General features: G+C 72.1%; 430 protein-coding genes, 4 tRNA genes, 4 pseudogenes and 1 riboswitch (2 of these 439 running past the window's edge). Of the genes and pseudogenes, 178 read left to right on the top strand and 260 right to left on the bottom strand.

Features of this window, described 5'->3' with window-relative positions; all coding sequences use genetic code 11:
* The 7 genes from DEJ43_RS23255 to DEJ43_RS23225 form a co-directional block, all read left to right on the top strand.
* A protein-coding gene (locus DEJ43_RS23255) for a sugar transferase (protein WP_015035829.1) crosses the window boundary here: on the top strand, positions 1–1,040 show its 3' portion. 409 nt of this gene lie to the left of the window's left edge; only the last 1,040 of its 1,449 coding nucleotides appear in the window; the start codon falls outside the window, past its left edge; its stop codon occupies positions 1,038–1,040.
* 2 nt (positions 1,041–1,042) lie between these two features.
* A complete protein-coding gene (locus DEJ43_RS23250) occupies positions 1,043–2,356 on the top strand; it encodes an O-antigen ligase family protein (protein ID WP_015035828.1) in 1,314 nt (437 codons plus the stop codon).
* 280 nt (positions 2,357–2,636) lie between these two features.
* Positions 2,637–4,358: a lipid II flippase MurJ gene (locus tag DEJ43_RS23245; RefSeq protein ID WP_015035827.1), complete on the top strand. Its 1,722-nt coding sequence runs from the start codon at positions 2,637–2,639 to the stop codon at positions 4,356–4,358.
* Positions 4,255–5,058 (top strand): polysaccharide deacetylase family protein, encoded by an 804-nt coding sequence (locus tag DEJ43_RS23240; RefSeq protein WP_015035826.1) that lies wholly within the window; start codon positions 4,255–4,257, stop codon positions 5,056–5,058. The genes DEJ43_RS23245 and DEJ43_RS23240 overlap by 104 nt, the downstream gene beginning before the upstream one ends.
* Positions 5,055–6,188: a glycosyltransferase gene (locus DEJ43_RS23235; RefSeq protein ID WP_015035825.1), complete on the top strand. Its 1,134-nt coding sequence runs from the start codon at positions 5,055–5,057 to the stop codon at positions 6,186–6,188. Before DEJ43_RS23240 ends, DEJ43_RS23235 begins: the two co-directional genes overlap by 4 nt.
* Positions 6,189–6,201: 13 nt before the next feature.
* Positions 6,202–6,900, top strand: coding sequence for a YveK family protein (locus tag DEJ43_RS23230; RefSeq protein WP_015035824.1), 699 nt, complete (start codon positions 6,202–6,204; stop codon positions 6,898–6,900).
* Complete coding sequence (locus DEJ43_RS23225) at positions 6,897–8,039, top strand: GNAT family N-acetyltransferase (protein ID WP_015035823.1); 1,143 nt, start codon at positions 6,897–6,899, stop codon at positions 8,037–8,039. The genes DEJ43_RS23230 and DEJ43_RS23225 overlap by 4 nt, the downstream gene beginning before the upstream one ends.
* Before the next feature lie 546 nt (positions 8,040–8,585).
* Here the strand turns inward: DEJ43_RS23225 and DEJ43_RS38240 are convergent.
* Positions 8,586–9,707 (bottom strand): annotated as a pseudogene (locus DEJ43_RS38240) (glycoside hydrolase family 26 protein); the annotation flags it as partial.
* Positions 9,708–9,982: 275 nt separating this feature from the next.
* Between DEJ43_RS38240 and DEJ43_RS23215 the strand changes: the two are divergent.
* On the top strand, positions 9,983–11,203 hold the full coding sequence (locus DEJ43_RS23215; RefSeq protein ID WP_308339632.1) for a carboxylate--amine ligase: 1,221 nt from the start codon (positions 9,983–9,985) through the stop codon (positions 11,201–11,203).
* A gap of 26 nt (positions 11,204–11,229) precedes the next feature.
* Positions 11,230–12,486, top strand: a complete 1,257-nt coding sequence (locus DEJ43_RS23210) for an FAD-dependent oxidoreductase (RefSeq protein ID WP_071892489.1) — start codon at positions 11,230–11,232, stop codon at positions 12,484–12,486.
* Between the two features lie 68 nt (positions 12,487–12,554).
* Here the strand turns inward: DEJ43_RS23210 and DEJ43_RS23205 are convergent, their stop codons facing one another.
* Complete coding sequence (locus DEJ43_RS23205; RefSeq protein WP_107499047.1) at positions 12,555–12,788, bottom strand: chaplin; 234 nt, start codon at positions 12,786–12,788, stop codon at positions 12,555–12,557.
* A gap of 178 nt (positions 12,789–12,966) precedes the next feature.
* Entirely contained in the window at positions 12,967–13,380 is a 414-nt protein-coding gene (locus tag DEJ43_RS23200; protein WP_041662827.1) for a rodlin, read from the bottom strand.
* A gap of 218 nt (positions 13,381–13,598) precedes the next feature.
* On the opposite strand from DEJ43_RS23200, the gene DEJ43_RS23195 reads away from it, so the two are divergent.
* Positions 13,599–14,009: a rodlin gene (locus DEJ43_RS23195; RefSeq protein ID WP_015035818.1), complete on the top strand. Its 411-nt coding sequence runs from the start codon at positions 13,599–13,601 to the stop codon at positions 14,007–14,009.
* A 69-nt stretch (positions 14,010–14,078) separates the two neighbouring features.
* Here DEJ43_RS23195 and DEJ43_RS23190 read toward each other — a convergent pair whose 3' ends face one another.
* Complete coding sequence (locus DEJ43_RS23190) at positions 14,079–14,228, bottom strand: hypothetical protein (protein WP_224272552.1); 150 nt, start codon at positions 14,226–14,228, stop codon at positions 14,079–14,081.
* A 175-nt stretch (positions 14,229–14,403) separates the two neighbouring features.
* Between DEJ43_RS23190 and DEJ43_RS23185 the strand changes: the two genes are divergently transcribed.
* Positions 14,404–15,444, top strand: a complete 1,041-nt coding sequence (locus DEJ43_RS23185) for an LCP family protein (RefSeq protein WP_015035816.1) — start codon at positions 14,404–14,406, stop codon at positions 15,442–15,444.
* A gap of 94 nt (positions 15,445–15,538) precedes the next feature.
* On the top strand, positions 15,539–15,946 hold the full coding sequence (locus DEJ43_RS23180) for a rodlin (protein WP_015035815.1): 408 nt from the start codon (positions 15,539–15,541) through the stop codon (positions 15,944–15,946).
* A gap of 76 nt (positions 15,947–16,022) precedes the next feature.
* On the opposite strand, the gene DEJ43_RS23175 is transcribed toward DEJ43_RS23180, so the two are convergent.
* From DEJ43_RS23175 to mca, 3 genes are all read right to left on the bottom strand, one after another.
* Positions 16,023–18,044 carry a thioredoxin domain-containing protein gene (locus tag DEJ43_RS23175; protein ID WP_041662825.1) on the bottom strand — a complete coding sequence of 674 codons (2,022 nt, stop codon included), beginning with the start codon at positions 18,042–18,044 and terminating at the stop codon, positions 16,023–16,025.
* A 117-nt stretch (positions 18,045–18,161) separates the two neighbouring features.
* On the bottom strand, positions 18,162–18,407 hold the full coding sequence (locus DEJ43_RS23170) for a hypothetical protein (protein ID WP_015035813.1): 246 nt from the start codon (positions 18,405–18,407) through the stop codon (positions 18,162–18,164).
* The gene (gene mca / locus DEJ43_RS23165) at positions 18,400–19,281 is read right to left on the bottom strand and encodes a mycothiol conjugate amidase Mca (protein ID WP_015035812.1); all 882 of its coding nucleotides are present in this window, start codon (positions 19,279–19,281) and stop codon (positions 18,400–18,402) included. Before mca ends, DEJ43_RS23170 begins: the two co-directional genes overlap by 8 nt.
* Before the next feature lie 98 nt (positions 19,282–19,379).
* Here mca and DEJ43_RS23160 point away from each other — a divergent pair, with 98 nt between their 5' ends.
* From DEJ43_RS23160 to DEJ43_RS23145, 4 genes are all read left to right on the top strand, one after another.
* A complete protein-coding gene (locus tag DEJ43_RS23160) occupies positions 19,380–19,781 on the top strand; it encodes a DUF4307 domain-containing protein (RefSeq protein ID WP_015035811.1) in 402 nt (133 codons plus the stop codon).
* Positions 19,782–19,971: 190 nt separating this feature from the next.
* Complete coding sequence (greA, locus tag DEJ43_RS23155) at positions 19,972–20,469, top strand: transcription elongation factor GreA (protein ID WP_015035810.1); 498 nt, start codon at positions 19,972–19,974, stop codon at positions 20,467–20,469.
* A 130-nt stretch (positions 20,470–20,599) separates the two neighbouring features.
* Complete coding sequence (locus DEJ43_RS23150) at positions 20,600–23,158, top strand: protein kinase domain-containing protein (RefSeq protein ID WP_233447978.1); 2,559 nt, start codon at positions 20,600–20,602, stop codon at positions 23,156–23,158.
* Positions 23,159–23,250: 92 nt separating this feature from the next.
* Positions 23,251–25,548: a protein kinase domain-containing protein gene (locus DEJ43_RS23145; protein ID WP_015035808.1), complete on the top strand. Its 2,298-nt coding sequence runs from the start codon at positions 23,251–23,253 to the stop codon at positions 25,546–25,548.
* 26 nt (positions 25,549–25,574) lie between these two features.
* Here the strand turns inward: DEJ43_RS23145 and DEJ43_RS23140 are convergent, their stop codons facing one another.
* From DEJ43_RS23140 to ilvA, 3 genes are all read right to left on the bottom strand, one after another.
* Positions 25,575–26,426, bottom strand: a complete 852-nt coding sequence (locus DEJ43_RS23140) for an ABC transporter permease (RefSeq protein ID WP_015035807.1) — start codon at positions 26,424–26,426, stop codon at positions 25,575–25,577.
* Positions 26,423–27,463 (bottom strand): daunorubicin resistance protein DrrA family ABC transporter ATP-binding protein, encoded by a 1,041-nt coding sequence (locus DEJ43_RS23135; RefSeq protein ID WP_015035806.1) that lies wholly within the window; start codon positions 27,461–27,463, stop codon positions 26,423–26,425. Before DEJ43_RS23135 ends, DEJ43_RS23140 begins: the two co-directional genes overlap by 4 nt.
* A gap of 124 nt (positions 27,464–27,587) precedes the next feature.
* Entirely contained in the window at positions 27,588–28,817 is a 1,230-nt protein-coding gene (gene ilvA / locus DEJ43_RS23130; protein WP_015035805.1) for a threonine ammonia-lyase, read from the bottom strand.
* A 146-nt stretch (positions 28,818–28,963) separates the two neighbouring features.
* Between ilvA and DEJ43_RS23125 the strand changes: the two genes are divergently transcribed.
* Genes DEJ43_RS23125 through DEJ43_RS23110 form a run of 4 tightly spaced genes read left to right on the top strand, consistent with a single transcriptional unit; the run spans position 28,964 to position 30,534 of the window.
* Entirely contained in the window at positions 28,964–29,527 is a 564-nt protein-coding gene (locus DEJ43_RS23125; protein ID WP_015035804.1) for a MarR family winged helix-turn-helix transcriptional regulator, read from the top strand.
* A gap of 31 nt (positions 29,528–29,558) precedes the next feature.
* Complete coding sequence (locus tag DEJ43_RS23120) at positions 29,559–30,038, top strand: sigma factor-like helix-turn-helix DNA-binding protein (RefSeq protein WP_015035803.1); 480 nt, start codon at positions 29,559–29,561, stop codon at positions 30,036–30,038.
* On the top strand, positions 30,035–30,286 hold the full coding sequence (locus DEJ43_RS23115; protein WP_015035802.1) for a hypothetical protein: 252 nt from the start codon (positions 30,035–30,037) through the stop codon (positions 30,284–30,286). The genes DEJ43_RS23120 and DEJ43_RS23115 overlap by 4 nt, the downstream gene beginning before the upstream one ends.
* 56 nt (positions 30,287–30,342) lie before the next feature.
* The gene (locus tag DEJ43_RS23110) at positions 30,343–30,534 is read left to right on the top strand and encodes a DUF1059 domain-containing protein (RefSeq protein WP_015035801.1); all 192 of its coding nucleotides are present in this window, start codon (positions 30,343–30,345) and stop codon (positions 30,532–30,534) included.
* 72 nt (positions 30,535–30,606) lie between these two features.
* Here the strand turns inward: DEJ43_RS23110 and DEJ43_RS23105 are convergent, their stop codons facing one another.
* Positions 30,607–31,761: a cystathionine gamma-synthase gene (locus DEJ43_RS23105; RefSeq protein WP_015035800.1), complete on the bottom strand. Its 1,155-nt coding sequence runs from the start codon at positions 31,759–31,761 to the stop codon at positions 30,607–30,609.
* Between the two features lie 72 nt (positions 31,762–31,833).
* On the opposite strand from DEJ43_RS23105, the gene DEJ43_RS23100 reads away from it, so the two are divergent.
* The 4 genes from DEJ43_RS23100 (at position 31,834) to abc-f (ending at position 36,222) form a co-directional block, all read left to right on the top strand.
* Positions 31,834–32,940 carry a tetratricopeptide repeat protein gene (locus DEJ43_RS23100; RefSeq protein ID WP_015035799.1) on the top strand — a complete coding sequence of 369 codons (1,107 nt, stop codon included), beginning with the start codon at positions 31,834–31,836 and terminating at the stop codon, positions 32,938–32,940.
* 110 nt (positions 32,941–33,050) lie between these two features.
* Complete coding sequence (gene msrA / locus DEJ43_RS23095) at positions 33,051–33,713, top strand: peptide-methionine (S)-S-oxide reductase MsrA (protein ID WP_015035798.1); 663 nt, start codon at positions 33,051–33,053, stop codon at positions 33,711–33,713.
* 25 nt (positions 33,714–33,738) lie between these two features.
* The gene (locus tag DEJ43_RS23090; protein WP_015035797.1) at positions 33,739–34,401 is read left to right on the top strand and encodes a hypothetical protein; all 663 of its coding nucleotides are present in this window, start codon (positions 33,739–33,741) and stop codon (positions 34,399–34,401) included.
* A 156-nt stretch (positions 34,402–34,557) separates the two neighbouring features.
* Complete coding sequence (gene abc-f, locus DEJ43_RS23085; RefSeq protein WP_015035796.1) at positions 34,558–36,222, top strand: ribosomal protection-like ABC-F family protein; 1,665 nt, start codon at positions 34,558–34,560, stop codon at positions 36,220–36,222.
* A gap of 118 nt (positions 36,223–36,340) precedes the next feature.
* Here the strand turns inward: abc-f and DEJ43_RS23080 are convergent, their stop codons facing one another.
* Entirely contained in the window at positions 36,341–37,393 is a 1,053-nt protein-coding gene (locus DEJ43_RS23080; RefSeq protein WP_015035795.1) for an NAD(P)-dependent alcohol dehydrogenase, read from the bottom strand.
* A gap of 176 nt (positions 37,394–37,569) precedes the next feature.
* Here DEJ43_RS23080 and DEJ43_RS23075 point away from each other — a divergent pair, with 176 nt between their 5' ends.
* Positions 37,570–38,430, top strand: coding sequence for a helix-turn-helix domain-containing protein (locus tag DEJ43_RS23075; RefSeq protein ID WP_041662821.1), 861 nt, complete (start codon positions 37,570–37,572; stop codon positions 38,428–38,430).
* A 104-nt stretch (positions 38,431–38,534) separates the two neighbouring features.
* Here the strand turns inward: DEJ43_RS23075 and DEJ43_RS23070 are convergent, their stop codons facing one another.
* Entirely contained in the window at positions 38,535–39,806 is a 1,272-nt protein-coding gene (locus tag DEJ43_RS23070; RefSeq protein WP_041662819.1) for a L,D-transpeptidase, read from the bottom strand.
* A 207-nt stretch (positions 39,807–40,013) separates the two neighbouring features.
* On the bottom strand, positions 40,014–40,355 hold the full coding sequence (locus DEJ43_RS23065; protein ID WP_015035792.1) for a hypothetical protein: 342 nt from the start codon (positions 40,353–40,355) through the stop codon (positions 40,014–40,016).
* Positions 40,356–40,465: 110 nt separating this feature from the next.
* Between DEJ43_RS23065 and DEJ43_RS23060 the strand changes: the two genes are divergently transcribed.
* Positions 40,466–40,732 carry a hypothetical protein gene (locus DEJ43_RS23060; RefSeq protein ID WP_015035791.1) on the top strand — a complete coding sequence of 89 codons (267 nt, stop codon included), beginning with the start codon at positions 40,466–40,468 and terminating at the stop codon, positions 40,730–40,732.
* An 80-nt stretch (positions 40,733–40,812) separates the two neighbouring features.
* Here the strand turns inward: DEJ43_RS23060 and hutH are convergent, their stop codons facing one another.
* The 5 genes from hutH to DEJ43_RS23035 form a co-directional block, all read right to left on the bottom strand.
* The gene (gene hutH, locus DEJ43_RS23055; RefSeq protein ID WP_015035790.1) at positions 40,813–42,354 is read right to left on the bottom strand and encodes a histidine ammonia-lyase; all 1,542 of its coding nucleotides are present in this window, start codon (positions 42,352–42,354) and stop codon (positions 40,813–40,815) included.
* Between the two features lie 158 nt (positions 42,355–42,512).
* Positions 42,513–43,661, bottom strand: coding sequence for a GGDEF domain-containing protein (locus DEJ43_RS23050; protein ID WP_015035789.1), 1,149 nt, complete (start codon positions 43,659–43,661; stop codon positions 42,513–42,515).
* A gap of 80 nt (positions 43,662–43,741) precedes the next feature.
* A complete protein-coding gene (locus DEJ43_RS23045; RefSeq protein WP_015035788.1) occupies positions 43,742–44,548 on the bottom strand; it encodes an enoyl-CoA hydratase/isomerase family protein in 807 nt (268 codons plus the stop codon).
* Between the two features lie 60 nt (positions 44,549–44,608).
* Positions 44,609–45,748 (bottom strand): adenylate/guanylate cyclase domain-containing protein, encoded by a 1,140-nt coding sequence (locus DEJ43_RS23040; RefSeq protein WP_015035787.1) that lies wholly within the window; start codon positions 45,746–45,748, stop codon positions 44,609–44,611.
* 337 nt (positions 45,749–46,085) lie between these two features.
* Entirely contained in the window at positions 46,086–46,931 is an 846-nt protein-coding gene (locus DEJ43_RS23035; RefSeq protein ID WP_015035786.1) for a biotin--[acetyl-CoA-carboxylase] ligase, read from the bottom strand.
* Positions 46,932–47,065: 134 nt separating this feature from the next.
* Here DEJ43_RS23035 and DEJ43_RS23030 point away from each other — a divergent pair, with 134 nt between their 5' ends.
* Both DEJ43_RS23030 and DEJ43_RS23025 read left to right on the top strand, forming a co-directional pair.
* The gene (locus DEJ43_RS23030; protein ID WP_015035785.1) at positions 47,066–48,658 is read left to right on the top strand and encodes an acyl-CoA carboxylase subunit beta; all 1,593 of its coding nucleotides are present in this window, start codon (positions 47,066–47,068) and stop codon (positions 48,656–48,658) included.
* A 28-nt stretch (positions 48,659–48,686) separates the two neighbouring features.
* The gene (locus tag DEJ43_RS23025; RefSeq protein ID WP_015035784.1) at positions 48,687–48,899 is read left to right on the top strand and encodes an acyl-CoA carboxylase subunit epsilon; all 213 of its coding nucleotides are present in this window, start codon (positions 48,687–48,689) and stop codon (positions 48,897–48,899) included.
* Positions 48,900–48,962: 63 nt separating this feature from the next.
* On the opposite strand, the gene DEJ43_RS23020 is transcribed toward DEJ43_RS23025, so the two are convergent.
* The gene (locus DEJ43_RS23020) at positions 48,963–50,381 is read right to left on the bottom strand and encodes an MFS transporter (RefSeq protein WP_015035783.1); all 1,419 of its coding nucleotides are present in this window, start codon (positions 50,379–50,381) and stop codon (positions 48,963–48,965) included.
* 37 nt (positions 50,382–50,418) lie between these two features.
* On the opposite strand from DEJ43_RS23020, the gene DEJ43_RS23015 reads away from it, so the two are divergent.
* The 3 genes from DEJ43_RS23015 to DEJ43_RS23010 all read left to right on the top strand — a co-directional run bounded on the left by DEJ43_RS23015 (position 50,419) and on the right by DEJ43_RS23010 (position 52,026).
* Positions 50,419–51,087, top strand: a complete 669-nt coding sequence (locus tag DEJ43_RS23015) for a TetR/AcrR family transcriptional regulator (RefSeq protein WP_015035782.1) — start codon at positions 50,419–50,421, stop codon at positions 51,085–51,087.
* Positions 51,088–51,215: 128 nt separating this feature from the next.
* A complete protein-coding gene (mmpB, locus tag DEJ43_RS38585; protein ID WP_015035781.1) occupies positions 51,216–51,344 on the top strand; it encodes a morphogenic membrane protein MmpB in 129 nt (42 codons plus the stop codon).
* Positions 51,345–51,420: 76 nt separating this feature from the next.
* Positions 51,421–52,026 carry a nucleoside triphosphate pyrophosphatase gene (locus DEJ43_RS23010; protein WP_015035780.1) on the top strand — a complete coding sequence of 202 codons (606 nt, stop codon included), beginning with the start codon at positions 51,421–51,423 and terminating at the stop codon, positions 52,024–52,026.
* A gap of 23 nt (positions 52,027–52,049) precedes the next feature.
* Here the strand turns inward: DEJ43_RS23010 and DEJ43_RS23005 are convergent, their stop codons facing one another.
* A complete protein-coding gene (locus DEJ43_RS23005; protein WP_234101596.1) occupies positions 52,050–52,463 on the bottom strand; it encodes a hypothetical protein in 414 nt (137 codons plus the stop codon).
* Positions 52,464–52,869: 406 nt separating this feature from the next.
* Between DEJ43_RS23005 and DEJ43_RS23000 the strand changes: the two genes are divergently transcribed.
* The gene (locus DEJ43_RS23000; protein ID WP_015035778.1) at positions 52,870–54,624 is read left to right on the top strand and encodes an acetyl/propionyl/methylcrotonyl-CoA carboxylase subunit alpha; all 1,755 of its coding nucleotides are present in this window, start codon (positions 52,870–52,872) and stop codon (positions 54,622–54,624) included.
* An 89-nt stretch (positions 54,625–54,713) separates the two neighbouring features.
* Positions 54,714–55,259, top strand: coding sequence for a TetR/AcrR family transcriptional regulator (locus tag DEJ43_RS22995; protein WP_015035777.1), 546 nt, complete (start codon positions 54,714–54,716; stop codon positions 55,257–55,259).
* A gap of 69 nt (positions 55,260–55,328) precedes the next feature.
* Here DEJ43_RS22995 and DEJ43_RS22990 read toward each other — a convergent pair whose 3' ends face one another.
* Positions 55,329–56,255 (bottom strand): DeoR/GlpR family DNA-binding transcription regulator, encoded by a 927-nt coding sequence (locus DEJ43_RS22990; RefSeq protein WP_015035776.1) that lies wholly within the window; start codon positions 56,253–56,255, stop codon positions 55,329–55,331.
* A 247-nt stretch (positions 56,256–56,502) separates the two neighbouring features.
* Entirely contained in the window at positions 56,503–57,942 is a 1,440-nt protein-coding gene (locus tag DEJ43_RS22985; protein WP_015035775.1) for an NAD(P)H-quinone dehydrogenase, read from the bottom strand.
* A 229-nt stretch (positions 57,943–58,171) separates the two neighbouring features.
* On the opposite strand from DEJ43_RS22985, the gene DEJ43_RS22980 reads away from it, so the two are divergent.
* From DEJ43_RS22980 to DEJ43_RS22970, 3 genes are all read left to right on the top strand, one after another.
* The gene (locus DEJ43_RS22980; RefSeq protein ID WP_017239758.1) at positions 58,172–58,609 is read left to right on the top strand and encodes a gamma-glutamylcyclotransferase family protein; all 438 of its coding nucleotides are present in this window, start codon (positions 58,172–58,174) and stop codon (positions 58,607–58,609) included.
* Positions 58,610–58,785: 176 nt separating this feature from the next.
* Complete coding sequence (locus DEJ43_RS22975; RefSeq protein WP_015035773.1) at positions 58,786–59,589, top strand: purine-nucleoside phosphorylase; 804 nt, start codon at positions 58,786–58,788, stop codon at positions 59,587–59,589.
* A gap of 356 nt (positions 59,590–59,945) precedes the next feature.
* Positions 59,946–61,598 (top strand): phospho-sugar mutase, encoded by a 1,653-nt coding sequence (locus DEJ43_RS22970; RefSeq protein WP_041662811.1) that lies wholly within the window; start codon positions 59,946–59,948, stop codon positions 61,596–61,598.
* A 288-nt stretch (positions 61,599–61,886) separates the two neighbouring features.
* Here DEJ43_RS22970 and DEJ43_RS22965 read toward each other — a convergent pair whose 3' ends face one another.
* The 3 genes from DEJ43_RS22965 to DEJ43_RS22955 form a co-directional block, all read right to left on the bottom strand.
* A complete protein-coding gene (locus DEJ43_RS22965; protein WP_015035771.1) occupies positions 61,887–62,573 on the bottom strand; it encodes a PH domain-containing protein in 687 nt (228 codons plus the stop codon).
* A gap of 34 nt (positions 62,574–62,607) precedes the next feature.
* The gene (locus DEJ43_RS22960) at positions 62,608–63,255 is read right to left on the bottom strand and encodes a class F sortase (RefSeq protein WP_015035770.1); all 648 of its coding nucleotides are present in this window, start codon (positions 63,253–63,255) and stop codon (positions 62,608–62,610) included.
* A 149-nt stretch (positions 63,256–63,404) separates the two neighbouring features.
* The gene (locus tag DEJ43_RS22955; protein ID WP_015035769.1) at positions 63,405–64,676 is read right to left on the bottom strand and encodes a hypothetical protein; all 1,272 of its coding nucleotides are present in this window, start codon (positions 64,674–64,676) and stop codon (positions 63,405–63,407) included.
* A 272-nt stretch (positions 64,677–64,948) separates the two neighbouring features.
* On the opposite strand from DEJ43_RS22955, the gene deoC reads away from it, so the two are divergent.
* The 4 genes from deoC (at position 64,949) to DEJ43_RS22935 (ending at position 69,625) form a co-directional block, all read left to right on the top strand.
* Positions 64,949–65,908, top strand: coding sequence for a deoxyribose-phosphate aldolase (deoC, locus tag DEJ43_RS22950; protein ID WP_041662809.1), 960 nt, complete (start codon positions 64,949–64,951; stop codon positions 65,906–65,908).
* Between the two features lie 5 nt (positions 65,909–65,913).
* Positions 65,914–67,350 (top strand): aldehyde dehydrogenase family protein, encoded by a 1,437-nt coding sequence (locus tag DEJ43_RS22945; protein ID WP_015035767.1) that lies wholly within the window; start codon positions 65,914–65,916, stop codon positions 67,348–67,350.
* Complete coding sequence (locus DEJ43_RS22940) at positions 67,343–68,236, top strand: aldehyde dehydrogenase family protein (RefSeq protein WP_015035766.1); 894 nt, start codon at positions 67,343–67,345, stop codon at positions 68,234–68,236. Before DEJ43_RS22945 ends, DEJ43_RS22940 begins: the two co-directional genes overlap by 8 nt.
* A 78-nt stretch (positions 68,237–68,314) precedes the next feature.
* Complete coding sequence (locus DEJ43_RS22935) at positions 68,315–69,625, top strand: TerD family protein (protein WP_233447977.1); 1,311 nt, start codon at positions 68,315–68,317, stop codon at positions 69,623–69,625.
* A 15-nt stretch (positions 69,626–69,640) separates the two neighbouring features.
* On the opposite strand, the gene DEJ43_RS22930 is transcribed toward DEJ43_RS22935, so the two are convergent.
* Positions 69,641–70,039, bottom strand: coding sequence for a hypothetical protein (locus DEJ43_RS22930; protein ID WP_015035764.1), 399 nt, complete (start codon positions 70,037–70,039; stop codon positions 69,641–69,643).
* A 52-nt stretch (positions 70,040–70,091) separates the two neighbouring features.
* On the opposite strand from DEJ43_RS22930, the gene DEJ43_RS22925 reads away from it, so the two are divergent.
* Positions 70,092–70,781, top strand: coding sequence for a uridine kinase family protein (locus tag DEJ43_RS22925; protein ID WP_069202167.1), 690 nt, complete (start codon positions 70,092–70,094; stop codon positions 70,779–70,781).
* A gap of 160 nt (positions 70,782–70,941) precedes the next feature.
* On the opposite strand, the gene DEJ43_RS22920 is transcribed toward DEJ43_RS22925, so the two are convergent.
* On the bottom strand, positions 70,942–71,664 hold the full coding sequence (locus tag DEJ43_RS22920; RefSeq protein WP_015035762.1) for a SigE family RNA polymerase sigma factor: 723 nt from the start codon (positions 71,662–71,664) through the stop codon (positions 70,942–70,944).
* Positions 71,665–71,834: 170 nt separating this feature from the next.
* On the opposite strand from DEJ43_RS22920, the gene afsQ1 reads away from it, so the two are divergent.
* The 5 genes from afsQ1 (at position 71,835) to DEJ43_RS22895 (ending at position 75,607) form a co-directional block, all read left to right on the top strand.
* Positions 71,835–72,512, top strand: coding sequence for a two-component system response regulator AfsQ1 (gene afsQ1, locus DEJ43_RS22915; protein ID WP_017239746.1), 678 nt, complete (start codon positions 71,835–71,837; stop codon positions 72,510–72,512).
* Positions 72,509–74,038, top strand: coding sequence for a sensor histidine kinase (locus DEJ43_RS22910; RefSeq protein ID WP_015035760.1), 1,530 nt, complete (start codon positions 72,509–72,511; stop codon positions 74,036–74,038). Before afsQ1 ends, DEJ43_RS22910 begins: the two co-directional genes overlap by 4 nt.
* Positions 74,035–74,640: a hypothetical protein gene (locus DEJ43_RS22905; protein ID WP_015035759.1), complete on the top strand. Its 606-nt coding sequence runs from the start codon at positions 74,035–74,037 to the stop codon at positions 74,638–74,640. The genes DEJ43_RS22910 and DEJ43_RS22905 overlap by 4 nt, the downstream gene beginning before the upstream one ends.
* Before the next feature lie 139 nt (positions 74,641–74,779).
* The gene (locus tag DEJ43_RS22900) at positions 74,780–75,316 is read left to right on the top strand and encodes a VanZ family protein (protein ID WP_041662807.1); all 537 of its coding nucleotides are present in this window, start codon (positions 74,780–74,782) and stop codon (positions 75,314–75,316) included.
* Between the two features lie 90 nt (positions 75,317–75,406).
* Complete coding sequence (locus tag DEJ43_RS22895) at positions 75,407–75,607, top strand: PspC domain-containing protein (RefSeq protein WP_015035757.1); 201 nt, start codon at positions 75,407–75,409, stop codon at positions 75,605–75,607.
* Between the two features lie 83 nt (positions 75,608–75,690).
* Here the strand turns inward: DEJ43_RS22895 and DEJ43_RS22890 are convergent, their stop codons facing one another.
* Positions 75,691–76,062 carry a hypothetical protein gene (locus tag DEJ43_RS22890; protein ID WP_015035756.1) on the bottom strand — a complete coding sequence of 124 codons (372 nt, stop codon included), beginning with the start codon at positions 76,060–76,062 and terminating at the stop codon, positions 75,691–75,693.
* A 172-nt stretch (positions 76,063–76,234) separates the two neighbouring features.
* Positions 76,235–77,389, bottom strand: coding sequence for an adenosine deaminase (locus DEJ43_RS22885; protein ID WP_015035755.1), 1,155 nt, complete (start codon positions 77,387–77,389; stop codon positions 76,235–76,237).
* A gap of 105 nt (positions 77,390–77,494) precedes the next feature.
* Between DEJ43_RS22885 and DEJ43_RS22880 the strand changes: the two genes are divergently transcribed.
* Both DEJ43_RS22880 and DEJ43_RS22875 read left to right on the top strand, forming a co-directional pair.
* Positions 77,495–78,268, top strand: coding sequence for a GNAT family N-acetyltransferase (locus DEJ43_RS22880; protein WP_015035754.1), 774 nt, complete (start codon positions 77,495–77,497; stop codon positions 78,266–78,268).
* Positions 78,269–78,358: 90 nt separating this feature from the next.
* On the top strand, positions 78,359–79,135 hold the full coding sequence (locus DEJ43_RS22875; protein ID WP_015035753.1) for a dienelactone hydrolase: 777 nt from the start codon (positions 78,359–78,361) through the stop codon (positions 79,133–79,135).
* Here DEJ43_RS22875 and DEJ43_RS22870 read toward each other — a convergent pair.
* Entirely contained in the window at positions 79,121–80,116 is a 996-nt protein-coding gene (locus DEJ43_RS22870; protein WP_071891461.1) for a LysR family transcriptional regulator, read from the bottom strand. The two genes, DEJ43_RS22875 and DEJ43_RS22870, sit on opposite strands and share 15 nt — an antisense overlap.
* A 62-nt stretch (positions 80,117–80,178) precedes the next feature.
* On the opposite strand from DEJ43_RS22870, the gene DEJ43_RS22865 reads away from it, so the two are divergent.
* From DEJ43_RS22865 to DEJ43_RS22855, 3 genes are all read left to right on the top strand, one after another.
* Positions 80,179–81,462, top strand: coding sequence for an MFS transporter (locus tag DEJ43_RS22865; protein WP_015035751.1), 1,284 nt, complete (start codon positions 80,179–80,181; stop codon positions 81,460–81,462).
* 77 nt (positions 81,463–81,539) lie between these two features.
* On the top strand, positions 81,540–82,247 hold the full coding sequence (locus DEJ43_RS22860; protein WP_015035750.1) for a L,D-transpeptidase: 708 nt from the start codon (positions 81,540–81,542) through the stop codon (positions 82,245–82,247).
* Between the two features lie 84 nt (positions 82,248–82,331).
* Positions 82,332–83,303 (top strand): sigma-70 family RNA polymerase sigma factor, encoded by a 972-nt coding sequence (locus DEJ43_RS22855; RefSeq protein WP_015035749.1) that lies wholly within the window; start codon positions 82,332–82,334, stop codon positions 83,301–83,303.
* Here DEJ43_RS22855 and DEJ43_RS22850 read toward each other — a convergent pair.
* Positions 83,300–83,554, bottom strand: a complete 255-nt coding sequence (locus DEJ43_RS22850; protein ID WP_015035748.1) for an STAS domain-containing protein — start codon at positions 83,552–83,554, stop codon at positions 83,300–83,302. The two genes, DEJ43_RS22855 and DEJ43_RS22850, sit on opposite strands and share 4 nt — an antisense overlap.
* 89 nt (positions 83,555–83,643) lie before the next feature.
* On the opposite strand from DEJ43_RS22850, the gene DEJ43_RS22845 reads away from it, so the two are divergent.
* The gene (locus tag DEJ43_RS22845; protein ID WP_015035747.1) at positions 83,644–84,303 is read left to right on the top strand and encodes an HAD family hydrolase; all 660 of its coding nucleotides are present in this window, start codon (positions 83,644–83,646) and stop codon (positions 84,301–84,303) included.
* Here the strand turns inward: DEJ43_RS22845 and DEJ43_RS22840 are convergent.
* The 12 genes from DEJ43_RS22840 to DEJ43_RS22785 all read right to left on the bottom strand — a co-directional run bounded on the left by DEJ43_RS22840 (position 84,296) and on the right by DEJ43_RS22785 (position 98,279).
* A complete protein-coding gene (locus DEJ43_RS22840) occupies positions 84,296–84,886 on the bottom strand; it encodes a Uma2 family endonuclease (protein ID WP_015035746.1) in 591 nt (196 codons plus the stop codon). The two genes, DEJ43_RS22845 and DEJ43_RS22840, sit on opposite strands and share 8 nt — an antisense overlap.
* A gap of 116 nt (positions 84,887–85,002) precedes the next feature.
* Positions 85,003–86,280 carry a thymidine phosphorylase gene (locus DEJ43_RS22835; protein WP_015035745.1) on the bottom strand — a complete coding sequence of 426 codons (1,278 nt, stop codon included), beginning with the start codon at positions 86,278–86,280 and terminating at the stop codon, positions 85,003–85,005.
* A gap of 80 nt (positions 86,281–86,360) precedes the next feature.
* Positions 86,361–86,765, bottom strand: a complete 405-nt coding sequence (locus tag DEJ43_RS22830) for a cytidine deaminase (RefSeq protein ID WP_015035744.1) — start codon at positions 86,763–86,765, stop codon at positions 86,361–86,363.
* Positions 86,762–88,024, bottom strand: a complete 1,263-nt coding sequence (locus DEJ43_RS22825; RefSeq protein WP_015035743.1) for an ABC transporter permease — start codon at positions 88,022–88,024, stop codon at positions 86,762–86,764. The genes DEJ43_RS22830 and DEJ43_RS22825 overlap by 4 nt, the downstream gene beginning before the upstream one ends.
* Complete coding sequence (locus tag DEJ43_RS22820) at positions 88,021–89,139, bottom strand: ABC transporter permease (RefSeq protein WP_015035742.1); 1,119 nt, start codon at positions 89,137–89,139, stop codon at positions 88,021–88,023. The genes DEJ43_RS22825 and DEJ43_RS22820 overlap by 4 nt, the downstream gene beginning before the upstream one ends.
* Positions 89,136–90,848 (bottom strand): ABC transporter ATP-binding protein, encoded by a 1,713-nt coding sequence (locus DEJ43_RS22815; protein ID WP_015035741.1) that lies wholly within the window; start codon positions 90,846–90,848, stop codon positions 89,136–89,138. The genes DEJ43_RS22820 and DEJ43_RS22815 overlap by 4 nt, the downstream gene beginning before the upstream one ends.
* 117 nt (positions 90,849–90,965) lie before the next feature.
* Entirely contained in the window at positions 90,966–92,024 is a 1,059-nt protein-coding gene (locus DEJ43_RS22810) for a BMP family lipoprotein (protein ID WP_015035740.1), read from the bottom strand.
* 304 nt (positions 92,025–92,328) lie between these two features.
* Positions 92,329–93,549: an amidohydrolase gene (locus DEJ43_RS22805; protein ID WP_015035739.1), complete on the bottom strand. Its 1,221-nt coding sequence runs from the start codon at positions 93,547–93,549 to the stop codon at positions 92,329–92,331.
* 116 nt (positions 93,550–93,665) lie between these two features.
* The gene (locus DEJ43_RS22800; protein WP_107499046.1) at positions 93,666–94,841 is read right to left on the bottom strand and encodes a hypothetical protein; all 1,176 of its coding nucleotides are present in this window, start codon (positions 94,839–94,841) and stop codon (positions 93,666–93,668) included.
* Positions 94,838–95,731 (bottom strand): N-acetylneuraminate synthase family protein, encoded by an 894-nt coding sequence (locus DEJ43_RS22795; RefSeq protein WP_015035737.1) that lies wholly within the window; start codon positions 95,729–95,731, stop codon positions 94,838–94,840. The genes DEJ43_RS22800 and DEJ43_RS22795 overlap by 4 nt, the downstream gene beginning before the upstream one ends.
* 11 nt (positions 95,732–95,742) lie before the next feature.
* Complete coding sequence (locus DEJ43_RS22790; protein WP_015035736.1) at positions 95,743–96,960, bottom strand: acylneuraminate cytidylyltransferase; 1,218 nt, start codon at positions 96,958–96,960, stop codon at positions 95,743–95,745.
* A complete protein-coding gene (locus DEJ43_RS22785; protein WP_041662797.1) occupies positions 96,960–98,279 on the bottom strand; it encodes a DUF6716 putative glycosyltransferase in 1,320 nt (439 codons plus the stop codon). The genes DEJ43_RS22790 and DEJ43_RS22785 overlap by 1 nt, the downstream gene beginning before the upstream one ends.
* A 219-nt stretch (positions 98,280–98,498) precedes the next feature.
* Between DEJ43_RS22785 and DEJ43_RS22780 the strand changes: the two genes are divergently transcribed.
* Both DEJ43_RS22780 and DEJ43_RS22775 read left to right on the top strand, forming a co-directional pair.
* A complete protein-coding gene (locus DEJ43_RS22780; protein WP_015035734.1) occupies positions 98,499–99,521 on the top strand; it encodes a glycosyltransferase family 2 protein in 1,023 nt (340 codons plus the stop codon).
* Positions 99,518–100,861 carry a polysialyltransferase family glycosyltransferase gene (locus DEJ43_RS22775; protein WP_015035733.1) on the top strand — a complete coding sequence of 448 codons (1,344 nt, stop codon included), beginning with the start codon at positions 99,518–99,520 and terminating at the stop codon, positions 100,859–100,861. The genes DEJ43_RS22780 and DEJ43_RS22775 overlap by 4 nt, the downstream gene beginning before the upstream one ends.
* 70 nt (positions 100,862–100,931) lie before the next feature.
* Here DEJ43_RS22775 and DEJ43_RS22770 read toward each other — a convergent pair whose 3' ends face one another.
* From DEJ43_RS22770 to DEJ43_RS22760, 3 genes are read right to left on the bottom strand one after another with little or no spacing between them, the layout of a single operon-like run.
* Positions 100,932–101,753: a MerR family transcriptional regulator gene (locus DEJ43_RS22770; protein ID WP_015035732.1), complete on the bottom strand. Its 822-nt coding sequence runs from the start codon at positions 101,751–101,753 to the stop codon at positions 100,932–100,934.
* A gap of 37 nt (positions 101,754–101,790) precedes the next feature.
* Positions 101,791–102,447 carry a leucine efflux protein LeuE gene (gene leuE / locus DEJ43_RS22765; RefSeq protein ID WP_015035731.1) on the bottom strand — a complete coding sequence of 219 codons (657 nt, stop codon included), beginning with the start codon at positions 102,445–102,447 and terminating at the stop codon, positions 101,791–101,793.
* A gap of 58 nt (positions 102,448–102,505) precedes the next feature.
* On the bottom strand, positions 102,506–104,086 hold the full coding sequence (locus tag DEJ43_RS22760; RefSeq protein WP_015035730.1) for an acyl-CoA mutase large subunit family protein: 1,581 nt from the start codon (positions 104,084–104,086) through the stop codon (positions 102,506–102,508).
* A 125-nt stretch (positions 104,087–104,211) separates the two neighbouring features.
* Here DEJ43_RS22760 and DEJ43_RS22755 point away from each other — a divergent pair, with 125 nt between their 5' ends.
* A complete protein-coding gene (locus tag DEJ43_RS22755) occupies positions 104,212–105,111 on the top strand; it encodes a L,D-transpeptidase family protein (protein ID WP_051025919.1) in 900 nt (299 codons plus the stop codon).
* Positions 105,112–105,268: 157 nt separating this feature from the next.
* On the opposite strand, the gene DEJ43_RS22750 is transcribed toward DEJ43_RS22755, so the two are convergent.
* On the bottom strand, positions 105,269–106,405 hold the full coding sequence (locus DEJ43_RS22750; protein WP_015035728.1) for a hypothetical protein: 1,137 nt from the start codon (positions 106,403–106,405) through the stop codon (positions 105,269–105,271).
* Positions 106,405–107,094: an RNA polymerase sigma factor gene (locus DEJ43_RS22745; RefSeq protein ID WP_041662795.1), complete on the bottom strand. Its 690-nt coding sequence runs from the start codon at positions 107,092–107,094 to the stop codon at positions 106,405–106,407. The genes DEJ43_RS22750 and DEJ43_RS22745 overlap by 1 nt, the downstream gene beginning before the upstream one ends.
* Before the next feature lie 391 nt (positions 107,095–107,485).
* Here DEJ43_RS22745 and DEJ43_RS22740 point away from each other — a divergent pair, with 391 nt between their 5' ends.
* A complete protein-coding gene (locus DEJ43_RS22740; RefSeq protein WP_015035726.1) occupies positions 107,486–108,241 on the top strand; it encodes a Clp protease N-terminal domain-containing protein in 756 nt (251 codons plus the stop codon).
* Between the two features lie 7 nt (positions 108,242–108,248).
* Here the strand turns inward: DEJ43_RS22740 and DEJ43_RS22735 are convergent, their stop codons facing one another.
* The 3 genes from DEJ43_RS22735 to DEJ43_RS22725 form a co-directional block, all read right to left on the bottom strand.
* On the bottom strand, positions 108,249–108,815 hold the full coding sequence (locus tag DEJ43_RS22735; protein WP_015035725.1) for a hypothetical protein: 567 nt from the start codon (positions 108,813–108,815) through the stop codon (positions 108,249–108,251).
* Positions 108,816–108,881: 66 nt separating this feature from the next.
* Positions 108,882–109,520 carry a DUF4328 domain-containing protein gene (locus DEJ43_RS22730; protein ID WP_015035724.1) on the bottom strand — a complete coding sequence of 213 codons (639 nt, stop codon included), beginning with the start codon at positions 109,518–109,520 and terminating at the stop codon, positions 108,882–108,884.
* A 123-nt stretch (positions 109,521–109,643) separates the two neighbouring features.
* Positions 109,644–111,290, bottom strand: coding sequence for a beta-N-acetylhexosaminidase (locus DEJ43_RS22725; protein WP_015035723.1), 1,647 nt, complete (start codon positions 111,288–111,290; stop codon positions 109,644–109,646).
* 229 nt (positions 111,291–111,519) lie between these two features.
* Here DEJ43_RS22725 and DEJ43_RS22720 point away from each other — a divergent pair, with 229 nt between their 5' ends.
* The 6 genes from DEJ43_RS22720 to DEJ43_RS22695 all read left to right on the top strand — a co-directional run bounded on the left by DEJ43_RS22720 (position 111,520) and on the right by DEJ43_RS22695 (position 116,315).
* A complete protein-coding gene (locus tag DEJ43_RS22720; protein WP_078508718.1) occupies positions 111,520–112,089 on the top strand; it encodes a 2-oxo-4-hydroxy-4-carboxy-5-ureidoimidazoline decarboxylase in 570 nt (189 codons plus the stop codon).
* Between the two features lie 192 nt (positions 112,090–112,281).
* Positions 112,282–112,662, top strand: coding sequence for a succinate dehydrogenase, cytochrome b556 subunit (sdhC, locus tag DEJ43_RS22715; RefSeq protein WP_015035721.1), 381 nt, complete (start codon positions 112,282–112,284; stop codon positions 112,660–112,662).
* An 8-nt stretch (positions 112,663–112,670) separates the two neighbouring features.
* On the top strand, positions 112,671–113,150 hold the full coding sequence (locus DEJ43_RS22710) for a succinate dehydrogenase hydrophobic membrane anchor subunit (protein WP_015035720.1): 480 nt from the start codon (positions 112,671–112,673) through the stop codon (positions 113,148–113,150).
* 25 nt (positions 113,151–113,175) lie between these two features.
* Positions 113,176–114,930: a succinate dehydrogenase flavoprotein subunit gene (gene sdhA / locus DEJ43_RS22705; protein ID WP_015035719.1), complete on the top strand. Its 1,755-nt coding sequence runs from the start codon at positions 113,176–113,178 to the stop codon at positions 114,928–114,930.
* Positions 114,930–115,688: a succinate dehydrogenase iron-sulfur subunit gene (locus DEJ43_RS22700; protein WP_015035718.1), complete on the top strand. Its 759-nt coding sequence runs from the start codon at positions 114,930–114,932 to the stop codon at positions 115,686–115,688. The genes sdhA and DEJ43_RS22700 overlap by 1 nt, the downstream gene beginning before the upstream one ends.
* Before the next feature lie 99 nt (positions 115,689–115,787).
* Positions 115,788–116,315, top strand: coding sequence for a hypothetical protein (locus DEJ43_RS22695; protein ID WP_015035717.1), 528 nt, complete (start codon positions 115,788–115,790; stop codon positions 116,313–116,315).
* 51 nt (positions 116,316–116,366) lie between these two features.
* On the opposite strand, the gene DEJ43_RS22690 is transcribed toward DEJ43_RS22695, so the two are convergent.
* On the bottom strand, positions 116,367–116,936 hold the full coding sequence (locus tag DEJ43_RS22690) for a MarR family winged helix-turn-helix transcriptional regulator (protein ID WP_015035716.1): 570 nt from the start codon (positions 116,934–116,936) through the stop codon (positions 116,367–116,369).
* A gap of 85 nt (positions 116,937–117,021) precedes the next feature.
* Here DEJ43_RS22690 and DEJ43_RS22685 point away from each other — a divergent pair, with 85 nt between their 5' ends.
* Positions 117,022–118,239 (top strand): MFS transporter, encoded by a 1,218-nt coding sequence (locus DEJ43_RS22685; RefSeq protein WP_015035715.1) that lies wholly within the window; start codon positions 117,022–117,024, stop codon positions 118,237–118,239.
* A 28-nt stretch (positions 118,240–118,267) separates the two neighbouring features.
* Here the strand turns inward: DEJ43_RS22685 and DEJ43_RS22680 are convergent, their stop codons facing one another.
* The gene (locus tag DEJ43_RS22680; protein ID WP_015035714.1) at positions 118,268–119,038 is read right to left on the bottom strand and encodes an alpha/beta fold hydrolase; all 771 of its coding nucleotides are present in this window, start codon (positions 119,036–119,038) and stop codon (positions 118,268–118,270) included.
* Positions 119,039–119,221: 183 nt separating this feature from the next.
* Here DEJ43_RS22680 and DEJ43_RS22675 point away from each other — a divergent pair, with 183 nt between their 5' ends.
* Genes DEJ43_RS22675 through DEJ43_RS22665 form a run of 3 tightly spaced genes read left to right on the top strand, consistent with a single transcriptional unit; the run spans position 119,222 to position 120,926 of the window.
* On the top strand, positions 119,222–119,656 hold the full coding sequence (locus DEJ43_RS22675) for a hypothetical protein (RefSeq protein ID WP_015035713.1): 435 nt from the start codon (positions 119,222–119,224) through the stop codon (positions 119,654–119,656).
* Between the two features lie 39 nt (positions 119,657–119,695).
* Entirely contained in the window at positions 119,696–120,133 is a 438-nt protein-coding gene (locus tag DEJ43_RS22670) for a thiol-disulfide oxidoreductase DCC family protein (protein ID WP_418361351.1), read from the top strand.
* 10 nt (positions 120,134–120,143) lie between these two features.
* Entirely contained in the window at positions 120,144–120,926 is a 783-nt protein-coding gene (locus tag DEJ43_RS22665; protein WP_015035711.1) for a TetR/AcrR family transcriptional regulator, read from the top strand.
* 76 nt (positions 120,927–121,002) lie between these two features.
* Here the strand turns inward: DEJ43_RS22665 and DEJ43_RS22660 are convergent, their stop codons facing one another.
* Complete coding sequence (locus tag DEJ43_RS22660; protein ID WP_015035710.1) at positions 121,003–122,556, bottom strand: ABC transporter substrate-binding protein; 1,554 nt, start codon at positions 122,554–122,556, stop codon at positions 121,003–121,005.
* A gap of 193 nt (positions 122,557–122,749) precedes the next feature.
* The gene (locus DEJ43_RS22655) at positions 122,750–123,979 is read right to left on the bottom strand and encodes a metallophosphoesterase (protein ID WP_015035709.1); all 1,230 of its coding nucleotides are present in this window, start codon (positions 123,977–123,979) and stop codon (positions 122,750–122,752) included.
* Positions 123,980–124,109: 130 nt separating this feature from the next.
* On the opposite strand from DEJ43_RS22655, the gene DEJ43_RS38235 reads away from it, so the two are divergent.
* From DEJ43_RS38235 to DEJ43_RS22640, 3 genes are all read left to right on the top strand, one after another.
* Positions 124,110–124,346, top strand: coding sequence for an SCO4848 family membrane protein (locus DEJ43_RS38235; protein WP_015035708.1), 237 nt, complete (start codon positions 124,110–124,112; stop codon positions 124,344–124,346).
* Positions 124,347–124,460: 114 nt separating this feature from the next.
* Positions 124,461–125,042, top strand: a complete 582-nt coding sequence (locus tag DEJ43_RS22645) for a hypothetical protein (protein ID WP_015035707.1) — start codon at positions 124,461–124,463, stop codon at positions 125,040–125,042.
* 251 nt (positions 125,043–125,293) lie between these two features.
* Entirely contained in the window at positions 125,294–126,574 is a 1,281-nt protein-coding gene (locus DEJ43_RS22640) for a D-alanyl-D-alanine carboxypeptidase family protein (protein WP_015035706.1), read from the top strand.
* On the opposite strand, the gene DEJ43_RS22635 is transcribed toward DEJ43_RS22640, so the two are convergent.
* Positions 126,486–127,454: a YihY/virulence factor BrkB family protein gene (locus DEJ43_RS22635; protein WP_051025918.1), complete on the bottom strand. Its 969-nt coding sequence runs from the start codon at positions 127,452–127,454 to the stop codon at positions 126,486–126,488. The two genes, DEJ43_RS22640 and DEJ43_RS22635, sit on opposite strands and share 89 nt — an antisense overlap.
* A gap of 221 nt (positions 127,455–127,675) precedes the next feature.
* On the opposite strand from DEJ43_RS22635, the gene dprE1 reads away from it, so the two are divergent.
* A complete protein-coding gene (dprE1, locus tag DEJ43_RS22630; RefSeq protein ID WP_015035704.1) occupies positions 127,676–129,052 on the top strand; it encodes a decaprenylphosphoryl-beta-D-ribose oxidase in 1,377 nt (458 codons plus the stop codon).
* 8 nt (positions 129,053–129,060) lie between these two features.
* Complete coding sequence (dprE2, locus tag DEJ43_RS22625; RefSeq protein ID WP_015035703.1) at positions 129,061–129,816, top strand: decaprenylphospho-beta-D-erythro-pentofuranosid-2-ulose 2-reductase; 756 nt, start codon at positions 129,061–129,063, stop codon at positions 129,814–129,816.
* 97 nt (positions 129,817–129,913) lie between these two features.
* On the opposite strand, the gene DEJ43_RS22620 is transcribed toward dprE2, so the two are convergent.
* Together DEJ43_RS22620 and trpS are read right to left on the bottom strand one after the other, a co-directional pair.
* Positions 129,914–130,510 carry a 2'-5' RNA ligase family protein gene (locus tag DEJ43_RS22620; RefSeq protein ID WP_015035702.1) on the bottom strand — a complete coding sequence of 199 codons (597 nt, stop codon included), beginning with the start codon at positions 130,508–130,510 and terminating at the stop codon, positions 129,914–129,916.
* Positions 130,511–130,670: 160 nt separating this feature from the next.
* Positions 130,671–131,684 (bottom strand): tryptophan--tRNA ligase, encoded by a 1,014-nt coding sequence (gene trpS, locus DEJ43_RS22615; protein ID WP_015035701.1) that lies wholly within the window; start codon positions 131,682–131,684, stop codon positions 130,671–130,673.
* A gap of 56 nt (positions 131,685–131,740) precedes the next feature.
* Here trpS and DEJ43_RS22610 point away from each other — a divergent pair, with 56 nt between their 5' ends.
* The gene (locus DEJ43_RS22610) at positions 131,741–132,376 is read left to right on the top strand and encodes an RNA polymerase sigma factor (RefSeq protein WP_041662789.1); all 636 of its coding nucleotides are present in this window, start codon (positions 131,741–131,743) and stop codon (positions 132,374–132,376) included.
* Positions 132,369–133,169: a hypothetical protein gene (locus DEJ43_RS22605; RefSeq protein WP_015035699.1), complete on the top strand. Its 801-nt coding sequence runs from the start codon at positions 132,369–132,371 to the stop codon at positions 133,167–133,169. The genes DEJ43_RS22610 and DEJ43_RS22605 overlap by 8 nt, the downstream gene beginning before the upstream one ends.
* A 46-nt stretch (positions 133,170–133,215) precedes the next feature.
* On the opposite strand, the gene DEJ43_RS22600 is transcribed toward DEJ43_RS22605, so the two are convergent.
* On the bottom strand, positions 133,216–134,487 hold the full coding sequence (locus DEJ43_RS22600; RefSeq protein ID WP_015035698.1) for a serine hydroxymethyltransferase: 1,272 nt from the start codon (positions 134,485–134,487) through the stop codon (positions 133,216–133,218).
* A gap of 73 nt (positions 134,488–134,560) precedes the next feature.
* A riboswitch (ZMP/ZTP riboswitch) is annotated at positions 134,561–134,649 on the bottom strand.
* Positions 134,650–134,772: 123 nt separating this feature from the next.
* Between DEJ43_RS22600 and rocD the strand changes: the two genes are divergently transcribed.
* Together rocD and DEJ43_RS22590 are read left to right on the top strand one after the other, a co-directional pair.
* Entirely contained in the window at positions 134,773–135,981 is a 1,209-nt protein-coding gene (gene rocD / locus DEJ43_RS22595) for an ornithine--oxo-acid transaminase (RefSeq protein WP_015035697.1), read from the top strand.
* Positions 135,982–136,083: 102 nt separating this feature from the next.
* The gene (locus DEJ43_RS22590; protein WP_015035696.1) at positions 136,084–136,779 is read left to right on the top strand and encodes a polysaccharide deacetylase family protein; all 696 of its coding nucleotides are present in this window, start codon (positions 136,084–136,086) and stop codon (positions 136,777–136,779) included.
* A gap of 6 nt (positions 136,780–136,785) precedes the next feature.
* Here DEJ43_RS22590 and DEJ43_RS22585 read toward each other — a convergent pair whose 3' ends face one another.
* Both DEJ43_RS22585 and DEJ43_RS22580 read right to left on the bottom strand, forming a co-directional pair.
* Positions 136,786–137,970 carry a glutathionylspermidine synthase family protein gene (locus DEJ43_RS22585; RefSeq protein ID WP_015035695.1) on the bottom strand — a complete coding sequence of 395 codons (1,185 nt, stop codon included), beginning with the start codon at positions 137,968–137,970 and terminating at the stop codon, positions 136,786–136,788.
* Positions 137,971–137,984: 14 nt separating this feature from the next.
* Positions 137,985–138,278, bottom strand: coding sequence for a hypothetical protein (locus tag DEJ43_RS22580; RefSeq protein ID WP_015035694.1), 294 nt, complete (start codon positions 138,276–138,278; stop codon positions 137,985–137,987).
* Between the two features lie 91 nt (positions 138,279–138,369).
* Between DEJ43_RS22580 and DEJ43_RS22575 the strand changes: the two genes are divergently transcribed.
* Positions 138,370–139,239, top strand: coding sequence for a hypothetical protein (locus DEJ43_RS22575; RefSeq protein ID WP_051026138.1), 870 nt, complete (start codon positions 138,370–138,372; stop codon positions 139,237–139,239).
* A gap of 24 nt (positions 139,240–139,263) precedes the next feature.
* On the opposite strand, the gene DEJ43_RS22570 is transcribed toward DEJ43_RS22575, so the two are convergent.
* Positions 139,264–140,895 (bottom strand): aminotransferase-like domain-containing protein, encoded by a 1,632-nt coding sequence (locus DEJ43_RS22570; protein ID WP_015035692.1) that lies wholly within the window; start codon positions 140,893–140,895, stop codon positions 139,264–139,266.
* Positions 140,896–140,941: 46 nt separating this feature from the next.
* Between DEJ43_RS22570 and DEJ43_RS22565 the strand changes: the two genes are divergently transcribed.
* Together DEJ43_RS22565 and DEJ43_RS22560 are read left to right on the top strand one after the other, a co-directional pair.
* Complete coding sequence (locus tag DEJ43_RS22565; RefSeq protein ID WP_015035691.1) at positions 140,942–141,451, top strand: carboxymuconolactone decarboxylase family protein; 510 nt, start codon at positions 140,942–140,944, stop codon at positions 141,449–141,451.
* Complete coding sequence (locus DEJ43_RS22560; protein ID WP_015035690.1) at positions 141,448–142,182, top strand: isocitrate lyase/PEP mutase family protein; 735 nt, start codon at positions 141,448–141,450, stop codon at positions 142,180–142,182. The genes DEJ43_RS22565 and DEJ43_RS22560 overlap by 4 nt, the downstream gene beginning before the upstream one ends.
* Positions 142,183–142,228: 46 nt before the next feature.
* Here the strand turns inward: DEJ43_RS22560 and DEJ43_RS37825 are convergent, their stop codons facing one another.
* From DEJ43_RS37825 to DEJ43_RS22525, 7 genes are all read right to left on the bottom strand, one after another.
* Entirely contained in the window at positions 142,229–143,290 is a 1,062-nt protein-coding gene (locus tag DEJ43_RS37825; protein WP_071891459.1) for a hypothetical protein, read from the bottom strand.
* A gap of 1 nt (position 143,291) precedes the next feature.
* On the bottom strand, positions 143,292–143,708 hold the full coding sequence (locus tag DEJ43_RS22550) for a hypothetical protein (protein WP_015035687.1): 417 nt from the start codon (positions 143,706–143,708) through the stop codon (positions 143,292–143,294).
* The gene (locus DEJ43_RS22545) at positions 143,701–145,437 is read right to left on the bottom strand and encodes a hypothetical protein (protein ID WP_202490793.1); all 1,737 of its coding nucleotides are present in this window, start codon (positions 145,435–145,437) and stop codon (positions 143,701–143,703) included. The genes DEJ43_RS22550 and DEJ43_RS22545 overlap by 8 nt, the downstream gene beginning before the upstream one ends.
* 166 nt (positions 145,438–145,603) lie before the next feature.
* The gene (locus DEJ43_RS22540) at positions 145,604–146,593 is read right to left on the bottom strand and encodes a malate dehydrogenase (protein ID WP_015035685.1); all 990 of its coding nucleotides are present in this window, start codon (positions 146,591–146,593) and stop codon (positions 145,604–145,606) included.
* 179 nt (positions 146,594–146,772) lie between these two features.
* Positions 146,773–147,918, bottom strand: coding sequence for a helix-turn-helix domain-containing protein (locus DEJ43_RS38580; protein WP_015035684.1), 1,146 nt, complete (start codon positions 147,916–147,918; stop codon positions 146,773–146,775).
* A 241-nt stretch (positions 147,919–148,159) separates the two neighbouring features.
* Complete coding sequence (locus DEJ43_RS22530; RefSeq protein WP_069202166.1) at positions 148,160–148,768, bottom strand: DUF3017 domain-containing protein; 609 nt, start codon at positions 148,766–148,768, stop codon at positions 148,160–148,162.
* A gap of 1 nt (position 148,769) precedes the next feature.
* Positions 148,770–149,630, bottom strand: coding sequence for a bifunctional methylenetetrahydrofolate dehydrogenase/methenyltetrahydrofolate cyclohydrolase (locus tag DEJ43_RS22525; protein WP_015035682.1), 861 nt, complete (start codon positions 149,628–149,630; stop codon positions 148,770–148,772).
* A gap of 250 nt (positions 149,631–149,880) precedes the next feature.
* Between DEJ43_RS22525 and DEJ43_RS22520 the strand changes: the two genes are divergently transcribed.
* Positions 149,881–150,477 carry a hypothetical protein gene (locus DEJ43_RS22520; protein WP_071891456.1) on the top strand — a complete coding sequence of 199 codons (597 nt, stop codon included), beginning with the start codon at positions 149,881–149,883 and terminating at the stop codon, positions 150,475–150,477.
* A 59-nt stretch (positions 150,478–150,536) separates the two neighbouring features.
* Here the strand turns inward: DEJ43_RS22520 and DEJ43_RS22515 are convergent, their stop codons facing one another.
* Complete coding sequence (locus tag DEJ43_RS22515) at positions 150,537–151,991, bottom strand: DUF2079 domain-containing protein (protein ID WP_015035680.1); 1,455 nt, start codon at positions 151,989–151,991, stop codon at positions 150,537–150,539.
* Between the two features lie 191 nt (positions 151,992–152,182).
* On the opposite strand from DEJ43_RS22515, the gene DEJ43_RS22510 reads away from it, so the two are divergent.
* Together DEJ43_RS22510 and DEJ43_RS22505 are read left to right on the top strand one after the other, a co-directional pair.
* Positions 152,183–152,950 carry a hypothetical protein gene (locus DEJ43_RS22510; RefSeq protein WP_015035679.1) on the top strand — a complete coding sequence of 256 codons (768 nt, stop codon included), beginning with the start codon at positions 152,183–152,185 and terminating at the stop codon, positions 152,948–152,950.
* Positions 152,947–153,234 (top strand): hypothetical protein, encoded by a 288-nt coding sequence (locus tag DEJ43_RS22505; RefSeq protein ID WP_041662786.1) that lies wholly within the window; start codon positions 152,947–152,949, stop codon positions 153,232–153,234. The genes DEJ43_RS22510 and DEJ43_RS22505 overlap by 4 nt, the downstream gene beginning before the upstream one ends.
* A gap of 102 nt (positions 153,235–153,336) precedes the next feature.
* Here DEJ43_RS22505 and purH read toward each other — a convergent pair whose 3' ends face one another.
* The gene (gene purH / locus DEJ43_RS22500; protein ID WP_015035678.1) at positions 153,337–154,902 is read right to left on the bottom strand and encodes a bifunctional phosphoribosylaminoimidazolecarboxamide formyltransferase/IMP cyclohydrolase; all 1,566 of its coding nucleotides are present in this window, start codon (positions 154,900–154,902) and stop codon (positions 153,337–153,339) included.
* Positions 154,877–155,506, bottom strand: coding sequence for a phosphoribosylglycinamide formyltransferase (gene purN / locus DEJ43_RS22495; protein WP_015035677.1), 630 nt, complete (start codon positions 155,504–155,506; stop codon positions 154,877–154,879). The genes purH and purN overlap by 26 nt, the downstream gene beginning before the upstream one ends.
* Positions 155,507–155,771: 265 nt before the next feature.
* On the opposite strand from purN, the gene DEJ43_RS22490 reads away from it, so the two are divergent.
* Positions 155,772–156,545: a hypothetical protein gene (locus tag DEJ43_RS22490; protein WP_015035676.1), complete on the top strand. Its 774-nt coding sequence runs from the start codon at positions 155,772–155,774 to the stop codon at positions 156,543–156,545.
* Between the two features lie 4 nt (positions 156,546–156,549).
* Here DEJ43_RS22490 and DEJ43_RS22485 read toward each other — a convergent pair whose 3' ends face one another.
* Positions 156,550–158,154, bottom strand: coding sequence for a cell division protein PerM (locus DEJ43_RS22485; protein WP_181399452.1), 1,605 nt, complete (start codon positions 158,152–158,154; stop codon positions 156,550–156,552).
* A gap of 119 nt (positions 158,155–158,273) precedes the next feature.
* Between DEJ43_RS22485 and DEJ43_RS22480 the strand changes: the two genes are divergently transcribed.
* The gene (locus tag DEJ43_RS22480; protein ID WP_015035674.1) at positions 158,274–159,626 is read left to right on the top strand and encodes a sigma factor-like helix-turn-helix DNA-binding protein; all 1,353 of its coding nucleotides are present in this window, start codon (positions 158,274–158,276) and stop codon (positions 159,624–159,626) included.
* Positions 159,627–159,723: 97 nt separating this feature from the next.
* Here the strand turns inward: DEJ43_RS22480 and sucD are convergent, their stop codons facing one another.
* The 6 genes from sucD to DEJ43_RS22450 form a co-directional block, all read right to left on the bottom strand.
* Positions 159,724–160,608, bottom strand: a complete 885-nt coding sequence (gene sucD, locus DEJ43_RS22475; RefSeq protein ID WP_015035673.1) for a succinate--CoA ligase subunit alpha — start codon at positions 160,606–160,608, stop codon at positions 159,724–159,726.
* Between the two features lie 19 nt (positions 160,609–160,627).
* The gene (gene sucC / locus DEJ43_RS22470) at positions 160,628–161,806 is read right to left on the bottom strand and encodes an ADP-forming succinate--CoA ligase subunit beta (protein WP_041662784.1); all 1,179 of its coding nucleotides are present in this window, start codon (positions 161,804–161,806) and stop codon (positions 160,628–160,630) included.
* Between the two features lie 470 nt (positions 161,807–162,276).
* Positions 162,277–163,464 (bottom strand): VWA domain-containing protein, encoded by a 1,188-nt coding sequence (locus tag DEJ43_RS22465; protein WP_015035671.1) that lies wholly within the window; start codon positions 163,462–163,464, stop codon positions 162,277–162,279.
* Positions 163,461–165,716, bottom strand: a complete 2,256-nt coding sequence (locus tag DEJ43_RS22460; protein ID WP_015035670.1) for a DUF5682 family protein — start codon at positions 165,714–165,716, stop codon at positions 163,461–163,463. The genes DEJ43_RS22465 and DEJ43_RS22460 overlap by 4 nt, the downstream gene beginning before the upstream one ends.
* Positions 165,713–166,870, bottom strand: a complete 1,158-nt coding sequence (locus DEJ43_RS22455; RefSeq protein ID WP_015035669.1) for an ATP-binding protein — start codon at positions 166,868–166,870, stop codon at positions 165,713–165,715. The genes DEJ43_RS22460 and DEJ43_RS22455 overlap by 4 nt, the downstream gene beginning before the upstream one ends.
* A 194-nt stretch (positions 166,871–167,064) precedes the next feature.
* Positions 167,065–167,478: a hypothetical protein gene (locus tag DEJ43_RS22450; RefSeq protein ID WP_015035668.1), complete on the bottom strand. Its 414-nt coding sequence runs from the start codon at positions 167,476–167,478 to the stop codon at positions 167,065–167,067.
* A 202-nt stretch (positions 167,479–167,680) separates the two neighbouring features.
* Between DEJ43_RS22450 and DEJ43_RS22445 the strand changes: the two genes are divergently transcribed.
* Positions 167,681–169,027, top strand: coding sequence for an SWIM zinc finger family protein (locus DEJ43_RS22445; RefSeq protein WP_233447976.1), 1,347 nt, complete (start codon positions 167,681–167,683; stop codon positions 169,025–169,027).
* 38 nt (positions 169,028–169,065) lie between these two features.
* Positions 169,066–170,934 (top strand): DUF5691 domain-containing protein, encoded by a 1,869-nt coding sequence (locus DEJ43_RS22440; protein ID WP_233447975.1) that lies wholly within the window; start codon positions 169,066–169,068, stop codon positions 170,932–170,934.
* A 68-nt stretch (positions 170,935–171,002) separates the two neighbouring features.
* On the opposite strand, the gene icmB is transcribed toward DEJ43_RS22440, so the two are convergent.
* Positions 171,003–171,410, bottom strand: coding sequence for a coenzyme B12-dependent isobutyryl CoA mutase small subunit (icmB, locus tag DEJ43_RS22435; RefSeq protein ID WP_015035664.1), 408 nt, complete (start codon positions 171,408–171,410; stop codon positions 171,003–171,005).
* A 305-nt stretch (positions 171,411–171,715) separates the two neighbouring features.
* On the opposite strand from icmB, the gene DEJ43_RS22430 reads away from it, so the two are divergent.
* A complete protein-coding gene (locus DEJ43_RS22430; RefSeq protein ID WP_015035663.1) occupies positions 171,716–172,519 on the top strand; it encodes a lipase family alpha/beta hydrolase in 804 nt (267 codons plus the stop codon).
* 220 nt (positions 172,520–172,739) lie between these two features.
* Positions 172,740–174,410: a M23 family metallopeptidase gene (locus DEJ43_RS22425; protein ID WP_015035662.1), complete on the top strand. Its 1,671-nt coding sequence runs from the start codon at positions 172,740–172,742 to the stop codon at positions 174,408–174,410.
* 73 nt (positions 174,411–174,483) lie between these two features.
* Here DEJ43_RS22425 and pcrA read toward each other — a convergent pair whose 3' ends face one another.
* Both pcrA and DEJ43_RS22415 read right to left on the bottom strand, forming a co-directional pair.
* Positions 174,484–176,934: a DNA helicase PcrA gene (pcrA, locus tag DEJ43_RS22420; protein ID WP_015035661.1), complete on the bottom strand. Its 2,451-nt coding sequence runs from the start codon at positions 176,932–176,934 to the stop codon at positions 174,484–174,486.
* A 111-nt stretch (positions 176,935–177,045) separates the two neighbouring features.
* On the bottom strand, positions 177,046–177,399 hold the full coding sequence (locus tag DEJ43_RS22415; RefSeq protein ID WP_041662782.1) for a hypothetical protein: 354 nt from the start codon (positions 177,397–177,399) through the stop codon (positions 177,046–177,048).
* 342 nt (positions 177,400–177,741) lie between these two features.
* Between DEJ43_RS22415 and DEJ43_RS22410 the strand changes: the two genes are divergently transcribed.
* Positions 177,742–178,857: a C40 family peptidase gene (locus DEJ43_RS22410; RefSeq protein ID WP_015035659.1), complete on the top strand. Its 1,116-nt coding sequence runs from the start codon at positions 177,742–177,744 to the stop codon at positions 178,855–178,857.
* Positions 178,858–178,863: 6 nt separating this feature from the next.
* Here the strand turns inward: DEJ43_RS22410 and DEJ43_RS22405 are convergent, their stop codons facing one another.
* Both DEJ43_RS22405 and DEJ43_RS22400 read right to left on the bottom strand, forming a co-directional pair.
* Complete coding sequence (locus DEJ43_RS22405) at positions 178,864–179,574, bottom strand: LuxR C-terminal-related transcriptional regulator (protein ID WP_015035658.1); 711 nt, start codon at positions 179,572–179,574, stop codon at positions 178,864–178,866.
* The gene (locus tag DEJ43_RS22400) at positions 179,571–180,839 is read right to left on the bottom strand and encodes an ATP-binding protein (protein WP_015035657.1); all 1,269 of its coding nucleotides are present in this window, start codon (positions 180,837–180,839) and stop codon (positions 179,571–179,573) included. Before DEJ43_RS22400 ends, DEJ43_RS22405 begins: the two co-directional genes overlap by 4 nt.
* A 156-nt stretch (positions 180,840–180,995) precedes the next feature.
* Here DEJ43_RS22400 and DEJ43_RS22395 point away from each other — a divergent pair, with 156 nt between their 5' ends.
* Positions 180,996–182,342: a PspC domain-containing protein gene (locus DEJ43_RS22395; protein WP_015035656.1), complete on the top strand. Its 1,347-nt coding sequence runs from the start codon at positions 180,996–180,998 to the stop codon at positions 182,340–182,342.
* A gap of 156 nt (positions 182,343–182,498) precedes the next feature.
* Here DEJ43_RS22395 and DEJ43_RS22385 read toward each other — a convergent pair.
* The 4 genes and pseudogenes from DEJ43_RS22385 to guaA all read right to left on the bottom strand — a co-directional run.
* A pseudogene (locus DEJ43_RS22385) lies at positions 182,499–182,957 on the bottom strand (DoxX family protein); the annotation flags it as partial.
* Between the two features lie 344 nt (positions 182,958–183,301).
* The gene (locus tag DEJ43_RS22380) at positions 183,302–184,534 is read right to left on the bottom strand and encodes a hypothetical protein (RefSeq protein ID WP_411572283.1); all 1,233 of its coding nucleotides are present in this window, start codon (positions 184,532–184,534) and stop codon (positions 183,302–183,304) included.
* A gap of 177 nt (positions 184,535–184,711) precedes the next feature.
* Positions 184,712–185,500, bottom strand: a complete 789-nt coding sequence (locus DEJ43_RS22375; protein ID WP_015035653.1) for a class II aldolase/adducin family protein — start codon at positions 185,498–185,500, stop codon at positions 184,712–184,714.
* A gap of 111 nt (positions 185,501–185,611) precedes the next feature.
* Positions 185,612–187,213: a glutamine-hydrolyzing GMP synthase gene (gene guaA, locus DEJ43_RS22370; protein WP_015035652.1), complete on the bottom strand. Its 1,602-nt coding sequence runs from the start codon at positions 187,211–187,213 to the stop codon at positions 185,612–185,614.
* A gap of 328 nt (positions 187,214–187,541) precedes the next feature.
* On the opposite strand from guaA, the gene DEJ43_RS22365 reads away from it, so the two are divergent.
* Positions 187,542–187,835, top strand: coding sequence for a chorismate mutase (locus tag DEJ43_RS22365; protein WP_015035651.1), 294 nt, complete (start codon positions 187,542–187,544; stop codon positions 187,833–187,835).
* Positions 187,836–188,664: 829 nt separating this feature from the next.
* Here DEJ43_RS22365 and DEJ43_RS22360 read toward each other — a convergent pair.
* From DEJ43_RS22360 to DEJ43_RS22335, 6 genes are all read right to left on the bottom strand, one after another.
* The gene (locus DEJ43_RS22360; protein ID WP_015035650.1) at positions 188,665–190,497 is read right to left on the bottom strand and encodes a GMC family oxidoreductase N-terminal domain-containing protein; all 1,833 of its coding nucleotides are present in this window, start codon (positions 190,495–190,497) and stop codon (positions 188,665–188,667) included.
* 38 nt (positions 190,498–190,535) lie between these two features.
* A complete protein-coding gene (locus tag DEJ43_RS22355; RefSeq protein WP_015035649.1) occupies positions 190,536–192,182 on the bottom strand; it encodes a succinic semialdehyde dehydrogenase in 1,647 nt (548 codons plus the stop codon).
* 205 nt (positions 192,183–192,387) lie between these two features.
* Positions 192,388–194,193 (bottom strand): serine/threonine-protein kinase, encoded by a 1,806-nt coding sequence (locus DEJ43_RS22350; protein ID WP_015035648.1) that lies wholly within the window; start codon positions 194,191–194,193, stop codon positions 192,388–192,390.
* A 136-nt stretch (positions 194,194–194,329) separates the two neighbouring features.
* Positions 194,330–197,386 (bottom strand): protein kinase, encoded by a 3,057-nt coding sequence (locus DEJ43_RS22345; RefSeq protein ID WP_015035647.1) that lies wholly within the window; start codon positions 197,384–197,386, stop codon positions 194,330–194,332.
* A 159-nt stretch (positions 197,387–197,545) separates the two neighbouring features.
* A complete protein-coding gene (locus DEJ43_RS22340; RefSeq protein WP_015035646.1) occupies positions 197,546–200,083 on the bottom strand; it encodes a serine/threonine-protein kinase in 2,538 nt (845 codons plus the stop codon).
* Positions 200,084–200,273: 190 nt separating this feature from the next.
* Positions 200,274–201,980: a glycerol-3-phosphate dehydrogenase/oxidase gene (locus DEJ43_RS22335; protein ID WP_015035645.1), complete on the bottom strand. Its 1,707-nt coding sequence runs from the start codon at positions 201,978–201,980 to the stop codon at positions 200,274–200,276.
* Positions 201,981–202,242: 262 nt separating this feature from the next.
* Here DEJ43_RS22335 and DEJ43_RS22330 point away from each other — a divergent pair, with 262 nt between their 5' ends.
* Positions 202,243–203,484, top strand: a complete 1,242-nt coding sequence (locus DEJ43_RS22330) for a nucleotide sugar dehydrogenase (protein WP_015035644.1) — start codon at positions 202,243–202,245, stop codon at positions 203,482–203,484.
* Positions 203,485–203,574: 90 nt separating this feature from the next.
* Here DEJ43_RS22330 and DEJ43_RS22325 read toward each other — a convergent pair whose 3' ends face one another.
* From DEJ43_RS22325 to DEJ43_RS22305, 4 genes are all read right to left on the bottom strand, one after another.
* Entirely contained in the window at positions 203,575–204,699 is a 1,125-nt protein-coding gene (locus tag DEJ43_RS22325) for a GuaB3 family IMP dehydrogenase-related protein (protein ID WP_015035643.1), read from the bottom strand.
* A gap of 106 nt (positions 204,700–204,805) precedes the next feature.
* On the bottom strand, positions 204,806–206,308 hold the full coding sequence (gene guaB, locus DEJ43_RS22320) for an IMP dehydrogenase (RefSeq protein WP_015035642.1): 1,503 nt from the start codon (positions 206,306–206,308) through the stop codon (positions 204,806–204,808).
* 205 nt (positions 206,309–206,513) lie between these two features.
* Positions 206,514–207,116, bottom strand: a complete 603-nt coding sequence (locus DEJ43_RS22310) for a sigma-70 family RNA polymerase sigma factor (RefSeq protein WP_041662780.1) — start codon at positions 207,114–207,116, stop codon at positions 206,514–206,516.
* A 243-nt stretch (positions 207,117–207,359) separates the two neighbouring features.
* On the bottom strand, positions 207,360–207,971 hold the full coding sequence (locus DEJ43_RS22305; RefSeq protein ID WP_003948568.1) for a response regulator transcription factor: 612 nt from the start codon (positions 207,969–207,971) through the stop codon (positions 207,360–207,362).
* 432 nt (positions 207,972–208,403) lie between these two features.
* On the opposite strand from DEJ43_RS22305, the gene DEJ43_RS22300 reads away from it, so the two are divergent.
* The gene (locus tag DEJ43_RS22300; protein WP_015035640.1) at positions 208,404–208,796 is read left to right on the top strand and encodes a WhiB family transcriptional regulator; all 393 of its coding nucleotides are present in this window, start codon (positions 208,404–208,406) and stop codon (positions 208,794–208,796) included.
* A gap of 73 nt (positions 208,797–208,869) precedes the next feature.
* On the opposite strand, the gene DEJ43_RS22295 is transcribed toward DEJ43_RS22300, so the two are convergent.
* Positions 208,870–209,775 (bottom strand): LysR family transcriptional regulator, encoded by a 906-nt coding sequence (locus DEJ43_RS22295; RefSeq protein ID WP_015035639.1) that lies wholly within the window; start codon positions 209,773–209,775, stop codon positions 208,870–208,872.
* A gap of 80 nt (positions 209,776–209,855) precedes the next feature.
* Here DEJ43_RS22295 and DEJ43_RS22290 point away from each other — a divergent pair, with 80 nt between their 5' ends.
* Both DEJ43_RS22290 and DEJ43_RS22285 read left to right on the top strand, forming a co-directional pair.
* Positions 209,856–210,530 carry an MOSC domain-containing protein gene (locus DEJ43_RS22290; protein ID WP_015035638.1) on the top strand — a complete coding sequence of 225 codons (675 nt, stop codon included), beginning with the start codon at positions 209,856–209,858 and terminating at the stop codon, positions 210,528–210,530.
* Positions 210,531–210,580: 50 nt separating this feature from the next.
* Positions 210,581–211,354: an SDR family NAD(P)-dependent oxidoreductase gene (locus DEJ43_RS22285; RefSeq protein WP_015035637.1), complete on the top strand. Its 774-nt coding sequence runs from the start codon at positions 210,581–210,583 to the stop codon at positions 211,352–211,354.
* A 31-nt stretch (positions 211,355–211,385) separates the two neighbouring features.
* On the opposite strand, the gene DEJ43_RS22280 is transcribed toward DEJ43_RS22285, so the two are convergent.
* A complete protein-coding gene (locus tag DEJ43_RS22280) occupies positions 211,386–213,287 on the bottom strand; it encodes a DUF2264 domain-containing protein (RefSeq protein WP_015035636.1) in 1,902 nt (633 codons plus the stop codon).
* Positions 213,288–213,471: 184 nt separating this feature from the next.
* On the opposite strand from DEJ43_RS22280, the gene DEJ43_RS22275 reads away from it, so the two are divergent.
* The 6 genes from DEJ43_RS22275 (at position 213,472) to DEJ43_RS22250 (ending at position 219,583) form a co-directional block, all read left to right on the top strand.
* Positions 213,472–214,569: a substrate-binding domain-containing protein gene (locus tag DEJ43_RS22275; RefSeq protein WP_015035635.1), complete on the top strand. Its 1,098-nt coding sequence runs from the start codon at positions 213,472–213,474 to the stop codon at positions 214,567–214,569.
* Between the two features lie 111 nt (positions 214,570–214,680).
* Positions 214,681–216,012: an ABC transporter substrate-binding protein gene (locus DEJ43_RS22270; protein WP_015035634.1), complete on the top strand. Its 1,332-nt coding sequence runs from the start codon at positions 214,681–214,683 to the stop codon at positions 216,010–216,012.
* Positions 216,013–216,016: 4 nt separating this feature from the next.
* Complete coding sequence (locus tag DEJ43_RS22265; protein WP_015035633.1) at positions 216,017–216,916, top strand: carbohydrate ABC transporter permease; 900 nt, start codon at positions 216,017–216,019, stop codon at positions 216,914–216,916.
* Entirely contained in the window at positions 216,913–217,770 is an 858-nt protein-coding gene (locus DEJ43_RS22260; RefSeq protein ID WP_015035632.1) for a carbohydrate ABC transporter permease, read from the top strand. Before DEJ43_RS22265 ends, DEJ43_RS22260 begins: the two co-directional genes overlap by 4 nt.
* A 17-nt stretch (positions 217,771–217,787) precedes the next feature.
* On the top strand, positions 217,788–218,810 hold the full coding sequence (locus tag DEJ43_RS22255) for a hydroxyacid dehydrogenase (protein WP_041662779.1): 1,023 nt from the start codon (positions 217,788–217,790) through the stop codon (positions 218,808–218,810).
* A 74-nt stretch (positions 218,811–218,884) separates the two neighbouring features.
* The gene (locus DEJ43_RS22250) at positions 218,885–219,583 is read left to right on the top strand and encodes an ester cyclase (protein ID WP_015035630.1); all 699 of its coding nucleotides are present in this window, start codon (positions 218,885–218,887) and stop codon (positions 219,581–219,583) included.
* Between the two features lie 67 nt (positions 219,584–219,650).
* Here DEJ43_RS22250 and groL read toward each other — a convergent pair whose 3' ends face one another.
* Positions 219,651–221,279: a chaperonin GroEL gene (gene groL, locus DEJ43_RS22245; protein ID WP_015035629.1), complete on the bottom strand. Its 1,629-nt coding sequence runs from the start codon at positions 221,277–221,279 to the stop codon at positions 219,651–219,653.
* A gap of 131 nt (positions 221,280–221,410) precedes the next feature.
* The gene (gene groES / locus DEJ43_RS22240) at positions 221,411–221,719 is read right to left on the bottom strand and encodes a co-chaperone GroES (RefSeq protein ID WP_015035628.1); all 309 of its coding nucleotides are present in this window, start codon (positions 221,717–221,719) and stop codon (positions 221,411–221,413) included.
* A 302-nt stretch (positions 221,720–222,021) separates the two neighbouring features.
* On the opposite strand from groES, the gene DEJ43_RS22235 reads away from it, so the two are divergent.
* A complete protein-coding gene (locus DEJ43_RS22235; protein WP_145953714.1) occupies positions 222,022–222,444 on the top strand; it encodes a DUF6234 family protein in 423 nt (140 codons plus the stop codon).
* Positions 222,445–222,515: 71 nt separating this feature from the next.
* Here the strand turns inward: DEJ43_RS22235 and DEJ43_RS22230 are convergent, their stop codons facing one another.
* Entirely contained in the window at positions 222,516–222,695 is a 180-nt protein-coding gene (locus DEJ43_RS22230; protein ID WP_015035626.1) for a hypothetical protein, read from the bottom strand.
* Positions 222,692–223,612, bottom strand: coding sequence for a polysaccharide deacetylase family protein (locus DEJ43_RS22225; RefSeq protein WP_015035625.1), 921 nt, complete (start codon positions 223,610–223,612; stop codon positions 222,692–222,694). Before DEJ43_RS22225 ends, DEJ43_RS22230 begins: the two co-directional genes overlap by 4 nt.
* A gap of 130 nt (positions 223,613–223,742) precedes the next feature.
* Between DEJ43_RS22225 and DEJ43_RS22220 the strand changes: the two genes are divergently transcribed.
* Positions 223,743–224,930: a THUMP-like domain-containing protein gene (locus DEJ43_RS22220; RefSeq protein ID WP_051025915.1), complete on the top strand. Its 1,188-nt coding sequence runs from the start codon at positions 223,743–223,745 to the stop codon at positions 224,928–224,930.
* 182 nt (positions 224,931–225,112) lie between these two features.
* Here DEJ43_RS22220 and DEJ43_RS22215 read toward each other — a convergent pair whose 3' ends face one another.
* From DEJ43_RS22215 to tsaB, 9 genes and pseudogenes are all read right to left on the bottom strand, one after another.
* Positions 225,113–225,733 (bottom strand): hypothetical protein, encoded by a 621-nt coding sequence (locus tag DEJ43_RS22215; protein ID WP_015035623.1) that lies wholly within the window; start codon positions 225,731–225,733, stop codon positions 225,113–225,115.
* A 70-nt stretch (positions 225,734–225,803) separates the two neighbouring features.
* Positions 225,804–226,739 (bottom strand): annotated as a pseudogene (locus tag DEJ43_RS22210) (RNA polymerase sigma factor); the annotation flags it as partial.
* Between the two features lie 40 nt (positions 226,740–226,779).
* Positions 226,780–227,052: a hypothetical protein gene (locus DEJ43_RS22205; RefSeq protein WP_015035621.1), complete on the bottom strand. Its 273-nt coding sequence runs from the start codon at positions 227,050–227,052 to the stop codon at positions 226,780–226,782.
* On the bottom strand, positions 227,045–227,401 hold the full coding sequence (locus DEJ43_RS22200; RefSeq protein ID WP_015035620.1) for a DUF6247 family protein: 357 nt from the start codon (positions 227,399–227,401) through the stop codon (positions 227,045–227,047). Before DEJ43_RS22200 ends, DEJ43_RS22205 begins: the two co-directional genes overlap by 8 nt.
* A 111-nt stretch (positions 227,402–227,512) precedes the next feature.
* Positions 227,513–228,385 (bottom strand): polysaccharide deacetylase family protein, encoded by an 873-nt coding sequence (locus DEJ43_RS22195; protein ID WP_015035619.1) that lies wholly within the window; start codon positions 228,383–228,385, stop codon positions 227,513–227,515.
* A 56-nt stretch (positions 228,386–228,441) separates the two neighbouring features.
* Complete coding sequence (locus tag DEJ43_RS22190; RefSeq protein ID WP_015035618.1) at positions 228,442–228,696, bottom strand: hypothetical protein; 255 nt, start codon at positions 228,694–228,696, stop codon at positions 228,442–228,444.
* A complete protein-coding gene (tsaD, locus tag DEJ43_RS22185; protein WP_015035617.1) occupies positions 228,693–229,811 on the bottom strand; it encodes a tRNA (adenosine(37)-N6)-threonylcarbamoyltransferase complex transferase subunit TsaD in 1,119 nt (372 codons plus the stop codon). Before tsaD ends, DEJ43_RS22190 begins: the two co-directional genes overlap by 4 nt.
* Positions 229,801–230,271 carry a ribosomal protein S18-alanine N-acetyltransferase gene (rimI, locus tag DEJ43_RS22180; protein WP_041664127.1) on the bottom strand — a complete coding sequence of 157 codons (471 nt, stop codon included), beginning with the start codon at positions 230,269–230,271 and terminating at the stop codon, positions 229,801–229,803. The genes tsaD and rimI overlap by 11 nt, the downstream gene beginning before the upstream one ends.
* Before the next feature lie 23 nt (positions 230,272–230,294).
* Entirely contained in the window at positions 230,295–230,951 is a 657-nt protein-coding gene (tsaB, locus tag DEJ43_RS22175; protein ID WP_015035615.1) for a tRNA (adenosine(37)-N6)-threonylcarbamoyltransferase complex dimerization subunit type 1 TsaB, read from the bottom strand.
* A 96-nt stretch (positions 230,952–231,047) separates the two neighbouring features.
* On the opposite strand from tsaB, the gene DEJ43_RS22170 reads away from it, so the two are divergent.
* The gene (locus DEJ43_RS22170) at positions 231,048–231,614 is read left to right on the top strand and encodes a L,D-transpeptidase (RefSeq protein ID WP_015035614.1); all 567 of its coding nucleotides are present in this window, start codon (positions 231,048–231,050) and stop codon (positions 231,612–231,614) included.
* Between the two features lie 43 nt (positions 231,615–231,657).
* On the opposite strand, the gene DEJ43_RS37550 is transcribed toward DEJ43_RS22170, so the two are convergent.
* The 9 genes from DEJ43_RS37550 to DEJ43_RS22130 all read right to left on the bottom strand — a co-directional run bounded on the left by DEJ43_RS37550 (position 231,658) and on the right by DEJ43_RS22130 (position 240,647).
* On the bottom strand, positions 231,658–231,825 hold the full coding sequence (locus DEJ43_RS37550; RefSeq protein ID WP_015035613.1) for a hypothetical protein: 168 nt from the start codon (positions 231,823–231,825) through the stop codon (positions 231,658–231,660).
* Between the two features lie 132 nt (positions 231,826–231,957).
* A complete protein-coding gene (gene tsaE / locus DEJ43_RS22165; protein ID WP_041662777.1) occupies positions 231,958–232,458 on the bottom strand; it encodes a tRNA (adenosine(37)-N6)-threonylcarbamoyltransferase complex ATPase subunit type 1 TsaE in 501 nt (166 codons plus the stop codon).
* Positions 232,459–232,468: 10 nt separating this feature from the next.
* On the bottom strand, positions 232,469–233,659 hold the full coding sequence (locus DEJ43_RS22160) for an alpha/beta fold hydrolase (protein ID WP_015035611.1): 1,191 nt from the start codon (positions 233,657–233,659) through the stop codon (positions 232,469–232,471).
* Between the two features lie 10 nt (positions 233,660–233,669).
* Positions 233,670–234,818 (bottom strand): alanine racemase, encoded by a 1,149-nt coding sequence (gene alr, locus DEJ43_RS22155; protein WP_015035610.1) that lies wholly within the window; start codon positions 234,816–234,818, stop codon positions 233,670–233,672.
* Positions 234,819–234,838: 20 nt separating this feature from the next.
* Positions 234,839–235,684 (bottom strand): L,D-transpeptidase family protein, encoded by an 846-nt coding sequence (locus DEJ43_RS22150; protein WP_233447974.1) that lies wholly within the window; start codon positions 235,682–235,684, stop codon positions 234,839–234,841.
* A gap of 195 nt (positions 235,685–235,879) precedes the next feature.
* Positions 235,880–237,325, bottom strand: a complete 1,446-nt coding sequence (locus DEJ43_RS22145) for a bifunctional ADP-dependent NAD(P)H-hydrate dehydratase/NAD(P)H-hydrate epimerase (protein ID WP_041664126.1) — start codon at positions 237,323–237,325, stop codon at positions 235,880–235,882.
* Between the two features lie 289 nt (positions 237,326–237,614).
* Positions 237,615–237,983 (bottom strand): holo-ACP synthase, encoded by a 369-nt coding sequence (locus DEJ43_RS22140; protein ID WP_041664125.1) that lies wholly within the window; start codon positions 237,981–237,983, stop codon positions 237,615–237,617.
* Between the two features lie 18 nt (positions 237,984–238,001).
* Positions 238,002–239,849, bottom strand: a complete 1,848-nt coding sequence (gene glmS / locus DEJ43_RS22135) for a glutamine--fructose-6-phosphate transaminase (isomerizing) (protein WP_015035606.1) — start codon at positions 239,847–239,849, stop codon at positions 238,002–238,004.
* Positions 239,850–239,888: 39 nt separating this feature from the next.
* Positions 239,889–240,647, bottom strand: coding sequence for a hypothetical protein (locus DEJ43_RS22130; protein WP_233447973.1), 759 nt, complete (start codon positions 240,645–240,647; stop codon positions 239,889–239,891).
* A 208-nt stretch (positions 240,648–240,855) separates the two neighbouring features.
* Here DEJ43_RS22130 and coaA point away from each other — a divergent pair, with 208 nt between their 5' ends.
* Positions 240,856–241,824: a type I pantothenate kinase gene (coaA, locus tag DEJ43_RS22125; protein ID WP_015035604.1), complete on the top strand. Its 969-nt coding sequence runs from the start codon at positions 240,856–240,858 to the stop codon at positions 241,822–241,824.
* A 30-nt stretch (positions 241,825–241,854) separates the two neighbouring features.
* Entirely contained in the window at positions 241,855–242,814 is a 960-nt protein-coding gene (locus DEJ43_RS22120; RefSeq protein WP_015035603.1) for a DUF389 domain-containing protein, read from the top strand.
* Positions 242,815–242,880: 66 nt separating this feature from the next.
* Here the strand turns inward: DEJ43_RS22120 and glmM are convergent, their stop codons facing one another.
* The 4 genes from glmM to DEJ43_RS22100 all read right to left on the bottom strand — a co-directional run bounded on the left by glmM (position 242,881) and on the right by DEJ43_RS22100 (position 247,234).
* A complete protein-coding gene (gene glmM / locus DEJ43_RS22115; protein ID WP_015035602.1) occupies positions 242,881–244,239 on the bottom strand; it encodes a phosphoglucosamine mutase in 1,359 nt (452 codons plus the stop codon).
* Positions 244,240–244,352: 113 nt separating this feature from the next.
* On the bottom strand, positions 244,353–244,865 hold the full coding sequence (gene rpsI / locus DEJ43_RS22110) for a 30S ribosomal protein S9 (protein ID WP_015035601.1): 513 nt from the start codon (positions 244,863–244,865) through the stop codon (positions 244,353–244,355).
* A gap of 44 nt (positions 244,866–244,909) precedes the next feature.
* Complete coding sequence (rplM, locus tag DEJ43_RS22105) at positions 244,910–245,353, bottom strand: 50S ribosomal protein L13 (protein WP_015035600.1); 444 nt, start codon at positions 245,351–245,353, stop codon at positions 244,910–244,912.
* A gap of 258 nt (positions 245,354–245,611) precedes the next feature.
* Complete coding sequence (locus tag DEJ43_RS22100) at positions 245,612–247,234, bottom strand: ABC-F family ATP-binding cassette domain-containing protein (RefSeq protein ID WP_181399453.1); 1,623 nt, start codon at positions 247,232–247,234, stop codon at positions 245,612–245,614.
* 56 nt (positions 247,235–247,290) lie between these two features.
* Between DEJ43_RS22100 and DEJ43_RS22095 the strand changes: the two genes are divergently transcribed.
* The gene (locus tag DEJ43_RS22095; RefSeq protein WP_015035598.1) at positions 247,291–248,307 is read left to right on the top strand and encodes a hypothetical protein; all 1,017 of its coding nucleotides are present in this window, start codon (positions 247,291–247,293) and stop codon (positions 248,305–248,307) included.
* On the opposite strand, the gene truA is transcribed toward DEJ43_RS22095, so the two are convergent.
* The 34 genes from truA to DEJ43_RS21920 all read right to left on the bottom strand — a co-directional run bounded on the left by truA (position 248,278) and on the right by DEJ43_RS21920 (position 267,712).
* Positions 248,278–249,135 (bottom strand): tRNA pseudouridine(38-40) synthase TruA, encoded by an 858-nt coding sequence (truA, locus tag DEJ43_RS22090; protein ID WP_015035597.1) that lies wholly within the window; start codon positions 249,133–249,135, stop codon positions 248,278–248,280. The genes DEJ43_RS22095 and truA overlap by 30 nt on opposite strands.
* Before the next feature lie 91 nt (positions 249,136–249,226).
* Positions 249,227–249,691, bottom strand: coding sequence for a 50S ribosomal protein L17 (gene rplQ / locus DEJ43_RS22085; RefSeq protein WP_015035596.1), 465 nt, complete (start codon positions 249,689–249,691; stop codon positions 249,227–249,229).
* 147 nt (positions 249,692–249,838) lie between these two features.
* Positions 249,839–250,861, bottom strand: a complete 1,023-nt coding sequence (locus DEJ43_RS22080) for a DNA-directed RNA polymerase subunit alpha (protein ID WP_003966937.1) — start codon at positions 250,859–250,861, stop codon at positions 249,839–249,841.
* A 151-nt stretch (positions 250,862–251,012) separates the two neighbouring features.
* The gene (gene rpsK / locus DEJ43_RS22075) at positions 251,013–251,417 is read right to left on the bottom strand and encodes a 30S ribosomal protein S11 (protein WP_003956432.1); all 405 of its coding nucleotides are present in this window, start codon (positions 251,415–251,417) and stop codon (positions 251,013–251,015) included.
* A gap of 66 nt (positions 251,418–251,483) precedes the next feature.
* Entirely contained in the window at positions 251,484–251,864 is a 381-nt protein-coding gene (rpsM, locus tag DEJ43_RS22070) for a 30S ribosomal protein S13 (protein WP_015035595.1), read from the bottom strand.
* Positions 251,865–252,054: 190 nt separating this feature from the next.
* A complete protein-coding gene (gene rpmJ / locus DEJ43_RS22065; RefSeq protein ID WP_003956441.1) occupies positions 252,055–252,168 on the bottom strand; it encodes a 50S ribosomal protein L36 in 114 nt (37 codons plus the stop codon).
* Between the two features lie 63 nt (positions 252,169–252,231).
* Positions 252,232–252,453 carry a translation initiation factor IF-1 gene (gene infA, locus DEJ43_RS22060; protein ID WP_003956442.1) on the bottom strand — a complete coding sequence of 74 codons (222 nt, stop codon included), beginning with the start codon at positions 252,451–252,453 and terminating at the stop codon, positions 252,232–252,234.
* Positions 252,454–252,644: 191 nt separating this feature from the next.
* The gene (locus DEJ43_RS22055; protein WP_015035594.1) at positions 252,645–252,830 is read right to left on the bottom strand and encodes a methionine aminopeptidase; all 186 of its coding nucleotides are present in this window, start codon (positions 252,828–252,830) and stop codon (positions 252,645–252,647) included.
* A 55-nt stretch (positions 252,831–252,885) separates the two neighbouring features.
* The gene (map, locus tag DEJ43_RS22050) at positions 252,886–253,737 is read right to left on the bottom strand and encodes a type I methionyl aminopeptidase (RefSeq protein WP_015035593.1); all 852 of its coding nucleotides are present in this window, start codon (positions 253,735–253,737) and stop codon (positions 252,886–252,888) included.
* 96 nt (positions 253,738–253,833) lie between these two features.
* The gene (locus tag DEJ43_RS22045) at positions 253,834–254,481 is read right to left on the bottom strand and encodes an adenylate kinase (RefSeq protein WP_015035592.1); all 648 of its coding nucleotides are present in this window, start codon (positions 254,479–254,481) and stop codon (positions 253,834–253,836) included.
* Positions 254,481–255,800, bottom strand: a complete 1,320-nt coding sequence (gene secY, locus DEJ43_RS22040; protein ID WP_030318644.1) for a preprotein translocase subunit SecY — start codon at positions 255,798–255,800, stop codon at positions 254,481–254,483. The genes DEJ43_RS22045 and secY overlap by 1 nt, the downstream gene beginning before the upstream one ends.
* Before the next feature lie 213 nt (positions 255,801–256,013).
* Entirely contained in the window at positions 256,014–256,469 is a 456-nt protein-coding gene (rplO, locus tag DEJ43_RS22035; RefSeq protein ID WP_030318646.1) for a 50S ribosomal protein L15, read from the bottom strand.
* Position 256,470: 1 nt separating this feature from the next.
* The gene (gene rpmD / locus DEJ43_RS22030; RefSeq protein ID WP_015035589.1) at positions 256,471–256,653 is read right to left on the bottom strand and encodes a 50S ribosomal protein L30; all 183 of its coding nucleotides are present in this window, start codon (positions 256,651–256,653) and stop codon (positions 256,471–256,473) included.
* Entirely contained in the window at positions 256,653–257,255 is a 603-nt protein-coding gene (gene rpsE / locus DEJ43_RS22025) for a 30S ribosomal protein S5 (RefSeq protein ID WP_015035588.1), read from the bottom strand. The genes rpmD and rpsE overlap by 1 nt, the downstream gene beginning before the upstream one ends.
* A 46-nt stretch (positions 257,256–257,301) precedes the next feature.
* A complete protein-coding gene (gene rplR / locus DEJ43_RS22020) occupies positions 257,302–257,685 on the bottom strand; it encodes a 50S ribosomal protein L18 (RefSeq protein WP_015035587.1) in 384 nt (127 codons plus the stop codon).
* Positions 257,686–257,688: 3 nt separating this feature from the next.
* Entirely contained in the window at positions 257,689–258,228 is a 540-nt protein-coding gene (gene rplF, locus DEJ43_RS22015; protein WP_015035586.1) for a 50S ribosomal protein L6, read from the bottom strand.
* A gap of 21 nt (positions 258,229–258,249) precedes the next feature.
* Positions 258,250–258,648 carry a 30S ribosomal protein S8 gene (rpsH, locus tag DEJ43_RS22010; RefSeq protein ID WP_015035585.1) on the bottom strand — a complete coding sequence of 133 codons (399 nt, stop codon included), beginning with the start codon at positions 258,646–258,648 and terminating at the stop codon, positions 258,250–258,252.
* Between the two features lie 206 nt (positions 258,649–258,854).
* Positions 258,855–259,040, bottom strand: a complete 186-nt coding sequence (locus DEJ43_RS22000) for a type Z 30S ribosomal protein S14 (RefSeq protein ID WP_003948630.1) — start codon at positions 259,038–259,040, stop codon at positions 258,855–258,857.
* A gap of 5 nt (positions 259,041–259,045) precedes the next feature.
* Positions 259,046–259,603: a 50S ribosomal protein L5 gene (rplE, locus tag DEJ43_RS21995; RefSeq protein WP_086024646.1), complete on the bottom strand. Its 558-nt coding sequence runs from the start codon at positions 259,601–259,603 to the stop codon at positions 259,046–259,048.
* Positions 259,600–259,911: a 50S ribosomal protein L24 gene (rplX, locus tag DEJ43_RS21990; RefSeq protein ID WP_015035583.1), complete on the bottom strand. Its 312-nt coding sequence runs from the start codon at positions 259,909–259,911 to the stop codon at positions 259,600–259,602. Before rplX ends, rplE begins: the two co-directional genes overlap by 4 nt.
* 2 nt (positions 259,912–259,913) lie before the next feature.
* Positions 259,914–260,282, bottom strand: a complete 369-nt coding sequence (gene rplN, locus DEJ43_RS21985; RefSeq protein WP_003956455.1) for a 50S ribosomal protein L14 — start codon at positions 260,280–260,282, stop codon at positions 259,914–259,916.
* A 105-nt stretch (positions 260,283–260,387) separates the two neighbouring features.
* The gene (gene rpsQ, locus DEJ43_RS21980; RefSeq protein ID WP_015035582.1) at positions 260,388–260,669 is read right to left on the bottom strand and encodes a 30S ribosomal protein S17; all 282 of its coding nucleotides are present in this window, start codon (positions 260,667–260,669) and stop codon (positions 260,388–260,390) included.
* Positions 260,669–260,893: a 50S ribosomal protein L29 gene (gene rpmC, locus DEJ43_RS21975; RefSeq protein WP_015035581.1), complete on the bottom strand. Its 225-nt coding sequence runs from the start codon at positions 260,891–260,893 to the stop codon at positions 260,669–260,671. The genes rpsQ and rpmC overlap by 1 nt, the downstream gene beginning before the upstream one ends.
* On the bottom strand, positions 260,893–261,312 hold the full coding sequence (gene rplP / locus DEJ43_RS21970; RefSeq protein WP_015035580.1) for a 50S ribosomal protein L16: 420 nt from the start codon (positions 261,310–261,312) through the stop codon (positions 260,893–260,895). Before rplP ends, rpmC begins: the two co-directional genes overlap by 1 nt.
* A 5-nt stretch (positions 261,313–261,317) precedes the next feature.
* Positions 261,318–262,157 carry a 30S ribosomal protein S3 gene (gene rpsC, locus DEJ43_RS21965; protein ID WP_015035579.1) on the bottom strand — a complete coding sequence of 280 codons (840 nt, stop codon included), beginning with the start codon at positions 262,155–262,157 and terminating at the stop codon, positions 261,318–261,320.
* Positions 262,157–262,504 carry a 50S ribosomal protein L22 gene (rplV, locus tag DEJ43_RS21960; protein WP_041662774.1) on the bottom strand — a complete coding sequence of 116 codons (348 nt, stop codon included), beginning with the start codon at positions 262,502–262,504 and terminating at the stop codon, positions 262,157–262,159. The genes rpsC and rplV overlap by 1 nt, the downstream gene beginning before the upstream one ends.
* Before the next feature lie 42 nt (positions 262,505–262,546).
* Positions 262,547–262,828, bottom strand: a complete 282-nt coding sequence (gene rpsS / locus DEJ43_RS21955) for a 30S ribosomal protein S19 (protein ID WP_015035577.1) — start codon at positions 262,826–262,828, stop codon at positions 262,547–262,549.
* A 12-nt stretch (positions 262,829–262,840) separates the two neighbouring features.
* The gene (gene rplB / locus DEJ43_RS21950) at positions 262,841–263,677 is read right to left on the bottom strand and encodes a 50S ribosomal protein L2 (RefSeq protein ID WP_015035576.1); all 837 of its coding nucleotides are present in this window, start codon (positions 263,675–263,677) and stop codon (positions 262,841–262,843) included.
* Positions 263,678–263,717: 40 nt separating this feature from the next.
* On the bottom strand, positions 263,718–264,041 hold the full coding sequence (gene rplW / locus DEJ43_RS21945) for a 50S ribosomal protein L23 (RefSeq protein WP_015035575.1): 324 nt from the start codon (positions 264,039–264,041) through the stop codon (positions 263,718–263,720).
* Positions 264,041–264,691 carry a 50S ribosomal protein L4 gene (gene rplD / locus DEJ43_RS21940; RefSeq protein WP_015035574.1) on the bottom strand — a complete coding sequence of 217 codons (651 nt, stop codon included), beginning with the start codon at positions 264,689–264,691 and terminating at the stop codon, positions 264,041–264,043. The genes rplW and rplD overlap by 1 nt, the downstream gene beginning before the upstream one ends.
* 7 nt (positions 264,692–264,698) lie before the next feature.
* The gene (rplC, locus tag DEJ43_RS21935) at positions 264,699–265,343 is read right to left on the bottom strand and encodes a 50S ribosomal protein L3 (protein ID WP_041664123.1); all 645 of its coding nucleotides are present in this window, start codon (positions 265,341–265,343) and stop codon (positions 264,699–264,701) included.
* A gap of 13 nt (positions 265,344–265,356) precedes the next feature.
* On the bottom strand, positions 265,357–265,665 hold the full coding sequence (rpsJ, locus tag DEJ43_RS21930; RefSeq protein ID WP_003948644.1) for a 30S ribosomal protein S10: 309 nt from the start codon (positions 265,663–265,665) through the stop codon (positions 265,357–265,359).
* Between the two features lie 446 nt (positions 265,666–266,111).
* Positions 266,112–267,353, bottom strand: a complete 1,242-nt coding sequence (locus DEJ43_RS21925; protein WP_015035572.1) for an RNA polymerase sigma factor — start codon at positions 267,351–267,353, stop codon at positions 266,112–266,114.
* A complete protein-coding gene (locus tag DEJ43_RS21920; protein ID WP_015035571.1) occupies positions 267,350–267,712 on the bottom strand; it encodes a YciI family protein in 363 nt (120 codons plus the stop codon). Before DEJ43_RS21920 ends, DEJ43_RS21925 begins: the two co-directional genes overlap by 4 nt.
* A 212-nt stretch (positions 267,713–267,924) precedes the next feature.
* Here DEJ43_RS21920 and DEJ43_RS21915 point away from each other — a divergent pair, with 212 nt between their 5' ends.
* Positions 267,925–269,904 (top strand): PIG-L family deacetylase, encoded by a 1,980-nt coding sequence (locus DEJ43_RS21915; protein ID WP_015035570.1) that lies wholly within the window; start codon positions 267,925–267,927, stop codon positions 269,902–269,904.
* 96 nt (positions 269,905–270,000) lie between these two features.
* Here DEJ43_RS21915 and tuf read toward each other — a convergent pair whose 3' ends face one another.
* From tuf to DEJ43_RS21890, 5 genes are all read right to left on the bottom strand, one after another.
* Positions 270,001–271,194 carry an elongation factor Tu gene (gene tuf, locus DEJ43_RS21910; RefSeq protein WP_041662773.1) on the bottom strand — a complete coding sequence of 398 codons (1,194 nt, stop codon included), beginning with the start codon at positions 271,192–271,194 and terminating at the stop codon, positions 270,001–270,003.
* A 150-nt stretch (positions 271,195–271,344) separates the two neighbouring features.
* Positions 271,345–273,474 carry an elongation factor G gene (fusA, locus tag DEJ43_RS21905; protein ID WP_015035568.1) on the bottom strand — a complete coding sequence of 710 codons (2,130 nt, stop codon included), beginning with the start codon at positions 273,472–273,474 and terminating at the stop codon, positions 271,345–271,347.
* A gap of 39 nt (positions 273,475–273,513) precedes the next feature.
* Complete coding sequence (gene rpsG, locus DEJ43_RS21900; RefSeq protein WP_015035567.1) at positions 273,514–273,984, bottom strand: 30S ribosomal protein S7; 471 nt, start codon at positions 273,982–273,984, stop codon at positions 273,514–273,516.
* 2 nt (positions 273,985–273,986) lie between these two features.
* The gene (gene rpsL / locus DEJ43_RS21895) at positions 273,987–274,358 is read right to left on the bottom strand and encodes a 30S ribosomal protein S12 (RefSeq protein WP_003948652.1); all 372 of its coding nucleotides are present in this window, start codon (positions 274,356–274,358) and stop codon (positions 273,987–273,989) included.
* 331 nt (positions 274,359–274,689) lie between these two features.
* Positions 274,690–275,139, bottom strand: a complete 450-nt coding sequence (locus DEJ43_RS21890; protein ID WP_015035566.1) for a helix-turn-helix domain-containing protein — start codon at positions 275,137–275,139, stop codon at positions 274,690–274,692.
* Between the two features lie 272 nt (positions 275,140–275,411).
* On the opposite strand from DEJ43_RS21890, the gene DEJ43_RS21885 reads away from it, so the two are divergent.
* From DEJ43_RS21885 to DEJ43_RS21875, 3 genes are read left to right on the top strand one after another with little or no spacing between them, the layout of a single operon-like run.
* Positions 275,412–275,699, top strand: a complete 288-nt coding sequence (locus tag DEJ43_RS21885; RefSeq protein ID WP_015035565.1) for a WhiB family transcriptional regulator — start codon at positions 275,412–275,414, stop codon at positions 275,697–275,699.
* Positions 275,692–276,435 carry a hypothetical protein gene (locus DEJ43_RS21880; RefSeq protein ID WP_015035564.1) on the top strand — a complete coding sequence of 248 codons (744 nt, stop codon included), beginning with the start codon at positions 275,692–275,694 and terminating at the stop codon, positions 276,433–276,435. The genes DEJ43_RS21885 and DEJ43_RS21880 overlap by 8 nt, the downstream gene beginning before the upstream one ends.
* A complete protein-coding gene (locus DEJ43_RS21875; protein WP_015035563.1) occupies positions 276,429–276,632 on the top strand; it encodes a MerR family transcriptional regulator in 204 nt (67 codons plus the stop codon). The genes DEJ43_RS21880 and DEJ43_RS21875 overlap by 7 nt, the downstream gene beginning before the upstream one ends.
* A 53-nt stretch (positions 276,633–276,685) precedes the next feature.
* Here the strand turns inward: DEJ43_RS21875 and DEJ43_RS21870 are convergent, their stop codons facing one another.
* A complete protein-coding gene (locus DEJ43_RS21870) occupies positions 276,686–277,510 on the bottom strand; it encodes an ATP-grasp domain-containing protein (protein ID WP_015035562.1) in 825 nt (274 codons plus the stop codon).
* A 271-nt stretch (positions 277,511–277,781) separates the two neighbouring features.
* Here DEJ43_RS21870 and DEJ43_RS21865 point away from each other — a divergent pair, with 271 nt between their 5' ends.
* From DEJ43_RS21865 to DEJ43_RS21850, 4 genes are all read left to right on the top strand, one after another.
* Entirely contained in the window at positions 277,782–278,189 is a 408-nt protein-coding gene (locus DEJ43_RS21865; protein WP_015035561.1) for a hypothetical protein, read from the top strand.
* Positions 278,190–278,291: 102 nt separating this feature from the next.
* Complete coding sequence (locus DEJ43_RS21860) at positions 278,292–278,897, top strand: phage tail tube protein (protein WP_015035560.1); 606 nt, start codon at positions 278,292–278,294, stop codon at positions 278,895–278,897.
* A gap of 95 nt (positions 278,898–278,992) precedes the next feature.
* Positions 278,993–279,283: a hypothetical protein gene (locus DEJ43_RS21855; RefSeq protein WP_015035559.1), complete on the top strand. Its 291-nt coding sequence runs from the start codon at positions 278,993–278,995 to the stop codon at positions 279,281–279,283.
* A gap of 113 nt (positions 279,284–279,396) precedes the next feature.
* Complete coding sequence (locus tag DEJ43_RS21850; RefSeq protein WP_015035558.1) at positions 279,397–279,699, top strand: hypothetical protein; 303 nt, start codon at positions 279,397–279,399, stop codon at positions 279,697–279,699.
* Positions 279,700–279,728: 29 nt separating this feature from the next.
* Here the strand turns inward: DEJ43_RS21850 and DEJ43_RS21845 are convergent, their stop codons facing one another.
* Entirely contained in the window at positions 279,729–280,706 is a 978-nt protein-coding gene (locus tag DEJ43_RS21845) for a hypothetical protein (RefSeq protein WP_015035557.1), read from the bottom strand.
* A 304-nt stretch (positions 280,707–281,010) separates the two neighbouring features.
* Here DEJ43_RS21845 and DEJ43_RS21840 point away from each other — a divergent pair, with 304 nt between their 5' ends.
* The 14 genes from DEJ43_RS21840 (at position 281,011) to DEJ43_RS21775 (ending at position 293,128) form a co-directional block, all read left to right on the top strand.
* Positions 281,011–281,223 carry a hypothetical protein gene (locus tag DEJ43_RS21840; RefSeq protein WP_015035556.1) on the top strand — a complete coding sequence of 71 codons (213 nt, stop codon included), beginning with the start codon at positions 281,011–281,013 and terminating at the stop codon, positions 281,221–281,223.
* A 91-nt stretch (positions 281,224–281,314) separates the two neighbouring features.
* Entirely contained in the window at positions 281,315–282,328 is a 1,014-nt protein-coding gene (locus tag DEJ43_RS21835) for a S8/S53 family peptidase (RefSeq protein WP_015035555.1), read from the top strand.
* 31 nt (positions 282,329–282,359) lie between these two features.
* Positions 282,360–283,565, top strand: coding sequence for a phage tail protein (locus DEJ43_RS21830; RefSeq protein WP_015035554.1), 1,206 nt, complete (start codon positions 282,360–282,362; stop codon positions 283,563–283,565).
* Positions 283,562–284,809, top strand: a complete 1,248-nt coding sequence (locus DEJ43_RS21825; RefSeq protein ID WP_015035553.1) for a phage tail tape measure protein — start codon at positions 283,562–283,564, stop codon at positions 284,807–284,809. Before DEJ43_RS21830 ends, DEJ43_RS21825 begins: the two co-directional genes overlap by 4 nt.
* A gap of 47 nt (positions 284,810–284,856) precedes the next feature.
* A complete protein-coding gene (locus DEJ43_RS21820) occupies positions 284,857–285,789 on the top strand; it encodes a phage distal tail protein (protein WP_015035552.1) in 933 nt (310 codons plus the stop codon).
* A gap of 49 nt (positions 285,790–285,838) precedes the next feature.
* A complete protein-coding gene (locus DEJ43_RS21815; protein WP_015035551.1) occupies positions 285,839–287,032 on the top strand; it encodes a hypothetical protein in 1,194 nt (397 codons plus the stop codon).
* A gap of 37 nt (positions 287,033–287,069) precedes the next feature.
* Entirely contained in the window at positions 287,070–288,263 is a 1,194-nt protein-coding gene (locus DEJ43_RS21810; protein WP_015035550.1) for a hypothetical protein, read from the top strand.
* Between the two features lie 31 nt (positions 288,264–288,294).
* On the top strand, positions 288,295–289,440 hold the full coding sequence (locus tag DEJ43_RS21805) for a hypothetical protein (RefSeq protein ID WP_015035549.1): 1,146 nt from the start codon (positions 288,295–288,297) through the stop codon (positions 289,438–289,440).
* 11 nt (positions 289,441–289,451) lie between these two features.
* On the top strand, positions 289,452–290,582 hold the full coding sequence (locus DEJ43_RS21800) for a hypothetical protein (RefSeq protein ID WP_015035548.1): 1,131 nt from the start codon (positions 289,452–289,454) through the stop codon (positions 290,580–290,582).
* On the top strand, positions 290,582–291,151 hold the full coding sequence (locus tag DEJ43_RS21795; protein ID WP_015035547.1) for a hypothetical protein: 570 nt from the start codon (positions 290,582–290,584) through the stop codon (positions 291,149–291,151). Before DEJ43_RS21800 ends, DEJ43_RS21795 begins: the two co-directional genes overlap by 1 nt.
* Positions 291,152–291,209: 58 nt before the next feature.
* Positions 291,210–291,620, top strand: a complete 411-nt coding sequence (locus tag DEJ43_RS21790) for a hypothetical protein (RefSeq protein ID WP_015035546.1) — start codon at positions 291,210–291,212, stop codon at positions 291,618–291,620.
* Between the two features lie 77 nt (positions 291,621–291,697).
* Positions 291,698–292,609 carry a peptidoglycan-binding protein gene (locus DEJ43_RS21785; protein WP_015035545.1) on the top strand — a complete coding sequence of 304 codons (912 nt, stop codon included), beginning with the start codon at positions 291,698–291,700 and terminating at the stop codon, positions 292,607–292,609.
* 23 nt (positions 292,610–292,632) lie between these two features.
* On the top strand, positions 292,633–292,878 hold the full coding sequence (locus DEJ43_RS21780; RefSeq protein ID WP_015035544.1) for a hypothetical protein: 246 nt from the start codon (positions 292,633–292,635) through the stop codon (positions 292,876–292,878).
* Positions 292,865–293,128 carry a hypothetical protein gene (locus tag DEJ43_RS21775; protein WP_015035543.1) on the top strand — a complete coding sequence of 88 codons (264 nt, stop codon included), beginning with the start codon at positions 292,865–292,867 and terminating at the stop codon, positions 293,126–293,128. Before DEJ43_RS21780 ends, DEJ43_RS21775 begins: the two co-directional genes overlap by 14 nt.
* Before the next feature lie 65 nt (positions 293,129–293,193).
* Here the strand turns inward: DEJ43_RS21775 and DEJ43_RS21770 are convergent, their stop codons facing one another.
* The 10 genes from DEJ43_RS21770 to DEJ43_RS21720 all read right to left on the bottom strand — a co-directional run bounded on the left by DEJ43_RS21770 (position 293,194) and on the right by DEJ43_RS21720 (position 306,244).
* Positions 293,194–297,093 (bottom strand): DNA-directed RNA polymerase subunit beta', encoded by a 3,900-nt coding sequence (locus DEJ43_RS21770; RefSeq protein WP_015035542.1) that lies wholly within the window; start codon positions 297,091–297,093, stop codon positions 293,194–293,196.
* A 107-nt stretch (positions 297,094–297,200) separates the two neighbouring features.
* Positions 297,201–300,683, bottom strand: coding sequence for a DNA-directed RNA polymerase subunit beta (gene rpoB, locus DEJ43_RS21765; RefSeq protein ID WP_041662771.1), 3,483 nt, complete (start codon positions 300,681–300,683; stop codon positions 297,201–297,203).
* Positions 300,684–301,231: 548 nt separating this feature from the next.
* Positions 301,232–301,618, bottom strand: a complete 387-nt coding sequence (rplL, locus tag DEJ43_RS21755) for a 50S ribosomal protein L7/L12 (RefSeq protein WP_015035540.1) — start codon at positions 301,616–301,618, stop codon at positions 301,232–301,234.
* A gap of 111 nt (positions 301,619–301,729) precedes the next feature.
* The gene (gene rplJ / locus DEJ43_RS21750; RefSeq protein ID WP_015035539.1) at positions 301,730–302,260 is read right to left on the bottom strand and encodes a 50S ribosomal protein L10; all 531 of its coding nucleotides are present in this window, start codon (positions 302,258–302,260) and stop codon (positions 301,730–301,732) included.
* A 252-nt stretch (positions 302,261–302,512) separates the two neighbouring features.
* Complete coding sequence (locus tag DEJ43_RS21745) at positions 302,513–303,307, bottom strand: SCO4651 family lipoprotein (RefSeq protein ID WP_041662770.1); 795 nt, start codon at positions 303,305–303,307, stop codon at positions 302,513–302,515.
* 129 nt (positions 303,308–303,436) lie between these two features.
* Entirely contained in the window at positions 303,437–304,165 is a 729-nt protein-coding gene (rplA, locus tag DEJ43_RS21740; RefSeq protein ID WP_015035537.1) for a 50S ribosomal protein L1, read from the bottom strand.
* Positions 304,166–304,243: 78 nt separating this feature from the next.
* On the bottom strand, positions 304,244–304,678 hold the full coding sequence (gene rplK, locus DEJ43_RS21735) for a 50S ribosomal protein L11 (RefSeq protein ID WP_015035536.1): 435 nt from the start codon (positions 304,676–304,678) through the stop codon (positions 304,244–304,246).
* A 158-nt stretch (positions 304,679–304,836) separates the two neighbouring features.
* Entirely contained in the window at positions 304,837–305,736 is a 900-nt protein-coding gene (gene nusG / locus DEJ43_RS21730; RefSeq protein ID WP_015035535.1) for a transcription termination/antitermination protein NusG, read from the bottom strand.
* A gap of 44 nt (positions 305,737–305,780) precedes the next feature.
* Positions 305,781–306,068, bottom strand: a complete 288-nt coding sequence (secE, locus tag DEJ43_RS21725) for a preprotein translocase subunit SecE (protein WP_015035534.1) — start codon at positions 306,066–306,068, stop codon at positions 305,781–305,783.
* A gap of 103 nt (positions 306,069–306,171) precedes the next feature.
* Positions 306,172–306,244, bottom strand: a tRNA-Trp gene (locus tag DEJ43_RS21720).
* A gap of 207 nt (positions 306,245–306,451) precedes the next feature.
* On the opposite strand from DEJ43_RS21720, the gene DEJ43_RS21715 reads away from it, so the two are divergent.
* Positions 306,452–307,678 (top strand): pyridoxal phosphate-dependent aminotransferase, encoded by a 1,227-nt coding sequence (locus DEJ43_RS21715; RefSeq protein WP_041662769.1) that lies wholly within the window; start codon positions 306,452–306,454, stop codon positions 307,676–307,678.
* Between the two features lie 137 nt (positions 307,679–307,815).
* Entirely contained in the window at positions 307,816–308,838 is a 1,023-nt protein-coding gene (locus DEJ43_RS21710) for an adenosine deaminase (protein WP_015035532.1), read from the top strand.
* On the opposite strand, the gene DEJ43_RS21705 is transcribed toward DEJ43_RS21710, so the two are convergent.
* On the bottom strand, positions 308,831–309,427 hold the full coding sequence (locus DEJ43_RS21705) for a TetR/AcrR family transcriptional regulator (RefSeq protein ID WP_041662767.1): 597 nt from the start codon (positions 309,425–309,427) through the stop codon (positions 308,831–308,833). The two genes, DEJ43_RS21710 and DEJ43_RS21705, sit on opposite strands and share 8 nt — an antisense overlap.
* Before the next feature lie 86 nt (positions 309,428–309,513).
* On the opposite strand from DEJ43_RS21705, the gene DEJ43_RS21700 reads away from it, so the two are divergent.
* Positions 309,514–310,146, top strand: coding sequence for an NAD(P)-dependent oxidoreductase (locus DEJ43_RS21700; protein WP_015035530.1), 633 nt, complete (start codon positions 309,514–309,516; stop codon positions 310,144–310,146).
* Between the two features lie 17 nt (positions 310,147–310,163).
* On the opposite strand, the pseudogene DEJ43_RS21695 reads toward DEJ43_RS21700, so the two are convergent.
* The 8 genes and pseudogenes from DEJ43_RS21695 to DEJ43_RS21660 form a co-directional block, all read right to left on the bottom strand.
* Positions 310,164–311,240 (bottom strand): annotated as a pseudogene (locus DEJ43_RS21695) (UDP-N-acetylmuramate dehydrogenase); the annotation flags it as partial.
* 448 nt (positions 311,241–311,688) lie between these two features.
* Entirely contained in the window at positions 311,689–313,128 is a 1,440-nt protein-coding gene (locus tag DEJ43_RS21690) for an MFS transporter (protein WP_015035528.1), read from the bottom strand.
* A 116-nt stretch (positions 313,129–313,244) separates the two neighbouring features.
* Positions 313,245–313,814, bottom strand: coding sequence for a TetR/AcrR family transcriptional regulator (locus tag DEJ43_RS21685; RefSeq protein WP_015035527.1), 570 nt, complete (start codon positions 313,812–313,814; stop codon positions 313,245–313,247).
* Positions 313,815–313,965: 151 nt separating this feature from the next.
* Positions 313,966–314,394 (bottom strand): MaoC family dehydratase, encoded by a 429-nt coding sequence (locus DEJ43_RS21680; protein ID WP_015035526.1) that lies wholly within the window; start codon positions 314,392–314,394, stop codon positions 313,966–313,968.
* Between the two features lie 2 nt (positions 314,395–314,396).
* The gene (locus DEJ43_RS21675) at positions 314,397–314,849 is read right to left on the bottom strand and encodes a MaoC family dehydratase N-terminal domain-containing protein (protein WP_015035525.1); all 453 of its coding nucleotides are present in this window, start codon (positions 314,847–314,849) and stop codon (positions 314,397–314,399) included.
* Between the two features lie 81 nt (positions 314,850–314,930).
* Complete coding sequence (gene rpmG, locus DEJ43_RS21670; RefSeq protein ID WP_003956487.1) at positions 314,931–315,095, bottom strand: 50S ribosomal protein L33; 165 nt, start codon at positions 315,093–315,095, stop codon at positions 314,931–314,933.
* Positions 315,096–315,184: 89 nt separating this feature from the next.
* A tRNA-Met gene (locus DEJ43_RS21665) sits at positions 315,185–315,257 on the bottom strand.
* 43 nt (positions 315,258–315,300) lie between these two features.
* Positions 315,301–315,373, bottom strand: a tRNA-Thr gene (locus DEJ43_RS21660).
* Between the two features lie 217 nt (positions 315,374–315,590).
* On the opposite strand from DEJ43_RS21660, the gene DEJ43_RS21655 reads away from it, so the two are divergent.
* Entirely contained in the window at positions 315,591–316,871 is a 1,281-nt protein-coding gene (locus DEJ43_RS21655) for an amidohydrolase family protein (protein ID WP_015035524.1), read from the top strand.
* Between the two features lie 2 nt (positions 316,872–316,873).
* Positions 316,874–317,530 (top strand): NAD(P)H-binding protein, encoded by a 657-nt coding sequence (locus DEJ43_RS21650; protein WP_041662766.1) that lies wholly within the window; start codon positions 316,874–316,876, stop codon positions 317,528–317,530.
* Between the two features lie 70 nt (positions 317,531–317,600).
* Here DEJ43_RS21650 and DEJ43_RS21645 read toward each other — a convergent pair.
* A tRNA-Tyr gene (locus DEJ43_RS21645) sits at positions 317,601–317,682 on the bottom strand.
* 170 nt (positions 317,683–317,852) lie between these two features.
* Between DEJ43_RS21645 and DEJ43_RS21640 the strand changes: the two genes are divergently transcribed.
* The 4 genes from DEJ43_RS21640 to DEJ43_RS21625 all read left to right on the top strand — a co-directional run bounded on the left by DEJ43_RS21640 (position 317,853) and on the right by DEJ43_RS21625 (position 320,784).
* Positions 317,853–318,344, top strand: a complete 492-nt coding sequence (locus DEJ43_RS21640; RefSeq protein WP_015035522.1) for a YajQ family cyclic di-GMP-binding protein — start codon at positions 317,853–317,855, stop codon at positions 318,342–318,344.
* 64 nt (positions 318,345–318,408) lie between these two features.
* The gene (locus tag DEJ43_RS21635) at positions 318,409–318,915 is read left to right on the top strand and encodes a methylated-DNA--[protein]-cysteine S-methyltransferase (protein ID WP_015035521.1); all 507 of its coding nucleotides are present in this window, start codon (positions 318,409–318,411) and stop codon (positions 318,913–318,915) included.
* Positions 318,912–319,535, top strand: coding sequence for an alpha-ketoglutarate-dependent dioxygenase AlkB family protein (locus DEJ43_RS21630; protein ID WP_015035520.1), 624 nt, complete (start codon positions 318,912–318,914; stop codon positions 319,533–319,535). Before DEJ43_RS21635 ends, DEJ43_RS21630 begins: the two co-directional genes overlap by 4 nt.
* 10 nt (positions 319,536–319,545) lie before the next feature.
* The gene (locus tag DEJ43_RS21625; RefSeq protein WP_015035519.1) at positions 319,546–320,784 is read left to right on the top strand and encodes an APC family permease; all 1,239 of its coding nucleotides are present in this window, start codon (positions 319,546–319,548) and stop codon (positions 320,782–320,784) included.
* On the opposite strand, the gene DEJ43_RS21620 is transcribed toward DEJ43_RS21625, so the two are convergent.
* The 14 genes from DEJ43_RS21620 to DEJ43_RS21555 all read right to left on the bottom strand — a co-directional run bounded on the left by DEJ43_RS21620 (position 320,750) and on the right by DEJ43_RS21555 (position 333,751).
* Positions 320,750–321,769: a barstar family protein gene (locus tag DEJ43_RS21620; protein ID WP_015035518.1), complete on the bottom strand. Its 1,020-nt coding sequence runs from the start codon at positions 321,767–321,769 to the stop codon at positions 320,750–320,752. The genes DEJ43_RS21625 and DEJ43_RS21620 overlap by 35 nt on opposite strands.
* An 8-nt stretch (positions 321,770–321,777) precedes the next feature.
* Positions 321,778–322,191 carry a YccF domain-containing protein gene (locus tag DEJ43_RS21615; RefSeq protein WP_015035517.1) on the bottom strand — a complete coding sequence of 138 codons (414 nt, stop codon included), beginning with the start codon at positions 322,189–322,191 and terminating at the stop codon, positions 321,778–321,780.
* Positions 322,188–323,051: a zinc metalloprotease HtpX gene (gene htpX / locus DEJ43_RS21610; RefSeq protein ID WP_015035516.1), complete on the bottom strand. Its 864-nt coding sequence runs from the start codon at positions 323,049–323,051 to the stop codon at positions 322,188–322,190. The genes DEJ43_RS21615 and htpX overlap by 4 nt, the downstream gene beginning before the upstream one ends.
* A gap of 163 nt (positions 323,052–323,214) precedes the next feature.
* Positions 323,215–323,670 carry a large conductance mechanosensitive channel protein MscL gene (gene mscL, locus DEJ43_RS21605; protein WP_015035515.1) on the bottom strand — a complete coding sequence of 152 codons (456 nt, stop codon included), beginning with the start codon at positions 323,668–323,670 and terminating at the stop codon, positions 323,215–323,217.
* Positions 323,671–323,706: 36 nt separating this feature from the next.
* On the bottom strand, positions 323,707–325,200 hold the full coding sequence (locus DEJ43_RS21600; protein ID WP_015035514.1) for an NADH-quinone oxidoreductase subunit N: 1,494 nt from the start codon (positions 325,198–325,200) through the stop codon (positions 323,707–323,709).
* The gene (locus DEJ43_RS21595) at positions 325,197–326,750 is read right to left on the bottom strand and encodes a complex I subunit 4 family protein (protein WP_041662765.1); all 1,554 of its coding nucleotides are present in this window, start codon (positions 326,748–326,750) and stop codon (positions 325,197–325,199) included. Before DEJ43_RS21595 ends, DEJ43_RS21600 begins: the two co-directional genes overlap by 4 nt.
* Positions 326,751–326,777: 27 nt before the next feature.
* Entirely contained in the window at positions 326,778–328,757 is a 1,980-nt protein-coding gene (locus DEJ43_RS21590; protein WP_015035512.1) for an NADH-quinone oxidoreductase subunit 5 family protein, read from the bottom strand.
* Positions 328,754–329,143, bottom strand: coding sequence for an NADH-quinone oxidoreductase subunit NuoK (gene nuoK / locus DEJ43_RS21585; RefSeq protein WP_015035511.1), 390 nt, complete (start codon positions 329,141–329,143; stop codon positions 328,754–328,756). The genes DEJ43_RS21590 and nuoK (DEJ43_RS21585) overlap by 4 nt, the downstream gene beginning before the upstream one ends.
* Positions 329,143–329,691 (bottom strand): NADH-quinone oxidoreductase subunit J family protein, encoded by a 549-nt coding sequence (locus DEJ43_RS21580; protein ID WP_015035510.1) that lies wholly within the window; start codon positions 329,689–329,691, stop codon positions 329,143–329,145. The genes nuoK (DEJ43_RS21585) and DEJ43_RS21580 overlap by 1 nt, the downstream gene beginning before the upstream one ends.
* Complete coding sequence (locus DEJ43_RS21575; RefSeq protein WP_015035509.1) at positions 329,688–330,248, bottom strand: NuoI/complex I 23 kDa subunit family protein; 561 nt, start codon at positions 330,246–330,248, stop codon at positions 329,688–329,690. The genes DEJ43_RS21580 and DEJ43_RS21575 overlap by 4 nt, the downstream gene beginning before the upstream one ends.
* Positions 330,248–331,216, bottom strand: coding sequence for a complex I subunit 1/NuoH family protein (locus DEJ43_RS21570; protein ID WP_015035508.1), 969 nt, complete (start codon positions 331,214–331,216; stop codon positions 330,248–330,250). The genes DEJ43_RS21575 and DEJ43_RS21570 overlap by 1 nt, the downstream gene beginning before the upstream one ends.
* Entirely contained in the window at positions 331,213–332,754 is a 1,542-nt protein-coding gene (locus tag DEJ43_RS21565) for an NADH-quinone oxidoreductase subunit C (RefSeq protein ID WP_015035507.1), read from the bottom strand. The genes DEJ43_RS21570 and DEJ43_RS21565 overlap by 4 nt, the downstream gene beginning before the upstream one ends.
* Entirely contained in the window at positions 332,751–333,332 is a 582-nt protein-coding gene (locus DEJ43_RS21560; protein WP_015035506.1) for an NADH-quinone oxidoreductase subunit B, read from the bottom strand. The genes DEJ43_RS21565 and DEJ43_RS21560 overlap by 4 nt, the downstream gene beginning before the upstream one ends.
* Positions 333,323–333,751, bottom strand: a complete 429-nt coding sequence (locus tag DEJ43_RS21555; protein ID WP_015035505.1) for an NADH-quinone oxidoreductase subunit A — start codon at positions 333,749–333,751, stop codon at positions 333,323–333,325. The genes DEJ43_RS21560 and DEJ43_RS21555 overlap by 10 nt, the downstream gene beginning before the upstream one ends.
* Before the next feature lie 138 nt (positions 333,752–333,889).
* On the opposite strand from DEJ43_RS21555, the gene DEJ43_RS21550 reads away from it, so the two are divergent.
* From DEJ43_RS21550 to DEJ43_RS21530, 5 genes are all read left to right on the top strand, one after another.
* Positions 333,890–335,089 (top strand): sensor histidine kinase, encoded by a 1,200-nt coding sequence (locus DEJ43_RS21550; protein WP_015035504.1) that lies wholly within the window; start codon positions 333,890–333,892, stop codon positions 335,087–335,089.
* A gap of 279 nt (positions 335,090–335,368) precedes the next feature.
* Positions 335,369–336,655 (top strand): sensor histidine kinase, encoded by a 1,287-nt coding sequence (locus DEJ43_RS21545; protein WP_015035503.1) that lies wholly within the window; start codon positions 335,369–335,371, stop codon positions 336,653–336,655.
* 185 nt (positions 336,656–336,840) lie between these two features.
* On the top strand, positions 336,841–337,500 hold the full coding sequence (locus DEJ43_RS21540) for a response regulator transcription factor (protein ID WP_041662763.1): 660 nt from the start codon (positions 336,841–336,843) through the stop codon (positions 337,498–337,500).
* A gap of 311 nt (positions 337,501–337,811) precedes the next feature.
* A complete protein-coding gene (locus DEJ43_RS21535) occupies positions 337,812–339,749 on the top strand; it encodes a 2-oxoacid:acceptor oxidoreductase subunit alpha (RefSeq protein WP_041662762.1) in 1,938 nt (645 codons plus the stop codon).
* Entirely contained in the window at positions 339,742–340,803 is a 1,062-nt protein-coding gene (locus DEJ43_RS21530) for a 2-oxoacid:ferredoxin oxidoreductase subunit beta (RefSeq protein ID WP_015035500.1), read from the top strand. The genes DEJ43_RS21535 and DEJ43_RS21530 overlap by 8 nt, the downstream gene beginning before the upstream one ends.
* Before the next feature lie 61 nt (positions 340,804–340,864).
* On the opposite strand, the gene DEJ43_RS21525 is transcribed toward DEJ43_RS21530, so the two are convergent.
* The 4 genes from DEJ43_RS21525 to DEJ43_RS21510 all read right to left on the bottom strand — a co-directional run bounded on the left by DEJ43_RS21525 (position 340,865) and on the right by DEJ43_RS21510 (position 346,649).
* Entirely contained in the window at positions 340,865–343,048 is a 2,184-nt protein-coding gene (locus DEJ43_RS21525) for a bifunctional serine/threonine-protein kinase/ABC transporter substrate-binding protein (protein ID WP_015035498.1), read from the bottom strand.
* A 6-nt stretch (positions 343,049–343,054) separates the two neighbouring features.
* A complete protein-coding gene (locus DEJ43_RS21520; RefSeq protein ID WP_015035497.1) occupies positions 343,055–345,283 on the bottom strand; it encodes a bifunctional serine/threonine-protein kinase/ABC transporter substrate-binding protein in 2,229 nt (742 codons plus the stop codon).
* Positions 345,280–346,128 carry a hypothetical protein gene (locus tag DEJ43_RS21515; protein WP_106433734.1) on the bottom strand — a complete coding sequence of 283 codons (849 nt, stop codon included), beginning with the start codon at positions 346,126–346,128 and terminating at the stop codon, positions 345,280–345,282. Before DEJ43_RS21515 ends, DEJ43_RS21520 begins: the two co-directional genes overlap by 4 nt.
* A gap of 86 nt (positions 346,129–346,214) precedes the next feature.
* Positions 346,215–346,649, bottom strand: coding sequence for a winged helix-turn-helix transcriptional regulator (locus DEJ43_RS21510; protein WP_015035495.1), 435 nt, complete (start codon positions 346,647–346,649; stop codon positions 346,215–346,217).
* Between the two features lie 97 nt (positions 346,650–346,746).
* Between DEJ43_RS21510 and DEJ43_RS21505 the strand changes: the two genes are divergently transcribed.
* Positions 346,747–347,613: an SDR family oxidoreductase gene (locus tag DEJ43_RS21505; protein WP_015035494.1), complete on the top strand. Its 867-nt coding sequence runs from the start codon at positions 346,747–346,749 to the stop codon at positions 347,611–347,613.
* Between the two features lie 109 nt (positions 347,614–347,722).
* Positions 347,723–348,727 carry an EamA family transporter RarD gene (gene rarD / locus DEJ43_RS21500; RefSeq protein WP_015035493.1) on the top strand — a complete coding sequence of 335 codons (1,005 nt, stop codon included), beginning with the start codon at positions 347,723–347,725 and terminating at the stop codon, positions 348,725–348,727.
* Positions 348,728–348,737: 10 nt separating this feature from the next.
* Here rarD and DEJ43_RS21495 read toward each other — a convergent pair whose 3' ends face one another.
* Positions 348,738–349,058 (bottom strand): DUF6401 family natural product biosynthesis protein, encoded by a 321-nt coding sequence (locus DEJ43_RS21495; RefSeq protein WP_015035492.1) that lies wholly within the window; start codon positions 349,056–349,058, stop codon positions 348,738–348,740.
* A gap of 29 nt (positions 349,059–349,087) precedes the next feature.
* Positions 349,088–350,536 carry an MFS transporter gene (locus DEJ43_RS21490; protein WP_015035491.1) on the bottom strand — a complete coding sequence of 483 codons (1,449 nt, stop codon included), beginning with the start codon at positions 350,534–350,536 and terminating at the stop codon, positions 349,088–349,090.
* A gap of 111 nt (positions 350,537–350,647) precedes the next feature.
* Between DEJ43_RS21490 and DEJ43_RS21485 the strand changes: the two genes are divergently transcribed.
* Both DEJ43_RS21485 and DEJ43_RS21480 read left to right on the top strand, forming a co-directional pair.
* On the top strand, positions 350,648–351,085 hold the full coding sequence (locus DEJ43_RS21485) for a winged helix-turn-helix transcriptional regulator (protein WP_015035490.1): 438 nt from the start codon (positions 350,648–350,650) through the stop codon (positions 351,083–351,085).
* Between the two features lie 44 nt (positions 351,086–351,129).
* Positions 351,130–351,765, top strand: coding sequence for a DUF4291 domain-containing protein (locus tag DEJ43_RS21480; protein WP_041662760.1), 636 nt, complete (start codon positions 351,130–351,132; stop codon positions 351,763–351,765).
* A gap of 10 nt (positions 351,766–351,775) precedes the next feature.
* Here the strand turns inward: DEJ43_RS21480 and DEJ43_RS21475 are convergent, their stop codons facing one another.
* From DEJ43_RS21475 to DEJ43_RS21465, 3 genes are all read right to left on the bottom strand, one after another.
* Positions 351,776–352,525, bottom strand: coding sequence for an NADPH-dependent F420 reductase (locus tag DEJ43_RS21475; RefSeq protein WP_015035488.1), 750 nt, complete (start codon positions 352,523–352,525; stop codon positions 351,776–351,778).
* A gap of 53 nt (positions 352,526–352,578) precedes the next feature.
* Positions 352,579–353,196: a GNAT family N-acetyltransferase gene (locus tag DEJ43_RS21470; protein ID WP_015035487.1), complete on the bottom strand. Its 618-nt coding sequence runs from the start codon at positions 353,194–353,196 to the stop codon at positions 352,579–352,581.
* An 89-nt stretch (positions 353,197–353,285) separates the two neighbouring features.
* Complete coding sequence (locus DEJ43_RS21465; protein WP_041664118.1) at positions 353,286–354,410, bottom strand: hypothetical protein; 1,125 nt, start codon at positions 354,408–354,410, stop codon at positions 353,286–353,288.
* Positions 354,411–354,662: 252 nt separating this feature from the next.
* On the opposite strand from DEJ43_RS21465, the gene DEJ43_RS21460 reads away from it, so the two are divergent.
* On the top strand, positions 354,663–355,967 hold the full coding sequence (locus tag DEJ43_RS21460) for a M28 family metallopeptidase (protein WP_015035485.1): 1,305 nt from the start codon (positions 354,663–354,665) through the stop codon (positions 355,965–355,967).
* A gap of 91 nt (positions 355,968–356,058) precedes the next feature.
* On the opposite strand, the gene DEJ43_RS21455 is transcribed toward DEJ43_RS21460, so the two are convergent.
* Together DEJ43_RS21455 and DEJ43_RS21450 are read right to left on the bottom strand one after the other, a co-directional pair.
* Positions 356,059–357,261 carry a LolA family protein gene (locus tag DEJ43_RS21455; protein WP_015035484.1) on the bottom strand — a complete coding sequence of 401 codons (1,203 nt, stop codon included), beginning with the start codon at positions 357,259–357,261 and terminating at the stop codon, positions 356,059–356,061.
* 209 nt (positions 357,262–357,470) lie between these two features.
* Positions 357,471–358,481, bottom strand: a complete 1,011-nt coding sequence (locus DEJ43_RS21450; protein ID WP_015035483.1) for a polyprenyl synthetase family protein — start codon at positions 358,479–358,481, stop codon at positions 357,471–357,473.
* A gap of 210 nt (positions 358,482–358,691) precedes the next feature.
* Here DEJ43_RS21450 and DEJ43_RS21445 point away from each other — a divergent pair, with 210 nt between their 5' ends.
* Positions 358,692–360,197, top strand: a complete 1,506-nt coding sequence (locus tag DEJ43_RS21445; RefSeq protein WP_041662759.1) for a peptide MFS transporter — start codon at positions 358,692–358,694, stop codon at positions 360,195–360,197.
* A gap of 33 nt (positions 360,198–360,230) precedes the next feature.
* Complete coding sequence (locus tag DEJ43_RS21440; protein ID WP_015035481.1) at positions 360,231–362,231, top strand: CocE/NonD family hydrolase; 2,001 nt, start codon at positions 360,231–360,233, stop codon at positions 362,229–362,231.
* A 39-nt stretch (positions 362,232–362,270) separates the two neighbouring features.
* Here the strand turns inward: DEJ43_RS21440 and DEJ43_RS21435 are convergent, their stop codons facing one another.
* The gene (locus tag DEJ43_RS21435; protein WP_041662758.1) at positions 362,271–363,620 is read right to left on the bottom strand and encodes an LPXTG cell wall anchor domain-containing protein; all 1,350 of its coding nucleotides are present in this window, start codon (positions 363,618–363,620) and stop codon (positions 362,271–362,273) included.
* 290 nt (positions 363,621–363,910) lie between these two features.
* Here DEJ43_RS21435 and fahA point away from each other — a divergent pair, with 290 nt between their 5' ends.
* Positions 363,911–365,137, top strand: coding sequence for a fumarylacetoacetase (gene fahA, locus DEJ43_RS21430; protein ID WP_015035479.1), 1,227 nt, complete (start codon positions 363,911–363,913; stop codon positions 365,135–365,137).
* 9 nt (positions 365,138–365,146) lie between these two features.
* Here fahA and DEJ43_RS21425 read toward each other — a convergent pair whose 3' ends face one another.
* Positions 365,147–365,971 (bottom strand): dioxygenase family protein, encoded by an 825-nt coding sequence (locus DEJ43_RS21425; RefSeq protein WP_015035478.1) that lies wholly within the window; start codon positions 365,969–365,971, stop codon positions 365,147–365,149.
* Positions 365,972–366,019: 48 nt separating this feature from the next.
* Entirely contained in the window at positions 366,020–366,949 is a 930-nt protein-coding gene (locus DEJ43_RS21420) for a helix-turn-helix domain-containing protein (RefSeq protein ID WP_015035477.1), read from the bottom strand.
* Positions 366,950–367,104: 155 nt separating this feature from the next.
* Here DEJ43_RS21420 and DEJ43_RS21415 point away from each other — a divergent pair, with 155 nt between their 5' ends.
* Positions 367,105–367,434 carry a hypothetical protein gene (locus DEJ43_RS21415; RefSeq protein WP_145953713.1) on the top strand — a complete coding sequence of 110 codons (330 nt, stop codon included), beginning with the start codon at positions 367,105–367,107 and terminating at the stop codon, positions 367,432–367,434.
* 75 nt (positions 367,435–367,509) lie between these two features.
* On the opposite strand, the gene nuoN is transcribed toward DEJ43_RS21415, so the two are convergent.
* From nuoN to DEJ43_RS21345, 14 genes are read right to left on the bottom strand one after another with little or no spacing between them, the layout of a single operon-like run.
* Positions 367,510–369,171 (bottom strand): NADH-quinone oxidoreductase subunit NuoN, encoded by a 1,662-nt coding sequence (gene nuoN / locus DEJ43_RS21410; protein ID WP_015035475.1) that lies wholly within the window; start codon positions 369,169–369,171, stop codon positions 367,510–367,512.
* Entirely contained in the window at positions 369,168–370,739 is a 1,572-nt protein-coding gene (locus DEJ43_RS21405; RefSeq protein WP_015035474.1) for an NADH-quinone oxidoreductase subunit M, read from the bottom strand. The genes nuoN and DEJ43_RS21405 overlap by 4 nt, the downstream gene beginning before the upstream one ends.
* A gap of 5 nt (positions 370,740–370,744) precedes the next feature.
* The gene (gene nuoL / locus DEJ43_RS21400; RefSeq protein ID WP_015035473.1) at positions 370,745–372,637 is read right to left on the bottom strand and encodes an NADH-quinone oxidoreductase subunit L; all 1,893 of its coding nucleotides are present in this window, start codon (positions 372,635–372,637) and stop codon (positions 370,745–370,747) included.
* A 12-nt stretch (positions 372,638–372,649) separates the two neighbouring features.
* A complete protein-coding gene (gene nuoK / locus DEJ43_RS21395) occupies positions 372,650–372,949 on the bottom strand; it encodes an NADH-quinone oxidoreductase subunit NuoK (protein ID WP_015035472.1) in 300 nt (99 codons plus the stop codon).
* Positions 372,946–373,773 (bottom strand): NADH-quinone oxidoreductase subunit J, encoded by an 828-nt coding sequence (locus DEJ43_RS21390; protein ID WP_015035471.1) that lies wholly within the window; start codon positions 373,771–373,773, stop codon positions 372,946–372,948. The genes nuoK (DEJ43_RS21395) and DEJ43_RS21390 overlap by 4 nt, the downstream gene beginning before the upstream one ends.
* On the bottom strand, positions 373,770–374,366 hold the full coding sequence (gene nuoI, locus DEJ43_RS21385) for an NADH-quinone oxidoreductase subunit NuoI (RefSeq protein WP_041662757.1): 597 nt from the start codon (positions 374,364–374,366) through the stop codon (positions 373,770–373,772). The genes DEJ43_RS21390 and nuoI overlap by 4 nt, the downstream gene beginning before the upstream one ends.
* Entirely contained in the window at positions 374,341–375,705 is a 1,365-nt protein-coding gene (nuoH, locus tag DEJ43_RS21380) for an NADH-quinone oxidoreductase subunit NuoH (protein WP_015035469.1), read from the bottom strand. Before nuoH ends, nuoI begins: the two co-directional genes overlap by 26 nt.
* Positions 375,702–378,185 (bottom strand): NADH-quinone oxidoreductase subunit G, encoded by a 2,484-nt coding sequence (locus DEJ43_RS21375; RefSeq protein WP_015035468.1) that lies wholly within the window; start codon positions 378,183–378,185, stop codon positions 375,702–375,704. The genes nuoH and DEJ43_RS21375 overlap by 4 nt, the downstream gene beginning before the upstream one ends.
* Complete coding sequence (gene nuoF, locus DEJ43_RS21370) at positions 378,182–379,531, bottom strand: NADH-quinone oxidoreductase subunit NuoF (RefSeq protein WP_015035467.1); 1,350 nt, start codon at positions 379,529–379,531, stop codon at positions 378,182–378,184. The genes DEJ43_RS21375 and nuoF overlap by 4 nt, the downstream gene beginning before the upstream one ends.
* Positions 379,531–380,271, bottom strand: coding sequence for an NADH-quinone oxidoreductase subunit NuoE (gene nuoE, locus DEJ43_RS21365; protein ID WP_015035466.1), 741 nt, complete (start codon positions 380,269–380,271; stop codon positions 379,531–379,533). Before nuoE ends, nuoF begins: the two co-directional genes overlap by 1 nt.
* Positions 380,268–381,590 (bottom strand): NADH-quinone oxidoreductase subunit D, encoded by a 1,323-nt coding sequence (locus DEJ43_RS21360; protein WP_015035465.1) that lies wholly within the window; start codon positions 381,588–381,590, stop codon positions 380,268–380,270. Before DEJ43_RS21360 ends, nuoE begins: the two co-directional genes overlap by 4 nt.
* Complete coding sequence (locus tag DEJ43_RS21355; RefSeq protein ID WP_015035464.1) at positions 381,590–382,321, bottom strand: NADH-quinone oxidoreductase subunit C; 732 nt, start codon at positions 382,319–382,321, stop codon at positions 381,590–381,592. The genes DEJ43_RS21360 and DEJ43_RS21355 overlap by 1 nt, the downstream gene beginning before the upstream one ends.
* On the bottom strand, positions 382,318–382,872 hold the full coding sequence (locus tag DEJ43_RS21350) for a NuoB/complex I 20 kDa subunit family protein (RefSeq protein WP_015035463.1): 555 nt from the start codon (positions 382,870–382,872) through the stop codon (positions 382,318–382,320). The genes DEJ43_RS21355 and DEJ43_RS21350 overlap by 4 nt, the downstream gene beginning before the upstream one ends.
* Positions 382,873–382,889: 17 nt before the next feature.
* Complete coding sequence (locus tag DEJ43_RS21345; RefSeq protein WP_019888619.1) at positions 382,890–383,249, bottom strand: NADH-quinone oxidoreductase subunit A; 360 nt, start codon at positions 383,247–383,249, stop codon at positions 382,890–382,892.
* A gap of 670 nt (positions 383,250–383,919) precedes the next feature.
* Here DEJ43_RS21345 and DEJ43_RS21340 point away from each other — a divergent pair.
* Entirely contained in the window at positions 383,920–384,804 is an 885-nt protein-coding gene (locus DEJ43_RS21340; RefSeq protein WP_015035461.1) for a C40 family peptidase, read from the top strand.
* A 91-nt stretch (positions 384,805–384,895) separates the two neighbouring features.
* Here DEJ43_RS21340 and DEJ43_RS21335 read toward each other — a convergent pair whose 3' ends face one another.
* The gene (locus DEJ43_RS21335) at positions 384,896–385,759 is read right to left on the bottom strand and encodes an NAD(P)-dependent oxidoreductase (RefSeq protein WP_015035460.1); all 864 of its coding nucleotides are present in this window, start codon (positions 385,757–385,759) and stop codon (positions 384,896–384,898) included.
* A gap of 94 nt (positions 385,760–385,853) precedes the next feature.
* Here DEJ43_RS21335 and DEJ43_RS21330 point away from each other — a divergent pair, with 94 nt between their 5' ends.
* On the top strand, positions 385,854–386,849 hold the full coding sequence (locus DEJ43_RS21330) for a GlxA family transcriptional regulator (protein WP_015035459.1): 996 nt from the start codon (positions 385,854–385,856) through the stop codon (positions 386,847–386,849).
* On the opposite strand, the gene DEJ43_RS21325 is transcribed toward DEJ43_RS21330, so the two are convergent.
* The 5 genes from DEJ43_RS21325 to DEJ43_RS21305 all read right to left on the bottom strand — a co-directional run bounded on the left by DEJ43_RS21325 (position 386,815) and on the right by DEJ43_RS21305 (position 391,896).
* Positions 386,815–388,101: a geranylgeranyl reductase family protein gene (locus DEJ43_RS21325; protein WP_015035458.1), complete on the bottom strand. Its 1,287-nt coding sequence runs from the start codon at positions 388,099–388,101 to the stop codon at positions 386,815–386,817. The two genes, DEJ43_RS21330 and DEJ43_RS21325, sit on opposite strands and share 35 nt — an antisense overlap.
* Before the next feature lie 57 nt (positions 388,102–388,158).
* Complete coding sequence (locus DEJ43_RS21320; protein ID WP_015035457.1) at positions 388,159–388,851, bottom strand: demethylmenaquinone methyltransferase; 693 nt, start codon at positions 388,849–388,851, stop codon at positions 388,159–388,161.
* Between the two features lie 99 nt (positions 388,852–388,950).
* Positions 388,951–389,550 carry an imidazolonepropionase-like domain-containing protein gene (locus tag DEJ43_RS21315; protein WP_015035456.1) on the bottom strand — a complete coding sequence of 200 codons (600 nt, stop codon included), beginning with the start codon at positions 389,548–389,550 and terminating at the stop codon, positions 388,951–388,953.
* Between the two features lie 5 nt (positions 389,551–389,555).
* Entirely contained in the window at positions 389,556–390,755 is a 1,200-nt protein-coding gene (gene mqnC / locus DEJ43_RS21310; RefSeq protein ID WP_015035455.1) for a cyclic dehypoxanthinyl futalosine synthase, read from the bottom strand.
* 268 nt (positions 390,756–391,023) lie between these two features.
* Positions 391,024–391,896, bottom strand: a complete 873-nt coding sequence (locus tag DEJ43_RS21305; protein ID WP_015035454.1) for a menaquinone biosynthetic enzyme MqnA/MqnD family protein — start codon at positions 391,894–391,896, stop codon at positions 391,024–391,026.
* 261 nt (positions 391,897–392,157) lie between these two features.
* Between DEJ43_RS21305 and DEJ43_RS21300 the strand changes: the two genes are divergently transcribed.
* The 7 genes from DEJ43_RS21300 (at position 392,158) to DEJ43_RS21270 (ending at position 401,046) form a co-directional block, all read left to right on the top strand.
* Positions 392,158–392,361 carry a cold-shock protein gene (locus DEJ43_RS21300; protein WP_015035453.1) on the top strand — a complete coding sequence of 68 codons (204 nt, stop codon included), beginning with the start codon at positions 392,158–392,160 and terminating at the stop codon, positions 392,359–392,361.
* Positions 392,362–392,476: 115 nt separating this feature from the next.
* The gene (locus DEJ43_RS21295) at positions 392,477–392,878 is read left to right on the top strand and encodes a DnaJ family domain-containing protein (protein ID WP_015035452.1); all 402 of its coding nucleotides are present in this window, start codon (positions 392,477–392,479) and stop codon (positions 392,876–392,878) included.
* Positions 392,879–392,930: 52 nt separating this feature from the next.
* On the top strand, positions 392,931–393,437 hold the full coding sequence (locus tag DEJ43_RS21290) for a mycothiol transferase (RefSeq protein WP_041664115.1): 507 nt from the start codon (positions 392,931–392,933) through the stop codon (positions 393,435–393,437).
* A gap of 98 nt (positions 393,438–393,535) precedes the next feature.
* Positions 393,536–395,746, top strand: coding sequence for a VCBS repeat-containing protein (locus DEJ43_RS37545; RefSeq protein ID WP_015035450.1), 2,211 nt, complete (start codon positions 393,536–393,538; stop codon positions 395,744–395,746).
* A gap of 197 nt (positions 395,747–395,943) precedes the next feature.
* Entirely contained in the window at positions 395,944–398,196 is a 2,253-nt protein-coding gene (locus DEJ43_RS21280) for an FG-GAP repeat domain-containing protein (protein ID WP_015035449.1), read from the top strand.
* A 102-nt stretch (positions 398,197–398,298) separates the two neighbouring features.
* Positions 398,299–398,922 (top strand): HAD family hydrolase, encoded by a 624-nt coding sequence (locus DEJ43_RS21275; protein ID WP_015035448.1) that lies wholly within the window; start codon positions 398,299–398,301, stop codon positions 398,920–398,922.
* Positions 398,923–399,021: 99 nt separating this feature from the next.
* Positions 399,022–401,046 (top strand): serine/threonine-protein kinase, encoded by a 2,025-nt coding sequence (locus DEJ43_RS21270; RefSeq protein WP_233447972.1) that lies wholly within the window; start codon positions 399,022–399,024, stop codon positions 401,044–401,046.
* Here DEJ43_RS21270 and DEJ43_RS21265 read toward each other — a convergent pair.
* Both DEJ43_RS21265 and DEJ43_RS21260 read right to left on the bottom strand, forming a co-directional pair.
* Positions 401,035–401,439 (bottom strand): Zn-ribbon domain-containing OB-fold protein, encoded by a 405-nt coding sequence (locus DEJ43_RS21265; RefSeq protein WP_015035446.1) that lies wholly within the window; start codon positions 401,437–401,439, stop codon positions 401,035–401,037. The genes DEJ43_RS21270 and DEJ43_RS21265 overlap by 12 nt on opposite strands.
* Positions 401,436–401,888 carry a DoxX family membrane protein gene (locus DEJ43_RS21260; RefSeq protein ID WP_015035445.1) on the bottom strand — a complete coding sequence of 151 codons (453 nt, stop codon included), beginning with the start codon at positions 401,886–401,888 and terminating at the stop codon, positions 401,436–401,438. Before DEJ43_RS21260 ends, DEJ43_RS21265 begins: the two co-directional genes overlap by 4 nt.
* Before the next feature lie 250 nt (positions 401,889–402,138).
* Here DEJ43_RS21260 and DEJ43_RS21255 point away from each other — a divergent pair, with 250 nt between their 5' ends.
* On the top strand, positions 402,139–403,326 hold the full coding sequence (locus DEJ43_RS21255; protein ID WP_051025912.1) for a flavin-containing monooxygenase: 1,188 nt from the start codon (positions 402,139–402,141) through the stop codon (positions 403,324–403,326).
* Here the strand turns inward: DEJ43_RS21255 and DEJ43_RS21250 are convergent.
* Complete coding sequence (locus tag DEJ43_RS21250; RefSeq protein WP_015035443.1) at positions 403,302–405,029, bottom strand: VCBS repeat-containing protein; 1,728 nt, start codon at positions 405,027–405,029, stop codon at positions 403,302–403,304. The genes DEJ43_RS21255 and DEJ43_RS21250 overlap by 25 nt on opposite strands.
* Positions 405,030–405,230: 201 nt before the next feature.
* On the opposite strand from DEJ43_RS21250, the gene DEJ43_RS21245 reads away from it, so the two are divergent.
* The 3 genes from DEJ43_RS21245 to DEJ43_RS21235 are packed head-to-tail and all read left to right on the top strand — an operon-like array spanning position 405,231 to position 408,910.
* Positions 405,231–407,453: an acetate--CoA ligase family protein gene (locus DEJ43_RS21245; RefSeq protein WP_015035442.1), complete on the top strand. Its 2,223-nt coding sequence runs from the start codon at positions 405,231–405,233 to the stop codon at positions 407,451–407,453.
* A gap of 6 nt (positions 407,454–407,459) precedes the next feature.
* Positions 407,460–408,257, top strand: a complete 798-nt coding sequence (locus DEJ43_RS21240) for an enoyl-CoA hydratase/isomerase family protein (protein WP_015035441.1) — start codon at positions 407,460–407,462, stop codon at positions 408,255–408,257.
* A gap of 56 nt (positions 408,258–408,313) precedes the next feature.
* Positions 408,314–408,910, top strand: coding sequence for a flavin reductase family protein (locus DEJ43_RS21235; RefSeq protein WP_224272570.1), 597 nt, complete (start codon positions 408,314–408,316; stop codon positions 408,908–408,910).
* Here the strand turns inward: DEJ43_RS21235 and DEJ43_RS21230 are convergent.
* Positions 408,900–410,201, bottom strand: coding sequence for an MFS transporter (locus DEJ43_RS21230; protein ID WP_041664113.1), 1,302 nt, complete (start codon positions 410,199–410,201; stop codon positions 408,900–408,902). The genes DEJ43_RS21235 and DEJ43_RS21230 overlap by 11 nt on opposite strands.
* An 88-nt stretch (positions 410,202–410,289) precedes the next feature.
* The gene (locus DEJ43_RS21225; RefSeq protein ID WP_106433870.1) at positions 410,290–411,498 is read right to left on the bottom strand and encodes an MFS transporter; all 1,209 of its coding nucleotides are present in this window, start codon (positions 411,496–411,498) and stop codon (positions 410,290–410,292) included.
* Between the two features lie 112 nt (positions 411,499–411,610).
* On the opposite strand from DEJ43_RS21225, the gene DEJ43_RS21220 reads away from it, so the two are divergent.
* On the top strand, positions 411,611–412,639 hold the full coding sequence (locus DEJ43_RS21220) for a GlxA family transcriptional regulator (RefSeq protein ID WP_015035437.1): 1,029 nt from the start codon (positions 411,611–411,613) through the stop codon (positions 412,637–412,639).
* Positions 412,640–412,769: 130 nt separating this feature from the next.
* Positions 412,770–415,667, top strand: coding sequence for an eCIS core domain-containing protein (locus DEJ43_RS38795; RefSeq protein WP_015035436.1), 2,898 nt, complete (start codon positions 412,770–412,772; stop codon positions 415,665–415,667).
* 46 nt (positions 415,668–415,713) lie between these two features.
* On the opposite strand, the gene DEJ43_RS21210 is transcribed toward DEJ43_RS38795, so the two are convergent.
* Together DEJ43_RS21210 and DEJ43_RS21205 are read right to left on the bottom strand one after the other, a co-directional pair.
* Positions 415,714–416,763: a Zn-dependent alcohol dehydrogenase gene (locus tag DEJ43_RS21210; RefSeq protein WP_015035435.1), complete on the bottom strand. Its 1,050-nt coding sequence runs from the start codon at positions 416,761–416,763 to the stop codon at positions 415,714–415,716.
* Entirely contained in the window at positions 416,760–417,692 is a 933-nt protein-coding gene (locus tag DEJ43_RS21205; RefSeq protein ID WP_015035434.1) for an SDR family oxidoreductase, read from the bottom strand. Before DEJ43_RS21205 ends, DEJ43_RS21210 begins: the two co-directional genes overlap by 4 nt.
* 101 nt (positions 417,693–417,793) lie before the next feature.
* Between DEJ43_RS21205 and DEJ43_RS21200 the strand changes: the two genes are divergently transcribed.
* On the top strand, positions 417,794–418,720 hold the full coding sequence (locus tag DEJ43_RS21200; RefSeq protein WP_015035433.1) for a cyclase family protein: 927 nt from the start codon (positions 417,794–417,796) through the stop codon (positions 418,718–418,720).
* Positions 418,721–418,931: 211 nt separating this feature from the next.
* Here the strand turns inward: DEJ43_RS21200 and DEJ43_RS21195 are convergent, their stop codons facing one another.
* The 4 genes from DEJ43_RS21195 to DEJ43_RS21175 all read right to left on the bottom strand — a co-directional run bounded on the left by DEJ43_RS21195 (position 418,932) and on the right by DEJ43_RS21175 (position 422,973).
* The gene (locus tag DEJ43_RS21195) at positions 418,932–419,375 is read right to left on the bottom strand and encodes an ATP-binding protein (RefSeq protein ID WP_015035432.1); all 444 of its coding nucleotides are present in this window, start codon (positions 419,373–419,375) and stop codon (positions 418,932–418,934) included.
* 400 nt (positions 419,376–419,775) lie between these two features.
* Entirely contained in the window at positions 419,776–420,639 is an 864-nt protein-coding gene (locus DEJ43_RS21185; RefSeq protein WP_015035431.1) for an acyl-CoA dehydrogenase family protein, read from the bottom strand.
* 7 nt (positions 420,640–420,646) lie between these two features.
* Positions 420,647–421,783 (bottom strand): acyl-CoA dehydrogenase, encoded by a 1,137-nt coding sequence (locus DEJ43_RS21180; protein ID WP_015035430.1) that lies wholly within the window; start codon positions 421,781–421,783, stop codon positions 420,647–420,649.
* Complete coding sequence (locus tag DEJ43_RS21175) at positions 421,783–422,973, bottom strand: amidohydrolase family protein (protein ID WP_015035429.1); 1,191 nt, start codon at positions 422,971–422,973, stop codon at positions 421,783–421,785. The genes DEJ43_RS21180 and DEJ43_RS21175 overlap by 1 nt, the downstream gene beginning before the upstream one ends.
* Positions 422,974–423,122: 149 nt before the next feature.
* Here DEJ43_RS21175 and DEJ43_RS21170 point away from each other — a divergent pair, with 149 nt between their 5' ends.
* On the top strand, positions 423,123–424,637 hold the full coding sequence (locus tag DEJ43_RS21170; protein ID WP_015035428.1) for a class I adenylate-forming enzyme family protein: 1,515 nt from the start codon (positions 423,123–423,125) through the stop codon (positions 424,635–424,637).
* On the opposite strand, the gene DEJ43_RS21165 is transcribed toward DEJ43_RS21170, so the two are convergent.
* Positions 424,609–425,025: an STAS domain-containing protein gene (locus DEJ43_RS21165; RefSeq protein ID WP_051026130.1), complete on the bottom strand. Its 417-nt coding sequence runs from the start codon at positions 425,023–425,025 to the stop codon at positions 424,609–424,611. The genes DEJ43_RS21170 and DEJ43_RS21165 overlap by 29 nt on opposite strands.
* A 179-nt stretch (positions 425,026–425,204) precedes the next feature.
* Here DEJ43_RS21165 and DEJ43_RS21160 point away from each other — a divergent pair, with 179 nt between their 5' ends.
* Positions 425,205–425,783, top strand: a complete 579-nt coding sequence (locus DEJ43_RS21160) for a sigma-70 family RNA polymerase sigma factor (protein WP_015035426.1) — start codon at positions 425,205–425,207, stop codon at positions 425,781–425,783.
* On the top strand, positions 425,780–427,063 hold the full coding sequence (locus DEJ43_RS21155; protein WP_015035425.1) for a DinB family protein: 1,284 nt from the start codon (positions 425,780–425,782) through the stop codon (positions 427,061–427,063). The genes DEJ43_RS21160 and DEJ43_RS21155 overlap by 4 nt, the downstream gene beginning before the upstream one ends.
* Positions 427,064–427,108: 45 nt before the next feature.
* Here the strand turns inward: DEJ43_RS21155 and purU are convergent, their stop codons facing one another.
* Both purU and DEJ43_RS21145 read right to left on the bottom strand, forming a co-directional pair.
* Positions 427,109–427,960, bottom strand: a complete 852-nt coding sequence (gene purU / locus DEJ43_RS21150) for a formyltetrahydrofolate deformylase (RefSeq protein WP_015035424.1) — start codon at positions 427,958–427,960, stop codon at positions 427,109–427,111.
* A gap of 46 nt (positions 427,961–428,006) precedes the next feature.
* Positions 428,007–428,453, bottom strand: coding sequence for an SCO4402 family protein (locus tag DEJ43_RS21145; RefSeq protein WP_015035423.1), 447 nt, complete (start codon positions 428,451–428,453; stop codon positions 428,007–428,009).
* A 192-nt stretch (positions 428,454–428,645) separates the two neighbouring features.
* Here DEJ43_RS21145 and DEJ43_RS21140 point away from each other — a divergent pair, with 192 nt between their 5' ends.
* The gene (locus tag DEJ43_RS21140) at positions 428,646–429,983 is read left to right on the top strand and encodes an ABC transporter substrate-binding protein (protein ID WP_041664110.1); all 1,338 of its coding nucleotides are present in this window, start codon (positions 428,646–428,648) and stop codon (positions 429,981–429,983) included.
* Positions 429,984–430,008: 25 nt separating this feature from the next.
* Here DEJ43_RS21140 and DEJ43_RS21135 read toward each other — a convergent pair whose 3' ends face one another.
* Both DEJ43_RS21135 and DEJ43_RS21130 read right to left on the bottom strand, forming a co-directional pair.
* Complete coding sequence (locus DEJ43_RS21135) at positions 430,009–431,559, bottom strand: hypothetical protein (RefSeq protein ID WP_015035421.1); 1,551 nt, start codon at positions 431,557–431,559, stop codon at positions 430,009–430,011.
* Between the two features lie 123 nt (positions 431,560–431,682).
* Positions 431,683–433,065: an NsdA family TPR-like regulatory protein gene (locus tag DEJ43_RS21130; RefSeq protein WP_041662754.1), complete on the bottom strand. Its 1,383-nt coding sequence runs from the start codon at positions 433,063–433,065 to the stop codon at positions 431,683–431,685.
* A 258-nt stretch (positions 433,066–433,323) separates the two neighbouring features.
* On the opposite strand from DEJ43_RS21130, the gene DEJ43_RS21125 reads away from it, so the two are divergent.
* From DEJ43_RS21125 to DEJ43_RS21115, 3 genes are all read left to right on the top strand, one after another.
* Positions 433,324–434,010 carry a bifunctional DNA primase/polymerase gene (locus tag DEJ43_RS21125; protein ID WP_041662753.1) on the top strand — a complete coding sequence of 229 codons (687 nt, stop codon included), beginning with the start codon at positions 433,324–433,326 and terminating at the stop codon, positions 434,008–434,010.
* A 73-nt stretch (positions 434,011–434,083) separates the two neighbouring features.
* Positions 434,084–434,929, top strand: coding sequence for an ABC transporter ATP-binding protein (locus DEJ43_RS21120; RefSeq protein ID WP_015035418.1), 846 nt, complete (start codon positions 434,084–434,086; stop codon positions 434,927–434,929).
* Positions 434,926–436,557 carry a hypothetical protein gene (locus tag DEJ43_RS21115; protein ID WP_015035417.1) on the top strand — a complete coding sequence of 544 codons (1,632 nt, stop codon included), beginning with the start codon at positions 434,926–434,928 and terminating at the stop codon, positions 436,555–436,557. Before DEJ43_RS21120 ends, DEJ43_RS21115 begins: the two co-directional genes overlap by 4 nt.
* Before the next feature lie 95 nt (positions 436,558–436,652).
* On the opposite strand, the gene DEJ43_RS21110 is transcribed toward DEJ43_RS21115, so the two are convergent.
* Positions 436,653–437,039: a DoxX family protein gene (locus DEJ43_RS21110; protein WP_015035416.1), complete on the bottom strand. Its 387-nt coding sequence runs from the start codon at positions 437,037–437,039 to the stop codon at positions 436,653–436,655.
* A 43-nt stretch (positions 437,040–437,082) separates the two neighbouring features.
* A complete protein-coding gene (locus DEJ43_RS21105; RefSeq protein ID WP_015035415.1) occupies positions 437,083–437,556 on the bottom strand; it encodes a carboxymuconolactone decarboxylase family protein in 474 nt (157 codons plus the stop codon).
* Positions 437,557–437,731: 175 nt separating this feature from the next.
* On the opposite strand from DEJ43_RS21105, the gene DEJ43_RS21100 reads away from it, so the two are divergent.
* The gene (locus DEJ43_RS21100; RefSeq protein ID WP_078508709.1) at positions 437,732–438,382 is read left to right on the top strand and encodes a GNAT family N-acetyltransferase; all 651 of its coding nucleotides are present in this window, start codon (positions 437,732–437,734) and stop codon (positions 438,380–438,382) included.
* Between the two features lie 18 nt (positions 438,383–438,400).
* Here the strand turns inward: DEJ43_RS21100 and DEJ43_RS21095 are convergent, their stop codons facing one another.
* Positions 438,401–438,949 carry a GNAT family N-acetyltransferase gene (locus tag DEJ43_RS21095; protein WP_015035413.1) on the bottom strand — a complete coding sequence of 183 codons (549 nt, stop codon included), beginning with the start codon at positions 438,947–438,949 and terminating at the stop codon, positions 438,401–438,403.
* Positions 438,950–439,034: 85 nt separating this feature from the next.
* On the opposite strand from DEJ43_RS21095, the gene DEJ43_RS21090 reads away from it, so the two are divergent.
* Complete coding sequence (locus tag DEJ43_RS21090) at positions 439,035–439,754, top strand: VanZ family protein (protein WP_051025911.1); 720 nt, start codon at positions 439,035–439,037, stop codon at positions 439,752–439,754.
* Positions 439,751–440,206, top strand: coding sequence for a GNAT family N-acetyltransferase (locus tag DEJ43_RS21085; RefSeq protein ID WP_015035411.1), 456 nt, complete (start codon positions 439,751–439,753; stop codon positions 440,204–440,206). Before DEJ43_RS21090 ends, DEJ43_RS21085 begins: the two co-directional genes overlap by 4 nt.
* 66 nt (positions 440,207–440,272) lie before the next feature.
* Here the strand turns inward: DEJ43_RS21085 and DEJ43_RS21080 are convergent, their stop codons facing one another.
* The 5 genes from DEJ43_RS21080 to DEJ43_RS21060 all read right to left on the bottom strand — a co-directional run bounded on the left by DEJ43_RS21080 (position 440,273) and on the right by DEJ43_RS21060 (position 445,169).
* On the bottom strand, positions 440,273–441,205 hold the full coding sequence (locus DEJ43_RS21080; RefSeq protein ID WP_015035410.1) for a hypothetical protein: 933 nt from the start codon (positions 441,203–441,205) through the stop codon (positions 440,273–440,275).
* Positions 441,206–441,209: 4 nt separating this feature from the next.
* Entirely contained in the window at positions 441,210–441,581 is a 372-nt protein-coding gene (locus DEJ43_RS21075) for a peptidase inhibitor family I36 protein (RefSeq protein ID WP_041662752.1), read from the bottom strand.
* 169 nt (positions 441,582–441,750) lie between these two features.
* Positions 441,751–442,974 (bottom strand): peptidase inhibitor family I36 protein, encoded by a 1,224-nt coding sequence (locus DEJ43_RS21070; RefSeq protein WP_015035408.1) that lies wholly within the window; start codon positions 442,972–442,974, stop codon positions 441,751–441,753.
* 136 nt (positions 442,975–443,110) lie between these two features.
* Positions 443,111–443,992 carry an alpha/beta fold hydrolase gene (locus DEJ43_RS21065; protein WP_041662751.1) on the bottom strand — a complete coding sequence of 294 codons (882 nt, stop codon included), beginning with the start codon at positions 443,990–443,992 and terminating at the stop codon, positions 443,111–443,113.
* A gap of 487 nt (positions 443,993–444,479) precedes the next feature.
* A complete protein-coding gene (locus DEJ43_RS21060; protein ID WP_015035406.1) occupies positions 444,480–445,169 on the bottom strand; it encodes an iron-dependent transcriptional repressor DtxR in 690 nt (229 codons plus the stop codon).
* Positions 445,170–445,352: 183 nt separating this feature from the next.
* Between DEJ43_RS21060 and DEJ43_RS21055 the strand changes: the two genes are divergently transcribed.
* Positions 445,353–445,819 carry the 5' portion of an SIS domain-containing protein gene (locus DEJ43_RS21055; RefSeq protein ID WP_015035405.1) on the top strand. It continues 301 nt past the right edge of the window, so only the first 467 of its 768 coding nucleotides appear in the window; its start codon is at positions 445,353–445,355; its stop codon lies off the right edge, out of view.

The raw sequence follows: 445,819 nt of genomic DNA, 5'->3' as shown, positions 1-445,819 counted from the left end.
TGCGGCTCTGCGCCGCGTACGTCACCCACGTCGGTGTCGTGGTCCTGGTACGGGCCCTGCTGCTGGCCCGGCGGCGCCGGATCGCGCGGGCCCACCCCCGTTCGGCGCTGGTCGTCGGCGGGGCGGGGGCCGCGCGGCGGTTCGCGGCGGCGGCCGCCCAGCATCCCGAGTACGGGCTGCGGCCGGTCGGCATCGTCGGCGTGCCCGAGCAGGGCGGCGCGCCCCGGGCGGCCGGCGAGTCCGGTCTGCCGGTGCTCACCACGACCGAGGAGATCCACCGGGCGGTCATCCAGAACACCGTGCGCGACGCGGTGTTCCTCGACGACGACCCCGGGCTCGTGACGCTCTTCCAGCACTACGGCTGCACGACCTGGCGGGTCGGCGGACGCCACCAGGACGGCCCGATGGGCGCGCACCTGTGGGGGTACGCCTGGCACCGTCTCGTCCCGCTGGGCGAGCGGCGCGGGCTGTCCGCCAAGCGCGCCCTCGACATCGTGCTCGCCGGCCCCGCGCTGGCGCTCGCGCTGCCGGTGCTGCTGCTGTGCGCGCTGGCCGTCCGGCTCTCGGACGGGCCCGGGGTGCTGTTCCGGCAGGAGCGGGTGGGCCAGCACGGCCGCCACTTCACGCTGCTGAAGTTCCGTACGCTCCGCCCCTCCGACGACACCGAGTCGGCGACCCGCTGGAACGTGGCGGGCGACCGGCGGATGAGCGCGGCGGGGAACTTCCTGCGGAAGACCTCGCTCGACGAGCTGCCGCAACTGTGGAACGTGCTGCGCGGCGACATGAGCCTGGTCGGGCCGCGGCCCGAACGCCCGTACTTCGTCGCCCAGTTCAGCAAGATCCACACCGGGTACGCGGCCCGGCACCGGATGCCGGTGGGACTGACCGGTCTGGCGCAGGTGCACGGGCTGCGCGGCGACACCTCGATCGAGGACCGCTGCCGCTTCGACAACCACTACATCGACCACTGGTCGCTCTGGCAGGACGTCTGCATCCTGCTGCGCACGGCGGCCGGGCTCGTCCGACCCACGGGGAGCTGAGGATGGCCACGGCCGTGACGGTGCCGGCGCTCGCCCCGGACGACGTACGGGACTGGGCGCGCCGGGCCGGGGCGCTCTCCCCGGTCCTCGCGGTGATCGCCCTGCTGCTCGTCCCGGGCGGCGGCGGGGCGCAGGGCGGCACCGGCGGCACGGGGACGGTCGCCGACGCGGCCTCCGGGCTCCTCGTCCTGATCTGCCTCGTCCGGGTGCTGCGCGGCGGCGCCCGGCCGCTGACCCGGACGGCGGCCGTCGTCCTCGGTCTGCCGGTCCTCGGGATCTGCCTCGCCGCGATCACCTCGAACGACCCGGCGGCGAGCCTGCCGGGCGTCGCCCGGTACGTGCAGATCTTCGTCCTGGTCCCGGCGGCCGTGCTCCTGATGATCCGCGACCGGCGGGACTTCGCCGTGGTCGCCTGGGGCCTGGTCGGGCTCGCGCTGCTCCAGGGCGCGGTCGGCGTCGGCCAGTACCTGACGGGCACCGGCGCCTCGTACCAGGGTGAGGACATCCGGGCCGTGGGCACCTTCGGGCCCACCGACGTGATGGGCATGGCGACGGTCGTGTCGTACGGGCTGGTCGTCGTCACCGGCATCGCGCTGGGCAGCGGGCCCGGCCGGACCCGGACGGCGGCGCTGGTCTGCACCGGACTGCTGTTCCTGCCGCTGGTGCTGTCGTTCAGCCGGGGCGCCTGGATCGCGACCGTGCTCGCCTGCGGGATCCAGCTGCTGCTCGCGGGGCCGCGCCGGGCGGCCCGGGTGGCGCTCGCGGCGGGCGCGCTCGGGGTCGTCCTGGTCGGCGGTCTCGGGATCGGCTCGTCGATGGTGAAGGAACGGGTCACCAGCATCACGCAGGTCGCGGCCGCGCCGGACCAGTCGGTGACGGACCGGTACACGATGTGGGCGGCGGCCGGGCGGATGTGGCGCGCCGAGCCGGTCACCGGCGTCGGCCTGAAGGGCTTCCCGCAGTACCGCGACTCGAACGCCTCGCTCGCGCTGTCCTCGGGCAGCGACACGGCGGGCGCGGGCGCCGCCTTCGCGCGTCAGCCGCTGCTGTCCCCCCACAACATGTACCTGCTGGTCCTCAGTGAGCAGGGCCTGTTCGGGCTGCTCGCGCTCGCGGGCAGCTGGGTGGCGCTGCTCGTCGGCGCGCTCCGGCGGCGGCGCCTCGGCGCCGACTGCGCCCTGGTCGCGACCGGCCTGCTCGCCTGGCAGCTCATCGACTTCTTCTACGCGGACATCGGCGGGCCCTCCACGGTCCTGATGTCGGTGGTGCTCGGCCTCGCCGCCTGGTGGGCCCTCGCGGAGGTCCGGCGTGCGTGACCCGTGGGCCGGGGAACCGGAGCCCACGGACACCCCGCGGGCCGGTGAACCGCGCCCCACGGGCGGACCGCCCTGCGGCACCCCGCTGACCGACCCCTGGCAGACCGCGCCTCCGGGCCCCACGGACACCCCGTGGCCCCCGGAGGCCGTCGTGCTGCCGGGGACGGCCACGCGAGCACCGGCGTCCGCGGCCCGCGGCGCCGTCCCCGCCGTCCCCGCCGTCCCCGGGGGCGCCGTCCCCGGTGGCGCCGGGCGCCGTACCGCCGTGCCCCGCACCGCCGTGCCCCGTGCGGCGGGGCGGCGGGCGCACGCGCGGGGGCGGGCGGGCCGCACCGGCGGGGCCGAGGGCCGGGGCTTCCTCGCCAAGGCCGCCGCCGTGACCGCCGGGCTCACCGCCGTCGGGGCGCTGCTCGGGCTCGTCCGGGACCAGATCCTCGCCGGGTACTTCGGGGCCGGGGCCGAGACCGACGCGTTCCTGGTGGCGTGGACGGTGCCCGAGTTCGCCTCGACGCTGCTCATCGAGGACGCGATGGCGCTGATCCTGGTGCCCGCCTTCGCGCGGGCCCTGGCCCGCCGCGCCGGCGGCCTCCCCGGCGACCCGGTGCGCGCCCTCGTCCGGGGCACGCTCCCCCGGCTCACCCTCGCCGTCGGTGTCGTCGCCGCGCTCCTGGTCGCCGCCGCCCCGCTGATCGTCGCGACGCTCGCGCCGGGGCTGCCCGACCCCGGTCTCGCGATCGACTGCACCCGGCTGACCGGGACCTGCGTGCTGTCGTTCGCGCTGGTCGGCTACTGCTCGGCGGCGCTGCGCGCGCACGGCCGCTTCCTGCCCCCGGCCACCATCTACGTGGCGTACAACGCCGGGATCATCGGCACGATCCTGGTGCTGCGCGAACCGTGGGGCGTGCGGTCGGCCGCCGCCGGGGTCGCGGTCGGCGGCGTCCTGATGGTCCTCGTGCAGGCCCCCTCGCTCATCCGCGAGCTGCGCTCCCGCCCCGTACCGGCGCGGCAGCCCGAGCCGCCCGCGCCGCCCTCCACGGGCGAGGGCCGCATCCTCGTCCTGGGGCTGATCGCGCCGGTGGTCGCCTTCTCGCTCGCCCGCCAGTCGCAGACCCTGATCGAGCGTTTCCTCGCCTCGCCGCTGCCCGCCGGCGCCATCTCGCATCTGAACTACGCGCAGAAGGTCGCGCAGATGCCGATGATCCTCTCCCTGATGCTGTGCACGGTCAGCTTCCCGGTGGTGGCGCGGGCGCTGGCGGCCGGGGAGACCGAGGCGGCCCGCCGCCGGGTCGAGCGGGACCTGCTGCTCGCCGCCGTGGTGGTCCTCGTCGGCGCCTCGACCGTGATCGCCGCCGCCCCCCGCATCGTCGAACTGCTCTTCGAGCGCGGTGAGTTCGTCCGCTCGGACACCGTCGCCACCGCCGCCGTCATGCGGGTGTACGCGCTCGGCCTGCTCGGCCAGACGATGGTGGGCGCCCTGGTCCGCTGCTACTTCTCCGCCGCGCGACCGCTCTGGTACCCCGCCGCCGCCATGGCCGCCGGACTCGCCACGACCGCCGCCGCCGGCGTCCCCGGCGCCCACTACTGGGGCGCCGTCGGCATCGCCGCCGCCAACGCCCTCGGCATCACCGTGACCGCCGTCCTGCTGCTCCGCGGCGCCCACCGCCAGTCCGTCCCGATCCGCGCCGACCGGCTCGGCGAGGGACTGCTCCGCCTCGCCACCGCGGGCGCCTGGGCCACCGGCGCCGGCTGGCTCTGCTCGATCGCCATCGGCCCCGCCGCCCTCGCCGTCGCCGTCGCGGGCCTGGCCGTCGTCGCCGTCTTCCTGATCTTCATCGCCTGCGCCGCCAAGGCGCCCGAGATTCCGCCCCTGCCCCGCTCCGCCTCCCGGAGGACCCCCCATGCCCGCCGCCACCGCGCTGCGCCGTCTTCTGCCGAAGCCTCCCCTGTGGATGAGGCCGCCCCCGTGGGTGGCGATGTACCACTCGATCACGGACACGGCTGACGACCCGTACCGGGTGACCGTCTCCCCCGTGCGCTTCGCCCGGCAGCTGCACTGGCTCGGGGACCGGGGCCTGCGCGGGGTGTCGGTACGGGAGCTGCTCACGGCCACCGCCGAGGGGCGCGCCAAGGGGCTCGTGGGCCTGACCTTCGACGACGGCTACGCGGACTTCCTCGACTCGGCGCTGCCGCTGCTCCGGCGGCACGGGTTCACGGCGACCGTGTACGTGCTGCCGGGACGGCTCGGCGGCGAGAACGGCTGGGACACGGAAGGCCCGCGCAAGCCGCTGCTCACCGAGGACGGCATCCTGCGGATCGCCGAGTCCGGCATGGAGATCGGCTCGCACGGCCTCACCCACGTCCCGCTGACCGAGGTCGACGACACGGCGCTCGCCGCCGAGACCCGGCGGAGCCGCGAGCTCCTCGAGGAGATGACCGGCACCCCGGTCGAGGGCTTCTGCTACCCGTACGGGAAGGTCGACCCGCGGGCCATCCGCGCCGTACGCAAGGCCGGTTACCGCTACGCCTGCGCGATCGACCCGGGCGCGCACACCGGCACGTACGCCCTGCCCCGCGTCCACGTCGGCGAGGACGACACCTCCTGGCGGCTCACCGCCAAGCGGGTCCTGCACCCGCTGCGCCGCCGCCACCCCGCCGACCTGATCCCCGCCCCGTACGGCCCGGCCGTGGTCGGTGCGCCATGAAGGTCCTGCACGTCATCACCGGACTCGGCATCGGCGGCGCCGAGCAGCAGCTGCGGCTGCTGCTGCGCCACCTGCCGGTACGCAGCTCGGTGGTCACCCTCACCAACCCCGGCGCCGTCGCCGCGGGCATCGAGGCCGACGGCACCCCCGTCACCCACCTGGGCATGACGGGGAACCGTGACCTCGGCGCGCTGCCGCGGCTCGCCCGCTTCGTCCGGCAGGGCCGCTACGACCTGGTCCACACCCACCTCTACCGGGCCTGCGTGTACGGCAGGACGGCGGCCAGGCTGGCCGGGGTGCGGCGGGTCATCGCCACCGAACACTCCCTCGGCGAGACCCAGATCGAGGGCCGGCCGCTCTCCGCCGGAACCCGCGCCCTCTACCTGGCCTCCGAGCGGCTCGGCACCTCCACGGTCGCCGTCTCGCCCAGCGTGGCCCGCCGGCTCGCCGAGTGGGGCGTGCCCCCCGAGCGCATCCGGATCGTGCCCAACGGCATCGAGACCGACCGCTTCGCCTTCGACGCCGGTGCCCGCCGCCGCACCCGGCAGGCGCTGGGTCTGCCCGAGGACGCCCACGTCGTCGGCGGCGTGGGGCGGCTCACGCCCGGGAAGCGGTTCGACCGGCTGGTACGGGCGGTCGCCTCGATCCCGGACGCCCGGCTGCTGCTCGTCGGCGAGGGCGAGCACCGCGCGGAGCTCCTCCGGGTGGCCGGCGAGTGCGGCGCCGCCGACCGGGTGCTGCTCGCCGGGGCCTGCGAGGACCCGCCGGCCGCCGCGTCCGCCGGGCCCGCGCTGCCCGAACTCCTCGCCGCCATGGACGTCTTCGTGTCCACCTCGCCCGACGAGACCTTCGGGCTCGCCGTCGTCGAGGCCCTCGCCGCCGGACTGCCCGTCCTCTACGTGGCCTGCCCGGCCGTCGACGACCTGGCACCGGAGGCCGCGCCGGGCGCGCGGCGGATCGGCGAGTCCGTACCCGAGCTGATCTCCGCGCTGCGCGGCATCCGGGACGCCCGGCTCGCCCGGCTCCCGCTGCCGGCCGCCGCCCGCCGCTACGACATCGCGCGGAGCGCCGAGCAGTTGATGACCCTCTACGACCAGGCCGTCCACGGCACCCCCCTCCCCGCGAAGTGAGAGAACCCGCCCCATGAACACCACGCCACGCCGTGCCCTCCTCCCCGCCCGTCTGCGCACACCGGGCCGTTGGGCGGTCCTGCCCGCCGCCGTCCTCGCCGGAGCCGTGCTCGGCGGCGGGTACGGGGCCCTCAAGACCCCGCAGTACGCTGCCACCAGCTACGTCATCGTCGTACCGGCCGAGAAGTCCGACCCGGCGGCCGCGCTCGGCTTCGCCCAGGCGTACGGGCGGGTCGCCACCGACATCGCGGTCACCGGCGACGCCCAGGTGTGGGCCGGGGTCACCGCCGACACCCTGCGCAGCAGCGTGCAGGCCGCGACCTCCCCCGACGCGCCGATGATCTCCATCACCGCGCAGGCCGAGAAGCCCGCCAAGGCCGTGTCGATGGCCGACGGGGTGGCCCGCGCGCTCGTCCTCAACAGCTCGCACGTCGCCGGCAGTACCGGCGTGAAGGTCGTCCAGTTCTCCCGCGCCACCAAGCCGACCGCCCCGGTCTCGCCCTCCGCCCCGCTCTCCGCGCTCGTCGGCGGCTGCGCGGGCGGCCTCCTCGGCGGCCTCGCCCTCCTCGTCCGTCCCAAGCGCGCCGCCTCGCGCGGCGAGGCCCGGCACTCCCGGCAGGCCCCCGCCACCCCGGCCGCGACGGCGCCCGCGGCCGGCTCCGCCTCCGTGCCCGCCCCGGCCCCGGCCGCTCACCAGCCGGAGGCGGTGTGACCCCGAGAGCCCCGCGGACCGAGATCTGCCGTGACGAGGAGGGCTTCGGGCGGCTCGCGGCCGAGTGGACGGCGCTGTACGGCCGCTGCGCCACCGCCACCCCCTTCCAGTCCCACGCCTGGCTGCACTCCTGGTGGCTCTCCTACGGCAGGCCCGGTGCGCTGCGGGTGGTGCTCGTACGGGATGCGGACGGGGCACTCGTCGCCGCCGCGCCCCTGATGCGCGCCCGGGGGCCGCTGCCCGTCCTCACCCCGCTCGGCGGTGCGATCAGCGACTTCACCGACGTCCTCCTCGACGACGGCTGCCCCGAGGCGGCGCCCGCCCTCGCCCGGGCGCTCGCCAGGGCCGCCCGGGGCGCGGTGATCGACCTCCGGGAGGTACGGCCGGGGGCCGCCAGCGAGCGGGTGCTCGCGCACTGGCGGGGGCCGCGCCGGCGGCTTCCCGACTCGCTGTGCCTTGAGCTGCCCGCCGTCCCCATGGAAGGCCTCCTCGAACGCATCCCCTCGGGGAAGGCCCAGCGCGTCCGCGCCAAGCTGCGCAAGCTGGACGCCCTCGGCATCGACGCCCGGGTCGTCCCCGGCGCCGAGGTCCCCGCCGCCCTCGACCGGCTCCTGAGGCTCCATCGGCTCCAGTGGCAGGGGCGCGGCGTCACCGCCGAGCACACCAGTGACCGCTTCGCCCAGCACCTCACCCGGGCCGTGCGGCCCATGGTGGAGCGCGGCGACGCGATGGTCACCGAGTTCCGGCTCGCGGGTGACGTGGTCGCCGCCGACCTGACCCTGATGTCCCCGCGGCTGGCCGGCGGCTATCTGTACGGGGCCGACCCCGCGCTGCGCGCCCGCAAGGTCGACGTCGCGACCATGCTGCTCCGGCACGGCGCCGGGGAGACCAGCGCCGGCGGCCGCGCCACGCTGAGCATGCTGCGGGGCACCGAGGCGTACAAGCACCACTGGCGTCCCGAGACCGTCGGCAACCAGCGGCTCATGCTCGCCGGGCGGGGTACGGCCCCGCTGCTCTGGCTCCGCGCGGGCGCCGCCGACGCGCGCCGCTGGGCCGTGCGGCAGGCGCGGGAGCGGGCCTGGCTGGGACGGGTGGCCGGCCGGCTCACCGGCCGCACGCCGAACGGCGGCGGCGGATGATCTCCGCCGCCGCCGTCGGGGGGCTCAGAAGGGCCAGACGCCCTTCAGCGCGTCCTTCCAGTCGAGGTCGGCCTCGTCCTTCCAGGACTCCTGCACGGACTCCTTCACGGTGTCCTTGACGGAGACCTTCGGGACGCAGACCGGCCCGCCGATCCAACTCTCGACCCACGAACCGAGGTTCACGGTCCAACAGTTGGGCTCGGGCTTCGGTTCCGGCTTGGGCTCGGGCTTGGGTTCCGGCTTGGGTTCCGGCTTCGGCTCGGGCTTGGGCTCAGGCTTCGGCTCGGGCTTCGGTTCCGGCTTCGGCTCGGGCTTGGGTTCCGGCTTCGGTTCCGGCTTCGGCTCCGGCTTCGGCTCAGGCTTCGGCTCAGGCTTCGGCTCAGGCTTCGGCTCAGGCTTCGGCTCGGGCTTCGGTTCCGGCTTGGGCTCCGGCTTGGGTTCGGGCTTCGGCTCAGGCTTGGGTTCGGGCTTCGGTTCCGGCTTCGGCTCCGGCTTCGGCTCCGGCTTGGGCTCCGGCTTCGGCTCGGGAAGCGTCGGATCGGTCGGGTCCGTCGGCCACGTCGGATCCGTGGGGTCCGTGGGATCCGTCGGCCAGGTCGGGTCGACCGGGTCCGTCGGGTCCGTCGGCTGCGTCGGGTCCGTCGGCTGGGTCGGGACCTCCGGCTCGGTGCCGTACAGCATCTGCCGGAACAACTGCGACGAGCGCGGATTGTCGTCGCACTGCCAGACGCCGTGCGGACAGTAATCCGTGATCGTGTGGTACAGCGGCTTGTGCTGCTTCATCCACTCCAGCATGCGCCGCATGTATTCGGGGTTGTCCCCGTTCCGGAAGAGACCCCATTCGGGATAGGAGATCTGCTTTCCGTGCTCGGCCGCGAAATCGACCTGCTTCTGGAGCCCGTACGGTTCGCTGACGTGCTGGTCGAATCGCGACCCCGGCGGCTGGTCGTACGAATCCATCCCGATGATGTCGACGACGTCGTCACCCGGATAGCACTCGGTCCAGGGAACCGCGTCGCGGCCCCGGCTCGGGTTGAAGTCGAAGCGGAACTTCTGGCCGGGCACGGACCGCATCGCGGTGACGATCCGGTTCCAGTACTTCTTCCACGCGGTCGGGTCGGGCGCACAGCGATGGGTGTACGTCGTCCCGTTCATCTCCCAGCCGAGGACGATGACGGTGTCGGTCGCGGAGAGTCCGACGAGCCGCTCGGCGAGGGCCTTGAAGTGGTGGTCGTAGTACCCGGCGGCGCCGAGCTGGAGCTGGCGGCGGACCTCGGCGTCGGAGACGCCCGCCTCGTTGCGCTCCAGCATGGGCACGTTGAGGACGAACAGCCGGTCGGACTTCTCGTTGCGCCAGTCCGCCCAGGCGTCGAGGAAGCCGGGCGGGCCCTCGATGTTCTTCCAGAGGTCCCCGGGCAGGTACGTGTGGCCGACGCGGAGCTCGCGTCCGCCGAGCCAGCGCTGCAGCGCCTCGATGCGGGCGACCCCGAGCGCGCCCGAGTCGAGGAAGGCTCCCATGGCGCTGGAGAGAGTCGGACCGGGGTCTCTCGTCGTTACGGATTCGGTGGCGTGGGCGGGGGACGACAGCACGACTGAGCCCGTGGCGAGGAGACCGGCGGTGAACACCCCCAGCCATCGTCTCGATGTTCTCCGGTGTGTAGGCGCCATGGCCGCTCCTCAGTCCAACGCTTTTTGATGATCCGTCAATCCGATGCTCAGAAAGTATTCCTAATGAGCCGACCGTGAACTCGGCTTCCCTCTGATCAGTAGTCCATTAGAGGATTTCATCGCCCAGTTGGGGCACCCGAGATGAAGGGCAGGCCGTGCCGCGCCGTCAAGGCTTTGACATCCGCGTTCCCACCGTCCTCGTACGGCTCGACCGGAACCCTTTCCATCACGGCACCCTCGGGGCCGCGCGCTCCCTGGGCCGGGCGGGAATTCCGGTGCACGCCGTCATCGAATCGAGCACCAGCCCGGTCGCCCGCTCCCGCTATCTCCACTCGGCCCGTTCGCGCCCCGGCACGGCCTGCCCGGCCGAGCTGGCCGCGCTGCTGCACCGGCTCGCGGACGAGGTGACGGAGGAGAGCCCCGGCGCCTTCCCCGACGGCCCGTCAACTCCCTTCCTCGTGCTCCCCCTGGACGACGTCAGCGCCCTCGCCCTGGCCCGCCGGCGCCCGGAGCTCACCCCGCGCTTCCTGCTCCCGGAGCAGACCGAGGAACAGCTGCTGCGGGTGGCGGACAAGGCCGCCCTCGCCGAGACCTGCGCGGCCCTCGGCCTGCCCCATCCCCGCACCGAACTCCCCACCGGCGCCGACGAGGCCGCCGCCATGGCCTGGTCGCTCGGGCTTCCGGTGGTCGCCAAGTGGAGCCGTCCCTGGCTGCTCCCGGCCGGCGGCGGGCTGCGCAGCACCTCGATCCTGCGGTCCCCCGCCGAGGTGCGGGAGCTGTACGCCCGCACCCCGGAGGCCGGCAGCCGGCTGCTGCTCCAGGAGCTGCTGCCGCCGGGCCGTGACCTGGACTGGTTCTTCCACGGTTACGTGGACGGGCGGGGGCGCTGCACGGCGGCGGGGACCGGCCGCAAGGAGCGGTCCTGGCCGGACGGGGCCGGGCTCACCGCCGTGGGCCGCTGGGCGGCGAACCCGGCCGTGGACCGCTCGGCGCGGGAGCTGCTCGACGCGATCGGCTACCGGGGCGTGTGCGACCTGGACTTCCGGCTCGACCGGTCGACGGGCGCGTACCACCTGCTCGACTTCAACCCGCGGCCCGGCGCGCAGTTCCGGCTGTTCGCCGATCCGGACGGCCTGGACGTGGTCCGGGCGCTCCACCTGGACCTCACCGGGCGGCCCGTGCCGCCGCACTCCCCCGCGTACGGCCGCCGCTTCGTCGTCGAGAACTACGCGGCGCTCTCGCTCCTCACCTCCCCGCGCCCCCGGCCCGCCGCGGGGACCGGTCCGGGGGCGGGCCCGCGGCGGACCGAGTTCGCCTGGTTCGCGGCGGACGACCCGGCTCCCGCGCTCGCGATGGGCCGGGCCTGGCTCGCCCATCTGCTGCGCCGGGCCGTGGCGGCGGTGCGCGGGCTCCTCGGGTCCCGGCGGGCGGATCCGCCGGGACCGTCGGCGGCGCCACCGGCCCGCAGCTCCTCCAACCAGCTCACCCCCCGATGAAGGTGGAAGGCACGATGTCGAAGTCGATCTACGACCTGGTGGTCGTCGGAGCCGGGCCGTACGGCCTCTCCGTGGCCGCTCACGCGGCCGCCCACGGGCTGCGTCTGCGGACCTTCGGCCGCTCGATGGAGTCCTGGCACGCCATGCCCTCGGGCATGTTCCTGAAGTCCGAGCCGTGGGCCTCCCACCTCTCCGACCCGGAGGGGGCGTACGGGCTCGACGCCTACGCGGCCGCGCGGGGCGTGCGCGCCGCGCACGGGGTGCCGCTCCCGGTCGACTTCTTCGCCGCGTACGGCGACTGGTTCGCCCGGCAGGCGGTGCCCGCCCTCGACGAGCGGCTGATCGGCTCGGTGGTGCCCGCGGCGGAGGGATTCGAGCTGCTCACCGAGGACGGCGAGGCGCTGCGGGCCAGGACGGTGGCGCTCGCCGTCGGCGTCCTGCCGTTCATGGAGGTCCCCGGGCCGCTGCGGGACCTGCCCCGGCGGTACGTCACCCACTCCAGCCACCACGGCGATCTCGACCGTTTCGCCGGGCGGGACGTCACCGTCGTCGGGGCCGGTCAGGCCGCCCTGGAGACGGCCGCGCTGCTCGTCGAGGGGGGTGCGGCGGCCGTGCGGATCGTCGCCCGCGCCGACCGGCTCCACTGGAACACCCTCCCCCCGGCCCTCGACCGCGGCCTGTGGCCTGCGCTGCGCGCCCCCCACACGGGGCTCGGCTGCGGCTGGCGGAACAAGCTGTACGCGGACACGCCCGGGGTCTTCCGGCGGCTGCCCGCGGCCACCCGGGAGCGGATCTTCGACTCGGCGCTCGGCCCGGCGGGGGCCTGGTGGCTCCGGGAGCGGTTCGCGGCGGTCGGGGACGTACGCCTGGGGCAGCGGATCACCGGGGCGGTCGTGACGGCGGACGACCGGCTCCGGGTCGACGTGGCCGGGCCGGAGGGGACGACGGTCCTGGAGACCGATCACGTCGTGGCGGCCACCGGCTTCACGCCGAGCCTGGACCGGGCCGGGATCCTGTCACCGGCCCTGCGCGGCGCGCTGCGCACGGTCGGCGCGGGCGGCGCGCCGGAGGTCGGCGGCCTCTTCGAGTCCTCGTGGCCGGGCCTGTTCCTCGCGGGGCTGCTCACCGCTCCGTCGTACGGGCCGTCGATGCGGTTCGTGTTCGGCGCCGAGTACACGGCGGGGCGGCTGGTGCGCGGGGTGCGGCGGCGGCTGCGGGCGGAGGCCCGGGGCGGGGCGGTCGGGCGGCCGCGTACGGGAGAGAAGGCGCCGGTCTCGGCATGACGGAGGGCCGGCCCCCGGGGAGCTGTCGCTCTCCGGGGGCCGGCCCGTACCTACCTGCCGTCGAAGGCTCAGGCGTTGATGCAGGTGTTGAACGCGGCCGGGTTGAGCGCGCCGATGACGTTCACGCTGTTGCCGCAGACGTTGATCGGCACGTGGATCGGGACCTGGACGACGTTGCCCGAGAGGACACCCGGCGAACCGATCGCCGCGCCGTGGGCGTCGGCGTCCGCGAAGGCGGGCGACGCCGCACCCATGGCCATGACGATTCCGGCGACGACGGCCGCGACCTTCTTGCAGTTCATTTTCGTCTGGATCCTTTCTGTGACGGAAGACATTTCACGAAACACAACGAACAGGCGACGCAAAGGAAACCGCAGAATCGGCGGCTTTCGTACGTTCACTCCATTGCGCGCGGTGCGCGCACGGCAGGGCCGGAGGGAACGTGGATGTTCCCTCCGGCCCTGGCGTGCGCGACGCGGATCAGCCGTTGTAGGCGCCGTTCCCGGAGAGGACCGGGATGTCCTCCACGAGGTGCGACAGCGGCTCGTCACCCTTGGCCTGGGTGGAGTTCTCCGCGCACTGCTGGTTCTGCGGGGAGGACAGGACGTTGACGTCCTGGACGGCGACCGGGACGAGGATGCCGACGACCGAGCCGACGTTGCCCTTGACCGGGACACCGAGGCAGAGCTTGTTCAGCGAGCCCTGGACGGCCGAGAACTGGGGGCTCATGTCGCCCTTGGTCTTCGAGTTGCCGAAGGACTGGCTCGCGCCGTTGCCGCTGAGGGAGGTCGTGCCGCCGTCGTTGGCGATGGCGAGGGCCGGGGAGGCCGCCACAGCGGAAGCGCCGACAACAGAGGCCGTCACAGCCGCAGCCGTCATAATCTTCTTGATCACGGTGATTCCGTTCCTGTTCCCACCAATCGACGTGATTGATGCGACGGGATCAACTGCGCGCGAGGGCTGAGGTTCCGGCGCTTCACCCGTACGACTGGCCCCGTGAAGTGCGCTGCCCCGTGCGCTCCGCCAGGGGAGTGACACAGCGGAACCCATGCGTCCATCACCAGTTGATCAGGGCGCTCCCTGCACGGAGCCGGTTCTAGAAGGGAACTCCCGTGATCAAGAAGGTTATGGCCACTGCGGCCGCAGCCGTCTCCATCGTCGGCGCCTCCGCCGCCGTGGCCTCCCCGGCCCTCGCCATCGCCAACGACGGCGGCACCACGTCGCTCAGCGGCAACGGCGCCCACCAGGAGTACGGCAACTCCGCCACCTACGGCAACATGAGCCCCCAGTTCGCGCTGGTCCAGGGCTCGCTGAACAAGCCGTGCGTGGGTCTCCCGGCCAAGGTCAACGCCGGATCCATCGTCGGCCTCATCCCGATCGCCGTCCAGGACATCAACGTCCTGTCCTCCCCGCAGAACCAGCAGTGCACCGAGAACTCCACCCAGGCCAAGGGTGACGAGGCGCTCTCGCACATCCTGGACGACATCCCGGTCCTGTCGGGCAACGGCGTCGGCAACAACTGACGTTCCGCCTCCGCGCGACGACGTTCACACGTCAGGGGCCGCCCCGCCAGGGCGGCCCCTTTCGCGTCGCTACCAGGCCGGCCAGACCGGGGTCGCCATCAACCGCTCCCACTCGCGGTCCGGCATGCCCGGCACCGTCCGCCCCGCCTGCACCCATTGGGTGACCAGCGCGGAATAGAGGGGGAACGGGGTTCGGTCGGCCGGGGGCGGGTCGCTCACATATCGGCTCTTCGGAATGAAGGCCATCCGTTCCCATTTCCCGGGATCCGGCGCCATCTTCGCTCCTTCCGCTGCGATTCCCGCATCATTACACAGGCGCCGCAGGAGAGTGATTCGTCCTGTTCATGTCGCGTCGTGTATCTGTGTACGAGAGTGATCGAATTACCGTGCGGGCATGAAATTCCCGCTTCCACGGCGACCGCGACGCCCGCTGCTCGTCACGGCGGCGCTGACCGCCCTCGCCGCACTCGCCCCGGGCGCGCTCGCGGCCGCCTCCTCCGACCTACCCGCGCCCGAGCACGGGCTGAACCTCCTCGTGGTCGGCATCGACAGCCGCAAGGGCGTCACCCCGGAGGAGAAGGAACGTTTCCGTCTCGGCGGGAAGGAGTGCGACTGCACGGACGTGATGATGCTCGTGCACGTCTCGGCCGAGCACGACCGGGTCGACGTCGTCAGCCTGCCGCGCGACTCGCTCACCACCTTCCCCGACCAGCACCGCGACCGGCGCACCGGGAAGATGCACGCCGCCCACCAGGCGAAGATCAACGGCGCCTGGGCGGAGGGCGGCTCCTCCTTCACGGTGGAGACCGTCGAATCGCTGACCGGACTGCCCGTCCACCGCTACCTGGAGATCGACTTCCGGCGCTTCATGGACACCGTGGACCGCGTCGACGGCGGGGTCCCCATCTGCACGGAGAAACCCCTCAAGGATCCGTCCACCGGCCTCGACCTGGAGCCCGGAACCAGGGCGGTCGGCGGGGGCGAGGGACTCCAGTACGTACGGTCGCGGAAGGCCGACGGACAGATGGACTTCGGCCGCATCCAGAAGCAGCACAAGTTCGTGGTCAACACCCTGGAGCGGCTCCGCGAGGGCGTCCTGGACGATCCCGGCCGGCTGCTCGACCTCGCGGAGACCCTGCGCGGGACGGCCGACGCCGAACGCGGGATCTCCGCGACGGAACTGCTCACGCTCGCCGCACGGCTGCGGGACCTGCCCCCGGACCGTACGGAGTTCGCCACCGTCCCCGTACGGGGCTTCAACCCGAACATCGCGGGCGTCGGCTCCACCCTCGACTGGGACACGGAAGGGGCCGCGGAGGTCTTCCGGCGGCTGCGCGAGGACCGGCCGCTGCCCGCAGCCGACGAGGTCGCGCCCAGCGAGATCTCCGTGGGCACCTACCGGCCCGCGCCCGGGGCTTCGCTCATCTGCCCGTAGTCCGTCCGGTGGACTTCGCGGAACCTCCGCACCGCTGACCAGTTGATCAGCACGGCTCGGCACTCAGCGAGCCACGATCCGAAAGGCCCGAACAATGAAGAAGCTGTTGGCTACGGCTGCTGTGGCCGCGTCGGTGCTCGGCGCGACGGCGGCGGGTGCCGGACAGGCGCTCGCGATCGCCGACGACGGTGGCACCACCTCGCTCAGCGGCAACGGTGCCCACCAGGAGTTCGGCAACTCGGCCACGCACGGCAACATGAGCCCGCAGTTCGCGCTCGTTCAGGGTTCCCTGAACAAGCCGTGCATCGGCCTGCCCGCCAAGGTCAACGCCGGTTCCATCGTCGGTCTCATCCCGATCGCCGTCCAGGACATCAACGTCCTGTCCTCCCCGCAGAACCAGCAGTGCACCGAGAACTCCACCCAGGCCAAGGGTGACGAGCCGCTGTCGCACATCCTCAGCGACATCCCCGTGCTGTCCGGCAACGGCGCCGGCAACAGCTGAGCGAAGACGCTCCGCTCGGTTGCGGCCCCGCCGCCCCTCCTCGGAGGGGTCGCGGGGCCGTCCCCGTTCCGGCGCCTCAGAGCTTCCGGCGGAGCTCCTCGGGGTCGGTGACCGGCGCGTCACAGGTGAAGTGACGGCACACGTACGCGGCGGCGCCACCGGCCACCAGCGGACGGTCCCCGAGCAGCGGGAACTCCTCGCTGTCGGGAGCGCCGGACGCCAGCACGGCGCCGGGGGCGGTCGCCCGCAGGGCGGTACGGCGCAGCTCCTGGAACACCTCGTCGCCGGGGGCGCCCACCACGGCGATCTCCCGGGGCCCGTCGAGGAGGGCCTCGGAGACCGCGAGGCCCCAGCCGATGAACCGCGGGGCGCGCGGGCCGAGGGCCTTGACGACGCCCAGCGCCCCTTCGGCGGCGGCCCGGTGGGCGTCCGAGCCGGTGTGCGCCGCGTAGGAGAGCAGCGCGCCGGCGGCGGCGGTCCAGCCCGAGGGGGTCGCGTTGTCCGTGGGGTCCTGCGGGCGGCGGATCAGGGCCTCGGCGTCGTGGGCCGTGTCGTACAGGGCTCCGCCCTCGGCGGTGAAGCGGTCGAGAACGATGTCCAGGAGGAAGCCGGCGAACTCCAGCCAGGCGCCCTCGCCGGTGACGGCGGCGAGGGCGAGGAAGCCCTCGGCGACGTCGGCGTAGTCCTCCAGGACGCCCGCGTTCGTACCGGCCCGGCCGTCCTTGGACGTCCGGGTGAGCCGGGCGGACTCGTCCATGTGGACCCGTACGAGCAGGTCGGCGGCCTCCGTGGCCCGCTCGACGAGATCGGGGCGGTCGAAGAGGGCACCGGTCTCGGCGAGGGCGGCGATGGCGAGGCCGTTCCAGGCGGCGACGACCTTGTCGTCCCGGCCGGGGCGCTCGCGCTCCTCGCGGGCGGCGAGGAGCCGGGCCGCGATCGAGGCGATCCGGTCCGCTTCGGCCGGGCCGGCCTGCTGCGGGAGCTGGAGCACGGAACTCCCGTGCTCGAAGGTGCCGGCCTCGGTGACGCCGTAGTGGGCGGCGGCGAGGGCGGCGTCCTCCGCGCCGAGGACCTCGGTGAGCTGCGCCGGGGTCCACACGTAGTAGGCGCCCTCGACGTGCCGGCCGGTGCCGTCGTCGCTGTCGGCGTCGAGAGCGGAGGCGAAACCGCCCTCGGGGGTGCGGAGTTCCCGGACCATGAAGTCGGCGGTCTCCAGCGCCACCCGGCGGGCCAGGTCGCTGCCGGTCGCCTTCCACAGGTGCGCGTACGCCCGGCAGAGCAGGGCGTTGTCGTAGAGCATCTTCTCGAAGTGGGGCACGACCCAGGCGCGGTCCACGGCGTAGCGGGCGAAGCCGCCGCCGAGCTGGTCGTAGATGCCGCCCCTGGCCATCGCCTCGCAGGTGTCCGCGGCCATCTGCAGGGCGCCCTCGGCGCCCGTACGGGCATGGTGGCGGAGCAGGAACTCCAGGGTCATGGACGGCGGGAACTTGGGGGCGCCGCCGAAGCCGCCGCGGGTCGCGTCGTACTCGCGGGTGAGACCGAGCAGGGCCTGCGCGAGCTCCTCCTCACCGGGGACGCCCTCGCCGCCGTACGCGAGGGAGCGGCCCGCGAGGTCCTTCACGATCCGCTCCGCGACCTCACCGACCTCGTCCCGCCGGTCGGCCCAGGCGTCCTTCACGCCCTCCAGGACCTCGGGGAAGGAGGGCATGCCGTGGCGGGGCTCGGGCGGGAAGTACGTACCGAAGTAGAAGGGCGCGGCGTCCGGCGTGAGGAACACGGTCATCGGCCAGCCGCCCTGCCCCGTGGCGGCCTGCACGGCCTCCATGTAGACGGCGTCGACGTCGGGCCGCTCCTCCCGGTCCACCTTGACGGCGACGAAGTGCTCGTTGACCAGGCCTGCGATGGCGTCGTCCTCGAACGACTCGTGGGCCATGACGTGGCACCAGTGGCAGGAGCTGTACCCGACGCTGAGGAGTACGGGGACGTCGCGGCGGCGGGCCTCCTCGAAGGCCTCGGCCGACCACGGCCACCAGTCGACCGGGTTGTCGGCGTGCTGAAGGAGGTACGGAGAGGTCTCATGGGCCAGTCGGTTCGGCATGGTGCCCATCCTGCCCTGCCGCCCCGGGCTCGCGCGGGACCCCTCGCAGTGCCCGTCCGGGCACGGCGGCGCCCCCGGGCCCGTACCGGTGGGGGTGCGGGGCCGGGGGCGGGTGGGCTACTTGCCGGGGGCGGCGGCCTCGGCGGCCGGGGACTGCGGTGTGGCGTCCGGGTCCGGGGCCTCCTCGAAGGAGACCTTGCCCATGTGGCGGTTCATCGACTTCATCAGCTGCCAGACCGCGAGGGCCAGGACCGCGAAGACGACGAAGCCGAGGACGCCGGGGGTCACCTTGTTCTTGTCCAGCTCTTCTGCGGCGAAGGGGACAAGCTGGGTCAGTGCCAGGTGTGCGCTCATGTCAGGCATTGTCGCGGATGCCCGCGAAGAGATCTTCCTCGGGGAGGGAGGTCGGCACCAGCGCCTTGCTGAGCTCGTACTCCTCCGTCGGCCAGATCTCCTTCTGGATCTCCATCGGGACCCGGAACCAGCCGCCGTCGGGGTCGATCTGGGTGCGGTGGGCGATCAGGGCCTTGTCGCGGGTCTCGAAGAACTCCGAGCAGGGCACGAAGGTGGTCAGCGTCCGCTCCTTGCCCGCGAAGTCCTTCCAGCGCTCCAGCCACTCGCCGTACGGGGACTCCAGGCCGCGGGCGAGGAGCGCCTCGTGCAGGGCGAGCGTCCGGGGACGGTTGAAGCCCTGGTTGTAGTAGAGCTTCAGGGGCTGCCAGGCCGGGCCGAACTCGGCCTCCGGGTACTTCTCGGTGTCGGTCGCGCCCTCGAAGGCCACCATCGTGATCTTGTGGGTCATGATGTGGTCGGGGTGCGGGTACCCGCCGTTCTCGTCGTAGGTCGTGATGACCTGCGGACGGAAGGAGCGGATCTTGCGGACCAGCTCCCCGGCGGCGGTGTCGACGTCCTCCAGGGCGAAGCAGCCCTGGGGAAGCGGCGGCAGCGGGTCGCCCTCGGGCAGGCCGGAGTCGACGAATCCCAGCCATTCCTGGGAGACGCCGAGGATCTCGCGGGCCTCGTCCATCTCCTTGCGGCGCACCTCGTGGATGTTCGCCTCGATGTAGGCGTCACCCTGGAGCTGGGGGTTGAGTACCGAGCCACGCTCGCCGCCCGTGCACGTCACCACCATGACGTCCACCCCCTCGGACACGTACTTGGCCATCGTGGCCGCACCCTTGCTCGACTCGTCGTCGGGGTGGGCGTGAACGGCCATCAGTCGCAGCTGCTCAGTCAAGACTCGATCCTCAGTGATTCGACGCGGAGCGTGGTCTCTATAGTGACGGAATCGGGGGAGTGAAAATTCCGCCACCCCCGGCTTCGAGAGGATCGATCATGAGCGCGGTGCGAGAGCAGCTGCCCGAGGGGCGTTACGGGCGCTCCGCGGACGAGGCGGCCGACCGCAAGCTCAAGATCACCGGTGCGGTGCTCGGCGTGCTCTTCCTCGGCCTGATGGGCTGGTTCGCCTGGTACTACGTCGTCGACAGCAAGATCAGCGCCGAGATGATCAAGTTCGACGTGGTGAGCGCCACCGAGGTCCAGGTGCACCTGGAGATCCGCAAGGACGAGGGCGTCAAGGGCGTCTGCACGCTGCGGTCCCGCTCCGAGGACGGCGCCGAGGTGGCCCGCAAGGACGTCCGGGTCGACGACCCCGCCGGCCGGGTCGACCAGGTCTACTCGCTCCGCACGACGGCCCGCGCGACCAGCGCGGAGCTCATGGGGTGTACGGCGCGGTAGCGGTGGGTAGGGACGGGGTGTCGAGTCCCGGCGAGTCACCCCGGTGACCTGGGGCGACGCCATCCTGATGGTTTATGTCCTCCCGCTTTTCGCCACTCATTGTTAGGCTCGTGGTTTCGCCCACCCGGGACAGCACCGCATTCCCGTGTAGGGCGATGCTTTGTATTCCCAGTACCTACGAGGAGCACCTGTGACCCAGACCAGCGACAACGTCACCTGGCTCACCCAGGAGGCGTACAACAAGCTCAAGGACGAGCTTGAGTACCTGTCTGGTCCCGCGCGTACCGAGATCGCCGCCAAGATCGCCGCCGCGCGCGAAGAGGGCGACCTGCGCGAGAACGGCGGGTACCACGCGGCCAAGGAGGAGCAGGGCAAGCAGGAGCTCCGGGTCCGCCAGCTCACCCAGCTGCTCCAGCACGCCAAGGTCGGCGAGGCCCCGGCGGACGACGGCGTCGTCGAGCCCGGCATGGTCGTCACGATCGCCTTCGACGGCGACGAGAACGACACGATGACCTTCCTGCTCGCCTCCCGCGAGTACGCGAGCGGTGACATCGAGACCTACTCGCCGCAGTCGCCGCTCGGCGTCGGCGTCAACGGCAAGAAGGCCGGTGACGACGCGCAGTACGAGCTGCCGAACGGCAAGAAGGCCACGGTGAAGATCCTCAGCGCGAAGCCGTACACCGGCTGAGGCACCCGATCCCGCTGAAGGGCCGGCCCCGGTGGGGCCGGCCCTTCGTGCTGCCCGTCGGGTCCTGAGATGATGCGGCATGATCTGCTGACGTCGCGTCACAAGTCGGGTCGCAAGGGGGATATGCGAAGTGTGGGGACCGCTGCGCGAGGACGCACTGCGTCGGATCGGACCGTACGAGCTGCTCGCCCGGCTCGGGGCGGGTGGCATGGGCGAGGTGTTCCTCGGCCGAGCCGACCCGGCCGGGGACGGCTCCGGGGACGCCTCCGGGGCGGGTGACCCGGCCGGGGAGGGCTCCGAGGGTGGCTCCCCGGGCGCCGGCCCCGACGGGGGCGGCCCCGGTGGCGGTTCCGACGGTGGTGGCTCCGGCGGTGGCTCCGCCGGGGGCGTTCCGTACGGGAGTTTCGTCGCCGTGAAGACCGTGCGGCGGGACGTCGCCGGTGATCCCGCCTTCCGGGACCGCTTCCGGCGCGAGATCAAGGTCGCCTCGCTCGTCGACAGCCGGTACGCCGCCGCCCCGCTCGGCGGCGACGCGGGCGCCGAGGTGCCGTGGCTGGCCACCGCGTACATACCCGGCCCCAGCCTCTCCCAGGCCGTACGGCGCGGCGGGGCGCTCCCCGTCGACACCGTCCGCGCGCTCGGCGCCGGCGTCGCCCGCGCCCTCGCCGACCTGCACCGGGCCGGGGTCCTGCACCGCGACCTCAAGCCCGGCAACGTCATGCTCTCCGTCGACGGGCCCCGCCTGATCGACTTCGGCATCGCCCGCAGCAACACCGCCACCACCATGACCGCCACCGGTCTGATGGTCGGCACGCCCTCCTTCATGTCCCCCGAGCACGTGGCGGGCGCCCGGCGGGTGACCGCCGCCTCCGACGTCTTCTGCCTGGGCTCCCTGCTCTGCTACGCGGCGACCGGCGAGGACCCCTTCGGCGACGGGCCGCTGGCCGCCGTCCTGTACCGGATCTCCCAGGCCGAGGCCGACCTGAGCCGCGTCCCCGACGAGCTCCGCGGGACCGTCGCCGCCTGCCTGGCCCTCGACCCGGAGGCGCGGCCCACCCCGGACGCGCTCGTGGAGCTGCTCGGCGGCGGTCCGCCGAAGGTCTTCCCGTGGCCCGAGCCGGTGCGGGAGCACATCGGCGAGTACGGCACGGCCCTGGCCCAGCTGGTCGCCTCGGGCGGTCCGCTCCTGGAGGCCGCCCCGGCGCCCGACCCCCGGCGGCCGGTGGTGAACCCCGCCGTGCCCGGGCTGCACTCCGTACCGACGCTGGCGCCGGTGTCGCCGCCCGCCGGCGCGGCCGCGCCCGCCCGCCGCCGCCGGGGCCGGCTGGTCGCGGCCCTCGTGGCCCTGGCGGTCGTGGCCGGCGGCGTCGGCACGTACCTGCTGTGGCCGGCCGACAGGACCGAAAAGCCGCAGGCGCCCGTGAAGGCGGCGCCGCCCGCCGCGCCCCGGATACCGGGCGTCGACGACCGGGGCCTCGCCGACGCCTCCGGCGTCGTCCCGCAGAACCCGGCCCAGCGCCCGGCGGGCTGGAAGCCCTGGCAGACGAAGCTGGGCTCGGCGGCGTTCGGCTGCTCGGCCGGCGAGAAGGTGCTGGTGTGCCGGACCACGGACGGGCGGTACGAGGCGATGGACCCGGCGAACGGCGGGAAGCTCTGGGACGTGCCCCGCGCCGAGGACACCCCCGGGGAGAGCTACCTCAGCCCCAAGGGCTTCCCCTTCACCGCCGGGAGCGCCACCCGTCCCACGGTCCACGACGGGAGCGTGGTCCTGGTCGCCGGGGGCTCCCTCCAGGTGCGGGACGCGCGCACCGGGAAGGTGCGCTGGGAGAAGCCGGCCGCGGGCCCGCAGGGCTTCTGGACGACCCGGCCCGTCGTCGCCGACGGGACGGTCTTCGCGGCGACGAACATGACGGACGACGCCCTCGACATCCGGGCGGCCCTGACGGCGTTCTCCCTGACGGACGGGCGCGAGCTCTGGTCGAAGGAGCTCACCAACGGCGACATCTCCTTCGCCGAGCGCGCGTCGTACGAGCCGCTGGCCTACGCCAAGGGGATCGTCTACGCGCTCAGCCAGGGCGGTCTCGTGGCGTACGACGGCAAGAAGGGCACCCAGCTCGGGGAGGTCGACCCGGACGCGAAGGCCTGCCGGACCATCCAGGTGCTGAGCCCCTCGGCGTACTGCGTCGGCTCCGGGTACCGCGCCGGGGGCGACACCGACCTGCATCTCCTGGACGCCCGCACCCTGGCCTCGAAGGCGGCGCTGCCCGGGGCGTTCGCCTCGGCCGCCCCCACGGCCCTCGGTCCGCGCGGGGTCGCGACCTTCGACAAGGGTCTGCGGATCCTCGACCCGCGCACCGGCACCGCCCTCGCCTCCTTCCCGGCGAAGCAGGCTCCGTCCGGTCTGGCCCAGAGCTGGTCCGGGCCGCTGCTCGCGGGCGACCAGTTCGTGTACGCCGACTACTCCGCGCTGTACACCGTGCGGCTCGGCGCCGACGGCAAGCCGGGCGGGCTCACGGTCACACCGGTGCCGGGCGCGCCCGGCCCGCGCGCCGAGGAGGAGGACTACGACCCGAACTACGGAGAGTTCCTCCACCTGAAGATCCGCGCGCCGGAGGTGCTGCCGGTGGGCGGCATCGCGTACGTCGTCTTCGACAAGGGCGCCGTCGCCTCCGTCGAGCTCCCCAAGTGATCCCAGCGATCCCGATGGCCCCGGTGACGCCCTGACCCGGCCCCAGTGACGCCGTGATCCGACCCCAGTGACGCCCTGAAAGGACCTGTCCGGTGCTGGAAGCTCTGCCCCTGGGGCAGCCCCCGATGCTCGTCGGCCCCTATCGGCTGCTCGCCCGGCTCGGCGCGGGCGGCATGGGCGAGGTGCACCTCGCCTGCCGGGCGGACACGCCGACGGCCGACCCGTACCGGATGGTCGCGGTGAAGACCGTCCGCGGCGACCTGGAGGTCGACGGGGACTTCCGGACCCGGTTCCGGCGGGAGATCGCGGCCGCCCGGACGGTCGACGGCCCCGGAGTGGCGCGGCTCGTGGACGCCGACGCCGACGCGCCCTCGCCGTGGCTGGCGACGGAGTACGTGCCGGGGCCCTCGCTCGCCGAGGCCGTCGTCCGCTCCGGCGCGCTGCCCGTCGAGGCGGTACGGGCCCTGGGCGTCGCGCTCGCCGCCGCGCTGGACTCGGTCCACCGGGTGAAGGTGCTGCACCGCGACCTCAAGCCGGCGAACGTGCTGCTCGGCCGGGCCGGGCCGAAGCTCATCGACTTCGGCATCGCGCAGGCCTTCGAGGCGACGGCGCTGACCTCGACCGGTCTCGTGGTGGGCTCCCCCGGGTTCATGTCGCCCGAGCACCTGGCGGGCAGCCGCGCGGTGGTGCCCGCGTCGGACGTGTTCTGTCTGGGCGCGGTCCTCGCGTTCGCGGCGAGCGGCCGGGGGCCCTTCCAGGACGACGAGATGGCCGCGGTGGTCTACCGGATCATCCGGGCCGACGCGGATCTGACCGGGGTGCCGGCGGAGCTGCGGCCGGTGGTGGAGCGCTGTCTGCGGCTCGACCCGGCGCTGCGGCCCACGGCGGCGGAGCTGGTGTCGCTGCTCGGCGGCGGGCCGGCCGCGGAGGCCTTCCCGTGGCCGGGCGGGGTCCTCTCGCTGCTCGCCGAGTGCGGGGAGGCGGCGCGGCGGGCCGGAGAGGCGGCGGCCTCGGGCGCGGGGGTGGCGGAGCTGCCGACGCTCGGCCCGGTCGTGCCGTACTCCCCCACCGCCGTGACCGACCGCCCGGTGGTCCCGGCCGCCCCGGCCGTGCGGCGGCGCCGCCCGTGGGGCGCGGTCGTGGCGGGCGCGGTGGCGGTGGCCGTGCTCGCCACGGCCGGCGTGGTGCTGCTGAACCGGACCGACGGGCAGGGCGGCGGGACGGCGGGCGGGGCGGCGGGCCCCTCGGGCGGGAGCACGACCCCGGGCGCGTCGGGGTCCGGGACCCCGGGTCCGACGGCGCTGAGCCAGGTCGTCCTGCCGTACGGCGGGAAGGGCCGCGGCAACGACTTCGGCACGGCGGGGACGGACCGCGCGTACCGCCCGGCGGGCTGGGCGCCCTGGACGGCCGAGGTGGAGCCCGGCGGCGGCGCCTGCGCGCTCTCCCCGAAGGTCCTGGTCTGCCCGGGGAACGGCGGCGAGGTCACCGGCCTGAACGCGGCGGACGGCAAGCGGCTCTGGCACGTGGAGGGCCGCGGCGAGGGGCTGCGCAGCGGGCCCCAGTACCCGGCGGTCGTCGGCGACACGGCGTATGTGACAGGACCCGAGGGGGTCGTGTCGTACGGGGTGCTGGACGGCAAGGAGCGGCGGCGGCTCCCGGGGCCCGGCGCCGAATGGGCCGTGAAGGGCACGGACCTGGCCGACGGGATCCTCTACTCGACGTACGTGAACGTGCGCGACGAGCGGTCGGGTCTGGCGACCGCCGTACGGCTCGGCGACGGCGAGGAGCTGTGGCGGACGCCGCTCGACGGCCTCCCCGAGGTGCCGGTCGTGGCGGCCGGCCGGGTCCTCGTCCCGTTCGGCTCCACCCCGCTGTCCCTCGACGCGCGGACCGGGAAGGCGGGGCCGCGCGGGACGGTCCGCTGCGGCACCTTCACCGTCCACACCAAGAGCGGGAGCGTGCTCTGCTCGGGCGGTGACGACAGGTCCCTCGCCGTCGTCGACCCCGTGACGCTGAAGCCGCTGCGCACCTTCGGCTCGTCCGTGACGACCGGGCCGGCCGTGAGCGCCGACGGGATCGTCGCCGTGGTCAGCGGGGCCTCGGACCTCGTCACGTACGACCTGGCGAGCGGCCGGGAGCGGTGGCGGACCAGGACCGGCGCGACCGACCGGCTCTACTTCGCCGGGGACCGGCTGCTGACCGTCGACTCCTCGGGCGTGACCTCCCGGCCGGTGGCCGGCCCCGTCGACGAGGGGGACGTCGAGTCCTACCGGCCGAACTGGCCCGACGGCTTCGCCGAGCCGCAGGTCGCCGGGGACGCGCTGGCCGCCGGAGGGGCGGTCTTCGCCACCTTCCCCGGCGGCCTGGTGCTCTCCGCCTATCTCCCCTGACTACCTGCCCCGGCCCGCCGGGGCGCTCACGCGGTCGCCGAGCGGTACTTCCGTACCGCGAGGGTCCGGAAGACGATCAGGATGACGAGCGAGAAGAGGATCGACGCCCAGACCGGGTGCCGCATCGGCCAGGCCGGGGAGTCGACCACGCCCGGGTTGCCGAACAGCTCGCGGCAGGCCTGGACCGTGGCGCTGAACGGGTTCCACTCGGCGATGTGGCGGATCCACGGGGTCATGCCCTCCGTGGGCACGAACGCGTTCGAGATGAACGTGACCGGGAACAGCCAGATGAGGCCGCCGGAGGTGGCCGCCTCCGGGGTGCGGACGGAGAGGCCGATCAGCGCGCCGATCCACGAGAAGGCGTAGCCGAGGAGCAGCAGCAGGCCGAAGGCGGCGATCGCCTTCGGGACGCCCTCGTGGATGCGCCAGCCGACGAGCAGGGCGACGACCGCAAGGACGACCAGGGTGAGGGCGGTCTGCACGAGGTCGGCGAGGGTACGGCCGGTGAGCACCGCTCCCCGGGCCATCGGCAGCGAGCGGAACCGGTCGATGAGGCCCTTGTGCATGTCGTCGGCGATGCCCGCGCCCGCGCCGGCCGTGGCGAAGGTGACCGTCTGGGCGAAGATGCCCGCCATGAGGAACTCGCGGTACTCCTGCGGGCTCGTGCTGCCGTCGACGACCATCGAGCCGCCGAAGACGTAGCTGAACAGCACCACGAACATGACGGGCTGGATGAGCCCGAAGATGACCATCTCCGGGATGCGGGTCATCCGGATCAGGTTGCGCTTGGCGACGACGAGGGAGTCGCCGACGGACTGGGCGACGCCGCCGCGCTGCTGGGGGGCCGGCCGGACGGCGGTCTCGGTCACGGTGATCACTTGGCCGTCTCCTTCGTGCGCTTGCGGCCCCGGCCGCCCTGCTCCCCGGCCTCGCCGTTCTCGCCGTTCTCCTCGTCGAGCCGCTCGGCCGCGTGGCCGGTGAGCGAGATGAAGACGTCGTCGAGGGTGGGGCGGCGCAGTCCGATGTCGTCGATCTCGACGCCGACGGCGTCCAGGTCCCGGATGACCTCGGCGAGCAGCTTCGCGCCGCCGGCGACGGGGACGGTGAGCTTGCGGGTGTGCTCCTCGACGGAGACCTCGGCGTGGCCCGTGCCCGCGATGCCGTAGCGGGCGAGGACGTCCCGGGCGCCGGGGACCATCCCTGGTTCGTGCACGACGACCTCGACGCGCTCGCCGCCCGTCTGGGCCTTGAGCTGGTCGGAGGTGCCGCGGGCGATGACCTTGCCGTGGTCCACGACGCAGATGTCGTGGGCGAGGTGGTCGGCCTCCTCCAGGTACTGGGTGGTGAGGAGCAGGGTCGTACCGCCGGCGACGAGCTCCTTGATGACCTCCCACAGGGCCTGCCGGTTGCGCGGGTCGAGGCCGGTGGTCGGCTCGTCCATGAACATCACCGGCGGGGCGACGACGAGGGCGGCGGCGAGGTCGAGGCGGCGGCGCATGCCGCCGGAGTACGTCTTGGCGGTGCGGTCGGCGGCGTCCGCGAGGTTGAAGCGCTCCAGGAGCTCACCGGCCCGGACCTTCGCGTCCTTCGCCCTCATCTGGTAGAGCTGGCCGACCATCTGGAGGTTCTCGCGGCCGGTGAGGTACTCGTCGACGGCCGCGAACTGGCCGGAGAGCCCGATCGAGCGGCGCACCTCGTTGGGGTGCTTGAGGACGTCGATGCCGGCGACCACGGCCTTTCCCCGGTCGGGCTGGAGGAGGGTGGTCAGCACCCGCACGGCGGTCGTCTTCCCCGCGCCGTTCGGGCCGAGCAGTCCCAGGACGGTGCCCTCGGGTACGTCGAGGTCCACGCCGTCCAGGGCTCGTACGTCACCGAAGGTCTTCACCAGACCCTCGGCGTAGATCGCGCCTGGCATGTGAGTTCTCCCGGGGAGATTCGGGCGTTTCCCACCGATCCTAGGTTTGCCGGGCCCGGCGCGCCCAGTGAATATGTGACCCAGGACACATGATCTTGGTCGGGGCCGGCTCCCCCGGGGTCCGTCAGCCCAGCACCGTGTACCCGGCGTCGCGCAGCGCGTCCGCCACCTCCCGGCAGTGCTCCGGGCCCTTCGTCTCCAGGTGCAGCTCCACCTCCGCCTCCGTCAGGCCGAGCCGCGGGTCGGTCCGTACGTGGCTGACGTCCAGGACGTTCGCGTCGGCGACGGTGAGGACCGCGAGCAGGGTCGCGAGGACGCCCGGCCGGTCGGTGACCCGCAGCCGCAGGCTCAGGTAGCGGCCACCGGCGGCCATGCCGTGCCGCAGGATGCGCTGGAGCAGCAGCGGGTCGACGTTCCCGCCGGAGAGGACCGCCACCACCGGACCCCGGAACGCCTTCGGGTCGCTGAGCAGGGCCGCGACGGGGCTGGCGCCCGCCGGTTCGACGACCAGCTTCGCCCGCTCGAGGCAGAGCAGCAGCGCCGAGGAGAGGGCGTCCTCGGAGACCGTGCGGACCTCGTCGACGTACTCCTGGACCAGCGCGAACGGCACGTCGCCGGGCCGCCCCACCTTGATCCCGTCCGCCATCGTCACCGGCGACTCGACCACCACGGGGTGCCCCGCGGCCAGCGAGGGCGGGTAGGCGGCCGCGCCCTCCGCCTGCACGCCGATCACCTTCACGTCCGGGCGCACCGACTTCACCGCGAGTCCGATGCCGGCCGCGAGACCGCCGCCGCCGATGCCCACGACGATCGTCCGGACCTCCGGGCACTGCTCCAGGATCTCCAGGCCGACCGTGCCCTGCCCGACGATGATGTCGGGATGGTCGAAGGGGTGGATGAACACGGCCCCGGTCTCCCGCGCGTACTGCTCCGCCGCCGCGAGCGTCTCGTCCACGACGTGGCCGTGCATCCGGACGTCGGCGCCGTACTCCCGGGTCGCCGCGACCTTCGGCAGCGGCGCACCGACCGGCATGAAGACGGTCGCGTGCACCCCGAGCAGCTTCGAGGCGAGCGCGACGCCCTGCGCGTGGTTGCCCGCCGAGGCGGCGACGACGCCGGCGGCCCGCTCCTCGGGCCGCAGCCCGGCGATCCGCACGTACGCTCCGCGCAGTTTGAACGAACCGGTCCGCTGGAGGTTCTCGCACTTGAGGTGCACCGGGGCTCCCACCAGCGACGACAGGTGGCGGCTGCCCTCCATCGCGGTCATCCGGGCCACCCCGGACAGCATCTTCCGGGCCCCCCGCACGTCGTCGAGCATGAGGCGGTGCAAGGGGTCTGGCGTACGGAAGCTCATGACAGCAAGTCTCGCAGCTCACGGCCCTGGTGGCCGCCCGGCGGGCAGGTGCCCCGGCCGGTTTGCGCACGGCCGGTACGGACCTCCCCGGGGCCGCGTACTCTGTCCCCCACCAACCGGCCCCCGCACGAGAGAGACCCACAGCCATGCCCACATCTCAGGACATGATGACTGAGCTCGACCCCGGTCTCCTCGATGCCCTCCAGCACCAGGTGGCCGTCTTCGCCCGCCGGGCCGAGCAGACCCGGCTCGGCGGCACCGGCCAGCTCCGCAACTCGATGGACCGCGCCGCCTACCTGCTGCTCAACCGCCTTGACCAGGAAGGCCCGATGGGCGTCAAGGCGCTGGCGGCGGGCATGGGCATCGACTCGTCGACCGTCACCCGCCAGGTGGCCCCGCTCGTCGACACCGGCCTGGTGAAGCGCACTTCGCACCCGGAGGACGGGCGCGCGGTCGTGCTCCAGCTGTCGCCGCGCGGGCTCGCCCGCCTCGAGGAGGTCCGCTCCTCCCGCCGGCAGCTGATGGTGGAGGTCACCGAGGGCTGGACGCCGGACGAGCGCGAGTCCTTCTGCACCCTGCTCACCCGCTTCAACACCGCCCTGTCGGCACGGCAGTCGGCGCACACGGGCGGTCCGGCGGCGGAGTCCGCGCCGTCGTCGCCGGCCGCCTCGCCGGCCGAGGGGACGGGCGAGTCCGCGCCGACCTCTTGACCCCGTCCGCGCGCTGTCCTCAGATGAGGACGTGGCCAAACAGCGGACCGGGCGCGCCGAACGGGCCCACCGCGCCCGGGAGTTCGACGCGTTCGTGGCCGGGGCGGCGGGGCGGCTGCTGCACGCCGCGACCCTGCTGACCGCCGAGACCCGCTCCCGCAACCCGTACGCCCGGGCGCTGCTGACCGCCGCCCTCGCCCACACGTACGCGGTGTGGGGCCGCTCGCGCCACGAGGACCCGTACGCCCTGACCCGCAGCGAGCTCGCCGTCCGCTTCGCGCGCACCGCCCGGCGGCACCACGCGGGCCGGGGCGGGGTGCTCTCGGCGCTGCACCCGCAGGAGCGGCTCGTCGTCGTCCTCCGGCTGTACGAGGGGGTGGCCGAGGAGCAGATCGCGGCGCTGCTCGGACTGTCCGAGGCGCGGGTCGGGGCGGTCTGCGCCCGGGCGGTCGCCACGCTGGGCTCGGCCGGGGGCAGGAGCGGCTCCGCGACCGGGAGGGCCGCCGCGTGAGCCGGTACGAGGACGAGGAGGCGGCGGTGCGGGAGCTGCTCGACGGCCCGCATCCGCCGGTCCCCGGCGACCTCGGGCGGCGGGCGGCGGAGCACGGGGCCCGGCTGCTGCACCGCGCCCGGCGGGTGCGGCGGGTGCTGTGGTTCCTGGCCGCGGTCGCGGTGGTCGCGTTCGTGGTGTGGGCGTCGGCGGCGCGGCCCTGGCAGGTCCCGCCTGCGGCGACCACGCCGCCGTTCGACGGCTTGTGAGGACGGTCCTAGCCTGGACATCAGGGGCCTGTCCGCGGGCCCGTCAGGAGGTCGTCATGGCCAGGAAAGCAACGGACTGCCGGGACGAACCGAGCGTCTCCGGTTGCTCGCTCTACATGGCGGGCGAGGAGGAGGAGCTGCTCCGGGCGGCCCTCCAGCACGTGATCACCGTCCACGAGCACACGGACAGCCCCGAGCTGCGCGAGGAGATCCGGGCGTCGATGAAGGAGCCGCTGCCCGGCACCTGAGTGCACCGGCCCGGTCGACGGGCTGGGCGGACGCTCCGTACGGCAGGAGCGCCCGCCCGGCCCCGGGGCTTCCTAGCCCAGCGCCTGGCGCAGGTCCGCCAGCAGGTCATCGACGTTCTCGATGCCCACCGACAGGCGGACGAGGTCGGCGGGGACCTCCAGGGCGGAGCCCGCGACGCTGGCGTGGGTCATCCGGCCCGGGTGCTCGATGAGCGACTCGACGCCGCCCAGCGACTCACCGAGGGTGAACAGCTGCGCGCGGTTGCAGACCTCGACGGCGGCCTGCTCGCCGCCCTGCACGCGGAAGGAGATCATGCCGCCGAAGGACTTCATCTGCTTGGCGGCGACCTCGTGCCCCGGGTGCTCCGGGAGGCCCGGGTAGAGGACCTGGGTGACCTTCGGGTGCTGGGTGAGCATCTCGACGATCTTCTCGGCGTTCTCGCTGTGGCGGTCCATGCGCACGGCGAGGGTCTTGATGCCGCGCAGCACGATCCACGAGTCGAACGGGCCGGCGACCGCGCCCATCGCGTTCTGGTGGTAGGCGAGCTCCTCGCCGAGCGCCTCGTCGGCCGTGACCAGGGCGCCGCCGACGACGTCCGAGTGGCCGCCCATGTACTTGGTGAGCGAGTGCACGACGACGTCCGCGCCGAGCGCCAGCGGCTGCTGGAGGTACGGCGACGCGAAGGTGTTGTCGACGACGAGCTTCACCCCGGCCTGGCGGGCCACGCCGGCGATCGCCTCGATGTCGGTGATGCCGAGCAGCGGGTTCGACGGGGTCTCGACCCAGATCAGCTTCGTGCGGTCGTTCACGGCGGCGCGCACCGCGTCGACGTCGGAGGTGTTCGCCACCGAGAAGTCCACGCCCCAGCGCTCCACGACCTTGGCGAAGAGCCGGAACGTGCCGCCGTAGGCGTCGTTGGGGATGACCACGTGGTCGCCGGGCACGAGGAGCGTGCGCAGCAGGCAGTCCTCGGCGGCCAGGCCGGAGGCGAAGGCGAGACCGCGGCGGCCGCCTTCCAGGGCCGCCAGGTTCTCCTCGAGGGCGGTACGGGTGGGGTTGGCGCTGCGGCTGTACTCGTAACCGCCGCGCAGCCCGCCCACACCGTCCTGCTTGTAGGTGGACACCTGGTAGATGGGCGGGACGACCGCGCCGGTCAGCGGGTCGGCGGTGTTGCCCGCGTGGATCGCGCGGGTCTCGAAGCTCTGGTGGGAGTGCTGGTCGCTCATGGGTCAGGAGCGTAGTCCTGCGCGGACCCCGCCGCGGCGATCGTCTCATCGGGTGTCCTGGACAATGGACACATGGACATTCTCTGGTTCCTGATCGCCCTCGGCCTGCTGTTCGGCGTCCTCGGCCCCTATGTGATGCGCCGTCGCGGCGGCGGCATCCGCCAGGTCGCGCCGGGCGCCCCCGACGCGGCCGACCCGGAGGCGTACGGCTTCGTGCGTCAGGAGGACCAGGACGTGCGGCTCCCGGGCGCCGACGACGAGCTGCTGCACGTCCTCGACGTCGTCCAGGCGACCCAGGACTGGAAGCCGGCCTCGCGGCTGCTCGCCGCCACCGGCAAGGACGGCGAGGTGCGCTGGCAGCGCGTCCAGGCGTTCGCGGGCGCCGCGTCCCTGGAACTCCAGGAGCGGCCCGGCGTGGGCGGCGCGTGGCTGCGGACCTGGCGGGCCGAGGCCCCGAAGGACGCGGGCGGCGCGGCCGTGCACGGCGAGTTCCTGGTGCAGCAGGCGTGGCGTTCCTCGGCGGCGGGGACCGACGACTTCCGGATCATCCTCGAGGAGGCGCGGAAGGTCACCGAGGAGGCCGCGCTGCTCGCCCCGGGCGATCCCGTCCCGTACATCACGCAGCTGGCCGTGGCGCGCGGTCTCGGCTACGGCCACGAGCAGTTCGACCAGGTGTGGGCGCAGGTCATCGACCGGGCGCCGCAGCACATGGGGGCGCACCTCGCGGCCCTGCACTACTGGTGCGAGAAGTGGCACGGCTCGCGCGAGGAGGCCGACCACTTCGCGACGACGGCGGCGGCCCGCGCCCCGCACGGTTCGCTGCTCGCCGCGCTGCCGCTGTTCGCGGTGTACGAGCACGTGCCGGACATGGTGATGGTGCAGGACTTCTTCCGTACGGCGGTGGTGGCGAAGGCGATGGACGGGGCGCTGTACGCGGTGCACTCGGCCCGCCCGGACGACCCGATGCTGGCGCACGTCCGGCATCTGCTCGTGTGGTTCCTGGTGCGCGGCGAGCGCTGGGCGGAGGCCATGCACCAGCTGGTGAAGGTCGACGGGCACGTGGGCGCGGTGCCGTGGACGCTGAGCGGGGACCCGGCGGCGGAGTTCACGGTCTTCCGGAACCTCGCGGTGGCCGGGTACGAGGCGAACGGCGGCAGCCCGGCGACGCTGCCGCGCTGACGACGCCGGCGCGTCGCCCGGCCCGGGGCACGGGCTTCCGAGGGGGCGTGGGAATCGCGCTCACGCCCCCTTTGTTGTGACCACTGCCGACCGTCGAGGAGAGATGCAGCATGTTCCTGTCCCGCACCCCCGTCCTCCCCACCCCCGAGCAGGCCCTGCGCGGCCGCTCCGAGCCGGAGTTCGGCGTGCCCGAGCGCCACACCGTCCTCGGCAACCCCCTCACCGGCCCCTACCCGGAGGGCCTGGAGGTCGCCGACTTCGCCCTCGGCTGCTTCTGGGGTGCCGAGCGCAAGTTCTGGCAGACCGACGGCGTCTGGACGACCCTCGTCGGCTACCAGGGCGGCCACACGCCTAACCCGGTGTACGAGGAGGTCTGCTCGGGCCTGACCGGACACACCGAGGTCGTCCGGGTCGTCTTCGACCCGTCGAAGGTCTCGTACGAGTCCCTCCTGAAGCTGTTCTGGGAGTCCCACGACCCGACCCAGGGCTTCCGCCAGGGCAACGACGTGGGCACCCAGTACCGCTCCGCCGTCTACACCCACTCCCCCGCCCAGGCCGCGGCGGCCGACGCCTCCCGCGAGGCCTACCAGAAGGTCCTCACGGGGTCCGGCTACGGCACGATCACCACGGAGATCCTCCCGGCGGAGGGCCGTGCCTTCTACCCGGCCGAGGGCTACCACCAGCAGTACCTGGACAAGAACCCGGCCGGCTACTGCGGCATCGGCGGGACCGGCGTCTCCTGCCCGATCGGTGTCGCCAGGGCCGACGGCTGACGAGCGGCCCGGGGGGCTTCGCCGGATGAGTTTCGGGACCTACGCGCGGCGGGTGCGCGACGAGGAGTCGTCGCCCGCGCGGCGCCACCGGGCGCTGCGGAGCGCCGTCACGGAGTACGCGCCGCTCGGCTACCACGCGACCTGGGCGTACCTCGCCGCGACGGCGCTCCCCGAGCCCGATCTGCGGCGGGACCCGGCGGCGCTGCTGCGCGCGCTCGACACCCTGGAGGCGAGCCGCGCGGTCCGGCTGCGGGAGACGACGGCGTTCGCGGCGCGCCGGCGGGCGGAGAAGGCGGCGGGCCGCCGCACCGTCGGCGGCCCGCCGGTGTTCCTGCCGTGGCGGCCGCACTGGCCCACCGAGACGGCGCCCTCACGGCTGGGTCTCGTCGCGGCCGTGGCGAACCGCAGGGCGGCGTTCCTCCAGGGCCCGCCGCCCGACCCCGCGCTGGTCCCCGCGGCCCGTCTCGAGGACCTCGGGGAGCTGCACGCACGGCTCGACGCCTGCGCGGCGGCCTATCTCGGCGCTCTCGGACGCCCGGACGAGGCGACGCGGGACGAGACGGCCGCGATCGTCGCCGGCCTCCACCGCCATCTGAGCCTGGGCCCGCCGCGGTGGGCGCCCGTCCTCCAGTGGCTGCGCTTCGCCGACCTCCTCGTTTATTGCGCGGCGGACTCCCGCACCCCCTAGCTACACTCGCGGGCATGGGTTCGTTCTACTTCTTTCTCTGATTCCGGCCGCGGACACGGTCTGACCCGCTGAACCGGCGCCCTCGGGGCGCGGCAGTGGTGGTCCCGGTGTCCCCTCCACGGCCCGAACGCACCCCAGCACCCAGGGAAAGAACCCATGCGCGACCGCGCCCAACTGACCTTGAAGGACGTCTCCAAGGCCTACGGGGACCGCTCCGTCCTCGACCAGGTCTCCCTCACCGTCCGCCCCGGGGAGAAGGCCGCCGTCATCGGCGAGAACGGCTCCGGCAAGTCCACGCTGCTCCGGCTCCTGGCCGGGGCGGAGGCCCCCGACACCGGGGAGGCGACCGTCCGCTTCCCCGGCGGCGTCGCGCGCCTCGCGCAGACGCTCGCCGAGACCCTCGGCCTCGGTCCTGAGCACACCGTGCGGGCCGCCGTCGACGCGGCCCTCGCCGAACTCCGCACCATGGAAAGGGAGTTGCGGGCCGCCGAGGAGACCCTCGGTTCCGCGACCCCGGCCGAGCTCCTCGCGTACGGCGAACTCGCCGCCCGTTACGAGGAGCGCGGCGGCTACCAGGCCGACGCCCTGGTCGACGCCGCCCTGCACGGGCTCGGCCTCGGCCACGTCCCGTACGGGCGCCGCCTCGGCACCCTCTCCGGCGGCGAGCAGGCACGGCTCGCCCTCGCCTGCGTGCTGGCCTCCGGCGCCGAGCTGCTCCTCCTCGACGAACCGACCAACCACCTCGACCGGGCCGCCGCGGCCTGGCTGGAGGAACGGCTGCGCACCCACCGGGGCACGGTCGTGGCGGTCACCCACGACCGGGCCTTCCTGGAGGGCATGGCGACGACGATCCTGGAGGTCGACCGGGACACGCGCGCGGTGACCCGGTACGGCGACGGCTGGGCCGGCTACCGGGCGGCGAAGGCCGCGGCGCGGCGCCGCTGGGCCCAGGACCACGAGGAGTGGCGGGAGGAACTGGCCCGCACGGAGGCCCTGGTGGCGTCGGCCGGGCAGCGGCTCGCGGGATCGGGGAAGGACCCGCGGCAGGGCTTCGGCAAGCACCGCCGCTCCCACGAGAACAAGCTGTCCGGCCAGGTCAGGGCGGCCCGGGTGCGGCTCGACCAGCTGCGCGGCAACCCGGTCCCCGCCCCGCCGGAGCCGCTGCGCTTCACGGCCCGGATCGCGGCGGCGGACCGCGCCGCGGGGGCCGGGGACCCGGCGGGAGACGCGGCGGGAGCCGCCTCGGACGGGCCGCTCGCGGAGCTCCGTGACGTCGTCGTCGGCGAACGGCTGCGGATCGACGCGCTGCGGATCTCGGCCGGTGACCGGCTGCTCGTCTCCGGACCCAACGGCGCCGGCAAGACGACGCTGCTCCGCGTCCTCGCCGGGGACCTGCGCCCCGACGCCGGCACGGTCACCCGGCCGGCCGCCGTCGGCCATCTGCGCCAGGAGCTGCCCGCCGTACAGTCCGGGAAACCGCTGCTGTCGGCGTACGCGGCGGGCCGCCCCGGCCCGCCCGAGGAGCACGCGGAGGAGCTGCTCGCCCTCGGGCTGTTCCGGGAGGAGGACCTGGGCGTGCCCGTGGCCCGGCTCTCGGTGGGCCAGCAGCGCCGCCTCGAGCTGGCCCGTCTGGTGACCCGCCCGGCGGACCTGCTGGTCCTGGACGAGCCGACCAACCACGTGGCGCTGTCCCTGGTGGAGGACCTGGAGCGGGCCCTCGCCGCGTTCCCGGGCGCGGTGGTCGCGGTCTCCCACGACCCCCGCTTCCGCGCGGGCTTCGGCGGCGGCCGTCTGGAGCTCCGCTCGGGCCGGGTCACCTGACCCGGCCCGGGCGCGGGCGTCCTTCGGACGGCGGGGACCCGGGGTCAGATCGTCGACGGACCCGGACCCGGACCCGGGCCCGGGCGCGGGCATCCCTCGTGCGACCGGGCCCCGGGGGTCAGATCGTCGACGCGTCGATCACGAAGCGGTAGCGGACGTCGCTCGCGATGACCCGCTCGTACGCCTCGTTGATCCGGTCCGCGGCGATCACCTCGATCTCCGCGCCCAGGCCGTGCTCGGCGCAGAAGTCGAGCATCTCCTGGGTCTCGGCGATGCTGCCGATCATCGAGCCGGCGAGGGTCTTGCGGCCGCCGATGAGAGAGAAGAGGTTGACGGAGACGGGCTCCTCGGGGGCGCCGACGTTGACCAGGGCGCCGTCGGTCTTGACCAGGCTCAGGTAGGCGTTGAAGTCCAGCGGCGCGGAGACCGTGGAGATCACCAGGTCGAAGGTGCCGGCCAGCTCGGTGAAGGTCGCCGGGTCGCTGGTGGCGTGGAAGTGGTCGGCGCCCAGCTTCAGGCCGTCCTCCCGCTTCTTCAGCGACTGGCTGAGGACGGTCACCTCGGCGCCGAGCGCGTGGGCGATCTTGACGCCCATGTGGCCGAGGCCGCCGAGGCCGACGATCGCGACCTTCTTGCCCGGGCCCGCCTTCCAGTGGGCGAGCGGGGAGTAGAGGGTGATGCCCGCGCAGAGCAGCGGGGCGGCCTCGTCGAGGCCGATGCCCTCGGGGATGCGCAGGGTGTAGTTCTCATCGACGACGATGTGGCTGGAGTAGCCGCCGTAGGTGGGCTCGCCGTTCTTGTCGAGGGCGTTGTACGTACCGGTCCCGCCCTTTACGCAGTACTGCTCAAGGCCCTGGAGGCAGTACGCGCACTCCCGGCAGGAGTCGACGAAGCAGCCGACGCCGACGCGGTCGCCGACCTGGAACCTGGTGACCCCGGCGCCGGTCTCGGTGACGATTCCGGCGATCTCGTGGCCGGGGACCATCGGGAAGATGCCCTCGCCCCAGCCGTCACGGGCCTGGTGGATGTCGGAGTGGCAGATGCCGGCGTACTTGATCTCGATGAGGACGTCGTGCTCGCCGACGGGCCGGCGCGGCACGGTGGTGCGCTCCAGCGGGGCGTTGGCGGCGGGTGCGGCGTACGCGGGGACGGTGGTCACGTTCGTGGTCATGGCTCAAGCCTGCGCGGCGGGCCCGGCATCACCCAGCCCCCTGTTCTGCGTACGTCCGGTGTGCCTACCACTGGCAGGGACAGGAACAGGCGTCCGTCCCGGTGTCCGGCCTGGGATAATCGGGACGCATGGATCGCAGCGTGGATCGTCCCATGGACCGCCCCATGAATCGCCGGATGGACCTCAGTGCCGAACTCAGTGAGTTCCTGCGCTCGCGCCGGGCCCGGCTGAAGCCGGAGGACGTGGGCCTGCCGGACTTCGGCCGCCACCGCCGGGTGCCGGGCCTGCGGCGGGAGGAGCTCGCCCAGCTGGCCGGGGTCTCGGTGGCGTACTACACGCGCCTCGAACAGGGCAACGGGCGGAACGTGTCCATGGAGGTCCTCGACTCCATCGCGCGGGCGCTGCGGCTGACCGACAGCGAGCGGGCGCACCTGACGCATCTGGCGAAGCCGACGGCGAAGAAGAAGCAGCACCGGGCGGCGATCACCCGCCCCCAGCTGGTGCGGCCCGGTCTGCAGCATCTGCTGGACTCGATGGACGCCGTCCCCGCCGTCCTCGTCGGCCGCCGGCTCGACATCCTCGCCTGGAACCGGATGGCCCGGGCGCTGCTCGGCGACTTCACGGCGATGGCGCCGGAGGAGCGCAACATGGCCCGGCTGGTCTTCCTCGGGCCGAACGCGCGGGATCTGTACCTGGAGTGGGAGGCCAAGGCGACCGAGGTGGTGAGCGTGCTGCGGCTGTACGCGGGCTGCTACCCGGACGATCCGGCGCTGCTCGCGCTGGTCGGCGAACTGTCGGTGAAGAGCGAGGAGTTCCGCTCGCTGTGGGCGGCGCACACGGTGGCGGACAAGGGTCACGGCACGAAGCGGCTGCGGCATCCGCTGGTGGGCGAGATGACGTTGTCGTACGAGAGCCTGAAGGTGGCCGGGGCGGACCCGGACCTGGTGCTCGTGACGTACCAGGCGGAGCCGGGGACCGCCTCGGCGGACGCGCTGCGGCTGCTGGCCCAGTGGGGCGTGGAGGAACCCGTGCGGTGACGCGGAAGGGCCGGTGACCCGGAAGCACTGGTGACGCGTGTACGGGAACGGCGGCCCCCTCCGTGGTGGAGGGGGCCGCCGTTCCCGTACGCGCGTGCCGGGTGTCAGAGCGCCGAGCCGGCCTTCCAGGCCGACCAGCTCATGTTCCAGCCGTTGAGGCCGTTGTCCGGGGCGATCGTCTTGTCCTTGGAGTTCTTGACGACGACGACGTCACCCACGATCGAGTGGTCGAACAGCCAGGCGGCCTGCTGGTTCGGGTCGCCGGCGCCCTTGACGTCGTTCAGACCGACGCAGCCGTGGCTGGTGTTGGCCGAGCCGAAGATCGAGTCCGGGCCCCAGTAGTTGCCGTGGATGAACGTGCCCGACGTGGACAGGCGCATCGCGTGCGGCACGTCCTTGATGTCGTACTCGCCCTTGCCGTCGGAGTCGGTGAAGCCGACGGTCGCGCCGTTCATCCGGGTCTCCTTGAACTTCTCGGAGATCACCATCTGACCGTTGTAGGTCGGGTTGTCCGGGGAGCCGGCGGAGATCGGGATGGTCTTGATCGTCTTGCCGTCCTGGGTGACCGTCATCGTCTTGGTGGCGACGTCGACGGTGGAGACCTGGTTGCGGCCGATCTTGAAGGTGACGGTCTTCTGCTGGACGCCGAAGACACCGTCGGCGCCCTCGACGCCGTCGAGGTCGAGCTTGAGGGTGACGGTCGAGCCCTCGGTCCAGTAGGTCTCGGGGCGGAAGTCGATGCGCTGGGAGTTGAACCAGTGCCCGACGACCTCCTGGCCGCTGCTGGAGGTGACCTTGATGCCGCCCTGGACGGCCTTCTTGTCGGTGATCGCCTTGTTGAAGGTGATCGAGACCGGCATGCCGACGCCGACGGTCGAGCCGCCCTCGGGCGTGAAGTTGCCGATGAAGCTGTTGGCCTTGGAGACGGTGGTGAACGAGGAGTTCTCGTGGGCCTCCAGGCCCGCCGCGTCCGTGGCCGTGGCGGCGATCTTGTAGACCGTGGCGCGCTTGAGCTGACCGGTCGGCTTCCAGCTGAGGCCGTCGGCCGCTATCTCGCCCTTGACCGCCTCGCCCTCGGCCGAGGTCATGGTGACCTCGGTGAGCTTGCCCTCGGCGACGGTGACCTTGGCGTCGTTGTTGATGGAGGCGTTCTGCGCGCCGTTCTTCGGCGAGATGGTGATCTGCGCCTTGGAGGTCTTCTGCGCGGCCGCCTCGTCGACCTGGGCCTGTGACTGGGGCGTCGCGGATCCGGAGGCGCTGCCGCCCTTGTCCCCGTCGTTGCACGCCGAGAGCACCAGCACGCCGCCGAGCACGGCGGCCGCGGCGGCCAGGCTCCTGCGGCGGCGCTTGCCGTCCGTCATCACACGCTTCTCCATCGTCGCCGGTTCCCTGCCAACTTCTTGTATGAACGCCCATGACACCCCGTCCGGTTCCGGAAACGGGGCGTTTGTGGGGAACGCCACTGATCCACACGCACGGACGGACCGCCCGGTTCCCGCGGCTCCCCGCAGGTCCGGACGCCCGGCGCGCGAACAGGCCCCGGGACGCCGTCCCGGGGCCTGTGAACAGGGCGGATACCGGTCCTACGACCGGTCGTCGTCGTCTTCGTCCACCCCATCTTCCCCGTCGATGTCCCACTCAAGCGCATCGGGGTCGTACTCGATCTCCTCACTGCTCCAGGAGGCCTGGACCATCTCGATCCCGGGGACGTCGCGGATCAGGTCGAAGGGCTCGACGAGGTACGCGAGCGCCTCGGCGCTGTCCTCGCGGGCGGCGGCCCGGGCGGGCACCCGCTCCTCCTCCGGCATGAACTCGTCGGCGTCGATCCGGGCCTCGGCGGCCTCGGCCAGCGCCTCGGGTCCGTCGATCTCCAGGACCACATCGACCCGAAGGCGTACATAGCGCGGTGACTCAGAAGTACTCATGGATCGGAGCGTAGGGTCCGCGGGCTCCCGGCTTTCCCGCGACCCGCTGTGTTCACTAGCATCTGCTCACCGACCAATGCGCGGTTTCCGCAAGGGAGATCGAAATTTCCGTGTCCGCCGCCCGCCGCCCCCTGCTCACCGCGACCGCCGCCGGGACACTGCTGTGCGCCCTGTGGTTCGTACCTTCGGCGAACGCCACCGACGAGCAGGGCGGGGTACGCATCGGGGTGACCGAGGACGGCTCCGCCGCGGGTGACCGCCTGGCGGAGACCGGGAGCCGGGACACCGTGCCGTATCTGATCGGCGGGACGGGCTTCCTGGGCGTGGGTGCGGGTTTCGTGGCGCTCGCGATGCGGCGCCGCGACCGGACGTCCTGAGCGAACGGCGAAGACGGCGAAGACGGCGAAGGGCCCGCCCCGGGAGTCCCGGGGCGGGCCCTTTCGGCTTCTGCGTCCGGTCAGGCCAGCGGGCCGGTGACCGGCTCCACCGCGGCGAGCAGCTTCCCTTCGCGTACGAAGGCGTCGGCGGCCGCCAGGTCGGGGGCGAGGAACCGGTCCGGGCCGGGACCCTCGACACCGGCCGCGCGCAGGGCGGCGATCGCGGCCCGGCTGGCGGGGGCCGGGGTCAGGCCCTCGCGGAGCTCGACGCCGCGGGTGGCGGCGTACAGCTCGACGGCGATGATCCGGTTGAGGTTGCCGATCGCGGTGCGCAGCTTGCGGGCGGCGGACCAGCCCATGGAGACGTGGTCCTCCTGCATCGCGGAGGACGGGATGGAGTCGGCGGAGGCCGGGACGGCGAGCCGCTTCATCTCGCTGACCAGGGCGGCCTGCGTGTACTGGGCGATCATCAGGCCGGAGTCGACGCCCGCGTCCTCGGCGAGGAAGGGCGGCAGGCCGTGCGAGCGGTTCTTGTCGAGGAGCCGGTCGGTGCGGCGCTCGGCGATGGAGCCGAGGTCGGCGGCGGCGATCGCGAGGAAGTCGAGGACGTACGCGACGGGGGCGCCGTGGAAGTTGCCGTTGGAGCGGACCGTGCCGTCGGGCAGCACCACCGGGTTGTCGACGGCGGCGGCCAGTTCGCGCTCGGCGACGAGCCGGGCGTGGGCCATGGTGTCGCGGCCGGCGCCGGCGACCTGCGGGGCGCAGCGCACCGAGTAGGCGTCCTGGACGCGCGGGGCCTCGCCGGCGAGGGCGTGGCCGGTGAGGCCGGAGCCCTTGAGCACGGCGAGCATGTTGGCGGCGGAGGCGGCCTGGCCGGGGTGCGGGCGGATGGCGTGCAGCTCGGGTTCGAGGACCTTCTCGGTGCCGAGGAGGGCTTCGAGGGAGAGCGCGGCGGTGATGTCGGCCGACTTGTAGAGGGTGTCGAGGTCGGCGAGGGCCATGATCAGCATGCCGAGCATGCCGTCGGTGCCGTTGAGGAGGGCGAGGCCCTCCTTCTCCTTGAGCTCGACGGGCGCGATGCCGGCGGCGGCGAGCAGCTCGCCGGCCGGCTTGACCACGCCGTCGGGGCCCTCGGCGTCGCCCTCGCCCATGAGCGCGAGGGCGCAGTGGGAGAGCGGGGCGAGGTCGCCGGAGCAGCCGAGGGAGCCGTACTCGTGGACGACCGGGGTGATGCCGGCGTTGAGGACGTCGGCCATGGTCTGCGCGACCTCGGGGCGGACGCCGGTGTGACCGGAGGCGACGGTCTTCAGCCGCAGGAACATGAGGGCGCGGACGACCTCGCGCTCGACGCGCGGGCCCATGCCGGCGGCGTGCGAGCGGACGATGTTGCGCTGGAGCTGGGCGCGGAGCTCATGGCCGATGTGCCGGGTGGCGAGCGCGCCGAAGCCGGTGGAGACCCCGTAGACGGGCTCGGGCTTGGCGGCGAGCGCGTCGACGATGTCCCGGGCGGCGGCCAGGGCCTCCACGGCCTCGGGCGACAGCTCGACGCGGGCGCCGTGACGGGCGACGTCGATGACGTCCTGCGGGGTCGTGCCGGACGTGCCGAGGACGACTGTCTGCATATCCATATTCAGCACCCTACGGATTGAAGACCGACATGTCACTAGGTGACTTCGTCACCGGCCCTCCACCGGACGACCCCTTACCGGATCGATCCTCGCCGATGACCCCCGGTCCGCCGCCCACGCCCCCCCGAGGGGAAGCCCGCGCCCGCGGCTCCTCACCCGCCCCCGTCCCCGCCCTCCGGCGGCAGCTCCACCGGCGGTGCGTCCCGGAACCTCCGGCGGTCGCGGGCTCCCGGCGGGGCGTCCGCGAGGCGGATGACCGTGCCGTCGCGGCCCGCCACCACCGGTTTCGACGAGCGGGCCGCCTTCGCCTGGTACTGGGCAGCGTCCGCGAGGCGGAAGAGGCGGCGGGCGGACCTCAGGGGCCCGATCGGGTCGCCGGTGGACGCCACCCCGCAGGCCACGCCCTCCCCCAGTTCCAGCTCCGCCGCCCGTACGCAGAGTTCCTCGGCGACCGCGACCACCTCGTCCGCCGTCGGGCCGACCGTCAGCAGACAGAACTCGTCGCCGCCGAGGCGGGCCGCGAGGGCGCCGGGGAGCATGGCGCCGCAGCGGGAGAGGACCGAGCCGAAGCGTTCGAGGAGGCGGTCGCCGACGGCGTGGCCATGGGTGTCGTTGACCCGCTTGAGGCCGTTGAGGTCGCAGACCATCAGGCTGACGACGGAGCCGTCCGCCCGGTAGCGCTCGATGGCCTCGTCGAGGCGGGTGTCGACGGCCCGTCGGTTGGCGAGGCCGGTCAGCGGGTCGGTGAAGGCGAGCTTGCGGACCTCCTCCAGGCGTTCCGCCTGGGCGATGCCCGCCGCGACCACCGCCGCCAGGACGGTCGCGAAGTCGGCGTCCGCCCGGGTGAAAGCTTTCTGCTCCGGTGGGCGGGCCACGTACAGCTCACCCCACGCCCGGCCGTGCAGCACGATCGGGGCCACCACGCAGCAGCCCCGCCCGCGCCGGCGCAGACCGGTCACCCGGCCCGTCGGGACCCGGTCGTCGGCGGTCTCCACCCAGGCGTCCGGCTCACCGCCGCCCGCCCACTGCTCGTGCAGGAACTCGGTGATCTCGGGGAACTGGTGCACCGGGTACGTCTCCGAGTCCGGGAACTCCTCCTCGCCCACCGCCCGCTGCCCGGCGTTCACCAGGACCTTGAGGCGGCCGTGGTCCCGCTGCCAGACGGAGAGGGCGGCGAAGCTCCCGTCGAGCCCCTCGCAGGACCCGAGCGCCGCCGCCCGCCAGAACTCGCGTGGAGTGTGCGCCGCCGCCATCCCCTGCGCCAGCGCCACTACGGCCCGCAGCCGTACGTCCTCACCCATTCCTCCAGCTTAGGGAGGTTTGATCCGTTTTCCCTTCCGAGACGTCACCGTAAGTCACATTTAGTACAAAACGGTAAAACTCACTCACCCGGCCAGTTCGGCTTCCGCTTCTCGTTGAAGGCCGCCACGCCCTCCGCCCGGTCCCCGGAGAAGGCCACCGACCGCCACGCCGCGTCCTCGACCTCGAGGCCCGCCCGCAGGTCCAGGCCCTGGCCGAGCCGCATGGCCTTCTTCGCCGCGCGGAGCCCGACCGGCGAGTTGGCCGCCATCCTGCCCGCGAGCTCCAGGGCGCCCGTCCGCGCGTCCTCCTCCAGAAGGTCCACCAGGCCCAGCTCGCGGGCCTCCGCCGCCTCCACCCGGCGGGCCGTGAAGACCAGCTCCGCGGCGCGCGCCGCACCCACCCGGCGCGGCAGCAGCTGCGTACCGCCGCCGCCGGGGATGACGCCCACGGAGACCTCGGGCAGGCCGACCACGGCGGTCGCGTCGGCGACGATCACGTCGCAGGCGAGCGCCAGCTCGAAACCGCCGCCGAGGGCGAAGCCGTGCACGGCGGCGACGGTCGGCATCGGCAGCTCCAGGACGCCGGTGTAGGCGGCGCGCGCGGTCGGCCGCTGGCGGACCAGCTCGGCGTCGGTGAACGAGTTGCGCTCCTTGAGGTCGGCGCCGACGCAGAAGGCCCGGTCGTTCGAGGAGGTCAGCACGGTGACGCGGACGGAGGCGTCGGCGGCGAGCGCCTCGCAGGCGGCACCGAGGGAGCGGGCCATCTCGGAGGAGACGGCGTTCATCGCCTTGGGCCGGTCGAGGACCAGCTCGGCGACGTGCCCGCCGCCGGGCCCGTCCGCGTCCTTCCGGACCACGACGAACTCACCAAAACGCTGCTCGGACATCCCGCACACCCTCCCGGTCAGGGCCTGTTAACGAGGGTTAACAGGCGTTCACGGGAGATCCTAGGTGGGGCGGCGGGTCAGGAGCCAGGGTTCGACGACGCCGAGGCCGCGGACCGGGCGCTGCCACATCGGCTGGAGCGCGAAGCGGTACGTGGCCGGCTGCCGGCCCTCCTTCTCGGCACGGGCCGCCTCCTCGGCGGCCTCCGTCTCCGAGACGGGCGCCTCCCCGGTCCTGGAGAGCTCCTCCGCGAGCGCGCCGTCGACGAGGACGGCGTCCTTCGGCGCTATCGAGGTGAGGCGGCTCGCCAGGTTCACGGTGGTGCCGAAGACGTCGCCCATCCGGGTCGTGACCGTGCCGAAGGCGATGCCGACGCGCAGTGCGGGCATCGTCTCGTCGTGGCTGAGGGTCTCGATCAGGCGCAGCGCGATCTCGGCGGCGGTGCCGGCGTCGTCGGCGGCGTACAGCACCTCGTCGCCGAGGGTCTTGATGAGCCGGCCGCCGTGCGCGGCGACCAGGTCGGCGCAGGTGGTCTCGAAGGCCTCGACGAGCTCGCCGAGCTCCTCCTCCTCGAGGCGGCGGGTGAGCCGGGTGAAGCCGACGAGGTCGGCGAAGCCGACCGCGAGGCGCCGGTCGACCATCTCCTCGTCGTCGGCGGCCTGCACGACCCGGCCGGTGGCGGCGGCGAGCTGCCGCCGCCAGACGTAGATCAGGAACTCCTCCAGCTCGGGCAGGAGCAGCTCCACCAGGGGGTACGTGACCTCGGTGCGGGTCATGCCGGGCTCGGGCGGCTCGGTCAGGCCCTCCAGGAAGGAGTCGATCTGCCACTCGGCGAGCCGGGCCGTGGTCTGCCCGGTGGAACGGGCGACCTGGACGGCCATCGGCTCGCTGAGCAGTCCGGCCTCGACGAGACCGGCGAGCCGGCGCAGGGCCAGCACGTCGGCCTCGGTGAGCGCCTTGGCCTGGCCGATGTCGGCGAAGCCCATGGCGCGCCAGAACCGGGAGGCCAACTCCATGGAGACGCCGGCCGTCCGGGCGGCCTGGAACGGGGTGTAGCGGCGGTCCGCGCCGAGGATGAGCTGTTCGAGGCGGATGGCGAGCGGATCGTCGGTCGGCTCCGCCGTGTGGTCGACCTCGTGATGCGGGGTGGGGTACGTGGGAGGCTCGGGCGCGCCGCCCTCGTTCTCGTCGTCGACGGTCACCGGCCGCCTCCTGCCCGTTCCCTGCCCACTTGCCCTGCCGATCTGTCGCCCTGGATCGCGGTCCACGATACGACAGCTGTGGCTTGGCTCACGCCTTGAAGTCCGCCGCCGTGGTCCGCGGGCCGGGACCCGGGGGTGTCCTGCCGGTCGAGCCGCCTGACCGGCACGGCACCCCCTAGGGGGTGTCTTGCCGATCATGCCGGGCTCGCGACGCCTGGCACCGCGCCTCGCCGCGTTGTCGTCACTCGTCGACGCTCCGCGTCGACTCCCTCCTCCGCCTTGCGATGCACGGCACCAGCCGCCGCTCCCTGATCCGGCCTGATCGACAAGACACCCCCTAGGTCCTGAGGTGGACGATGTCGCCGGCTCCGACCGCCTCCGTGCCGCCGCCTTCCGTGGCGACGACCAGGCGGCCGTCGCCGTCGAGGGCCACGGCCTCGCCCTCCAGCATCCGCTCGCCGGGGAGCTCGGCCCTGACGCGGCGGCCGAGGGTGGCGCAGCCGGCCGCGTAGGCCGCCTGGAGGCCGGATTCGGCGGGGTCTCCGTCGGCCCGCGACCAGTCGCCGTACCACTCGGCGAGGGAGCGCAGGACGGCCCGCAGGAGGGTGTCGCGGTCGGTGGAGACGGCGCCGGCGAGGAGGAGGGAGCCGGCCGCGGGGACGGGGAGTTCGTCCTCGCGGAGGGTGACGTTGATGCCGAGGCCGACGACGACGCCGTCCGCTCCGGCCCGCTCGGCGAGGATGCCGCCGGTCTTGCGTTCCTCGCCTCCGACGGAAACCAGCAGGTCGTTGGGCCACTTGAGGGACATGTCGACGCCGGCGGCCTTGGCGAGGCCGGTCGCCGCGGCGACGCCGGTGAGCAGCGGGAGCCAGCCCCAGCGGTGGACCGGCGCCGCGGGCTTGAGGAGGACGGAGAGGAAGAGCCCCGAGCGGGCGGGGGCGGTCCAGCTGCGGTCGAGGCGGCCGCGGCCGGAGGTCTGCTCCTCGGCGACGAGCACCGCGCCCTCGGGCAGTTCGTCGGCGCGGGCGGTGAGGTCGCTGTTGGTGGATCCGGTGGTGGGGACCACGTCGAGCGAGGTCCACAGTCCGTCGGGGAGGACGAGGGCGCGGCGCAGCGCGGGGGCGTTCAGTGGGGGCCGGTCGAGGTCGGACCAGGGTCCGCCGGAGCCTTGGGTGGACGTCATGCAAGCCAGACTAGGTGTGGCAAAGACCGCAGTGCCGAACCGTATCGGCGTCGATACGCTACGGCTCAGTAGCTGAGCAGTAGCCCATTCGTAGTCAACGAACCCCCCGTGACCAGGCAGGGAGCCGCATCCCGATGTCCGAGCCGGCAGAGCAGTACGAGATCGACATTCACACGACCGCAGGCAAGATCGCGGACCTCAAGCGCCGTATCGACGAGGCCACCCACGCCGGCTCGGAGCGTGCGGTGGAGAAGCAGCATGCGAAGGGCAAGCTGACCGCGCGCGAACGGATCGCGCTGCTGCTCGACGAGGGGTCGTTCGTCGAGCTGGACGAGCTGGCCCGGCACCGCTCGACCAACTTCGGCCTGGAGAAGAACCGTCCGTACGGAGACGGCGTGGTGACCGGCTACGGCACGGTCGACGGCCGTCCGGTGGCGGTGTTCTCGCAGGACTTCACGGTCTTCGGCGGTGCGCTGGGCGAGACGTACGGCCAGAAGATCATCAAGGTGATGGACTTCGCGCTGAAGACCGGCTGCCCGGTCATCGGCATCAACGACTCCGGTGGCGCCCGCATCCAGGAGGGGGTGAGCGCGCTCGGCATGTACGGCGAGATCTTCCGCCGCAACACGCATGCCTCCGGGGTGATCCCGCAGATCTCGCTGATCGTCGGCCCGTGCGCGGGCGGCGCGGTGTACTCGCCCGCGATCACCGACTTCACGGTGATGGTGGATCAGACCTCGCACATGTTCATCACGGGTCCCGACGTCATCAAGACGGTGACCGGTGAGGACGTGGGGTTCGAGGAGCTGGGCGGGGCGCGGACGCACAACGCGACCTCGGGCGTGGCGCACCACATGGCGGGCGACGAGAAGGACGCCATCGAGTACGTGAAGTCCCTGCTGTCCTACCTTCCGTCGAACAACCTCTCGGAGCCGCCGACCTTCCCTGAGGTCGCGGAGACCGAGGTGTCGGACGAGGACCGCGAGCTGGACACGCTGATCCCGGACTCGGCGAACCAGCCGTACGACATGCACCGGGTCATCGAGCACGTCCTCGACGACGGCGAGTTCCTGGAGACGCAGGCGCTGTTCGCGCCGAACATCGTGACCGGTTTCGGCCGTGTCGAGGGCTTCCCGGTGGGTGTGGTCGCCAACCAGCCGATGCAGTTCGCGGGTTGCCTGGACATCGACGCGTCCGAGAAGGCCGCGCGCTTCGTCCGCACCTGCGACGCCTTCAACATCCCGGTCCTCACCTTCGTGGACGTGCCGGGCTTCCTGCCGGGCGTGGACCAGGAGTACGGCGGCATCATCCGGCGCGGCGCGAAGCTCATCTACGCGTACGCGGAGGCCACGGTCCCGCTGATCACGGTCATCACGCGGAAGGCCTTCGGCGGCGCGTACGACGTCATGGGCTCGAAGCACCTGGGCGCGGACCTGAACCTGGCGTGGCCGACGGCGCAGATCGCGGTGATGGGCGCGCAGGGCGCGGTCAACATCCTGCACCGCAGGACGATCGCGGAGGCGGAGGACCAGGAGGCGGAGCGGGCGCGGCTGATGCGGGAGTACGAGGACGCCCTGCTCAACCCGTACACGGCGGCCGAGCGCGGCTACATCGACGGGGTGATCCTGCCGTCGGACACCCGCCCGCAGATCGTGAAGGGGCTGCGTCAGCTGCGGACGAAGCGGGAATCCCTGCCTCCGAAGAAGCACGGCAACATCCCGCTCTAAATCCCTCCAGGACCTCGAAGGAGTCGCTGTGATCAAGGTCGTACGGGGAAACCCGACCCCGGAGGAGTTGGCCGCCGCACTGGCGGTGGTCCAGGCGCGGGCCGCGGCGACGGCGGCGGCGTCCGCCGAGGGCGGCGGCCCGGCCGTACCGGAGAGCTGGTCGGACCCGTCGCGGATCGCCCGTGCGGTGCGGCACCGGCCGGGCCCGCGGGCCTGGGCCCGGTCGTACTGGCCGGTGTAGCCGTCGGACGGCGGAAGGCCGGACCCCTGTGCGGGGTCCGGCCTTTCCCGTGTCCGCCGCCGGTCACGTACGACGGAGGAACAGGCCGGCGAGTACGGCTCCGGCGGCCACGATCGAGGCGTTGACGAGCACCGCCAGGCCGATGCCGTCGAGCAGGACGGGCGCGGTGACGACGACAGCGCTCATGATCGGGGTGCCCATGGTGATGCCGATCTGCTGGGTCATGGTCGCCAGGCCGGTCGCCGTGCCCTGCTCGTGGTCGGGGATGCCGGAGGTGGCGGTGACCATGAAGCCGACGATCGCGAGCATGTTGCCGACGCCGCCGGCGAAGGTCGCGGTGAGCAGCAGCCAGAGGCTGCCGGGGCCTTCGCCGAGCCCGTACAGGGAGACGGTCGCGAGGGCCTGGAGGAGTCCGCCGGAGACCAGGGCGGTCCGGGGGCCGAAGCGGCCGATGAAGCGGGAGGCGAACACCCCGCCGAGGACGGTGCCGGCGCCGAGGACGCCGAAGGAGAGGCCGGCGGCGAGGGGGGAGAAGTCGAGGACGTCCTGGAGGTAGAGCGTCATCAGGAAGACCAGCGAGGTCTCGGTGACGAAGGCGACGAGCCCGGCGAGGTTGCCCCAGACGACCGTGCGGCGCCTCAGGATGTGGAGCGGTACGAGGGGGGCGGCGGCGCGGCGTTCGACGAGGACGAAGACGGCGAGGAGCGCGGCCCCGGCGGCCAGGGCGACGAGCGCGACCGGGTCGGTCCAGCCGTGCTCGCCGCTGACGGTCAGGCCGTAGACGAGGGCGAGGAGCCCGCCGGTGACGGTGATCGCGCCGGGCACGTCGAGCCGGGGCCGGACCGCCGGGCGGCTCTCGGTGAGGACGGCGGGGGCGACGAGGAGGACGGCGAGCGCCACCGGCACGTTGACGAGGAAGGCCCAGCGCCAGGAGAGCAGGTCGGTGAGGACTCCGCCGAGGATCGCGCCGGTGGTGAAGCCCGCGGACATCAGGGCGCCGTTGAGGCCGAGGGCGCGGGCCCGCAGCGGGCCCTCCGGGAAGGAGGCGGTGAGCAGGGAGAGCCCGGCGGGGGTGACGGCGGCGGTGGCGAGGCCCTGGGCGACCCGTGCGGCCATCAGCATCTCGGGGCCGGTGGCGAGGCCGCCGACGAGGGAGGAGACGCCGAGGAGGGCCATGCCGCCGAGGAAGAGGCGGCGGCGTCCGACGAGGTCGGCGACGCGCCCGAAGAGCAGGGTGAAGCCGGCGGCGGCGAGGGCGAAGGCGGTGGCGATCCACTGGAGGCCGCCGAGGCTGAAGCCGAGTCCCTGGCCGATGACGGGGAGGGCGACGTTCAGGATCGAGAAGTCGACGGCGAGCATGAACTGGGCGACGAGGAGGACGACGAGGACGAGCCGCATCCGGCCGGTCATCCGGGTGTCAGGGCGGCCGGTGGGCGTGTCGGCCGGTGCGTCCGTGGGGGCGGGGAGATCCAGGGCAACCATGCGTAGCACCCCTTAATGGGAGACTGGTTCCGTTAAGATGTCCCGTACCGTAGCAGAGTCGATGGCGTTAATGGAACAGGAGACCCATTTGACTGAGAGCCGGCCGGCCTCGCCCGGCACCCTGCGCCCCGGCGGCCGCACCGCGAAGGTCCGCAGGGCCGTCCTCGACGCCACCCGGGACGCCCTCGCCGAAGCGGGCTTCCACGCCCTCAACATGGACCGGATCGCCGCCCACGCCGAGGTCGGCAAGACGACCGTCTACCGGCGCTGGGGCTCCCCCGTCGGCCTGGTCACCGACCTCCTGCACGACATGGCCGAACAGTCCCTGCCCGCCTCCGACACCGGCAGCCTCGCCGGCGACCTGCGCGCCAACGCCGAGCTCGTACGGGCCACCCTCACCGACCCCCGGATGGGCGCCGTCTTCCGCGCGGTCATCGCCGCGGCCGCCTGCGACGAGGAGTGCGCCCGCGCGCTCGCCGGCTTCTACCGGACCCGGCTCGCCGAATGGGCACCCGTCGTCGCCAGGGGCGCGGCCCGCGGCGAGGTCCCCGCGGAGACCGACCCCGCCGAACTGCTCCGCGCCGTCTCCGCGCCGCTCTACTACCGCTTCACCGTCACCCACGAGGAGGTCACCGCGGCCGCGGCGGAACGGGCGGTCACGGCGGCCCTCGCGGCGGCGCGCGACGGGGTCTTCGCCCGGGCGTAGCCCCGGCGCGGCCGTCCGCGCGTCAGCGCGCCCGCCGCACCACTCCTCCGCGAATAGTCCTTCCGCACCGGGGCGCCTGAGTATCCGTACTCAGGCGCCCCGGCCGCCCCGGCCGGAGGATCGGAGCCATGCTGTGGTCGGACCCCGAGAACAAGCCGCCGAAGTTCATGCGGGAGATGCAGGCGATGCTCCGCCGCGCGGGCGTGCTGCTCGCGCTCGCCATGGTGGTGGCGATGTTCGTCGCGAGCGCGCGCTGAGCCTCCGGCGGGCACCCGGCGGACCCGGTGGAGTCTTCGGCACGAACGGGGCCCCGCCACTGGCTACGCTGCCCCCATGACTGCTGATCCGCGCCGTGTCGTGCTCGCCTCCGCCTCCCCCGCCCGCCTCAACCTGCTCCGGCAGGCCGGGCTCGCCCCCGAGGTGATCGTGAGCGGGGTCGACGAGGACAAGACGCACGCCCCGACCCCGGCCGAGCTCGCCCTCGCCCTCGCCGAGGCGAAGGCCGCCCATGTGGCCGCCCGGCCCGAGGCGTTCGGCGCGCTGGTCATCGGCTGCGACTCGGTCCTCGAACTCGACAAGCAGGCCCTCGGCAAGCCGGCGGACGCCGCCGAGGCCACCGCCCGCTGGAAGGCGATGCGCGGCCGGGTCGGCATCCTCCAGACCGGTCACTGCGTGTACGACACGGCCGCCAAGCGCTTCGAGTCGGCGACCGCCTCCACCGTGGTCCGCTTCGGCGAGCCGACGGACGAGGAGATCGCGGCGTACGTGGCGAGCGGCGAACCGCTGCACGTGGCGGGCGCGTTCACCCTGGACGGACGCTCGGCGCCGTTCATCGACGGCATCGAGGGGGACCCGGGCAACGTGATCGGCCTGTCGCTGCCGCTGCTGCGCACGCTCCTCGGAAAGCTGGGCGTCAAGATCACCGACCTCTGGGCCTGAGCCGCTGGGCGGCGACTTGCCGATCAGGCCGGTGCCGGTGCCTCCTCGCGAGGGTCGGCGCCGGCCTCGTACCCCTTGCCGTACGCCACCAGGGTGAGCACGATCAGGCCGAGGACGAGCATCATGAAGGTGAACGCGGCCCAGCCGATCAGCCCGACGGTGACCGCGCCGAGCACGCCGTGCACGACCGCGCAGCCGATGAGCAGGGCCCGGCCGGCCCGGCCGGGGCGGCGGTCGCGGATGCCCGCGAGGAGGGCGACCAGGGCGCAGAGCGCGAGGGCGGCGCCGGAGGCGATGCCGAGGGCCCAGGTGCCGGTGTACATGACGTCGGGGTCCATGCCGTCGAGGGACATCGCCTGGACCTTGACGAAGCGGGCCATCACGGCGTTGACGGCGACGATGCCGGGCGCTTCGAGGAGCAGCACCGCTCCCGTCACGAGAGCTATCGGTCTGCGGGCCACCTCGGCCACCCCCTGGATTCCCTGGATTCGCCTGTTACCGACAGTACGTTCGACAGCGCGAAGGCTACTGGCCGGTAAACCCCTGGACAAGAGTCCGCGCACGAGCGGCGACGACGGACCGCCCGGCAAAGAATCGTTGACCCATTCGTAGGGACTCGACAAAGAAACCCGAATGGCGACTGGCCGCACGAACAGAGACCTGCGCCACACCTCGGAGCTACTGTGCCGTAAAGGAACCCTGCGTACCGTGGTGCGACAAGGGAATTCACGACCCGAGCGGGCCCGGGGTCACGCTCCGTGTGGGCAAGCTCACCACTGGGGACGGGTCGAAAGGCCGTGTCGGCAGTCCCTAAACTCAGCTTGTTTCAAGGAGGGAGCCATCGTGCGCAAGGTGCTCATCGCCAACCGTGGCGAAATCGCTGTCCGTGTGGCCCGGGCGTGCCGGGACGCGGGTATCGGCAGCGTGGCCGTGTACGCCGAGCCGGACCGGGATGCTCTGCATGTCCGGGCGGCTGACGAGGCGTTCGCTCTGGGCGGTGACACTCCGGCGACCAGTTATCTGGACATGGCGAAGGTGTTGCAGGCCGCTGCGGACTCGGGTGCGGACGCGGTCCACCCCGGTTACGGGTTCCTTTCGGAGAACGCGGAGTTCGCGCAGGCGGTCCTGGACGCGGGTCTGACGTGGATCGGTCCGCCGCCGCAGGCGATCCGGGATCTGGGTGACAAGGTGGCGGCCCGTCACATCGCCCAGCGTGCCGGGGCCCCGCTGGTGGCCGGCACGCCGGACCCGGTCTCGGGTGCGGACGAGGTCGTGGCGTTCGCCGAGGAGCACGGTCTGCCGATCGCGATCAAGGCGGCGTTCGGTGGCGGTGGCCGTGGTCTGAAGGTGGCGCGGACGCTGGAGGAGGTCCCGGAGCTGTACGACTCCGCGGTGCGTGAGGCGGTCGCGGCGTTCGGGCGGGGCGAGTGCTTCGTGGAGCGCTACCTGGACAAGCCGCGGCACGTGGAGACGCAGTGCCTGGCCGACCAGCACGGCAACGTGGTCGTCGTCTCGACCCGTGACTGCTCGCTGCAGCGCCGTCACCAGAAGCTGGTGGAGGAGGCTCCGGCGCCGTTCCTGTCCGAGGCGCAGAACGCGGAGCTGTACGCGGCGTCGAAGGCGATCCTGAAGGAGGCCGGTTACGTCGGTGCCGGCACGGTGGAGTTCCTCGTCGGCACGGACGGCACGATCTCGTTCCTCGAGGTCAACACGCGTCTGCAGGTGGAGCACCCGGTGACGGAGGAGGTCACGGGGATCGACCTGGTCCGGGAGATGTTCCGGATCGCGGACGGTGAGGAGCTCGGCTACGGCGACCCGGAGATCCGGGGTCACTCCTTCGAGTTCCGGATCAACGGCGAGGACCCGGGCCGTGGTTTCCTCCCGGCGCCCGGCACCGTCACCGAGTTCACGCCGCCGACCGGTCCGGGTGTCCGCCTCGACGCGGGTGTGGAGTCGGGTTCCGTGATCGGCCCCGCGTGGGACTCGCTCCTCGCGAAGCTGATCGTGACCGGCGCGAGCCGTGAGCAGGCGCTGCAGCGCGCGGCGCGTGCGCTGGCGGAGTTCCGCGTCGAGGGCATGGCGACCGCGATCCCCTTCCACCAGGCCGTGGTGACCGACCCCGACTTCACCGCCGACCCGTTCCGGGTCCACACGCGGTGGATCGAGACGGAGTTCGTCAACGAGATCAAGCCGTTCGCGCCGGCGGGCGCGGAGGCGGACGAGGACGAGGCCGGCCGCGAGACGATCGTCGTCGAGGTCGGCGGCAAGCGCCTTGAGGTCTCCCTGCCGTCCTCCCTCGGCATGACGCTGGCCCGGACCGGGCTTGCGGCGGGTGCGAAGCCGAAGCGGCGGGCGGCGAAGAAGTCCGGCCCGGCCGCCTCGGGCGACACCCTCGCCTCCCCGATGCAGGGCACGATCGTGAAGGTCGCAGTCGAGGAGGGCCAGGAGGTCAAGGAAGGCGACCTGATCGTCGTCCTTGAGGCCATGAAGATGGAACAGCCCCTCAACGCCCACCGCTCCGGCACCGTGAAGGGCCTGACCGCCGAAGTCGGCGCGTCCGTCACCTCCGGCGCCACCATCTGCGACATCAAGGACTGACCCGGCGACCACCCGAGCCGAGTACGGTACGAAGGGCCCGCAGGCGACCGCCTGCGGGCCCTTCGTCGAGGGAGGAGGGATTCCCCGCCATGCGAGCCGACGCACGACGCAACCACGAGCGGCTGCTCACCGAAGCCCGTGCCACCTTCGCCGCCCAGGGCGCCGACGCGCCCCTGGAGGAGATCGCCCGCCGCGCGGGCGTGGGCATCGGCACCCTCTACCGGCACTTCCCCACCCGGGCCGAGCTGCTCAACGCCGTCTTCCAGGAGGCCCTCACCGAACTCCTGGACCGCTCGGGCGAGTTGGCCGAGGCGGCGGAGCCGTGCCGGGCCCTGGTGGAGTGGCTGCGGGCCCTGGTCGCCCACGCGGGCGAGTACCGGGGGCTCGCACACGCGCTGATGTCGGCCTCGTACGACCGGAGTTCGGCGCTCGCCCAGTGCAGTGAGCCGCTGCGCGCGGCGGGCGAGCGGCTGCTCGGGCGCGCCCGGGAGGCGGGTCAGGTGCGCGCCGACGTGTCGATCGGCGATCTGATGCAGCTGACCAACGCGATCGCGCTGGCGGCGGAACAGTGCCCGGAGGACGAGGAGTTGGCGGACCGTCTGCTGGCGCTGACGCTCCGGGGAATCAAGGACTGAGACACGGGCGCGGGGACCCCGCCCCTGTGCGGCCGCGCGCGGGACCCCTGGGGGAGGGCCCCTCCGACCTCAGCGGCGGCGCATGTCCGCGACCCGAGCCGTGCGCTCCAGCGTCTCGGCCGTCATCCCTCCGCCCGGTCCCCGGAACTGACCGGCCGCCATCCGGCCGCGCTGGACCGGGAGCGGCATGTCACGGCGGGGCCGGGCGCCCGGGGGGACCTGCTCACCGCCGGTGGGGCCGGCGGCGGAGCCCGTACCGGCGACGGCGATCTGCACGCCCTGGTCGGCGAGGGCCTGGAGTTCGGTGGCGGCCCGGTCGTCGTGGGCGGGCGGCTCGTCGGTCACCAGGCGGGTGATGACGTCCGTGGGCACCGTCTGGAACATGGTGTCGGAGCCGAGCTTGGTGTGGTCGGCGAGGACCACGACCTCCGCCGCCGCCTGGACCAGCGCCCGGTCCACGCTCGCGGAGAGCATGTTGGACGTGGACAGGCCGCGCTCGGCGGTCAGCCCGCTCCCGGAGAGGAAGGCGCGGGAGACCCGCAGACCCTGGAGGGACTGCTCGGCACCGCTGCCCACCAGGGCGTAGTTGGAGCCGCGCAGGGTGCCCCCGGTCATGACGACCTCGACCCGGTTGGCGTGGGCGAGGGCCTGGGCGACCAGCAGGGAGTTGGTGACCACGGTCAGGCCGGGCACGCGGGCGAGCCGGCGCGCCAGCTCCTGCGTGGTGGTCCCGGCGCCGACGACGATGGCCTCGCCTTCTTCGACGAGGCTCGCGGCGACGTCGGCGATGGCCGTCTTCTCCGCGGTCGCGAGATGGGATTTCTGCGGGAAGCCGGATTCTCGCGTGAATCCGCCCGGCAACACCGCACCGCCGTGGCGGCGGTCGAGGAGTCCTTCTGCCTCAAGGGCCCGTACGTCTCTCCGTACGGTCACTTCAGAGGTCTGGACGACGCGGGCGAGCTCGCGGAGCGACACGGCCCCATTGGCTCGCACCATTTCGAGGATCAACTGGCGACGTTCTGCAGCGAACACGAAACTGACAGTAACGTGACCGGCCGATAGTTTTCAGCACTATGCGCCGAATTGCAGAAGATGCACACAGACGGGGCCTCCAAGTGGTATGGGAGGCCCCGCCGTTGATCCGTACCAGGCCAGGGCTATGCCCTGGCTTGCCGGGGGTTGTCCGAGTCGGCGAACCGTTCCCGCAGGCGGGGGCCGTCCGCGTCCCGACCGGCGTGAGGTGCTACGCCTCGCCCGCCGACTTACGGGTGTGCAACTGACGTGCCACTTCCGCGATCGAACCCGACAGGGAGGGGTACACGGTGAAAGCATTTGCGATCTGTTCGACCGTCAGATTGTTGTCGACCGCGATCGAGATCGGATGGATCAGTTCGCTCGCCTTCGGCGCGACCACACAGCCGCCGACCACGATGCCGGTGCCCGGACGGCAGAAGATCTTCACGAAGCCGTCCCGGATGCCCTGCATCTTCGCGCGCGGATTGCGCAGCAGCGGCAGCTTGACGACCTTGGCGTCGATCTTGCCCGCGTCCACGTCGGCCTGCGTGTAGCCGACGGTGGCGATCTCGGGGTCGGTGAAGACGTTCGACGAGACCGTCTTCAGGTTGAGCGGGGCCACCGCGTCGCCGAGGAAGTGGTACATCGCGATGCGGCCCTGCATGGCCGCCACCGAGGCGAGCGCGAAGACACCGGTGACGTCGCCGGCCGCGTACACGCCGGGAGCCGTCGTACGGGAGACCTTGTCGGTCCAGATGTGACCGGAGTCCTTCAGCCTGACCCCCGCCTCCTCCAGACCCATTCCGGCCGAGTTCGGAATCGCGCCGACCGCCATCAGACAGTGCGTGCCGGAGATGACCCGGCCGTCCGCGAGGGTGACCTCGACCCGGTCGCCGACCCGCTTGGCGGACTCGGCGCGGGAGCGGGCCATGACGTTCATGCCGCGGCGGCGGAAGACGTCTTCGAGGACCGCGGCGGCGTCCGGGTCCTCGCCCGGCAGCACCCGGTCGCGGGACGAGACGAGGGTGACCCGGGAGCCGAGCGCCTGGTAGGCGCCGGCGAACTCGGCGCCGGTCACACCGGAACCGACCACGATGAGCTCCTCGGGGAGCTCCTTCAGGTCGTAGACCTGCGTCCAGTTCAGGATGCGCTCGCCGTCCGGCTTGGCGTCCGGCACCTCGCGCGGGTGGCCGCCGGTCGCGATCAGCACCGCGTCCGCGGTCAGCGTCTCCTCCGAGCCGTCGGCGGCCGTGACGACCACCTGGCGGGAGCCGTCCATCGCCTGCCGGCCGGAGAGCCGGCCCCGGCCGCGCAGCACCCGGGCACCCGCCCGGGTGACGGAGGCGGTGATGTCGTGCGACTGGGCGAGCGCGAGGCGCTTCACCCGTCGGTTGACCTTGCCGAGGTCCACGCCCACGACCCGGGCGGCCTGCTCCACGTGCGGGGTGTCGTCCGCGACGATGATGCCCAGCTCCTCGTACGAGGAGTCGAAGGTGGTCATCACCTCGGCCGTGGCGATCAGGGTCTTGGAGGGGACGCAGTCGGTCAGGACGGACGCGCCGCCGAGGCCGTCGCAGTCGACGACGGTCACCTCCGCGCCGAGTTGGGCGCCCACCAGGGCCGCCTCGTATCCGCCGGGTCCGCCGCCGATGATCACGATCCGGGTCACTGGGATCTACGCCTCGCGCTCTCGTTCTGCTGCCGGGGGGTCCCCCCGCTGGGATGCAGTGCGTACGCCATTGTCCCGCACGCTTCAAGTGCGTACCCCATTGTCCCGCACGCCCGGCGCGGCCTCACGCCGGGGCCACCGAAGGGGTGCGCGGGCCCCCGCGGACGGCTCCCCCGACCCCGCCCCGGAGTTCGGCGGACACCCCGCCCCCTCCCGTACCCTCGGTCCCATGTCGCTCTACGCCGCTTTCGCCGGCAACCTCGACGCACGGCTGATGAGCCGCCGCGCACCGCACTCCCCGCTGCGCGGCACCGGCTGGCTGAACGGCTGGCGGCTCACCTTCGGCGGCGAGCAGATGGGCTGGGAGGGAGCGCTGGCCACGATCGTGGAGGCCCCCCGCTCCCAGGTCTTCGTGGCGCTGTACGACATCGCGCCGATGGACGAGGACTCCATGGACCGCTGGGAGGGCGTCGGCCTCGACATCTACCGCCGGATGCGGGTCCGGGTGCACACCCTGGACGGCGAGGAGCCCGCCTGGGTCTACGTCCTCAACGCGTACGAGGGCGGGCTGCCGTCCGCCCGGTACCTGGGCGAGGTCGCCGACGCGGCCGAATCGGCGGGCGCGCCGCACGACTACGTGATGGAGTTGCGCAAGCGCCCCTGCTGACGGTGCGTGCCGACAGGAACACGGGGGTGCGGCATTCGTCGGAAACGACAAGACAACGATCGCATGTCCGTCGGCATCGTCATCTACGCGCGTAGGCAAACTCCGGCTACGCTTCTGCGCGTATCAAATCCGTCCGGGGCCAGCCTCGGACCCCCCTCCCCGAGGCGAGAGAGTCAGTGAACGCAACTGCCACCCCGTACGAGGCCGCCGAGGCCGCTGCCGCACGTCTTCGCGAGCTGACCGGAGTCGAGAACCACGACGTCGTCCTGGTCATGGGCTCGGGCTGGGCGCCCGCCGTCGACGCGCTCGGCGCCCCCGAGGCCGAGTTCCCGGTCACCGAACTCCCCGGCTTCCCGCCGCCCGCCGTCGAGGGCCACGGCGGCAAGGTCCGCTCGTACAAGATCGGCGCCAAGCGCGCCCTCGTCTTCCTCGGCCGCACCCACTTCTACGAGGGCCGCGGCGTCGCGTCCGTCGCCCACGGCGTCCGCACCGCCGTCGCCGCCGGCTGCAAGACCGTCGTCCTCACCAACGGCTGCGGCGGCCTGCGCGAGGGCATGCGCCCCGGCCAGCCGGTCCTCATCAGCGACCACCTCAACCTGACGGCCGCCTCGCCGATCGTCGGCGCGAACTTCGTCGACCTCACCGACCTGTACTCGCCGCGGCTGCGCGCGCTGTGCAAGGAGATCGACGAGACCCTCGAAGAGGGCGTCTACGTGCAGTTCCCCGGCCCGCACTACGAGACCCCGGCCGAGATCAACATGGTCCGCGTGCTCGGCGGCGACCTCGTCGGCATGTCCACCGTCCTCGAGGCCATCGCCGCCCGCGAGGCCGGCGCCGAGGTCCTCGGCATCTCCCTGGTCACCAACCTCGCGGCGGGGCTCTCGGGCGAGCCGCTGAACCACGAGGAGGTCCTCCAGGCGGGGCGGGACTCGGCGGCGCGGATGGGCGAGCTCCTGACGCGGGTTCTCGACCGCATCTGATTTCCTACCGCGCCCCTCGCACCGGTCGGCCCCTGGGGGCCGCCCGGGCTTCGGGGCGCTGCGGCGGCCTCAGACCGCCGGGGTGCTCCCGACCGCCGGTGGGTCGGTGCCGCTGCGCGGGGCCTCTTTCCCCACCCCGCCCCTTCCCGAACTGGGGCTCCGCCCCAGACCCCGGTCCTCAAACGCCGGACGGGCTGATCTTTCAGCCCCGCCGGCGTTTGAGGCGCGGGGGTCCGGGGGCGGAGCCCCCGGTTTCGGGAAGGGGCGGGGTGGGGGAAGGCTCCGCGCAGCGGCACCCCGCACCCCACCACCCGCACCGCACCGCACCGCCCCCGCTCGACCCCGAAAGGCACACCGTGACGCAGGACGACCTCCTCACCCGGGCCCAGGCGTGGCTCGCCGAGGACCCCGACAGCGAGACCCGCGAGGAGCTCGACGAGCTCATCAGGACCGGCGCGAACGGCGAGCTCGCCGCCCGGTTCGCCGGCACCCTGCAGTTCGGCACCGCCGGGCTGCGCGGGGAGCTGGGCGCCGGGCCCATGCGGATGAACCGTTCGGTCGTCATCCGGGCCGCCGCCGGACTCGCCGCGTACCTCAAGGCCAAGGGCCAGGACGGCGGGCTCGTCGTCATCGGCTACGACGCCCGCTACAAGTCCGCGGACTTCGCCCGCGACACCGCCGCCGTCATGACCGGCGCCGGGCTGCGCGCGGCGCTCCTGCCCCGCCCACTGCCGACGCCCGTCCTGGCGTACGCCATAAGGCACCTGGGCGCCGTCGCCGGTGTCGAGGTGACCGCGAGCCACAACCCGCCGCGCGACAACGGCTACAAGGTCTACCTGGGCGACGGCTCGCAGATCGTGCCGCCGGCCGACGCGGAGATCGCCGCCGAGATCGCCGCGATCCGCTCGCTGCACGACGTGCCGCGCCCGGAGACCGGCTGGGAGACCCTCGGAGACGAGGTCCTCGACGCGTACCTGGAGCGCACGGACGCCGTGCTGACCCCCGGCTCCCCCCGTACCGCGCGGACCGTCTACACGGCCATGCACGGCGTCGGCAAGGACGTCCTGACCGCCGCGTTCGCCCGGGCCGGCTTCCCGCCGCCCGCGCTGGTCGCCGCGCAGGCGGAGCCGGACCCGGCGTTCCCGACGGTCGCGTTCCCGAACCCGGAGGAGCCGGGGGCCATGGACCTGGCCTTCGAGGCCGCCCGGGCCGTCGACCCGGACCTGGTCATCGCCAACGACCCGGACGCCGACCGCTGCGCCGTCGCCGTGCCCGACCCGGAGGTCGTGGGCGGCTGGCGGATGCTCCGCGGCGACGAGGTGGGCGCGCTGCTCGCCGCGCACCTGGTGCACAAGGGCGCGACGGGCGTGTTCGCCGAGTCGATCGTGTCGTCCTCGCTGCTCGGCCGGATCGCGGAGGCCGCGGGCGTCGGGTACGAGGAGACGCTGACCGGCTTCAAGTGGATCGCCCGCGTCGATGGCCTGCGGTACGGCTACGAGGAGGCGCTCGGCTACTGCGTCGACCCGGAGGGCGTCCGCGACAAGGACGGCATCACGGCGGCGCTGCTCGTGACCGAGCTGGCGTCGGTGCTCAAGGAGCAGGGCCGGTCGCTGACCGACCTGCTGGACGACCTGGCGGTGGCGCACGGGCTGCACGCGACGGACCAGCTGTCGGTGCGGGTCGAGGACCTGAGCGTCATCGCGAACGCCATGGCGGCGCTGCGCGAGCGGCCGCCGGTGACGCTGGCCGGTCTGACGGTGGTCTCGGCGGAGGACCTGACGAAGGGCACCGAGTCGCTGCCCCCGACGGACGGGCTGCGCTACCACCTGGAGGGCGCGTACAAGGCCCGGGTGATCGTCCGCCCGAGCGGTACGGAGCCCAAGCTCAAGTGCTACCTGGAGGTCGTGGTGCCGGTCGCCGCGGCGGTGGACCTGGCCCCGGCGCGGGCGACGGCCCACGAGCTGCTGGTCGCGATCAAGCGGGACCTGTCGGCGGCCGCGGGTCTCTGATCCTTCGGGGCAGCCCCGAAGGGGCCGGTACGGGATTCCCGTACCGGCCCCTTCGCCGTACGGACTCCGTCCGGCGCCGCCGCCGTACGGGCCTGCGTGCGGCCCCGCCGCCGTACCGGCCCGCGTCCGTCCGGGTGAAACCCGTATGCCACGTGACGTGGACCGTCGGCCGTGCGCCGGGGGCGCGCGCCAGGGTGGGCCGGCCGGCGGCCGCCCCGTCGGCGGTCGGCCGAAGCGGCCGTTGACGTGGTCGGCGATGCGCGGGTCGACCCGTCCGTTCGGGCCGGGTCAGCCCGTGGCCACCAGGATCACCAGGAGCAGCAGTCCGGCCACCGCGGGGCCGACGATCTCGTACGCCCAGCGCACCCGCGCCTCGCCCTGCGAGCCGGGGGCCGCGGCGCGGCGCTCGGCGAGCTCCCGCAGATCGGCCACGGTCCGGTCGGACGGGGCGGTACGGGAGGCGCTGTCCCGGACGTCGGCGGTCACCGAGGTACGGCCGTGCGGATCGTCCTGCGAGGCGCGGGCGGCACGGCGGGCCGCCTTCTTGCGCTGGCGCAGCGAGACGGGCACCGCCCACAGCTGGTACTTCACGCCCTCCCGGGTGAGGACCTCGCTGGAGTAGCCGGCGCGGACGTCGGCGACGGTCGCCCAGGGCAGGGTGATCGACCGGAACGGGTTGCGGATCCGCAGCCGGTCGTCGTTGGCGTACACCGCGGGCCGGATCGTGAAGGCCACGATCAGCGGCACGGCGAGGACGAGACCGGCCAGCGCGAGCCAGGGCGAGCGGCCCTCGCCCCGGATCATGATGTCACCGGCGAACAGGGCCGCGAGGGCCAGCAGGAACACCCCGCTCGCGATCCCGAGCGGCGACCGGAAGACACGGTCGGGGGACTGCGGACCGGCGGCCGGCTGCTCGGGGGTCGACTCGCGGCTCGGCTCGTGGCTGGGCTCGGGGGTCGGCTCGGGGGTCGTCATGGGGCCGATTCTGCCTCAGCGGCCCCCTGAGGACTCAGGCGGCCCGCGTGGCCACGAGATCCGCGTACAGAATGATGTTGTCGGGACGGTGGCCGTCGACCAGTTCGCCGCCGCAGGTGACGAGCCGCAGCTCGGGGCGGGCGGTGTCGCCGTACACCTTGGCGGTCGGGAAGGCGTCCTTGTCGACCTGCTCCAGCTCCCTGACCCGGAAGACCGCGGTGCTGCCGTCGGCGCGGGTCACGGTGATCTCGTCACCGACCCGGACCTTGGCGACGTCCTTCAGGACGGCGGGGCCGCGGGCGGTGTCGAAGTGCCCGATGAGCACGGCGGGGCCGGTCTGTCCGGGGGTGACGCCCTTGCCGTACCAGCCGATCCGGTCGGCGTCCTCGACCGAGGGCACCTCGACGGTGCCGTCGGCGGCGAGCCCCAGCTCCAGGACGGACCCGGTGGCCCCGGTGTCGACCCCGGCGGCGGGCACCTGGACCCGGACGGGCAGGGACCGGGCGAGCGGTTTCACGGCCGCGGCGGCGGTGGCGGGCGCGGCGGAGCCCGGCGTGACGTGCGCGGGCGGGGTGACGGCCCGCTGCCCGCTCCCGGCCTCGGCGGAGCATCCGGTGAGGGCGACGAGCGCGGCCACGAGGAGGACGGGTGCGGTACGGAAGGGGCGACGGCGGCGGTTCACGGGCGGGCTCCGGGCAGGGCGGCGGTGGACGGGCTCCGGCCGGCCGCCGCGCGGGACGCGGCGACCGGCCGGGGGTGGGGTGTTCTCCCGCTCGGGTCAGGGGGCGGGGAGGGTGCTGCGGTACGGGTGCGGTACGAGTGCCGTACGGGTCAGCCGCGGGCGGCGGCGGACCGGCGGCGCAGGACCACGAAGCCCAGACCGGCGGCGGCGAGGGAGGCCCCCGCACCGGCCGCGAGCAGCGTGGTGCTGTCGTCCTCGGTGCCGAGCTCGGCACCGGCGGCGACGCCGCCCTTCGGGATGACGGAGGTCTGGCCGGCGTGGGTGGTGACACCGGTGCCGGTGGCGCCCTTGCTGCCGGTGCCGGCCGTACCCGTACCGGTGCCCGTGCCGCTCCCGGTGCCCGCCGGGGCGGTCTCCGGCGTGCAGCCCTTGGGCAGCTTCGGGAAGGCGTGGGTGGAGCCCTTGGCGCCGGCGCCGCCCTCGACCTGGGTGAAGAGCGACGGGGTGGCGCTGTCGGGGTTGATGATCCGGCCGACGATGCCGACGCTCGCCGGGAGCGAGGGGTGCGCCCGGTCGACCATCGCGAAGACGCGGTCCTCGCCGTTGTCGTCGGCGGTGCTGAACTCGGCCAGCGGGCCCTGGCGGGTCATGAACAGCTCGGCCTTGGTGCCCGCGCCGATGGCGACGGTCGTGCTGACCGTGCACTTGCCGAGGACGACGGCGGATCCGCCGGTGGTGGGCTTGGCCGACGACGGGGTGTACGGCTGCGGGACGGCCTGCTTCGGCGCACCGGGGACGTAGGCGGCGAACTGGCCGTCCTGCTCCAGGACGACGACGGCCTTGCCGAAGTTCCAGACGACACGTGCGCCGTTCACATAGGTGTAGCCGCGGCCCTTGCCGTTCTCGATCAGCTGGAGGCCGTAGCGGCCGTCCTTCTGGGCGAGCTGGAGGACGGTGCCGTCGACGAGCCGGTAGGTGCCGGGCTTCGGGCCCGCGATGTTGCCGACCCAGTTGTGGGTGGTGCCGTCGGGGTTGAGGACGAAGAACTCGCCGTTGTCCTGGCCGGCGGCGGAGCGGGTGATCGCCTCCAGGACGCCGACCGGGTGGCCCTCACGGAACAGCTCGGCGCGGAAGTTCTGGTCCTTGACCTTGTAGATCTTGGCGACCGTGCCGGTCTTGAGGGTCTCGGTCCGGACGAGGGTGCCCTTCGCGGCGGCAGCCGTGGCCGTGCCGGACGGCTTTGCGGCGGCCGGGGCGGGTTCGGCCGGCGTGGCCGCGGCCGGGGCCTGGGTGGAAGCAGTCGGGGCGGCGGCGGCCGGCCCGTCGGCGGCGAAGGCGGCGCCGGTGGTGAGCGCCGGGGCGCCGATGGCGATGCCCGCGACGAGGGCGGTGGCGATGGCGGTGCGAAGGGCGGTGCGCATAACGACTCCTGCGATTCAGGTGGGTGGCTGGTGTGAGTCGCATGCCGCTTTTTCTCTTCCGACTGTTTCCGGTGAGGTCTGGCTGGCTGCTGATGGAAAATCTATTGATCATCTATTCGGGAGCCGTCCGCTCCATGTCACGGGCGTGTGACAGGGTTCACGCGCCCCCCGGACACGCGTCACCACGCCGCCCTCCCGCTGTGACCTCGGGCTCTGCGAAGGCCCTCCTCTGTACAGGTCGCTACGCGCGTAGATATGCTCGACTGGTGACCATGCCCACCACTGCATCCGCAGCATCCGCATTCGCCGACGTGACCGCGTCCGACGGTGCGCTGCGCCGCTTCCTCCACGGGCTGCCCGGCGTCGACGCCGTCGGCCTGGAGGCGCGCGCCGCGTCCCTCGGCACCCGCTCGATCAAGACCACGTCCAAGGCGTACGCCATCGACCTGGCCATCTCCATGATCGACCTGACGACGCTCGAAGGCGCGGACACCCCGGGCAAGGTCCGGGCGCTCGCCGCCAAGGCCGTCCGTCCCGATCCGACCGACCGCACGACCCCGACGACCGCCGCCGTCTGCGTCTACCCCGACATGGTGGCCACCGCCAAGGCCGCCCTCGCGGGCTCCGGCGTCAAGGTCGCCTCGGTCGCCACCGCCTTCCCGGCCGGCCGCGCCGCCCTCCCCGTGAAGCTCGCCGACACGGCGGACGCCATCGCCGCGGGCGCCGACGAGATCGACATGGTCATCGACCGTGGCGCCTTCCTCGCCGGCCGCTACCTGGAGGTCTTCGAGCAGATCGCCGCGATCAAGGCGGAGTGCGGCGACCGCGCCCGGCTGAAGGTGATCTTCGAGACCGGCGAGCTGTCCACGTACGACAACATCCGCCGCGCCTCCTGGCTCGGCATGATGGCCGGCGCGGACTTCATCAAGACCTCGACCGGCAAGGTCGCGGTCAACGCCACCCCGGCCAACACCCTGCTCATGCTGGAGGCCGTGCGCGACTTCCGCGCCCAGACCGGCGTGCAGATCGGCGTGAAGCCGGCCGGCGGCATCCGCAACACCAAGGAAGCGATCAAGTTCCTGGTTCTCGTCAACGAGACCGTGGGTGAGGACTGGCTGGACAACCACTGGTTCCGCTTCGGCGCCTCCAGCCTGCTCAACGACCTGCTGATGCAGCGCCAGAAGCTGGCGACCGGCCGTTACTCCGGCCCCGATTACGTGACGGTGGACTGATCAACATGGCATCTGCATTCGAGTACGCACCGGCGCCCGAGTCCCGGTCCGTCGTCGACATCGCCCCCAACTACGGCCTGTTCATCGACGGCGAGTTCGTCGAGGCGGCCGACGGCAAGGTCTTCAAGACCGTCTCCCCCGCCACCGAGGAGGTCCTCTCCGAGGTCGCCCAGGCGGGCACCGAGGACGTCGACCGCGCCGTGAAGGCCGCCCGCAAGGCCTTCGAGAAGTGGTCGGCGCTGCCCGGCTCCGAGCGCGCCAAGTACCTCTTCCGGATCGCCCGGATCATCCAGGAGCGCAGCCGTGAGCTGGCCGTCCTGGAGACCCTGGACAACGGCAAGCCGATCAAGGAGACCCGCGACGCGGACCTCCCGCTGGTCGCCGCGCACTTCTTCTACTACGCCGGCTGGGCCGACAAGCTCGACCACGCGGGCTACGGCGCGAACCCCCGCCCGCTGGGCGTGGCCGGCCAGGTCATCCCGTGGAACTTCCCGCTGCTCATGCTGGCGTGGAAGATCGCCCCGGCGCTCGCGACCGGCAACACGGTCGTCCTCAAGCCGGCCGAGACGACCCCGCTGACCGCCCTGTTCTTCGCGGACATCTGCCGCCAGGCCGGGCTGCCCAAGGGCGTCGTCAACATCCTTCCCGGTTACGGGGAGACGGGCGCCGCGCTGGTCGCGCACCCCGACGTGAACAAGGTCGCCTTCACCGGCTCGACCGCCGTCGGCAAGGCCATCGCGCGCTCCGTCGCCGGCACCGACAAGAAGGTCACCCTGGAGCTGGGCGGCAAGGGCGCCAACATCGTCTTCGACGACGCCCCCATCGACCAGGCCGTCGAGGGCATCGTCAACGGCATCTTCTTCAACCAGGGCCAGGTCTGCTGCGCGGGCTCGCGCCTCCTCGTCCAGGAGTCGATCCAGGACGAGCTGCTCGACAGCCTCAAGCGCCGCCTCTCGACGCTGCGCCTCGGCGACCCGCTGGACAAGAACACCGACATCGGCGCCATCAACTCCTCGGAGCAGCTGGCCCGCATCACCTCCCTCGTGGAGCAGGGCGAGGCGGAGGGCGCCGAGCGCTGGACCGCCGCCTGCGACATCCCGGACGCCGGTTACTGGTTCGCCCCGACGCTCTTCACGAACGTCACGCAGGCGCACACGGTCGCCCGCGACGAGATCTTCGGCCCGGTCCTGTCCGTGCTGACCTTCCGTACGCCCGACGAGGCCGTCGCGAAGGCCAACAACAGCCAGTACGGCCTGTCCGCCGGCATCTGGTCGGAGAAGGGCTCCCGCATCCTCGCGGTCGCCAACAAGCTCCGCGCCGGTGTCGTCTGGGCCAACACGTTCAACAAGTTCGACCCGACCTCGCCGTTCGGCGGATACAAGGAGTCGGGCTTCGGCCGCGAGGGCGGCCGTCACGGTCTGGAGGCCTACCTCGATGTCTGACGTGACCCGTCTTGGCGTCTTCAAGACCTACAAGCTGTACGTCGGGGGCAAGTTCCCCCGCTCCGAGAGCGGCCGGGTGTACGAGGTGACCGACTCCAAGGGCAAGTGGCTGGCGAACGCGCCGCTCTCCTCCCGCAAGGACGCCCGTGACGCGGTCGTCGCCGCCCGCAAGGCCTTCGGCGGCTGGGCCGGCGCGACCGCGTACAACCGCGGCCAGATCCTCTACCGCGTCGCCGAGATGCTGGAGGGCCGCCGGGACCAGTTCGTCCGCGAGGTCGCCGAGGCGGAGGGCCTGTCGAAGTCGAAGGCCGCCGTCGTCGTCGACGCGGCGATCGACCGCTGGGTCTGGTACGCGGGCTGGACCGACAAGATCGCCCAGGTCGTGGGCGGGGCGAACCCGGTCGCGGGACCGTACTTCAACCTGTCGAGCCCCGAGCCGACCGGTGTCGTCACCGTCATCGCTCCCCAGGACTCGTCCTTCCTCGGCCTCGTCTCGGTGATCGCCCCGGTGATCGCCACGGGCAACACGGCGGTCGTGATCGCCTCGGAGAAGTACCCCCTCCCCGCCCTCTCCCTGGGCGAGGTCCTGGCCACCTCCGACCTGCCCGGCGGCGTCGTCAACATCCTCTCCGGCAAGGCCTCCGAGATGGGCCCGCACCTGGCGGCCCACCAGGACGTCAACGCGATCGACCTGACGGGCGCGACCGAGGGCGACCTCGCCCGCGACCTGGAGATCGCGGCGGCGGACAACCTCAAGCGCGTCCTGCGCCCGCGCACGGAGGACTTCGCCGAGTCCCCGGGCACGGACCGCATGACCGCCTTCCTGGAGACGAAGACGGTCTGGCACCCGACGGGTTCGCTGGGCGCGAGCGGCTCCTCGTACTAGCACCCTCCCCGCAAGGCCCCCGGTTGTTCGCACCCGGGGGCCTTGCGCATGCCCGCGCCCGAACCGCAAGATCCGTTCATGCTGAGGGGATTGATCAAGGGGAACAACGCCTTCGTCCCGACGGCGGCGCTGCGCGTCGCCGTCGGGGGCGGCGTCGACGTGGCGGCGCTGCTCGTGACGGAGCGGGGCAGGGTCCGGGGGGACGCCGACATCGTGTTCCCCGGCGCGCCCGTCCACCCGTCGGGCGCGGTATGGCTGTCGGCGGCCGCGGAGGGCGACGAGGCCGGCACGGTGTGGCTCGACGTCGACCTCACGGCCGTCGAGGAGGCGATCACCCGCGTCCTCGTCGTCACGTCGACGGACGACGGCTCCCTGCGGGACACGCCGGGACTCTCCGTGCGGGTCGTCGGCCCCGACGGCTCGGCGGTCGTGGCGTACGAGGTGACCGACGCGGGCGACGAGACGGCGATGGTCCTCGCGGAGCTGTACCGCCGCGCGGGCGGCTGGAAGTTCCGCGCCGTGGGCCAGGGGTACGCGGACGGCCTGACCGGCCTGGCGACGGACCACGGCGTGGAGCTCGGGGAGGAGCCGGAGGACGCGCCCCCGGCGCCGGTCGCGCCGCAAGCCCTCCCGCACGCCTCCAAGGTGGCGGGACCACCGGCGCAGGCCCCGGCAGCGCAGGCCCCGGCCAAGCTCCCCGCCGCGCATCCGGCCGGGCCGGGGCCGGGCCCCTGGCCCGTAGCACTGGACCTGCCCGTGCCGGCGCACTGGCCGTACGCCGGCAACGTCTTCGAGCCGCGCGCGCTCGAAGGCTCCGGCAGTGACGTCCTCGACGTCGCGGGGCTCCCGCCCGGACCCGTCCTGGTCGACCTCGCCGTCCGGACGGACGGACACACGGCCGTGTGGACCCTGACCGCGGCGAACAAGGAGAAGGACCTCCTCGTCAACAGCGGCAAGAAGGACTGGCAGGGCCGGCTCCTCGCCGTCGTGCCCCTCAACGGGCGGCTGCGCCTGAAGCTGACGGCCGCCGGGCCGTGGCACGCGCGCGTCCTGCCGCTGGCGGCCGCCCGGCGCCTGTCGGAGGACACCCTGGAGTCCGGGGGCCCCGAGGTCCTGCTGCACACGGGCGAGGCGACCGACGTCGCCTTCCACTACCGCGGCGACAGCAACTTCATCGTCGACTCCTACGACCTGTCGGGGCACGAGGACCCCGCCGAGCTCCCGGAGCACCGGTACCCGTACATCAACGAGATCGGCAGGCGCCGCGAGGCGCTGCCCGTGCCCGGGGGCACCGTCCTCGTCCATGTGCAGCGGGGGGACGGGCCGTGGCGCGCGCGCCTGAAGCAGCCGAGCGCGGCGGTGGCCTGGCTGCGCCGGGTCCGCGACTGAGCAGCCCGCTCCGCGCTACGGGAGGAGCTGCCGCGACAGCGGTCCGACGACCGGCAGGTCGGCCGCCGCCCCGCCCTTGGTGACGTGGTCGGTCACCAGGTTGGTGCCGACCGGCTTGAAGTCGGCGACCTGGGTGCCGAGTCCGTTGTCGAGCGGGTCGACGCCGGTGTTCGCCAGCGGGTCGAGCTGGAGCCGGGTCAGCGGGCCGATGCCGTGGGTGACACCGGACAGCGCGCCTTCTCCGGCCGCGGCGGCGTCCGTCCTGGTCAGCGAGTCGACCGGCAGCGGCACCGGGGCGGCGGCCTGGGCCGCGCCGGCCGCGCCGAACATCGCCGCGCCCGCCGCCGTGACGCCGAGGCCTGCCTTGAGCAGAGCGCTGCGGCGGGGGTTCCGGGGTTCTGCGTGACGCGCCATGATGATCCTTCCGAGGGGTGACCGGGCGGACACCGAGCGTAGTTGAGGTGTGATGCTCGATACCAACGGCCTTCCTCGGGGGTCCCCTGCACGGGGGAATGCTTCACACTGGTGTCCCGTGAGTTCCCTACCGATCCCGACCCGGGTCGTCCTGCTCGCGGGCCCCTCAGGCTCCGGCAAGTCGTCCCTCGCCGCCGTCACCGGCCTCCCGGTCCTGCGCCTCGACGACTTCTACAAGGAGGCGGACGACCCCACCCTCCCCCTCGTCGGGGGGAGCTCGGACATCGACTGGGACTCGCCCCGGTCGTGGGACGCGGACGCCGCCGTCTCCGCCATCGTGGAACTGTGCCGTACGGGACGGACCGACGTGCCCGTGTACGACATCGCCACCAGCTCGCGGGTGGACCGTGAGCGGCTGGACATCGGGCGGACGCCGCTGTTCGTGGCGGAGGGGATCTTCGCCGCCGAGATCGTGGCCCGCTGCCGTGAACTCGACGTCCTCGCGGACGCGCTCTGCCTGCGCGGCAGGCCGTCGACGACCTTCCGGCGCCGGCTCGCGCGGGACCTCCGGGAGGGGCGGAAGTCGGTGCCGTTCCTGCTGCGGCGCGGGTGGCGCCTGATGCGCGCGGAGCGCGCGATCGTGGCGCGCCAGGCGGAACTGGGCGCCCACCCCTGTGCCAAGCCGGAAGCCCTGGGCCGCCTGGCCGCCGCGGCCGCCGGCCGTCACCGCACCCCCGTCTGACCAGGGGTGCCGCCCCGAAAACGCGACGACGCGGATCGTACGAGCCCCCCAGCCCGTACGACCCGCGTCGCCTTCCCCGTACCCCCGTACGGTCCCCCGTTTTCCCCCGTGTCCCCCTAGGCCCCCGTTTCCCCCGTGAGCCGCAGGGTCCCCCCGACCTTCAGGCCACCAGCTCGCCGAAGGACTCCTCCTCGTCACGGCCGAAGCTCAGCACCTCGTCCTCGCGCAGTCGCCGCAGCGAGCGCCAGATGCTCGACTTCACCGTGCCGACACTGATGTCCAGGATCTCCGCGATCTCCGGATCGGTCCGGCCCTCGTAGTAGCGCAGCACCAGCATGGTCCGCTGGAGCTCGGGCAGCCGGGCGAGGGCCTGCCAGAGCACCGCGCGCAGCTCCGTGCCGCGCATCGCGTCCGTCTCGCCCACCGTCTCCGGGAGCTCCTCGGTCGGGTACTCGTTGAGCTTGCGCCGGCGCCAGGCGCTGATGTGCAGGTTGGTCATGGTGCGGCGGAGGTATCCGCCGACCGCGGCCTTGTCGCTGATCCGCTCCCAGGCGCGGTACGTGGAGAACAGCGCGCTCTGCAGCAGGTCCTCGGCCTCGAAACGGTCACCGGTGAGGTGGTAGGCGGTGGCGTACAGGGAGGCACGACGCTCCTGGACGTAGGCCGTGAACTCGGCCTCCGAGCAGTTGCGCTCCCCCGTGACCTCCCCGTACGCCGCTCCCCCGTCAGCAATGGCCACCATGTACGGCGCCTTGCGCTGACGCCCGACACTGCGAACGCACCCCCGCCCGTTCGTGACAGCGCCGGACTTCTCCGTGCTCCGTACGACGTCGTGGAGCCGCGTGACCACTGCGCTTGTGGTGGTGCTGTGCAGTGCGTTCATCTGGCGCCCCCCGTCGGTTGGAGTGTGTTTCGGTCCGTGTGCCAAGAAGCTTGCCCAGCGGACTTCATGGCGTTGTCCGCCGACTGTCACAGGCGTGTCACAGGGGCCGGGGCAGAAGCGCGTCCCCCAGCGGTCGAACTCGGACGGCCGAATGCGACAGAATGCTGCCCGTGCCTTTTCTGTTGCTGATCGAGGACGACGACGCCATCCGCACGGCCCTCGAACTCTCCCTGTCACGGCAGGGCCACCGGGTGGCCACCGCCGCGACCGGTGAGGACGGCCTCCAGCTGCTGCGCGAGCAGCGGCCCGACCTGGTCGTGCTCGACGTCATGCTGCCCGGCATCGACGGCTTCGAGGTCTGCCGGCGCATCCGCCGCACGGACCAGTTGCCGATCATCCTGCTGACCGCGCGCAGCGACGACATCGACGTGGTCGTGGGCCTGGAGTCCGGCGCCGACGACTACGTCGTCAAGCCGGTGCAGGGCCGCGTCCTGGACGCCCGCATCAGGGCCGTACTGCGGCGCGGGGAGCGGGAGTCGACGGATTCGGCGACGTACGGCTCCCTCGTCATCGACCGGTCCGCGATGACGGTCACCAAGAACGGCGAGGACCTCCAGCTCACCCCGACCGAGCTGCGACTGCTCCTGGAGCTGAGCCGCCGGCCCGGTCAGGCGCTCTCCCGGCAGCAGTTGCTGCGACTCGTGTGGGAGCACGACTACCTCGGCGACTCGCGGCTCGTCGACGCCTGTGTGCAGCGGCTGCGCGCCAAGGTGGAGGACGTGCCGTCCTCGCCGACGCTCATCCGTACCGTGCGCGGCGTCGGCTACCGGCTGGACGTCCCTGCGTGAGCAAGGGCATCCTCACGCGGCTGCGCCTCTCCAGCCTGCGGCTGCGTCTCGTCGTCGTCTTCGCCCTGGTGGCACTCACCGCGGCCGTCTCCGCCTCCGGGATCGCGTACTGGCTGAACCGTGAGGCGGTGCTGACCCGCACCCAGGACGGGGCGCTGGGCGACTTCCGGCAGGAGATGCAGAACCGGGCGGCGACGCTGCCGGTGCGGCCCTCGCAGGAGGACCTGCGGCGGACCGCCGAGCAGATGGCGACGGGCAGCGCCAACTACCAGGTGCTGCTGCTCGGCGAGCGGGACGCGGGCAAGCCGATCGTGGGCGCCTCGGACCCGGACGACTTCACGCTGGCGGACGTGCCGCGTTCGCTCCAGGAGGCGGTGGACACCAGGCGGCCGGTGACGGAGGCCAACCCGTACCCGTACCACCTGTTCTGGCAGCGTACGGAGCGGAACGGGACGCCGTACCTGGTCGGCGGGACGCGGATCGACGGCGGCGGGCCGGCCGGCTACATGTTCAAGTCGCTGGCGGCCGAGAAGGCCGACCTGAACTCGCTCGCCTGGTCCCTCGGGATCGCGACCGCCCTCGCGGTGGCCGGCTCCGTGCTGCTCGCGCAGGTCGCGGCGACGACCGTGCTGCGGCCCGTGCACCGGCTCGGCGAGGCGGCCAAGCAGCTCGGCGAGGGCAAGCTCGACACCCGGCTGCGGGTCACCGGCGCCGACGAACTCGCCGACCTCACCCGGACGTTCAACAGCGCGGCCGAGTCGCTGCAGAAGAAGGTCGCGGACATGAGCGCGCGGGAGGAGTCCTCCCGGCGCTTCGTGGCCGACATGTCGCACGAGCTGCGCACCCCGCTGACCGCGCTCACCGCCGTCACCGAGGTGCTGGAGGACGAGCAGGACTCCCTCGACCCGATGATCGCCCCGGCGGTCGCGCTGGTGGTCAGCGAGACCCGGCGGCTCAACGACCTGGTGGAGAACCTGATGGAGGTGACCCGCTTCGACGCGGGCACCGCGCGGCTCGTCCTCGACGAGGTCGACATCGCCGACCAGATCACCGCGTGCATCGACGCCCGTGCCTGGCTCGACGCGGTCGAGCTGGACGCCGAGCGCGGGATCGTGGCACCGCTCGACCCGCGCCGCCTCGACGTCATCCTGGCGAACCTGATCGGCAACGCGCTGAAGCACGGTGGTTCGCCGGTGCGGGTCTCGGTGCGCACCGAGGACGACGAGCTGGTCATCGCGGTGCGCGACCACGGCCCCGGCATCCCCGAGGAGGTGCTGCCGCACGTCTTCGACCGCTTCTACAAGGCCAGCGCGTCCCGGCCGAGGTCGGACGGCAGCGGGCTCGGTCTGTCGATCGCCATGGAGAACGCGCTGATCCACGGCGGTTCGATCACCGCGTCCAACTCGGTCGGCGAGGACGGGACGGTGGACGGCGCGGTGTTCGTGCTGCGGCTGCCGCTGGACGCGTCGGGGATCACGCGCGAGGTGCAGACCCGCAGCAGCCAGGGCGAGGTGGAGGAAGCGTGAGGCGCCGCACTTACGGGCGTACGGCCGTGGCGGCGGCGGCGCTCGCCGTGCTGGTCACCGGCTGCGGGATCAGGACGACCACGGTCCCGGTGGACGCGGGCGCGGCGCCGTCCCGGGTGCCGTGCAGCGTGACCGAGGACGGGACGACGGGCGCGGCGGTGCAGGGCGTGCCGGTGCGGGTGTTCCTGGTCTGCGGCTCGCAGCTGGAGGCGGTGGACCGGCGGTCGCCGCTGCCGGAGGAGAAGGCGGGCGGCGATCCGGTGCGGACGGCGCGGGGGCTGCTGGCGCAGCTGCTCGCCGAGCCCTCGGACGGCGAGAAGGCGGCCGGGTTCACGACGGCGGTGCGGGGTCCGCTGGTGGTGGGCGGCGGTCACCGGGGCGACCCGGAGGGCACGCTGCGGCTGAGCCGCCAGCCGGAGGACCTGTCGCCGACGGCGCTCTCGCAGCTGGTCTGCACGTTCGCGGAGAGCTCGGCGGGCGCGGGCGGCCACACGGTCCTGCTGGGCGGCCCGGGCGGTTACGCCCCGAAGCGCTACCGCTGTACGACGGAACTCCGCGAACGCCCGGAGTCCACCCCGCCGACGGCCCCGGCCACGGGCTGACGCCCCGCCCGGTCGGAACCGGGTGGAGACGCGGGGAACGGGAGGTTCAGCGGGGCGCGGAACCGATTCCGCCGGGTTGGGCGTCTTGGGGGGCGTGCAGCGTCAAGGTTCGGGCGGCAGTGCCGCCACGGTCGTCCGCGTGGCGGGGTTCGTCCTCGTCCTCGTGCATCTGCTGCTGGTCGCCTGGGTGAGCTTGCGCCCACGCGAGGTGGCGTGGGTGACCGCGCCGAACATCGTGCCCCTGCACGGCCTCCGGGCCGATCTCGCGCTCGGCACCGCCGAGGCCGTCCGGCTGATCGGCGAGGGGCTGCTGCTGCTCGCCCCGCTCGGCGTCCTGCTCCCGATGGCCGACGGACGGCTGCGGGTCTCCGGGTGGGCCTCCCTCACCCGTACGACCGCCGCCGGCGCCCTGGTGTCCCTCGCCGTGGAGCTGCTGCAGACCGCCGTGCCCGGGCAGGTCGTGGACGTGGACTCGGTCCTCCTGAACACCGCGGGGGTGGCGCTCGCGCACCTGCTCTGCGTCCCGGCCGGCCGCACCTGGCTGCGCCGCAGGTCGGACGGCGGGCGGGCGGACTCCTCCGCGGGGAGCAGGCCGGGCCGGGGTTCCGCCCTGCTGCGGAACGAGGGGTCTCAGGGTGCGACCCCGACGATTACCAGGGTTCCGATCGCCCGGTAGACCGACGCCCCGGGGGGCCCTCCGGCGGCACCATGGATACATCGGGAGCCCGACGGAGCGGCTCCCGGACCGACTCCGAAGGAGCCCACCATGGCCGCACTGACCCGCCCTCGTGACGGACGCGTGATCGGCGGAGTGTGCGCGGGCCTGGCCCGGCGCTTCGGCATCTCCGCGAACACGATGCGTCTGATCTTCCTGGTCTCGTGCCTGCTGCCCGGCCCGCAGTTCCTGGTCTACCTCGGACTGTGGATCTTCCTGCCGGACGAGCGGAAGGCCACCACGGCCTGGTGACGAACGCACGCCGAAGGGGCGCGCGCCCGGGTGACCGGGTGCGCGCCCCTTCGGCGTACGGAGAGCCGGGTACGGCCCCGGGGTCAGCCGACCGGAAGGCCGCCCGCGCCCAGCGGCAGGCCGCCGAGGAGGCCGCCCAGCGGGGTGGCGCCGAGGCCGCCGGCGGCGGCGTCGAGCGGGAGGTTCTGGGTGGCCTGGCCGGCGGCGGCCGGGAGGGTCTTCACACCCTGGTCGAGGCCCTGGCCGAGGGCGCCCTGGCCGGCGCCGAGGGACTCGGCCGCGCCGTCGGGGAGCTCGGTGAGGCCGTCACCCAGCGGCACGGTCTGGGTCACCAGGCCGAGCGCGTCGGGGGTGGCGGGCGCGACCGGGGCGGCGGAGGCCGTGCCGGCGGCGGCAGCGGCGAAAGCGGCACCGAGGGCGGCGACACCGAGCTTCTTGGCGGCAGACTGCTTCATCTGAAAATCTTCCTTGGGGAATCCGGGGGCTTCCGGGAAAGCCGGGCGGGGAAATCCTGGGAATGCAGAGCGGCTCTGCAACCTAACCAGCCCACGACGCCTCCGCAAACACCGGAAAGCGGCCGGGTGTCGCGCCTCCCCGGCCGCTCGGTTCCCCTTGACGGGGCGGTGTTCAGCCCGCCGTACGGGAAGAATCGCTGGTCGTGGCGGTCTGCTGGAACAGCCATTCGGACTTCAGCTCGGCATATCCGGGCTTGATGACCTCGTTGATCATGGCCAGGCGTTCATCGAAAGGAATGAACGCTGATTTCATCGCATTGACCGTGAACCACTGCATGTCGTCGAGCGTGTAATCGAATGCCTCGGTCAGCAGCTCGAATTCCCTGCTCATGCTCGTCCCGCTCATGAGCCGGTTGTCGGTGTTGACCGTGGCCCGGAAGTGCAGCTTGCGGAGCAGCCCGATGGGGTGCTCGGCGAACGAGGCGGCGGCCCCGGTCTGGAGGTTGGAGGAGGGGCACATCTCCAGCGGGATCCGCTTGTCGCGGACGTAGGCCGCGAGCCGGCCGAGGGACACCGAGCCGTCGTCGGCGACCTCGATGTCGTCGATGATCCGGACGCCGTGCCCGAGCCGGTCGGCGCCGCACCACTGGAGGGCCTGCCAGATGGAGGGCAGCCCGAAGGCCTCGCCGGCGTGGATCGTGAAGTGGTTGTTCTCCCGCTTGAGGTACTCGAAGGCGTCGAGGTGGCGGGTGGGCGGGTAGCCGGCCTCGGCGCCCGCGATGTCGAAGCCGACGACGCCGGAGTCGCGGTAGCGGTTGGCGAGTTCGGCGATCTCCAGGGCGCGGGCGGCGTGCCGCATGGCGGTGAGCAGGGCGCCGATCCGGATGCGGTGGCCGTTGGCCCTGGCCTGGCGCTCGCCCTCGCGGAAGCCCTCGTTGACGGCCTCCACGACCTCCTCGAGGGTGAGGCCGCCCTCCAGGTGCTGCTCGGGGGCGTAGCGCACCTCCGCGTACACGACGCCGTCCTCGGCGAGGTCGACGGCGCACTCGGCGGCGACGCGGAAGAGGGCGTCACGGGTCTGCATGACGGCGCAGGTGTGCGCGAAGGTCTCCAGGTACCGCTCCAGGGACCCGGAGTCGGCGGCTTCGCGGAACCAGATGCCGAGCTTGTCGGGCTCCGTCTCGGGGAGCTGCTGATAGCCCTGTTCCTGGGCGAGTTCGATGATCGTGCCGGGGCGCAGTCCGCCGTCGAGGTGGTCGTGCAGGAGCACCTTCGGGGCACGGCGGATCTGGTCCGCGGTGGGGACGCTGGGGGTCTGGCTCGTCATTTCCGCACTCTAGCCCCTACGCGCGTAGAGCGCGCCCCGTGGCGCCGCGTCCGTCCCGGGCTTTTTCGGGTGCGGTCCGGAATCGTGAACACCTAGCGTGGGCCCATGACTTCCTCGACGCCTCCGTCCGCACTGGACCGGTTCCACCGCTTCCTGCGGGACTTCCGCCGCCGGCAGGCGGGCCGCACCGTCGACTTCCCCGGCGGGTTCGCCGCGCTCGACGACACGTACACGCACTCGCGGGGGAACAACCACGTCCTCGTCGACGGGGCGACCGATCCCGAGGCGCTGGTGGCGCGGGCCGACGACCTCCTGGGCCACCTTCCGTACCGGCTGGTGTACGTCGTCCCCGACGAGGTCGCGGCCGCCTGCCGTGGCCCCCTGGAGCGGGCCGGGTACGCGTACTCGGCGCTGTACGTCATGCGGCACACCGGCCCGGCCCCGGCGCACGGCGGAGCCCGTGAGGTGGGCCTGGACGCGCTGCGCGGGCCGGCCGGCGCGGCCTGGCGCCGCTTCGTGCCGGGGGTGTCCGACGAGGAGGTCCACCACCTGGTGGAGCGGCGGGAGGCCCGGCTCCGGGGCGCCGAGGACGTACGGTTCCTCGCCTCGTACGCCGAGAACGGCGAGGTGGCCTCCTGGGCCGATCTCTACCTCGACCCGAAGGCCGGGATCGCCCACTTCGAGGACCTGGTGACCGCCGAGGAGCACCTCGGCGAGGGGCACGCGGGGCGGGTCCTGGACACGGCGCTGCACCTGGCGGCCGAGGCGGGCTGCGATCTGCGCCATCTGACCGCGAGCGCGTCGAACTGGCCGCACCGCTGGTACCGGCGGAAGGGCTTCGAGGTGGTCGACACCATCCACTGCTTCGAACGGGTGTAGCGGGCGCGGGTGTTCGCCGCGGGCGGGCGATACGTAACAGAGACCGCGCGTACCACTGGCGTACACCTCTCCTTCTGAGACTGTTCTGTCATGGCGCACTTCGCACTCGTGGGGCCGCCCGACGCCCGGAGACCCCGGCTCGGACGGCCTGTTGGAGGTTCACGCACGTCGGCGGCGGTGGGCGGTGTGGTGCTGCTGCTGCCCGACGGCGATCCGGTGTCGGGGCGGCGGGCCTCCGCGCTGGCCCACGCGGCGATGCTGCCGCTCGGGCGGGGGCTCGTCCGGGCGGGCCGCGACGAGGGCCTCGTCGCGCACGTGGTGCGCTACCGGGGGCGCGGCTGGAACGGGACCGACGCGAACCTCGCGGCGGACGCCGACTGGGCGGTCGCCGAGGCCGTACGCCGCTACGGCGACGTCCCCGTCTGTCTCGTCGGCCACGGGCTCGGCGGCCGGGCGGCGCTGCGGGCCGCCGGGCACGCCGCGGTCGGCGCGGTCCTGGCGCTCGCCCCCTGGCTGCCCGAGGACGACGTGGCGGCGGAGCCGGAGGCGGTACGGCAGTTGGTGGGGCGACGGGTGCTGCTCGTGCACGGCACGAACGACGCGCGGACGGACCCCGAGCTGTCGTTCCGGTACGCCGAGCGGGCCAAGAAGGCGAACCGGGAGACCTGCCGCTTCGAGGTGCACTCCGACGGTCACGCGCTGCGCCAGTACGCGGCCGAGGTCCAGGCCCTCGCCGCCGACTTCGTCCTCGGCGCGCTCTTCGCCCGGCCGGTGACCCGCCCGGTGACCGACGCGATGGCCGCTCCCCCGCCGCTGGGCCTGCGGATGCCGCTCGCGGCGGGCTTCGGCGGCTCACTCCGGCGGTGACGGGTCCGCGGCGGGGTCCTTGGGCAGGTCCTTGGGCAGCAGGTGCCCCCGGCGGCTCAGCAGGAACTTCTTGAAGGCGGCCACCGGGGCGGTGTCGGGGTGGCCGTCCAGCCAGGCGACGCCGATCTCGCGGACCGCGCGCGGCGCGGTGACGGTGAGCTCGACGACGCCGGGGCGCGGGACGGCCGGCGGGGGCAGCAGGGCGACGCCGAGGCCGGCGGCGACCAGGCCGCGCAGGGTCTCGGCCTCCTCGCCCTCGAAGGCGACCCGGGGCCTGAACCCGGCCTCCGCGCAGAGGTCGTCGGTGATGCGGCGGAGCCCGTACCCGGGTTCCAGGGTCACGAAGGTCTCGTCGGCGGCCTCGGCGAGCCGGACCCGCTTGCGGCCGGCGAGCCGGTGGTCGTCGGGGACGACGAGCCGGAGCCGCTGTTCGTCGAGGCGGCGGGCGACCAGGTCGGGGGCGTCCGGCACCGGGGAGGTCAGACAGAGGTCGAGGTCACCGGCCCGGAGCCGTTCGATCATGGCCTCGCCGTAGTTCTGGACGAGGGTGAAGCGGATCCGCGGATGGTCGACGCGGAAGGCGCGGATGAGGCCGGGGACGGTCTCGGAGCCCATGGTGTGGAGGAATCCGAAGGCGACGCGGCCCGCGGTGGGGTCGGCGTCGGCCCGTACGGTGTCGGCGGCGCGCTCGACCTCGGCGAGCGCCCGCTCGGCGGCGGTGAGGAAGCGGCGCCCGGCCGGGGTGAGGGAGACCGTGCGGCCGCGGCGGGCGAAGAGGGTGACGCCGAGGTCCTGTTCGAGCCGGACCATGGCCCGGGAGAGCGTCGACTGGGGCACGCCCATCTCGGCGGCGGCCCGGGTCACGTGCTCGTGCCGGGCGACGGCGGCGAAGTACGCGAGCCGCGGTGCGAGCAGCGGCCCCATGTCTTCTTCGTAACTACTCGGTGACAGCCGAGGCTGTGACCTGTACTCATGCACCATGGGAACGATTACAGCAGTTCCGTGCATTGGACGCATGAAGCAGCGCGTCCTACGTTCGAGACATGCCTTCCGCCAGTACCGAGGCGGCCGCCACCCACGCGTCCGCCGCGCCCCGCCCCGCCCCCGCCGACACCCGCCTCGCCCCGGGCACCCCCGGCTTCCGCCGGATGAGCCTCGCCCTCTTCGCCGCGGGCCTCGCGACCTTCGCGCTCCTCTACTCGACGCAGGCCCTCCTCCCGGCGATCTCCGCCGAGTTCGGCGCCACCGCCTCCGCCGCCTCCTGGACGGTCTCCGCCGCGACCGGCGCGCTCGCCCTCTGCGTCCTCCCGCTCAGCGCCCTCTCCGAGCGGTTCGGCCGGCGCACGATGATGACCGCCTCGCTGTCCCTCGCGGTCGGCCTCGCCCTCCTCGTGCCGCTCGCCCCGAACCTTCAGACGCTGATCGCGCTGCGCGCCCTGCAGGGCGCGGCGCTGGCCGGACTGCCCGCCTCCGCGATGGCCTTCCTCGCCGAGGAGGTGCGTCCCAAGGCGCTGGTGGCCGCGATCGGCCTGTTCGTGGCGGGCAACTCCATCGGTGGCATGAGCGGCCGCCTGGTGACCGGCTGGGTGGCCCAGATGTGGGGCTGGCGGGCGGGTGTCGCCGCCGTCGGCCTGACCTCGCTGCTGTGCGCGCTGGCCTTCCGGGCGCTGCTGCCGAAGGCACGGCACTTCACGCCCGGCACGCTCAACCCGAAGGCGCTGGCCGGGACCGTGCGGACGCATCTCGCGGACCCGCTGCTGATGCGGCTGTACGTGATCGGCGCCCTGTTCATGACGGTCTTCGGCGCGGTGTACACGGTGATCGGCTACCGCCTGGTCGAGGCGCCGTTCTCGCTGCCGCAGGGCGTGATCGGCTCGATCTTCCTGGTCTACCTGGTCGGCACGGTCTCCTCCGCCGCCGCGGGCCGGCTCGTCGGCCGGCTGGGCCGCCGCGGGGCCCTCTACCTGGCCGTCTCCACCACCGCAGCGGGCCTGCTCGTGTCGCTCGCCGACACGCTGGCGGCGGTCCTCGCCGGCCTCGTGCTGATCACCGCCGGTTTCTTCGCAGGCCACGCCGTCGCCTCCTCCTCGGTGAGCCGGACGGCGAAGACCGGCCGCGCCCAGGCCTCGGCGCTCTACCAGTCCGCGTACTACCTGGGCAGCAGCGCGGGTGGCACGCTCGGCGCGGTCGCCTTCCACGCGGGCGGCTGGGCGGGCACCGTCCTGATCGGCCTCGTCGCGGTCCTGGGCGTCGTGTCGGTCACCCTCTACGGCAGCCACAGCGCCCGCGCCGAGGCCCGCCGGACGCGGCTCGCCCCGTCCTGCTGATTCCGCCCGGTTCCGCTGCAACCGAGTCGCTCCCCCGGACGTCCTGCTTGTCAGGACTCTAGGGGGAGTTGACTTTCATGAAGCGAATCACGGGTCGGATGGGGAAGAGAGCGGGCATCGCGGCCGGCGTCACCTCGCTGGTGGTGCCGATGACGATCGCGCTCGGTGCGGCTCCGGCGCAGGCGGCGTCCTGCAACGTGACGACGGGCCCGTACCAGAAGCAGGTGGAGAAGTTCCTGGGGCGGACCGCCGACGGGCGCCAGTCGCTCGCCGACTGCAAGGCCATCCAGGCCTTCCAGCTGAAGCACGGCATCACCCCGAGCGCGGGGTACGCGGGGGCGATCACCTGGCGCACGATGAACACGATGATCCAGCAGAAGGCGGCGGGGTCCAACCCCAACAAGGACCGCAAGTGTCCGACCAACAAGGGCCGGATCGCCTGCGTGGACCTCACCCGTCAGCTGACCTGGATCCAGGACGGCTCGCGCCTCAAGTACGGCCCGGTTCCGGTCCGTACGGGCAAGGACGGCACCGAGACGCGCACCGGTCTGAAGAAGATCTACTGGCGGAACATCAACCACTGGTCGACGATCTACCACGTCTCCATGCCGTACTCGCAGTTCTTCGACGGCGGCCAGGCCTTCCACTCGACCACCAAGTCCATGTGGAACCCGCCGGGTTCGGGCGGCTGCGTGAACATGCGCCCGGCCGACGCGAAGGCGTACTGGAACCTGCTCAGGAACGGTGACGACGTCTTCGTCTACGGGCGCAAGCCGGGAACCTGACCCCGGCTGTCAGTCCGCTGCGGTAGCTTCCCTCTCACCGGTGCCGAACGGGTGCCGGTGAGGGGTGAGTGGGGTGTGGACCCGATGACCGACGCCGCGACCGCGACGACCGACGAACTCGACAAGTACCGCAGGGAGCTGACCGGTTACTGCTACCGGATGCTCGGCTCGTCCTTCGAGGCGGAGGACGCGGTGCAGGACACGATGGTCCGCGCCTGGAAGGCCATCGACACCTTCGAGGGCCGCTCCTCGCTGCGGTCCTGGCTGTACCGGATCGCCACCAACGTCTGCCTGGACGCGCTGACCGCGGGCAACCGGAGGGCACGGCCGATGGACCTCACCTCACCGACGCCGGTCGCCCAGGCGCAGCTCGTGAAGCAGCCCGAGATCACCTGGCTCGAGCCCGTCCCCGACGGGCGGGTGCTGCCCTCCGTCGCCGACCCGGCCGAGACGGCCGTCTCCCGCGAGACCGTGCGCCTCGCCTTCGTGGCCGCGCTCCAGCACCTGCCGCCGAAGCAGCGGGCCGTGCTCATCCTCCGCGAGGTGCTCGCCTGGAAGGCGAGCGAGGTCGCCGAGCTCCTCGACACCACCGTCGCCTCGGTGAACAGCGCGCTCCAGCGGGCCCGCGCGACCCTGGCCGAGCAGGCGCCCGCCACCTCCGACCCGGCGAACCCCCTCGACGAGGAGCAGAAGGCGCTCCTGGAGCGGTACGTGGCGGCCTTCGAGGGCTACGACATGAAGGCGCTGACCGCGCTCCTCCACGAGGACGCGACCATGTCCATGCCGCCGTACGACCTCTGGCTCCAGGGGCACGACGACATCGTCGGCTGGATGCTGGGCGTCGGCGAGGTGTGCTCCGGCTCGAAGCTGGTGCCGACCGTGGCGAACGGCTCGCCGGCCTTCGCCCAGTACCACCCGGACCCGGCGGGCGGCTTCAGCCCGTGGGCGCTGATCGTCCTGGAACTCCGCGACGGCAAGGTCGCCGGGATGGACTTCTTCCTGGACACGGAGCGCTGGTTCCCGCTGTTCGACCTGCCGGCGCGGCTGGAGGGCTAGGGGTTTCCCAGCGGTCCGTCGAGGCCGGTGAGCAGGAGCAGGGCCCGCAGCTCGGGCCCCGCTCCGTGGAACCGGATGCGGTGCCCTCGGCGTCCGGCGGCGAGTTTCAGCCGGGCGAGGGCGTCGACGGCGGCGAGGTCGGCGGGCGCGACCGCCCCGACCTCGCACACGACGTCCCCCGGCGGGGCGGCCCCGAGCTCGGCACAGAGCCGGGTCACCTCGTCCCGGCCTGGCCGGGCGGTCAGGGTCACGACAAGCGGTTGGCTGGTGTCCACACGGTGGAGGACCGCTCCGCGGACCCAAAGTCATCGGTGATCACCCCCGCCTTAGGGTCGGGGCCATGACTCTTGAACCCGCCGAACTGGTGATCTTCGACTGCGACGGTGTCCTGGTGGACAGCGAGCGGATCTACTGCCGCGTGGACCGGGAGGTGTTCGCGTCCCTCGGGGCGGAGTTCACCGAGATCGAGATGGTCGAGTACTTCGTCGGCTCCTCGCACGACATGCTCACCGCGATCGTGGAGGAGCGCCGGGGCCGCCCGCTGGAGCCCGACTGGCAGGCACCCTTCAAGCAGCGGTACGAGGACGCCCTGGACGCGGAACTGACGGCCGTGGAGGGCGTCACGGACCTCCTGGACGCGCTGGCCGTCCCGTACTGCCTCGCCTCCAACGGCAGCCACGCCTCCATCCGGAAGAACCTCGGCCGCGCGGGGCTCCTGGACCGCTTCGAGGGCCGGATGTTCAGCGCCCGCGACGTCGCCCGGGGCAAGCCCGCCCCGGACCTCTTCCTGCACGCGGCGGCCACGATGGGCGTCCCGCCGGAGCGCTGCGCGGTGGTCGAGGACAGCCCGTACGGCGTCCAGGCGGCCCGGGCGGCCGGCATGCGCGCCTTCGGCTACAGCGGAGGACTGACGCGGGCGGACCGGCTGGCGGGCCCGGGGACGGTGGTCTTCGAGCACATGCGGGAGCTGAGGGGGCTGCTGGGAGCCGGACTCAGCTGACCGGGAACTCCGCCGTGTCGAGGGCGAGGTCGAAGGGGGCGGGGAGGTGGATCTCCTCGCCGAACGGCACGGCACGCAGGACGCGGTAGACGTCGCCCTTCGGCTCTCCGTAGAGGGTCACGGTGGGGCCCCCGGGGGCGTACGCGTCGATGAGCAGGTACAGCGGGACTCCCGCTCGCGCGTACGCGGCCGCCTTCGTAATGCGGTCGTGGTTCGCATTCGAGGGCGAGGTGACCTCGGCGGCCAGCAGGCAGATCTCGGCCGGGATGTAGGAACCGGGTTCGGTGAGAACATCCTCCGGGACAACCACGAGGTCCGGGATGAACATGCCCGAGCGCGAACGGACAGCGATGGACTGGGTCTGGAAGACCGCCCAGTCGTCCGGAATCACGGAGTACAGGCGTCGGTGCACCTTCGACGCCGTGAGGTTGTGGCGGACACTGGGCGACGGTGCCACGGTGATGATCCCCTCGATGATCTCCACCTTGCAGCCCTCGGGCCAGTCCATCGACTCCCAGCGACGGACCAGGTCCTCCCAGCCGTTGCCCTGGCTGTTCTGGGGCTCGGCAGCGAGTGCGCTCATGGTGTGCTCCTCATTCGGTCGTCACCGATCCCAGCATGCCGAACGGGACCGGCGGAGGTCCACCGGTCCCGTTCACCCGAAGGTGTCACTGGCACATGCCAGCGTCGATCAGGGCCTTACGCGATGCGGTCCAGCACGATCGGGTTCGGGGTGAAGGACGTGCCCTCCGCCGCGATGTCCCAGGCCGAGCCCAGCGACTGCAGGGCGTAGTCGAACTTCTCCGGGGTGTCCGTGTGCAGGGTCACCAGCGGCTGGCCCGCCGTCACCGTGTCGCCCGGCTTGGCGTGGAGCTCGACGCCCGCGCCCGCCTGCACCGGGTCCTCCTTGCGGGCGCGGCCCGCGCCCAGGCGCCAGGCGGCGATGCCGATGTCGTACGCGTCGAGGCGGGTGAGGACACCGGACGACGGGGCCGTGACGACGTGCTGCTCGCGGGCGACCGGGAGGGCCGCGTCCGGGTCGCCGCCCTGGGCCGCGATCATCCGCCGCCAGTGGTCCATCGCCGAGCCGTCCGCGAGTGCCTTCGCCGGGTCGGCGTCCTTGATGCCGGCCGCGGCGAGCATCTCGGCCGCCAGCGCGATCGTCAGCTCGACGACGTCCGCCGGGCCGCCGCCCGCGAGGACCTCGACCGACTCACGGACCTCAAGGGCGTTGCCGGCGGTGAGGCCGAGCGGGGTGGACATGTCGGTGAGCAGCGCGACGGTCTTCACGCCGCTGTCGGTGCCGAGGCCGACCATCGTCGAGGCGAGCTCGCGCGCGTCCTCGATGTTCTTCATGAACGCGCCGGTGCCGACCTTGACGTCGAGGACCAGCGAGCCGGTGCCCTCGGCGATCTTCTTCGACATGATCGAGGAGGCGATCAGCGGGATCGCCTCGACCGTGCCGGTGACGTCGCGGAGCGCGTACAGCTTCTTGTCGGCGGGGGCGAGGCCGTCGCCCGCCGCGCAGATGACCGCGCCGGTGGTGTCGAGGACGTGCAGCATCTCCTCGTTGGAGAGCAGCGCGCGCCAGCCGGGGATGGACTCCAGCTTGTCGAGCGTGCCACCGGTGTGGCCGAGGCCGCGCCCGGAGAGCTGCGGGACGGCCGCGCCGCAGGCGGCGACGAGCGGGGCGAGCGGGAGGGTGATCTTGTCACCGACGCCGCCGGTGGAGTGCTTGTCGGCGGTCGGGCGGGACAGGGAGTCGAAGTTCATGCGCTCGCCGCTCGCGATCATCGCCGCCGTCCAGCGGGCGATCTCCGCGCGGTTCATGCCGTTCAGCAGGATGGCCATGGCCAGGGCGGACATCTGCTCGTCGGCGACCGCACCGCGGGTGTAGGCGTCGATGACCCAGTCGATCTGCTCCGGGCTCAGCTCGCCCTTGTCCCGCTTCGTGCGGATGACGGAGATGACGTCCATGGTGGTGCCTCTTTCTACGCGCATAGAGGGGGAAAGGAGGAGCGGCCCTTCCCATCGTGCCGGAAGGGCCGCTCCGAGGATTACTTCGCGAGGTGGTCGGGCCCGAATGCCTGCGGGAGCATCTCGGCCAGGGTGCGGAACCCGGCCGGGGTCTCCAGGACGAGCTCGGGACCCCCGAACTCGTACAGCAGCTGACGGCACCGGCCGCACGGCACCAGGGACTCGCCCCGGCCGTCCACGCAGACGAAGTGGGTCAGCCGGCCGCCGCCGGTGGCCTGGAGCTGCGAGACGAGCCCGCACTCGGCGCACAGGCTGAGCCCGTACGAGGCGTTCTCGACGTTGCAGCCGGAGACCGTCCGCCCGTCGTCGACGAGCGCCGCCGCACCGACCGGGAAGCCCGAGTACGGGGCGTACGCGCGGGCCATGGCCTCGCGGGCCGCGACCCGCAGGGCCTCCCAGTCGGCCTCGGACGGGGCCGTCGTCACTTGCCCTGACCCTTCCGGTAGGGCAGGCCGTCCGCCTTCGGCATCCGCAGGCGCTGCGCCGACAGGGCGAGCACGAGCAGCGTGGTGATGTACGGGGCCGCGTCGACGAACTGGCTCGGGACCTCGTCGGTCAGCGCGTACCAGAGGAAGAACCCGGCCGAGAAGGCCGCGGAGATCACGCCGACCACGTACTTCTTCTTGTACAGCTGCCACAGCGCGGCGATCACCAGGAGCACGGCGACCAGCAGCAGCAGCGCGTGGACGTTCTCGGCGCCGCCGCGGAGCTTGAGGCTGTCGGTGAAGCCGAAGAGGCCGGCGCCGAGCGCCATGCCGCCGGGCATCCAGTTGCCGAAGATCATCGCGGCGAGGCCGATGTAACCGCGGCCGCCGGTCTGGCCCTCCTGGTAGATGCCGGTGGCGACGATCGCGAGGAACGCGCCGCCGAGGCCCGCGAGGGCGCCGGAGGTGGTGACGGCGATGTACTTGTACTTGTAGACGTTCACGCCGAGGGACTCGGCCGCCACCGGGTTCTCACCGCAGGAGCGCAGCCGCAGACCGAAGGCGGTGCGCCAGAGCACCCACCAGGTGGCCGGGATCAGCAGCACGGCGACGATCGTCAGCAGCGACAGGTTGGTGACGAGGCCGCCGAGGATGCCCGCCAGGTCCGAGACGAAGAACCAGTGCTTGGCCTGGAGGTCGGACAGCCAGTCGGAGAGCCCTGGGATCGTGACCTTGGTGATCTGGTCGATGCGCGGGGACTGCTTGGAGGAGCCGCCGTCGGCCTCGGCGAACGTGAAGTTCGACAGGTACTGGGTGAAGCCGACCGCGAGGATGTTGATCGCCACACCGGAGACGATGTGGTTCACGTTGAACGTGACGGTGATGATCGCGTGCAGCAGACCGCCGAGCGCACCGCCGAGGAGACCGAAGAGGACGCCCACCCAGGGGCCCCACTGGTATCCGGCCCAGGCGCCGAACCAGGTGCCGAGCACCATCATGCCTTCGAGGCCGATGTTGACGACGCCCGCGCGCTCGGCCCACAGACCGCCGAGACCGGCGAGGCCGATCGGCACGGCGAGCTGGAGCGCGCCGGAGACCTGGCCCACCGAGGTGAGGTCATTGGCCCCGGAGACGGCCCGGACCAGGGAGAAGAGCAGGAGACCGGCCGCGACGATCAGCATGATCCACGGCAGGGTGAGCTTGCGGCGTCCGCCGCCCTTGGGCGCGGCGCTCGGCTTGGTGACAGTGCCGGTGCTCATGCCGAGACCTCCTTGTCGGTCTTGATGGCGCCGCCGGCGGCGAGTTCCTCGCCGACCTTCTGCTGCTGGCGGCGGAGGCCGTAACGGCGGACGAGCTCGTAGGAGACGACCACGGCGATCACGATGATGCCCTGCATGATCTTGGTGATCTCCTTCGGGTAGCCCTCGGTGTCCAGCGACGAGGAGGCCTTGTCGAGGAACGCGAAGAGCAGGGCCGCGAAGAAGATGCCGACCGGGTGGTTCCGGCCGAGCAGCGCGATGGTGATGGCGGTGAAGCCGACACCGACGGGGAAGTCGAGGCTGTACGTGTGGGACTCGCCGAGCAGCGTCGGCATGCCGGAGAGGCCGGCCAGCGCGCCCGAGAGCAGCATCGAGGTGAGGATCATCTTCTTGGCGTCGACGCCGCTGGCCTGGGCGGCGGACTCGCTGGCGCCGGTGGCGCGCAGGTCGAAGCCGAACCGGGTGCGGTTGAGGACGAACCAGTAGACGACGCCGAGGGCGAGCGCGACGAACGTGAAGCCGTAGATGACTCCGTTGCCCTCGCCCATGTCGATGCCGGGGAACCAGCCGGACTCGGAGATCTCACCGGTGGTGAGGTTGTTCGAGCCGGCCGGCTGGACGCCGAAGTTCTTCGGCAGGATCAGCCAGGCCACCAGCGAGGTCGCGATGGCGTTCAGCATGATCGTCGAGACGACCTCGGAGACGCCGCGGGTGGTCTTCAGGATGCCGGCGATGCCGGACCAGAAGGCGCCGGTCAGCATCGCGACGAGCACGATCACCAGGATGTGCAGCGGGCCGGGCAGCTCGATCGAGGCGCCGACGAGCGCCGAGACCATCGCCGCGAGGCGGTACTGGCCGTCGACACCGATGTTGAACAGGTTCATCCGGAAGCCGATGGCCACCGCCAGCGCCGCCAGGTAGTAGATCCCGGTCTGGTTGACGATCAGGACCTGGATGTCGGCGAACCCGGCGTTGTCGATCATCAGCGTGATCGGCTCGATCGGGTCGAGACCCGTCGCGAGCAGCACCAGCACGGTGAGCACGAACGAGGAGACCAGGGCGAGGACGGGTCCCGCCGCGCCCAGGATCAGCTTGTCCTTGTCGAGTTTCATCATCGGGCGTCACCGTCTCCGGGCTGCTCTTCGTTGCCTTCGAGGTGACCGCTGGCCGCGCCGGTCATGGCGGAGCCCAGCTCCTCGGGCGTGATGGTGGCGGGGTCGGCGTCCGCGACGAGCCTGCCGCGGTACATGACCCGGAGCGTGTCGGAGAGACCGATCAGCTCGTCGAGGTCGGCCGAGATCAACAGCACCGCGAGTCCCTCGCGGCGGGCGTCCCGGATCGCGTCCCAGATCTGCGCCTGCGCGCCGACGTCCACACCACGGGTGGGGTGGGCGGCGATCAGGAACTTGGGCGCGTGGCTCATCTCGCGGCCGACGATCAGCTTCTGCTGGTTGCCGCCGGAGAGGGAGGCCGCGGTGACGTCGATGCCCGGGGTGCGCACGTCGTACTCGCGCACGATCCGCTCGGTGTCCTTGCGGGCGGCCTTCGGGTCGAGGACGCCGCGCTTGGAGTTGGGCGCCTCGGTGACGTGGCCGAGGATGCGGTTCTCCCAGAGGGGGGCTTCAAGGAGCAGGCCGTGGCGGTGGCGGTCCTCGGGGATGTACCCGATGCCGCCCTCGCGGCGCTTGCGCACCGAGACCTTGGAGATGTCGACGCCGTCGAGGGTGATGACACCCGAGTCCGGGGTGGACATGCCCATGAGGGCCTCGATGAGCTCGGTCTGCCCGTTGCCCTCGACACCGGCGATGCCGAGGATCTCGCCCTTGTGGATGGTGAGCGAGATGTCGTCGAGGAGCTTGCGGCCCGCGGCCGTCTCCTCGAGGACGACGACGGTCTTCGCCGGGTCCGGCGGGGCGGCGCTGGTCAGCGGGGTGCCGGCGGCGCCGCTCTCGACCAGCGTCAGGTGCTCGACCTTGAGCATGGGGACGTCGGTGACCGTGGACTCGCGGGTCTCCGGCGAGGGCAGCTCGCTGCCGACCATCAGCTCGGCGAGCTGCTTGGTGGTGGCGGTCTTCGGGTCGGCGGTGCCGACGGTGGTGCCCCGGCGGATGACGGTGATGTCGTCGGCGACCTTCAGGACCTCGCCCAGCTTGTGGGAGATGAAGATGACGGTCAGGCCCTCGGACTTGAGCTCGCGCAGGTTGTCGAAGAGCGCGTCGACCTCCTGCGGGACGAGCACGGCGGTCGGCTCGTCGAGGATGAGGATCTTGGCGCCGCGGTAGAGGACCTTGAGGATCTCCACGCGCTGCCGGTCGGCGACGCCGAGGTCCTCGACGAGGGCGTCCGGGCGGACCCCGAGGCCGTACGCGTCGGAGATCTCCTGGATCTTCCGCCGCGCCTTGGCGCCGATGCCGTAGAGCTTCTCGCCGCCGAGGACGACGTTCTCCAGGACGGTGAGGTTGTCCGCGAGCATGAAGTGCTGGTGCACCATGCCGATGCCGCGGGCGATGGCGTCGCCGGGGCTGGCGAAGGTGACCTGCTGGCCGTCGACCGCGATGGTGCCCTCGTCCGGCTTCTGCATGCCGTAGAGGATCTTCATGAGGGTCGACTTGCCGGCGCCGTTCTCGCCGATGAGGGCGTGCACGGTGCCCTTGCGGACCGTGATGGCGATGTCCTTGTTGGCGACGACGCCGGGGAATCGCTTGGTGATGCCGTGGAGTTCTACGGCAGGGGGGCTGGACGCGTTGATGACGCACTCTCCTTGGCCGGAAGGAGTGGGAGCGGGAGGGCAGGGCGGGGCGAAGCTATCGCGCCAGGGAGACATCTACACGCGTAGCACTGCCGAAAAGTGAAAACCCGTAAGGGAATGGGGCCGGGGCCCGGCTCCAGTGGCGTGCCACCGGGGCCGAGCCCGCGGGCTCAGGTCTTGACCTGCTGGTCCTTACGGAGCGGTCTTGACCGTGATCTTGCCGTCGACGATGTCCTTCTTCGCCTTGTCCACCGCGGCGATGAGGTCCGTCATCTTCTTGTACTCCGGGTTGGAGTCGGACAGGCCGACGCCGTCCGTGGCGAGGCCGTAGCGGATCTCACCGGTCTGCGGCTTGCCGTCCTTGACCGACTTGATCAGGTTGAAGACGGAGTCCGAGACGTCCTTGGTGACCGAGGTCAGGATCTTCGCCTTGTACGAGGCGAGGCCGGCCTGGTTGTACTGGTCGGAGTCGACACCGATCGCCCACTTGCCGGCGGTCGCGGCGGCCTCGATCGAGCCGGAACCGGCCAGACCGGCGGCGGCGTAGATCACGTCGGCGCCCTTGTCGAGCTGGCCCTCGGCGGCGGCCTTGCCCAGGTCGGGCTTGGAGAAGCCGTCGAAGTTCGGCGGCTGGGTCAGGTACTGGACGAGGACCTTCGCCTTGGGGTTGGTGTCCTTGACGCCCTGCGCGAAGCCCGCCTCGAACTTCTTGATCAGCGGAACCTCGACACCGCCGATGAAGCCGACCGTGCCGGTCTTGGACGCCTTGGCGGCGGCGACGCCGGCCAGGTAGGAGCCCTGCTCCTCGTTGAAGACGAGGTTGGCGATGTTCGGGCCGGTCTTCGACGTGTCGTCGATGAGGCCGAAGGTGGTCTTCGGGTAGGCCTTGGCGACCTTCTCGATGGCCGGCGCGTAGGCGAAGCCGACGCCGATGACCGGGTTGTTGCCCGCGCGGGCGAGAGCGGTGAGGCGCTGCACCTTGTCGGCGTCGCCCTCACCCTCCGAGGGCTCGGCCTCGGCGCCCTTGACGCCGAGCTCGTCCTCGGCCTTCTTCAGGCCCGCGTAGGCGGCGTCGTTGAACGACTGGTCGCCGCGGCCACCGATGTCGTACGCGATGGCGGCCTTGGTCGTCTTGGAGTCCGTGCTCGAGCTGGAGCCGGAGTCCGTCGAAGACTTGCCACACGCGGTGGCGGAGAGGGCGAGCGCCGCGGAGGCGATGCCCACGGTCGTGATCCTGGTGATCCGGCGCAAGAGGAGGGTCCCTTCAAGACTGACCGAAAGCGCCTCTTCCGGCGCTGGTTTCGCGGCGATCGTAACGCGCGTAGATGTCAGTTAAAGACCCGTTCATGAGTCGTTATCGGATCGTCGCGAACCGGCCAGTCGAGGCGACCGGGGGCGTTCGGCCCGGTACCGCCGGTTATATCGGGTGGCGGGAATGCCGGTGGAGGTGTCCGGGCGCGCCACGCCGGGTCGCTGGGCCGAAGGAGGGAGGGCGCTCGGCCGAACGGATGAGGGTTCCGCCCGGCCGGGAATCAGCCCCTCCGGGTGGCCGGAATCAGTGCCGCTGGGTCGCGTCGATCAGGGACGCGGCCGTGAAGAGCTCCACCGCGGCCTCGATGCAGCGCTCGTCCACGTCGAAGTCCCCGGCGTGCAGGTCGCGGACGCGGGTGTCGCCCGGGGTGCGGACGCCGAGCCGGGCCATGGCGCCGGGGACGTGCTCCAGGTACCAGGAGAAGTCCTCGCCGCCGAGGCTCTGCTCGGTGTCCTCGATCGCGTGCGCGCCGCGGCGGGCGGTCATGGCGGCCTGCAGCAGCTCGGTGACGGCCGGGTCGTTGACGACCGGGGGGACGCCCCGGACGTAGGTGACGGTCGACTTCGCGCGGTGCAGGGTCGCGATCTCGTCGATGGCCGCGTGGACCAGGTCGGGGGCCTCCCGCCAGGTGGGCAGGTCGAGGCAGCGGACGGTGCCGGAGAGCTCGGCGTGCTGGGGGATGACGTTGCACGCGTGGCCGGACTCGATGCGGCCCCAGGTGACCGAGAGTCCTGAGCGGGCGTCGACGCGGCGGCTCAGGACGCCGGGGACGTCGACGGCGACCCGGGCGGCGGCGGTGACGAGGTCGGTGGTGAGGTGGGGGCGGGCGGTGTGGCCGCCGGGTCCGTCGAGGGTGACTTCGAGCCGGTCGCAGGCGGAGGTGATGGGGCCGGTCCGGAGCCCGATCTTCCCGGCGTCGACCTTGGGGTCGCAGTGGACGGCGATGATCCGGCCGACCCCGTCCAGGACGCCGGCCTCGACGGCGTCGGCGGCGCCGCCGGGGAGGACCTCCTCGGCGGGCTGGAACAGGAGCCGCACGGGGGCCGGGAGGAGGCCCTGCCGGTCGAGCTCGGCGAGGACGAGTCCGGCGCCGAGGACGGTGGTGGTGTGGACGTCGTGTCCGCAGGCGTGTGCGCGGTTGGCCACGGTGGAGCGGTAGGCGACGGTCTTGACGTCGGGGATGGGCAGCGCGTCGAGGTCGGCGCGGATCGCGAGCATGGGCCTGCCCGGGTCGCGGGTGCCGATGTCACAGATGAGTCCGGTGCCGCCCGGCAGGACCTTGGGCGCGAGGCCGGCCGCCTCCAGGCGGGCCTTGAGCGCGGCGGTCGTACGGAACTCCTGGTTCCCGAGCTCGGGGTGCATGTGCAAGTCCCTGCGGAACGCGATCAGTTCGACGCGCAGGGGTTCGGACAGCGTTCCGGGCAGGGTGGCGGAGCCTGGCTCACGGGACTTCAACTGGTTCACCCTTTGAAGGGTATGCCTCCCGGGAGGTCAACTGCCCGTTGATCACGAAAAGTTCAGCCCGTTAGGGGAAAGAATCTCGGTTTGGCAGGCATGAAGCCCGTTCCATATGGGTACGCTCAGCCGAATTCGAGCCGGTCGGCCGGGCCCGCCGTCCGCGAGGTCAGCCGGTCCACCTCGTGGGCCGCCGTGCCGGTCACCCGCGACAGGAAGCCCTGGGCGCGCGGGGAGGCGGTCGCCCGCAGCCACTCGGGCGCGATCTCGCACACCGCGACCCTCACCCCGGTGCCGGCCAGCGCCAGCGGCAGGGTGTGCACCACCGTGGACGGGAAGCTGACGACCGTACGCCCGATGGGACCGCGCCGGGCGATCAGCTCCAGCGGCAACTCCGGCCGGACCACCTGCAGGCCCGTCTCGACCGCGATCCGGTGCAGCTTCTCCGCGCTCTCCCTGCGGTGCGCGAAGTAGCGGGTGGCGCCGTGGGTACGGGCCAGCTCGCCCACCACCCGGTCGTAGTGCCCGGCCTCGACCACACCCGTCTCGACCAGCGAGGTGCCCACCAGGTCCGCGCCGCCGGTCAGCCGCGGCGGGCCGAAGCGGGTCCGGGTCCAGGCAAAGGAGTTCTCGGTGACCGTGATGCCCTCGGGGGCCTCGACGGGCAGCGAGGTGAAGATCTCGACCGTACGGCCCCGGGTCGGCGCGAGGCGCCGCTTGGCGAACGAGGACACCGGGGCGAGCACCAGCTCGCGCGGGTCGAGGGCGCTGCCCTTGCGGTGCCAGCGCACCAGCCGCTCGCCCCGGCCGAGCTGGGCGGCGAACTCCATGGTGGCGGTGCCGTCGTCGACCACGGTCAGGTGCCGGGGGCCGAACAGGGTCAGCAGCAGCTGGACGTACCGGGAGAACGGGTCCCCGACGATCACCCGCTCCGCGGAGCGCAGCGGCCGGGCGAGCTCGCGCAGGGTGCGGACGAGCGCGCCCCGGCCGCGGCGGGCCTCCTGCCAGTGGACGGTGAGGCCTTCGTCGCGGGCCAGCTGGGCCATCCGGCGCAGCTGGCCCCGCGACATGGGGTCGGTCGGCGAGAGGACGACGACCGTCAGGGCGGGCGGGGCGGCTGCCCCGCCCTGAGTGGCGTCCGTCGAGGGGGTCGCCCGCACGGACGCGCCGGCGTCCGCGGAGCCGGGCGCGCCCGTGGGCGCGACGGAGGGAGCTCCCGTGGCGACCGCCCGGGTGTGCGCCCATTCCAGGACGTTGAGGAGCTGGACCGGGCTCTCGACGAACGCCAGCTGGCCGGTCATGCGGCGACGAGCCCCTGGACCCGGCGGAGCTTCTTCATCGGGCCGAGCTCCGACTCGTACACCTTCTTGACGCCGTCGCCGAGGGCGGTCTCGATGGTGCGGATGTCGCGGACGAGGCGCTGCAGGCCCTGCGGCTCGACGGAGGCGGCCTGGTCGGAGCCCCACATGGCGCGGTCGAGGGTGATGTGGCGCTCGACGAACGCGGCGCCGAGGGCGACGGCGGCCAGCGTGGTCTGGAGGCCGGTCTCGTGGCCGGAGTAGCCGATCGGGACGTTCGGGTACTCCTCCTGGAGCGTCTGGATGACGCGCAGGTTGAGCTCCTCCGCCTTGGCCGGGTAGGTCGAGGTGGCGTGGCAGAGCAGGATGTTGGCGCTGCCGAGGACCTCGACGGCGTGCCGGATCTGCTCCGGGGTCGACATGCCGGTGGAGAGGATGACCGTGCGGCCGGTGGCGCGCAGCGCGCGCAGCAGCTCGTCGTCGGTGAGGGAGGCGGAGGCGACCTTGTGGGCCGGGACGTCGAACTTCTCCAGGAAGGCGACGGCCTCGGTGTCCCACGGGGAGGCGAACCAGTCGATGCCGCGCTTCTTGCAGTGCTCGTCGATGGCGCGGTACTGGGTCTCGTCGAACTCCACGCGGTGGCGGTAGTCGATGTAGGTCATCCGGCCCCAGGGGGTGTCGCGCTCGATGTCCCACTGGTCGCGCGGGGTGCAGATCTCCGGGGTGCGCTTCTGGAACTTGACGGCGTCGCAGCCGGCCTCGGCGGCGACGTCGATGAGCGCGAAGGCGTTGTCGAGGTCACCGTTGTGGTTGATGCCGATCTCGCCGGTGATGTAGACGGACTGGCCCGGGCCGGCGGTCTTGGAGCCGAGGGTGCGAAGTCGGGTGTTCATGGTGCTGATCCTTAGGAGTGAGGGGTGTTGAGCTCGGGTCCGAGGAGCCAGGCGGCGATCTCGCGGATCGCACCGGAACCACCCGGGGTGACGGTGACCGCGCGGGCCGCGGCCCGTACGGAGTCGTGCGCGCTGCTCACCGCGACGGGCCAGCCGACGAGGTGGAAGCAGGGGAGGTCGTTGACGTCGTTTCCGGCGTAGAGCACGCGCTGCGGGTCGATGCCCTCGGCCTCGCACCACTCCTTGAGCGCCCGGTCCTTGCGGTCGATGCCGTGCAGGACGGGGATCTTGAGCTTGCGGGCGCGGGCCGCGACGACGGCGTTCTGCTCGGTGGAGAGGATGAGGACCGGGAGGCCGGCCCGCCGCAGGGCGGCGATGCCGAGGCCGTCACCGCGGTGCGCGGAGACGAACTCGCGTCCCTCGGCGTCCAGATGGACCCGGTCGTCGGTCTGCGTGCCGTCGAAGTCGAGGACGACGGCGTCGACGTCGGCGAAGCCGGGGGTGGCCGGGGTGTCGAGGAGGGGCGCCAGGGCGCGGGCGCGGGCCAGGTCGTGCGGGTCGTCGATCTCCAGGACCCGGGCGGGGTCGGTGACGACGAGGGCCGTGCGGCCGAAGAAGCGGTGCTCGTGGCTGCGGAAGCCGGCCGCGTCCATCGCGTAGACGGCGCCGGTCTCCAGGTACTCGGGCTCGCGGTCCTGGCGGCGGGGGCGGTGCGCCTTGTCGTGGTTGACGCCGGTGGCGCCGTCCGCCGAGCCGTCGGGGGCGTCGCGCCACAGGAAGCCGTGCGAGGGGGCCGCCGTGAAGGCGGTGTCGGCGGCGCCGGAGGTGATGCGCTCGACGGTCTCGGCGATCTCGGCGGAGGTGAGGAAGGGGCTGGTGCACTGGACGAGGAGGACCACGTCGGCGGCGCGGCCGTGGCCGGCCTCGAAGGCGTCCATGGCGTGCAGCACGGCCGCCTCGCTGGTGGCGGTGTCGCCGGCGATCGCGGCGGGGCGGGCCACGGCCTCGGCCCCGGCGGTGCGGGCCGCCGCGGCGATGCCGGAGTCGTCGGTGGAGACGACGACGTGGGTGACGTTGCGGGCGCCGAGGCAGGCGCGCACGGCGCGGGCCACCAGGGGGACCCCGGCCACCGAGGCGAGGTTCTTGGCGGGGACGCCCTTCGAGCCGCCCCTCGCGGGGATCACGGCGAGGACGGTCGGCGGGGCGGCCGGGGTGGCGGTGTCGGGCATCAGAGTTCTCCCAGACGGCGGATGACGGGGGCGACGCGTTGCACGCCGTGGCGGTACGCGCCCCGCGCGGCCTCCCGGACGACCCGGCGCAGCCCGCTCTCACGGGGCTCCGGCGCGGTGACGTCCAGGCGGTGGCGGGCGAGGATCCCGGGCAGGTAGCCGGGGGCCGTCTCCGCGGTGTAGTAGGGGGCGATCGGGGGCAGCACGGGGAGTGCCAGGAGGGCGGCGACCCGGTCGCGGGCCGCGTCGAAGGCGCCTTCGTACGAGCCTCCCCCTCCGCCTGACGGCGTGGCGGGACCCCCGGCCGCGACGCCCTGCCGGGCGAGCCAGGTCTCGTCGGGGGCCGGGACGAGCCCCTTGTCGAGCTGGTCGAAGGAGGCGAGCAGGCCGGAGCCGACGAAGTGGTGGTTGCCGAGCACCTCGCGGACCCCGAGGTCGGTGAGGATCGCGGTGGGGACGCGCCGGTGGAGGGCTTCGAGGGCGGCCGTGGAGGAGACCGTGACCAGCAGGTCGGTGCGGTCGAGGACCTCGCCCATGTGCCCGTACACGAGCCGGAAGTTGGCCGGCGGGTCGAGTTCGCGGACCAGCTTCTGGAAGGGGTACTCCTCCAGGTGCGTGGTGTGTTCGCCCGGCTTGGAGCGGAGCTTGAGGAGCACCTCGCGGCCGGGGTGGAGCCGGGCGTGGGCGATCAGGCGCCGCAGTACGTAGGCGCGGTCGGCCCGGGTGACGGGCACGGACGGCTGGGCGGCGAAGACCAGGGTGTCGCGGCCGGTTTCGGGGGCGTACGGCGTGCCGCCGAGGAAGGGCAGCGCGGCCTCGACGACGGAGTCGGCCCCGGCGCCCACTCCTTCGTACACGGCGCGGAAACGCTCCGCGTCGTGACGGGAGTTGGCGAGGACGACATCGGCGCCGTGCCGCAGCAGCAGGCCGTCGGTCAGCTTCTCGTAGACGACGCCGACGTAGCCGGTGACGATCACGGGGCGCCGTTCGAGCTCCAGGTCGGCAAGGCCCTGGAGGACGGCCCGTACGGTGCCTCCGACGAGCGCGAGGACGACGACGTCGTATCCCTCGCCGCGCGCCTGCGCGTCCCGTACCGCGCGCAGGAACTCCGCACCGGTCACCTCGCGCGGGGTGACCGTGGACACCCCGGTCTCGGCGAGCTGGCGTGCGGTGGGGGTCGCCCGTCCGCGCAGGACGAATCCGGTGGGTTCGGCGGTCGCCGTGGTGATGCGGCGCGCCGTGAGGGCGCCCCATTTCCACCGGGTGTCGGAGTCGGCGAGTACGGCGACCCGTACCGCTTCTCTGGTACTTGCTGGCACGCCGAGGACGCTAGAAGGGCATTCCGCTTTTCGGCCCAACTGGGCCACAACAAACGGTGAACAGAGCCTCTCCGCCTGTTGAAGCGGGTCGGGAACCGGACTTCAGTGGGCTGAATTCCTTCCCGGGTAAAGGCGGTTAAGCGGCCCGCCGCTTGGTGTTCACCGAATAGCTGCCCAACGGTCGGGGGGAATGCCGGGGCGACACCTAGCGTCGACCGGGTGGTCAAGCTCTCCGTCGTCGTGCCGTTCTTCAACGTGCAGACATACGCTCCCGACACCCTCACGAGCCTGCGGGCGAACGCCCGCGAGGACTTCGAGTTCCTGCTGGTCGACGACTGCTCGTCGGACGGGACGCCCGAACTCCTCGAACGGGCCGCACGCGAGATCCCGGGTGCCGTCCTGATCAGGCACGAGCACAACGAGGGCCTCGCCACGGCCCGGAACACCGGCCTCGACGCCGCCCGCGGCGCGTACATCACCTTCCTCGACGGGGACGACTGGCTCGCCCCCGGCTACTACTCCCGCCTGGTCGCCGCCGCCGAGGAACTCGGCTGCGACTTCGTGCGCACCGACCACGTCTCCGTGACCGGCCGCAACCGCGGCATCCGCCGGGCCCCGGTGGCCCGGCGCGGCGAGGTGCTCGACCCGCGCCGCGCGATCCTGCCGTCGCACCGGACCACCTCGGTCGACTACCCCTACGCCTGGGCCGGGATCTACCACCGGCGGCTCCTCGACCGGGGGCTGCTGCACTTCCCGCACGGGCTGCGCACCGCAGAGGACCGGCCGTGGATCTGGAAGCTGCACCGCGAGGCCGAATCATTCGCCGCCATCGGGGAACTCGGCGTCTTCTACCGGCGCGGAGTGGCCACCTCACTCACCCAGATCGGCGATGTGCGGCAGCTCGATTTCATTCGCGCATTCGACCAGGTGATCGAGGAAACGGCGACGGACACCGAAGCCGATCTTCTTCTTCCCAAAGCCGTCCGCACCTATTGCGCGGTCATTTCCCACCACATCGGTTCCATCGAACGATTCGAACCGGAAGTGGCCCGCCGGCTGAAGGCGATGTGCGCGGGCGCGCTCCGCCGCATGCCGCAGGACGTCCTCGACGAGGCCCTCTCCGCGATGGGCGGCGACCGCGCGACGATGCTGCGCAAGCTGCGCAGGCGCCGCCCCGCCCCGCCGCCGTCACCGGGTACGGGCCTGGGCGCCGGCCCGACCGCCGCGGAGGGGGCCGCGTGAGCCCCCGCCGCACCACCCAGATCTTCTGCGCCTCCACGCTCTACGGGGCCGTGACGCTGGCCGCCGCCCTCGACAGCGGCGCCTTCGGCCCCGCCGACCGCCGCGTCCTCCTCGTCACCAACAACGCCGCCGTACCGGAGACCACCCCGGCCCTGGACACCGCCGAGGGCTTCGAGCGGCTGCGCGGCCGCTTCGACTCCGTCCTGTCGTGGAACGAGACGATCTCCCCGCTCCACCCCGGCGGCTGGACCCCCCGGCCCAGCGACCTGCCGCTCCTCCAGCGCCATCTGCGCAAGCTCTGGGACCTCGGGGACGACCGCGTCGAGCTCGCCCTGGAATCCCTCCAGGTGACGCCCGCGCTCGCCATCGCGCAGCTGCTGCCCGACGCGCCGATCACCGTGTACGCGGACGGGCTCATGAGCTACGGCCCGACCCGCAACAAGATCGACCCGCTCATCGGCGGCCGCGTCGGCCGGCTCCTCCACCTCGACCTCGTGCCCGGTCTCGCGCCGCTGCTGCTCGCCGAGTTCGGGGCGGTGCCGGAGGCCGTGCCGACCGAGGCGTTCACCTCGTGCGTCGACGAGCTCGCCGGGCCCGCCGCCCCGGCCGCCGCCGGGGACGGACCCGCGCTGCTCCTCGGCCAGTACCTCGCGGCGCTCGGCCTGCTGACCGCCGCCGAGGAGGAGGAACTGCACCTGCGGATGGTCCGCGGGGCGGTCGCCCGGGGCCACCGCAGCCTCGTCTTCAAGCCGCACCCGACGGCCCCCGACGCCTGGACGAAGACGCTGGCCGCCGAGGCGGAGGCGCTCGGCGCCGAACTGACCGTGGAGGACCGGCCGGTACTCGCCGAGGTCCTCTACCGGGAAATCCGGCCCGCGCTCGTCGTCGGCTGCTTCTCCACGGCGCTGCTCACCGCGCGGACCTTCTACGGGCTGCCCGTCGCCCGGGTCGGGACGCACACCCTGCTCGAACGGCTCACCCCGTTCCAGAACAGCAACCGCATCCCGCTCACCGTCGTCGACGCGGTCGTGCCGCCCCTGGAGGACGGCACGGGCGGCACCGGGCACGGCCCGGCGGACGGCGCCGCCATCGGCACCGCCGAGCTCAACGACCTGGTCGCGGCCGTCGGCTTCGCCATGCAGCCGAAGATCCGGCCCGAGCTGCGGGAGCCCGCGGTACGGCACCTGTCGGGGCCGCTCGCCGAGCGCACCCGGCACCACTTCACCCGCCGCCGCCTCACCGTCCTGAACCTGCCCGGCGGCATCCCGCTCCCCCGCCATCCGAGGGTGCGCCGCCTGGCGCGGCGCGCGCTGCGGCTGCGCAAGGCGCTCAAGAGGTAGCCGGGCCCACGGGCCGACGGGCCCGGGCCCCGTGCGGGGGACCCGGGCCCGTCGGCGTACCCGCGGCGGCTCAGGCGCGGACGATCTCCTCCTGGAGCTCCGTGACCCACCGCGAGCGGTCCTCGGGGCACTCCAGGTACAGCTCGCGGGCGTAGTGCCGGGTCTCGTAGCCGTTGGCCTCGATCCAGCGGGCCAGGGTCTGCGCGGTGGGCAGGATCTCGTCCATCGAACCCCGGTGGACGACGGTCGCCGCCTCCTCGATGCCGGGCAGCACGCGCACCTCGACGCCCTCCACGGCCGTCCCCTCGGGAACGGTCATGGCGGCGTGCACGAGGACCGAGCCGTCCCCCGTGCCCGCGTCCTCGTAGTACGCGATGCCCGGGCCGAACCCGGTGAGCCCGGCGGCCTCCAGGCGGCCGCACAGCTCCTCGTACAGGGGCCCGATGACCGGACCGATGTCGTGCGGGCCGAAGCTCGCGGCGACCGCGCTCAGCTCGGCGACACGGACGGCGGGGATCTTCTTGACGACGACGTCCTGGGTGGACATGCGTCCCTCGCTCTCGATGGCCCGGAGCCTCGCGCCGACCTGGGCGAGCCGCGCCCGCGCCTCCGTCAGGGCCGCTTCCAGCTCGGCCTGACGGAGCCGCAGCATCCCGCGCAGCTCGTCCGCGTCGATCTGCTCGTCGAGGATCGCCCCCACCTGTTCGAGGGTGAAGCCGAGGTCCTTGAGCGCGATGACGCGGTTGAGCAGCGCGAGCTGGTCCGCCGCGTAGAAGCGGTATCCCGTGTGCGGGTCGACCCGGGCCGGGCGCAGCAGTCCGATGGCGTCGTAGTGCCGCAGCATCCGGACCGACACCCGCCCGTGCCGGGCGAAGTCTCCGATGGTGAACATGACGACCCCTACGGGACGGCCTCACACGGTGTGAGGGTCAAGCGGCGCTGCTGAGGGAGAGCTTGGCGGCGAAGCCGAGGAAGAGCGCGCCGGCGGCGGAGGTCGCTCCGGCCGAGAGGCGCCTGCGGCGGCGGAAGGCGGCGGCGAGCCGGGTGCCGCCGAATATCAGCATCGTCAGGTAGAGGAAGCTGCCGATCTCCAGGAGGGTGCCGAGGACCAGGAAGGAGAGCGCCGGGTAGGCGTACGCGGGGTCCACGAACTGCACGAAGAAGGAGATGAGGAAGAGGATGGCCTTCGGGTTGAAGAGGCTGATGACGAGCGCCCTGCGGTACGGGTTCTCCCCCGGCGCCGCCGCTGCCTCCACCGGCTCGTCGGTCACCGTCCGCGCGCGCGAGCGCCACATCTCCCGGGCCGAGCGGAGCATCCCGTACGCCATCCAGGCCAGGTAGCCGGCGCCCGCGTACTTCACGATCATGAAGAGCAGCGGCGTGGTCTGGAGCAGCGAGGCCGCACCGAGCGCGGCCAGTGTCATCAGGACCGCGTCCCCGGTGAACACCCCGGCGGCGGCCTTGTACCCGGTCCGGGTGCCCTTGCGGGCGGCGACGGACAGCACGTACAGCGAGTTCGGCCCCGGCAGGAGGATGATGAGGACGAGACCCACGAGATAGGTCGGAAGATCGGTGACACCCAGCATGGGGCGAGTGTCGCACGCGAGTACGACAGCCCGTCCAGGTGTTTCGTATCGCGGAAGATCAGAACGCGTCGGTGGGGACGTACGTGCCCCAGACCCGGCGCAGGGCGTCGCAGACCTCGCCGATCGTGGCGCGTGCCCTGAGCGCCTCCTTCATCGGGGGGAGGACGTTCTCCGTGCCCTCCGCCGCCTTCCTCAGCTCCGCGAGCGCCGTGTCCACCGCCCGGCGATCGCGCCCGGCCCGCAGGGCGGCGAGGCGTTCGGCCTGCTGGGCCTCGATCGCCGGGTCGACGCGCAGGGGCTCGTAGGGTTCCTCGACGTCGACGGTGTAGCGGTTGACGCCGACGACGACCCGCTCGCCGCTGTCGGTCTCCTGGGCGATCCGGTACGCGGAGCGTTCGATCTCGCCCTTCTGGAAGCCGCGCTCGATCGCGCTGACCGCGCCGCCCATGTCCTCGATCCGGCCCATCAGCTCCAGGGCGGCGGCCTCGACGTCGTCGGTCATCCGCTCGACGGCGTAACTGCCGGCGAAGGGGTCGACGGTGGCGGTGACGTCCGTCTCGTGGGCGAGCACCTGCTGGGTGCGCAGGGCGAGGCGGGCGGACTTGTCCGTCGGCAGGGCGATGGCCTCGTCGAAGGAGTTGGTGTGCAGGGACTGCGTGCCGCCGAGGACGGCCGCGAGGCCCTGGACGGCGACCCGCACCAGATTGACCTCGGGCTGCTGGGCGGTGAGCTGGACGCCCGCGGTCTGGGTGTGGAAGCGGAGCATCCACGACTTGGGGTCCCGCGCGCCGAACTCCTCCTTCATGACCCGCGCCCAGATCCGGCGGGCCGCCCGGAACTTGGCGACCTCCTCCAGGATCGTCGTGCGGGCCACGAAGAAGAAGGAGAGGCGGGGGGCGAAGTCGTCGACGTCCATGCCGGCGGCGACCGCCGTGCGGACGTACTCGATGCCGTCGGCGAGGGTGAACGCGATCTCCTGCGCGGGCGAGGCGCCGGCCTCGGCCATGTGGTAGCCGGAGATCGAGATGGTGTTCCACTTGGGGATCCCGGCCCGGCAGTACTTGAAGGTGTCGGCGATCAGCCGGAGGGACGGCGCCGGCGGGAAGATGTACGTGCCGCGGGCGATGTACTCCTTCAGCACGTCGTTCTGGACGGTGCCGGTCAGCCGGTCCGCCGTGACCCCCTGCTCCTCGGCGACCAGCTGGTACATCAGCAGCAGCGGGGCGGCCGGCGCGTTGATCGTCATCGACGTGGAGACCTTGTCCAGCGGGATGCCGTCGAACAGGATCCGCATGTCCTCGACCGAGTCGACCGCCACCCCGACCTTGCCGACCTCGCCGTGCGCGATCGGCGCGTCCGAGTCGTGGCCCATCTGGGTCGGCAGGTCGAAGGCGACGGAGAGGCCCATGGTTCCGTTGGCGATGAGCTGCTTGTAGCGGGCGTTGGACTCGACGGCGGTGCCGAAGCCCGCGTACTGGCGCATGGTCCAGGGCCGGCCGGTGTACATCGACGGGTACACGCCACGGGTGTACGGGTAGGCCCCCGGATCACCCAGCTTCTCCGCCGGGTCCCAGCCCTCCAGCGCCTCCGGTCCGTAGACCGGCTCGATGGGCAGTCCCGACTCCGACTCGCGCGCCATTGGCTGTGCCTCCCGAAGAGATCGACCCCTGCTCACAGCATGCTCGGATCGTGACCTTCGCGCGCAACCGCACACGCGAGGGGAGCATCCCTAGGTACATACGAATCGTCTCGGGGGGCAACACGATGAAGCGGTCTTCTTCCGTCATACGCAGAGTGGTTCTGGCAGCGGCCTCGGTGGCCCTCGCCGCGGGTTGTACGGCCCAGGCGGCCGGCTCGGGGGGCGGCTCCGGGAGCCCGACGTCCTCGGGCCCCGCCAAGAGCTCCGCGCCCACCGCCTCGCCCACCGAGGACGGCAAGCCCCCGTCCCCCTCCCCCTCGGGCTCCACGGCACCCACCGACGCGCCGACGCAGACGCCCTCCGGGACGCCTTCGCCTTCCGGTACGCCGAAGGCCAAGGCCCTCATGGACGACGGGGACGAGACCGAGCAGGTGCGCGAGCTCCAGGCGCGGCTGCGCCAGCTCGGCCACTTCGACCGGGCGCCCACCGGTTTCTACGGGACGATGACGGCGGCCTCGGTCAAGGCCTTCCAGAAGAAGCAGGGGCTGCCCCGGACGGGTTCGGTCGACGCGACGACCTGGGAGCGGCTGCTGGGCGCGAGCCGGAAGCCGACCGCCGACGAGCTGAAGCCCTCGACCACCAACAAGCTGGACACGCCCGACGCGCGCTGCCTGACGGGCCGGGTGCTCTGCATCAGCAAGGAGAGCAGGACCCTCGCCTGGATGATCGACGGCAAGGTCGTCTCCTCGATGGACGTCCGCTTCGGCTCGGAGAACACCCCGACCCGCGAGGGCACGTTCACCGTCGAGCGCAAGGTCCGCCAGGACTGGTCGCGGCTCTACCACACGCCGATGCCGCTCTCGATGTACTTCAGCCGGGGCCAGGCGGTGCACTACTCGTCGGACTTCGCGGCCCGCGGCTACAACGGGGCCTCGCACGGCTGCGTCAACGTCCGGGACCGGGCCAAGCTCACGGCCCTCTTCGACGCGGTGAAGGTCGGCGACAAGGTCGTCGTCCACTGGTGACCCGGGAGGGCTGAGGGAGAGGGCGCGGGTGGGACCGGGGGAACGTGTCCCACCCGCGCCATGTGCGCGGAGCCGTAGGTACGGGGGGAACCCCGGCTCACTGCGCGGCCGATGACCAGTCGGCTCATTCAGTACTGCGCCGACGGGTCCAGAAGTGTTACACCGGCAGCGCGACGCGTGCCGTGAGGGCGATTCCGAGCGGAAGTTCGGCGGAGAGCCGGGCGGAATCCGGCACCGAGGACCGGACCGCGCCGAGGCGGTCCTTGCCGCCGCCGCTGCCACGGCCACCGCCGGCACCGTCCCAGCCGTGCTGGTCGCCGCGGCCGTTGCCCCGGTCGCCCTTGGGGTCGCCCTTGGGGTCGCCTTCGCCGTCGTCCTTCGCGTCGTCCTTGCCGCTGTCCTTGCCGCCGCCCTCGGGCGCGCCCGAGGTGCCGCCGAGGACGCGGTCGCAGTAACGGCGCAGGGTCTCGCCGTCGCGCAGGGCGCTCGTGAGGCCCTTCCGGCCGGTCGCGTCGAGCTTTCCGAGCCGGTACGCGCGGCAGGCGGCGGCCGCCTTCTCCCAGGACTTCTGCGCGGTCGGGTCGCCGGCCGTGCCGCCGGTGCCCTTCCCGGTGCCCGTCTCCCCGGTCTCGCCGGCGCGGGGGGTGCCGCCCTTCGGCCTCGGGGTGCCGGGTGCCGTGCTGTCGTGGCCGGTGCCGTCCGGGGTTCCGGTGGGCGGTGCCGTGGTCCCCGTACCGGCCGAGGGGGACGCGCCGGGCGTGCGGCCGTCACCACCCGGAGACGTCGGGGGCGTCTCCGGGTCCTTGCGTATGCCGGGCTCCTCGGAGACGAGCGGCTCGGCCGACTCCCCCGCCGTGACGGAGCTGGCGGGCTCGGAACCCACCATCGGCAGCACACCTGTTCCCGCGGCGACGGCGACCCCTCCGACGGTGACGGCGGCGACCGCGGCGGCCAGTCCGTACCGGACGGAACGGCCCCAGCGGCGCCGGCGGGCGGTGACCGGCGCGAGTCGGACCCGGCCGAGGTCGGCGTGCTCGGTGCGGCCGGCCGCGGGCAGCGGCGTCACGTCGGCGCGGGCCGCGGTGGCCTTCCGGAAGGCGGCGAGCGCGGCGGCCTCGCCGGGCAGCTCGGCGCGGGCGGCCGGGGGCACGGCGGGGGTGCGGGCGGCGTCGAGGGCTTCGGCGAGCCGCTCGGCCCGGGAACGCGCGAGGTCGTCGGCGAGGTCGACCGGCTCGCCGCGGAGCAGCCGCTCCGCGGCCTCCTGGTCGAGCCACTGGTACCGCTCGTCGGCCATCACATGTCCTTCTGCGTACGCGGACGTGATTGCGTCACACCGCCGGGGGCCACCGACCCCGGCATCCGGCCGCGTTGCGGAGGGACCCCGTCCAGGGGGACGACGTCCTCCCCGGTGTCGTCGGGCCCCGCCGTCGCCCCGTCGGCCCCGAGGAGCTCGGCGAGCTTCTTGAGGCCACGGTGGGCCGCGGTGCGGACGGCCCCGGGGCGCTTCCCGAGGGTGTCGGCGGCGCTCTTGGCGTCCAGGCCGACGACGACCCGCAGGACGACGGCCTCGGCCTGGTCCTGCGGCAGCTGGGCGATCAGTCGCATGGTGTGGCCGGTGGCCAGTGCCTCCAGGGCTTCGCCCGCGGTGTCGGACGCGGCGGGCTTGTCGGTGAGTTCGGTCTCGTCGGCGCCGACGGCGGGGCGCCTGCCGCGCATCCGGATGTGGTCGAGGGCGCGGTTGCGGGCGATCCGGGCGGCCCAGCCGCGGAAGCGGTCGGCGTCGCCGTCGAAGCGGTCGAGGTCGCGGGCTATCTGGAGCCAGGCCTCCGAGGCCACGTCCTCGGCCTCGACGTCGCCCACCAGTGTGCGTATGTAGCCGAGCAGCCGTGGATGCACGGCGCGGTACACAGCACGGAAGGCGTCCTCGTTCCCGTCCTGCGCAGCGAGCACCGCGGCCGTCAGCTCCGCGTCGTCCCCCAGCACTCCCCAAACCCTGTTCGTCGGTCGCGTCGTCGCCGCATCGCGGCTGGTCACCACCGCCACGCTGCCTCGCGCACCTGCACGCTACGTCGTGGCGCGGCGCCGCGTCCACGCGGTCCGGGGTCTTTGTACAACTTGCAACCTTCGGAGGGTGCCGTCTGCCATGCCTCCGGCAAGGTCACGGGTTCGGGGGGCGGCCGGAGTGCGGTGTGACACAAAGCGCAGCCCCGGCGCTGAATGGAGTACGGAGCCGTGCTGCGGCTCCGTGGACGACGGCCGGGGTCTCTCCTGTGGGGGGTGGCGACCCCGGCCGTCTCCCTTTTCCGGCAGCCTTCACCCTTCCGGGTGTCAACTTCCGGTTGACACCCGGGAGGTGTCAACCTAGGGTTGCCTCATGACGAATCCAGTCGGTCTCAGCGTCCCTGTCCGTCTCGACGAACTCATCGAAGCGATCAAGAAGGTCCACCCCGACGCGCTGGAGCAGCTCTCCGGCGCGGTCATCGCGGCCGACCACCTCGGCGACGTCGCCGACCACCTCATCGGCCACTTCGTCGACCAGGCCCGGCGCTCCGGCGCCTCCTGGACCGACATCGGCCGCAGCATGGGCGTCACCCGCCAGGCCGCCCAGAAGCGCTTCGTGCCCAAGGGCCCGGACGACGCCCAGATGGACCCGAACGCGGGGTTCAGCCGCTTCACCCCCCGCGCCCGCAAGGTGGTCGTGGCCTCGCAGGAGGAGGCCCGGGCGGCCGAGCACGCGGAGATCGTGCCCGGTCACCTCGTCCTCGGCCTGCTCGCCGACCCCGAGGCGCTCGCCGCGCGGTGGCTGACCGGGCACGGCGTGACGGCGGAGGCGGTGCGCGACGCGGTGACCCCGACGCTGCCGCCGCGGGCCGAGAAGATCCCGGCGCTGATCCCGTTCGACGCGGACTCGAAGAAGGTCCTGGAGCTGACGTTCCGCGAGGCGCTGCGCCTCGGCCACAACTTCGTCGGCACCGAGCACATCCTGCTGGCCCTCATGGAGCACGAGGACGGCACGGGCGTGCTGGCGGGCCTGGGTCTCGACAAGGCGACGGCCGAGCGGGAGATCGCCGAGGCGATCGCCTCGGCGACGGTCGAGGCACCGGCGGCGGCCCCGGAGGAGGCCTCCTAGGAGCGGCTCAGGCGGTGCGGGCCCGGCGGGAGACGACCGCGCGCAGCACCCGGCCGCCCTCGACGGAGAGTTCCCGGGCCCGGCGCAGTCCGGTCGGTCCGTGGGCGACCGATTCGAGGACGGCCTGCTGGCGGCGGAGCTCCCCCGCGAGCAGCGGGCCCGCGCCGTCCGCATCCCCGGCCCGGCAGCGCTCGACGAGCCCGTCGGGCACGTCGGCGGTGTCGTAGCGGCCGTGCAGGGCGAGGGCGGTGGCGGAACACGTACCGGCCCAGCCGCGGAGGGACCCGGCGGTCCAGTCGAGGGGGGCGTCCGCGAGCATGCCGCGCACGGCCCCGGCGGCGTCCGTGTGCGCCGCGTCGGCGTCCAGTTCGACGCGGGCCTTGGCGACGGCCTCGCCCCAGGCGGCGCCGTCGCCGCGGGCGACGGCCGCCCACACCGGGCGCAGGGCCTCGGCCCGGTCGCCGGCGAGCAGCGGGAGGCAGCGGTCGAGGCAGGCGAGACCGGCCGCGGCCAGGCCCCGCTCGTCCGCCCCGTCGATCAGTTCCAGCAGGCTCCGGCCCGTCGCCGACGTCATGGACGCCTCCTCGCCACCCGATGCGGACGCAGTACTTCCACTACTGCGCCGGACGGCGCTTTTTCGTCACTGCGCGGCCGGAATCATGCCAGTGGCCTTGGTGTGCTGCATAGAGGTCAGACGGCGGACGAAGAGGATCGCGAGGACGGCGGCCACGATGTCGAGGCCGTAGCCCGCGAGGGTCCAGACCGATGCGGTGACATAGGCATCGGCCGTGTCGGCCGCCTTGTGCAGCTGGGCCGAGATCCGGTCCAGCACCATGTCGGCGGCCCAGCACACCCACCACGCGTTGAGGAGCGCCAGCTCTCGCGCCCCGTCGGCCGCATACGGATGCCACCGGCTGGCCCGCCAGATGTCGACGGCGATTCCGCGCGGAATCCACAGGTTGCCGAGCGGGATGAACCAGCCGCCGATGGCCCAGCCCGGCTTCCGGCTCTGCAGGTCGCCGGCCCAGACCTCGGCGTTCTTGCGCAGCCGGTGGAACCAGACGATGAAGACGATCCCGGTCGCCACGTACAGCGTGAACGCCAGGCTGTAGGCCACGTTCAGGTCGAAAGCGCCAAACACGGCCGGATCGAAGTGGTCCGCGGCGCTGTCGGAGAACAGGAAGCGGAGCTCGAGCGCGCCGAGCAGGACGTCGAAGAACATGTTGCCCGCGAGCAGGGCGACGACGGCATACGAAAGGCCGTTCGGATTGCGGAGCATGGGTGTGCGTTCCCCCCCAGGGAAAATCGACGCCCCTCCCCGAGACGCCGGCGGCGGCCGCTCGGCCGCCGCCGGGGGAACGTATGCGATCAGACCGCGCTACGTCCACAGAAAAGACGCAGGTCAGCCGCGCACCTGTGCCGCCAGCGCTCTGAACTGGTCCCAGGTCAGCGTCGGCCGGTCCGCGTCCCAGGTCTTCTGGGCGAGGGCCGTCAGGGGCATGCGGATGCCGGTCGCCACCTGGGTCGGGGTCTGGGCGTTCGCCAGGTCGCACCAGACCGCGAAGCGGGCGCCGAGGATCTGGGGGGCGTACCGGGCGGGGACCGGGGTCGTGCCGCGCAGGACCAGGGGGGTCCACTGCTCGTAGATCCGCCGGCCCGTGGGGTACGTGAAGTCGTTCGGCTGGCCCAGGACGTAGTAGAGGTACTCGTCGTTCAGGTTCACCACCCGGCGGCCCTCGGCCAGGTACTCCGCGGGCGGGCGGGCGCCGATCTCCTTGCCCGTCCAGTACTCGACCTCGATGCGCTTGTCGCCGGTGACGACACCGCCCCGGAAGAACCCGTCGTTCCACGCCTTGGCCGTCTTCCCGGCAGCGCGCACGACGGCCGCGCGGTCGTTCAGCCAGCCCTCCGCCAGGTCCTGGACGCCGGCCTGGGGCCCGTACTTCTGGCGGGCGGCCGTGGCGAGCTGGGGGTAGGAGGCGGACGGGCTGCGGACCGTCAGCGCCTGGTACTCGTCCGCGCCGACGTGAAACCAGCCGCCGGGGAAGAGGGCGGAGTACTCGCGCAGCAGGTCGTCCACGATCCGGGCCGAGGCCGGCTTGGAGATGTCGATGGCGCCCTGGCGCGGGGTCCCCTGCACGTTGCGCAGCTGGAGGTCGGGGTGGGCGCGCAGGACGGCGCCGAGGTGTCCGGGCGAGTCGATCTCGGGCACGACGGTGATGTGCAGGCTCTGCGCGAGGGCGAGGACGCGGCGCACCTCGGCCTTGCTGAGGTGCTGGGCGGAGACGATCTCGGGGTGGCTGTCGGAGGCGATCCGGAAGCCCTGGTCGTCGGAGAAGTGCAGGCCCAGCTGGTTCAGCTTGAGGTCGGCCATCTCACGGAGCCGGTCCTCGATCCACTGCGCGCTGAAGAACTTGCGGGCGATGTCGACGTTGAGGCCGCGCTGCGGCTTGGCGGGCGCGTCGGTGACGACGCCCTCGGGCATCGCGCCGGCGCCCTTCACGGACTGCTTGAGGGTGCGGGTGCCGTAGAAGACCCCGGCCTCGTCGGGCCCGCTGATCCGGACCCGCCCGCCTTGGACGGTCAGGGTGTACGACTCGGGCGCGCCGGTCCCGCCCAGGGCGAGCTCGACGTCGCCGGGCCCGGCGGCGACGGCGCCGCGGTACGGGATGCCGAGTTCCCCGGCGAGCAGCTTCCCCTCGTCGGCGAGGCCCGCGCTGCCCGCGCCGACGACGACTCCGGCGGGGGCCGCGGGCTTCCAGCCGGGGCCGCGGGCGGCCTGGTGCTCGCGGACCGAGGGGATGGTGCGCGGGGCGGTGGAGAGCGGGTAGGTCCGGCTCGGCGTAGGCGTCGGGCTGGGCGGCGCGCTGCTGGGCGCGGCGCTCGCCGACGTACCGGAGGGCGGGCCGGAGGGTGAGGCGGCGGAGGTGTCCGAGCTGTGGGGTGATCCGCTCGAACAGGCCGCCACGGTGGCCAGTGCCACCGCCGTCGCCAGGAGTGCGGGGCCCTGGTGAGGGCCTCGTCTGTCTCGTATGGAGTACCGCATCATTCGGAATCCTCCCGTACGGCGGTCGGTCCGGCCAATCGGGGGACACGCCGAAGCCGTGACCGGAACCTATTCGTCCATCACCTGTTCCGAAACTCTCCCTTCCGGGTGAAATTCGCGCATCCGTCGGACACTTCGCCCGTCCCGTCGATAACGTTGCGTCACACCCACCCCATCGCGCCCGTCCCCCCGCGCGATCGGGCCCACCCGTCCCGGAGTACCGGAGCCCACGCTGACCAGCGACACCCACGTCCCTTGCCGTACGCCGGGCTCCACGGACACGCCTGCCATACCGGCCCAGACCAGGGGCCCCCAGCTCCGCGGCCTCGCGGGCTTCAACGCCGCCCTGCCCGCCGAGGCCGAGGCCCTGCTGCTGTCCTGCTGCCGCAGCCACCGCTGGGCCGAACGGGTGGCCGCGCACCGCCCGTACCCGACCGTCGAGGCGCTGCTCGCCGCCGCCGACGAAGCCGGGTACGACCTGTCCCGGCCCGATCTCGACGAGGCCCTGGCCGCCGAGTCCTCGGCCCTGCCGCACCCCGACGCCCCGCCCGCCGCGCGCACCGCGCTGCGGGCCGCCCACGCCGCGTACGAGAGCAGCTTCGGACACGCGTTCGTGATCAGCCTCGACGGAGTGCGCCCGGGGGAGCGGCTCGACCAGGTTTTGGCAGGCATCCGGTCACGTCTCGGCAACGAACCGGAGGAGGAACGGGTGGTCGCCGCCGACGAACTGAGGCGGCTCGCCCGGGCCCGGCTGGCCTTCCGGCTCGCCGAAGACCTCACAGCCCGACACCCCGGGCCGTGAATCCGTCCGGAATGCGGCGATTCCGGCCCGTGCGATAGCCCGTCCGTGCCTGTTTGATCACACCGATGGACCCCGCGCGAGCGAACCGACAAGTCGTCGCTACGATGACCGGGGCCGGTGGACCGTACCCGGCCGGGTCAGACCGACAGAGAAGCCGGCCGACCCCGATCCCCGCTCCCGGAGGGTTTTTCCGTGCCGGCTGGAACGCTGTACCGCGGCCGGGAAGGAATGTGGAGCTGGGTGGCTCATCGAGTCACCGGCGTCCTCATCTTCTTCTTCCTGTTCGTACACGTGCTGGACACCGCTCTCGTCCGCGTCTCCCCCGAGGCGTACGACGAGGTCGTCGCGACCTACAAGACGCCGATCGTCGCTCTCCTCGAGTACGGCCTCGTCGCTGCCATCCTCTTCCACGCGCTGAACGGTCTCCGTGTCATCGCCGTGGACTTCTGGTCCAAGGGCCCGCGCTACCAGAAGCAGATGCTCTGGACCGTCGTGGGCATCTGGGTGGTGCTGATGGCGGGCTCGCTGTACCCCGTCCTCGGCCACGCCGCACGTGAACTGTTCGGGAGCTGACGCCAGATATGTCTGCTGACACCACCTCCACCGCGATCGGTCCCGTCGAGGGCGGCGCCCACTTCGACGTGGACAACCCCGCGCCGTACATCGAGGCCCCCCGCAAGCGCACCGGCAAGACGCCGCGCGCGACCCGCGGCAACTTCGAGATGGCCGCGTGGCTCTTCATGCGCCTCTCCGGCGTGGTCCTCGTCGTGCTGGTCCTCGGCCACCTGCTGATCCAGCTCTTCCTCGACGGCGGCGTCTCCAAGATCGGCTTCGCCTTCGTGGCCGGCCGCTGGGCGTCCCCGTTCTGGCAGGTCTGGGACCTCCTGATGCTCTGGCTCGCCATGCTGCACGGCGCCAACGGCCTCCGTACCGTCATCAACGACTACGCGGAGCGGGCCAACACGCGCCTGTGGCTCAAGGGCCTGCTGTACACCGCCACGGTGTTCACCATCCTTCTGGGCACGCTGGTGATCTTCACCTTCGACCCGAACATCCGCTAGGCACGGGGCTGAGGTAATCCACGTCATGAAGATCCACAAGTACGACACCGTCATCGTCGGCGCCGGCGGCGCCGGCATGCGCGCCGCCATCGAGGCGACGAAGCGCAGCCGCACCGCCGTGCTGACGAAGCTCTACCCCACCCGCTCCCACACGGGCGCCGCGCAGGGCGGCATGGCCGCCGCGCTGGCGAACGTGGAGGAGGACAACTGGGAGTGGCACACCTTCGACACGGTCAAGGGCGGTGACTACCTGGTCGACCAGGACGCCGCCGAGATCCTGGCGAAGGAGGCCATCGACGCCGTCCTCGACCTGGAGAAGATGGGCCTGCCGTTCAACCGCACCCCGAACGGCACCATCGACCAGCGCCGCTTCGGCGGCCACTCCCGCAACCACGGCGAGGCGCCGGTCCGCCGGTCCTGCTACGCCGCGGACCGCACCGGCCACATGATCCTCCAGACGCTGTACCAGAACTGCGTCAAGGAGGGCGTGGAGTTCTTCAACGAGTTCTACGTCCTGGACCAGCTGATCACCGAGATCGACGGGGTGAAGCACTCCGCGGGCGTCGTCGCCTACGAGCTGGCCACCGGCGAGATCCACATCTTCCAGGCCAAGGCCGTCATCTACGCCTCCGGCGGCACCGGCAAGTTCTTCAAGGTGACCTCCAACGCCCACACCCTGACCGGTGACGGCCAGGCCGCGTGCTACCGCCGCGGTCTGCCGCTGGAGGACATGGAGTTCTTCCAGTTCCACCCGACGGGCATCTGGCGCATGGGCATCCTGCTGACGGAGGGCGCCCGCGGTGAGGGCGGCATCCTCCGCAACAAGGACGGCGAGCGCTTCATGGAGAAGTACGCGCCGGTCATGAAGGACCTCGCGTCCCGTGACGTCGTCTCCCGCTCCATCTACACGGAGATCCGCGAGGGCCGCGGCTGCGGTCCCGAGGGCGACCACGTCTACCTGGACCTGACGCACCTCCCGCCGGAGCAGCTCGACGCCAAGCTCCCGGACATCACCGAGTTCGCCCGTACGTACCTCGGCATCGAGCCGTACACGGACCCGATCCCGATCCAGCCCACCGCGCACTACGCCATGGGCGGCATCCCGACCAACGTCGAGGGTGAGGTCCTCTCGGACAACACCACCGTCGTCCCCGGTCTGTACGCCGCCGGCGAGGTCGCCTGCGTGTCGGTGCACGGCGCCAACCGCCTGGGCACCAACTCGCTGCTCGACATCAACGTCTTCGGCAAGCGCTCCGGCATCGCCGCCGCCGAGTACTCCGCCAAGCACGACTTCGTCGAGCTGCCGGAGAACCCGGAGTCCCTCGTCGTCGCGCAGATCGAGAAGCTGCGCAACTCCACGGGCAGCGAGCGGGTCGCCGACCTGCGCCGTGAGCTCCAGGAGACGATGGACGCCAACGTGATGGTGTTCCGCACGGAGCAGACCATCAAGACGGCCGTCGAGAAGATCGCCGAGCTCCGCGAGCGCTACGAGAACGTGTCCATCCAGGACAAGGGCAAGCGCTTCAACACGGACCTCCTGGAGGCCATCGAGCTGGGCAACCTGCTCGAACTGGCCGAGGTCATGGCCGTCTCGGCCCTGGCGCGCAAGGAGTCCCGCGGCGGTCACTACCGCGAGGACTACCCGAACCGCGACGACGTCAACTTCATGCGTCACACCATGGCGTACCGCGAGGTCGGCGAGGACGGCTCCGAGACCGTCCGTCTCGACTACAAGCCGGTCGTGACGACCCGCTACCAGCCGATGGAGCGTAAGTACTGATGGCTACCCCCGTACTGGACAAGGTGGAGAAGGACTCCGCGGCCTCCCCGTACATCACGGTCACGATGCGGATCCGCCGCTTCAACCCCGAGGTGTCGGACGCGTCGGTCTGGGAGGACTTCCAGATCGAGATCGACCCGAAGGAGCGCGTGCTCGACGCCCTCCACAAGATCAAGTGGGACGTCGACGGCACCCTGACCTTCCGCCGCTCGTGCGCGCACGGCATCTGCGGCTCGGACGCGATGCGGATCAACGGCAAGAACAGGCTCGCCTGCAAGACGCTGATCAAGGACATCAACCCCGAGAAGCCGATCACGGTCGAGGCCATCAAGGGCCTCACGGTCCTCAAGGACCTCGTGGTCGACATGGAGCCGTTCTTCCAGGCGTACCGGGACGTCATGCCGTTCCTGGTCACCAAGGGCAACGAGCCGACGCGCGAGCGCCTGCAGTCCGCCGAGGACCGCGAGCGCTTCGACGACACCACCAAGTGCATCCTGTGCGCCGCGTGCACGTCGTCCTGCCCGGTCTTCTGGAACGACGGCCAGTACTTCGGTCCGGCCGCGATCGTCAACGCGCACCGCTTCATCTTCGACTCGCGTGACGAGGCCGGTGAGCAGCGCCTGGAGATCCTGAACGACAAGGACGGCGTGTGGCGTTGCCGCACGACGTTCAACTGCACCGACGCCTGCCCGCGTGGCATCGAGGTCACCAAGGCCATCCAGGAAGTGAAGCGCGCGCTGATCACGCGTCGTTTCTGAGCACCGCTTCCTGGTTCGGTGTTCCGGCCCGCTTCTGTACGCTGCGGCGTGCAGGAGCGGGCTTTTCTCGCTGTGTGGACGTGTGGAGGACGGGGACTGATGAGCGAGCCGAACCCTTACCGGTCGGATGAGTACGAGTGGGGCCCGGGCCAGCAGCCGGGGACCCCGGGCCAGCCTGCCTACGGCTACCCGCACACCCCGGCGTACCAGCCGACCCTGCCGGCCGGGGTGCCGGTGCCCCCGCAGCACGCGCCGGTGCCGATGCCGGGCCCGGCGGGCACGGGCGCTCCGCTGCTGAGCCTGGGTGACATCACGGTGGTGGGCGACCAGATCATGACGCCGGCCGGCCCGATGCCGCTGAAGGGCGCCGTGTGGAACGCGATGGACATGTCGCGGACCGAGGAGAAGATGCCCACGGTCGCGATCGTGCTCGCGGTCATCTTCTTCATCTTCTGCCTGCTCGGCCTGCTGTTCCTGCTGATGAAGGAGAAGACGACCACCGGCTTCATCCAGGTCACGGTGACGAGCGGCGGCAAGCACCACTCGACGATGATCCCGGCGCGCGGCCCGGACACCATCAACTGGGTGATGGGGCAGCTGAACTACGCGCGCTCGCTGAGCATCTGAGCGACCGCCGGCCGGTCGGCGTCGAGGGCCCTGGGGGCTTCCCCGGGGCCCTCAGCCGTGCCAGGGGCGGGGCGGCTCGGTGGACTCCGCCGCGATCATCACACGGCGCAGCAGGTCGTTGAGGACGGTGCGCTCCCCGGGGGCGAGGACGCCGAGCAGGCGGTACTCCTCGTGGCCGAGGACGCCCATCGCGCCGAGCCAGGTCTCCCGGCCCTCGGCGGTGAGTTCGACGACGACCCGGCGGCGGTCGGTGGTGGAGGGGGTGCGGCGGACGAAGCCGCGCTTCTCCAGGGCGTCGAGGCGGCCGGAGACAGAGGCGGGGGCCAGGTCGAGGTCCTGGGCGAGCTCGGAGGGCGCGGCGCTGCCGCCCCGGCCGGCGATCTTGTGCAGGGTGTCGAACTCGTGGCGTTCCAGGTCGAAGTCGACGAGGGACTGCTCCCTGACCCGGCGGAGGTGGACGGAGAGCTTCTTCATCCGGGTGACGGCGCCCTCGATGACCGGGTCGAGGTCGGGCAGGACGGGCTGCCAGCGGGCGACGTGCTCGTCGGTCCAGTCACGCGGACCCGGCTCACCGGGGGGACCCGGCTCGCTCGGGGTACGCGGTTCCTCAGGGTGCGCCATGGGCTGATCGTACGTCGGCGGGCCGGGAACCACCCGAGAAGTGTTTCGTTGACGAATTATTCGGTGCCGAAATACTCTGCGGTCCATGACCGCTGACACCGCCACAGCGCCACCCGCCGCACCCCACCCCCTGCGCACCCGCCCCTTCCGGCTGCTCTTCACCGGCCGCGCCCTCTCCCTCCTCGGCGACGCCGCGATCCCCGCCGCCCTCGCCCTCGCCGTCCTGGAGGCCACCGGCTCCACCTCGGCGCTCGCCCTGGTCCTCGGCTGCGCGATGGTGCCCAAACTGCTCCTGCTGCCCCTCGGCGGCGTCGTCGGCGACCGGTTCGACGCCCGCACGGTCGCCCTCACCACCGACCTGATCCGCTGCCTCACCCAGCTCCTCGTCGGGATCCAACTCCTCGGCGGCGCACCGAGCCTGACCGTCCTCGCCGGCGCCGAGGCGCTCGGCGGCGCGGCCGGGGCCTTCGCCGTACCGACCGTGGCGCCGCTCGTGAAGGGGACGGTGGCGGCCGGCTCCCTGCACCGGGCCAACGCCGCGATGGGCGTCGCCAAGAGCGCCAGCCGGCTCGGCGGGCCCGCCCTCGCGGGCACCCTGGTCCTGACCGTGGGCCCCGGCTGGGCCTTCGTCCTGGACGCGGCCACCTTCGCCGTCAGCGCGCTGCTCCTCATGGCGCTGCGGGTCGAGCACGTGCCCCTCCCCCGCCGCTCGCTCCGCGCCGACCTCGCGGAAGGCTGGCGGGAGGTCCGCTCCCGGGACTGGTACTGGACCAGCCTGATCGGCCACAGCGCCTGGAACGGCGCCGCCGCCGTCCTGATGACCCTCGGCCCGGCCGTCGCGGTGCAGCGGCTCGGCGGCGGCACCACCTGGGTCGTCCTGCTCCAGGTCGGGGCGGTCGGCTTCCTCCTCGGGGCGCTGCTCGCCGACCGGTTCAGCCCCCGGCGCCCGGTCCTCACCGCAAACCTCGGACTCGCCACGTACGCCCTGCCGCTGATCCTGCTCGCGGTCGCCGCGCCCGCACCGCTGACGATCGCGGCCTACGGGCTCGCGCAGGCGGGCCTCGGCTTCCTCTCCCCCGTGTGGGAGACCGCCGTCCAGCGGGCGGTGCCCGCCCACGCGCTGGCCCGGGTGACCTCGTACGACTGGCTGCTGTCGCTCGCCGCGACACCCCTGGGGTACGCGCTCGCGCCGCTCGCCGCCTCGGCGTGGGGCCCGGAGGCGCCGCTGCTCGCGGCAGCGGCCGTGGTGGGCGGCTGCTGCGCCGCGACGGCACTGGTGCCGGGGGTACGGCGCTTTCGCTGAGCCCTGCGGCGGCAGGGACCTTCGCCTGCTAGCGGATCGCCGGCTCCGCGAGGAAGGCGGTGAGGAGCCGGGCCGTCTCCTCCGGCCTTTCGAGCGCGGGGAGGTGACCGGCCCAGTCGAGGTCGACGCGGCGGGCGCCGGGCAGCAGCCGGGTGAGGTCGTCGGCGATCGCCCGGAAGTCGGGGAGGTCGTGGGCGCCGACGGCGACGAGGGCGGGGACCTCGATCCCGGCGAGGTCGTCGGCGGTGACCTCGGGGCTCACGGGCGAAAACTCCTCGGGCGCGGCGAGCTGGAGCTCGAAGGCGCGCCGCTGCATCTCCCGGACGAGGGCGCGGGCCTCCGGTCCGGCCTCGGGGCCGAGCCAGGTGTCGACGTTGAGCTCGACGGCGCCGTCCAGGTCCCCCGCTTCGAGCAGTTCGTCCTCCCGGCCGCCCCAGGCGCGCAGCGCGTCGCTCGGCACGAAGCCGGGCATCGCGGAGCCGAGCAGGGCGAGCGCGGAGACGTGCCCCGGGTGGCGGGCGGCGAGCTCCAGGGCGACCTCGCCGCCGAAGGAGGAGCCGACGACGACGGCCGGTGCGGCGCCGAGGTGGTCGAGCAGGTCGCGGACGTCGTCGGCATGGGTGTGCGGGGCGTCGACGGGGGTGTCGCCGAAGCCGCGGAGGTCGCAGCGGACGACCCGGTGGCCGGCCTCCGCGAGGGCGTGGAACTGACCGTCCCACATCCGGCGGTCGCAGACCCCCGAGTGGAGCAGGAGAACGGTCGAGGGGCCGTCGCCGGCCAGGTCATGAGTGAGCGTCATCCGGCGACCCTAGGCGGTGGGACGGGTGCCGGCCAGCAGGTTTCCACCTCGGCCTGACCCTGCGCCCGACCCCGCGCCCGAACCTGCGCCGGACCCCACCCTCGACCCTGACTTGAACACGTTCAAAGAGAGGTCTACAGTCATGACCGCCAGCTTTTGAACGCGTTCAAGGGAGGGTGGGGCATGGACCTCACTGTCATCGCGTACATCGCCTATCTGCTGATCAGCGTGGCCCTGACCATCTGGGTCGCACGCACCCTCAGCCGCAACGGAAGGATCTTCCTCGCGGACGTCCTGCACGGGAACGAGAAGCTCGCCGACGCGGTCAACCACCTCCTCGTGGTCGGCTTCTACCTCGTCAACTTCGGCTTCGTCGCCCTCTACCTCAGCCAGGACGACGCCGTCCTCGACGCCCGCGCCCTCTTCGAGGCCCTCTCCGTGAAGCTCGGGGTCGTCCTGCTCGTCCTCGGCGTGATGCACCTGGGGAACGTGTACGTCCTCAACAAGATCCGCCGCCGCGGGGCGATGGAGCGCGAGCAGGTCCCGCCGGTCGGCCCGCAGGGCTGGACCCCCGCCCCCAAGGGCGGCCCCTGGGCCCCGCCCGCGCCCCAGGGCTGAGGGGGCAGGGCCGTGCGGACACCCGTGGGACGCCTGACCGTGCTGTACGACGCAGACTGCCCGCTCTGCGTGCACCTCAGGCACTGGCTGCTCCGCCAGCGGCAGCTCGTCCCGCTCGACCTCGTACCGGCGGGCTCGCGGGAGGCCATGCGCCGCTTCCCCGCCCTCGACCACGCCGCCACCCTGCGGGAGATCACCGTGGTCGGCGACCGGGGCCAGGTCTACCGGGAGACCTCCGCCTGGATCGTCTGCCTCTGGGCGCTGGCCGAACACCGGCCCAAGGCCCACTGGCTGGCCACCCCCGCCGGGCAGCCGTTCGCCCGGATGACCGTGCTCGCGGCGGCGAAGTGGCGCGAGGCCCTCAAGGGGCCGGACCGGGGGGACTGGCCGGGCGGGGACGGGCCCGCGGAGGGCGGGTCCGCGCGGGACGGGCTCTGCGCGGACGGGCACTGCGAGGTGCCCGGTCCGCCCGGTTAGGCTCGGCCTTGTGAAGGACGTGACGGAAGAGAAGAAGGCCGACGAGAAGCCGGCCGAGGAGAAGAAGGCCCCGAAGAGCGAGCAGACCCGCACGCTCATCCTCGAAACCGCGCTCCGGCTGTTCAAGGAGCGCGGTTACGACAAGACGACGATGCGGGCCATCGCCCAGGAGGCCGGGGTCTCCGTCGGCAACGCGTACTACTACTTCTCCTCCAAGGAGCACCTCGTCCAGGGCTTCTACGACCGGATCGCCGAGGAGCACCAGACGGCCGTCGAGCCCATCCTGACCGGTGACGAGAAGGACCTCACCGCGCGGATCCGCGGGGTCTACCTCGGCTGGCTCGACATCGCCGAGCCGTACCACGAGTTCGCGGCCCAGTTCTTCAAGAACGCCGCCGACCCGGACAGCCCGCTCAGCCCCTTCTCGCCCGAGTCGGAGGGCCCGCGCGAAGCCGCGATCGAGGTCCACCGGCGGGTCATCTCCGGCGCCTCGGTGAAGGTCGACCCGGAACTGCGGGAGGCCCTCCCGCAGTTGCTGTGGCTCCAGCAGATGGGCCTGGTCCTCTTCTGGGTCTACGACCGCTCGGAGGGCGCCGCCAACAGCCGCCGCCTGGTGGAGCGGCTCGCGCCGGTCACCGCCCGGGCGATCTCGCTCTCCCGCTTCCGCATCCTGCGCCCGCTCGTCAAGGAGACGCACGAGCTGCTCTCCGACTTCATGCCCACGGCGGCCGGGATGGCGGCCTCGGGCAAGCCCAAGAAGCGGGCGAACCCGAAGCCGCCGGAGACCTCGTGAGAGCGGAGGACCCCGTGAGGCCCGGGGCCTGACGGGACAGGCCCCGAGCCCGAGCCCGGGCCCGCCCCATCGGGCCCTAGATCCAGCTGAGCTCCCACAGGCGCCACACGCCCGTACCGTCCGTCAGGTACTGGGAGCCGGCGACCTCCTCGGTGGAGAGGACGTAGTCCTTCTTCTGCCACAGCGGGACGAGCGGCACCTCGGCGGCGACCTCGCTCTGGATGTCCTTGAAGTCGGACGTCGCCCGGGAGCGGTCGCTGAACTGCTGGGTCGAGGCGATCAGGGTGTCGATCCGCTTGCTGGAGAAGCCGTTGTGCAGGGTGTTCCCGGTGCCGACGAGCGGCGCCGTGAAGCTGTCGGAGTCCGGGAAGTCGGGGAGCCAGCCGACGGTGTACGCGTCGTAGGTGCCCTTCGCGTACGCCTTCTGGAACTCCGTCCACTTGACCTCGACGGCCTCGACCTGGAACAGGCCGGTCTCCTCCAGCTGCCGCTTGATCTCGGCGGTCTCGGCGCCGTAGGTGGCGTCCGCGCGGTAGCCGAAGGTGAACTTCACCGGGGTCGTGATGCCGGCGTCCGCCAGGAGCTGCTTCGCCTTCTTCGGGTTGGGCGCCGGGTAGACGTCGTAGAAGGCGGTGCTGTGCCCGACGAAGCCCTGCGGGATCAGCGAGTACAGCGGCTCGACCGTGCCCTTGTAGGCGCCGGTGGTGATCGCCGGGCGGTCGAGGACGGCCGCGACCGCCTGCCGTACGGCCTTGTCGGCCATGGGCGAGCCGGGCCGCACATTGAAGTTGAGGTTGCGGATCTCGGCGCTCTCCGCCTCGGTGACCCGGGTCCCGTCCTTGGTGTCCAGGTCCGCCACGAAGCCCGGCGGCAGCTGCCGGTGCGTCACCTGCACGTCCTTCGACTTCCAGGCCTTGGCCAGGTCCTCGGACTGCGCGAAGTACTTCACCCGGACCGGGCCGCCGCCCTTGGTGACGGCGCCGCGGTACTTCGGGTTGGGTTCGAGGAGCGCGGACCCGCCCGGCTTGTACTCCTTGAGGACGTACGGCCCCGAGCCGTCCACCGCGGGGTCCGTCCGCAGCCGGTCGGCCGGGTAGTGGTCCCTGTCGACGATCGAACCGGCGCCCGTGGCCACCTTCAGCGGGAACGTGGCGTCCCGGCCGCTCAGATGGAACGTGACGGTACGGCCCTCGGCCGAGACCCGCTGCAGGGTCGGGAAGAGCGCCTGCGGACCGACGTCCGTCTTGATCCGCAGCATCCGCTCGAAGGAGTACTTGACGTCCTCGACCGTGACCTTGCGCCCGTTGGAGAACGTGAGGTCGTCGCGGAGCGTGCACTGGTACGTCGTGAGCTTCGTGCCCACGAACTTGCAGCTCTCCGCCGCGTCGGGAACGGGGGTCGTGAACCCCGGCTTGAACGTCAGCAGCGACTGGAAGACGTTGCTGTACATGGCCCAGGAACCGGCGTCGTACGCGCCGGCCGGGTCCAGTGAAGTGACCTCGTCGGTCGTGCCGACGCTGATCGGATCGGTACGGCCGCCGTCGGAGGGCAGGAGTTGCCAGCCCCCCACTCCGGCGGCCACCAGTACTCCACAAGTGATGAGGATCCGCAGACGGACCGTCGACCGCATTGCCGTGCTTCCTTTATTCGTCCCACCCCAACGGCGACGGCCCCCGGAAACGTCGCGATGTGCGCATCCCATCACACGGCCTTCACAAGCGGAAGAGAAAACTTTCACACCACATGTATATGTCCGGGAAATGCGAATTTAAGCCGATGAGCAGCACGTATCGGCCTCTGCGCGGGGAGTGACCCTGTCCCGATCAGGCCTGTTTCGAGGCGAGTTCGACGATCGTGATGTCCGAGGGCGCGCCGACCCGGACGGGCGGCCCCCAGGCACCCGCGCCCCGGGACACGTACAACTGGGTGTCCCCGTACCGCTCGAGACCCGCCACGGTCGGATTGGCCAGTTCGGCGAGGAAGTTGCCCGGCCACAGCTGGCCGCCGTGGGTGTGACCGGAGAGCTGGAGGTCCACCCCGTGGCGTACGGCGTCGTGGACGACGATCGGCTGGTGCGCGAGGAGCACCGCGGCCCGGGCCCGGTCCCGGTCGCCGAGGGCCCGGACGAAGTCGGGGCCCTGGCCCTCGCTCTCCCCCGCGACGTCGTCGACGCCCGCGAGGTCGAAGCCGGCCGCGATCTCCACGCGGTCGTTGCGCAGCGGGCGCAGGCCGAGCTCGCGGACGTGGTCGACCCAGGCGTCGGCGCCCGAGAAGTACTCGTGGTTTCCCGTCACGAAGAAGGAGCCGTGCCGGGCACGGAGCCGGGCGAGCGGCTCGGCGGCGGAGCCGAGGTTCTCGACGGTGCCGTCGACGAGGTCGCCGACGACCGCGATCAGATCGGGCTGCGCGGAGTTGAGGGTGTCGACGATGCGCTGGGTGTGGGCGCGGCCGAGGATCGGCCCGAGGTGGATGTCGGAGACGACGGCGATGCGGTAGCCGTGCGCGGCCCGCGGCACCTTGGCGAGCGGCACGGTGACCCGCTTGATCCGGGGCCCGCGCAGCACGCCGTACGTACCGACGCCGACGGTACCGACCGCGGCGGCGGCCGCGGCACCACCGACGACCCGGGAGACGAAGAGCCGCCGGGAGACGTCGGAGACGGCACCCGAGGAGGCGGGCCCGGCGGCCCCCTCCGCCGGCGCCGGTACGGGCGTCTCGGCCGGGGCCCGGTGCGCGCGGCGGGTGAGCCAGGCGCGCAGCACCGGCCGGACGGCCTCACCGACGACCAGCGCCAGCGTCACGTACAGCAGCAGGGCGAGCCACAGGAATCCCGGCCAGGCGACCACCTGCTGGAGCACGAAGGGGGCGCCGGCGCGGGAGGAGGCGAGGGCGGCGAAGGAGAGCAGCGGCAGCACCACGACGGCGACCGTCCCCAGCCGGCGCGGCAGACTCCCGCGCACCGTGACGTCCCGTACGAGCCGCCGCCACACGTACCAGTGCACCGCACCGAGCAGCGCGAGCACCACGATCAGAACCAGCAGAAACACCACCACGCCCCGAACCCCTCTCCCACCGCAAGCGCGGCTCTACCCGACCTCACGGGTTACCTGGACCCCGCCGCAGGCCCACGGCAGGCCCGTTCGATACTGACTGGGCACGGCCACCCACCCCGAAGGACGTCCCATGAAGCTCAGCCGCCGCGTCTCCTGGTTCCTGCTCGCGTTCGGCGTGTGGTCCTGGGTGATCTGGGTGACCTTCGCGAAGAACCTCTGGAAGGACGGGAGCGGCCTCGCCTTCGACGACGCGGGAAACCCGACGGCGTACTTCTGGGTCCACCTCGCCCTCGCTGTCACGTCGTTCATCCTAGGGACGGCCGTCGGCGCGATCGGCCTCCGGGGCGTCCGAGCAAGCAAGAAGTAAAGCCCCGCCGCTGCGCCACGGGGGAGGCGCACGGACGGGGCGGTCCGCCACCGAGCTGCGTATGGGGCATTGCAGAGAGACACTGAAAACGGGCTCCGCCTCTAGGAGGCATTCATGGGTGGTGAGCCTGCGACAGAGTCACGAGGAAGTAGGCTGCGGACCCACATCGGCTGGTGGGTGGGTATCTCCTCAGCGGCCATCGGCATCTTGGCCTTCTTCCTGACGCGGTGCGAGAGCGACGCCCCGAGTCTCGGCGAGTGGCGGGCCAAGGCGGACGCGATCTGCGAGCAGGAGTTTCCCGGCGTCATTCAGAAGATGCAGGCTTCGGACGCAGCTTTTCTTGAGCTACTGCGGAAACCCGAGCCCACGCAAGTCGACCGAAACACCGCGTCGGAAGCAGCGCAGGAAGTCTCCGTGTCCATGCGGCACCTGGTGGGGAGTTGGCGCGCGCTGGAGCAGCCGGACGAACGGCGCGGTGAGATCGATGCACTTCACACCGCCGGCGCCGATTTCAGTGAGGCGTACGCGAGCTTCTCGTCGGCAATTTATTCCGACGAATACATGGACGAGGTGTACGGAGAACAGGAAGAAGCCGCACTCACTGCTCTCACTCATCAGATAGAGGTCCTCGACCTGAAGGAGTGCAAGGTTCAGGTCGGCGGTCCGGAGGACGAGGGCGAGATCATCGTCCCGTGACGGTCGCGGCGGGCCTTTCACCGGCCTGCTCCGCGACTGCCGCGATCAGCGCGAGGATCGGGTGGATCCCAACCGCTCCTTCCGCCGTCTTTGAAGGCATGAACAGTTTCCTCCCCTCCGCTCGCCTCCAGCGCCTCGCCTGGCGCCCAGAACCACCGTCCGCCTCAGGGGCCCCGCGGACGGGTGGTCGGGGTTGGGTGAACCGCCAGCCGGGGTTCGGATCGTTCTTCCGTACCTGTACGTTCACGACCGTGTCTGCTTCGAAGAAGACCGCTTGGACGGTCGCCGCTGCTCTCCTCCTTCCGCTCGTCGTCTCCGGGCCCGCGCACGCGGACACGAAGGACGGGAAGGACAAGCAGCCCAAGCCACCCCACGCGATGTCCTCGCTCGGCGGGCCGCTGCTCGGTAACCCCGGAACCCAGGTGAAGCTGGGGCCCGGCGCCCCCGTGCTGCCGAAGGAGCTGTCCGGGCGTTCGTGGATCGTCGCGGACGCCGAGAGCGGCGAGATCCTCGCCGCGCACAACGCACACTGGCCGCTCGCCCCGGCCTCCACGCTCAAGATGCTCTTCGCGGACACCCTGCTGCCGAAGTTCCCCGACGCGACGCAGAAGCACCTGGTCACCACCACGGACCTCGCCGGGATAGGAGAGGGCTCCAGCCTGGTCGGCATCAAGGAGAAGCAGACCTACACCGTCCACGACCTGTGGCTCGGCGTCTTCCTCCGCTCGGGCAACGACGCCGTCCACGTCCTGACCAGCATGAACAACGGCCTTCGGCAGACCGTGAAGGACATGAACGACCACGCGGCCGAGCTCCAGGCGCTCGACACCCACGTGGTCTCCCCGGACGGCTACGACGCCCCGGGCCAGGTCTCGTCCGCGTACGACCTGACGCTCATCGCCCGCAACGGCATGCAGAAGAAGGACTTCCGCGAGTACGCGGCCACGCCCCGCGCCGCCTTCCCCGGCGAGCAGAAGCCCGGCAAGAAGCGCGAGACCTTCGAGATCCAGAACACCAACCGGCTGCTCACCGGTGACCTCGGCGTCGCCCCGTACCAGGGCATCGCGGGCGTCAAGAACGGCAACACCACGCACGCCGGCGCCACCTTCACCGGCGTCGCGGAGCGGAACGGCAGGGTCCTGCTCGTCACCGTGATGAACCCCTCCTCGAAGGAGCAGCACGCCGTCTACCGGGAGGCCGCCCGGCTGCTCGACTGGGGCTTCGCGGCGGCCGGCAAGGTGACCCCGGTCGGCGAGCTGGTGCGGCCGCGCTCGGCCCGTACCGAGTCGACCGCCCCCGGCGACGGCACGGCCCCGGCGCCCGGCAAGAACGCCCCGGAGGGCACCACTCCGGTCGCCGCCGAGGAGCGGTCCGGCGGCGTCGGGATCGCGCTCGGCGTGGCGGGCGGGGTGCTGGTGCTCCTCGCGGGCGCGGTCTTCCTGGTCAACCGCCGTTGGCCGCTGGCCGGGGCGGCGGGACGTCGTCGCCGTTCCCGGCGGACCCCGGATGTGAATCCGGACGTGAATCCGTAGCGGTCCCGGGGCGGCCGTCGTCCCCGGACTCCCCGCGGGAACCGGTGGCCGTCCACGCGGCGCAGTACAGCAGCAGCTTCGCGGTGAAGTTGATCCAGAGCAGCAGGGCGACCGGCACGCCGAACGCCCCGTACATCGACTTCGCCGCGACGCCCCGCATGTAGCCGCCGAGCAGCAGCTTCAGCAGCTCGAAGCCGACCGCGCCCATGAGCGCCGCCACCACCAGCCGGCGCCGCGGCGGGTGCACTCCGGGCAGCAGCGTCAGCACGTACAGCAGGATCAGGAAGTCGGCGACGACGGCGACCAGGACGGCGGCCACCTGGAGGAAGAAGCCGCCCGCCCCGTCACCCGGGATGCCGAGGCGGTCGGCGGTCCAGCCGACCGTGGTGGAGCCGAGCCAGGACGCGGCGAGCGAGGCGAGCGCGACGCCACCGAGGCCGACCAGGACGAGTGCGTCCTTGCCCTTGAGCAGGATCGGGTTGCCCTCGATGTCGTCGAGTCCCCACACCGCGCGCAGGCAGTCCCGCATGGCGCCGATCCAGCTGATGCCGGTGACGAGGAGCACCGCGCCCGCGACGAGTCCGACGGTGCCGGCGTTGGCGACGAGCCCGCCGATGTCGAGCTGGTCGGAGATCCCCGGCACCTGGTCGCCGATCTTCTCCTCGATCTTGTCGAGCTGCTCCTCGCTGAGGAGCGCGGCCCCGATCGCGGCCGCGACGGTGATCAGCGGGAAGAGCGCGAGGAAGGAGAGGAAGGTGATCGCGGCGGCGAGCCGGGTCCAGTGCGCCGCGTCGAGGGTCTCGTACGAGCGCCACGCGTGCGTGCGCATCAGCCGGGCGACCCAGGGGCCGATCACGGGGAGCTTGGTCAGCCAGTCCATGTCGTACGTCCACTCCTCGGTCCGTGCGGGCGCGCGGGGCACGCGGTACGGGAGCCCCGTCGTACGCCTTCCCGGTCTTCGGGTCGCCAGTACGGGAACCTCCCGTACGAGAATCCCCCGCCGGGGCCCACACGCCCGCGAGCGACATCCCGTACGCCCATTTCGACGAACCGCCATGCAATACCGGCATAAGCGACAGACGCGGCTATACGGTCACCTTCATGGCTGTCGAGACCCACGTCCTGGACGACGACTGCGAGGCGATCACCGGCTGGGGACGCACCGCGCCCACCCTCGCGCGCGTGCACCGGCCCCGCGGCCACGCCGAGGTCGTCGACTCCGTCCGTTCCTCCGGTGCCCGCGGGACGATCGCCCGTGGTCTCGGCCGGGCCGCCGGGGACGCCGCGCAGAACGCCGGCGGCACCGTCCTCGACATGACCGGCCTCGCCCGGATCCTGTCCGTCGACCCCGCCGCCGGGCTCGTCACCTGCGAGGCGGGCGTCAGCCTGCACCGGCTGATGGAGGCGCTGCTGCCGCACGGCTGGTTCGTGCCGGTCTCCCCCGGCACCCGGTACGTCACCGTCGGCGGGGCGATCGGCGCCGACGTCCACGGCAGGAACCACCACCTCTCGGGTTCCTTCGCCCGGCACGTGACCGCGCTCCGACTCCTCACCGCCGACGGCGAGATCCGGACCGTGCTCCCCGGCACCCCGCTCTTCGACGCCACCGCCGGCGGCATGGGGCTGACCGGGGTGATCCTCTCCGCCACCCTGCGGCTGCTGCCCGTCGGGACCTCCCTCATGCGGGTGGTCACCGAACGGGCCCGGGACCTCGACGACCTGATGGCCCGGCTCATCGCCGACGACCACCGCCACCGCTACTCCGCCGCCCGGATCGACCTGCTCGCCCGGGGCGCCGCCACCGGGCGCGCCGTCCTCACCCGGGGCGACCACCTCCCGTACGACGCGCTGCCCCGCCGCCACCGGGCCCGCCGCGCGCCGCTCGTCTTCCGGCCGGGGCGGCTGCCCGGCCCGCCGCCGTACGTCCCCGGCGGGGTGCTCGGGCGCACTACCGTCGGGCTCTTCAACGAGCTCCGGTACCGGACGGCTCCCCGCGCGCGTACCGGCGGAATCCAGTCGCTCGCCGCCTTCTTCCATCCGCTCGACAGCGTGCCGCACTGGAACCGGATCCACGGCCGCGAGGGGTTCGTCCGGTACCGGTTCGTCGTCCCGTACGGGCGGGAGGAGGCACTGCGGACGGTGGTCCGGAGGATCGCGGACCGCGGCTGCCCCTCCTTCCGCGCCGTCCTCAAGCGCTTCGGCGCGGCCGACCCGGGCTGGCTCTCCTTCCCGCTGCCCGGCTGGGCCCTCGCCCTCGACCTGCCCACCGGTCTCCCCGGGCTCGGCGCGTTCCTCGACGGACTCGACGAGGAGGTCGCCGGCGCCGGCGGGCGGGTCCACCTCGCCGACGACGCGCGGGTACGGCCGGAGGTGCTGGCCGCGATGTACCCGCGGGTCGGCGAGTTCCGGGCGCTGCGCGCCGCGCTCGACCCCCGGTCCGTCTTCACCTCCGACCTCGCCCGCCGCCTCGACCTCTAGGAGCCCCCGTGAAGGACGCCTTCGGTGCCCCGCAGTCCCTGCTCGTCCTCGGCGGCACCTCCGAGATCGGGCTCGCCACCGCCCGGCGGCTGATCGCCCGCAGGACCCGTACCGTCTGGCTGGCCGGTCGCCCCTCCCCCGCGCTGACCGCCGCGGCGGACTCGCTGCGCGCGCTCGGCGCGGACGTGCGGACGGTGCCGTTCGACGCGCTCGACACCGAGGCGCACGAGGAGCGGCTCGGCAAGATCTTCACCGAGGGCGACATCGACATGGTGCTGCTCGCCTTCGGGGTCCTCGGCGACCAGGCGCGCGACGAGTCCGACCCGGTCGCCGCCGTCCGCGTCGCCCAGACCAACTACACGGGGGCCGTCTCGGCGGGCCTGGTGTGCGCGGGCGCGCTCCAGGCGCAGGGGCACGGTTCGCTGGTGGTGCTGTCCTCGGTGGCGGGCGAGCGGGCCCGCCGGGCGGACTTCATCTACGGCTCGTCGAAGGCGGGGCTCGACGCCTTCGCCCAGGGCCTCGGGGACGCGCTGCACGGCACCGGGGTGCACGTCATGGTCGTACGGCCCGGGTTCGTCCGCTCGAAGATGACGGCCGGGCTCGCGGAGGCGCCGCTCGCGACGACGCCCGAGGCCGTCGCGGGCGCGATCGAGCTGGGTCTGCGGCGCCGCTCGGAGACGGTGTGGGTGCCGGGGGCGCTGCGGGTGGTGATGGCGGCGGTGCGGCACGTGCCGAGGCCGCTGTTCCGGCGCCTGCCGGTGTGAGACCGGGGGCGGCCACCGAGGCCGGGGGCGGCGGTCGGGGTGGCTCGGACGCGGCGGGGGCGGCCACCGGGGTGGCCCGGGTGGCCCTCCGCGCGGGTCAGACGGCGGGAGTGGCCGTCGGGGTGTCGACCGGGCTGCCGCCCTGCGCCGGGACGGCCGAGATCGGGCGGCCGCTGCCGAACTCGTAGTCGTACAGCTTCCGCCACACCCCGTCCGCGCCCTGCTCGTACAGCGCGAAGGAACGGCAGGTCCAGGCCGCCTCGTACCCGGCGAGCTCCTCGAACGCCCGGTCCATCCCCTCCTCGGAGATGGCGTGCGCCACGGTGACGTGCGGGTGGTACGGGAACTGCAGCTCGCGCGCGAGCGGGCCGGCCTCGTCGCGAATCTGGTGCTGGAGCCGGTTGCAGGGGGACACGCCCTCCTGCAGCTTCACGAAGACGACCGGGGAGAGCGGGCGGAAGGTCCCGGTGCCCTTGAGGCGTACGGGGAACGGCTGGTAGCAGGCGGCGACACCGGCCAGGTGCGCCTCGATCTCCGGCAGGCGCTCCTCCGCGACCTCGGTCGGCGGGACGAGGGTGATGTGCGTGGGGATGCCGTGCGCGGCAGGGTCCCCGAAGCCGGCGCGCCGCTCCTGGAGCAGGCTGCCGTAGGGCTCCGGGACCGCGATCGAAACGCCGAGCGTTACGGTCCCCACGTCGTTCTCCTCCGTCGTCTGTCGGAATGTCGTCTGTCGGAATGTCGTCTGTGCCGTCGGCCGGGTGGTGCCGGGCGGTGCCGACCGGTGCCGGCCGGTGTCGGGTGGTGCAGCCGCCAGTGTGCGGCCTGCACCACCCTTTGGGCCAGGGTCCTTGGTCTCAGTGCTTGGCGGGCAGGAAGCCGATCCGCTCGTACGTCTGCGCCAGCGTCTCGGCGGCGACGGTACGGGCCTTCTCCGCGCCCTTGGCCAGGACCGAGTCCAGCGTCTCCGGGTCGTCCAGGTATTCCTGGGTGCGGGTCCGGAACGGCGTGACGAAGTCCACCATGACCTCGGCGAGATCCGTCTTCAGCGCGCCGTACATCTTGCCCTCGTAGCTCTTCTCCAGGTCCTCGACGGACGTGGCGGTGAGCGTGGACATGATCGTGAGCAGGTTGGAGACGCCGGCCTTGTTCTCCGGGTCGAAACGGATCACCGTCTCGGTGTCGGTGACCGCGCTCTTGACCTTCTTGGCGGTGGTCTTCGGGTCGTCCAGGAGGTTGATGAGGCCCTTCGGCGTGGACGCCGACTTGCTCATCTTGATCGCCGGGTCCTGGAGGTCGTAGATCTTCGCCGTCTCCTTGAGGATGTACGGCGCCGGGATCGTGAACGTCTCGCCGAAGCGGCCGTTGAAGCGCTCGGCGAGGTCGCGGGTCAGCTCGATGTGCTGGCGCTGGTCCTCGCCGACCGGGACCTGGTTGGCCTGGTAGAGCAGGATGTCCGCGACCTGGAGGATCGGGTACGTGAAGAGGCCGACGGTGGCGCGGTCGGCGCCCTGCTTCGCGGACTTGTCCTTGAACTGGGTCATGCGGGAGGCCTCGCCGAAACCGGTGAGGCAGTTCATGACCCAGCCGAGCTGGGCGTGCTCGGGGACGTGGCTCTGGACGAACAGGGTGCAGCGCTCCGGGTCGAGACCGGCGGCGAGCAGCTGGGCGGCGGCGAGCCGGGTGTTGGCGCGCAGCTCGGCGGGGTCCTGCGGAACCGTGATCGCGTGGAGGTCGACGACCATGTAGAACGCGTCGTGGGTCTCCTGCAGGGCGACCCACTGGCGGACGGCGCCGAGGTAGTTGCCGAGGTGGAACGAGCCTGCGGTGGGCTGGATTCCGGAGAGCACACGGGGACTGTCAGAGGCCATGCGACTCATTCTCTCAGGTGTGGGAACCGATCCCGGACTGCCGGTGTATCAAGAGTGTGAGGACGCGGGAGGGGGGCCTGGTCGACGACGAGGCCGTGGTGATCGCACGGGTGCGCGCCGGAGAGCCGGAGGCGTACGCGGAGCTGGTTCGCGCGCACACGGCGGTCGCGCTGAGAGCGGCGGTGGCGTGCGGTGCGGGCGCGGAGGCCGAGGACGTGGTGCAGCAGGCCTTCTTCAAGGCGTACCGCTCGCTGGGGCGGTTCAGGGAGGGCTCGGCGTTCCGGCCGTGGCTGCTGCGGATCGTCGTCAATGAGACCAGGAACACAGTGCGCTCGGCGGGTCGGCAGCGGGCCGTCGCCGATCGGGAGGCGGACCTGCTCGGGGGTGAGCCGCGGATACCGGAGTCGGCGGACCCGGCGGTCGCGGTGGAGGAGCGGGAGCGGAGCAGACGGCTGCTCGACGCGCTCGACGGACTGAGCGAGGAGCACCGGCAGGTGGTGATCCACCGCTATCTCCTGGAGCTGGACGAGACGGAGACGGCGCGGGCGCTGGGCTGGCCGAGGGGGACGGTGAAGTCCCGGCTGAGCCGGGCGCTGAAGAAGCTGGGCCGGGTGCTCGGGGAAGGGTTGGCGGAGGGGCCGGAAGGGCCCGACGGGCGGAAGGGATCGGAGGGAGGTGAGGGGCGTGGCTGACGAGGGACTGCCGGACGAGCTGAGGGAGCTGGGGCGGCGGCTGCGGGTGCCGGACGTGGACGGGGAGTCGATGGCCGAGCGGGTGCTCGCCCAGCTCCTCGCCGAGCGGGTGCCGACGCCGGTGCCGGAGCCGGAGTCCGCCCCGCGCCGCGCGTGGCGGTCGGTGCGGGGGTGGGCGCGGGCGCGGTGGCGGGCCCTGGTGGCGGGGTTGACCGGGGTGCTGGTCGTGCTGGTGCTCACGCCGCCGGTGCGGGCGGCGGTGGCGGACTGGTTCGGCTTCGGCGGGGTCGTCGTGCGGTACGACCCGGACGGGCACGGGGCCCCGGCCGGGGGCGCGGTGCCGGGGTGCCCGGAGCCGGTGCCCCTGGCGGAGGCCGGGCGGCTCGCGGGCTTCGAGCCGCTGATACCGAAGGCGCTGGGGGCGCCGGACGCGGTGGCGGTGACGGGGTCGGCCGAGCGGGGCCGGGCGGTGATCAGCCTGTGCTGGCGCGACGGGGGGCGGACGGTCCGGCTGGACGAGTTCCCCGCGCGGCTCGACATCGGCTTCGCCAAGCAGGTGCGGACGCAGCCGGAGTGGGTCGTTCTCCCGGACGGCGCGCACGGCTACTGGTTCGCGGCCCCGCATCTGCTGACCTTCCCGCTGACGGACGGGACGGGGTCGCCGTGGACCCATGAGGTCCGTACGGCGGGCCCCACGCTCCTCTGGACGAGGAACGGGGGCGCGCTCACCTTCCGTCTGGAGGGCATACCGACCCGGGAGGAGGCCCGGAGCGTGGCGGAGTCGACGGGCTGACGCCCGGGTCGGGCCCGAAGGGCGGCGGTCCGGTCGGCGGAGCGGGTCAGACCGGGAGGCCGGGGGCGGGGAAGGCGGCCATCAGGTCGGCGACCTCGGCGCGGATCGCGGTGAGGGTCTGCTCGTCGCCGGTGCCGGCCGCCGCGACAGCGCGGTCGATCCAGTCGGCGACCGTGGCCATGTGCTCGGTGCGCAGGCCCCGGGAGGTGAGGGAGGGGGTGCCGATGCGGATGCCGGAGGGGTCGAAGGGCTTCCGCGGGTCGTAGGGGACGGTGTTGTAGTTGACGACGATGCCCGCCCGGTCGAGGGCCTTCGCGGCGATCTTGCCGGGGACCTGCTTGGGGGTGAGGTCCATCAGGATCAGGTGGTTGTCGGTGCCGCCGGAGACCAGGTCGAAGCCGCGGGCGAGCAGGGCCTCGGCGAGGGCCTTGGCGTTGGCGACGACGGCGTGGGCGTAGTCACGGAAGGAGGGCTGGGAGGCCTCGCGGAGGGCGACGGCGATGGCGGCGGTGGTCTGGTTGTGGGGGCCGCCCTGGAGGCCGGGGAAGACGGCCTTGTCGAGGGCCTTGGCGTGCTCCTCGCGGGACATGAGCATGGCGCCGCGCGGGCCGCGCAGGGTCTTGTGGGTGGTCGTGGAGATCACGTCCACGTGCGGGACCGGGGAGGGGTGTGCGCCGCCCGCGATGAGGCCGGCGATGTGGGCGACGTCGGCGACGAGCACGGCACCGGACTCGCGGGCGATCTCGCCGAACGCGGCGAAGTCGATCGTGCGGGGCAGCGCGGTGCCGCCGCAGAAGATCACCTTGGGGCGTTCCTTGAGGGCCAGCTCGCGGACCTGGTCGAAGTCGATCAGGCCGGTGTCCTGGCGGACGCCGTACTGGACGCCGCGGAACCACTTGCCGGTGGCGGAGACGCCCCAGCCGTGGGTGAGGTGGCCGCCCATCGGCAGGGCCATGCCCATGACGGTGTCGCCGGGCTCGGCGAAGGCGAGGTAGACGGCGAGGTTGGCCGGGGAGCCGGAGTACGGCTGGACGTTGGCGTGGTCGACACCGAAGACGGCCTTGGCGCGCTCGACGGCGAGGGTCTCGACCTGGTCGATGTTCTGCTGGCCCTCGTAGTAGCGGCGGCCGGGGTAGCCCTCGCTGTACTTGTTCTGGAGGACGGTGCCGGAGGCTTCGAGGACGGCGGCGGAGACGTAGTTCTCGCTGGGGATGAGGCGCAGGGTCTCGGCCTGGAGCCGTTCCTCGGCGCCGACGAGGGCGGCGAGCTCGGGGTCGGCGGCGGCGAGCGCGGGGTGCTGGAGCTGCGAGGCGGTCATGGTGGTGTCCTCCGGGCGTGGGCGGGTCCCGGGGCACTGCGTGGGAGGCGCGGCGCCACGCGGGACTTCGGTCCCGTGACGCCCAGGCGGGCGGCGTCCCGTGGTCTGCCGCGCACGGCTCCCCCGGGGTCGCTTCCCCGTACGCCAGTCGCCGTGCGTGTTTTCAGAGTAGCGGGCGCGCCGCGCGCGAGGTTTCCCGGTCCGGCATCCGAGCGACGATAGAAACAGGGGCCACACCCCCTCGTCGGGGTCACCCCCCCGAGCCGCAGGACGAACGGAGATCCCGTGTCGAGCACACAAGACGCGATCGCTTCGGCGGAGGCGCACAGCGCTCACAACTACCACCCCCTGCCGGTCGTCGTCGCTTCGGCGGACGGCGCCTGGATGACCGATGTCGAGGGGCGCCGCTACCTCGACATGCTCGCGGGCTACTCGGCGCTCAACTTCGGGCACGGCAACCGGCGTCTGATCGACGCCGCGAAGGCGCAGCTGGAGCGGGTGACGCTGACCTCGCGGGCCTTCCACCACGACCGGTTCGCGGAGTTCTGCGCGCGGCTCGCCGAGCTGTGCGGGAAGGAGGCGGTGCTGCCGATGAACACGGGGGCGGAGGCGGTCGAGACGGCCGTGAAGACCGCCCGGAAGTGGGGGTACGAGGTGAAGGGCGTGCCGGACGGGCACGCGAAGATCGTGGTGGCGGCGAACAACTTCCACGGCCGGACGACGACGGTCGTCAGCTTCTCCACGGACCACGAGGCACGGGACCACTTCGGGCCGTACACGCCGGGGTTCGAGATCGTGCCGTACGGGGACCTGACGGCGATGGAGGCGGCGGTCACCGAGAACACGGTGGCGGTGCTGCTCGAACCGATCCAGGGCGAGGCGGGGGTCCTGGTGCCGCCGGCCGGTTATCTGGCGGGGGTGCGGGAGCTGACGCTCCGGCGGAACGTGCTGTTCATGGCGGACGAGATCCAGTCGGGCCTGGGCCGGACGGGCCGGACGTTCGCGTGCGAGCACGAGGGTGTGGTGCCCGATGTGTACATCCTGGGGAAGGCGCTGGGTGGCGGGGTGGTGCCGGTGTCGGCGGTGGTCGCCGACCGGGACGTGCTCGGGGTGTTCCGGCCGGGTGAGCACGGTTCGACGTTCGGCGGGAATCCGCTGGCCTGCGCGGTGGCCCTCGAGGTGATCGCGATGCTGCGGACGGGCGAGTACCAGGAGCGGGCGGCGGAGCTGGGCGAGCACCTGCACGCGGAGCTGGGGCTGCTCGTGGGCGGCGGCGCGGTGGAGGCGGTGCGCGGGCGCGGGCTGTGGGCCGGGGTGGACATCGCGCCCTCGCACGGCACGGGCCGGGAGATCTCGGAGAAGCTGATGGAGCGGGGTGTCCTGGTGAAGGACACCCACGGTTCGACGATCCGGATCGCGCCGCCGCTGGTGATCTCGAAGGAGGATCTGGACTGGGGTCTCGAGCAGTTGCGGGGCGTGCTGTCGGAGGAGTGAGGAACTCCGTTCGAGGGGGCGGCCGGTGGGCGCGCAGGGGTGGGCGTGGCGGGGCAACTCGGGTCATTGACACGGCAGTTGGTCTAGGCCAATGATGCGGACATGCCGAGACTCCGTCTGCGTCACGCCGTGCGTGCCGCGCTCGCCGCCCTCGTCCCGCTCGCGCTCCTCGGCGCGGTCACGGGGCCCGCGCACGCCGCCCCCCGGGCGGCCTGGCCCGAGCCCGTCCCGGTGGTCTCGCACGTCGAGACCACCGACCCGGTCGTCTTCATCACCATCGACGACGGCTGGTTCCACGACCCCGCCGCGGCGAAACTGCTGCTCGACCGCCGGGTGCCCGCCTCGCTCTTCCTGCTGCCGGGCGCGTACGCGTACGACTCCGGTTACTTCCACACACTGCTGGACCAGGGCCGGTCCCGCGTCGAGAACCACACCGTCAACCACCCCGACCTGACCACGCTCGACGTCGCCGGGCAGAAGGCGGAGGTCTGCGGGGCGCGCGACCAGCACCTGGCCCGGTTCGGCGACGGGCCACGGCTGCTGCGCCCGCCGTACGGCACGTACGACGCGACCACCCGGACCACGGCCCGCGCCTGCGGCGCGAAGGCGCTGGTCACCTGGACGTACGACCTCACGACCTGGGGGCAGTGGACCCCGCCGGCCCCGGCGCTCAAGGCCGGCGACATCATCCTGCTGCACTTCAACGAAACGGTGACGCAGGACCTCAAGCGGGCCCTGGACGCCGCCGAGGCGGCCGGCCTCACACCGGCCCCGCTGCGGGACTACGTCCCCGAGTAGCAGCGGCTACAGGATCACGTGCGGGAGGAAGCGGGCGTACTCGTCGGTGACGGGGCCCGCCGACTCCCGGATGCCGAGGCCCGCCGCCTCGTCCTCGACGACCCACGCGCCGAGCACCACCCGGTTGCCGTCGAAGTCGGGCAGCGGGGCCAGCTCCTGGTAGCAGCAGGCCTCCCCGTCCCGTACGAACGGCTCCGTGCCGGCCTCGTGCAGCGTGACGCCCGCCCCCTCACGGCCGAGCAGCGGCTTGGCCACCCAGCCGGCGGTCGTGGCGAGTTCACGCGGGCCGTCGAGGTAGGCGGGCAGCAGGTTGGGGTGCCCCGGGTAGAGCTCCCACAGGACCGCCAGGAGCGCCTTGTTGGAGAGCAGCATCTTCCAGGCGGGCTCGATCCAGCAGGTCGTGCCGGTGCCGCCGCCGTTGTCGAGGGTGTCGAGGACGTGCCCGCCGAAACGGTCGGTGGTCAGCCACTCCCACGGGTAGAGCTTGAAGCAGCTGCGGATGAAGCGGAGCCGGTCGTCCACGAAGCGGCGCGAGAGCCGGTCCCAGCCGATCCGTTCGACGGAGAGCGCCTCGGTGTCGATCCCGGCCTGCTGGGCGGTCTCCCGCAGGTACGCGACCGTCATCAGGTCCTCGCCGAGCTCGTCGCCGTCCGAGTGCGCGAAGTGGAGGGGGCCGGGGGGCAGCAGGGGGGCCTGCCTGCGCCAGGCCTCGACGAGCCGTTCGTGGAGGGAGTTCCACTGGTCGGCGCCCGGGAAGCGCTCCTCCATCCAGAACCACTGCGGGCTCGCCGCCTCCACGAGCGAGGTGGGGGTGTCGGCGTTGTACTCCAGCATCTTGGCCGGGCCCGTACCGTCGTACCGGAGGTCGAACCGGCCGTAGAGGGACGGCAGTTCGGCGCGGCGCCGCCAGGACTCGGCGACCAGGGAGACGAGCTTCGGATCGGTGATGCCGAGCTCGGCGAACCGGTCCCGCTCGACGATGTGCGCGGCGGCCGCCAGACACATCGCGTGCAGCTCCTCCACGACCTCCTCCAGGGCCTCGACCTCGGGCAGGGTGAAGGAGTAGTACGCGCTCTCGTCCCAGTACGGGCGCAGCGAACCGTCCGGGTGGCGGGTCAGGGGGTAGACGAGCCCCTGCTCCTCCACGGTCTGCTGCCAGCCGGGCCGGGGCTCGATCGTGTGCCGTCGCATGTGCCTGGCCCTTCTCAGCCGCCGCCGGAACCGGAGCAGCCGAAACCGCCGGTGTCGACGGCCTTCTTGTCGAAGCTGCCGCCGCTCACCTTGTTGTCGCGTATGGAGCCGCCGTAGTAGTACGAGCCCCGGGTGGTGGTGCTGCCGTCGTCGTCCCCGCCGCCGGAACGGCACTCGTAGCTGGGCAGCGACTCCCGGGTCAGCGGGTCGACGCACCGCTTGTCCGGCTCGGAGCCGCACGCGGTGATCGTCGCCGCGAGCACACCCATCCCGCCGAGCACCACCGTGCTCGACCTCAGCCTCCGCATGGCCTTCACCCTCCCCTTCGCAGTCGCGACCGCACAGTGTAGGCCGGTGGTTTCCGGCCGCAGCGCCTAGAGTCGTTTCGTGCTTCTCGGGATGATTTGTGCGCTCGCCTCGTCCGTCTGTTTCGGCGCGGCCTCGGTTCTGCAGGCGATGGCGGCGCGGGCCGCGACACCCGGAACCGGTGGGGGTGTCGACGTCGCGCTGATGTTGCGCGCCCTGCGGCAGTGGCGGTACGTCGCCGGGCTCGGCATGGACGGGCTCGGCTTCGTCCTCCAGATCGTGGCCCTGCGGACCCTGCCCATCTACGTGGTGGGCGCGGCCCTCGCCGCCAGCCTGGCCGTCACGGCGGTCATCGCCTCCCGGGTGCTGCGGGTGCGGCTGAGCCGGGTGGAGTGGACGGCGGTCGGCGTGGTCTGCGCGGGGCTCGCGCTGCTGGCCCTCGCCTCCGGGAAGGAGGGCCACGAGGACGGCCCCTCGTGGCTGCCCTGGGCGCTGCTCGCGAGCTCCTTCGGGGTGCTGCTGCTCGGCGTGGTGGGCGGGCGGCTGCCGGAGAAGCCCCGCGCGCTCGTCCTCGGCCTGGGCGCGGGCTTCGGCTTCGGGGTGGTGGAGGTCGCGGTCCGGCTGATCGACGGCATCGACTTCGCCGATCCGGTCTGGTACGCGCTCCTGGTGGGCGGCGGCGCCGCGTTCCTGCTGCTGACCTCGGCGCTCCAGCGCGGCGCGGTGACCACGGCCACGGCGGGCGCGGTGCTCGGCGAGACGGTGGGGCCCGCGATCATCGGCGTGGCCTGGCTCGGCGACCGGACCCGTGAGGGTCTCGGCTGGCTGGCGGTGACCGGCTTCGCCATCGCGGTGGCGGGCTCCCTGACCCTGGCCCGCTTCGGCGAACCCCCACAGACGCCCCCGCCCGCCGTCACCCCGCCCCCCACGGACCGGAGGCCGGGACCCCGGCGGGGGGCTTAGGGAGCGCTCCGCCGGGGGCCGGGGCTACGGCAGGATGCGGCGGAGGGCTTCCAGGGCGCTGTGCCACGCGCTGTCCGGGGGTGTCGCGTAGCCGACGACCAGTCCGTCGAGGGTCTCCGGGACCGTCGGGCGGCGGAACTGGTTGACGCCCTGGACGGCGAGGCCGTTCCAGGCGGCGGCCCGCAGGGTGGCCTGCTCGGTGCCGGGCGGCAGCGCGAGGACGGCGTGGAGACCGGCCGCGATCCCGCTGACCCGGGTCTCCGGGGAGTGCTCGGCCACCGCCGCGACAAGCTGGTCCCGGCGCCGCCGGTACCGCAGCCGCATCGCCCGTACGTGCCGGTCGTACGCCCCCGAGGCCAGGAACTCCGCGAACGCCAGCTGGTCCGGCGCGCTCGACACCCAGTCCACGGCCCCCTTCGCCGCCGCCACCTCGTCCACCAGGCTCTCCGGCAGCACCATCCACGCGAGCCGGAGCCCCGGGGCGAGGGACTTGCTCGCGGTGCCGAGGTAGACGACGCGCTCCGGGTCGAGCCCCTGGAGCGCGCCGACGGGCTGGCGGTCGTAGCGGAACTCCCCGTCGTAGTCGTCCTCCAGGACGAAACCGCCCGTGGCGCGCGCCCAGTCGACGACGGCCGCCCGCCGGTCCGGCGGCAGGGCGCCCCCGAGCGGGAACTGGTGGGCGGCCGTCATCAGGACCGCCCCGGCCGAGCCGAGCGGTCCGGCGCCGCCCGCCGCCAACTCCTCGACGCGGGTGCCGCGTTCGTCGAAGGGCAGGACCGGGATGCCGAGTCCGGCCCCGGTGAGCAGTCCGGCGTGGAGGCCGAGCCCGTACGACTCGACCGCGACGTCCCGCACGCCCCGGTTCCGCAGCACCTGCCCCATCAGCATCAGGCCGTGCACGAAGCCCGCGCAGACGACGATCCGCTCGGGCCGGACGTACACGCCCCGCGCGCGGGCGAGGTACTCGGCGAGGACGGTGCGCAGTTCGACACGGCCGCGCGGATCGCCGTACCCGAAGGCCTCGTTCGGGGCGGCGGTGAGCGCCCGGCGGTACGCCTTGAGCCACTCCGCGCGCGGGAAGGAGGCCAGGTCGGGGGTGCCGGCCTTGAGGTTGTGGGCGGGCCGTGCGGGCCGGGGCAGGGAGAGCGTGGGCGGGTCCGCCGAGGCGGGGCGCGCGGGCGCGGGCGCGGGCGGCGGCCCGGTGCGGCCCGCGCCCGTACGGCCGGCTCCCGTACGGCCCCCTTCCGCGCGGCCGGCTCCCGTCCGTCCCGCGCCCGTACGGCCGGCTCCCGTACGGCCCCCTTCCGCGCGGCCGGCTCCCGTCCGTCCCGCGCCCGTACGGCCGGCTCCCGTACGGCCCGCCCCCGCGCGGCGCGGTTCGTCGCGTGGCTCGGTGCGGCGGGCGACGCGGGTTCCCGAGCCCTGCCGCGCGGTGAGCCAGCCCTCGGCGACCAGCTCGGCGTACGCGTCGGCGACGGTGTTGCGGGCCATCCCGAGGTCGGCGGCGAGCGACCGGGAGGACGGCAGCCGGGTGCCCGCCTCAAGCCGTCCGCTCCGCACCGCCTCCCGCAGGGCGTCCATGAGCCCGGCCCGCAGCCGCGTGCCCCGCAGTTCCAGATGGAGGTCGGCCCCGAAAGTGGCCCACTCGTTCGCCATGCGAATGGACCATACTCCTGCGCCACCTCACTCGTACGGTGAAGGCATGACGACGCACACGGACACCCTGACCGCGAAGACCGAGTACGCCCACGAGCACGCCCCCCGGCTCCCGCTCGCCGAGCGCGTCCCCGAGTTCTACCGGGCCATGCTCCGCCTGGAGACGGCGGCCGCGAAGGACATCGACCCCACCCTCTACCACCTGATCAAGATCCGGGCCTCGCAGATCAACCACTGCGCGTTCTGCATCGACATGCACAGCAAGGACGCGCTCGCCGAGGGCGAGACCGTCGAGCGGATCGTGCAGCTCTCCGCCTGGCAGGAGTCCCGGCACTTCTACACCGAGCGGGAGCTGGCCGCCCTCGACCTCACCGAGGCCGTCACCGTCCTCACCGACGGCTTCGTGCCCGACGAGGTCTACGCCCGCGCCGCCGCGCACTTCGACGAGACCGAACTCGCCCGGGTCATCAGCGCGATCGTCGTGATCAACGCCTGGAACCGGATCGCCGTCACCACCCGGATGACGCCCGGCCACTACACCCCGCGCCCGGCATGACCGCCGAGGCCCTGCGCGCCCTCCACCGGGACCGGGCGGCCGGCGATCCGCTGGTACTGCCCGGTCCCTGGGACGCGGCGAGCGCCCGTGCCTTCGAGGCCGCCGGGCATCCCGCGCTCGCCACGCCGAGCGCCGGGATCGCCGCCTCGCTCGGGTACGAGGACGGGGCGACCCCGGCGGCGGAGATGTTCGCCGCCGTGGCCCGGATCGTCCGCTCCGTCTCCGTGCCCGTCACGGCGGACCTGGAGGGCGGTTACGGGCTGTCCGCCGCCGAACTGGTGGAGCGCGTATGGGAGTCGGGGGCCGTCGGGGTGAACCTGGAGGACACCGGCCCGGCCGGCGACCTCACGGACCCCTCGGCGCAGGCCGACCGGCTCGCGGAGGTGCGGGCGGCGGCCGGCCCCGGGCTCTTCGTCAACGCGCGCGTGGACGTGTACATCCGCCGGGTGCCGGAGCCCCTGGACGCGGCGATCGACCGCGCCCGGCGGTACGCGGCGGCGGGCGCGGACTGCGTCTACCCGATCGCGGCGCCGCCGGCCGACCTCCCGGCCCTGCGCGCCGCCCTCGGCGACCTCCCGCTCAACGCCCTCGCCGTCCCGGGCGGCCCGTCCTTCGCCGAACTCGGCCGCCTCGGCGCCACGCGGATCACCTTCGGCGACGGACTCCTGCGGCGGGCCCTCGACGACGTGTCGGCCGTCGCGACGAAGCTCCGGGACACGGGAACGCTCTGAGGGACGGCGTCCTCGGGGCGCGGGCGGCCCACGGCCCCCGCGCCCCTCAGTACGCGCCGGGGCGGAAGAACCTGAGCGCCACGCTCAGGGATGTGCGCTGCTTCGGCCAGTCCGTCTCCGGGCCGGCGGCCAGGACGGCGTAGTGGTTGCCGTCCTCGGCCGTGAAGGCCCGGTCGACGACCTTGCGGCGGCTGCCGTCGTCCCGCGTGTAGGCGTACACGAGCTCGGCCGTGTCGGCCGGGACGCCCGGTTCACCGGTGATCCGTTCGAGGCCGAGCTGCTGGTAACCGGGCTTGGTGGTACGGCCGTTCTCCGAGGCCGCGCGCAGGGCCTCGTACGGGGTCAGGCCGGGCTCGGTGACGACGAAGACCTGGAGCAGGCTCCGGCCGTCCGGCGCGTTGTAGAAGACGCCGTCGTCGGACTCCGTACGGTGCCAGCCGTCGGGGACGGCGATGGTGAAGCCCTTGAGGTCCTTGAGGACGCGGTAGCCGGCCGGCGGCGCGCCGCCCGGGACGCCGTCGGACGGGCCGGCGGACGACGGTCCGTCCGACGGCGTCCCGGATGTCGGGCCCGACGTCGGGTCGGCGGTCGGGTCCGCCGTCGGTTCGCCGGTCGGCGTGGTCCCGTCCGAGACGGAGACGGAGGCCGCGGGGCCCGCCGCGCCCTCGGCGCCGCCGTCCCCGCGCCAGAGCAGCCAGCCGCCCACCGAGCCGGCCGCGAGGACCGCCGCGGCGACCCCCGCCGCGACGGCGGTCCGGGAGCGCGGCGGCCGGGCCTCCGGGGTGCCGCCACCGGCCGGGCCGTACTGCCAGCCGCCCGTCTCGGGCACGTACACGGGGGCGTGCTCGGGGCCGTACGGGGGGACGTGCCCGGGGGTGTGCTCGGGCGGCGGCCCCGGGGCGTACGTCGGCGGCGGCGGGGACGGCAGGGGTACGAGCGGGCCGGCGCCGTCCGTGCCCCCGGCCGGAGAGTCCACACCGCCCGCGCCCCCGGCCACGGAGTCCGCGCCGTCCGTGCCCCCGGCCGGGGTCGTTCCCTCGCTCTCCCAGCTCTGCGTCTCGTCGTTCCAGTGGGCCCTGCCCCGCCCACCGCCCCCGTAGCCGCTCATCTCACCCTCCGAGCAGGGTGCCGACGGCCTGGCCGACGGCCACGCCCGAGGCGAGGATTCCGGTCACCGCGCCGGCGTCCGTGAGGGCGCGCCGCAGTCGGGTCAGCCGAGCGGTGTCCGCCCGGCCGAGGTCCTCGATCTCCTCCTCGGCGTCGGCGAGTTCGCCGTCGAGCGCGGCGGTCTGCTCGGAAGGGACGATTCCGCCGAGGTCGGCGCGGAGCTTGCGGATGGCCTGGAGCAGCGCCTCCTGCCGGGGGTCGCGGTCCGGCGCGGCGCCGGTCACCGTGCTGGTCACGGTGTTGTGGTCGCCGATGGTGACGTTGCCGCCGGTGTTGGTGACGTGGATCGCGCCCCGGGCGGCGGCCCGGTCGACGCCGGTGCCGTTCTCGGTGCCGTTCGTGCTCCCGGTGTCAGCCACGGTTTCCTCCGGTGGTCGTACTGGTGACGATCTTGCTGGTGACGGTGTTGTGGTGGCCGAGGGTGACGTTGCCCTTGGAGTTCTCGATGAACGTGCCGCCCTCGGCGACGTGCACGATCTTCTGCTCGAACTCGGCGGTCTCGTACCCGGCGGCGCGGAGCGCGACCGTCACGCCGTTCGCGACCCGGTCCTGCACGCTCTTCAGGTAGCGGCTGACGTCCATCTCCTGGAAGAGGGAGGCCTCGTCGTCGGAGCCGAGCTCGCGGACGGAGACCTCGGGGCCCTCGGGCAGCGCGTGGGCGTGCCCCGCGGTGAGCAGCCGCCAGGCGTGGCCGAGCGAGCGCCCGAGCGTGACCAGGGCCTGCCCGGCGGAGCGCGGGGTCTGCCCCAGGGCCCACACGGCCCGCCCGAAGCGGTGGTTGTGCCGGTAGCGGTGGGCGATCCGGTCGGCGTACCGGTAGAGCGGCTTCACCGGCCGCAGCACGTGCGGGGCGACCTCCAGCATCAGCATGCCGCCCTGGGTGTGGACGCGGACGAAGACCGTGGTGACGATCTCCTCGCCCCAGCCGCCGACCCGGACGCGCAGGAAGTGGCGGCGGGTCTCGCCGCCCTCCTCGATGGCGCCGGAGCGGTGCGACTCGAATCCCTCGGGGCTGTACGGGGCGGCGTCGCGGGCCGGCAGGCCGTCGACCGGCAGGAAGACGACCTCGTCGATCTCCAGCTCGCGCAGCCGGTCCCGTACCGCGGCCTGGATCTGGGGCGCGCCGTGCGGCGAGGGCACCCGGAGCGCCTCCACGAGCGGGGCGACGTGCCGCATGATGGCGCTGTTGTCGAGGGGTTCGGGCGTGCCGCCGTCGAGGTCCTTGCGGGGCCGCAGTTCGATGGAGAGCGACCAGGGCTCGTACGGCTCGCCCGCCCCGCAGAACGGGTCGTCGGCGCCGTACATGACGAGCCGCGCGTGCTGCTCGGTGCGGATGCGGTCGCGCAGCCTGCGGAACCGGGCGCCCTCGGCCTGCTCGGCGGGGTCGGAGCGCAGATCGGGGAAGCGGTCCCGGGACAGCTCGTGGGTGAGCGCGCGGGCGAACTGGCCGCGCTGGGTGGCGACCGCCCAGGCCACGAGCAGCGGCACGGCGATGGTGATCCACACCTCCAGCGTGCCGATGCCCCACATCTCCTGGGCGGCGAGTTCGACGGCGAGGCCGACGAACTGCCCCGCCTCGCCGGTCTCCCCGAGGAACTCCCAGCCGGACTCGTCGTCGCCGAGGACGAGGGTGAGGAGCAGCAGGGCGGACTGGAGGAGCATGAGCCGCCCGTACCAGCGCAGCAGGAAGGCGGGGACCACGCGGAAGACGGGCGCGGTGGCGGACCGGCCGCGGATCCAGCGGGCCAGGCCGAGTACCAGGAACGGCACGATCAGGAGGACGATCAGGCCCTTGGTGAGCGGCACGGCGACGATCCACAGGGCGAGGATGCCGGCGGCCCAGGCGAGTTCGACGCGGCGGGCCCGGAGCGCGTGGGCGAGGACGCGGCTCGCGTCGTAGCCGAGCGAGGGGGCGGCGAACCGTTCCTCGTGGACGTACAGCTGGTCGATGACCGCGTCGCGGAACCCGTCGTCGAGGTAGGTGCCGGCGCAGAGCAGCCGGGTCGCCTCGCTGGACGCCGGTGAACGGACCGGCGGTGACGTGTTCGGTGGCTGCCCCGGCTGCTGAGGTAAGAACGATTGCGCCAAAACTCCCCCGATGGTGGGTAACTTCCCAGGTTTACGGCCCACTTGGCCGTGAACCGGGGGGACAGCATAGGGGAGTCGGGGTCCCGTTTCGACCGCGAAAACGGCGCCCCCGGGCCGTACGGTCGGTCGTACGGCCCGGGGGCGCCGGGAGTGTGGAGCCGGAGGCTCAGATGAGGCCGAGCTCGCGGACCGCGTCGCGCTCCTCGGCGAGCTCCGCCACGGAGGCGTCGATGCGGGTGCGGGAGAAGTCGTTGATCTCCAGGCCCTGGACGATCTCGTACGTGCCGTTCGCGCAGGTCACGGGGAAGGAGGAGATGAGGCCCTCCGGGACGCCGTACGAGCCGTCCGACGGGATGCCCATGGAGGTCCAGTCGCCCGCGGCGGTGCCGTTGACCCAGGTGTGGACGTGGTCGATGGCGGCGTTCGCGGCCGAGGCGGCGGAGGACGCGCCACGGGCCTCGATGATCGCGGCGCCGCGCTTGGCGACCGTCGGGATGAAGGTGTCGGCCAGCCACGCCTCGTCGTTGACGACCTCGGCGGCGTTCTTGCCGGCGATCTCCGCGTGGAAGATGTCCGGGTACTGGGTCGCCGAGTGGTTGCCCCAGATGGTGAGGCGCTTGATGTCCTCGACCGAGGTGCCGGTCTTCGCGGCGAGCTGCGACAGCGCGCGGTTGTGGTCCAGGCGGGTCATCGCGGTGAAGCGCTCGGCCGGCACGTCCGGGGCGGCGGCCTGGGCGATCAGGGCGTTGGTGTTGGCCGGGTTGCCCACGACGAGGACCTTGATGTCGTCCGCGGCGTGGTCGTTGATGGCCTTGCCCTGCGGCTTGAAGATGCCGCCGTTGGCGGCGAGCAGGTCACCGCGCTCCATGCCCTTGGTCCGCGGGCGGGCGCCCACGAGCAGGGCCACGTTCGCGCCCTCGAAGCCCTGGTTCGGGTCGTCGAAGATGTCGATGCCCTTGAGCAGCGGGAAGGCGCAGTCGTCGAGCTCCATGGCGGTGCCCTCGGCGGCCTTCACGCCCTGCGGGATCTCGAGGAGGCGCAGCTTGACCGGCACGTCCGCGCCGAGCAGGTGGCCGGAGGCGATGCGGAAGAGCAGCGCGTAGCCGATCTGGCCGGCCGCGCCGGTGACGGTGACATTCACGGGAGTGCGGGTCATGGCGATCTCCGTAAGACAGCTGGCGGTGGGGGTCCCTGCCCCTGGTGCGGGATAGCTCTCTTGATCGATCGGTGTCTCGACATGAAGAGATATCCAGCGGTCAGGCTATCCGACCCGGACCCCGCTGAATCCCCACCCCCTTGTGGTCCGGCTCACTGCCGCCCGTACGCGGTACTCCGTCAGGGCTTCGCCGTGCAGCCCCGGCTGCCGCTCACCAGGGTGCCGCAGGCCTTGGCGGCCGTACCGGAGTCCACGGCGAGCATCGAGGTGTACGCGTCGGTCTCGGCGGCCGCCGCGCCGGGAGCGACGGTGGCGCGCCGCGCGGCGCCGCCGGCCTCGACGCTCACGGTGTCGCCGGGCGCGGCGCCGGTGATCCGGGCCCAGGCGGCCGCGCAGGTGGCGCTGTAGCGGACCTCGACCCGCGCGGTGCCGACGCGGGCGCGGGCGACGGTGGTGGCGAGGGGGCCGCCGCACCCCATGGCCTCCGGGTCCCGTCCGGTGCAGTCGGGCCCCGAACAGCCGACCCCCGGGGGGAGGCTGGCGCGCTGGGTGGTGGGCGGGGCGGTGCTGGGGGGCGGGGCGGCCACGGGGGCGGCCCCGCCGCCGGAGCCGCCGAGGTCGACGAGGAGCAGGGCGGCGGTGACGACGAGCAGCGCACCGAGCACGCCGACGGCGTAGAGCAGAACGGTCCGCCGGGGGGAGGCGGCGGGGGCGGAGGCTTCGGGGCGACGGGGCGCGCGTGCGGCGGGGTCGCGGGGCTCGGTCCCGATGGCGTCACGGGGCGCGGGCCCGGCGGGGGCGCGGGGCTCGGTTCCGGCGGGGCCGGACGGGGACGGCGCCGCCCCTGGAGTCCGGTCGAGGCGCCGGATCTCCATGGTGCGGTCGTCGCCGACGCGGTGGGTGCCGGGGCCGTCGTCGCCGACGCGGTGGGTGCCGGGGCCGTCGCCGCCGACGCGGTGGGTGCCGGGGCCGTCGTCGTCGGCCGGGCGGGCGACGGGGCCCGGGGCGGTGGCCTCGGGTGGGGTCGCCCTCTCCCGGCTCCCCGCGAGGGCCTCGGCGCGGGTCCAGGCGCGGTCCGCGCGCTCCCAGTCGGTCGCGAGGGCCGCCGGGTCGCTTCCGGTCACCTCCGCGAGGGCCACCACGGCGCTCCGGGGTGCCGACTGGCGGGCGTTCAGATACCGGTCCCACGCGGCCCGTTCGTGCCCGGTGCGCTCGGCGACGGCGCTCACGCCGAGGCCGCTGCGGTCGACGAGTCGGCGCAGCCGCTCCGTGAACGCGCGGACGTCCGGGTCGAGTTCGTCCGGCAGCGCCTTCCAGCCAGGCATGGCGGCCCCCCCTTGTCCGTGGCTCCCGTGGCTCCCGTGCCCTCCCTGCTGCACCGAAGGATGGCAGGTCCGGGGCCGTCGCGCGCCCCGGATGCGCGGCCGAGGTACCGGAATGGTCACTTCCGTGCCACAGCGCACCGACGGGCCTTGAACCACCCTTGGCACGTACATGACTCTTGATCGCAGCGACGCCCGCCCTCCCACGGGGGAGAGGGCGGGCGTCGCGCCAGGACGGTCCGGGCTAGGTGACCGTCAGGTGGAGGACTTCCTCCAGGAACGGGATCGTCAGCCAGGGCTTCGGCTGCACCATGAGCGCGAGCAGCACGATCAGGCCACCCATCACCCCGTACGTGATCATGTCCGTGAAGCGGGACCGGACGGCGAGCATGCCCACCGAGGGCAGCGCCCGGCGCATCACGGCCCCCACCAGGAGCGCCGCTCCGACCAGCATCGCGCCGATCCGGAACGCCTGCGGGAACGGGTCCGTGCCCACCACGAGCAGCCCGATCCCGGCCAGGGTGAGCACGGTGAGCAGCGGCCACTGACGCGCGGGCGCGGGCGCGTCCCCGGGAGCCGCCCGGCCGCCGCCCTCGGGCCGCGCGGTGTCGGTGGTGAGGGTGGGCGCGGGCCGCTTCCAGCCGGTCCCGGCGGAGCCCGCCGGAACCTCGGCGGCCGCGTCGGTCACGGCAGGCCCGCCAGGAACCGAAGCAGGAGCGTCAGCGGCAGCGGCAGCGGCGGCCTCGGCCGACGCGCCGCCCTCCGCGATGCCCGCCCCGTCGCCGTCGCCGCCCCCCACGCCGTCGCCCGCCCCGTCCGGCTTCCCGGCCGTCCCCGGGGACCCGGCGGTCACGTCAGAGCGCCGCGGCCGCGCGCTCGGCGGCCTCGACGACGTTGACGAGGAGCTGGGCGCGGGTCATCGGGCCGACACCGCCGGGGTTCGGCGAGATCCAGCCGGCGACCTCGGCGACGCCGGGGTGCACATCGCCGACGATCTTGCCCTCGCCGTTGCGCGAGACGCCGACGTCGAGGACGGCCGCGCCCGGCTTCACGTCCTCCGGCTTGATCAGGTGCGGCACCCCGGCCGCCGCGACGATGATGTCGGCGTTGCGCAGGTGCGCGGCGAGGTCCCGGGTGCCGGTGTGGCACTGGGTCACCGTGGCGTTCTCGGAGCGGCGGGTGAGCAGCAGCGGCATCGGGCGGCCGATGGTGACGCCGCGTCCGACGACCACGACCTCGGCGCCGTTGATCTCCACGCCGTGGCGGCGGAGCAGCGTGATGACGCCGTTCGGCGTGCAGGGCAGCGGGGCGGGCTCGTTGAGGACGAGGCGGCCCAGGTTGGTCGGGTGGAGGCCGTCCGCGTCCTTGGCCGGGTCCATCAGCTCCAGGATGCGGTTCTCGTCGATGCCCTTGGGCAGCGGCAGCTGGACGATGTAGCCCGTGCAGGCCGGGTCCTCGTTGAGCTCCCGGACGACCGCCTCGATCTCCTCCTGGGTGGCGGTGGCGGGCAGCGTGCGCTGGATCGAGGCCAGGCCGACCTCCGCGCAGTCGCGGTGCTTGCCGGCCACGTACTTCTGGCTGGCCGCGTCGTCACCGACGAGGACGGTGCCGAGTCCGGGCGTGATGCCCTGCTCCTTGAGGGCCGCCACACGGACGGTCAGATCGGACTTGATCGCGGCTGCGGTGGCCTTGCCATCGAGAATCTGGGCGCTCATGCGGACATCCTCCCGGATGACCCCCGCGTTGTTCCAATTCGCTCGTGGCGGGCGGGCGGTCGCGCGGAGCGACGGGTTGCACTTGCACAACTCCGACGCGTATCGACTGGACAAAAAGTCGACGTTACGACAACGATGATCGGCGAAGTACCGCGGAAAGTGCCGGGGGGAATCCGCTCACATCCCGTGAAAAGTCCTCCGCGCGGGCCGCGTCGTCCCCGCACAGAGAAATTCACGGAGGAAACCCGCGATGAGCTTCGGTGACCCGAACAACCCGTACGGCCAGCCGCAGGGCCAGGGCCAGCAGCCCGGTTACGGCTACCCGCAGCAGGCGCCCCAGGGCGTGCCGCCGCAGCAGGGCTACGGCTACCCGGCGGCTCCGCCGGTCTCCCCGTACGGTGGCGGCGGCTACCCGGGCATGGCCATGGAGATGCCCGGTGGGGTGAAGGCCGCGCGCGTGATGCTGTGGATCACCGCCGCCTTCAACCTGATCGGTGCCATCGCGCTGATCGGTCTGTCCTTCGCCGTGGACAGCGAGCTGGAGAAGTCGGGCGCCTCGTCGGCCGACGCCGAGATGTTCGCCGACATGGGTCAGGGCATCCTGATCGGCGCCGGCGTCGTCTCGCTGATCTTCGCCGTGGTCGGCATGCTGCTGGCCGCGAAGTTCCGCTCCGGCGGCAACGGCGTCCGGATCGGCACGATCGTCTACTCGTCGATCGGCGTGCTGTTCAGCCTCTTCTCGCTGCCGCTCGGCATCGTGAGCCTCGCGCTCGGCGTCCTCGTCATCGTCTTCGTGGCGAAGTCGGACGGCTCGGCCTGGTTCAACCGCAACAAGCAGCAGTACTGATCCACACATGGCTGGGGCCCGGTTCCGTACGGAACCGGGCCCCAGCCATGTCCGGCGCGTCAGACCCGCTTGAGGACCGCGAAGCCGTCCGAGCGGTGGGTGATCTCGTACCGCGCCTCCGGATGCAGTTGCGAAGCCAGCTGCTCGGGGTCCGTGATCTGCTGCGACCAGCCACGCAGGTCGAAGGCGAGGTAGTCCGGGGTGGCGCCCTTGGCCGTGCCCACCCAGTAGACCCGGTGGTCCGCCGTGAGGTGGGCGAGGAGCGAGACGTCGGTCTCCACGCTCGCGCCCTTCGGCACCGCCGCGACCGCGTCCCGCGCCTGCTCGGCCCGGACGTCCGTCCGGTACGTCTCCGGCTTCGTCAGCTCCCGCAGCGGCAGGTTCGCGGCGAGGACGAGCGCGACCGCCGTCGCCACCGGGACGACGACCTTCCCGTACGAGACGAGCCAGGCGCGCGGCGAGGTGCGCACGGCGCGGACGCCGTCCACCAGGGCCAGGAAGACCACCGGCATGAGGATCGCGCTGTAGTGCCAGTGCATGCCCCAGTGGTTCGGGTCCTGGGAGAGGAAGCGCCAGCCGAGCGTCGGCAGGACGAGCAGGATCAGCGGGGAGCGCAGGGCGAGGAAGCCGGTGATCCCGAGCAGGAAGACCACCATCTCCCAGCGCTCTCCCGAGGTCAGCGCGTCCCCGATGACCTGCACGAACGAGGTCTCGGTGCCCTGGCCGGTCTTCTCGATCTTCGACCAGTAGTCGTACTCGCCGACGCGGCTGGCCGCCGGGATGAGGACGAGGACCGTCAGGGCGAAGGCCGCCACGCCGAAGCCCGCGAGGGCCGCGCCGAGCTTCTTCTGACCCTTCAGGAACAGGACGGCGCCGACCATGGCGACGGTCAGGCCCATGTCCTCCTTGACCAGCACGAGCGGGGCCGACCAGGCGACGGCGGCGGTCCACCGGCCGAGGAGCAGGGCCCGGCAGGTGAGGGCGAGCAGCGGGACGGCGAAGGCGATCTCGTGGAAGTCGGACTTGACCGCTTCCTGGAGGCCCCAGGAGAGCCCGTAGGCGAGGGCGAGCCCGATGCCGGCGGCCCGGCTGCCGAGGATCTGCTGGGTGGTGCGGCCGACGACGACGGCGCCGGAGGCGAACAGCGCGGCCTGGGCGAACAGCAGGGACACCGGCGACGACCAGACCCAGTACAGCGGCGCGAGGAGCGCGGTGACCGGGCTGAAGTGGTCGCCGAGTATGTGGAACCCCGGGCCCTTGATGTCGACGACCGGGGCCCGGAACTCGGCGTACGCGCGGACCGACTGCCCGAAGATCCCGAGGTCCCAGGAGGGGGTGCGGAAGTGGGTGTACTGCACCCAGGAGTAGAGGAAGTACAGACCGGTCAGGACGACCGCGAGGATCACGTACGGGCGGAGCGGGGCCGGGGGGAGGGCCTCGGCCGGCTCGGTGCCGGGGGCGCCCGGAGTGCCGGTGACGGCCTCCTCGGCGGACCTGTTCTGTACGTCCAACACCACGCCCCCACTACCAGTGGTCGACAAAAGAGCAACCCATTAGACCAGAGTCCACCCGATCGGCGGATCTGTCGCAGGCAGCCGTCGCCCGGCGTTGGTGTGGCCGCTCCAGGCACCCTCCGTGACGTTCTGCATTCGTTTATCGGACCTTCCTAGCCTGGCGGGCGCAGACCCCGGGGAAAGGAAGCGTCATGTACAGCATCATCGTGGTGCCCGCACCCGCCCTGACCTCAGCGGACCAGATCAGGCTGGCGCCCGGCGAACGGCTCCACTTCGGCCGCGGCGCCCCGCGCGCGGCCGACGGGCGGCGGCACCTGGACCTCCCGCACCCAGGAGTCTCCCGTACGGCGGGCGAGGTCGGCGCCACCGGGAACCACTGGACGCTGAGCAACCACAGCAGCTCCTCGACGTACGTCGTCGAGAACCCGGAGGGCGCCGGGGAGCACATCAAGATCGCACCGGGCCGGGTCGACGCGCCCGTGCCCTTCGAGTTCTCCCGGGTGGTCCTGCCCGCGGGCAGTGACCTGGTCGACTTCAGCGTCTGGGCGCCCCGCCACGACTACGCGGAACACCCGCACGACACCGACGACGGCGAACCGACCGCGGTCCCCTTCCCGCTCGACCGCGGCAAGCGCTACTTCCTCGTCCTCGCCGCCCTGTGCGAACCCCGGCTGCGCGGCGCCCCGCACGCGCCCCTGCCGACGGCCGACGCGATCGTGGAGCGCCTCCGCCCCGTCTGGCCCGGGGCGAACCGCGCGGCCGTCCAGTGGAACATCGACTACCTGGCCGTGAAGCTCCGCCTGAAGCCCTCCCCCGACACGGCGGACCCGGGCCCCCGCCTCAACGGCAAGAAGGACTCCCTGGTCTCGCTCGCGCTCCGCTTCGACCTCGTACGGGAGGCGGACCTGGTGGCGTTCGCCCACACCGGGCGGGTCTGGGTCACCGGGGGCGTCCGTTGAGCGCGGCCCGTGCGGGCACGCCCGTCCCGGTACCGGCGGGCTACCGCGTCGGCGGCTGGACCGTCGAGCGCCCCCTCGGATCGGGAGCCTTCGCCACGGTGTACGCGGCCCGGCGTACGGAACCGAGCCGAGGCGGCTCCCCGGCCGGGCGTACGGAACCGAGCCCGGAGGGGGCCCCGGCCCTGCGCACGGAACCGAGCCCGGAAGGGCCGGCGGAGCTCCCGGCCCGCGCGGCCCTCAAGTTCCTGCCGCCGCGCGCGGGGCGCTGCCCGGCGGCGGGCTGACGGTGACGGCCGTCAGGTGGGTCGGGAGCTGCTGACCCGGGAAACGGCGGCGGCCCGCCGGTACCTCCCAGGTACCGGCGGGCCGCCCCGTGTGCGTACGGCTCAGTGGAAGAAGTGACGGGTGCCCGTGAAGTACATCGTCACGCCCGCCTTCTTCGCCGCCTCGACCACCAGCTCGTCGCGCATCGAGCCGCCCGGCTGGACGACCGCCTTCACGCCGGCCGCGGTGAGGATCTCCAGGCCGTCGGGGAAGGGGAAGAAGGCGTCCGAGGCCGCGTACGAGCCGCGGGCGCGCTCCTCGCCGGCCCGCTCGACCGCGAGCTTCGCGGAGTCGACGCGGTTGACCTGGCCCATGCCGACGCCGACCGAGGCGCCGTCCTTGGCGAGCAGGATCGCGTTGGACTTGACCGCGCGGCAGGCCTTCCAGGCGAAGGCGAGCTCGGCGAGCTCGTCCGCCGACAGGGCCTCGCCGGTCGCCAGGGTCCAATTCGCCGGGTCGTCGCCGTCGGCCTGGAGGCGGTCGGTGACCTGGAGGAGGGCGCCGCCGTCGATCGGCTTGACCTCGACCGGGTTGCTCGGGGCGCCCTCGGCCTTGAGCACGCGGATGTTCTTCTTCTTGGCGAGGACCTCGACGGCCCCGTCCTCGTACGCCGGGGCGACGATGACCTCGGTGAAGATCTCCGCGACCTGCTCGGCCATCGCGACCGAGACCGGGCGGTTGACGGCGATGACGCCGCCGAACGCGGACAGCGGGTCGCAGGCGTGGGCCTTGCGGTGGGCCTCGGCGACGTCGGCGCCGATCGCGATGCCGCACGGGTTGGCGTGCTTGATGATCGCCACGCAGGGCTCGGCGTGGTCGTACGCGGCCCGGCGCGCGGCGTCGGTGTCCGTGTAGTTGTTGTACGACATCTCCTTGCCGTGCAGCTGCTCGGCCTCGGCGAGGCCGCCCGTGCCGTCGACGTAGAGCGCGGCGCCCTGGTGGGGGTTCTCGCCGTAGCGCAGGACGTTGTTCCGCTCGTACGTGGCGCCGAGGAAGTCCGGGAAGCCGGAGTCGTCGGCGGCGGCGTAGTCGTCGGCGAACCAGGAGGCGACGGCCACGTCGTAGGCGGCGGTGTGCTGGAAGGCCTCGGCGGCGAGCCGCTTGCGGGCGGTCAGGTCGAAGCCGCCGGCCTGGACGGCGGCGAGCACGTCGGCGTACCGCCCGGGGCTGGTGACGATCGCCACGGACGGGTGGTTCTTGGCCGCGGCGCGGACCATGGACGGACCGCCGATGTCGATCTGCTCCACGCACTCGTCCGGGGTGGCGCCGGAGGCGACCGTCTCCCGGAACGGGTACAGGTTCACGACGACCAGGTCGAAGGGCTCCACGCCGAGCTCGGCGAGCTGCTCGCGGTGCGACTCCAGGCGCAGGTCGGCGAGGATGCCGGCGTGCACGCGCGGGTGGAGGGTCTTGACGCGGCCGTCCAGGCACTCGGGGAAGCCGGTGAGCTCCTCGACCTTGGTGACCGGCACCCCGGCGGCGGCGATCTTCCCGGCGGTGGAGCCGGTGGAGACGAGCTCGACACCGGCCTCGTGCAGACCGCGGGCCAGCTCTTCGAGCCCCGTCTTGTCGTAGACGCTGACCAGCGCGCGGCGGATGGGCTTAACGGTGTCCGTGTTCACCGACATGAACCTTTCGTCCCTCAATGCGGTAGCCGTGCCGGGCGAGGCGCCCCACGACGTCGACGAGCAGCGAGCGCTCGACTTCCTTGATGCGCTCGTGCAGAGCGGCTTCATCGTCCTCGTCCCGCACCTCGACCACGCCCTGGGCGATGATCGGGCCGGTGTCGACACCGTCGTCGACGAAGTGGACGGTGCACCCGGTGACCTTCGCGCCGTAGGCGAGGGCGTCACGCACCCCGTGGGCACCGGGAAAACTGGGGAGCAGGGCCGGGTGGGTGTTCACGACCCGGCCGTCGAAGCGGGCGAGGAACTCCTTGCCGACGATCTTCATGAAACCGGCGGAGACCACCAGGTCCGGCTCGTAGGCGGCGGTCGCCTCGGTCAGCGCGCGGTCCCACTCCTGGCGGGTCGCGTGGTCCTTGACCCGGCAGACGAAGGTGGGCAGCCCGGCGCGCTCGGCGCGCTCCAGACCGGCGATCCCGTCGCGGTCCGCGCCGACGGCGACGATCCGCGCGCCGTACCCCTCGGGGTCCGCGGCGATGGCGTCGAGGAGGGCCTGCAGGTTGGTACCGGAACCGGAGACCAGGACGACGAGGCGGGCGGCAGCCACTGGGTCACTCTTTCCGTGGTGTTTGTACGGTCGTACGAACGAATCGTGCCGCTCGATACGGGGAACCCTACGAATGGCTCGACCGTCAGCAACGATACCGGCACACCGGACGGCCCCCACGGGACGGGGGCGGAGCAGGGCGGTAGCGTCAGGGCTCGACGCCCGGAGAACAGCCGCCCGCGGCAGACAGCGGCGGACGGGACAGCAGTGGAGACCACGGGTGCGGCCGTGGTCGTGACGACGACAGAGGGAAGACGTTCAGCAGATGCCGGAACGCCAGTCCACGGACGACAACAACCCGTTCGCGCCGCCGCCCGAGGGCAGGCCGGATCAGCCGTGGCAGCCGCGGCGACCGGAGGGCTCGGACGACGAGACGTCCGGGGCCCCGGGATCGTCGGGGCCGTCCGACGGCCGCTGGAGCCCGCGCCAGCCCGGCCGGTCGGACGACGGCTTCGGCCGCGGTCCCGAGCGCCAGGGCGGCGGCCAGGGCGGCCCGGAGGGCGGCCCCGGCCAGGGTGGACCCGGCCGCCAGGGGCTGCGCTGGGACCCGACGGACCCGGCGCAGCGGCGGGCGCGGTACGCGATCCTCGCCGGCATGTGGGCCTTCTTCTTCGCCATCTTCGAGATCCCGGAACTGGCGCTGCTGCTCGGCGCCCTGGGCCTCTACTGGGCGATCAGCTCGCTGCGCGCCAAGCCGAAGCCGCCGGAGGAGCTGTCGTCGACATCACAGTCCGCGTCCGCCCCGGCGTCTCGGCCCTCGGGACAGCCGGGGCAGCAGGGGCCGTCCGGACAGCCCGGGGCCCGGCCGTCGGGTCAGGGCGCCACGGCGACCCCGCTCCGCTCGATGCGCACGGCCGCGATCAGCGGTCTGGTCGCGGCGAGCGTGGCCCTGATGATCGTCGCGGTGGGCTTCACGATGCAGCTCGTCTACCGCGACTTCTACGAGTGCCGCGACGACGCCCTCACCCACGCCGGCCAGCTGGCCTGCAACGACCTGCTGCCGAAGCCGCTGCGCGCGGGCTTCGGGGTCCGGGAGTAGTCCGCTAGGACCGGTCCGGGGGCGGCGGGACGGCCGGGGTCGGGGGAGTCGGCGGGGCCGGGAGAATCGGCGGGGCCGGCGGGCCGGATTCCCAGGCCGCCGGGAGGTAGTCGTACGGCTCGAAGCCGCCGTCGCCGTACGGTCCGAAGGAGTCGTACGCGTCGTACGGGACGTGCGCGTCGCGCCGGGCCGCGCCGGAATCCGCGTCGCCCGTGCCCGTGCCTGCCGGATCCGTGCCTGTGCTTGCCGGGGTTTCGGCGGCCGGATCCGCGCCGACCTGCCCGGCCGCTCCGGCCGCCGGGTCCGGGCGGGACCCTTCCTCCGGAGCGGGCGTCGCGGACGGGACGAGACCGGCCGCGGGGCCCGCCACGGCCACACCCCCCGCCGCCCCGGGCGCGGGCGCGGGCAGCGGTTTCGGGCGGGGTACCCGGCGGCCCCAGGCCCGTACCCCCAAGGCCACCGGGACGCCGACGCAGGCACCCCACAGGACCGTCGCCGCGCCCGTCTGCCACCACACCGGGCCGAAGACCGAGAGCCGCCCGGTGCCGAGCGGACCGCCCGCCGCGGCCGAGAGGACGGCGACGGCCGCCCCGCAGGCCCAGGCGGCGCCCAGTGCGGCCAGCGCCGTGTCCCTGGCCGTCCAGCTCCGCGCCGCGCGTCCCACCCGGCCGCCCTGGAACACGGCGGCGGCGAGCGGGACCGCCGCGATCGCCCCGTGCACCCACGTACCGCGCGCCTCGGTGGGCAGCGCGGCGAGGAGCGGGAACGGCGGCACGGCCGGGTCCCCGACGAGCCCCAGCGGGGTCGCCAGAGCACCCGTCCCGAGCGTGAAACCGGGCCCGAGTCCGTACGCGGCGCCCCACACGGCCATGTTCGGCAGCAGCGCGAGGACGAGCAGCACGACCGCCACCCGGCCCGACCACTCGCCCGCGATGCCCGCGTACGCGGCCTGCGCCTCGCGCGCGTGCCAGGCGAGGGAGACCGCCGCGGCGACCGCGCCGCCGGCCGACAGCGTCACGAGCCCGAGCCCCGTCGCGCGCAGGGCGACGGCGGCCTGGCGCTGTCCGGGCAGCGGGCGCCCGAGGGCCGTCCAGACGCCGGCCGCCGCCGCGCCGACGACGACGGCGGGCAGCCAGAGTCCCGCGGTGACGAGGTCGGCGGCCAGCGGTCCGCTCTCGCTGTAGACCACGACCACGGCCGCGACCAGCAGGTATCCCCCGGCCACCGCCGCGACGGCGCCGCTCGGCGAGGTCTGCGGCCGGAGACCCTCGTCGTCCGCGTCGAGGGTGTCGCGGGCGGCCCGGTGGACCAGCCAGACGGGGAGCACGGACAGCAGCATCGGGACGACGCCGAGCGGGGCGGGCAGGCCCGACAGGGTGTCCGTGCGGACGAGCTCGACGCCGTGGGCGAGCAGCCAGAGCCCGGCGGCCAGGTGCAGGGCGCCGCCGGGCCCGCCGTCGGGGTACGGGGAGCTGATCCACGCCGCGGTCACCAGGACCGCGAGGGCGCCGAGGCCGAGTCCGGCGGCGACCCCGCCCCGGACGCAGGCGGTGGCGAGCGCGGCGGAACGACCGCCGTGGACCAGGGGGTGCTCGGTCACATGGGTCACGGGGTCATGCTGCCAACGACACGCGCTTTTGCCGCGTAACAGGCAAACCTCCGTTGTGTCGCTCAAGATACGCTTATGTACTTTTCCGCCCAGAGAAGCTCTGCGGGAGGTCGACGCCGATGAGCCGGAGCACCGCGGATTCCGCATCCTCCGTCACCCTGCCGACCCCGAAGGAGCGGCGCAGGTTGCGAGAGGCCCTCGCCCTGAGCGAGGAGCAGGTCGCCGAGGCCATGGGCGTCACGAAGGCCACGGTCAGGTCGTGGGAGACCGGGCGCTCGGCCCCCCGCGGCCGCAAACGCGAGGCGTACGCGAAGCTGCTCGGCAGCTTCGAGCCGGACGGGCCGCCGTCCACGGAGAACCCGGCCGTGTCGTCGGCGTCGCCGGCGGCGTCCGAGAAACCGGCGGCGGCCGAGAGGCCCCCGGCGGCCGAGAAGCCCGCGAAGCCGCGGTCCCCGTCACCCGTACGGGCGCAGGCTCCCGCTCCCCCGGCCGACGTCCGGCCCAGGGCGGCGGCCAAGCGGGCCGCCAAGCCGCCGAAGGCCCCCTCTCCGGCCCCGGCCCCGGCCCGGAGGGCCGACCCGAGGCCGCAGGAACGGCTGAAACCGGTGGCGGCCGAGGCTCCGGCTCCCGAACCGGTCCGGCCCGCCGCCCCAGGACTCCCCGCCGTACCGGGGCTCACCCCCGAAGAGGCCTTCGACGCGCTGTACGCGCACGCGGCGCCCGGCCTCGTCCACCAGACGTATCTGCTGTCCGGCCGCCGGCGGCTCTCCCGGGAGGCCGTGGAGTACGCCTTCCACCACGCCTGGCAGCACTGGCCCGAGGTCGCCGTCGACCCGGACCCGGTCGGCTGGGTGCGGGCGACGGCGTACGAGTACGCCCTCTCCCCCTGGCACCGGCTGCGACGCGCCCACAAGCACCCCGACGCCCCGCCCACCGAGGCGAACCGGCGGGCGCTGCTCACCGCGCTCCTCGAACTGCCGCCGCCCTACCGCCGTACCGTGCTCCTCTACGACGGGCTCGGCCTCGACCTGCCGGAGACGGCCGCCGAGACCGAGGCGAGCACCCCCGCCGCCGCCAACCGGCTGCTGCACGCGCGGACGGTGCTCGGCAAGCGGGTGCCCGAACTGGCCGAGCCGGAGGCCCTGCACCGGCGGCTGAGCGCGCTGGTCACGGAGGCACCCACGGCGACCCTCCCCGCGGCCCGCGCGGTCCGGACCGGCAGCGAGAGGCGCACCCGCACCTGGACGCGCGCGGTGCTGGGGGTGACGGCGGTCCTCATCGGCGTCACCGGCTTCACGGCGGCCACCGCCCCCACCCGGTACATCCCGGTGAACGCCCCCGGCGAGACCGTCAACGGCGTCCCGGTGCGCGGCGGCCCGCAGAAGCTCCGCCCGGAGGACGTGGAGCTCCGCGACAGGCTGCGCGCCGAACCGAACCCGGGCCCGGAGCGGCTGGTCCCGACGGCCGAGTAGCTCCGCGGGTACGCGAGAGGGCCCCGCCCCCGCCCGGGTGACCGGGCAGTGGGGGCGGGGCCCTCTCGTACGGCTCGCTGCCGCGCTACGCGCTGATTCAGCCCGCGAGGATGGCGCGCGCCAGCTTGGCCGTCTCGGTCGGCGTCTTGCCGACCTTGACGCCCGCGGCCTCAAGGGCCTCCTTCTTCGCCTGGGCGGTGCCGGAGGAGCCGGAGACGATGGCGCCGGCGTGGCCCATGGTCTTGCCCTCGGGCGCGGTGAAGCCCGCGACGTAGCCGACGACCGGCTTGGTGACGTTGGCCTTGATGAAGTCGGCCGCACGCTCCTCGGCGTCGCCGCCGATCTCACCGATCATGACGATCAGGTCGGTGTCCGGGTCGGCCTCGAAGGCCGCCAGGGCGTCGATGTGCGTGGTGCCGATGACCGGGTCGCCACCGATGCCGACGGCGGACGAGAAGCCGATGTCACGGAGCTCGTACATCATCTGGTACGTCAGCGTGCCGGACTTCGAGACCAGGCCGATGCGGCCCGGCTTCGTGATGTCGCCCGGGATGATGCCGGCGTTGGACTGGCCCGGGGTGATGAGACCGGGGCAGTTCGGGCCGATGATCCGGGTCTTGTTGCCCTTCGCCTGCGCGTACGCCCAGAAGGCGGCGGAGTCGTGGACGGCGATGCCCTCGGTGATGACGACGGCCAGCGGGATCTCGGCGTCGATCGCCTCGACCACGGCGGCCTTCGCGAACGCCGGCGGGACGAAGAGGACCGAGACGTTGGCGCCGGTCTCCTTCATCGCCTCGGCGACGGAGCCGAAGACCGGGACCTCGGTGCCGTCGAAGTCGACGGTCGTGCCGGCCTTGCGCGGGTTCACGCCACCGACGATGTTGGTGCCGTCACCCAGCATGAGCTTGGTGTGCTTCATGCCCGTGGCACCGGTCATGCCCTGGACGATGACCTTGCTGTCCTTGGTCAGGAAGATAGCCATGGTGTTCTGACCTCGTCCCTTACTTCGCAGCCGCGAGCTCGGCGGCCTTGTCGGCCGCGCCGTCCATGGTGTCCACGCGCTGCACGAGCGGGTGGTTCGCGTCCGACAGGATCTTGCGACCCAGCTCCGCGTTGTTGCCGTCGAGGCGCACGACCAGCGGCTTGGTGACCTCTTCGCCCTTGGAGGCGAGGAGCTCGAGGGCCTGGACGATGCCGTTGGCGACCTCGTCACAGGCGGTGATGCCACCGAAGACGTTGACGAACACGGACTTGACGTCCGGGTCGCCCAGGATGATCTCCAGGCCGTTCGCCATGACCTCGGCGGAGGCGCCGCCACCGATGTCGAGGAAGTTGGCCGGCTTCACGCCGCCGTGGTTCTCACCGGCGTACGCGACGACGTCCAGGGTCGACATGACCAGGCCGGCGCCGTTGCCGATGATGCCGACCTCGCCGTCGAGCTTGACGTAGTTGAGGTTCTTGGCCTTGGCGGCAGCCTCGAGCGGGTTGGCTGCGGCCTTGTCCTCGAGGGCCTCGTGCTCGGGCTGACGGAAGTCGGCGTTCTCGTCGAGCGAGACCTTGCCGTCCAGCGCCAGGATGCGGCCGTCCTTGGTCTTCACCAGCGGGTTGACCTCGACGAGGAGCGCGTCCTCGGCGACGAAGGTCTTCCACAGGGTGACCAGGACCTCGGCGACACCCTCGGCGACGTCGGCCGGGAACTTCGCCTGGGCGACGATCTCGCGGGCCTTCTCCAGGGTGACGCCGTCGTTGGCGTTGACCGGGACCTTCGCGAGGGCCTCGGGGGTCTTCTCCGCGACCTCCTCGATGTCCATGCCGCCCTGCACCGAGGCCATGGCCAGGAAGGTGCGGTTGGTGCGGTCGAGGAGGTACGAGACGTAGTACTCCGCCTCGATCTCCGGGGACAGCTCGGCGATCATCACCTTGTGGACCGTGTGGCCCTTGATGTCCATCCCGAGGATGTCCGTCGCGCGGGCGACGGCCTCGTCCGCGTCGGCGGCCAGCTTGACGCCGCCGGCCTTGCCGCGGCCACCGACCTTCACCTGCGCCTTGACGACGGACTTGCCGCCGAGGCGCTCGGTCGCGGCGCGCGCGGCCTCAGGCGTGTCGATGACTTCACCGGCCAGCACCGGTACTCCGTGCTTGGCGAAGAGGTCCCTCGCCTGGTACTCGAACAGGTCCACGCGCGTCCGTCCCTTTTCTGATGATCGCGGTTCGTTGTCTGCGTGGGCGTGCCGCGGAGGGCAACGTGACTGCGCTGTCACAAGGGAGGCGTACACGGTGTCCGTGGACGCGGCATGTCCGTCTCGCAGGTTATCCCTGAGGGACGTAGGTCCCTAAATCGCAGATCACAACGGAGCGGTGATACGGGTCACAGGCCGTAGGACCGAAGGGGCCGTCCGTAGGGGGCCGGGGGCGGGGGCCCGGGGCGGACGCGGCAGGCGGCGCATGGCCTCCCGACCCCTCACGACGCGCCGGGGAAGCGGGTGAGGGCCGGTCCGGGGGCGGTGTGATATGGGACTCAGTGCGGCCCGTGGCACCCGTGCGGGTGGCCCCGGGACGACGGATTCCGCACCCGGGGACGCCGGGGCGCCGGGGATGCCCGGGGCGCCGAGGACGCCGGGGCGCCGGGACCGGGCTCACGGCACCGGGCTCACGGCACGGGTATCGGGAGTGGCCGCTTCTCCAGGGCCGCGGCCATCACCTCCGGAAAGAGATCGGGCGTGCAGGCGAAGGCCGGGACGCCGAGCGCGGCGAGCGCCGCCGCGTGCTCGCGGTCGTACGCCGGGGCGCCCTCGTCCGACAGGGCGAGCAGCGCCACGAACTGGACGCCCGCGGCCTTCATCGCCGCGACCCGCTTCAGCATCTCGTCGCGGATGCCCCCCTCGTACAGGTCGCTGATGAGGACGACGACGGTGTCCGCGGGGCGGGTGATCTTCGACTGGCAGTGGGCGAGGGCGCGGTTGATGTCGGTGCCGCCGCCGAGCTGGGTGCCGAAGAGGACGTCGACGGGGTCGTCGATCCGGTCGGTCAGGTCCACGACGGCGGTGTCGAAGACGACGAGCCGGGTGTCGATCGACCTCAGGGAGGCGAGCACCGCGCCGAACACGGAGGCGTACACGACGGAGGCCGCCATCGAGCCCGACTGGTCGATGCAGAGCACCACCTCCTTGCGGGTCCCCCGCGCGGCCCGGCCGTGGCCGACGAGCCGCTCGGGGACGACCGTGCGGTGCTCCGGCAGGTAGTTCCCGAGGTTGGCGCGGATCGTGCGGTCCCAGTCGATGTCCCGGTGGCGCGGCCTGCTGATCCGGGCGGAGCGGTCGAGGGCGCCGGTGAGGGTCGCCCGGGTGCGGGTGGCGAGCCGCTTCTCCAGGTCGTCGACGACCTTGCGCACGACGGCCCGGGCGGTCTCCCTGGTCGTCTCCGGCATGGCCTTGTGCAGGGACAGCAGGGTGCCGACCAGGTGCACGTCCGCCTCGACGGCCTCCAGCATCTCCGGTTCCAGGAGGAGGCCGGCGAGGCCGAGCCGGTCGATCGCGTCACGCTGCATGACCTGGACGACGGAGCTGGGGAAGTACGTCCGGATGTCACCGAGCCAGCGGGCGACGGAGGGCGCGGAGGCGCCGAGTCCGGCCGAGCGGTCCCGGCCGGTGCGCTCGCCGCCGTGGCTCGGGCGGCCGTAGAGCGCGGTGAGGGCCCCGTCCATGGCGGCGTCGGTGCCGCCGAGGACCCGCCCGGTGCCGTCGGCGTCCCCGCCGCCGAGGACGAGCCGCCAGCGGCGCAACCGCTCGTCGCCGCTGCTCGGGTTCAGACCGGTGCTGGTACTCGCGTTCCTGTTCATACGAGGACCTCCGTGCCGAGGACGAGGTGGAGCAGGGGCAGTACGGCATCCGCCCGGTCCCGGTCGAGGGTGGCGGCGAAGCCGGGGACGCCGGGCGCGGAGTGGCCCGGGCCGCCTGCCTTCGGGCCCCGTGCGACCAGCTCGCCGAGGGTGCGGCGCACGCCCGGCTCGTATCCGGAGAAGGTGCGGCGCAGCAGCGGCAGGACATCGGTGAACGCCCCGGGCGGAACGCTCGTGAGCCAGCCGTCGACCAGGCCCAGGAGCCGCTCGTCGTGGACCAGGAGCAGCCCGCCGCCGGAGGCCCCGCCGACGAAGCCGTCGATCCAGGCCGCGGCGTCCGGCGGCGGGGTGCCGGGCGATAGGGCCCGGCTCATGAGCCGGGCGGCGTCGTCGTCGGCGATCCGGCCCTCGTCGAGGAGGAGCCGGGTGGCCCTGCCCCGGAGGACGCCCGGGACCCGGTCACGGTCGGCGAGGCGGCGCAGCACCCCCGCCCAGCGCTCGGTCGGCCCGGCGGCGTCGGGCAGCAGCGCGACGGCCTGGTGGACCTCGTCGATCCGCTCGCGCATGGCGGCGGCCGCGTCCGTGTCGAGCCCGGCGCAGGCGGGTGGCAGGCCGACGCAGATCCGCTCGGCGAGACCGGTGGCGACCTCGGCCAGGGCCCGGGTGTCGGTGCCGCGGACGTCGCCGTAGCGCAGGGAGCGTGCGAGGGCCGGGAGGGCCTGCGCGAGGTGCGCCACGTCGGTGTCGAGCGCGGCGCGGTCGGCGAGCGCCCGCATCACGACCGGCAGCGCCTCGCCGAGCCCGGCGAGGAGGCAGTGCTCGGCGAGGGCGGTGATGTCGGCGAGGGCCGTCGCCCCCAGGGCCCGGGAGCGGGCCCGGGCGGTCGCGGCGGCCTCGACGGTGGTGCCCCAGACGCCGGCCTCGGCGACCTGGACGTGCAGCTCGGGCTCCCAGCGCAGCCGCCAGGCCTCGCGGAAGGTGCCGGTGCCGGAGCGGCCGACGACCGGCTCGCCCCAGCGGACGCCGAGCAGCCGCAGCCGGTGCAGCAGCCGGCTCCGCTCGCCGTCCGTCTCCTTGCGGAGGTCCAGGTCGAGCTCGCGCTCGGTGGCCTCCGGCTTGAGGCGCAGGGTGCGCTGGCGGCGGGCCAGGTCGCGCTGGAGGGGGACGGCGGGGGCGCCGGCCGGGACCTCGCCGAGGACGTCGCCGACGACGAGCCGGTCCCGGACGAGGTCGAGCGGCACGTCGGAGCCCTCGCAGAGGACGGCGCGGACGGCGTCGGTCGTCTCGTCGAGGCCCGGCCGCGGCCTGCCGCGCAGGGCGGCGAGGGTCTCGGCGAGCCGGACGGCCTCGATGACGTGGGCGGAGGAGACGAGGTGATCCTCGGCCCTGAGGAGTCCGGCGACCCTGGTCATCCAGCGCTCCACGGGCCGGTCGGGGGCGGCGAAGAGGTGCCCGTACCAGCCGGGCGAGTCGATCCCCGCTCCGTACCCCGAGCGGCGGGCGAGCCTGCGGTGGGTCCAGGGGACCCAGGTCATCTCGGCCTTCACCTTGGGCAGGCCCTTGAGCAGGGCCCGGTCGGCGGCGACGGTGGTCCGGCGGGTGAGGGCGGGAGCGTGCCAGGCGCCGCAGACGACGGCGACGTCGTCGCCGAACTCCTTGCGGGCGGCCCGGAGCCGGAGCCGCATGTGGGCCTCGCGGACGAGGTCGCGGGGATGGCCGCCGTGCCCGTACGCCTCGCGGAGCGCGCCCATGGCCTCGGCGAGGGCCTCGAACGGCGCGGTGGGGTCGCCGTCGCCGCGCAGTTCGACGACGTCCTCCCACCAGCGCTCGGCGTCCTCGTGTCCGGCGGCCTTCGCGAGTTCGGCGACGGGGTCGATCCGCAGCCCGCTCCCGGACACCTCGTCCTCCCCGTCGTCCCAGGTGGGGTCGGCGGCGGCGAGGCTGTACGCGGCGGGCAGGTCGACGAACCGGACGGCGGCGCCGCGGTCGAGGGCCCAGCGGATCGCGACCCACTCGGGCGAGAACGCGGCCATCGGCCAGAACGCGGCACGCCCCGGGTCGTCCACGGCATGGGCGAGCAGGGCGACCGGCGGACGCATGTCGGGGTCCGCGGCGAGGGCCACGAGGGCGTCGGCCTCGGCGGGGCCTTCGACGAGCACGGCGGCGGGCTTCTCCGCCTCCAGCGCGGCGAGCACCCCGCGCGCCGACCCGGGCCCGTGGTGCCGCACCCCGAGGACGAGCGGCGGTGTCACGCGCTCACCTCGCGGCAGGCGCGGTAGAAGTCCTTCCAGCCGTCCCGCTCTCTGACCACGGTCTCCAGGTACTCCTGCCAGACGACCCGGTCGGCCGCCGGATCGCGGACGACCGCGCCGAGGATGCCCGCCGCGATGTCCGCCGGGCGCAGCACGCCGTCACCGAAGTGGGCGGCGAGGGCGAGGCCGCCGGTGACGACGGAGATGGCCTCGGCGGTGGAGAGCGTCCCCGAGGGGGACTTGACCCGCGTCCGGCCGTCGGTGGTGACACCGTCGCGCAGCTCGCGGAAGACGGTGACGACCCGGCGGATCTCGTCGGCCCCGTCCGGGACGGCCGGCAGGGCGAGGGAGCGGCCGAGCTGCTCGACGCGGCGGGCGACGATGTCGACCTCCGCCTCGGGGCTCGCGGGCAGCGGCAGGACCACGGTGTTGAAGCGGCGGCGCAGCGCGCTGGAGAGTTCGTTGACGCCCCGGTCGCGGTCGTTGGCGGTGGCGATCAGGTTGAAGCCGGGGACGGCCTGCACCTCCTGGCCCAGCTCGGGGACGGGCAGGGTCTTCTCGGACAGGATGGTGATGAGCGTGTCCTGCACGTCGGCGGGGATGCGGGTGAGCTCCTCCACCCGGGCCGTCATGCCCTGGGCCATCGCCCGCATGACGGGGCTGGGCACGAGGGCGTCCTCGCTGGGCCCGTGGGCGAGGAGCTGGGCGTAGTTCCAGCCATAGCGGACGGCTTCCTCCGGGGTGCCGGCGGTGCCCTGGACGAGCAGGGTGGAGTCGCCGCTGACGGCGGCGGCGAGGTGCTCGGAGACCCAGGTCTTGGCGGTGCCGGGGACGCCGAGGAGGAGCAGCGCCCGGTCGGTGGCGAGGGTGGTGACGGCGACTTCGACGATGCGGCGGGGCCCCACGTACTTGGGGGTGATCACCGTGCCGTCGGGGAGGGTGCCGCCGAGGAGGTAGGTGGCGACGGCCCACGGCGAGAGACGCCAACGGGCGGGGCGGGGCCGGTCGTCGGCGGCGGCGAGCGCGGCGAGTTCGTCGGCGAAGGCGTGCTCGGCGTGCGGCCGCAGGACCTCGGTCGCGGTCCGCGGCCGTCCCGGTCCGGTGTCCTGGTCGACACCGGAACCGGGCTGCGCGATGGTTTCGGGCACGGGCATGGATCCCCCTCCAGATCGTTCGACCTGCTGTGTGATCCACCGTGCACCATGCCACTGACAACGGGATGTCGGCGCTGGTCAGGGCTGGTGGGAGGGGTGACGGGCGGTCAGCGGCCCGTGCTCTGGCGGAGGTTCGGCCCCGCGCCCGTGACGGGAAGTCAACGGACGCTCGTTTCCTCGCCTCTGGCGGTGGGTCAGCCGACGACCGGGGAGACCGCGACGCAGCCGCCCGCCATGGCCTGCTCGGCCTTGGACTCCTTGATGACCTTGCCCTGGTAGATGACCTTGCAGGTGAGGTCGGCGGGGGTGAGCGAGACCGGCATGACGGCCGGCGGCATGATGCCCTTCAGCTTCACCGTCTTCTTCCACGGCGTGGTCGGCTTCTTCTCCGACTCGACCTTCGGTGCCATCGCGGTGCCGTCACCGGCGTGGTAGTCGATGGACTCGATCCCCGTGCCGGTGACCTCGTAGGTGACCTCGTAGGACTCGGTCACCGACTTGTCGACCTGGTCGGCGGCCTTCTCGGCGGCCTCCGAGCAGGCGCCGAGGCCGAGGGCGAGCGCGGCGACGGCGAAGGCCGAGACGGCGGTACGGGTGGTGCGCTTCATTGCGGTGTTCCCCTGGAGCTGTTCTGGTGGATCAGTGCGTCGGCCGGCCGGTGGTTCGGGCGGGCGAGGGATCACGTGATCGATTGGTCCTTCGCAGGGAACCGTAAAGGGACGGTCAAGTCAAACCCCTTCACGGCCTCTCCACCACCCCCGAACACCCAGGCCAGAGGCGTTGTCAGTGGCGGCCTCTACCGTCGGGTACATGAATGCCATGGGGGTGCGTCGGACGGCTGATCAGGTGCTGGCACTGGCTCCTGACGAGGCGTCGCGCAGAGCGGGAAGCAGGCTCGGCACGGCCGGGCCCTGGTCGGGGACGGGCCGCGGCGACGGGGCCGTCTGGGGCCTGTGCGAGGGCAGTGGCGCCACGCCGTACCGCACGGTCGTCGACACCACGGGACCGGCGTACCTGTGCGGTTGCCCGAGCCGCAAGTTCCCCTGCAAGCACGCGCTCGGACTGCTGCTCCTCCAGGCCTCGGACGAGACCGCGATCGGGGACTCCGCCGCGCCCGACTGGGCCGAGCGGTGGCTCGCCGCGCGCCGGGGGCGCGCGGCGGGCGCGGCCCGCGCGGCGGAGGGGGACACCGGCGGCGGCCCGGCCGATCCGGAGGCGGCGCGCCGCAGGGCCGAGCGGAGAGCCGCCCGGATCACCTCGGGCGCCGAGGAGTTGGAGCGGCGGCTCGCCGATCTGCTGCGCGGCGGCCTGGCGGCGGCCGAGCAGCCGGGGTACGGACTGTGGGAGGAGACGGCGGCCCGGATGGTCGACGCCCAGGCGCCGGGGCTCGCGGGGCGCGTGCGCGAGCTCGGCGCGATCCCGGGCTCGGGGCCCGGCTGGCCGGTGCGGCTCCTGGAGGAGTGCGCGCTGACCCACCTCCTGGACCGGGCGTGGCTGACCGCCGACCGGCTGCCCGCGCCCTTCGCCACGACCGTACGGACCCGGGTGGGCCTCCCCGCCCCGGTCACCGGCCTCCCGGTGCGCGACCACTGGCTCGTCCTCGCCCAGTACGACGCGGCCGACACGCGGCTGACGACCCGGCGGATCTGGCTGCACGGCACCATGAGCGGCCGCACCGCGCTCCTCCTCTCCTTCGGCGCGGGGGGCCGCGCGCCCCGGCTGGCGCTCCCGGTGGGCGCGGTGCTCGACGGCGAGTTGACCCCGCACGCGGGCTCCGGTCAGCTGCGGGCGGAGCCGGGCGAGCAGTTCGTGCCGGTCACGGGCCCCACGGCCCCGCCGCCGGGCGGACCGGTGGGCGCGGCCCTCGACGCGTACGGCCGTGCGCTGGGCGAGGACCCGTGGCTGGAGTCCTGGCCGGTGACGCTGAGCCGGGTCGTCCCCGCGCGGGCGGAGTACGGCTGGCAGCTCGCCGACGCGGACGGCCGCGAGGCGCTGCCGCTGACGCCCGCCGCCCAGTCCCGGCCCGGGCTCTGGCGTCTGGTCGCCCTGTCCGGAGGCGGCCCGGTGACGGTCTTCGGCGAGTGCGGCCACCGGGGCTTCTCGCCCCTCGCCGCCTGGTCCCTGGAGTCCCCGGAAGAGACGGTCCCCCTCATATGACCCCCGCCCACGCCCCGCGGCCCGCCCGGAGGCCCCCGATGAACCCGACCCCGGCCTCGTCCACCGACACCGCCCCCGCCCCGCGCGCAGCGACCGAGCCGACCGCGCCGCCCGTGACCACCACTGCCCCCACGCCGACCACGCCGGCCGCGCCGGCCGCGCCGACCACAGCCGACGCGACCACCACCGCCACCACCACCGCGACCGCCGCCACCGCGGCCGACGGCCCCGCTCACGGCGAAGGCCCCGCGAACGACGAAGCCGCCCCGAACCAGGGCCGGAACGACCAGCCGGACGGCAGCCGGGCCGTCTCCCCCGACGACGTCTGGGAGCAGCTCGTCACCTCGGCCCTGCTCGGGACGGACCGGCGGGCGCCCGGCCTGCTCGCCGGAGTACCCGGCGCGGAGATACCGGGGGCGCTGCTCGACGCCGCCGCGCTCCACACCGTACGGCGCAGGGCGGGGCTGCGTCCCGGGCCCGCCGCGCCCCCGCCGGCGCCCGCCCCCGAGGACCCGCGGGCGCCGCTGCCCAGGGACGCCCGGCGGAGGCTGGAACAGCTCCTCGCCGGCCGGGCCGCGCCCTCGCCCGCCGGGCGGCGCGGCGCGGCCCCCGACCTCGCCGAACTGCTGCCGCAGTGGCTGGCGCTCGCCAACGAGCGCGGCTACAAGGCCCCGGCCGCCACCCTGCCCGCCCTGCTCGACGCGGCCCGGGCGCGCACGGACCTCCGGCCCCAGGCGCTCCGGCTCGCCGGGCCGCGCGGTCTGTGGCTGGCCGGGCTGAACCCGGAGTGGAGGTTCGCGCTCCGGGGAGCGGGCGCGGGCGGCTCCCTCCCGGACACCGGCGACGAGGAGGCCGTGCGGGCCCTCTGGGACGAGGGCCTGTTCGCCGAGCGGGTCGCCCTGCTCGGCGCCGTACGGACCGGTGATCCGGCGGCCGGTCTGGCCCTCCTCGCTTCCACCTGGGCGGTGGAGCGGGCGGAGGACCGGCTGATGTTCCTGGACTCCCTGCGCACCGGACTCTCCGGCGCGGACGAGGAGTTCCTCGAAGAGGCGCTCGCCGACCGCAGCCGGAACGTCCGCGCCACCGCCGCCGAACTGCTGTCCGCGCTGCCCGACTCGGCGCTCGCGGGCCGGATGGCGGGCCGGGCGGTGACCTGTGTCGGCCTCGACCGGACGGCGTCCACGCCGACCGTCGTCGTGGAGGCGCCGCACGAGTGCGACTCGGCCATGCAGCGGGACGGTCTCGTGGCGACGCCACCGGCGGGGCGCGGCGAGCGGTCCTGGTGGCTGGGCCAGCTCGTCGAGGCGGCGCCGCTGTCGTGCTGGCCGCCCCGGTTCGGGGGCCGTGGCCCCGAGGAGATCGTGGCCCTTCCGGTCGCCGACGACTGGCAGGCCGAACTGCACGCGGCCTGGTGCCGGGCGGCCGTGCGCCAGCGGGACGCGGCCTGGTCGCGCGCGCTGCTCGGCTCCCCTGCGGTCCCGCCCGCGACGGGTCCCGGCACCTCGTCGCTGGCCGAGCGGGCCCAGCTCCTGTCGACGCTCTCCCCGGAGGAACGGGCGGGCTGGGTCGCCTCGTTCATCGCGGCCCACGGCCTGTCGGAGGCCTTCCAGCTGCTCGGCGTCTGCGAGGTGCCGTGGGCGGAGCCGCTCGGCGGTGCGGTGATCGACGCCCTCGACATCGCGCGGGAGGCGGGCAGTTACCCCTGGAGCTTCAGCGGGGTGATGGGGCTGGCGGAGCGCTGCCTCGCTCCGGAGGCGGCCCGGCAGCTGGAGTCCCTGACGGCCCGTCCGGACGAGGCCGACGACATCTCCCCCGGTGCGGGCGGCTATTGGTCGGAGGCCTTCCAGCGTCTGGTGTCCACGCTGCGGCTGCGTGCGGCGATGCGCGCCGAGCTCATCGGAGCCTGAACCGGCGAAGGGCCCTCCCGCAGGGGGAGGGCCCTTCGCGGGCGGACCGGGAGGATGACCGGAACGGCTTACGCGGCCACGCGCACGTTCGCGTTCACCCAGTCGACGATGGACGAGGTGGTCGCGCCCGGCGTGAAGATCTCCGCCACGCCCTTCTCCTTGAGCGGCGCGATGTCCGCGTCGGGGATGATGCCGCCACCGAAGACCTTGATGTCCTCCGCGTCGCGGTCCTTGAGGAGTTCCAGGACCTTCACGAACAGCGTGTTGTGCGCGCCCGAGAGGATCGACAGGCCGATCGCGTCGGCGTCCTCCTGGATCGCGGTGTCGACGATCTGCTCGGGCGTCTGGTGGAGGCCGGTGTAGATGACCTCCATGCCGGCGTCGCGGAGTGCCCGCGCGATCACCTTGGCCCCGCGATCGTGGCCGTCGAGACCCGGCTTGGCCACCACCACGCGGATCGGACCGGTCACACCCATCACTGCCTCCACATGCGACCCCCGCGCGTCTTTGCCGGGGAGGTGAACGAACGTTATCCCCAGCATCCCGCACGCGCCCGTTTCGCGGTGACGAGCGAGGGGGAAATCACACGTGGGACATGTTCGCTCTGCGTGGTACCCCGCTTCCGGGCCCTCCTCCTGGGCCCACCAGCCGCAAGCGGGGCACCGTCGCGAAGGGAGCCGCGACGAGGTCGCCGCGTCTCCGTGCCGCCGTCCGTGCGGCGCGGGGGCGCGGCGTACCGGCGTACCGTTCGGCCCCCCCGTGCCGTTCGGGAGGTCCGGCCATGGAGCTCGCCAAGGTCACCGCCCTGATGAAGGCCACCGCCCTCGAGATCGCGATCCTCACCGGCCACCTCGTCCTCTACCCCTCCGGGATCGTGGCCGAGCGCCTCGCGGCCGCCCCCTCTTCACCGTCCTCCCCGTCCGCGGGCCCGACGGGCCGACGTCCGGTCGTCCTGCTGCACGGTTTCGTGGACAACCGCTCGGTCTTCGTCCTGCTGCGCCGTGCCCTCACCCGGAGCGGCCGTGACTGCGTCGAGTCGCTCAACTACTCGCCGCTCACCTGCGACCTGCGGGCCGCCGCCGAACTGCTGGGGCGCCGGGTGGACGAGATCCGCGCCCGGACCGGACACGCCGAGGTCGACATCGTCGGCCACAGCCTGGGCGGGCTCATCGCCCGTTATTACGTACAGCGTCTCGGCGGTGACAGCCGGGTGCGCACCCTGGTCATGCTCGGCACCCCGCACTCCGGCACCACCGTGGCCCGGCTCGCCGACGCGCATCCGCTGGTGCGGCAGATGCGGCCGGGTTCGGAGGTGCTGCGGGAGCTCGCCGCGCCCTCGCCCGGCTGCCGTACCCGGTTCGTGAGCTTCTGGAGCGACCTCGACCAGGTGATGGTGCCGGTGGACACGGCCTGCCTGGACCACCCCGACCTGCTGGTGCACAACGTCCGGGTCAGCGGGATCGGTCATCTCGCGCTGCCGGTCCATCCCACGGTGGCGGCCGGGGTCCGGGAGGCCCTCGACGCGAGCGGCGCGGGGGTCCCGGGGGTGCGGGAGGAGGGGCCCGGCGCCGGCGCCGTGGCGTGACACTCCGACACCGTTCTTCGAACGTTCCTCGAACACAAGGCCAAAGCTCTCTCCGTGAGCTGGCGAAACACGGCCGATTGCCCGTTTCCTACGGGCCCAAACCCCTCCGAAGATTGTCCGCTGCGCGTACCGCCGGGTACAGTCGCGCCACTGCTTACCCCCGGGACACCCCTCGTCGGGCCCGCCCCGGACTGGTCCTGCTGCCGAGGCGAGAGAGACGTTGGTGAACGACCAGCACCCCCACGCCGGGTACGTCGGAGACGGCGCCCACACCACCGGCAGCTTCGCCACCGACCCGCTCTTCGGCGCCTACGCCGACGGTCAGACGGACCACAGCGGCCAGTGGGACCTCGGCGGGTACGACGCCACCGGCACGTACGGCACGACGGGGCAGTACGACACCACGCAGTACGACACGACCGGGCAGTACGACACCACGGGCCAGTACGCCACCACCACCGCGCAGTACGAGACCCCCGCGGCGTACGACACGACCGGTCAGTGGGACACCACCGGGCAGTGGAACACCACCGGCACGTACGCGACCACGACCGGCACGTACGACACCACCGGCCAGTACGACACCTCCGCCGCGCAGTACGGCGCCACCGCCTCGTACGACACGACCGGCCAGTGGGACGCCTCCGCCTGGACCGAGGCCCAGCACACCGGCCAGTACGAGACCGTCCACTCCGGCGCCTACGCCGCGCAGGGCGCGTACGGCCACGAGTCCTACGACGCCACCGGCCAGTGGGCCGCCCCCGCCTTCGCGACCGACACCGGCGCCTACGACGCCACCGCGTGGAACCAGGCTGCCCCCGAGGCCGAGCCGGTCGTCCCCCACCAGTACACCCCGGGCGCCGAGCACACGGCGGAGTTCGCGTTCGAGTACGTCCCCGGCGCCGAGGCCGACGCGGCCGAGACCCACCCGGACCTCGAAGCCCACGACGCCGCCGACCAGGACGAGCACACCGCCCACGACGCCGTCGACGAAGACCTCGCCGGCGACCACGAGGGCTACGACGGCTACGACGAGAGCGCCGACCCCTACGACGGCCACGACGACCAGCCCGCCGTCGAGGTCCGTACGGACTCCCCCGTGGCCGGCCGCCCCGTGCGCCGCTCCTCCGGCGGCAGCCGCGGCCGCCGCCGTACCCCCGCCAAGCGGTCCGCGCTGCTGACCGTCGCCGTCCCCTCCGCCTGCGTCATGGGTGTCGCGGGCATCGCCGCCGCCTCCGTCGGCGGACTCACCGGCGGCGCCGAGGCCGGACAGAAGGACGACACGACCGCGCTCGCCGCCGCCGACCCCGCCTCCGTCAAGCAGGTCGCCGCCAACAACGCGCTCGACACCCAGCTCGCCGCGCTCAGCGAAGACGCCCGCGACTTCGGCGACCGCGCCAGCCGCACCCAGGAGCGCATCGACCTCAAGGCCCGCCAGGCGGCCGACAAGAAGAAGCGCGAGGAGGAGGCGGCCCGCAAGGAGGCGCTGCGTCCCAAGTACATGCTGCCGGTGAAGCTCCACCAGCTCAGCGCGCGCTTCGGCCAGTCCGGCGTCAACTGGATGTCCGTGCACACCGGCATCGACTTCCCCGTGCGGACCGGCACCCCCGTGATGGCCGCGACCGACGGCACCGTCCGCACCCAGATCAACAGCGCCTACGGCAACATGGTCATCGTGACCGCCCCCGACGGCACCGAGACCTGGTACTGCCACCTCAGCAGCGCCAAGATCCGCTCCGGCCAGGTGAAGGCCGGCGACGTCATCGCGTACTCCGGCGACACCGGCAACTCCACCGGCCCGCACCTCCACTTCGAGGTCCGGCCGGGCGGCGGCTACGCGATCGACCCGCTGGCCTGGCTGCGCAGCCACGGGCTCGACCCCACCAGCTGACCTCGCCCTTCACGTACGCGAGCGGGCCCCGGCCGAAGAAGCCGGGGCCCGCTCGCGTACGCCGTCCGTGCCGCTACAGCTTCTCGACCGGCGCGTACCGCAGCAGCAGCCGCTTCGGCTTCTCGTCGCCGAAGTCGATCGTCGCCTGGGCGTCCGCACCCGCGCCGGTCACCGTCATGACCGTGCCGAGCCCGAACTGGTCGTGCGTGACCCGGTCGCCGACCTGGAGCGAGATCACCGGCTTCTCCCCGGCACGCCGGGTCGCGAAGCCCGAGGGGCCGGAGCGCGAGCGGGAGGACGAGAGCGAGGAGGTGATCCCCGAGGTCGGCCCGGCGGGCTTCACCATCGGACCGGTCCGCTTCCACTCCAGGTACGCGGGCGGGATCTCCTCCAGGAAACGCGAGGCCGGGTTGTACGAGGGCTGGCCCCAGGCGCTGCGCATCGACGAACGCGTCAGGTAGAGCCGCTCGCGGGCGCGCGTGATGCCCACGTACGCGAGGCGCCGCTCCTCCTCCAGCTCCTTCGCCTGACCGAGGGCCCGCATGTGCGGGAAGACGCCGTCCTCCATGCCGGTCAGGAACACGACGGGGAACTCGAGGCCCTTGGCGGTGTGCAGGGTCATCAGCGTGATGACGCCACGGCCCTCCTCGTCCTCGTCCGGGATCTGGTCCGAGTCGGCGACGAGCGCGACCTTCTCCAGGAACTCGGCGAGGGTGGCGGGCTCCTCGCCCCGCTCCTGCTCGAACTCCAGGGCCACGGCGGCGAGTTCCTGGAGGTTCTCGATCCGGGTCTCGTCCTGCGGGTCGGTCGAGGCCTGGAGCTCGGCCAGATAGCCCGTGCGCTCCAGGACGGCCTCCAGGACGACGGCGGGCCCGGCGCCGGACTCGACGACGGTGCGCAGCTCGTCCATCAGCGCGTTGAAGCGCTTCACGGCGTTCGCCGAGCGCGCGGCCATGCCGTACGCCTCGTCGACCCGCTTGAGGGCCTGCGGGAAGGTGATCTTCTCGCGCAGCGAGAGGGCGTCGATCATGGCCTCGGCGCGCTCGCCGATGCCCCGCTTGGGGACGTTGAGGATGCGGCGGAGCGGGACGTTGTCCTCGGGGTTGGCGAGGACGCGCAGGTACGCGAGGACGTCCCGGACCTCCTTGCGCTCGTAGAAGCGCACGCCGCCGACGACCTTGTAGGGCAGTCCGACGCGGATGAAGATCTCTTCGAAGACGCGGGACTGGGCGTTGGTCCGGTAGAAGACGGCGACGTCCCCGGCCTTGGCCTCGCCCGCGTCGGTGAGCCGGTCGATCTCGTCGGCGACGAACTGCGCCTCGTCGTGCTCGGTGTCCGCGACGTAGCCGGTGATCTGCGAGCCCGCGCCCGCGTTCGTCCACAGGTTCTTGGGGCGGCGGGACTCGTTGCGCTCGATGACGGCGTTCGCGGCGGAGAGGATCGTCTGCGTGGAGCGGTAGTTCTGCTCCAGGAGGATCGTCGTCGCGTCCGGGTAGTCCTCCTCGAACTGGAGGATGTTGCGGATGGTCGCGCCGCGGAAGGCGTAGATCGACTGGTCGGCGTCACCGACGACGCACAGCTCGGCCGGGCCGAGGTCCTCGTAGCCGGTGCCGACGAGCTCCCGGACGAGGGTGTACTGGGCGTGGTTGGTGTCCTGGTACTCGTCGACGAGGACGTGGCGGAAGCGGCGGCGGTAGTGCTCGGCGACGTCGGGGAACGCCTGGAGCAGGTGGACCGTCGTCATGATGATGTCGTCGAAGTCCAGGGCGTTGGCCTCGCGCAGCCGCGCCTGGTACATCCGGTACGCCTCGGCGAGCGTCTTCTCGAAGCCGTCGACGGCCTGGTCGGCGAAGGACTCCTCGTCGATCAGCTCGTTCTTCAGGTTCGAGATCTTGGCGCTGAAGGACTTCGGCGGGAACTTCTTCGGGTCGAGGTCCAGGTCACGGCAGACCAGGGACATCAGCCGCTTGGAGTCGGCCGCGTCGTAGATCGAGAAGGACGAGGTGAAGCCGAGCTTCTTCGACTCGCGGCGCAGGATGCGGACGCAGGCGCTGTGGAAGGTCATCACCCACATCGCGTTGGCCCGCGGGCCGACGAGCTGCTCGACGCGCTCCTTCATCTCGCCGGCGGCCTTGTTCGTGAAGGTGATCGCCAGTATCTGGCCGGGGTGCACGTGCCGCGTGCCGAGGAGATGGGCGATGCGGTGGGTGAGCACCCGGGTCTTGCCGGAGCCGGCGCCCGCGACGATGAGCAGCGGGGTGTCGGTGTGGACGACGGCCGCGCGCTGCTGCTCGTTCAGCCCCTCGAGGAGCGCGGCGGGGTCCACGGCGGGGCGGTGGGCCCCGTCGCGGTAGTACGCCTCCCGGGCGGGCGGGGGCACGTCGAAGTGCTCCCCGAAGAGGTCGTGCGGGACGTCCTCCACGGCCGGGGCGCCGTGCTCGTCGTCCTCGGGGTGGGGCGGGGGCTCCTCCGAGGAGTGGTTCTGGAGGCCGGCCAGGAAGCTGTCGTCAAAGAGGCTGCTCATCGCCTCACGAGTCTAGGACGCCCCACCGACATCCGGGCCCGGCTTCGGGACCCGGCTTGCTCACAGCGTGCGGAACGGGTCACACCGGCCCGCGCCCGCCGGGCGGGCGGCTCAGGTCCAGAGGGTCGCGATGAAGATGTTCGCCGTGGTCAGACCGCCGACGGCGGCGAAGAGGCCCTTGTCGACCCGCTCCTCGTCGCGCTTGACGTAGACGAGACCGAGGATGACGACGAGGATCGCGAGCTTGATGCCGATCTTGAGGTTGTTGACGGTCTGGTCGTCCGCCTGGTTCAGGCCGACGAGCGCGACGCCGGTGACCAGCATGGTCAGCGCGCCGTGCAGCATCGCGGGGCTGAAGCGGGCCGTACCGGCACCCATCGCCTTCATCTGGGTCAGGAATCCACCCAGCAGGGAGGCGATACCGATGACGTGCAGGGCGACGAAGACATTGATGAGTACGTCCATGGGGCGGAGCCTAACGGGGGCCTTGGCACCCGCGTTCGGCCGGGTCCGCCCGCTCCCGCGCTTCGGTCGGCCGTCCGCCGGAATGTCCCCCGGCCCGTCACCCCACGCGAAAGACAACGGTCCCCGATCGTCAACTGTCGCCAATAACGATCAACCCGCCGTGCGGGCGTGACCCCCGGTCTAGCGTCCTTCACCAGGTGGCCGGCTCCCCACCACCGCCGGTGATCCGGCGGTTGTCGGTCACCCCCGCCGAGAAAACCCGGCGGCGGTCCGTCTCCCCTGTGCGGCCCGCCGCCGGCCCGGTGGGCCCGATCCCCCCGGCAGAGGATGTGACCCGCCCGCGTGGCAGCACACCGAAAACCCAAGCAGTCTCCCCTCGGTGGTCAGGCGGGCCGCACCGCCGCCACCCTCGCGCTCGCCTCCGCCGCGACCGCGACGCTCTTCGAGGGGTCAGGACACGCGGAACCCCGGCCGACCACCGCCCAGGTCAAGGAGAAGGTCGACCGGCTCTACGAAGAGGCCGAGGTCGCCACCGAGCGGTACAACGGGGCGAAGGAGAAGGCCGACGAGGCCCGCGCCGCGTTCGAGCGGCTGCGCGACGAGGCCGCCCGCAGGACCCAGCGGCTCAACACCGCACGCGACGGACTCGGGGCCATGGCCGCCGCCCAGTACCGCGCGGGAGGCCTCGACCCGGCCGTACGGCTCGCCCTCACCTCCAACCCCGACCAGTACCTGGAGCGGGCCGCGCTCGCCGCGCGGGCCGGGGACCGGCAGGCCGCCGCCGTGAGCGCCGTACGCCGGGAACTCGCCGCGATCGGCCAGCTGCGTGCCGAGTCGACGAAGCGCCTGGACGCCCTGCGCGCCCACGAGTCGGAGCTGCGGACACAGAAGGCCGCCGTCCTCGGCAAGCTCCAGGCCGCGAGGACCTTGCTCGCCCGGCTGACCGCCGAGGAACGGGCCCGCTACGAGGCCGCCGAGGCGGGCCGCGACGGCTCCGGCAGGCCGGCCGGACACGGCACCGCGACCGGGACGAACGCCTCCGGCGGCTCGGCCCCGGCCCGGGCCGACCGTTCCTCAGGCGGCGAGCGCGGACCGGTGACCGCCCCGAACGCCCGGGCCGCCCAGGCCATCTCCTTCGCCCGCGCCCAGCTCGGCAAGCCGTACGTCTGGGGCGCGACGGGCCCCTCCGCCTACGACTGCTCCGGCCTCACCCAGGCGGCCTGGCGCGCGGCCGGCGTCTCGCTGCCCCGCACCACGTACACCCAGATCAACGCCGGTCCACGGGTCTCCCGCTCCCAGCTCGCCCCCGGCGACCTGGTCTTCTTCTACTCCGGGATCAGCCACGTCGGGCTCTACATCGGCGGCGGCCAGATGATCCACGCGCCCCGCCCCGGCGCCCCGGTGCGGATCGCCCCCATCGACGAGATGCCCTTCGCGGGAGCGACCCGGGTCGGCTGAACCGGGTCAGACCAGGCGGCGGGCGGTGGCCCAGCGGGTCAGCTCGTGGCGGTTGGACAGCTGGAGCTTCCTCAGCACCGCCGACACGTGCGACTCGACCGTCTTCACCGAGATGTACAGCTGCTTGGCGATCTCCTTGTACGCGTAGCCACGGGCGATCAGCCGCAGCACCTCCCGCTCCCGCTGGGTCAGCCGGTCCATGTCCTCGTCCACCGGCGGCGCGTCCGTCGAGGCGAAGGCGTCCAGGACGAATCCGGCGAGCCTCGGGGAGAAGACGGCGTCGCCCTCCTGGACCCGGAAGATCGAGTCGACCAGGTCGGTTCCGGTGATCGTCTTGGTCACGTACCCACGGGCACCGCCCCGGATCACCCCGATCACGTCCTCGGCGGCGTCGGAGACCGACAGCGCCAGGAAGCGGACCGGGTCCTCCGTGGCGCTCATCAGGCTCGCGCAGCGGCGCAGCACCTCCACCCCGCCGCCGCCCGGAAGGTGGACGTCGAGCAGCACGACCTCGGGGCGGGTCGCCGTGATCACCGTGACCGCCTGGTCGACGTCGGCCGCCTCGCCGACCACCTCGACCCCGGTGACCTCGGTCCGGCCGATCTCCGCCTGTACTCCCGTGCGGAACATCCGGTGGTCGTCGACGAGGACCACCCGCACCCGGCGCTCCGTGCCCGCCGCCCCCGCCTCGGTCGCCGTACCGGTCTCGTCGCTCATCCGTCCGCCCTCTCCATCTCAAGCTCCACTTCGGTGCCCCCGCCCGGCACGGACCGAAGCCGGGCCGTGCCGCCGTTACGCTGCATCCGGCCGATGATCGATTCTCGTACGCCCATCCGGTCCTCGGGCACCGCGTCCAGGTCGAAGCCGGGTCCCCGGTCGCGAACCGAGACGAAGACCGTCCGGCCCTCCACCTCGGCGTACACCTGCACGGCCCCACCCTCGCCACCGTACTTCGCGGCGTTGACCATCGCCTCGCGCGCGGCCTGCATCTGTGCCACCAGGCCCTCGTCGAGCGGGCAGTCGCCCACGACGACCACTTCGAGGGGCACCCCGTGCTTGTCCTCCACCTCGGCCGCCGCCCGCTTCACCGCCTCCGCGAGGGTGTCGGGCTCCTCGTCCTTGTCCTTGCCGGTGCCCTCGGGCTTGTACAGCCAGTTCCGCAGCTCCCGCTCCTGGGCGCGGGCGAGCCGGCGGACCTCACCCGCGTCCTCGGCGTTCCGCTGGATCAGGGTGAGGGTGTGCAGCACGGAGTCGTGGACGTGGGCCGCGACCTCGGCGCGCTCCTGGGCGCGGATGCGCATGGTCCGCTCCGCCGTGAGGTCCTGCGACATCCGGACCAGCCAGGGTCCGGCGAGCAGGGCTATGCCGGTGAGGACCGCGACGGCGGCGGTGAGGGCCGTGCCCAGCTGGGCGACGGAGCCGCGGACCACCACGAAGACCGCGAGCCCGGTGCCGACCAGGGCGACGCCGACGAGGCCGCGGGCCAGCCGGAAGGCGCGCGTCTGGCGGCCGGGGTCGGTCCAGCTGGCCCGACGGGCGTTGTCCGCCTGGCGCCAGACCAGGGCGAGACCGCCGGAGACGAGGAGCAGGGGCCACACGTACCGCCCGGACTGGTTGTCGGCGGCGATCTTCCCGACGAGCGCGGCGGCACCGACCGCGAGCACGATGAGGGCGAAGAGCTGCCCCCGGTCGGGCTTGCGGAGTCTTCGGCGGCCGTCGGGCGTCGTCTCGAAGACGGGGCGGGGGGTGGCCCGGCCGCCGACACCGAGCGGGACGACGATCCAGAACGCCGCGTAGACCAGCAGACCCAGGCCGTCCAGGAAGAACATGACGACGAAGGCCATGCGCACCCACACGACCGGCAGCCCGAGATGGCCGGCGAGGCCGATCGCGACACCGCCGAGCCATCGCCCGTCGGCGCTCCGGTAGAGCTTGCGCACGGGCGGTTCGTCGGTCTCGGTGACACGAGCGGCTGCGGACATGCACCGATCGTCACACGTTCGGCAGGCCCGGGGCATCAGGGTCGGCCCTGAGATCGTCCCTGGTACCGCCTCGGGGAGAACGGGGCGCCGAATATCAGGGTCGGGCCAGGGTCGGCCCCGGTGCCGCGGGGAGTCACGGGCCGTCACCATGGAGGCATGACGAGTTCGATGCCTTCGCAGCACGAGACCCCGCCGCCGGCGGAGGCCGTTTCCGCCCCGCCCCTGCGGCGCTCGCGCGGCAGCAAGGTCGTGGGCGGTGTCTGCGGCGGCCTCGGCCGGTACTTCGACCTGGACCCGGTGGTCTTCCGGGTCGTGATCGGCGTGCTCTCCGTGCCGGGCGGGATCGGATTGATCTTCTACGGCTTCGCGTGGCTGCTGATCCCGCTCGCGGGCGAGGAGGAGAACGAGGGGCGCAGGCTGCTGACCGGCCGTGTCTCGGGTGCCACGCTGGCCGCCATATTGATGGCCCTGGTGGGCTGCGGCATCTTCCTCTCGATGCTGAACAGCGGGTCGATGCTGGGCTCCGCCCTCCTGGTCGGCTTCGCGCTGTCCTCGGCGGCGGTCTGGTCGCGGCGCCGGCACACCGGTGCGGTGGAGCCCGAGGGACGGCCGGACGCGACGGCCCCGTCCCTCGCGGGCGCCGAGGCCCCGCCCGAGACGAAGGCCCCGCCGCTCGTCGAGTCCCCTTCCTGGTGGCGGGACCCGATCGTCAAGGACGGCTCGACGGGCAAGGTGGCCATCGGCTACCTGTGGGGACCGCACGGGATCGTCGACAAGGACGGCCTGGTGAACGGCGAGGTGCCGCAGCCGGGCCGCCAGTGGGGGCCCGACCCCTCAGGCCCCGAGCGGCCGAAGCCCTCCATCCGGCGGAGCCCTCGGTCCATCGCCGGTCTCGTCTTCCTCCTCGCCATGGTCGCCGCGGTCCTCGGCACCGCGCTGACCTGGGAGACCGAGCCGCTGGGCACGAGCCTGCAGACCGGTCTGACCGCCGCCCTCGCGGTGTTCGGCCTCGGCCTGGTCGTCAGCAGCTTCCTCGGCCGGACCGGCTTCGGCACGATCTTCCACACCGTGCTGACGGCGGGACTCCTCGCACTGGTCACGGCACTGCCCCAGCAGATCACCACGGAGTGGATCCGCGAGACGTGGAAGCCGGCTTCGGTGACCGCCGTGCAGCCGCAGTACGAGCTGGGCACCGGGGTCGGCACGCTTGATCTCTCGGCCCTGCCGGTGCCGGCGGGCAAGACCGTGTCGACGGCGGTGGACGTCGGTGCCGGGCAGCTGAAGGTGATCGTCCCGAAGAGCGCGGTGGTCAAGCTGCACGCCCAGGTGGGCCTCGGCGACCTGCGGCTGCCCGGGGAGCCGGAGAACGACATCGACATCTCGCCGGACCGGGACGTGACCCGGACGCTGAACCCGCCGGCCGGGACCACCCCGGCGGGCACCCTGGACCTCTCCCTGGAGGTCGGCATCGGACAGGTGGAGGTCACCCGTGCTGCTTCATGAGTTCCGCCCCGGCCGGCTGGTCGTCGGCCTGACGGCGCTTGCCCTGGCCGCGCTCTACGCCGGGGACGCCACCGGAGCCTGGACGACCCCGTGGTACACGGTGATCCCGGTGCTCTGCGGCGGCCTGGGCGTGGCCGGCCTCGTGACCTGGATCGCCTATGGCATACGGCGCCGCTCGGCGAGAAGACGGTCGACGGACAGCACCGACGCCCCGGCGAGCACCAACGGCAGCCAGGCCATCAGATAGGCGAGGTCGTTGCCCAGGTAGTACGGGTTCACCTGCCAGCTCACGGTCAGCCAGAGGCTCAGCGAGATCAGCGCCCCGCCGAGCGCCGCCAGGCGGGCGAAGAGACCGAGCAGGGTCCCGATGCCGACGGCGAGCTCGCCGAAGGCAATGGCGTAGCCGAAGCCGCTGGGGTTGTTGAGGGCGAGGTCGACGAGGGCCGGGATGGCCGAGGTGTCCCGGACGCCGCGCATCGTCTCGCCGATGGAACCGCTGCCGGTGTCGGCGAAGAAGGCGGAGTCGGTCAGCTTGTCCAGCCCGGCGTAGATGAACGTGACGCCGAGGAAGATCCGGAGGGGAAGGAGGGAGTAGCGGGAGGCGACGGCCTTCCAACGGTCGAACCGTCCGAACCGGCCGGAGCCACCGGAGCGGCCGGAACCACCGGAGCGATCGGGACCGCCGGAGCCGCCGCGCGCGGCGGCCGCGCCACCAGGACCGCCGCTACCGTCCGGACCGCCGCTACCGTCCCGGCCGCCGCTACCGTCCCGACCGGCCGGGGCGCCGCTACCGGCCGGGCCGCCGGTTCCCGTCCCGTCGGCCGCGCTGTCTGCCCGGTCCGCGTGTCCCGTCATCGTCGGCCACCTCTCCTCGCCCCGTACGACTCCCCGTACGACTGCTCACGGAACGATTCTCCTCGCCCGTCCCCCGAAGGGACACGGCAAGGCGGCCGGAGAGATCAATCGACGACGTCGATGGTGATCCGGTTGGTCTCGACGCCCGCCGCCGTCACGACCGAGACCTCCACCCGGCCGGGTTCCACGTCCGCCGGGAGGGGGACGGTGAGGGCAGCGTCGGTGGGGTTGGCGAAGCCGCCGGGGACCGGGACGAGCGGGACGTGGGCGTGGACCGGGCCGATGCGGACGACCAGGCGGGTCAGCGGATCGGGGGCGCCCGCGCCGGGCGGGACGAAGCCGCAGCCCCTGATCTCGATGTCGTCGCCCGTGCGGATCGGGGCGTCGAGATCGCCGGCCTCCCGGGACCGGACCACGGAGTGGATGGTGGGGCGGACGCCCTCGGTGCACTTCGCGGCCAGGTGCCAGGCCGACGAGACGCCGAGGAGCAGGACGAGGGACCAGGGCACCTCGGGCAGCCTGGCGGGGTCGCGGGCGAGGCCGACGGCGGCGAGGGCGAGGACGGAACCGGAGACGAGGAGGTACTGGACGTCGGCGAGGCTGGCCCGGCCGCTGTCGTCGCAGACGAGATTGGCGGCGCGCGGGCGGTCGGCGCGCACCTTCTGGAGGCGGCGGGAGGCGATGCCTCCCGCGACGACGAGACGGGCGGTCACGGTGACGGCGGACACCAGGGCGAGGACGGTCAGCAGACCGGCGCCCCGGGCGAGACCGAAGGCGGCCGCGCCCGGGGACAGGAAGGCCAGGAAGAGGAGGGTGTAGCCGAGGAGCAGGAGCCAGGCGGCGGCGACGGCGCGGGTGGTGGAGAGCCGGTTGTCCTCACCGATCAGGGGGGCGAGGAGACCGCCGCGCGAGCGGTGGGCGTGGGCGGCGGCGCTGAGCAGGGCGGCGAGGACCACGGCGGTGCAGAGCCCGGCCGTGCGGGCTGCGGTCCAGCCGCCGTCGACGGCGGTGAGGGCCTGACCGAGGAGGAGTGCGAGGACGGCGCCCCAGACGGCGCCGAGGCCGCCGCGGCGGACCCGGTCGAGCCAGGCCACCCCGGCCTCCCGGCCGTGGACGGCGACGGCGCGGGCGGACTGGGCGAGCTCGTCGGACACCCACTGGCGGGCGGCGACCGGGGAGTGGGCGACGGCCACCGGGACGCCGCGCCCGGAGGCGAGTTCGTCGCGCCGGGCGAGGAAGGCGGCGACGGCGCGCCGGTGGCCGGCCTGTCCGCAGTGGGCGCAGCCGGCACAGGCCGTCGCGTGCTCGCCGTACTGTCTCGCCTCTTGAACCGCCACGGTGCTCACTTCCCGAGCTCGCTTCACGACACGTACCGGTGCCTCCCGTGGGGTCGACCAGCCGTCGGTTCCACGGAATTGTGCCGTACCCGCGGCTCCCGCACCTGCCGCGTGCGCCCCGCCGGAGAGTGATTGCCGAGCCATCTCATTGACGTACAGAAGGGTGAAGCGATGGTGTTACGACAGGAGTTCGGGGTCCGTGCGGCTGATCCTGCGCCAGAGGGGCTGGTAGTTGATCCAGGCGACGAGGTCGCTGCCGAGCTGCTCGCGGGTGGCGAGGGCCTCGCGGTGGTCGATCAGGACGGGTTTCCCGGCCGCCCGCGCGGCCAGCTGCACCTGGGCGGAGCGTTCCATGGCGATGAACCACCAGGCGGCCGCGTCGACGGAGGTGCCGACGGTGAGCAGGCCGTGGTTGCGGAGCACGATCGCCTTGAAGGGGCCGAGGGCGACGGCGATCCGGCGTCCTTCCTCGGGGTCGACGGTGACGCCGGTGTAGGCGTCGTAGAGGGCGTGGTCCTGGTAGAAGGCGCAGGCCTCCTGGGTGAGGGGGTCGAGGAGTTCGCCGAGCGCGGCGAGGGCCCGGCCGTGCACGGAGTGGGTGTGGGCGACGGCGACGGCGTCGGGCCGGGCCCGGTGGACCTGGGCGTGGACGGTGAACGCGGCCTGGTTGACGTGCTGCCCGCCCCGGACGACCTGGCCGTCGCCGTTGACCAGGATGAGGTCGCTCGCGGTGATCTCCTCGAACGGGGCCCCGAAGGGGTTCACCCAGAAGCAGTCGGGGTGTTCGGGGTCGCGGGCGCTGATGTGGCCCGAGACGCCCTCCTCGTATCCGAACCGTCCGAAGAGCCGGAGCGCGCCGGCGAGCCGCTGTTTGCGGTGGGTGCGTTCCTCCTCGGCCGTCGCGTGGACGGGCGGCATGGCGAAGTGGAGCCGGTCGACGGGGACGGGGTCCGGTATCACGCTCATGCGCCGGAAGGTAACGCCCGGCCGGGCAAGTCACCAGAGTCCCGACGGGAACACGGCGAAGCCGCCGCCCCGGAGGACCGGGACGGCGGCTTCGGACACCTCAGGGAGCGATTACTCCCACTCGATGGTGCCCGGCGGCTTGCTGGTGACGTCGAGGACGACGCGGTTGACGTCGGCGACCTCGTTGGTGATGCGGGTGGAGATCTTGGCGAGCACCTCGTACGGCAGGCGCGACCAGTCGGCCGTCATGGCGTCCTCGGAGGACACCGGGCGGAGCACGATCGGGTGGCCGTAGGTGCGGCCGTCACCCTGGACGCCCACAGAGCGGACGTCGGCGAGCAGGACGACCGGGCACTGCCAGATCTCGCGGTCGAGGCCGGCCGCGGTGAGCTCCTCGCGGGCGATGGCGTCGGCCTCGCGCAGCAGGTCCAGGCGCTCCTTGGTGACCTCGCCGACGATGCGGATGCCGAGGCCGGGGCCGGGGAACGGCTGGCGCTGGACGATCTCCTCGGGCAGGCCGAGCTCCTGGCCGACCATGCGGACCTCGTCCTTGAAGAGCTGGCGCAGCGGCTCGACGAGCTCGAACTCCAGGTCCTCGGGGAGGCCGCCCACGTTGTGGTGGGACTTGATGTTGGCGGTGCCGGTGCCGCCGCCGGACTCGACGATGTCCGGGTAGAGCGTGCCCTGGACGAGGAACGCGACGTCCTCGCCGGTGCCCGCCGACTCGGCGACGATCTCGGCCTGGGCCTGCTCGAAGACGCGGATGAACTCGCGGCCGATGATCTTCCGCTTGGTCTCCGGGTCGGAGACCCCGGCGAGGGCGGTGAGGAACCGCTCCTGCGCGTCGACGACCTTCAGGTTGACGCCGGTGGAGGCGACGAAGTCCTTCTCGACCTGCTCGGTCTCGCCCTTGCGCATCAGGCCGTGGTCGACGTACACGCAGGTGAGCTGCGAGCCGATGGCCTTCTGCACGAGCGCGGCGGCCACGGCGGAGTCGACGCCGCCGGAGAGGCCGCAGACGGCGCGCTTGGTGCCGACCTGGGCGCGGATGGCCGCGACCTGCTCCTCGATCACGTTGCCCGTGGTCCAGCTCGGCTCGATGCCGGCGCCGCGGTAGAGGAAGTGCTCCAGGATCTGCTGGCCGTGCGTGGAGTGCAGCACCTCGGGGTGGTACTGGACGCCGTACAGCTTCTTCTCGTCGTTCTCGAAGGCGGCGACCGGCACGACGTCCGTGGACGCGGTGACGGTGAAGCCCTCGGGGGCGGCGGAGCAGGCGTCGCCGTGCGACATCCACACGGACTGCTCGACCGGGGTGCCCTCGAAGAGGGTGGAACCGGCCTTGGACACGTGCAGCGGGGTCCGGCCGTACTCGCGGGCGCCCGTGTTGTCGACGGTGCCACCGAGGGTCGTCGCCATCAGCTGGAAGCCGTAGCACATGCCGAAGACGGGGACGCCCGCCTCGAAGAGCGCGCGGTCGAGGCGCGGGGCGCCCTCGGCGTACACGGAGGACGGGCCGCCGGAGAGGATGATCGCCTTCGGGTTCTTGGCCAGCATCTCGGCCACCGGCATGGTGGACGGGACGATCTCGCTGTAGACCCGGGCCTCACGGACGCGGCGGGCGATGAGCTGGGCGTACTGGGCGCCGAAGTCGACAACGAGGACTACGTCCGGGTTGGTGACGTCGGGCGCGGCAGCGGGGGTCGCTGATGACACTACGGCGGCCTTCCGGCGGTAGGAGGAGGGTCCCCCGAAGGGGGGTGCTATTTGTCGATTCTACCGGCGCGCCGGTGACGCTTTTCGTCTCACCATCCGAACCCGGTTTGGCCCCGGCCCGGCGGCGGGGTCCATACTGTCGCCATGCGCGAGCTCACGACCTTCGTCTTTACCTATGGCAACCGGCCCACCGGCTGCCATGGTCGTGCTGCTTGAGCAACTGACAAGCGACTTCCCAGGCGCCCCGGGCTGACAGCCCGGGGCGTTCTGTCGTTCCCGGGCCGAGTCGCCGCCCAGGGTCTCCGACACCACACCCCAGGAGCCCAGCATGACGACGCACACCGCCACCACCGAGCAGACCGGCGCCCGCACCGACGAGGCGGCGGCGCTCATCGGCGACTCGCGCGAGCGCATCGACGCGCTCGACGACCGGATCATCGGTCTGATCCAGGAACGGATGGCCGTGTCGGCCGTGATCCAGGAGGCCCGGATCTCCTCGGGCGGCCGCCGGGTGAACCTGGCCCGCGAGATGGAGGTCCTCGGCCACTACAGGGACGCCCTGGGCAAGCCGGGCACGGCGCTCGCGATGACGATGCTGGAGCTGTGCCGGGGCCGCATCTGACGCTCGCCCGAGCCGGCTCCGGCGGCCACGCCCGCCCGAGCCGGTGGCCACGCCCGCCAGAGCCGGAGGCCCTGGCCACCGAGCCGCATCTGACGCTCGCCCGAGCCAGCGGCCCGTGGCCACCGGGACCGCGTGCGGCGCGAGAGGCGGGCGGGGTGGGCGGGGCGCGCCGGGGTGGCTGACCGCATCTGAGTTCGGTGCCGCTCTCACCCGTACGGCGCGTGACCGGCTCCGGCCCGGCTTCGTTGGTCCGGTTGTCCGTGCCAGCCAGGGGCGGGCCCGTAAGAAACCACGCGTGGCTTCGCTGGGGCGTGTGGCGTACCTCAGGTACGTCGTGGGACCTCGCACCAGCGCTTGTGACCGGACAGCAGGGGACAGCAGCCCGGTCACCCAAAAGGGCGGTCGGCCCCGGGGACGCTCGGGGTCGGCCGCAACCGGCTCGACCGGTCGCGGCCCCCGCGACCGCCAGCACTCCCGAGACCTCCGAGACCTCCGAGACCCCCGGCCCACGTGACCGGTCCGTCCCTTCCGATCCTCCTCCCACGCGGCGCCTCCCCCCAGCGCCGCCCCGCTCGGCACCGCCGCTGCCCTGACACCGGTGCCGACCCCCGAGGGCCCCGTGCCGCGACCGGAATCGCGGCACGGGGCCCTCGTCCGTGCCCGCCGCCGCGCCTCCCCCGCGCCCGCCCTCTTCGATGTGACGCGCGTCACATGAAGATCCCGTGCAACCGCTACAACCATCTCCGCCGGTCGCGGGTCATCTATGCAGCAACACCGAAGCTGGTGGGGGCGCTGCACTCGGAGGGGGGTGCAGCGCCCCTTACCTGTCTCAGGAGCCGTCTCGGAGCGTCTTCGGCGGAACCGCCGGAATCCCCAGGAACGGCAGCCGCAGGGCGCCGAAGGCCTCCGCCGGGACGGCCGGGGACTTGGGCTCGACCGCCGACAGCCGTACGTACGCCTCGCCCTGCCGGGGCCTGATGTCCTCCTCGCCCTTGTTGGGCCAGAACGACATCGCCCGCTCCGCCTGCGCGGTGATCGTCAGGGACGGGTTCACGCCCAGGTTCGCGGAGACGGCCGCGCCGTCGACGACGGAGATCCCCGGGTGCCCGTAGAGCCGGTGGTACGGGTCGATGACGCCGGACTCGGCGTCGGCGCCGATCGGGCAGCCGCCCAGGAAGTGGGCGGTCAGCGGGGTGCCCATCAGCTCGCCGATGTTGGAGCCGGCGAAGCCGTTGATCTCCTCGGCGAGGAGCGTGGCGGCGCGGGTGGCCTCGGGGATCTGGACCGGGTTCGGCGCGCCGTGCCCCTGGCGGGCCGTGAGCAGGCCCTTTCCGAGGCCGCCGGGCTTGCGGTAGGTCGTCAGGGAGTTGTCGAGGGACTGCATGACCAGGCCGATGATGGTCCGCTCCGACCAGCGCCAGTTGGAGAGGGAGCGGGCGGCCAGCGTGGGGTGCTTGACGAGGTTGAGCAGCCAGTTGCGCACCCGGTGGGCCCCGTAGGGCACCTGGAGGACGGTCATGCCGCCCATCGAGTTGGAGCCCTTGCCGTACCGCACGGGTTCGATGTGGGTGTTGGCGTCGGGGTGGACCGAGGAGGTGATCGCGACGCCCTTGGTGAAGTCGACCCGGTCCTTGCCGTGCCGCTTGCGGTAGCGGCGGTCGGTGGTCTGCGCGCCGACCAGGCCCTCGGAGTTGGTCCGGGTGAGCTCGCCGAGCCGCCGCGAGATCCGGGGCAGCAGGCCGCTGTCCTTCATCCGGTGCAGCAGGGTCTGGGTGCCGTACGTGCCGGCCGCGATCACCACCCGGCGGGCGGTGAAGGTGCGCCCCTTGCCCTTGCGCCGCTGGTCGGTGGGGAGGGTCTTCACCGCGAAGCCGCCCCGCGAGTCCTCGGTGACGGTGACGACCGTGGTCATGGGGTGGACGGTGGCGCCCGCCTTCTCGGCGAGGTGGAGGTAGTTCTCGTTGAGGGTGTTCTTGGCGCCGTGACGGCAGCCGGTCATGCACTCGCCGCACTCGGTGCAGGCGCGCCGGGACGGGCCCGCGCCGCCGAAGTACGGGTCGGCGACCTCGGTGCCGGGCTTCACCTTCGTACCGGCTCCGTCCCCGCCGTCGGCGTCGAGGCCGTCCCCGAAGAAGACGCCGACGGGGGCCATGTGGAAGGTGTCGCCGATCCCCATGGCCTGGGCGGCGGCCTTGAGGTGCACGTCGGAGGGGGTCGTCGTCGGGTTGAGCCGGACGCCGAGCATCCGCTGGGCCTGGTCGTAGTACGGCCGCAGCTCCTCCTGCCAGTCGGTGATGTCCTTCCACTGCGGGTCGTCGAAGAAGGGCTTGGGCGGTACGTACAGGGTGTTGGCGTAGTTGAGGGAGCCGCCGCCGACTCCGGCGCCCGCGAGCACCATGACGTTGCCGAGCAGATGGATGCGCTGGAGGCCGTACAGGCCGAGGGCGGGGGCCCACAGGAAGTTCTTCAGGTCCCAGGAGTTCTTCGGCAGGGTCTCGGGGGTGAAGCGCCGCCCGGCCTCCAGGACACCGACCCGGTAGCCCTTCTCGGTGAGGCGGAGGGCGGTGACCGAACCGCCGAAGCCGGAGCCCACGACGAGGACGTCGTAGTCGTACGCGTCGTCCGCCGGCTCCTGATTTTGGGTAGGGGGTACCGCGGTCATGGCTCTCCTCGTACGCAAAGGTGTGGAACGGAAAGGACTCAGCGCAGGCGCAGGGCCTTCATCGCCTTCAGGGACACGCTCATGAACGCGGCGTACTTCTCGTCGTCCATCCCGAAGGACGGCGCGAGCGGCATCAGCCGCTGCTGGGCGACGGTCTGGGCCTCGGTGTACTTGAGGATGCCCTCGGAGCCGTGGCGCCGGCCGAGGCCGGAGTCCTTCATGCCGCCCATCGGGGACTGCACGCTGCCGTAGGCGGGGGCGTACCCCTCGTTGATGTTGACGGTGCCGGTGCGCAGCCGGGCCGCGACGGCGTGGCCGCGACGCGAGTCCTTCGTCCAGACGGAGGAGTTCAGGCCGTACGGGGTGGCGTTGGCGAGGTCGACGACCTCGTCCTCGTCGCGGAAGCGGTAGATCGAGACGACCGGGCCGAAGGTCTCCTCGCCGCAGACCGCCATCGGGGCCTCGACGCCGTCGAGGATGGTCGGCTCGTAGAACAGCGGGCCGATGTCGGGCCGCGCGACGCCGCCGGCGACGAGCGTGGCGCCCTTGGCGACGGCCTCCTCGACGTGCCGGCTGACCGTCTCCAGCTGGCGCTCGCCGACGAGGGAGCCCATGTCCGCGCCGTACGCGAGGGCGCTGCCGAGCCGCATGGCCTTGGTCCGGGCGGCGAAGCGGGCGAGGAAGTCCTCGGCGACCGACTCGTGCACGTAGAGCCGCTCGATGGAGATGCAGAGCTGGCCGGCGGAGGAGAAGCAGGCGCGGACGGCTCCGGCGGCGGCCTTCTCGATGTCGGCGTCCTTCAGGACGAGCATCGCGTTCTTGCCGCCGAGTTCGAGGGAGACGCCGACGAGCCGGGCGGCGGCGCCCTGGGCGACCTCGCGGCCGGTGCGGGTGGAGCCGGTGAACGACACGTAGTCGGCGTGCTTGACGACCTCGGGGCCGACGACCGGGCCTTCGCCGAGGACGACCTGGAAGACCTCGGCGGGCAGTCCGGCCTCGATGAGCAGGTCACGGGCCCACAGCGCGGTGAGCGCGGTCTCCGTGTCGGGCTTCATGACGACGGCGTTGCCCGAGACGAAGGCGGGGAGCGCGTCGCCGACGGAGAGCTCGAGCGGGTAGTTCCAGGGCGCGATCTGGCCGACGACCCCGCGCGGCTGGCGCAGCTCGGTGACCTTGGTGAGGGTCGGGACCACGCCGGTGTGGTGGCGGGGCTTGAGGTACGCGGGGGCCTTGCGGCCGTAGTGGCGGGCGGCGACGGCGACCGCCTGCACCTCCTCGTGGGCGTGCAGCCGCGCCTTGCCGGTCTCCAGCTGGATGAGGTCGAGGACCTCGGACTGGCGCTGGAGGACGAGGTCGTGGAAGCGCAGGAGGACGGCGGCGCGGGCCTTGACCGGGGTGGCGGCCCAGGCGGCCTGGGCGCCGCGCGCGCGGGTGAAGGCCTCGGCGACGTCCTCGGGGGTGGACTCGGGCAGGTCCGCCAGCTTCGCCCCGGTGAACGGGGTGTGGTTGGCGGTCCGGCCGGAGCCGATGACGCCGCGGGTGAGCCGGGCGACCACCTCGGGCGTCACGACGTCGGCGGCGGTGCGCACACCGGCGGGCACGGGGGCGACCGGGTTGGTCGCCTCGGCGGGCACGGCGGGGGCGTCGGGAACCGAGGGGGCGGCGGGGGCCTGCGAGTCCGTCATGAGGGCGAGCGTAGGCGGCGTTCCGCCCTTTGGGTACCCGTCGGTAATGCGTTTTCACCGGGTGCGCACATCGCGCCAGCGATCACTGGCACATAAGGCCTGATCAGGGGCTTACGACCCACGAGAGGCCCTGCTCGGAGATTCTCGCCCGGTTCGGTCGGCCGGTTCGGTCGCCCCGTTCGGTCGCCCGGTTCGGTGGCCCCGTTCAGTCGCCCGGGGCCCGCCAGTGCTGGAGGACGATGTCGAACTGTTCCCGGGTGGTCTCCCAGCTCCCCTCCGGAGACGACATGTAGATCGCGTACTCCGTGCCGTCGTCGGCGTAGTACATGAGGTCGATCGCGTGCCGCGGCCCGGGGAAGTCGCGCTTCTCCATCCAGGTGAACTCCCAGAGGCTGGAGCGGACCTGGTCGCGGTAGGTGGTCTGGCCGAGCTTGACCCGGGTGTAGTCCATCCGCTTCGCGACGATCCGCTCCAGGTCGAGCGCGTGCATGTACGGGTTCTCGAAGTCGGGGGCGGGGTCGACGCTGATCCGGATGCGGTGGTTGCCGTTGTCCGGGGTGTAGTCGATGTTGTCGCCCTCCGTCTGCCGCTTCCAGCCCTTCGGTACGGCCAGGCTGAAGCCCTCGCGGTCGACGACCCGCTGCCAGCCCGCCGGGAGCCCGTCCTTGGCGGCCTGCGTGGTGGGGGCGGGCGTGGAGCCGGTCGCGGTGGTCCGTCCGCCGTCCCCCTTGCCGCCGCCCGCGTAGTTCATGGCGGCGAAGACGGCGCCGCCCGCGACGAGTCCGGCGAGCACGGCCGCCAGGACGGCGGTGCGCCAGCGGCCCCGGCCGCCCCCGGCCGGGGTGACGACGGCCGGCGGTACGACGGTGGGCGGGGAGGACTGCCCCTGGGACGCCCCGGCCTGCGCGGAACCCTGGGCAGAACGGGAGCCCTGAGCTCTGTGGGAACCCTGAGCCGAACGGGAGCCCTGGGTCGACTGGGAACCCTGGGCCGGGTGGGGCCACTGCGCGGTGCCGGAGGGGGCGGTGGCCCGGGACGTGCCCGTCGGACCCGGGCCGTCGGCCTCCTCGCCCAGCGTGAGGAGGTCATGGCCCTGGATCGGCGTGTCCCCCGCCGGATCCAGGTCCTCCTTCGCCACCCGCTGCGTCGGCACGTACGCCTGCGCCGCATCGGGCGTACGCCCCTCCATCGCGTCGAGCAGCATGCGCCCGGCCTCGTCGGCCCGCGGCCGCTGGTCCGGGTCCTTGCGCAGCAGCGCCACGATGACGGGGGCCAGCGGCCCCGCCTTCTCCGGGTACGGCGGCTCCTCGGCGACCACGGCCTGCATGGTGCTGATCGGGGAGGTGCGGCGGAACGGCGACGTGCCCTCCACCGCCGTGTACAGGGTGGCGCCGAGCGACCAGAGGTCGGAGGCCGGACCCGGGTCGCCGCCCCGCACCCGCTCCGGCGCCAGATAGTCGATGGACCCGACGAGTTCGCCGGTCCGGGTGATCGTCGCGTCACCCTCGATCGCGGCGATGCCGAAGTCGGTGATCAGGACGCGTCCGTCCCGCGCGAGCAGGACGTTGCCCGGCTTGACGTCCCGGTGCAGCACCCCGGCGGCGTGCGCGGCCCGCAGCGCGCCGAGGACGTGCAGCCCGATCCTGGCCGCCTCGTGGGGGTCGATCGTGCCCTGCTCCTTGGCGGCGTCGGCGAGCGAGGGCCCGTCGACGTACTGCATCACGATCCACGGCCGGTCGTCGTGCTCCAGGACGTCGTGGACGGTCACCACGCCCGGGTGGGTGATCCGCGCGGCGGCCCGCGCCTCCTTCTGGGTCCGGGCGTGCAGCACGAGCCGGTCGGCCTCGGCCACGAACCGGCCCGCCGTCAACTCCTTCACCGCCACCACGCGGTGCAGCACCTCGTCGTGGGCGCGCCAGACCTTGCCCATGCCGCCGCGTCCGATGGACTCGCCCAGCCGGTAGCGACCGGCCAGCAACAGCCCCTCGCCTGTGCTCTGAGAATGTTCCACTTGCCCCCGCCCGTTCCTTCGGATGACAGGTTACGGAGGGGGGTGCGGGCGACGGAACCTCGGGGCGGTCATAGGAACAGCACTGTGACCGGGGGCCGGTGGGCATTCCGGTCGCTCCGTACGAACCGCTCACCGTTCAGCGCCCCGGACGGAACGCCCTGGTGGCCTCCTCGTAGATCTCCGAGACCTTGTCCCGCTCGCCGTACGGGCCGATGACCTGCACGATGTGGTACCTGCCGCCGCCGATCAGGGCGAGGTTGCGGACGAACACCTCGCGGCCGGTGCCGTCCAGCCACCAGTAACTGCCCGTGGCGGTCGCCGTCGTGCCGATGTCGACCCGGCGCGTCTTCTCCGCCCCCGACCAGCTCGACGCCCGCCACGGCTCCAGCTCGCGCTCCCTGGAGTTCTGGTACTCCAGCGGGTCCGAGCCGTTGTCCTGGACGCTGTCCCGGCCGGGCACGACGATCATCGTGAAGTCACCGCCGGTGTAGCGGACTTGCCCGGAGTCGTTGATCGGGCTGCGCCGCCAGCCGTTCGGCACCCCGATCCGGAACCCCTCGGGGTCCTGGCGCGCGGTGTACCCGGCCGCGAGCGCGGGGCCCGAGGGGTCCGCCCCGGGCTCGGTGGTGCGCGGCGCGGTGGGCGCGGCCGTGGTCGCGGACGGCCGGCCGGTGGACGGCGCGGTGGTACGCGGGGGCTGACCGGCCGTGGGGGTGGACGACTTCGTGGTCGGCTCCGTGGGCGGCTTCGTGGGCGACTCCCCCTCGCCGGGCATGAAGAGGACGGCGTACGCGACGGCCCCGCCCAGCAGCAGGAAGACCAGGACCAGCAGCGTGCGGCCGAGGGAACGGGGCGATTCCCGGGAGCGGGACGGGTCCTTGAAGCGGGACGACGAGGGGCGCGAACCGCGCGGAGCCCGGGGAACCCGGGACGCGCGCTGCGGGATCTCCTCGTGGAAGTCGTCGAGGAACTCGTCCCGGACGTCGGCCGGTACGGGGGCGGCCCCGCGCGCGCCCTCCGTACGGGCCACGGAGCGCGGCTCCTTGCCCCGCTTGTGCCGGTGCCGCCCCGCGGCCGCACCCCCGCGCCGGCGCCGCACCAGCTCGCCCCGCCTGCGCACGATCGGCAGCCGGGCCTCGTCGAAGGACGGCAGCGGTACGACTCCGATGCCGGCCTCCGGCTCCGGAGCCGAGCGCACGAGGGACCGCAGCCAGCCGCGCAGCTCCTCGAAGTCGGGCCGCTCGGTCGGGTCCTGGCGCAGCAGGGACTCCACGACCGGACGCAGCGGCCCGCATTCCTCGGCGAAGGCGGGCGGCTCGGCGCAGACCAGCTGGACCAGTTCGGCCGCGCTGTCCTCGGGGTAGGGGGCGTGCCCCTGGACGGCCCGGTAGAGCAGCGCACCGAGCGCCCACAGGTCGGTCGCGGGACCGATCGGCGGCGCGAGGCGCCAGTTCTCGTGGACGGGGCCGGCCTGTTCGGGCGCCCAGCGTTCGGTGACGGCGCCGACCACCGCGATCCGGGTCTGCCGGGCGCGCTCGGCCGCGAGCCGGGTGGTGGGGCCCCGGTCGGCCCGGGCGGTGACGGCCACCAGTTCCCGCCCCTCAAGGCGGGGTGGGGCCTGGAGCGGGAGGCGGGCCGGGTCCGGGGTCGCGGCCGTGTACCCGGCGGGCAGCGCGGGGCGGCCCGAACCGGGCAGCACGGGGCTCCCCCCGGCGGGGACGGAACCGTCCCGTGAGGCGTGCGGGCCGTCGCTCCAGTTGCCGGCCAGCATCACGCGGGGCGGCGGACCGCCCTGCGGGGCGCCGCCGTACGGCTCGCCGTCGTCGCCGTCGTCGTCCTCGTCGTCCTCCGCCACCTGGGCCCACCACTGCGGCGCGCCCGCCGCCCGCGCGGTCGGCGCCGGGGGCGGCTCGGGCGGGTCCGCCGGTGCGGGGCGCTGCACGGGGAGCGCCCCGGTCTCGCCGAGCCGGGCGGCGGCCCGCGCCCCGGCCCGGTAGGCGGCGATGGCCCCGGCGCGCGCGGCCCGCACGTCGGCGGTGGGCGGCGTGACCGAACGGCCGGAGTCGGTGCCGTGGGGGGCGGGGCGGGGCCCGGAGCCGTACGGGGAGGGGTCGTCGTCCTCGTAGGGGGAGGAGCCGCCGGCCTCGTCGGAGCCGTACTCCTGGGCGTCGTACTCCTCGGCTTGGTATTCCTGGGGGCCGTACGCCGGGGACTCGGCCTCCTGGCCCTCGGCCTCCTCGGGGTCGTACTCCTGGCGGCCGTACCGCTCGGGGACGTACTCCTCGGCGTCGTACGCCTCGGCCGTCTCTTCGAGCAGCTCGCCGGGGAGTTCGTCGGGGAGTCCGTCGGCTCCCCCGTGGACCGCCGCCGCGTAGGGACCGGAGCCATACTCCTCGGCCGCGTACTCCTCGGCCGCGTACTCCCCGGAGCCGTAACCGTCCGACGCGTACCCCTCGGCCCCGTACTCCTCGACCTCGTACTCCTCAGAGCCGTACTGCTCGGCCCCGTACTCCTCCGACTCGTACTGCTCGGAGCCGTCCTCCTCCTGCTCCGGCGTCTCCCACGCGGGGGCGTGCGTGTCCCGTTCCGGGTCCGGTACGGGGGCGTAGCCGCAGAGGGCCTCCTCGGCCGCGCCGACCGCGAGGCCCGTGAGGACCACCCGGCCGTCGTCGCAGACGAGGACCGTGCGGGCCGTGATGTTCCGGTGCACCCAGCCGTGGGCGTGCAGCGCGCGCAGGGCGGTGAGGACGTCGGCGCCGATCTCGGCCGCCCGGTACGGATTGAGGGGCCGCTCGGCGAGGAGCGCGGCCAGCGGCCTCGCCGCGATGCGTTCGCTCACTATCCACAGCGAACCGGCCTCCGCGAAGACGTCGAAGACCTGGTCGAGGAGGGGGTGGTCGGGGATCTGCGCGGCCGCCTGGGCCGCCTCGATCGCCCGCCGTACGACGGGCTCGGCGGGGCGGCGGGTCGCCCGGCCCGCCGTGCCGTACGGGCCGGCGGGTCCGCCGTCGCCGTCGCCGTCGAGTACCTCGGCGTCGACGAACTCCGGCAGCGGCACCTGGCGGACCAGGACCTCCTGCCCGCTGTAGGTGTCGAAGGCGCGCGTCTCGGCCAGGTCGTACGCGTCCGCGTCCGCCGGCGGCAACGGCAGGCGGTAGCGGTCCGCGAGCACCCTTCCCGCGTAGTCGTCCACGACGCCTCCCCACGCGCGCACGCTGTCCCCCGCGGACCTGCGGATCCCTCGGGATCGGGCAGGATCACACGAGTCCGTCAATTCCGGTCCGGCACCGTGCAGTTAACGGCTCTTTTCGGCTGCGTACGGCCCTCGACCTCTCACGATACGTGCCGTCGGTCAGTCCTTGGGGCGGAACGTGGCGAACGCCGTGTCCCGCAGGGTCCGGCACTCCGCGCCGTTCCACTCCTCCGCCTTGCAGCTGATCATGAGCGAGTAGCCGTGCTTGGCGTCCACCTTGAAGCCGCGGTTGAGCACATGGACGCGCATGCCCTGCTGGGTGCGCTCGAACTCCCAGTCGGCGACCGTCGGGTAGCCGTTGAAGGAGACCCCCTTGATGCCGATGTGCTTGTAGTCCTTGCTGGTGGCGGCCACGCCGATCTTGGCCAGCTCCCAGGCGCTCGCCGCGTCGTCCTTCGGGCTCGCGTTGAAGTCGACCTGGATGCGCGGGAAGCCGCCGCTCTCGCTGAATATCCCGCCCCCGCTGTAGCCCGGTATGTCGCGGAGCGTGAAGTTCGAGGGCAGCGCCATCGTGAAGTGGAAGCGGGCGTTGGTGACGAGGGTGTAGCCCGCGGGCAGCTGCGCGCCCGAGCCGCCGCCCGGCTTGCCGGACGGCGTGCCGCCCGTGCCGTTCGACCCGCCCGAGGCGCCCGTCGTGCCGTTGGCTCCCGTGGCACCGTTGGAGCCGGTGTCGCCGGGCTGCACGCCACCCTGCTGGCCGGGGCCGCCGGAGGCCTGACCGTTGCCGCCGTCGGACCCGCCGGAACCGGAACCTGAACCGGAACCCGACCCGTCGCCGCCGGCCGTGGAACCGGCCGACGCGGTGCCGCCGGTGCCCTTGCCCTCGTTCCCCTCGCCCCCTCCACCGCCGAGCGAGACCGCGAGGATCGTCCCGAGCAGGGCGAGAACGACGACGGCGGCGATGATCACCAGCGTGCGACGCGGTACGACGTCGGTCAGCGGCGCGCGCGCCGGGGCCGGTCTGCCACCGCCCCGCACCGGCACGGCACCCGCACCCGTCCGCGCGCCGGGCACGGACGGGGTCTTCGGCTCGGCCTTCACGGAGGCCGCCGCGTTCCGCACGGAGTTCAGGGCGCCGCGCATCCGGTCGGCGGACGCGTCGGGCGCCTTCTCCCGGCCGGCCGTCGGCGCGGCCGGCGCCCGGTCGGGGCGCGGCGGCAGCGGTACGACCCTGGTGACCTCGGGCGATGCCTCCGGCGCCGCCACCGGCGCGTCGAGCACGGCCATCAGCAGGACGCGCGCGCGGGCGTCGTCGAGCCGCTGGGCCGGGTCCTTGGCGAGCAGGCCGTAGATGACCTTCTCCAGCTCGGGGCCCGCGTTCTTCGGGGGGTCGACCGGCTCGGTCATCACCGCCGTGAGGGTGGCGATGGCGGAACCCTTGTCGTACGGCGGGCTGCCCTCGACCGCCGCGTACAGGAGGCCGCCGAGCGACCACATGTCGGCGGCGGGTCCCGGCTTGTGACCGCGGGCGCGCTCCGGGGAGATGTACGAGGGGGCGCCGACGAGCATGCCGGTGGAGGTGATCGAGGGGTCGCCCTCGACCTGCGCGATGCCGAAGTCGGTGAGCACGACCCGGCCGTCCTCGGCGATCAGCACGTTGGACGGCTTCACGTCACGGTGCAGGATGCCCTCGCGGTGCGCCGAACGCAGCACGTCGAGGATGGCGAGGCCGACCTCGGCGGCGCGCCGGGGCGTGAGCGTGCCGTCCTCGCGCACGGCGTCCGCGAGGGACTTGCCCTCGATGAGCTCCATGACGATCCACGGACGGTCGTCCTCGTCGACGACGTCGTACACGGTGACGGCGCCGTTGTTGCGGATCCGGGCGATGGCCTTCGCCTCGCGCAGGGTCCGGGTGATGAGGCGGCGCTTCTCGTCGTCGTCGATGCTGCTGGGGAAGCGGAGTTCCTTGACGGCGACCGTGCGGCCGAGGGTCTCGTCGACCGCGCGCCACACGGTGCCCATGCCGCCGCGGCCGAGGACCGCGCCGAGCCGGTAGCGGCCGGCGAGCAGCCGTCCCTCGCCGACGGGGTCCTTGCGGAACTTGCCGCCGGTGCCGCGCGCGGCGCCGGCCGGGGCGCGGTGGCTCTCGCCGTCACCGTCGCCCGCGCCGAACCCGGCGCGCCCGGTCGACGGCTCGGTCCCGCGCAGCCGCCCGGCGGCGGAGACGCCTGCGCCGCCCGGTGCGTCCGCCGGGGCCACGGTGTCCTGAACGTCCTTCACGGCCCGAGCAGGCTCGGCGTCCTGAACGTCCTTCACGTCCCGGCCACCGGCCTCCCGACCGACCGGCGGCACCGTCGACTCCGCGGAACCGGCCGCGCCGGTAGCACCGGCCGCGCCAGTCGCACCAGCGCTGTCCGTCGAGTCGGCACCGTCCGTCACGTCAGCACCGTCCGTCACCTCGGCACCATCCGTCGCATCGGTGGGATCGCTTGGCCCCTTCGCGCCGGGTGCGTCCGCCGGCTCCCGCGGGTCCTTCGCGGCACCCTTCGGACCTGCCTTGACCTGCGCGTCCTTCACGTCCCGCGCCGGTTCACGCGCGGCCGGGACCGCCCCTCGGTCGCCGTCGGTCGCGGCCCCCGCGGCGGCGTCACGCCCGGGGTCCTTCGCCGTGTCCCGCGACTGCTCCGCCTCCGACATGCGTCCCCTCTGCGATCCCTGATCTTCGCCGCGTCTGCCGCTTCCCGCGCGATGCGGTAACCCGCCCTGGAAGAGAGGCCATTGTCCCTCACCTCAGGACGGGCGGCGTCCCCGGGTCCGTACTCCGGGATGACGACGCCCCCGCACACCCCCCAGGTTCCCACCAGGAGCGGGCGACCCGGACGTCCTGTCAGATCGGCACGATGTCCGGCGCCCCGAGCCGCGCGGCGTCCGCCGTGAGGTCGTCGGGCTGCCGCTGCGACTCGCGCTCCGCCTCGACCCGCTTCTCGTAGTGCTCCACCTCCTTGTCGATCTGGTGCTCGTCCCAGCCGAGGACCGGGGCCATCAGCTCCGCGCACACCCGGGCGCTGCGCGTGCCCCGGTCGAAGGTCTCGATGGAGATCCTGGTCCGCCGGGTGAGGACGTCGTCGAGGTGGCGCGCGCCCTCGTGCGAGGCCGCGTAGACGATTTCGGCGCGCAGGTAGTCGTCGGCGGCCTCCAGCGGTTCGCCGAGCGTGGGGTCCTCGGCGATGAGGGCGAGGATCTGCTCCGTCAGGGAGCCGTACCGGTTGAGGAGATGCTCGACCCGGACGACGTGCAGTCCGGTCCGCGCGGCGATTCTCGCCCGCGCGTTCCACAGGGCGCGGTAGCCCTCGGCGCCCAGGAGCGGGGTGTCCTCGGTGACGCAGGGGGCGACCCGCTGGTCGAGGCCGTGCACCGCCTCGTCGACGGCGTCCTTGGCCATGACGCGGTACGTCGTGTACTTGCCGCCGGCCACCACGACCAGGCCGGGGACCGGGTGGGCGACGGTGTGCTCGCGGGAGAGCTTGCTCGTGGCGTCCGACTCGCCGGCGAGCAGCGGCCTCAGGCCGGCGTAGACGCCCTCGACGTCGTCCCGGGTGAGCGGGGTGGCGAGCACGGTGTTCACGTGTTCGAGCAGATAGTCGATGTCGGCGCTGGACGCGGCGGGGTGGGCCTTGTCGAGGTCCCACTCGGTGTCGGTGGTGCCGACGATCCAGTGCCGGCCCCAGGGGATCACGAAGAGCACGGACTTCTCGGTGCGCAGGATGAGCCCGGTAGTCGAGTGGATGCGGTCCTTGGGGACGACGAGGTGGATGCCCTTGGAGGCGCGGACGTGGAACTGGCCGCGCTCGCCGATGAGGGCCTGGGTGTCGTCGGTCCACACCCCGGTGGCGTTCACGATCTGTTTGGCCCTGATCTCGTACGCCGCTCCGGCCTCGACGTCCTGGACGCGGGCGCCGACGACCCGCGCGCCCTCGCGGAGGAAGCCGGTCACCCGGGCCCGGCTGGCGGCCAGCGCGCCGTAGGAGGCGGCGGTGCGCACGAGGGTGGTGACGAAGCGGGCGTCGTCCATCTGGGCGTCGTAGTACTGGAGGGCGCCGACGAGGGCGTCCTTCCGGAGGCAGGGGGCGACGCGCAGGGCGCCGCGCCGGGAGAGGTGGCGGTGGACGGGGAGGCCGCGGCCGTGCCCTGAGGAGAGCGACATCGCGTCGTACAGCGCGACGCCGGAGCCCGCGTAGAACCGCTCCCAGCCCTTATGTTGGAGCGGGTAGAGGAAGGGGACGGGCTTCACCAAATGGGGTGCGAGCCGCTCAAGGAGCAGTCCGCGCTCCTTGAGTGCCTCTCTGACCAGGGCGAAGTCCAGCATCTCCAGGTAGCGCAGGCCGCCGTGGATGAGCTTGCTGGACCGGCTGGAGGTGCCGGAGGCCCAGTCGCGGGCCTCGACGATGCCGGTGGAGAGTCCTCTCGTGACGGCGTCGAGGGCCGTGCCCGCGCCGACCACGCCGGCGCCCACGACCAGCACGTCCAGCTCGCGCTCGGCCATGCCCGCGAGCGCCTCGATGCGCTCGGCGGGTCCCAGTGTCGCTGTCCTCACGGCTGCGCCTCCTGTCGTCCCCCGTCGTTCCAGCAGGAGAACCGGGCCATGTGGTCCGGCTCACAGCTCGATTCTGACCCTCCCCGGCGACTTCAGCCACCGCCTCACCACCGACCTGTGGATAACACTCGGCGACCTTCGACCCCACAATGCGGCATATCGGTCATATTTACGCCTAGTCTGACATTGCGCTCGCCCCGTTCTGTCCACCGGGCTTGCGCGTCTCGTCCCCTCCGGCTACTGGGAAGGACGGCCCACCCCCATGCCCGCTGATCTCGCCGTCATCGGCCTCGGCCACCACGGACTCCCCCTGGCCCAGGCCGCCACCGCCGCAGGCATCGACACCATCGGCTACGACACCGATCCCCACCCCGTCGCCGAACTCGCCGCCGGCCGGTCACCGGTCGACGGCTCCCTCACCGTCCCCGAGATCCGCCGGATGCTCTCGGGGGGCTTCCGGCCCACCGCCAACCCCGCCGAACTCGGCCGGGTCCGCACCGCCGTCCTCTGCGCCCCGACCCCGCTCGGCCCCGACCGCGCCCTCGACCTCACCGCCGTCACCGACGCGGCCCGCGCGCTCGCCGCCCGCCTGCGCCCGCACACCACCGTCCTCCTGGAGTCCCCCGTCCCGCCGGGCACCACGGAGGGCATGCTCCGCGACCTCCTCGAAGCGGGCTCGGGCCTCCGCGCCGGACGCGACTTCCACCTCGCGTACTCCCCCGGCCGGCTGGACCCCGGCAGCCGTACGCATGGCTTCGCCGGCACCCCGAAGGTCATCGGCGGCCTCACCCCGGCGTGCACCGAATCGGCGGCCGCCTTCTACGGCCGGCTCACCGACAAGGTGGTACGCGCGCGTGGCCCCCGCGAGGCGGAGACGGTCAAGCTCCTGGAGACCAACTTCCGGCACGTCAACATCGCCCTCGTCAACGAGATGGCGGTGCTCTGCCACGAACTCGGCGTCGACCTCTGGGACGTCATCCGCTGCGCCGAGACCAAGCCCTTCGGCTTCCAGGCCTTCCGCCCGGGCCCGGGCGTCGGCGGCCACGGCGCCCCCGTCGACACGATCGGCGCACACCGCCCGCTCCGACTCGTCGAACTCGCCGGGCAGGTCAACGAACGGATGCCCCGGTACGTCGTCCAGCGCGCCGCGACCCTCCTCAACGAACACGGCAAGTCCGCCCGCGGCGCCCGGATCCTGCTGCTCGGCATCACGTACAAGCCCGACCTCCCCGACCGCCAGGGCTCCCCCGCCGACGAGATCGCCCGTCGTCTGATGGACCTGGGCGCGGCCGTCAGCTACCACGACCCGCACGTCCCCGACTGGCGCGTCCGCGAGCTCCCCGTCCCCCGCGCGGACTCCCTCTACGAGGCCGCCGCCCACGCGGACCTGACGATCCTGCTCCAGCACCACCGCACGTACGACCTCCAGGGCCTCTCGGTGAAGGCCCAGCTCCTCCTCGACACGCGCGGGGCGACACCGGCGGGGGCGGCGCACCGGTTGTGACGGGGGTCCGGCGGAGGTGCGGCGATGGATACGCGGAGGGGCCCCGCACCACCCGGTGCGGGGCCCCTTCGCGTACGTACGGAACGGAGGTCAGCGCCGGTGCTGGGAGTCCGCGACCGTGACCTCGACGCGCTGGAACTCCTTGAGCTCGCTGTAGCCCGTGGTGGCCATCGCGCGGCGCAGGGCGCCGAAGAAGTTCATCGAGCCGTCCGGGATGTGCGACGGGCCCGCGAGGATCTCCTCGGTGGTGCCGACGATGCCCAGGTCGACCAGCTTGCCCCGCGGCACGTCCTCGTGGACGGCCTCCATGCCCCAGTGGTGGCCCTTGCCGGGCGCGTCCGTGGCGCGGGCGAGCGGGGAGCCCATCATGACCGCGTCGGCGCCGCAGGCGATGGCCTTCGGCAGGTCGCCGGACCAGCCCACGCCGCCGTCGGCGATGACGTGCACGTACCGGCCGCCGGACTCGTCCATGTAGTCGCGGCGGGCGGCGGCCACGTCGGCGACCGCGGTCGCCATCGGGACCTGGATGCCCAGCACGTTGCGCGTGGTGTGCGCGGCGCCGCCGCCGAAGCCGACGAGGACGCCCGCGGCGCCGGTGCGCATCAGGTGCAGGGCCGCGGTGTACGTGGCGCAGCCGCCGACGATGACCGGGACGTCGAGCTCGTAGATGAACTGCTTCAGGTTCAGCGGCTCGGACGCGCCCGAGACGTGCTCGGCGGAGACCGTCGTGCCGCGGATGACGAAGATGTCCACGCCGGCGTCGACGACGGCCTTGGAGAACTGCGCGGTGCGCTGCGGGGAGAGCGCGGCGGCGGTGACGACACCGGAGTCGCGCACCTCCTTGATGCGCTGCCCGATCAGCTCTTCCTTGATCGGGGCGGCGTAGATCTCCTGCAGACGGCGGGTCGCGGTCGCCTCGTCCATCTCGGCGATCTCGTCGAGCAGCGGCTGCGGGTCCTCGTACCGGGTCCAGAGGCCTTCCAGGTTGAGGACGCCCAGGCCGCCCAGCTCGCCGATGCGGATCGCGGTCTGCGGCGACACGACCGAGTCCATGGGGGCGGCCAGGAAGGGGAGCTCGAAGCGGTAGGCGTCGATCTGCCAGGCGATCGAGACCTCCTTCGGGTCCCGGGTGCGCCGGCTCGGAACGACGGCGATGTCGTCGAACGCGTACGCCCTGCGGCCGCGCTTGCCGCGCCCGATCTCGATCTCAGTCACGATGTGTGGCCTTTCCCTCTACGTCTGCGCCTACCAGTATCCCCGACACAAGCGTGAGGGGCGGTTCCGGTCACATGCCGGAACCGCCCCCACGCGTCGCGCTGTGTTACTTCCTGCTGTAGTTCGGTGCCTCGACCGTCATCTGGATGTCGTGCGGGTGGCTCTCCTTGAGGCCCGCCGAGGTGATCCGGACGAAGCGGCCCTTGGACTCCATCTCCGCGACGGTGGCCGCGCCCACGTAGCCCATGGTCTGGCGGAGACCGCCGACGAGCTGGTGCAGGACGTTGGAGAGCGGGCCGCGGTACGGCACCTGGCCCTCGACGCCCTCGGGCACGAGCTTGTCGTCGGAGGCGACCTCGGCCTGGAAGTAGCGGTCCTTCGAGTACGACCGGCCCTGGCCGCGGGACTGCATGGCGCCGAGCGAGCCCATGCCGCGGTACGACTTGAACTGCTTGCCGTTGATGAACAGCAGCTCGCCGGGCGACTCCTCGCAGCCCGCGAGGAGGCTGCCGAGCATCACGGTGTCGGCGCCGGCGGCGAGCGCCTTGCCGATGTCGCCCGAGTACTGCAGGCCGCCGTCGCCGATCAGCGGGACGCCGGCGGCGCGGGCCGCGAGGGAGGCCTCGTAGATGGCGGTGACCTGCGGGACGCCGATGCCGGCGACGACGCGGGTGGTGCAGATGGAGCCGGGGCCGACGCCGACCTTGATGCCGTCGACGCCGGCGTCGATCAGCGCCTGCGCGCCGTCACGCGTGGCGACGTTGCCGCCGATCACGTCGACGCCCACGCTCGACTTGATCTTCGCCATCCAGCTCAGCGCGTTGCTGTTGTGGCCGTGCGAGGTGTCGACGACGAGGAAGTCCACACCGGCGCCGGCGAGCGCCTGGGCGCGCTCCAGGGCCTCGGGGCTCGCGCCCACGGCGGCGCCGACGAGCAGCCGGCCCTCGGCGTCCTTCGCCGCGTTCGGGTACTTCTCCGCCTTGACGAAGTCCTTGACGGTGATCAGGCCCTTGAGCACGCCCGCGTCGTCGACCAGCGGAAGCTTCTCGATCTTGTGGCGGCGCAGCAGCTCCATGGCGTCGACGCCGGAGATGCCGACCTTGCCGGTGACCAGCGGCATCGGCGTCATGACCTCGCGGACCTGACGGCTGCGGTCCGACTCGAAGGCCATGTCGCGGTTGGTCACGATGCCCAGGAGCTTGCCGTCCGGGCTGGTGACGGGGACACCGCTGATGCGGAACTTGGCGCAGAGGGCGTCGGCCTCGGCGAGGGTCGCCTCCGGGTGCACCGTGATGGGGTCGGTCACCATGCCGGACTCGGAGCGCTTGACCAGGTCGACCTGGTTGACCTGGTCTTCGACGGAGAGGTTGCGGTGCAGGACGCCGACGCCGCCGAGGCGGGCCATGGCGATCGCCATGCGGGACTCGGTCACCTTGTCCATCGCGGCGGAGAGCAGCGGGATGTTGACCCGGACGTTGCGCGAGATGCGGGACGAGGTGTCGACCGCGTTGGGGAGCACCTCGGATGCGCCCGGCAGCAGGAGCACGTCGTCGTAGGTCAGCCCGAGTGTCGCGAATTTCTCGGGCACTCCGTCGACGTTTGCAGTCATGACACCTTCCCCAAATGGCCTTGATCGGTGCGGATGTCCATGCTAACGGGCCGGAGCGGTGTCTCATTCCACGATCAAGATCAGCCGCAAGCTTTGGACGTTCACACGTGTACGAAAGGGCCGAAAGGCCTGCTCAACGCTTACTCAGCGGCCAGCGCGGCGCCGAGGTCAAGCGCGGCCCCGGAGTCAAGCGCGGCGCCACGGGTCACTGCTCCGCGAGCGCCCGCAGCCGGCTGAGCGCGCGGTGCTGCGCGACCCGGACGGCTCCCGGGGACATGCCGAGCATCTGCCCGGTCTCCTCGGCGGTCAGGCCGACCGCGACGCGGAGCACGAGCAGCTCGCGCTGGTTCTCCGGGAGGTTGGCGAGCAGCTTCTTGGCCCACTCGGCGTCGTCGCTGAGGAGCGCGCGCTCCTCGGGGCCGAGGGAGTCGTCGGGCCGCTCGGGCATCTCGTCGGAGGGCACGGCCGTGGACCCGGGGTGCCGCATGGCGGCCCGCTGGAGGTCGGCGACCTTGTGGCCGGCGATGGCGAAGACGAAGGCCTCGAAGGGCCTGCCCGTGTCCTTGTAGCGCGGCAGCGCCATCAGGACGGCGACGCAGACCTCCTGGGCCAGGTCCTCGACGAAGTGCCGGGCGTCGCCCGGCAGCCGGTTGAGACGGGTGCGGCAGTACCGCAGGGCCAACGGGTGGACCCGCGCGAGCAGATCGTGCGTCGCCTGCGCGTCACCGTCGACCGCGCGGTGGACGAGCGCGCCGATCTCCCCCTGCCCGGAAGGCATGGGGGACCCCACGGTCTCGTCGTCGCGCATCGCTCCATGGTGCCCCGACGCCTCTGCGTTCGCGGCACCGCGTCCGTAGTTGTGCACCGAAGCGTTATGAGCAGGTGCGCCGGCACTCATCTCCCGCGCCCTCCCCTCCCGCTCGATCGACTCGTCCCCGAGGAACTCCACATCTCAAGGATGCGGCATTCCGCGGGGAAGTGACACAAGCCCACCCCGTCCACCCCACGGCGGGCGCGGGCGAGGACGGGGACGTGACCGGTGACCTGCGATTCAGCGAACCAGGCCCCAGCGGAACCCGAGGGCGACGGCGTGCGCCCGGTCGGATGCGCCCAGCTTCTTGAAGAGCCGCCGGGCGTGGGTCTTGACCGTGTCCTCGGAGAGGAAGAGCTCGCGTCCGATCTCCGCGTTGGACCGGCCGTGGCTCATGCCTTCGAGGACCTGGATCTCGCGCGCGGTGAGGGTGGGCGCGGCGCCCATCTCGGCCGAGCGGAGCCGGCGGGGGGCGAGCCGCCAGGTCGGGTCGGCCAGCGCCTGGGTGACGGTGGCCCGCAGCTCGGCGCGCGAGGCGTCCTTGTGCAGATAGCCACGGGCACCCGCGGCGACCGCGAGGGCGACGCCGTCGAGGTCCTCGGCGACCGTGAGCATGATGATGCGGGCGCCGGGGTCCGCGGAGAGCAGCCGGCGGACGGTCTCCACGCCGCCGAGGCCGGGCATGCGTACGTCCATCAGAATCAGGTCCGAGCGGTCCGCGCCCCAGCGGCGGAGGACTTCCTCGCCGTTGGCCGCGGTGGTCACGCGCTCGACGCCGGGCACGGTCGCGACCGCGCGGCGGAGCGCCTCTCGGGCAAGCGGGGAGTCGTCGCAGACGAGAACGGATGTCATGCCTGACCTCCGCGGCTCTCGCAGCTGTAGCGCGTCACCTTGAGCCTCCAGGGCTGTACGTAATCGTCACCTGTGCGATTGACGCTCTCGGACACCTGCCCGATCGCTTGTTCCTTCAACCGCCTCCGCACTCTCAACGACGGTCACTCGAAAGAGTTACGGGTCGGACGGCACCCTTCGGCACTCTACGTGAGGGGGCGCGTACAGAGGAGAGCGACGCGAGCCTTCTGTCGTTCATCGAAAGCTATGCCCCATTTAGCGGGTTTTCTTCCCTTTTCGCGGTGTCTGTGGCTAGATTCGCAATGAGTCATATTTACATCTACTTAGACAGTAGGTGTACCGACCCGGACCGGCGGGGCCCCGAGGAGCCCGGCCATCAGCCATCCACCCGCCCACCTATCCGTTCGACACGGTTTCAAGGGGACAAGCGCAATGGCAGATTTCTCCCGCCTTCCCGGACCCAACGCCGATCTGTGGGACTGGCAACTCCTCGCGGCCTGCCGCGGGGTCGACAGCTCCCTGTTCTTCCACCCCGAGGGAGAGCGCGGCGCGGCACGGAGTGCGCGTGAGAACTCGGCGAAAGAGGTCTGCATGCGGTGCCCGGTGCGCGCGGAGTGCGCGGCACACGCACTCGCCGTACGGGAGCCCTACGGCGTATGGGGCGGCCTCACCGAGGACGAACGCGAAGAGCTCATGGGACGCGCGCGCAATCGTCTGATCGCAGCGGCGCCGGCGACCTCGTCGTCGGTCGCGTCCGTGGCATCCGTGACATCGATGACGACATCGGCGGCGGCAGCGGGCCGTCCGATTGTGGAGCGCATGTGAAGGAACGTTTCCTCAGACACTTCCGGAGATAGGCGAGAAGCGAGCCGGAGCCGCGCCCCGCGCGCGCGGCGTTCTACGCGCGCGCGGCGGCCCGGGTCAGCTCGTCGAGCGTGGCGGCGACGGCCGGGACCTGGGCCAGGTCGGGCAGCGTCAGGGCCACGATCTCCCGCTCCACGGCCGGCTCGACGGCCACGGTCCGCGCCCCCCTGGGCCGTACGGACTCGATGGCGAGCTCCGGCAGCACGGCCACGCCCAGGCCCGCCCCCACCAGGCCCACCACCGCCGGGTAGTCGTCGGTGGCGAAGTCGATGCGGGGGGTGAAGCCCGCCTCCTCGCACACGTCCACGAGCTGGCGGCGGCAGCGCGGGCAGCCCGCGATCCAGGACTCGTCGGCGAGTTCGGCCATGCCCACCGAGCCGGCCCCGGCGAGCCGGTGCCCCTCGGGGACCAGGCCCACCAGGCGGTCGGCCAGGATCGGCCGTACGACCAGGTCGTCCCACTCGGCCTGCCCGTCGGCCTTCCCCGCCCCGTACCGGAAGGCCAGGGCCACGTCGCAGTCGCCCTCACGGAGCATCTCGATCGAGCGCGGCGGCTCGGCCTCGACGAGCGAGACGCGGGTGCCGGGGTGCGCGGCGCGCAGCCGGGCGAGCGCGGTGGGGACGAGCGTGGAGCTGCCGCTGGGGAAGGAGACCAGCCTGACCCGGCCCGCGCGGAGCCCGGCGATGGCGGCGACCTCCTCCTCGGCGGCGGTGAGCCCGGCGAGGATGCCGGAGGCGTGCCGGACGAGGACCTCGCCGGCCTGGGTGAGGCGCATCTCGCGGGCCGCGCGGATCAGCAGCGGGGTGCCGGCGGAGGCTTCGAGGGCCTTCATCTGCTGGCTGACGGCGGGCTGGGTGCAGCCGAGTTCGCGCGCGGCGGCCGAGAAGGAGCCGGTGGCGGCGACGGCGCGCAGGACGCGGAGATGGCGTGCCTCGATCATGAGTTCAGCATAAGCGACTCTTGGGTGAAGCCGCGAATTTTCACATGTGACTTTGAGATGGCTGCCCGTAAAGTGCCCACATGACCTTGCTGAGTGTGAATGTGGGCCGCGCCAAGGCCGTGGACTACACCGACGCCGCCTCCGGCCTGACCGCCATCGACAAGCGGCCCGTCGAGGGACCGGTCCGGATCGAGGCGCCCGGGGCGCCCGGCGTCGGCAGGAGCGGCCTCGCCGGGGACACGGTCTGCGACCTGCGCTTCCACGGCGGCGACGACCGGGCCGCGTACGCCTTCGCCCGCGAGGACTTGGACCGCTGGGAGCGGGAGCTCGGCCGCGAGCTCGCCAACGGCTCCTTCGGCGAGAACCTCACGACCCGCGGCCTCGACGTGAACGGCGCCCTGATCGGCGAACGCTGGCGGATCGGCGAGGAGGTCGTCCTGGAGGTCACGGGCGGCCGCATCCCCTGCCGTACGTTCGCGGGCTTCGTCGAGGAGAAGGGCTGGGTCAAGCGGTTCACGCGGTCCGAGGCCGGTCCGGGCGCGCTGCTGCGGGTGATCGTGCCGGGCGAGATCCGCGCGGGCGATTCGGTCACGGTGGTCCACCGGCCCGACCACGACATCACCGTGGCACTGCTCCACCGCGCCGCGACGACCGAACGCACCCTGCTGCCCCGGACGTTGGCCGCGGCCGAGTGGATGGAGTCCGGACTCCTCGCGCTCGCACGCCAGTACGCGGAGAAGTACGCACGCGCGTAGTCGCCGGTACGCGGACAAGAACGGCTCCGGCGGGGCACTACCGTGCCCGTATGACGACTGCACTGATTACGGGCGCCACCGCGGGCATCGGGGCCGCCTTCGCACGGAGACTCGCGGCGGACGGTCACGATGTCGTGCTCGTGGCACGGGACATGAAGCGGCTCCGGGAGCAGGCGACCGAACTGCACGACCGGCACGGCGTCGAGGCGGAGGTGCTCTCCGCGGACCTCGCGGACGAGAAGGGCATCGCCGCCGTCGAGGCCCGGCTCTCGGATCCGAAGCAGCCGGTGGACCTGCTCGTGAACAACGCCGGCTTCGGCAACAAGGGCCGCTTCCTCGAAGTGTCCATGGCCGACGAGCTGAAGATGCTCACGGTGCACTGTGAGGCGGTGCTGCGGCTGACCTCGGCCGCCGCCGCCTCGATGAAGGAGCGTCACCGCGGCGCCGTGGTCAACGTCGCCTCGGTGGCGGCCTTCGTGCCCCGGGGCACCTACGGGGCGTCGAAGGCCTGGGTCGTGCAGTTCACCCAGGGCGCGGCCCGTGACCTGGCGGGCAGCGGGGTCCGGCTGATGGCGCTCTGCCCGGGCTTCGTACGGACCGAGTTCCACGAGCGGGCCGGCATGGGCACCGACAACATCCCGGGCTGGATGTGGCTGGACGCGGACCGGCTGGTGACGGCGGCGCTCTCGGACCTGGAGCGGGGGAAGACGCTGTCGATCCCCGACCCCCGCTACAAGGCCCTGATGGGTGTGGTGAAGCTGGCGCCGCGCGGTCTGCTCGGCGGGGTGTCGTCGAAGGCGGGCCGCAAGTACGGCCCGAAGTAGCGCCGTTGGGCGTCGGCGCGGTCGTCGGACGTCAGGCGCGGTCGTCGGGGGTGGACAGGGCGTCAGGAGCAGCGCGGTCGCCGGGGGCGGCGCGGTCGTCGGAGGCGGCGCGGTCGTCGGAGGCGGCGAGGGCGGCCAGGTCCAGGTCGGTGGTGGCGCCGTCCTGCCAGGTCACGTGGACGGTGTGGCCGGCGATCCGGACGGCCGCGAGGTCGGCCACCGGGGCCGGGGCCGGCTCGGCGGTGAGTGAGGCGAGGGCGGCGAAGAGGCTCGCCCGTCCGCTCGTGGCGCCGTGCAGGGCCAGGGTGCCGCTGCCCGGACCCTGAAGGGTCTCCCCGGTGGGGAGCGCGGTGGCCTCCCGGTCGGCCGGGTAGCCGTGGACCGGATGGAGCTGGGCGTGCGGCCCGTCGGGGGTGGTGGCCCAGCCGGTCTGCCGTACGGGGGTCCCCTCCGGGGCGTCCAGGACGAGATGGGCGCGGAGCTCGGCGCGGCCGTGGGCGAGGGTCGCCGAGAGGACGCGGATTCCGGGGTGCGGGGTGTGCCGGGAGGCGGCCCAGCGGGGCCCGGTGCCGGCGGGGGCGGCGGCGCCCCGGGTGGTGGGCGCGCCGTCGATGAGGAGCGCGAAGTGGTTGTCGGCGGGGGCGGGCGCGGTGCTGGGGCCGGTGCGGGTGGAGTACGCGTGCCGGGCGTAGCCCGGGTCGTCCTCGCTCGCCTCGGCGCTGTGCACATGGTTGCTGCCGTGGTTGTGGAGGCGTACGAGTCCGTCGGAGGCGGTGGTCTGGACGAGGAGTCCGGCGGGGGCGAAGGGGCGGACGGTGTCGGCGCGTTCGGCGGGCAGGGGTTCCTCGGGGTCGGTCCAGGCGGGGTGGTCCGGGGGCAGCAGGAGGCCGAGGAATCCCTTGGACGCCCAGTAGGGGGAGCCGGGTCCCGAGTACTCCTGGACCAGCGGGGGGTACGGGCCGTGCCAGCCGAGGGTGAGGAGCCCGTCCCCGTCGGTGGCGCCCCGGTCGAGGAAGTACCGCAGGGCGCCGGAGCCGAGGCGGCGGGTCGCGCCGGGGCCGAGCGGGGTGTGTCCGGTGAGGGTGCCGAGCCAGGGTGCGGCGGCCGCGGCGAAGCGGTAGATCAGGGACCTCCCGTACGGGAGGGGGGCGCCGGTGGTGTCGAAGAGGTGGACGTAGTCGTCGAGGTGGGCGCGCAGGCGGGGCCCGTAGCGGTCGAGGAGTTCGCGGTCTGCGGCGAGGTAGGCGTGGAGGACGGGGTAGAAGTGCAGGGCCCAGGCGTTGTAGTGGTCGAAGGCGCGGTTGTCGCCGTCGCTGTACCAGCCGTCGCCGAGATACCAGTCCTCGATGCGGGCGAGGGAGCGGTCGATCGTGGCGGCGGCCCGGTCGGTGTCCAGACCGGCGTCCTGGAGGAAGCCGGCGACGGTGAGGCCGAAGAGCCACCAGTTGTTGTCGACGGGGGACGGGCCGAGGGCGGGCCGGAGCCAGTCGGCGACCTGCTCGCGGGTGCGGTCGTCGAGCCGGTCCCAGAGCCAGCGGCGGGTGAGGCGGAGGCCGAGGGCGACGGAGGCGGATTCGACGACCGCCTGGCGGGTGTCGGCCATCAGCGGCCAGGAGTCCTCGTCCGCGCGTCCGGGCTTCGCGGTTCCGGCGGCGAGCCCTTCGGCGTACCGGTCGAGGTGCCCGTGCGGGTCGTCGCCCCGGGCGCCCGCGACCCTGAGCGCCGCGAGGAGGAAGGTGCGGGCCCAGCCCTCCAGGCCGTCGGAGCGGGGGCCCGACCAGCTGGGGCGGGGGCCGGGGAGGTCGATCAGGCCGTGCCGGGGTGAGGCGAACGGGCGGACGGCTAGCAGGAGTCGGTCAGCGGTGTCCTCCCAGTGGGCACGGGTCCAGCCGGTGTACGGGCTGAGCTCACGGTTCTCGGGCGGCGTGGGCATGATGCTCCCTGTGGCTCCCTGGGGTCCCGCTGATGACATCTGCGTCGCCGGGAATCCTGAACAGGCTCCGATCGAACGTCAAGAGATCCGGAGCGAATGATCGAATTTTCTACCGTTCGATCATTCGGGGCCTCGTGTGATCTAAGGTCGGGGAACCACCACCACCGCGAGGGGGAACTGCGCCGTGCGCGAGAGTGCTGCCGAACGACACGACCGACTGCTGGCCCTGGTGCGCGAGCGCGGCACCGCCCGCGTCGCCGAGCTGGCCGAGCGGCTCGGGGTCTCCCCCGTCACCGCCCGCCGCGACGTCGAACTCCTGGCCGGCCGGGGCCTGCTCGACCGGGTGCACGGCCAGGTGTCCTGGCCGCGGCGGCAGGGCGCGCCCGGCTCGGGCCGCGCCGGCGAGGGCCTGGTCATCGGCCTGCTCGCACCCTCCGCCACGTACTACTTCGCCGAGGTCATCCGGGGTGCGCACGAGGCCGCCGCCCGCGCCGGGGCCCGGCTCGTGCTGCGCGTCTCGGACTACCGGCCGGAGGAGGACAAGGCCCGCACCGAGGGGCTGCTCGCGGCCGGCGCCGAGGGCGTGCTCGTCGCGCCCGGCTGGCGGGGGCCCGAGGACCGGCTCGCGTACGGGGACTGGCTGGCCGAACTGCCCGTACCCGCCGTCCTCCTGGAGCGGCGGGCCGAGCCGGGCAGCCCGCTCGACGGCCTCGACCGGGTCGCCTCCGACCACGGCCACGGCGTCCTGCTCGCCCTGCGCCACCTGCTGTCCCTCGGGCACGCGACGCCGCTGCTCGTGGCCCGCCGGGACTCCCCGACCGCGCTCGCGGTGCGCGCCGGTTACGCCGAGGCGCTGGGGACCCTGGGCCTCGCCGAACCGCGGCCCGTCATCGACTCCGTACCGGCGGAGGCCGACCCGGAGGGCTTCGAGCGGGCGGTAAGGGCCCTGCACGAGGCGGTCGGCTCGGGACTCGCGAGCGCGGCCCTGGTGCACAACGACGTGGACGCGATCGAGATCGTGCAGCGGCTGGCCGAGCTGGGGGTGCGGGTGCCGCAGGACCTGGCCCTGATCGCGTACGACGACGAGGTCGCCGCGCTGGCCGACACCCCGCTCACGGCGGTCGCCCCGCCCAAGCGGCAGGTGGGCCGGCACGCCACCGAACTCCTGGTGGAGCGGCTCGTCGAGCGGGACGCGGGTCCCGAGGAGGACGCGGCTCGACGTCATCTGGGGCTGCTGCCGAGGCTGCGGGTGCGGGCGTCCTGCGGGGCCCACACCGCGTAAGCCTTTGATCTTTTTTCGATCAATCAATCTTTCGCTCTTGACTTCGGTCATGAACGGTCACAGGATCACGGCCACAACCTCCCCCGCCGCCCCGCACCCAGGAGCCGTGCCGTGACCCGTAGTTGGAGCAGAACGTCCCGTGTCATAGCCGGCACCGCCACCGCCCTCGCCGTTCTCACGGCCTGCGGCGGCAGCGGTGACGACACAGCGAACACCGGCGCCGCGAACAAGCCGAACGGGCCCGTCACCCTCACCTTCTGGGGCTGGGCCAAGGGCTCCAAGGACGTCGTGGACGCCTTCAACGCCTCCCACACCGACATCCAGGTCAAGTTCGAGGAGATCCCCTCCGGCACCGCCGGCGGCTACGCCAAGATCTCCAACGCCGTGAAGGCCGGCAACGCCCCCGACCTCGTCTCCATCGAGTACTCCTCGCTCCCCGAGTTCGTGAGCTCCGGCGCCCTCCAGGACATCGGCGGCGAGTTCACCGAGGCCGACCGCGCCAAGCTCCTCCCCCAGACCGTCGAACTCACCACCCTCGGCGGCAAGTCCTGGGCCGTCCCCTTCGACGCCGCCCCGCAGGCCTTCTTCTACCGCAAGGACCTCTTCGCGAAGTACAAGGTCCAGGTCCCCACCACCTGGGACGAGTTCAAGAAGGCCGCCGAGCAGGTCAAGAAGGCCGACGCCAAGGCCCGCATCGCCACCTTCTTCCCGGACGACCCCACCACCTTCGAGGCGATGGCCTGGCAGGCCGGCGCCCAGTGGTTCAAGGCCGAGAACGACACCTGGAAGATCAACACCACCGACGCCGCCACCACCAAGGTCGCCACCTACTGGCAGGGCCTCCTCGACGCCGGACTCGTCCACAAGAACGCCTCCTTCAGCCCCGAATGGACCGGCTCCCTCAAGAACGGCACCACCATCGGCTACCTCGGCGCCTCCTGGGGCGCCGGCGTCCTCAAGGGCACCCTGCCCGAGCAGAACGGCAAGTGGGCCGTCGCCCCCATGCCCAGCTGGGACGGCAAGCCCGCCAGCGGCATGCTCGGCGGCACCTCCTTCGCCGTGACCAAGGACAGCAAGCAGAAGGCCGCCGCCGTCACCTTCGCCGAGTGGATGTCCACCACCGAGGCGGGCGTGAAGGCCCGCATCGCCTCCGGCACCTCCTCCGCCTTCCCCGCCGCCGCGGCCCTCCGCCCCGTCGCCAAGAAGGCCTTCGACGCGAGCTACTACGGCGGCCAGGACATCTACGCCCTCTTCGAGGCGGCCGGCACCTCCATCAGCCCGAACTGGGCCTGGGGACCGACCACCGGCACCACCAACACCACCATCAAGGACCACTTCGGCAAGATCACCCAGGGCGGCCCCGGCATCACCGACGCCGTCAAGGCCGGCCACGACGCCACCGTCGCCGAACTCACCAAGCGCGGCCTGAAGGTCGAGGGCTGACCGGATGAAGGCCCGCACCCGCGCCGCCACGATCCTGCTGACCCCCTTCTTCCTGCTGTTCACCGCGGTGATGGTGGTGCCGATCGGATACGCGGTCTGGCTCAGCCTCTTCACCGAGAAACAGTCCGGACTGGGCTTCGGCGGCACCGAGACCGTCTTCACCGGCCTCGACAACTACACCGCGGCGCTGGGTGACCGGGCCTTCCGCGAGGGCTTCGGCGTCCTGCTCGGCTACTGCCTGCTCTACATCCCGCTGCTGCTCGCCGGGGCCCTCGGCCTCGCCCTCCTGCTCGACTCGGCGCTCGCCCGCGCCCGCCGCTTCTTCCAGCTCGCGCTCTTCCTGCCGCACGCCGTCCCCGGCATCATCGCCGCCCTGATCTGGGTCTACCTCTACACGCCCCAGCTCAGCCCCGTCGTCCAGGCCATGGAGGCCGGCGGCATCGGCTTCGACTTCTTCTCCCCCGAAGGCGCCCTGCCCTCCGTCGTCAACATCGCCCTGTGGGAATGGCTCGGCTACAACATGGTCATCTTCTACGCGGCCCTCCAGGCCATCGACCGCTCCGTCCTCGAAGCGGCCACCGTCGACGGGGCCGGAGCCTGGCGCATCGCCTTCTCCGTCAAGATCCCGCTCGTCAAGGCCTCCCTCGCGATGGTCGCCCTCTTCACGATCATCGGCTCCCTCCAGCTCTTCACCGAGCCGCTGATCCTCAACAAGGGCACCGGCTCCGCCGTCACCTCCACCTGGACGCCGAACATGTACGCCTACACCGCGGCCTTCGACCGCAACGACTACGGGCTCGCCGCGGCCGCCTCCGTACTCCTCGCCCTGACGGCGGCACTGCTCTCCTTCGCCGTGACACGGATGACGGGCCGCCGCAAGGCCGGGAAGGAGCGCACGGCATGACCGGCCGACCCCGCACCGGCTCCGTCTGGCTCTCCAAGGCGGCCGTCAACGGCGCCCTCGTCCTCGCCGTCGTCTACATGCTCTTCCCGCTCGTCTGGCTGCTCACCGCCGCCACCAAGGACGCCGGCGGCCTGCTCGCCGGGAACGCCTTCTCCTTCGAGGGCTTCGACCTCGGCGGCAACCTCTCCCGGCTCGCCGCGTACAACGACGGCATCTACTTCCACTGGTACGCCAACAGCCTCCTCTACGCCGGAGCCGGCGCCCTCGCCTGCTCGCTGGTGAGCGTCGCCGCCGGATACGCCTTCCACGTCTACGACTTCCGGGGCAAGGAGAAGCTCTTCGGCCTCGTCCTCCTGGGCGTGCTCGTCCCCACCACCGCGCTCGCCCTGCCCATGTACCTGCTCGCCAGCGAGATCGGCGTCGTCAACACCTACTGGGCCGTCCTGATCCCCGTCCTCGTCAACCCCTTCGGCGTCTACCTGTCCCGGGTCTTCTGCGCCGGCTACATCCCCGACGAGGCCCTGGAGGCCGCCCGTATCGACGGGGCGGGCGAACTGCGCGTCTTCTGGTCCATCGGACTGCGCATGGTCATGCCCGGCTTCGTGACCGTCTTCCTCTTCCAGTTCACCGCCGTCTGGAACAACTTCTTCCTCCCCCTGGTGATGCTCTCGGACCAGAAGCTCTACCCGCTGAGCCTCGGCCTGTACGCGTGGAACAGCAACGCCCACGCCGAACCCGACTTCTACCCCCTCGTCGTCACCGGATCCCTGCTCGCCGTCGTCCCCCTCGTCGTCGCCTTCGTCTCCCTCCAGCGCCACTGGAAGGCCGGTCTGACGGCCGGCAGCGTCAAGTGAGGAGCTCAGGTACCACGATGCACCCGACCACTGACAACCGCCCCGCGCTGCTGCTCGCCATGGGCGAAGGGGTGGCCGACCGCCTCCTCACCCCCGCGCACCGCACCCGCCTCACGGCCCTCACCCGCACCGACGCGCACCTGGTGGCCCCCGACCTGACCACCTCCGACCCCCGCGTCACCACCGCCCTCGCCGAGGCCGAGATCCTCCTCACCTGCTGGGGAGCGACCCCGCTCACCGCCGACGTCCTGGACCGCGCACCGCGCCTGCGGGCCGTCGTCCACGCGGCCGGCTCCGTCAAGCACCACGTCACCGAGGCCTGCTGGGACCGCGGCCTGCGCGTCACCTCGGCCGCCGCCGCCAACGCGCTGCCCGTCGCCGAGTACACCCTCGCCGCGATCCTCTTCGCCGGGAAACGGGTCCTCGGCTCGGCCCAGCGGTACGCCGAACTCCGCACCGACCACGCCTGGCTCGCCGAGTCCGCCGACTGGGGCAACTACCGCCGCACGGTCGGCATCGTCGGCGCCTCCCGCATCGGCCGCCGGGTGATCGAGCTCCTGCGCCCCTTCGACATCGAGATCCTCCTGTACGACCCGTACGTGGAAGTCCCGCCCCCCGGCGTCCACCTGATGACCGACCTCGACGAACTCTGCGCCCGCAGCACCGTCGTCTCGGTCCACGCACCCCAACTCCCGTCCACGCACCACATGATCGGCGCGCCCCAACTGGCCGCGATGCGGGACGGAACGACCCTGATCAACACCTCCCGCGGCTCCCTGATCGACGAGAAGTCCCTCCTCCCCCACCTGACCTCGGGCCGCCTCCACGCGACCCTGGACGTCACGGACCCGGAACTCCCGCCCCCGGACTCCCCCCTCTACACCCTCCCGAACGTCCTCCTCACCCCCCACGTGGCAGGCTCCCTCGGCAACGAACTCCACCGCATGACGGACCAGGCACTCGACGAGGTGGCACGCTACGTCCGCGGCGAACCCTTCGCGGAGGAGGTACGGGCGTCGGACCTGACGCGCTCGGCGTAGCCGGCCGGCCTGCCCGCTCCATGCGCCCCACCTAGACTGGAGGGGTCCCACCTGGGTCGGGATCGGGAGGCGTCATGACGTTCACGCAGATCATCGACTTCAAGACCAGCCGGATCGACGACATGACCCGGCTCATGGACCGGTGGATCGAGCAGACGCAGGGCAAGCGGACCGCCACGCACAGCGTTCTCGGCAAGGACCGGGCGGATTCCTCGCACCTGGTGGAGATCGTCGAGTTCCCCTCGTACGACGTGGCCATGCGGAACTCTCAGCTGCCCGAGACCGACCGGATCTTCCGGGAGATGGTGGCGCTCTGTGACGAGATGCCGACCTTCACGGACCTGGACGTGGTCCGGGACGAGGCGCTGTACAAGGCCAACGCCCGGCGGCTGCTGGAGATGTTCGCCACCGAGGAGGAGCTCGCGCTGCTCGACGAGGTGCTGGCCGAGGGCTATCACGACCACGATCCGACCAACGAGCAGGACGTCATCGGCATGGACGCCGTCCGGCGCGAGGTGGAGATGTGGCGGGGCGGCTTCGACTTCGCCTTCACCGTCGACGACCAGATCGCCGAGGGCGACCGGGTCTGCACCCGGTGGACCTGGCGGGGCAGCCACTCCGGCGACTTCATGGGGCTTCAGCCGACCGGCATGGAGGTGAGCATGACCGGCACGGTCGTCCACCGCTTCCGGGACGACGGCAAGATCGTCGAGGGATGGTGGCAGTACGACCTGCTCGGGCTGATGGGGCAGCTCGGCGCCGTGGAGGGCTGACGGAGAAAGGCCGAGGCCCGGTGCCCCCGCGACGGGGGCACCGGGCCTCGGTGCTGAGTCGGCTGCCTCAGTGGGAGTGGCCGTGACCGTGGCCGTGGCCGTGGTCCGCGGGCTCCTCTTCCTTCTTCTCCACCACGAGGGTCTCGGTGGTGAGGAGGAGGGAGGCGATCGAGGCGGCGTTCTCCAGGGCGGAGCGCGTCACCTTCACCGGGTCGATGACGCCGGCCTTGACCAGGTCGCCGTACTCGCCGGTCGCGGCGTTGAAGCCCTGGCCCTTGTCGAGCTCCGCCACCTTCGAGGTGATGACGTAGCCCTCGAGGCCGGCGTTCTCGGCGATCCAGCGCAGCGGCTCGACGGCGGCGCGGCGGACGACCGCGACACCCGTGCCCTCGTCGCCGGTCTTGCCGAGGTTGCCCTCGAGGACCTTGACGGCGTGGACCAGAGCGGAGCCACCACCGGAGACGATGCCCTCCTCGACCGCGGCGCGGGTCGCGGAGATGGCGTCCTCCAGACGGTGCTTCTTCTCCTTCAGCTCCACCTCGGTGGCGGCGCCGACCTTGATCACGCACACGCCGCCGGCCAGCTTCGCGAGGCGCTCCTGGAGCTTCTCGCGGTCCCAGTCGGAGTCCGTGGACTCGATCTCGGCCTTGATCTGGCCGACGCGGCCCGCGATGTCCTCGGCGTTGCCGCCACCGTCGACGATGGTGGTGGAGTCCTTGGTGATGGTGACGCGGCGGGCGGTGCCCAGCACGTCCAGACCGGCCTGGTCGAGCTTGAGGCCGACCTCCTCGGCGATGACGGTGGCACCGGTGAGGGTGGCCATGTCGCCGAGCATCGCCTTGCGGCGGTCGCCGAAGCCGGGGGCCTTGACGGCCACGGCGTTGAAGGTGCCACGGATCTTGTTGACGACCAGGGTCGACAGGGCCTCGCCCTCGACGTCCTCGGCGATGATCAGCAGCGGCTTGCTGGCGCCGGCCTGGATGACCTTCTCCAGGATGGGCAGCAGGTCCTGGATCGAGGAGATCTTGCCCTGGTTGATCAGGATGTACGGGTCGTCGAGGACGGCCTCCATACGCTCCTGGTCGGTCACCATGTACGGGGACAGGTAGCCCTTGTCGAAGGCCATGCCCTCGGTGAAGTCGAGCTCCAGGCCGAAGGTGTTGGACTCCTCGACGGTGATGACACCGTCCTTGCCGACCTTGTCCATCGCCTCGGCGATGAGCTCGCCGACCTGCTGGTCCTGCGCGGAGAGCGCGGCGACGGCGGCGATGTCGGACTTGTCGTCGATCGGGCGCGCGGTGGCGAGGAGCTCCTCGGAGACGGCCTTGACGGCGGCGTCGATGCCCTTCTTGAGGGCGGCCGGGGAGGCGCCGGCGGCGACGTTGCGCAGACCCTCGCGGACCAGGGCCTGGGCGAGCACGGTGGCGGTGGTGGTGCCGTCACCCGCGATGTCGTTGGTCTTGGTCGCCACCTCCTTCACCAGCTGGGCGCCGAGGTTCTCGTACGGGTCCTCGATCTCGACCTCGCGGGCGATCGTGACACCGTCGTTGGTGATGGTGGGGGCGCCGAACTTCTTGTCGATGACGACGTTGCGGCCCTTGGGGCCGATCGTCACCTTCACCGTGTCGGCAAGCTTGTTGACGCCGCGCTCAAGGGCGCGACGGGCGTCCTCGTCGAACTTCAGGATCTTCGCCATGGGAGCGGTTCAGCCCTCTCGGAATCGGGTGGAACGAACCGCGCCCCGGGGCGCCTGGAAGGGGCCTCGGGGCGCAGCTCGGAGCATCTGCTTCAGTGCTCGGTACTTCGGTACTTCAGTACGTCGGTGAATTACTTCTCGACGATCGCGAGCACGTCGCGAGCCGAGAGGACGAGGTACTCCTCGCCGTTGTACTTCACCTCGGTGCCGCCGTACTTGCTGTACAGCACGACATCGCCGGTCTTGACGTCGAGCGGCAGACGCTCGCCGTTCTCGAAGCGGCCCGGGCCCACGGCCAGGACGACGCCCTCCTGGGGCTTCTCCTTGGCGGTGTCCGGAATGACCAGGCCAGAGGCGGTGGTCTGCTCGGCGTCGAGCGGCTGGACCACAATGCGGTCCTCGAGCGGCTTGATGGCAACCTTGGAGCTGGTGGTCGTCACGATCCGACCTCCCCCTTCGGAGATCTCACGGGGTTAACTGTCTGAGGTGGCGACCAGGTCGATCCGTCGTCGCGGGTGCCGGACCTGCCTGTCGCTGTGTTGGCACTCTCCAGTGGGGAGTGCCAGAGCCGAGACTATGACCGCGATTAGCACTCGGTCAAGCGGAGTGCCAATTCCTTGCCGTCGAGCGCGTCGTCGCGGTGGTCACCGCGCCCGTCGCCCGCCCCCTCGTCACACCCCCGTGGCCGTCCCGTGAGGACAACGTGCTCGCGGAGCCCGCGGTTCCGTACGAGGGTTCGGGCATGGCGACCACACCCCGCCCCCGGCAGCGCACGGTCCACGACGTCCTGCTCGCGCTGGCACTCCTCCTGCTCGACGTCGGGTTCGTCCTCTTCGCCGTCTTCACCCTCCTCTTCCGCCCCTGGGGGTCGCGGTACGACCCGGAGCGGCCGGGGCCGCCGCCCATGGACTGGGTGCCGGTGCTGACCTTCGGGGCGATCACGGCCGGGATCCTGCTCCTGGCGTTCGCGCTGTGGCGCGGCGGCTGGTCCTGGGCTCCCGGGGGCCAGTTCGCCGCCGCCCTGCTGCTCGCGTTCCTCACGGTGCACGGGGCGACGCAGGAGTGGGCGCGCTCGCACCCCGCCCCGCCGCCCGCCCAGGCGCCGGTGGAGGGGCGCTGCGTGTGCACCAGCGGGGGCGGGCCGTGCGAGTGCCCGGGAGGGTGAGGCCCGCCTCGCCCGCCTCGCCCGCCACGCCCGCCACGCCGCGGTCAGCCCCCTCAGCCCCTAGGGAGCCCCTAGGGGAGCCCCTCCGCCCGTACGTGCTCCACGTTCGCGCGGCGGCCGTCCCCGTCACGGGTCTGCTCCACCGCCTTGCGGCCGAGGCGTTCCAGCGGGTCGACGGCGGAGGCGCAGCCGGTGAGGCCGAGCAGCAGGACCGCGGCGACCAGGGCACCCGTACCGCGCCGCCGGCTCATACGTAGTCCTCCAGCTTCGCGACCGCGTACCCCTTGGAGGTGATCACGTTCATGACCCTGCGGATCATGTCGGGCATGGTGCCCTTCCAGTCCTCCTTGCCCCGGAAGTGGGTGAGCACGATGTCGCCGGGGTGGAGGTCCCGGTCCCACTCGCGCCACTCCATGTGGTCGGGGAAGGCCTCGGAGGCCCACAGCGGGACGGCCTTGACGCCGCAGCTCTTGGCCGCGCGCAGGGTGTCCTCGTTGTAGTTGCCGTAGGGCGGGCGGAAGAGCGGGGGCCGCTTGCCGAATCGTTTCTCGATGACGTCCTGCATGCCGCAGATCTCGCGCTTCTGCTGGCTGTACGAGAGTCCCGGCAGATAGCGGTGGTTGAGAGTGTGGTTGTGGAGCGAGACCCCGGACTCCTGCGACTTCTGCATCCGGGCGAAGTAGCCGTAGTCGTCCTTGACGACGTAGTCGCTGAGGAAGGCGCTGTACGGAATCCTCAGCTCCTTCATCATCCGGAGCAGCTCGGGGTCCTTCTCCGCGCCGTCGTCGATCGTCAGGAAGACGACCTTCTGCTTGGTCGGCACGGTGGTGAAGACGGGCGGCAGTCCTTCGCCGTCCGTCTCGAAGCCCTTGCGGGTGGTGATCTTCGGCTTGACGGCCGGCGGTGCGGGGGCTTCGAGCGGCGGCTTGGCGAGACCCCACTTCTTGGCGGCGAGCACCCGGGCGGCACGCTGCGCGCGGACCTTCTCCACGTACGCGTTGAGCGCACCGGCCGCCGCCTGCCCCTGGGCCTGCTGGCCGGCCGCGGGGGCGGGCGCGCCGCGGTCCGGCCCGGTGTCCTCGGAGCAGGCGGTGGCGGCGGAGGCGAGGGCGGCGACGACGAGCGCGGCTCCGAGCACCCGGGTGGAACGGTGCACACCTTTTGCCATCGTTTATTCCTTTTGTCGTACGAGTCGTATGGCGCCGCATCCTGTCAGCGCGGAAGCCCCTCACGGGGTACGACACCGCCCGTACGTGCCCTCCGTCCCCCGGCCGGCCCACAGCACCACAGGGCCCACAATGGGACGGGTGACCGACCACGCCTTCCTCGCCCCGCTGCTCACCCCCGAGGGGCAGACGCTCCTCACCGCCCTCCGCGACCACGACCCCGCCCAGGAACTGGCGGTCGTCTCCCGGCTGCGCCGCGACCACCCCGCCGAGCTGGTCATGGCGGCCGTCGGGCAGGCCCGGCTGAGGCAGCGGGCGGTGGCGAAGTTCGGCGCGGAGGACGCGTACCTGATGTACTTCACCCCGAACGGCGTGGAGCAGTCCACGCGCGCCTCGGTCGGCACGTACCGGGCGGCCCGGATGAAGGCGCTCGGGGTGCGGAGCGTCGCGGACCTCTGCTCCGGGATCGGCGGCGACGCGATCGCCCTCGCCCGCGCCGGGATCTCGGTCCTGGCCGTGGACCGCGACCCGCTGACCGCCGAGGTGGCCCGCGCCAACGCCGAGGCGCTCGGCCTCGGGGAGCTGATCGAGGTGCGCTGCGCCGACGTCGCGGAGATCGACACCAGCCCGTACGACGCGGTGTTCGTGGACCCGGCGCGGCGCGGGGGGCGGGGCAGGATCTTCGACCCCGAGGCGTACTCCCCGCCGCTGTCCTGGGCGGTCGAGGCGGCCCGCAAGGCCCCGCACGCGGCCCTGAAGGTGGCCCCGGGCATCCCGCACGAGGCGGTCCCCGAGGAGGCCGAGGCGGAGTGGATCTCGGACGGCGGGGACGTCAAGGAGGCCGTCCTCTGGTTCGGTACGGAGCCGGGCGCGCGCCGCGCCACGCTGCTGCCCTCCGGCGCGGGCCTCACCGGCCGCGGCCTCCCCGACCCGGCGGTCCGCCCGGTCGGCCGCTACCTGTACGAGCCGGACGGCGCCGTGATCCGCGCGCACCTGGTCGCCGAGGTGGCGGAGGAGCTGGGCGGCGGGCTGATCGACGAGACGATCGCGTACGTCACGGCCGACGGGCTCGTGCCGACCCCGTACGCCGCCGCGTACGAGATCACCGACGAACTCCCCTTCAACCTGAAGAAGCTGAAGGCGCTGCTGCGGGAGCGCGAGGTCGGCACCCTCACGGTGAAGAAGCGCGGCTCGGCGGTCGAACCGGAGGAGATCCGCCGCAAGGTGAAGCCGAAGGGCCCGAACGCGGCGACGGTCCTGCTGACCCGGGTCGCGGGAGCCCCGACGATGCTGATCGGCCGCCCGGCGGGCGGCCGCTAGCCACCAGGCGCCGCGCCACCGGCGACGGGAAGGCCGCAGGTCGTCGCGCCACCGGCGACGGCAGCCGCAGACCCTACGGCGCCGCGCTACCGGCGACCGGAAGGCCGCAGGCCCTTAAGACCGCAGGCCCTACGGCGCCGCGCCACCAGCGCAGGGAAGGCCGCAGGCCCCACGGCCTCGCGCTACCGCCCGCCCGTCAGCCGGACCGCGAGGCGGTAGTGGCCGACGGCCTTCGACAGGCCCGTCAGGCCCGTGATCCAGAGGATCAGGGCGACGCCCATGCCGTAGACGACCAGGCCGTAGCCGTCGTCGCGGCTGACGCCCAGCGGCACCGCGAAGCCCATCCAGAGGCCGAAGCCGCACATCGCGAAGGACAGCAGCAGCCAGCAGACACTGAGGACCGGGGCGCGCAGCCGGGCGTCCGTCGGGCCGTGCCGGTCCAGGGCCGCCCACTGGGCGAGGCGTTCGCGGACGGTCCGGTCCCGCCGGTGGCTGCGGACCGTCAGCCACACGGCCGGGACGAGGACCCCGACGCCGAGGAGGGCCGTGACGAGCCCGGTCATCAGCAGCAGCGGGTCCAGGACGGGCTGTCCGACCGAGGTGACCAGGACGCCGATCATGCCCCAGCCGAGCTGGAGCAGCACGAACCAGAGCAGGAACGCCGCGAGCCGCCCGCCGCCGAGCAGCCGCCTGCCCAACTCGTCGAGCGCCAGCGCCCGGTCGGCGAGCCGCGCCTCCCGGTCGGGCCAGCTCTGGAGTTCGGCGGGCGGGGGCGGCGGAGGCAACGGGGTACGCGGGGACATGCCAAGCACCCTACGGGTGGGCACGACCGCGCCGACCGGAGGGCCGGGCGCCCCGCCCCGACTGCGCGCCCTACCCCCCGCCCAACTCCCCCGCTCTCGCCCGCAGCAGGGCCCGCTCGCTCTCGTTCCTGGTCAGCTCCGCCGCCCGCTCGAACTCCGCCCGGGCCTCCTCCGTCCGTCCCAGCCGGGCCAGCAGGTCGCCCCGGACGCTCGGCAGCAAGTGGTAGCGCGCGAGGCCCGGTTCGGTGGCGAGGGCGTCGACGATCGGCAGGGCCGCGGCCGGGCCCTCGGACATCGACACGGCGACCGCGCGGTTGAGTTCGACGACCGGCGAGGGCGCGAGGACGGACAGCCGCCCGTACAGCGCGGAGATCGTCGCCCAGTCCGTCTCCTCGTACGAGGCGGCCCGCGCGTGACAGGCGGCGATCGCGGCCTGGAGGGCGTACGGCCCGAACGAGCGTCCGCCCCCGGCCCGTTCGAGCGCGGCGAACCCGCGCCGGATCAGCAGCCGGTTCCAGCGCCGCCGGTCCTGCGCGGCCAGCAGCACCGGCCGCCCGTCCGGCCCGGTCCTGGCCGCCGTCCGGGAGGCCTGGAGTTCGAGCAGGGCGGCCAGGCCCTGCGCCTCGCCCTCCTGCGGGACGAGCGCGGCGAGGACCCGGGCGAGCCGCAGGGCGTCCTCGCAGAGGCCCGGGCGCAGCAGGTCGTCGCCCGCGGTGGCCGCGTACCCCTCGTTGAAGATCAGGTAGACGACTTCGAGGACGGAGCCGAGCCGGGCCGCCCGGTCCTCGCCGTACGGCACCTCGAACTCCACGCCGGCCTTCGCGAGCGCCCGCTTCGCGCGGGTGATCCGGGCCGCGACGGTCGCCTCCGGTACGAGGAAGGCGCGGGCGATCTCGTCCGTCCGCAGCCCGCCGACGAGCCGCAGGGTCAGCGCGGCGCGGGCCTCGGCCGAGAGCACCGGGTGGCAGGCGGTGAAGATGAGCCGCAGCACGTCGTCGTCGATGTCGCCGCCCGCCGGGGCCCCGCGCCGGACGCCCCTCGGGCCGTCACAGGCTGTCGAACGGCGGGATGATCCGTACGACCACGATCAGCCGGGCCCTCGGCGCGGCAAGGAAGTAGAACCAGCCCCCGGCCGAGTCCATCCGACGCAGGCCTCCGGGCCGCGGCCCCTCCCCCAGGTCACCCACGTCCACGCCCATCTCGGCGAGGTCCACCAGCTGGGACGTCAGCCGCTCGACCTCCGCGACCACCCGCGCCGGGACACCTCCGGCGACGTGGGCGAAGTCGGGGTCGTACTCCCAGCGCCAACGCTCACTCACCACTCGTCCTCGACAGCGCGCCCCGGGCGTCGTCGAGCATGCGGCCCAGCTGCGCCGCGGCCTCCCTCACCTGATCCGCTTCTCCGGTCGCGACGACGGATTCAAGCTCCCGGAAACGCATCGCGAGCCTGGGCTGACGCTGGATCTGGACGTACACGGCCCAGTGCGCGGTGAATCGGCGCAGCGGCGCGAGATCGGATCCGAGACGGGCCTGATCCGCCGCCTGGTCCAGCTCGCGGGTGAACGCGGGCAGCGCCGCCGGGGCGATCTGCGCCACCGCCTGTCTCAGTGCGGTGACGGTCGACGGTGGCTGCGGGATCAGCGGCTGATCGGCTGCGCTGGCGGTCATGTGCTCTCCCATGGCCGGGATTGTGAACCGTTCGACCAGCCTAGCGAGCGGGAACGCGGCACCGTCATCCGATCCGGTGACGCTCGTTCCGGACCCGCTCGCCCGGCCCTCTCAGACGTAGTCCTCCAGGCGCGCCACCGTGAAGCCCTGCTCCTGGATCCTGCGGAGCATCGTCGCCGTCATCTCGGTCATCGTCCGGCCCTTGAGCTCGGAGGGGCCCCGGAAGTGGGCCAGGATGATGTCGCCGGGGTGGAGCTTCTTGTCGCCGCGCTGGTACTGCATGTTCTTGATCTGCATGGACTCGCGCCAGAGCACGAGCGCGTCGACGCCGCAGCTGCCGGCCGCCGCGCGGGTGGCCTCGTTCCAGTTGCCGTAGGGCGGGCGGAAGAGCCGGGGCGTGGTGCCGTAGCGCTGGGCCAGCTTCGTCTGCTGGCCGCAGATCTCCTTGCGCTGGGCCTCCTGGGAGAGGGTGCGCAGGTTGGGGTGGGTGAGGGTGTGGTTGGCGAGGCCGTGGCCCTGGGCGACGAGCGGCGCGAAGTACGCGTAGTCGGCGCGGATGGCCGAGTCGGTGAGGAACATCGTGAAGGGGACCTTGAGGTCCTTCATCATCGTGACGAACTCGGCGTCCTTCTCGGCCCCGTCGTCGATCGTGAGGAAGACGATCTTCTCGGTGGTGGGGATGTCGCTGATCACGGGCACCGGGCCGCCCGGCTTCCGGACCACCGGCTTGACCGCCGGCGGGGCGGGCGGCGGCGCGAAGGGCTTCAGGCCCCACTTCCGGTACGCGGCGGCAGCGGCGGCTCCGGGAGCGCCGGCCGCGTCGGGAGCCTTGTTCCCGGCGGACGGGTCGACGGCGGAAGGGTCGGCCGCGGACGCGGTCGTCTTCGGCGGGGCGACGGCGGCCGGCGGCCTCTCCGCCGTGCAGCCGGTCACCAGGAGGGTGGCGGCCGTCAGCGCCGCCCACAGCGCGATCGTCTTCTTCACGCGCTGTGGGATGCCCGTTCCGCTCGAAAGGTTGCTCTACTTTCGAACGTTGTCGCCTATTCGACCGATTCGAAGCGCCATCTGTGCACCGGACGGGTGATCAGCTCGGCGTCCGGCTCCGGCAGCTCGGGCAGCTCGGCGTCGAAGGTCTCCGCCTCCCACCAAGTGAGGACGAGGACCCGGTCCTGCGGGGCCCGGAAGATCTCCCGGCGGACAGGCTCACGGGGGAGGACCTGCGCCCGCGCCCACTCCAGGAGCTCGGCGCCCCGGCCCTGCGCGGCCCGCGCCTCCCACATGAGGGTGAGCCTCATGAGTACAGGTTCTCCTTGCTGACCTCGTGCACGTGATCGTGGTCGTGGGAGTGGCCGTGGCCGTGCGCCGCGCCCGGCACGTGCGGGTCCGTCACCGGCAGCGACGAGTCCGCCGACAGCTCCAGGTCGGAGGCCGGCCGGTTGCGGGCGACCATCTCGGAGCCCAGCGCCGCGACCATCGCGCCGTTGTCCGTGCACAGCCCCGGCCGGGGCACCCGCAGCCGGATGCCGGCCCGCTCGCACCGCTCCTGGGCGAGCGCCCGCAGGCGCGAGTTGGCGGCGACGCCGCCGCCGATCATCAAGTGGTCGACGCCCTCGTCCTTGCAGGCCCGGACGGCCTTGCGGGTGAGGACGTCGACGACCGCCTCCTGGAAGGACGCGGCCACGTCCCGTACCGGCACGTCCTCGCCAGCCGCCCGCTTGGCCTCGATCCAGCGGGCGACGGCGGTCTTGAGGCCGGAGAAGGAGAAGTCGTACGCGGGGTCCCGGGAGCCGCTCAGACCGCGCGGGAACGCGATGGCGGCCGGGTCGCCCTCCTTGGCGAGCCGGTCGATGACCGGTCCGCCGGGGAAGCCGAGGTCGAGGACGCGGGCGATCTTGTCGAAGGCCTCGCCGGCCGCGTCGTCGATGGTGGCGCCCATGGGCCGCACGTCGGAGGTGATGTCGGAGGAGAGCAGCAGCGAGGAGTGCCCGCCGGAGACGAGCAGCGCCATCGTCGGCTCGGGCAGCTTGCCGTGCTCCAGCTGGTCGACGCAGATGTGCGAGGCGAGGTGGTTGACGCCGTAGAGCGGCTTGCCGAGCGCGTACGCGTACGCCTTGGCGGCCGAGACGCCGACGAGCAGCGCGCCCGCGAGGCCGGGGCCCGCCGTGACGGCGATGCCGTCGAGGTCCTTCGCGGAGATCCCGGCCGTCTTCAGGGCGCGCTCGATCGTCGGGACCATCGCCTCCAGGTGGGCGCGGGAGGCGATCTCGGGCACGACGCCGCCGAAGCGTGCGTGGGTGTCGACGCTGGACGCGACGGCGTCCGCGAGGAGCGTGGTCCCGTGGACGATGCCGACGCCGGTCTCGTCGCAGGAGGTCTCGATGCCGAGTACGAGCGGTTCGTCAGCAGCCATCAGAATCAGTCTCAGTTCCTTGAACGGTCAGTCGCATCACGAGCGCGTCCACGTTTCCGGGCTGGTAGTAGCCGCGCCGGAACCCGATGGGCTCGAAGCCGAAGCGCTCGTAGAGCTTCTGGGCCCGGGTGTTGTCCACGCGCACCTCGAGGAGCACTTCTTCGCACTCGAAGGCGGTGGCGTGCTGGAGCAGGTCGGTGAGGAGCCGGGCGCCGAGCCCGGTCCCCCACTGGTCGCGGGCGACGGCGATGGTCTGGACGTCACCGAGGCCGCCGGCGGCGGCGAGCCCGGCGTACCCGACGAGCCTGCCCTCGCCGTTCTCCGCCACGATGTACCGGCGGGTGGCCCGGGGCCCGCGCGCGTGCGCGAGCTCGGACCAGAACATTCCCGCCGACCAGGCGTCCTCGGGGAACAGCTCGTCCTCGAGGGCCAGCACCGGTGCGATGTCCCACCAGCGCATCTCGCGCAGTTCCACGCCGCCGGTCACTTGGGGGTGACCACCTTGTAGTTCTTCGGCACCTGCGCGTCGGGGCGGCGCAGGTACATCGGCAGCGGGTCGAGGAAGCCCTCGCCGCCCGCCGCGAGCTTCTCCGCCGCGAGCGCGGCGAGCCCGGCGGCCGACTGGTGCTCGGGGTCGCGGGCGTCGGGGAAGGCCTCGGGGTAGAGGCGGGCGCCCGCGCCGACGACGGGGAGGCCGGCGAGCCGCTCGGCGATCTCGGCGGGCCGGTCGACGGCCGCGTCGGTCACGCGGGTACGGGAGTCCTCGTACCGCGCCCAGTAGACCTCCTTGCGGCGCGCGTCCGTGGCGACGGCGAACGGCTCGTCGATCCCGGAGGCGTACGCGAGTCCGTCGAGGGTGCACAGGCCGTGCACCGGCACGCCGAGCGCGGAGGAGAAGGCCGCGGCCGTGACGAGGCCTACCCGCAGGCCGGTGTACGGCCCGGGGCCGACGCCGACGACGATCCCGGTGACCGCGTCGAGCGTGCGACCGGCCTCCTTCAGGACCCGGTCGACGGCGGGCAGCAGCAGCTCCCCGTGACGGCGGGCGTCGACCTGGCTGGTCGAGGCGACGACGGCCTCGCCGTCGTGCAGGGCGACGGTGACGGCGGGGGTGGCGGTATCCATGGCGAGCAACAGCACGCGAACAGCCTACGGCTCCCGGGCACGCTGCCCCGCCCCTCGCTCCCCCGACTGCTACCGTCACCCTTCGATACGTTCGTACGAGAGGTGGGCACGGTGGCACGGAGCAGCTCGGGATTCGTGGCCGGGCTCACGGCGGCGGCCGTCGCCGCGGTCGGCTTCCTCGCCTACCAGGCCTCGGCGAGCGCACCGGCGGACCTGTCGGTGAAGCCCCCCGCCTCCGGCACCGCGGCCCCCACGACCTCCCCGACCGGCGGGCCGAAGAAGCCGGCCGCCAACCCGCTGGCCGTCCCGGCGGCCTCCGGCACCGGCGAGCGGGTCGTGTACGCGCTCGGTGACCGCCGGGTCTGGCTGGTGGACGCCGGGAACAAGGCCACCCGGACGTTCTCGGTGATGCCGAGCACGGTGCACCCGACGCCTGGGGCGTACACCGTGACCTCCCGCTCGGGTTCGGTCCGCGGCTCGGACGGCGTGCAGATCGAGCACGTGGTGCGGTTCGCGACGGCCCAGGACGTGGCGATCGGCTTCAGCGCGGCGGTCGACGGCACGACGCCGAGCCCGGACCCGTCGAAGAAGACCGGCGGCATCCGCATGAAGCGGGCCGACGGGGACGCGCTGTGGACGTTCGCGGTGATCGGCGCGAAGGTCGTCGTCGTCCCGTAGCGCCGGGGCAGGGGCGCGGGGCTACGCGCCCGGGGGCGTAGGGCTACGCGGCCCTGTCCCGTACGACCGTGTCCTCGCGCTCCTCTTCGCTCCGCTCGGCCGGCTGTCTGCGCGGCGGGGTCGACAGGGCGCGGGCGGCCGCGCAGGACGCGAGCAGTTCACTCATCGGGACGTGGTCCCGGGTGGGTTCCGCGTGCTTCGGCGTCGCCATGCCTGCCTCCCGTAGGTTAGGTACACCTAACCAGCTCGTGCATCCATGTCACCACGGCACGTACGGACGACGCAACACCTTCCCGACACGTTGTCGGAATCTACGTACCCGGGCGCCCTCGCGTACCGCCGGTCAGAGCACGCCCAGGTCCTCGTCCGCCCAGCGCGCCCCGATCCCGCGCAGCACGACCGTGCGCCGGTCGTCGTCGGTGTCACCCGTCACGCGGTGGATCAGCAGGTGCAGCCGGTCGTCCGTCAGCTCCTCGACCTTGCCGTCACCCCACTCGACGACCACCACCGACTCGGGCAGCGAGACGTCCAGATCGAGGTCCTCCATCTCGTCGAGACCGCCCCCGAGCCGGTACGCGTCCACGTGCACCAGGGCCGGGCCGCCGACCAGGGACGGGTGGACCCGGGCGATGACGAAGGTCGGGGAGGTGACGGCGCCACGCACCCCGAGGCCCTCGCCGAGGCCCCGGGTGAGCGTGGTCTTCCCGGCGCCGAGCTCACCGGTGAGCATGACGAGGTCGCCGGGACGGAGGATCTTCGCGAGCCGGCGGCCGAGCTCCTGCATCTGCTCGGGGGAGTCGACGGACAGGGTGGCGCCGGAGACGGGCGGGTGCGCTGCTTCCATACCCGCCAACTTAGCCGTTTCCGGTCTCCGGCCTCACCGCGACGGTCGCCGCCGTCGCCTCCGGGACGGCGCCCGCCCGAACGAGCAGGTCGGCGAGGCGGTCGGTGACCACCTCAGGGTGCTCCAGCATCACCAGATGACCGCCGTCGGGCACGATGACGAGTTCCGCGTCGGGCAGGAGGTCCGCGATGGCCTCGGTGTGCGAGCTGGGGGTCACCAGGTCGTGGTCCCCCGCGAGCGCGAGCACCGGCAGCTCCTGGAGGACGGGCAGGGCGGCGGCCTTGTCGTGCTCGGCGAAGGCCGGGTAGAAGGCCGCGACCACGTCGATCGGGGTGGACTCGATCATCCGCTCGGCGAAGCGGGCGACGGCCGGGTCCACGTCCCTCGACGCGAACGAGTACCTCTTGATCAGCCCGGCGAACAGGTCGGCGGTCGCCCGGCGGCCCCGCTCGACCAGCTCCGCCTGGGAGCCGAGCGCGCGCAGCACCCCCGGCAGGACCCGCCGGACGGCGTTGACGCCGGCGATCGGCAGCCCGTACGACACCTCTCCCAGCTTCCCGGCGGAGGTGCCGACGAAGGCGACGCCGACGACCCGGTCCCGGACGAACTCCGGGTACCGCTCGGCGAGCGCCATGATCGTCATGCCGCCCATCGAATGCCCGACCAGCACGAGCGGGCCCTCGGGGGCGGCCACGTCGAGGACCGCCTTGAGGTCGCGGCCCAGCTGGTCGATGGTGACGGGCACCCCGTCGGGCCCGGACTGGGCGACGCCCAGCCCGGAGCGGCCGTGGCTGCGCTGGTCCCAGTGGACGGTACGGACGAGACCGCGCAGCGCGGCCCGCTGGAAGTGCCAGGAGTCCTGGTTGAGGCAGTAGCCGTGGCTGAAGACGACGGTGACGGGCGCGGGCTCCTTGCGCCCGAAGAGCCGCCGCCGGCGGGCGGGCGGAGCGTCGTCCTCGACCTCGTCCACCTCGTAGTACAGGACGGTCGAGTCGTCCGCGAGGGCCCGGCCCGGGGTCCCCCGCAGCCCGCCGTACGGACCGGTGGCGTCCAGCGCGAGACGCGCCTTCTGCCGTACGGAGCGGCCGACGGTCAGCCGCTCGACGGCGACCCCGGCGGCGGCCCCGGCCGCGAGCACGCCTATCGCGGCGCCGGCGAATCCGGCGCGCCGCCAGGTACCGGTGCTGCTGGACTCGCCCACGGGGCCCCCTCTATTCGCCCAGGTACACGCGCGGGACGCGCGCGCCGATCCGGGTCACGATCTCGTACGCGATGGTGTCGGCGGCCACCGCCCAGTCCTCCGCGGTGGGCTCGCCCAGGTCGCCGGGCCCGAAGAGCACGGCCTCGGTCCCCGGCGCGGGGACGTCCCCGCCGAGGTCGACGACGAACTGGTCCATGGCGACCCGCCCGGCGACGGTCCTGACGGTGCCGTCGACGAGGACGGGGCCGCGGCCCGAGGCGTGCCGGGGGACGCCGTCGGCGTAGCCGAGCGGGACGAGACCGAGGGTCGTCTCCGCGTCGGTGACGTAGTGGTGGCCGTAGCTGACGCCGTGCCCGGCCGGGACCCGCTTCACCAGGGCGACGCTCGCCTTGAGCGACATCACGGGCCGCAGCCCGAGCTCGGCGGAGGTGCCCAGCTCCGGGCTCGGCGAGACGCCGTACATGGCGATACCGGGACGGACCAGGTCGAAATGAGCCTCAGGGAGGGTGAGGGTGGCCGGGGAGTTGGCGATGTGCCGGACCTCCGGCCGGACGCCGGCCTTCTCGGCGTAGTCGAGCATCGAGCGGAACACGTCGAGCTGGGCGGCGATGGAGGGGTGGTGGGGCTCGTCGGCGCACGCGAAGTGCGACCAGAGCCCGGTGACCTCGACCAGCCCCTCGGCCTCGGCCTTCAGCGCCTCACCGACGAGCTCGGGCCAGTCGGCGGGCTGGCAGCCGTTGCGCCCGAGCCCGGTGTCGGCCTTGAGCTGCACACGGGCGACACCACCGGTGGCCCGCGCGGCCCGCACGACCTCCTCCAGGGCCCACATCCCGCTCACGGACATGTCGAGACCGGCCTCGATGCCCTGGTCCCAGGGGTCGCCGGGGGTCCAGAGCCAGCACATGACGGGGACGTCCGTGATCCCGGCGGCGCGCAGCGCGAGCGCCTCGTGCGGGGTGGCCGTGCCGAGCCAGTCCGCGCCCGCGTCCAGGGCGGCGCGGGCACAGCGCACCGCGCCGTGTCCGTACGCGTCGGCCTTGACCACGGCCATGATCCGGACGTGGGGGGCGACGCGGGCGCGCAGCGTGCGGACGTTCGCACGCAGCGCGCCGAGGTCGATCTCGGCGCGGGCTCTGCGGGGCGGCGGTGTCTCAGTCATCGCGCCCAGTCTCTCAGGTGTCAGCTGCCGGGCCGCTTTCCCCAGATGTAGACCCGGTCACCCTTGCGCAGCACGTCCCAGAGTTTCCGGGCGTGGGCGTAGCTGAGATTGACGCAGCCACGGCTTCCGGTGGGCGTGGCGAGCTGCCCGTAGACGGCGTGGAAGGCCTGGCCGCCGTTGAAGAACTGGGAGTACGGCATGGGGGTGTTGTAGATGGAGGACCAGTGGTCCTTGTGCCGCCAGTAGATGGAGTGCCATCCGGTGCGGGTGGCGTACCCGGGGCGTCCGCTCCGGATGTTCACCACGGGGAAGGTCACCTTCGAACCCTTCCGCACCCACATCAACTGCCGGTCGAGGTCGACACAGGCGACGGCGTACTTCTTCACCGGGCAGCGCCGCTTCGGGTCGAGGTCCTTCCGGGCGGCGAGCAGCTCGGCCCGGGCCCAGGTGACGGGCCCGGCGTAGCCGTTGGCGGGCTTGATCTTCTCCCTCACCTGGAAGGCGCGGATGGCCCGGCAGTCGGCGGCCGACTGCTTCCCGTCGACCCGCAGCTTCAGCAGCCGCTCGACCTGCCGCTGATGGGTCCCGGTGCTGGCGGTGCAGGCGGCCGCGACCGCGCTCCGGGGCATGTACTCGACCAACTCGTCGACGTCCTCCTCGGGCACGGGCACGGGCACCTCGCCCTCGGGCTGCAGGGGCGGCAGCACCTGGTCGGGCGTATCCATCGGATACTCGGCCCGCCCACCCCCGACGACCCCGGGCACGAGCACGTCCCCCGGCTCGGGAGCGTCGGCCACGGCCGGGCCCCCCACGGCGGGCACGAGCAGGACCCCAAGGAGAACCCCCGGCAGAACGAACAACGACACGACACGACTTCTCGATCTGATCACCCACCCACCCAATCCCCACCGGCCCCGGCGAGCGCGCCGAGAGAGGCGGCCGGGGGAGCGGGTTCGGCCGAGTGGGGGGATGGGGGGGTGGGGTGGCGTGGGGTGGGGTGGCGTGAGGTGGCTCGGGCCCCGGCTCCGACTCCGGCCCCGGCTCCGGCTCCGCCCCGGCCCCTACTCCCCCGCCCGCACGTCCCGCCACGCCTCCCCCAGCGTCCCCGCCACCTCCCCCGCCGTCACCGGGCCGCGGCCCTCCGAGGCCCGGCGGGCCGCAAGACCGTGCAGGTACGCCGCGCACGACGCCGCGTCCACCGGGCGGAGGCCCGCCGCCAGGAGCGAGCCGGCCAGGCCCGACAGGACGTCGCCGCTGCCCGCCGTCGCCAGCCAGCCCGTCCCCGTCGGGTTCACCCGCACCGCCCCGGCCGCGCCCGCCCCGCACACCAGCGTCGTCGAGCCCTTGAGCAGGACCGTCGCCCCGTACCGCCCGGCCAGTTCCCGTACCGCCGCGAGTCGTCCCGCCTCGACCTCCTCGCGGGTGGCGTCGAGCAGCGCCGCCGCCTCCCCGGCGTGCGGGGTGAGTACGGTCGGCGCGCTGCGGGCCCGTACGAGCGCGGGGTCGAGGCCGCGCAGCCCGTCCGCGTCCACCAGCACCGGCACGTCCGACGCGAGGACCTCCGCGACGCCCGGCTCGTCGCCGAGCCCCGGTCCGACGACCCAGGCCTGCACCCGCCCGGCACGGTCCGGCGGCCCGGGGTGGACGAGGGTCTCCGGGTGCGCGGCGATCACCGCGTCGGCCGCGCCTCCGACGTACCGCACCGCCCCCGCGCCGCCCCGCAGCGCGCCCTCGACGGCGAGCACCGCGGCGCCCGGGTAGCGGGCGGAGCCGGCGACGACGCCGACGACCCCGCGCCGGTACTTGTCGCTCTCGGCGCCCGGCACGGGCAGCAGCCGCGCCACGTCCTGGTGCTGGAGCGCCTCCAGGTCGGGCACGCCCGGCAGTTCGTCGCCGAGTCCGATGTCGACGAGCCGCAGCGCGCCCGCGTACGAGCGCGCGGGGTCGACGAGCAGCCCGGGCTTGTACGTCCCGAAGGTCACCGTGACGTCCGCCCGCAGCGCCTCCCCGGTGACCTCCCCGGTGTCCGCGTCGACGCCGCTGGGCAGGTCGACGGCGACGACGACGGCGTCGGAGCCGCGCGCGGCCCGGGCGACGGGCACGGCGTCGGGCCGGAGCCCGCCGCGGCCGCCGATGCCGGTGATGCCGTCGAGGACGAGGTCGGCGGTGGCGAGCGGCGCGAAGGGGTCGTCGGCTTCGACCCGGCCCCCCGCGGCCCGCAGCGCCGCGAGCCCGCCCTCGTGGGCGCGGTCGCCGAGCAGGACGGCGGTGACTCCGGCGCCGCGCCGGGCGAGCCGGGCGCCGGCGTAGAGGGCGTCGCCGCCGTTGTCGCCGCTGCCGACGAGGAGGACGACCCGAGCCCCGTACACCCGTCCCTTGCCGAGGAGCGAGAAGCAGGCGGCGGCGAGTCCGGCGGCGGCCCGCTGCATGAGCGCGCCTTCGGGCAGTCGGGTCATGAGGGCGGCTTCGGCGGCCCGGACGGTCTCCACGCGGTGAGCGGTACGCATGGTCAGCAGTCTGCCGCAGCCCCGGATCACGCGCCCGCCGCCGCCAAGGCCTGCTCGACCGGAGCGGGTTGACGCCCCCGGCCCCGGCCCCGGCAGCCGCACGCACACGGCGAGGGCCCAGGCCGCGCGCGGTACACGCAACCCGCCCCCGGCCCCGGCAGCCGCACGCACACGGCGAGGGGCCCGGCCGTCATCCGACGACCGGGCCCCTGGTCCGTACACCCCGGGCCCTGGTCCGTACATCCCGGGCCCCTGGCCCGTACACCCCGGGCACTCCGTACACCCCGGGCTACGCCTCCGCGATCACCACCGCGGACGCCACCCCCGCGTCATGGCTCAGCGACACGTGCCAGTGCTTCACGCCCAGCTCCGCCGCCCGGGCCGCCACCGTTCCGCGCACCCGCAGCCGTGGCTGGCCGGTGCCCTCGACGTACACCTCGGCGTCCGTCCAGTGCAGCCCGCCCGGCGCGCCGAGCGCCTTGGCGAGGGCCTCCTTCGCGGCGAACCGCACCGCGAGGGAGGCGGGCCCGCGGCGCTCGCCGCTGGGGAGCAGCAGTTCGCGTTCGACGAAGAGGCGCTGCAGCAGCCCCGGTGTCCGTTCGATCGACGCGGCGAACCGGTCGATCTCGGCCACGTCGATCCCCACCCCGATGATCATCTGTTCACCCTCGCACACTCACTCCACGGTCACGGACTTGGCCAGGTTGCGCGGCTGGTCGACCTCGTTGCCCCGCGCGGTGGCGAGCTCGCAGGCGAAGACCTGGAGCGGCACGGTGGAGACCAGCGGCTGGAGCAGCGTGGGCGTGGCCGGGATGCGGACGAGGTGGTCGGCGTACGGGACGACGGCCTCGTCGCCCTCCTCGGCGATCACGATCGTCCGGGCGCCGCGGGCCCGGATCTCCTGGATGTTGGAGACGATCTTGTCGTGGAGGACGGACCGGCCCTTGGGCGAGGGCACCACGACGACGACCGGCAGGTCCTCCTCGATGAGCGCGATCGGCCCGTGCTTGAGCTCCCCCGCGGCGAACCCCTCGGCGTGCATGTACGCGAGTTCCTTGAGCTTCAGCGCGCCTTCGAGGGCGACCGGGTAGCCGACGTGCCGGCCGAGGAAGAGGACGGTGTCCTTGTGGGCGAGGGAGCGGGCGAGGGCACGTACCGGCTCCATGGTCTCCAGGACCCGCTCGACCTCGTCGCCGATCCTGGCGAGCTCGCGGACGACCGCGTGGATCTCGTCGCCCCACTTGGTGCCGCGCACCTGCCCGAGGTAGAGCGCGAGGAGGTAGCAGGCGACGAGCTGTGTGAGGAAGGCCTTGGTGGAGGCGACGGCGACCTCGGGCCCGGCGTGGGTGTAGAGCACGGCGTCGGACTCGCGGGGGATCGTCGAGCCGTTCGTGTTGCAGACGGCGAGCACCTTGGCGCCCTGCTCACGGGCGTGCCGCAGCGCCATCAGGGTGTCCATCGTCTCGCCGGACTGGGAGATGGCGATGACGAGGGTCCGCTGGCCGAGGATCGGGTCGCGGTAGCGGAACTCGCTGGCGAGCTCGACCTCGCAGGGGATGCGGGTCCAGTGCTCGATGGCGTACTTGGCGATGAGCCCGGCGTGGAAGGCGGTGCCGCACGCGATGATGACGATCTTGTCGGCCTCGCGGAGGACGGCGTCCGGGATGCGCACCTCGTCGAGGGTGAGCCGGCCCGAGCCGTCGATCCGGCCGAGGAGGGTGTCGGCGACCGCCTTCGGCTGCTCGGCGATCTCCTTGAGCATGAAGTAGTCGTAGCCGCCCTTCTCGGCGGCGGAGGCGTCCCAGTCGACGTGGAAGGCGCGCACGTCGGCGGGCACGCCGTCGAAGTCGGTGACGGTGACGCCGTCCCGGGTCAGTTCGACGACCTGGTCCTGGCCGAGTTCGATGGCCGAGCGGGTGTGCGCGATGAACGCGGACACGTCGGAGGCGAGGAAGTTCTCGCCCTCGCCGACACCGACGACGAGCGGCGAGTTCCGGCGGGCGCCGACGACCACGTCGGGCTGGTCGGCGTGCACGGCGACCAGGGTGAACGCCCCGTCGAGCCGCCTGCACACCAGCCGCATGGCCTCGGCCAGGTCCCCGGCGGAGGAGAACTCCTCGGCGACGAGATGGGCCACGACCTCGGTGTCCGTCTCGGACAGCAGGTCGTGGCCCCGCTCCGTCAGCTCCTCGCGGAGGGCGGCGAAGTTCTCGATGATGCCGTTGTGGACGACGGCGACGCGCCCGGCGTTGTCCAGGTGCGGGTGCGCGTTGGCGTCGGTCGGCCCGCCGTGGGTGGCCCAGCGGGTGTGCCCGATGCCCACGGACCCGCCGGCCAGCGGCCGGTCCACGAGCTCCTTCTCCAGGTTGACGAGCTTGCCCGCCTTCTTCGCCGCGGCCAGGCCCCCGTCGGAGAGCACCGCGACACCGGCCGAGTCGTAGCCCCGGTATTCGAGCCTCTTGAGGCCCGCGACCACCACATCAAGCGCCGACTGCCCGCCGACGTATCCCACGATTCCGCACATGACGGCAGCCTACGGCGCGGGGCCCCCGAAGGACCGCAGTCAGCCCAGCTTGGCGGCCTGCGCGTCGACAACGGCCTGCGGGAGGGCCTTGACGCCACCGGGAACGAGGCTGATCGTCGAGAACGAGGCCAGTGTGTTGCCCTTGCGGAAGACGACGAGCTTGCTGACGAACGGCTCGCCCTCCATCTCGCTGGTGACGGTGAAGGCCACGGCCTCCTCACCGGCGGTGACGGCCTCCGGGGCGACCTTGGCGACCTTCGTCTTCTCCTTGAGGTGCACGACCTGGAAGCCGTCGGCGCACTCCGTGCCGGCCTTCTTCACCGAGGCGAAGGCCTCCTGGGCGCCCTGCCCGTCGTACGAGCCGAGCGTCACCGCCGTGACCATGGCGCTGAGCCCGCCGAGCAGCGCGTCCTCGGGCGAGGCCGACGCGTCCTTCTTCGGCTCCTGCATCACCTTGCGCTGGGCCGACGCCGCGGGCGAACCGGGCGAGATGAAGGACATGGCGTGGGCGATCGGTGCGCAGGCAGCCTTGTCGGCGGTGACCTGGGCGGCGGGCACGACGTCCCCGCTGCCGGCCTTCGTCACCTGGTGGCCCTTGAGGTCGGCGGTCTCGACGATGAGCTCGTCGAGCTCGGCGGCCGACAGCGCCTTCGCCGGGGGCGCGCTGGTCGTGGCGGAGGCGCTGGGCGCGGCGGACCCGCCCTTGTCCCCCTTGTCGCCACCCTTCTCCCCGCCACCACAGGCGGTGACGAGCAGGGCGAGGGACACGGCGGTGGCGGCGACGACGGCGCTTCTCATGGACGTACGCATCTGAACTGGCTCACTGTTTCTCTTCGAATTCCACACCGCCCGAAAAGGCGGCTCCCCCCGCGCGAAGTCGTGAAACAAGCCGTCCAGGCCCCCACGCGGCCTCAAAGGATCACCCTAGGCCACCCCTAGGACAACGCCCCGGCCGCGTGACCCACCCCACCCCCCACACCCCCCGTCGACCCGGGACAATGGCGGGGTGATCACTTCGCCGCCACGAAGCGCCAACGGCACGACGCCCTACGTCGACCTCACCCGCGCCGAGTGGAGCGCCTTGCGCGACAAGACACCGCTTCCGCTCACCGCCGACGAGGTCGAGCGGCTTCGCGGGCTCGGGGACGTCATCGACCTGGACGAGGTCCGGGACATCTACCTGCCGCTCTCCCGGCTGCTCAACCTGTACGTGCAGGCCACCAGCGGGCTGCGCGGCGCGCTCAACACCTTCCTCGGCGAGAGTGCCGAGCAGCGCGGCACGCCCTTCGTCATAGGAGTCGCCGGATCGGTCGCCGTCGGGAAGTCGACGGTCTCCCGGCTGCTCCAGGCGCTGCTCGCCCGCTGGCCCGAGCACCCGCGCGTGGAGCTGGTCACCACGGACGCCTTCCTCTATCCGATGGAGGAGCTGAAGGAGCGCGGCCTGATGTCCCGCAAGGGCTTCCCCGAGTCGTACGACCGCCGGGCCCTGACCCGGTTCGTCGCGGACGTCAAAGCGGGCAAGGAGGAGGTGACGGCCCCGGTCTACTCGCACCTGATCTACGACCGGGTGCCCGGTGAGCGGCTCGTCGTCCGCCGCCCCGACATCCTCATCGTCGAGGGGCTGAACGTCCTCCAGCCGGCCCTGCCCGGCAAGGACGGCCGGACCAGGGTCGGGCTCGCCGACTACTTCGACTTCTCGGTGTACGTGGACGCGCGCCCGGAGGACATCGAGCGCTGGTACCTGAACCGCTTCCGGAAGCTGCGCGACACCGCGTTCCAGGACCCGTCCTCGTACTTCCGGCGCTGGACGCAGGTCTCCGAGGAGGAGGCCTACGACTACGCCCGCACCATGTGGCGGACCATCAACAAGGTGAACCTGCTGGAGAACGTGGCCCCGACCCGCGGCCGGGCGACGCTCGTCGTCCGCAAGGGCCCCGACCACAAGGTGCAGAAGCTGAGCCTGCGGAAGCTCTGATCCCCGTACGGATCTCCGTACGCTCTCCCCATGCTGCATCTCCGTATGATCGTCCCGCCCGACCGCACCCAGGCCGCCGTCAAGGCGATCGAGTCGACGGTCGGCACCACGCACCTGGTGGTGCTTCCCGGCGCGGCCCGGGAGCCCGCCGGAGACGTGGTCATGTGCGATGTCGCCCGTGAGGCCGGCGACGAACTCCTCAAGGAGCTGCGCGAGCTGAGGATCGATCAGGACGGCTCCATCGCGGTCGAGAACATCGACTTCTCCCTCTCCGCGCGCGCGGACACCGCCGAGAAGGAGGCTCCGGGCGAACCGGCGGACGCGGTGCTCTGGGAGCAGTTGGAGGGGGCCACCCACGAGGAGTCGACCCTCTCGATCACCTACAGCGCGTTCATGATCCTGGCGACGATGATCGCGGCCTGCGGTGTCGTCCTGGACAACGCGATCCTGATCGTGGGCGCCATGGCGGTCGGTCCGGAGTTCGGCCCGCTCGCCGGGATCTGCACGGCGGTGGTGCGCCGCGAGCCGAGGCTGGCGGCGCGGTCGCTGATCGCCCTGATCGTCGGTTTCGCGGTGGCGATCGCGGCGACGACGGTGTTCAGCCTGGGGATGGACGCGCTCGACCTGTTCAGCGAGAACCGCCTCGACGCCGACCGCCCCAACACCAGCTTCATCTGGCAGCCGGACCCGTTCTCCTTCGTCGTGGCCCTGCTCGCGGGTGTGGCGGGCATGCTCTCCCTGACGTCCGCCAAGTCCGGCGCCCTGGTGGGCGTGGCGATCTCGGTGACGACGGTCCCGGCCGGCGCGAACGCGGCGGTCGCCCTCAGCTACGGCGAATTCGGCCAGATGTGGGGCTCGACCGAGCAGCTGATGCTGAACCTGTTCGGCATCGTGTTCGCCGGGGTGCTGACGCTGTACGGGCAGAAACTCCTCTGGCGCACCCAGCGCGGCCGCTGGCGTCGCGCACCCGGGGCCCGGAAGGACAGCTGAAAGGGCCCCGCCGCTCCCGATACGGGTGCGGCGGGGCCCTCAACGCATGACGGCGCCTCAGAAAGGTTAGCCCAGCGCCGACTTCACGACGTCCGCGAGCCGCTGCGCGACCGCGCGCGCCTGCTCGATGTCCGCGGCCTCGACCATGACGCGGACCAGCGGCTCAGTGCCGGAGGGGCGCAGCAGGACGCGGCCGGTGGAGCCGAGCTCCTGCTCGGCGGCGGTGACCGCGGCGGCCAGGTCGCCGGAGGTCTTCACCCGGGACTTGTCGACGTCGGGGACGTTGATGAGGATCTGCGGCAGTCGCTCCATCACGCCGGCCAGGTCGGCGAGGGACTTGCCGGTGGCGGCGACCCGGGCGGCCAGCATGAGGCCGGTGAGGGTGCCGTCGCCGGTGGTGGCGTGGTCGAGCACGATGACGTGCCCGGACTGCTCGCCGCCGAGCGCGAAGCCGTTCTCCTTCATGGACTCCAGGACGTAGCGGTCGCCGACCGCCGTCTGGACGAGGGTCAGGCCCTCGCGCTCCATGGCGAGCTTGAAGCCCAGGTTCGACATGACGGTGGCGACGACGGTGTCCCCGCGCAGCCGCCCGGCCTCGCGCATCGCGAGGGCGAGCACGGCGAGGATCTGGTCGCCGTCGACCTCGTTGCCCGCGGCGTCCACCGCGAGGCAGCGGTCGGCGTCGCCGTCGTGGGCGATGCCGAGGTCGGCGCCGTGCTCGACGACGGCGGCCTTGAGCAGATCCAGGTGGGTGGAGCCGCAGCCGTCGTTGATGTTGAGGCCGTCGGGCTCGGCGCCGATGGTGACGACGGTGGCGCCGGCCCGGGCGAAGGCCTCGGGCGAGACGCGGGCGGCGGCGCCGTGGGCCTCGTCGAGGACGACCTTGAGGCCGTCGAGGCGGTTGGGGAGGACGGCGATGAGGTGGGCGACGTACGTGTCGAAGCCCTCGTCGTAGTCGCGGACGCGGCCGACACCGGCACCGGTCGGGCGCTCCCAGGGGGCGCCGGTGCGGTGCTCCTCGTACACGGCCTCGATCTTGTCCTCGAGCTCGTCGGCGAGCTTGTGGCCACCGCGCGCGAAGAACTTGATGCCGTTGTCGGGCATGGCGTTGTGGCTCGCGGAGAGCATCACGCCGAGGTCGGCGCCGAGGACGCCGGTGAGGTGCGCGACGGCCGGGGTGGGCAGGACGCCCACGCGGAGCACGTCGACGCCGGCGCTGGCGAGACCGGCCACGACGGCGGCCTCCAGGAACTCTCCGGACGCGCGGGGGTCACGTCCGACCACCGCGGTCGGCCGATGGCCCTCGAAGGTGCCCGCCTCGGCGAGCACGTGCGCGGCCGCGACCGACAGGCCGAGCGCGAGCTCCGCCGTCAGGTCCGCGTTGGCCACACCGCGCACGCCGTCCGTGCCGAAGAGTCGTCCCACAGCTGTCCTCCGAAAATACGTGCCCAAGCGATGAAAGAGGGTTATGAAAAAACGTACGCCCCGACGGCACGGGCAGTGCCGCCGGGGCGTACGAAAGCAGACCGAGCAGGCGATTAACGCTTGCTGTACTGCGGAGCCTTACGGGCCTTCTTGAGACCGGCCTTCTTGCGCTCGACCGCACGGTCGTCGCGGGAGAGGAAGCCGGCCTTCTTCAGCGCCGGGCGGTTGTTCTCGACGTCCGCCTCGTTCAGCGCACGGGCCACACCGAGGCGCAGGGCGCCGGCCTGGCCGGAGACACCGCCACCCGCGATGCGGGCGATGACGTCGTAGCGGTTGTCGAGCTCGAGCACCTTGAAGGGCTCGTTGACTTCCTGCTGGTGCACCTTGTTGGGGAAGTAGTCCTCAAGGGTGCGACCGTTGATCTTCCACTTGCCGGTGCCCGGAACGATCCGGACGCGGGCGATGGCGTTCTTGCGACGGCCCAGGCCGGCGGCCGGCTGCGGGTCGCCGAAGCGGGACGCGAGCGACTCGGAGGTGTACTCACCCTCGACGAGCTCGGTCTCGGTGGTGTACTCCTCGACGCCCTCGAACTCGTCGACGGGGGTCTCGGGGGTGGTCTCGGCCACGATTCTCCTCAGATTTCTTTCGTTCTTAGGGGGTGTGGCCGGAACTACTGCGCGACCTGGGTGATCTCGAACGGGACCGGCTGCTGGGCAGCGTGCGGGTGGTTCTCGCCCGCGTAGACCTTCAGCTTCGAGAGCATCTGACGGCCCAGGGTGTTCTTGGGGATCATGCCCTTGATGGCCTTCTCGACGGCCTTCTCGGGGTTCTTGTCGAGCAGCTCGTCGTAACGGACGGAGCGCAGACCACCCGGGAAGCCGGAGTGGCGGTACGCCAGCTTCTGGGTCTTCTTGTTGCCGGACAGGTGGACCTTGTCAGCGTTGATGATGATGACGAAGTCGCCCATGTCCATGTGGGGGGCGTAGACCGGCTTGTGCTTGCCTCGGAGGAGGTTCGCAGCCGTGGTCGCCAGACGGCCCAGGACAACGTCCTGCGCGTCGATGATGTGCCACTGGCGAGTGACATCGCCGGGCTTGGGGCTGTACGTACGCACTTCGTAGCCTTCGCTTCTTCAGTGGATGGAGTCCAGACACACCTGAAGCGATCATGCAGCTGGGGCCTGCACTGCCGGGAACTCCGCCCGTATGCGAGCCACTGGTAACTGCTCCAGGGAACCTGCGTATGGGCCCTTCGCGTGAGAACGACGAAGCCAATACGCATAACAAACCGCAACGGTACCCGCGACACCCCCGACGGGTCAAAACGCCGGAGGCCCCGAGGTCGGCGGGTCACCGGATGACCCGCCCCCAGGTCACCGCGCCCGCTCCACCCGTCGCTCGTCCCACACCGGTTCCGTCGTCTCGCGGACCACGCCGTCCGAGCCGAAGACCAGGTAGCGGTCGAAGCTCCTCGCGAACCAGCGGTCGTGGGTCACCGCGAGGACCGTCCCGTCGTACGACTCGAGGCCGTCCTGGAGGGCCTCCGCCGACTCCAGGTCGAGGTTGTCCGTGGGCTCGTCGAGGAGCAGCGCCGTCGTGCCGGCCAGTTCCAGGAGCAGGATCTGGAACCGCGCCTGCTGCCCGCCGGAGAGCTTGTCGAAGGCCTGGTCGCCCTGGCGCTCCAGCTCGTACCGCCGCAGCATCGACATCGCCGCGCCCCGGTCCTTGGCGTGCTCCGTCCACAGGATGTCGACGAGCGGCCGCCCGGTCAGCTCCGGATGGGCGTGGGTCTGCGCGAAGTGCCCCGGGACCACCCGCGCGCCCAGCTTCCAGTCCCCCGTGTGGGCGACGGACGGGTCGCCCGCGAGCAGTCGCAGGAAGTGTGACTTGCCCGACCCGTTCGAGCCGAGAACGGCCACCCGCTCCCCGTAGAAGATCTCCAGCGAGAACGGCTTCATCAGCCCGGTCAGCTCAAGGTTCTCGCAGGTCACAGCACGCACGCCGGTACGGCCGCCGCGCAGCCGCATCTTGATGTCCTGCTCGCGCGGCGGCTCCGGCGGCGGCCCCGCCTCCTCGAACTTCCGCAGCCGGGTCTGCGCCGCCGCGTACCGCGAGGCCATCTCGTGGCTGACCGCGGCCGCCTGCCGCAGGTTGACGACGAGCTTCTTCAGCTGGGCGTGCTTCTCCTCCCAGCGCCGCTTCAGCTCCTCGAAGCGCGCGAAACGTTCCCGCCGCGCCTCGTGGAAGGTGTCGAAGCCGCCGCCGTGCACCCACACGTCGGAGCCGGCCCGGCCGGGCTCGACCGCGACGATCTTCTGCGCGCCCCGGGAGAGCAGCTCCCGGTCGTGGGAGATGAACAGCACGGTCTTACGGGTCTCCCGCAGCCGCTCCTCCAGCCAGCGCTTGCCCGGCACGTCGAGGTAGTTGTCCGGCTCGTCGAGGAGCAGCACCTCGTCGGAGCCCCGCAGCAGCGATTCCAGGACGAGCCGCTTCTGCTCACCGCCGGAGAGCGTCCTGACCTCCCGGAACTGCGCCTTCTCGTAGGGCACGCCGAGCGCGGCCATGGTGCAGATGTCCCAGAGGGTCTCGGCCTCGTACCCCTGCACCTCGGCCCAGTCGCTGAGGGCCTGCGCGTACTTCATCTGCGCGGCCTCGTCGTCGACGGTCATGATCAGGTGCTCGGCCTCGTCGACGGCCTTCGCGGCCTCCCGGATCCGCGGCTGCGCCACGGAGACCAGCAGGTCACGGACGGTGGACTCGTCCCGTACCGACCCGACGAACTGCGGCATCACGCCGAGCCCGCCGCTGACGGTGACGCTGCCGCCGTGCGGCTGGAGCTCCCCGGAGATGAGCCGGAGCAGTGTGGTCTTGCCGGCGCCGTTGGCTCCGACGAGGGCGACGACGGCGCCCTCTCCGACCCGGAAGGAGGCGTCCCCGAGGAGGACCCTCCCGTCGGGGAGGTAGTACTCCAGATGCGCGGCCTCGACATGTCCCATGCGGTGCATTGTCGCCGCCCGCGTCGCCCCGGCCCAACCGGTTTAGGATGCGCGGCATGAGCTTTGGGGGACCGCAGTGGCCGCACGAGCCGCAGCAGGGCGGGCAGCAGGGGTACGGGCAGCAGCCGCAGCCGGGGTACGGGCAGCAGCAGCCGCAGGGGTACGGACAGCAGCCCGGCTACGGCCAGCAGCCGGGCGGCTTCCCGGGAGCACCGGGACCGGGGCCGGGACCAGGACCGGGGCCGGGGCCGGACCCCTTCCCCGGCGCGCAGGGCGGGTCGACCCCCGACTGGGGCGCCCTCGCCGACGCCTCGGCCTCCCGTAACCGCCGCAAGCGCTGGCTGATGATCGGCGGCGGCACGGTCGCCGCGCTGGTCGTCGGCGCGATCGTCGCCACCGCGGTCGTGGCCAACGGCAAGAAGAACGACGAGGCCACGACCGGCGGGGTGCCCACCGGCGCGGTCTCCCCCACCGCCGCGCCCACCCCCGAGCCGACCTTCTCGTCGGTGGCGCCGCCGCCCCCGCCAAATCCGAAGGACTACATCTCGGACCCGAAGAAGGACAAGGCCCCGCTCTCCGCGGAGGGCCTCTTCCCGGGCAAGAAGCTCACGATGAACAAGCGCGTCTACACGAAGGGCGCGACCTCCGCCACCACTAACTGCGCCGCCGTCACCCAGGGCGGCCTCGGCGCCGTCCTGACGAAGAACGGCTGCCAGCGGGTGCTCCGCGCCACGTACGTGAAGGACGGCGTGGCGATCACCGTCGGTGTCGCCGTGTTCCCCTCGGAGGCCGCGGCCCTGAAGGCGAAGGGCCAGGCCACCGGCGGCGTCGCCCCGCTGACCGGCGCGGGCGTCCGTGACTTCTGCCACGCCACCGTCTGCCTGCGCCGCGCGAACTCGGTCGGCCGCTACGCGTACTTCACCCAGGCCGGCTTCGCCGACGGCAAGAAGGTCACCACGGCCGACAAGCCGGTCTTCCAGACCAGCGACGACCTGGGCACCTTCACCTTCAACCAGATCTACGCCCGCGGCCGCGCCCAGGCCTCAGCAGCAGCCGGCGCTCCCGGGGAGTGACCGCTTGTTCCTGGCCTCCAGGTTCCGGGCGGCCAGGAGCTCGTCGGCGGGGTAGCCGACCTCTTCGAGGGTGAGGCCGTGCGGCCGTACGACGTGCACGGCGGAGTCCCGCACACCCGCGGCCAGCACCTTGCCGGGCCAGTCCACCGGCCGGTGCCCGTCGCCGACGAACAGCAGCGCGCCGACCAGCGAGCGGACCATGTTGTGGCAGAAGGCGTCCGCCTTCACGGTGGCCTCGAGCACCCCGTCGGGACGCCGTTCCCAGCGCAGCTCCTGGAGCGTGCGGATGGTGGTGGCGCCCTCGCGCCGCTTGCAGTACGCGGCGAAGTCGTGCTCGCCGACGAGCGCGGCGGCGGCCTCGTTCATGGCGTCCATGTCGAGGGCCCAGTCGTGCCACAGGACGTGGCCGCGCAGCAGCGGGTCGACCCCGCCGGGGTTGTCGGTGACGCGGTACGCGTAACGGCGCCAGATGGCCGAGAAACGGGCGTTGAAGCCGCTGGGGGCCTCGGCGAGGGACCAGACCCGCACGTCGTGCGAGAGGCGCCCCGCGAGCCGCCTGAGCAGCTTGTCGCGGTGCTCGGCCCACAGCTCGGCCGGCAGGTCGACATGGGCGACCTGGCCGCGCGCGTGGACCCCGGAGTCGGTCCGGCCGGCCACGGTCAGCTCGTACGTCTCCTTGGACCGGGTGACGGTCCGCAGGGCGTCCTCGATGTCCCCCTGCACGGTCCGCTGCCCCTGGGCCTGCTTGGCCCAGCCGGAGAAGTCCTTGCCGTCGTACGACAGGTCGAGCCGGACCCGTACGAAACCGTCCTGCACGTCATCGCTCACGCGGAGCTTCCTCTCGAAACCATCGAATACGGGAACGGGCCCGCACCCCAAGGGGTACGGGCCCGCACACGAGAACAGTCGATCAGAACGCTTACGCGTCCTTCGACTCCTCGGCCGGAGCCTCGGCGGCCGCGTCGGCCTCCTTGACGGCGCGCACGGTGGCGGCCTCGGCCTCGGCGACGGTCGCCTTCTTGGCGATCTCGCCCTCGACCAGCTCGATCACGGCCATCGGGGCGTTGTCGCCACGACGGTTGCCGATCTTGGTGATGCGGGTGTAGCCACCCGGGCGCTCCGAGTAACGCGGGGCGATCTCGGTGAAGAGGGTGTGGACGATGCCCTTGTCGGTGATCGTCTGCAGCACCAGGCGACGGTTGTGGATGTCGCCCTTCTTCGCCTTGGTGATCAGGCGCTCGGCGACCGGACGCAGGCGACGGGCCTTGGCCTCGGTCGTGGTGATGCGGCCGTGCTCGAAGAGCGACTTCGCCAGGTTGGCGAGGAGCAGCTTCTCGTGCGCGGCGGAACCGCCGAGGCGGGCACCCTTCGCGGGACGCGGCATGGTGTTTCTCCTTGTGATCTGCACCGGCCGTATGAGGTACCGATGTCAGTGTCCGAGCGGGCGAGTGCCCGTCGGAGACCCCGCGCCCCGGTCAGGGGCGCGGGGAACTGCGCGACCAGCCGAAGCCGGCCCGCAGCAAGACTGCGACTAGTACTGCTCGGTCTCGACGAACCCGGCGTCCGCGTCGTCGTCCGCGCCGAAGGCGTCGGCCGCGGCGGTCGGGTCGAATCCGGGCGGCGAGTCCTTCAGCGCGAGGCCCATACCGGCCAGCTTCGCCTTGACCTCGTCGATCGACTTCGCACCGAAGTTGCGGATGTCGAGCAGGTCCGCCTCGGAGCGCGCCACGAGCTCACCCACGGAGTGGATGCCCTCGCGCTTGAGGCAGTTGTACGAACGAACGGTGAGCTCGAGCTCCTCGATCGGCAGCGCCAGGTCGGCGGCGAGGGCGGCGTCCGTGGGGGACGGGCCCATGTCGATGCCCTCGGCGTCGATGTTGAGCTCGCGCGCCAGACCGAACAGCTCGACCAGGGTCTTGCCGGCGGACGCCATGGCGTCACGCGGGCGCATGGCCTGCTTGGTCTCGACGTCGACGATCAGCTTGTCGAAGTCGGTGCGCTGCTCGACTCGGGTCGCCTCGACCTTGTAGGTGACCTTGAGAACCGGCGAGTAGATCGAGTCGACCGGGATGCGCCCGATCTCCTGACCGACCTGCTTGTTCTGCACGGCGGAGACGTAGCCGCGACCGCGCTCGACGGTCAGCTCCATCTCCAGCTTGCCCTTGCCGTTGAGCGTGGCGAGGACGAGGTCGGGGTTGTGCACCTCGACACCGGCCGGGGGCGCGATGTCGGCGGCGGTGACCAGACCCGGGCCCTGCTTGCGCAGGTACATCACGACCGGCTCGTCGTGCTCCGAGGAGACGACCAGCTGCTTGATGTTGAGGATGAGGTCGGTGACGTCCTCCTTGACGCCCGGCACGGTGGTGAACTCGTGCAGGACACCGTCGATGCGGATGCTGGTGACAGCGGCACCCGGGATCGAGGAGAGGAGGGTACGGCGGAGGGAGTTGCCGAGGGTGTAGCCGAAGCCCGGCTCCAGCGGCTCGATCACGAACCGGGAGCGGAACTCGTCGACGACCTCTTCGGTCAGCGAAGGACGCTGAGCGATAAGCATGTCTTCAATCCTTCAGTCGTGGACGCCCACTATTTGACGCCCGACGGCCACCGGGCGGAACCCGGTGGTTGGTGCTGTGCGTACTGCAAGGGTACGGGCGGCACGGTCCGAAGAGCCGTACCGCCCGAAGTCCTGAACAAGCAGCCGTGCGTCAGACGCGGCGGCGCTTGGGGGGACGGCAGCCGTTGTGCGGCGTGGGGGTGACGTCCTGGATCGAACCGACCTCGAGGCCCGTGGCCTGGAGGGAGCGGATCGCGGTCTCGCGGCCGGAGCCCGGACCCTTGACGAAGACGTCGACCTTGCGCATGCCGTGCTCCTGCGCGCGGCGAGCGGCCGACTCGGCGGCCATCTGCGCGGCGAACGGGGTCGACTTGCGCGAGCCCTTGAAGCCGACGTGGCCGGCGGAGGCCCAGGAGATCACGTTGCCCGAGGGGTCCGTGATCGAGACGATCGTGTTGTTGAACGTGCTCTTGATGTGCGCGTGGCCGTGAGCGACGTTCTTCTTTTCCTTGCGGCGCACCTTCTTGGCAGCGCCCTGACGACCCTTGGGGGGCATCTATAACTCCTACGGGAGGTGGTCGGTCCTACAGCGAAGACCGCTTGGTCAAGCGTCCGCTGAGGACTACTTCTTGCCCGGCTTCTTCTTGCCGGCGATGGCGCGACGCGGGCCCTTGCGGGTACGAGCGTTCGTGCTGGTGCGCTGGCCGCGGACGGGCAGGCCACGACGGTGGCGCAGGCCCTGGTAGCAGCCGATCTCGACCTTGCGGCGGATGTCGGCGGCGATCTCGCGGCGGAGGTCACCCTCGGTCTGGAGGTTGGCGTCCACGTACTCGCGGATCTTGACGAGGTCTTCCTCGGCAAGGTCGCGGACACGGGTGGACGGGTTCACGCCGGTCGCGGCGAGGATCTCCTCGGACCGGGTACGTCCGATACCGAAGACGTAGGTGAGTGCGACCACCACACGCTTTTCGCGCGGGATGTCAACACCGGAAACGCGTGCCATTCAATGGCTCCTGTGTTCTCGGGGGTCTGCTGCAGAACCGTTCCCGGCTGCCGTATGAGGTACAGGTCGGGTCCCCGGCCCCCGCCGGAGGTGCCGTCAACCGTGTGGACACGGCCCGACGGGCTCTGCGTATGTACGTATTGCTATGCGTCGCGCGAAGAACTGCGAAATGCAGGTCGGTCGGCGTGCGTCAGCCCTGGCGCTGCTTGTGGCGCAGGTTGTCGCAGATGACCATGACCCGGCCGTGACGGCGGATCACCTTGCACTTGTCGCAGATCTTCTTGACGCTCGGCTTGACCTTCATGGGATGTGAGGTTCTCCGGGTCAGTGCCACCACCCGCGCACGGAGGCGGGGTGCGGGCAAGATCTACTTGTACCGGTAGACGATCCGGCCACGCGTCAGGTCGTACGGAGAGAGCTCCACGACGACCCGGTCGTCCGGAAGGATTCGGATGTAGTGCATCCGCATCTTGCCGGAGATGTGCGCGAGGACCTTGTGACCGTTCTGGAGCTCCACCTTGAACATGGCGTTCGGGAGGGACTCGATCACGGTGCCCTCGATTTCGATGGCACCTTGCTTCTTGGCCACGCTTCGCCTTTCGAATCGGCTACCTTGATCGACTCTCGCCGCCGCATGCGGACACACGGGTACACGAGAGCCGACGCATCAGTCTACGTCAGGCCCCAGGAAAAGACGAATCGGGAAGTCTGCCCACCCGAACTGATCCTTACGCAAGGCAACACGCCGTAGAAAATCCGGTGCAGTCCTACGCGGGCGGACTACGCCAGCGGGTCCGGCGCCGCCGTGACGCCCAGTTCCGCCAGCTTCGCCTTGCCGCCGTCGACCGCGGTCAGCACCAGGGGACCCTCCTCGGTCAGGGCGATCGAGTGCTCCCAGTGCGAGGACCAAGTCCCGACCCATTCCCCGACGCCCCTCTCGCGGGCTCGGCGCCGAGGGCGCCTCACAAGCTTCGAGGGGCTGCGCCGGCCTCCGACCGGCGAACTGGCCGCCCGACGCCCACTACGCCAGCGGGTCCGGCGCCGCCGTGACGCCCAGTTCCGCCAGCTTCGCCTTGCCGCCGTCGACCGCCGTCAGCACCAGGGGACCCTCCTCGGTCAGGGCGATCGAGTGCTCCCAGTGGGAGGACCAGGTTCCGTCCGTGGTGATGACGGTCCAGTCGTCCTTCAGGACCTCCGTCTGCGGGGTGCCCAGGGAGACCATCGGCTCGATGGCGAGGCAGAAGCCGGGGACCAGCTTCGGTCCCTTGCCGCGCTTGCGGGAGACGTAGTTCAGCAGGTGCGGGTCCATGTGCATCTCGGTGCCGATGCCGTGGCCGCCGTAGTCCTCGATGATCCCGTACCGGCCCAGGCTGTGGTCACCGACCGGCGGCCGCGGCTGGCGCTTGATGTACGTCTCGATCGCCTTCGAGATGTCGACGAGCCGGTTGCCGAGCTTCATCGCCGCGATGCCCGCCCACATCGACTCCTCGGTGACACGGGAGAGCTCGATCAGCTCCGGGGCGTGACCGGTGCCGACGAAGGCGGTGTACGCCGCGTCGCCGTGCCAGCCGTCCACGATCGCTCCGCAGTCGATCGAGATGATGTCGCCGTCCTTCAGGACGGTCTTCTCGTCGGGGATGCCGTGGACGACGACCTCGTTCACCGAGGTGCAGATCGTGGCGGGGAACCCGCCGTACCCGAGGAAGTTCGACTTCGCCCCGTGGTCGGCGATGACCTTCCGCGCGACCTCGTCCAGGTCCTTCGTCGTGGCGCCCGGCACGGCCGCCTCACGGGTCGCCGCGTGAATGGCGGCGACGACCAGCCCCGCCTCGCGCATCTTCGCGATCTGCTCGGGGGTCTTGATCTGCACCATCGTGGCCGCGGCCTTTCCATCGAGTACGGGGAACAGAACAACGATACGGCCGCGACGCCCCTGAGGGGCACCGCGGCCGTATCGGACGAACCAGGGTTACTTCTTGAGCGCGGTCATCGCCTTCGCGGTGACCTCGTCCACCTTGCCCAGCGCCGAGATCGTCTCCACCAGGTTCTGCGACCGGTAGTAGTCGATGATCGGCTCGGTCTCCGTGTGGTAGACCTCCAGGCGCCGGCGGACGGTCTCCTCGGAGTCGTCGTCGCGCTGGTAGAGCTCGCCGCCGCAGACGTCGCAGACGCCCTCGGTCTTCGGCGCGTTGTACGTCACGTGGAAGACGTGCGCACTGTCGTTGCGGCAGATGCGGCGACCCGCGATCCGCTTCACGACCTCGTCCTCGGGGACCTCCAGGTCCAGGACCGCGTCCAGCTGGACGTGCCCGGCCTTGAGGATCTCGTCGAGAGCCTCGGCCTGGGCCACGTTGCGCGGGAACCCGTCGAGCAGGAAGCCGTTGGCGGCGTCCGGCTGCTCCATGCGGTCCTTGGCCATCCCGATCGTCACGGAGTCCGGCACGAGCTGGCCGGCCTTCATGTACGACTGCGCCTCCAGGCCGAGCGCCGTGCCCTGCGAGATGTTCGCACGGAACAGGTCACCCGTGGAGATGTGCGGGATGTCCAGGTTCTTGGCAAGGTACGCGGCCTGCGTACCCTTGCCCGCACCGGGCGGTCCGACGAGGACGATTCGCATCAGCGGAGGAACCCTTCGTAATTGCGCTGCTGGAGCTGGCTCTCGATCTGCTTCACGGTCTCCAGCCCCACACCCACGATGATGAGGATGCTCGTCCCGCCGAAGGGGAAGTTGGCATTGGCGCCACCGAAGCCTGCCAACGCCATCGTCGGCACAAGAGCGATCAGACCCAAGTACAGCGAGCCCGGCCAAGTGATCCGGTTGAGCACGTAGCTCAGGTACTCGGCAGTAGGTCGACCAGCCCGGATACCCGGGATGAAGCCACCATACTTCTTCATGTTGTCCGCGACTTCCTCGGGGTTGAACGAGATCGCCACGTAGAAGAAGGCGAAGAACACGATCAGGAGGAAGTACGTAGCGATGTAGTAGGGGTGGTCACCCTTGACGAAGTGGGCTTCGATCCAGGTCTTCCACCCTGCGGTGGAGTTCGAGAACTGCGCGATCAAGGCCGGGATGTAGAGCAGCGACGACGCGAAGATGACGGGAATCACACCCGCCTGGTTCACCTTCAGCGGGATGTAAGTGGACGTACCGCCGTAGGAACGCCGACCGATCATGCGCTTCGCGTACTGCACGGGGATGCGGCGCTGGGCCTGCTCGACGAAGACCACGAGGGCCACCATCACGAAGCCGATCAGGATGACGGTGCCGAACTCGATCCAGCCCTTGGCGAGCTTGCCGCTCTCCTTGATGGCCCACAGGGCGCCCGGGAAGCCGGCGGCGATCGAGATGAACATCAGGATCGACATGCCGTTGCCGATGCCGCGGTCGGTGATGAGCTCACCGAGCCACATGACGATGCAGGTACCGGCGGTCATCGTGATGACCATGGTGGCGATGGTGAAGATCGACGGGTCGGGGACGACCTGGTCGGCGACACGGCAGCCACTGAACAGCGCACCGCTCTTGGCGGTGGCGACGAGACCGGTGCCCTGCAGCACGGCGAGGGCGACCGTCAGGTACCGGGTGTACTGCGTGATCTTGGCGGTACCCGACTGGCCCTCCTTCTTGAGGGCTTCCAGGCGCGGGATCACGACGGTGAGCAGCTGCAGGATGATGCTCGCCGTGATGTACGGCATGATGCCGAGCGCGAAGATGGTGATCTGGAGCAGCGCTCCGCCACTGAACATGTTGACCAGGCCGAACAGGCTGTTGTTGCCTTCGCTGGCCTGCTTCACACACTGCTGGACGGCCTCGTAGCTGACGCCGGGGACCGGGATGTGGGCCCCGAGGCGGTACAGCACGATGATGGCGAGCGTGAAGAGCAGCTTCTTGCGCAGGTCGGGCGTCTTGAACGCCCGGGCGAACGCGGTGAGCACGGTGCCTCCTGCGACCCCCGCGCTATGCGTCAAGGGTGACGGTCTTGAGGTTCGACGATTAGGTATCGGTCATCAATCCCGTGCGGGCATACCGCACGGAGCCTAGACAGTGCACGCCACCTTACCGGCGACCATGCCCCCCTAGGAACGACCAATCGGGGATGCCCCTTTTGGGAGGCATCCCCGATCGGATGTTCAGGCCATCGAGTCGTCTTAGACGAGCTCGGTGACGGTGCCGCCGGCGGCGGCGATCTTCTCCTTGGCGGAGCCGGAGACGGCGTCGACCGTCACCTGCAGCGCCACGGTGATCTCGCCGGTGCCGAGCACCTTGACGAGCTGGTTCTTGCGAACCGCACCCTTGGCGACCAGATCGGCCACCGTGACCTCGCCACCCTGCGGGTAGAGCGCGGTGAGCTTGTCCAGGTTCACGACCTGGTACTCGGTGCGGAACGGGTTCTTGAAGCCCTTGAGCTTCGGCAGACGCATGTGGAGGGGCATCTGCCCACCCTCGAAGCGCTGCGGAACCTGGTAACGGGCCTTGGTGCCCTTGGTACCACGACCGGCCGTCTTACCCTTCGACGCCTCACCACGACCGACACGGGTCTTCGCGGTCTTGGCACCGGGGGCGGGACGGAGGTTGTGGGCCTTCAGCGGGTTGGTCTCCGCCATGTCAGTCAACCTCCTCGACCGTCACGAGGTGGCGGACGGTGTGCACCATTCCGCGGAACTCGGGGCGGTCCTCCTTGACAACCACGTCGTTGACCTTCTTGAGGCCGAGCGAACGCAGGGTGTCGCGGTGGTTCTGCTTGCTGCCGATGTACGACTTCGTCTGCGTGACCTTGAGGCGAGCCATTACGCACCCGCCCCAGCACGCGCACGGAGCAGAGCCGCGGGAGCGACGTCCTCGAGGGGCAGACCACGGCGAGCCGCGATCTCCTCGGGACGCTGCAGGCCCTTGAGGGCCTCCACGGTCGCGTGCACGATGTTGATCGCGTTGTCGGAGCCGAGCGACTTCGACAGGATGTCGTGAACGCCGGCGCACTCGAGCACGGCACGCACCGGGCCACCGGCGATAACACCGGTACCGGGGGAAGCCGGCTTGAGCAGGACGACGCCCGCGGCCTTCTCGCCCTGGATCGGGTGAGGGATGGTGCCCTGGATGCGGGGAACCTTGAAGAAGTTCTTCTTGGCTTCCTCGACACCCTTGGCGATGGCCGCGGGAACTTCCTTGGCCTTGCCGTAACCGACACCTACGGTGCCGTCACCGTCGCCCACCACGACCAGCGCGGTGAAGCTGAAGCGGCGACCACCCTTGACAACCTTGGCGACGCGGTTGATCGCGACAACGCGCTCAACGTACGCGGTCTTCTCGGCGGCAGCGCCACCGTCGCGGCCCTTCCGGTCCCGCCGCTCGCCGCCACCGGCACCGCTTCCGCGGCGCTGGGGTCCAGCCATTGGATTTACCTCTCTCTGTTACGTCCGTTAGTCCCGGAACCGGGGCTTAGAACTTCAGCCCGGCTTCGCGGGCGGCGTCAGCCAGAGCGGCAATGCGCCCGGCGTACCTGTTGCCACCACGGTCGAACACGACAGCCTCGACACCAGCGGCCTTGGCGCGCTCGGCGACGAGAGCGCCGACCTGCTTGGCCTGCGCGGACTTGTCACCCTCGCCACCGCGGATCGACGCGTCCAGGTTCGACGCCGACGCAAGGGTGTGACCCTTGAGGTCGTCGATGACCTGAGCCGTGATGCCGCGGTTCGAACGCGTCACGACGAGGCGCGGACGCTCCGCCGTACCCGACACGTTCTTGCGGATGCGGATGTGGCGGCGAGCCTTGGCCGCACGCTTGTAAGCGTCGCCCTTGGCGATCTTCACACCGTATGCCATGGCTTACTTACCAGCCTTTCCGACCTTGCGGCGGATGACCTCGCCGGCGTACTTGACGCCCTTGGCCTTGTACGGGTCGGGCTTCCGCAGCTTGCGGATGTTCGCCGCGACCTCGCCGACCTTCTGCTTGTCGATGCCCTCGACCGAGAACTTGGTCGGCGACTCGACCTTGAACGAGATGCCCTCGGGCGCCTCGACCAGGATCGGGTGGCTGTAGCCGAGCTGGAACTCCAGGTTGGAGCCCTTCGCGGCGACGCGGTAACCGACACCGCTGATCTCGAGCGCCTTCACGTAACCCTGGGTCACACCGGTGATCATGTTGGCCACCAGCGTGCGGGACAGGCCGTGAAGGGCCTTGTTCTGACGCTCGTCGTTCGGACGCAGGACGTTGAGCACGCCCTCCTCGCCCTTAACGATGTCGATCGGCGCGGCGACGGTGTGGGTCAGGGTGCCCTTGGAACCCTTGACCGTGACCGTGCGGCCCTCGATGGTGACGTCCACGCCGGCGGGAACCTGGATAGGCAGCTTGCCAATACGCGACATTAGCTATTCCTCCGTTCCCGACTACCAGACGTAGGCGAGGACTTCCCCACCTACGCCCTTCTTGCCTGCCTGCTGGCCGGTCAGGAGACCGTGGGACGTGGAGATGATCGCCACGCCCAGGCCACCGAGGACCTTCGGCAGGTTGGTGGACTTCGCGTAAACCCGGAGGCCGGGCTTCGAGATCCGCTTGATGCCCGCGATGGAGCGCTCACGGTTCGGACCGAACTTGAGCTCGAGGACGAGGTTCTTGCCGACCTCGGCGTCCTCGACCTTCCAGCCCGTGATGAAGCCCTCCTGCTGGAGGATTTCCGCGATGTGAGACTTGATCTTGCTGTGCGGCATCGTCACGGAGTCGTGGTATGCCGAGTTCGCGTTACGCAGACGAGTCAGCATGTCCGCGATCGGATCAGTCATGGTCATGAATTGGCCTTCGGCCTCTCTCGCCGGGGTTTCCAGTGCGCCATCCCTCTCCCCACACAGGGGCGGGACGGGTGCGGCGCGGGGACCTACGGCGTAGTAAGTCGTACGGGCGGCAGACGCCCAACCCTCCTAGCCTAAGCCATGGAGGGATGGGCATCCGCCAACCCAGTGCTTACCGAGAGACTCCGGTCATCCCAAGTAAGGGATTACCAGGAGCTCTTGGTCACGCCCGGCAGCTCGCCACGGTGAGCCATCTCACGAAGGCACACGCGGCACAGGCCGAACTTGCGGTACACGGAGTGGGGACGACCACAGCGCTGGCAGCGCGTGTAGCCACGCACGCCGAACTTGGGCTTGCGGGCAGCCTTCGCGATGAGAGCCTTCTTCGCCATCTCGCTTACGCCTCCTTGAAGGGGAAGCCGAGGTGACGCAGAAGGGCACGGCCCTCGTCGTCGTTGGTCGCCGTGGTCACCACGGTGATGTCCATACCCCGGACACGGTCGATCTTGTCCTGGTCGATCTCGTGGAACATGACCTGCTCCGTGAGACCGAAGGTGTAGTTGCCACGCCCGTCGAACTGCTTGGGGGACAGACCACGGAAGTCGCGGATGCGCGGGAGCGCGAGCGACAGGGTGCGGTCAAGGAACTCCCACATGCGGTCGCCACGGAGGGTGACGTGCGCACCGATCGGCTGACCCTCACGCAGCTTGAACTGCGCGATGGACTTGCGGGCCTTGGTGACGGCCGGCTTCTGACCGGTGATCGTGGTGAGGTCACGGATCGCACCGTCGATCAGCTTCGAGTCACGGGCGGCGTCGCCGACACCCATGTTGACCACGATCTTCACGAGGCCGGGAACCTGCATGACGTTCTCGTAGGAGAACTCCTCACGCAGCTTGCCCGCGATCTCCTCGCGGTACTTCGTCTTGAGACGCGGAGTGGTGGTAGCCATCAGATGTCCTCACCCGTCCGCTTGGCAACGCGGATCTTGTTGCCCTCGTCGTCGAAGCGGTAACCGACACGCGTGACGACCTTCTTGCCGTCCTTCTCCACGACCAGCTGGACGTTGGAGACGTGGACCGGAGCCTCGGTCGTGACGATGCCACCGGCCTGCGACGGGCCGGCCTTGGTGTGCTTCTTGACCCGGTTGACACCCTCGACGAGGACGCGGTTCTCGCGGGGGAAGGCCGTGATGACCTTGCCCTGCTTGCCCTTGTCCTTACCGGTGATGACCTGGACCAGGTCGCCCTTCTTGATCTTCATGCTTACAGCACCTCCGGCGCGAGCGAGATGATCTTCATGAACTTCTTCTCGCGCAGCTCACGGCCGACCGGGCCGAAGATACGGGTGCCACGAGGGTCGCCGTCGTTCTTGAGAATGACAGCGGCGTTCTCGTCGAAGCGGATGTACGAGCCGTCCTGGCGGCGGCGCTCCTTGACGGTGCGAACGATGACCGCCTTGACGACGTCACCCTTCTTCACGTTGCCACCGGGGATCGCGTCCTTGACGGTGGCGACGATGACGTCACCGATGCCCGCGTAGCGGCGACCCGAGCCACCGAGAACACGGATGCAAAGGATCTCCTTGGCACCAGTGTTGTCGGCGACACGCAGTCGCGACTCCTGCTGGATCACGTCTATCTCCTGATTGTCTGCCGGTTCCCGGTGGAGAAGCGCTAAGCATTAGCGCTTCTCCACCGAGCCTGGCGGAACGAACTTGAAGGGTTACCCCCTCAAGAATTACTTGGCCTTCTCGAGGATCTCGATGACGCGCCAGTGCTTCGTGGCGGACAGCTTCCGGGTCTCCATCAGGAGGACGCGGTCGCCGATGCCGGCAGCGTTCTGCTCGTCATGAGCCTTGAGCTTGTTCGTACGGCGGATGACCTTGCCGTACAGCGCGTGCTTGACGCGGTCCTCGACAGCGACGACGACGGTCTTGTCCATCTTGTCGCTGACGACCAGGCCCTCGCGGACCTTGCGGGCGTTGCGCTCGGTCTTCTCAGTCACGTTGCTCTCGCTCATCAGGCGCTCTCCACCGTCTCGATGCCCAGCTCGCGCTCACGCATCAGGGTGTAGATCCGCGCGATGTCCTTGCGGACGGACTTGAGCCGCCCGTGGTTCTCGAGCTGACCGGTCGCCGCCTGGAAGCGGAGGTTGAACAGCTCTTCCTTGGCCTCGCGGAGCTTGTTGAGAAGCTCCTCGTTGCCCAGCTCGCGCAGCTCGGACGCCTTGGTACCGGCCGACATCACAGCTCACCTGCTTCGCGCTTAACGATCTTGCACTTCATCGGCAGCTTGTGGGCCGCACGGGTCAGGGCCTCGCGCGCGATCTTCTCGTTCGGGTAGGACAGTTCGAACATCACCCGACCCGGCTTGACGTTCGCGATCCACCACTCCGGAGAACCCTTACCGGAACCCATGCGGGTCTCGGCGGGCTTCTTCGTCAGCGGGCGGTCCGGGTAGATGTTGATCCAGACCTTGCCGCCACGCTTGATGTGGCGGGTCATCGCGATACGAGCCGCCTCGATCTGGCGGTTGGTCACGTACGCCGGCGTGAGGGCCTGAATGCCGTACTCGCCGAACGCAACCTGCGTACCACCCTTGCTCATACCCGAGCGCTTGGGGTGGTGCTGCTTGCGGTGCTTGACCCTACGGGGGATCAGCATTTCGGTCAGGCCTCCGTTCCGGTGCTCTCAGCCGGAGCAGCGGCGGCAGCCTCGGCCTTGGGGGCCTCGGCGGCCGGAGCCGACTGCTGCGGCTTGCGGCCGCGGCCGCCACGCTCGCCACCGCGGCCACCACGGCCGGCCGGGCGGTCGCCAGCGCCGGCACCACGGGCCGGGCGGTTACCCGCACGGGCCGCGGCGTTCTCGGCGCGGACCTCGGCGATGTTCTTGACGTCGCCCTTGTAGATCCAGACCTTCACGCCGATGCGGCCGAAGGTCGTCTTGGCCTCGAAGAAGCCGTAGTCGACGTTCGCGCGGAGCGTGTGCAGGGGCACACGGCCCTCGCGGTAGAACTCCGAGCGGGACATCTCGGCGCCGCCGAGACGACCGCCGCACTGGATCTTGATGCCCTTGGCGCCGGCCTTCATCGTGCCCTGCATGCTCTTACGCATGGCGCGACGGAAGGAGACGCGGGAGGAGAGCTGCTCGGCAACGGCCTGGGCGACCAGCTGCGCGTCCATCTCGGGGTTCTTGACCTCGAGGATGTTCAGCTGGACCTGCTTGCCCGTGAGCTTCTCGAGGTCGCCGCGGATGCGGTCGGCCTCGGCGCCACGGCGGCCGATGACGATGCCGGGACGCGCGGTGTGGATGTCCACCCGCACGCGGTCACGGGTGCGCTCGATCTCAACCTTCGAGATGCCGGCGCGCTCCATGCCGGACGTCATCATCCGACGGATGGCGACGTCTTCCTTGACGTAGTCCTTGTACAGCTTGTCGGCGTACCAGCGGGACTTGAAGTCCGTGGTGATGCCGAGCCGGAACCCATGCGGGTTAACCTTCTGGCCCATTACCGGGTTCCTTCCTTGCTGCTGACGACCACGGTGATGTGGCTGGTCCGCTTACGGATCCGGTAGGCACGGCCCTGGGCACGCGGACGGAACCGCTTCAGGGTCGGGCCCTCATCCACGAACGCCTCGCTGATGTACAGCGAAGAGGCGTCACTGTGGTCGTAGTTGTGCGCGGCGTTGGCGATGGCGCTGTCAAGCACCTTGCCGACCGGCACGCTCGCGGCCTGCGGGGCGAAACGCAGGACCGCCTGAGCCTCCGTGGCATCCATGCCACGGATAAGGTCCACCACACGGCGGGCCTTCATGGGCGTAACGCGGATGTACCGCGCCTGGGCCCTGGCTTCCATGGTTGTCCTTCCAGTGTCTGTCATGGTCATTCCACCCCGCTACTAGCGGCGCTTCGACTTCCGGTCGTCCTTCACGTGACCCCGGAAGGTGCGCGTCGGCGAGAACTCGCCGAGCTTGTGGCCGACCATCGACTCGGTGACAAACACCGGAATGTGGGTCTTGCCGTTGTGCACCGCGATCGTGTGGCCGAGCATGGCCGGGATGATCATCGAGCGACGGGACCAGGTCTTGATGACGTTCTTGGTACCGGCTTCGTTCTGAGCGTCCACCTTCTTTACGAGGTGGCCGTCAACGAAGGGTCCCTTCTTGAGACTGCGCGGCATCTAAACCCGCTCCTAGCGCTTCTTGTTCGTCTTGCGGCGGCGGACGATGTACTTGTTCGAAGCCTTCTTCGGCGAACGAGTACGACCCTCCTTCTGACCCCACGGGGAGACCGGGTGGCGACCACCGGAGGTCTTGCCCTCACCACCACCGTGCGGGTGGTCAACCGGGTTCATCGCCACACCGCGGACGGTCGGGCGGACGCCGAGCCAGCGCTTGCGGCCGGCCTTGCCCCAGTTGATGTTCGACTGCTCGGCGTTGCCGACCTCGCCGATCGTGGCGCGGCAGCGGGCGTCGACGAGACGGATCTCACCGGACGGCATACGAAGGTGGGCCATCGTGCCCTCCTTCGCCAGCAGCTGCACGGAGGCACCAGCGGAACGGGCGAACTTCGCGCCACCACCGGGACGGAGCTCGATCGCGTGGATCGTGGTACCGACCGGGATGTTGCGGAGCGCCAGGTTGTTGCCGGGCTTGATGTCCGCACCCGGGCCGTTCTCGACGCGGTCACCCTGCGAGAGGCCCTTGGGGGCGATGATGTAGCGCTTCTCGCCGTCCACGTAGTGGAGCAGCGCGATGCGCGCGGTGCGGTTCGGGTCGTACTCGATGTGAGCGACCTTGGCCGGCACGCCGTCCTTGTCGTGACGACGGAAGTCGATCACGCGGTAGGCACGCTTGTGGCCACCGCCCTGGTGACGGACGGTCACACGACCGGTGTTGTTACGGCCGCCCTTGCTGTGCAGGGGGCGGACCAGCGACTTCTCCGGCGTGGACCGCGTGATCTCGACGAAGTCGGCTACGGAGGAGCCACGGCGGCCCGGCGTAGTCGGCTTGTACTTGCGGATTCCCATTTCTCAGTCCTCGTCCGATTCCGGACGATCCAGACCGCCCTTAGGCGGTCGGACCGCCGAAGATGTCGATACGGTTGCCCTCGGCAAGGGTCACGATGGCGCGCTTGGTGTCCTTGCGCTTGCCGAAACCGGCCTTGGTGCGCTTGCGCTTGCCCTGGCGGTTGATCGTGTTGACCCCGGTGACCTTGACCGAGAAGACCGCCTCGACGGCCTGCTTGATCTGGGTCTTGTTGGAGCCAGGCGCGACGATGAACGTGTACTTGTTCTCGTCCAGCAGAGCGTAGCTCTTCTCCGAGACGACAGGCTTGATCAGAATGTCGCGCGGGTCCGAGAAGGTCTTGCTGGTGACGACGGCCTCAGTCATCAGGCGTCGCTCCCTTCGGTCTCAGCGGTCTGGGGGCCAGACACGAAGGACTCGAGGGCGGCCTTGGTGAAGACCACGTCGTCGGAGACGATCACGTCGTACGTGTTGAGCTGGCCCGGCTCCAGGATGTGCACCTGGGGCAGGTTACGAGCGGACAGCCACGCGGCCTCGTCGGAGCGCTCGGCGACCAGGAGCAGGTTCTTGCGCTCCGAGATCTTGCCGAACAGCGTCTTCGCGGCCTTGGTGGAGATCTCACCCTCGACCACGCCGGTCACGACGTGGATGCGGGAGTGGGTGGCCCGGTCGGAGAGGGCACCACGGAGAGCGGCGACCTTCATCTTCTTCGGGGTCCGCTGCGAGTAGTCACGCGGCACGGGACCGTGCACGACGCCACCACCGGCGAACTGCGGGGCGCGGGTCGAACCCTGACGGGCGCGGCCGGTGCCCTTCTGGCGGTAAGGCTTCTTGCCACCACCGCGGACTTCGCCACGGGTCTTGGTCTTGTGCGTGCCCTGACGGGCCGCGGCCAGCTGCGCGACGACGACCTGGTGGATCAGCGGAACGCTGACCTTGGCGCCGAAGATCTCCTCGGGGAGCTCGACGGTCCCGGTCTTGTCGCCTGCCGGCGAAAGGATGTCAATGGTGCTCATCGGTTCCTCAAACCCCCTTGGCCGCGGTGCGGACCAGGACGAGGCCACCGTTGGGGCCGGGGACGGCGCCCTTGATGAGCAGCAGACCCTTCTCGGCGTCAACGGCGTGGACGGTCAGGTTCTGGGTGGTCACACGCTCGTTGCCCATGCGACCCGCCATGCGCATGCCCTTGAAGACACGGCCCGGGGTGGCGCAGCCACCGATGGAACCGGGCTTGCGGTGCACGCGGTGGGCACCGTGCGACGCCTTGCCACCACGGAAGTTGTGGCGCTTCATGACACCGGCGAAGCCCTTGCCCTTGCTCTTGCCGGTGACGTCGACCTTCACGCCGGCCTCGAAGACCTCGGCGGTGATCTCCTGGCCGAGCGTGTACTCGGAGGCGTCAGCGGTGCGGAGCTCCACCAGGTGGCGGCGCGGGGTGACGTCGGCCTTGGCGAAGTGACCCTTGAGGGGCTTGTTCACCTTGCGAGGGTCGATCTCGCCGAAGGCGATCTGGACCGACTCGTAGCCGTCGATGTCGTTCGTACGGACCTGGGTCACGACATTCGGGCCGGCCTTGACGACGGTGACCGGGACAACCCGGTTGTTCTCGTCCCAGACCTGCGTCATGCCGAGCTTCTCGCCCAGGATGCCCTTGATGTTCTTAGCCATCTCGCGCGTCACCTCAGAGCTTGATCTCGATGTCGACGCCCGCCGGCAGGTCGAGGCGCATGAGCGAGTCAACCGTCTTCGGCGTGGGGTCGAGGATGTCGATGAGGCGCTTGTGCGTGCGCATCTCGAAGTGCTCGCGCGAGTCCTTGTACTTGTGCGGCGACTTGATGACGCAGTACACGTTCTTCTCAGTGGGCAGCGGCACCGGGCCCGCGACCGACGCACCAGTGCGGGTCACCGTCTCGACGATCTTCTTCGCCGAGGAGTCGATGACCTCGTGGTCGTAGGCCTTGAGCCGGATGCGGATCTTCTGTCCCGCCATGGCTACTAGTAGTCCTTTGTCTCGTTAACGCTCTGGAACCCGATCGGCTTCGCTTACGGAGAAGCGTTGTCGTATCTCCGACCCACGCGGTCGGGCGTGTCGCACTCCCTCTACGCAGAAATCCCAGAGGATTTCCCAACCAAGGGGGCACGGTCGCCATGACCGCGAGCCGGGGGCACGACACCCACCGGGCGCCTGGTCGGCACCCCGCTGACGCTTCCCAGAAGATTCCCGTACGTCCGCCCCTGAGAAGGAGCGACGAGTACTGTGGGACTCGCTTCCGGTCCTCCCGACGGGAGGCGCGCAGCATCGGCACTCAACCGAGCAACCCCGACAGTCTGCCATACGGGGCCATCCGGCCGCCAATCGGGAGCGAAGACTGTACCCCACGTCACGTACGGCCATGCGCCGGGGCGCACCCGGAGCCGTCGCCCGCCCCCTCCGGCTCAGCCCAACCGCCGCGCCCGCTCGGTGAGATGACGGCGCTCCGGGGCACTGGTCGTCCGGCGCGCCGCCTCCCGGTAGGCCTCCGCGGCGCCCTCCCGCTCGCCGAGCAGCTCCAGCAGATGGGCCCGGGTGGCGAGCAGCCGGTGGTGCCGGGCCAGCCGCTTGTCCCGGGCCAGCCCGTCGAGCAGCGCGAGCCCGGCCGCGGGCCCCTGGACCATCGCGACGGCCACCGCCCGGTTGAGCGTGACCATCGGGTTCGGGCCGGTCCGCTCCAGGAGCTCGTAGAGCGCGAGGATCTGCGGCCAGTCGGTCTCCGCCGCGGTCGCCGCCTCGTCGTGGACGGCCGCGATCGCCGCCTGGAGCTGGTACGGACCGACCTGCCCCCGGGGCAGGGTGCGGCTGATCAGCTCGACGCCCTCCGCGACGAGCCCGCCGTCCCACCTCCCCCGGTCCTGCTCGGCGAGCGGCACCAGCTCCCCGTGCGGGCCGGTGCGGGCCGGCCTGCGGGCGTCGGTGAGCAGCATCAGGGCCAGCAGCCCCGCCGTCTCGGTGTCCTCGGGCACCAGCCGGTGGAGCAGCCGGGCCAGCCGGATCGCCTCCGTGGACAGCTCGGGCGTGGTGAGCTCGTCGCCGCCGCTGGCGGTGTAGCCCTCGTTGAAGATCAGGTAGAGCACGTGCCGGACCTCGGCGAGGCGGGCGGTGCGGTCCTCCCCCGCGGGCAGCGCGAGCGAGCCGCCGGCCGCCTTGATCGTCTGCTTGGCCCGGCTGATCCGCTGCGCCATCGTCGACTCCGGTACGAGGAAGGCGGCGGCGATCTGGGCGGTGCCGAGGCCGCCGACGGCGCGCAGGGTGAGCGCGATCCGGCTGGGCGGCGAGAGGTCCCGGTGGCAGCAGAGGAAGAGCAGGGCCAGGGAGTCGTCCCGGTCGGTGTCCGGCTCCTCGTCGGCGGCGTGCGCGAGGAGCTCCGACGCCGGGGTGGCGAGGGCCAGGGAGTCCTCCCGGCGGCGGCGCGCGGCCTCACTGCGGACCTGGTCGACGAGCCTGCGGGCGGCGACGGTGACCAGCCAGCCCCGGGGGTTGTCGGGGACGCCCTCCTCCGGCCACTGCCGGGCGGCGGCGATCAGCGCCTCCTGGACGGCGTCCTCGCAGGTGTCGAAGGTGCCGTAGCGCCGGACGAGGGCGCCGAGGACCTGCGGCGCACAGGTGCGCAGCAGGTCCTCGACCTCGGCGGGGCCGGTCACACGTCCGCCGCGGACTCGTGCAGCACGGGCCACAGCTCGACCGGGTCGACGTCCGCGAAGGGCATGTCCGCGGCGATCTGCTGGGCCCGCTCCAGGCTGTCGCAGTCGAGCAGGTAGAAGCTGGCCAGGTACTCCTTGGTCTCCAGGTAGGGCCCGTCGGTGACGGCCGGGGCGCCGCCCTCACGGCGTACCAGCTGGGCGGCGGCCGCGTCCGCGAGCCCGTACGCGCCGATCAGCTCGCCGCTCTCCCGGTACTTCCGGTTGAAGGCCTCCTGGCGGGCGATCGCCTCGGGCCAGGCCTCGGCCGGGAAGGAGTCCCACTTGGCCTGGTTGCCGTAGATCATCGCGACGTACTTCATCTCGGGTGTCCTCCCCGTCCCGCGCGCCCCGGTGGCGTGCTGTCACCCCTCGGTCGGAGCCGGCGGGGCGTCCTCGACATCCCCGACGGCGATCTTCGAAAGTTTCTTCCGTTCTCGTGAATCCTTGCAGCCCGGACCGTCCCCCGCACAACCCCGGGCCCCCGATCCCCGTCTTGCAGAAGACCGAAGATTCGAGGGGACGGACCGCCCACGTGACCAGCACACCCCGTCGGCGGACGGTGCTCGCCGCCGCCCTCGCCGTGACCTCGGCCGTGGCCGGCTGCTCCGTCCCGGAGCCGCGCAGGACCGCGCCGACCGTCGATCCGGCCCCCGGCAAGCCGATCACCTCCGCGCACACCCGGCGGGCCCTGCTGCTGCAGTTCGCCGCGCACCCGGACGACGACCTGTACTTCATGAACCCCGACACCCAGCGCCATCTCGACGCCGGGGTCCCGCTCGTCTCCGTGTACGTGACGGCCGGCGAGCACACCGGCCGCAACGTGATCAAGGGGATGCCGGACACTCCGCCGGACCGCGGCGCCTACTCCTCCGCGCGCCACCAGGGGCTACGCCAGTCGTACGCCCAGGCGCTCGGCCTGCCGATGTTCACGCCCTGGCGGCGGGAGGTGCTCACGCTCCCCGGCGGCCGCCGGGCCGAGGTCGACACGCTCACCCACGGCGAGCGCCGCATCGAGCTGGTCTTCCTCAACCTGCCCATGCACACCAGCAGGCGCTACATGGCCGTGCCCGCGCTCTGGCACGACCGCGCCCTGGAGCTGCGGACCCATCTGTCGACCGGCTCGCCGGTGACCCGCTCGGACACCTACGACTACGACCAGCTGGTCGACGCGCTCGTCGGACTGCTCCGGCGCTACCGGCCCACGGTGGTGCACACCCTCGACCCCGATCCGGACATCCAGCACAGCGACGAGGCCACCCGCGGCCGCGACTCCGAGCAGCCCGGGTACTCCGACCACGGGGACCACACGGCGGTCGCCAGCTTCACCTGGGCCGCGCTGAGCCGCTGGGTCGCCGACGCGGTCCGCGAGGGCGGCCCGATCCCGGCGTTCACGACGACCGCCTTCCGCGGCTACTACAACCGCCACTGGCCCAAGAACCTCCCGCCGCGGGTCCTCCAGGAGAAGGCCGCCCGGCTCGTCCCGTACGGCGGCGACCCCTCCTGGGAGTGCGGCAACCCCTCGGGCTGCGGCGACTACGGCGTCGGCGGCGACCGGCCGCTGACCAACCGCAAGGGCTGGGTGCGCTCCACCCACCACCGCTGGCCGGGCCCGGGCCCGGCGCTCGCCGAGGAACCGGACGGCCGCCTCACCGCGTACGGGGTGCTCGGTCTGCGCGCGGTCCGCTGGCGGGAGACCGCGCCCGGCGTCTGGGGCGAGCCGGCCGACCTGGGCGGCGGCCCGCTCGCCCCGGCGCTCGGCTCGGCCGTGCTGGGCGACGGCCGGGTACTGCTCTTCGCGGTGCGGTTCGCGGCGATCGACGGGCACGGCGGGCGGAACCGGCGCGAGCTGGTGCTCCTGGAGCAGCGCTCCCCCGGCGGCCCGTTCCTGGCCTGGCGCGGTCTCGGCAACCCGGAGCGCACGGACGACCGGGGACGGCGGATCGGCGCGCCGGTGGCCGTCACGGCCCCCGACGGCCGGGTCCATCTCTTCGTACGGAACGCGGACAAGACCGTGTCGACCCGGATACGGGCGGCGGACGGCTCCTGGGGTCCGTGGCGGACGCTCCCCGGGGACGCGGAGGTCCAGGACGGTTTCGCGGTGTCGCTCGACGCGGCGGGACGGGTGCACCTGCACGCGGCGGGGCGGGAGTCCGTACGGCACTGGGTGGACGGGGTGGAGCGGCCGGAGCGGCTGCCGCTCACCGGGTCCACGGTGGCCTCGGCCGGGGGCGAGCTGTACTACCGGCGGCCCGCGAGCGGCGCGCTCCTCGGCCCGGCCGGCGACGCGGGCCTCGACGGCTACGGAGGTGTCGCCGCGGCGCGCTCGGCGGCGCTGGGCACCGTGCTGCTCGGCACGGACGACAAGGGCCGGGTGGTGCTGCGGGCCGGTGGCCGGCTGCGGACCCGGACGGCGGGGACGGCGCCGGTGGCGGCGGCCCTGCACCTGGGGAAGGACCGGGCGACCGTGGTGGGCCTCGGCGCGGACGGGCACCCCTGGAGCTGGCGGCCCTGAGCGGTCCCCGGACATGCGAGAAGGCCCCGCACCTTTCGGTGCGGGGCCTTCCCTTACTGCTCAGCAGCTCCGGGGAGCTACCAGGTCAGTACAAGATCAGGCGTTGATCTTGACGACCTGGCCGGCGCCGACGGTCCGGCCACCCTCACGGATGGCGAACTTGAGGCCCTCCTCCATGGCGACGGGCTGGATCAGCTCGACGGTCATGGCGGTGTTGTCGCCCGGCATGACCATCTCGGTGCCCTCGGGGAGGGTCACGACGCCGGTCACGTCCGTGGTACGGAAGTAGAACTGCGGGCGGTAGTTGTTGAAGAACGGGGTGTGACGGCCACCCTCGTCCTTCGACAGGATGTAGGCCTGGGCCTCGAAGCTGGTGTGCGGCGTAACCGAACCCGGCTTGATGATGACCTGGCCGCGCTCGACGTCCTCGCGCTTGATGCCACGGAGGAGCAGACCGACGTTCTCACCGGCCTGGCCCTCGTCGAGCAGCTTGCGGAACATCTCGATGCCGGTGACCGTGGTGGTGGTCTTCTCGGTCTTGATGCCGATGATGTCGACGGTCTCGTTGACCTTGAGGACACCACGCTCGATGCGACCGGTGACGACGGTGCCACGACCGGTGATCGTGAAGACGTCCTCGATCGGCATCAGGAACGGCTTGTCGACGTCGCGCTCGGGCTGCGGGATGGACTCGTCCACCGCGTGCATGAGGCCGAGGAGCTTCTCGCCCCACTCCTTGTCGCCCTCGAGGGCCTTGAGCGCCGAGACACGGACGACCGGCAGGTCGTCGCCCGGGAACTCGTACTCGGAGAGGAGCTCACGGACCTCGAGCTCGACGAGCTCCAGGATCTCCTCGTCGTCCACCATGTCGGCCTTGTTCAGGGCGACGACGATGTACGGAACGCCGACCTGGCGGGCCAGGAGCACGTGCTCCTTGGTCTGCGGCATCGGGCCGTCGGTGGCGGCGACCACGAGGATGGCGCCGTCCATCTGCGCGGCACCCGTGATCATGTTCTTGATGTAGTCGGCGTGACCCGGGCAGTCGACGTGCGCGTAGTGACGCGACTCCGTCTGGTACTCGACGTGCGCGATCGAGATCGTGATACCGCGCTGGCGCTCCTCGGGAGCCTTGTCGATCTGGTCGAAGGCCGAGGCCTCGTTCAGGTCCGGGTACGCGTCGTGCAGCACCTTGGTAATGGCGGCCGTGAGGGTCGTCTTACCGTGGTCGATGTGACCGATGGTGCCGATGTTGACGTGCGGCTTAGTCCGCTCGAACTTCGCCTTCGCCACTGGGGTCCTCCTGGAGTGGTTCTGAACGCCTTGCTTCATCGGCGCCAGGTGATCTTTGCTGGGATGCCAGTCGGCCGGGGCCCGTTCCTCGGGTTTCGGGGGCGGGGCCCCGACGACTGGTGTCAAGCCTAAAGCGTGAACTCGGGAGAGTTACTCGCCCTTGGCCTTCGCGATGATCTCCTCGGCGACGTTCCGCGGAACCTCGGCGTAGGAGTCGAACTGCATCGAGTAGCTTGCGCGACCCGAGGTCTTGCTGCGGAGGTCGCCGACGTAGCCGAACATCTCCGACAGGGGCACGAGGCCCCGCACGACGCGAGCGCCGCTGCGCTCCTCCATGGCCTGAATCTGACCACGGCGGGAGTTGATGTCGCCGATGACCTCACCCATGTAGTCCTCGGGCGTGACGACCTCAACGGCCATCATCGGCTCAAGGATGACGGGGGAAGCCTTGCGCGCGGCCTCCTTGAAGGCCTGCGATCCGGCGATCTTGAACGCGAGCTCGGAGGAGTCGACCTCGTGGTAGGCACCGTCGAGAAGGATGACGCGGACGCCAGTCATCTCGTAGCCGGCCAGGATGCCGAACTGCATGGCCTCCTGCGCACCCGCGTCGACCGAAGGGATGTACTCCTTCGGGATGCGGCCACCGGTGACCTTGTTCACGAACTCGTAGGAGGCGTCGCCACCCTCGATGGGCTCGATCGCGATCTGCACCTTGGCGAACTGACCGGTACCACCGGTCTGCTTCTTGTGGGTGTAGTCCACGCGCTCGACGGCCTTGCGGATCGTCTCGCGGTACGCGACCTGCGGCTTGCCGACGTTCGCCTCGACCTTGAACTCGCGACGCATGCGGTCGACGAGGATGTCGAGGTGAAGCTCGCCCATACCACCGATGATGGTCTGGCCGGTCTCCTCGTCCGAGTGGACCTGGAAGGAGGGGTCCTCCTCCGCGAGACGCTGGATGGCGACACCCAGCTTCTCCTGGTCACCCTTGGACTTGGGCTCGATGGCGACCTGGATGACCGGCGCCGGGAAGTCCATGGACTCCAGGATGACCGGGTTCTTGTCGTCGCACAGCGTCTCACCGGTGGTGGTCTGCTTGAGGCCCATGACGGCGACGATGTCGCCGGCGCCCACCGAGTCGATCTCCTCACGCTTGTTCGCGTGCATGCGGTAGATCTTGCCGATGCGCTCCTTCTTGCCCTTGACGGAGTTCAGCACCGCGGTGCCGGCCTCCAGGCGACCGGAGTAGATCCGGACGAAGGTGAGCTTGCCGAGGTGCGGGTCGCTCGCGATCTTGAACGCGAGGGCCGACAGCGGCTCGTCGTCGGACGGCTTGCGCTTGACGACAAGCTCGGCGTCCTTGACGTCGTGGCCCTCGATGGCCTCGACGTCCAGCGGCGACGGCAGGTAGCGGACGACGGCGTCGAGCAGGGGCTGAACGCCCTTGTTCTTGAACGCGGTGCCGCAGAAGACGGGGGTGACCGTCTTCTCGCCGTTGCCCTTGCCGGAGGCGATGGTGATACGACGGACAGCCGCGTACAGCTGCTCCTCGGTGGGCTCGACGCCCTCGAGGAAGAGCTCCATGAGCTCCTCGTCGTTCTCCGCGACCGTCTCGACCAGCTTCGCGCGCCATTCCTCGGCGAGCTCGGTGTGCGAGGCGGGGATGTCGACGACGTCGTACATCTCGCCCTTGCTGGCCTCGGCGGACCAGACAAGCGCCTTCATGCGGACCAGGTCGACAACGCCCTGGAAGTCCATCTCGGCACCGATGGGGAGCTGCATGACGATCGGGACGGCGCCGAGGCGGTCCACGATCATGTCGACGCAGCGGAGGAACTCGGCGCCCGTACGGTCGAGCTTGTTGACGAAGCAGATACGCGGAACGCCGTAGCGGTCCGCCTGACGCCAGACAGTCTCGGACTGGGGCTCGACGCCGGCCACACCGTCGAACACGGTGACAGCACCGTCGAGCACGCGCAGCGAACGCTCCACCTCGACGGTGAAGTCGACGTGACCCGGCGTGTCGATGATGTTGATCGTGTGATCGACATTCTCGAGCGGCCAGTGGCAGGTCGTCGCGGCAGACGTGATCGTGATGCCGCGCTCCTGCTCCTGCTCCATCCAGTCCATCGTGGCAGCGCCGTCGTGGACTTCACCGATCTTGTACGAGACACCGGTGTAGAACAGGATCCGCTCGGTGGTGGTCGTCTTGCCCGCGTCGATGTGAGCCATGATGCCGATGTTGCGCACCTTGGCAAGGTCAAGCGAAGTGGTAGCCATATCGGCTCAGTCTTCTCTCGGTCTCGATGTGGGTTGCGACTACCAGCGGTAGTGCGCGAAGGCCTTGTTGGACTCGGCCATCTTGTGCGTGTCCTCACGCTTCTTGACGGCCGCACCGAGGCCGTTCGAGGCGTCGAGGAGCTCGTTCATGAGGCGCTCGGTCATGGTCTTCTCGCGACGGGCGCGGGAGTAACCGACGAGCCAACGGAGGGCCAGCGTGGACGCGCGGCCCGGCTTGACCTCGATCGGCACCTGGTAGGTGGCGCCACCGACACGGCGGGACTTGACCTCAAGGGCCGGCTTGACGTTCTCAAGAGCGCGCTTCAGCGTGATGACCGGGTCCTGGCCGGTCTTCTCGCGGAGGCCCTCCATGGCGCCGTAGACGATGCGCTCGGCGGTGGAACGCTTGCCGTCCAGCAGGATCTTGTTGATCAGCGAGGTGACAAGAGGAGAGCTGTAGACCGGGTCGATGATGACCGGGCGCTTCGGGGCGGGGCCCTTACGAGGCATTCTTACTTCTCCTTCTTGGCGCCGTAGCGGCTGCGAGCCTGCTTACGGTTCTTGACGCCCTGCGTGTCGAGGGAACCGCGGATGATCTTGTAACGAACACCCGGCAGGTCCTTCACACGGCCACCGCGCACGAGCACGATGGAGTGCTCCTGCAGGTTGTGACCCTCACCCGGGATGTAGGCCGTGACCTCGATGCCGGAGGTCAGACGCACACGCGCGACCTTACGGAGGGCCGAGTTCGGCTTCTTCGGGGTGGTCGTGAACACACGCGTGCAGACGCCGCGACGCTGAGGGGAACCCTCGAGTGCGGGCGTCTTGTTCTTCTCGACCTTGTCCTGCCGGCCCTTCCGGACCAGCTGCTGGATCGTAGGCACTACTTCTCCGGTTTCTGTGTGCCGTCGGTGAAACTAACCTGGAACATTCACCGACCCACGCGGTCGGGTGTGTCGAATCTCGCGGAACCCTCCACCGAGGTGGAAGGGCGCGGATCGCGGTGGCCGATATATGACTCGCCTTGCGGTTGAGGACACGCACGCGAGCCCAGGCACACCCCAGGCACAAGGCTTGAGCGTACCTATCGCATGCACTCCGGTCAAAACAAATGGAGCGCACCCGACGGACGACAGGTCCGCCCGTTCGGCCCGGCACCGGCGGGGAGTCGCCGAACTCCCCGCCGCGGGTCGGCAATCGCGGCCGCGGCCGCGGTCAGTCGCGCGCGGTGCGGCGCGTCTCGACGCCCTCGACGGCCCCCTCGGCCTCGTCGTCGGGCTCCAGGAACTGGTTCACGACCTTCACGAAGACGCCCATGCGCTCGTCGGGCACCCCGAGCCAGCGCGCGAAGTCCTCCAGGGACGGCTGCCAGTCGCTCGGCGGCAGCAGGTCCGCCGCCATCGGGAGCTCCTCCGGGGTCACCCGGCCCGAGCGGATCAGCATGTCGCGGACGGAGACGCCCAGCAGCGGGGCGATCCGGCGCATGGTCTCCAGGTCGGGCATGCTCTGCCGCTGCAGCAGGCGCGTCACGGCGGCCCGGTGCACCCCCGCCTCGTCCGCGATCCGGGACTTGCCGCCGCCGCGCGGGCTGTCGATGTCGTAGCCGCGCTGTCGCATCAGGCCTTCGACCCAGCCTGCGAACTCGTCCAGCCCACGAGTGGTCATGTACAGCTCCTCACTCCACTCCTCCAGGCGGTCAACTCTAGCGTGCTTGCGCGCACAGAATTACCTAGTTTCGGGTACGCAACGTGTCGAAACGGTGAAGGTGGCCCCGGCAGCACCGGAAGGGGTGCCACCGGGGGTCTCGGGGAAAGTTGTTGCGCGCCCGCACGCAACATGTAAGTCTGGCTCACCGCCGCACTCGTCGGCCCCCCGAGCCCCCACGGCCCCACCGGCCCCACGGAGCCCCGGGGGCCCCGGACCGTGGAGAAGAACCCTTGTCCAAGACCGACCCCACCCCCTGGCAGGCCGCCGCCGCGTGCGCCGACCTCTCCCCGTCCGTCGTCTTCGCCCGCCGCGCCAGGGAGGCGGCCCCGGCGCTGCGCGCCTGTGCCGCGTGCCCCGTCCGCCACCCGTGCGAGACCGTGGTGGCCCCCGCCGAGAGCTACTTCGACGGCGTCTGCGCCGGCCGCCTCTGGCGCAACGGCCGCCCCGCCGACCCGGCACGCGTGGCGAAGGCCGTCGCCCTCGCCCCGGCCCGCACCGGGAGCGGCCGCCGTGGCTGACCGCACGCCCCCCGCCGCCTCCGTCGAGCCCGTCCTGCGCGACATCACGCTCTGGACCGCCGCCCTCGTACGCCAGTTCCCCGAGCTCGCCGAAGAGCTCGCGCCCGGCCGCCGCGGCCCCGCCGGGAGCGCCCCGGCCCCCTCCCCCGCCGGCCGCGACGAACAGATCCGCGAGGAGCGGCGGGAGGCGCTGCTGCTCCAGCAGCGGCACGGCCTCGCCGTCCCCGGGCACGGGGCCGCCCCGATCCGGCTGCACGTCTCCGACGCCATCCGTGACATCACCGACGGGGTGGTGGAGCTGGAGGAGGCGGTGTCCGCCCGGCTCGCGCTGCCCCGGCCGCCCCGCGCCGGGGTGATCGACCGGCTCCGCCGGGTGGTGGGACTGCTCGACACGATCGGCGCCGACCCGGACCTGGCCCGGCACGTGCGGGACGAGATCCGGCGGATGGCCCGGCGGTGCGCCAGGACGCTCGGCGACGCGGAGACGGTCGTGCGGGTCTCGGGCCGCTGCCCCTGGTGCGACTCGGTGTCGCTGCGGGCCTTCCCCGACCGGCGTGCGGTGCTCTGTGTGAACCCGGCCTGTGTGTGCGCGGACGAGCTGTGCGGCTGCCAGGACGACCCGGCCTACCGGCACCTGTGGCCGGAGCGGGAGTGGACGGAGCTCGCGGCCGCCTCCGGGGCCCGTACCGAGGAGATCGAAGCGGCGATGGACGACCCGAAGGAGACCGCATGCTGAGCTCGCCCGCCCTGCCGGCCCTGATCCCCGGCCCACTCGCCGCGGAGGAGGCGGGCGTCGCGCCCGCGACCATCCGCAAGTGGGTGCAGCTCGGCCATCTGCGGGCCGCCGGGAAGGCGGGCAGGGCGCAGCTCTTCCGCCTGGAGGACGTGTTCGCCGCCGAGCGCGTCGCCCGCCGCCGGTCCCGTACCGCCTGAGCCCTTCCCGTACGAGCAGCGCCCCGCGTCCCTGTCGGACGCGGGGCGCTTCGTCATGCCCGCAGGAAGCGGTGGAGCGAGTCCGTGAGGGCGGCGGTGAAGCGGTCGCGGGTCTCCTCGGGGACGTGGTCCAGGGAGAGGTAGGGGTTGAGGTCCTCCAGTTCGACGAGGAGCAGCTCGCCGCCGGGGGCGCGGCAGGCGTCGACGCGCTGGATGCCGTGGTCGAGGGTGTTCCAGTCGACGAAGCGGCGGGCGAAGGCGAGGTCGTCGTCGGTGGGCTCGTACGGTTCGAGGAACCAGCGGCGCTCGGGGTCGGGGGCGTACAGGGCGTACTGGAAGGTGTCGTCGACGAAGTAGAAGGACACCTCGTAGCGGAAGTCGATCCGGGGCTGGACGAGGACGTCGCCGTAGCCGAGGCCGGCGAGCTCCCCGTACGGCAGGAACGTCAGACCGATGGAGTCGGCGCCCGCCTTGGGCTTGACCGCGTACGCGGCGGCCTCGGGCAGCCGGTGGAGGTCCTCGGGCCGGTCGACGGTGGGGATGACGGGGAATCCGGCGGCGGTCAGGTCGAGCAGGTACTGCTTGCCCGCCATGTCGCCGCGGCCGTGCAGCGGGTTGTAGACCCGGACGCCGCCGGCCAGGGCGCGCTCGCGGAAGGCGTCGTACTCCTGCTGGTAGCCGAGGACGGGGCCGCTGTTGCGGACGACGACGGCGTCGAAGCCGTCCATCAGGGCGGCGGCGTCGAGCGGGTGACAGAGCGCCAGGTCGAAGTGCTCGCGCAGCCGGGCGGTGAGGCGGATGTCCTCGTCGCAGTAGCGCCGTCCGCGGGCCGGGTAGGCGAGGTCGGTGACGTACAGGAGGCGGGGGCGGGCGGGCACGGGGCGGCTCCTCGATCGGTGACCGCCAACGTATCGGCCGGGTGGGCGGGGCTCGTACGCCGGTCCGACGGCCCCCTCCCGAACTAGTTGCGTGCGCGCACGCTCTCTGTCACAGTTGGTGCAGCGGCGGAGCTGCGCCCGGACGACGGGCGGCGGCTCCGCCGTTCGCCGTCCGGGCGCGCTGCCCCGCCCCGCCCCCGTCTCCGCGCGGAGCGGCCCGGACGGCGCCCCGCACCGCCTCCCTCTTCCGAGCCCTTCGAGGAGCACCGTCATGACCACTCCCCCGAGTGCGTTCCCGGACGTCGAGAAGCTGGTCGTCGACGTCCTCAAGGCCGACCCGGCGCTGGCCGGCGTCACGGTCGCCGCACAGGCGCCGGCCGGCTTCGACGGCACCCAGAACGCCGTCCTGGTCAACCGCCGCGGCGGCGCCTGGATCGGCGACCTGCACGTCGACAAGCCGCTGATCGAGTTCGAGGTGTACGCGCCGACCAAGACCGCGGCCCACGTCCTCGCCAACGCCGCCCGCCGGGCCCTGCTCGCCACCCTCGGCAAGCAGCTCGGCGCCCACGTCGTCAGCGACGCCGAGGAGAAGGACGGGCCGCGCTGGATGCCCGACTACCTCTACCGGGGCGCCAACCGCTACCTCTGCGTCATCCAGCTCTCGCTGAACGTCTTCTAGACACCCAGCGACCCACAGACCAGGCCTCGCCGACCGGCGGGGCCTTTGCCGTACCCGGACCCACGTCCGGGCGGCAGCCCTCTCACCAAGGAGAAACACACCATGGCAGGAAACAACTCGGCCGAGATCCGCGTCGCCGGCGTCGGCAAGCTCTTCGTCGCCAAGGTCGGCACCAACGTCCCGGCCTTCGGCACCGGCGAGCCCTCCGCCGACTGGACCGGCTGGACCAACCTCGGCTACACCACGGGCGACGGCGTGACCTTCTCCAAGAAGGACAAGCTGGAGGCCATCGACTCGTGGCAGTCGGTCTCCCCGATCCACTACATCTACTCGGCCCGTGACCTCTCGCTGAAGTTCTCCCTGCTCCAGTTCAACGAGGACACGCTGCCGTTCTTCATGGGCGGCGGCAAGGTCGAGGCCGAGCCGGCCCCGGCGACGGACACCTTCAAGTACGAGATCGCCGAGCGTCCGTACGCCGACGCCCGCGCCCTCGGCCTGGAGTTCACCGACGTCAAGGCCGGCGGCACCACCGCCGTCACCTACCGCTTCATCATCCCGCGCGGTCAGGTCACCGCCTCCGACGACATCAAGCTGGCCCGCAAGGCGGCGTCCACCCTGGGCATCACCTTCTCGGCCATGTCGAACGGCGACGGCAAGCCGCTGGCGACCTTCCTCATGAAGGACAGCCAGTACGGCGCGGCGGTCTGATCCCCTCCCCACCCGGGGCGGGACGGCGCACGCCGTCCCGCCCCGCCCCTCCCCCCTCGACCGGCCTTCACCCGATCCAAGGAGTACGCATCACCATGGCCCGTTTCGACGTCAACGCCGCCCGCGCCCAGCGACAGGAGGCCCACGGCCGCGCCTGGTCCTTCGAGCTGGACGGCGAGAGCTACACCCTTCCGACCGAACTGAGCCGCGCGACGGCCAAGGCGCTGCGCACGCTCGACGACAACGACGTGGACGGCCTGCTCGCACTCCTGATGGGTGAGGAGCAGTTCACGCGCTTCGAACAGCACGACGTCACGATGCAGGACATCGCCGCGATCCTGGAGGCCTACGGCAAGGAGACCGGGCTCGGCCTGGGGGAAGACTGAGCCTCGTCGGGTTCGTCGACGAACACGCCGAGGCCCTTGAGGCGGACCTGCTCCGCTACTACTCCGCCGATCTCCTCGACTGGCACCGCGGCGAGCTCTCCAGCCGGCGTCTGATGGTCATGGTCAAGCACCTGCCACGGGACAGCGCCGTCCAGCGCGAGATCCACGGCGAGGCGGCCGAGTGGTCGATCACCGACCATCTGCTGGCGGCCACGGTGGACCATCTGGCCGTGGCCAACTGGATGTTCGCCTGCGTCAACAACGGCGAGGACGACGAGACGCCGGAGGCTCCGTCGCCCGTTCCCCGCCCGAGCGGTCTCGCGGACGAGGACGGCGCCGAGGACGAGGGCGGGGCCGAGCCCCCCACGGCGACCGAAGCACCGTCCCCCCACGCCATCGCCCGGTTCTTCGGGTGATCCCGCGGCCCCCGGGGCCCCGTCCCGATTCAGGGCATGGGCTCCGGGGGCGCTTCTTCCCGTGCCCGCTCGGCGGTCATGTCCTTCTCCAGGGCCCTGGCCCGGTCGGACAGCCGCTGCCCCCTGCCCGCCCGCGGCTCCGGTTCGGCGGCGGCGTCGGCGTCGCGCCGGTCCGCGGCCGGTCCGACCTGGGCCGGCACCCCCGCGAGCGGCGGGACGATCGGGCGGCCGCCCTTGCCGCGCACGACCTTCCGTACCGGCTGGGCGTTGCGGCGGGCCCGGCTCTCCTGGGCGGTCAGGAGGACGTCCGGCTCCGGGTCGGGCTCGGCCTCCTTACGGTGCTCGGGCTCCGGCTCCCGGGGCCCGGCCGGGGTCCGTGACCCGGGGTCGGAGCGTGGCCCGGAGTCGGAGCGTGGTCCGGGGTCGGCCCGTGGCCCGGAGTCGGTCCGCGGTCCGGGGTCGGTCCGCGGTCCGGGGTCGGTCCGCGGTCCGGGGTCGGCGCGCGACCCGGAGTCGGTCCGCGGTCCGGGGTCGGCGCGCGACCCGGAGTCGGACCGTGGTCCGGGGTCCGCGCGTTGTTCGAACATCTCGCGTTCCCTGCGTACGCGTTCCTCCGCCTCGACGACCGCCGCCGGCGGTTCGAGGAGCCAGGCGAAGGGCAGCGCGATGACCCGGGCGCCTTCCTGGCCCGTGTCCGTACGGCGCTGGGGGCGGCGGACTCCACGCGCGTCACCCTGGCCCTGCGCGTAGGCGTCGGCGACGCGCTTCTCGTACTCCTGGCGGATGCGGGGCAGTTCGTCCGACACGGCCTCGGCCCAGCCGGCGGTGAACGCGGCCGTCTCCCGGCGGTCGATCTCGGCCCGGGGGATCACGACGAGCTCCCCCGGCGGGTACCCGGAGGCGTGCACGAGCTCCGAGAGATGGGCGAAGAGGTGGGGCAGATCGGGGTGGGCGGCGAGCCAGTCGACGTCCCGATCCCGGCGGCCAGCGCCCGGCTCCGTATCCATGCGTCAGTACTGCCTTCCAGCCCCCTGGGATCCCCCCGCGCCCCTCGCGCCCCTCGCCCCCCGGAGTGGTCCGGCCCGAGGAACGCACCCTCCAGGTTACCTGGTCGAACACAAGGCCGTTTCAGTCGCCAACGTGTCCGGAAATCGCGCAAGAAGACACACCGTCAGGGGTTTCCCGCTCGACAAACATCGAACAGATGTTCCACACTCTGTTCGCACAGAGGTTCGAATACGTGGTGCCCCCGCTCCTCACTCCGCGGCGCCGCCACAACCGCACGGGCAAGCAACGGGAAGGCAGGCGTCCATGACCCAGCAGGCCGAGGTATCGCAACCGCGGATCCCTCTCCAGGACCGCCTCCGCCAGCTCCTCGACGGACCCGTCGCCCTCGACAAGAGAGCGCTGCTCGGCACGCTGTACGCCGAGGTCTCCCGCTACGAGACCCTCGCGTACGCCGCGGGCTGGAACGACGCCCTCGCGACGGTGCGACGCGGCCCCCGCCGGGACGGCGACGCCTAGCCGCGCCCGCTGCCCCCGCACGAACGAGCCCCTGCCGGTCCCGGCAGGGGCTTTTCGGCGCTTGGCCGTCACGGCCGGAAGCGGAGCAATCATGACCAAGACAACCGACCAGCTCTCCACCGAGATAGAAGCCCTCAAGACCCACCTCAACAAGTCGGACAGCAGCCCGCTGGTCACCGAGACGTTCTTCAAGCAGCAGCTGCCGAAGGACTGGACCGAGCGCTTCAAGTCGATGTACGACGAGCTCACCAAGGCGAAGAAGTCCGAGTTCCTCGAAGCCATGGGCCTCGACGGCTTCGGCGCGGCCCTGGAGAAGTTCTACGAGAACCGCGAGAACCCGGACAACAAGTGGGGCTGGTACCTCGCCTCCGCCATCGCGGGCCTCATGATCCCCGCGATGGGCGTCATCCTCACCGCCTGGGTCGTCAAGATCCAGCGCGACATCCAGCAGCTGCCCGCCCGGCTGCTGGGCAACGCCGACGGCCGGGTTCTGGCCACCTCCGACACCGGACGCGGCATCCGGCTCCAGAACCGCAACGACGTCGAGACCCGGGAGGAGGCCGCCGGCGGCGGCATGGCCTCGATCCCGGCGAACGCGAACTTCGACGCCCTGCGCGCGCAGCTGGAGGCGCTGAACCCCCACCTGAAGGAGTTCAACACCCAGGCCGGCCCGTTCAAGACGAAGTTCAAGGACCTGCCGAAGGCCTCCGCGATGGTCAAGGCGGGGAGCGCCGTCGAGAAGATCAACGCGGCCGTCAAGGAGGCCAACCCCGCCAAGATCGAGACGGTCGCCAAGGCGATCGAGGAGCTCGTCAAGGCCGTGGCGGACTACGACCCCAAGAAGGTCCCGGACCCGAAGAAGCTCGAGAAGCTCAACAAGGCCATGGTCGACGCCAACCCCACGCAGATCCAGGCGATGGCCAAGGCGACCGGGAAGCTCGCGAGCTCGCAGCGGCACTTCGACCCGAAGAAGCTCCCGAAGGCCCGTGGTCTGGAGTCGGCCGCCCGGGCCGCGGAACGGCTCGCGGACGCCGGCCGGGACGTGGCCTCCGCCTTCAACACCCTCAAGATCAAGGCCCACGAGGCCGCTCAGGAAATGGCCTGATCCCCACCACCCCGAAAGGAGGTAACCACCCATGGCTTTCACCAGCTCCATGAAGAAGGCGTCCGACTCCCTGCGGAACCTCAAGACGCAGGCCTCCGGCGCCGCGACCTCGGTCAAGAAGGTCGGCGACGCGGGCAACTCGGCGAACGGTCAGCTCAAGAACCTCAAGACCGGCGCCCAGGGTTCCAGCACCCAGCTCAAGAACCTCAAGACCGCCTCGGACCAGGCCGAGAAGTCGATGACGAAGGCCGGCCGGACCGCCGAGTCGGCCGGCACCAAGATGGGCAAGTACGAGTCCGGCGCCGGCAAGGCCGCCAAGGGCCAGGACAAGCTCAACAAGTCGATGAAGGGCAACTTCCTCGCCCGCCTCATCGAACTCTTCATGCCTCTCATCGAGAAGATCGTCGACATGGCGATGCAGTCGAAGACGATGCAGAAGGTCCTGAAGAAGGCCTTCGACGCCGTGAAGACCGTGATCAGCGCGGTGATGAAGGCGATCGGCCCGATCATGAAGAAGGCCGGACAGCTGATCAAGACGGTGTGGAACGGCATCAAGAAGGCGATCTCCTCCGTCGTCAAGGCCGTCGCCACCGTCATCAAGACCTACGTGAACATCTGGAAGACCGTCATCACCACGGTCATGAAGGCGATCAAGACGGTCGTCGGCGCCGTCTGGAAGGGCATCAAAGCCGTCATCACCCCGGTGGTGAACTGGATCAAGAGCGCCATCCCGAACGCCTTCCGGGCGGTCAAGGACAAGATGTCCTCCATCTGGAACGGCCTCAAGGGCATCGCGTCCCGGGCCTTCGAGGGCATCAAGAGCGGTGTGTCCGGTCCGATCAACGCCGTCATCGGGATGATCAACCGGATGATCAGGGCCGTCAACGGCGTCAAGGTCAGCGTCCCCGGCTGGGTGCCGCTCGTCGGCGGCAAGACCTTCGGCGTCAACATCCCGACCATCCCCATGCTCGCCACCGGCGGTGTCGTGATGCCCCGCAGCGGCGGTGTCCCGGCGATCCTCGCCGAGGCCGGCGAGGCCGAGGCCGTCCTGCCGCTGTCCAAGCTGGACCGGCTGCTCGCCCTCACCGCCCGGCGCGCCCGCATGTCGGCGCAGCTGCAGGGGGGCAAGGGCGGCGGGGGCGCCGGGCTGCACATCGAGCACTACCACGCGGCCCGCAACAGTGACCCGCAGTCCACGGCGGACGCGCTGATGTACCTGGCGAAGGCACGCGGATGAGTGCCGTCGCGGCCTTCCCGAACCCGTTCGCCGGCGCCCTGCCGGTGATGACCTCCCTCAGGCGCGGTCTCGGTCAGGCGGGCGACGGACTGAAGCGGCTCCGGGAGGACACCGTGCGCGCCGGCGGCGGCATGAACCGGTTCGCCGCCGGTCTGCGGACCGCCGCCGCCCCCGTACGGGCCCTCGGTACCGGTGCGTCCGGCGCCGCCGGTTCCGTCCGCCGCATCCAGCGGTCCCGGGCCGTCACCGGGGTACGGAGGATCGGCACCGCCGCGGGCAGGGCGAGGACGGCCGCCGGGCGGCTCGGCCCCGCGGTCGGCGGCGTCCTCGCGCTCCTCGTCCCGCTGCTGCCCGTCGCCGACGTCATCACCGGGCTGATGGGCACCTACGGCACGGTCATGACCGTCGCCTCCGTCGCCATGACCGGCATCAACGTCGCCATGCGGGCCAACCCGGTCGGCTTCCTCGTCGGCATCCTCGTCCCGGTCGCCGCCTGGCTCATCGAGTACGCGATGCAGACCGAGACCGGGCAGAAGATCATGCGGCAGGTGTTCCAGGCCGCGCTGAAGGGCTTCCAGTCGGTCTGGGCGTTTCTGCAGCCGGTCGTCAAGCTCATCGGGAAGGCCGTCGGAACGTACGTCAAGGCGTACCTGACCCTGTTCACGTCCGCCCTGAAGGTCATCGGCTCCGGCATCAGCGGCATCTCCCGGGTCCGCACCTCCGTCACCTCCGCCTCCAACGCCCTGCGCGGCATCGCCTCGCGCACGATCGGCGGGATCAAGAGCGCCGTCAAGCCGGTGCTGTCCTTCGTCACGGAGAAGATCCCTGGGTTCTTCCGGCACGCGAAGGACGCCGTCGCCAGGGCCCTGAAGGGGATGGGCGATCTGGTCAAGGGCGCCCTGAGCGCCGTGCTCGGCGTCGTGAAGGGCCCGATCAACGGCCTCATCGCCTTCGCCAACTGGATCATCGACGGGCTCAACAAGCTGAGCGTGAACATCCTCGGCAAGAAGTTCGGCGTCGACATCGACAAGATCCCGATGCTCGCCGAGGGCGGTGTCGTCTTCCCCGGCGCCGACAGCGCGCCGCGCATCGACCCGCTCACCGTGCTCGAACACCGGCGCGTCCCGGCCCTCACCGAGGCTCCCCGGCGGCCGCACCGCATCGCGGAGTTCCACGAGGAGCCGGGCGCCGGCCCGCGGTCGACCGCCGAGGACCTGCTCTTCCTCGTCGGCGCCCACTGCTGAACCCGCCCTTCCACCCGACAGCCCCTCAGAAGTGAGGTGACGGCCCCATGGCCGAGACCACAACCACATATGCCGGAAGCAATCTCACCGCCGACCACGCGCCCGGCTCGCTGATCACCCAGGACGGGCAGATCCAGTGGGCCGGGCTTCTCATCGGCCCCGGCACGCCGTTCAACGTCGACCGGACCGGGCTCCAGGGCTGGGAGGACCTGCCCGAGTACGACTCCTCCGACGCCGACCGGCCCACCTCGCACGGCGCCTGGCCCGGCTCCCGCTACGCCAAGCCGCGCAAGATCAGCGGCACGATCGTCCTGGTGCCCGAGTGGAGCCAGACCGCCGAGGCCGTCCGCGCGCTGCGCCAGGCGCTCGCCCTGCTCGACGAGGAACGCTGGCTGACCGTCCGGCTGCACGGCGAACTCCTCGCCGTACGCGCCCGGATCGCGCAGCGCGTGGTCCCCGCCGACCAGGGCTTCGCCACCCAGGGCAGCACGAAGATGTCGATCCAGTGGCTGGCCTCCGACCCGCGCCGCTACGCCGTCAACGAGCAGTCGTCCTCCACCACCCCGCCGCAGCCGGAGACCGGTCTGACCTGGCTGCCGAACGGACTGACCTGGCCGCTCAACTGGGGCCAGGCCAAGTCCACCGGGGACGCCGTCGCCGAGAACACCGGCTCGGCCGCCACCCACCCGGTGATCGTCTTCCGCGGCCCCTGCTCCATGCCGACCGTCACCGAACGGAACAGCAAGCGCCGACTGCGGTACGCGATCGACCTGGCCGCCGGCGACGAGCTCGTCGTCGACACCGCGGGCGGCACGGTGATGCTCAACAACACCGCCTCCCGCCGCCACACCGCGATGGCCGACTCCAGCCCGGAGGAGCTGTTCCTCCTCGAACCGGGCCGCACGGAGCTGTCGTTCCGGCCCGACGCGTCGACCCCGGAGGCGCTGATGACGATCCGCTGGCGCAGCGCCGAGTGGTGACCGCGGCCCCTCCCCGTACCGACCGCTCCGCACAGAAAGAGGTGCACCCATGACCGTACGGGCCGCCTGGCTCCACTCCACCGGCCAGACCCGCGAGGACACCCGGCTCACGCTGTCCGCGCTCCTGACGCCCAACGGGCAGAGCGCCGCCGAGACCCCGCTGCGCTCACGGCCCGGCATCGTGCCGGGCGGCCTGGTGCTGACCGGTGCGTCGGCGATGCAGTGCTCGATCGGCACCGGCCGGGCCGTCATCCAGGGCAGCGACACCGCCCAGGGCGCGTACATGATCGCGGTGACCTCCCCGGAGACCCTGACCATCGCGGACGGCGACCCGCAGTACCCCCGGATCGACCTGATCGAACTGGCCGTCCTCGACGACGCGTACGACCGCAGCGGTGCCACCGACGCCGTGATCCGGCTGGTCAAGGGCACCCCCGCGGCCACCCCCGTCGTCCCGGCCTCGGGCCCCGGCAGCGCCTTCCCGCTCTACACCGTCGCGGTGCCGGCCGGTACCTCGGCCGGCACCGGCGGCATCGCGTGGACCACCGCGGGCGTCGTCACGACCCTGCACTACCCGATGACCGCGCTCGGCGGCATCATCCCGACCAGCGGCTTCAAGGGCGCCTACGTCGGCCAGTACCGGGACGTCTCCGGCCTGCTCCAGCGCTGGGACGGCACGGCCTGGGTCTCGTACCCCAAGCCGATCGGCGGCATCGCCCCGCACGGGACGATGACGACCGGCGGCTACACCGGCCAGTACCGCGACAACGCCGGCGTCCTGCAGCGCTGGGACGGCGCCGCCTGGCAGTACGCGGAGGGCAAGGCCGCCGTCCTGTTCAGCGTCTCGCAGACGTCGATGCAGAGCGTGCCCGCGAGCACCTGGACCCCGATCACCCTCCAGAACGTCGACATCGACGACTTCACCGGCTGGAACGGCTCCGACAGCTTCGTCGTCCCGCGTACCGGCTGGTGGCGGGTCTCCGGCCACGTCGCCTGGAACGGCGACTCCACCACCGGCGTGCGCGGCGCCCGCATCACCCTCGGCGGCGTCGGCGTGCCCCGGATGACCTGGCTGGGACCGGCGGCCACCGGCGCCGTCACCGTCGGCGGCCAGGGCCTGATCAAGCTCACCGCCGGCAACGTGCTGCAGCTCGCCGGCTACCACAACCACACCGCCGCCGTCCGCACCCTCGGCGGCTCGGGCTACTACAGCAACCTGTCCGCCCAGTGGATCAGGTCCTGACCGCCCCTCCCACCGCACCCCCCGATTGGAGAACCCCGTGAACCTGCGCAGCAGCTGGGTCGCCGAGACCGGCCAGACCCGCGAGGACACCCGCCTCAACCAGGTCGGCGCGACCACCATGATCAACCCCGTCCAGGTCCGCTCCGGCATCCTGCCGGGCTCCTACGACGGCAAGTGGCGGCTGTCCGGCTTCTGGATGGACAAGGCCTCCGCCATGACGGCGACCGTCTCCGAGGGCCGGGCCGTCATCCAGGGCGACATCTCCCAGGGCGTCTACCCGGTGGCCCTGCCCGCCTCCGAGCAGGTCACCTTCGCCGCGGGCGACGCCCAGTACGGCCGGATCGACCTGGTCGTCCTGAAGATCTACGACAACCTCTACGACGGCAGCACCCGCAACGAGGCGAAGGTCGAGATCATCCGGGGCGTGCCCGGCCAGGCCCCCCAGGCGCCGGTGGCCCCGCCGCGCAGCCTCCCGCTGTACGAGGTGACCGTCCCGGCCGGCGCCAGCGCGGGCAACGGCGGCATCCCGTGGAACACCGCCCTGAAGGACCTGCGCACGCCGGTCGTCGCGCTCGGCGGCATCCTCCCGGTCGAGGGCCCGGTGCTGCCGGGCGCCCACCCGGGCCAGTACCAGGACACCGCCAACAACCAGCTGCAGCGCTGGGACGGCGGGCAGTGGGTGGCCTATCCGGAGGCGATCGGCGGCATCATCCCGTCCTCCGCGTCCACCCTGACGGCCAGCTACACCGGCCAGTACCGGGACACGCCGGGCGGCCAGCTCCAGCGCTGGAACGGTTCGGCGTGGACCCCGGCCGTACCGGGTCCGTACTTCGTCGACAACGGCGACTTCGGCGACACCGCCTCGACCGCCTACACCCCGACGCTGGGCGGCCGCGCCACGAACCCGCTCACGGTCAACTTCGTCGCCCCGCCGTCGAAGGCCGTCGCCGTGAGCTTCGGCTGCAAGCTGCGCTCGGGGAGCCCCGACCACTACGCGTACATGGCGCTCAAGCTCACCCAGGGCGCCACGGTGGTCAACGACCTCGACGACGACTACGCGACGATCGCCGCCAGCCAGCACATGGTCTCGGTCTCCACCACGCGCCGGTACTCGAACCTGACCCCGGGCGCGACCTACACGCTCACGGCCCACTTCCGGGTCATCGCCAACACCCTCGGCCTCAAGGGCGGCTTCGACAACACGTACATCAAGGTCGACCCGCTGCCGTAGCCCCGATCCGCCCCTCCCCCAGGAGACCCCCATGCCCGTACGTACCGGATGGCTGATGCCCACCGGGCAGACCCGCCAGAACACCCGCGTCACCCTCATCGGCGCCACCACCCCCGTCAACCCGCTCGCCGTCCGGTCCGGCATCCTGCCCGGCACGTACGACGGCAAGTTCCGGGTCGGCGGCCTGTGGATGAGCTCCTCCGGCCCGATGACGGCCACCGTCTACCACGGCAAGGCCGTCATCCAGGGCGGCACCACCGACGGTGCCTACCCGGTCGCCCTCGACGAGGACATCACCCTCACCTTCGCCGACGGCGACCCGCTCAACGACCGGATCGACCTCGTCGTGGTCCGCGTCTACGACAACGACGTCGACGCCCTCGGCAAGTACGAGGCCGTCGTCGAGATCGTCAAGGGCACCCCGGCGGCGGTCCCGGCCGCCCCGGCGGCCCCCGCCCGCTCCCTCGTCCTGTTCACCGTGAAGGTCAAGAAGGGCGCCTCCGCCGGCACCGGCGGCATCGACTGGGCGGGCGGCGCCGCCACCGACCTGCGCACCACGACGGTCTCCGCCGGCGGCATCCTGCCCGTCTACAACAACGCCGGCGTGCCCGGCGGCTACCCGGGCCAGTACCAGGACAACGACAACGCCCACTTCCTCCAGCGCTGGGACGGCACCGCCTGGGTCGCCTACCCCAAGGAGATCGGCGGCATCGCGCCCAGCGGCACGATCGCCACCGGCAGCTACACCGGCCAGTACCGGGACTCGGGCGGCGGCCAGCTCCAGCGCTGGAACGGCAGCGCCTGGGTGGTCTACCAGCCGCCGGTCGAGGTCGAGACGACCAACGCCGGTGCGACGGCGCTGGCCAACTGGTCGCTGACCTCCTTCGCCGGCCGCAGGACCAAGGGCGGCCTGTGCACCGTCACCTTCCTCGTCACCCGCACCGGCGCCCAGGTCGACGCCAACACCGCCGGCAACATCAACGACGAACCGCTGTGCGTCCTGCCCGCCGGCTGGCGGCCCGCCCTCGACTTCGAGACCACCGGCTGCGACGGCTTCGGCTCCGGCGGCGTGGTCCTCAGCGCCTCCAGCGGACAGGCGGTCCTGCGCACCTGGTCCTCGGGCGGCGCCCTCGTCCCCGGCCGGAACATCCGCGTCTCCGCCACCTACGTCCTGTAAGGGGGGCCTCGATGGCCATCGAAACGCCCTACCGGGCGATCTTCTGCGACCTGCTCACCGACCAGACGCTGGACATCCTGCCGCTGCGGGACGTCTCGTTCGACGACTACATCGGCAAGGCGGGCTCGCTCTCCGGCACCGTCCCCATCCCCGACAAGGCCATCGCCGACCGGGTCAAGAAGGTGCGGGAGGGCCGCACCGCGGTCTACCTGGAGCGCGGCGGCGACCTGTGGTGGGGCGGCATCGTCTGGACCAGCACCCTGCAGTCCAGCGGCCGCGGCGTGCTGACCCTCGGCATCCAGGCCGCGACCTTCGACTCGTACGCCGGGCGCCGCCGCATCCGTACCGACATCACCTACGACACCCCGACCGACCAGCTGGAGATCGCGCGCCGGCTCTGGCGCGAACTCGACGTCCAGACCTACCCCGACGCCCCCGCGGGCGAGGAACCCCGCCGCCTCGGGATCACCTTCGGCAACGAGATCCCCAAGTTCCAGAAGACCGCCTCGTGGCGGAAGGGCGACGAGACCGTCTACCTGGAGGCGCTCGACCAGCTCGCCGCGACGGAGAACGGCTTCGAGCACCAGATCCTGGTCTACCGCGACCCGGTCACCGGGCAGCGGATCCGGCAGCTCCGGATCGGCGAACCCAAGATCGTCACCGGCGCGACCGACCTGGTCTTCGACCGGCCCGGCGTCATCCTGTCGTACTCCTTCCCGTACGACGCGACCCGCGGCGGCACCACCGCCGTCGCCCGCGGCGCCTCCACCAACGCCAACGCCGCCGCCGAGTCCCGGCCGATCTTCTCCGGCACGCAGTACGCCAGCGACCTGCTCGTGGACGGCTGGCCGCTGATCGACCTCTCCTCGGACCACAACGAGATCAGCGACCAGCTCGCCCTCGACTCGGTGGCCGCCACCGAGCTCGCGCAGGCCCGCGGCGCCGTGGTGATCCCCTCGATCAGCATCCACCTCGGCGGGATCGTCCCGCCGGCGCTGCTCGGCCGCGTCGCCCGCATCCGGATCACCGACGAGTGGTACTCCCAGGGCCTCGACGCCCGCTACCGGATCATCGGCGTCAAGATCACCCCGCCGGAACGCGGCCGGGCCGACACCGCCGAGCTCTACCTTGAGGAGGCCTGATGCCCCAGCTGCCCGAGGACATCATCGACCGGCTCAACCAGATGGAACGCCGCCTCAAGGCCCTGTCGACCGCGGTCAACACCCGTCCCGCAGTCAACGAGTTCCGTCCCACGCCGTCCGAGAGCGTCACCATCACCCGGCCGCTGTTCCGGATCTTCGACGGCTACAACCACGAGATCTTCGCGGACGACATCCTGACCGGCGGTCTCGCCCGGCCGTGGCTGCAACTGATGCCGCCCCTGGCCAGCGACCCGGCCAAGTGGCCCTCCACCACGGCCGCCGCCTTCACGACCATCGCCCGCTGCTCCAACCCCATCTGGCAGCCGAAGCTGCGGCTCGCCATCAGCACGGCGGCCTCCAGCGGCGCCACCGGGAAGGTACGGGTCCTCGTCGACAGCGTCCCGTTCGGCCCCGCGGTCACCGCGGGCACCACCTACGACTACCTCGGCCTGCTGCCCGGCGACATGAAGACCCGGTTCGGCCAGACCATGAACATCGAGATCCAGGCCCAGGCCACCGGCGGCACCGTCTACGCCCAGCCCGTCCTCATCCACGGCGCCCAGACCTGACCCGCCCGCCCGCCGCAGACCGCACGGACCACACCGCACGGACCACAAGGAGCACCCCTTGAACATCGACCCCACCGAGCCCTGGGGCGTGGCCATCGACTACGCGGGCCGCGCCGCCGTCACCGAGGACGGCCACACCGTCGACGTACGCGTCTACGACAACAGCCTGGGCCACGCCCTCCAGCGCGACCCGGTCACCGGGCAGTACCCGGCCGTGTACGTCACCGCCGAGGTCACCGAGAAGGGCACCGGCGACGCCGTCCTGCGCGGCTCCGGCCTGATCATCGTCGACGCGCGGGACGGCGCCCCGGTCGTCCCCGACCCGACCTCCGTCCAGCGGGCCGTCACGGCCGCGCTCGCCGACTTCGAGACCCGCCGGGCCGACTGCGCCGCACTGTGCGCGGCCTGGGCCCCGCCGACCCCGGAACCCGAGCCGACCCCGACCCCGGAGCCCGAACCCGCCCCGTAGCACCCGGCCCACCAGGCCACGCCCCACCCGCACGCCCGCCCTCCGCGCGGGCTTTTTTCATGTCCGGAGGACACCAGATGGCCACTCCCCTCCCCGCGGACCGGCTCCTCGCCGCGCTCCGCGCCGAAGGCGTCACCGTCGTCGAGCACCCCGGCTGGCGCACCCACAACCGCAACCACACCGGCGCCTGGGGCCCGGTCAGCGGTGTGATGATCCACCACACCGTCTCCAGCGGCACCGCCTCCTCCGTCGAGATGTGCTTCAACGGCTACGCCGGCCTGCCCGGCCCGCTCTGCCACGGCGTCATCGCCAAGGACGGCACCGTCCACCTCGTCGCCAACGGCCGCGCCAACCACGCCGGCGGCGGCGACCCGTCCGTCCTCCGGGCCGTGGTCAGCGAGACGTACGGCGACCGGCCGCCCGCCCCGCGCGAACACCAGGGCAGCGGGGGCGCCGTCGACGGCAACTCCCGCTTCTACGGCTTCGAGTGCGTCAACCTCGGCAACGGCAGCGACCCCTGGCCGGCCGCCCAGCTCGACGCCATCGAACGCGTCTCGGCCGCCCTGTGCCGGGCCCACGGCTGGGGCGCCAAGTCCGTCATCGGCCACCTGGAGTGGTCCGACTGGAAGTCCGACCCCAAGGGCTTCGGCATGCCGACCCTGCGCCAGCGCGTCCAGACCCGCCTCATGAAGGCCCCCGCCAAGAACACCCCCGGCAGCGGAAAGCCCGCCGCCCCCCGCCTCCAGCCGTTCCCGGGCGCCTCGTTCTTCCGCAAGGAGACGAGCTCCCCGGTCATCACGGCCATGGGCCGCCGACTCGTCGCCGAGGGCTGCTCCGCGTACACCGTCGGCCCCGGCCCCCGCTGGAGCGAGGCCGACCGGCTCAGCTACGCGAAGTGGCAGCACAAGCTCGGCTTCCGCGGCTCCGACGCCGACGGCCTCCCCGGCGCCGCGTCCTGGAGCGCGCTGAAGGTCCCGTACACGACATAACCCACCACCACAGGAGTCCCCCGATGTCCGATGCCGCCAAGCGCACGGCCCGTACCGTCCTCCAGTCCGCCGTCGGCATCGCCGTCGTGCTCCCCGCGATCGTCGACGCCGCCGGCCTCCCCGAGACCCTCCCCTGGGTCGCCGGGGCACTGGCCGTCTCCGCCGGCCTCACCCGGGTGATGGCCCTCGACCTGGTGCAGGACCTGCTCCCGTCCTGGCTGCGCACCACCCGCACCCCGGCCGAGGGCGGCGCCGATGACCGAGTCTGACCCGAACGACCCCGTCGCCGTCGCCCTCGAACTCGAACGGCTCCGCGGCACCCTGGAAGCCGGCTTCGCCCGGGTCGACGGAGCCCTCGCGCTGCTCGTGCAGCGCAGCGACCAGACCGACCGGCAGCTCGCCGACCACGAGGCCCGCCTCGACGACCTGGAACGCGCCCGCTGGCCCCTGGCCAGCATCGCCGCCCTCGCCGCGAGCGCCGGTGTGCTCGTCGCCGTCTGGGAGGTGGCGGCCCGCTAGCCGGACACGCCGAAGGGCGGCCACCCCGTGATCGGGGTGACCGCCCTTCGGTCTAAGCGACTCGCTTACTGGTTGTACGGACCGTAGTCGTAGTCCTCCAGCGGAACGGCCTGGCCGGAGCCCGAACCGAACGGCGAGTAGTCGATGTCGTCGTAGCCGACGGCCGAGTACATCGCGGCCTTGGCCTCCTCGGTCGGCTCGACCCGGATGTTGCGGTAGCGGGACAGACCCGTACCGGCCGGGATGAGCTTACCGATGATGACGTTCTCCTTGAGGCCGATGAGGCTGTCGGACTTGGCGTTGATCGCCGCATCCGTCAGAACTCGGGTCGTCTCCTGGAAGGACGCCGCCGACAGCCACGACTCGGTGGCGAGCGAGGCCTTGGTGATACCCATCAGCTGCGGACGGCCGGAGGCGGGGTGACCGCCCTCGGTGACCACACGACGGTTCTCGGTCTCGAACTTCGAGCGCTCGACGAGCTCGCCCGGCAGCAGCTCCGCGTCGCCGGACTCGATGATCGTCACACGGCGCAGCATCTGCCGGATGATGATCTCGATGTGCTTGTCGTGGATCGACACGCCCTGCGAGTTGTAGACCTTCTGGACCTCGGCGACCAGGTGGACCTGGACCGCACGCTGACCGAGGATGCGCAGCACGTCGTGCGGGTTGGTGGCACCCACGGTGAGCTTCTGGCCCACCTCGACGTGGTCGCCCTCGCCCACGAGCAGACGGGCACGCTTCGAGATCGGGAACGCCGTCTCGTCGGTGCCGTCGTCCGGGGTGACGACGATCTTCTTGGTCTTCTCGGTCTCCTCGATGCGGACGCGGCCGGCCGCCTCCGAGATCGGGGCGACACCCTTGGGCTGACGCGCCTCGAAGAGCTCGACGACACGCGGCAGACCCTGGGTGATGTCGTCACCGGCCACACCACCGGTGTGGAAGGTACGCATCGTCAGCTGGGTACCGGGCTCACCGATGGACTGGGCGGCGATGATGCCGACCGCCTCACCGATGTCGACCAGCTTGCCGGTGGCGAGCGAACGGCCGTAGCAGAACGCACAGGTACCGACGGCGGACTCACAGGTCAGGACCGAGCGGGTCTTGACCTCCTCGACACCGGCGCCCACGAGGGCGTCGATGAGCACGTCACCCAGGTCGACGTTGGCCGGCGCGATGACCTTGCCGTCGACGACGACGTCCTCGGCGAGCATCCGCGCGTACACGGAGGTCTCGACGTCGTCCGTCTTGCGCAGCACACCGTCGGCGCCGCGCTCGGCGATCCGCAGCTTCAGACCGCGCTCGGTGCCACAGTCCTCCTCGCGGATGATCACGTCCTGCGAGACGTCCACCAGACGACGGGTCAGGTAACCCGAGTCGGCGGTACGCAGGGCGGTGTCAGCCAGACCCTTACGGGCACCGTGCGTGGAGATGAAGTACTCCAGAACGGTGAGGCCCTCACGGAAGGACGCCTTGATGGGACGCGGGATCGTCTCGTTCTTGGCGTTCGACACCAGACCACGCATACCCGCGATCTGACGCATCTGCATCATGTTTCCTCGGGCACCCGAGTCGACCATCATGAAGATGGGGTTCGTCTTCGGGAAGTTCGCGTTCATCGCCTCGGCGACCTCGTTGGTCGCCTTGGTCCAGATCGCGATGAGCTCCTGAGTGCGCTCTTCCTTCGTGATGAGACCGCGCTCGTACTGCTTCTGGACCTTCTCGTCCTGCTCCTCGTAGCCCTTGACGATGGCCTTCTTGGCCTCGGGCACGACGACGTCGGAGATGGCCACGGTGACGCCGGAACGGGTCGCCCAGTAGAAGCCCGCCGCCTTCAGGTTGTCGAGCGTCGCCGCCACGATGACCTTGGGGTAGCGCTCGGCGAGGTCGTTGACGATCTCGGAGAGCTGCTTCTTGCCGACGGAGTAGTCGACGAAGGGGTAGTCCTCGGGCAGCAGCTCGTTGAAGAGCGCGCGGCCCAGCGACGTCCGCAGGCGGAACGAGTCACCCTGCTGCCACTCCGGCTCGCCCTCCTCGGTGACCGGGGGAACCCAGCCACGGGGAGCGACGGTGCCGACGGGGAAGCGGATGTCGATCTGCGACTGCAGCGCGAGCTCGCCGGCGTCGAACGCCATGATCGCCTCGGCCGTGGAGCCGAACGCGCGGCCCTCGCCCTTGGTGTCACGGAGCTCACCGTCGGTGGTCAGGAAGAACAGACCGAGGACCATGTCCTGGGTCGGCATCGTGACCGGACGGCCGTCGGCGGGCTTCAGGATGTTGTTCGAGGACAGCATCAGGATGCGGGCCTCGGCCTGCGCCTCCGCGGAGAGCGGCAGGTGCACGGCCATCTGGTCACCGTCGAAGTCCGCGTTGAACGCGGTGCAGACGAGCGGGTGGATCTGGATGGCCTTGCCCTCGACCAGCTGCGGCTCGAAGGCCTGGATGCCGAGGCGGTGCAGCGTGGGCGCACGGTTCAGCAGAACCGGGTGCTCGGCGATGACCTCTTCGAGGACGTCGTACACGACCGTGCGGCCGCGCTCGACCATCCGCTTGGCGCTCTTGATGTTCTGCGCGTGGTTCAGGTCGACCAGGCGCTTCATCACGAACGGCTTGAAGAGCTCCAGCGCCATGGCCTTCGGCAGGCCGCACTGGTGCAGCTTCAGCTGCGGACCGACGACGATGACGGAACGCGCGGAGTAGTCCACACGCTTGCCGAGCAGGTTCTGACGGAAACGACCCTGCTTACCCTTCAGCATGTCGCTGAGGGACTTCAGCGGACGGTTGCCGGGGCCCGTGACCGGGCGACCACGGCGGCCGTTGTCGAAGAGGGCGTCGACCGCCTCCTGGAGCATCCGCTTCTCGTTGTTCACGATGATCTCGGGGGCACCGAGGTCGAGCAGACGCTTCAGACGGTTGTTGCGGTTGATCACACGGCGGTACAGGTCGTTCAGGTCGGAGGTCGCGAAGCGGCCACCGTCCAGCTGCACCATCGGACGCAGGTCCGGCGGGATGACCGGCACGCAGTCGAGAACCATGCCCTTGGGGCTGTTCGCGGTCTGCAGGAACGCGGAGACGACCTTGAGGCGCTTGAGCGCACGGGTCTTCTTCTGGCCCTTGCCGGTGCGGATGATCTCGCGGAGGCGCTCGGCCTCCTCCTCCAGGTCGAAGGACTCCAGGCGCTTCTGCAGCGCCGCGGCACCCATCGAACCGTCGAAGTACGTGCCGAAGCGGTCACGCAGCTCGCGGTAGAGGAGCTCGTCGCCCTCCAGGTCCTGGACCTTGAGGTTCTTGAAGCGCGACCAGACCTCGTCCAGACGGTCGATCTCGCGCTGCGCGCGGTCGCGCAGCTGCTTCATCTCGCGCTCGGCACCCTCGCGCACCTTGCGGCGCACGTCGGCCTTGGCGCCCTCGGCCTCCAGCTCGCCGAGGTCGTTCTCGAGCTTCTTGGCGCGGGCCTCCAGGTCGGAGTCGCGACGGTTCTCGATCTGCTGGCGCTCGACGGAGACGTGCGCCTCCAGCGAGGGCAGGTCACGCGTACGACGCTCGTCGTCGACGTACGTGATCATGTACGCCGCGAAGTAGATGACCTTCTCCAGGTCCTTCGGGGCGAGGTCGAGCAGGTAGCCGAGGCGCGACGGAACGCCCTTGAAGTACCAGATGTGGGTGACGGGAGCGGCGAGCTCGATGTGGCCCATCCGCTCACGGCGCACCTTCGCGCGGGTGACCTCGACGCCACACCGCTCACAGATGATGCCCTTGAAGCGGACACGCTTGTACTTGCCGCAGTAGCACTCCCAGTCCCGGGTCGGACCGAAGATCTTCTCGCAGAAGAGTCCGTCCTTCTCGGGCTTGAGCGTGCGGTAGTTGATGGTCTCCGGCTTCTTGACCTCGCCGTGGCTCCACTGACGGATGTCGTCAGCGGTGGCCAGACCGATCCGGAGCTCGTCGAAGAAGTTGACGTCGAGCACTATGCGTCAATCCCTCTCAGGGTTGTAAGGCTTGGGGTCTGATACGGGGGTCCTGGGGCCGGCCGGGGACTCAGCGGTGAAACGCCGAGCCCCCGACCGAACTCCCGTCAGACCTCTTCGACGCTGCTCGGCTCGCGCCGGGACAGGTCGATGCCGAGCTCCTCCGCTGCGCGGAAGACGTCCTCGTCGGTGTCGCGCATCTCGATGGACATGCCGTCCGAGGACAGCACCTCCACGTTGAGGCACAGGGACTGCATCTCCTTGATGAGCACCTTGAAGGACTCGGGGATGCCGGGCTCAGGGATGTTCTCGCCCTTGACGATGGCCTCGTAGACCTTCACGCGGCCGGTCACGTCGTCGGACTTGATCGTCAGCAGCTCCTGGAGGGCGTAAGCGGCGCCGTACGCCTCCAGCGCCCACACCTCCATCTCACCGAAGCGCTGGCCACCGAACTGGGCCTTACCACCCAGCGGCTGCTGGGTGATCATCGAGTACGGGCCGGTCGAACGCGCGTGGAGCTTGTCGTCGACCAGGTGGTGCAGCTTGAGGATGTACATGTACCCGACGGAGATCGGGTCCGGGAACGGCTCGCCGGAGCGGCCGTCGAACAGCCTCGCCTTACCGGTCGGGAGCACCATGCGCTCGCCGTCGCGGTTCGGGATGGTGTGGTTGAGCAGACCCGCGAGCTCGTCCTCACGCGCACCGTCGAAGACCGGGGTGGCGACGTTGGTGCCGGGGGCGACCTTGTCGGCGCCGATCGCCTGGAGGCGCTGCGCCCACTCGTCCGCGAGGCCGGAGACGTCCCAGCCGCGGCTGGCGAGCCAGCCGAGGTGGATCTCCAGGACCTGTCCCGGGTTCATTCGGGACGGGACACCCAGCGGGTTGAGGATGATGTCGACCGGGGTGCCGTCCTCGAGGAACGGCATGTCCTCGATCGGCAGGATCTTCGAGATGACGCCCTTGTTGCCGTGACGGCCGGCGAGCTTGTCACCGTCGGTGATCTTGCGCTTCTGGGCGACGTAGACGCGGACCAGCTGGTTCACGCCCGGGGGAAGCTCGTCGCCCTCCTCGCGGTCGAAGACGCGGACGCCGATGATCTTGCCGATCTCGCCGTGCGGCACCTTCAGCGAGGTGTCACGGACCTCACGGGCCTTCTCACCGAAGATCGCGCGGAGCAGGCGCTCCTCCGGGGTCAGCTCGGTCTCGCCCTTGGGCGTGACCTTGCCGACCAGGATGTCGCCGGCGACGACCTCGGCACCGATCCGGATGATGCCGCGCTCGTCGAGGTCGGCGAGGACCTCCTCGGAGACGTTCGGGATGTCCCGGGTGATCTCCTCCGGACCGAGCTTGGTGTCACGGGCGTCGACCTCGTGCTCCTCGATGTGGATCGAGGAGAGGACGTCGTCCTGCACGAGGCGCTGCGACAGGATGATCGCGTCCTCGTAGTTGTGACCCTCCCACGGCATGAACGCCACGAGCAGGTTCTTGCCGAGCGCCATCTCGCCGTCTTCGGTGGCGGGACCGTCGGCGAGGACCTGGCCCTCGATCACGCGGTCGCCCTCGTCGACGACGACCTTCTGGTTGACCGAGGTGCCCTGGTTCGAGCGGGAGAACTTGTGCAGGCGGTACGTGATGTACGTGCCGTCGTCGTTGGCGACCGTGATGTAGTCGGCCGACAGCTCCTGGACGACGCCGTCCTTCTCGGCCTTGAGCACGTCGCCGGCGTCGGTGGCGCAGCGGTACTCCATGCCGGTGCCGACGAGCGGGGCCTCCGACTTAATCAGCGGCACCGCCTGACGCATCATGTTCGCGCCCATGAGGGCACGGTTGGCGTCGTCGTGCTCGAGGAACGGGATCATGGCGGTCGCGACCGACACCATCTGGCGCGGCGAGACGTCCATGTAGTCCACGTCCGACGGCTCGACGTAGTCGACCTCGCCGCCACGCTTGCGGACCAGGACGCGGTTCTCGGAGAAGCGGAGCTCCTCGTCGAGCGCGGCGTTGGCCTGGGCGATGACGAAGCGGTCCTCCTCGTCGGCGGTGACGTAGTCGACCTCGTCGGTGACCTGGCCGTCGACGACCTTGCGGTACGGCGTCTCGATGAAGCCGAACGCGTTGACGCGGCCGTACGAGGCGAGCGAACCGATCAGACCGATGTTCGGGCCTTCCGGGGTCTCGATCGGGCACATGCGTCCGTAGTGGGACGGGTGCACGTCTCGGACCTCGAAGCCGGCCCGCTCACGGGAGAGACCACCAGGGCCCAGCGCCGAGAGACGACGCTTGTGCGTCAGACCCGACAGCGGGTTGTTCTGGTCCATGAACTGGGACAGCTGGCTGGTGCCGAAGAACTCCTTGATGGAGGCGACGACCGGCCGGATGTTGATCAGGGTCTGCGGCGTGATCGCCTCGACGTCCTGGGTGGTCATGCGCTCGCGCACGACGCGCTCCATACGAGCCAGACCCGTGCGGACCTGGTTCTGGATGAGCTCGCCGACGTTGCGCAGACGACGGTTGCCGAAGTGGTCGATGTCGTCGGTCTCGACGACGATCTCGTTGCCGTTCTCGCCGATCGTCTCGGTCTCGCCCGCGTGGAGCTTGACCAGGTACTTGATCGTGGCGATGACGTCGTCGGTGGTGAGCACGCCGGCGTCCAGCGGCTCGTCCGCGCCGAGCTTCTTGTTCACCTTGTAGCGGCCGACCTTCGCGAGGTCGTAGCGCTTCGGGTTGAAGTAGAGGTTCTCGAGCAGCGTCTGAGCGGCCTCACGGGTCGGCGGCTCGCCCGGACGCAGCTTGCGGTAGATGTCGAGCAGCGCGTCGTCCTGGCCCTGGGTGTGGTCCTTCTCCAGGGTGGCGCGCATGGACTCGTACTCGCCGAACTCCTGGAGGATCTGCTCGGTGGTCCAGCCGAGAGCCTTGAGGAGGACGGTGACGGACTGCTTGCGCTTGCGGTCGATGCGGACACCGACCAGGTCGCGCTTGTCGATCTCCATCTCCAGCCAGGCACCCCGGGACGGGATGATCTTGGCGGAGAAGATGTCCTTGTCGGACGTCTTGTCGATGGAGGAGTCGAAGTAGACACCGGGCGAACGGACCAGCTGCGACACCACGACACGCTCGGTGCCGTTGATGACGAAGGTGCCCTTGTTCGTCATGAGCGGGAAGTCGCCCATGAAGACCGTCTGGGACTTGATCTCGCCGGTCTCGTTGTTGGTGAACTCGGCGGTGACGAAGAGCGGGGCGCCGTACGTGAAGTCACGGTCCTTGCACTCGTCGATCGAGTTCTTCGGCGGCTCGAAGCGGTGGTCGCGGAAGGTCAGCGACATCGACCCGGAGAAGTCCTCGATCGGCGAGATCTCCTCGAAGATCTCTTCCAGGCCGGACTTCGTGGGGACGTCCTGTCCCGACTCAAGGGCAGCCTCGACGCGAGCCTTCCAGGCGGCGTTGCCGAGCAGCCAGTCAAAGCTCTCGGTCTGCAGCGCGAGGAGGTTCGGAACCTCGAGGGGCTCCTTGATCTTTGCAAAGGAGATGCGCAGCGGGGCGGTGCTTGCGCCGTTGTTCGTATTGGTCGAGGCGTTGCGCGAGGCGGCCAAGAGGGGGTCCTTCCGAGGGCTCGGACTCACTACGCGCGTACCGGTCCCCTGCATCGCTTCACGGCAGACTTTTCCTGATATGGCCAAAAAGCCAGGTCAGACGGGGTCGGTCCGAGTAGCGGATGCGAAGGTATGCCCCTGGTGACGGGCAGGGGGCAGCTAACAGGCAGCGCAAAGGGTCAGTGTAGCCACTTGGCTCACTGATGTCCAGGGCGAGTTCTTCGCGACCCTCGTTGCTCTCAACTCCGCGGTACCTCGCGCCGTGTGGCGCACCTCGATACTGCCCGTTCAGCCGTCGATCCATGCCTCGGAAACGGATCGTTGTGACGACGCGTCCTGAGAATTGCGCGCTGCGTGCGGTTCGTCAAGGCCCCCCGGTCTGCGGGGCGCACGGCGAAGATCACCATACTCCGCTTCCGGCGGCCCTCCGGCCCCCCGCCACGCCCTTCCCGGGGAACGCCGAAAGGCGACCACCCAGAAGGGTGATCGCCTTTCGATGCCTCCGCGTTACACGGGGGCAGGAGTCAGCTCAGCGAGCCGAAACGGTCTTACTTGACCGTGACGGAGGCGCCGGCGGCCTTGAGGGACTCGGCAGCCTTCTCGGCGGCCTCCTTCGCGACCTTCTCGAGGACCGGCTTCGGGGTGCCGTCGACGAGGTCCTTGGCCTCCTTGAGGCCCAGGGAGGTGAGCTCACGCACGACCTTGATGACCTGGATCTTCTTGTCGCCGGCACCCTCGAGGATGACGTCGAACTCGTCCTGCTCCTCGGCCTGGGCGCCAGCGTCGCCACCACCCACGGCGGGGCCGGCAACGGCGACGGCCGCGGCGGCGGTGACGTCGAACTTCTCCTCGAAGGCCTTCACGAACTCGGAGAGCTCGATGAGGGTCATCTCCTCGAACTGGGCGAGGAGGTCGTCCTGAGAGAGCTTCGCCATGATGGGCGATCCTTCCACTAATTCGGCAGGTGCCGATGTGTCTTGAGAGGCGGGCGTAACGGCCCGCTACGACCCACGCACTAGGCGGCGTGGATCAACGCGCGAGCCGAATTACTCGGCACCGCCCTGCTCGGCGAGCTTGACGCGAAGCGCCTCCGCGGTGCGGACGAACTTCGACGGCAGCGCCTGGAAGAGCGAGGCAGCCTGGGACTGCTTGCCCTTGAACGCGCCGGCCAGCTTGCTGAGCAGAACCTCGCGGGACTCGAGGTCCGCGAGCTTCTTGAACTCGTCGGCGGACAGCGCCTTGCCGTCAAGGACACCGCCCTTGATGACGAGGTTCGGGTTGTCCTTGGCGAAGTCACGCAGAGCCTTCGCCGACTCCACCGGGTCACCGGTGACGAAGGCGGCCGCGGTCGAACCAGCAAGCTGGTCGTCCAGCGCGGAGATGCCGGCCTGGTTGGCCGCAATCTTGGTCAGCGTGTTCTTCACCACGGCGTACTGGGCGTTCTCACCGAGCGAACGACGCAGCGTCTTGAGCTGCGCCACGGTGAGCCCCGTGTACGAGGTCAGCACGACGGCGTTCGAGCTGCGGAACTTGTCCTCAAGCTCGGCTACCGCGGCAGCCTTGTCGGGCCTTGCCATAGAGCGTCGGCCTCCTTCCGGGTGATGAGGACCGCTCAGAAGGGGCGCTGCCACAACAAAAACGCCCCGGGCGCAGGCGCTCGGGGCTCAGCTCAACCGCATCACGAAGATCCGGGAACTCATCCACAATCACCTGCGCGGGTCGTTCGCGTCTCAGCGAATCCTTCGGCCACCGCGCCTTGAGGGCACAGTGACGACCAGCGGTCTTTGGCTTCCTCGGAAGAGTACGTGACGGCCTGGCCCCGGAGCAAATCAGCCCCGGACGAGACGTTTCAGGAGGTCCGGGAAGGCGATGGTGTCCTCGGCGGGCGGGGTCCGGAAGGCGGCCTTGGCGCCGAAGTCGGAGTACGTCGTGCTGACCGAGGTCTTGGCTCCGCCCCCGGGGGTGTCCGTGTGGACGGCCGTCTTCAGCGGGTACCCGTCCGCACCGATCCAGACCTGCATGAGCTTGCCGCCGGAGAGTTCTCCCTCGTAACCCTGGGCGCCCTCGACGTAGCCGCGCGTCCCGGGGCCGATGTGCCTGACCGCCGGCGACGCGGCGAGGAGGCCGAGTTCCTTGGGCAGGTCCATGTTCACCGCGGCCAGGCCGCCGGTCAGCTGGAGCGACAGTTCGTCCCCGCCGGCGGTCGCGGCCTCCACCTTCAGCCAGCGCTTGCCGCCCGTCTGCGCGGACAGCCCCGTCCCCAGGTCCACGTAGGTGGCCCCGCCCACCGAACGCACCTGCGTCTCGACGGGAGCGCCGGGGATCTCCGCCAGGTACGACGAGTCGTAGACCTTCAGATCGGCGGCCGAGGGCCCCCACGCCTGGACACCGGCGAACGTACTGCCGCCGGGCGCCCGGTCGTCGGCCACGAGGAGCCGCATCTCGACCTTGGCGCTCTTCGCGGCCGCGGCCTTGGTGTACGCGGCCCGGACGGCCTGCGCGGCCTCCTCCGGGCTCTGGGTGCGCTGCGCGCTCGGCTGCGCCGTCGCGGACGCCCCGGGCGCCTTCGTACCGCCGTCGCCGTCCTGACACCCGGCGACACCCGCCACGACGGCCAGCGCCACCGCGGCGTGCCTCCATCGGAAGCCGTTCCTCACTCGTCCCCACCCCTTGATCGTTCTCGTACAAGAAGCCGGCCCCGCACCTCCGGAGAGGTGCGGGGCCGGCTGACCACTTCAGCGAGCCGTTGGGGCTCAGACCGCGGCCGGGTCCTCCTCGACGAGGAGGTTACGGGTGCGGTTGGAGTCCAGCGGGATGCCGGGGCCCATCGTCGTCGTGAGGGTCGCCTTCTTGATGTAGCGGCCCTTCGCGGCGGACGGCTTCAGACGGAGGATCTCCTCCAGGGCCGCGGCGTAGTTCTCCACCAGCTTGGTCTCGTCGAAGGAGACCTTGCCGATGATGAAGTGCAGGTTCGAGTGCTTGTCGACGCGGAACTCGATCTTGCCGCCCTTGATGTCGTTGACAGCCTTCGCGACATCGGGGGTGACGGTGCCGACCTTGGGGTTCGGCATGAGACCACGCGGGCCGAGGACGCGGCCGAGGCGGCCGACCTTGCCCATGAGGTCCGGGGTGGCCACAACGGCGTCGAACTCGTTCAGGCGGTTGCCCTTGGAGATCTCGTCGATGAGCTCGTCGGAGCCGACGATGTCGGCGCCCGCGGCGATCGCGGCCTCGGCACGGTCACCGGTCGCGAAGACCAGGACCCGGGCGGTCTTACCGGTGCCGTGCGGAAGGTTCACGGTGCCACGGACCATCTGGTCGGCCTTGCGCGGGTCGACACCCAGGCGGAAGGCGACCTCGACGGTGCCGTCGAACTTCGTGGTGGCGGTGTCCTTGGCGAGACGGACGGCCTCGAGGGGAGCGTAGTTCCGCTCGCGGTCGACCTTGGCGTCCGCGCCGCGGAGAGCCTTGCTGCGCTTCACTTCTTCTCCTGTTGGTTCAGGTATGGAGTCGTGGTCCGGGCCAGCGCTGGCCCTACCACTAGGTCACGAGGGGGGTGATCAGCCCTCGACCGTGATGCCCATGGAGCGGGCGGTGCCAGCGATGATCTTGGACGCGGCGTCCAGGTCGTTGGCGTTGAGGTCGGGGAGCTTGACCGTGGCGATCTCGCGGACCTGGGCGGCCGTGAGCTTGGCGACCTTGGTCTTGTGCGGCTCGCCGGAGCCCTTGTCCACACCAGCGGCCTTGAGGATCAGCTTGGCGGCCGGCGGAGTCTTGGTGATGAAGGTGAAGGTGCGGTCCTCGTAGACCGTGATCTCCACCGGCACGACCATGCCACGCTGCGACTCGGTCGCGGCGTTGTAGGCCTTGCAGAACTCCATGATGTTGACGCCGTGCTGACCCAGCGCGGGGCCGACCGGCGGGGCCGGGTTGGCCGCACCGGCGTTGATCTGGAGCTTGATAAGCCCCGTGACCTTCTTCTTCTTGGGAGGCATTGCTCTCTCCGGGTCCTAGTGAGAGTGTTCAGCCCGCCATCCGGTCATCCGGATGGAGGCATACCGCACAACGATAACGGGTATAGACGCGCGGCTAAAAACCGAGCAGGTCAGAGCGGCTGTGACAGCCACTCTGACCTGGTCGGAAACCTGTGAGATCAGTTCTTCTGGATCTGGTCGAAGCTGAGCTCGACCGGGGTCTCGCGACCGAAGATCTCGACGAGGCCCTTGACCTTCTTCGAGTCGGGGTTGATCTCGTTGATGGTCGCCTGGAGGGTGGCGAAGGGGCCGTCGGTGACGGTGACCGAGTCGCCGACCTCGAAGTCGAGGACCTGGACCTCCAGCTTGCGGGCCGGAGCCGGCTTGCCCTCGGCCTCGGCGGCCTCGCGGGCGGCCTTCTCCTCGGCCTCCGGGGCGAGCATCTTGACGATCTCGTCCAGGGTCAGCGGGTACGGGTCGTAGGCGTTGCCCACGAAGCCGGTGACGCCGGGGGTGTTGCGGACGACGCCCCAGGACTCGTTCGTCAGGTCCATGCGGACGAGGACGTAGCCGGGAAGCTTGTTCTGCTTGACGTTCTTCCGCTCGCCGCCCTTGATCTGGACGATCTCTTCCTCGGGGACCTCGGCCTGGTAGATGAAGTCCTCGACGTTGAGCGAGACGGCACGCTGCTCGAGGTTGGCCTTCACGCGCTTCTCGTAGCCCGCGTAGGTGTGGATGACGTACCACTCGCCGGGCAGGGTGCGCAGCTCCTCGCGGAGCGCGGCGACCGGGTCGACCGGGGCGGCCGGCTCGGCCTCCTCGTCGGTCTCTTCCTCGGCGGCCTCGTCGACCTCGGCGGACTCGTCCTCGTCGCCCTCGACGGCGTCGGCGTCGACGTCCTCGTCGGACTCCAGCTCGTCCTCGTCCTCGTCCTCGACGTGGAGGGCGGCTTCCTCGGCGGCCTCGCCGGCAGCGTCGTCAGCAGCGTCTGCCTGGTCCTCGTCGGCGGCCTCGACGATGTCCAGCTCGTCCTCGACGGACTCGGACTCGAAGGCGTCGTTCAGGTTCGCGTCAGACACGGTGGCTGCTTCTTCCTGCGATACAGATGGGGTGGAACAAAAAGTCAGCCGAAGACGTACTTGACTGCTTCCTGGAAGCCATAGTCAATCACGGTGACAAGGCCGATCATGATGACGACGAAGACAATCACCACGGTGGTGTACGTCGAGAGCTGGCTGCGCGTGGGCCAGACGACCTTGCGGAGCTCCGCGACGATCTGGCGGTAGAAGAGCGCGAGACGGCCCAGGGGGCCCTTCTTTCCGCGCTTCCCGCCCTTGCGGGACTTCTTCTTCGACTCGGCGGCCTCGTCATCGGCATCAGGCATGTCGATGGAGCCTACGGCGTCCGTCACGATCTCTCACCTGATTCCGGGTCGGCCGTGCCGCGCCCGGGTGGAGCCGCACGGCGGTGCAATGAAGTACGTACATGCGCACAACACCTGGCGGTGTGTGTAGCAGGGCCGGAGGGACTTGAACCCCCAACCGCCGGTTTTGGAGACCGGTGCTCTACCAATTGAGCTACGACCCTTTGTTGGTGCCCCTCAACGTACCGCATCGTGAGATGTGGTCGGTGCGGGCCAACGAGGAGTGAGCATACGTGGTCAGAGGCCCCCGCGTCGAACAGAAACCACGAGCCACCTGCCGTCGGACGCGCGTACGACCGGGAATGACCGTTCCTGTCCGGTCCGTGAAACCTGTGTGCCGGGCCTTGAAGGACTCTGGGACGATGGGCCGTATGAGCGCTGCTACCCCTCCCACCGAGCGTCGGGTCTCCGCCCGGATCGGTGCGATCTCCGAGTCCGCCACCCTCGCCGTCGACGCCAAGGCCAAGGCCCTCAAGGCCGCCGGGCGCCCGGTGATCGGTTTCGGCGCGGGTGAGCCCGACTTCCCGACCCCGGACTACATCGTCGACGCGGCCGTCGAGGCCTGCAAGAACCCGAAGTACCACCGCTACACGCCGGCCGGCGGTCTGCCGGAGCTGAAGGCCGCGATCGCCGCCAAGACGCTGCGCGACTCCGGCTACGAGGTCGACGCCTCCCAGGTCCTGGTGACCAACGGCGGCAAGCAGGCGATCTACGAGGCGTTCGCCGCGATCCTCGACCCGGGCGACGAGGTCATCGTCCCGGCGCCGTACTGGACGACGTACCCCGAGTCGATCCGCCTCGCCGGCGGCGTCCCGGTGGAGGTCGTGGCCGACGAGACCACCGGCTACCGGGTCTCGGTGGAGCAGCTGGAGGCGGCCCGTACGGAGAAGACCAAGGTCGTCCTCTTCGTGTCGCCGTCGAACCCGACCGGCGCGGTCTACAGCGAGGCCGAGACCGAGGCGATCGGCCGCTGGGCCGTCGAGCACGGTCTGTGGGTCCTCACGGACGAGATCTACGAGCACCTGGTCTACGGCGGGGCCTCCGCCGCCTCCCTGCCGGCCGTCCTGCCGGAGCTGCGCGAGAAGTGCATCGTCGTCAACGGCGTCGCCAAGACGTACGCGATGACGGGCTGGCGGGTGGGCTGGATCATCGGCCCGAAGGACGTCGTGAAGGCCGCGACGAACCTGCAGTCGCACGCCACGTCCAACGTGAGCAACGTCGCGCAGATCGCCGCCCTCGCCGCCGTCTCGGGCAACCTCGACGCCGTCGCGGAGATGGGGCGCGCCTTCGACCGCCGCCGCCAGACGATCGTGCGGATGCTGAACGAGATCGAGGGCGTCGTCTGCCCGACGCCGGAGGGCGCGTTCTACGTGTACCCCTCGGTGAAGGCGCTGCTCGGCAAGGAGATCCGCGGCAAGCGCCCGCAGACCTCGGTCGAGCTGGCCGCCCTGATCCTGGACGAGGCCGAGGTCGCGGTCGTCCCGGGCGAGGCCTTCGGCACGCCGGGCTACCTGCGCCTGTCGTACGCGCTGGGCGACGAGGACCTGGTGGAGGGCGTCAGCCGGATGCAGAAGCTCCTCGCCGAGGCCACCGACTGACCTGACCACCCAGCAACGTTACTAGGTGGTGCGGGCCCCCGGTTCTGCGGAACCGGGGGCCCGTTTTTGCGTTCTAGCAAGGACCCGATCGGGGAAACGGGGTGTGTTCGTCCATTCGGGTGCGGCAGGATCACCAGATGGAGCACGTCTACCGCGATCTCAGCACCCTCCCCAAGGCCCATCTGCACCTGCACTTCACCGGTTCGATGCGGCCCACCACCCTCATCGAGCTGGCCGACAAGTACGGGGTGCACCTCCCCGAGGCCCTGAGCAGCGGTACGCCCCCGAAGCTGCGGGCGACCGACGAGCGCGGCTGGTTCCGCTTCCAGCGGCTGTACGACATCGCCCGCTCCTGCCTGCGCTCCCCCGAGGACATCCAGCGACTCGTGCGCGAAGCGGCCCAGGAGGACGTCCGGGACGGCTCGGGGTGGCTGGAGATCCAGGTCGACCCCACCTCGTACGCCCCGCACCTCGGCGGGCTCATCCCGGCCCTCGAGGTCATCCTCGACGCGGTCGGGGCGGCCTCGCGGGAGACCGGGCTCGGGATGCGGGTGCTGGTCGCGGCGAACCGGATGAAGCACCCCCTGGAGGCGCGGACGCTGGCGCGGCTCGCGGTGCGGTTCGCGGACCGGGGCGTGGTCGGTTTCGGGCTCTCCAACGACGAGCGGCGGGGCATGGCGCGGGACTTCGACCGGGCCTTCGCGATCGCGCGGGACGGCGGTCTCCTCGCGGCCCCGCACGGCGGCGAGCTGACCGGTCCCGCGTCCGTACGGGACTGCCTGGACGACCTGCGGGCCTCCCGGATCGGCCACGGGGTGCGCTCGGCGGAGGACCCGCGGCTGCTCCGGAAGCTCGCCGAGCGCGGGGTGACCTGCGAGGTCTGCCCGGCGTCCAACGTGGCGCTCGGGGTGTACGAGAAGCACGAGGACGTGCCGCTGCGGACGCTCTTCGAGGCGGGGGTGCCGATGGCGCTGGGCGCGGACGACCCGCTGCTCTTCGGCTCGCGGCTCGCGGCGCAGTACGAGATCGCCCGCAGGCACCACGGGTTCACGGACGCGGAGCTCGCGGAGCTGGCCCGGCAGTCGGTGCGGGGGTCGGCGGCGCCGGAGGGCGTCCGGGCGAAGCTGCTCGCCGGGATCGACGACTGGCTCGCTAGCTGATCCCCGCCATCAGCGTGCGGACGAGGGCGCGCGCGAAGTCGTCGAGGGAGTCCGGCGGCCGGCGGTCCGGGCTCATCTCCCAGGCGAAGGAGCGCTGGACGCAGGCCCCCAGGAGCAGCTCCGCGGCGGCCACCGGATCGGCGTCGGCGGCGATGCGGCCGTGCCGCTGCTCGGCGCGCAGATAGCCGGCGAGGCCCTCGATGGGCTTGTGGGGCCCTCGGCCGTAGGTGCGCATCACCTCCTCGTGGCGCTGCTTGAGCTGCGGTTCGGCGTAGAGGGAGGCGGCGATCGGGAAGGTCTGCTCGTAGAAGAGGGCGGCCTGCCGGGCTACCTCGACGAGGTTCTCCTCGACGCTGCGGCCGCGGGGGTCGACGGCGAGGGTTTCGAGAAGCGAACCGAGCTGGGGAAGCCGCTCGTTGAGGACGGCGAGGAAGAGCTCCTCCTTGCCGGTGAAGTACTTGTAGAGCGCGGCTTCCGAGCAGCCGGCGGCCTTGGCGATCTCCTTGGTCGTGGTGCGGGCGAGCCCCAGGGTCAGCATGAGGTCGCGGGCGGCGTCGACGATCCGTACCCGGGTCGGCTTCTTTTCCAAGGCATCCTCCAGCCGCTTGACGCGTGAGTGAGTATGCACCCACCCTGGGGGTGAGTGAACACTTACCCACCCGGGGAGGGTGCGACATGAAGCTCACAGTCTTCGGCGCGACCGGCGGCATCGGCCGGGAGATCGTCGGCCAGGCCCTGGCCTCGGGCCACGACGTGACCGCGATGGTACGCGACCCCGCGCGCCTCACGGCCTCCGGCGAACGGCTCACGGTCCTGCGCGCCGACCTCTCCGACCCGGAGTCCCTCCGCGGGGCGCTCAAGGGCCGGGACGCGGTGCTCTCCGGCCTCGGCGCCCGGACCCGCGCCGACGCGGGCGTGGCGGCCCGGCTGACCCGCTCGGTGCTCACCGCCATGGAGGCGGAGAAGGTGCGCCGGCTGCTCGTGGTCAGCGCGGCCCCGCTCGGCCCGGTCCCGGACGGTCAGGGCGTCCTGGACAAGGCCGTGCTCGCGATCATCAACAACGTCCTGAAGGACGTCTACGACGACCTGCGGGTCATGGAGTCGGATCTCGCCGCGAGCGCCGCCGACTGGACCGCCGTCCGCCCGCCCAAGCTCACGAACAAGCAGCGCACCGGCCGCTACCGCACGGTCGTCGGCGGCACCCCGTCCCGGGGCCGCTCACTGGCCCGCGCGGACGTCGCCCACGCGATGCTGGCGATGATCGACGACCCGGCGACGGTCAAGCAGGGCGTCGGGGTCGCGTACTAGAAGGGCTCCGCCCCGGCTCAGAGGGCGACGCCGACGGTGACGGGCTCGTTCACCAGGGTGATCCCGAAGGCCTCGTGGACCCCGGCGACGACCTCACGGGCCAGCGCCAGGAGGTCCTCGGTGGTCGCCTCGCCGCGGTTGGTCAGGGCGAGCGTGTGCTTGGTGGAGATCCGCGCGGGCCCGGAGCCGTACCCCTTGGTGAAGCCGGCCTTGTCGATCAGCCAGGCGGCGGAGGTCTTCACGGCGCCGTCCCGGCCCGCGGGGTACGCCGGGGGCGTGACGTCCGCGCCGAGCCGCTCGGCCACGCGCGTGAGGAAGGTCTCGTACTCGCCCGCCGTGAGGATCGGGTTGGTGAAGAACGAGCCGGCGGACCAGGTGTCGTGGTCCGCCGGGTCCAGGACCATGCCCTTCCCCGCGCGCAGCGCGAGGACGGTCTCGCGGGCCCGGGCGAGCGGCACCCGCTCGCCCGCCTCGACGCCCAGGGCGCGGGCGGTCTCGGCGTACTTGATCGGCGCGGAGAGCCCGTCGGCGTCCTCGAGCTCGAAGCGGACGCGCAGCACCACGTACCGCTCGGGGTGCTCCTTGAAGAGGCTGTGGCGGTACGAGAAGGCGCACTCGGCGTTGGTGAGGGTGACGGTCTCGCCCGAGCGGCGGTCGTAGGCGACGACCTCGGTCACGGTGGCGGAGACGTCCTGGCCGTACGCGCCGACGTTCTGGATCGGGGTCGCGCCCGCCGAGCCGGGGATGCCGGCCAGGCACTCGATCCCGGCGAGCCCGGCCTCGACGGTCCGGGCGACGGCGTCGGTCCAGACCTCGCCGGCGGCGAGTTCGAGCCGGTTCCCGTCGAGGACGAAGCCCTCGGTCGCGATCCGCAGCGCGGTGCCGTCGAAGCCCTTGTCCCCGATGACCAGGTTGGACCCGCCTCCGATGATCAGCAGCGGCGTCCCCGCGGCATCGGCCTCGCGGACGGCCGCGATCACCTCGTCGTCCGTGACGGCGGTGACGAGCCGCTCGGCGGGCCCGCCGAGCCGGAAGGTGGTCAGGGGCGCGAGGGGGGCGTCGAGAAGAAGCTGCACGCGCTCAAGAGTACGGGCCGCCCGGGCGGAGGCGGGGTGACGGGCACGACGGGGGCACGGTCGGGGTCAGTCGGCGGGCGCACGGCCGGGGGCACTCGGCGGGCTGCCGTCTGGGGGTCATGGCCGGGCGGGAGGCCAACGGGCGACGCGGCCTCGGGCGGGCCGGCCTCGGGCGGGCCGGCCTCGGGCGGGCCGGCCTCGGGCGGGCCGGCCTCGGGCCGCCCGGCCTCGGGCGGGCCGACCCCCGGCGCGGGCGGCCCGGCCTCGGGCGGACTCGGTCCGCGGCAGGCCGGCCCCGGCGGCGGCTCGGCATATCCACTCGGCCGCCCCCGGACGGCCCGCCCCGGCCGGGCTCGGTCCCAAGCGCCCCGCCCCCGCCCGGCGGCCCCCCGCAGCCCCCCGCCCCGCCGAAACGGCGCCGTCCCCCTCCGGGTGGGCCGGGAGGGGACGGGCGGCGGGTTGGGCGTCACGCGGTGATCAGGTCCTGTTCCGGCGCCTCGGCGCGGGCCTCCGCCTTCCAGCGGGCCTCCTGGCGACGGGACGGGGCGAAGAGCACCGCCACCGCGCCGAGCGCCACCGCGCCGGAGCCGACCCAGAGCGCGGGGACCAGGCCGTCGACGAAGGCCTGGCCGGACTCGTACCCGCCCTGCGCGGCGAAGATCGAGGCCATCACGGCGACGCCGAGCGCTCCGCCGACCTCGCGCAGCGCGTTGTTGGCGCCGGACGCGATGCCCTGCTCGGACGGGCGGACGCTGGACATCACGAGGTTGGCCGCCGGCGCGAAGTACAGCGCCATGCCGATGCCGCTCACGACGAGGGCGGGGAGCTGGACGGCGTACGAGGCGTCGGGGGTCAGGACGAGCGCGAACCAGGCGAGGCCGAGCGCCTGGAGGGCGAGGCCCACGGCGACGACGGGGCGGCCGCCGATCCGGTCGGAGAGGGCGCCGGCGATCGGCGCGACGATCATCGGCATGCCGGTCCAGGGCAGCATCCGCAGCCCCGCCTCGGTGGGCGAGTAGCCGAGGACGCCCTGCATGTACTGGCTGAGCAGGAAGATCGAGCCGAACATGCCGAGGAACATCAGCAGGCTGGCCGCGTTGATACCGGAGAAGGCCCGGTCGCGGAAGAGCCGCATGGGCAGCATCGGCGCCTTGCTCCGGATGCCGTGCCGGACGAACCCGCCCACGAGCGCGGCGCCGGCGATCAGTCCGGTGAGGACGGTCGCGGACGTCCAGCCGTCGATCGGGCCGCGGATCAGCCCGTACACGATGCCGAACAGTCCGGCGCTGGCGAGGAGCGTGCCGACGATGTCGAGGCGGGCCCCGGCGCCGTGCGACTCGGCCAGCCGCAGCCGGGCGAGCGGCAGCAGGACGAGGCCGAGCGGAACGTTCAGCCAGAAGATCCACTGCCAGGACATGTGCTCGGTGAGGGTGCCGCCGATGAGCGGTCCCGAGGCGACGGCGAGGCCGTTGACGGCGCCCCATATGCCGAACGCCATGCCCCGCTTGGCGGCCGGGACGGCCGCGGTGAGCAGGGTGAGGGTGAGCGGCATCATGATCGCGGCGCCGACGCCCTGGACGGCCCGCGCGGCGATCAGCGCGTCGATGCCGGGGGCGAGCGCGGCGCCGGCGGAGGCGCCGGTGAAGACGGCGAGTCCGATGGCGAAGAGCCGTCGGCGGCCGAAGCGGTCGCCGAGGGCCGCGCCGAACATGAGCAGGACGGCGAAGGTGAGGGTGTAGGCGCTCACCGTCCATTCGAGGTCGTGCAGCGCTCCGCCGAGGTCCTCGCGGATGGAGGGCAGGGCGGTGGTGACGACGAGGTTGTCGAGGGCCGCCATGAAGCCGGCGACGCTGGTGATGACGAGGGCCCAGGCGGCGGAACCGCGGCGGGCTGCTGGCTGACTCATTACTGCCCCTCAGATCTCCGGTTAGTTATTGATTACTAACTTCTGCGCCCACGAAAAGGCCGGGAACGTGCGAAGACGATGTGCGAAGACGATGTGCGAGGACGGGCGGCGGCGCGCTACTTCTCCAGGCGCCCGAGGCGGCGGGCACCGGGATAGAAGCCTTCCCAGACCCGGTGCTCGGGCGGAAATCCCATGGCGACGAGGGTGTTGATCAGCATCCCGTACGCCAGGAAGGTCGTGGTCTCCTCGGTGTCCGCGCCGAGCGCGAGGTGGACGGTCTCCCAGAGCCCCATCCAGCCGGCCCGCACGGCCTCACCGAACTCGTGGTCGCCGGCCGCCTCGGCGGCGGCGACGGTGACGTACACCTGCATCTGCATCAGGAGCCGGGCGGGATCCTCGGCGATGATCCGGGTGTACGCGTTGGCCATGGCATGCAGGGCCTCCTCGCCGGTCAGCCCCTCCGCGGCCTCCTCGAAGACGCGGACGGTGTCGCTGATGCAGCGCTCGGAGGCGGCCAGGAAGATGGCCTTCTTCCCGGGGAAGAGCCGGAAGAGGTACGGCTGCGAGACGCCGACGCGCTTGGCGATCGCCTCGGTGGACGTGCCGTAGTAGCCGCCGCGGCTGAACTCGCTCATCGCCGCGCGGATGACGCTCTCGCGCCGCTCCTCCGCACTCATCCTGACCATGTGACTAAGTTAGTACTCAATCACTAACTTGGTCAACCGGAGACGCGAGCACCCACCCGCACAGGCCCCGACCGGCGCGGCCGCCCCTCCGCGCAAGCCCCGACCGGCGCGGCCGCATCCCGCGGCCGCCCCGGTCGACGCACGCTCGCGACTACGCGAGCCGGACCACGGCCCGGGACATGCCCAGGACCTTCTGCCCGGCGGACATCGCGGTGAGGTCCACCCGCACCTGCTGGTCGTCCAGCTTGGCGGCGACCTTGGCGCTGACCTCGATCAGCGCACCGGTGTCGTCGTTGGGGACGACGACCGGCTTGGTGAAGCGGACGCCGTACTCGACGACGGCGGCGGGGTCGCCGGCCCAGTCGGTCACGACGCGGATCGCCTCGGCCATGGTGAACATGCCGTGGGCGATGACGTCGGGCAGCCCGACCTCCACCGCGAACTTCTCGTTCCAGTGGATCGGGTTGAAGTCCCCGGAGGCGCCGGCGTACCGGACGAGCGTGGCGCGCGTCACGGGGAAGCTCTGCGCGGGCAGCTCGGTGCCGACCTCGACCTCGTCGTAGGCGATCTTCGCGGTCATGGTCAGGCCCCCTCGGGTGCGCGGGAGACGAGCTTGGTCCAGGCGGTCACGACGTGCTCGCCGGAGGCGTCGTGGACCTCTCCGCGGATGTCCAGGATGTCGTTGCCGGCCAGGGACTTGATCGCCTCGATGGTCGAGGTGACCGAGAGCCGGTCGCCGGCGCGCACGGGCCGGGTGTAGGCGAACTTCTGGTCGCCGTGGACGACCCGGCTGTAGTCGAGGCCCAGCTGGGGGTCCTCGATGACCGCGCCGGCCGCCTTGAACGTGATGGCGAACACGAAGGTGGGCGGGGCGATCACATCGGGGTGTCCGAGCGCCTTGGCCGCCTCGGTGTCGGTGTACGCGGCATTGGCGTCCCCGATCGCCTCGGCGAACTCGCGGATCTTCTCGCGGCCGACCTCGTAGGGCGGGGTGGGCGGATAGGTCCGGCCCACGAAGGACTGGTCGAGCGCCATGGACTCGATACCTCCTGGATTGTTGCCGACAAACGACACGAGGCCGCCCCCGAGTGGGGACGGCCTCGTGTACGAGCCTGATTAACGCGTCTCGCGGTGCGCGGTGTGCGAGTTGCAGCGAGGGCAGTGCTTCTTCATCTCAAGACGGTCCGGGTTGTTACGCCGGTTCTTCTTGGTGATGTAGTTCCGCTCCTTGCACTCCACGCAGGCCAGCGTGATCTTCGGGCGGACGTCGGTGGCAGCCACGTGAGTGCTCCTTGGACGGACGGATGGACGGATGAACGCATAAAAGAGTAGCCGATCGAAGGACCGACCCCACAATCGGCTACCGTGTGTAGCGGTGACCGGACTTGAACCGGTGACACAGCGATTATGAGCCGCTTGCTCTACCGACTGAGCTACACCGCTTTGATGATCCGGATCCCGCCCGAAGGCGGGTCCTTCTCACCAGAGCCCCAATACGGAATCGAACCGTAGACCTTCTCCTTACCATGGAGACGCTCTACCGACTGAGCTATTGGGGCGAGCGAGGAAGACATTACACGGTCTCCCGCCCATCACCCAAATCCGTTTCCCGGCGGCCGTGGGGCAGGGGTACGCCGGTCCCCACCAGGCGTCACGTACGCCACTCGTGGCCTCATCGGTACGACTATTGCGCTCCTCCTCGAAGCGCGGTCCGAGCGCCCCTAGGCTCGGCCCCACCCTTCGTGATCTTGATCCTGAGGTGCCTTGAGGAGACCGATGTCAGCCGACAGCAAGCAGCCCCAGCCGCCCGAGGACGGGGCCGCCACCACGGCCGACTCGACCTCCCTCCTGCTCTCCCACGCCCGGCTCACCGACGGGCGGACCGTCGACGTACGGCTCGTCGGCGGCCGGATCGAGGCCGTCGGCACGGCCGGCAGCCTCACCGCCGTCGGCGCCCGCGTGGACCTCGCCGGATACCTGCTGCTGCCCGCCGCCGCAGAACCTCACGCCCACGCCGACACCGCGCTCTCCGCCGACTCCCCCGGCCCCGTGTCGTACGCCCCCGAGGACGTCCAGCGCCGGGCCACCGAGGCCGCGCTGCTCCAGCTCGGCCACGGCGCCACCGCGCAGCGCGCGCACGTCCGGATCGGCGACGTCCACGGCCTCGGCCCGCTCGAAGCCGTCCTCCAGGCCAGGCGCTCGCTGCGCGGCCTGGTGGACCTCACCACGGTCGCGGTGCCGAGGCTCCTCACCGGGGCGGCCGGCGCGGACGGTCTGGCGATGCTCCGCGACGCGGTGAAGATGGGCGCCGGGGTCGTCGGCGGCTGCCCGGACCTCGACCCGGACCCGGCGGGGTACGTGGAGGCGGTCCTGGAGGTCGCGGCCGAGCACGGGGTCCCGGTCGACCTGCACACCGACGCGGACGACCCGGCGCGGCTCGCCCGGCTCGCGGCGATGGCCGGCGGGCTGCGGCCCGGCGTGACGATCGGCCCGTGCGCGGGGCTCGCGCGGCTCCCCTCGGACGTGGCGCGGCGGGCCGCGGACGGCCTCGCGGCGGCCGGGGTGACCGTACTGAGCCTCCCTCAGGGCGGCTGCGGCGGCACGGAGTCGAGGGGCGCGGCGCCGGCGCGGCTGCTGCGCGCGGCCGGGGTGCGGGTCGCGGCCGGCAGCGGGGCCCTGCGGGACGTGGCCAACCCGGTGGGGCGCGGCGATCCGCTGGAGGCTGCGTACCTGCTCGCCTCGCTCGGCGGGCTGCCGCCCGAGGAGGCGTACGCGGCGGTGAGCGCGGAGGCGCGGGCCGCGATGGGGCTGCCGGAGGTACGGGTGGAGGCCGGCTTCCCCGCGGAGCTGCTCGCGGTCCGCGGTGAGCACCTGTCGGGCGTGCTGTCGCTGGCGTACAGCCGGATCGTGGTGCACCGGGGGCGGGTGGTGGCCCGGACGAGCGCGGTGCGGGAGTACTGCGACTCGGCGGCGGCCCTCGACCTGCCGCGCCAGACGCGCCCGGAACGGCCGCCCGAGCCGGGAAGCCCTCCGGCCGGTCCCGTCGTACGGTCGTGAGTATGCGCATCGTCATCGCTGGAGGACACGGACAGATCGCCCTGCGCCTGGAAAGGCTGCTCTCGGCGGGCGGGCACGAGGTGGCGGGAATCATCCGCAGACCGGAGCAGGCCGGAGACCTGCGGGACGCGGGCGCCGAGCCCGTCGTCCTGGACCTGGAGTCCGCCTCGGTCGAAATGGTCGCCGCGGTGCTCCAGGGCGCCGACGCGGCCGTGTTCGCGGCCGGCGCGGGCCCGGGCAGCGGAGCGGACCGCAAGGACACGGTGGACCGCGCGGCGGCGGTGCTGTTCGCCGAGGCGGCGGAACGCGCGGGCGCGCGCCGCTACGTCATCGTCTCGTCGATGGGCGCGGACGCGGCCCACCCGGGCGACGAGATCTTCGACGCCTACCTCCGGGCCAAGGGGGCCGCCGACGACGACGTCCGCTCCCGTGCGGGCCTGGACTGGACGGTCCTGCGCCCGGGCAGCCTGACGAACGACGCGGGCACGGGCCTGGTCCGCCTGGAGGCCCGCACGGGCCGCGGCACGATCCCCCGCGACGACGTGGCGGCGACGATCGCCGAACTCCTGGACACCCCGGCGACGTCCGGCCTGACCCTGGAACTGATCGCGGGCTCGACCCCGCTCTCGGTCGCGGTCAAGGCCGTGGCCGGCAACTGACGCCCCGCCCCTCCCCCCGAGAAACGAAGGAAGGTCCCCGGTGCAAGCACCGGGGACCTTCCGTTTCGCGTGGCGACGCCAGGATTCGAACCTGGGTAGGCTAAGCCGACGGATTTACAGTCCGCTCCCATTGGCCACTCGGGCACATCGCCATGAGATCGCTGCCGTGGAGCCGCTTTTCGGCGGTGTTCCGTGGCAACGACGTAAACAATACCTGATCCCGGGGGGTGGTTCGCCACCGGATTGATCAGCGGTTCGGGCCGTGGCTCACCCCCTAGGCTTTGGGCTGTACCCCAAGCATCCGAGCAAGGAGCCACGAGTCATGGCCGACTCCAGTTTCGACATCGTGTCCAAGGTCGAGCGGCAGGAGGTCGACAACGCCCTCAACCAGGCCGTGAAGGAGATCTCGCAGCGCTACGACTTCAAGGGAACCAACGCCTCGATCTCGTGGTCGGGCGAGAAGATCCTCATGCAGGCGAACGGCGAGGAGCGCGTCATGGCGATCCTCGACATCTTCCAGACCAAGCTGATCAAGCGGGGCATCTCGCTGAAGTCGCTGGACGTCGAGGGTGAGCCGCAGCTGTCCGGCAAGGAGTACAAGCTCTTCGCGTCGGTCACCGAGGGCATCTCCCAGGAGAACGCCAAGAAGGTCGCGAAGGCCATCCGCGACGAGGGCCCCAAGGGCGTCAAGGCGCAGGTCCAGGGCGACGAGCTGCGGGTCAGCTCGAAGAGCCGGGACGACCTGCAGGCCGTGCAGGCGCTGCTCAAGGGCAAGGACTTCGACTTCGCGATCCAGTTCGTGAACTACCGCTGACCCGTCGAGGCTCGTGTCCGAATTCCGCCGGACCGGTGGTGGGTCGGCCGCGCACACTTGAGGCATGAACGACACCACCGTGTACGCGTACGTCGACGGCCCCCTGGGCGAGATGCTGCTGGTCGGGCGGCTCGCCGCAGGGGGCCGTGCCGTGCTGCGCTCGCTGTCCCTGCCGGGGCAGAAGGGCGCCGTCGAGGTCGAGGACGGTTGGACGCTCGCGCCCGAGGCCTTCGCCGAGGTCGCCGGGCAGCTCGGTGAGTACTTCGCCGGGCGGCGGGACCGGTTCGACCTGCCGCTGGACGCCGGGGCCGGGACCGAGTTCCAGCGGCGCGTCTGGACGGCGCTTGAGGAGATCCCGTACGGCACGACCGTCTCGTACGGGGAGATCGCCCGGCGGGTCGGCTCCCCGGGCGCGGGTGTGCGGGCCGTGGGGACCGCGATCGGACGCAACCCGCTGCTCGTGGTGCGGCCCTGTCACCGGGTCGTCGGAGCCGACGGCGCGCTGCGCGGGTACGCCGCCGGGCTCGACCGCAAGGAGCGGCTGCTCGGCCTGGAGGGGGCCCCGGTGTGACCGAGGGGCTCTTCCCCCGCGAGCGGGCCACTATCGCGCCCGGCGCGGTGCACGTCCCCGGCTGGCTTCCGGCCGCGCGTCAGCGTGAGCTGGTGGACGCCTGCCGGGAGTGGGGGCGGGGCCCGCTGCCGTACCGTCAGACGGTGCTGCCCGGCGGCGGGGTCATGTCGGTGCGGTCGCTGTGTCTGGGCCGGCGGTGGGTGCCGTACCGGTATCTCGACGCCGTCGGCGTTCCGTTGCCCGACTGGCTCGTCGCCCTGGGCCGGGAGGCGCTCGTCGAGGCGTACGGGGACCACGGCGGGTTCACCCCCGACACGGCGCTCGTGAACTTCTACGCGCCGGGGGCGCGGATGGGCATGCACCAGGACCGCGAGGAGCGTTCGGGTGCGCCGGTGGTGTCGCTGAGCCTCGGGGACCGGTGCGTCTTCCGCTTCGGCAACGAGGAGAACCGGGGCCGGCCGTACCAGGACGTCGAGCTGGCCTCCGGTGACCTGTTCGTCTTCGGCGGGGCATCGCGGTGGGTCCACCACGGGGTGCCGAAGGTCTTCCCCGGGACCGCCGACCCCGCCCTCGGTCTCACGGGACGACTCAACATCACCTTGCGGGAGACGGGGCTCTAGGCTGCGGCGCATGAACGCTGAGCTGCGCCGGTCCTTCGGTGTGTTCGACGCGGTCGTGATCGGGCTCGGCGCCATGGTCGGGGCCGGGATCTTCGTCGCGCTCGGGCCCGCCGCGGACGCCGCCGGGTCCGGCGGCGGGCTGCTCGTGGCGCTCGGGGTCGCCGGCCTCGTCGCGTACTGCAACGCCATGGCCTCGGCGCGGCTCGCGGCCCGATACCCCCGTTCGGGCGGCACATATGTGTACGGTCGCGAATGCCTCGGGTCGTTCTGGGGGTACCTGGCCGGCTGGGCGTTCGTGGTGGGCAAGACGGCCTCGTGCGCGGCGATGGCGCTGACCGTCGGCGCGTACGTGTGGCCGGGGCACCCGCACGCGGTGGCGGTGGCCGCCGTGGTGGCCCTGACGGCCGTCAACTACCGGGGAGTTCAGAAGTCCGCGCTGCTCACCCGGGTGATCGTGGCGCTGGTCCTCGCGGTGCTCGCCGCCGCCGTCGTGGTGCTCCTGGGGGCCGGCGGCGCGAACCCCGTCACGTTCGGCGGGGAGCTCACGGCGGGTGGGGTGCTCCAGGCCGCGGGTTTGCTCTTCTTCGCATTCGCGGGGTACGCGAGGATCGCCACGCTCGGCGAGGAGGTCCGCGATCCGGCGCGGACGATCCCCCGGGCCGTGCCGATCGCGCTCGGCGTCACCCTCGTCGTCTACGTGCTCGTCGCGGTCGGCGTGCTGACCGTCCTCGGCCCGGAGGCCCTGGCCGCCTCCGCCGCTCCGCTGACGGACGCGGCCCGCGCGGCGGGCGCCGGCTGGCTGGTGCCGGTGGTCGCGGTCGGCGCGGCCGTCGCCGCCCTCGGCTCGCTGCTCTCTCTGATCCTCGGGGTGTCCCGTACGACCCTGGCGATGGCCAGGGACGCCTATCTGCCGACGGCGCTCGCGGTCGTGCACCACCGCTTCCAGGTGCCGCACCGGGCGGAGCTCGCGGTCGGCGCGGTGGTGGCCGCGGTCGCGGCGACCGCGGACGTGCGGGGCGCGATCGGCTTCTCGTCCTTCGGGGTGCTCGTCTACTACGCCATCGCCAACGCCTCCGCCTGGACCCTGGGGCCCGCCCGCAGGCCGCTCGCCGTTCTCGGTTTCACCGGGTGCGCCGCGCTGGCGTTCGCGCTGCCGCTCGGGTCGGTCCTCGCCGGGTCGGGGGTCGTCGCGGCCGGCGTGGTGGCCTGGGCGGTCAGTCGAGGACGAGCCGTACCCCCGCGCTCCTGAAGGCGTCCACGAACTCCTGGAAGGTCGCCGGGCGGCGGTCGGCGTAGGGCAGGACGCCCAGGCAGCGGCGGGCCACGTCGGCGTCGTGCCAGACCAGGGTGGTGCCGGCCAGCCGCTCGGCGACCGCGCGGGGCGCCCCGACGCCGAAGCTGCGGCCGGGGCCGTAGAACGTCTCGCCGAGGGCGCACAGCAACGAGTCCTCGTCGGTGACGTCGGTCCCGTCGAGGTGGTACGTGGTCCCCGGGGTGATGTCCGGGGCGCCGTACGACCGGCCGGCGGCCTGGTTCAGCCACTCGGCGCGTGCCGCGCCGGTGAACCGCCGCCAGGTGCCGGGCTCGGCGGGCCGGTCGCGGTGCCACAGGTCCCAGACCTGCCGGGACTGGTGCGGTATGAGGCCCTGCCGGGGGAAGGACACGGCGAGGTCGACCAGCCCGTGGCCGAGGCGCGAGCCGTCCCAGCCGGTGACGCGGCCCGCGTCGCCCTCGTGGTGCACGCTGCCGGTCCAGGTGAGCACCTGGTAGCGGACGGCGTCGAACTCCTCCGCGCCGCCCGCCAGGGCCTCGCGGAGTTCGCCGCGCGGGGAGCAGCCGCGGAAGGTGACCTCGGTGTGGGTGCGCTCGGGCGGTGCCGGGGGCGAGACGCGGATCAGGTTGCCGCAGGCGAAGGCGCCGTGGGTGCCGTGGGCCCGGCGGGGGCCGCCCGAGGACTCGACGGTGACGACGTCGCCGCGCGCGCCGAGGACGCGGACCTCGTCGAAGAGCCAGGCGAGGCCGTCGTGGGTCTGGACGTGGAGCGTGCCGAACGGCGCCGAGCCCTCGACGACGGCCTGGGTGACGGCCCGGGCCAGGTCCCCGCGCGCTTCGCAGCCGCGCAGCTCGTGGACGGCGCGGGGCGGTGGGACGGGGTCCCCGTACAGGCCGTCGACGTCCTTGCAGAGCGCGACCGCGTACAGGCCGGAGACCAGGGCGTACCTCGGGTTCCGCACGGGTGTCCTCAGCGTCCCTGGCCGTAGGCCCCGTACCCGGCGTACGGCCGGTCGGTGGGCACGATCTCCTTTCCGAGCGGCAGCAGCGACACCGGGATCAGCTTGAAGTTCGCGATGCCGAGCGGGATGCCGATGATCGTGATGCAGAGGGCGATGCCGGTGGTGATGTGGCCGAGCGCCAGCCACCAGCCGGCCAGGATCAGCCACAGGACGTTGCCGACGCAGGACGGCGCGCCGGCGTCGGGGCGGTCCACGACGGTGTGCCCGAAGGGCCACAGGGCGTAGACCCCGATGCGGAAGGCGGCGAGTCCGAAGGGGATGCCGATGATCGTGATGCAGAGGAGGAGGCCCGCGACCATGTAGGCCAGGAACATCCAGAATCCGCAGAGAACCAGCCATATGACGTTGAGGATCGTCTTCACGGGCGTCGACCTGCCATCTGTTCGAGCCGGGCGATGCGCTCGGCCATCGGCGGATGGGTGGAGAACATCTTGGACAAGCCCTTCCCGGGCCCGAAGGGGTTCGCGATCATCATGTGGCTCGCGGTCTCGATCCGGGGCTCGGGGGGCAGCGGCAGCTGCTTGGTGCCGGCGTCCAGCTTCCGCAGGGCGCTGGCCAGGGCGAGCGGGTCGCCGGTGAGCTGAGCTCCGGAGGCGTCCGCCTCGTACTCCCGGGAGCGGGAGATGGCCAGCTGGATCACCGAGGCGGCGACCGGTCCCAGGATCATGATCAGGAGCATCCCGAGCAGTCCGGGGCCTTCGTCGTCGTTGGACCGGCCGACCGGGATCAGCCAGGCGAAGTTGACCAGGAACATGATCACGGAGGCGAGCGCTCCGGCGACCGAGGAGATCAGGATGTCCCGGTTGTAGACGTGGCTCAGCTCGTGGCCGATGACCCCGCGCAGCTCGCGCTCGTCGAGGATGGCGAGGATGCCCTCGGTGCAGCAGACCGCCGCGTTCCGCGGGTTGCGGCCGGTCGCGAACGCGTTCGGCGCCTGGGTCGGCGAGATGTAGAGCCGGGGCATGGGCTGGCGGGCCTGCGTGGAGAGCTCCCGCACCATCTTGTACAGCGCGGGCGCCTCGAACTCGCTGACCGGGCGGGCCCGCATGGCCCGCAGCGCCAGCTTGTCGCTGTTCCAGTACGCGTACGCGTTGGTGCCAAGCGCCACGAGCAGCGCGACGATCAGCCCCGTACGCCCGAAGAAGCTGCCGATGACGATGATGAGGGCCGAGAGCCCTCCGAGGAGTACGGCGGTCCTCAGCCCGTTGTGCCGGCGGTGCACGGTACGCCCTCCAAGTGGTGCGGCAGGGGAACCCTTTGCTTCGTGGTCATTTCCACTCGTCCAGTGGACCCTTCCGTACTGGTCAACGCCAGGCGGGAGGTTCGGGTTCCCCCGGCCGCACGGGGGGCGCTGTGGGCCGTTCGGGTGAACGGCCCGGAGCGGGTCAGCGGGGCGCCGGGACGCCCATCTTCTCCAGGAGGGCCGCGACGGGCTCGACCTCGCTGGTGCAGTGGGCGCAGCGGGAGGCGACGGCCGGGATCTCGGTGAAGCAGCGGGGGCAGTCGCGCTTCTCCGCCTTGGGGTCGGCGGCCTCCTCCTTGGCGAACCGCTCCTGGACCTTCGCCAGCGGGGCGACGATCAGGAAGTAGAGGACGGCGGCGGTGATGACGAAGGCGATGGTCGCGGAGATCGCGAGACCGTAGGGGAAGACCGTCTTGCCGACGTGGAACTGCGCGTCGTTGAAGTTGCCGACGGAGCCGGTCGCGAGACCGATGAGCGGGGTGATGAAGGCCTTGCTGAAGCCGGTGACGACCGCCGTGAACGCCGTTCCGACGGCCAGACCGATGGCCATCGAGATGACGTTCCCGCGAAGTATGAAGTCCTTGAATCCGTTCAGCACGGGGTGAAGCTCCTCGGTTGTGCTCGTGGGGGGGGGTCAGAAAAGGCTCTGCGCCGCGAAGCGGAGGGCGAGCTGCGGGTAGCCCGACAGCACGACTCCGGCGGCGGCGGTCAGCACGATCGCCAGGGTGATCGGCGCGGGGGCCCGGTGGGAGACGGGCGCCCCCTCCGGCGTACGGAACAGCAGCGCCGTCCAGCGGAGGTAGTAGTACAGCGCGATCACGACGTTCACGCCCATGATCACGGCCAGCCAGCCCAGGCCCGCGTCGACGGCCGCCGAGAAGACGGTCACCTTGGCGAAGAGGCCGATGATACCCGGGGGCAAACCGGCCAGATTCAGGAGGAAGAACCCGAGCGCGAGGGCGGCGGCCGGGCTCGCCGCGTACAGGCCCCGGTAGTCCGCGATCCGGTTCTCCGGGTGCCTGCGGGCCACGAGCGCGACGACCGCGAACGCGCCGAGGTTCACCACCGCGTACATCAGCGCGTACGCGACGGTGGCGCCGATCTGGTCGTCGCTGGAGTACGCGGCCGCCGCGATCGGCACCAGCAGATAGCCCGCCTGGGCGACGGAGGACCAGGCGAGCAGCCGTACCGCGCTCCACGCGCGCGTGGACAGCTGCCGGAGCGCGGCGACGTTGCCGACGGTCATGGTCAGCGCCGCCAGGGCGGCGAGCGCAGGCCCCCACACGTCCGCGTACGACGGGAAGGCGACGACCGTCACCAGGATCAGCCCGGTGAAGCCGACGGCCTTGCCGACCACCGACAGGTAGGCGGCGACGGGCAGCGGCGCGCCGACGTACGTGTCCGGCACCCAGAAGTGGAAGGGCACGGCGGCCGTCTTGAAGGCGAAGCCGACGAGGGTGAGGGCCACGCCCGCCTCGGCGAGGGTCTGGAGCTGGCCGGGCACGTCGTCCAGGCGCTGGGCCAGCTCCGTGAGGTGGAGGGTGCCGGTCGCCGCGTACACGAAGCTGACGCCGAGCAGGGTCACCGCGGTCGCGGTCACCGAGGACAGGAAGAACTTGAGCGCGGCCTCCCCGGACATGCGGTCGCCGCGCTTGAGCCCGACGAGCGCGAAGGCGGGCAGCGAGGCCACCTCCAGGGCGACCACGAGGGTCGCGAGGTCACGCGAGGCGGGCAGCAGCGCCGCCCCGGCCGCCGAGGAGAGCAGCAGGAACCAGAACTCGCCCGCGGGGAGCTTCTCGCGCGTCTCGGTGAGCGAGAGCAGCGCCGTCAGGAGCGCCCCGCCGAGCACGAGGAGCTGGATGACGAGGGTGAAGTGGTCGGCCGTGTAACTGCACGCGGCGACCTGGGTGTCGGCGGTGAGGCAGAAGGTGGAGCGGTCGCCGGCGCGCAGCGGGACGAGGAGGCCGAGGGCGGCGACGAGGCCGGCGATCGCGGTCCAGCCGAGGAGCCGCTTGCGCTCCTCGGGGACGAACAGGTCCGCGACGAGCACGACGAGGGCGACCACGGCCGTCAGGGTCGGGGGCGCGATCGTGAGCCAGTCGACGGACTGGACGAGCGACGACGTCACTGGGTGCCTCCGGCGAGGAGCTTCTGGACGGCCGGGTCGGTGAGGCCGAGGAGGACCGCGGGCCAGAGTCCGGCGAGGACGGTGAGGGCGACGAGCGGGGTCCAGGCGGCGAACTCGTACCCCTGGACGTCGGCGATCGGGGTCTCCCCGGCGGGCCGGGGGCCGCCCATGCAGACGCGGCGGACGACGAGCAGGAGGTAGGCCGCGGTGAGGAGGGTGCCGAAGGCGCCGATCGCCATGAAGGTGAGGAAGGCGGGGCGGCTGAGGCCCTCGGCGGGGTCGAAGGCGCCGAACAGGGCCAGCATCTCGCCCCAGAAGCCGGCCAGGCCGGGCAGGCCGAGGGAGGCGACGGCGGCGAAGGCGAGGAGGGCGCCGAGGCGGGGGGCGCGGCCGTAGAGGGCGGCGCCGGTGGCTCCGGCGAGGGTGTCGAGGTCGGCGGTGCCGTACCGGTCCTTGACGGCGCCGACCAGGAAGAAGAGCAGGCCGGTGACGAGGCCGTGGGCGACGTTGGCGAAGAGGGCGCCGTTGACGCCGGTGGGGGTCATGGTGGCGATGCCGAGGAGCACGAAGCCCATGTGGCCGACGGAGGAGTACGCGATGAGGCGCTTGAGGTCGCCCTTGTTGCCGGGCCGGGCGAGGGCGAGGCAGGCGAGCGACCCGTAGATGATCCCGGCGACGGCGAAGGCGGCGAGGGAGGGCGCGAAGGTCCGCATGCCGTCGGGGGCGATCGGCAGGACGATCCGGACGAAGCCGTACGTGCCCATCTTCAGGAGCACGCCGGCGAGGAGGACCGAGCCGACCGTCGGGGCGGCGGTGTGGGCGTCCGGGAGCCAGCTGTGCAGCGGCCACATCGGGGTCTTCACCGCGAGCCCGATCCCGATCGCGAGAACGGCGATGACCTGCACGGACGTGGTGAGGCCACGGCCGTTGTCAGTGGCCAGTGCCACCATGTCGAACGTGCCCGCCTTCACGCCGATGAGGAGCAGGCCGAGCAGCATGACGACGGAGCCGAGCAGCGTGTAGAGGATGAACTTCCAGGCCGCGGCCTGCTTGCCCTCGCCGCCCCAGCGGGCGATGAGGAAGTACATCGGGATGAGGACCATCTCGAAGGCCAGGAAGAACAGCACCAGGTCGAGGACGGCGAAGGTCGCGAGGGTCCCGGACTCCAGGACGAGGAGCAGCGCGACGAAGCCCTTGGGGGAGGGCCCGGCGGGCATCTTGAAGTAGCTGTACAGCGCGCAGAGGAAGGTCAGCAGCGCGGTCAGGACCAGGAGGGGGAGGGAAATGCCGTCGACGCCGAGGTGGATGCGCACGTCGAGCGCCTTGATCCACGTGATGTCGGTCGTGGCCTGCATCGTCGAGGGCTGGTCGTGGTCGAAGCCGACCGCGAGGACGATCGCGGCGAGCAGGATCACGCCGGTGACGACGACGCCGTGGCGGAGCACGGCCTGGTCCGGGGACGTCCCCTTCAGCCCCGGCGGGGCCGGGAGGAGTGCGGCGGCCGCGCCGACGAGCGGCCCGGCGACGATCAACGCCAGAAGGAACTGCATCACGGATTCGCTGATATCGATCACGGCTCACGCTCCGGCGGCGGCGTTGGCGAGGGCGACGGCGACGATCGCCAGGACGACGGAGCCGGCGAGCAGGGCGCTGAGATAGGTCTGCACGTTGCCGGTCTGGGCGCGGCGGACGAGCCAGCCGAGGCCCTTGGCCGAGCTGCCCGCGGCGCGGACGTAGGTGTCGACGACCTCGCGGTCCAGGAAGCGGACCAGGGAGGCGGCGGCGAGGACGGGGCGGACGAACGCCGTCCGGTAGACGGCGTCCAGGCGGAAGCCGTCGACGGCCGGGCCGTGCAGCGGACCGAGGAGTGCGCGGCCGGGGTCGGCCGGGTCCTCGGCGGGGCGCGGCAGGTGCAGCGCCTCGGCCTCGACCAGACCCGCGTCGGCGTCCGGGTGGGCGACGTGCGGGACGGGCGCCGTGACCGGGGTGCGGGCGGCGAGGGTGCGCCAGACCGCGTAGGTGATCACGGCCCCGGCGGCGGCGAGGCCGGTACCGAGGACGGCCGTGGTGACGGTCGGGGTGAGGTCGTTCCCGTCGAACCAGTCGTCGAGGGAGGTGACGGAGAGACCGAAACCGAGGGAGGGGATCGCGAGCACCCACAGGACGGACGTCATGGCGATCGGCTGACGACCGTGGTCGGGGGCCTCGGCGCCGCGGCCGCGGAAGGTCCGCAGCCAGAGGCGGAGGGCGTACGCGGCGGTGAGCAGCGCGGTCAGCAGACCGGCGACGAGGACGGTCCAGCCCGCCCCGGCGGGGGCGACGGTCCGCTCCCCGAGCGCGGTGTGCTCGGCGGCCACCAGGACGGCTTCCTTGGAGAAGAAGCCGGCGAAGGGCGGGATCGCGGCGAGCGCGAGCAGGGCGACGGTCATCGTCCAGAAGGCGTCCGGGACGCGCTTCGCGAGGCCGCTCATGCGGGACATCGCGGTCAGCGAGTTCGTACCGGCGGCGTGGATGACCGTGCCGGCGGCGAGGAACAGCAGTGCCTTGAACGCGGCGTGCGAGAGGAGGTGGAAGACGGCGGACCCGCGGTCGCCGACGGCGAGGGCGCCGGCCATGTAGCCGAGCTGGCCGATCGTCGAGTAGGCGAGGACCCGCTTGATGTCGTCCTGGGCGAGCGCGGCGAGCGCCGAGCCGACCATCGTCACCGCGGCCATCACGGCGAGCACGGTCATCGCGGCCGCGGAGGCGGCGAAGACCGGGAGGAGCCGGGCAGTGAAGTAGATGCCGGCGGCGACCATCGTCGCCGCGTGGATGAGCGCGGAGACGGGGGTGGGGCCGGCCATGGCGTCCGGGAGCCAGGTGTGCAGCGGGAACTGCGCCGACTTGCCCGCCACGCCGGCGAGCAGCAGCAGCGCGATCAGCGTGGGGTGGTCGAGCCCGCCGGCCGCGACGGCGCCGAGGACCCCCGAGATCCGGAAGGTGCCGGCGTCGGCGGCGAGCGCGAAGAGACCGATGAGGAAGGGGACGTCACCGAGCTTGGTGACGAGGAAGGCCTTCAGGGAGGCGGCCCGCGCCTCGGGGGTCTCCCAGTAGTGGCCGACGAGGAAGTACGAGCAGATGCCCATGATCTCCCAGCCGACCAGCAGCACCATCAGGTCGCCGGAGTAGACGACGAGCAGCATCGCGGAGGTGAAGAGGGAGACGAGCGCGGCGTACGAGGGGTAGCGCGGGTCCTCGCGGAGGTAGCCGGTCGAGTAGATCTGCACACAGGTGGCGACGACGCCGACGAGGACGGCGACGAGGGCGGCGAAGCCGTCGATGTGGAGGCTCAGGTAGATGGGGACCGAGCCGGTCGGCGTGAGCTCCGTGGCCGCGCTGATCAGCTTCTCGCCGCCCTGATCCACGGCGACGACGACGGCGAGGACGGCGGCCGCGAGCGTCGGCAGCACCGCGAGCGGGCGGACGAAGCCGGGCGCGGTGCGGCCGAGGAGCAGTCCGGCGACGGAGCCGAGGAAGGGAAGGAGGGGGACGAGGACGGCGAGGGTCGTGGTGGTCACGCGGTGGCCTCGGCCTTCTCGCCGGTGGGCGTGTCGTCGATGGTCGTACCGTCCTCGGCCGCGGTGTCCCAGGGCTGCGGCGGCTCGGCCGTGTCCCGGAGCCGGTCGACGTCCGAGGTGCCCCGGTTGCGGTGGACCATCAGGACGATCGCGAGGCCGATGCCGATCTCCGCGGCGGCGACGGCGATGGTGAAGAGGGTGAGGGCCTGGCCGGCGTGGAGGGTGTCACGGAGCCAGACGTCGAAGGCGACCAGGTTGAGGTTGACGGCGTTGAGCATCAGCTCGACGGACATCAGGACCAGGATCGCGTTGCGGCGGGCGAGGACGCCGTACACGCCGATGGCGAAGAGGAGAGCGGCGAGGACGGCCGGGTAGACGAGGTGCATCAGCGCTGCCCCTCCTTCTTCTTCCGGGACAGCACGATGGCGCCGACCAGGGCGGCCAGAAGGAGGACGGACAGCGCCTCGAACGGCAGCACCCAGTGCCGGAAGAGGATCTCGCCGGACACCTTGGTGGAGCCCTGCACGGCCCCGTCGAGGTCGATCCAGGTCGTACGGAACGCGTCGACGACGACCCAGACGAGGGCGGCCGCGGCGGCGAGCGCGACGGCGACCGCCACGGGCTTGTTGCGGGAGTCGGCGTCCGGGGAGCGGCCGATGGGGGCCTTGGTGAGCATGAGCCCGAAGAGGAGGAGGACGACGACGGAACCGACGTAGATCAGGACCTGGACCCAGGCGATGAACTCGGCCGTCAGGAGCAGGTACTCGACGGCGAGGCCGCCGAGCGCGACCACCAGCCAGAGGGCGGCGTGCACCAGCTGCCGGGTGGTGACGGTCACGAGGGCGGCGCCGAGGGTGACGAGGCCGACGAGGAGGAAGGCGATCTCGACGCCGGTGGGCGACAGGAAGCCGTGGCCGGCTGCGGCGAGGTTCACTGCTGACCCTCCTGGGTCCGGGCCTCGGCTTCGGCCTGGGCCGCGGCCTTCTCCGCCGCCTTGCGGGCGGCCGCGATCTCCTTCGGCTCCTCCGCGTGCGGGTCGAGCGCGGGCGGTTCGGGAACCGTCCACATCCACTCGCGGAGCTTGTCGCGCTCATGGGTCAGCTCGTGGATGTCGGTCTCCGCGTACTCGAACTCGGGCGACCAGAACAGCGCGTCGAACGGACACACCTCGATGCAGATGCCGCAGTACATGCAGAGCGAGAAGTCGATGGCGAAACGGTCGAGGACGTTCCGGCTGCGCTCACGGCCGCCGGGGACGGCCGCCGGCACCGTCTCCTTGTGGGAGTCGATGTAGATGCACCAGTCGGGGCACTCGCGGGCGCACAGCATGCAGACCGTGCAGTTCTCCTCGAACAGTCCGATGACACCGCGAGTACGGGGCGGAAGCTCGGGCTGGACGTCCGGATACTGCGCGGTGACGGTCTTCTTCGTCATCGTGCGGAGGGTGACGGCGAGGCCCTTCGCGAGGCCCGAGCCGGGGATGGGAGGCATTACTGGATCGCCACCTTCACGATGCCGGTGAGCGCGATCTGCGCGAGCGCGAGCGGAACGAGGGTCGTCCAGGCGAGCTTCTGGAGCTGGTCCTCACGGAGCCGGGGGTAGCTCACGCGCAGCCAGATCACGACGAAGGCCAGGACGGCGGTCTTCAGCAGCGTCCACACCCAGCCGAGGCCGTCGGCGCCGCCGGGGCCGTGCCAGCCGCCGAGGAACAGGACGGTGGTGAGACCGCACAGGACGACGATCCCCGCGTACTCGGCGAGCAGGAACAGCGCGAAACGGAGGCCGGTGTACTCGGTGTACGCGCCGAAGATGATCTCCGAGTCGGCGACCGGCATGTCGAACGGGGGCCGCTGGAGTTCGGCGAGACCGGCGGTGAAGAACACCAGCGCGCCGACGATCTGCCAGGGCACCCACCACCACTCGAAGGCGTCGAGGACGCCGGGCAGCGAGACGGTGCCGGCCGCCATCGCGACGGAGGCGGCCGCGAGGAGCATCGGGAGCTCGTACGCGAGGAGCTGGGCGGCCGTCCGCAGACCGCCGAGCAGCGAGAACTTGTTCGCGGAGGCCCAGCCGGCCATGAGACTGCCGAGCACGCCGACGCCCATCACGGCCAGCACGAAGAAGATCCCCGCGTCGACGACCTGCCCGACGGCGCCCTCGCTCGGGCCGATCGGGATCGCGACGAGGACGAGGAGGTACGGGAGGAGGGCGACGGCCGGCGCGAGCTGGAACACCCGCCGGTCCGCGTCCCTGGGGACCACGTCCTCCTTCTGCGCGAACTTCACCCCGTCGGCGACGAGCTGCGCCCACCCGTGGAACCCACCGGCGTACATGGGCCCGAGCCGGCCCTGCATGTGAGCCATGACCTTGTGCTCGGTCTGCCCGACGACGAGCGGCAGCACGAGAAACACAGCGAAGACGACGAGCAGCCGGAGGGCGACGTCCAATACGTCGTTCACGCGGGATCGCCTCCGGCGGGGGTGGTGGGGTCGGTACCGCCACGGGGGCGGCGGGGCGGGGTGTCGGCTGGGGGTTGGGGGTCGGCCGGGGGCGCGGGGTCGGGTGCCTGGCCGGAGTTGGGGTCGGCCGGGGCGGGCCCGGAGTCAGCCGGGGGCCCGGCGTCCGGCGCGGGGTCGGACCCGGAGCCCGCCGGGGCCTCGGCCTCGGGCGCCGGGCCGGATCCGGAGTCCTCCGGCGCGGGGCCGGCCGGGGACTCGGCGTCGCCCGTCGGCTCGGTGGAGGACGGAGCGGCCGCCTCGGCGTCGGCGGGGCTGCTGGGCGTGTCGCCGGGTTCGGCGTCGGCCGGGGTGCCGGGCTGCTGCTCCGTGGGCGGCGCGGGCTCGGGTGCCGGAGTCGCGCTGGGCTCCTGGGCGGCGGGCTTCTCTTCGAAGGCCGGGACCGCGTGGTGCCAGGGGGCGTCCGAGCTGCGGGTGCGCGGGGCGGCGGCCGCGCGGGGGCCGTCCGGCGCGGACTGGCTCACCGAGCCGTCCGACGCCGAGCGGGTACGCCGAGGCGGACGGGCCGCCGTCGGCGGGGTGTCCGTCGGCGCATCCGGGCCCGACACGGGCTCCTGGCTCGCGGGGGCGGCCGCAGGGCCCGTCTCCGGTGCCGACTGGCTCACCGAGCCGTCCGACGCCGAGCGGGTACGCCGAGGCGGACGGGCCGCCGTCGGCGGGGTCTCCGCCGACGCGTCCGGACCCGACGCGGGCGCCTGGCTCGCGGCGGCAGCCGCGGGGCCCGTCTCCGGCGCCGACTGGCTCACCGAGCCCTCCGACGCCGAGCGGGCGCGGCGCGGTGGGGTCGTCGGGTCCGGCGGCTGGGTCGCTGAGCCTTCCGATGCCGTGCGGGTGCGGCGGGGTGGGCGGTCGCCCGCGGCGGCTCGGGTCGGGCGGGTCGGGGCCGGGGGGAGCTGGCCCTTCAGGGGGCCCCACTCGTTGGGGTCCGGGACGCCCGGCGGCAGCATCTGGCGGCGCTTCGGGCCGCCGCCGTCGTGGGACTCGCCCGGCTCCTTCGCGCCCGGCCACGCCTTGGCGACCCGCGCCGCCAGGACGAAGTCCTTGCGCAGCGGGTGGCCCTCGAAGTTCTCCGGGAGGAGCAGCGGCACCAGGTGCGGGTGGCCGGTGAAGTCGACGCCGAACATCTCGGCGGTCTCGCGCTCGTGCCAGCCCGCACCGGCGTACACCCCGATCGCGGTGGGCAGGACGGGTGCCGCGTGCGGGACGGTCGTACGGACGAGGAGGCGGCGCGGGCGGCCCTCCCCCAGCGCCACCACGTGCGCGCAGACGCGGAAGCCGGTGCCCGGTTCGTCGACGGCGCTCAGCCAGTCGAAGTAGGTGCAGCCGAGGGTGTCGCGGGCGGTTTCGAGCGCGGCGATCCAGGACGCCGGCGGCACGTCGACGGTCAGCAGGTCGTACGCCTGCTCCGCCGTCGCCTCCTCGCCGAAGAGGTCGGTCACGGAGCCGGGAAGGGAGTCGTGGAGGGAGCCGGGGGTCGTCATGCCTGGGCTCCCGGGCGCTCGACCAGCGGGCTCGTGAGCTGGGCGACCGACGCGCCGCCGGTCGTCGCGTACCGCTCGGCGAGGCTTTCGCGCGCGATCTTCTCCTGGAGCTTGAGGATGCCCTGGAGCAGCGCTTCGGGGCGCGGCGGGCAGCCCGGCACGTACACGTCGACGGGGATGATCTGGTCGACGCCCTTGGTGACCGAGTACGAGTCCCAGTAGGGGCCGCCGCAGTTGGAGCAGGCGCCGAAGGAGATGACGTACTTCGGCTCCGGCATCTGTTCGTACAGCCGCTTCACCGCCGGCGCCATCTTGTCCGTCACCGTGCCGGAGACGATCATGAGGTCGGCCTGGCGCGGGCCGGGCGCGAACGGGATCACGCCGAGCCGGATGAAGTCGTGCCGTGCCATCGACGCGGCGATGAACTCGATCGCGCAGCACGCGAGCCCGAAGTTGAAGACCCAGAGGCTGTAGCGGCGGCCCCAGTTCAGGACCACCTTCATCGGCTCGGGGGCCAGGCGGGCCAGCGGGCCCAGCTTCGGGGCGGGCAGGGGGGTGGGCGTGGGTGTTACGTCCATGACAGGACGCCCTTCTTGTACGCGTAGAGCAGCCCCACGGCCAGGAAGCCGAGGAAGACGAACATCTCGACCAGGGTCGTGGCGCCGTAGCCGGGCGCGGCGAAGACCGTCGCCCAGGGGAAGAGGAAGATCGAGTCGACGGCGAAGATGACGTAGAGGAAGGCGTACACGTAGTAGCGGACCTGGGTGTGCGCCCAGCCCTCCCCCACGGGGTCGACTCCGCACTCGTACGTCATGAGCTTCTCGGGCGTCGGCACGACGGGCCTCAGCAGCCGGCCCGCGCCGAACGCCACGGCGACGAAGAGCACGCCGACGACGGCGAGCAGGCCGACGACGGAGTACGTCTGGAAGTAGTCCGCCGCGTCGGCCGCGACAACGGTCGGTTCCCGCACGTCCGCCCCTCGGTCTCGGTGTCTCATGTGTCACTTCTGTACGGACGCGAGTCTAGGCCCTGCTAAAGGGACCGTAAGCAGCCGCGTGCGGTGGGGATATCCCCCCTTCGCTTCACCCACCTCCCCCATGGCGCCGGACCGTCCCCGACCGGCAGTCTGGGGACCATGAGCGCCGATCTTCATCCCGCCGAGTCCGCCGGTACCTCCAGTACCGCCGGCTCCGCCGTCGCCCCGCGTCCGCCGAAGCGCACCGCCTACGGGAAGGAGACCTGGAAGGAGATCGTCTTCCTCCTCTCCAATCTCGTCACCTCGCTGGTCGGCTTCGTCTACGCGGTCGTCAGCGTGGTCCTCGGCGTCGGCCTGTCCATCACCGTCGTCGGGCTCCCCCTGCTCGCCCTCGGCCTCGGCGGCGCGCGGCTCATCGGCCGCTCCGAGCGGGGCAGGGCCCGGGCGCTCCTCGGGGTCGAGGTCGCCGAACCGTCGCGGCTGCCGAAGCCCGGCGGGTTCTTCGGCTGGCTGTGGACCTCGCTGAAGGACCCGGTGGCCTGGCGGACCCAGCTGTACGGGCTGATCCGGCTGCCCTGGGGGATCGTGACGTTCACGGTCGCGCTGGTCTCCCTGATCGTCCTCTGGCCCGTCCTCCCCTTCCTCTCCCGCGGCCTGGCCAACGCCGACCGGGGCATGGTCCGGGGCCTGCTCTCGCCCTCGGACGAGCTGGAGCGGCGGATCGCCGAGCTGGAGTCGGACCGTGGCGTGGTCGTCGACACCGCCGCGGCGGACCTGCGGCGCATCGAGCGCGACCTGCACGACGGGGCGCAGGCCCGGCTCGTCGCCCTCGCGATGGGGCTGGGCCTGGCCAAGGAGAAGCTCCTCGACGATCCCGAGACCGCCGCGGCGATGGTCGACGAGGCGCACGGCGAGGTGAAGCTCGCGCTCCAGGAGCTGCGGGACCTCGCCCGCGGCATCCATCCCGCCGTCCTCACCGACCGGGGGCTCAGCGCCGCGCTCTCGTCGGTGTCGGCGCGCTGCACCGTGCCGGTGAAGGTGACGGTCGACCTCACGGAACGGCCGGCCGAGGCGATCGAGGGCATCGCGTACTTCACGGTCTCCGAGCTCCTCCAGAACGTCTCCAAGCACTCCCGGGCCCGGTCCGCGTCCGTGGACGTGTGGCGCACGGAGGACCGGCTGCTGCTCCAGGTCCGCGACGACGGGACGGGCGGCGCGCGTCTGGACGGGGGTACGGGGCTGGCGGGGCTCGCCGAACGGCTCGGCGCGGTCGACGGGCTCCTCGTGCTGGACTCCCCGGAGGGCGGCCCGACGACCATCACGGCGGAGCTCCCGTGGCGCTCCCGACCGAGCGGGTGAGCGGCACGAGCCGCTTGAGCCGCTTGAGCCGCTCGAGCCGCTTGAGCCGCTCGAGCCGCTTGAGCTGAATCCCGCACAGCGCCCGGTGCGTACGCGAGTCGTCCGCGTACCGGGCGCTTCGGCATTCCCTCTCCTCCTCCCCCAGGTAGGGAAAACCCCCGCCCCGAGACGCCCACCCGCCTCATGGTTCCGGCGGGCCCGGGACGGAACCCTGGATACGTACCGCCCGCCCCCTCGACCGGACGTAGCCGGCCCCCTGAGCAGAGAAGGACCCCGCCGATGGCCTCCCCCCGAATCCCCGCCGCGATCCGCGCGCCGTTCGAGGCCCGCACCTGGCGTGCGTTCCTCTACGTGCTGGTCGGGCTGCCGCTCGGCATCTGCTGGTTCGCGCTCTCCATCGCCTTCGTCTCCACCGGCGCCGGGCTGCTCATCACCTTCCTCGGCGTGCCGATCCTCGCCGGGGCGCTCGCCATGTGCCGGGGCTTCGGCGCGGTGGAGCGGGCCCGGGCGCGGGCGCTGCTCGATCTCGACGTCAAGGCGCCCGAGCCGGTGCGGGGCCGTACCGGCGGGGCGTTCTCCTGGATGGGGGCCATGCTGAAGAGCGGCGCGTCCTGGCGGCACCTGCTGTACGCGGTCCTGCACATGCCGTGGGCGGTGTTCTCGTTCTCCGTGTCGGTGGCGTTCTTCGGCTGGGGCTGGGGCCTCTTCACGTATCCGCTGTGGCAGTGGGTGTTCCCCATGTACGCGGGTCAGGCCGGTCTGCAGCTGTACGGCGACGGCACCCACGGCCTCTACCTCGACTCGCCCTTCGAGATCGCCTTCACCAGCTTCGTCGGGCTGCTGTTCGTGATGGCCTGGCCGTGGCTGCTGCGCGGCTGCGTCGCCGTCGACCGGCTCCTCGTCTCCGGGCTGCTCGGCCCGTCCCGGCTGGCCTCCCGCGTCACCGAGCTGGAGTCGGACCGCGGTCTGGTCGTGGACACCGCCGCGGCGGACCTGCGGCGCATCGAGCGCGATCTGCACGACGGCGCGCAGGCCCGGCTCGCCGCGCTCGCCATGGATCTGGGGCTCGCGAAGGAGAAGCTCGCGGAGGACCCGCGGGCGGCGGCGGTGCTGGTGGACGAGGCGCACGGCGAGGTGAAGCTGGCGCTCCAGGAGCTGCGGGACCTCGCGCGGGGCATCCACCCGGCCGTCCTCACCGACCGGGGGCTCGACGCGGCCCTGTCGGCGGTCGCCTCGCGGTGTGCGGTGCCGGTGTCGGTGGACGTGGACCTGCCGGCGCGGCCGGTGCCGGCGATCGAGGGGATCGCGTACTTCACGGTGTCCGAGCTGCTCCGGAACGTCACGGCGCACGCCCGGGCCCGGCGCGCCTGGGTCGACGTGTGGCGTTCCGAGAACCGGCTGATGCTCCAGGTGCGGGACGACGGGGTCGGCGGGGCGGTCGCCGTCGAGGGGCGGAGCCTGTCGTCGCTGTCCGCGCGGGTGGGCGCGGTGGACGGGGTGCTGGCGGTGGACTCCCCGGCCGGTGGGCCCACGACGGTGACGGTGGAGCTGCCCTGGCGGGCGTGAGGGCGGCCCCGGTTTCGGGCGCCCCGGGGCCTGTCGGACCCCCGGGGCGCTGCCGTATGTGCGGGTCTCGTGGGGCGATGCCGTAACGCCCGGGCGCCGGGGCCCGGGATGCCATGCTGGAGGCCTCATCGGGTTTCGGAACATGGGGGCTGTACGGCGTGGGTGTGGATCAAGGGAGCGGGCGCGTGCGGGTGGTCATCGCCGAGGATTCGGTGCTGCTGCGGGAGGGGCTGACCCGGCTTCTGACCGATCTGGGGCACGAGGTCGTCGCGGGTGTCGGCGACGGTGAGGCGCTCGTCGAGACCGTGGCGAAGTTCGCCGCGGAGGGTGCTCTGCCGGACGTCGTCGTGGCCGACGTACGGATGCCGCCGACGCACACGGACGAGGGGGTGCGCGCGGCGGTGCGGCTGCGGAAGGAGCACCCGGGACTGGGTGTGCTGGTGCTGTCGCAGTACGTGGAGGAGCAGTACGCCACCGAACTGCTGGCCGGTTCCAGCCGGGGTGTGGGTTATCTGCTGAAGGACCGGGTCGCCGAGGTCCGGGAGTTCGTGGACGCGGTGGTGCGGGTGGCCGGTGGCGGTACGGCGCTGGATCCGGAGGTCGTGCAGCAGCTGCTCGGGCGGAGCCGTCAGCAGGACGTGCTGGCGAACCTGACCCCGCGCGAGCGGGAGGTCCTGGGTCTGATGGCGGAGGGCCGGACGAACTCGGCGATCGCGAAGGCGCTGGTCGTGAGCGACGGCGCGGTGGAGAAGCACATCAGCAACATTTTCCTGAAGCTGGGTCTCTCGCCGAGTGACGGCGATCATCGCCGGGTACTGGCGGTGTTGACGTACCTGAAATCCTGATCATCTGACACTCTGTCAGGTATGCGGAGTGGGGAGGAGGGCGCGGCGTCCGGAGGGCCCTAGGTCCAAGGGATGAGGCGGAATCCGACTTTCCGGAAACTCCGGGTGGCGACAGAACGTGACAATTCAGGGCAAGTGGGCGTCTCAAAAAGAGGTCCATGATGTGAGAAGTCCCGGGAGGGCCCGCCCTGCCGTCGTAGGGTGGGCCTCGGGAGACGGACGGTGATCGCCGATGGTGGTCGCCGGCCGCGACCCGCGCCTTCTCCCGCCTCCGGCGGAGAGTCCCCTTGCCGCGAGGGAGGTCCAGTTCAGTGACCAGCCAGGTCAGTAGCGAGGCCGGTGAGGCCCTGCTCGGGGAGCAGCGCAGCGCCCCGGCGAAGCCGCACCACGGCACCGAGAAGGAAGTGCGCCGGCTCGACCGGGTGATCATCCGCTTCGCGGGTGACTCCGGTGACGGCATGCAGCTGACAGGTGACCGCTTCACCTCGGAGACGGCGTCCTTCGGGAACGACCTCTCCACGCTGCCGAACTTCCCGGCCGAGATCCGGGCACCCGCCGGAACCCTGCCGGGCGTCTCGTCCTTCCAGCTGCACTTCGCCGACCACGACATCCTGACCCCGGGCGACGCCCCGAACGTGCTGGTCGCGATGAACCCCGCCGCCCTCAAGGCCAACATCGGGGACGTGCCGCGCGGTGGCGAGATCATCGTGAACACCGACGAATTCGCCAAGCGCGCCATGGCCAAGGTCGGCTACGCGACCTCGCCCCTCGAGGACGGCTCGCTGGACGGCTACCGGGTCCACCCGGTGCCGCTGACCACGCTGACCGTCGAGGCGCTCAAGGACTTCGGCCTGTCCCGGAAGGAGGCCGAGCGGAGCAAGAACATGTTCGCGCTCGGGCTGCTCTCCTGGATGTACCACCGGCCGACCGAGGGCACCGAGACGTTCCTGCGGCAGAAGTTCGCGAAGAAGCCGCAGATCGCCGAGGCGAACATCGTCGCCTTCCGGGCCGGCTGGAACTTCGGCGAGACCACCGAGGACTTCGCCGTCTCCTACGAGATCGCCCCGGCCACCACGGCCTTCCCCACCGGCACCTACCGGAACATCTCGGGGAACCTCGCCCTCTCGTACGGACTGATCGCCGCCTCCCGCCAGGCGGACCTGCCGCTCTACCTGGGCTCGTACCCGATCACCCCGGCGTCGGACATCCTCCACGAGCTCAGCAAGCACAAGAACTTCGGCGTCCGCACCTTCCAGGCCGAGGACGAGATCGCCGGCATCGGCGCCGCGCTCGGCGCCGCCTTCGGCGGCTCGCTCGCCGTGACGACCACCAGCGGCCCCGGCGTGGCGCTCAAGTCGGAGACGATCGGCCTCGCGGTCTCCCTCGAGCTGCCGCTGCTCGTCGTCGACATCCAGCGCGGCGGCCCGTCCACCGGCCTGCCCACCAAGACCGAGCAGGCCGACCTCCTCCAGGCGATGTACGGGCGCAACGGCGAGGCGCCGGTCCCGGTCGTCGCCCCGAGGACGCCCGCCGACTGCTTCGACGCCGCCATCGAGGCGGCCCGGATCGCCCTCACGTACCGCACGCCCGTCTTCCTGCTCTCCGACGGCTACCTCGCCAACGGCTCCGAGCCCTGGCGCATCCCGGACGTCGACGAACTCCCGGACCTACGGACCCAGTTCGCCACCGGGCCGAACCACCGGCTGGCCGACGGCACCGAGGTCTTCTGGCCGTACAAGCGCGACCCGGAGACCCTCGCCCGGCCCTGGGCCGTCCCCGGCACCCCCGGGCTCGAACACCGCATCGGCGGCATCGAGAAGCAGGACGGCACCGGCAACATCTCGTACGACCCCGCCAACCACGAGTTCATGGTCCGCACCCGGCAGGCCAAGATCGACGGCATCGACGTCCCCGACATCGAGGTCGACGACCCGGACGGCGCGCGCACCCTCGTGCTCGGCTGGGGCTCCACCTACGGGCCGATCACGGCGGCCGTCCGCCGCATCCGCCGGGAGAACGGCCACATCGCCCAGGCGCACCTGCGGCACCTCAACCCCTTCCCGAAGAACCTGGGCGAGGTGCTGAAGCGGTACGACAAGGTCGTGATCCCCGAGATGAACCTCGGCCAGCTCGCCACCCTCGTCCGGGCGAAGTACCTCGTCGACGCGCGCAGCCACACCCAGGTGAACGGCATGCCGTTCAAGGCCGAGCAGCTCGCCGCCGCTCTCCAGGAGGTCATCGATGCCTGAGCCCGCCGAGTCCCTCCTCCAGCTGGTCCCCAAGGCCGAGGCCCAGCAGTCCATGAAGGACTTCAAGTCGGACCAGGAGGTCCGCTGGTGCCCCGGCTGCGGTGACTACGCGGTGCTCGCCGCCGTCCAGGGCTTCATGCCCGAACTGGGCCTGGCGAAGGAGAACATCGTCTTCGTCTCCGGCATCGGCTGCTCCTCCCGCTTCCCGTACTACATGAACACCTACGGGATGCACTCGATCCACGGCCGCGCCCCGGCCATCGCCACCGGCCTCGCCACCTCCCGCCGCGACCTGTCCGTCTGGGTCGTCACGGGCGACGGCGACGCGCTGTCCATCGGCGGCAACCACCTGATCCACGCCCTCCGGCGCAACGTCAACCTCAAGATCCTGCTCTTCAACAACCGGATCTACGGGCTGACCAAGGGCCAGTACAGCCCCACCTCCGAGGTCGGCAAGATCACCAAGTCGACCCCGATGGGCTCCCTGGACGCCCCCTTCAACCCGGTGTCGCTCGCGCTCGGCGCGGAGGCCTCCTTCGTGGCCCGCACGGTCGACTCCGACCGCAAGCACCTCACCGAGGTGCTGCGGCAGGCCGCCGACCACAACGGCACGGCGCTCGTCGAGATCTACCAGAACTGCAACATCTTCAACGACGGCGCCTTCGAGGTCCTCAAGGACAAGGACCTGGCCAAGGAAGCGGTCATCCGGCTCGAACACGGGCAGCCGATCCGCTTCGGCACCGAGAACGACAAGGGCGTCGTCCGCGACCCGGCCACCGGCGACCTCCACGTCGTCACGGTCACCCCCGAGAACGAGTCGCGGATCCTGATCCACGACGCCCACGCCACCACCCCCACCACCGCCTTCGCCCTCTCCCGGCTCGCGGACCCGGACACCCTCCACCAGACCCCCATCGGGGTGTTCCGGTCGGTGGAACGCCCGGTGTACGACACCCTGATGGCGGACCAGCTGGAAGCGGCGGTGGAGCGCTACGGCAAGGGCGACCTGGGCCAGCTGCTCACGGGCAGCGACACCTGGACGGTCGTGGGCTGACCGCTTCGGAGGGGACCGGTCCGCGTGCGCGGACCGGTCCCCACCGTGCACTCCGGCCGGGTCACGTTCCCGTACGGGCCGCCTCGTCGAACACCCCGAGAAATCGGGGCACCCCGCTCTTCACCTGCCAGAGGTACAGGCCCAGCAGGGCGAGCTTCGTGTCCTTGCCCGCCTGGGCCGTGTACAACTTCGCCAGCCCCGCGTACGGAGTCTGCAGCAGATCGTTGCGGACGCCCGAGGTCACCGATTCGGCATGGTTGGCGGCCGCCGTGCGCAAGGCCTGGAGAACCCAGTTGGCGAGGTCGTACGCCTCCGTGGCGAACCGGTCGACCGGTGTCGTACCGGCGAGACCCCAGCGCTTCCGGTACGCGGCGACGAACGCCTTCGCCTTCGGAAGGCCGTCGGGGTCGACGTAGCCGGTGCCGAAGTACCAGCCTTCGGCGGCCGCGCCGGCGGCGGCGAGGAACTCCGGCTGGAGCACGTGCTCGACGCTGCCGCGAGGCCCCCGGTACCCCTGGTCGCGCAGCGCCCTGGCGCACAGCGCGGCCCGGCGCGGCGACGTCCCCACGTACATCACGCCCTGCGGGTCGGTCGCCAGGGCTTCCCGTACGGCGGGGCCGAAGTCCTCACTGCCCGCCTCGACGGGATGGGTGGTCACGACCCCGCCCTTCTCTCTCGACGGCGGGTACTGCTTCATGGTCTTGACGGCGAACCAGGTGTACTCGCCCCCGGCCCGGTCCTCCACGACGGCGGTCCGGACCGCCCCGTGTTCGGAGAGGTAGCGGCTGAAGGCCACCACCATCATGTCCTGGATGGTGCGCGGCTGGAAGTAGGTGGTCTTCGTCTCCTGGCCCTTGATCTGCCCGGCCGGCACATCGGCGACCACACTCGCCAACGGCATTCCGTGGAGCACCAGTTCGTCCCCGGCCGCCACGGCGGTCGAGGTGAGGGTCGGCCCCAGGATCCCGACGAGACCGGGGACCTTCAGCAGGGCGAGGGCCGCGGCCCTGGCGCGCTCCGGCCTGCCGCCGTCGTCCTCGACCCGCAGGCGCACGTCGAAGGGGCGGTCGCGGCGGGCGTTGAACTCCTCCGCGGCCAGCCGGATCCCGCGCTCCTGCCCTCGGCCGTCCGCCTTGGTGGGGCCGCTCAGATCGGTGAGGACGCCGATCGTGTAGGTGTCGAGCGGGGCGCCGGTGCCGCCCGTTCCCCTGCCGGTCCCGCCCGGTGTGCGACTCAGCAGCCAGGCGGTCAGGCCTCCCGCTCCCGCGATGGCCACCGCGGAGCCCCCCACCAGGAACCCGCGCCGTGACGTCCCCTTGGGCGGCTCGGAGTCGACCAGCATCGTCGGCTCGGGCACCGGCAGGTCCAGGACCCGCGAGGAGCGCTGGGCGATCAGCGCGGGCAGCCCGGCCGGCAGCCAGTCCCCGGCCGGCCCCTCGGCGTCCCCCAGCGCGGCCCGCACCTCCGGTGCCGTGGGCCGGTCGGCCGGGTCCTTCGCCAGACAGGCCCTGACCAGGGGAAGGACGGTGTCCGGTACCTCGTCGAGGTCGGGCTCCTCGTGGACGGTGCGGTAGACGACCGCCGCCACCGCGCCCGTACCGAAGGGGCGCTCCCCCGTCAGGGCGTAGGCGAGGACGCAGCCGAGGGAGAAGACGTCGCTGGCGGGTCCGACCTCGCCCGCCCCGGCCGCCCTGGCCTGTTCGGGGGCGAGGAAGCCGGGGGTGCCGATCATCGCGTCGGTGGCCGTGAGGGCGGTCGCCCCGGCGGACCGGGCGATGCCGAAGTCGATGAGCCGGGGCCCGTCGAGGGCGAGGAGGACGTTCCCCGGCTTGACGTCCCGGTGGACCAGCCCGGCCTCGTGCATGTCGGCGAGCGCGGCGGCGAGCCGGGCGCCGAGGGCCCGTACGGTCGGCTCGGGCAGGGCTCCGTGCAGGGCGACGGCCTCGGCGAGCGAGGGGCCCGGCACGTACTCGGTCGCCAGCCACGGCTCCCTGGCCTCCGGGTCGGCGCCGAGCACCCGGACGACCCAGCGGCCGGTGATCCGCTCGGCGGCGCGGGCCTCGCGCCGGAACCGCTCCCGGAAGCCGGGGTCGGCGGCGTGCTCGGCCCGGATGAGCTTGAGCGCGGCGAGCGCCCCGCCGCCGGAGCGGGCGAGGAAGACCACGCCCATGCCTCCGGCGCCGAGGCGGCCGAGCAGCCGGTACCCGGCGATCGCCGACGGGTCGGCCTTGCGCAGCGGTTGCACGGGGGCTCAGGCCTTCTCGTCGTTCTTCTCGGGCTTGTGCGGCAGCAGAGGGGCGGAACCGATCGACTTGTACGCGCCGTTCCGCACCGCGAAGACGAAGGTGCCCCCCATGTTCAGATCGCCCGATTCGGTGAAGGCGTAACCACCCATCACCCCCTTGTAGTTCTGCTTGCGCAGCGCGGCCCACAGTCCCTTCCGCGCGGGCTTGCCGCCGGCCTTCGCCCGGGCCGTCAGCTGCTGGATCGTCATCGTGACCACGTCGTACGACTCGCCCGCGTAGTACGCGGGGGCGGCGCCGTACCGCTTGCGATGGGCGGCGACGAAGGACGCGGCCGTCTTCTGCGCCGCCGGGTCGGCGACGGGCGCGCACACGAACCAGCCCTCGGCGGCGGTCCCCGCCTGCCGGACGAACTCCTGGCCGAAGACGGCCTGTCCGGTGAACCTCGGTCCGGTGAAGCCGAGTTCGCCGAGCGCCCGGGCGGCGAGGACGGCGGTCTCGGTGACACCGCAGTGGATGTAGGCGTCGATGCCCGCGTCGATCATCTCGCCGAGCACCCGGCGGTACGCCCGCGCGTGGGCCGGGACGACCCGGAAGTGCGGGGTGATGCCGGCCTGCCCGAAGCCGAAGCGCACACCGCCGGTGACCTGCCAGCTGTAGTGGTCGTCGGTCCGGTCCTCCAGCACCCCGGGGCGGCGGATCTGGGGCAGCAGGGTGGCGGCGAAGGCGAGATGGGTGCCCGCGCTGATGTGGTTCGGGATGGCGCGCAGGACCGTCTCGTTCCGCGCGGTACCCGAGCGCAGCGTGAGCAGGTTGTATCCGGCCGAGACCGTGATCAGCGGGATCTCGGCCTCCTCGAAGGCGGGAACGACGGCCTGGGCGACGGCGTCGGTGGTGGGGCCGAGGACGGCGAGGACCCCGGGGTCGGTGGTGAGGGCCTTGGCGGCCTCCAGGGCCCTGGACGCGTCGCCCCGGTCGTCGACCACCTTGAGGGTGAGGGTGAAGGGCTTGTCCTTCCGCGCGTTGAACTGCTCGACGGCCAGGCGCGCGCCGCGTTCCTGGGCCCGGCCGATGTCCTTGGCGGGCCCGGACAGGTCGGCGAGGACGCCGATGGCCCAACGGGTGGGGGGCGGGGCGGCCTTCCTGCCGTCGTCCTTGCCGTCCTTCCCGTCCTCGCCGAGCCCCGCCCAGACGGCCGCCGCGCCGCCGACGGCCAGGACGGCGGCGCCCGAGGCGAGCAGCAGGAAGCCGCGTCTGCTCCGCCCCGGCGCGGCCGAGCCGGTGCTGCCGCCCGACTCGGTGACGTCGATCTCCGGCAGGGCGAGCATCCGGGCGGAGCGTTCGGCGATGGTGCGGACGACCGGGGCGGGCAGCCAGTCGGCGTCGCTGCCGGGGCTGTCCTCCACGAGCCTGACGCCGATGTCGGCGGCGGTGGGCCGCGCGGCCGGATCCTTGGCGAGGCAGGCCCGCACCACGTCGAGCAGGCCGTCCGGTACGCCGCCGAGGTCGGGCTCGTCGTGGACGGTCCGGTACATCAGGGCGTCCACGGCGCCGGTGCCGAAGGGCGGGCGGCCCGTGGCCGCGTATCCGAGGAGGCAGCCGAGCGCGAAGACGTCGGCGGCCGGGCCGATCGCGTCGACACGGGCCTCGGCCTGCTCGGGGGCGAGGAAGCCGGGGGTGCCGACGACCATGTCGGTGGCGGTGAGCGCGGTCTCGCCGGTCGCGCGGGCGATGCCGAAGTCGATGAGGCGCGGGCCGTCCACGGCGAGCAGGACGTTGCCGGGCTTGACGTCCCGGTGGACGAGTCCGGCCGCGTGCACGGCGGCGAGGGCCCGGGCGACGGACCAGCCGAGGAGGCGGACGCTCCGCTCGGGCAGCGGGCCGTGCGCGGTGACGGCCTCGCCGAGGGAGGGTCCCGCGACGAAGGCGGTGGCCATCCACGGTTCGGGGGCGTCCGGATCGGCGCCGGTGACGGGCACGGCCCAGGGGCTGGAGACCCGGCGGGCGGCCTCGACCTCGCGGCGGAACCGGGCCCGGAAGTCGGGCTGGTCGGCCTGGTCCGCGTGGGTGACCTTGACTGCGGCGAGTTCGCCGGCGGCGGTTCGGCCGAGGTAGACGACACCCATGCCGCCGGCGCCGAGGCGGCCGAGGAGCCGGTATCCGGCGATCGCCGACGGATCGGAGGGCAGCAGCGGCTGGAGGGCGCCGGGTTCGGGCTGCGGGGCGGTGGGGTTCACGACTGGCCCTCCAGCTCGTCCTTGGCGCGGTCGAGCATGGTGACGAGTGCCCGCACCTGCGCCTGGCTCGTGCCGGTCATCGTGCCGTCGTTCATCTCGCTGTAGCCGGGGGCTCCCTTGACGACGGCAGCGACAGTGACCTGTCCGATCCGGGACTGGTACCAGCTGTAGAACTGCTTCCCCTTCACCGCGTCGTTGATGTAGGAGCCGCCTTCGCGGAGGGCGTCGTCGGCGGTGGCGTTGCCCCCTACGCCGAAGGGGTTGCCGAGCGACATGAGCTCGGTGATCCGCTCACCGTCGCGCAGCTTCTGGTCGGGGCAGCGCAGCGCCTCTTCGAGGGTCGACGCCATCTCCCAGTCGGCGTCGGACTCGGTGCGGTGCACGGTGACGGTGGCGGCGACCCGAAGGGCGCCCTTGCCGCCGGCCGCGGGGAGTTCGCTGTAGGCGGTGACGCTGGCGAGGACGTCGGCCGGCCGGGTTCCGGTCTCCCAGGAGCAGGTGGCGCTGAGGACGGGCCAGTAGTCGGGGTCGCTGAGATGGGGGGTGCGCTTGACGTAGCCCGGGGCCCAGGCGTCGGGCCCCGCGACGACTGCGAGGGCGAGGCGCCTCGCCGCCGCCTCGGTCTTCGGCGCGCGCCGCGGGTCCGGGGTGAAGTCGAGCTCGGTGGGGCGGGGAGCCGGTGTGGTGGCCGGTGTGCCGGTCGGGGCCTTCGTCGTGGCCTTGGTCGTGCCCGTACTCCTTTTGCCGTCGGGTCTGTCGCCGTCGCTGGTGCAGCCGGCGGCCATCACCCCGCCCACCAGTACGACACAGCAGGCACGCCACAGCCTTCGGTCCCCGTACGCCACAGTTCCCCCACGGTCCCTCACGGTTTCCCCACGAACGGTGAGCAGATCGTACGGCCCTGAGCCGACAACTCGCCTTGCTTACAACATCATTGGGACGGATTCGTGGCACGCTCGCGACGCGCCCCGTCGTACCGCTCCCGAGCCTCCTCCACGGCGGCGACCTGGCGCTCGGACCAACGGGCCAGCTCCCAGACCCGGCGGGCGGCCTCGGCGCCGAGCGGGGTGAGGCTGTAGTCGACGCGGGGCGGGATGATGGGCTTGGCGTCGCGGTCGACGAAGCCGTCGCGTTCCAGCGTCTGGAGGGTCTGGGCCAGCATCTTCTCGCTGACCCCGCCGACCCGGCGGCGCAGCTCGCTGAAGCGGTACGAGCGCTCCAGGAGGGCGGCCAGGACGAGGACGCCCCAGCGGCTGGTCACGTGCTCCAGGACGAGCCGCGAGGGGCACATCTGCTGGTTCACGTCCGGCACCCGGGCGAAGGGTTCCGGCGCGAGGGGTTCCGGCGTCCGCTTACTTACTCCCATGCCAGTACCTTACTTCAAAGTGGGTACTTTCGAAAGGTTAGCGCCCGTCGTACGGTGAGTGCATCGCCCCTCGCACCCCACAGGAAAAGGAAGCACCATGAGCCTCGTCGTCACCGGAGCCACCGGCCAGCTCGGCCGTCTCGTCATCGACGCCCTCCTCGCCACCGTCCCCGCCGCATCCGTCGTCGCCGTCGTCCGCGACAAGGAGAAGGCCGCCGACCTGGCCGAGCGCGGCGTCGAGCTGCGGATCGCCGACTACGACCACCCGGAGACCCTGGCCGGCGCCTTCGAGGCCGGGGACCGCGTGCTCCTCGTCTCGGGCAGCGAGGTCGGGCGGCGCGTGCCCCAGCACACCGCCGTGATCGACGCCGCCAAGGCCGCCGGCGTCGCCCAGCTCGCCTACACCGGAGTCCTCGGCGGCGACGAGGCCGACTTCGACCTGGCCGCCGAGCACAAGGTCACCGAGCGGCTGATCCTCGACTCGGGCCTGCCGTACACCTTCCTGCGCAACGGCTGGTACACCGAGAACTACACCGCCAACCTCGCCCCTGTCCTGGCCCACGGCGCCGTCGTCGCCAACGCCGGCGAGGGCCGGATCGCCTCCGCGAGCCGCGCCGACTACGCCGCCGCCGCGGCCGCCGTCCTGACCGGCCCCGCCGAGGAGCACCTGAACAAGGCGTACGAGCTGAGCGGCGACACCGCCTGGTCGCTCGCCGAGTACGCGGCCGAGGTCGCCGCGCAGACCGGCCGGGAGATCACGTACAGCAACGTGCCCGCCGAGGCGCACCTCGCGATCCTCACCGGCGCCGGGGTCCCGGCCCCCTTCGCCGAGATCCTCGTCGACGTCGACCGGGCCGTCGAGCGCGGCGCGCTCGCCCGCCGCACCGGCGACCTGGCCCGGCTGATCGGCCGCCCGACCACCCCGCTCGCCGTGACGGTCAAGGAAGCCCTGGACCGCTCCTGACCACCGCCCCCTCCGGTCATGACCGTATTGCGGTACGGGCATGACAACCGGCCCCGTGCGGCGCTACCTTCGACAGGACAGCGCGGCGCGGGGCAGGGCAGGAGGTCCGGTGAAGACGGAGAACGAGGAACGAGCGGGATTGCTCTACGGGATCGGCGCCTACGGCATGTGGGGACTGGTCCCGCTCTTCTGGCCGCTCCTCAAGCCGGCCGGATCGGTCGAGATCCTCGCCCACCGGATGGTCTGGTCCCTGGTCTTCGTCGGCATCGCGCTGCTCGCGGTGCGCCGCTGGGGCTGGGTGCGCGAGCTCGTCCGCAGCCCGCGCAAGCTCGGCATGATCACCGTCGCCGCCGCCGTCATCACGGTCAACTGGGGCCTCTACATCTGGTCCGTCAACACGGGCCACGTCGTCGAGGCCTCGCTCGGCTACTTCATCAACCCGCTCGTCACCATCGCCCTCGGCGTCCTCGTCCTCCAGGAACGGCTGCGCCCCGCGCAGTGGGCGGCCGTGGGCATCGGCTTCGCCGCCGTCCTGGTCCTCGCGATCGGATACGGACAGCCGCCCTGGATCTCCCTCACCCTCGCCTTCTCCTTCGCCCTCTACGGCCTGGTGAAGAAGAAGGTCAACATCGGCGGCCTGGAGTCGCTCGCCGCCGAGACCGCCGTCCAGTTCCTGCCCGCCCTCGCCTACCTCGTCTGGCTCGGCGGCCAGGGCACCCTCGCCTTCGGCTCCTACGGCGCCGGCCACACGGCCCTGCTCACCGCCACCGGCATCGTCACGGCCGTCCCGCTCGTCTGCTTCGGCGCGGCGGCGATCCGCGTCCCCCTGTCGACCCTCGGCCTGCTCCAGTACCTGGCGCCGACCTTCCAGTTCCTGCTCGGCGTCCTCTACTTCCACGAGGAGATGCCGCCGGAGCGCTGGGCGGGCTTCTCCCTCGTCTGGCTCGCCCTGACGATCCTCACCTGGGACGCCCTGCGCACGGCTCGCCGCAGCCGCGCGGCGATGGAGACGGCGAAGGCGGCGGCCGAGGCGGCGGAACCGGCGGGGCCCGCCGAGGACGAGGGAGCCACGGGACCGGCCGGGGCGGCCGCGCCCGCCCGGCAGGCGCTCTGACGCCGGGCGGTCACCCGTCCAGCAGGTCGTGCTCCCGCACCAGCCGGCAGACCGCCGTCAGCCGCAGGGTCGCGAAGTCGTGGCCGACCGGCTCCGTCCACTCCACCCGGGACAGCCAGTCGGTGAACCCTAGGACGTAGTCGGCGAGCTCCTCACGCCGCAGGGTCCGGCGCGCCCCACCCCGCTGAGCGGGGATCAGCGCCTCGCGCACGGCGGCGGCATGCTGGTCGACGGCGGCCGCGAGCCCCGGCTCGGAGGCACTCTCCGCGAGCCGGGGCAGGTACGTGGCGACGACGTCGATCAGCGGGCAGCCGGGCGGCGAATCGTTCATCCCTCCACATTAGGGGCGCACGGGGACACTCAGACCGTGACCTTGGTCGCAGGACCGGAGCGCCCCGCCGGGCCCTCCTCCGCGCCGCCCGCCGCCTCTCCGGATGCACCCGCCGCCCCTCCGGAGGCGCCCGCCCGGCCGCGTACCCCCGTCGCCGTGACCACCGCGCCGAGCGCGACCATCACCAGCGGGACGACGAGCGCCGCCCGGAAACCGCCGAGGCCGCCGCCGGCGATCCCGTACACCGCCGTCACCGCCGCGATGCCGACCGCCGAGCCGAACTGGGTCGCCGTGGTGAGCAGCCCGCTCGCCAGACCCTGCTCCTCCTCCGCGACCCCCTCCGTACCGGCGATGGTGAGCGGCCCGTACGCCAAGGCGAACGCGAGCCCGGTCAGGAGCAGGGTCGGGAACATCGCCGCGTACGACCAGTCCGGGCCGACGGGCAGGAACAGCGCGTACGAGCCGACGGCGAGGACGAAGCCGCCGAGGATCACCCTGGCGTTGCCGAACCGGGCCACCAGGCGCGGGGTCAGCGTCGGCGCGAGCACCGCGTCGACGCCCATCACCAGCAGCGCGAGCGCCGTCTGGAGGGACGACCAGCCGCGCAGCTCCTGGAGGTAGAGCGTGGCCATGAACTGGAAACCGAAGAAGGAGCCGACGAACAGCAGGGCGCCCAGGTCGGCACGGACGAGCGAGGCCTCGCGGAGGATGCCGAGGCGGACGAGCGGGGTGGCGGCCCGGCGTTCGACGGCGACGAACAGGCCGGTGAGGAGGAGTCCGGCGGCGACGGCGGCCACGGTGACCGGCCACCCGTCGAGACCGTGCTCAAGGCGCACGATGCCGTACGCGAGGAGCAGCATCGCCCCGGCGGCGGTGAGCGCCCCGCCCAGGTCGAAACCGCCCTTCACCCGGGCCGGGCGCGGCTCCGCGGGGACCAGCCGGAGCGCGGCGAGCAGGATCGCTGCCGCCAGCAGCACGGGGGCGAAGAAGACCCAGCGCCAGCCGAGCTGGGTGAGCAGGCCGCCGATGACGAGCCCGAGCGAGAAGCCGCCGGCGGCGGTCCCGGCGAAGACCAGCAGCGCCTGGTTGCGCTGCGGGCCCTCCGCGTAGGAGGTGGTGATGATCGACAGGGCGGCCGGGGTCATGAAGGCGGCGGCGACGCCGGTCACGAAGCGGGCCAGGATCAGGGTCCAGCCCTCGTCGGCGAGGCCGCCGAGGCCGGAGAAGACCAGGAAGACGGTGAGCCAGCCGAGGAACATCCGGCGGCGCCCGAGGAGGTCGGCGGCGCGGCCGCCGAGGAGCGTGAAGCCGGCGTAGCCGAGGACGTAGGCGGACATGACCCAGGCGGCGGTACCGGTGGTGAGGCCGAGGTCGGCGCGGACGGTGGGGACGGCGACGGCGAGCATGGCGACGTCGATGCCTTCGAGGAAGATCGTCCCGCAGAGGACGAGGAGCAGGCTCCAGGCGCGGAGGGACACAACTGTCTCCAGGGCAGGGGGAGTCGGGGGCGTGGTCAACAGATCCGGTTACCGATCGGATGGTCGGTTCCCTCTTGTAACCACCTGCATCCTGCGGGAGCATCGGGTGCCATGGAAGAAGGCACTTCGAAGTCACCGAGTCACTGCGCGGGAACCTACGGGGACGCCGGGGACCCCGATCCCTTCCAGTGGGACACCCGCGAGGACTGCGAGGTCCGGCAGATCCTCGACCGGGTCGCCGACAAGTGGTCCCTCCTCGTCATCGCGCTCCTCGACCGCCGGGTCCTGCGCTTCACGGAACTCAAGCGCGAGATCGACGGCGTCAGCCAGCGGATGCTGACCGTGACGCTGCGCCAGCTGGAGCGGGACGGCCTGGTAAAGCGCACCGTCCACCCGGTGGTCCCGCCCCGCGTCGAGTACGAACTGACGCCGCTGGGCGGCACGTTGCACACCACGATCCGCTCCCTGGTCACCTGGACGGAGCAGCACCAGAACGAGATCGCGGCGGCCCGGGAGGAGTACGACGCGAAGGCGGCGGCGGAGGTGTGAAAACCGGTGGCCCGTGGTCACGGAGGGCGCGCATCCTCAGGGGCATGGAAGAGACGAGGACGGCCGACGACGAGCCGAAGTACCGGATCCGCGCGCTCCACACCGACCGCACGGTCACGGTCTACCAGGCGTACCGGCCCGAGATCGGTCTGGCGGCGGCCAGGGAGGGCCGCTTTCCGGCCATCTGGAAGCGGGACCGGATGACGTGGATCAAGCCGTCGTTCCTGTGGATGATGTACCGCTCGGGCTGGGGCACGAAGGAGGGCCAGGAGACCGTCCTCGCCGTGGAGATCACCCGCGAGGGCTTCGAGTGGGCCCTGCGGAACGCCTGCCTCTCCCACCACGTACGCGGATTCCACCCCGACCAGGCCACCTGGAAGGCCCGGTTGCGGACGGCGCCGGCCCGGGTCCAGTGGGACCCGGAGCGCGATCAGCGGCTCAGGGCGCTCCCGTACCGCTCACTCCAGCTGGGACTCTCGGGCGAGGCGTCCCGCCGGTACGCCGACGAGTGGACGGTGTCCGTCACCGACGTGACCCCGCTCGCCCACCGGGTCCGCGACCTCGTCCGGGCGGGCGACCTGGAGGCCGCCGGCCGGCTGCTGCCCCGAGAGGAGCCGTACCCGGAGTCGGCGGGCCTCCTGGAGCATCTGCGGGTACCGCAGGCACCGGAGGCGCCGTGAGTCCCGCCGGTCAGACGCCCGGGGCCGTGACGACCGCGAAGTTGAAGTCTCCGGTGCCGAACTTGCCGTAGAGCCGCAGCCACAGCGGCAGGAGCTGCTCGGTGGCCCGGGCGCTCGACAGGTCACCGAGGTCGATGATCCGGTCGGACGCCCAGCCGAAGGAACCGAGCAGCTCCGCGACCACGGCCTTGGCGTCCTCGTCGTCGCCGCTGAGGAAGACGTTGTGGTGGCCCGGGACGCGGCCGGGCTCGACCATGACCGTGTTGGTCATGGTGTTGAGCGTCTTGACCACCCGTGCCTCCGGGAAGGCCCTCTGGAGCTGCTCGGCGACGCTGCCGCCGTCGGGGGTGACGACCTTGGGCGGGAAGCCCTCGGAGAAGTCGAGCCCGTTGGACACGTCGACGAGGACCTTGCCGCGCAGCCCGTCCGAGCCGACGGACTCCAGGACGGCGAGCGAGACGAGACCGCCGGTGGCGTTCACGACGAGCTCGGCGGGGGTGGCGGCGTCGGCGAAGGTGCCGTGCGCGGCGGACCCGGAGGCGGTCCCGGGGGCGGACCCGGGGGCGGACCCGGCGCCGGTCCCGCCCTTGGCCTCGCCGCCGGACCCGCCGGCGGCCCCGCCCCCGTGTTCCTCGGCCCACTTCGCGGCCTCGGGGTTGTCAGCCGTGCGAGAGCCCATCGTCACCTCGTGCCCGAGCGAGACGAGCTTCGTGGCCAGCCGGCGGCCGACCTCACCGGTCCCGAGTACCGCGATCTTCATGACGTGCGCTCCTTCGGCGGGAGTCGTTGGCCAGGAAGGCCGACGCTACGCCGTCAGGCGCCCGACGGTTCCTGGGGCGCGCGGCGCATCGCCCACAGGGTGGGGCCGCCGCCCGGCAGGCTCGCCTCGCCGAGCACGACGAAGCCGAAGTGCTCGTACACGGGGAGGTTGTCCGGCTTGGAGGACTCCAGGTAGACGGGCATGCCCGCCGCGTCGGCCTTCGCCAGGCCCGACCGCAGCAGCGCGGACCCGTGCCCCTGCCCCCGGGCGGCCGGGTCGGCGCCGATGACGGCCAGGTACCAGTGGGGCTCCGGCGGCGTGTGCTCGGCGGCCGCCTCGACGGCGGCGCGGAAGAGCTCGGCGCGGTCGCCGAGGATCTCCTGGAGCTCCCGCACGGTCGCGGCGTCGGGCACGGCCTTCTCCTGGCCTTCCGGCGCGACCCAGAACGCGGCGGCGGCGTCGGTGCGCTCACAGACGCCGTGGAGCCCGTACTGCCGGGTGAACAGGGTGATGAAGTACCGGCCGAGCCCGGCCTCGCGCGAGGCCTCGTCGGGGAAGAACCAGCTCATCATCGGGTCGTCGACGAAGGCCCGGGCCAGGGTCCTGCTGACCATCGGGGCGTCGTCGACTATGGCCGCTTTCGGGGTGTTCGAGGTAGGCATACGGGTCATTCTGCACGCGAGTTGATCTTCACGAACGCCAGGGGGTGGCCACCGGGAGCACGAGCGGGCTGCGTACGATCTCGATCACCACGCCCTGTTCACGGGCGCGTTGAGCGCTGCATCCGCCGCACCACCTGCGCCTCCGCCCGCTCCACCGACGCCCGTCCGTGGACGTGGACCAGGGCCAGGTGGAAGAGGGACGGGGCCAGCGGGGCCCAGCGGTGGCGGCGCTCGGGGGCCAGGAGGTGGCGGGTCACGTCGGCGCTGCGGAAGGGGACGTACTCGATGGTGTCGTGCTCCCAGCGGTCCGCGACGCCCCGGCTCATCCGGGCCTGGAGTTCGTCGCCGGTGAGCTCGGTGAGGCGGGCGTAGAAGTGCGCGCTCCAGTGGCGCTTCTCGACGTCGAGGACGAAGGCGAGGAGCGACAGCGTGTACTCGTGGGGTTCGATCGACAGCTCCTCCCGCATGCCTCGCCGGGCGACGGAGTGCACGTCGGGGGCGTTGCGTCCCGAGGAGTCGATGTGGCGGGAGAGGCCTTCGTTGACGGAGGAGTTCCAGAGGCCGGGGGCCATGCGGACGCGCGTGCTGCGCCGGCTGACGACGAGCAGGTGGTCGGCGGTGACGACGGCGATGTTCACCGCGAAGCTGCACTGGAGGAACGCGGGCGAGGCGAGCGGAGCGTCCGGGTCGAGGTAGCGGCCGCGCGGTGTGGTGCCGTCCGCGAGGCGCCGGTCGAGCTGCTGGGCGGCGAGGAAGGTGTAGTAGTCGGTGGGCCGCAGCCGCAGGTGGACCTCGGACTGCTCGTCGAGGGCGGTACGGGAGATCTCGACGGACTCGACGGCGTACCGGGGCCCGTTCCACACGGGTCGGCGGTCGCCGGCCTCGGCGGCCCTGGTCTCCTCGGCCTCGATCTCAGTGCGCCAGCCCGCCATCTCCTCGGGCAACTCGACTTCTCCGTCGAGGACTTGCACATGGATCGACTCGGGCGCGATGGCCCGGTCGCCGTCGCCCTCGACGATGAGGGCGGGGGTGTGGAGCGGGCCGAGGGAGAACGTGTCCCAGGCGCGGCCCTGTTCCTGCCGATAGGTGAGGCTGCGGACCACACCGGCGGAGCGGCGCCTGGCCTTGAACCAGAGGTCCTGGGTCCATTGCTGGAAGAGGGTCGCGAAGACGACTCCGAGGATGGCGCCGACGATTCCGTTGCCGAGGTCTATTCCGCTCACGGGCAGCAGCGTAGGGCAGCGGCGCAGGCCGGCCGAGGCGCTTGTCCGGTGAGCGAACACCCCTGACCGGTTTCCGCTCTTGACGCGGAGTCAAAATCTCACTGAACATTCAGCACGCACAGCAGAACAAACGATCCCTCGGACAACTGAACACCGCACACGCACACGCACAGCTCCAGCGCCTCGTGGCACTCACGCCCGAGGCGTCTCGCACGTTCCGTCCCATCCCCGTTCGGAATCCGGAGCCCCCACATGAACATCTCCGTGCCCAGACGCGTCACCGCGGTCGCCGCCCTCGCGGCGCTCGCCCTCGCCGGACTCACCGGCACCGGCGCGACGGCCGCCCCGGCCGCTGCCGCCGCCGCGCCCGACATCCCGCTGGCCAACGTCAAGCAGCACTTGGCGGACCTCCAGTCGATCGCCACCGCCAACGGCGGCAACCGCGCCCACGGCCGTACCGGCTACAAGGCGTCGATCGACTTCGTGAAGGCCAAGCTGGACGCCGCCGGCTACACCACCACCGTGCAGCAGTTCACCTCCAGCGGCGCCACCGGCTACAACCTGATAGCCGACTGGCCCGGCGGCGACCCGAACCAGGTCCTGATGGCCGGCTCGCACCTCGACTCGGTGTCCTCGGGCCCCGGCATCAACGACAACGGCTCGGGCTCCGCCGCCGTCCTGGAGACCGCGCTCGCCGTCGCCCGCTCCGGCTACCAGCCCACCAAGCACCTGCGCTTCGGCTGGTGGGGCGCGGAGGAGCTCGGTCTCGTCGGCTCGAAGTACTACGTGTCCCAGCTGCCCACCACCGAGCGCGCCAAGCTCTCCGGCTACCTCAACTTCGACATGATCGGCTCGCCGAACCCGGGCTACTTCGTCTACGACGACGACCCGACGATCGAGACGACCTTCAAGAACTACTTCGCCGGTCTCGGCGTCCCGACGGAGATCGAGACGGAGGGCGACGGCCGCTCCGACCACGCCTCCTTCAAGAACGTCGGCGTCCCCGTCGGTGGCCTCTTCACGGGTGCCAGCCGGGTCAAGTCCAGTGCCCAGGTGCAGAAGTGGGGCGGTACGGCCACGGCCTTCGACCGCTGCTACCACTCGTCCTGCGACACGACGTCGAACATCAACGACACCGCTCTCGACCGCAACAGCGACGCGATCGCGCACGCGATCTGGACGCTGTCCGCCGGTACGACCACGCCGCCCGGCACGGTCTTCGAGAACACGGCCGACGTCTCGATCCCGGACAACGGCGCCGCGGTGACCTCGACGGTCAACGTCACCGGCATCGCGGGCAACGCGCCCTCCGCCCTCAAGGTGGACGTGAACATCGTCCACACCTACCGCGGTGACCTCGTCGTCGACCTCGTCGCCCCGGACGGCACGGCCTACAGCCTGTCCAACCGGTCCGGCGGCAGCGCCGACAACATCGTCCAGACCTTCACCGTGAACGCCTCCTCCGAGGTCGCCAACGGCGCCTGGAAGCTCCGCGTCCAGGACAAGGCCTCGGCCGACACCGGCTACATCAACAGCTTCAAGCTGACCTTCCCGTAAGGCCGCGGGAGCAGGCGCCCAAGAACGCCCGGGCGGGTCGGTGACCATCGCCCCCGACCCGCCCGGGGTCCCAACTCTCGTGCGTGCGGCTCTACTTGCCGGCGTTCGCCGCGTTCACCAGCGCGTCCTTCGTGACCGCTCCGACGTAGACCTTGCCGTCGTCGGTGAGGAGCGCGTTCACGATCTTCGTCTTGAAGACGGTGCCCGAGCCGAACTTCCCGGTGACCTTGTCGCCGAAGGAGCCCAGGAGCCCCTGGATCTCCTTCGGCGCTTCGTCGGTCTTGGGCGCCGGCGCCCCGGTGTCGATCTTCGCGATCGCCGTCCAGCCCTCGCCGATGACGTTCACGTCGCCCTTGCCGGCGCCCGCGCCGGGACCGAAGCCGCCGAACGCCTCCTCAAGGCCCTCCGGCAGCGGCCCGTCGAAGGGGCCGTCCTTCTCGCCGGCCGCCTTCTCCGCCCCGCCCTCGGTCACCTTCGCGCCCTCGGGCGCCTTGAAGGTGAAGTCGGAGGCCGCCGGCTTCGAGAAGTCGACCTTGGTGAAGCCCGCGTCGACGACGGGCTTGCCGCCCTCGACCGAGGCCAGGGTGAACTTCAGCGGGGTGCCGTTGGCCGCGTCCACCGCGATCTTCACCGACTCGACCGTGGAACCGGCCTGCTTCGGCTTGATCACCAGCTGGTACGCGTCCCGGCCGGCCACCTTCGCCGTACCGTCGACGGTGATCGACGTGGTGTCACCGGCGGCCTTCAGGACCTCGTCCGCGAGCTGCTTGGGCGTGCCCGGGAGCTCCGCCTTCGGGGCGTCCTTGGGGCCCGCGTCCGCCGGGGCCTTCTCGTGGAAGACCTCCTTGGACTTGCTGTCGTACGCCCAGACGTCGTCGCCGTTGTGGATCAGGCTGTACTCGTCGGAGCCGTCGAGCAGCGTCAGCTTCTGGCGCTCGGGGCCGTCGGCCGCCACGCGGAGGGTGTGGCTGCCGGAGATGAGCTCGGTGAGCTTCTGCGAGGGGTCCGCCGTACCGGAGCCGCCGGAGCCGCCGGCGCCGCCGCCGAGGCCGGAGGTCAGGCCGGAGGCGAGGCCTTCGAGGGGCAGGCCCAGGTCGGTGGAGATCCTGAAGGTGCCGGACAGGGTCTGGGTGTCCGAGGCGGCGATCTTCTCGATGAGCTGCTGGGCGGTGATCTCCGGCAGGTCGGGGTCGCCCGACGCCGCCAGTGCCGGGACGAGGCCGATGGTCGCCGCGGCCACTCCGGCCACCGCGACCGGGACGATGTACCGGCCGGCCTTACGGGTCTCTGCCATGGTCTCCCCTACCTCCGTGCCCTTCCGGGCCTTCCGTGGTCGATGTCTCCATCTCACCAAACGGAGGGCGCGGAAGCGTCAGCCCGGGGGATCAACCTCGCGTACTGCTTCGGGATGACCCGACCCTGAGACCACCTGGCCCGCACGGCGGACCCGGACGGCCGGAGCGGCGGGCCCGGGTGCCCGGCCGGGCACCCCGAGACGGCGGCTCAGCCCGCCCGGTGGACCACCGCGTCGCACATCTCCGCCAGGGCCGACTTCGCGTACCCGTCGGGCAGCGGCGCCAGCATGGCCCGGGCCTCCTCGGCGTACCGCACGGTGTCCCGCCGGGCCTGTTCGAGGGCCGGGTGGGCGCGCAGCAGGCGAAGGGCCTCGGCGTGCCGGTCGTCGTCGCTGAGGTCGCCGTCGACGAGGGCGACGAGCTCCAGGTCCTCGGGGCGCCCGTGGGCGGCGGCGGCTGCCCGCAGATGGAGGACGGGGAGGGTGGGGATGCCCTCGCGGAGGTCGGTGCCGGGGGTCTTGCCTGACTCGTGGGAGTCGGAGGCGATGTCGAGGACGTCGTCGGCGAGCTGGAAGGCGACGCCGAGCCGCTCGCCGTACTGGGTGAGGATGTCGACGACGCTCTCGTCGGCGCCGGCCATCATGGCGCCGAAGCGGCAGGAGACGGCCACGAGGGAGCCGGTCTTGCCGCCGAGGACGTCGAGGTAGTGGTCGACCGGGTCGCGGCCCTCCTGCGGGCCGGCGGTCTCCAGGATCTGGCCGGTGACGAGCCGTTCGAACGCCTCGGACTGGATGCGCACGGCCTCGGGGCCGAGGTCCGCGAGCGTGTGCGAGGCGCGGGCGAAGAGGAAGTCACCCGTGAGGACGGCGATCGAGTTGCCCCAGCGGGTGTTGGCGCTGTCGACGCCGCGGCGGACGTCGGCCTCGTCCATGACGTCGTCGTGGTAGAGCGTGGCCAGGTGGGTGAGCTCGACGACGACGGCGGAGGGCACGACGCCGGGTGCGTACGGGTCGCCGAACTGGGCGGCGAGCATCACGAGCAGGGGGCGGAAACGCTTCCCGCCGGCGAGGACGAGGTGCTGCGCGGCCTCCGTGATGAAGGGGACATCGCTCTTGGTGGCGTCCAGGAGGCCCGCCTCCACGGCCGCCAAACCGGTCTGGACATCGGCCTCAAGAGCCTGGTCCCGCACGCTAAGACCGAACGGCCCGACGACGGTCACGAGGGGGTCTCCTGTCTGCTGACGCCTGCTGACGTTCCCACGAATCGGTCACACGGATTGCCGGCGATCACGCTGACGATCACATGGATTGTCGATGTGTCGCTCGATTCACTCAAGCCAGCGTATCCGGTCACCTTTCGATCACCGTGGGCGCCTTCCCGTCACCCCCGGTATGTTCGGGATCAGCTCATACGACCTGGAGTGCGCCCTTTGTCCCAAACAACGATCGACACCGACGCGAACGGCGAGCAGCCTCCCCCCGAGGACGACCGCGCCTTCTTCGGGCATCCCCGGGGTCTGCTGAGCCTCTCCGGCCTGGAGGTCTGGGAGCGGTTCTCGTTCCTCGGCATGCAGGCGATCCTCGTCCTCTACTTCGCGGCGGCCGTCTCCGACGGCGGCCTCGGGATGGCGTCGGGCACCGCCGCCTCGGTCTCGGCCGCGTACGGCACCCTCGTCTACCTGGTCTCGGTGGCCGGCGGCTGGCTCGCGGACCGCATCCTCGGCTCGTACCGCGCGGTCCTCTGGGGCGGCATCCTCATCGCCTGCGGCCACTACGCGATGGCGGTGCCGACGGCCGCCATGACGTGGGTGGGCCTCGGCCTGATCAGCGCCGGCACCGGACTGCTCAAGCCGAACGTGGCGACCATGGTCGGCAAGCTGTACCGGACGGACGACGACCGGCGCGACGCCGGTTTCGCGCTCTACTACATGGCGATCAACATCGGCGCCTTCGCCGGCCCGCTGATCACCGGCTGGCTCGCCGACCACAAGGGCTACCACTGGGGCTTCTCCGCCGCCGCGCTCGGCATGACGCTCGGCCTGATCCAGTACGTCGCCGGGCGGCGTCACCTGGCCGGGCGCAAGCACTCCGCCGAGTTCGCGCTGGCCCCCGAGGCCATGCGGCGGGCGGTCCGGCTGATGATCGCCGGCGCGGTCGTCGTGGCGGCCGCCGCCACGGGCCTCGCGCTCGCGGGCTGGCTGACGATGGACCGCTTCGTCGACGTGCTCACCGTGATCTCGGTGATCGCACCGGTCGTCTACTTCTGGGTGATGTTCACCAGCCCCCGGGTCACGGCGGAGGAGCGCGGCCGGCTCAGGCCGTACGTCGTGCTCTTCCTGGCCTCGGTGGTCTTCAACTTCATCCTCTTCCAGGCCTACTCGACGATGATCCTGCTGGCGTCCACCAACGCCCGGACCACCATCCTCGGCTTCGACTTCCCGGCGAGCTGGTACGCCTCCGCCCTCGGCGCCTTCGAGGTGGCCCTGGCGCCCGTGGTGGCCGCCGTCTGGGCCCGGATGGGGCACCGGCAGCCGCACGCCTCCAACAAGATCGCCTTCGGGGTGATCCTCGGCGGTCTGTCGTTCCTCCTGATGGTCCTGCCGACCTCGGGGCACGCCGACGACACGTACAAGATGGCCGCCTGGTGGATCGTCGGCTCGTACCTGCTGCTCGGCCTCGGTGACGTGCTCCTGGAGACCTCCGGGATGTCCGCGACGAGCAAGCTCGCCCCGAAGGCCTTCTCCAGCCAGACCATGTCGCTCTGGTTCCTCTCCCTTGCGCTCGCCAACGGCATCCAGGCGCAGACCGTGAAGCTCTACGACGACGTCTCCAAGCCCGTGTACTTCGGCGTGAACGGCGCCGTGGCCGTGGCCGTCGGCCTCGTCGTGATCGCCCTGGCGCCCTGGCTGCGCCGCACCATGCACCCCGTCCACTGAGGCAACCCCTGAGGCGACCCCCGAGGTGACCCGATGACGAAGATCCGTACCGACTTCCCGTACGAGACCCGCCACGAGGACATCCGCATCCCGCTGCCGGACGGAACCAGGCTGTACGCGCGCGTGTGGCGGCCGATGACCGAGGAGCCCGTACCGGCGCTCCTGGAGTACCTGCCGTACCGCCTCACCGACTGGACGGCGCCCCGCGACTGGCAGCGCCACCCCTGGTACGCGGGCCACGGCTACGCGTCCGTACGGGTGGACGTCCGCGGCCACGGCAACAGCGAGGGCCTGCCCGGCGACGAGTACGACCCGGTCGAGCTCGCCGACGGCGTGGCCGTCGTGAACTGGCTCGCCGAGCAGCCCTGGTGCACCGGCAAGGTCGGCATGTTCGGCATCTCCTGGGGCGGCTTCAACTCGCTGCAGATCGCGGCGCTCGCCCCCGAGCCGCTGAAGGCGATCGTCACCGTCTGCTCCACCGACGACCGCTACGACAACGACGTCCACTACATGGGCGGCTCGGTCCTCGCCGTGGACATGCACGCCTGGGCGGCCACCATGCTCGCCTTCGTCTGCCGGCCGCCGGACCCCCGGCACGTGGGCGAGGAGTGGCGGGAGATGTGGCTGAAGCGCCTGGAGGCGGTGGAGCCGTTCATCCACACCTGGCTCTCCCACCAGACACGTGACGCGTACTGGCGGCACGGCAGCGTCTGCGAGGACTACCCGGCGATCCGGGCCGCCGTCCTCGCCGTGGGCGGCTGGCACGATCCGTACCGCGACACCGTGCTCCGCCTGGTGGAGCACCTCCCCCAGGACCGGGTACGCGGCATCATCGGCCCCTGGTCGCACCAGTACCCGGACCGCGGGCTGCCGCCCGGCCCGGCGATCGGCTTCCTCCAGGAGACCCTGCGCTGGTGGGACCACCACCTCAAGGGCGCCGAGAACGACATGATGGCCGAGCCGCTGCTGCGCTCCTGGATCAGCGACTCGCACCCGCCGGCCACCGTCTACGAGGAGCTGCCGGGCCGCTGGGTCGCCGACCCCGCCTGGCCCTCCCCGCACGTCACCCCCGTCCGGTACGCCTTCCAGGGCCTGCCGGTCGTCGTCGACTCGCCGCAGCAGACCGGGCTCGACGCGGGCCGCTTCTTCCCCTTCGGCAACGACGCCGACCTGCCGCCCGACCAGCGCGACGAGGACGCCCACTCGGCCTGCTTCGACTTCCCGGTCCCCGAGGACGGCGGCCCCGTCGAGATCCTCGGCCGCCCGTCGGTGAGCCTCGCCCTGCGCACGGCCGCCCCCACCGGGCAGGTCGTCGCCCGGCTCTGCGACATCGCCCCCGACGGCTCCTCCACCCTGGTCACCCGGGGCGCGCTGAACTTCTCCGCCCGCTACGGCCGCGACCGGGCCGTGGAGGCGCAGATCGGCGAGACGGAGAGCTTCGTCTTCGAACTGAACGGCATCGGCCACTCCTTCGCGCCCGGCCACCGGGTGCGGCTGGCGGTCTCGTCCACGTACTGGCCGTGGATCTGGCCGCAGCCGGACGCGGCGGGCTTCACTCTCGACCCGGCGGGCTCCTCCCTCACCCTGCCGGTCCGCGGCGCCACCGAGGACGCCGTCGAATGGCAGGAACCGGAGCAGTCGGAGCCGCTGGGCGTGGTCTTCCCGCGCACCCTGGAGGAGCCCCGCCCGGAGCGGCTCGTGGTCAGGGACGTGGCGAAGGGCGAGTGGACCCTGGAGGTCGACCCGAGGTACGGCGGCACGCGCGTGTACCCGGACGGCCTGGAGTTCACGGAGGACGCCCTGGAGACGTACACGATCGACGAGAGCGGCCCCCTGTCGGCCCGCACCCGCTCGGAGTGGACGATCCGCCTGCACCGCCCGGACATGGCCTGGGACGTCACGATCGACACCCGCTCGGAGATCAGCTGCGACGCGGACGCCTTCCACACGACGGACGAGGTGGTGTGCAAGGAGGGCGGGGAGGTGGCGTTCCACCGGACGTGGGAGAAGACGATCCCCCGCACGGCGGGCTGAGCGCGCGCCGTACGGGGGACGGGGTGGGGCTGGGCCTGGTTACGCGGTGCCGTCGGCCTTGCGGCGGCGGGCGACGACCAGGGCGCCGGCGCCGAGGGCGACGGCAGCGGCGGCCGCGAGGCCCAGCGGCAGGGTGTCGTTCGCACCGGTGGCGGCGAGGCTGCCCTTCACCGGGGTGTTCGACGAGCCGCCCTGCTGGCTGGTGTTGCCGTTGCCACCGCTGGTGGGCGCCGGGGTGGGCGTCGCGGTGGTCTTCGACGGGGTCGGCTTCGGCTGCGGCTTGTCGGTCTTGCCGGAGACGATGTCGAAGTACGCGTTGGAGTACTGCTCGCTGATGCCGCAGGAGCCGTCGTTGTTCTCGTACGCGCCGGTGGAGAAGGCGACGCCCTTGCCGACCGGGATCTTCGGGTCGAGCGTGAGGCGCAGCTTCACGTCGGCCTTCTTGCCCTGGGCGAGGCTGCCGACCTCGATGGAGTCGAACTCCTCGGTGATCGGCGACCAGTGCGGGTTGCCGGCGCCGGTCCACTCGACGGTGATGAACTGCTCCGGCTTCTCGCCTTCGAGGACGTCCTCCCAGTCGTCGGGGAGGTTCGTCGCGAAGGCGAGCGCGTTGACGGAGTCGAGGGTGCGCTGCGAGTTGTTCTTGATGCTCAGGGAGAAGACGGCGCTGGTGCCGGCGGTGATCTTCTTCGGCCCGGTCAGGTCGACGAGGACGGAACGGTCCTCCTTGCACTCCGGGTCGGTGCCCTCGAACTCCTCCAGCGCCTTCTCGGCGGCGGCGAGCTCCTCCTTGGCCGTCTTCAGCTTCTCGTCGATGCGCCCCAGCTGGCGGAAGAGCTCCACCATGGCGTCCGTGGCGGCCTTGACCGCGGCGTCGTTCCGGACCTTCGCGGCGCCCTTGGCGGCGTCGGCGGCCTCGACGGCCTTCTTGGCGTCGGCGACGGCCTTCTCGGCGTCCGCCTTCTGCTGCTCGGTGGGCGGCGTCTGGCCGTCGGCCGGGGTCTCCAGGAGCTTCTTCAGCGCCGCCTCGGCCTTGGCCAGCGTCTCGTCGGCGGCGGTCTTGGCGGCCGTGGCGGCGTCGAGCGCCTTCTGCGCCTCGGCGCGCTCGGTCTTGACCGCCTGGCCGATGTCGTCGGCGGCGATCTTCTTCTCGACGCCGTCACGCTCGGCGTCGAGCGCCTTGATCTTCGCCTCCGCCTTCTCGACGGCGGCGATGAGCTTCTCGTACTCGGCGAAGTCCTCGTCCGGGCCGTCCTCGTCCGCGGCGGGCTTCTGCGTCGAGGCGGGCGTCGGCTTGGTGTCGGCGAAGGCGGGCGCGGCCGAGAGGAACACGACGGGGGTGGTCACGGCGGCGGCCACGGCGGTCGCGAGAATGCGACGAATCTTCACAGTGCGGGACCCTTTTTCCTGGTCAGGGAAGGATGAAAGAAGAGCGGGCACGCGCCTGCGGCAACCTCACGCGGCGCGATACCAGCCTGATCGTATGGCCAGGAACGGCCGCGCGGGAGAGCTGTTTTCGCAGCTCGGAGCGGGGCGGGGGGACCAGCCGACACACAATCCTCATGAACTGGGGCAGTTGCCCACGGAGGCCGCACTTTCTGTGTGATCCATGTCATCCGCGCCCGGCGGCCCGCCCCGTAACGTGTCCCCCACACACGTGGAAAGCGAGGCACGCACCGATGTCCGAGCACAGCCCGCTCGACCTGGCCGAGGGCGATCCCTTCGGCCCGCACAACCTTCCGTACGGCGTCTTCTCCACCGCCGACGAGCCCGACCGGCGCCGGCTCGGCGTCCGGATCGGCGGGCACGTGCTGGACGCGGGTGCCGCGGCGCACGCGCTCGGCTCCCCGTACGCGGCGCTGCTCGACCGGCCGAGCCTGAACCCACTGCTCGCGGCCGGGCGGACCGCCTGGCGTGATGTGCGCCGGGCGCTCACGGCCTGGGTGACCGTCCCCGCGCACCGGGCGGACATCGAGCCGCTCCTGCACCCGCTGGACGCGGTGACCCTGCACCTGCCGTACGAGGTCGCCGACTACGTCGACTTCTACGCGAGCGAGCACCACGCCACGAACGTGGGCCGGATCTTCCGCCCGGACGGCGACGCGCTCACCCCCAACTGGAAGCACCTGCCGATCGGTTACCACGGCCGTGCGGGCACCGTGGTGGTCTCGGGCACCGATGTCGTCCGCCCCTCGGGGCAGCGCAAGGCGCCCACCGACGCGGCCCCCGTCTTCGGGCCCTCGGTGAAGCTGGACATCGAGGCGGAGGTCGGCTTCCTGGTCGGCACCCCGTCCGAGCTGGGCCGTCCGGTCGCGCTCGCCGACTTCCGGGAGCACGTCTTCGGTCTGACCCTGCTGAACGACTGGTCGGCGCGTGACGTGCAGGCCTGGGAGTACGTGCCGCTGGGCCCGTTCCTCGGGAAGTCGTTCCAGACGTCGGTGTCGGCCTGGGTGACGCCCCTGGAGGCGCTGGACGCCGCCCGGACCGCCCCGCCCGCCCGGGACCTCCCGCTGCTGCCGTACCTGGACGACGCGGCGGAGGAGGAGCCGGGCGGCTTCGACCTGCGGATCTCCGTGGAGATCAACGGCGAGCTGGTGGCCGAGCCGCCGTTCTCCACCATGTACTGGACGGCCGCCCAGCAGCTCGCCCACATGACGGTGAACGGCGCCTCGCTGCGCACGGGTGACCTGTACGGCTCCGGGACGGTGTCCGGGCCCGAGGTGAACCAGCGCGGTTCGCTGCTCGAACTCACCTGGAACGGCCGCGACGCGATCGAACTCGCCGGCGGCAAGCGGACGTTCCTCGAGGACGGCGACGAGGTCGTCCTGACGGCCTGGGCTCCGGGCCCGGACGGCACCCGGGTCGCGCTCGGCGAGGTCCGGGGCCGGATCGTTCCCTCGGCCTGACCGGTCCGGCTACCCGGCCCGCCAGAGCGCGGGCACGTTCGGCGGCTCCCAGCCGGCCTGGCCCGTGTGTGCCTGCAGGCACACATAGGCCAGGCCGCCGTAGGTGACCCTGTCACCGGCCCGGTAGGCGGTCCCGGCGGCCCAACTGCCGCCGGGCGGCGGGGTCGTGGCGGTGGCGGTCGGGCTCGGCCCGGGGCCCTGGGGCACGTTCAGGACGAAGTCGAAGGCCGCCTCCTTCGCCGGGCCCGCGTCCCGGACGCTCATGAGCAGCCGGGCGTCGAAGATGCTGTCGGTGTTGTTGCGCGGCTCGCCGGGGAAGTACAGCTGGGTGGTGAGCACCGGCCGGCCGGGGGCCTGCACCTTGACGTGGAGGTGCCGGGTGCGGCCCGGGTAGAGGCCGGGCACGATCGTGGCGAGCCGGAAGGCGCCCTGGGCGTCGGTGAACTGGTGGCCCCGGAAGCGGTAGCCGGTGTTGTCGTAGGCGCCGTTGGTGTCGGCCTGCCAGAAGTCGAGCAGGACGCCGGCCAGCGGGCGGCAGGCGAGCCCGAAGACGTAGCCGCTCACCGTCAGCCGGGCCCCCGCCGTGCCGGGCTCCACCAGGCTGCTTCGCAGGGGCGAGGAGGGCTTGAAGTAGGGGCCTTCGGTCTGCGGCGGGGTGGGGTCGTCGCCGTCGTCGCACTCCGGGGTGAGCGCGGGCGCCGCCTCCCCTTCGGTGAGGGTACGGGCGAGCGCCGGTACGCCCATGAGCACCGCGGGCGCCGCGATGCCGGCGGCGAAGGCGGCCCGCAGCACCGCCTTGCGGGTGACGTGTCCGGTACTGGTCTCGTGGTCCATGGCTGCCTGCTCTCCTCGCGTGGGGGCTGAGGGGGGTCGGCAACGAACCTAGGACGGGCCGCCGCGGCTTTCGATGGACGGAGCGCGGCGGTCGTGGTGTTTTCTGAAGTCGCCCGGGCTGAGGCCGGTCTCGCGGCGGAAGAAGCGGCAGAAGTAGGCGGCGTCGTCGAAGCCGACCCGCGCCGCGACCTGACGGATCGACAGTTCGCTGCCCACGAGCAGGCGTTGGGCCTCCCGGCAGCGGGCCTCGCGGAGCAGCGCTCCGGGGGTGCGGCCGGTGGCGGTGCGGACGGCCTCGGCGAGGTAGCCGGGGGTGACGCCGATCAGCTCGGCGCACTCCCGTACGGAACGGCCGTCCGTCCCGCCGCGGGCGAGCAGCCGCGCGAACTCCTCGGCCACGGCCGCGGGCCTGCCCGCCGGCTGCGGGCTCGCTCCGGGGCCGCGCAGCCGGGCGGTTCGGACCAGGAGGACGTGCAGCAGGGAGCGCAGGACGGTGGCGAAGCCGTCGGCGCCGTGTCCGTACTCCTCGATGAGTTCGGCCATCAGCCGGCCGGTGCGGGTGTGCGCGGGCCCGTCGAGGCTGAGCCAGGGCCGCTCGCCGAGGCGGCGCAGGAGGTCCCGGTCGCCGGGGTGGTCGAGGAGGAAGTCCTCGGTGAAGAGGACGACGCTGCCGTCGAGACCCCGGGTGTCCTCCCAGTGGTGCATCTGTCCGGGCAGGATCAGGCCGAGGTGGGGCGGCCGGAGCGGCCAGCGGGTGAGGTCTACGACGTGCGTGCCGGTCCCGGCGGTGACGTGGACGATCTCGTAGAAGGTGTGCCGGTGCGGGAAGGCGGCCCTGGCCATGGGGCCGATGGTGTCGAAGGTCCCGGCGGCGAAGGGCACCTGGTCGGGGAGCCGGACCTCCAGGCGGTGCATGGGCGGGTCGCCGGCCCTCGGGGTGGCGCAGGGGGTTCCCGGTAAGGCGGTGGTGTGGCTCATCGTGCCGCTTCTCCCTCCTGAGCAGACGACCGGGTGGTACAGACCACTGGGGGCGGTTCCCACGATGGCACGGCCACCTCCAATGGGTCACCCCCGCGGGCGGCACCCCCGGTGGGCGGACCATGCTCCTCACGTGGGCTCAGACCGACGCGTGCGTGTCCGACCCCGTCCTGGGCGGCATGGGCTACCACTACGTCAACCCGGCCAACATCGGCTCCACCGACCCGTCCCGCCCGGCCGCCGTGCTCTTCGAGGACGGTACGGACGGCAAGCGGCACCTCGTCGCCGCCGAGTGGGTGGTCCTGGAGGTGGGCCGGCCCGCCCCGGTGATGTTCGACCGCAAGTTCGACGGCCCGAACGTCATCCCCGGCCTGGGCAGCACCTACGACCGGCACGTCTGGCTGTACAAGAAGAACCCGTCGGGTCTCTTCGCCCGCTACAACCCGAAGGTGAAGTGCCCGGCGGGCGCTCCCCCGCACCCGTAGGCGGCGGACGCACCCCGCGTACGCCGAAGGGCCCGGCTCGCCCCCGAGCCGGGCCCTTCGCGCGTGCGGCCGCCGCTACCGGACGAACACGCTCGCCTGGTTCGCGAGGTCCAGGAAGTACTGCGGCGCGAGGCCGAGCACCAGCGTGACCGCGACGCCCGCCGTGATGGTGACGGTGGTCAGCGCGGAGGGCACGGCGACGGTGGGGCCGTCCGCCTTCGGCTCGCTGAAGAACATCAGCACGATCACCCGGATGTAGAAGAACGCGGCGATCGCCGAGGAGATCACACCGACCACGACGAGCGCTCCCGCGCCGCCGTCCGCCGCCGCCTTGAAGACCGCGAACTTGCCGGAGAAGCCGGAGGTCAGCGGGATGCCGGCGAAGGCGAGCAGGAAGACCGCGAAGACCGCCGCGACGAGCGGCGAACGCCGCCCGAGACCGGCCCACTTGGACAGGTGGGTGGCCTCGCCGCCGGCGTCCCTGACCAGCGTGACGACGGCGAACGCGCCGATGGTCACGAAGGAGTAGGCGCCCAGGTAGAACAGGACGGACGAGATCCCGCTCGGGGTGGCCGCGATGACACCCGCGAGCAGGAAGCCCGCGTGCGCGATCGACGAGTACGCGAGGAGCCGCTTGATGTCGGTCTGGGTGATGGCGACGATCGCACCGCCCAGCATGGTGACGATGGCGACGCCCCACATGACGGGCCGCCAGTCCCAGGTGAGGCCCGGCAGCACCACGTACAGCAGGCGGAGCAGCGCGCCGAACGCGGCGACCTTGGTCGCGGCGGCCATGAAGCCGGTGACCGGGGTCGGGGCGCCCTGGTAGACGTCCGGGGTCCACATGTGGAACGGGACGGCGCCGACCTTGAAGAGCAGCCCCATGAGGACCATGGCGAAGCCGATGAGCAGCAGGGCGTCGTTGCCCATGGTGTCGGCGAGCGCCGGGTTGACCGAGCCGACCGCGCCGTCGACGACCTGGGCGATCGTGGCGTACGAGACGGAGCCCGCGTAGCCGTAGAGGAGGGCGATCCCGAAGAGCAGGAAGGCCGAGGAGAAGGCGCCGAGCAGGAAGTACTTGACGGCCGCCTCCTGCGACATCAGCCGCTTGCGGCGGGCGACGGCGCAGAGCAGGTACAGCGGGAGGGAGAAGACCTCCAGGGCGACGAAGAGCGTCAGGAGGTCGTTGGCCGCCGGGAAGACCAGCATGCCGGCGATGGCGAAGAGGGCGAGCGGGAAGACCTCGGTGGTGGTGAACCCGGCCTTGATCGCGGCCTTCTCGTGGTCGCTGCCGGGGACGGCGGCGGCCTCGGCGGCGAAGGAGTCGACCTTGTGGCCGTGGTCGGCCGGGTCGAGCCTGCGCTCGGCGAAGGTGAAGATCGCCACGATGGAGGCGAGGAGAATGGTGCCCTGGAGGAAGAGGGCGGGCCCGTCGACGGCGATGGCGCCCATGGCCGCGATGTGGGCCTTGGTGGAGCCGTAACCGCCGGCCGCCAGGCCGACGATGGCGGCGAAGGCGGCGGCGAGCGCGACGACGCTGAGGAAGACCTGGCTGTGGTAGCGGGCCTTTCGGGGGACGAACGCCTCGACTAGGACGCTGACGATCGCCGCGCCGACCACGATGAGGACGGGCGAGAGCTGGGTGTACTCGATGTGGGGCGCCGGGATCTTGTCCAGCGGCTCGGCAGCGGTCGTCCACAGGCTGTGGACAGAGGACGCGACGGCTGAGGTGCTCACTTGGCCGCCTCCACTTCGGGGCTGGGGTCCTTCTGCTGGACGTCGGACATGGTGTGCTGCACGGCCGGGTTGACGACGTCCGTCAGCGGCTTCGGGAAGACCCCGAGGAAGATCAGGACGGCGATCAGCGGGACGACCACCGCGAGTTCACGCGCCCGCAGGTCGGGCAGCGTCCGCACCTCCTCCTTCACCGGCCCGGTCATCGTCCGCTGGTACAGGACGAGGGTGTAGAGCGCGGCGAGGACGATGCCGGTGGTGGCGATGACACCGGCCACCGGGTAGCGGGCGAACGTGCCGACCAGGACGAGGAACTCACTGACGAACGGGGCGAGTCCGGGCAGCGACAGGGTCGCGAGGCCACCGATCAGGAAGGTGCCGGCGAGCACCGGGGCGACCTTCTGCACCCCGCCGTAGTCGGCGATGAGCCGCGAGCCGCGCCGGGAGATCAGGAAGCCGGCGACGAGCATCAGCGCGGCCGTCGAGATGCCGTGGTTGACCATGTAGAGCGTGGCACCGGACTGGCCCTGGGTGGTCATCGCGAAGATGCCCAGGATGATGAAGCCGAAGTGCGAGATCGAGGCGTAGGCGACCAGGCGCTTGATGTCCCGCTGGCCGACGGCGAGCAGCGCCCCGTAGACGATGCTGATCAGGGCGAGGACGACGATCGCCGGAGTGGCCCACTTGCTGGCCTCGGGGAAGAGGCCGAGGCAGAAGCGGAGCATCGCGAAGGTGCCGACCTTGTCGACGACGGCGGTGATGAGGACGGCGACCGGGGCGGTCGCCTCCCCCATCGCGTTCGGCAGCCAGGTGTGCAGCGGCCAGAGCGGGGCCTTCACCGCGAAGGCGAAGAAGAAGCCGAGGAACAGCCAGCGTTCGGTGCTGGTCGCCATCTCCAGGGAGCCGTTGGCCCGGGCCTCGGCGATCTCGGTGAGCGAGAAGTTCCCCGCGACCACGTAGAGGCCGATGACGGCGGCCAGCATGATCAGGCCGCCGACCAGGTTGTAGAGGAGGAACTTGACGGCCGCGTACGAGCGCTGGGCCGCCGCGTTCTCGTCGGAGCCGCTGTGGGCGCGGTCGCCGAAGCCGCCGATGAGGAAGTACATCGGGATGAGCATGGCTTCGAACAGGATGTAGAAGAGGAAGACGTCGGTGGCCTCGAAGGAGAGGATCACCATCGCCTCGACCATGAGGATCAGGGCGAAGAAGCCCTGGGTGGGCCGCCACCGCTTGGAGGAGGTCTCCAGGGGGTCGGCGTCGTGCCAGCCGGCCAGGACGATGAACGGGATCAGCAGCGCGGTCAGCGCGATGAGCGCGACCCCGATGCCGTCGACCCCGAGCTCGTAGCGGACGCCGAAGTCCTTGATCCACGCGTGCGACTCGGTCAGCTGGTACCGCTCGCCGCCGGGCTCGAACCGTACGAAGACGACGGCGGCGAGCGCGAGCGTGGCGAGCGAGACGAGCAGCGCCAGCCACTTGGCGGCGGTGCGGCGGGCGGCGGGCACGGCGGCGGTGAGGATCGCACCGACCGCCGGGACCGCTGCCGTCACCGTAAGGAGCGGGAAAGACATGGTGGTTACACCGCCCTCATCAGCAGGGTCGCGGCGATCAGCACCGCCGTACCTCCGAACATGGAGACCGCGTACGAGCGGGCGTAGCCGTTCTGGAGCTTGCGCAGCCGGCCGGAGAGTCCTCCGACACCGGCCGCGGTGCCGTTGACCACGCCGTCGACCAGGGAGTGGTCGACGTAGACGAGCGAACGGGTCAGATGGGTGCCGCCGCGGACGAAGACGGCGTGGTTGAAGTCGTCCTGGAGGAGGTCGCGGCGGGCGGCCCGGGTGAGCAGCGAGCCGCGCGGGGCGGTGACGGGGACGGGCCTGCGGCCGTACTGGAGGTAGGCGAGGCCGACGCCGATCACCATGACGGCGACGGTGGCGGTGGTGACGGCGGCGGCGCTGATCGGCGCGTGGCCGTGGGCGAAGCCGGTGACCGGCTCCAGCCACTCGACGAACCCGGAGAACTCGAAGACCGCGCCTCCGGCGACCGAGCCGACGGCGAGCAGGACCATGGGGATGACCATGGACTTGGGCGACTCGTGCGGGTGCGGCGGGTTGCCGTGCTCGTCGGGCTGCCAGCGCTTCTCGCCGAAGAAGGTCATCAGCATCACGCGGGTCATGTAGTACGCGGTAATGGCCGCGCCGAGCAGGGTGACCGCGCCGAGGATCCAGCCCTCGGTGCCGCCCTTGGCGAAGGCCGCCTCGATGATCTTGTCCTTGGAGAAGAAGCCGGACAGGCCGGGGAAGCCGATGATCGCGAGGTAGCCGAGGCCGAAGGTGATGAAGGTGACCGGCATGTACTTCCGCAGGCCGCCGTACTTGCGCATGTCGACCTCGTCGTTCATGCCGTGCATGACCGAACCGGCGCCGAGGAACAGCCCGGCCTTGAAGAAGCCGTGGGTCACCAGGTGCATGATCGCGAAGACGTAGCCGATGGGGCCGAGGCCGGCGGCCAGGATCATGTAGCCGATCTGCGACATCGTCGAACCGGCCAGGGCCTTCTTGATGTCGTCCTTCGCGCAACCGACGATCGCACCGAAGAGGAGCGTGACGGCGCCGACCACGGTGACGACCAGCTGGGCGTCGGGAGCGGCGTTGAAGATGTCGGCGGAGCGGACGATCAGATAGACACCGGCGGTCACCATCGTGGCCGCGTGGATGAGGGCCGAGACCGGGGTCGGGCCCTCCATCGCGTCCCCGAGCCAGGACTGCAGCGGCACCTGGGCCGACTTGCCGCAGGCCGCGAGGAGCAGCATCAGGCCGATCGCGGTCAGCTTGCCCTCGGACGTCTGGTCCGCCGCCCCCAGCACCGGCCCGAAGGCGAAGGTCCCGAAGGTGGTGAACATGAGCATGATCGCGATCGAAAGGCCCATGTCGCCGACCCGGTTGACCAGGAAGGCCTTCTTCGCGGCGGTGGCCGCGCTGGGCTTGTGCTGCCAGAAGCCGATCAGGAGGTACGAGGCGAGACCGACGCCCTCCCAGCCGAAGTACAGGAGCAGGTAGTTGTCGGCGAGGACGAGCAGCAGCATCGCCGCGACGAACAGGTTCAGGTAGCCGAAGAAGCGGCGGCGGCGCTCGTCGTGCTCCATGTACCCGATGGAGTACACGTGGATGAGCGTGCCCACACCGCTGATCAGCAGGACGAAGGTCATCGACAGCTGGTCGAGCTGGAAGGCGATGTCCGCCTGGAAGCCCTCGACCGGGATCCAGGAGAAGAGCCGCTGGTGCAGGGCCCGGTCCTCGGCGCCCTTGCCGAGCATGTCGGCGAAGAGCGCCAGGCCGATGGCGAAGGAGACGGCCGCGAGGAGCGTGCCGATCCAGTGCCCGGCCTTGTCGAGCCGCCGGCCGCCGCAGAGCAGGACGACCGCTCCCAGCAGAGGCGCCGCGATGAGCAGCGCAATCAGATTGTCCACAGTTCCGGCCCCTTACAGCTTCATCAGGCTGGCGTCGTCGACCGAGGCCGAGTGGCGGGCACGGAAGACGGACACGATGATCGCGAGCCCGACGACGACCTCCGCGGCGGCGACGACCATCGTGAAGAAGGCGACGATCTGCCCGTCGAGGTTTCCGTGCATGCGGGAGAAGGTGACGAACGCGAGGTTGCAGGCGTTGAGCATGAGCTCGACGCACATGAAGACGACGATCGCGTTCCGCCGGATCAGCACCCCGGCCGCACCGATGGTGAACAGCAGGGCGGCGAGGTACAGGTAGTTGACGGGGTTCACCGGGTGGCCTCCTCTTCGTCCCGGTCCCGGCCGAGGCGCTCCTCGGAGCGCTGCTCCAGGGCCTTGAGATCGGCGAGCGCCTCGGTGGACACGTCCCGGATCTGGCCCCGCTTGCGCAGGGTCTGCATGACGGTGAGCTCCGCCGGGGTGCCGTCGGGCAGCAGTCCGGCGATGTCCACGGCGTTGTGCCGGGCGTAGACGCCGGGGGCGGGCAGCGGCGGCACGTGCTTGCCTTCGCGCACGCGCTGCTCGGAGAGTTCGCGCTGGGTGGCGGCCCGCTCGGTGCGCTCCCGGTGGGTGAGCACCATCGCGCCGACGGCGGCGGTGATGAGGAGCGCGCCGGTGATCTCGAAGGCGAAGACGTACTTGGTGAAGATGAGGGCGGCGAGGCCCTCGACGTTTCCGCCGTGGGCGCTGTTGGCGGCGCCGAGTCCGGTGAACTCCTTCAGCGAGGCGTTCCCGATGCCGGCGGCGAGCAGGATGCCGAAGCCGAGGCCGCAGGCGACCGCCCACCAGCGCTGGCCCTTGATGGTCTCCTTCAGCGAGTCCGCGGCGGTGACACCCACCAGCATGACGACGAAGAGGAAGAGCATCATGATCGCGCCGGTGTAGACGACGATCTGGACGATGCCGAGGAAGTACGCCCCGTTGGCCAGGTAGAAGACCGCCAGGATGATCATGGTTCCGGCGAGGCAGAGCGCCGAGTGCACGGCCTTGCGCATCAGGATGGTGCAGAGGGCGCCGATGACGGCGACGGTGCCGAGGACCCAGAACTGGAAGGCCTCGCCCGAAGACGTCGCGTACGCCGCGAGGTTCGCGCTCATGCGTCCGCCCCCTCCGGCTCGTCCTTCTCCCCCTTGGACACGGCGACCTGGCGGACGGTCCCGGGCGCCGCCTCTTCGACGAGGCCCCGGTAGTAGTCCTGCTCGGTCATGCCCGGGAAGATCGCGTGCGGCGTGTCGACCATGGTGTCCTCGAGGCCCGCGAGGAGCTGCTCCTTGGTGTAGATCAGGTTCTCGCGGGAGGAGTCGGCCAGTTCGAACTCGTTGGTCATCGTCAGCGCCCGGGTCGGGCAGGCCTCGATGCAGAGTCCGCAGAGGATGCAGCGGGCGTAGTTGATCTGGTAGACGCGGCCGTAGCGCTCGCCCGGCGAGTACCGCTCCTCGTCCGTGTTGTCCGCGCCCTCCACGTAGATGGCGTCGGCGGGACAGGCCCAGGCGCACAGCTCGCAGCCGACGCACTTCTCCAGACCGTCGGGGTGACGGTTGAGCTGGTGCCGGCCGTGGAAGCGGGGCGCCGTCGTCTTCTGCTGCTCCGGGTACTGCTCGGTCAGCCGCTTCTTGAACATGGCCTTGAAGGTCACGCCGAATCCGGCCACCGGATTCTGGAAATCAGACACCGTCCGTCTCCTTTCCATCACTCGCAGTAGCAGTATCGGAGGCGCCACTGACAACGAGGTCCCGGTCCTGCCGTGACCTGCGCCGGGGCACGGGCGGCAGGGACTGTCCGGGCTTGGGCGGTACGGGGAAGCCCCCGGCCATCGGGTCGAAGGAGGGCTCGTCGGCGGGCCGGGGCGCGGCCGCCTTCGCCCTGCGGTCGCGGAACAGGTCGACCACGAAGGACAGCAGCAGCAGTCCGAGGACGGCTCCGGCGACGTACAGGACGATGTTGCCGAAGGCGATGTTCTCGTTCCGCATCGCCCGGACGGTGGCGACCAGCATCAACCAGACCACGGAGACCGGGATGAGGACCTTCCAGCCGAGCTTCATCAGCTGGTCGTAGCGGACGCGGGGCAGGGTGCCGCGGAGCCAGATGAAGAAGAACAGCAGCAGCTGGACCTTGACGACGAACCAGAGCATCGGCCACCAGCCGTGGTTCGCGCCCTCCCAGAAGGTGGAGATCGGGTACGGGGCCCGCCAGCCGCCCAGGAAGAGGGTCACCGACACGGCCGAGACCGTCACCATGTTCACGTACTCGGCGAGCATGAACATCGCGAACTTGATGGACGAGTACTCGGTGTTGAAGCCGCCGACGAGGTCGCCCTCGGACTCCGGCATGTCGAACGGGGCGCGGTTGGTCTCGCCGACCATCGTGACGATGTAGATGATGAACGAGACCGGCAGCAGGATGACGAACCAGCGGTCCGCCTGCGCCTCAACGATCTTCGAGGTCGACATCGACCCGGAGTAGAGGAAGACGGAGGCGAAGGCCGCGCCCATGGCGATCTCGTACGAGATCATCTGCGCGCAGGACCGCAGTCCGCCGAGCAGCGGGTACGTGGAGCCGGACGACCAGCCGGCCAGGACGATGCCGTAGATGCCGACGGAGGCGACCGCGAGGACGTACAGCATCGCGATCGGCAGGTCGGTGAGCTGCATCGCCGTGCGGTGGCCGAAGATCGAGACCTCGTTGCCGGCCGGCCCGAACGGGATCACGGCGATCGCCATGAACGCCGGGATGGCGGCGACGATCGGGGCGAGGACGTAGACGACCTTGTCGGCCTTCTTGACGATCACGTCCTCCTTGAGCATCAGCTTGATGCCGTCCGCGAGGGACTGGAGGAGGCCCCAGGGGCCGTGCCGGTTGGGGCCGATGCGCAGCTGCATCCAGGCGACGACCTTGCGCTCCCACACGATGGAGAAGAGCACGGTGATCATCAGGAAGGCGAAGCAGAAGACGGCCTTGATCAGGACGAGCCACCAGGGGTCCGTACCGAACATGGACAGGTCTTCGGCGGCCAGGACGTTCGGGTTCATGCCTCCACCTCCCGCGGGGTCGCCGGGCCGATGCGGACCAGGTCGCCGGGGTGGGCGCCGGTGTCGGAGAGGACGCCGCGGCCGGCCGAGTTCAGCGGGAGCCAGACCACCCGGTCGGGCATCTCGGTGACCTCCAGCGGGAAGGCGACGGAGCCCGCCGGGCCGGTGACTTCGAGGGTGTCGCCGTCCTTGACGCCGGTGTCGGCGGCGGTGGCGGCGGAGAGCCGGGCGACGGCCGCGTGCCGGGTGCCGGCCAGGGCGGTGTCGCCCTCCTGGAGCCGCCCGAGGTCGAGCAGGAGCCGGTGTCCGGCGAGGACGGCCTCACCGTCACCGGGCCGGGGCGCGGGCTGGCCGGGCTCGACGGGCTCGGAGGCCCGCTCCTCGGTCCAGCCGCCGAGCCGGTCGAGCTCCCGGCGTGCCGACCTGAGGTCGGGCAGTGCCAGGTGGGCGTCGAGGGCGTCGGCGAGCATGTGGAGCACGCGCGCGTCCGACGGGGCGAGCGGCCTGGTCATCTGCTCGGGCTTGAGCGCCGCCTCGAACAGCCGGGCCCTGCCCTCCCAGTTGAGGAAGGTGCCGGGCTTCTCGGCGACGGCGGCGACCGGCAGGACGACGTCGGCGCGCGCGGTGACCTCGCTGGGGCGCAGTTCGAGGGAGACGACGAAGGCCGCGTCGAGGGCCTCACGCGCGCGTGCCGGGTCCGGCAGGTCGGCGACCTCGACGGCGCCGACGAGCAGGGCGGCGAGTTCGCCGGTGGCGGCGGCCTCCACGATCTGCCCGGTGTCGCGGCCGTAGCCGTGCGGGAGTTCGCGGACGCCCCAGGCGGTGGCGACCTCCTCACGCGCGCGGGGGTGGGTCGCGGGCCGGCCGCCGGGCAGCAGCGCGGGGAGCGCTCCGGCCTCGACCGCGCCGCGTTCGCCGGAGCGGCGCGGGATCCACACGAGCCGGGCGCCGGTGGCGGCGGCGGCCCGCAGGGCGGCGGTCAGGGCGCCGGGGACGCCCGCGAGGCGCTCACCGACGAGGAGGACGGCGCCGTCCTCGCGCAGGGCCTCGGCGGCGGCGAGCCCGTCGCCTTCGAGGCCGACCCGGGAGGTGAGGGCGTCGAGCCACTCGGTCTCGGTGCCGGGGGCGGCGGGGAGCAGGGTGCCGCCCGCCTTCTCCAGGCCGCGGGTGGCGAACGCGGCGACCGCGTAGGTCCGCTGGCCGTGCTTGCGCCAGGCCTTGCGCAGCCGCAGGAAGACGCCGGGGGCCTCCTCCTCGGCCTCCAGGCCGACGAGCAGGACCGCGGGGGCGGCTTCCAGGGACGTGTACGTGACCCCGCTGCCGTCCAGGTCGCGGCCCCGGCCGGCGACGGCGGAGGCCAGGAAGTCGGCCTCCTCGCCGGAGTGGACCCGGGCCCGGAAGTCGATGTCGTTGGTGTCGAGGGCGACCCGGGCGAACTTGGCGTACGCGTAGGAGTCCTCGACGGTCAGCCTGCCGCCGGTGAGGACGCCGGTGCGGCCGCGGACGAGGCCGCGGGCGGCCGCCTCCAGGGCCTCGGGCCAGGACGCGGGCTCCAGTTCACCGGTGTCGGCGTTCCGGACGAGCGGCGTCGTCAGCCGGTCGCGCTGCTGCGCGTACCGGAAGCCGAAGCGGCCCTTGTCGCAGATCCACTCCTCGTTGACCTCGGGGTCCTCGGCGGCGAGCCGCCGCATGACCTTGCCGCGCCGGTGGTCGGTGCGGGTGGCGCAGCCGCCGGCGCAGTGCTCGCAGACGGACGGCGAGGAGACCAGGTCGAAGGGGCGGGAGCGGAAGCGGTAGGCGGCCGAGGTGAGGGCGCCGACCGGGCAGATCTGGATGGTGTTGCCGGAGAAGTACGACTCGAAGGGGTCGCCCTCGCCGGTGCCGACCTGCTGGAGGGCGCCGCGCTCGATGAGTTCGATCATCGGGTCGCCCGCGACCTGGTTGGAGAAGCGGGTGCAGCGGGCGCAGAGCACACAGCGCTCGCGGTCGAGCAGCACCTGGGTGGAGATCGCGATCGGCTTCTCGTAGGTGCGCTTGACGCCCTCGAAGCGGGACTCGGCCTGGCCGTGGGACAGGGCCTGGTTCTGCAGGGGGCACTCGCCGCCCTTGTCGCAGACCGGGCAGTCCAGCGGGTGGTTGATGAGCAGCAGCTCCATCACGCCGTGCTGGGCCTTCTCGGCGACCGGGCTGGTCAGCTGCGACTTCACCACCATGCCGTCGGTGCAGGTGATCGTGCAGGAGGCCATCGGCTTGCGCTGGCCCTCGACCTCGACGATGCACTGGCGGCAGGCGCCGGCGGGGTCGAGGAGCGGGTGGTCGCAGAAGCGCGGGATCTCGATGCCGAGCTGCTCGGCGGCGCGGATGACCAGGGTCCCCTTGGGGACGGAGATCTCGATGCCGTCGATCGTCAGCGAGACGAGGTCCTCCGGCGGCACGGCCGGGCTGCCGCCGCCGGCGGGCTGGGGCGTGGTGACGGTCATGCGGTCACCTCCTTGTGGTTGTCCGCCCAGGCGGTCGACTTGGCCGGGTCGAAGGGGCAGCCGCGGCCGGTGATGTGCTGCTCGTACTCCTCGCGGAAGTACTTCAGCGAGGAGAAGATCGGCGAGGCGGCGCCGTCGCCGAGGGCGCAGAACGACTTGCCGTTGATGTTGTCGGCGATGTCGTTGAGCTTGTCGAGGTCGGCGAGGGTGCCCGTCCCGTTCTCGATGGACCGGAGCAGCTGGACCAGCCAGTACGTGCCTTCGCGGCAGGGCGTGCACTTGCCGCAGGACTCGTGGGCGTAGAACTCGGTCCAGCGGGTGACGGCCCGGACGACACAGGTGGTCTCGTCGAAGCACTGGAGCGCCTTGGTGCCGAGCATCGACCCGGCGGCGCCGACGCCCTCGTAGTCGAGGGGCACGTCGAGGTGCTCGTCGGTGAACATCGGGGTGGAGGAGCCGCCCGGCGTCCAGAACTTGAGCCGGTGGCCGGCGCGCATCCCGCCGCTCATGTCGAGGAGCTGGCGCAGGGTGATGCCGAGGGGGGCCTCGTACTGGCCGGGCGAGGTGACGTGCCCGGACAGCGAGTACAGCGTGAAGCCCGGGGACTTCTCGCTGCCCATCGAGGTGAACCACTCCTTGCCCCGGTTGAGGATCGCGGGAACGGACGCGATGGACTCGACGTTGTTCACCACGGTGGGGCACGCGTACAGACCGGCGACCGCGGGGAAGGGGGGGCGCAGCCGGGGCTGGCCGCGGCGCCCTTCGAGCGAGTCGAGCAGCGCGGTCTCCTCACCGCAGATGTACGCGCCGGCGCCGGCGTGCACGGTGATGTCCACGTTGAGTCCGCTGCCGAGGACGTTCCGGCCGAGGTATCCGGCGGCGTACGCCTCGCGGACCGCCTCGTGGAGGCGGCGCAGGACGGGGACGACCTCGCCGCGCAGGTAGATGAACGCGTGCTCGGAGCGGATCGCGTAGCAGGCGATGATCATTCCCTCGATGAGGGAGTGCGGGTTGGCGTAGAGGAGGGGGATGTCCTTGCAGGTGCCGGGCTCGGACTCGTCGGCGTTGACGACGAGGTAGTGCGGCTTGCCGTCGCCCTGCGGGATGAACTGCCACTTCATGCCGGTGGGGAAGCCGGCGCCGCCGCGACCGCGGAGGCCGGATTCCTTGACGTACGCGATGAGGGCGTCGGGGCTCATCGCGAGGGCCTTCCTGAGCCCCTGGTATCCCTCGTGCCGCTCGTAGGTCTCCAGGGTCCAGGAGTTGGGCTGGTCCCAGAAGGCCGAGAGGACGGGCGAGAGGAGCTTCTCGGGGCTGCTGTTGTTGATCTCGGCGGCCAAGGTCATCACTCCCCCTCCTGACCGGAGGTCTCACCACGCGGGTGGACGATTCGGTGGTGCGGCTGCTCGCCCTTGGCGAGGCGCAGGCCCACGAGCGAGGCGGGGCCCGCGCCGCCGGTGGCCTCGACGGCGCCGGGGCGCTCGTCGGGGAAGCCGGCGAGGATGCGGGCGGTCTCCTTGAAGGTGCAGAGCGGGGCGCCGCGGGTGGGCTCGACGGTCCGGCCGGCCCGCAGGTCGTCGACCATCTTCTTGGCGGACTCGGGGGTCTGGTTGTCGAAGAACTCCCAGTTGACCATCACCACGGGGGCGAAGTCGCAGGCCGCGTTGCACTCGATGTGCTCAAGGGTGATCTTGCCGTCGGGCGTGGTCTCGTTGTTGCCGACGGCGAGGTGCTCCTTGAGCTCCTCGAAGATGGCGTCGCCGCCCATCACCGCGCACAGCGTGTTCGTACAGACGCCGACCTGGTAGTCGCCGGAGGGCTTGCGCCGGTACATGGAGTAGAAGGTGGCGACCGCGGTGACCTCGGCGGTGGTCAAGCCGAGGGTCTCGGCGCAGAACGCCATGCCGGTACGGGTCACGTGGCCCTCCTCCGACTGCACGAGGTGCAGCATCGGCAGGAGCGCGGAGCGGGAGTCCGGGTAGCGGTCGACGATCGCCCGCGCGTCCTCCGTCAGGCGGGCGTGGACCTCGGCCGGGTACGCGGGGGCGGGAAGCTGGGGCATGCCCAGGCTGATCTGCTCGGTCATCGGTCGACGCCTCCCATCACGGGGTCGATGGAGGCGACGGCGACGATGACGTCGGCGACCTGGCCGCCCTCGCACATCGCGGCCATGGCCTGGAGGTTGGTGAAGGACGGGTCGCGGAAGTGGACCCGGAAGGGGCGGGTGCCGCCGTCGGAGACGACGTGCACGCCGAGCTCGCCCTTGGGCGACTCGACGGCCGCGTAGGCCTGCCCGGCCGGGACCCGGAAGCCCTCGGTGACCAGCTTGAAGTGGTGGATCAGGGCCTCCATGGAGGTGCCCATGATCTTCTTGATGTGGTCCATGGAGTTGCCGAGGCCGTCGGTGCCGAGGGCGAGCTGCGCGGGCCAGGCGATCTTCTTGTCGCCGACCATGACATCGCCCGGCGCCAGCCGGTCGAGGCACTGCTCGACGATCCGGAGGGACTGCCGCATCTCCTCCAGGCGGACGAGGAAGCGTCCGTAGGAGTCGCAGCTGTCGGCGGTCGGGACCTCGAACTCGTAGTTCTCGTAGCCGCAGTACGGGTCGGTCTTGCGCAGGTCGTGCGGGAGGCCCGCCGAGCGCAGGATCGGTCCGGTGGCGCCGAGCGCCATGCAGCCGGTGAGGTCGAGGTAGCCGACGTCCTGCATGCGGGCCTTGAAGATGGGGTTGCCGGTGGCGAGCTTGTCGTACTCCGGCAGGTTCTTCTTCATGGTCTTCACGAACTCGCGCACGGCGTCGACCGCGCCGGGCGGCAGGTCCTGGGCGAGGCCGCCGGGGCGGATGAACGCGTGGTTCATGCGCAGGCCGGTGATCAGCTCGTACAGGTCCAGGATCATCTCGCGGTCCCGGAAGCCGTAGATCATGATCGTGGTGGCGCCGAGCTCCATGCCGCCGGTGGCGATGCACACCAGGTGGGAGGAGAGCCGGTTGAGCTCCATCAGCAGGACGCGGATGACGCTGGCCCGGTCCGGGATCTGGTCGGTGATGCCGAGCAGCTTCTCCACGCCGAGGCAGTACGCCGTCTCGTTGTAGAACGAGGTGAGGTAGTCCATGCGCGTGACGAAGGTGGTGCCCTGCGTCCAGGTCCGGTACTCGAGGTTCTTCTCGATGCCGGTGTGGAGGTAGCCGATGCCGCAGCGGGCCTCGGTGACGGTCTCGCCGTCGATCTCCAGGATGAGCCGGAGCACGCCGTGGGTGGACGGGTGCTGGGGGCCCATGTTGACGATGATGCGCTCGTCGTCGGCCTTCGCTGCGGACTGGACGACCTCTTCCCAGTCGCCGCCGGTGACCGTGTAGACGGCACCTTCTGTCGTCTCTCGGGGAGACGCGTGGGACGTGGACATCAGCTGTACGACCTCCGCTGGTCCGGAGCCGGGATCTGGGCGCCCTTGTACTCGACGGCGATGCCGCCGAGGGGGTAGTCCTTGCGCTGCGGGTGGCCCTGCCAGTCGTCCGGCATCATGATCCGGGTGAGGGCGGGGTGGCCGTCGAAGACGATGCCGAAGAAGTCGTACGCCTCGCGCTCGTGCCAGTCGTTCGTCGGGTAGACGGCGACGAGCGACGGGATGTGCGGGTCGGCGTCCGGGGCGGACACCTCCAGGCGGATCAGCCGGCCGTGGGTGAGCGAGCGCAGGTGGTAGACGGCGTGCAGCTCGCGGCCCTTGTCGCCCGGGTAGTGGACGCCGGAGACGCCGGTGCAGAGCTCGAAGCGGAGCGCCGGGTCGTCGCGGAGCGTGCGGGCGACGCGGACGAGGTGCTCGCGCTCGATGTGGAAGGTGAGCTCGCCGCGGTCGACGACCGTCTTCTCGATGGCGTTGTCCGGGAGCAGACCCTGCTCCTCCAGGGCGCCTTCGAGTTCGTCGGCGACCTCGTCGAACCAGCCGCCGTAGGGGCGGGCGGCCGGTCCGGGGAGCCGGATCGAGCGGACGAGTCCGCCGTAGCCGGAGGTGTCGCCGCCGTTGTTGGCGCCGAACATGCCGCGCTGGACGCGGACCTCCTCGCCGTGCTCCCCGCGCTGCCCCGGCAGGTTCTGCTCGCTCAGCTCCTTCTCGGGATTGGGTGTCTCTTCGCTCACCGGAGCAGACCCTTCAGTTCGATCGTCGGCCGCGCCTTCAGCGCCGCCTCCTCCGCCTCCCGGGCCGCCTCCTCGGCGTTCACGCCGAGCTTGGAGCTCTGGATCTTCTGGTGGAGCTTGAGGATCGCGTCGAGCAGCATCTCGGGCCGCGGCGGGCAGCCGGGCAGGTAGATGTCGACCGGCACGATGTGGTCGACGCCCTGGACGATCGCGTAGTTGTTGAACATGCCGCCCGAGGAGGCGCAGACGCCCATGGAGATGACCCACTTGGGGTTGGGCATCTGGTCGTAGACCTGCCTCAGGACCGGCGCCATCTTCTGGCTGACCCGGCCGGCGACGATCATCAGGTCGGCCTGGCGCGGTGAGCCGCGGAAGACCTCCATGCCGAAGCGGGCCAGGTCGTACCGGCCGGCTCCGGTGGTCATCATCTCGATGGCGCAGCAGGCGAGGCCGAAGGTCGCGGGGAACACGGACGCCTTGCGCACCCAGCCCGCGGCCTGTTCGACCGTCGTCAGCAGAAAGCCGCTCGGGAGTTTCTCTTCGAGTCCCATAGGTGCCCCTCAGCCCCTCAGTCCCATTCCAGGCCGCCGCGCCGCCACACGTACGCGTAGGCGACGAAGACGGTGAGCACGAAGAGCAGCATCTCCACGAGCCCGAAAAGCCCCAGGGCGTCGAAGGTGACGGCCCAGGGGTAGAGGAAGACGATCTCGATGTCGAAGACGATGAAGAGCATCGCCGTCAGGTAGTACTTGATCGGGAAGCGGCCGCCTCCGGCGGGAGTGGGCGTCGGTTCGATGCCGCACTCGTACGCCTCAAGCTTTGCCCTGTTGTACCGCTTTGGCCCGATAAGCGTGGCCATGACCACGGAGAAGATCGCAAACCCCGCACCCAGGGCACCGAGCACGAGGACGGGCGCGTACGCATTCACGCTCCTCGCTCCTTCCAGTCGTCCTTGACCGTTGGACCGCACGGCCGGGCCCCGAAAGATCGCCCCCATGTGAGGCAGTTCACAAGCCCGGCTGCCCCGCATCTTATGCCCGCCCCTCTGTGATCTGCGACACGGGGTACGACAACGACTTTGTGATCTCCACCACCTGACGAAGGATCATGAAGTCGGATGAGCGGTGATCTTGTTGCGCGAAGCGCCCAGGTGATCACCAGATGTGACATCCGGACCGGAAATCGCTGATCGGAGGGGGTGTCGCACTATCAAGTGTTGGCCACTACAGGCAAATTGGTGATGGACGCATCCGGGTGATAAAGGAACCGGCCGTCGCCCGGTCGGGGGGTCCCGCGTACGGGGGTGGACGCGTGCGCGCTTTCACGAGCGTTCGTGAGACGGAACTGTGACCTGCATCACTTCACCAAGCCTCCGGAAAAACGGGGCTTGGCCACCGGCGTCAAGAGGTGGTAAGCGTCGGGCAATTCGGGCGTTTCAATGAAAACCCGTGATCAAGGGCCAGATGGGCCGTGCCCGTTTTGCCCGTTACGGCGTCAATAAGGCTGCCAGAGAAGCGGATTATGTGGTTCCGAACGTAACTGTGGCGCAACCCACGTTTCTTGAAGGGAACCGTGAAGCCCTGATAGCGGTTGTCCTCATGTCCCACACCGCTCACATACCCAGCCACCGGAAGCCCCGCCGCAGCGCCTCGAAGCTCGCGCTGCGAGCCGGAGTTGCCGGTGGCGTCCTCGGCACCATCGCGGTGGCCGGTGCTGCCGGGCCGGCCAATGCCGAGCCGGTGACCGAGACCATCGAAATGCCCACCCTGGGCTCCCTTGAGGCCGCCACCGGTCTCGCCAGCGCCGTCGCCGCCTCCGCCGAGGCCTCCCAGCAGGAGGCGCTCGACCAGAGCCTCCAGACGCAGGAGAACCTGGCGCTGCAGAAGGCCGCCAAGGAGGCCAGGACGGCCAAGGCCGAGGCCGACCGCAAGGCCGCGGCCGAGAAGGCCGAGAAGGCCCGTCTGAAGGCCGAGCAGGAGCGCAAGGACGCCGAGGCCCGCGCCTCCCGCGACCGGGCGCGCACCCAGCTCGCCTCGACGTCCGCGAGCTCGTCCTCGGACAACGGCTCCTCCTCGTCCGACAGCGGCTCCTCGGCCGGCTCGAACGAGTCCACCACGCAGGCCCCCTCCGGCTCCGCCGCCGCGATCGTGGCCTTCGCCCGGGCCCAGGTCGGCGACTCGTACGTCACCGGCGGCACCGGCCCCAACTCGTGGGACTGCTCCGGTCTCGTCCAGGCCGCCTACCGCGAGGCCGGCATCGACCTGCCGCGCATCTCGTACGACCAGTCGAGCATGGGCACCTCCGTCTCCCTGAGCAACCTCCAGCCGGGCGACGTCCTCTACTGGGGCAGCCGCAGCGGCTCGTACCACGTCGCGATCTACGTGGGCGGCGGCAAGTACGTCGGCGCGCAGAACTCGTCGACCGGTGTCGTCGAGCGCTCCCTGGACTGGGACATGCCCTCGGGCGCGGTCCGCATCCTCTGACCGACCCGCGTCACGTCGTACGCGAAGAGCCGTCCCTCCTCGGGGGAGTGACGGCTCTTCGTCATCCGGTCACGACATCTCCCGGCATGCCCTATTTGCGGAAGTTCTCGATGATCCGGGCGTAGCTGTCCCCTCCGTGGCCCGCGTCGACCGCCGCGCGCATCAGGTCCAGGTGGAGCTCCGGCAGCCGGTTGTCGATCCCGCGGGCCTCCCCCGCGTGCAGCAGATGCCCGATCGCCGCCACCTGGACGTCGATCGTGGCGTCCGCGCCCGGGTACTCCCCCGCGTCGATCTGCTCGGCGTACCCGGTCATGAACCAGGAGACCGTCCTCAGCCAGCGGGTGGCCACCGCCGTGAACTCCCTGGCCGGCACCCCGTCCGCGCCCGCGAGGGCGGAGGCGTGCAGCCAGCCGCCGAAGACGGACCACATGAGGCCGAGCAGCCCGGCGTCGTAGAGCGAGCCGAGCCCCGCGTCCGGCCCCAGGTCCACCGGGTCGCCGAGCACGGCGAGCGTCGTGCGGTGCGCGGCGAACAGCTCGGGCGAGCCCGCGTACAGGATCATGTTGGCGCTGTCGCCGACCCCGGGCGGGGTCGTCATGACGGCTCCGTCGAGGTAGCCGATGCCGTGCTCCGCCGCCCACGCCGCCTGCGCGCGGGCCTGCTCGGGCGAACCCGTGGTGAGGTTGACCAGGACCCTGCCCCGCAGGGACTCCGTGACGGGCGCGAGGAGTTCGCGGACGGCGGCGTCGTCGAGCACGCAGACCACGACGAGTTCGCTCGCGGTGACGGCCTCGGTGACGGTGGCGGCGCGGGTGGCGCCCCGGGCGACGAGGGCGTCGGCCTTCCCGGGGGTGCGGTTCCAGACGGTGGTGGGGTGGCCGGCGGCGAGGAAGGCGTCGGCGAGGGCCGTGCCCATCTGCCCGAGACCGATGACCGTGATGCTCTGTGCGTTCATGGCTCCACGCTCGCAGCGGCGGATTCCGGCCGACAGTGGCAGGACCGACGACGACCGCACGATTACTGCCGCGTTCTGACGTACGGTCGGGGGCATGAGCGCAGGGATCGTCGCCATCGCCGTCGTACCGGACCGGCGGATCGGAACGTCGCTGTGGGAGCTGTACGAACTCTCCCTGGCGTGCGCGGTCTTCGGCATCCCGCACCCGGACCTCGCCGACCCCTGGTACGAGCTGCGGCTCTGCGGGGACTCCGGCGAGGGCGGGGTCTTCTCGCTGCGGACCGACCACGGTCTCGACGGACTCGTGGGGGCGGACACCGTCATCGTGCCGTCCGTGCCCGAGGCGGTCGTGGACGACGGCGAGGAGGTGCCGGAGGAGCTGGTGACGGCGCTGCGGGCGGCCGCGGCCTCCGGCGCCCGGATGGTGTCGCTCTGCACCGGGGCCTTCGCGCTCGCCGCCGCCGGACTCCTCGACGGCCGCCGGGCCACCGCGCACTGGCAGCACACCGCGCAGCTGGCCGCCCGCCACCCCGAGGTGATCGTCGACGACTCGGTGCTCTACACGGCCGACGGGCCCGTCCTGACCAGCGCCGGGGCCACCGCCGCGCTCGACCTCTGCCTGCACCTGGTGCGCACCGACCTCGGCGCGACCGTCGCGGGGCAGCTCGCCCGCCGGCTCGTCGTCCCGGCCCACCGTCCCGGCGGCCAGGCCCAGTTCATCGAGGCGCCGCTGCCGCCGAGCGACGACGACAGCCTGGGGCCCGTCCTGCAGTGGGCGACCGAGCGCCTGGCCGAGCCGCTGACCGTGGAGGATCTGGCGCGACGGGCCCGGATGAGCCCGCGCACCTTCCACCGGCGGGTCCGCGAGGAGTACGGGACCACCCCGCTGCAGTGGCTGCTGCAGCAGCGGGTGGCCCGCGCCCAGACCCTGCTGGAGTCCACCGACCTGCCCGTGGAGCTGGTCGGCGACCACAGCGGGCTGGGGTCGGCGGCCAACCTGCGCCGCCATTTCATCCGCGCCGTCGGGGTGTCCCCTTCCGGCTACCGGCAGGCGTTCAGGCCTTCGGCGCGACCTTCGAGAGGCCGTTGATGATGCGGTCCATGGCGTCGCCGCCCGTCGGGTCGGTGAGGTTCGCCAGCATCTTCAGGGTGAACTTCATGAGCATCGGGTGGGTCAGACCGCGCTGGGTCGCGATCTTCATGACCTTCGGGTTGCCGATGAGCTTCACGAAGGCGCGGCCGAGCGTGTAGTAGCCGCCGTAGGTGTCCTTGAGGACCTGCGGGTAGTTCCGGAGGGCCAGTTCGCGCTGGGCGGGGGTCGCGCGGGCGTGCGCCTGGACGATGACGTCGGCCGCGATCTGGCCGGACTCCATGGCGTACGCGATGCCCTCGCCGTTGAACGGGTTGACCAGGCCGCCGGCGTCGCCGACGAGCAGCAGGCCCTTGGTGTAGTGCGGCTGGCGGTTGAAGGCCATCGGGAGGGCGGCGCCGCGGATCGGCTGCGTCATGTTCTCCGGGGTGTAGCCCCAGTCCTCCGGCATCGAGGCGCACCAGGCCTTCAGGACCTCGCGCCAGTCCAGCTCGCGGAAGGCCTTCGAGGAGTTGAGGATGCCGAGGCCGACGTTGGACGTGCCGTCGCCCATCGGGAAGATCCAGCCGTAGCCGGGCAGCAGCCGGTCCTGGGGGCCGCGGCGGTCCCACAGCTCCAGCCAGGACTCCAGGTAGTCGTCGTCGTGCCGGGGCGAGGTGAAGTACGTCCGCACGGCGACACCCATCGGCCGGTCCTCGCGCCGGTGCAGGCCCATGGCGAGGGAGATCCGGGTGGAGTTGCCGTCGGCGGCGACGACGAGCGGGGCGTGGAAGGTGACCTCGCGCTTCTCCTCGCCGAGCTTGGCGTGGACGCCGGTGATCCGGCCCGTGCGGTCGTCGATGACCGGGGCGCCGACGTTGCAGCGCTCGTACAGCCGGGCGCCGGCCTTCTGCGCCTGGCGGGCCAGCTGCTCGTCGAAGTCGTCGCGCTTGCGGACGAGTCCGTAGTCCGGGTACGAGGCGAGCTCGGGCCAGTCGAGTTCCAGGCGCACGCCGCCGCCGATGATCCGCAGGCCCCGGTTCCGCAGCCAGCCGGCCTCTTCGGAGATGTCGATGCCCATGGAGACGAGCTGCTTGGTGGCGCGGGGGGTGAGGCCGTCGCCGCAGACCTTCTCGCGCGGGAACGCGGTCTTCTCCAGGAGCAGGACGTCGAGTCCGGCCTTGGCGAGGTAGTACGCGGTGGTGGATCCGGCCGGGCCTGCCCCGACGACGATGACGTCCGCGCTGTGCTCGGAGAGGGGCTGCTCGGTCACGGCGAGATCTCCCGAAGAGGTCGAGGGAAGGATGAGGGCAGTTTATGGGCGGGCGGGTTACGCCTTGAAGCCCCGGTGGAGGGCGACGATGCCCCCGGTCAGGTTCCGCCAGGCGACCTTCGACCAGCCGGCCTTCTGGAGCATGCCCGCCAGGGTCGGCTGGTCCGGCCAGGAGCGGATGGACTCGGCCAGGTACACGTACGCGTCCGGGTTGGAGGAGACCGCGCGGGCCACCGGCGGCAGCGCGCGCATCAGGTACTCCTCGTACACCGTGCGGAACGGCGCCCAGGTGGCGTGCGAGAACTCGCTGATGACGATCCGGCCGCCCGGCTTCGTCACCCGGTACATCTCGCGCAGCGCCTGGTCGGTGTCCTGGATGTTCCGCAGCCCGAAGGAGATCGTCACCGCGTCGAACACGTCGTCGCGGAACGGCAGCTTCGTGCCGTCGCCCGCGGTGAACGGCATCCACGGGTGGTTCTTCTTGCCGACCCGCAGCATGCCGAGCGAGAAGTCGCAGGGCACGACGTACGCGCCCGCGCGCGCGAAGGGCTGCGAGGAGGTCGCCGTACCGGCGGCGAGGTCCAGGACCTTCTGCGCGGGGCGGGCGTCGACCGCCTTCGCGACCTCCTTGCGCCAGCGCCGGTCCTGGCCCAGCGAGAGCACGTCGTTCGTGAGGTCGTAGTTCGCCGCCACGTCGTCGAACATCGAGGCGACTTCGTGCGGCTGCTTGTCCAGGGTGGCGCGGGTCACTGGCGTTCGGCCTCGCAGACTCGGGTACGGGCGGGCGCGTCCATTGTCTCAGGGCCGATCCCGCCCCGACCGGCAGGGCGCGCTCAGCGGCCGCCCCGGTCAGCGCGCCCGGTGGACGAGACGGCCGCCGAGGACGGTGGCCACACAGGTCGACGCGCCGAGCCGGACGAGACCGGCCCGGTCGGGGACGTCGAAGACGGCGAAGCGGGCGGGACCGCCCGGCACCAGGTCCGGCAGGAGCACCAGCGGCACCGGCGAGAACGACGGTCCGGCCGGCAGCTTCTCCGGGCGGCGGCCCACCGCGAGTCCCGCCCTGCGCACCGCGTCGATCGCGGCCCGGCTCCGCAGTTCACCGGCGATCGCCACCGTCCCGTGGGCCAGCAGCCGCTGCACACCCCGGCGCGCGGAGGCGCCGAGCCGGGAGGCGTCCGCGCGGAAGATCCGCTGCGCCCGCTCGCCGGTGATCGGCTCGGTGCCGAAGCCCTCGGCCTCCCGGGGGTCCGGGTGGTACATGCCTTCGAGCAGCTCGGGGCCGTACGGATTGAGCAGCCCGGCGGTGAGGATGCCGGGCCAGCGACGCACCCGCGCCTCGGGCCGGACGGCGACCAGGTCCTCGTACGGGCCGACGGCGGCGACGCGGTCGCCGTCGACGAGGACGGCCGTCCCGGGCGTCGCCTCGGCGACGTGGATGGTGAGCACGGGCGTCAGTTCGCGTCGAGGAGCTTCAGCTCGGGGTGCGCCGTGCCGCCCTCGATCGCCGTGGAGGAGATGTGCGAGGCGACGCGCTCGTCGACCGGGTCGTTCGCCGGGTCGTCGTGGACGACGATGTGCTCGTACGTGGTGGTGCGCTGGGCCGGGACGCGGTCCGCGGTGCGGATCATGTCGATCATCTCGCGCAGGTTGGAGCGGTGCTTGGCGCCGGCCGAGGAGACGACGTTCTCCTCCAGCATGATCGAACCGAGGTCGTCCGCGCCGTAGTGGAGGGTCAGCTGGCCGATCTCCTTGCCCGTGGTGAGCCACGAGCCCTGGATGTGCGCGATGTTGTCGAAGAAGAGCCGGCTGACGGCGATCATGCGCAGGTACTCGAACAGCGTGGCGTGCGTGCGGCCCTTGAGGTGGTTGTTCTCGGGCTGGTACGTGTACGGGATGAAGGCCCGGAAGCCGCCCGTCCGGTCCTGCACGTCACGGATCATGCGCAGGTGCTCGATCCGCTCGGCGTTGGTCTCGCCGGTGCCCATCAGCATGGTGGAGGTGGACTCGACGCCCAGCTTGTGGGCGATCTCCATGATCTCAAGCCAGCGCTCGCCGCTCTCCTTGAGCGGGGCGATGGCCTTGCGGGGCCGCTCCGGCAGCAGCTCGGCGCCGGCGCCCGCGAAGGAGTCGAGGCCGGCGGCGTGGATCCGGGTGATGGCCTCCTCGACGGAGACGCCGCTGATCCGGGCCATGTGCTCGACCTCGGACGCGCCGAGGGAGTGGATGACCAGCTGCGGGAACTCGGCCTTGATGGCGGCGAAGTGCTTCTCGTAGTACTCGACGCCATAGTCCGGGTGGTGGCCGCCCTGGAACATGATCTGCGTGCCGCCGAGCTCCACGGTCTCCGCGCAGCGGCGCAGGATGTCGTCGAGGTCGCGGCTCCAGCCCTTCTTCGTGTCCTTCGGAGCGGCGTAGAAGGCGCAGAACTTGCAGGCCGTGACACAGATGTTCGTGTAGTTGATGTTGCGCTCGATGATGTACGTCGCGATGTGCTCGGTCCCCGCGTACCGGCGGCGGCGCACGGCGTCGGCGGCGGAGCCGAGGGCGTGCAGGGGCGCCGAGCGGTAGAGGTCGAGCGCCTCCTCCGGGGTGATCCGGCCACCCGCGGCAGCGCGGTCGAGAACAGACTGGAGTTCGGCCTTCTCGGTCACCGGGTGTGTCCCTTTCGGAGGGGTTCTGATCGACCGAACCAGCGTACGCCAGCGCTCCTCGCGGCTTCCCTCGGGTGGCGCGCGGGGCGCCCGCGCCCATACCGGAAGGGACGGGCGCGGATATGGGGGATGAATTACCGGACGGAGGCGCGACGGCGAATTCCGGGAAGCCGAGGAGAAGCCGGCGGGAAGCCGACGGGAAGCCGACGAGAGGGGGACGGCGAGCCGACGGGAAGCCGAATCGGGAACCCGGAACGCGCGCGTCCCGCTAATCCCGCGCGGGCGGAAGCAGTTCGACGGTGACGTCCGCCGGGTAGCCGGTCGTGGGGCCGGTGCGGCGGGCGAACTCACGGACGCCGGCGAGCTGCTCGGGGCCGAATCGGAAGTCGAGGGTACGGAAGTACCGCTCCAGGAGTTCGGCGTCGAAGGTCTCCCAGCGGGCGGCCTGCTCGGCCACCTTCGTGACCTCTTCGAGGGAGAGGTCACGGGAGGCGAGGAACGCCTCGTGGACCTCGTGGACGGTCGCCGGCTCGCGCTCCAGGAAGTCCCTGCGCGCCGCCCACACCGCGAAGACGAACGGCAGGCCCGTCCAGTCCTTCCACATCTGGCCGAGGTCGTGGACCTGGAGGCCGAGCCGGGGCGCGTCGTGCAGCGAGGCCCGCAGGGCGGCGTCGCCGATGAGGACGGCCGCCTCGGCCTCCTGCATCATCACGCCCAGGTCAGGGGGGCAGGTGTAGTAGTCCGGCGTCACCCCGTACCGCTCGGCGAGCAGCAGCTGGGCCAGGCGTACGGAGGTGCGGGAGGTGGAGCCGAGCGCGACGCGGGCGCCGTCCAGCTCCTCCAGGGGGCGCTGGGAGACGATCACGCAGGACATGACGGGCCCGTCGCACCCGACGGCGATGTCCGGGAGCGCGACCAGGTCGGACGCGTTGCGGAGGTATTCGACGAGGGTGATGGGGCCGATGTCCAGATCGCCCCGCACGAGCCGCTCGCTGAGCTTCTCCGGGGTGTCCTTGGTGAGCTCGAGGTCGAGGAGCGTTCCGGTCCTGGCCAGGCCCCAGTAGAGGGGGAGGCAGTTCAGGAACTGGATGTGCCCGACGCGGGGCCGGCTGCGCTGCTGGTCGTCGGTTGCATTGTCCACATCGTGAGGCTAGACCCGTCTCGTACTGTGGGCATCGGCGGGGCACGCGCGTCAGCACACGGAGCGAGATCAAACATGCGAGTGACGTGATCTTTCCCTCTACCGCCCCGGGCGACCTGCGTGCTACGCTCGACGCAAGTTGCAGTTTGGTTTCCCTTGCAGTACAGAGCCTGCGGAGCATGTGACCCGCAGGCTTTTGTAGTTTTCAGACTTGTTTGCAGGTTCTGGAGCAGGGCGACCCTTTGGCCCATAGGAGGGCTCATGGCTACCGGAACCGTGAAGTGGTTCAACGCTGAAAAGGGCTTCGGCTTCATCGCCCAGGACGGCGGCGGCCCGGATGTCTTCGTCCACTACTCCGCGATCAACGCGAACGGCTTCCGTTCGCTCGAGGAGAACCAGCTCGTGACCTTCGACGTCACGCAGGGCCCGAAGGGCCCGCAGGCGGAGAACGTCTCCCCGGCCTAAGGTGCCTGGGTCGGCGAAGCACGACTAGAGCAGTACCCAAGGAGCCCCGCTCCGTGCCTTCGGGCACGAGCGGGGCTCCTGCCCTTTTCCGGCCGGACGTACGTAGTCTGGACACATGACCGAACGCAAACCGCCGGGAGTCAGCTTCGAGTCGTTCGTGGACAAGCAGATCCGCGAGGCGTCGGAGCGGGGAGAGTTCAGCACCCTGCCGGGCTTCGGCAAGCCGCTGCCCGACGACTCCGCCCCGTACGACGAGCTCTGGTGGATCAAGGGCAAGATGCACCGCGAGGGCGCGTCCGTCCTGCCGCCGTCACTGGCCCTGCGCAAGGCGGCCGAGGACGCGGAGGCGGCGGTGGCCGCCGCCGTCTCGGAGAGCCAGGTCCGGCGGATCCTCGGGGAGATCAACACGAAGATCGCCGAGGCGCTGGCCCGGCCGCCGGCCGGTCCGCCGCTGAACCTCAAGCCGTTCGACGTCGAGGCGACGGTCGAGCGGTGGCGGGAGGCACGTACCTCCTGATCCCGGGAGGGCCGTGGGCCACCTGACAACGTACGGAGTCCCCATGTCCGCCATGAACAGCGCAGGCCTGCTCGTCGACTCGTTCGGCCGGGTGCATGAGGCCGTCCACGAGGCCGTGGAAGGCCTCACCGAGGACGAGCTCGCCGTCCGGATCGATCCGGACGCCAACTCGGTCGCCTGGCTCGTCTGGCATCTGACCCGGGTCCAGGACGACCACCTCGCGGGCGCCTTCGACGGGGAGCAGCTGTGGGAGTCGGACGGCTGGCGGGACCGCTTCGGGCTGCCCTTCGGGAAGCGGGCGACCGGATACGGCCAGACGAGCGCCCAGGTGGGCAAGGTGCGCGCCCCGGCGGAGCTGCTGCTCGGCTACCACGACGCCGTCCACGAGCGGACCCTGGACCTGGTGCGGTCCCTGACGAACGCCGACCTCGACCGGGTCGTCGACGCCGCCTGGGACCCGCCGGTCACCCTCGGCGTCCGGCTGGTCTCGGTGATCGCGGAGGACCTCCAGCACGCGGGTCAGGCGGCGTTCGTGCGGGGTGTGGTCGAGCGGCGGTAGAACGTACGGCCGAAGACCGTACAACCATCGGTGTCGATCATGGGTCCAATCGACGTGCGGCAACCGCCGCAGCCGGTTGTATCTGGGGGGATTGCACTGTGCAGTACCGTTCGTCGACCCGTCTTCTCGCCGCCGTCACCGCCGTCCTGGCCGTCACGGCCGGCACCGGCCTGACGGCCGTCTCCGCGACCGCCGCCCCCGTGACCGCCGTACAGGCGCCCGCCCAGGCGGCGGACGTCACCACGCTGCCGCACCCCACGGAGCTCGTCAGCGCCGGCGAGACCGGCTTCCTCACCCGCGCCGTGTACCCGTCCGGCGCCGAGTACCGCTGGACGAACTACTCCAGCGGCGCCACGAAGTCCCTGACCCAGCCCCGCACCACGTTCCTGGGCGCCCAGTCCGACATCGTCTTCTCCCGCAAGGACACGGAGTCGACCTACTGGATCAACCCCATGACCGGCGGCACCGGTGGCATCGGGTACGGGCTGTCCCACGACGACCAGCGTTACGCGCTCCGCGGCATCGCCGGCGAGACGCTGGTGATGTCGTTCACCGACCCGGACACCGGCGTCCTCGACGTCAACCTGATGAGCCGCGCCACGGGCAGCAAGACCATCATCGACGTCCCCGGCATCCCCGGCACCGCCCGGCTGGGCCGCGTCTGGGCCTCCACCCCCGGCATCGCCCTGATCCAGTACACCGACGGCGGGTACACCTACATCGTCACGGTGGACACCGCCACCGGGCAGTTCGTGGACAGTCCGATCCAGACGCACTCCGAGCGGCCCGCCGCCGACGCCTTCGTCTCCCGCACCCACTGGGCCTGGATCGAGCGCACGGCCACCGGCCGCGTCCAGCTGCTGACCGTCCCCCGTGGCGTCACCGCCGAACCGGTCGTCACGTACCTCGGCCAGGCCGCGACCAACCAGGACGTGGACGTCAACCTGGTGGGGAACTGGGTGACCACCACCGAACTCAACGGCGGTACCGCGCCCGTCCCCTCGGCCCTCTTCCCGCTGACCGCCCGCCGTCTGGGCGACCCCTCGACCACGGTCAAGCTGCTCGACCACGTCTCCACCACGGCCACCGCCCCCAACGGCGACCTCTACGCGCGCGGCGGCACCGTCGCCCACGGCGAGGGCGTCTACCGGATCTCCCCCGGCGCCGACGGCACGCCGACCGCCACCCTGGTGGCGAGCACCGACGCCCCCACCGTCCTGACCCTCACGCACACCGACGTCCCGGCCACGATCGACTTCGACGCGAACGGCGGCAAGGTCAGGCTCCAGTGGCAGCTGTCCCGCGCGAACGCGGGCGGCAAGGTCGTCCTGCGGCACGTCCGCACCGGCCGGAGCCACGAGTTCGCCCTCCAGAACGGCGAGGTCGTGCGCGACTGGCGGGGCGAGTTCGCCGACGGCCCCGCGCCCAACGGCGACTACGTCTGGGAGCTCACCGCCAAGCCGCTCAACGGCATCGGCCCGGACCTGAAGAAGACCGGCACCTTCAAGGTGACCCGCAAGGCCGGCCTGCACGACTACGACGACAACGGCGCCGTGGACCTGCTGTCCCGCGACGCCTCCGGCAAGCTGTGGCGCGACGAGGTCAGGAAGACGGAGAGCTCCTCCGACTACTGGTCGCTGGAGAGCAAGCTGGTCGGCGCCGGATGGAACGGCTACGACCAGATCGAGGCCGTCGGCAACGTCGCCGGCGCCCCCGCTCCCGACATGGTCGCGCGGGACACCACCGGCGTCCTCTGGCTGTACCTCGGCAAGGGCGACGGCACCTTCGCGCCCCGCACCAGGATCGGCGGCGGCTGGAACGGCTACAACAAGATCACCGGCGGCAGCGACCTCGACGGCGACGGCTGGTCGGACCTGCTCGCCACCGACGCGGCCGGCGTCCTGTGGGCGTACCGGGGCACCGGCAACTGGACGGCGCCCTTCGGGGGCCGTGCGAAGGTCGGCGGGGGCTGGAACTCGATGAACCAGATCACCGCCGTCGGCGACGTCACCGGCACGCCCCGGGGCGACCTCCTCGCCCGCGACACCGCCGGCGTCCTCTGGCTCTACCCGGGCGCGAGCGCCAACTCGTTCGGCACCCGGGTGCGGGTCGGCGCGGGCTGGGGGGCGTACACCCACCTCGTCGGCATGGGCGACGTGGACCGCGACGGGCGGAACGACCTGTTCGCGTACGGCAAGAGCGGCTCGTTCGTCTACCGCGGCACGGGCGACGCGGCGATCCCGTTCGGCCCGCGCGAGAACAGCTCGGTCTACCCGGCGACGCCGACCCCGCGCCACCCGATCGTCTGACGCACACGCCGTACACCGGCGGCCGGTGGCCCGAGGTCGGGCCACCGGCCGCCGGTGGCCGGGCTGCCGGGCGTCGGGCTCCCACCGACTGACGCCTGACGCCGACCGCCCGCCGCCCGCCGCCCGCCGCCCGCCGCCCGCCGCCCGCCCGAACGTCTCCCGAGCTCGTCCCTCCCGTAGAGAGAAGCGTCCCCGTGATGCACCCACCCGCCCGCCGGCGGCGGCAGACCGCCGCCGTCGCCGCCGTGCTCGCCGTCGTCACCGCCGCCGGACTCGCGGCCCCGGCCCTGGCCGCCGCGCCGGTGCCGGTCGTCACCCCCGTCCCTCCGCTCGCCGCGCCCGGGGCGCTGGGGAACGACCTGACCGTCCCGGCCGACTCGACCCTCCTCAGCGCCGGCCGGTCCGGCGTGCTGAGCGTCACCGGCGGGTCGAACCCCGTCCACCGCTGGACGCGGTTCTCGGACGGCGTCACCACCACGCTCCCCACGGGCAGCCACTGGGGAGCCCCGGGCACGGACACCGTCGTCTCGCGGAACGGGGCCGTGTTCACGCTCACCGACATGAGCGGGGCCGCGGAGCCCGTCGTGGTCGACACCTCCGCCTTCAACACCGACGCCACCCCGTACACCCTGCTCAGGGTCGTCGGCTCCACCCTCGTCATGACGACGAAGGTGGGCGACGCGTACGCGTACCACCTGGTCTCCAAGGAGGCGGGCCAGGCCGTCGACCGCCCGGTCGTCCCACCCGCGGACGCCAGGCCGCTGCTCAACTACAGCACCGTGCCCGGCACGTTCGTGCTCCACTACCTCCGCGTCGTGAACGGCGTCCACACGAAGCACGTGGGCGTCGTGGACCTCGCCACCGGCGCCGTCACCGAGTCGTACGACGCCCCGCCGACCACCGTGACCGGCTCCACCGCCGTCACCCCGACCCACGTGGCCTGGACCGAGCTGCCCGCCGGGGGCAAGGCCACCCTCGCCGTCGCCCGCCGCGGCGGCACGGCCGTCGAGCGGTTCCCGGTGGACACCCTCCAGGGCACCCGGAGCCTGGTGCTCCGGGCCGTCGGCGAGTGGGTGACGTACGACCGCGACGGCGGCTCCACGGCCACCTGGACCGACCCCGCGCACCAGCTGACCGCCCGCTCCCTGAAGACCGGCGAGACGCTGGGCCTCATGGACCACGTCGTGTCCAGCACCACCGACGCCGACGGCAACCTGCTCGTCCTCGGCGGGACGCTCGCCCGCGGCGAGGGCCTGTACCGCGTCGCACCCGCCGCCGACGGCTCCCCGGTCGCCACCCTGCTGTCCGGCTCCGGCCGGCCCACCGCCCTGACCCTGACGGACGAGAGCCTCCCGCCGTCCGGCGTCGTCGACCTCGACCGCGACGGCGGGGTGCTGAAGGCGTCGGGCAGGCTCAGCCGGCCCCAGGTGCGGGTGAGCCTCGTCGTCATCCACACCGCGTCCCGCCTGATCGGGAGCACCGAGCAGGTCATCGGCACCGGCCCGGCCGACTTCGCCGTCACCTGGAACGAGGCGTTCAACAACGGCCTCCCCGCCTACAACGGCGCGTACAGCTGGAAGTTGACGGCCCACCCCGCGAACGGCATCGGGCCCGACGTCGTCCGCACCGGCACCTTCACCGTGACCCGCGCGCCGAAGCCCCACGACTTCGACGACAACGGCTCGCCGGACCTCCTCGCCCGGGACGGTCTCGGCCGCCTGCGCTCGTACGACATCAACCAGATCACCCGCACCCCCGAGGTCGTGCGGCCGGACCCGGTGGACCTCGGGACGGGCTGGTCCACGTACGACCGGATCGCGGCCACCGGCGACATCGCCGGGACGACCGCCCCGGACCTCGTCGCCCGCGACAGGACCGGCGTCCTCTGGCTCCACCAGGGCAACGGCAAGGGCCTCGCGTCCCGGACGAGGGTCGGCGGCGGCTGGTCGGTCTACGACAAGCTGACCGCGGGCTCCGACCTCACCGGCGACGGCCGGCCCGACCTCCTCGCCACCGACACGGCCGGCACGCTGTGGCTGTACAAGGCCACCGGCGACGCCGCCGCGCCGTTCGCCAAGCGGGTGAAGCTCGGCGGCGGCTGGGGCGTCTTCAACCAGCTCACCGCGACCGGCGACCTCGGCGGCGCCGCCGCCGGGGACCTCGTCGCCCGCGACAAGGCGGGCGTCCTCTGGCTGTACCTCGGCAAGGGCGACGGCACGTTCGCGCCCCGCACCAGGATCGGCGGCGGCTGGGGCGTGTACACACAGCTCGTCGGCGTCGGCGACGTCGACCGCGACGGCCGGAACGACCTGATCGCGAACATCGAGGACAGCGGCCCGTACGCCCAACTCGTCGTCTACCGGGGCACCGGCGCCTGGAACGCGCCGTTCGCACCGCGCGGGGCGGCCCACAACCCCATCCTGGGCGAAGGGGCGATCGACCTCTCGTGACCCGCGGGGCGGCCACGTGCAACAGCCCGCGGCCGCCCTGCGCGGCATCCCGCCTCGCCCGTACCACCCCGCCCGTACCATCACGTCCGTACCATCGCGTCCGTGACCAGCGGAAAGTTCCTTCTCTTCGACGTCGACGGCACCCTCGTGGACGCCGTCTCCAATCAGCGGCTCGTCTGGCACGCGTGGGCCGCGCGGTACGGGCTCGACGGGGACGAGGTGTACGCCGTCGCGCTGCGGACGCGGCCCGTCGAGACCTTCGCGGCCGTGGCCCCCGGGCAGGACCCCGACGAGTGCCTCGCCCTGCTCCACGCGCTGGAGGACGAGGACGTCCGTACGGGCTCGTACGCGGCCTTCGCCGGGGCCGCCGAGCTGCTCGGCGTGCTGCCGGCGGGCCGGTGGGCGCTCGTGACGTCGAACTACGAGCACCGGGTGCGGGGGCGGTTCGAGCGGACCGGGCTCCCGGTGCCGGGGGTGGTCGTGGACGCGGCCTCGGTGACCGAGGGGAAGCCGTCCCCGGTGCCGTACCTCCTCGCCGCCGAGAAGCTCGGCGCCGACCCGGCGGACTGCCTGGTGATCGAGGACGCGCCGTCGGGGGTCGCGTCGGGCCTGGCGGCCGGGATGACGGTCTGGACGGTCAACACCGAGGCCCCGCACCCCGGGGCCCACCGGCACTTCCGCACGCTGGCGGAGGCCGCACCCCACCTCGTGGCCACGCTGGCCTGATCCGGCGCCCGAGGGAACCCGCAGCCGCTCAACCACAGTACGGCAACAACCACTTGGCTCCGATTCAGATCGGAAACCGCCTCGGCTACTGTGTGCCCCATGCAGGGGGAACTGGAAAATAATTCTAATCCGGGCAGCCTCGAAGGCAGTGGGGCCATGCCGCTCGAACCGGGCGATCCCCGGCAGATCGGCGCCTTTCGGCTGCTCGGGGTCCTCGGGTCCGGGGGGATGGGCCGGGTCTATCTCGGCGCCGTGCCGGGGAAGTTCGCGGCCGTGAAGCGGGTGCTTCCCGTGCTCGCCGAGGACGCGGACTTCCTGAGCCACTTCGGGCACGAGCTCGACAACCTCGCCCGGCTGCCCGCCGGGGCCAACACCAAGCTGCTCGCGAGCGACCGGACCGCCAAGCCGCCGTGGTTCGCGACCGAGTTCATCCCGGGCATCACGCTCAACGAGGCCATCCGGCTGCACGGCGGCCCGCTGCCCGGCCCCGCCCTCTGGCGGCTGCTCCGTCACGCGGCCGCCGGGCTCGGGGTCGTCCACGGCGCCGACATGGTGCACCGCGACCTCAAGCCGTCCAACGTCATGCTCACCTCCTCCGGGCTCTCCCTCATCGACTTCGGCGTCGCCCGCGCCGCCGACCAGAGCCGTCTCACCAAGACCGGCATGGTCATCGGCACGCCCGCCTACATGGCCCCCGAGCAGGCCGTGGCCGACCGGCAACTGACCGGCGCCGCCGATGTGTTCGCCCTCGGCAGCCTCCTCCTGTACGCCGCCAACGGACGGCCCCCGTTCGGCGACGGCTCCGGTCCCGACCTGCTCTACCGCGTCGTCCACGGCGAGCCCGAGTTCGGGCAGCTCACCGAGACCGAGCCCGCGCTCGCCGAGCTCGTCCGCTCCTGCCTCGCCAAGGACCCGGCGGACCGCCCGACGGCCGCCGAGCTCGTGGAGCGGACCACCGAGCACGCCGAGGGCGCCCTCTGGCCCTCCGCGGTCGGTGAGCGGATCGCCGAGCGGGCCGCCTTCGCCGCCGAGGCGCCGACCGCCGAGCTCCTGGCGGCGCTCGCGGAGGCCGAGCCCGCCGAGGACGTCCCCACGGCCTCCCTCACCCCGCAGCCGGGCGCGAAGGAGCCCGCGACCGCCTCGCCCGATCCGCTCGCCGTCACCGGTTCGGCCGCGTCCGGGGCGCGGGAGAAGCAGCGGCGCAACCGCTTCGTCATGCTCGCCGTGCCCGTGGTGGTGGCGACCGGCACGACCCTGACCGTGGCCCTCGGCCCGTACCAGATCGGCCGGCTCGGCGCGGGCCCCGAGCCGTCCTCGTCGCCGTCCGCGGTGGTCTCCCAGCCGGCCGACGTCCAGCTTCCGTCGAGCGCGCCCGGGTCGCCGTCCGCCTCGGCCCCGCCGGGCTCCACTCCCCCGTCGTCCCCGCCGCCCGGCTCCCCCGGCGCCCCGCCCCCGCCCGCCGACGGCGGTGCCGGGGCCGGCGGCGCGGGGGCCGGCGGCGCGGGCGACGCGGGGGGTACGGGCACCCAGCCCGGTGGCGGCGGCAATGTGGCCGGCGGCGGCGGGAACGGCTCCGGCGGCGCGGGGGGCTCCCAGCCCTCCGGCGGCGGCTCCCGGCCCACGACCCCGTCCGGTGGCGGCACCACGACCCGGCCGCCCGCCCCGAAGCCGACGCCGACCACCCAGAAGCCCGCGCCCCCGCCGGCCACCGGCGGCGGGTCGGCGCCCTCGGGGCGGTACTCCCTGGAGAACGCCTCCAACGGCCAGTGCCTGGGCGAGAACAACGCGGGCTACGCCATCCTCGTCAACACCTACGAGTGCGGCTCCTCGCCCAGCAGCATCTCGTACTCCTGGACCTACTCGGCCGGCTCGAACGGCACCTTCCGGCTGATCAGCAAGGTGTCCGGGAAGTGCCTGCAGCCGTCGGGCTCCAGCGTCACGATCGCCCCCTGCAACGGCTCCACCGTCCAGTCCTGGAAGGTGGGCACCACGACGTCGTCCGGGCGGACCATCAAGAACATGCAGGACGGCCAGTGCCTGCTGACCGGTCCCCCGTGGGTGATGACGTACACCTGCAACGCCGGCGACCGCGCTCAGCTCTGGCGGAACATCTCACCCATGTGACGCCGGCCCGAACACCGGGACCGTGACGTCCCCCTCCGGCCGGAAGGCGACCTCCAGATCCATCCCGATCCGGAGCTCGCCCTCCGGCACGCCGACGACCTCGGTCATCATGCGGGGCCCCTCGGCGAGGTCGACGACGGCCGCCACGTACGGCACGCGCTCGCCGAAGGGCGGGAGGTCGTTCCGGTGGACGACGGACCAGGTGTAGAGGGTGGCCCGGCCGCTCGCGCGCTCCCAGGCCACGTCCTCGCTCCAGCAGTGCGGGCAGAACTCGCGCGGGTAGTGGTGGACGCGGGCGCAGGCCGCGCAGCGGCGGACCAGGAGGTGGCCCTCGGCCGCCGCGTCCCAGTACGGGCGGGTGAAGGCGTCGATGTCGGGGGTGGCCGCCGTCATCGGAAGAGTCCGATCGCGTGGTCGAGGGACCAGGTCTGCCAGGACATGGCGAACAGCGCGACGAGGGAGATGAGCGCCATCATCGCGTTCTGCCCCTGCTCGGCCCAGTCGTGGATCATGAGGACGAGGTAGAGGAGGTTGAGGAGGAGGCCGCCGATCAGGGCGACCGGGGTCAGGAAGCCGGTCACCAGGCCGAGTCCCAGGGCGAGTTCGGCGTAGACGACGACGTACGCCATGAGCTTGGGGCGGGGTGCCACGATCGCCTCGAAGCCCTTCTTGACCGGCGGCCACTTGTGCTTGCCCGCCACGTCGGCGGCCCAGGCGATGCCGGTGCCGCGCTCGAACCAGCCCTTCCTGTCCTTGTGGCGCCAGCTCTCCAGCCACCACAGGCCGAGGCCGATGCGGAGGACGGCGAGCCATTCGGCGCCGGTGAGCCAGACGGTCTGCATGCGCGCTCCCCCTCGTGGGACACCACGGAATCTGACGGTACGTCAGTTCAGCGCAGCCGGGGCCCGCGCGCAAGGGGCGGGCGGCGGGCGGGTGGCGGACAGGGGGTGCGACCCGGGGCCGACGGGCGGGCGCCGAGGGGCCGGCGGACGGCGCGGCCCGGACCGATGGCCGAGCGGCGTGACCGATTCGCAACCGAAATCCGGCTTGACCGAGACCCACAGCGTGTACACGTCATTACGCTCAGCATTCATGTCCACCACCCCCCTTGCACCCTCTTCACCGGCCGGCCACCCCGTGTACGTCATCGGCGCCGGCCCCGGCGGGCTCGCCGTCGCCGCGGCCCTCCGCGCGCGGGGCGTCCGGGCCGTCGTCCTGGAGAGGTCCGACGCCGTCGGCGCCTCCTGGCGCGCCCACTACGACCGGCTGCGGCTGCACACCACCCGGCGGCTCTCCGCCCTCCCCGGCCTGAAGATGCCCCGCTCCTTCGGCCGCTGGGTCGCCCGCGCGGACGTGGTGCGCTACCTGGAGAAGTACGCCGAGAAGCACGAGCTGGAGATCGTCACCGGCGTCGAGGTCTTCCGGGTCGAACGGGCGGGCGCGGACTGGGTCCTGCACGCGACCGGCGGACGGCGGCTCACCGGGCGGGCGGTGGTCGTGGCCACCGGGTTCAACCACACCCCGCGGGTGCCCGAATGGCCCGGGCTCGACCGTTACGAGGGCGAGCTGAGCCACGCCCGCGAGTACCGCCATCCCGGGCCGTACGCCGGGAAGGACGTCCTCGTCGTCGGCATCGGCAACACCGGGGCCGAGATCGCCGCCGACCTCGCCGAGGGCGGCGCGGGCCGGGTGCGGCTCGCGGTGCGGACGGTGCCGCACATCGTGCGCCGCACCACCGCCGGATGGCCCGCCCAGCGCACCGGCATCCTGGTGCGCCGCCTGCCGACGGGGCTCGTCGACCGGATGGGCGCCCTGATGGCCCGGGCCGGGACGCCCGACCTCTCGGCGTACGGGCTGCCCCGGCCGGACACCGGGCTCGCCACCCGGATGCGCGAGGGCGCGGTGCCGGTGCAGGACGTGGGTCTGATCGACGCCGTACGGGCGGGGAAGGTGGGGATCGTCGCCGCCGTCGAGGCCTTCGAGGGCGGCGAGGTCGTCCTCGCGGACGGCACCCGGATCGCCCCCGACGCGGTGATCGCGGCGACCGGCTACCGCCGCGCCCTGGAACCGCTCGTCGGCCATCTGAACGTGCTCGACGACCGCGGTCGCCCGGTCGCCCACGGCCCCCGTTCGCCGCGCGAGGCACCCGGCCTGTACTTCACCGGCTTCACGAACCCGATCAGCGGGATGTTCCGGGAGCTGGCGATCGACGCGGAGAAGATCGCGCGCCGGATCGCCCGCACCACCGGGCGGGGTCAGAAGAGGGAGATGCCCTTGTAGCCCCAGCCCGCCTTCACCCGGGGCTTCATGCCGCCCTTGCCGTCGCCGTCGTACCGCCAGAGCACCCCCGCGGTGTCGAGGGCGAGGACATCGGTGACGCCGTCACCGGAGAGGTCGCCCGCGCCGGTGAGGGTGAGGCCCTTCCAGCCCCAGCCGACCTTGTAAGCGGCACCCCGCTCGTAGCGGTAGAGGTCGCCGGACGGGAACAGGCCGAGGTAGTTCTGGTGGCCGCCGCGGGTGAACGCGCCGACGCCCGTGAAGCGCTGGCCGGTGTACCCGGTGCCGACCCGCCGACGGCTCTGGAGGCCGCCGTGGCCGTCGCCCGGGTACTGCCAGACGGCACCCACGGCGTCGACGGCGAGGATGTCGGCGTAGCCGTCCCCGGTCAGGTCGCCGACCCCCGTGACCTTGTAGTCCTTCCAGCCGGTGCCCAGCTTCACCTTCGGCGCGAAGCCGCCGGTGGCGGTGCCGTCGAGCCGCCACAGGACGCCGGCCGCGTCCTGGACGAGCGCGTCGGGGCGGCCGTCGGCGCCCAGGTCGCCGGCCGCGGTGAAGCGCTGGCCCTTCCAGCCCCAGCCGATCCTCACCCGAGGCTTGAAGGCGCCGCCGCCGCTGCCGTCGTAGCGCCAGAGGACGCCGGCGGAGTCCAGGGCGAGGGCGTCGGGGCGGCCGTCGCCGGAGTAGTCGTGGCGGAAGGTGCCGTGGGGGCTCCAGCCGCGCGGGGTGACCCAGGAGAGGTCGGCGGCGGTGGTGTCGGGGGCCGAGAGGTTCTTGGGCGTGCTGCCGGGAGCGGTGGCGCTGCTGACGGTGGCCTGCTGCTCCGTACCGCCGGAGAGGTACGCGACCTGGGAGCCGTCCGGGGACCACTCGGGGAACAGGACGTTCTTGCCCTTGGACAGGGAGTACTCGGCGCCGCCGTCCAGGACTCGGGCCCGGACGTCGTACGCGCCGTCGACGTAGGCCGCGAAGGCGAGCCGTTCGCCGTCCGGCGAGAACGTCGGGTGCAGGCCGTAGGCGACCTGCTGCGGCTCGCCGCCGACGCGCGGGTCCCAGGTCCGGATGGTGCTGCCGCGCAGGAAGGTGATGCGCCCGTCCCAGGCGACGTCGACCTGGGTGTCCCAGGTCCGCTCGGGCGAGGCGAAGACGTATCCGAGGCCGGTGCCGTCGAGGTTCACCCGCATGATGCGCAGGCGGTCGTGGCCCGGCTTGCCGCGGAAGCTCAGGTAGAGCTGCTTGCCGTCGGGGGTCCAGTCGAGGCCGGTGAGCCAGCCGTCGGGCTCGTCGACGTCCATGCGGACGGGGCGCGCGTTGCGGCCGTCGGCGTCGGCGACCCAGATGTCGCCGTAGCCGTCGTTGTTGATGAAGGCCATGCGCAGGCCGTCGGGTGAGTAGCTGACGCCGCTGATGTCGGCCGGGGTCAGGCCCGGGCCGCTGGGAACGAGGGTGCGCCGGTCGGTGCCGTCGGTGTTGACCGTGATGATGCTGCTGTGGCGGACGCCGTCGACGGTCTTGTACTCGGTGAAGACCACCCGGGGCTTCGGCGCGCCCGCCGCGGCCTGGGCGGGGGTCGCCCCGGTCGCCGTGAGGGCGGCGGAGGAGGCGAGGACGGCCAGGGCCGCGCCGAGGGCGCGGCGGCGGCCCCGCGGCCGGACGGTGGTGCCGGCGGTGCTGGTCGTGCGGATGGTGCTGGTCCTGCGGGTCACGTGGTCCCCCTGGGGCGGAGTCGTCGGACGCGGTCGTTCGGGGCGTCCGGAGGTGAGACGGACCGCCGATCCGAATGGTTGTACGGACTTCCCCGGGCCGGATCGGGCTTCCCGCCGCACACCCATTCCTGACTGAGCGTCAGTTCTGTAATCTGACTAGGCGTCAGGTGTATACGGATGGGTGAAGGGCGGGCGGAACACATGCTTGGATCGACTCACGGCACCTTCACCACCGGTCTCCGCGCCCGCGTGGACGCCTGCGGGGAGTCGCCCCGCACCACCGTGCACGGCGTCACCGCCGCCCCCGGCGACCAGGACGTCAGCGGCCGGCCGCTGCACGCCGCCGTGCCCGACCTCGACCGCTTCTTCCGGCCCGAGTCCGTCGCCGTCGTCGGCGCCTCCGACGCCGAGGGACGGCCCAACACCGGCATCACCCGGCAGCTGCTCGCCTGGTCCGAGCGCGTCGGCGCCCGGCTCGTGCCCGTGCACCCGACCCGTACCAGCGTGTTCGGGATCGACTGCGTGCCCTCCGTCGGCGCGCTCACCGAACCCGTCGACCTCGCCGTCCTCCTCGTCGCCGATCCGCTCCCCGTCATCGAGGAACTCGCGGAGACCAAGGTGAAGTTCGCGGTCGCCTTCGCCTCCGGCTTCGCCGAGACCGGCGAGGCCGGGGCCGCCGCGCAGGAACGTCTCGCCGCCGCCGTACGCCGCTCCGGGCTCCGCCTCCTCGGCCCCAACACCAACCTCAACGCCTTCGAACGCTTCCGCGAGGACCTCGAAGGACCCGCCGTCGCCCTCATCACCCAGTCCGGCCACCAGGGACGGCCCGTCTTCACCCTCCAGGAACTCGGCGTCCGCCTCTCCCACTGGGCGCCCACCGGCAACGAGGCCGACCTGGAGACCGCCGACTTCATCTCGTACTTCGCCGGACGGCCCGAGGTCGGCGCCATCGCCTGCTACGTCGAGGGCCTCAAGGACGGCCGCTCCTTCCTCCTCGCCGCCGACCGGGCTGCCCGCCACGGCGTCCCCGTCGTCGCCGTCAAGGTCGGCCGCACCGAGACCGGGGCCCGTACGGCCGCCTCCCACACCGGCAAGCTCACCGGCGCCGACCAGGTCGTGGACGCGGCCATGCGGCAGTTCGGGGTGATCCGGGTCGACGGGCTCGACCAGCTCCAGGACACCGCGACCCTGCTCGCCCGCGCCCGCCGCCCGCAGGCCGACGGCGTCGTCGTGTACTCGATCTCCGGCGGCACCGGCGCGCACTTCGCCGACCTGGCCACCGAGGCGGGGCTCCGGCTGCCCACCCTCCCGCAGGCCAAGCAGGACGAACTGCACACGTGGATCCCCGAGTACCTCTCCGTCGCCAACCCCGTCGACAACGGCGGGCACCCGGTGGGCGACTGGCGCGGCCGGAAGATCATCGACGCGATCCTCGCGGACCCCTCGGTGGGCGTGCTGATCTGTCCGATCACCGGCCCCTTCCCGCCCATGAGCGACAAGCTCGCCCAGGACCTCGTCGACGCGGCCGAGGCCACCGACAAACTCGTGTGCGTGGTGTGGGGCTCCCCCGTCGGGACCGAGGACGCCTACCGCACGACCCTGCTCGGCTCCTCGCGCGTCGCCACCTTCCGTACGTTCGCCAACTGCATCGGCGCCGTGAAGGCCTACCTCGACCACCACCGCTTCACCACCTGTTACCGCTCCCCCTTCGACGAGGCCCCCCGCACCCCCTCCCCGTCCTTCCGCAAGGCCCAGGCGCTCATGCGGCCCGGCCGCCGGCTCAGCGAGCACGCGGCGAAGCAGCTGCTGCGGGCGTACGGCATACGGGTGCCCCGCGAGCAGCTCGTCACCAGCGCGGCGGCGGCCGTGCGGGCCGCCGGGCTCGTCGGCTATCCGGTGGTCATGAAGGCCTCCGGCGCGCAGCTCGCCCACAAGACCGAACTGGGCCTGGTGAAGGTCGGTTTGACCTCGGCGAGCCAGGTCCGCGACGCGTACCGCGAACTCACCGACATCGCCCGCTTCGAGTCGATCGACCTCGACGGCGTCCTGGTCTGCCAGATGGTCGGGCGCGGGGTCGAGATGGTGGTGGGCGTGGCCCGCGACGACCTGTTCGGCCCGACGGTGACGGTCGGGCTCGGCGGGGTCCTCGTGGAGGTCCTCGGCGACACGGCCGTACGGGTCCCGCCGTTCGGGGAGCGCGAGGCCCGCTCGATGCTCGCCGAACTCCGCGGCCGGGCCCTCCTCGACGGCGTACGGGGCGCCCCGCCGGCCGACGTGGACGCGCTCGTCGAGGTCGTGCTGCGGGTGCAGCGGATGGCCCTCGAACTCGACGGCGACCTCGCCGAACTCGACATCAACCCGCTGATGGTGCTGCCGCGCGGGCAGGGCGCGGTGGCCCTGGACGCCCTGGCGGTCTGCCGATAGGAGCCCTTGGTGACCGACCTTCCGGACGTCCTCCACACCCTCGCGAACGGCGTCTCGTGGATCACGCTCAACCGCCCCGAGGCGATGAACGCGGTCACCTGGGACCAGCGGGAACGGATCATGGCCCTGCTCGACGAGGCCTCCGCCGACCCGGACGTCCGGGCGGTGGTGGTGACGGCGACCGGCCGGGGCTTCTGCGCGGGCGCGGATCTGCGCGGGGCGCCGTCGACCGGCGACCGGGTCGCCGGGGACGTGGCGCGCACGATCCGGCGGGGGGCGCAGCGGTTCATCGGAGCCGTTCTGGACTGCGAGAAGCCGGTGATCGCGGCGGTGAACGGGACGGCGGCGGGGATCGGTGCGCACCTCGCCCTCGCCTGCGACCTGGTGCTGGCCGCCGAGTCGGCCCGTTTCATCGAGGTGTTCGTCCGCCGCGGCCTCGTCCCGGACGGCGGCGGGGCGTATCTGCTGCCGCGGCTGGTCGGGCCGCAGCGGGCGAAGGAGTTGATGTTCTTCGGGGACGCGGTGCCGGCGGCGGAGGCGTACGCGATGGGTCTGGTGAACCGGGTCGTCCCGGCGGAGGACCTGGAGAAGACGGCCCGGGAGTGGGCGGAGCGCCTCGCCCAGGGCCCGACCCGGGCCCTCGCGCTCACGAAACAGCTGGTGAACGCGTCCCTGGACGTGGACCGCGCGACCGCCTTCGCGGCGGAGGCGGCGGCGCAGGAGATCAACATGACGACGGGGGACGCGAGGGAGGGTGTGGCCGCCTTCGTGGAGCGCCGGGAGGCTCGGTACGAGGGGCGGTAGCGGGTGCCGCCCGCCCCTTCCTATCTGACGAACCGTCAGGTTCAATGGTCGGTGTGATGGGACACGCGGGGATGGCGGCCACCGTCGTCCGACACCTGAGAGCGGCCGGTTCGCCGACGGCCGTGGAACCACTGCCCAGGCCGGTGCTGCGCGCGGTACGGGAGGACGAGCGACCGCCCGTCGACCCGGCCGAATTCCGCCGCGTGCTCGGTCACTTCGCGAGCGGGGTCACGATCGTGACCGCGCTCGACGCGACGGGACCTGCCGGGTTCGCCTGCCAGTCCTTCGCCTCCCTCTCCCTCGACCCGCCCCTGGTCGCCTTCATGGTCGCCCGCACGTCGACGACCTGGCCCCGGATCGCGGGCGCGGGCGCCTTCTGCGTCAACGTCCTCGGCGCCGACCAGGGCCCGCTGTGCCGGTCCTTCGCGGTGAGCGGCGCGGACAAGTTCGCCGGGGTGGACTGGGCCCCGGCCCCCGTCACCGGCTCCCCCCGGCTGGCCGGCGCGCCCGCCTGGATCGACTGCGCGATCACCGCCGTGCACACCGGGGGCGACCATCTGATCGTGGTGGGGCGGGTGGAGTCGCTGGGGGCCGAGGAGGAGGGCGAGCCCTTGCTGTTCCACCGGGGACGGTTCGGGCGCTTCAGCGCGTAAGGGACGGTCCGGGGGCCCGGCGGTTGATCACCAGGGCCATCAGGGCTGCCGCCGCGCACAGCGCGCCCGAGGCGTACCAGACGACGTCGTACGTGCCGAAGACGTCACGGGCCACGCCGCCCGCGAAGGCCACGACCGCCGCCCCGACCTGGTGGGAGGCGAGCACCCAGCCGAAGACGATCGCCGAGTCCTCGCCGTACTGCTCGCGGCACAGGGCGAGGGTGGGCGGCACGGTCGCCACCCAGTCCAGGCCGTAGAAGACGATGAAGAACAGCATCGGCGGCTGCACGGAGGGGGCGAGCAGCATCGGCAGGAAGAGCAGCGAGACGCCGCGCAGCGCGTAGTAGACGGCGAGCAGCCGGCGGGGCTCGAAGCGGTCGGTGAACCAGCCGGATGCGACCGTGCCGACGACGTCGAAGACGCCGATGACCGCGAGCAGTCCCGCCGCCGTCGTCACCGGCATCCCGTGGTCGTGGGCGGCCGGCACGAGGTGGGTCCTCACCAGGCCGTTCGTGGACGCGCCGCAGATCGCGAAGGAGCCCGCGAGCAGCCAGAACGGGCCCGTGCGGGCCGCCTTGAACAGGACGGTGACCGCGCGGCGGGCCGCGCCGGTGACGGGGGCGGGCTTCTCGGCGTACTCCCCGCCGTACGGGGCGAGCCGGACGTCCGCCGGGTGGTCGCGGAGCAGCAGCCACACGAAGGGGACGACCGCGAGGGCGGCGAGGGAGACGGTCACGGCGGCCGGCCGCCAGCCGTGGTGCTCGACGAGCCAGGAGAGCAGCGGCAGGAAGATCAGCTGCCCGGAGGCGCCGGCGGCGGTGAGGATGCCGGTGACGAGGCCCCGGCGGGCCACGAACCAGCGGTTGGTGACGGTCGCGGCGAAGGCGAGGGCCATGGAGCCGCTGCCGAGGCCGACGAGGACGCCCCAGGAGAGGACGAGCTGCCAGGGGGCCGTCATCCACGTGGTGAGGGCCGCTCCGACGGCGATTACGGTGAGGGCGACGGCGACGACCCGGCGGATGCCGAAGCGGTCCATGAGGGCGGCGGCGAAGGGGGCCGTCAGGCCGTAGAGGGCGAGGTTGACCGAGACGGCGAAGCCGATGGTGCCGCGCGACCAGTCGAACTCCGCGTGCAGCGGCTCGATCAGCAGGCCCGGCAGGGAGGCGAAGGCGGCCGCGCCGATGATCGTGACGAAGGTGACCGCCGCGACGGACCAGGCGCGGTGGAAGCGGGGGGTGCGGACCGGGGGGCTGCCGGGCGTGCGGTCGGGGCGTGCGGTTGTCTGGGCCATGCCACCGAGCATCCCGGTCCGCCCGCGGGACCGGCCATTGGCCGGGACGACAGGTTTCGAACGGATCGGGACACCCTGCCCGTGCCGGTCACACCCTCGGCAGCGTCCTGATCGGGCGTACGGACAGCAGCGCGGCCACCACCAGCACCGCGATCCCCGCCCCCACCAGCAGCACCTCCTCCGTGCCGACCACCGCCGCCACCGGCCCCGACAGGGTGCGGCCGACACCCATCATCAGCAGCGAGCCGGCCACGTCGTAGGCGTGCATCCGGTTCAGGGCCTCCTGCGGTACGTGCGTCTGGACGGCGGTCGACCACATCACCAGCCAGAACGCGAAGGCGGCGCCGCCGATGAACTGGCCCGCGCCGAGCACCGCCACGGGCGCGCCGAGGCCGAGCAGGACGAGGTTCACGGGCAGGCCGAGGAGGGCGACCGCGCCGGCCGCGAGGGGGGTGCGGGGGCGCAGCCGCAGGGCGAGCAGTCCGCCGACGGCGCTGCCCGCGCCGCCCACGGCCATGAGCACCCCGTAGGCGGCCGAGCCGTGGTCCTCGGTGACCAGGCTCGCGGTGAGCGGCACCATGGGTCCCGCGACGGTCAGCCCGTACACCGTCCAGATGGAGATCACGCCCCAGAGCCAGCTGCGCGCCCTGAACTCCCGCCACCCGCAGACGAGTTCCGCGCCGAGCGAGTCGCGCCGCAGTGAGTCGGAGGGGAGCGGCGCGATGCGCATGAGGGCGAGGCAGAGGGCGCTGACGGCGAACGTGGCGCCGTTGACGGCGAAGGCCGCGCCCGCGTTCCACACGGCGACGAGGACACCGGCGGCGGCCGGGCCCGCCATGGTCATGAGCGCTTCGACGACCCGCAGGACGGCGTTGGCGCGCTGCACGTCGGGGGCGATGCGGGGGATGGTGGAGGCGACGCCCGGCTGGAAGAGGGCGGCGCCGACGCCGCTGAGGACGGAGAGGGCGTACACGGCCCAGAGCGGCGGGCCGCCGAGCGTGAAGGAGACGGCGAGGACGGCCGCGCCGGGCAGCCGCAGCAGATCGGCGAGGATCATCATGCGGCGGGCGGTGAACCGGTCGGCGAGGACGCCGCCGAAGAGGACGAAGAGCGCGAACGCGGCGGTCCAGCCGCCGAGCGCGTACCCGACGGTGGCGCCGGAGTGCCCGGCGCCGAGGAGTCCGGCGGCGAAGGCGACCGGGACCATGCCCTCGCCGAAGACGGCGACGCCCCGGGCGACGAAGAAGAGTCGGAAGTTACGGTTCCACAGTGCGGGCGGCTCGACCGCGGCGGGAATCCGCCCGGTGGCCTCAGACTTGTACGTGTTGTCCGTCACGGAGAGCAAGACCTACCACCACGTGGTCTACACCACCACCGAATTTCGACCCACCCCGGAGGGAGCACCGCCCGTGCCGACGCCGCCCGTGCCATCATCGCCCGCCCCGCCCCCGCACCGCGTCGCCGTGCTCGCGCTGCCCGGCCTCCTCCCCTTCGAACTCGGCATCCCGCACCGCATCTTCGGCCGCGCCAAGGACGCCACGGGCCGCCCGCTGTACGAGATCGTCACCTGCGCGACGGCCGCCGGACCGGTCCCGACGGACGCCGACTTCTCGATCCACGTCGAGCACGGCCCCGAGGCGCTGGCCGCCGCCGACACCGTCGTCGTCCCCGCCTCGTACGAGCTCGGCCCGGTCTACGACGAGGGCAGGCTCACCGAGGAGCTGGCCGCCGCCCTCGGACACATACGGCCCGGCACCCGGCTGGTCTCCATCTGCACCGGCGGCTTCGTGCTCGCCGCCGCCGGGTACCTCGACGGCCGCCCGGCCACCACCCACTGGGCCTCCGCCGAGCACTTCCAGCGCCTCTTCCCGCGCGTACGGGTCGACGCCGACGTGCTGTTCGTCGACGACGGCGACGTCCTCACCTCGGCGGGAGTGGCCGCCGGGATCGACCTGTGCCTGCACATCGTGCGCCGCGACCACGGCACGGCGATCGCCAACGACGTCGCCCGCAGGACCGTCGTACCGCCCCACCGGGACGGCGGCCAGGCCCAGTACATCGAGCGGCCCCTCCCGGAGGCCGGCACCCACACCACGACGACCGCGCGGGCCTGGGCGCTGGCCCACCTCCACGAGCCGATCCAGCTGCGGGACCTGGCCGAGAAGGAGGCGATGAGCGTACGGACGTTCACCCGCCGCTTCCGCGACGAGGTCGGCATCAGCCCCGGCCAGTGGCTCACCCAGCAGCGCGTCGAGCGCGCCCGGCACCTCCTGGAGTCCACCGGACTGCCCGTCGACCGGGTGGCCCAGGACGCGGGCTTCGGCACCGCCCAGTCGCTGCGGGTGCATCTGATGAGCGCGATCGGCGTGACCCCGACGTCCTACCGGCGCACCTTCCGCACGAGCACCGCCGTCCCGTCCGCGGACTCCGCCTCCTGACCCGTCCGGCCGCCCGGCGGGCCCCCGGGGGCCCGCGCGTTGCCTCCTTTCTGCCCTCCCGTACATGGCCGGGCCGCCCGCGCACCGGGTACGCAGGAAGGAGTCGACTGCTCGCCCAGGAAGAGGTCGTATGCAAGCCGAAGAGCGGGCACGTGCTGCCGAGGAACGGAAGCCCAAGGCCCCGGAGCACCGGCCCCGGGCCACGGGCCAGGCATCGCCCCCCGGCCTCCTCGCGCTGCAGGGCGCCGTCGGCAACGCGGCCGTCGTCCAGATGCTCCGCCGGGCCGGACACCCCGGAGCCCAGGAGGAACACGCGCCGGGCGCGGAGCACGAACCCCACGGCCCCGGCCACGACCTCCACGGCCCCGGCCACCACCACCCCGGCCCCGGCCACCGGCACCACGACCACGCCGGGCAGCCCGTGCAGCGCTCCACCGTCCACGACGTGCTGCGCGCCCCGGGCCGCCCCCTCGACGCCGGCACCCGCACCGAGATGGAGAGCCGGCTCGGCGCGGACTTCTCCGACGTCCGCCTCCACACCGGCGCCGCCGCGCAGGCCTCGGCGGCGGAGATCGGCGCGCGGGCGTACACCTCGGGCAGCCATGTGGTCGTCGGCCGCGGCGGCGCGGACCGGCACACCCTGGCCCACGAGCTGACCCACGTCATCCAGCAGCGCCAGGGGCCCGTCTCGGGCACCGACAACGGCTCCGGGCTCAGCGTCTCGGACCCCTCCGACCGCTTCGAACGCGAGGCGGAGGCGAACGCCCGCCGCGTCATGTCCGGCTCCGTGCCCACCTCGGCGGCGCCCGTGCAGCGCGCCGAGGGCGGGCCGGACGCGGCGCACGTGCAGCGGGCGCCGGCCCCTGCCGTACACGCCGGCGGGGAGATCGCCGTCCAGCGCGCCGGTGGCGACGCGCCCTTCGACCACGCCGAGTACTACGGGCACGCGGACTGGGCGGCGGCCGCCGCCAGGTTCGAGCAGCGTCTTGGCGCGTACGCCTTCAACCACCCGAAGGCGCTCGACGCCGCGCGCAAGACCGTGAACCGGCTCAAGCAGCTGCTCATCAACTACGCCAAGGCCGAACGCAAGGACCCCGCGCTCGCCAACAAGTCGTTCTTCAAGGACGACAAGACGAGCGCCGGGCAGGTCGGCGTCGACATGACCACCGCCGAGATCAATGCCTTCTTCTCCCGCGACGGCAACGTCCGCGAACTGATCACGGCCGTCTACAACGCCGCCTACTACAACAAGGACGCCGAACTCTCCGTCAAGGGCATCCTCAACAACATCATCGGGCCCAAGCCCAAGCTCGCCGGCAGCCTCGGCCTGAACCAGGACGAGGTGAAGAAGCACACCGACTTCCTCAACGGCTGGACCCGGCCGGCCCTGTGGAGCGCGGCCAACCTCGCGGGCAAGGGCTACAACTACGAGAAGGACCCCTACGCGCTGGGCAACCTGCTGTGGCAGTCGGAGTCGGAGACCTTCGTCGGCGACACCCTCGAAATGATCAACAGCCAGGGTCCGCGCAAGGAGCGGAGCGAGGCCGACAAGGAGGCCCACCGCAAGACCCCCCGCGACTACGTGAACCGGGGCGCCCCGCTCAGCGACCGCGAGCTGAAGTTCGTCGGCAAGCCCGGCATGGACGACAAGCTGCCCTGGAACGAAGGCGCCGCCTACTGGGAGATCCAGCAGAACGAGTCCTGGCCGCAGGCGAACGCCGCCCGCGGCATCCCGACCGTCGCCGGCATGTCCGGCACCACGACCCGGATGCTCAAGACCTTCCAGTGGATCAACGTGCCCGGGGTCGACGCCTTCGACTACCGGATGGCCGTGATGGGCTGGATGCTGCCGTCCTGGGACCACTCGCTGTACGAGATCCTGCGCGGCTCCTGGGCCGCCGGGATCAAGGGACCGGGCGAGTCCGCGGCCACGGCCGGCAAGGGCGCGGCGCTGATGTACCAGCACATCGCCCCCTTCACGGAGGTCGAACTGCGCCAGCACGTCTGCGAGAACGGCCAGTTCCCGCACGAGAACCTGTACCTGGAGGAGTCCCGCAAGGCACGCGCGACCGACCCCGCGGCGAGCGGCTTCATGGAACCCGGGGCGGGCACCGCCGCGGACGTGACGACCAAGTACGCCGCCTTCGTCGCCGGCGACACGACGCCCACGCCGCGCATCGCCCAGTGGAAGGCCGACAACGGCGGCGCCTCGACGGAGGCCGTCGCGGAGACGTTCAAGCCCGCGCACGCCAGCGCGCTCATGGCGTACACCGGCGGCGCCCACCAGATGATCAACTCGGTGGTGCGCAGCCGGCTGCTGCCCGAGGGATACGCGCCGTACGGCATGGTCGGCCTGGCCACCGCCGGCGCCGAGGCCATCTCGATGAGCCAGATCAAGGGCCAGCTGCGGTGGGCGGCGCAGGACCCCGACCACGAGCACCTGCCCACGCTCGACGAGGACCCGGTCATCGGGCCGCAGCTCGCCGCCGCGCGGGGCACCGACGCCACGGCCAAGGCGGCGGCGATGGCCGTCATCAACCCGCGGATCGACGTCCTCGCGCCCCCGCTGTTCGAGGAACTCAAGGCGCACGCCGACATGACCATGGAGGCGCTGAACCATCTGCCTCCCGTGACCGGCACCGTGTACCGGGGCGACTGGAACCTCGGTGGCGACGAGATGCCCTACCAGCTCGGCAAGCAGGCCGCGCTGGCCTACCGGCCGGGCTCCGTCTTCACGAGCTCCTTCGACAGCACGAGCCGGCAGGAGGACGTGGGCATGGACTTCATGCGCGGCCAGAAGGTGTCCGGCACGAAGACGCACCGGATCCTGCTGGAGCTGGAACTCACCGGGAAGTACGGGCGGGACATCGACCCCTTCCACCAGTACCAGGGGACGGAGGCGGAGGTCCTGCTGATGCCGGGGGCGCGGTTCAAGGTGACGAAGAGCGAGTGGAAGAAGGACCCGGGACACCAGGCGTCGAACGGCGGCACGGACTGGTACGAACACGTCTGGGCCACGGAGGTGTGACGGACCCCGCCGCCTGACCCCCGCCGCCCGCCGCCCGGCCCGGGGGTCAGAACGTCAGGACCCCCCGGGCCACCTTGCCCGACTTCGCGTCCGCCGCCGCCTTCTCGAAGTCCTCCACCCCGTACGTCGTCGTCACCAGCTCGTCCAGCAGCAGCGCCCCGGACCGGTACAGCTCCGCGTACAGCGGGATGTCGCGTTGGGGGCGGGACGAGCCGTAGCGGCAGCCCAGGATCGACTTGTCGAGGAACATCGCGGCCGGCGGGAAACTCGCCTCCGCCTTCGGCGACGTCATGCCGAGGAGGACCGCCTGGCCGTGCCGGTCCAGGAGGTCGATGGCGGTGCGGACCAGGCCGGTGTGGCCCACGCATTCGAAGACGTGGTCCGCGCCGGTCGGCAGGATCTCCCGTACGCCGTCCGCCGAGGTCAGGAAGTGGTTCGCGCCGAACAACCGGGCGACCTCTTCCTTGGCCGGGTTCGTGTCCACGGCCACGATCGTCGGCGCGCCCGCGATCCGGGCGCCCTGGAGGACGTTGAGCCCGATCCCGCCGGTGCCGATGACGACGACGGTCTCGCCCCGGCCGACCTTGGCCCGGTTCAGGACGGCTCCGACGCCGGTGAGGACGCCGCAGCCCATGAGGGCGGCGGAGGTCAGCGGGATGTCCTGGGGGATCTTCACCGCCTGGACGGCTTTGACGACGGTCCGCTCGGCGAAGGACGAGTTGGAGGCGAACTGGTAGAGCGGCTTCCCGCCCCGTGAGAAGGGCTGCCCGGGCATCCCGATGGCCTTCCGGCACATCGTGGGCCGCCCCCGGTCGCAGTCGGCGCACGCGCCGCAGTTCGCGAGGGTGGAGAGGGCCACGTGGTCGCCGGGGGCGACGTGGGTGACTCCGGGGCCGACGGCCTCGACCACGCCCGCGCCCTCGTGCCCGAGGACGACGGGCGGCGGGAAGGGGATGGTGCCGTCGACGACGGACAGGTCGCTGTGGCAGAGCCCGGCGGCCGCGATGCCGACGAGCACCTCGCCGGGGCCGGGGTCCCGCACCTCCAGGTCGTCGACGACCCGGACCCGCTCCCCGTCGAACACGACGCCTCTCATGAGCCGTTCTCCTTGCTCGCGTTGGGGCGGTCGCCGGCGGCCGCGGCCCGGGCCATCTCTTCGAGTCGCGCCAGCATCGGCATCGGGTCGGTGCCGACCGTCCCGGGCAGGAAGTCCGCGATCCGTTCGGGGGTCCACGCGCCGCCCTCGGCGTATCCGGCGCGCAGTTCCCTGGGCTGCGCCCAGACGGCGATCTTCGGGCCGGCGATCGTGTAGACCTGGCCGGTGATCTTCTCTTCGCGGGCCCGCTCGGAGAGCAGGTAGACGACGAGCGCCGCCACGTCCTCCGGCTCGCCGATCTCCTTGAGTTCCATGGGGACGTTCGCGGACATGCGGGTCCGCGCCACGGGCGCCACCGCGTTGGCGGTCACGCCGTACTTGTGGAGGCCGAGGGCCGCCGACCGTACGAGGGAGATGATCCCGCCCTTCGCGGCGGAGTAGTTGGCCTGGGCCACCGACCCCTGGTGGTTGCCGCTCGTGAAGCCGATGAGGGTTCCGCTCCCCTGGCGGCGCATCACCGCCGAGGCCGCCCGGAAGACGGTGAACGTGCCTTTCAGGTGGGTCGCGACGACCGGGTCCCACTCCTCCTCGGACATGTTGAAGAGCATCCGCTCGCGCAGGATGCCCGCCACGCACACGACGCCGTCGAGGCGCCCGTACTCGGCGAGGGCGGTGTCGACGACCCGCTGCCCGCCGGTCATCGTGGAGATGTCGTCGGCGACGGCGACGGCCGCGCCGCCCGCCGCCTCGATCTCCTTCACCACGGAGAGCGCGATCTCGGAGGTCGGCTCGCCGCCCTCGATCGACACGCCGTAGTCGTTGACGACGACCTTCGCGCCCTGCGCCGCGCACGCGAGGGCGACGGCGCGGCCGATGCCCCGCCCCGCGCCCGTGACGGCGACGACCTTGCCAGTCAAGAAGTTCCCCACGTCCGGCCCCTCCCGCACTTTCTGACGGTCCGTTAGATTCATTCGTCGTCAGGATTCTACGGTCCGTCAGATACCGGAAAACAAGACCCCGGAGGCCCCGGATGTCTCTGCCCGCCGCATTCCACGAGATCGCCAAGCGCGTCAACAACTGGGGCCGTTGGGGCCAGGACGACGAGATCGGCACCCTGAACCTCGTCACGGACGAGGTGGTACGGGAGGCCGTCGCCACCGTCCGCACCGGCCGTCGCGTCCCGCTCGCCGTCGACCTCAAGCAGGACGGCGTCCAGACCGGCATGATCCCCGGCCGGGTCAACCCGCTGCACGTCATGGTCCAGGTCAACCAGGAGCTCTTCGGCCCGGGCACGGTCGCCACCAGCGACGACGCCGTGACCCTCGGCCTACAGGCCGGCACGCACTGGGACGCCCTGACGCACGCCTCCCATTCGGGCCGCATCTACAACGGCCGCCCGGCCGCCACCATCACCCCGCACGGCCGTTCCGAGTTCAGCGGCATCCACACGGCCCGGCACGTCGTCAGCCGTGGGGTACTGCTCGACGTGGCCGCCGCCAAGGGACTCGACCGGCTGCCCGGCGACCACGCCGTCACCCCCGAGGACCTCGACGAGGCCGCCGACTTCGCCGGTGTGACGGTCCGTTCCGGCGACGTCGTGCTCGTACGGACGGGGCAGATCCAGCTGTACCTGGCGGGCGACCGGCACGGGTACGCTTTTCCGTCCCCCGGGCTCTCGGTCCGCACCCCGGAGTGGTTCCACGCCCGGGACGTCGCGGCCGTCGCCAACGACACCCTCACCTTCGAGATCTTCCCGCCGGAGATCGAGGACCTGTGGCTGCCGGTGCACGCCCTCGACCTGGTCGAGATGGGCATGCTCCAGGGGCAGAACTGGAATCTGGAAGCTCTGTCCACAGCCTGTGCACAAGAGCGGCGCCATGCGTTCCTGCTCTCGGCGATGCCCGAGCCGTTCGTCGGCGGCACGGGCACGCCCGTGGCACCGGTGGCCGTCCTCTGAGCCTCGTCCGCCCGCTGGTTCACGGGTGGTGGCGCGCTCGCGCGCGCCGGGCGCATGGGGGTCCCCCCGCGCGCGAAGCGCTGCGGGGGGCGCCACCCGGCCACGACCCGCACTCGCCGAGGGCCGTGCCCGGACACGCCGGACCGCGACGGCCCTCGGCTCCCCTCGCCGCGAATCGCTCACCCCAGGGTGGGCAAAACGCCACGAATCGTCAACAGCGCACCCGTCCGGGCGATACGGAGGACTGCGACGGCGACCCGACGGGGGCCGCCCGGTCCACCTCGCACCAGATGCTCTTCCCGGCCCCCTCGGGCTGCCAGCCCCACCGGTCCGCGAGGCCGTCCACCAGCTCCAGGCCGCGCCCGTTGGTGTCGTCGCCCTCCGCGTGCCGGGGCCGCGGCGGGCGGTCGCTCGCGTCCGCCACCTCGACCCGCACCCCGCCCTCGGCCGCGAACAGCATCCGCAGCACGGCCGGACAGCCCGTGTGCACCACGGCGTTGGTCACGAGCTCGGAGATGAGCAGCACCAGCGTCTCGGCCAGCGGCTCGTCATCCCGTATGCCCGAACCGGCGAGCCGCGACCGCGCCCACCTCCGGGCCCGCCCCACCTCTGCCGGGTCCGGCCCGACCTCCAACTGAACCTGAAGCACCTGCACCGCTCACACCATCCGAACCGGCGGACACATCGCCTCGCGCCTCACAGCCATCGACGCCCTTACGGAACGTGATTCCCTTGTGAGACAGCATGGTTGACGTACAGTCACCGCAACAAGCGCTTCGGGCATATTCCAGCGCGAAGGAGTACGTGTAGTCCATACTGTGCGACGCACGCTGCGGGGAGTCGAACAGGAGCGCGCGGGGCGCCTCCTCGGGGCGCGAGCGGCGCGCATTCCCGGGCCCGGAGTCACCTCAGGGGCGACACCGGGACGATCCGGGTCAACGAGCACTCGCATCCCACGGAGCGTACCGGAGGCGGAGGCCGACTCCGGGCCGTGACGGCCCCGCCGAAGGACACAACCCGATATCGACATTCCGTGACCCCAGGGGCGCGCAGAGCTACAGGCCGGCCGCCACCGTCTCCTCCGCCCGCGCGGGCGGCAGCCGCAGTTCGGACCGCACCCAGGCCCGCTTGAGGTGCAGGTGCACGTCCGCCTCCCACGTGAAACCCATGCCGCCGTGCACCTGGAGACAGTCGCGGGCGTTGCCGGTCGCGGCCTCGTCGGCGAGGAGCTTGGCCCCGGCGATCTCGACGGGGTCGGCGGTGAGGGAGGCGGCCCGGACGGCGGCCCGGGCGAGCTCGGTCCGCACCAGCATCCCGGCACAGAGGTGCTTGACGGCCTGGAACCCCCCGATCACCTGCCCGAACTGCTCCCGCTCCCGGGCGTACGAGACCGCCATCTCGGTGGTCCGCCCGGCGCTCCCGACCTGCTCGGCGGCGGTGAGGAGGACCTCGACGCCCGCCTCCGCGCCCCCCTTCGCCGGCACCCGGTGCAGCGGGGTCAGCGGATCCACCGACCGCACGGGTACGGCCCCGCCCGCGGGGCCCACCACCACGTCCGCCGCGTCCAGCCAGGGAACGAGCCCCTCGGACACGGCCGTCACGACCACCGTCCCCTCCGCCGCCCCCGGCACGGACCCCGCCGCCATGTGCGTGGCCACCAGCGGTCCCGGCAGCAGCGCCCGCCCCGCCTCCTCGAACACCAGCACCGCCTCCGGCAGACCGAGCCCCACGCCGCCCTCCTCCTCCGGCAGCCGCAGCGCGAAGAACCCGGCGTCGGCGAGCTCCCGCCACAGTCCCCGGTCCAGCGCACCGCCCGCGTCCACGGCCGCCCGCAGCGCCTCCCGGCCGAAGCGTCCTTCGAGGAGGTCCCGTACGCCCCGGCGCAGTGCCCGCTGGTCCTCGGTGAGTCGGAAGTCCATGGCGGGGTCACCGGCCCTTCGGCAGGCCGAGGATGCGCTCGGCGACGATGTTGCGCTGGATCTGGGAGGTGCCGGCCGCGATCGTGTAGGAGAGCGAGGACAGCCGGTCGAGCGTCCAGTCGCGGCCGAGGTCGAGCGCGTCGGGGCCGAGGACGGCGGCGGCGGCCTCGTACAGCTCCTGCCGGGCGTGCGAGTAGTGGAGCTTGAAGACGGAGCCGCCGGCCCCGGGCACGCCTCCGGTCGCCTGGGCCTCGCTGACGTTGGCCTGGACGAGCCGCCACAGGGCCTGGAACTCGGCGGCGAGCCTGCCGAGGCGGCGGCGCAGGACGGGGTCGTCCCAGCTGCCGTTCTTCCGGGCGGTGCGGGCGAGTTCGCCGAGGAGCCGGCGGCAGGCGACGACCTCGCCGACGAACGCGGTGCCGCGTTCGAAGGAGAGGGTGACCATGGTGACGCGCCAGCCGTCGTTCTCGTCGCCGACCCGGTTCTCGACCGGCACCCGCACCTCGTCGAGGAAGACCTCGGCGAACTCGGTGGAGCCGGCGAGCGTCCGCAGCGGCCGGACGGTGATGCCGGGGGCGTCCATGGGCATCGCGAGCCAGGTGATGCCCCGGTGTTTCGACGGCGCTTCCGGGTCCGTCCGTACCAGCAGTTCGCACCAGTCGGCGACCTCCGCGTGGGAGGTCCAGATCTTCTGCCCGGTGACGACGTACGCGTCCCCGTCCCGGACGGCCTTCGTGCGGAGCGAGGCCAGGTCGGAGCCGGCGCCGGGTTCGCTGAACCCCTGGCACCAGACCTCGTCGCCGCGCAGGACCGGCGGCAGCCAGCGGGCCCGCTGCTCGGGCGTGCCCTCGGCGGCGACGGTCGGTCCGGCGTGCAGGAGTCCGACGAAGTTGGCGCCGACGTAGGGGGCGCCGGCGCGTTCCGTCTCCTCCAGGAAGATGAGCCGCTGGGTCGGGGAGGCGTCCCAGTGCACGTCGGCGTATCCGGCGTCGTACAGCCTGCGCTGCCAGCCGCAGTCGTAGGCGCGCCTGGCGGGCCAGTCGAGCGGGTCGGGTCGGGGCGGCAGGCCGGGGAGTTCCCGGCTGAGCCACGCGCGCAGCCGGGCCCGGAACTCCTCCTCCTCGTCCGTGCAGGAGAGGTCCATCAGACGATGCCCAGGTCCAGCATGCGGATGGCGTTGCCGCGCATGAGCTTGTAGACCGTCTCGTCGTCGAGGCCCCGGACGTGGTCGAGGGCGACTTCCTTGGTGTGCGGGAAGGTGGAGTCGACGTGCGGGTAGTCGGTCTCGAAGGTGGCGTTGTCCCGCCCCACCACGTCCAGGGACGCGATGCCGTGCTTGTCGCGGAAGAAGCAGCAGAAGATCTGCCGGTAGTAGTACGTGGACGGCGGCTCGGGGATGAGGTCGCGGACGCCGCCCCAGGCGCGGTGCTCCTCCCAGACGTCGTCGGCGCGTTCGAGGGCGTAGGGGATCCAGCCCATCTGGCCTTCGCTGTAGGCGAGCTTGAGCGCGGGGAACTTGACGAGGACGCCGCTGAAGAGGAAGTCCATCATCGAGGCCATGGCGTTGTTGAAGCTGAGGGAGGCCTGGACGGCGGGCGGGGCGTCGGGGGAGGCGGCGGGCATCTGGGAGCTGGACCCGATGTGCATGTTGACGACCGTGCCGGTCTCCTGGCAGACGGCGAAGAACGGGTCCCAGTAGCCGGAGTGGATCGACGGCAGGCCGAGATGGGTGGGGATCTCGGAGAAGGTGACGGCCTTGACGCCGCGGGCGGCGTTGCGCCGGATCTCGGCGACCGCGAGGTCGATGTCCCACAGGGGGATGATGCAGAGTGGAATGAGCCGCCCGCCGCTGTCCCCGCACCATTCCTCGACCATCCAGTCGTTGTAGGCGCGGACGCAGGCGAGGGCGACCTCCTTGTCGTGGGCCTCGGCGAAGGTCTGGCCGCAGAAGCGGGGGAAGGTGGGGAAGCAGAGGGAGGCCTCGACGTGGTTGAGGTCCATGTCGGCGAGCCGGGCCTTGGGGTCCCAGCAGCCGCGCCGCATCTCCTCGCGGGTGATGCCCTCCAGGGTCATGTCGTCGCGGTCGAAGCCGACGGCGGCGATGTTGCGCTTGTACGGGAACTTGAGGTCCTCGTAGATCCACCAGTCGGTGGGCGGTCCCTGGGGGTCCATCGTGATCTGGTACTTGCCGGCGACGTAGGCGAGCTCCCCGATGCCGGCGGTGAGGGGCTGGGGTCCGCGGTCCCGGTACTTCTTCGGGAGCCAGGTCTCGAAGAGGTGGGCGGGTTCGATCACGTGGTCGTCGACGCTGATGATGCGGGGCAGTTCCGTCATGACCCCTCCATGGTTCCGATGGCATTTTCTGATGGACCGTCAGATACGGGCTCCGCATCAGGCTAGCCGCGCACCCCTGGACCGACAAGCGGCGGGCCTCTACGCTCACCGGACTATCTGACGGAACGTCAGCCAGGAGGAGTACGGGCATGGACCAGACCCCACACGCCCTGAGCGAGGCCCGCACGCTCTGGGAGCTCGTCGAACGCCGCGCCGCCCTCACCCCCGACCGGCCCGTCCTCCTCCAGGAGGACCGCGTCCTCACCTTCGAGGGCCTGCGCGAGCGCGCCGAGCGCTGCGCCGCCGGGCTGTACGCCAAGGGCGTGCGCCCCGGCACCGTCGTCGCCTGGCAGCTGCCCACCCGCATCGAGACGGCCGTGCTCTCCTTCGCGCTCGCCCGCATCGGAGCCGTACAGACCCCCGTGATCCCCTTCTACCGGGACAAGGAGGTCGGCTTCGCCCTGCGCGAGTCCAAGGCCGAGTTCTTCGCCGTCCCCGGAATTTGGCGTGGATTCGACCATGCGGAGATGGCCCGGCGGCTCGGCGCCCACGGCATATTCGAGGCATACGACCCCGAATCGCTCCCCGACGGCGACCCGGCGGTGCTCCCCCCGCCGCCCTCCTCGGGGACCGACGTCCGCTGGATCTACTGGACCTCCGGCACGACCTCCGACCCCAAGGGCGTCCTGCACACCGACCGCTCACTGCTCGCGGGCGGCTCCTGCCTCGCCCACGCGCTGCGGCTCACCTCGTCCGACGTCGGCTCGATGGCCTTCCCGTACGCGCACATCGCCGGACCCGACTACACGGTGATGCTGCTCCTGTACGGCTTCCCGGCCGTGATGTTCGAACAGTTCGCGCTGCCCGAGGCCCTCGCCGAGTACCGGCGGCACGGCGTCACGGTGGCCGGCGGCTCCACGGCCTTCTACGCGATGTTCCTCGCCGAGCAGCGCAAACAGCCGGGCGAACCCGTCATCCCCACCCTGCGGCTCCTGGCCGGCGGCGGGGCGCCGAAGCCGCCCGAGATCTACCACGCCGTCCGGAAGGAACTGGGCTGCCAGCTCACCCACGGGTACGGCATGACCGAGGTCCCCATGATCACCATGGGCGACCCCGACGACACCCCCGAGAACCTCGCGACCACCGAGGGCCGGCCGCCGGAGGGCATGGAGATCCGGATCACGGACAGCGGGGAGGTACGGCTGCGCGGCGCGGCCGTCTGCCGGGGCTATCTCGACCCGGCGCAGACGGCCGCCGCCTTCGACGAGGACGGCTTCCTCATCACCGGCGACGTCGGACACCTGACCCCGAGCGGCCATCTCGTCCTGACCGGCCGCATCAAGGACATCATCATCCGGAAGGGAGAGAACATCTCGGCCAAGGAGATCGAGGACCTCCTCCACCGGCACCCGGACGTCGGCGACGCCGCCGTCATCGGCCTCCCGGACGCCGAGCGCGGCGAGCGCGTCTGCGCCGTCGTCGAACAGCCCCCGGGGGCCGCCCCGCTGACCCTGCCCGCGGTGACGGCCTTCCTGCGCGCGGCCGGCCTGTCGGTCCACAAGCTGCCGGAGCAGCTGGAGGTGGTGGCGGCGCTCCCCCGCAACGAGACGCTGCGGAAGGTGCTGAAGTACCAGCTCAGGGAGCGATTCGGTCCGGTGGGCTGAGGCCGGCGGCGGTGCGGGCCTGGCGGGGCACGCTCGCCTCCGTGAGCGCCGTCGGCACGTCCACGTACACCTCGAAGAGGCGCCGCACCCCGAGTGCGGCGAGCACCCGGCCGACGTGCCCCGTGCCGTCGTCGTCCTCCGGGAGGATCAGGCGCAGCCGGCCTCCGCAGGAGCGGAGCAGCCGGCGGGCCGCGATCAGCACCCCGACGCCGCTGGAATCGCAGAACCGGACGGCGGACAGGTCGATCACCAGGTCGTGGCGGCCGCCCGCCACGGCGTCGTGGACACGGCGGCGTATCCGGGGGGAGGTGACCAGGTCCATCTCGCCCCGCACGAGGAACACCGTCCAGGATCCGTACTCGTTCTCGTCGACCTCGATCGTCGTCACGGTCGCCGCCTGCCCCACCGGGGCGGGGCGAAACCCCTGGATCCGAGGATGACGCTTTCCTTACCATCCGTTGCTGCGTCAAGAGCGCACTTGCGGCAAACCGGCGTGCGTTGTCGGAGCGGCGCATTACTTTGGAGAAGAGACGGAGAGCCGCCGCAGCCGGGAGGGGCGAGGGTCGGATGGCGATGGACACCCCACCGCGCTGGGACCGCAGGATGCAGCAGCGGCTGGCGCGCGGCGAGGCCGCCGCGCTCGGCGAGCTGTACGACCGGTTCGCCGCGCTGGTGCACAACCTCGCCCACCGGGTCCTCGACGACGACGACGCGGCCGACCAGATCACCCGCGAGGTCTTCGGCTACATCTGGGAGAACCCCGACGCCTACGACCCCAAGCAGGGGAACCTGCGCTCGTGGGTGGCGAAGCTGACGCAGCGGCAGGCCGTCCACCGGCTGCGGCAGGCCGAGGCCACGGCGTACGCGGAGACCGGCCGGGGCTCCGCGGAGGAGCTGGAGCAGAAGGTGCGGCGGGCGTCCGTCGCCGCCCGCGCGGACTACATCGTGACGTCCATGCCGACCCCGCTCAGGGCCGCGCTCGAACTGGCGTACTTCCAGCGGCGGGACTACCGTCAGACCGCCGCCGACCTCGGCGTCACCGAGGACGAGGCCCGGCGGCGCCTCCGGCTCGGACTCCAGCTGCTCTCCTCGGCGAACCGGACCTCCGACGGCGCGGGACCCCCCGGCTACGGACGGGCCCTGTGACCGGGGCGAACGGCGACGACGGGGACGACGTCGCACGCGCCCCGTGGATACCCGGACCGCGCAGGTCGGCCGACGACCACGCGGACCTGACGGCCGACCTGACGGCGGCATCGGCGGCGGACCGGGGCGAGGAGCCCGAGGAGGAGAAGTCCGGGGTGGAACCCGAGCCCGAGGTGCCCGTCCTCACCCACGGGGTGCTCAAGTCCCTGCTCGGGGCCTGGGCGCTTTCGGCGTGCTCGACCGGCGAGACACGGGCCGTCGAGGACCACCTGACGGCCTGCGCGCCCTGCGCCGACGAGGCGCTGCGGCTGCGGGACGCGGTGGCGCTGCTGCACGAGGACCGCGACCTGGACCTCGACCCGCTGCTGCGGTCCCGGGTCCTGGAGAACTGCCTCGGGCGGCGCCCGGCCCGCATCCCGGTGCCGGACTGGGTCACGCCGTACGACGCGGAGACCGCGCGGCTCGACGCGCTGCTCCGGGACATCGGCGAGTCCGAGTGGCACGCGCCGGTCCGGCTCAAGTGGTACGAGGAGGACCGGATCGTGCGCCGGAAGGCGACGGTCGCGGCGGTCATCGGCCATCTGTTCGCCGTGGACGGCCTGGTGTCGACGGCGCTCGGCCTGGACGACCCGCTGGGGCACGGCACGCCGGAGCTGTCCCCGACGGAGCGCACGGAGGCGTTCTGGACGGGGCTCGACCGGCCGCCGAACCGCGCGGTCCGCGGCCCCTGGCGGGAGCAGAGCCACACCCTGATCCGTACCGTCTCGTTCGCCGGCCGGGGCGTGGCGGACCTGACCGTCACCTACAAGGACTTCGCGCTGCCGCTGCGGGACTCGCTCCTTGAGCGGGCCTTCGAGTGCTGGCTGCACGCGGACGACATCGCGAACGCGGTGGCCTATCCGTACGCCCCGCCGAGCGGGGCTCATCTGCACGGCATGATCGACCTGGCGGCCCGGCTGCTTCCGGCGGCCCTGGCGAACCGCCGCCGCACGGGCCTCGCGGCCCCGGCCCGCGAGCTGGTCACGGCGGGCACGCCGGGCCGCTCGCTCCACCTGGAGGTGGAGGGCGCGGGCGGCGGCCACTGGTACATCGCGCTCGACTCCCCGGCGGCGGTCGGCTCACCGGACCGGGCGGTGGCGCAGGTGGCGATGGACGGGGTCGAGTTCTGCCAGCTCCTGGCGGGCCACATCTCGCCGCAGGAGGCGGCGGCGGGCCAGGACGGCGACCGCGAGGCGATCAGGGACGTCCTGTCGGCAGCGGCGTCCCTGAGCCGGCTGTAGCGACGGGCGCGGCCTCCGCCGAAGGCGGAGGCCCGAGACGAGGGGCTACGCGAAGACGACCGTGCGGCGGCCGTTGAGGAGGATGCGGTGTTCCGCGTGCCACTTCACCGCGCGGGCCAGCGCCTGGCACTCCACGTCGCGGCCGATCGCCACCAGCTGGTCCGGCGTCACCTCGTGGCCCACCCGCTCGACCTCCTGCTCGATGATCGGGCCCTCGTCGAGGTCGGCCGTCACGTAGTGGGCGGTCGCGCCGATCAGCTTCACGCCGCGGGCGTGCGCCTGGTGGTAGGGCTTGGCGCCCTTGAAGCTGGGGAGGAAGGAGTGGTGGATGTTGATGATCCGCCCGGAGAGCTGCTTGCAGAGGTCGTCGGAGAGGACCTGCATGTAGCGGGCGAGGACGACCAGCTCGACGTTCTCCTCGCGGACCAGGTCGAGGAGTTCCGCCTCGGCCGCCGCCTTGGTGTCCTTGGTGACCGGAATGTGCCGGAAGGGAATCCCGTACGAGCCGACGAGTTCCTGGAAGTCGGTGTGGTTGGACACCACCGCGACGATCTCGACGGGCAGCGCCCCGATCCGCGAGCGGAACAGCAGGTCGTTCAGGCAGTGGCCGAACTTCGACACCATGAGGACGATCCGCATGCGCTGGTCGGCGCGGTTGATCTGCCAGTCCATCGTGAAGGAGTCGCCGACGGCGGCGAAGCTGGCCCGCAGCTTGTCGACGTTCACCGGGGCCTCGGCCGAGAAGTGGACCCGCATGAAGAAGAGCCCGGTGTCGCGGTCTCCGAACTGCTGGCTGTCCTCGATGTTGCATCCCGTGATGAAGAGGTAGCTCGACACGGCGTGCACGATGCCCTGCTTGTCGGGGCACGAGAGGGTGAGGACGTACTGGTCGGTCATCCCGTCAGCCTGCCATACCCGGGCGGGCCGGGTGACCCACTGTCCGTCAGACGGACCCCGTCATGATGTGCAGCACGTCGAGGGAGCGCGGGGGCGTGTCGGGGTCCTCCCCGTCGGCGAGCGCGAGGCGTACGTGGGCCTCGCGGGCGGCGCGTACGGCCTCGGGCCAGCCGGGGTGCTGGAGGTAGGCGGAGACCGGGGCGTCCGGCCCCACCTGGTGCATGATGCGCAGCACGCGGAGGACGGCGACGTCGACGAGGGCGGCCTCGCCGGTGTCGCGGAAGATCGAGCCGACGTACTTCTCGGCGGACCAGTTGTCGAGCCAGGTGTCCTCGACCAGGCGGTAGACGGCGTCGGTGACGTCGCCGTACCCCTCCAGGCCGGCCAGCCAGGTGGTCTCGTGGAACCCGGGGTCGGAGAGCATGTGCAGCGCCGAGCGCACGTTGCTGCGCCAGCGCCACCACGGCATGTCGTTGAGCGGCATGCCGCCCATGGTGGAGGAGCGACGGCCGCGACGGGAAGAGTTCACCGAACCGGAGACTGGACTGGACACGTTTCGATCGTACGTTCCCTTGTCCGGTCGGCGGAGCCGACCCCTCGCGCCCCCCGTAATTCACCTTGGTGTCACCCTCCGTTGAAGTGTGCTCACTCCCGCGTTACCCGTGAGGCGGAAGTGTGCGTGACCATGACCGGAAGGCGACAGACCTCACTCCTCGCGTACGTCATGACCGCGGCGGCCGGAGCCTCGTTGCTCACCGGTTGCGGCGTGCTCCCTGGAACCACGGGGGGATCCAGGGAGCCCGTCACCGTCATGACGTGGGCGCCCGACCAGACCCGGGCGACCAATATGCCCGGAATGCCCGCCATGGCGCAGGCGTTCGCCCGGTGGGTCAACTCCCAGGGCGGGATCGACGGCCACGAACTGCGCGTCCTCACCTGCAACGAGCACAACACCTCCGCCGGCGCCGCCGCCTGCGCCCGCCGCGCCGTCCGCGAGAACGCGGTCGCCGTCGTCGGCTCGTACAGCCAGAACGGGCGGGCCTTCATGGCCCCGCTCGAGGCCGCCGGCATCCCGTACATCGGCGGCTACGGCATATCGGAGGACGAGTTCACCAGCCCGCTCTCCTACCCGGTCAACGGCGGACAGGCCTCGCTGATCGCCGGTCACGGCATGCAGCTCGCGAGCTCCTGCCGGACCGTCTCCCTGGTCCGGCCGGACACCCTCGCCGGGGACAAGCTCCCCGAGCTCCTCAACTCCGGTCTGCGCAAGGCGAGCCACCGCGGCGCCGTCGACATCCCGGCCGTCGAGGACGCCGCCGAGTACACCGAGCAGGCCGCCCGGGCCCGCGAGAAGGCCGGCGAGAAGAACGGCTGCGTGACCGCCGTCCTCGGCGAGCGGACCCAGACCTTCTTCGACTCCTTCCGCCGCCTCCCGGCGCAGGACGGCGACGGGAGCGACGGCACGGACGGCAAGGGCTCCCGCGACGGCAACGGCTCCGGCTCCGCCTCCGACGACGGCTCCGACCAGAAGGGCGCCGTGCGGATCTCGTCCGTCCTCGGCAGCGTCGGCCAGCCCGTGATCGACCGCACCGGCGGCGCCCACAGCCCCTTCGAGGGCGCGTTCGTCACCGGCTGGTACCCGGAGGCCGCCGACAAGAGCTGGGGGCCGATGCGCAAGGTCATCCAGGAGCACGCCTTCGCCGACAACCGGGTCGACCCGGCCGACGCCGGCGTCCAGACCACCTGGATCGCCTACACGGTCCTGAAGAAGGTCGTCGAGTCGCTCGACGCCGACAAGGTCACGGCCGACCGGATCGCCCACGCCCTCGACCGGGGCGAGCGGATCGACACCGGCGGTCTGACGCCCGTGCTGCGCTGGAAGTACGACGACCTGCTCGGCGCCCCCGGCTTCCCCCGGATCGTCAACCACGAGGTGACGTTCCAAGTGGTCAGGAAGGGACAGCTGGTGGCGCAGAAGCCCGGTTTCGTCGATGTCGGCGAGACCGTCCTCAGCGCCCCCTGAGCCGCCCTTCCCCCGCCCGTCCCTCCTACAGCTGGCTGTAGGAGCGCTTCTCCAGGCCGTACTTCTCGGCCGTCGGGTTCCACAGCGAGGCCGCCCGCTTCTTGGAGGTGGTGGCCTCGCCGCTCTTCTTGTTCGCCTCGACCAGGTGGTTGGTCGAGCGGGCCTTGCCACCCTTGCAGGCGTTCTTGGCCTTCATCTGGACGGCCCAGGCGGCGTAGTGGTCGTCCGCGGACGCCGAGGCCTGCCAGGCCTTGGTGAGCTGCGCCGTCAGCGAGGCGTTGTCCGGGATCTTGTCGACCGACAGCGCCTTGAGCTGGGTGACCAGGCCCCGGCGCTGCTCGGCGGCGCCCTTCAGGTCCGCCGCCGCCTTGTCCAGGTTCTTGCACTGCTTGATGGACTCGACCGAGCTGATCACGGTGTCGCGGCTGCTGCTGCTGGTGGCGAGGAGCTTGCTCAGCTCCTGCGCCTGCGGCTCCGCCGGGTCGGCCGGCTTCTCGGTGGGCTCGGTGGCCCCGGTGGCCCCGCCGGACGGCGCGGCGGAGCTCGCCGCCACGTTCTGGCCGCCCTTCTTGGGGTCCTCGTTCTCGTCGCCGCCGCTGAGCAGCGCCCCCGCCCCGAGGCCGACGACCGCGCAGCCGACGACGACGGCGGCGATCAGCCCGACCGGCGACTTGCGGCGCGGGGGCTCCGGCTCGTCGCCGTCGTCGTAGTACGCGTCCTGGTAGGCGTACTGCTGCGGGGGCGCCGGAGGCTGGTGCTGCTGCTGGTAGGGGGCCGGGGCCTGCTGCTGGTACGGGGCCGGGGCGGGCTGCTGGTAGGCCTGCGGGCGCGGCGGCTGCGGGGCCTGGGGCGCCCGCGGGGCCTCCGTCCGGAAGAGGCTGTCGAACTCGGCGGGCGGCTGCCGCTCGCCGGGCTCCTGCGCCGGTACGGGGGCGATGTACTGGGTCGCGTCCGAGGCGCCGGCGGGCCCTGCGCCCGGGGCCTGGAGCGGTCCCGTGCCCAGGAACTGGGTCTGGTTGCCGCCGTCCTGCCGCGGCGGGACGGGAGCGATGTGCTGGGTGGCCTGCATGTCCCCGGCGGCCGGCGGCGGGTACCCGTACCCAGGCTGCGGCCCGGCGGCCGGCGGCATCCCTGCGGCGGCCTGCGGCGGCCCGCCCGGGACCGGCGGCATCGCACCCGGCACCGGCGGCGCGGCGGCCGGCGCCTGCGGCATCCCGGCCGGGGCCTGCGGCGGGTACCCGTATCCCGGCGGCGTCGCGCCCGGGACCGGGGCGATGTGCTGGGTCGCCTGCAGGTCGGCGGCGCCGGGGGCGCCCGGGCCCGGGTAGCCGTAGCCGGGCTGCGGCACAGCGCCCTGCGCCGGGATCGGCGGCAGGTACTGGGTGGACTGCATGTCGGCGGCGCCGCCCGGCGTCGCCTCCGGAGGCAGCGGCTGCGCGGGCGGCAGCGGCTGCCCGCCCGGCGAGGCGCCGGCCGGACCCCAGGCGCCACCGTACGGCTGTGCTCCCCCTGGGGCGTTCTGCGCCGGGGGCACCGCCGGGTACTGCGGCTCCGGACCCTGTCCGTTCTGCGTCACCGGGACTCCTACTGATGGACCTACGGAATCGTCGGCTCACGCTACCGGGTGCGTACGGGCCTCCGCACACACGTGTGAGCCCGGTTACACCACCTTCTCGAACGGTACGGTCCCCACCTGGGACTACGCCGCGTACAGCTCCATGCGCGCCCCGAACTCCCGTACCACCGCCTCTCCCGCGTACGGCTCCAGGCGCTCCCGCAGGTCCTCCAGGTACTCCGCGCCGCGCGACGACCGCAGCGTGCCCAGGAGTTCGAGCGCCCGGGTGCCCGTGCGGCAGGCCTGCTCGACCTCCCGCTGCTGGACCTGCGCCGCGGCGAGCAGGGCGAGGCCGATCGCGCGGCGCCGCGCCCGCGTCTCCGGGTGCCCGGCGATCGACTCCTCGGCCGCCCGGGCCGCCGCCTCCGCCTGCCCCAGATCCCGGTAGCAGTGCGCCAGTTCGTCCGCCAGGTACGCCCGGTCGAAGTGGGCGATCCACGCCGGGTCGTCGCCCGACTCCGGATCGGCCTGTTCCAGGGCGCGTACGGCACGGCCCGCCGCCGTCTCGAAGGCGCTGAGGTCCCCGAGCAGGGCGTGCCCGCGCGCCTCGGCCGCGAGGAACATCGCCTCCGCGCGCGGCGGCACCTTCCCCCGCGCACCCTCCTGCGCCGCCCTCGCCAACTGGGCGATCTCCCGCGGGTTTCCGAGCTGGGCGGCGAGGTGGCTCATCGAGGCGGCGAGCACATAGCCGCCGTAGCCCCGGTCGCCGGCGGCCTGGGCGAGCCGCAGCGCCTGGATGTAGTACCGCTGGGCCAGGCCCGGTTCACCGGTGTCCACCGCCATGTACCCGGCGAGTTCGGTGAGTCGGGCGACCGCCGCGAACAGCTGCCTGCCGACCGCCTCCCGGTACGAACCGGAGAGCATCCCCGAGACCACGCTGTTGAGGTAGTGGACGACCACCGGCCGCACGTGCCCGCTGCCGAACCGCCGGTCGAGGTCGACGAGTGCGGCCGTCATCTCCCGTACGGCCGCCACGTCCGCGACCCCGACCCGGGCGCCCGCCATCCGCGCCACGTGCGCGTCCGGCCCGGTGATCAGCCAGTCCCTGCTGGGCTCGACGAGCGCGGAGGCCGCCACCGTCGACCCGGCGAGGAAGTCCCGGCGCCCCACGTCGCTGCGCCACAGCTCGCAGACCTGCTCGATCGCCCCCGGCACGGTCGGCGCGAACTGGAGCCCCACCCCGGCCGCGAGGTTGCGGCCGTTGGCCATGCCGACCTCGTCGATCGTGACCGTACGGCCCAGCTTGCGGCCCAGGGCCTCGGCGATGATCCCCGGCGCGCGCCCGCGCGGCTGCTGCCCGCGCAGCCAGCGCGCCACCGACGTCTTGTCGTACCGCAGGTCGAGGCCGCGCTCCGAGCCGACCATGTTGACCCTGCGGGCGAGACCGGCGTTGGAACAGCCGGCCTCCTGAATGAGCGCCTGGAGCCGTTCGTTGAGCTGGCGCGGAACGAGTGGCCTGGCTGCCATGTGTACCCCCTGAGGCCGTGCGGTGATCACCGGTGAGGTGATCACTGCCCGGTGAATATCCGGTCAATGCCGATGTGAACACGCGAAACCGGACACGTCGGCCGCGGCTTCGCCACCGGCGCCCCCACCTGTGCGTACCCACCCCCGCTCCCCGGCCCCCCGCGCGCCCCCGCCCGTGCTCCGATGCGCCCCGCGTGCAGGATCGATGCCTCACACCGCCGCACCCCCTGGCCGTAACCCCAGGTGGCGGGGGGAGTTGTGCTCACCGTGGAAGAGACCATCGGAGTCACGGAAGCCGCACAGATCCCCAAGCAGCGAGGCGAGCAGCTGCTGGACAGCGCCGTGCGGTACGCGGAAGAGCGGCACTGGGACGTGTTTCCCGGGACCTGGCTGGAGGCCGTCGAGGGCAGGGAGCGCTGCTCCTGCGGGGCGGACGCGTGCGCCGTGCCCGGCGCCCACGCCGTCAGGCCCGACTGGTCGACCCAGGCGACCGGCAGCGGGGTCGGCGCCCGGCGGATGTGGTCGAAGCAGCCGAAGGCGTCGATCCTGCTGCCGACGGGCCGCACCTTCGACGCGATCGAGGTGCCCGAGTCGGCCGGATTCCTCGCGCTCGCCCGGATGGAGCGGATGGAGCTGACGCTCGGCCCGGTGACCTGCACCCCGGACCGCCGGATGTTCTTCTTCGTACTGCCCGGCGCCGCCGCCAAGGTCCCGGACCTCGTCCGCAAGCTCGGCTGGGTCCCGGCCGCCATCGACCTCACCACCCGCGGCGAAGGCCACTACGTCGCGGCCCCGCCCACCCGCATCGGCGGCTGCGGCGCCGTGCAGTGGGCCCGCCGCCCCACCCCCGCGAACCGCTGGCTCCCTGACGCGGAGGAGCTGATCAGCGCCCTCGCGTACGCCTGTGGCCGGGAAGCGGCGGAGGCACGCGGCCGCGCGCAGTGACCTGGGGCCCGGGCGGGCCCCGCCCTTAGGGTGGGCCCCGTACACACGGGGACGACCTAGGGGTTGACGGAGCATGCCTGACCAGGCATTTGACAGAGAGTTCGACAATGCGGGCGCCGCACCGGGCGACGGTGCGGTGCCCGCCGTGCGTGTCGAGGGTCTGTGGAAACGATTCGGCCAGCAGATCGCGGTGAACGGGATCGACCTGGTCCTGCCCGCGGGCAGGTTCATCGGACTCGTCGGGCCCAACGGAGCGGGCAAGACCACCACGCTCTCGATGATCACCGGCCTGCTCCGCCCGGACCACGGCCGCATCCTCGTCGCCGGGCACGACGTGTGGGCCGACCCCGAGTCGGTCGCCCAGGTCAAGGCCCGCATCGGCATCCTGCCGGAGGGCCTGCGGCTCTTCGAGCGGCTCTCCGGCCGTGAACTCCTCGCGTACACCGGGCGGCTGCGGGGCCTCCCCGGCGCCGAGGTCGACAAGCGGGCCGCGCAGCTCCTCGACGTCCTCGACCTGACCGGCTCGCAGAACAAGCTGGTCGTGGACTACTCGACCGGCATGCGGAAGAAGATCGGGCTCGCGGCGGCGCTGCTGCACAACCCCGAGGTGCTCTTCCTCGACGAGCCCTTCGAGGGCGTCGACCCGGTCTCCGCGCAGACCATCCGGGGCGTCCTGGAGCGGTACACCGCCTCCGGGGCCACCGTCGTCTTCTCCAGCCACGTCATGGAACTGGTCGAGTCGCTCTGCGACTGGGTCGCCGTGATGGCGGCGGGCCAGATCCGCGCGCAGGGCACGCTCGCCGAGGTCCGCGGCCAGGCGCCCTCGCTGCAGGCCGCGTTCCTGGAACTCGTCGGCGCGAACGGGCGCGAGGCCGCCGGCGACTCGCTGGACTGGCTGGGCGGCGGGACCCAGCGATGAGCGCCTCCACCACCACGGCCGGCACCGCCCCCGCGGCCTCGCTCACCTCCGTCTTCGTACGGCTCAAGCTGAGCCTGCTGCGGAACGGACTGCGGCAGTCGGGCGGCCGGACCGCCGCGTACATCCTGTCGATCGTCTTCGGCGCGGTCTTCGCCGCGGCCCTGGTGCTGGCCTTCGCGCTGATGCGGGGCAACGCCGACGCCGACAGCGTCGCGATCCTCCTCACCGGGGTCCTCGCGCTCTCCTGGACGGTGATGCCGCTGTTCATCCCGAGCGGCGACGAGACCCTCGACCCGTCGCGGCTCGTCATGCTGCCGCTGCGGCCCCGGCCGCTGATCCGGGCGCTGCTCGTGGCCTCGCTCGTGGGCATCGGCCCCGTCCTCACCCTGGTCCTGGCGTTCGGCGCGGCCCTGTCCGTCGCGCACGGCGCGGCCGGTGTCGTCGTCGCCGTCCTCGCCGTGCCCCTGGTGACCGTGACGTGCGTGGCCCTGTCCCGGGCCGTGGCCGCCGCCAACGTCCGGCTCCTCACCTCCCGCAAGGGCCGCGACCTGGCGCTGCTCAGCGGCCTGGTCATCGCGGTCGGCATCCAGGTCGTGAACTTCGCCGCCCAGCGCCTCGGCCGGGCCGGCGGACTCGAATCGCTCGAACCGGCGGCGGCCGTCGTCGGCTGGCTGCCGCCGGCCGCCGCGATCGGCGCGGTCGACTCCGCGGCCCGGGGCGACTACGCGGTGGCGGCGGCCCGGCTGCTGCTCACGGCGGCGGCGCTGGTCGCGCTCCTGTACTGGTGGCAGCGGAGCCTGGTGCGGCTGATGGTCGAGCCGGACGGCTCCACGATCGGCGCGGCCTCCGACGCCGGCGTCCGCGACGACGGCGGTACGGGACTGCTCGGCCGGATCCTGCCGGGCGGCCGCACGGGCGCGGTCATGGAGCGCAGCCTGCGGTACATGTGGCGCGACCCGAAGACGAAGGCGAGCGCGGTGACCTCGCTCGCCCTCGGCCTCATCGTGCCGCTCGTCAACGCCCTGCAGGGCACGGGCTCGGTCTACTGGGCGTGCTTCGCCTCCGGCATGCTCGGCATGCTGATGTACAACCAGTTCGGGCAGGACAGCTCGGCGTTCTGGATGGTCGCCCAGACCATCTCGACGACGGCCGACGCGTACGCCGAACTCCGCGCGCGGGCCCAGGCCCTGCTCCTGGTCACCCTCCCGTACGCGGTCTTCGTCACCGTCCTGACGACCGCCGTCCTCGGCGCGTGGTCCCGGCTCCCCGACGCCCTCGGCCTGGCGCTCGGGCTGCTCGGCGCGATGCTGGCGGTCGGCGCGGTGGCCTCGGCCCTCTTCCCGTACTCCATCCCGCAGGACAGCGGCTACAAGAACGTGGCCCCGGGACAGGGCGCCCTGGCCTGGATCTCGATCTTCGGCGGCATGCTCGTGGCCCCGCTGCTGTGCGCCCCGCTGATCGGGGCGACGGTCTACCTCCACCTGTCCGACCAGGAGTCCCTGCTGTGGCTGCTGCTCCCGGCGGGCGCGCTCTACGGCGCGCTCCTCGTCTGGGCGGGCCTCAAGGTGGCGGCGCCGCGGACGGCGGGACGGCTGCCGGAGATCCTGACGGCGGTGAGCAAGGGCTAGTCGCCGCCGCTCGGACACGCCGACGGCCCGCCCGGGTCTTCCGGGCGGGCCGTCGGCGTACCGGTCCGGTCGGGCGGGTCGGGGTACCCGTCCGGTCAGGCGGTGAAGGACTCGGGGCCGAACCGGCCCCAGACCACGAACCCGATCAGGACGAGGTAGACCACGTCCACCACCACGAGGTTCAGCTCGCGCCGCCGTATCCGGGTGATCGCCGCGCCCACCATGATGACCAGCAGGCCGGTCGCGGCCACCGGGACCAGGCCGGGGGCGATGTCGAGGGCGGCGGGCAGGACCAGGCCGACGGCGGCGAGGGCCTCCAGGGCGCCGATGGCCTTGACTCCGCCGGCGCTGAAGTCCTCCACCCACCGGCCGCTGTGACCGGCGGCGGCGATCTTCGCCTTCGGGGTGACCACCTTGTACACGCCTCCGGCCAGGTAGGCGGCGGCGAGCAGTCCGGCGACGATCCACAGCGCGAGGTTCACGGGTTCTCCTTGACGTGACGTGACGGGACCGGGGGGCGGCGGGTCAGCCGTGCTGACCGGGCTGGTAGTCGCCGGCCGGGAGCTGGGCGATGACGTTGCCCCGGTTGAAGGCGTTGATGACCGCGAGCGAGGAGACGAGGACGGCGAGCTGGTTCTCGTCGTAGTGCTTGGCGGCCTCGGCCCAGACCTCGTCCGAGACCCCGCCGGCCGCGTCGGCGAGCCGGGTGCCCTGCTCCGCGAGGGCCAGGGCGGCGCGCTCGGCGTCGGTGTAGACGGTGGCCTCCCGCCAGGCCGCGACCAGGTGGAGCCGGATCGGGGTCTCTCCCGCGGCGGCCGCGTCCTTGGTGTGCATGTCGAGGCAGTAGCCGCAGCCGTTGATCTGGCTGGCCCGGATCTTCATCAGCTCCAGGGTGGAGGTGGGGACCGTGCCGTCCTCCAGGAGCTTGCCGGCGGCGATGATGTGCTTCCAGGCCTTGACGGCGGTCGGGCTGGCGAACATGTTCAGACGGGCGTCCATGGCGGGTTCCTCCGTGCCGGTCGGTGACTACACCCACAGGACGGAACGAGCGCCCCGCGATGTGACATCGCGGAATGTGACGCCCGTCTCAGCACCCCGGCCCGCCCCGTCGCCCACCCGGCACGTCCCCTCAACTCCCTTGCCGGGGGCGGCCGCCGCGTACCATCCTCGGCCCATGGACCTCGCCGCCGTGACGCAGCCCGACCCCGTGATCACCCTCGACGGCGGGCTCGTCCTGCGCGCGTACGACCCCGAGGCGGACCTGCCGGAGTTCTTCCGGGTCATCGAGGAGTCGCTCGCGCACCTGCGGCCCTGGATGCCGTGGGTCGCCGACCACAGCCTCGCCCGGACCCGGGACTTCCTCGCCGGACGCGCCGCGCTGTGGGCGAGCGGCGAGGAGCGCAGCTACGCGATCGTGCTCGACGGCGCCGTCGTCGGCTCCTGCGGGCTCGCCCGGTACGACGACACCCCCGGGGACACGCTGGAGATCGGCTACTGGCTGCACCCGGCGGCCACCGGTCGGGGCCTGGCGACGCGGGCGGCGGGGGCGCTCGCCGAGCAGGCCTTCCGGCTTCCCGGCATCGAGCGGGTCGAGATCGTCCACGACGCGGCGAACACCGCGAGCGCCGCCGTGCCCGCCCGGCTGGGCTTCCTCCCCCTGCCGGAGCGCCGCCCGGCGGAGGTCATGGCGCCGGCCCAGACCGGCGAACTCCAGGTCTGGCACCTGCCCCGCAGCCGTACGGCGCCGGGCGGGGGCGCGGGGCTCGCGTCCGCGCCGGGCGGGGACGCGGGGCTCGCGTCCGCGCCGGGCGGGGGCGCGGACTAGGGCGTTCGGCGGGGCGGCTCAGACCTCGGGAAGGGACGGGTCGGGGGTCCAGGGGCTCGGGGCGGTGACGGCCCAGCGTTCGTGGTCGCGCCAGTCCCCGTCGATGTACAGATAGGCGGGCGAGAGGCCCTCGTAGCGGAAGCCGAGCCGCTGGATCAGGGCCAGGGAGGCCTTGTTCCCCGGCTGGACGTTGGCCTCCAGCCGGTGCAGCCGCAACTCGGTGAAGGCGTACTCCAGGACGGCGGCGACGCCTTCGGACATGTAGCCGCGGCCCGCGGACGGGGCGAAGGCGGCGTAGCCGAGGGACGCGCCCTGGTAGCGGCCCCGGATGACCGAGTTGATGTTGACCATCCCGGCGGTCGCGCCGGTCTCCCGGACGCGGACCAGGAAGCCGAGGTTGGTGCCGTCCTCGAAGCGGCGCATCCAGCTGCTGAACTCCTCGGCTGTGGAGGGGAGTTGCATCCAGGGGCCGTGCAGCTCGGCGCTCGCGCGCACGAGCGCGCAGAATTCTTCCTGGTCGGCGAGGGTGAGCGGGTGCAGTGCGACCCGCGACGGCTTCTCGGTCATGGCCCCCACGCTAAGGGGTCCGGTATCGGGGGCGTACCGGGAAAAACATACGCCGACGCAACACGCCGCCCCCTCCAATGGGGGCATGAACCACAACGCGTCCCTGCCGGCGCCGCCCCGCCGGGTGGCCCGGATGCTCCTCCCCGGCCTGCTGGTACTCGGTCTCGCGGGCGTCCTGTTCGTCATGCGGGGGCCGCTCATGATGTCCGCGCCGAGGTGCGCGGCGGGGCGGTGGCACGGCTGCTTCGACACGTTCAACGGCGTGGTGCTCATGACGCTGGTCGCGCTGCCGCTGTCCCTGCTCGTGGTGTGGGCGCTGGCGCGCCGGCGGCGGGCCGCCGGCGTCCCGTCGGCGTGGCGGCTGTCACTGGCCGAGGTGGCCATGGTCCACGGGACGGTGCCGTTCGTGTGGATGACGCTGATGCCGGGGGGCGGCGCCGGGGTCGTCCCCGCCCGGGTGAGCCTGGTGCCGTTGCGGGACCTGGTGACCATGGGTCCGCTCGGCATCGGCGGCAACCTGCTGGTCTTCGCCTCCCTGGGCTTCTTCGCCCCGATCCGCTGGACGGCGCCGGCGTCCGTGCCGCGGGTCCTGGCGCTCGGAGCGGGCTGCTCGGTGCTGGTCGAGACCGCGCAATACGTCTTCCGGCTCGACCGGGTGTCCTCGGTGGACGACGTCCTCGTCAACGCCGCGGGCGCGGCCCTGGCCGCCCTGGCGTCCCGCCACTGGTGGCGCACGGGGCCGCACGCGGAGGCCGTCAATTCGGGTGCGGCGGAGCCCGTGGTGTGCGATCGTCCCGCCCTGTGAACAGTGACGATCTTGTCCTTCGGCGCGCGGACGACTCCGACGCCCTCGCCATGGCCGACGTGTGGCTGCGCTCCTTCGCCGACGCGCTGCCGACCGTGCGCCGTGCGCACGAGGGCGACGCCGTGCGGGACTGGTTCTCCTTCGTCGTCGTACGGCAGCACGAGTGCTGGGTGGCGGTCGCCGGGGACCGCGTGGCCGGTCTGCTGGTCCTCGACGGCGAGGAGCTCGAACAGCTCTACCTCGATCCGTCCTGGCGCGGCCGGGGGCTCGGCGACCGCTTCGTCGAACTGGCCAAGCGGCAGCGGCCGGAGGGGCTGCGCCTGTGGACGTTCCAGGTCAACGCTCCGGCGCGGCGGTTCTACGAGCGGCACGGGTTCGTGGAGGTGGAGCGGACCGACGGGCAGCGCAACGAGGAACGCGAGCCGGACGTCCGGTACGCCTGGACGCCGTGAGGCCGTGACGCCGTAGGTGTGTCGAGGGGCCGGCGCCCGTGGCGCCGGCCCCTTCCTCGTCGGTCGTCACCCGTCGGCGACCGTCACGCCGTCCGGCCGCGCCGTCGCCAGGGCCTTCTCCCGCAGCGACCGGAGCGCGGCGAGTTCGTCCGCGTACCCGGCACCGACGGTCCGCTCGGCCTCGGACTGCGCCGTCGCGACGACCTCCGCGAGGCCGACTCGGGCCTGGCATTCCGCGTCCGCACGCGACAACTTCAGTTCGACGCCCGCCACTTCATGGATCTTGGCCGGGTCCTGGCCGGCCTCCTGGAGCCGCCGGTCCACGGTGCTCCGCGGCTCTCCGAACGTGCCCGCCTTCACCCCGGCCGCCGCGTCCGCCTCCTTCATGCAGCCGCTCCAGGCCCGCTGCGCCGCGAGGTAGCGGTCGTCCTTCCTGACCTGCTCGACGACCGCGTCGGCGAGGACCTGGAAGGTATTGAAGAGCTTGTAGTAATCGGGGCCGTAGAGCCGGGAGTTGGCCTCGGCGACACAGGAGTCCGCGTGGTAGAAGAACTCCCGGCCCTGGGGCATCGCGAGGTTCACCCGGTGCGCGGGCGTGCCCAGCAGCGCCGCCTTCCAGCGCTCGTTCGCGTTCTCGGCGGCGTTCGCGTCGACGGGCGGCTTCGCGGCGAGCGCGGTGCTCGTGATGCCGTACCCGTCGTCGATCGCCTGCGGGACGGTCAGCAGCCCGTACGGGCTCGCGTCGACCATCCGGTTCCCGGTGGCGAGGCGCTGGGGGCGGTACGTGAAGCCGCGCCGCTTCATGCAGGCGGCGACGAGGTCCTCCTCGGCCGCGCGCAGGGCCACGCGCTGGGGCTCCGAGTAGTGGGTGACGCCCTGGAAGGGGCGGGCGGGAAGCGGCGCCGGGCCCGGGGCGGCGGTGCCGCCGGACGTGGAGCATCCGGCGGCACCGAGACCCAGGAGCAGCGCCACGGCTGCGGTCCGTGTCCTGGAGCTCATGGTTCTAGTAGGTGCACCACTTGTTGGAACCGATGGTGCTGAGGTTCTCGCCGATGCGGGTCCAGCCGGTGCCGCGGTCCAGCTTCCAGCCGGTGCCCTCGAAGCCCGTGGCCTTCCACAGGACGACGTTGCAGCTGTTGCCGTTGTTGAAGGCAGCGCCGTTCTCGGCGTACTTGAAGTTGGTGAAGCCGGTGAGGTCGCGGTTGTCCTGGTAGACGGTCTGGACGGCGCCCTGGTAGTCGGCCTGCCAGTACACGCACAGCCCGCCGCTGGCGCAGCCCGCCGGGGCGGCGCTCGCCGCCGGGGCCACGGCCGCCGCGCCGAGGGCCACGCCCGCCGCCATGCCGAAGGCGACGAGGGATCGCTTGAGGTTCATGAGGTGCTCTCCGTCTCTCCTGGACCGGACCGTTGTTCCGGTACGGCACGAGACTGCCGGGGAGCGCCAACGGCCGGCCAACGAGCGCACAACGCGCTTTCGTTGACCGGCCGTTGGACCGGGTGACCGGTCAGCCGGATGACCGGCTGGCCGGGTGGCCGGGTGGCGATCAGAAGGCGCCGTTCAGGCTCCACCAGGTGTCGGTCTCCGGGGTGCCCGTGCCGAGCTTTCCGGTGCCCGTGCCCGGGTAGGTGACCAGGACGCCGTCGCCGCGGAGCTCGGGGGAGACGAAGCGGGTGTTGGTGATCGCGGCCAGGTCGCCCAGACCGTCGCCGTTCTGGTCGCCGACGGCGAGCAGCGAGGCCATGACGTTCCAGCCGCCCGAGCCGACGAGCAGCCGGGGGCCGAAGGCGGCGCCGGCCTTGCCGGGGTACAGCCACAGCTTGCCGGTGGACGCCTCGCGGGCGATCAGGTCGCCCAGGCCGTCGCCGTTCATGTCGCCGGACGCGGTCAGGACGTTCATCCCGTTCCAGCCGCCCGAGCCGAGCAGCTTGCGCGGACCGATGGTGCCCGCCGTCGTGCCGGGGTACAGCCACAGCTTGCCGGTGGCCTTCTCGACCGCGAGCAGGTCCGTGCGCTGGTCGCCGGACATGTCGCCGAAGGCGACGACGCTGCCCATGGCGTTCCAGCCGCCGGTGCCGACCAGCTTGCGGGCGCCGAGGGCGCCGGAGCCGTCGCCCGGGTACAGCCACAGCTTGCCGGAGGCCTCGCGGGCGATGACGTCCTCGCGGCCGTCGCCGCTGAAGTCGCCGTGCCGGGTGAGCAGGTTCATCCCGTTCCAGCCGCCGGCGCCGACCAGCTTGCCGGAGCCGTCACCGGGCAGGAACCAGAGGCGGCCCGCCTTGTCGCGGACGAGGACGTCGGCCTTCTTGTCGGCGTTCAGGTCACCGAAGCCGGCCGCCTTGGGGGCCTGCGCGGAGTACCACTCCGGGTAGGCGTCCATGGCGCACTCGCGCTCGGTGGGGACGAGCTTCACCGAGCTGACGGAGTTGCTGCCCGGGCCGCCCCATTCGGAACCCGAGGGGCTCGGGTAGACGACGCCGACCATGCCGTCGAGGCCGTAGTTGGCGTCGTCGTACAGGCAGGCGAACTTGTTCGTGCGGTTGACGACCGACCGGAACCCGTTGTCCCAGCCGCCGAGCGTGGGCACGCTCGCGTTCGTCTTGTACATCGTGCCGGTGCCGTTGTCGGACTTCCAGGCACAGAAGTAGCCCGCCGGGCAGTCGGCGACCGCGGCCTGTGCGGGTGCCACGCCCGCGCCGAGCAGCCCGGCCGAGCTGAGCCCCAGCGCCGTGGCCACGGTGGCCAGGCGCCGCAGCAGAGTGGTGCGCATTCAATTCCTCCCTGAGGCGGCGCGGAGTACACCTCGAACGCGCCGCGAGAGGGAACGTACCCTGCCGGGTGCGCGGGGCCGCGCAGGGGGTCGCTTTCACCGCCCGCTCCCCCCGGTCGCGCTCCTCCGCGCTCCCCTACGAGGTCAGGACGCCGTTCAGGAAGGGGCCGACCGCCTCGCGCCAGGCGTCGGGGTGCTCGTAGTGGAGGAGGTGTCCCGCGTCGGGGATCTCCGCGTACGCCCCGTGGGGCAGCACCCGGACCATCTCCTGGGCCTCCGCGCGGCCCAGTTCGCCGTCCAGGCCCCGCACGACCAGGGTCGGGCAGCGGACCTGGGCGAGCGACTCCCAGTGGGCGTCGTGCACCCAGGTCGCGCGGGAGGTCAGCATCTGCTCGGGGTCGAAGACCGGCCGCCAGCCGTCCGGGTGCTCGGCCATGACCTCGGCGAAGAAGGCGCCCCGGGCGGGGTGGGGGCGCTCGACCCACGGGTCGTCCTCGCCGAACCAGCGGCGGGCGGCGTCGAGCGAGGGGAACGGGGTGGGCCAGCGGCGGAACCAGTCCCGCCACTCGCGCTGCGAGGCGGCGCCGAGCGCGGAGGCCCGCATGTCGCAGATGACGAGGGCCCGGACGAGCTCGGGGCGCTCGGCGGCCAGCTGCCAGGCGGTGAGGGCGCCCATCGAGTGGCCGATGAGGGTGACCGGGCCGAGGCCGAGCTGCTCGACGGCGGCGGCCGCGTCCGCCACGTACGCCTCGCGGGTGAAGGCGGCGGCGGGCGGCTTGTCGCTGTGGCCGTGGCCGCGCTGGTCGAGGGCGATCGTGCGGGGCGGGGGCTGCTGGGCGCCGTCGCGGCCGGTCGCCGCCGTGAGGCCGCCGACGGCGGGGGCCCAGTGGGCGGCGTGGCCCATCAGGCCGTGGAGGAGTAACACGCCGGGGCCGGCCTGGGGAGCGGCCCCGGGCGTGAAGTCCCAGGCCGCCAGCCGTACGCCGTCGGCCCCTGTGACGTCGAGTCGTCGCGCCATCCCTGGCACCCCCTCTTCTTGCCGTCGAACCCCGTCAGACTATCGAACTCGCATTCGAAAATGCGCTTCTGCCGCGCAACACCCCTCGTTCGAGTGACAGGGCTCAAGGATTGACGGCCGCTGCCGAGGGGAGATCTTGAACGGGAGGCGGACCGCTCGGGGAAAACGGTCCGAGGGGAGTGACCTTGAGAGCTCGGGGCTCCAGGTCAGCACCGGGGAGGACAGGCCCCGGCGCCGAAAGGCGCCGGGGCCCTCTGTCGTCCGTAGCCTTCATGACCCCACCCCACCCCTCGACGGACAGCTCGTACCAGCGTGGCACGGCGCGGGCGCGCGCGTGGCCATTCCGGCGTAAACCGGGGCGCACGGCGAACCGACACGCCGCCGCGTGCCCCCGCGGCGCAACAAAACGCCGCCCCCTTCCCCGTAAGGGAAGAGGGCGGCGGGGTCATCCGACGGCCGGCGTCACCGGCCTCGCGTCCGGCCGGTGTCAGCGCTTCGCGACGAACACGTGCGAGGCGACCTCCGCGTCCAGCTCGGCCGCCTCGCCGCTGCTGCCCACGAGAATGCCCCCCGCGGACTCCGTCACCGACACCACGGAGCCGGGCTGCACACCCGCGCGCCGCAGCGTGTACATCAGCTGGGCGTCCGTCTGGATCGGCTCGCCGATGCGGCGGACGACCACCGTCTTGCCCTCGCTCGCGTCCAGCTCCGCCAGGGACACCATGGAGTCGTCGAGGAAGGCCTCCGCCTCCGCCTTCTCGCCCAGCTCCTCAAGGCCCGGGATCGGGTTCCCGTACGGCGACTCCGTCGGGTGCCGCAGCAGCTCGAGGACCCTGCGCTCCACGGCCTCGCTCATCACGTGCTCCCAGCGACACGCCTCGGCGTGCACCTGCTCCCACTCCAGCCCGATCACGTCCACGAGCAGGCACTCCGCGAGGCGGTGCTTGCGCATGACGCGGGTGGCCAGGCGGCGGCCCTCGTCCGTGAGCTCCAGGTGCCGGTCGCTGGCGACGGCCACCAGGCCGTCCCGCTCCATCCGGGCCACCGTCTGGCTCACCGTCGGCCCGCTCTGGTCGAGCCGCTCGGCGATCCGGGCACGCATGGGGACCACACCTTCCTCCTCCAGCTCGAGGATGGTGCGGAGGTACATCTCCGTTGTGTCGATCAGTCCGGACATACGTGCCCCTCGATGAGTCGTGCGCTGGCCCTCCACCAATTCTGACGCATCGCGCCGACAACCGGGCCGCACCGGCCCAAGGCGGTATTGACAGAGCAAAGGTCCAGACCGCACCGTGATCGGCGACCAGGACACGACGGCGACACCACGGCGACACCACGGCGACGAGAAGGAGCTTCTGGAATGGGCGACAGCGCGGGCGAGAGCAAACTGGCCGGACAGTTCTTCGACGCCGCGATCGGCCTGCTCCAGCAGGTCCGCGACGGCGACTCCGCCGAGATCGCGGCGGCGGGCGCCGCGATCGCCGAGGCCGTCGCGGGCGGCAACCGGCTCTTCGCCTTCGGCGCGGGCCACTCCTCCCTCGCCGCCCAGGACGTCGTCTACCGGGCCGGCGGCCTCGCCCTCATGAACCTGCTCGTCGTCCCCGGTGTCGTCGGCGTCGACGTCATGCCCGCGACCCTCGGCTCCGCCCTCGAACGGGTCGACGGCCTCGCCGGAGCCGTCCTCGACTCCTCCCCCGCCACGGCCGGCGACGTACTGATCATCATCTCCCTCTCCGGGCGCAACGCCCTGCCCGTCGAGATGGCGATGAACGCCCGCGCGCTCGGCCTCACCGTCATCGGCGTCACCTCGGTGGCGTACGCGACGGA

The sequence above is a fragment of the Streptomyces venezuelae ATCC 10712 genome (assembly GCF_008639165.1).
In the GTDB taxonomy this organism is placed as follows: Bacteria; Actinomycetota; Actinomycetes; order Streptomycetales; family Streptomycetaceae; genus Streptomyces; species Streptomyces venezuelae.
This window is presented reverse-complemented; position numbering and strand designations above follow the sequence as displayed.

Excerpts from the sequence above, each read along its gene's own strand:
- DEJ43_RS21080 (WP_015035410.1), bottom strand. The coding sequence starts at position 441,205 with ATGAGCTCCAGGACACGGACCGCAGCCGTGGCGCTGCTCCTGGGTCTC.
- DEJ43_RS22540 (WP_015035685.1), bottom strand. The coding sequence starts at position 146,593 with ATGACCCGCACTCCCGTGAATGTCACCGTCACCGGCGCGGCCGGCCAG.
- DEJ43_RS23230 (WP_015035824.1), top strand. The coding sequence starts at position 6,202 with ATGAACACCACGCCACGCCGTGCCCTCCTCCCCGCCCGTCTGCGCACA.
- DEJ43_RS21805 (WP_015035549.1), top strand. The coding sequence starts at position 288,295 with ATGCCCGTACGTACCGGATGGCTGATGCCCACCGGGCAGACCCGCCAG.
- rplD (WP_015035574.1), bottom strand. The coding sequence starts at position 264,691 with ATGAGCACCATTGACATCCTTTCGCCGGCAGGCGACAAGACCGGGACC.
- DEJ43_RS22880 (WP_015035754.1), top strand. The coding sequence starts at position 77,495 with ATGACTTCCTCGACGCCTCCGTCCGCACTGGACCGGTTCCACCGCTTC.
- DEJ43_RS21175 (WP_015035429.1), bottom strand. The coding sequence starts at position 422,973 with ATGACGGAACTGCCCCGCATCATCAGCGTCGACGACCACGTGATCGAA.
- DEJ43_RS21635 (WP_015035521.1), top strand. The coding sequence starts at position 318,409 with ATGAACGACACCACCGTGTACGCGTACGTCGACGGCCCCCTGGGCGAG.
- DEJ43_RS22400 (WP_015035657.1), bottom strand. The coding sequence starts at position 180,839 with ATGTCCGCAGCCGCTCGTGTCACCGAGACCGACGAACCGCCCGTGCGC.
- DEJ43_RS22235 (WP_145953714.1), top strand. The coding sequence starts at position 222,022 with ATGGCGACCACACCCCGCCCCCGGCAGCGCACGGTCCACGACGTCCTG.
- DEJ43_RS21685 (WP_015035527.1), bottom strand. The coding sequence starts at position 313,814 with ATGGTCAGGATGAGTGCGGAGGAGCGGCGCGAGAGCGTCATCCGCGCG.
- rpmJ (WP_003956441.1), bottom strand. The coding sequence starts at position 252,168 with ATGAAGGTCAAGCCGAGCGTCAAGAAGATCTGCGACAAGTGCAAGGTG.
- DEJ43_RS21575 (WP_015035509.1), bottom strand. The coding sequence starts at position 330,248 with ATGCCTCCCATCCCCGGCTCGGGCCTCGCGAAGGGCCTCGCCGTCACC.
- DEJ43_RS23180 (WP_015035815.1), top strand. The coding sequence starts at position 15,539 with ATGAAGAAGCTGTTGGCTACGGCTGCTGTGGCCGCGTCGGTGCTCGGC.
- DEJ43_RS23160 (WP_015035811.1), top strand. The coding sequence starts at position 19,380 with ATGAGCGCGGTGCGAGAGCAGCTGCCCGAGGGGCGTTACGGGCGCTCC.
- DEJ43_RS21200 (WP_015035433.1), top strand. The coding sequence starts at position 417,794 with ATGTCTCTGCCCGCCGCATTCCACGAGATCGCCAAGCGCGTCAACAAC.
- pcrA (WP_015035661.1), bottom strand. The coding sequence starts at position 176,934 with ATGAGCAGCCTCTTTGACGACAGCTTCCTGGCCGGCCTCCAGAACCAC.
- rplK (WP_015035536.1), bottom strand. The coding sequence starts at position 304,678 with ATGCCTCCCAAGAAGAAGAAGGTCACGGGGCTTATCAAGCTCCAGATC.
- tsaD (WP_015035617.1), bottom strand. The coding sequence starts at position 229,811 with ATGGCTGCTGACGAACCGCTCGTACTCGGCATCGAGACCTCCTGCGAC.
- DEJ43_RS22675 (WP_015035713.1), top strand. The coding sequence starts at position 119,222 with ATGGACCTCACTGTCATCGCGTACATCGCCTATCTGCTGATCAGCGTG.
- DEJ43_RS21830 (WP_015035554.1), top strand. The coding sequence starts at position 282,360 with ATGGCTTTCACCAGCTCCATGAAGAAGGCGTCCGACTCCCTGCGGAAC.
- DEJ43_RS23170 (WP_015035813.1), bottom strand. The coding sequence starts at position 18,407 with ATGCCTGACATGAGCGCACACCTGGCACTGACCCAGCTTGTCCCCTTC.
- DEJ43_RS21800 (WP_015035548.1), top strand. The coding sequence starts at position 289,452 with ATGGCCATCGAAACGCCCTACCGGGCGATCTTCTGCGACCTGCTCACC.
- trpS (WP_015035701.1), bottom strand. The coding sequence starts at position 131,684 with ATGGCCTCTGACAGTCCCCGTGTGCTCTCCGGAATCCAGCCCACCGCA.
- DEJ43_RS21480 (WP_041662760.1), top strand. The coding sequence starts at position 351,130 with ATGGAAGAGACGAGGACGGCCGACGACGAGCCGAAGTACCGGATCCGC.
- groL (WP_015035629.1), bottom strand. The coding sequence starts at position 221,279 with ATGGCGAAGATCCTGAAGTTCGACGAGGACGCCCGTCGCGCCCTTGAG.
- DEJ43_RS21850 (WP_015035558.1), top strand. The coding sequence starts at position 279,397 with ATGGTCATGGTCAAGCACCTGCCACGGGACAGCGCCGTCCAGCGCGAG.
- DEJ43_RS21360 (WP_015035465.1), bottom strand. The coding sequence starts at position 381,590 with ATGTCCACGTCCCACGCGTCTCCCCGAGAGACGACAGAAGGTGCCGTC.
- DEJ43_RS21115 (WP_015035417.1), top strand. The coding sequence starts at position 434,926 with ATGAGCGCCTCCACCACCACGGCCGGCACCGCCCCCGCGGCCTCGCTC.
- DEJ43_RS21505 (WP_015035494.1), top strand. The coding sequence starts at position 346,747 with ATGAGCCTCGTCGTCACCGGAGCCACCGGCCAGCTCGGCCGTCTCGTC.
- DEJ43_RS22760 (WP_015035730.1), bottom strand. The coding sequence starts at position 104,086 with ATGGCGCGCGAGTCGGAGTCGGGACTGCCCATCGAGCCGGTCTACGGA.
- DEJ43_RS22815 (WP_015035741.1), bottom strand. The coding sequence starts at position 90,848 with ATGTCTCCCTGGCGCGATAGCTTCGCCCCGCCCTGCCCTCCCGCTCCC.
- DEJ43_RS22955 (WP_015035769.1), bottom strand. The coding sequence starts at position 64,676 with ATGCGCACCGCCCTTCGCACCGCCATCGCCACCGCCCTCGTCGCGGGC.
- DEJ43_RS21840 (WP_015035556.1), top strand. The coding sequence starts at position 281,011 with ATGACCCAGCAGGCCGAGGTATCGCAACCGCGGATCCCTCTCCAGGAC.
- rpsQ (WP_015035582.1), bottom strand. The coding sequence starts at position 260,669 with ATGAGCGAGAGCAACGTGACTGAGAAGACCGAGCGCAACGCCCGCAAG.
- fahA (WP_015035479.1), top strand. The coding sequence starts at position 363,911 with ATGTCCGAGCACAGCCCGCTCGACCTGGCCGAGGGCGATCCCTTCGGC.
- DEJ43_RS21845 (WP_015035557.1), bottom strand. The coding sequence starts at position 280,706 with ATGGATACGGAGCCGGGCGCTGGCCGCCGGGATCGGGACGTCGACTGG.
- DEJ43_RS22735 (WP_015035725.1), bottom strand. The coding sequence starts at position 108,815 with ATGACGTCGGCGACGGGCCGGAGCCTGCTGGAACTGATCGACGGGGCG.
- DEJ43_RS21095 (WP_015035413.1), bottom strand. The coding sequence starts at position 438,949 with ATGACCGAGAAGCCGTCGCGGGTCGCACTGCACCCGCTCACCCTCGCC.
- DEJ43_RS21140 (WP_041664110.1), top strand. The coding sequence starts at position 428,646 with ATGACCGGAAGGCGACAGACCTCACTCCTCGCGTACGTCATGACCGCG.
- DEJ43_RS21120 (WP_015035418.1), top strand. The coding sequence starts at position 434,084 with ATGCCTGACCAGGCATTTGACAGAGAGTTCGACAATGCGGGCGCCGCA.
- DEJ43_RS21475 (WP_015035488.1), bottom strand. The coding sequence starts at position 352,525 with ATGAAGATCGCGGTACTCGGGACCGGTGAGGTCGGCCGCCGGCTGGCC.
- DEJ43_RS22305 (WP_003948568.1), bottom strand. The coding sequence starts at position 207,971 with ATGACATCCGTTCTCGTCTGCGACGACTCCCCGCTTGCCCGAGAGGCG.
- DEJ43_RS22890 (WP_015035756.1), bottom strand. The coding sequence starts at position 76,062 with ATGAAGCAGTCTGCCGCCAAGAAGCTCGGTGTCGCCGCCCTCGGTGCC.
- tsaE (WP_041662777.1), bottom strand. The coding sequence starts at position 232,458 with ATGGAAGCAGCGCACCCGCCCGTCTCCGGCGCCACCCTGTCCGTCGAC.
- rplP (WP_015035580.1), bottom strand. The coding sequence starts at position 261,312 with ATGCTGATCCCCCGTAGGGTCAAGCACCGCAAGCAGCACCACCCCAAG.
- purH (WP_015035678.1), bottom strand. The coding sequence starts at position 154,902 with ATGTCGGTGAACACGGACACCGTTAAGCCCATCCGCCGCGCGCTGGTC.
- nuoK (WP_015035511.1), bottom strand. The coding sequence starts at position 329,143 with ATGCACCTCGTCTACCCGGCCGTCCTCGCCGCTCTCCTCTTCGCCATC.
- ilvA (WP_015035805.1), bottom strand. The coding sequence starts at position 28,817 with ATGAGCTTCCGTACGCCAGACCCCTTGCACCGCCTCATGCTCGACGAC.
- DEJ43_RS22685 (WP_015035715.1), top strand. The coding sequence starts at position 117,022 with ATGACCGCTGACACCGCCACAGCGCCACCCGCCGCACCCCACCCCCTG.
- DEJ43_RS21075 (WP_041662752.1), bottom strand. The coding sequence starts at position 441,581 with ATGAACCTCAAGCGATCCCTCGTCGCCTTCGGCATGGCGGCGGGCGTG.
- rpsJ (WP_003948644.1), bottom strand. The coding sequence starts at position 265,665 with ATGGCGGGACAGAAGATCCGCATCCGGCTCAAGGCCTACGACCACGAG.
- DEJ43_RS22130 (WP_233447973.1), bottom strand. The coding sequence starts at position 240,647 with ATGAGAAGCGCCGTCGTCGCCGCCACCGCCGTGTCCCTCGCCCTGCTC.
- DEJ43_RS22680 (WP_015035714.1), bottom strand. The coding sequence starts at position 119,038 with ATGACGCTCACTCATGACCTGGCCGGCGACGGCCCCTCGACCGTTCTC.
- rpsH (WP_015035585.1), bottom strand. The coding sequence starts at position 258,648 with ATGACCATGACTGATCCGATCGCGGACATGCTGACTCGTCTGCGTAAC.
- DEJ43_RS22290 (WP_015035638.1), top strand. The coding sequence starts at position 209,856 with ATGACCTTGCTGAGTGTGAATGTGGGCCGCGCCAAGGCCGTGGACTAC.
- rplR (WP_015035587.1), bottom strand. The coding sequence starts at position 257,685 with ATGGCATACGGTGTGAAGATCGCCAAGGGCGACGCTTACAAGCGTGCG.
- DEJ43_RS23030 (WP_015035785.1), top strand. The coding sequence starts at position 47,066 with ATGTCCGAGCCGGCAGAGCAGTACGAGATCGACATTCACACGACCGCA.
- DEJ43_RS23075 (WP_041662821.1), top strand. The coding sequence starts at position 37,570 with ATGGACCTCAGTGCCGAACTCAGTGAGTTCCTGCGCTCGCGCCGGGCC.
- DEJ43_RS22920 (WP_015035762.1), bottom strand. The coding sequence starts at position 71,664 with ATGAACGCACTGCACAGCACCACCACAAGCGCAGTGGTCACGCGGCTC.
- DEJ43_RS21485 (WP_015035490.1), top strand. The coding sequence starts at position 350,648 with ATGGAAGAAGGCACTTCGAAGTCACCGAGTCACTGCGCGGGAACCTAC.
- DEJ43_RS21825 (WP_015035553.1), top strand. The coding sequence starts at position 283,562 with ATGAGTGCCGTCGCGGCCTTCCCGAACCCGTTCGCCGGCGCCCTGCCG.
- DEJ43_RS21510 (WP_015035495.1), bottom strand. The coding sequence starts at position 346,649 with ATGGGAGTAAGTAAGCGGACGCCGGAACCCCTCGCGCCGGAACCCTTC.
- DEJ43_RS22570 (WP_015035692.1), bottom strand. The coding sequence starts at position 140,895 with ATGGCGAACGAGTGGGCCACTTTCGGGGCCGACCTCCATCTGGAACTG.
- DEJ43_RS23240 (WP_015035826.1), top strand. The coding sequence starts at position 4,255 with ATGCCCGCCGCCACCGCGCTGCGCCGTCTTCTGCCGAAGCCTCCCCTG.
- DEJ43_RS22220 (WP_051025915.1), top strand. The coding sequence starts at position 223,743 with ATGGGACGGGTGACCGACCACGCCTTCCTCGCCCCGCTGCTCACCCCC.
- rimI (WP_041664127.1), bottom strand. The coding sequence starts at position 230,271 with ATGCGCTGGTGGGACATCGCACCGGTGCTGGCCCTCGAGGACGAGCTG.
- nuoI (WP_041662757.1), bottom strand. The coding sequence starts at position 374,366 with ATGGAAAGGAGACGGACGGTGTCTGATTTCCAGAATCCGGTGGCCGGA.
- rplQ (WP_015035596.1), bottom strand. The coding sequence starts at position 249,691 with ATGCCGCGTCCCGCGAAGGGTGCCCGCCTCGGCGGTTCCGCCGCGCAC.
- DEJ43_RS22200 (WP_015035620.1), bottom strand. The coding sequence starts at position 227,401 with ATGACCGCCAGCGCAGCCGATCAGCCGCTGATCCCGCAGCCACCGTCG.
- DEJ43_RS22700 (WP_015035718.1), top strand. The coding sequence starts at position 114,930 with ATGGCTACCCCCGTACTGGACAAGGTGGAGAAGGACTCCGCGGCCTCC.
- DEJ43_RS22310 (WP_041662780.1), bottom strand. The coding sequence starts at position 207,116 with ATGCGCGACGACGAGACCGTGGGGTCCCCCATGCCTTCCGGGCAGGGG.
- DEJ43_RS21700 (WP_015035530.1), top strand. The coding sequence starts at position 309,514 with ATGAAGCTCACAGTCTTCGGCGCGACCGGCGGCATCGGCCGGGAGATC.
- DEJ43_RS22895 (WP_015035757.1), top strand. The coding sequence starts at position 75,407 with ATGGCCGCACTGACCCGCCCTCGTGACGGACGCGTGATCGGCGGAGTG.
- DEJ43_RS22330 (WP_015035644.1), top strand. The coding sequence starts at position 202,243 with ATGCCCGCTGATCTCGCCGTCATCGGCCTCGGCCACCACGGACTCCCC.
- DEJ43_RS21230 (WP_041664113.1), bottom strand. The coding sequence starts at position 410,201 with ATGGCCCAGACAACCGCACGCCCCGACCGCACGCCCGGCAGCCCCCCG.
- rplW (WP_015035575.1), bottom strand. The coding sequence starts at position 264,041 with ATGACTGAGGCCGTCGTCACCAGCAAGACCTTCTCGGACCCGCGCGAC.
- DEJ43_RS22645 (WP_015035707.1), top strand. The coding sequence starts at position 124,461 with ATGGGTGGTGAGCCTGCGACAGAGTCACGAGGAAGTAGGCTGCGGACC.
- DEJ43_RS22360 (WP_015035650.1), bottom strand. The coding sequence starts at position 190,497 with ATGACCGCGGTACCCCCTACCCAAAATCAGGAGCCGGCGGACGACGCG.
- DEJ43_RS22990 (WP_015035776.1), bottom strand. The coding sequence starts at position 56,255 with ATGGTGCGAGCCAATGGGGCCGTGTCGCTCCGCGAGCTCGCCCGCGTC.
- DEJ43_RS22560 (WP_015035690.1), top strand. The coding sequence starts at position 141,448 with ATGACCGCCGAGGCCCTGCGCGCCCTCCACCGGGACCGGGCGGCCGGC.
- DEJ43_RS22935 (WP_233447977.1), top strand. The coding sequence starts at position 68,315 with ATGCTGAGGGGATTGATCAAGGGGAACAACGCCTTCGTCCCGACGGCG.
- DEJ43_RS22575 (WP_051026138.1), top strand. The coding sequence starts at position 138,370 with ATGATTTGTGCGCTCGCCTCGTCCGTCTGTTTCGGCGCGGCCTCGGTT.
- DEJ43_RS22820 (WP_015035742.1), bottom strand. The coding sequence starts at position 89,139 with ATGATGAAACTCGACAAGGACAAGCTGATCCTGGGCGCGGCGGGACCC.
- DEJ43_RS22980 (WP_017239758.1), top strand. The coding sequence starts at position 58,172 with ATGTCGCTCTACGCCGCTTTCGCCGGCAACCTCGACGCACGGCTGATG.
- DEJ43_RS22690 (WP_015035716.1), bottom strand. The coding sequence starts at position 116,936 with ATGGCGCACCCTGAGGAACCGCGTACCCCGAGCGAGCCGGGTCCCCCC.
- DEJ43_RS21890 (WP_015035566.1), bottom strand. The coding sequence starts at position 275,139 with ATGACCACTCGTGGGCTGGACGAGTTCGCAGGCTGGGTCGAAGGCCTG.
- DEJ43_RS21130 (WP_041662754.1), bottom strand. The coding sequence starts at position 433,065 with ATGGCAGCCAGGCCACTCGTTCCGCGCCAGCTCAACGAACGGCTCCAG.
- DEJ43_RS21715 (WP_041662769.1), top strand. The coding sequence starts at position 306,452 with ATGAGCGCTGCTACCCCTCCCACCGAGCGTCGGGTCTCCGCCCGGATC.
- DEJ43_RS21835 (WP_015035555.1), top strand. The coding sequence starts at position 281,315 with ATGACCAAGACAACCGACCAGCTCTCCACCGAGATAGAAGCCCTCAAG.
- DEJ43_RS22510 (WP_015035679.1), top strand. The coding sequence starts at position 152,183 with ATGTACAGCATCATCGTGGTGCCCGCACCCGCCCTGACCTCAGCGGAC.
- abc-f (WP_015035796.1), top strand. The coding sequence starts at position 34,558 with ATGCGCGACCGCGCCCAACTGACCTTGAAGGACGTCTCCAAGGCCTAC.
- DEJ43_RS21545 (WP_015035503.1), top strand. The coding sequence starts at position 335,369 with ATGGCCTCCCCCCGAATCCCCGCCGCGATCCGCGCGCCGTTCGAGGCC.
- DEJ43_RS21815 (WP_015035551.1), top strand. The coding sequence starts at position 285,839 with ATGACCGTACGGGCCGCCTGGCTCCACTCCACCGGCCAGACCCGCGAG.
- DEJ43_RS21690 (WP_015035528.1), bottom strand. The coding sequence starts at position 313,128 with ATGAGTCAGCCAGCAGCCCGCCGCGGTTCCGCCGCCTGGGCCCTCGTC.
- DEJ43_RS22825 (WP_015035743.1), bottom strand. The coding sequence starts at position 88,024 with ATGAGCACCGGCACTGTCACCAAGCCGAGCGCCGCGCCCAAGGGCGGC.
- DEJ43_RS22415 (WP_041662782.1), bottom strand. The coding sequence starts at position 177,399 with ATGGACGTACTCATCAATGTCTTCGTCGCCCTGCACGTCATCGGTATC.
- DEJ43_RS21675 (WP_015035525.1), bottom strand. The coding sequence starts at position 314,849 with ATGGCGCTCGACCAGTCCTTCGTGGGCCGGACCTATCCGCCCACCCCG.
- DEJ43_RS22600 (WP_015035698.1), bottom strand. The coding sequence starts at position 134,487 with ATGACCGCCTCGCAGCTCCAGCACCCCGCGCTCGCCGCCGCCGACCCC.
- DEJ43_RS21070 (WP_015035408.1), bottom strand. The coding sequence starts at position 442,974 with ATGCGCACCACTCTGCTGCGGCGCCTGGCCACCGTGGCCACGGCGCTG.
- DEJ43_RS21300 (WP_015035453.1), top strand. The coding sequence starts at position 392,158 with ATGGCTACCGGAACCGTGAAGTGGTTCAACGCTGAAAAGGGCTTCGGC.
- DEJ43_RS22080 (WP_003966937.1), bottom strand. The coding sequence starts at position 250,861 with ATGCTTATCGCTCAGCGTCCTTCGCTGACCGAAGAGGTCGTCGACGAG.
- sucD (WP_015035673.1), bottom strand. The coding sequence starts at position 160,608 with ATGGCTATCTTCCTGACCAAGGACAGCAAGGTCATCGTCCAGGGCATG.
- DEJ43_RS22945 (WP_015035767.1), top strand. The coding sequence starts at position 65,914 with ATGGCATCTGCATTCGAGTACGCACCGGCGCCCGAGTCCCGGTCCGTC.
- DEJ43_RS22365 (WP_015035651.1), top strand. The coding sequence starts at position 187,542 with ATGACGACGCACACCGCCACCACCGAGCAGACCGGCGCCCGCACCGAC.
- DEJ43_RS22450 (WP_015035668.1), bottom strand. The coding sequence starts at position 167,478 with ATGAAGCGCACCACCCGTACCGCCGTCTCGGCCTTCGCCGTCGCCGCG.
- DEJ43_RS22790 (WP_015035736.1), bottom strand. The coding sequence starts at position 96,960 with ATGCCCGACACCGCCACCCCGGCCGCCCCGCCGACCGTCCTCGCCGTG.
- DEJ43_RS22490 (WP_015035676.1), top strand. The coding sequence starts at position 155,772 with ATGCCGGAACGCCAGTCCACGGACGACAACAACCCGTTCGCGCCGCCG.
- DEJ43_RS23020 (WP_015035783.1), bottom strand. The coding sequence starts at position 50,381 with ATGGTTGCCCTGGATCTCCCCGCCCCCACGGACGCACCGGCCGACACG.
- DEJ43_RS22340 (WP_015035646.1), bottom strand. The coding sequence starts at position 200,083 with ATGTCGGAGGCGGAGCAGTCGCGGGACACGGCGAAGGACCCCGGGCGT.
- DEJ43_RS21640 (WP_015035522.1), top strand. The coding sequence starts at position 317,853 with ATGGCCGACTCCAGTTTCGACATCGTGTCCAAGGTCGAGCGGCAGGAG.
- DEJ43_RS22770 (WP_015035732.1), bottom strand. The coding sequence starts at position 101,753 with ATGTTCACCATCGGAGACTTCGCCCGGCACGGGCGGGTGTCGGTCCGG.
- DEJ43_RS21650 (WP_041662766.1), top strand. The coding sequence starts at position 316,874 with ATGCGCATCGTCATCGCTGGAGGACACGGACAGATCGCCCTGCGCCTG.
- DEJ43_RS37825 (WP_071891459.1), bottom strand. The coding sequence starts at position 143,290 with ATGAGCGGCTACGGGGGCGGTGGGCGGGGCAGGGCCCACTGGAACGAC.
- DEJ43_RS21235 (WP_224272570.1), top strand. The coding sequence starts at position 408,314 with ATGGGACACGCGGGGATGGCGGCCACCGTCGTCCGACACCTGAGAGCG.
- mmpB (WP_015035781.1), top strand. The coding sequence starts at position 51,216 with ATGCTGTGGTCGGACCCCGAGAACAAGCCGCCGAAGTTCATGCGGGAG.
- DEJ43_RS22095 (WP_015035598.1), top strand. The coding sequence starts at position 247,291 with ATGAGCTTTGGGGGACCGCAGTGGCCGCACGAGCCGCAGCAGGGCGGG.
- dprE1 (WP_015035704.1), top strand. The coding sequence starts at position 127,676 with ATGGCTGTCGAGACCCACGTCCTGGACGACGACTGCGAGGCGATCACC.
- DEJ43_RS21245 (WP_015035442.1), top strand. The coding sequence starts at position 405,231 with ATGCTTGGATCGACTCACGGCACCTTCACCACCGGTCTCCGCGCCCGC.
- purU (WP_015035424.1), bottom strand. The coding sequence starts at position 427,960 with ATGACCGACCAGTACGTCCTCACCCTCTCGTGCCCCGACAAGCAGGGC.
- DEJ43_RS22875 (WP_015035753.1), top strand. The coding sequence starts at position 78,359 with ATGGCGCACTTCGCACTCGTGGGGCCGCCCGACGCCCGGAGACCCCGG.
- DEJ43_RS23250 (WP_015035828.1), top strand. The coding sequence starts at position 1,043 with ATGGCCACGGCCGTGACGGTGCCGGCGCTCGCCCCGGACGACGTACGG.
- DEJ43_RS21495 (WP_015035492.1), bottom strand. The coding sequence starts at position 349,058 with ATGAACGATTCGCCGCCCGGCTGCCCGCTGATCGACGTCGTCGCCACG.
- DEJ43_RS22120 (WP_015035603.1), top strand. The coding sequence starts at position 241,855 with ATGCTGCATCTCCGTATGATCGTCCCGCCCGACCGCACCCAGGCCGCC.
- DEJ43_RS22190 (WP_015035618.1), bottom strand. The coding sequence starts at position 228,696 with ATGAGGCTCACCCTCATGTGGGAGGCGCGGGCCGCGCAGGGCCGGGGC.
- DEJ43_RS21295 (WP_015035452.1), top strand. The coding sequence starts at position 392,477 with ATGACCGAACGCAAACCGCCGGGAGTCAGCTTCGAGTCGTTCGTGGAC.
- nuoE (WP_015035466.1), bottom strand. The coding sequence starts at position 380,271 with ATGACCGAGCAGATCAGCCTGGGCATGCCCCAGCTTCCCGCCCCCGCG.
- DEJ43_RS21775 (WP_015035543.1), top strand. The coding sequence starts at position 292,865 with ATGACCGAGTCTGACCCGAACGACCCCGTCGCCGTCGCCCTCGAACTC.
- DEJ43_RS22215 (WP_015035623.1), bottom strand. The coding sequence starts at position 225,733 with ATGTCCCCGCGTACCCCGTTGCCTCCGCCGCCCCCGCCCGCCGAACTC.
- sdhA (WP_015035719.1), top strand. The coding sequence starts at position 113,176 with ATGAAGATCCACAAGTACGACACCGTCATCGTCGGCGCCGGCGGCGCC.
- DEJ43_RS21060 (WP_015035406.1), bottom strand. The coding sequence starts at position 445,169 with ATGTCCGGACTGATCGACACAACGGAGATGTACCTCCGCACCATCCTC.
- DEJ43_RS21405 (WP_015035474.1), bottom strand. The coding sequence starts at position 370,739 with ATGTCTTTCCCGCTCCTTACGGTGACGGCAGCGGTCCCGGCGGTCGGT.
- DEJ43_RS22230 (WP_015035626.1), bottom strand. The coding sequence starts at position 222,695 with ATGAGCCGGCGGCGCGGTACGGGTGCCCTGGTCGCCGCGGTCCTGCTG.
- DEJ43_RS21560 (WP_015035506.1), bottom strand. The coding sequence starts at position 333,332 with ATGGACGTAACACCCACGCCCACCCCCCTGCCCGCCCCGAAGCTGGGC.
- DEJ43_RS21425 (WP_015035478.1), bottom strand. The coding sequence starts at position 365,971 with ATGGACCACGAGACCAGTACCGGACACGTCACCCGCAAGGCGGTGCTG.
- DEJ43_RS22430 (WP_015035663.1), top strand. The coding sequence starts at position 171,716 with ATGGAGCTCGCCAAGGTCACCGCCCTGATGAAGGCCACCGCCCTCGAG.
- DEJ43_RS22440 (WP_233447975.1), top strand. The coding sequence starts at position 169,066 with ATGAACCCGACCCCGGCCTCGTCCACCGACACCGCCCCCGCCCCGCGC.
- DEJ43_RS23050 (WP_015035789.1), bottom strand. The coding sequence starts at position 43,661 with ATGGGTGAGGACGTACGGCTGCGGGCCGTAGTGGCGCTGGCGCAGGGG.
- rpsM (WP_015035595.1), bottom strand. The coding sequence starts at position 251,864 with ATGGCACGCGTTTCCGGTGTTGACATCCCGCGCGAAAAGCGTGTGGTG.
- DEJ43_RS22565 (WP_015035691.1), top strand. The coding sequence starts at position 140,942 with ATGACGACGCACACGGACACCCTGACCGCGAAGACCGAGTACGCCCAC.
- DEJ43_RS23185 (WP_015035816.1), top strand. The coding sequence starts at position 14,404 with ATGAAATTCCCGCTTCCACGGCGACCGCGACGCCCGCTGCTCGTCACG.
- DEJ43_RS21100 (WP_078508709.1), top strand. The coding sequence starts at position 437,732 with ATGGACCTCGCCGCCGTGACGCAGCCCGACCCCGTGATCACCCTCGAC.
- rpsK (WP_003956432.1), bottom strand. The coding sequence starts at position 251,417 with ATGCCCCCCAAGGGTCGTCAGGGCGCTGCCAAGAAGGTGCGCCGCAAG.
- DEJ43_RS22860 (WP_015035750.1), top strand. The coding sequence starts at position 81,540 with ATGAAGCGAATCACGGGTCGGATGGGGAAGAGAGCGGGCATCGCGGCC.
- guaB (WP_015035642.1), bottom strand. The coding sequence starts at position 206,308 with ATGACTGCAAACGTCGACGGAGTGCCCGAGAAATTCGCGACACTCGGG.
- DEJ43_RS23090 (WP_015035797.1), top strand. The coding sequence starts at position 33,739 with ATGAGTTTCGGGACCTACGCGCGGCGGGTGCGCGACGAGGAGTCGTCG.
- DEJ43_RS22695 (WP_015035717.1), top strand. The coding sequence starts at position 115,788 with ATGAGCGAGCCGAACCCTTACCGGTCGGATGAGTACGAGTGGGGCCCG.
- DEJ43_RS22855 (WP_015035749.1), top strand. The coding sequence starts at position 82,332 with ATGACCGACGCCGCGACCGCGACGACCGACGAACTCGACAAGTACCGC.
- rpmD (WP_015035589.1), bottom strand. The coding sequence starts at position 256,653 with ATGGCTCGCCTCAAGGTCACGCAGACGAAGTCGTACATCGGCAGCAAG.
- glmS (WP_015035606.1), bottom strand. The coding sequence starts at position 239,849 with ATGTGCGGAATCGTGGGATACGTCGGCGGGCAGTCGGCGCTTGATGTG.
- DEJ43_RS23045 (WP_015035788.1), bottom strand. The coding sequence starts at position 44,548 with ATGTCCGAGCAGCGTTTTGGTGAGTTCGTCGTGGTCCGGAAGGACGCG.
- DEJ43_RS22445 (WP_233447976.1), top strand. The coding sequence starts at position 167,681 with ATGAATGCCATGGGGGTGCGTCGGACGGCTGATCAGGTGCTGGCACTG.
- DEJ43_RS21330 (WP_015035459.1), top strand. The coding sequence starts at position 385,854 with ATGAGCGCAGGGATCGTCGCCATCGCCGTCGTACCGGACCGGCGGATC.
- DEJ43_RS23070 (WP_041662819.1), bottom strand. The coding sequence starts at position 39,806 with ATGGAGAAGCGTGTGATGACGGACGGCAAGCGCCGCCGCAGGAGCCTG.
- DEJ43_RS21065 (WP_041662751.1), bottom strand. The coding sequence starts at position 443,992 with ATGGCGCGACGACTCGACGTCACAGGGGCCGACGGCGTACGGCTGGCG.
- DEJ43_RS22965 (WP_015035771.1), bottom strand. The coding sequence starts at position 62,573 with ATGACGACCCCCGAGCCGACCCCCGAGCCCAGCCACGAGCCGAGCCGC.
- DEJ43_RS21875 (WP_015035563.1), top strand. The coding sequence starts at position 276,429 with ATGCTGAGCTCGCCCGCCCTGCCGGCCCTGATCCCCGGCCCACTCGCC.
- DEJ43_RS22730 (WP_015035724.1), bottom strand. The coding sequence starts at position 109,520 with ATGCTCCGCAATCCGAACGGCCTTTCGTATGCCGTCGTCGCCCTGCTC.
- DEJ43_RS21820 (WP_015035552.1), top strand. The coding sequence starts at position 284,857 with ATGGCCGAGACCACAACCACATATGCCGGAAGCAATCTCACCGCCGAC.
- DEJ43_RS21865 (WP_015035561.1), top strand. The coding sequence starts at position 277,782 with ATGACCACTCCCCCGAGTGCGTTCCCGGACGTCGAGAAGCTGGTCGTC.
- DEJ43_RS22300 (WP_015035640.1), top strand. The coding sequence starts at position 208,404 with ATGGCAGATTTCTCCCGCCTTCCCGGACCCAACGCCGATCTGTGGGAC.
- DEJ43_RS21145 (WP_015035423.1), bottom strand. The coding sequence starts at position 428,453 with ATGGGCGGCATGCCGCTCAACGACATGCCGTGGTGGCGCTGGCGCAGC.
- fusA (WP_015035568.1), bottom strand. The coding sequence starts at position 273,474 with ATGGCTACCACTTCGCTTGACCTTGCCAAGGTGCGCAACATCGGCATC.
- DEJ43_RS23010 (WP_015035780.1), top strand. The coding sequence starts at position 51,421 with ATGACTGCTGATCCGCGCCGTGTCGTGCTCGCCTCCGCCTCCCCCGCC.
- DEJ43_RS22635 (WP_051025918.1), bottom strand. The coding sequence starts at position 127,454 with ATGGACTGGCTGACCAAGCTCCCCGTGATCGGCCCCTGGGTCGCCCGG.
- DEJ43_RS22940 (WP_015035766.1), top strand. The coding sequence starts at position 67,343 with ATGTCTGACGTGACCCGTCTTGGCGTCTTCAAGACCTACAAGCTGTAC.
- DEJ43_RS22795 (WP_015035737.1), bottom strand. The coding sequence starts at position 95,731 with ATGAACACCCGACTTCGCACCCTCGGCTCCAAGACCGCCGGCCCGGGC.
- DEJ43_RS21595 (WP_041662765.1), bottom strand. The coding sequence starts at position 326,750 with ATGCAGTTCCTTCTGGCGTTGATCGTCGCCGGGCCGCTCGTCGGCGCG.
- DEJ43_RS22260 (WP_015035632.1), top strand. The coding sequence starts at position 216,913 with ATGACCGGCCGACCCCGCACCGGCTCCGTCTGGCTCTCCAAGGCGGCC.
- DEJ43_RS22755 (WP_051025919.1), top strand. The coding sequence starts at position 104,212 with ATGAAGCGGTCTTCTTCCGTCATACGCAGAGTGGTTCTGGCAGCGGCC.
- DEJ43_RS21290 (WP_041664115.1), top strand. The coding sequence starts at position 392,931 with ATGAACAGCGCAGGCCTGCTCGTCGACTCGTTCGGCCGGGTGCATGAG.
- DEJ43_RS22865 (WP_015035751.1), top strand. The coding sequence starts at position 80,179 with ATGCCTTCCGCCAGTACCGAGGCGGCCGCCACCCACGCGTCCGCCGCG.
- rpmC (WP_015035581.1), bottom strand. The coding sequence starts at position 260,893 with ATGTCGGCCGGTACCAAGGCGTCCGAGCTGCGCGAGCTGGGCAACGAG.
- DEJ43_RS21440 (WP_015035481.1), top strand. The coding sequence starts at position 360,231 with ATGACGAAGATCCGTACCGACTTCCCGTACGAGACCCGCCACGAGGAC.
- DEJ43_RS21260 (WP_015035445.1), bottom strand. The coding sequence starts at position 401,888 with ATGCAGACCGTCTGGCTCACCGGCGCCGAATGGCTCGCCGTCCTCCGC.
- DEJ43_RS21105 (WP_015035415.1), bottom strand. The coding sequence starts at position 437,556 with ATGGACGCCCGTCTGAACATGTTCGCCAGCCCGACCGCCGTCAAGGCC.
- DEJ43_RS21565 (WP_015035507.1), bottom strand. The coding sequence starts at position 332,754 with ATGACGACCCCCGGCTCCCTCCACGACTCCCTTCCCGGCTCCGTGACC.
- rpsE (WP_015035588.1), bottom strand. The coding sequence starts at position 257,255 with ATGGCTGGACCCCAGCGCCGCGGAAGCGGTGCCGGTGGCGGCGAGCGG.
- DEJ43_RS22280 (WP_015035636.1), bottom strand. The coding sequence starts at position 213,287 with ATGCCCACGCCGCCCGAGAACCGTGAGCTCAGCCCGTACACCGGCTGG.
- DEJ43_RS23135 (WP_015035806.1), bottom strand. The coding sequence starts at position 27,463 with ATGCCAGGCGCGATCTACGCCGAGGGTCTGGTGAAGACCTTCGGTGAC.
- DEJ43_RS21280 (WP_015035449.1), top strand. The coding sequence starts at position 395,944 with ATGCACCCACCCGCCCGCCGGCGGCGGCAGACCGCCGCCGTCGCCGCC.
- DEJ43_RS21455 (WP_015035484.1), bottom strand. The coding sequence starts at position 357,261 with ATGGCAGAGACCCGTAAGGCCGGCCGGTACATCGTCCCGGTCGCGGTG.
- DEJ43_RS21420 (WP_015035477.1), bottom strand. The coding sequence starts at position 366,949 with ATGAGCCACACCACCGCCTTACCGGGAACCCCCTGCGCCACCCCGAGG.
- DEJ43_RS21680 (WP_015035526.1), bottom strand. The coding sequence starts at position 314,394 with ATGACCGCGAAGATCGCCTACGACGAGGTCGAGGTCGGCACCGAGCTG.
- rplX (WP_015035583.1), bottom strand. The coding sequence starts at position 259,911 with ATGAAGATCAAGAAGGGCGACCTGGTCCAGGTCATCACCGGTAAGGAC.
- DEJ43_RS22140 (WP_041664125.1), bottom strand. The coding sequence starts at position 237,983 with ATGATCATCGGGGTGGGGATCGACGTGGCCGAGATCGACCGGTTCGCC.
- DEJ43_RS21180 (WP_015035430.1), bottom strand. The coding sequence starts at position 421,783 with ATGGACCTCTCCTGCACGGACGAGGAGGAGGAGTTCCGGGCCCGGCTG.
- DEJ43_RS21920 (WP_015035571.1), bottom strand. The coding sequence starts at position 267,712 with ATGAAGTACGTCGCGATGATCTACGGCAACCAGGCCAAGTGGGACTCC.
- DEJ43_RS22660 (WP_015035710.1), bottom strand. The coding sequence starts at position 122,556 with ATGCGGTCGACGGTCCGTCTGCGGATCCTCATCACTTGTGGAGTACTG.
- DEJ43_RS22465 (WP_015035671.1), bottom strand. The coding sequence starts at position 163,464 with ATGAACAGGAACGCGAGTACCAGCACCGGTCTGAACCCGAGCAGCGGC.
- DEJ43_RS23110 (WP_015035801.1), top strand. The coding sequence starts at position 30,343 with ATGGCCAGGAAAGCAACGGACTGCCGGGACGAACCGAGCGTCTCCGGT.
- DEJ43_RS22355 (WP_015035649.1), bottom strand. The coding sequence starts at position 192,182 with ATGACGGACTCGCAGGCCCCCGCCGCCCCCTCGGTTCCCGACGCCCCC.
- msrA (WP_015035798.1), top strand. The coding sequence starts at position 33,051 with ATGTTCCTGTCCCGCACCCCCGTCCTCCCCACCCCCGAGCAGGCCCTG.
- DEJ43_RS22930 (WP_015035764.1), bottom strand. The coding sequence starts at position 70,039 with ATGGCGCGTCACGCAGAACCCCGGAACCCCCGCCGCAGCGCTCTGCTC.
- DEJ43_RS21655 (WP_015035524.1), top strand. The coding sequence starts at position 315,591 with ATGTCAGCCGACAGCAAGCAGCCCCAGCCGCCCGAGGACGGGGCCGCC.
- DEJ43_RS21780 (WP_015035544.1), top strand. The coding sequence starts at position 292,633 with ATGTCCGATGCCGCCAAGCGCACGGCCCGTACCGTCCTCCAGTCCGCC.
- DEJ43_RS22800 (WP_107499046.1), bottom strand. The coding sequence starts at position 94,841 with ATGACCGGCCAGCTGGCGTTCGTCGAGAGCCCGGTCCAGCTCCTCAAC.
- DEJ43_RS22405 (WP_015035658.1), bottom strand. The coding sequence starts at position 179,574 with ATGAGCGACGAGACCGGTACGGCGACCGAGGCGGGGGCGGCGGGCACG.
- DEJ43_RS22480 (WP_015035674.1), top strand. The coding sequence starts at position 158,274 with ATGAGCCGGAGCACCGCGGATTCCGCATCCTCCGTCACCCTGCCGACC.
- DEJ43_RS22525 (WP_015035682.1), bottom strand. The coding sequence starts at position 149,630 with ATGAGCGCCCAGATTCTCGATGGCAAGGCCACCGCAGCCGCGATCAAG.
- DEJ43_RS22045 (WP_015035592.1), bottom strand. The coding sequence starts at position 254,481 with ATGCGAATCGTCCTCGTCGGACCGCCCGGTGCGGGCAAGGGTACGCAG.
- DEJ43_RS23235 (WP_015035825.1), top strand. The coding sequence starts at position 5,055 with ATGAAGGTCCTGCACGTCATCACCGGACTCGGCATCGGCGGCGCCGAG.
- DEJ43_RS21710 (WP_015035532.1), top strand. The coding sequence starts at position 307,816 with ATGGAGCACGTCTACCGCGATCTCAGCACCCTCCCCAAGGCCCATCTG.
- DEJ43_RS21470 (WP_015035487.1), bottom strand. The coding sequence starts at position 353,196 with ATGACCCGTATGCCTACCTCGAACACCCCGAAAGCGGCCATAGTCGAC.
- DEJ43_RS23080 (WP_015035795.1), bottom strand. The coding sequence starts at position 37,393 with ATGACCACGAACGTGACCACCGTCCCCGCGTACGCCGCACCCGCCGCC.
- DEJ43_RS22000 (WP_003948630.1), bottom strand. The coding sequence starts at position 259,040 with ATGGCGAAGAAGGCTCTCATCGCGAAGGCTGCCCGCAAGCCCAAGTTC.
- DEJ43_RS21340 (WP_015035461.1), top strand. The coding sequence starts at position 383,920 with ATGTCCCACACCGCTCACATACCCAGCCACCGGAAGCCCCGCCGCAGC.
- rplB (WP_015035576.1), bottom strand. The coding sequence starts at position 263,677 with ATGGGAATCCGCAAGTACAAGCCGACTACGCCGGGCCGCCGTGGCTCC.
- DEJ43_RS21090 (WP_051025911.1), top strand. The coding sequence starts at position 439,035 with ATGAACCACAACGCGTCCCTGCCGGCGCCGCCCCGCCGGGTGGCCCGG.
- DEJ43_RS22520 (WP_071891456.1), top strand. The coding sequence starts at position 149,881 with ATGAGCTTCGGTGACCCGAACAACCCGTACGGCCAGCCGCAGGGCCAG.
- DEJ43_RS22250 (WP_015035630.1), top strand. The coding sequence starts at position 218,885 with ATGACGTTCACGCAGATCATCGACTTCAAGACCAGCCGGATCGACGAC.
- DEJ43_RS23065 (WP_015035792.1), bottom strand. The coding sequence starts at position 40,355 with ATGAGTACTTCTGAGTCACCGCGCTATGTACGCCTTCGGGTCGATGTG.
- DEJ43_RS21170 (WP_015035428.1), top strand. The coding sequence starts at position 423,123 with ATGGACCAGACCCCACACGCCCTGAGCGAGGCCCGCACGCTCTGGGAG.
- DEJ43_RS23175 (WP_041662825.1), bottom strand. The coding sequence starts at position 18,044 with ATGCCGAACCGACTGGCCCATGAGACCTCTCCGTACCTCCTTCAGCAC.
- DEJ43_RS38235 (WP_015035708.1), top strand. The coding sequence starts at position 124,110 with ATGAAGCTCAGCCGCCGCGTCTCCTGGTTCCTGCTCGCGTTCGGCGTG.
- rplF (WP_015035586.1), bottom strand. The coding sequence starts at position 258,228 with ATGTCGCGTATTGGCAAGCTGCCTATCCAGGTTCCCGCCGGCGTGGAC.
- DEJ43_RS21185 (WP_015035431.1), bottom strand. The coding sequence starts at position 420,639 with ATGGACTTCCGACTCACCGAGGACCAGCGGGCACTGCGCCGGGGCGTA.
- DEJ43_RS21550 (WP_015035504.1), top strand. The coding sequence starts at position 333,890 with ATGAGCGCCGATCTTCATCCCGCCGAGTCCGCCGGTACCTCCAGTACC.
- DEJ43_RS21860 (WP_015035560.1), top strand. The coding sequence starts at position 278,292 with ATGGCAGGAAACAACTCGGCCGAGATCCGCGTCGCCGGCGTCGGCAAG.
- DEJ43_RS21460 (WP_015035485.1), top strand. The coding sequence starts at position 354,663 with ATGAACATCTCCGTGCCCAGACGCGTCACCGCGGTCGCCGCCCTCGCG.
- DEJ43_RS22225 (WP_015035625.1), bottom strand. The coding sequence starts at position 223,612 with ATGGCAAAAGGTGTGCACCGTTCCACCCGGGTGCTCGGAGCCGCGCTC.
- DEJ43_RS22590 (WP_015035696.1), top strand. The coding sequence starts at position 136,084 with ATGCCGAGACTCCGTCTGCGTCACGCCGTGCGTGCCGCGCTCGCCGCC.
- DEJ43_RS22885 (WP_015035755.1), bottom strand. The coding sequence starts at position 77,389 with ATGACGAGCCAGACCCCCAGCGTCCCCACCGCGGACCAGATCCGCCGT.
- rpsC (WP_015035579.1), bottom strand. The coding sequence starts at position 262,157 with ATGGGCCAGAAGGTTAACCCGCATGGGTTCCGGCTCGGCATCACCACG.
- DEJ43_RS22295 (WP_015035639.1), bottom strand. The coding sequence starts at position 209,775 with ATGATCGAGGCACGCCATCTCCGCGTCCTGCGCGCCGTCGCCGCCACC.
- DEJ43_RS21350 (WP_015035463.1), bottom strand. The coding sequence starts at position 382,872 with ATGGGACTCGAAGAGAAACTCCCGAGCGGCTTTCTGCTGACGACGGTC.
- leuE (WP_015035731.1), bottom strand. The coding sequence starts at position 102,447 with ATGCTGGGTGTCACCGATCTTCCGACCTATCTCGTGGGTCTCGTCCTC.
- DEJ43_RS22725 (WP_015035723.1), bottom strand. The coding sequence starts at position 111,290 with ATGATGCGGTACTCCATACGAGACAGACGAGGCCCTCACCAGGGCCCC.
- DEJ43_RS21555 (WP_015035505.1), bottom strand. The coding sequence starts at position 333,751 with ATGAGACACCGAGACCGAGGGGCGGACGTGCGGGAACCGACCGTTGTC.
- rpsS (WP_015035577.1), bottom strand. The coding sequence starts at position 262,828 with ATGCCGCGCAGTCTCAAGAAGGGACCCTTCGTTGACGGCCACCTCGTA.
- DEJ43_RS22750 (WP_015035728.1), bottom strand. The coding sequence starts at position 106,405 with ATGGCCGACGAGCGGTACCAGTGGCTCGACCAGGAGGCCGCGGAGCGG.
- DEJ43_RS22710 (WP_015035720.1), top strand. The coding sequence starts at position 112,671 with ATGTCTGCTGACACCACCTCCACCGCGATCGGTCCCGTCGAGGGCGGC.
- icmB (WP_015035664.1), bottom strand. The coding sequence starts at position 171,410 with ATGGGTGTGACCGGTCCGATCCGCGTGGTGGTGGCCAAGCCGGGTCTC.
- nuoF (WP_015035467.1), bottom strand. The coding sequence starts at position 379,531 with ATGACCTTGGCCGCCGAGATCAACAACAGCAGCCCCGAGAAGCTCCTC.
- DEJ43_RS21785 (WP_015035545.1), top strand. The coding sequence starts at position 291,698 with ATGGCCACTCCCCTCCCCGCGGACCGGCTCCTCGCCGCGCTCCGCGCC.
- rpsG (WP_015035567.1), bottom strand. The coding sequence starts at position 273,984 with ATGCCTCGTAAGGGCCCCGCCCCGAAGCGCCCGGTCATCATCGACCCG.
- DEJ43_RS21270 (WP_233447972.1), top strand. The coding sequence starts at position 399,022 with ATGCAGGGGGAACTGGAAAATAATTCTAATCCGGGCAGCCTCGAAGGC.
- rplO (WP_030318646.1), bottom strand. The coding sequence starts at position 256,469 with ATGGCGGAGACCAACCCGCTGAAGGCCCACAACCTCCGTCCCGCCCCC.
- DEJ43_RS38795 (WP_015035436.1), top strand. The coding sequence starts at position 412,770 with ATGCAAGCCGAAGAGCGGGCACGTGCTGCCGAGGAACGGAAGCCCAAG.
- DEJ43_RS21210 (WP_015035435.1), bottom strand. The coding sequence starts at position 416,763 with ATGAGAGGCGTCGTGTTCGACGGGGAGCGGGTCCGGGTCGTCGACGAC.
- DEJ43_RS21530 (WP_015035500.1), top strand. The coding sequence starts at position 339,742 with ATGCCTGAGCCCGCCGAGTCCCTCCTCCAGCTGGTCCCCAAGGCCGAG.
- DEJ43_RS21335 (WP_015035460.1), bottom strand. The coding sequence starts at position 385,759 with ATGAACGCACAGAGCATCACGGTCATCGGTCTCGGGCAGATGGGCACG.
- rplC (WP_041664123.1), bottom strand. The coding sequence starts at position 265,343 with ATGGCTAAGAACATCAAGGGCATCCTGGGCGAGAAGCTCGGCATGACG.
- DEJ43_RS21160 (WP_015035426.1), top strand. The coding sequence starts at position 425,205 with ATGGCGATGGACACCCCACCGCGCTGGGACCGCAGGATGCAGCAGCGG.
- DEJ43_RS21255 (WP_051025912.1), top strand. The coding sequence starts at position 402,139 with ATGTCCACCACCCCCCTTGCACCCTCTTCACCGGCCGGCCACCCCGTG.
- DEJ43_RS22100 (WP_181399453.1), bottom strand. The coding sequence starts at position 247,234 with ATGGGACATGTCGAGGCCGCGCATCTGGAGTACTACCTCCCCGACGGG.
- DEJ43_RS23125 (WP_015035804.1), top strand. The coding sequence starts at position 28,964 with ATGCCCACATCTCAGGACATGATGACTGAGCTCGACCCCGGTCTCCTC.
- DEJ43_RS22580 (WP_015035694.1), bottom strand. The coding sequence starts at position 138,278 with ATGCGGAGGCTGAGGTCGAGCACGGTGGTGCTCGGCGGGATGGGTGTG.
- rplJ (WP_015035539.1), bottom strand. The coding sequence starts at position 302,260 with ATGGCAAGGCCCGACAAGGCTGCCGCGGTAGCCGAGCTTGAGGACAAG.
- DEJ43_RS22255 (WP_041662779.1), top strand. The coding sequence starts at position 217,788 with ATGCACCCGACCACTGACAACCGCCCCGCGCTGCTGCTCGCCATGGGC.
- DEJ43_RS38580 (WP_015035684.1), bottom strand. The coding sequence starts at position 147,918 with ATGCCTGGCTGGAAGGCGCTGCCGGACGAACTCGACCCGGACGTCCGC.
- DEJ43_RS21265 (WP_015035446.1), bottom strand. The coding sequence starts at position 401,439 with ATGACGGCGGCCACCCCCGACATCGACGCCTTCACCCGCCCGTACTGG.
- DEJ43_RS22845 (WP_015035747.1), top strand. The coding sequence starts at position 83,644 with ATGACTCTTGAACCCGCCGAACTGGTGATCTTCGACTGCGACGGTGTC.
- DEJ43_RS22375 (WP_015035653.1), bottom strand. The coding sequence starts at position 185,500 with ATGAGCGTGATACCGGACCCCGTCCCCGTCGACCGGCTCCACTTCGCC.
- alr (WP_015035610.1), bottom strand. The coding sequence starts at position 234,818 with ATGACTGAGACACCGCCGCCCCGCAGAGCCCGCGCCGAGATCGACCTC.
- DEJ43_RS21625 (WP_015035519.1), top strand. The coding sequence starts at position 319,546 with ATGAACGCTGAGCTGCGCCGGTCCTTCGGTGTGTTCGACGCGGTCGTG.
- DEJ43_RS23035 (WP_015035786.1), bottom strand. The coding sequence starts at position 46,931 with ATGACGTCCACCCAAGGCTCCGGCGGACCCTGGTCCGACCTCGACCGG.
- DEJ43_RS22455 (WP_015035669.1), bottom strand. The coding sequence starts at position 166,870 with ATGCCCGTGCCCGAAACCATCGCGCAGCCCGGTTCCGGTGTCGACCAG.
- nuoH (WP_015035469.1), bottom strand. The coding sequence starts at position 375,705 with ATGAACCCGAACGTCCTGGCCGCCGAAGACCTGTCCATGTTCGGTACG.
- DEJ43_RS22265 (WP_015035633.1), top strand. The coding sequence starts at position 216,017 with ATGAAGGCCCGCACCCGCGCCGCCACGATCCTGCTGACCCCCTTCTTC.
- DEJ43_RS21855 (WP_015035559.1), top strand. The coding sequence starts at position 278,993 with ATGGCCCGTTTCGACGTCAACGCCGCCCGCGCCCAGCGACAGGAGGCC.
- deoC (WP_041662809.1), top strand. The coding sequence starts at position 64,949 with ATGCCCACCACTGCATCCGCAGCATCCGCATTCGCCGACGTGACCGCG.
- DEJ43_RS22870 (WP_071891461.1), bottom strand. The coding sequence starts at position 80,116 with ATGGTGCATGAGTACAGGTCACAGCCTCGGCTGTCACCGAGTAGTTAC.
- DEJ43_RS22285 (WP_015035637.1), top strand. The coding sequence starts at position 210,581 with ATGACGACTGCACTGATTACGGGCGCCACCGCGGGCATCGGGGCCGCC.
- hutH (WP_015035790.1), bottom strand. The coding sequence starts at position 42,354 with ATGCAGACAGTCGTCCTCGGCACGTCCGGCACGACCCCGCAGGACGTC.
- DEJ43_RS23100 (WP_015035799.1), top strand. The coding sequence starts at position 31,834 with ATGGACATTCTCTGGTTCCTGATCGCCCTCGGCCTGCTGTTCGGCGTC.
- DEJ43_RS22925 (WP_069202167.1), top strand. The coding sequence starts at position 70,092 with ATGCTCGATACCAACGGCCTTCCTCGGGGGTCCCCTGCACGGGGGAAT.
- DEJ43_RS37550 (WP_015035613.1), bottom strand. The coding sequence starts at position 231,825 with ATGGCGACGCCGAAGCACGCGGAACCCACCCGGGACCACGTCCCGATG.
- DEJ43_RS22995 (WP_015035777.1), top strand. The coding sequence starts at position 54,714 with ATGCGAGCCGACGCACGACGCAACCACGAGCGGCTGCTCACCGAAGCC.
- rplV (WP_041662774.1), bottom strand. The coding sequence starts at position 262,504 with ATGGAAGCCAGGGCCCAGGCGCGGTACATCCGCGTTACGCCCATGAAG.
- DEJ43_RS22840 (WP_015035746.1), bottom strand. The coding sequence starts at position 84,886 with ATGAGCGCACTCGCTGCCGAGCCCCAGAACAGCCAGGGCAACGGCTGG.
- DEJ43_RS23105 (WP_015035800.1), bottom strand. The coding sequence starts at position 31,761 with ATGAGCGACCAGCACTCCCACCAGAGCTTCGAGACCCGCGCGATCCAC.
- DEJ43_RS22585 (WP_015035695.1), bottom strand. The coding sequence starts at position 137,970 with ATGCGACGGCACACGATCGAGCCCCGGCCCGGCTGGCAGCAGACCGTG.
- DEJ43_RS22740 (WP_015035726.1), top strand. The coding sequence starts at position 107,486 with ATGACGAATCCAGTCGGTCTCAGCGTCCCTGTCCGTCTCGACGAACTC.
- map (WP_015035593.1), bottom strand. The coding sequence starts at position 253,737 with ATGGTGCAGATCAAGACCCCCGAGCAGATCGCGAAGATGCGCGAGGCG.
- DEJ43_RS21795 (WP_015035547.1), top strand. The coding sequence starts at position 290,582 with ATGCCCCAGCTGCCCGAGGACATCATCGACCGGCTCAACCAGATGGAA.
- DEJ43_RS23205 (WP_107499047.1), bottom strand. The coding sequence starts at position 12,788 with ATGAACTGCAAGAAGGTCGCGGCCGTCGTCGCCGGAATCGTCATGGCC.
- DEJ43_RS22145 (WP_041664126.1), bottom strand. The coding sequence starts at position 237,325 with ATGCGTACCGCTCACCGCGTGGAGACCGTCCGGGCCGCCGAAGCCGCC.
- DEJ43_RS21375 (WP_015035468.1), bottom strand. The coding sequence starts at position 378,185 with ATGACCGTCACCACGCCCCAGCCCGCCGGCGGCGGCAGCCCGGCCGTG.
- DEJ43_RS22395 (WP_015035656.1), top strand. The coding sequence starts at position 180,996 with ATGACGAGTTCGATGCCTTCGCAGCACGAGACCCCGCCGCCGGCGGAG.
- DEJ43_RS23015 (WP_015035782.1), top strand. The coding sequence starts at position 50,419 with ATGTCCCGTACCGTAGCAGAGTCGATGGCGTTAATGGAACAGGAGACC.
- DEJ43_RS21390 (WP_015035471.1), bottom strand. The coding sequence starts at position 373,773 with ATGAGCGCGAACCTCGCGGCGTACGCGACGTCTTCGGGCGAGGCCTTC.
- DEJ43_RS22835 (WP_015035745.1), bottom strand. The coding sequence starts at position 86,280 with ATGGACGTCATCTCCGTCATCCGCACGAAGCGGGACAAGGGCGAGCTG.
- rplL (WP_015035540.1), bottom strand. The coding sequence starts at position 301,618 with ATGGCGAAGCTCTCTCAGGACGACCTCCTCGCCCAGTTCGAGGAGATG.